General features: G+C 62.0%; 373 protein-coding genes, 4 tRNA genes, 13 pseudogenes and 2 riboswitches (2 of these 392 running past the window's edge). Of the genes and pseudogenes, 210 read left to right on the forward strand and 180 right to left on the reverse strand.

The window, feature by feature from the left end; genetic code table 11:
- From ACWPVA_RS17795 to trmD, 4 genes are all read left to right on the forward strand, one after another.
- On the forward strand, positions 1-159 hold the 3' portion of the coding sequence (locus tag ACWPVA_RS17795; protein WP_454288945.1) for a chorismate mutase. 162 nt of this gene lie to the left of the window's left edge; only the last 159 of its 321 coding nucleotides appear in the window; the start codon falls outside the window, past its left edge; the stop codon is at positions 157-159.
- A gap of 95 nt (positions 160-254) precedes the next feature.
- Positions 255-635: a 30S ribosomal protein S16 gene (gene rpsP / locus ACWPVA_RS17800; protein WP_454288946.1), complete on the forward strand. Its 381-nt coding sequence runs from the start codon at positions 255-257 to the stop codon at positions 633-635.
- A gap of 125 nt (positions 636-760) precedes the next feature.
- On the forward strand, positions 761-1,333 hold the full coding sequence (rimM, locus tag ACWPVA_RS17805) for a ribosome maturation factor RimM (protein ID WP_454288947.1): 573 nt from the start codon (positions 761-763) through the stop codon (positions 1,331-1,333).
- An 8-nt stretch (positions 1,334-1,341) separates the two neighbouring features.
- Positions 1,342-2,016, forward strand: a complete 675-nt coding sequence (gene trmD / locus ACWPVA_RS17810; protein ID WP_454288948.1) for a tRNA (guanosine(37)-N1)-methyltransferase TrmD — start codon at positions 1,342-1,344, stop codon at positions 2,014-2,016.
- A 109-nt stretch (positions 2,017-2,125) separates the two neighbouring features.
- On the opposite strand, the gene ACWPVA_RS17815 is transcribed toward trmD, so the two are convergent.
- Complete coding sequence (locus ACWPVA_RS17815) at positions 2,126-2,872, reverse strand: sulfite exporter TauE/SafE family protein (protein WP_454288949.1); 747 nt, start codon at positions 2,870-2,872, stop codon at positions 2,126-2,128.
- 260 nt (positions 2,873-3,132) lie between these two features.
- Here ACWPVA_RS17815 and rplS point away from each other — a divergent pair, with 260 nt between their 5' ends.
- The 10 genes and pseudogenes from rplS to ACWPVA_RS17865 all read left to right on the forward strand — a co-directional run bounded on the left by rplS (position 3,133) and on the right by ACWPVA_RS17865 (position 11,431).
- Positions 3,133-3,690: a 50S ribosomal protein L19 gene (gene rplS / locus ACWPVA_RS17820; protein WP_454288950.1), complete on the forward strand. Its 558-nt coding sequence runs from the start codon at positions 3,133-3,135 to the stop codon at positions 3,688-3,690.
- Between the two features lie 156 nt (positions 3,691-3,846).
- Positions 3,847-4,239 carry a hypothetical protein gene (locus ACWPVA_RS17825; protein ID WP_454288951.1) on the forward strand — a complete coding sequence of 131 codons (393 nt, stop codon included), beginning with the start codon at positions 3,847-3,849 and terminating at the stop codon, positions 4,237-4,239.
- A gap of 101 nt (positions 4,240-4,340) precedes the next feature.
- Entirely contained in the window at positions 4,341-5,021 is a 681-nt protein-coding gene (locus ACWPVA_RS17830; RefSeq protein WP_454288952.1) for a Crp/Fnr family transcriptional regulator, read from the forward strand.
- A 63-nt stretch (positions 5,022-5,084) separates the two neighbouring features.
- The gene (locus ACWPVA_RS17835; RefSeq protein ID WP_454288953.1) at positions 5,085-6,188 is read left to right on the forward strand and encodes an ABC transporter substrate-binding protein; all 1,104 of its coding nucleotides are present in this window, start codon (positions 5,085-5,087) and stop codon (positions 6,186-6,188) included.
- Positions 6,185-7,249, forward strand: coding sequence for a FecCD family ABC transporter permease (locus tag ACWPVA_RS17840; RefSeq protein WP_454288954.1), 1,065 nt, complete (start codon positions 6,185-6,187; stop codon positions 7,247-7,249). Before ACWPVA_RS17835 ends, ACWPVA_RS17840 begins: the two co-directional genes overlap by 4 nt.
- Positions 7,246-7,419, forward strand: a pseudogene (locus ACWPVA_RS17845) (ATP-binding cassette domain-containing protein); the annotation flags it as partial. The gene ACWPVA_RS17840 and the pseudogene ACWPVA_RS17845, both read left to right, overlap by 4 nt.
- Before the next feature lie 13 nt (positions 7,420-7,432).
- Positions 7,433-8,032 carry an ATP-binding cassette domain-containing protein gene (locus ACWPVA_RS17850; RefSeq protein ID WP_454288955.1) on the forward strand — a complete coding sequence of 200 codons (600 nt, stop codon included), beginning with the start codon at positions 7,433-7,435 and terminating at the stop codon, positions 8,030-8,032.
- 318 nt (positions 8,033-8,350) lie between these two features.
- Positions 8,351-9,760 (forward strand): 3-isopropylmalate dehydratase large subunit, encoded by a 1,410-nt coding sequence (gene leuC, locus ACWPVA_RS17855; protein WP_454288956.1) that lies wholly within the window; start codon positions 8,351-8,353, stop codon positions 9,758-9,760.
- Between the two features lie 211 nt (positions 9,761-9,971).
- Entirely contained in the window at positions 9,972-10,802 is an 831-nt protein-coding gene (locus ACWPVA_RS17860; protein ID WP_454288957.1) for an EamA family transporter, read from the forward strand.
- Positions 10,803-10,882: 80 nt separating this feature from the next.
- Positions 10,883-11,431, forward strand: a complete 549-nt coding sequence (locus tag ACWPVA_RS17865; protein ID WP_454288958.1) for a SixA phosphatase family protein — start codon at positions 10,883-10,885, stop codon at positions 11,429-11,431.
- An 8-nt stretch (positions 11,432-11,439) separates the two neighbouring features.
- Here the strand turns inward: ACWPVA_RS17865 and ACWPVA_RS17870 are convergent, their stop codons facing one another.
- Entirely contained in the window at positions 11,440-11,988 is a 549-nt protein-coding gene (locus tag ACWPVA_RS17870; RefSeq protein WP_454289634.1) for a L,D-transpeptidase family protein, read from the reverse strand.
- 102 nt (positions 11,989-12,090) lie between these two features.
- On the opposite strand from ACWPVA_RS17870, the gene ACWPVA_RS17875 reads away from it, so the two are divergent.
- Together ACWPVA_RS17875 and ACWPVA_RS17880 are read left to right on the forward strand one after the other, a co-directional pair.
- Positions 12,091-12,774: a response regulator transcription factor gene (locus tag ACWPVA_RS17875; protein ID WP_454288959.1), complete on the forward strand. Its 684-nt coding sequence runs from the start codon at positions 12,091-12,093 to the stop codon at positions 12,772-12,774.
- A 15-nt stretch (positions 12,775-12,789) separates the two neighbouring features.
- Positions 12,790-13,245: a cyclic nucleotide-binding domain-containing protein gene (locus ACWPVA_RS17880; RefSeq protein ID WP_454288960.1), complete on the forward strand. Its 456-nt coding sequence runs from the start codon at positions 12,790-12,792 to the stop codon at positions 13,243-13,245.
- Between the two features lie 20 nt (positions 13,246-13,265).
- Here the strand turns inward: ACWPVA_RS17880 and ACWPVA_RS17885 are convergent, their stop codons facing one another.
- The 6 genes from ACWPVA_RS17885 to tesB all read right to left on the reverse strand — a co-directional run bounded on the left by ACWPVA_RS17885 (position 13,266) and on the right by tesB (position 20,738).
- Positions 13,266-14,069, reverse strand: a complete 804-nt coding sequence (locus ACWPVA_RS17885; protein WP_454288961.1) for an exodeoxyribonuclease III — start codon at positions 14,067-14,069, stop codon at positions 13,266-13,268.
- Between the two features lie 116 nt (positions 14,070-14,185).
- Positions 14,186-14,860, reverse strand: a complete 675-nt coding sequence (locus ACWPVA_RS17890; RefSeq protein WP_454288962.1) for an outer membrane lipoprotein carrier protein LolA — start codon at positions 14,858-14,860, stop codon at positions 14,186-14,188.
- 101 nt (positions 14,861-14,961) lie between these two features.
- Positions 14,962-17,646, reverse strand: a complete 2,685-nt coding sequence (locus ACWPVA_RS17895; protein WP_454288963.1) for a DNA translocase FtsK — start codon at positions 17,644-17,646, stop codon at positions 14,962-14,964.
- Between the two features lie 235 nt (positions 17,647-17,881).
- Positions 17,882-19,264 (reverse strand): ammonium transporter, encoded by a 1,383-nt coding sequence (locus ACWPVA_RS17900; RefSeq protein WP_454288964.1) that lies wholly within the window; start codon positions 19,262-19,264, stop codon positions 17,882-17,884.
- A 27-nt stretch (positions 19,265-19,291) separates the two neighbouring features.
- A complete protein-coding gene (locus ACWPVA_RS17905; RefSeq protein WP_112690687.1) occupies positions 19,292-19,630 on the reverse strand; it encodes a P-II family nitrogen regulator in 339 nt (112 codons plus the stop codon).
- Between the two features lie 223 nt (positions 19,631-19,853).
- Complete coding sequence (gene tesB, locus ACWPVA_RS17910; protein WP_454288965.1) at positions 19,854-20,738, reverse strand: acyl-CoA thioesterase II; 885 nt, start codon at positions 20,736-20,738, stop codon at positions 19,854-19,856.
- Between the two features lie 76 nt (positions 20,739-20,814).
- Here tesB and ACWPVA_RS17915 point away from each other — a divergent pair, with 76 nt between their 5' ends.
- A complete protein-coding gene (locus ACWPVA_RS17915) occupies positions 20,815-22,038 on the forward strand; it encodes a ubiquinone biosynthesis hydroxylase (RefSeq protein WP_454289635.1) in 1,224 nt (407 codons plus the stop codon).
- A gap of 56 nt (positions 22,039-22,094) precedes the next feature.
- Here the strand turns inward: ACWPVA_RS17915 and ACWPVA_RS17920 are convergent, their stop codons facing one another.
- The 4 genes from ACWPVA_RS17920 to ACWPVA_RS17935 form a co-directional block, all read right to left on the reverse strand.
- Positions 22,095-22,283: a Trm112 family protein gene (locus tag ACWPVA_RS17920; RefSeq protein ID WP_454288966.1), complete on the reverse strand. Its 189-nt coding sequence runs from the start codon at positions 22,281-22,283 to the stop codon at positions 22,095-22,097.
- Positions 22,284-22,297: 14 nt separating this feature from the next.
- Positions 22,298-22,981 (reverse strand): LON peptidase substrate-binding domain-containing protein, encoded by a 684-nt coding sequence (locus tag ACWPVA_RS17925; protein ID WP_454288967.1) that lies wholly within the window; start codon positions 22,979-22,981, stop codon positions 22,298-22,300.
- 94 nt (positions 22,982-23,075) lie between these two features.
- The gene (gene trxA, locus ACWPVA_RS17930) at positions 23,076-24,047 is read right to left on the reverse strand and encodes a thioredoxin (RefSeq protein ID WP_454288968.1); all 972 of its coding nucleotides are present in this window, start codon (positions 24,045-24,047) and stop codon (positions 23,076-23,078) included.
- Between the two features lie 58 nt (positions 24,048-24,105).
- On the reverse strand, positions 24,106-24,612 hold the full coding sequence (locus ACWPVA_RS17935) for a prolyl-tRNA synthetase associated domain-containing protein (RefSeq protein ID WP_454288969.1): 507 nt from the start codon (positions 24,610-24,612) through the stop codon (positions 24,106-24,108).
- A gap of 277 nt (positions 24,613-24,889) precedes the next feature.
- Between ACWPVA_RS17935 and ACWPVA_RS17940 the strand changes: the two genes are divergently transcribed.
- Positions 24,890-24,964 (forward strand) — tRNA-Gly (locus ACWPVA_RS17940).
- 88 nt (positions 24,965-25,052) lie between these two features.
- Here ACWPVA_RS17940 and ACWPVA_RS17945 read toward each other — a convergent pair.
- The 4 genes from ACWPVA_RS17945 to ACWPVA_RS17960 form a co-directional block, all read right to left on the reverse strand.
- Positions 25,053-26,060, reverse strand: coding sequence for an aldose epimerase family protein (locus tag ACWPVA_RS17945; protein ID WP_454288970.1), 1,008 nt, complete (start codon positions 26,058-26,060; stop codon positions 25,053-25,055).
- A gap of 31 nt (positions 26,061-26,091) precedes the next feature.
- On the reverse strand, positions 26,092-27,279 hold the full coding sequence (locus tag ACWPVA_RS17950; RefSeq protein WP_454288971.1) for a vWA domain-containing protein: 1,188 nt from the start codon (positions 27,277-27,279) through the stop codon (positions 26,092-26,094).
- A 33-nt stretch (positions 27,280-27,312) separates the two neighbouring features.
- Complete coding sequence (metA, locus tag ACWPVA_RS17955; RefSeq protein WP_454288972.1) at positions 27,313-28,239, reverse strand: homoserine O-acetyltransferase MetA; 927 nt, start codon at positions 28,237-28,239, stop codon at positions 27,313-27,315.
- 80 nt (positions 28,240-28,319) lie between these two features.
- Positions 28,320-28,398, reverse strand: a riboswitch (SAM riboswitch).
- Between the two features lie 76 nt (positions 28,399-28,474).
- Positions 28,475-29,314, reverse strand: a complete 840-nt coding sequence (locus ACWPVA_RS17960) for an AAA family ATPase (RefSeq protein WP_454288973.1) — start codon at positions 29,312-29,314, stop codon at positions 28,475-28,477.
- A gap of 361 nt (positions 29,315-29,675) precedes the next feature.
- Between ACWPVA_RS17960 and ACWPVA_RS17965 the strand changes: the two genes are divergently transcribed.
- The 3 genes from ACWPVA_RS17965 to ACWPVA_RS17975 all read left to right on the forward strand — a co-directional run bounded on the left by ACWPVA_RS17965 (position 29,676) and on the right by ACWPVA_RS17975 (position 32,436).
- On the forward strand, positions 29,676-29,819 hold the full coding sequence (locus ACWPVA_RS17965; protein WP_454288974.1) for a hypothetical protein: 144 nt from the start codon (positions 29,676-29,678) through the stop codon (positions 29,817-29,819).
- A 140-nt stretch (positions 29,820-29,959) separates the two neighbouring features.
- Positions 29,960-30,610: a thiamine diphosphokinase gene (locus tag ACWPVA_RS17970; RefSeq protein ID WP_454288975.1), complete on the forward strand. Its 651-nt coding sequence runs from the start codon at positions 29,960-29,962 to the stop codon at positions 30,608-30,610.
- Between the two features lie 2 nt (positions 30,611-30,612).
- On the forward strand, positions 30,613-32,436 hold the full coding sequence (locus ACWPVA_RS17975) for an ABC-F family ATP-binding cassette domain-containing protein (RefSeq protein WP_454288976.1): 1,824 nt from the start codon (positions 30,613-30,615) through the stop codon (positions 32,434-32,436).
- Between the two features lie 28 nt (positions 32,437-32,464).
- Here the strand turns inward: ACWPVA_RS17975 and ACWPVA_RS17980 are convergent, their stop codons facing one another.
- A complete protein-coding gene (locus tag ACWPVA_RS17980) occupies positions 32,465-34,264 on the reverse strand; it encodes an ABC transporter ATP-binding protein/permease (protein WP_454288977.1) in 1,800 nt (599 codons plus the stop codon).
- Positions 34,265-34,467: 203 nt separating this feature from the next.
- A riboswitch (TPP riboswitch) is annotated at positions 34,468-34,583 on the forward strand.
- 42 nt (positions 34,584-34,625) lie between these two features.
- On the opposite strand from ACWPVA_RS17980, the gene thiB reads away from it, so the two are divergent.
- The 4 genes from thiB to ACWPVA_RS18000 all read left to right on the forward strand — a co-directional run bounded on the left by thiB (position 34,626) and on the right by ACWPVA_RS18000 (position 39,804).
- Complete coding sequence (gene thiB / locus ACWPVA_RS17985; protein ID WP_454288978.1) at positions 34,626-35,651, forward strand: thiamine ABC transporter substrate binding subunit; 1,026 nt, start codon at positions 34,626-34,628, stop codon at positions 35,649-35,651.
- Positions 35,652-35,677: 26 nt separating this feature from the next.
- Positions 35,678-37,300 (forward strand): thiamine/thiamine pyrophosphate ABC transporter permease, encoded by a 1,623-nt coding sequence (gene thiP / locus ACWPVA_RS17990; protein ID WP_454288979.1) that lies wholly within the window; start codon positions 35,678-35,680, stop codon positions 37,298-37,300.
- Complete coding sequence (locus ACWPVA_RS17995) at positions 37,290-38,021, forward strand: thiamine ABC transporter ATP-binding protein (RefSeq protein WP_454288980.1); 732 nt, start codon at positions 37,290-37,292, stop codon at positions 38,019-38,021. The genes thiP and ACWPVA_RS17995 overlap by 11 nt, the downstream gene beginning before the upstream one ends.
- A 265-nt stretch (positions 38,022-38,286) precedes the next feature.
- A complete protein-coding gene (locus ACWPVA_RS18000; protein ID WP_454288981.1) occupies positions 38,287-39,804 on the forward strand; it encodes a M48 family metalloprotease in 1,518 nt (505 codons plus the stop codon).
- Between the two features lie 54 nt (positions 39,805-39,858).
- Here ACWPVA_RS18000 and ACWPVA_RS18005 read toward each other — a convergent pair whose 3' ends face one another.
- The 5 genes from ACWPVA_RS18005 to ACWPVA_RS18025 all read right to left on the reverse strand — a co-directional run bounded on the left by ACWPVA_RS18005 (position 39,859) and on the right by ACWPVA_RS18025 (position 44,110).
- A complete protein-coding gene (locus ACWPVA_RS18005; RefSeq protein ID WP_454288982.1) occupies positions 39,859-40,734 on the reverse strand; it encodes an RNA polymerase factor sigma-32 in 876 nt (291 codons plus the stop codon).
- Positions 40,735-40,975: 241 nt separating this feature from the next.
- On the reverse strand, positions 40,976-41,731 hold the full coding sequence (locus ACWPVA_RS18010; protein WP_454288983.1) for a phosphatase PAP2 family protein: 756 nt from the start codon (positions 41,729-41,731) through the stop codon (positions 40,976-40,978).
- Between the two features lie 117 nt (positions 41,732-41,848).
- Positions 41,849-42,961 carry a 3-isopropylmalate dehydrogenase gene (gene leuB, locus ACWPVA_RS18015; protein WP_454288984.1) on the reverse strand — a complete coding sequence of 371 codons (1,113 nt, stop codon included), beginning with the start codon at positions 42,959-42,961 and terminating at the stop codon, positions 41,849-41,851.
- A 162-nt stretch (positions 42,962-43,123) separates the two neighbouring features.
- Complete coding sequence (leuD, locus tag ACWPVA_RS18020; protein WP_454288985.1) at positions 43,124-43,729, reverse strand: 3-isopropylmalate dehydratase small subunit; 606 nt, start codon at positions 43,727-43,729, stop codon at positions 43,124-43,126.
- A 141-nt stretch (positions 43,730-43,870) separates the two neighbouring features.
- Complete coding sequence (locus ACWPVA_RS18025; RefSeq protein WP_454288986.1) at positions 43,871-44,110, reverse strand: hypothetical protein; 240 nt, start codon at positions 44,108-44,110, stop codon at positions 43,871-43,873.
- 111 nt (positions 44,111-44,221) lie between these two features.
- Here ACWPVA_RS18025 and ACWPVA_RS18030 point away from each other — a divergent pair, with 111 nt between their 5' ends.
- From ACWPVA_RS18030 to ACWPVA_RS18040, 3 genes are all read left to right on the forward strand, one after another.
- Positions 44,222-45,133 carry an HpcH/HpaI aldolase/citrate lyase family protein gene (locus ACWPVA_RS18030; RefSeq protein ID WP_454288987.1) on the forward strand — a complete coding sequence of 304 codons (912 nt, stop codon included), beginning with the start codon at positions 44,222-44,224 and terminating at the stop codon, positions 45,131-45,133.
- Complete coding sequence (locus tag ACWPVA_RS18035) at positions 45,130-45,336, forward strand: DUF1737 domain-containing protein (protein ID WP_028737317.1); 207 nt, start codon at positions 45,130-45,132, stop codon at positions 45,334-45,336. Before ACWPVA_RS18030 ends, ACWPVA_RS18035 begins: the two co-directional genes overlap by 4 nt.
- Positions 45,337-45,493: 157 nt before the next feature.
- Entirely contained in the window at positions 45,494-45,919 is a 426-nt protein-coding gene (locus ACWPVA_RS18040; protein ID WP_454288988.1) for a GlcG/HbpS family heme-binding protein, read from the forward strand.
- Here ACWPVA_RS18040 and ACWPVA_RS18045 read toward each other — a convergent pair.
- Positions 45,916-46,383 carry a metallopeptidase family protein gene (locus ACWPVA_RS18045; protein ID WP_454288989.1) on the reverse strand — a complete coding sequence of 156 codons (468 nt, stop codon included), beginning with the start codon at positions 46,381-46,383 and terminating at the stop codon, positions 45,916-45,918. The genes ACWPVA_RS18040 and ACWPVA_RS18045 overlap by 4 nt on opposite strands.
- 157 nt (positions 46,384-46,540) lie before the next feature.
- Here ACWPVA_RS18045 and ACWPVA_RS18050 point away from each other — a divergent pair, with 157 nt between their 5' ends.
- From ACWPVA_RS18050 to bfr, 5 genes are all read left to right on the forward strand, one after another.
- On the forward strand, positions 46,541-47,461 hold the full coding sequence (locus tag ACWPVA_RS18050) for an ImuA family protein (RefSeq protein WP_454288990.1): 921 nt from the start codon (positions 46,541-46,543) through the stop codon (positions 47,459-47,461).
- Positions 47,462-47,501: 40 nt separating this feature from the next.
- On the forward strand, positions 47,502-48,908 hold the full coding sequence (locus tag ACWPVA_RS18055; RefSeq protein ID WP_454289636.1) for a Y-family DNA polymerase: 1,407 nt from the start codon (positions 47,502-47,504) through the stop codon (positions 48,906-48,908).
- Positions 48,905-52,243 carry an error-prone DNA polymerase gene (locus tag ACWPVA_RS18060; RefSeq protein WP_454288991.1) on the forward strand — a complete coding sequence of 1,113 codons (3,339 nt, stop codon included), beginning with the start codon at positions 48,905-48,907 and terminating at the stop codon, positions 52,241-52,243. The genes ACWPVA_RS18055 and ACWPVA_RS18060 overlap by 4 nt, the downstream gene beginning before the upstream one ends.
- A 133-nt stretch (positions 52,244-52,376) precedes the next feature.
- Positions 52,377-52,688, forward strand: a complete 312-nt coding sequence (locus ACWPVA_RS18065; RefSeq protein ID WP_454288992.1) for a (2Fe-2S)-binding protein — start codon at positions 52,377-52,379, stop codon at positions 52,686-52,688.
- A gap of 343 nt (positions 52,689-53,031) precedes the next feature.
- On the forward strand, positions 53,032-53,517 hold the full coding sequence (bfr, locus tag ACWPVA_RS18070) for a bacterioferritin (RefSeq protein WP_454288993.1): 486 nt from the start codon (positions 53,032-53,034) through the stop codon (positions 53,515-53,517).
- A 298-nt stretch (positions 53,518-53,815) separates the two neighbouring features.
- On the opposite strand, the gene ACWPVA_RS18075 is transcribed toward bfr, so the two are convergent.
- The 15 genes from ACWPVA_RS18075 to rplU form a co-directional block, all read right to left on the reverse strand.
- Positions 53,816-54,343: a hypothetical protein gene (locus ACWPVA_RS18075; RefSeq protein ID WP_454288994.1), complete on the reverse strand. Its 528-nt coding sequence runs from the start codon at positions 54,341-54,343 to the stop codon at positions 53,816-53,818.
- Between the two features lie 229 nt (positions 54,344-54,572).
- Positions 54,573-55,100 (reverse strand): RNA pyrophosphohydrolase, encoded by a 528-nt coding sequence (locus ACWPVA_RS18080; RefSeq protein ID WP_454288995.1) that lies wholly within the window; start codon positions 55,098-55,100, stop codon positions 54,573-54,575.
- 9 nt (positions 55,101-55,109) lie between these two features.
- Positions 55,110-56,303, reverse strand: coding sequence for a divergent polysaccharide deacetylase family protein (locus tag ACWPVA_RS18085; protein ID WP_454288996.1), 1,194 nt, complete (start codon positions 56,301-56,303; stop codon positions 55,110-55,112).
- A gap of 67 nt (positions 56,304-56,370) precedes the next feature.
- A complete protein-coding gene (locus ACWPVA_RS18090) occupies positions 56,371-57,693 on the reverse strand; it encodes a S41 family peptidase (protein WP_454288997.1) in 1,323 nt (440 codons plus the stop codon).
- Positions 57,683-59,056, reverse strand: a complete 1,374-nt coding sequence (locus ACWPVA_RS18095; protein ID WP_454289637.1) for a murein hydrolase activator EnvC family protein — start codon at positions 59,054-59,056, stop codon at positions 57,683-57,685. The genes ACWPVA_RS18090 and ACWPVA_RS18095 overlap by 11 nt, the downstream gene beginning before the upstream one ends.
- A gap of 161 nt (positions 59,057-59,217) precedes the next feature.
- Positions 59,218-59,700 (reverse strand): 23S rRNA (pseudouridine(1915)-N(3))-methyltransferase RlmH, encoded by a 483-nt coding sequence (gene rlmH / locus ACWPVA_RS18100; RefSeq protein WP_454288998.1) that lies wholly within the window; start codon positions 59,698-59,700, stop codon positions 59,218-59,220.
- 110 nt (positions 59,701-59,810) lie between these two features.
- A complete protein-coding gene (gene rsfS / locus ACWPVA_RS18105; protein WP_454288999.1) occupies positions 59,811-60,296 on the reverse strand; it encodes a ribosome silencing factor in 486 nt (161 codons plus the stop codon).
- Between the two features lie 55 nt (positions 60,297-60,351).
- Positions 60,352-60,939, reverse strand: coding sequence for a nicotinate-nucleotide adenylyltransferase (locus tag ACWPVA_RS18110; protein ID WP_454289638.1), 588 nt, complete (start codon positions 60,937-60,939; stop codon positions 60,352-60,354).
- 37 nt (positions 60,940-60,976) lie between these two features.
- On the reverse strand, positions 60,977-62,263 hold the full coding sequence (locus ACWPVA_RS18115; protein WP_454289000.1) for a glutamate-5-semialdehyde dehydrogenase: 1,287 nt from the start codon (positions 62,261-62,263) through the stop codon (positions 60,977-60,979).
- Positions 62,256-63,434: a glutamate 5-kinase gene (proB, locus tag ACWPVA_RS18120; protein ID WP_454289001.1), complete on the reverse strand. Its 1,179-nt coding sequence runs from the start codon at positions 63,432-63,434 to the stop codon at positions 62,256-62,258. Before proB ends, ACWPVA_RS18115 begins: the two co-directional genes overlap by 8 nt.
- The gene (gene obgE / locus ACWPVA_RS18125; RefSeq protein WP_454289002.1) at positions 63,435-64,496 is read right to left on the reverse strand and encodes a GTPase ObgE; all 1,062 of its coding nucleotides are present in this window, start codon (positions 64,494-64,496) and stop codon (positions 63,435-63,437) included.
- 201 nt (positions 64,497-64,697) lie between these two features.
- Positions 64,698-65,267 (reverse strand): GNAT family N-acetyltransferase, encoded by a 570-nt coding sequence (locus tag ACWPVA_RS18130; protein ID WP_454289003.1) that lies wholly within the window; start codon positions 65,265-65,267, stop codon positions 64,698-64,700.
- Positions 65,267-65,902, reverse strand: coding sequence for a GNAT family N-acetyltransferase (locus tag ACWPVA_RS18135; protein ID WP_454289004.1), 636 nt, complete (start codon positions 65,900-65,902; stop codon positions 65,267-65,269). The genes ACWPVA_RS18130 and ACWPVA_RS18135 overlap by 1 nt, the downstream gene beginning before the upstream one ends.
- Positions 65,903-66,035: 133 nt before the next feature.
- The gene (gene rpmA / locus ACWPVA_RS18140) at positions 66,036-66,308 is read right to left on the reverse strand and encodes a 50S ribosomal protein L27 (protein ID WP_028737293.1); all 273 of its coding nucleotides are present in this window, start codon (positions 66,306-66,308) and stop codon (positions 66,036-66,038) included.
- Positions 66,309-66,344: 36 nt separating this feature from the next.
- Positions 66,345-66,659 carry a 50S ribosomal protein L21 gene (gene rplU / locus ACWPVA_RS18145; RefSeq protein WP_454289005.1) on the reverse strand — a complete coding sequence of 105 codons (315 nt, stop codon included), beginning with the start codon at positions 66,657-66,659 and terminating at the stop codon, positions 66,345-66,347.
- A gap of 294 nt (positions 66,660-66,953) precedes the next feature.
- Between rplU and ACWPVA_RS18150 the strand changes: the two genes are divergently transcribed.
- From ACWPVA_RS18150 to ACWPVA_RS18160, 3 genes are all read left to right on the forward strand, one after another.
- Positions 66,954-67,043: transfer RNA gene (locus tag ACWPVA_RS18150), tRNA-Ser, on the forward strand.
- A gap of 384 nt (positions 67,044-67,427) precedes the next feature.
- Positions 67,428-69,023 carry a hypothetical protein gene (locus ACWPVA_RS18155; protein ID WP_454289006.1) on the forward strand — a complete coding sequence of 532 codons (1,596 nt, stop codon included), beginning with the start codon at positions 67,428-67,430 and terminating at the stop codon, positions 69,021-69,023.
- Positions 69,024-69,175: 152 nt separating this feature from the next.
- On the forward strand, positions 69,176-69,577 hold the full coding sequence (locus ACWPVA_RS18160) for a hypothetical protein (RefSeq protein WP_454289007.1): 402 nt from the start codon (positions 69,176-69,178) through the stop codon (positions 69,575-69,577).
- Between the two features lie 318 nt (positions 69,578-69,895).
- On the opposite strand, the gene ACWPVA_RS18165 is transcribed toward ACWPVA_RS18160, so the two are convergent.
- From ACWPVA_RS18165 to ACWPVA_RS18185, 5 genes are all read right to left on the reverse strand, one after another.
- Positions 69,896-70,660: an ATP-dependent Zn protease gene (locus ACWPVA_RS18165; RefSeq protein ID WP_454289008.1), complete on the reverse strand. Its 765-nt coding sequence runs from the start codon at positions 70,658-70,660 to the stop codon at positions 69,896-69,898.
- Positions 70,657-72,576, reverse strand: a complete 1,920-nt coding sequence (locus ACWPVA_RS18170) for an ATP-binding protein (RefSeq protein WP_454289009.1) — start codon at positions 72,574-72,576, stop codon at positions 70,657-70,659. The genes ACWPVA_RS18165 and ACWPVA_RS18170 overlap by 4 nt, the downstream gene beginning before the upstream one ends.
- Positions 72,569-73,033 (reverse strand): hypothetical protein, encoded by a 465-nt coding sequence (locus tag ACWPVA_RS18175; protein WP_454289010.1) that lies wholly within the window; start codon positions 73,031-73,033, stop codon positions 72,569-72,571. The genes ACWPVA_RS18170 and ACWPVA_RS18175 overlap by 8 nt, the downstream gene beginning before the upstream one ends.
- A 152-nt stretch (positions 73,034-73,185) precedes the next feature.
- Positions 73,186-74,316, reverse strand: coding sequence for a hypothetical protein (locus tag ACWPVA_RS18180; RefSeq protein ID WP_454289011.1), 1,131 nt, complete (start codon positions 74,314-74,316; stop codon positions 73,186-73,188).
- Between the two features lie 329 nt (positions 74,317-74,645).
- Positions 74,646-75,803: a hypothetical protein gene (locus ACWPVA_RS18185; RefSeq protein ID WP_454289012.1), complete on the reverse strand. Its 1,158-nt coding sequence runs from the start codon at positions 75,801-75,803 to the stop codon at positions 74,646-74,648.
- A 343-nt stretch (positions 75,804-76,146) separates the two neighbouring features.
- Here ACWPVA_RS18185 and ACWPVA_RS18190 point away from each other — a divergent pair, with 343 nt between their 5' ends.
- The gene (locus ACWPVA_RS18190; RefSeq protein WP_454289013.1) at positions 76,147-77,082 is read left to right on the forward strand and encodes an HNH endonuclease; all 936 of its coding nucleotides are present in this window, start codon (positions 76,147-76,149) and stop codon (positions 77,080-77,082) included.
- 88 nt (positions 77,083-77,170) lie between these two features.
- Here ACWPVA_RS18190 and ACWPVA_RS18195 read toward each other — a convergent pair whose 3' ends face one another.
- From ACWPVA_RS18195 to ACWPVA_RS18235, 9 genes are all read right to left on the reverse strand, one after another.
- Entirely contained in the window at positions 77,171-77,671 is a 501-nt protein-coding gene (locus tag ACWPVA_RS18195) for a GIY-YIG nuclease family protein (protein WP_454289014.1), read from the reverse strand.
- Positions 77,672-77,828: 157 nt separating this feature from the next.
- Positions 77,829-78,038 (reverse strand): hypothetical protein, encoded by a 210-nt coding sequence (locus ACWPVA_RS18200; RefSeq protein WP_454289015.1) that lies wholly within the window; start codon positions 78,036-78,038, stop codon positions 77,829-77,831.
- 14 nt (positions 78,039-78,052) lie between these two features.
- Entirely contained in the window at positions 78,053-78,541 is a 489-nt protein-coding gene (locus ACWPVA_RS18205; RefSeq protein ID WP_454289016.1) for a hypothetical protein, read from the reverse strand.
- Positions 78,542-78,583: 42 nt separating this feature from the next.
- A complete protein-coding gene (locus tag ACWPVA_RS18210) occupies positions 78,584-78,832 on the reverse strand; it encodes a hypothetical protein (protein ID WP_454289017.1) in 249 nt (82 codons plus the stop codon).
- A 179-nt stretch (positions 78,833-79,011) separates the two neighbouring features.
- Positions 79,012-79,584: a hypothetical protein gene (locus ACWPVA_RS18215; protein WP_454289018.1), complete on the reverse strand. Its 573-nt coding sequence runs from the start codon at positions 79,582-79,584 to the stop codon at positions 79,012-79,014.
- Positions 79,581-81,104, reverse strand: coding sequence for a restriction endonuclease subunit S (locus ACWPVA_RS18220; protein ID WP_454289019.1), 1,524 nt, complete (start codon positions 81,102-81,104; stop codon positions 79,581-79,583). Before ACWPVA_RS18220 ends, ACWPVA_RS18215 begins: the two co-directional genes overlap by 4 nt.
- A complete protein-coding gene (locus ACWPVA_RS18225) occupies positions 81,101-82,636 on the reverse strand; it encodes an N-6 DNA methylase (protein WP_454289020.1) in 1,536 nt (511 codons plus the stop codon). Before ACWPVA_RS18225 ends, ACWPVA_RS18220 begins: the two co-directional genes overlap by 4 nt.
- A 78-nt stretch (positions 82,637-82,714) precedes the next feature.
- Positions 82,715-86,122 (reverse strand): type I restriction-modification system endonuclease, encoded by a 3,408-nt coding sequence (gene hsdR / locus ACWPVA_RS18230; protein WP_454289021.1) that lies wholly within the window; start codon positions 86,120-86,122, stop codon positions 82,715-82,717.
- Between the two features lie 119 nt (positions 86,123-86,241).
- Complete coding sequence (locus ACWPVA_RS18235) at positions 86,242-89,193, reverse strand: UvrD-helicase domain-containing protein (RefSeq protein ID WP_454289022.1); 2,952 nt, start codon at positions 89,191-89,193, stop codon at positions 86,242-86,244.
- Between the two features lie 388 nt (positions 89,194-89,581).
- On the opposite strand from ACWPVA_RS18235, the gene ACWPVA_RS18240 reads away from it, so the two are divergent.
- From ACWPVA_RS18240 to ACWPVA_RS18250, 3 genes are all read left to right on the forward strand, one after another.
- Positions 89,582-92,128: a sacsin N-terminal ATP-binding-like domain-containing protein gene (locus ACWPVA_RS18240; RefSeq protein ID WP_454289023.1), complete on the forward strand. Its 2,547-nt coding sequence runs from the start codon at positions 89,582-89,584 to the stop codon at positions 92,126-92,128.
- Between the two features lie 87 nt (positions 92,129-92,215).
- Positions 92,216-92,767 (forward strand): protein NO VEIN domain-containing protein, encoded by a 552-nt coding sequence (locus ACWPVA_RS18245; protein WP_454289024.1) that lies wholly within the window; start codon positions 92,216-92,218, stop codon positions 92,765-92,767.
- A 200-nt stretch (positions 92,768-92,967) separates the two neighbouring features.
- Positions 92,968-94,284, forward strand: coding sequence for a DNA cytosine methyltransferase (locus tag ACWPVA_RS18250; RefSeq protein WP_454289025.1), 1,317 nt, complete (start codon positions 92,968-92,970; stop codon positions 94,282-94,284).
- On the opposite strand, the gene ACWPVA_RS18255 is transcribed toward ACWPVA_RS18250, so the two are convergent.
- The 8 genes and pseudogenes from ACWPVA_RS18255 to ACWPVA_RS18290 all read right to left on the reverse strand — a co-directional run.
- Positions 94,198-98,280, reverse strand: coding sequence for an AAA domain-containing protein (locus ACWPVA_RS18255; RefSeq protein WP_454289026.1), 4,083 nt, complete (start codon positions 98,278-98,280; stop codon positions 94,198-94,200). The genes ACWPVA_RS18250 and ACWPVA_RS18255 overlap by 87 nt on opposite strands.
- Positions 98,281-98,619: 339 nt before the next feature.
- Entirely contained in the window at positions 98,620-100,704 is a 2,085-nt protein-coding gene (locus tag ACWPVA_RS18260; RefSeq protein ID WP_454289027.1) for a DEAD/DEAH box helicase, read from the reverse strand.
- Positions 100,691-101,881: a DEAD/DEAH box helicase family protein gene (locus ACWPVA_RS18265; protein WP_454289028.1), complete on the reverse strand. Its 1,191-nt coding sequence runs from the start codon at positions 101,879-101,881 to the stop codon at positions 100,691-100,693. The genes ACWPVA_RS18260 and ACWPVA_RS18265 overlap by 14 nt, the downstream gene beginning before the upstream one ends.
- On the reverse strand, positions 101,874-102,662 hold the full coding sequence (locus tag ACWPVA_RS18270) for a hypothetical protein (RefSeq protein ID WP_454289029.1): 789 nt from the start codon (positions 102,660-102,662) through the stop codon (positions 101,874-101,876). Before ACWPVA_RS18270 ends, ACWPVA_RS18265 begins: the two co-directional genes overlap by 8 nt.
- A 7-nt stretch (positions 102,663-102,669) precedes the next feature.
- Positions 102,670-103,254 (reverse strand): gamma-glutamylcyclotransferase family protein, encoded by a 585-nt coding sequence (locus ACWPVA_RS18275; protein WP_454289030.1) that lies wholly within the window; start codon positions 103,252-103,254, stop codon positions 102,670-102,672.
- A 575-nt stretch (positions 103,255-103,829) separates the two neighbouring features.
- Positions 103,830-105,068, reverse strand: coding sequence for a HipA domain-containing protein (locus ACWPVA_RS18280; RefSeq protein ID WP_454289031.1), 1,239 nt, complete (start codon positions 105,066-105,068; stop codon positions 103,830-103,832).
- Positions 105,065-105,337 (reverse strand): helix-turn-helix domain-containing protein, encoded by a 273-nt coding sequence (locus ACWPVA_RS18285; RefSeq protein WP_454289032.1) that lies wholly within the window; start codon positions 105,335-105,337, stop codon positions 105,065-105,067. Before ACWPVA_RS18285 ends, ACWPVA_RS18280 begins: the two co-directional genes overlap by 4 nt.
- A 729-nt stretch (positions 105,338-106,066) precedes the next feature.
- Positions 106,067-106,996 (reverse strand): annotated as a pseudogene (locus ACWPVA_RS18290) (IS3 family transposase); the annotation flags it as partial.
- Between the two features lie 64 nt (positions 106,997-107,060).
- Here ACWPVA_RS18290 and ACWPVA_RS18295 point away from each other — a divergent pair.
- Positions 107,061-108,113 carry an IS110 family transposase gene (locus ACWPVA_RS18295; RefSeq protein WP_454285798.1) on the forward strand — a complete coding sequence of 351 codons (1,053 nt, stop codon included), beginning with the start codon at positions 107,061-107,063 and terminating at the stop codon, positions 108,111-108,113.
- 238 nt (positions 108,114-108,351) lie between these two features.
- On the opposite strand, the pseudogene ACWPVA_RS18300 reads toward ACWPVA_RS18295, so the two are convergent.
- Together ACWPVA_RS18300 and ACWPVA_RS18305 are read right to left on the reverse strand one after the other, a co-directional pair.
- Positions 108,352-108,615 (reverse strand): annotated as a pseudogene (locus tag ACWPVA_RS18300) (transposase); the annotation flags it as partial.
- A 51-nt stretch (positions 108,616-108,666) separates the two neighbouring features.
- Positions 108,667-108,962 (reverse strand): annotated as a pseudogene (locus tag ACWPVA_RS18305) (transposase); the annotation flags it as partial.
- Between the two features lie 118 nt (positions 108,963-109,080).
- Between ACWPVA_RS18305 and ACWPVA_RS18310 the strand changes: the two are divergent.
- From ACWPVA_RS18310 to ACWPVA_RS18320, 3 genes are read left to right on the forward strand one after another with little or no spacing between them, the layout of a single operon-like run.
- Complete coding sequence (locus tag ACWPVA_RS18310; protein WP_454289033.1) at positions 109,081-110,187, forward strand: autotransporter outer membrane beta-barrel domain-containing protein; 1,107 nt, start codon at positions 109,081-109,083, stop codon at positions 110,185-110,187.
- Positions 110,188-110,197: 10 nt separating this feature from the next.
- On the forward strand, positions 110,198-110,521 hold the full coding sequence (locus tag ACWPVA_RS18315; protein WP_454289034.1) for a 2Fe-2S iron-sulfur cluster-binding protein: 324 nt from the start codon (positions 110,198-110,200) through the stop codon (positions 110,519-110,521).
- A gap of 14 nt (positions 110,522-110,535) precedes the next feature.
- Entirely contained in the window at positions 110,536-111,813 is a 1,278-nt protein-coding gene (locus ACWPVA_RS18320; protein ID WP_454289035.1) for an NAD(P)/FAD-dependent oxidoreductase, read from the forward strand.
- A 241-nt stretch (positions 111,814-112,054) separates the two neighbouring features.
- Here ACWPVA_RS18320 and ACWPVA_RS18325 read toward each other — a convergent pair whose 3' ends face one another.
- On the reverse strand, positions 112,055-112,846 hold the full coding sequence (locus ACWPVA_RS18325; protein WP_454289036.1) for a helix-turn-helix transcriptional regulator: 792 nt from the start codon (positions 112,844-112,846) through the stop codon (positions 112,055-112,057).
- A 123-nt stretch (positions 112,847-112,969) separates the two neighbouring features.
- Between ACWPVA_RS18325 and ACWPVA_RS18330 the strand changes: the two genes are divergently transcribed.
- The 14 genes from ACWPVA_RS18330 (at position 112,970) to ACWPVA_RS18395 (ending at position 128,695) form a co-directional block, all read left to right on the forward strand.
- On the forward strand, positions 112,970-114,313 hold the full coding sequence (locus ACWPVA_RS18330) for a glutamine synthetase family protein (RefSeq protein ID WP_454289037.1): 1,344 nt from the start codon (positions 112,970-112,972) through the stop codon (positions 114,311-114,313).
- 41 nt (positions 114,314-114,354) lie between these two features.
- Entirely contained in the window at positions 114,355-115,485 is a 1,131-nt protein-coding gene (locus ACWPVA_RS18335) for an ABC transporter substrate-binding protein (RefSeq protein ID WP_454289038.1), read from the forward strand.
- Between the two features lie 95 nt (positions 115,486-115,580).
- Positions 115,581-116,654 carry an ABC transporter ATP-binding protein gene (locus tag ACWPVA_RS18340; RefSeq protein WP_454289039.1) on the forward strand — a complete coding sequence of 358 codons (1,074 nt, stop codon included), beginning with the start codon at positions 115,581-115,583 and terminating at the stop codon, positions 116,652-116,654.
- Positions 116,655-116,656: 2 nt separating this feature from the next.
- The gene (locus ACWPVA_RS18345) at positions 116,657-117,535 is read left to right on the forward strand and encodes an ABC transporter permease (protein WP_454289040.1); all 879 of its coding nucleotides are present in this window, start codon (positions 116,657-116,659) and stop codon (positions 117,533-117,535) included.
- Positions 117,532-118,368, forward strand: a complete 837-nt coding sequence (locus ACWPVA_RS18350) for an ABC transporter permease (protein WP_454289041.1) — start codon at positions 117,532-117,534, stop codon at positions 118,366-118,368. The genes ACWPVA_RS18345 and ACWPVA_RS18350 overlap by 4 nt, the downstream gene beginning before the upstream one ends.
- Before the next feature lie 3 nt (positions 118,369-118,371).
- Positions 118,372-119,535: an iron-containing alcohol dehydrogenase gene (locus ACWPVA_RS18355; protein ID WP_454289042.1), complete on the forward strand. Its 1,164-nt coding sequence runs from the start codon at positions 118,372-118,374 to the stop codon at positions 119,533-119,535.
- Positions 119,536-119,794: 259 nt separating this feature from the next.
- A complete protein-coding gene (locus tag ACWPVA_RS18360) occupies positions 119,795-120,664 on the forward strand; it encodes a MurR/RpiR family transcriptional regulator (RefSeq protein WP_454289043.1) in 870 nt (289 codons plus the stop codon).
- A gap of 52 nt (positions 120,665-120,716) precedes the next feature.
- Positions 120,717-122,303, forward strand: a complete 1,587-nt coding sequence (locus ACWPVA_RS18365; RefSeq protein ID WP_454289044.1) for an ABC transporter substrate-binding protein — start codon at positions 120,717-120,719, stop codon at positions 122,301-122,303.
- Between the two features lie 19 nt (positions 122,304-122,322).
- Positions 122,323-123,252 (forward strand): ABC transporter permease, encoded by a 930-nt coding sequence (locus tag ACWPVA_RS18370; RefSeq protein WP_454289045.1) that lies wholly within the window; start codon positions 122,323-122,325, stop codon positions 123,250-123,252.
- The gene (locus ACWPVA_RS18375; protein WP_454289046.1) at positions 123,249-124,112 is read left to right on the forward strand and encodes an ABC transporter permease; all 864 of its coding nucleotides are present in this window, start codon (positions 123,249-123,251) and stop codon (positions 124,110-124,112) included. Before ACWPVA_RS18370 ends, ACWPVA_RS18375 begins: the two co-directional genes overlap by 4 nt.
- The gene (locus ACWPVA_RS18380; protein WP_454289047.1) at positions 124,112-125,074 is read left to right on the forward strand and encodes an ABC transporter ATP-binding protein; all 963 of its coding nucleotides are present in this window, start codon (positions 124,112-124,114) and stop codon (positions 125,072-125,074) included. Before ACWPVA_RS18375 ends, ACWPVA_RS18380 begins: the two co-directional genes overlap by 1 nt.
- Positions 125,071-126,063, forward strand: a complete 993-nt coding sequence (locus ACWPVA_RS18385; RefSeq protein WP_454289048.1) for an ABC transporter ATP-binding protein — start codon at positions 125,071-125,073, stop codon at positions 126,061-126,063. The genes ACWPVA_RS18380 and ACWPVA_RS18385 overlap by 4 nt, the downstream gene beginning before the upstream one ends.
- Complete coding sequence (locus ACWPVA_RS18390; RefSeq protein ID WP_454289049.1) at positions 126,053-127,543, forward strand: M81 family metallopeptidase; 1,491 nt, start codon at positions 126,053-126,055, stop codon at positions 127,541-127,543. The genes ACWPVA_RS18385 and ACWPVA_RS18390 overlap by 11 nt, the downstream gene beginning before the upstream one ends.
- Before the next feature lie 24 nt (positions 127,544-127,567).
- Positions 127,568-128,695, forward strand: coding sequence for an NAD(P)/FAD-dependent oxidoreductase (locus tag ACWPVA_RS18395; RefSeq protein WP_454289050.1), 1,128 nt, complete (start codon positions 127,568-127,570; stop codon positions 128,693-128,695).
- A gap of 283 nt (positions 128,696-128,978) precedes the next feature.
- On the opposite strand, the gene ACWPVA_RS18400 is transcribed toward ACWPVA_RS18395, so the two are convergent.
- The 5 genes from ACWPVA_RS18400 to ACWPVA_RS18420 form a co-directional block, all read right to left on the reverse strand.
- A complete protein-coding gene (locus ACWPVA_RS18400; protein WP_454289051.1) occupies positions 128,979-130,694 on the reverse strand; it encodes a GMC oxidoreductase in 1,716 nt (571 codons plus the stop codon).
- Between the two features lie 321 nt (positions 130,695-131,015).
- Positions 131,016-132,356, reverse strand: coding sequence for an HlyD family type I secretion periplasmic adaptor subunit (locus ACWPVA_RS18405; RefSeq protein WP_454289052.1), 1,341 nt, complete (start codon positions 132,354-132,356; stop codon positions 131,016-131,018).
- An 11-nt stretch (positions 132,357-132,367) separates the two neighbouring features.
- Positions 132,368-134,551 carry a type I secretion system permease/ATPase gene (locus tag ACWPVA_RS18410; RefSeq protein WP_454289053.1) on the reverse strand — a complete coding sequence of 728 codons (2,184 nt, stop codon included), beginning with the start codon at positions 134,549-134,551 and terminating at the stop codon, positions 132,368-132,370.
- A 10-nt stretch (positions 134,552-134,561) separates the two neighbouring features.
- Positions 134,562-136,538, reverse strand: coding sequence for a hypothetical protein (locus ACWPVA_RS18415; RefSeq protein WP_454289054.1), 1,977 nt, complete (start codon positions 136,536-136,538; stop codon positions 134,562-134,564).
- Positions 136,539-136,666: 128 nt separating this feature from the next.
- Complete coding sequence (locus tag ACWPVA_RS18420) at positions 136,667-138,346, reverse strand: hypothetical protein (protein ID WP_454289055.1); 1,680 nt, start codon at positions 138,344-138,346, stop codon at positions 136,667-136,669.
- Between the two features lie 789 nt (positions 138,347-139,135).
- On the opposite strand from ACWPVA_RS18420, the gene ACWPVA_RS18425 reads away from it, so the two are divergent.
- From ACWPVA_RS18425 to ACWPVA_RS18445, 5 genes and pseudogenes are all read left to right on the forward strand, one after another.
- Positions 139,136-139,957, forward strand: a complete 822-nt coding sequence (locus tag ACWPVA_RS18425) for a response regulator transcription factor (RefSeq protein WP_454289056.1) — start codon at positions 139,136-139,138, stop codon at positions 139,955-139,957.
- Positions 139,950-140,432: a hypothetical protein gene (locus ACWPVA_RS18430; protein ID WP_454289057.1), complete on the forward strand. Its 483-nt coding sequence runs from the start codon at positions 139,950-139,952 to the stop codon at positions 140,430-140,432. The genes ACWPVA_RS18425 and ACWPVA_RS18430 overlap by 8 nt, the downstream gene beginning before the upstream one ends.
- A gap of 254 nt (positions 140,433-140,686) precedes the next feature.
- Positions 140,687-141,360, forward strand: a pseudogene (locus ACWPVA_RS18435) (sugar transferase).
- 377 nt (positions 141,361-141,737) lie between these two features.
- On the forward strand, positions 141,738-143,198 hold the full coding sequence (locus tag ACWPVA_RS18440) for an oligosaccharide flippase family protein (RefSeq protein ID WP_454289639.1): 1,461 nt from the start codon (positions 141,738-141,740) through the stop codon (positions 143,196-143,198).
- Between the two features lie 37 nt (positions 143,199-143,235).
- On the forward strand, positions 143,236-144,069 hold the full coding sequence (locus ACWPVA_RS18445; protein ID WP_454289058.1) for a methyltransferase, TIGR04325 family: 834 nt from the start codon (positions 143,236-143,238) through the stop codon (positions 144,067-144,069).
- Between the two features lie 14 nt (positions 144,070-144,083).
- On the opposite strand, the gene ACWPVA_RS18450 is transcribed toward ACWPVA_RS18445, so the two are convergent.
- From ACWPVA_RS18450 to ACWPVA_RS18465, 4 genes are read right to left on the reverse strand one after another with little or no spacing between them, the layout of a single operon-like run.
- Positions 144,084-145,376 (reverse strand): glycosyltransferase family 4 protein, encoded by a 1,293-nt coding sequence (locus ACWPVA_RS18450; protein ID WP_454289059.1) that lies wholly within the window; start codon positions 145,374-145,376, stop codon positions 144,084-144,086.
- A 3-nt stretch (positions 145,377-145,379) separates the two neighbouring features.
- Positions 145,380-146,312, reverse strand: coding sequence for a glycosyltransferase family 2 protein (locus ACWPVA_RS18455; protein WP_454289060.1), 933 nt, complete (start codon positions 146,310-146,312; stop codon positions 145,380-145,382).
- On the reverse strand, positions 146,309-148,597 hold the full coding sequence (locus ACWPVA_RS18460) for a nucleotide-binding protein (RefSeq protein WP_454289061.1): 2,289 nt from the start codon (positions 148,595-148,597) through the stop codon (positions 146,309-146,311). Before ACWPVA_RS18460 ends, ACWPVA_RS18455 begins: the two co-directional genes overlap by 4 nt.
- Positions 148,598-148,637: 40 nt before the next feature.
- Entirely contained in the window at positions 148,638-149,903 is a 1,266-nt protein-coding gene (locus tag ACWPVA_RS18465) for a polysaccharide biosynthesis/export family protein (protein WP_454289062.1), read from the reverse strand.
- 406 nt (positions 149,904-150,309) lie between these two features.
- On the opposite strand from ACWPVA_RS18465, the gene ACWPVA_RS18470 reads away from it, so the two are divergent.
- Both ACWPVA_RS18470 and ACWPVA_RS18475 read left to right on the forward strand, forming a co-directional pair.
- Positions 150,310-151,485 carry a glycosyltransferase gene (locus ACWPVA_RS18470; RefSeq protein WP_454289063.1) on the forward strand — a complete coding sequence of 392 codons (1,176 nt, stop codon included), beginning with the start codon at positions 150,310-150,312 and terminating at the stop codon, positions 151,483-151,485.
- A 26-nt stretch (positions 151,486-151,511) separates the two neighbouring features.
- The gene (locus ACWPVA_RS18475) at positions 151,512-151,763 is read left to right on the forward strand and encodes a hypothetical protein (RefSeq protein WP_454289064.1); all 252 of its coding nucleotides are present in this window, start codon (positions 151,512-151,514) and stop codon (positions 151,761-151,763) included.
- Between the two features lie 87 nt (positions 151,764-151,850).
- Here the strand turns inward: ACWPVA_RS18475 and ACWPVA_RS18480 are convergent, their stop codons facing one another.
- The 4 genes from ACWPVA_RS18480 to ACWPVA_RS18495 form a co-directional block, all read right to left on the reverse strand.
- Positions 151,851-152,585, reverse strand: coding sequence for a LuxR C-terminal-related transcriptional regulator (locus ACWPVA_RS18480; protein ID WP_454289065.1), 735 nt, complete (start codon positions 152,583-152,585; stop codon positions 151,851-151,853).
- A 403-nt stretch (positions 152,586-152,988) separates the two neighbouring features.
- Positions 152,989-153,690, reverse strand: a complete 702-nt coding sequence (locus tag ACWPVA_RS18485) for a Crp/Fnr family transcriptional regulator (RefSeq protein WP_454289066.1) — start codon at positions 153,688-153,690, stop codon at positions 152,989-152,991.
- A 221-nt stretch (positions 153,691-153,911) separates the two neighbouring features.
- Complete coding sequence (locus ACWPVA_RS18490) at positions 153,912-155,144, reverse strand: polysaccharide pyruvyl transferase family protein (RefSeq protein ID WP_454289067.1); 1,233 nt, start codon at positions 155,142-155,144, stop codon at positions 153,912-153,914.
- On the reverse strand, positions 155,141-156,580 hold the full coding sequence (locus ACWPVA_RS18495) for a hypothetical protein (RefSeq protein WP_454289068.1): 1,440 nt from the start codon (positions 156,578-156,580) through the stop codon (positions 155,141-155,143). Before ACWPVA_RS18495 ends, ACWPVA_RS18490 begins: the two co-directional genes overlap by 4 nt.
- 291 nt (positions 156,581-156,871) lie before the next feature.
- Here ACWPVA_RS18495 and ACWPVA_RS18500 point away from each other — a divergent pair, with 291 nt between their 5' ends.
- The 7 genes from ACWPVA_RS18500 to ACWPVA_RS18530 all read left to right on the forward strand — a co-directional run bounded on the left by ACWPVA_RS18500 (position 156,872) and on the right by ACWPVA_RS18530 (position 172,131).
- Entirely contained in the window at positions 156,872-157,648 is a 777-nt protein-coding gene (locus ACWPVA_RS18500) for a glycoside hydrolase family 16 protein (RefSeq protein WP_454289069.1), read from the forward strand.
- Between the two features lie 342 nt (positions 157,649-157,990).
- Complete coding sequence (locus tag ACWPVA_RS18505) at positions 157,991-159,874, forward strand: amino acid adenylation domain-containing protein (protein ID WP_454289640.1); 1,884 nt, start codon at positions 157,991-157,993, stop codon at positions 159,872-159,874.
- Complete coding sequence (locus tag ACWPVA_RS18510; protein ID WP_454289070.1) at positions 159,871-163,461, forward strand: type I polyketide synthase; 3,591 nt, start codon at positions 159,871-159,873, stop codon at positions 163,459-163,461. The genes ACWPVA_RS18505 and ACWPVA_RS18510 overlap by 4 nt, the downstream gene beginning before the upstream one ends.
- Positions 163,458-167,948 carry an amino acid adenylation domain-containing protein gene (locus tag ACWPVA_RS18515; RefSeq protein ID WP_454289071.1) on the forward strand — a complete coding sequence of 1,497 codons (4,491 nt, stop codon included), beginning with the start codon at positions 163,458-163,460 and terminating at the stop codon, positions 167,946-167,948. The genes ACWPVA_RS18510 and ACWPVA_RS18515 overlap by 4 nt, the downstream gene beginning before the upstream one ends.
- Positions 167,945-170,491, forward strand: a complete 2,547-nt coding sequence (locus tag ACWPVA_RS18520; RefSeq protein WP_454289072.1) for a condensation domain-containing protein — start codon at positions 167,945-167,947, stop codon at positions 170,489-170,491. The genes ACWPVA_RS18515 and ACWPVA_RS18520 overlap by 4 nt, the downstream gene beginning before the upstream one ends.
- Position 170,492: 1 nt before the next feature.
- Positions 170,493-171,422, forward strand: coding sequence for a hypothetical protein (locus tag ACWPVA_RS18525; protein WP_454289073.1), 930 nt, complete (start codon positions 170,493-170,495; stop codon positions 171,420-171,422).
- Positions 171,310-172,131, forward strand: a complete 822-nt coding sequence (locus ACWPVA_RS18530) for a glucosamine inositolphosphorylceramide transferase family protein (protein WP_454289074.1) — start codon at positions 171,310-171,312, stop codon at positions 172,129-172,131. Before ACWPVA_RS18525 ends, ACWPVA_RS18530 begins: the two co-directional genes overlap by 113 nt.
- On the opposite strand, the gene ACWPVA_RS18535 is transcribed toward ACWPVA_RS18530, so the two are convergent.
- Positions 172,052-172,873 (reverse strand): 4'-phosphopantetheinyl transferase family protein, encoded by an 822-nt coding sequence (locus tag ACWPVA_RS18535; RefSeq protein WP_454289075.1) that lies wholly within the window; start codon positions 172,871-172,873, stop codon positions 172,052-172,054. The genes ACWPVA_RS18530 and ACWPVA_RS18535 overlap by 80 nt on opposite strands.
- Positions 172,874-172,876: 3 nt before the next feature.
- Positions 172,877-174,070: a DegT/DnrJ/EryC1/StrS family aminotransferase gene (locus ACWPVA_RS18540; protein ID WP_454289641.1), complete on the reverse strand. Its 1,194-nt coding sequence runs from the start codon at positions 174,068-174,070 to the stop codon at positions 172,877-172,879.
- 400 nt (positions 174,071-174,470) lie between these two features.
- On the opposite strand from ACWPVA_RS18540, the gene ACWPVA_RS18545 reads away from it, so the two are divergent.
- A complete protein-coding gene (locus tag ACWPVA_RS18545) occupies positions 174,471-175,607 on the forward strand; it encodes a cache domain-containing protein (RefSeq protein WP_454289076.1) in 1,137 nt (378 codons plus the stop codon).
- Between the two features lies 1 nt (position 175,608).
- Here the strand turns inward: ACWPVA_RS18545 and ACWPVA_RS18550 are convergent, their stop codons facing one another.
- Together ACWPVA_RS18550 and ACWPVA_RS18555 are read right to left on the reverse strand one after the other, a co-directional pair.
- Complete coding sequence (locus tag ACWPVA_RS18550; RefSeq protein ID WP_454289077.1) at positions 175,609-177,606, reverse strand: glycosyltransferase; 1,998 nt, start codon at positions 177,604-177,606, stop codon at positions 175,609-175,611.
- Complete coding sequence (locus tag ACWPVA_RS18555) at positions 177,582-178,820, reverse strand: HlyD family secretion protein (RefSeq protein ID WP_454289078.1); 1,239 nt, start codon at positions 178,818-178,820, stop codon at positions 177,582-177,584. Before ACWPVA_RS18555 ends, ACWPVA_RS18550 begins: the two co-directional genes overlap by 25 nt.
- 292 nt (positions 178,821-179,112) lie before the next feature.
- On the opposite strand from ACWPVA_RS18555, the gene recQ reads away from it, so the two are divergent.
- Positions 179,113-180,972 (forward strand): DNA helicase RecQ, encoded by a 1,860-nt coding sequence (recQ, locus tag ACWPVA_RS18560; protein ID WP_454289079.1) that lies wholly within the window; start codon positions 179,113-179,115, stop codon positions 180,970-180,972.
- Between the two features lie 65 nt (positions 180,973-181,037).
- Here recQ and ACWPVA_RS18565 read toward each other — a convergent pair whose 3' ends face one another.
- From ACWPVA_RS18565 to ACWPVA_RS18590, 6 genes are all read right to left on the reverse strand, one after another.
- The gene (locus ACWPVA_RS18565; RefSeq protein ID WP_454289080.1) at positions 181,038-182,270 is read right to left on the reverse strand and encodes a pyridoxal phosphate-dependent aminotransferase; all 1,233 of its coding nucleotides are present in this window, start codon (positions 182,268-182,270) and stop codon (positions 181,038-181,040) included.
- Positions 182,271-182,331: 61 nt separating this feature from the next.
- Positions 182,332-183,753 (reverse strand): FAD-binding oxidoreductase, encoded by a 1,422-nt coding sequence (locus ACWPVA_RS18570; protein ID WP_454289081.1) that lies wholly within the window; start codon positions 183,751-183,753, stop codon positions 182,332-182,334.
- Between the two features lie 9 nt (positions 183,754-183,762).
- Complete coding sequence (hglS, locus tag ACWPVA_RS18575) at positions 183,763-185,163, reverse strand: 2-oxoadipate dioxygenase/decarboxylase HglS (protein WP_454289082.1); 1,401 nt, start codon at positions 185,161-185,163, stop codon at positions 183,763-183,765.
- Between the two features lie 196 nt (positions 185,164-185,359).
- Positions 185,360-186,505: a glutaredoxin family protein gene (locus tag ACWPVA_RS18580; protein ID WP_454289083.1), complete on the reverse strand. Its 1,146-nt coding sequence runs from the start codon at positions 186,503-186,505 to the stop codon at positions 185,360-185,362.
- A gap of 529 nt (positions 186,506-187,034) precedes the next feature.
- Positions 187,035-187,406, reverse strand: a complete 372-nt coding sequence (locus ACWPVA_RS18585) for a hypothetical protein (protein ID WP_454289084.1) — start codon at positions 187,404-187,406, stop codon at positions 187,035-187,037.
- A gap of 332 nt (positions 187,407-187,738) precedes the next feature.
- Positions 187,739-188,134 carry a (R)-mandelonitrile lyase gene (locus ACWPVA_RS18590; RefSeq protein WP_454289085.1) on the reverse strand — a complete coding sequence of 132 codons (396 nt, stop codon included), beginning with the start codon at positions 188,132-188,134 and terminating at the stop codon, positions 187,739-187,741.
- Positions 188,135-188,308: 174 nt separating this feature from the next.
- On the opposite strand from ACWPVA_RS18590, the gene ACWPVA_RS18595 reads away from it, so the two are divergent.
- A complete protein-coding gene (locus ACWPVA_RS18595; RefSeq protein ID WP_454289086.1) occupies positions 188,309-188,617 on the forward strand; it encodes a hypothetical protein in 309 nt (102 codons plus the stop codon).
- A gap of 142 nt (positions 188,618-188,759) precedes the next feature.
- Here the strand turns inward: ACWPVA_RS18595 and ACWPVA_RS18600 are convergent, their stop codons facing one another.
- The 4 genes from ACWPVA_RS18600 to ACWPVA_RS18615 form a co-directional block, all read right to left on the reverse strand.
- Positions 188,760-189,140: a DUF6481 family protein gene (locus ACWPVA_RS18600; protein WP_454289087.1), complete on the reverse strand. Its 381-nt coding sequence runs from the start codon at positions 189,138-189,140 to the stop codon at positions 188,760-188,762.
- Positions 189,141-189,261: 121 nt separating this feature from the next.
- A complete protein-coding gene (locus ACWPVA_RS18605) occupies positions 189,262-189,483 on the reverse strand; it encodes a hypothetical protein (RefSeq protein ID WP_454289088.1) in 222 nt (73 codons plus the stop codon).
- 139 nt (positions 189,484-189,622) lie between these two features.
- On the reverse strand, positions 189,623-189,847 hold the full coding sequence (locus ACWPVA_RS18610) for a cold-shock protein (RefSeq protein WP_115670450.1): 225 nt from the start codon (positions 189,845-189,847) through the stop codon (positions 189,623-189,625).
- A gap of 262 nt (positions 189,848-190,109) precedes the next feature.
- Positions 190,110-190,862, reverse strand: coding sequence for a YoaK family protein (locus ACWPVA_RS18615; RefSeq protein WP_454289089.1), 753 nt, complete (start codon positions 190,860-190,862; stop codon positions 190,110-190,112).
- A 476-nt stretch (positions 190,863-191,338) separates the two neighbouring features.
- Here ACWPVA_RS18615 and katE point away from each other — a divergent pair, with 476 nt between their 5' ends.
- The gene (katE, locus tag ACWPVA_RS18620) at positions 191,339-193,480 is read left to right on the forward strand and encodes a catalase (protein WP_454289090.1); all 2,142 of its coding nucleotides are present in this window, start codon (positions 191,339-191,341) and stop codon (positions 193,478-193,480) included.
- 94 nt (positions 193,481-193,574) lie between these two features.
- On the opposite strand, the gene ACWPVA_RS18625 is transcribed toward katE, so the two are convergent.
- Positions 193,575-194,591 (reverse strand): GlxA family transcriptional regulator, encoded by a 1,017-nt coding sequence (locus ACWPVA_RS18625; protein WP_454289091.1) that lies wholly within the window; start codon positions 194,589-194,591, stop codon positions 193,575-193,577.
- A gap of 114 nt (positions 194,592-194,705) precedes the next feature.
- Here ACWPVA_RS18625 and ACWPVA_RS18630 point away from each other — a divergent pair, with 114 nt between their 5' ends.
- Positions 194,706-195,701, forward strand: coding sequence for an alpha/beta fold hydrolase (locus ACWPVA_RS18630; RefSeq protein ID WP_454289092.1), 996 nt, complete (start codon positions 194,706-194,708; stop codon positions 195,699-195,701).
- An 80-nt stretch (positions 195,702-195,781) separates the two neighbouring features.
- Here ACWPVA_RS18630 and ACWPVA_RS18635 read toward each other — a convergent pair whose 3' ends face one another.
- The 3 genes and pseudogenes from ACWPVA_RS18635 to gdhA all read right to left on the reverse strand — a co-directional run bounded on the left by ACWPVA_RS18635 (position 195,782) and on the right by gdhA (position 198,855).
- Complete coding sequence (locus tag ACWPVA_RS18635) at positions 195,782-196,477, reverse strand: VIT1/CCC1 transporter family protein (RefSeq protein ID WP_454289093.1); 696 nt, start codon at positions 196,475-196,477, stop codon at positions 195,782-195,784.
- 72 nt (positions 196,478-196,549) lie between these two features.
- A complete protein-coding gene (locus ACWPVA_RS18640) occupies positions 196,550-197,326 on the reverse strand; it encodes a pseudouridine synthase (RefSeq protein WP_454289094.1) in 777 nt (258 codons plus the stop codon).
- Between the two features lie 166 nt (positions 197,327-197,492).
- A pseudogene (gene gdhA / locus ACWPVA_RS18645) lies at positions 197,493-198,855 on the reverse strand (NADP-specific glutamate dehydrogenase).
- Between gdhA and ACWPVA_RS18650 the strand changes: the two are divergent.
- Positions 198,845-198,982, forward strand: a complete 138-nt coding sequence (locus tag ACWPVA_RS18650; protein WP_454289095.1) for a hypothetical protein — start codon at positions 198,845-198,847, stop codon at positions 198,980-198,982. The pseudogene gdhA and the gene ACWPVA_RS18650 overlap by 11 nt on opposite strands.
- 79 nt (positions 198,983-199,061) lie before the next feature.
- Here the strand turns inward: ACWPVA_RS18650 and ACWPVA_RS18655 are convergent, their stop codons facing one another.
- From ACWPVA_RS18655 to ACWPVA_RS18675, 5 genes are all read right to left on the reverse strand, one after another.
- Positions 199,062-202,556 carry an AAA family ATPase gene (locus ACWPVA_RS18655; protein ID WP_454289096.1) on the reverse strand — a complete coding sequence of 1,165 codons (3,495 nt, stop codon included), beginning with the start codon at positions 202,554-202,556 and terminating at the stop codon, positions 199,062-199,064.
- Entirely contained in the window at positions 202,553-203,824 is a 1,272-nt protein-coding gene (locus ACWPVA_RS18660) for a metallophosphoesterase family protein (RefSeq protein ID WP_454289097.1), read from the reverse strand. Before ACWPVA_RS18660 ends, ACWPVA_RS18655 begins: the two co-directional genes overlap by 4 nt.
- A 269-nt stretch (positions 203,825-204,093) precedes the next feature.
- The gene (locus ACWPVA_RS18665; RefSeq protein ID WP_454289098.1) at positions 204,094-205,089 is read right to left on the reverse strand and encodes an MDR family oxidoreductase; all 996 of its coding nucleotides are present in this window, start codon (positions 205,087-205,089) and stop codon (positions 204,094-204,096) included.
- Between the two features lie 174 nt (positions 205,090-205,263).
- A complete protein-coding gene (locus ACWPVA_RS18670) occupies positions 205,264-206,526 on the reverse strand; it encodes an outer membrane protein (protein WP_454289099.1) in 1,263 nt (420 codons plus the stop codon).
- Between the two features lie 207 nt (positions 206,527-206,733).
- Positions 206,734-208,473, reverse strand: coding sequence for a glucan ABC transporter ATP-binding protein/ permease (locus ACWPVA_RS18675; RefSeq protein ID WP_454289100.1), 1,740 nt, complete (start codon positions 208,471-208,473; stop codon positions 206,734-206,736).
- 330 nt (positions 208,474-208,803) lie between these two features.
- Between ACWPVA_RS18675 and ACWPVA_RS18680 the strand changes: the two genes are divergently transcribed.
- Both ACWPVA_RS18680 and pyc read left to right on the forward strand, forming a co-directional pair.
- Positions 208,804-209,544 carry a LuxR family transcriptional regulator gene (locus ACWPVA_RS18680; protein WP_454289101.1) on the forward strand — a complete coding sequence of 247 codons (741 nt, stop codon included), beginning with the start codon at positions 208,804-208,806 and terminating at the stop codon, positions 209,542-209,544.
- A 112-nt stretch (positions 209,545-209,656) separates the two neighbouring features.
- Positions 209,657-213,118 (forward strand): pyruvate carboxylase, encoded by a 3,462-nt coding sequence (gene pyc / locus ACWPVA_RS18685; protein WP_454289102.1) that lies wholly within the window; start codon positions 209,657-209,659, stop codon positions 213,116-213,118.
- Between the two features lie 137 nt (positions 213,119-213,255).
- On the opposite strand, the gene ACWPVA_RS18690 is transcribed toward pyc, so the two are convergent.
- The 3 genes from ACWPVA_RS18690 to ACWPVA_RS18700 form a co-directional block, all read right to left on the reverse strand.
- Complete coding sequence (locus tag ACWPVA_RS18690) at positions 213,256-213,921, reverse strand: OmpA family protein (RefSeq protein ID WP_454289103.1); 666 nt, start codon at positions 213,919-213,921, stop codon at positions 213,256-213,258.
- Between the two features lie 77 nt (positions 213,922-213,998).
- Positions 213,999-215,249: a flavodoxin-dependent (E)-4-hydroxy-3-methylbut-2-enyl-diphosphate synthase gene (gene ispG / locus ACWPVA_RS18695; RefSeq protein ID WP_454289104.1), complete on the reverse strand. Its 1,251-nt coding sequence runs from the start codon at positions 215,247-215,249 to the stop codon at positions 213,999-214,001.
- A gap of 225 nt (positions 215,250-215,474) precedes the next feature.
- Positions 215,475-216,572 (reverse strand): MFS transporter, encoded by a 1,098-nt coding sequence (locus tag ACWPVA_RS18700; RefSeq protein WP_454289642.1) that lies wholly within the window; start codon positions 216,570-216,572, stop codon positions 215,475-215,477.
- Between ACWPVA_RS18700 and ACWPVA_RS18705 the strand changes: the two genes are divergently transcribed.
- From ACWPVA_RS18705 to ACWPVA_RS18720, 4 genes are all read left to right on the forward strand, one after another.
- Positions 216,532-216,870: a hypothetical protein gene (locus ACWPVA_RS18705; RefSeq protein ID WP_454289662.1), complete on the forward strand. Its 339-nt coding sequence runs from the start codon at positions 216,532-216,534 to the stop codon at positions 216,868-216,870. The two genes, ACWPVA_RS18700 and ACWPVA_RS18705, sit on opposite strands and share 41 nt — an antisense overlap.
- A gap of 178 nt (positions 216,871-217,048) precedes the next feature.
- Complete coding sequence (locus ACWPVA_RS18710) at positions 217,049-217,249, forward strand: YgaP family membrane protein (protein WP_454289105.1); 201 nt, start codon at positions 217,049-217,051, stop codon at positions 217,247-217,249.
- 25 nt (positions 217,250-217,274) lie between these two features.
- Positions 217,275-218,258: an efflux RND transporter periplasmic adaptor subunit gene (locus tag ACWPVA_RS18715; protein ID WP_454289106.1), complete on the forward strand. Its 984-nt coding sequence runs from the start codon at positions 217,275-217,277 to the stop codon at positions 218,256-218,258.
- Positions 218,255-221,455 carry an efflux RND transporter permease subunit gene (locus ACWPVA_RS18720; protein WP_454289107.1) on the forward strand — a complete coding sequence of 1,067 codons (3,201 nt, stop codon included), beginning with the start codon at positions 218,255-218,257 and terminating at the stop codon, positions 221,453-221,455. The genes ACWPVA_RS18715 and ACWPVA_RS18720 overlap by 4 nt, the downstream gene beginning before the upstream one ends.
- Positions 221,456-221,533: 78 nt before the next feature.
- On the opposite strand, the gene ACWPVA_RS18725 is transcribed toward ACWPVA_RS18720, so the two are convergent.
- Positions 221,534-222,697 carry a M20 aminoacylase family protein gene (locus ACWPVA_RS18725; protein ID WP_454289108.1) on the reverse strand — a complete coding sequence of 388 codons (1,164 nt, stop codon included), beginning with the start codon at positions 222,695-222,697 and terminating at the stop codon, positions 221,534-221,536.
- Between the two features lie 284 nt (positions 222,698-222,981).
- On the opposite strand from ACWPVA_RS18725, the gene ACWPVA_RS18730 reads away from it, so the two are divergent.
- The 3 genes and pseudogenes from ACWPVA_RS18730 (at position 222,982) to ACWPVA_RS18740 (ending at position 233,739) form a co-directional block, all read left to right on the forward strand.
- The gene (locus ACWPVA_RS18730; RefSeq protein ID WP_454289109.1) at positions 222,982-223,635 is read left to right on the forward strand and encodes a TetR family transcriptional regulator C-terminal domain-containing protein; all 654 of its coding nucleotides are present in this window, start codon (positions 222,982-222,984) and stop codon (positions 223,633-223,635) included.
- Between the two features lie 11 nt (positions 223,636-223,646).
- Complete coding sequence (locus tag ACWPVA_RS18735) at positions 223,647-224,849, forward strand: pyridoxal phosphate-dependent aminotransferase (protein ID WP_454289110.1); 1,203 nt, start codon at positions 223,647-223,649, stop codon at positions 224,847-224,849.
- 378 nt (positions 224,850-225,227) lie between these two features.
- Positions 225,228-233,739, forward strand: a pseudogene (locus ACWPVA_RS18740) (GH36-type glycosyl hydrolase domain-containing protein).
- 21 nt (positions 233,740-233,760) lie between these two features.
- On the opposite strand, the gene ACWPVA_RS18745 reads toward ACWPVA_RS18740, so the two are convergent.
- Positions 233,761-234,663: a polyprenyl synthetase family protein gene (locus ACWPVA_RS18745; protein WP_454289111.1), complete on the reverse strand. Its 903-nt coding sequence runs from the start codon at positions 234,661-234,663 to the stop codon at positions 233,761-233,763.
- A 222-nt stretch (positions 234,664-234,885) separates the two neighbouring features.
- Between ACWPVA_RS18745 and mtgA the strand changes: the two genes are divergently transcribed.
- The 4 genes from mtgA (at position 234,886) to ACWPVA_RS18765 (ending at position 237,170) form a co-directional block, all read left to right on the forward strand.
- A complete protein-coding gene (gene mtgA, locus ACWPVA_RS18750; protein WP_454289643.1) occupies positions 234,886-235,551 on the forward strand; it encodes a monofunctional biosynthetic peptidoglycan transglycosylase in 666 nt (221 codons plus the stop codon).
- A gap of 77 nt (positions 235,552-235,628) precedes the next feature.
- Positions 235,629-236,276: a glutathione S-transferase family protein gene (locus ACWPVA_RS18755; protein WP_454289112.1), complete on the forward strand. Its 648-nt coding sequence runs from the start codon at positions 235,629-235,631 to the stop codon at positions 236,274-236,276.
- Between the two features lie 160 nt (positions 236,277-236,436).
- Positions 236,437-236,622: a 50S ribosomal protein L32 gene (gene rpmF / locus ACWPVA_RS18760; RefSeq protein ID WP_454289113.1), complete on the forward strand. Its 186-nt coding sequence runs from the start codon at positions 236,437-236,439 to the stop codon at positions 236,620-236,622.
- Between the two features lie 140 nt (positions 236,623-236,762).
- The gene (locus tag ACWPVA_RS18765) at positions 236,763-237,170 is read left to right on the forward strand and encodes a hypothetical protein (protein ID WP_454289114.1); all 408 of its coding nucleotides are present in this window, start codon (positions 236,763-236,765) and stop codon (positions 237,168-237,170) included.
- A 75-nt stretch (positions 237,171-237,245) separates the two neighbouring features.
- On the opposite strand, the gene phaR is transcribed toward ACWPVA_RS18765, so the two are convergent.
- Complete coding sequence (gene phaR, locus ACWPVA_RS18770; protein WP_454289115.1) at positions 237,246-237,821, reverse strand: polyhydroxyalkanoate synthesis repressor PhaR; 576 nt, start codon at positions 237,819-237,821, stop codon at positions 237,246-237,248.
- Positions 237,822-238,049: 228 nt separating this feature from the next.
- On the opposite strand from phaR, the gene ACWPVA_RS18775 reads away from it, so the two are divergent.
- From ACWPVA_RS18775 to ACWPVA_RS18785, 3 genes are all read left to right on the forward strand, one after another.
- On the forward strand, positions 238,050-239,231 hold the full coding sequence (locus ACWPVA_RS18775; protein ID WP_454289116.1) for an acetyl-CoA C-acetyltransferase: 1,182 nt from the start codon (positions 238,050-238,052) through the stop codon (positions 239,229-239,231).
- A 143-nt stretch (positions 239,232-239,374) separates the two neighbouring features.
- Entirely contained in the window at positions 239,375-240,100 is a 726-nt protein-coding gene (gene phbB, locus ACWPVA_RS18780) for an acetoacetyl-CoA reductase (protein WP_454289117.1), read from the forward strand.
- A 52-nt stretch (positions 240,101-240,152) separates the two neighbouring features.
- Positions 240,153-240,512, forward strand: a complete 360-nt coding sequence (locus ACWPVA_RS18785; protein WP_454289118.1) for a YunG family protein — start codon at positions 240,153-240,155, stop codon at positions 240,510-240,512.
- A 231-nt stretch (positions 240,513-240,743) separates the two neighbouring features.
- Here ACWPVA_RS18785 and ACWPVA_RS18790 read toward each other — a convergent pair whose 3' ends face one another.
- Positions 240,744-241,001, reverse strand: coding sequence for a glycine zipper domain-containing protein (locus ACWPVA_RS18790; protein ID WP_454289119.1), 258 nt, complete (start codon positions 240,999-241,001; stop codon positions 240,744-240,746).
- 28 nt (positions 241,002-241,029) lie between these two features.
- A complete protein-coding gene (locus ACWPVA_RS18795; protein WP_115670414.1) occupies positions 241,030-241,185 on the reverse strand; it encodes a DUF3309 family protein in 156 nt (51 codons plus the stop codon).
- Positions 241,186-241,866: 681 nt separating this feature from the next.
- On the opposite strand from ACWPVA_RS18795, the gene ACWPVA_RS18800 reads away from it, so the two are divergent.
- The 4 genes from ACWPVA_RS18800 to ACWPVA_RS18815 all read left to right on the forward strand — a co-directional run bounded on the left by ACWPVA_RS18800 (position 241,867) and on the right by ACWPVA_RS18815 (position 246,901).
- Positions 241,867-245,001 (forward strand): helicase-related protein, encoded by a 3,135-nt coding sequence (locus tag ACWPVA_RS18800; RefSeq protein WP_454289644.1) that lies wholly within the window; start codon positions 241,867-241,869, stop codon positions 244,999-245,001.
- Between the two features lies 1 nt (position 245,002).
- Entirely contained in the window at positions 245,003-245,416 is a 414-nt protein-coding gene (locus ACWPVA_RS18805; protein WP_454289120.1) for an RNA-binding S4 domain-containing protein, read from the forward strand.
- A 189-nt stretch (positions 245,417-245,605) separates the two neighbouring features.
- Entirely contained in the window at positions 245,606-245,944 is a 339-nt protein-coding gene (gene fdxA / locus ACWPVA_RS18810; protein WP_454289121.1) for a ferredoxin FdxA, read from the forward strand.
- A 387-nt stretch (positions 245,945-246,331) separates the two neighbouring features.
- Entirely contained in the window at positions 246,332-246,901 is a 570-nt protein-coding gene (locus ACWPVA_RS18815; RefSeq protein ID WP_454289122.1) for a CarD family transcriptional regulator, read from the forward strand.
- A gap of 92 nt (positions 246,902-246,993) precedes the next feature.
- On the opposite strand, the gene ACWPVA_RS18820 is transcribed toward ACWPVA_RS18815, so the two are convergent.
- Genes ACWPVA_RS18820 through ACWPVA_RS18830 form a run of 3 tightly spaced genes read right to left on the reverse strand, consistent with a single transcriptional unit; the run spans position 246,994 to position 249,720 of the window.
- The gene (locus tag ACWPVA_RS18820) at positions 246,994-248,292 is read right to left on the reverse strand and encodes an RkpR, polysaccharide export protein (RefSeq protein ID WP_454289123.1); all 1,299 of its coding nucleotides are present in this window, start codon (positions 248,290-248,292) and stop codon (positions 246,994-246,996) included.
- Positions 248,293-248,296: 4 nt separating this feature from the next.
- Entirely contained in the window at positions 248,297-248,956 is a 660-nt protein-coding gene (locus tag ACWPVA_RS18825; RefSeq protein ID WP_454289124.1) for an ABC transporter ATP-binding protein, read from the reverse strand.
- Positions 248,953-249,720, reverse strand: a complete 768-nt coding sequence (locus tag ACWPVA_RS18830) for an ABC transporter permease (RefSeq protein WP_454289125.1) — start codon at positions 249,718-249,720, stop codon at positions 248,953-248,955. Before ACWPVA_RS18830 ends, ACWPVA_RS18825 begins: the two co-directional genes overlap by 4 nt.
- A gap of 343 nt (positions 249,721-250,063) precedes the next feature.
- On the opposite strand from ACWPVA_RS18830, the pseudogene ACWPVA_RS18835 reads away from it, so the two are divergent.
- The 3 genes and pseudogenes from ACWPVA_RS18835 to ACWPVA_RS18845 all read left to right on the forward strand — a co-directional run bounded on the left by ACWPVA_RS18835 (position 250,064) and on the right by ACWPVA_RS18845 (position 259,876).
- A pseudogene (locus ACWPVA_RS18835) lies at positions 250,064-257,621 on the forward strand (SDR family NAD(P)-dependent oxidoreductase).
- A gap of 18 nt (positions 257,622-257,639) precedes the next feature.
- On the forward strand, positions 257,640-259,019 hold the full coding sequence (locus ACWPVA_RS18840; protein WP_454289126.1) for an aminotransferase class I/II-fold pyridoxal phosphate-dependent enzyme: 1,380 nt from the start codon (positions 257,640-257,642) through the stop codon (positions 259,017-259,019).
- Between the two features lie 65 nt (positions 259,020-259,084).
- The gene (locus ACWPVA_RS18845; protein WP_454289127.1) at positions 259,085-259,876 is read left to right on the forward strand and encodes an SDR family oxidoreductase; all 792 of its coding nucleotides are present in this window, start codon (positions 259,085-259,087) and stop codon (positions 259,874-259,876) included.
- A gap of 13 nt (positions 259,877-259,889) precedes the next feature.
- On the opposite strand, the gene ACWPVA_RS18850 is transcribed toward ACWPVA_RS18845, so the two are convergent.
- The gene (locus tag ACWPVA_RS18850) at positions 259,890-261,176 is read right to left on the reverse strand and encodes a capsule biosynthesis protein (protein ID WP_454289645.1); all 1,287 of its coding nucleotides are present in this window, start codon (positions 261,174-261,176) and stop codon (positions 259,890-259,892) included.
- 133 nt (positions 261,177-261,309) lie between these two features.
- On the opposite strand from ACWPVA_RS18850, the gene ACWPVA_RS18855 reads away from it, so the two are divergent.
- Both ACWPVA_RS18855 and ACWPVA_RS18860 read left to right on the forward strand, forming a co-directional pair.
- On the forward strand, positions 261,310-262,605 hold the full coding sequence (locus tag ACWPVA_RS18855; RefSeq protein WP_454289646.1) for a capsule biosynthesis protein: 1,296 nt from the start codon (positions 261,310-261,312) through the stop codon (positions 262,603-262,605).
- A 124-nt stretch (positions 262,606-262,729) separates the two neighbouring features.
- Positions 262,730-263,905 (forward strand): polysaccharide biosynthesis/export family protein, encoded by a 1,176-nt coding sequence (locus tag ACWPVA_RS18860; protein WP_454289128.1) that lies wholly within the window; start codon positions 262,730-262,732, stop codon positions 263,903-263,905.
- 114 nt (positions 263,906-264,019) lie between these two features.
- Here the strand turns inward: ACWPVA_RS18860 and ACWPVA_RS18865 are convergent, their stop codons facing one another.
- From ACWPVA_RS18865 to ACWPVA_RS18875, 3 genes are all read right to left on the reverse strand, one after another.
- Positions 264,020-264,766, reverse strand: coding sequence for a Bax inhibitor-1/YccA family protein (locus tag ACWPVA_RS18865; protein ID WP_454289129.1), 747 nt, complete (start codon positions 264,764-264,766; stop codon positions 264,020-264,022).
- Positions 264,767-264,957: 191 nt separating this feature from the next.
- On the reverse strand, positions 264,958-267,504 hold the full coding sequence (locus tag ACWPVA_RS18870) for an ABC transporter permease (protein WP_454289130.1): 2,547 nt from the start codon (positions 267,502-267,504) through the stop codon (positions 264,958-264,960).
- Positions 267,501-268,214 (reverse strand): ABC transporter ATP-binding protein, encoded by a 714-nt coding sequence (locus ACWPVA_RS18875; protein ID WP_454289131.1) that lies wholly within the window; start codon positions 268,212-268,214, stop codon positions 267,501-267,503. The genes ACWPVA_RS18870 and ACWPVA_RS18875 overlap by 4 nt, the downstream gene beginning before the upstream one ends.
- Before the next feature lie 77 nt (positions 268,215-268,291).
- On the opposite strand from ACWPVA_RS18875, the gene ACWPVA_RS18880 reads away from it, so the two are divergent.
- A complete protein-coding gene (locus ACWPVA_RS18880; RefSeq protein WP_454289132.1) occupies positions 268,292-268,939 on the forward strand; it encodes an arylesterase in 648 nt (215 codons plus the stop codon).
- 67 nt (positions 268,940-269,006) lie between these two features.
- Positions 269,007-269,600, forward strand: a complete 594-nt coding sequence (gene thpR / locus ACWPVA_RS18885) for an RNA 2',3'-cyclic phosphodiesterase (protein ID WP_454289133.1) — start codon at positions 269,007-269,009, stop codon at positions 269,598-269,600.
- Here the strand turns inward: thpR and ACWPVA_RS18890 are convergent.
- Positions 269,507-270,013 (reverse strand): low molecular weight protein-tyrosine-phosphatase, encoded by a 507-nt coding sequence (locus tag ACWPVA_RS18890; protein WP_454289134.1) that lies wholly within the window; start codon positions 270,011-270,013, stop codon positions 269,507-269,509. The genes thpR and ACWPVA_RS18890 overlap by 94 nt on opposite strands.
- Positions 270,014-270,044: 31 nt before the next feature.
- On the opposite strand from ACWPVA_RS18890, the gene ACWPVA_RS18895 reads away from it, so the two are divergent.
- The 7 genes from ACWPVA_RS18895 (at position 270,045) to ACWPVA_RS18925 (ending at position 275,930) form a co-directional block, all read left to right on the forward strand.
- Entirely contained in the window at positions 270,045-270,347 is a 303-nt protein-coding gene (locus ACWPVA_RS18895) for a 4a-hydroxytetrahydrobiopterin dehydratase (protein WP_454289135.1), read from the forward strand.
- A gap of 57 nt (positions 270,348-270,404) precedes the next feature.
- Positions 270,405-270,797, forward strand: coding sequence for a YkvA family protein (locus tag ACWPVA_RS18900; RefSeq protein WP_454289136.1), 393 nt, complete (start codon positions 270,405-270,407; stop codon positions 270,795-270,797).
- Between the two features lie 304 nt (positions 270,798-271,101).
- Positions 271,102-271,605, forward strand: a complete 504-nt coding sequence (locus ACWPVA_RS18905; RefSeq protein ID WP_454289137.1) for an invasion associated locus B family protein — start codon at positions 271,102-271,104, stop codon at positions 271,603-271,605.
- Between the two features lie 245 nt (positions 271,606-271,850).
- Positions 271,851-273,086, forward strand: coding sequence for a 23S rRNA (adenine(2503)-C(2))-methyltransferase RlmN (gene rlmN / locus ACWPVA_RS18910; RefSeq protein WP_454289138.1), 1,236 nt, complete (start codon positions 271,851-271,853; stop codon positions 273,084-273,086).
- Between the two features lie 118 nt (positions 273,087-273,204).
- Positions 273,205-274,158 carry an ABC transporter substrate-binding protein gene (locus ACWPVA_RS18915; RefSeq protein ID WP_454289139.1) on the forward strand — a complete coding sequence of 318 codons (954 nt, stop codon included), beginning with the start codon at positions 273,205-273,207 and terminating at the stop codon, positions 274,156-274,158.
- 99 nt (positions 274,159-274,257) lie between these two features.
- Complete coding sequence (locus ACWPVA_RS18920; RefSeq protein WP_454289140.1) at positions 274,258-275,139, forward strand: ABC transporter permease; 882 nt, start codon at positions 274,258-274,260, stop codon at positions 275,137-275,139.
- Positions 275,136-275,930, forward strand: a complete 795-nt coding sequence (locus ACWPVA_RS18925) for an ABC transporter ATP-binding protein (RefSeq protein ID WP_454289141.1) — start codon at positions 275,136-275,138, stop codon at positions 275,928-275,930. The genes ACWPVA_RS18920 and ACWPVA_RS18925 overlap by 4 nt, the downstream gene beginning before the upstream one ends.
- Positions 275,931-276,001: 71 nt before the next feature.
- On the opposite strand, the gene ACWPVA_RS18930 is transcribed toward ACWPVA_RS18925, so the two are convergent.
- Together ACWPVA_RS18930 and ACWPVA_RS18935 are read right to left on the reverse strand one after the other, a co-directional pair.
- Positions 276,002-276,643 (reverse strand): LysE family translocator, encoded by a 642-nt coding sequence (locus ACWPVA_RS18930; RefSeq protein ID WP_454289142.1) that lies wholly within the window; start codon positions 276,641-276,643, stop codon positions 276,002-276,004.
- Between the two features lie 86 nt (positions 276,644-276,729).
- Entirely contained in the window at positions 276,730-277,581 is an 852-nt protein-coding gene (locus tag ACWPVA_RS18935; protein WP_454289143.1) for an SDR family NAD(P)-dependent oxidoreductase, read from the reverse strand.
- A gap of 208 nt (positions 277,582-277,789) precedes the next feature.
- On the opposite strand from ACWPVA_RS18935, the gene ACWPVA_RS18940 reads away from it, so the two are divergent.
- The gene (locus ACWPVA_RS18940; RefSeq protein ID WP_454289144.1) at positions 277,790-279,013 is read left to right on the forward strand and encodes an argininosuccinate synthase; all 1,224 of its coding nucleotides are present in this window, start codon (positions 277,790-277,792) and stop codon (positions 279,011-279,013) included.
- A 57-nt stretch (positions 279,014-279,070) separates the two neighbouring features.
- Here the strand turns inward: ACWPVA_RS18940 and ACWPVA_RS18945 are convergent, their stop codons facing one another.
- Positions 279,071-280,264, reverse strand: a complete 1,194-nt coding sequence (locus ACWPVA_RS18945; protein WP_454289145.1) for a multidrug effflux MFS transporter — start codon at positions 280,262-280,264, stop codon at positions 279,071-279,073.
- A gap of 257 nt (positions 280,265-280,521) precedes the next feature.
- Between ACWPVA_RS18945 and ACWPVA_RS18950 the strand changes: the two genes are divergently transcribed.
- On the forward strand, positions 280,522-282,585 hold the full coding sequence (locus ACWPVA_RS18950) for a M3 family metallopeptidase (RefSeq protein ID WP_454289146.1): 2,064 nt from the start codon (positions 280,522-280,524) through the stop codon (positions 282,583-282,585).
- A gap of 13 nt (positions 282,586-282,598) precedes the next feature.
- Here ACWPVA_RS18950 and ACWPVA_RS18955 read toward each other — a convergent pair whose 3' ends face one another.
- A complete protein-coding gene (locus tag ACWPVA_RS18955; RefSeq protein WP_454289663.1) occupies positions 282,599-282,784 on the reverse strand; it encodes a hypothetical protein in 186 nt (61 codons plus the stop codon).
- Between ACWPVA_RS18955 and typA the strand changes: the two are divergent.
- Both typA and ACWPVA_RS18965 read left to right on the forward strand, forming a co-directional pair.
- Positions 282,743-284,579 (forward strand): annotated as a pseudogene (gene typA / locus ACWPVA_RS18960) (translational GTPase TypA). The gene ACWPVA_RS18955 and the pseudogene typA overlap by 42 nt on opposite strands.
- Before the next feature lie 197 nt (positions 284,580-284,776).
- Positions 284,777-285,283, forward strand: a complete 507-nt coding sequence (locus ACWPVA_RS18965; RefSeq protein WP_454289147.1) for an N-acetyltransferase family protein — start codon at positions 284,777-284,779, stop codon at positions 285,281-285,283.
- Positions 285,284-285,301: 18 nt separating this feature from the next.
- On the opposite strand, the gene ACWPVA_RS18970 is transcribed toward ACWPVA_RS18965, so the two are convergent.
- Positions 285,302-285,925, reverse strand: coding sequence for a hypothetical protein (locus tag ACWPVA_RS18970; protein WP_454289148.1), 624 nt, complete (start codon positions 285,923-285,925; stop codon positions 285,302-285,304).
- Positions 285,926-286,116: 191 nt separating this feature from the next.
- Between ACWPVA_RS18970 and ppa the strand changes: the two genes are divergently transcribed.
- Complete coding sequence (gene ppa / locus ACWPVA_RS18975; protein ID WP_454289149.1) at positions 286,117-286,650, forward strand: inorganic diphosphatase; 534 nt, start codon at positions 286,117-286,119, stop codon at positions 286,648-286,650.
- A 3-nt stretch (positions 286,651-286,653) separates the two neighbouring features.
- On the opposite strand, the gene ACWPVA_RS18980 is transcribed toward ppa, so the two are convergent.
- Together ACWPVA_RS18980 and ACWPVA_RS18985 are read right to left on the reverse strand one after the other, a co-directional pair.
- Positions 286,654-286,968: a DUF167 domain-containing protein gene (locus tag ACWPVA_RS18980; RefSeq protein ID WP_454289150.1), complete on the reverse strand. Its 315-nt coding sequence runs from the start codon at positions 286,966-286,968 to the stop codon at positions 286,654-286,656.
- The gene (locus ACWPVA_RS18985) at positions 286,965-287,285 is read right to left on the reverse strand and encodes a YggT family protein (RefSeq protein WP_454289151.1); all 321 of its coding nucleotides are present in this window, start codon (positions 287,283-287,285) and stop codon (positions 286,965-286,967) included. Before ACWPVA_RS18985 ends, ACWPVA_RS18980 begins: the two co-directional genes overlap by 4 nt.
- Positions 287,286-287,398: 113 nt before the next feature.
- Between ACWPVA_RS18985 and ACWPVA_RS18990 the strand changes: the two genes are divergently transcribed.
- Positions 287,399-288,643, forward strand: coding sequence for an MFS transporter (locus tag ACWPVA_RS18990; RefSeq protein ID WP_454289152.1), 1,245 nt, complete (start codon positions 287,399-287,401; stop codon positions 288,641-288,643).
- Here ACWPVA_RS18990 and ACWPVA_RS18995 read toward each other — a convergent pair.
- The 6 genes and pseudogenes from ACWPVA_RS18995 to hemC form a co-directional block, all read right to left on the reverse strand.
- The gene (locus ACWPVA_RS18995) at positions 288,631-289,362 is read right to left on the reverse strand and encodes a glutamine amidotransferase (RefSeq protein ID WP_454289153.1); all 732 of its coding nucleotides are present in this window, start codon (positions 289,360-289,362) and stop codon (positions 288,631-288,633) included. The genes ACWPVA_RS18990 and ACWPVA_RS18995 overlap by 13 nt on opposite strands.
- A complete protein-coding gene (locus ACWPVA_RS19000; RefSeq protein WP_454289154.1) occupies positions 289,355-289,834 on the reverse strand; it encodes a tellurite resistance TerB family protein in 480 nt (159 codons plus the stop codon). Before ACWPVA_RS19000 ends, ACWPVA_RS18995 begins: the two co-directional genes overlap by 8 nt.
- Positions 289,835-289,844: 10 nt before the next feature.
- Positions 289,845-291,441: pseudogene (locus ACWPVA_RS19005) on the reverse strand (heme biosynthesis HemY N-terminal domain-containing protein).
- 12 nt (positions 291,442-291,453) lie between these two features.
- On the reverse strand, positions 291,454-292,743 hold the full coding sequence (locus ACWPVA_RS19010) for a COG4223 family protein (protein ID WP_454289155.1): 1,290 nt from the start codon (positions 292,741-292,743) through the stop codon (positions 291,454-291,456).
- Between the two features lie 88 nt (positions 292,744-292,831).
- Complete coding sequence (locus tag ACWPVA_RS19015; protein ID WP_454289156.1) at positions 292,832-293,557, reverse strand: uroporphyrinogen-III synthase; 726 nt, start codon at positions 293,555-293,557, stop codon at positions 292,832-292,834.
- Between the two features lie 3 nt (positions 293,558-293,560).
- Positions 293,561-294,491: pseudogene (gene hemC, locus ACWPVA_RS19020) on the reverse strand (hydroxymethylbilane synthase).
- Positions 294,492-294,564: 73 nt separating this feature from the next.
- Between hemC and tsaD the strand changes: the two are divergent.
- Genes tsaD through ACWPVA_RS19045 form a run of 5 tightly spaced genes read left to right on the forward strand, consistent with a single transcriptional unit; the run spans position 294,565 to position 298,065 of the window.
- The gene (gene tsaD / locus ACWPVA_RS19025; RefSeq protein ID WP_454289157.1) at positions 294,565-295,662 is read left to right on the forward strand and encodes a tRNA (adenosine(37)-N6)-threonylcarbamoyltransferase complex transferase subunit TsaD; all 1,098 of its coding nucleotides are present in this window, start codon (positions 294,565-294,567) and stop codon (positions 295,660-295,662) included.
- Positions 295,659-296,648 carry an NAD(P)H-dependent glycerol-3-phosphate dehydrogenase gene (locus ACWPVA_RS19030; protein WP_454289158.1) on the forward strand — a complete coding sequence of 330 codons (990 nt, stop codon included), beginning with the start codon at positions 295,659-295,661 and terminating at the stop codon, positions 296,646-296,648. The genes tsaD and ACWPVA_RS19030 overlap by 4 nt, the downstream gene beginning before the upstream one ends.
- Before the next feature lie 30 nt (positions 296,649-296,678).
- A complete protein-coding gene (locus ACWPVA_RS19035) occupies positions 296,679-296,972 on the forward strand; it encodes a YciI-like protein (RefSeq protein ID WP_454289159.1) in 294 nt (97 codons plus the stop codon).
- A 7-nt stretch (positions 296,973-296,979) separates the two neighbouring features.
- Positions 296,980-297,411, forward strand: a complete 432-nt coding sequence (locus ACWPVA_RS19040; RefSeq protein WP_454289160.1) for an EVE domain-containing protein — start codon at positions 296,980-296,982, stop codon at positions 297,409-297,411.
- Between the two features lie 9 nt (positions 297,412-297,420).
- On the forward strand, positions 297,421-298,065 hold the full coding sequence (locus tag ACWPVA_RS19045) for a class I SAM-dependent methyltransferase (protein ID WP_454289161.1): 645 nt from the start codon (positions 297,421-297,423) through the stop codon (positions 298,063-298,065).
- 7 nt (positions 298,066-298,072) lie between these two features.
- On the opposite strand, the gene ACWPVA_RS19050 is transcribed toward ACWPVA_RS19045, so the two are convergent.
- Positions 298,073-298,441, reverse strand: a complete 369-nt coding sequence (locus ACWPVA_RS19050) for a hypothetical protein (protein WP_454289162.1) — start codon at positions 298,439-298,441, stop codon at positions 298,073-298,075.
- Positions 298,442-298,740: 299 nt separating this feature from the next.
- Between ACWPVA_RS19050 and sdhC the strand changes: the two genes are divergently transcribed.
- The 15 genes from sdhC to ACWPVA_RS19125 all read left to right on the forward strand — a co-directional run bounded on the left by sdhC (position 298,741) and on the right by ACWPVA_RS19125 (position 315,169).
- On the forward strand, positions 298,741-299,136 hold the full coding sequence (sdhC, locus tag ACWPVA_RS19055) for a succinate dehydrogenase, cytochrome b556 subunit (RefSeq protein WP_454289163.1): 396 nt from the start codon (positions 298,741-298,743) through the stop codon (positions 299,134-299,136).
- Positions 299,137-299,146: 10 nt separating this feature from the next.
- The gene (gene sdhD, locus ACWPVA_RS19060; RefSeq protein ID WP_454289164.1) at positions 299,147-299,527 is read left to right on the forward strand and encodes a succinate dehydrogenase, hydrophobic membrane anchor protein; all 381 of its coding nucleotides are present in this window, start codon (positions 299,147-299,149) and stop codon (positions 299,525-299,527) included.
- Positions 299,528-299,531: 4 nt separating this feature from the next.
- The gene (gene sdhA, locus ACWPVA_RS19065; protein WP_454289165.1) at positions 299,532-301,373 is read left to right on the forward strand and encodes a succinate dehydrogenase flavoprotein subunit; all 1,842 of its coding nucleotides are present in this window, start codon (positions 299,532-299,534) and stop codon (positions 301,371-301,373) included.
- Positions 301,374-301,392: 19 nt separating this feature from the next.
- Complete coding sequence (locus ACWPVA_RS19070) at positions 301,393-302,172, forward strand: succinate dehydrogenase iron-sulfur subunit (protein WP_454289166.1); 780 nt, start codon at positions 301,393-301,395, stop codon at positions 302,170-302,172.
- A gap of 195 nt (positions 302,173-302,367) precedes the next feature.
- Complete coding sequence (locus tag ACWPVA_RS19075) at positions 302,368-302,892, forward strand: protease inhibitor Inh/omp19 family protein (RefSeq protein WP_454289167.1); 525 nt, start codon at positions 302,368-302,370, stop codon at positions 302,890-302,892.
- A 72-nt stretch (positions 302,893-302,964) separates the two neighbouring features.
- Positions 302,965-304,122, forward strand: coding sequence for a cell division protein ZapE (zapE, locus tag ACWPVA_RS19080; RefSeq protein ID WP_454289168.1), 1,158 nt, complete (start codon positions 302,965-302,967; stop codon positions 304,120-304,122).
- A gap of 184 nt (positions 304,123-304,306) precedes the next feature.
- Complete coding sequence (mdh, locus tag ACWPVA_RS19085; RefSeq protein ID WP_454289169.1) at positions 304,307-305,269, forward strand: malate dehydrogenase; 963 nt, start codon at positions 304,307-304,309, stop codon at positions 305,267-305,269.
- 32 nt (positions 305,270-305,301) lie between these two features.
- Complete coding sequence (gene sucC, locus ACWPVA_RS19090) at positions 305,302-306,495, forward strand: ADP-forming succinate--CoA ligase subunit beta (RefSeq protein WP_454289170.1); 1,194 nt, start codon at positions 305,302-305,304, stop codon at positions 306,493-306,495.
- A gap of 18 nt (positions 306,496-306,513) precedes the next feature.
- Entirely contained in the window at positions 306,514-307,416 is a 903-nt protein-coding gene (gene sucD / locus ACWPVA_RS19095) for a succinate--CoA ligase subunit alpha (protein ID WP_028737143.1), read from the forward strand.
- Positions 307,417-307,578: 162 nt separating this feature from the next.
- On the forward strand, positions 307,579-310,575 hold the full coding sequence (locus ACWPVA_RS19100; protein ID WP_454289171.1) for a 2-oxoglutarate dehydrogenase E1 component: 2,997 nt from the start codon (positions 307,579-307,581) through the stop codon (positions 310,573-310,575).
- Between the two features lie 60 nt (positions 310,576-310,635).
- A complete protein-coding gene (gene odhB, locus ACWPVA_RS19105) occupies positions 310,636-311,874 on the forward strand; it encodes a 2-oxoglutarate dehydrogenase complex dihydrolipoyllysine-residue succinyltransferase (protein WP_454289172.1) in 1,239 nt (412 codons plus the stop codon).
- A gap of 95 nt (positions 311,875-311,969) precedes the next feature.
- On the forward strand, positions 311,970-312,605 hold the full coding sequence (locus tag ACWPVA_RS19110) for a LysE family transporter (protein ID WP_454289173.1): 636 nt from the start codon (positions 311,970-311,972) through the stop codon (positions 312,603-312,605).
- A gap of 25 nt (positions 312,606-312,630) precedes the next feature.
- Positions 312,631-313,113 (forward strand): hypothetical protein, encoded by a 483-nt coding sequence (locus tag ACWPVA_RS19115; protein WP_454289174.1) that lies wholly within the window; start codon positions 312,631-312,633, stop codon positions 313,111-313,113.
- A gap of 35 nt (positions 313,114-313,148) precedes the next feature.
- Positions 313,149-314,555, forward strand: a complete 1,407-nt coding sequence (gene lpdA, locus ACWPVA_RS19120; protein WP_454289175.1) for a dihydrolipoyl dehydrogenase — start codon at positions 313,149-313,151, stop codon at positions 314,553-314,555.
- Between the two features lie 113 nt (positions 314,556-314,668).
- Positions 314,669-315,169: a cytochrome b gene (locus tag ACWPVA_RS19125; protein ID WP_454289176.1), complete on the forward strand. Its 501-nt coding sequence runs from the start codon at positions 314,669-314,671 to the stop codon at positions 315,167-315,169.
- A gap of 28 nt (positions 315,170-315,197) precedes the next feature.
- On the opposite strand, the gene ACWPVA_RS19130 is transcribed toward ACWPVA_RS19125, so the two are convergent.
- Both ACWPVA_RS19130 and ACWPVA_RS19135 read right to left on the reverse strand, forming a co-directional pair.
- Complete coding sequence (locus ACWPVA_RS19130) at positions 315,198-316,289, reverse strand: TraB/GumN family protein (RefSeq protein ID WP_454289177.1); 1,092 nt, start codon at positions 316,287-316,289, stop codon at positions 315,198-315,200.
- An 81-nt stretch (positions 316,290-316,370) separates the two neighbouring features.
- Positions 316,371-317,306, reverse strand: a complete 936-nt coding sequence (locus ACWPVA_RS19135) for a tyrosine recombinase XerC (protein WP_454289178.1) — start codon at positions 317,304-317,306, stop codon at positions 316,371-316,373.
- A 139-nt stretch (positions 317,307-317,445) separates the two neighbouring features.
- Between ACWPVA_RS19135 and ACWPVA_RS19140 the strand changes: the two genes are divergently transcribed.
- The 20 genes from ACWPVA_RS19140 (at position 317,446) to ACWPVA_RS19235 (ending at position 341,080) form a co-directional block, all read left to right on the forward strand.
- A complete protein-coding gene (locus tag ACWPVA_RS19140) occupies positions 317,446-318,351 on the forward strand; it encodes a GNAT family N-acetyltransferase (RefSeq protein WP_454289179.1) in 906 nt (301 codons plus the stop codon).
- A 90-nt stretch (positions 318,352-318,441) separates the two neighbouring features.
- Complete coding sequence (locus tag ACWPVA_RS19145; RefSeq protein ID WP_454289180.1) at positions 318,442-320,646, forward strand: primosomal protein N'; 2,205 nt, start codon at positions 318,442-318,444, stop codon at positions 320,644-320,646.
- A gap of 124 nt (positions 320,647-320,770) precedes the next feature.
- Positions 320,771-321,154 (forward strand): AGROH133_08824 family phage infection protein, encoded by a 384-nt coding sequence (locus ACWPVA_RS19150; RefSeq protein WP_454289181.1) that lies wholly within the window; start codon positions 320,771-320,773, stop codon positions 321,152-321,154.
- A gap of 261 nt (positions 321,155-321,415) precedes the next feature.
- Entirely contained in the window at positions 321,416-321,982 is a 567-nt protein-coding gene (locus tag ACWPVA_RS19155) for a F0F1 ATP synthase subunit delta (RefSeq protein WP_454289647.1), read from the forward strand.
- Positions 321,982-323,511, forward strand: a complete 1,530-nt coding sequence (gene atpA / locus ACWPVA_RS19160; RefSeq protein ID WP_454289182.1) for a F0F1 ATP synthase subunit alpha — start codon at positions 321,982-321,984, stop codon at positions 323,509-323,511. Before ACWPVA_RS19155 ends, atpA begins: the two co-directional genes overlap by 1 nt.
- Before the next feature lie 29 nt (positions 323,512-323,540).
- A complete protein-coding gene (locus ACWPVA_RS19165) occupies positions 323,541-324,419 on the forward strand; it encodes a F0F1 ATP synthase subunit gamma (protein ID WP_454289183.1) in 879 nt (292 codons plus the stop codon).
- A gap of 24 nt (positions 324,420-324,443) precedes the next feature.
- Positions 324,444-325,907, forward strand: a complete 1,464-nt coding sequence (gene atpD / locus ACWPVA_RS19170; protein WP_454289184.1) for a F0F1 ATP synthase subunit beta — start codon at positions 324,444-324,446, stop codon at positions 325,905-325,907.
- 62 nt (positions 325,908-325,969) lie between these two features.
- Complete coding sequence (locus ACWPVA_RS19175) at positions 325,970-326,377, forward strand: F0F1 ATP synthase subunit epsilon (RefSeq protein ID WP_454289185.1); 408 nt, start codon at positions 325,970-325,972, stop codon at positions 326,375-326,377.
- 214 nt (positions 326,378-326,591) lie between these two features.
- Positions 326,592-327,527 (forward strand): L-lactate dehydrogenase, encoded by a 936-nt coding sequence (locus ACWPVA_RS19180; protein ID WP_454289186.1) that lies wholly within the window; start codon positions 326,592-326,594, stop codon positions 327,525-327,527.
- Between the two features lie 157 nt (positions 327,528-327,684).
- Positions 327,685-328,059 carry an ArsR/SmtB family transcription factor gene (locus ACWPVA_RS19185; RefSeq protein WP_454289187.1) on the forward strand — a complete coding sequence of 125 codons (375 nt, stop codon included), beginning with the start codon at positions 327,685-327,687 and terminating at the stop codon, positions 328,057-328,059.
- Between the two features lie 116 nt (positions 328,060-328,175).
- Positions 328,176-329,072, forward strand: coding sequence for a LysR family transcriptional regulator (locus ACWPVA_RS19190; RefSeq protein WP_454289188.1), 897 nt, complete (start codon positions 328,176-328,178; stop codon positions 329,070-329,072).
- 189 nt (positions 329,073-329,261) lie between these two features.
- Complete coding sequence (locus ACWPVA_RS19195) at positions 329,262-329,741, forward strand: formate dehydrogenase subunit gamma (protein ID WP_454289189.1); 480 nt, start codon at positions 329,262-329,264, stop codon at positions 329,739-329,741.
- On the forward strand, positions 329,738-331,294 hold the full coding sequence (locus tag ACWPVA_RS19200) for a formate dehydrogenase beta subunit (RefSeq protein WP_454289190.1): 1,557 nt from the start codon (positions 329,738-329,740) through the stop codon (positions 331,292-331,294). Before ACWPVA_RS19195 ends, ACWPVA_RS19200 begins: the two co-directional genes overlap by 4 nt.
- The gene (locus tag ACWPVA_RS19205) at positions 331,291-331,506 is read left to right on the forward strand and encodes a DUF4287 domain-containing protein (RefSeq protein ID WP_454289191.1); all 216 of its coding nucleotides are present in this window, start codon (positions 331,291-331,293) and stop codon (positions 331,504-331,506) included. Before ACWPVA_RS19200 ends, ACWPVA_RS19205 begins: the two co-directional genes overlap by 4 nt.
- 62 nt (positions 331,507-331,568) lie before the next feature.
- Positions 331,569-334,448, forward strand: a complete 2,880-nt coding sequence (gene fdhF, locus ACWPVA_RS19210) for a formate dehydrogenase subunit alpha (protein ID WP_454289192.1) — start codon at positions 331,569-331,571, stop codon at positions 334,446-334,448.
- Between the two features lie 147 nt (positions 334,449-334,595).
- The gene (fdhD, locus tag ACWPVA_RS19215) at positions 334,596-335,414 is read left to right on the forward strand and encodes a formate dehydrogenase accessory sulfurtransferase FdhD (RefSeq protein ID WP_454289193.1); all 819 of its coding nucleotides are present in this window, start codon (positions 334,596-334,598) and stop codon (positions 335,412-335,414) included.
- Positions 335,404-335,634 carry a formate dehydrogenase subunit delta gene (locus ACWPVA_RS19220; RefSeq protein ID WP_454289194.1) on the forward strand — a complete coding sequence of 77 codons (231 nt, stop codon included), beginning with the start codon at positions 335,404-335,406 and terminating at the stop codon, positions 335,632-335,634. The genes fdhD and ACWPVA_RS19220 overlap by 11 nt, the downstream gene beginning before the upstream one ends.
- 86 nt (positions 335,635-335,720) lie before the next feature.
- On the forward strand, positions 335,721-337,112 hold the full coding sequence (locus ACWPVA_RS19225; RefSeq protein ID WP_454289195.1) for a sigma-54-dependent transcriptional regulator: 1,392 nt from the start codon (positions 335,721-335,723) through the stop codon (positions 337,110-337,112).
- Positions 337,105-339,129 (forward strand): sensor histidine kinase, encoded by a 2,025-nt coding sequence (locus tag ACWPVA_RS19230; RefSeq protein WP_454289196.1) that lies wholly within the window; start codon positions 337,105-337,107, stop codon positions 339,127-339,129. Before ACWPVA_RS19225 ends, ACWPVA_RS19230 begins: the two co-directional genes overlap by 8 nt.
- A 295-nt stretch (positions 339,130-339,424) precedes the next feature.
- A complete protein-coding gene (locus ACWPVA_RS19235; RefSeq protein WP_454289197.1) occupies positions 339,425-341,080 on the forward strand; it encodes an OFA family MFS transporter in 1,656 nt (551 codons plus the stop codon).
- A 130-nt stretch (positions 341,081-341,210) separates the two neighbouring features.
- On the opposite strand, the gene ACWPVA_RS19240 is transcribed toward ACWPVA_RS19235, so the two are convergent.
- The 4 genes from ACWPVA_RS19240 to rocF form a co-directional block, all read right to left on the reverse strand.
- The gene (locus tag ACWPVA_RS19240) at positions 341,211-341,690 is read right to left on the reverse strand and encodes a chemotaxis protein CheW (RefSeq protein WP_115670337.1); all 480 of its coding nucleotides are present in this window, start codon (positions 341,688-341,690) and stop codon (positions 341,211-341,213) included.
- A complete protein-coding gene (locus ACWPVA_RS19245) occupies positions 341,690-343,474 on the reverse strand; it encodes a methyl-accepting chemotaxis protein (RefSeq protein WP_454289198.1) in 1,785 nt (594 codons plus the stop codon). The genes ACWPVA_RS19240 and ACWPVA_RS19245 overlap by 1 nt, the downstream gene beginning before the upstream one ends.
- Positions 343,475-343,782: 308 nt before the next feature.
- Positions 343,783-344,985 carry an ornithine--oxo-acid transaminase gene (gene rocD, locus ACWPVA_RS19250; protein WP_454289199.1) on the reverse strand — a complete coding sequence of 401 codons (1,203 nt, stop codon included), beginning with the start codon at positions 344,983-344,985 and terminating at the stop codon, positions 343,783-343,785.
- 19 nt (positions 344,986-345,004) lie between these two features.
- Positions 345,005-345,940, reverse strand: coding sequence for an arginase (rocF, locus tag ACWPVA_RS19255; RefSeq protein ID WP_454289200.1), 936 nt, complete (start codon positions 345,938-345,940; stop codon positions 345,005-345,007).
- Between the two features lie 121 nt (positions 345,941-346,061).
- Between rocF and ACWPVA_RS19260 the strand changes: the two genes are divergently transcribed.
- On the forward strand, positions 346,062-346,487 hold the full coding sequence (locus tag ACWPVA_RS19260; protein WP_454289201.1) for an Lrp/AsnC family transcriptional regulator: 426 nt from the start codon (positions 346,062-346,064) through the stop codon (positions 346,485-346,487).
- A gap of 19 nt (positions 346,488-346,506) precedes the next feature.
- Here the strand turns inward: ACWPVA_RS19260 and ACWPVA_RS19265 are convergent, their stop codons facing one another.
- The 3 genes from ACWPVA_RS19265 to ACWPVA_RS19275 form a co-directional block, all read right to left on the reverse strand.
- Entirely contained in the window at positions 346,507-350,670 is a 4,164-nt protein-coding gene (locus ACWPVA_RS19265; RefSeq protein ID WP_454289202.1) for a translocation/assembly module TamB domain-containing protein, read from the reverse strand.
- 30 nt (positions 350,671-350,700) lie between these two features.
- Positions 350,701-352,626 (reverse strand): autotransporter assembly complex protein TamA, encoded by a 1,926-nt coding sequence (locus ACWPVA_RS19270; RefSeq protein WP_454289203.1) that lies wholly within the window; start codon positions 352,624-352,626, stop codon positions 350,701-350,703.
- 157 nt (positions 352,627-352,783) lie between these two features.
- Positions 352,784-353,044, reverse strand: coding sequence for a YMGG-like glycine zipper-containing protein (locus ACWPVA_RS19275; RefSeq protein ID WP_454289204.1), 261 nt, complete (start codon positions 353,042-353,044; stop codon positions 352,784-352,786).
- Positions 353,045-353,348: 304 nt separating this feature from the next.
- Here ACWPVA_RS19275 and ACWPVA_RS19280 point away from each other — a divergent pair, with 304 nt between their 5' ends.
- From ACWPVA_RS19280 to hemA, 4 genes are all read left to right on the forward strand, one after another.
- Positions 353,349-353,837 (forward strand): (2Fe-2S)-binding protein, encoded by a 489-nt coding sequence (locus tag ACWPVA_RS19280; protein WP_454289205.1) that lies wholly within the window; start codon positions 353,349-353,351, stop codon positions 353,835-353,837.
- Between the two features lie 112 nt (positions 353,838-353,949).
- Positions 353,950-356,298: a xanthine dehydrogenase family protein molybdopterin-binding subunit gene (locus ACWPVA_RS19285; protein ID WP_454289206.1), complete on the forward strand. Its 2,349-nt coding sequence runs from the start codon at positions 353,950-353,952 to the stop codon at positions 356,296-356,298.
- 13 nt (positions 356,299-356,311) lie between these two features.
- The gene (locus ACWPVA_RS19290; RefSeq protein WP_454289207.1) at positions 356,312-357,112 is read left to right on the forward strand and encodes an FAD binding domain-containing protein; all 801 of its coding nucleotides are present in this window, start codon (positions 356,312-356,314) and stop codon (positions 357,110-357,112) included.
- A 221-nt stretch (positions 357,113-357,333) separates the two neighbouring features.
- Positions 357,334-358,548 (forward strand): 5-aminolevulinate synthase, encoded by a 1,215-nt coding sequence (gene hemA, locus ACWPVA_RS19295; protein ID WP_454289208.1) that lies wholly within the window; start codon positions 357,334-357,336, stop codon positions 358,546-358,548.
- A 45-nt stretch (positions 358,549-358,593) separates the two neighbouring features.
- Here the strand turns inward: hemA and dxr are convergent, their stop codons facing one another.
- Complete coding sequence (dxr, locus tag ACWPVA_RS19300; RefSeq protein ID WP_454289209.1) at positions 358,594-359,787, reverse strand: 1-deoxy-D-xylulose-5-phosphate reductoisomerase; 1,194 nt, start codon at positions 359,785-359,787, stop codon at positions 358,594-358,596.
- Positions 359,788-359,901: 114 nt separating this feature from the next.
- Here dxr and ACWPVA_RS19305 point away from each other — a divergent pair, with 114 nt between their 5' ends.
- Both ACWPVA_RS19305 and ACWPVA_RS19310 read left to right on the forward strand, forming a co-directional pair.
- The gene (locus tag ACWPVA_RS19305) at positions 359,902-361,776 is read left to right on the forward strand and encodes a heavy metal translocating P-type ATPase (protein WP_454289210.1); all 1,875 of its coding nucleotides are present in this window, start codon (positions 359,902-359,904) and stop codon (positions 361,774-361,776) included.
- 106 nt (positions 361,777-361,882) lie between these two features.
- Positions 361,883-362,395, forward strand: a complete 513-nt coding sequence (locus ACWPVA_RS19310; RefSeq protein ID WP_454289211.1) for a YciE/YciF ferroxidase family protein — start codon at positions 361,883-361,885, stop codon at positions 362,393-362,395.
- Positions 362,396-362,821: 426 nt separating this feature from the next.
- Here ACWPVA_RS19310 and ACWPVA_RS19315 read toward each other — a convergent pair.
- Positions 362,822-362,898, reverse strand: a tRNA-Arg gene (locus tag ACWPVA_RS19315).
- 143 nt (positions 362,899-363,041) lie between these two features.
- Positions 363,042-364,205, reverse strand: coding sequence for a M20 aminoacylase family protein (locus ACWPVA_RS19320; protein WP_454289212.1), 1,164 nt, complete (start codon positions 364,203-364,205; stop codon positions 363,042-363,044).
- A 178-nt stretch (positions 364,206-364,383) separates the two neighbouring features.
- Between ACWPVA_RS19320 and ACWPVA_RS19325 the strand changes: the two genes are divergently transcribed.
- Positions 364,384-365,478, forward strand: a complete 1,095-nt coding sequence (locus ACWPVA_RS19325; RefSeq protein ID WP_454289648.1) for a D-alanyl-D-alanine carboxypeptidase family protein — start codon at positions 364,384-364,386, stop codon at positions 365,476-365,478.
- 14 nt (positions 365,479-365,492) lie between these two features.
- Positions 365,493-366,692: a CobW family GTP-binding protein gene (locus ACWPVA_RS19330; RefSeq protein WP_454289213.1), complete on the forward strand. Its 1,200-nt coding sequence runs from the start codon at positions 365,493-365,495 to the stop codon at positions 366,690-366,692.
- Positions 366,693-366,704: 12 nt separating this feature from the next.
- Here the strand turns inward: ACWPVA_RS19330 and ACWPVA_RS19335 are convergent, their stop codons facing one another.
- From ACWPVA_RS19335 to ACWPVA_RS19355, 5 genes are all read right to left on the reverse strand, one after another.
- Entirely contained in the window at positions 366,705-366,932 is a 228-nt protein-coding gene (locus tag ACWPVA_RS19335) for a sulfurtransferase TusA family protein (RefSeq protein ID WP_454289214.1), read from the reverse strand.
- Positions 366,929-368,212 (reverse strand): L,D-transpeptidase family protein, encoded by a 1,284-nt coding sequence (locus ACWPVA_RS19340; protein WP_454289215.1) that lies wholly within the window; start codon positions 368,210-368,212, stop codon positions 366,929-366,931. Before ACWPVA_RS19340 ends, ACWPVA_RS19335 begins: the two co-directional genes overlap by 4 nt.
- 171 nt (positions 368,213-368,383) lie before the next feature.
- Complete coding sequence (locus tag ACWPVA_RS19345) at positions 368,384-369,337, reverse strand: acetyl-CoA carboxylase carboxyltransferase subunit alpha (RefSeq protein WP_454289216.1); 954 nt, start codon at positions 369,335-369,337, stop codon at positions 368,384-368,386.
- Positions 369,338-369,400: 63 nt separating this feature from the next.
- Positions 369,401-370,303, reverse strand: a complete 903-nt coding sequence (locus ACWPVA_RS19350; RefSeq protein WP_454289649.1) for a site-specific tyrosine recombinase XerD — start codon at positions 370,301-370,303, stop codon at positions 369,401-369,403.
- A 58-nt stretch (positions 370,304-370,361) separates the two neighbouring features.
- The gene (locus ACWPVA_RS19355; RefSeq protein WP_454289217.1) at positions 370,362-370,526 is read right to left on the reverse strand and encodes a hypothetical protein; all 165 of its coding nucleotides are present in this window, start codon (positions 370,524-370,526) and stop codon (positions 370,362-370,364) included.
- A 149-nt stretch (positions 370,527-370,675) separates the two neighbouring features.
- On the opposite strand from ACWPVA_RS19355, the gene ACWPVA_RS19360 reads away from it, so the two are divergent.
- The 3 genes from ACWPVA_RS19360 to ACWPVA_RS19370 are packed head-to-tail and all read left to right on the forward strand — an operon-like array spanning position 370,676 to position 373,693.
- Positions 370,676-371,275, forward strand: coding sequence for a shikimate kinase (locus tag ACWPVA_RS19360; RefSeq protein ID WP_454289218.1), 600 nt, complete (start codon positions 370,676-370,678; stop codon positions 371,273-371,275).
- Positions 371,262-372,389, forward strand: coding sequence for a 3-dehydroquinate synthase (gene aroB, locus ACWPVA_RS19365; RefSeq protein ID WP_454289219.1), 1,128 nt, complete (start codon positions 371,262-371,264; stop codon positions 372,387-372,389). The genes ACWPVA_RS19360 and aroB overlap by 14 nt, the downstream gene beginning before the upstream one ends.
- Positions 372,386-373,693, forward strand: a complete 1,308-nt coding sequence (locus ACWPVA_RS19370; RefSeq protein ID WP_454289220.1) for an HlyC/CorC family transporter — start codon at positions 372,386-372,388, stop codon at positions 373,691-373,693. The genes aroB and ACWPVA_RS19370 overlap by 4 nt, the downstream gene beginning before the upstream one ends.
- A gap of 82 nt (positions 373,694-373,775) precedes the next feature.
- Here ACWPVA_RS19370 and ACWPVA_RS19375 read toward each other — a convergent pair whose 3' ends face one another.
- Entirely contained in the window at positions 373,776-374,057 is a 282-nt protein-coding gene (locus tag ACWPVA_RS19375) for a BolA family protein (RefSeq protein ID WP_454289221.1), read from the reverse strand.
- A 104-nt stretch (positions 374,058-374,161) separates the two neighbouring features.
- Here ACWPVA_RS19375 and ACWPVA_RS19380 point away from each other — a divergent pair, with 104 nt between their 5' ends.
- The 3 genes from ACWPVA_RS19380 to cobT all read left to right on the forward strand — a co-directional run bounded on the left by ACWPVA_RS19380 (position 374,162) and on the right by cobT (position 377,754).
- Complete coding sequence (locus ACWPVA_RS19380) at positions 374,162-374,782, forward strand: J domain-containing protein (protein WP_454289222.1); 621 nt, start codon at positions 374,162-374,164, stop codon at positions 374,780-374,782.
- Between the two features lie 64 nt (positions 374,783-374,846).
- Entirely contained in the window at positions 374,847-375,839 is a 993-nt protein-coding gene (gene cobS / locus ACWPVA_RS19385) for a cobaltochelatase subunit CobS (RefSeq protein ID WP_454289223.1), read from the forward strand.
- Between the two features lie 13 nt (positions 375,840-375,852).
- Entirely contained in the window at positions 375,853-377,754 is a 1,902-nt protein-coding gene (gene cobT, locus ACWPVA_RS19390) for a cobaltochelatase subunit CobT (protein ID WP_454289224.1), read from the forward strand.
- A 40-nt stretch (positions 377,755-377,794) separates the two neighbouring features.
- On the opposite strand, the gene ACWPVA_RS19395 is transcribed toward cobT, so the two are convergent.
- Positions 377,795-378,199: a hypothetical protein gene (locus ACWPVA_RS19395; RefSeq protein WP_454289225.1), complete on the reverse strand. Its 405-nt coding sequence runs from the start codon at positions 378,197-378,199 to the stop codon at positions 377,795-377,797.
- 175 nt (positions 378,200-378,374) lie between these two features.
- Between ACWPVA_RS19395 and ACWPVA_RS19400 the strand changes: the two genes are divergently transcribed.
- A complete protein-coding gene (locus ACWPVA_RS19400; RefSeq protein WP_454289226.1) occupies positions 378,375-379,376 on the forward strand; it encodes an esterase-like activity of phytase family protein in 1,002 nt (333 codons plus the stop codon).
- Positions 379,377-379,400: 24 nt separating this feature from the next.
- Here ACWPVA_RS19400 and ACWPVA_RS19405 read toward each other — a convergent pair whose 3' ends face one another.
- A complete protein-coding gene (locus ACWPVA_RS19405) occupies positions 379,401-380,048 on the reverse strand; it encodes a queuosine precursor transporter (RefSeq protein ID WP_454289227.1) in 648 nt (215 codons plus the stop codon).
- Between the two features lie 114 nt (positions 380,049-380,162).
- The gene (rpmB, locus tag ACWPVA_RS19410) at positions 380,163-380,453 is read right to left on the reverse strand and encodes a 50S ribosomal protein L28 (RefSeq protein ID WP_454289228.1); all 291 of its coding nucleotides are present in this window, start codon (positions 380,451-380,453) and stop codon (positions 380,163-380,165) included.
- A 247-nt stretch (positions 380,454-380,700) separates the two neighbouring features.
- Here rpmB and ACWPVA_RS19415 point away from each other — a divergent pair, with 247 nt between their 5' ends.
- The 3 genes from ACWPVA_RS19415 to ACWPVA_RS19425 are packed head-to-tail and all read left to right on the forward strand — an operon-like array spanning position 380,701 to position 383,050.
- Positions 380,701-381,465: a DUF3108 domain-containing protein gene (locus ACWPVA_RS19415; RefSeq protein WP_454289229.1), complete on the forward strand. Its 765-nt coding sequence runs from the start codon at positions 380,701-380,703 to the stop codon at positions 381,463-381,465.
- A gap of 33 nt (positions 381,466-381,498) precedes the next feature.
- Positions 381,499-382,386, forward strand: coding sequence for an aromatic amino acid exporter YddG (gene yddG / locus ACWPVA_RS19420; RefSeq protein WP_454289230.1), 888 nt, complete (start codon positions 381,499-381,501; stop codon positions 382,384-382,386).
- Positions 382,387-382,399: 13 nt separating this feature from the next.
- A complete protein-coding gene (locus tag ACWPVA_RS19425) occupies positions 382,400-383,050 on the forward strand; it encodes a lysoplasmalogenase family protein (protein ID WP_454289231.1) in 651 nt (216 codons plus the stop codon).
- A gap of 14 nt (positions 383,051-383,064) precedes the next feature.
- On the opposite strand, the gene ACWPVA_RS19430 is transcribed toward ACWPVA_RS19425, so the two are convergent.
- Together ACWPVA_RS19430 and gloB are read right to left on the reverse strand one after the other, a co-directional pair.
- Entirely contained in the window at positions 383,065-383,487 is a 423-nt protein-coding gene (locus ACWPVA_RS19430; protein WP_454289232.1) for a cupin domain-containing protein, read from the reverse strand.
- Positions 383,487-384,257, reverse strand: coding sequence for a hydroxyacylglutathione hydrolase (gene gloB / locus ACWPVA_RS19435; RefSeq protein WP_454289233.1), 771 nt, complete (start codon positions 384,255-384,257; stop codon positions 383,487-383,489). The genes ACWPVA_RS19430 and gloB overlap by 1 nt, the downstream gene beginning before the upstream one ends.
- An 85-nt stretch (positions 384,258-384,342) precedes the next feature.
- Here gloB and ACWPVA_RS19440 point away from each other — a divergent pair, with 85 nt between their 5' ends.
- The 3 genes from ACWPVA_RS19440 to ACWPVA_RS19450 all read left to right on the forward strand — a co-directional run bounded on the left by ACWPVA_RS19440 (position 384,343) and on the right by ACWPVA_RS19450 (position 387,251).
- On the forward strand, positions 384,343-385,098 hold the full coding sequence (locus tag ACWPVA_RS19440) for a class I SAM-dependent methyltransferase (RefSeq protein ID WP_454289234.1): 756 nt from the start codon (positions 384,343-384,345) through the stop codon (positions 385,096-385,098).
- Between the two features lie 117 nt (positions 385,099-385,215).
- The gene (gene hisC / locus ACWPVA_RS19445) at positions 385,216-386,322 is read left to right on the forward strand and encodes a histidinol-phosphate transaminase (RefSeq protein WP_454289235.1); all 1,107 of its coding nucleotides are present in this window, start codon (positions 385,216-385,218) and stop codon (positions 386,320-386,322) included.
- Positions 386,322-387,251 (forward strand): prephenate/arogenate dehydrogenase family protein, encoded by a 930-nt coding sequence (locus ACWPVA_RS19450; protein WP_454289236.1) that lies wholly within the window; start codon positions 386,322-386,324, stop codon positions 387,249-387,251. Before hisC ends, ACWPVA_RS19450 begins: the two co-directional genes overlap by 1 nt.
- Before the next feature lie 8 nt (positions 387,252-387,259).
- On the opposite strand, the gene ACWPVA_RS19455 is transcribed toward ACWPVA_RS19450, so the two are convergent.
- Positions 387,260-388,273: a DUF2125 domain-containing protein gene (locus ACWPVA_RS19455; protein WP_454289237.1), complete on the reverse strand. Its 1,014-nt coding sequence runs from the start codon at positions 388,271-388,273 to the stop codon at positions 387,260-387,262.
- A gap of 52 nt (positions 388,274-388,325) precedes the next feature.
- Here ACWPVA_RS19455 and ACWPVA_RS19460 point away from each other — a divergent pair, with 52 nt between their 5' ends.
- Positions 388,326-388,874, forward strand: coding sequence for a gamma-glutamylcyclotransferase (locus ACWPVA_RS19460; RefSeq protein ID WP_454289238.1), 549 nt, complete (start codon positions 388,326-388,328; stop codon positions 388,872-388,874).
- Positions 388,875-388,878: 4 nt separating this feature from the next.
- Here the strand turns inward: ACWPVA_RS19460 and ACWPVA_RS19465 are convergent, their stop codons facing one another.
- The 4 genes from ACWPVA_RS19465 to ftsE form a co-directional block, all read right to left on the reverse strand.
- Positions 388,879-389,670 carry a lysophospholipid acyltransferase family protein gene (locus ACWPVA_RS19465; protein ID WP_454289239.1) on the reverse strand — a complete coding sequence of 264 codons (792 nt, stop codon included), beginning with the start codon at positions 389,668-389,670 and terminating at the stop codon, positions 388,879-388,881.
- Between the two features lie 89 nt (positions 389,671-389,759).
- A complete protein-coding gene (locus ACWPVA_RS19470) occupies positions 389,760-390,467 on the reverse strand; it encodes a YdcF family protein (RefSeq protein ID WP_454289240.1) in 708 nt (235 codons plus the stop codon).
- 84 nt (positions 390,468-390,551) lie between these two features.
- On the reverse strand, positions 390,552-391,538 hold the full coding sequence (locus tag ACWPVA_RS19475) for a cell division protein FtsX (protein WP_454289241.1): 987 nt from the start codon (positions 391,536-391,538) through the stop codon (positions 390,552-390,554).
- A 31-nt stretch (positions 391,539-391,569) separates the two neighbouring features.
- Positions 391,570-392,229 (reverse strand): cell division ATP-binding protein FtsE, encoded by a 660-nt coding sequence (gene ftsE, locus ACWPVA_RS19480; protein ID WP_454289650.1) that lies wholly within the window; start codon positions 392,227-392,229, stop codon positions 391,570-391,572.
- 201 nt (positions 392,230-392,430) lie between these two features.
- Here ftsE and ACWPVA_RS19485 point away from each other — a divergent pair, with 201 nt between their 5' ends.
- The 3 genes from ACWPVA_RS19485 (at position 392,431) to ACWPVA_RS19495 (ending at position 394,247) form a co-directional block, all read left to right on the forward strand.
- The gene (locus ACWPVA_RS19485) at positions 392,431-393,105 is read left to right on the forward strand and encodes a hypothetical protein (RefSeq protein WP_454289242.1); all 675 of its coding nucleotides are present in this window, start codon (positions 392,431-392,433) and stop codon (positions 393,103-393,105) included.
- Between the two features lie 83 nt (positions 393,106-393,188).
- Positions 393,189-393,740 (forward strand): hypoxanthine phosphoribosyltransferase, encoded by a 552-nt coding sequence (hpt, locus tag ACWPVA_RS19490; protein ID WP_154720448.1) that lies wholly within the window; start codon positions 393,189-393,191, stop codon positions 393,738-393,740.
- 147 nt (positions 393,741-393,887) lie between these two features.
- Positions 393,888-394,247 (forward strand): response regulator, encoded by a 360-nt coding sequence (locus tag ACWPVA_RS19495; protein WP_454289243.1) that lies wholly within the window; start codon positions 393,888-393,890, stop codon positions 394,245-394,247.
- Positions 394,248-394,292: 45 nt separating this feature from the next.
- Here ACWPVA_RS19495 and ACWPVA_RS19500 read toward each other — a convergent pair whose 3' ends face one another.
- From ACWPVA_RS19500 to argH, 4 genes are all read right to left on the reverse strand, one after another.
- Positions 394,293-396,968, reverse strand: a complete 2,676-nt coding sequence (locus tag ACWPVA_RS19500; protein ID WP_454289244.1) for a TIGR02302 family protein — start codon at positions 396,966-396,968, stop codon at positions 394,293-394,295.
- Positions 396,969-397,141: 173 nt separating this feature from the next.
- A complete protein-coding gene (gene lysA, locus ACWPVA_RS19505) occupies positions 397,142-398,410 on the reverse strand; it encodes a diaminopimelate decarboxylase (protein WP_454289245.1) in 1,269 nt (422 codons plus the stop codon).
- Between the two features lie 13 nt (positions 398,411-398,423).
- Positions 398,424-398,627, reverse strand: a complete 204-nt coding sequence (locus tag ACWPVA_RS19510) for an LPS translocon maturation chaperone LptM (protein WP_454289246.1) — start codon at positions 398,625-398,627, stop codon at positions 398,424-398,426.
- A gap of 96 nt (positions 398,628-398,723) precedes the next feature.
- Entirely contained in the window at positions 398,724-400,127 is a 1,404-nt protein-coding gene (argH, locus tag ACWPVA_RS19515; protein ID WP_454289247.1) for an argininosuccinate lyase, read from the reverse strand.
- Between the two features lie 24 nt (positions 400,128-400,151).
- Between argH and tlpA the strand changes: the two genes are divergently transcribed.
- Positions 400,152-400,814 carry a thiol:disulfide interchange protein TlpA gene (gene tlpA / locus ACWPVA_RS19520; protein WP_454289248.1) on the forward strand — a complete coding sequence of 221 codons (663 nt, stop codon included), beginning with the start codon at positions 400,152-400,154 and terminating at the stop codon, positions 400,812-400,814.
- A gap of 202 nt (positions 400,815-401,016) precedes the next feature.
- Here the strand turns inward: tlpA and ACWPVA_RS19525 are convergent, their stop codons facing one another.
- The 7 genes and pseudogenes from ACWPVA_RS19525 to ACWPVA_RS19555 all read right to left on the reverse strand — a co-directional run bounded on the left by ACWPVA_RS19525 (position 401,017) and on the right by ACWPVA_RS19555 (position 406,383).
- Positions 401,017-401,898 carry a 3-hydroxybutyryl-CoA dehydrogenase gene (locus ACWPVA_RS19525; RefSeq protein WP_454289249.1) on the reverse strand — a complete coding sequence of 294 codons (882 nt, stop codon included), beginning with the start codon at positions 401,896-401,898 and terminating at the stop codon, positions 401,017-401,019.
- A gap of 140 nt (positions 401,899-402,038) precedes the next feature.
- A pseudogene (locus ACWPVA_RS19530) lies at positions 402,039-402,959 on the reverse strand (electron transfer flavoprotein subunit alpha/FixB family protein); the annotation flags it as partial.
- Positions 402,960-402,985: 26 nt separating this feature from the next.
- Entirely contained in the window at positions 402,986-403,735 is a 750-nt protein-coding gene (locus ACWPVA_RS19535) for an electron transfer flavoprotein subunit beta/FixA family protein (RefSeq protein WP_454289250.1), read from the reverse strand.
- A 180-nt stretch (positions 403,736-403,915) separates the two neighbouring features.
- Complete coding sequence (locus ACWPVA_RS19540; RefSeq protein WP_454289251.1) at positions 403,916-404,701, reverse strand: rhomboid family intramembrane serine protease; 786 nt, start codon at positions 404,699-404,701, stop codon at positions 403,916-403,918.
- A 26-nt stretch (positions 404,702-404,727) separates the two neighbouring features.
- Positions 404,728-405,306, reverse strand: coding sequence for a cob(I)yrinic acid a,c-diamide adenosyltransferase (locus tag ACWPVA_RS19545; RefSeq protein WP_454289252.1), 579 nt, complete (start codon positions 405,304-405,306; stop codon positions 404,728-404,730).
- A gap of 15 nt (positions 405,307-405,321) precedes the next feature.
- On the reverse strand, positions 405,322-405,519 hold the full coding sequence (locus tag ACWPVA_RS19550; RefSeq protein ID WP_454289253.1) for a twin transmembrane helix small protein: 198 nt from the start codon (positions 405,517-405,519) through the stop codon (positions 405,322-405,324).
- 30 nt (positions 405,520-405,549) lie between these two features.
- The gene (locus tag ACWPVA_RS19555; protein ID WP_454289254.1) at positions 405,550-406,383 is read right to left on the reverse strand and encodes an SDR family oxidoreductase; all 834 of its coding nucleotides are present in this window, start codon (positions 406,381-406,383) and stop codon (positions 405,550-405,552) included.
- Between the two features lie 97 nt (positions 406,384-406,480).
- Between ACWPVA_RS19555 and ACWPVA_RS19560 the strand changes: the two genes are divergently transcribed.
- The gene (locus tag ACWPVA_RS19560; protein WP_454289255.1) at positions 406,481-407,380 is read left to right on the forward strand and encodes a YihY/virulence factor BrkB family protein; all 900 of its coding nucleotides are present in this window, start codon (positions 406,481-406,483) and stop codon (positions 407,378-407,380) included.
- Here the strand turns inward: ACWPVA_RS19560 and gluQRS are convergent.
- Positions 407,348-408,229, reverse strand: coding sequence for a tRNA glutamyl-Q(34) synthetase GluQRS (gene gluQRS / locus ACWPVA_RS19565; RefSeq protein WP_454289256.1), 882 nt, complete (start codon positions 408,227-408,229; stop codon positions 407,348-407,350). The two genes, ACWPVA_RS19560 and gluQRS, sit on opposite strands and share 33 nt — an antisense overlap.
- On the opposite strand from gluQRS, the gene ACWPVA_RS19570 reads away from it, so the two are divergent.
- On the forward strand, positions 408,228-408,929 hold the full coding sequence (locus tag ACWPVA_RS19570) for a DNA-3-methyladenine glycosylase family protein (RefSeq protein ID WP_454289257.1): 702 nt from the start codon (positions 408,228-408,230) through the stop codon (positions 408,927-408,929). The two genes, gluQRS and ACWPVA_RS19570, sit on opposite strands and share 2 nt — an antisense overlap.
- 97 nt (positions 408,930-409,026) lie before the next feature.
- Positions 409,027-409,584: an HNH endonuclease gene (locus tag ACWPVA_RS19575; RefSeq protein ID WP_454289258.1), complete on the forward strand. Its 558-nt coding sequence runs from the start codon at positions 409,027-409,029 to the stop codon at positions 409,582-409,584.
- 7 nt (positions 409,585-409,591) lie between these two features.
- On the opposite strand, the gene ACWPVA_RS19580 is transcribed toward ACWPVA_RS19575, so the two are convergent.
- Positions 409,592-410,101, reverse strand: a complete 510-nt coding sequence (locus ACWPVA_RS19580) for a disulfide bond formation protein B (RefSeq protein ID WP_454289259.1) — start codon at positions 410,099-410,101, stop codon at positions 409,592-409,594.
- Positions 410,102-410,114: 13 nt separating this feature from the next.
- Positions 410,115-410,696 (reverse strand): YqaA family protein, encoded by a 582-nt coding sequence (locus ACWPVA_RS19585; protein ID WP_454289260.1) that lies wholly within the window; start codon positions 410,694-410,696, stop codon positions 410,115-410,117.
- Between the two features lie 190 nt (positions 410,697-410,886).
- Here ACWPVA_RS19585 and ACWPVA_RS19590 point away from each other — a divergent pair.
- Together ACWPVA_RS19590 and ACWPVA_RS19595 are read left to right on the forward strand one after the other, a co-directional pair.
- Positions 410,887-410,971: transfer RNA gene (locus ACWPVA_RS19590), tRNA-Leu, on the forward strand.
- A 36-nt stretch (positions 410,972-411,007) separates the two neighbouring features.
- Positions 411,008-411,136 (forward strand): SDR family oxidoreductase, encoded by a 129-nt coding sequence (locus ACWPVA_RS19595; protein WP_454289651.1) that lies wholly within the window; start codon positions 411,008-411,010, stop codon positions 411,134-411,136.
- 5 nt (positions 411,137-411,141) lie between these two features.
- Here the strand turns inward: ACWPVA_RS19595 and ACWPVA_RS19600 are convergent, their stop codons facing one another.
- On the reverse strand, positions 411,142-411,582 hold the full coding sequence (locus ACWPVA_RS19600; protein WP_454289261.1) for a hypothetical protein: 441 nt from the start codon (positions 411,580-411,582) through the stop codon (positions 411,142-411,144).
- Between the two features lie 232 nt (positions 411,583-411,814).
- Between ACWPVA_RS19600 and ACWPVA_RS19605 the strand changes: the two genes are divergently transcribed.
- Entirely contained in the window at positions 411,815-413,452 is a 1,638-nt protein-coding gene (locus ACWPVA_RS19605; protein ID WP_454289262.1) for an AMP-binding protein, read from the forward strand.
- Positions 413,453-413,468: 16 nt separating this feature from the next.
- On the opposite strand, the gene ACWPVA_RS19610 is transcribed toward ACWPVA_RS19605, so the two are convergent.
- From ACWPVA_RS19610 to secA, 3 genes are all read right to left on the reverse strand, one after another.
- A complete protein-coding gene (locus tag ACWPVA_RS19610; RefSeq protein WP_454289263.1) occupies positions 413,469-414,746 on the reverse strand; it encodes a GNAT family N-acetyltransferase in 1,278 nt (425 codons plus the stop codon).
- A 2-nt stretch (positions 414,747-414,748) separates the two neighbouring features.
- Entirely contained in the window at positions 414,749-416,152 is a 1,404-nt protein-coding gene (locus tag ACWPVA_RS19615) for a lipopolysaccharide biosynthesis protein (protein ID WP_454289264.1), read from the reverse strand.
- 163 nt (positions 416,153-416,315) lie between these two features.
- Positions 416,316-419,033 (reverse strand): preprotein translocase subunit SecA, encoded by a 2,718-nt coding sequence (gene secA / locus ACWPVA_RS19620; RefSeq protein ID WP_454289265.1) that lies wholly within the window; start codon positions 419,031-419,033, stop codon positions 416,316-416,318.
- Between the two features lie 242 nt (positions 419,034-419,275).
- Here secA and ACWPVA_RS19625 point away from each other — a divergent pair, with 242 nt between their 5' ends.
- The 6 genes from ACWPVA_RS19625 (at position 419,276) to ACWPVA_RS19650 (ending at position 423,280) form a co-directional block, all read left to right on the forward strand.
- Positions 419,276-420,127, forward strand: a complete 852-nt coding sequence (locus ACWPVA_RS19625) for a peptidylprolyl isomerase (RefSeq protein WP_454289266.1) — start codon at positions 419,276-419,278, stop codon at positions 420,125-420,127.
- Between the two features lie 66 nt (positions 420,128-420,193).
- Positions 420,194-421,435 carry a bifunctional glutamate N-acetyltransferase/amino-acid acetyltransferase ArgJ gene (gene argJ / locus ACWPVA_RS19630; RefSeq protein WP_454289267.1) on the forward strand — a complete coding sequence of 414 codons (1,242 nt, stop codon included), beginning with the start codon at positions 420,194-420,196 and terminating at the stop codon, positions 421,433-421,435.
- Positions 421,436-421,443: 8 nt separating this feature from the next.
- A complete protein-coding gene (locus ACWPVA_RS19635) occupies positions 421,444-422,226 on the forward strand; it encodes a GNAT family N-acetyltransferase (protein WP_454289268.1) in 783 nt (260 codons plus the stop codon).
- Positions 422,223-422,636: an 8-oxo-dGTP diphosphatase MutT gene (mutT, locus tag ACWPVA_RS19640; protein WP_454289269.1), complete on the forward strand. Its 414-nt coding sequence runs from the start codon at positions 422,223-422,225 to the stop codon at positions 422,634-422,636. Before ACWPVA_RS19635 ends, mutT begins: the two co-directional genes overlap by 4 nt.
- A 103-nt stretch (positions 422,637-422,739) precedes the next feature.
- Positions 422,740-423,045: a hypothetical protein gene (locus tag ACWPVA_RS19645; RefSeq protein ID WP_454289270.1), complete on the forward strand. Its 306-nt coding sequence runs from the start codon at positions 422,740-422,742 to the stop codon at positions 423,043-423,045.
- A 61-nt stretch (positions 423,046-423,106) separates the two neighbouring features.
- Complete coding sequence (locus ACWPVA_RS19650) at positions 423,107-423,280, forward strand: Flp family type IVb pilin (protein WP_454289271.1); 174 nt, start codon at positions 423,107-423,109, stop codon at positions 423,278-423,280.
- Between the two features lie 72 nt (positions 423,281-423,352).
- On the opposite strand, the gene ACWPVA_RS19655 is transcribed toward ACWPVA_RS19650, so the two are convergent.
- The gene (locus tag ACWPVA_RS19655; protein ID WP_454289272.1) at positions 423,353-424,252 is read right to left on the reverse strand and encodes a methyltransferase domain-containing protein; all 900 of its coding nucleotides are present in this window, start codon (positions 424,250-424,252) and stop codon (positions 423,353-423,355) included.
- 109 nt (positions 424,253-424,361) lie between these two features.
- On the opposite strand from ACWPVA_RS19655, the gene ACWPVA_RS19660 reads away from it, so the two are divergent.
- From ACWPVA_RS19660 to ACWPVA_RS19680, 5 genes are read left to right on the forward strand one after another with little or no spacing between them, the layout of a single operon-like run.
- A complete protein-coding gene (locus ACWPVA_RS19660) occupies positions 424,362-425,093 on the forward strand; it encodes a ComF family protein (protein WP_454289652.1) in 732 nt (243 codons plus the stop codon).
- Positions 425,094-425,149: 56 nt separating this feature from the next.
- Entirely contained in the window at positions 425,150-425,407 is a 258-nt protein-coding gene (gene grxC / locus ACWPVA_RS19665) for a glutaredoxin 3 (protein ID WP_454289273.1), read from the forward strand.
- A gap of 13 nt (positions 425,408-425,420) precedes the next feature.
- Positions 425,421-426,278, forward strand: a complete 858-nt coding sequence (locus ACWPVA_RS19670) for a carbon-nitrogen hydrolase family protein (protein WP_454289274.1) — start codon at positions 425,421-425,423, stop codon at positions 426,276-426,278.
- Entirely contained in the window at positions 426,275-426,703 is a 429-nt protein-coding gene (locus ACWPVA_RS19675; RefSeq protein ID WP_454289275.1) for a DUF1178 family protein, read from the forward strand. Before ACWPVA_RS19670 ends, ACWPVA_RS19675 begins: the two co-directional genes overlap by 4 nt.
- Positions 426,700-427,284 (forward strand): DUF3291 domain-containing protein, encoded by a 585-nt coding sequence (locus tag ACWPVA_RS19680; RefSeq protein ID WP_454289276.1) that lies wholly within the window; start codon positions 426,700-426,702, stop codon positions 427,282-427,284. The genes ACWPVA_RS19675 and ACWPVA_RS19680 overlap by 4 nt, the downstream gene beginning before the upstream one ends.
- Positions 427,285-427,309: 25 nt before the next feature.
- On the opposite strand, the gene ACWPVA_RS19685 is transcribed toward ACWPVA_RS19680, so the two are convergent.
- Genes ACWPVA_RS19685 through ACWPVA_RS19695 form a run of 3 tightly spaced genes read right to left on the reverse strand, consistent with a single transcriptional unit; the run spans position 427,310 to position 429,098 of the window.
- Positions 427,310-427,861: a DUF924 family protein gene (locus ACWPVA_RS19685; RefSeq protein ID WP_454289277.1), complete on the reverse strand. Its 552-nt coding sequence runs from the start codon at positions 427,859-427,861 to the stop codon at positions 427,310-427,312.
- Positions 427,858-428,613 (reverse strand): bifunctional 2-polyprenyl-6-hydroxyphenol methylase/3-demethylubiquinol 3-O-methyltransferase UbiG, encoded by a 756-nt coding sequence (gene ubiG, locus ACWPVA_RS19690; RefSeq protein ID WP_454289278.1) that lies wholly within the window; start codon positions 428,611-428,613, stop codon positions 427,858-427,860. The genes ACWPVA_RS19685 and ubiG overlap by 4 nt, the downstream gene beginning before the upstream one ends.
- 56 nt (positions 428,614-428,669) lie before the next feature.
- The gene (locus tag ACWPVA_RS19695) at positions 428,670-429,098 is read right to left on the reverse strand and encodes a hypothetical protein (RefSeq protein WP_454289279.1); all 429 of its coding nucleotides are present in this window, start codon (positions 429,096-429,098) and stop codon (positions 428,670-428,672) included.
- A gap of 497 nt (positions 429,099-429,595) precedes the next feature.
- Between ACWPVA_RS19695 and ACWPVA_RS19700 the strand changes: the two genes are divergently transcribed.
- The 8 genes and pseudogenes from ACWPVA_RS19700 to clpB all read left to right on the forward strand — a co-directional run bounded on the left by ACWPVA_RS19700 (position 429,596) and on the right by clpB (position 440,060).
- Positions 429,596-430,216, forward strand: a complete 621-nt coding sequence (locus ACWPVA_RS19700) for an SH3 domain-containing protein (RefSeq protein WP_454289280.1) — start codon at positions 429,596-429,598, stop codon at positions 430,214-430,216.
- A 221-nt stretch (positions 430,217-430,437) separates the two neighbouring features.
- The gene (locus tag ACWPVA_RS19705; RefSeq protein ID WP_454289281.1) at positions 430,438-431,712 is read left to right on the forward strand and encodes an aspartate kinase; all 1,275 of its coding nucleotides are present in this window, start codon (positions 430,438-430,440) and stop codon (positions 431,710-431,712) included.
- Positions 431,713-431,801: 89 nt separating this feature from the next.
- Positions 431,802-434,069: a phosphoenolpyruvate--protein phosphotransferase gene (ptsP, locus tag ACWPVA_RS19710; RefSeq protein WP_454289282.1), complete on the forward strand. Its 2,268-nt coding sequence runs from the start codon at positions 431,802-431,804 to the stop codon at positions 434,067-434,069.
- A gap of 23 nt (positions 434,070-434,092) precedes the next feature.
- On the forward strand, positions 434,093-435,172 hold the full coding sequence (prfA, locus tag ACWPVA_RS19715; RefSeq protein WP_454289283.1) for a peptide chain release factor 1: 1,080 nt from the start codon (positions 434,093-434,095) through the stop codon (positions 435,170-435,172).
- A pseudogene (gene prmC / locus ACWPVA_RS19720) lies at positions 435,163-436,039 on the forward strand (peptide chain release factor N(5)-glutamine methyltransferase). Before prfA ends, prmC begins: the two are co-directional and overlap by 10 nt.
- Positions 435,924-436,376 (forward strand): hypothetical protein, encoded by a 453-nt coding sequence (locus ACWPVA_RS19725; RefSeq protein ID WP_454289664.1) that lies wholly within the window; start codon positions 435,924-435,926, stop codon positions 436,374-436,376. The pseudogene prmC and the gene ACWPVA_RS19725 overlap by 116 nt, the downstream one beginning before the upstream one ends.
- Positions 436,373-437,143, forward strand: a complete 771-nt coding sequence (locus ACWPVA_RS19730) for a DUF4167 domain-containing protein (protein ID WP_454289284.1) — start codon at positions 436,373-436,375, stop codon at positions 437,141-437,143. The genes ACWPVA_RS19725 and ACWPVA_RS19730 overlap by 4 nt, the downstream gene beginning before the upstream one ends.
- Before the next feature lie 313 nt (positions 437,144-437,456).
- The gene (gene clpB, locus ACWPVA_RS19735; RefSeq protein WP_454289285.1) at positions 437,457-440,060 is read left to right on the forward strand and encodes an ATP-dependent chaperone ClpB; all 2,604 of its coding nucleotides are present in this window, start codon (positions 437,457-437,459) and stop codon (positions 440,058-440,060) included.
- Positions 440,061-440,172: 112 nt separating this feature from the next.
- Here clpB and ACWPVA_RS19740 read toward each other — a convergent pair whose 3' ends face one another.
- Positions 440,173-440,396, reverse strand: the final stretch of a protein-coding gene (locus tag ACWPVA_RS19740) for a M23 family metallopeptidase (protein WP_454289286.1). 1,726 nt of this gene lie beyond the right edge of the window; only the last 224 of its 1,950 coding nucleotides appear in the window; the start codon falls outside the window, past its right edge — the gene reads right to left on this strand; its stop codon occupies positions 440,173-440,175.

The following is a 440,396-nucleotide window of genomic DNA, read 5'->3' on the forward strand; positions in this document are numbered from 1 at the left end:
GAAGAATACCAGATCGAACGCCTGCGGCGGCTCGCCAAGGACGCTCATCTGGACCCGGATTTCGCCGAGACGTTCCTGAATTTCATCATCAAGGAAGTGATCCGGCATCATGAAGCCATTGCCGCCGAGCACGGCGGCGTTACCGAAAAGACCGCCTGACGGCGATCCCGACCAACCCGGACCGCCTGAAGGGCGGCCCGATCAGAACCCGGACCGCCGGAAGGCGGCCCTAACAAAAACCAAGGAGTAAACTCATGTCCCTCAAGATTCGTCTCGCCCGCGGTGGTTCCAAGAAGCGCCCCTACTACCAGATCGTCGTTGCCGACGCCCGTTCGCCGCGCGACGGCCGTTTCCTGGAGAAGGTCGGTTCGTGGAACCCGATGCTCGGCAAGGACAATGAAAAGCGCGTCGAGCTGAACGCCGAGCGCATCCAGGAATGGCTCGTCAAGGGCGCCCAGCCGACCGACCGCGTCCTGCGCTTCCTCGCCGAAGCCGGCATCGCCACCCGCGACGTCCGCAGCAACCCGGAGAAGGCAAAGCCGGGCAAGAAGGCCGTGGAGCGCATCAAGGAAAAGGAAATGAAGGCCGCTGAAATCGCTGCCGCCGCTGCTGAAGCCACTGCCGAAGCAGAATAAGGCTTGCCGCATTTCCAAAGATCGACGGGCGGCGGGTTCTCCTGCCGCCCGTTTTCCGTTTTCATTTGTCCCGCTTCGCCGTAAAAGGGCGAGGATAAACCTTCCCCACCGGAAAAGACTGAAGCATGACCAAACTCGAAAACCCCGTATTGATGGCCGTGGTCGGCGCGGCGCAGGGCCTGCGTGGCGAGGTCCGGGTAAAGGCTTTCACCGCTGATCCGCTGGCGCTTGGCGAATACGGCAATCTGCGCAGCATGGACGGGCGGGTGTTCGAGATCCTCGACATCCGCGAGGCGAAGAACGTCGTGGTCGTGCGGTTCCGCGGCATCAACGACCGCAATGCGGCCGAAGCCCTCAATGGTCTGGAACTCTATGTCGAGCGCGAGGCCTTTCCCGACGAAGAGCTCGACGAGGATGAATTCTACTATGCCGATCTCGAGGGCCTCGAGGTGTACGATGGCGATGGCCAGCACTATGGCGCCGTTACCGGGGTCTATGATTTCGGCGCCGGCGACCTGCTGGAGCTGAAAGGGCCGGGCAAGCGTCCCGTGCTCATTCCCTTCTCCGAGGCTGCCGTGCTGGAGATCGACCTCGAAGCCAGCAAGATGCTGATTGATCCGATCGCCGCTGGCCTCAAGGACCTTGACGAGGACAAGCCCTATGGCACCGGCAAGGGCCGTCCGGACAAGGGCGAGTGACCTCTCCCATGGCTTTCAAGGCTTCGGTGCTGACGCTTTATCCCGACATGTTTCCCGGCCATCTCGGCCAGGCGCTGGCCGGACGGGCGCTGGAGCGCGGCGACTGGTCGCTCGAGGCGGTGCAGATCCGTGATTTCGCGCTCGACAAGCATAGAAGCGTCGACGACACGCCCTCGGGCGGCGGGGCTGGCATGGTGCTCAAGCCCGACGTGTTGGCCCGCGCCATCGACTCGATCGGTGATGACGGACGCCCGCGGCTGCTGATGAGCCCGCGCGGCCGGCCGCTCACCCAGCAGCGGGTGCGCGCGCTTGCCGAAGGCGAGGGCGTGGTCATCGTCTGCGGCCGCTTCGAAGGCGTGGACCAGCGGGTGATCGATGCGCGCCAACTCGAGGAAATTTCCATCGGCGACTATATTCTCTCGGGCGGCGAGCCGGCGGCGCTCACCCTGCTCGATGCGGTGGTGCGCATCCTGCCCGGCGTGATGGGCAACCAGCTTTCGGGCGTGCACGAGAGCTTCGAGGGCGGGCTTTTGGAGCATCCGCACTATACCCGTCCGCAGGTTTTCGAGGATCGCGAGATCCCGGCCGTGCTCACTTCAGGCAATCACGCGGCGATCGAGGCCTGGCGCCATGAGGAGGCGCTGAAGCTGACCGCCGAGCGGCGGCCGGACCTGCTGAAGTAATTCACCGCGAGCGCCTGCCGGCACCTTGCCCGGCCCTTCGCTTTGGCTCAGGGCGTTCGTCATTCGAAATGATTCACTGGATCGTTTCGTCGGTTGCGCCGACCATTCCTCACCCCGTGACGAAATAGTAGACGGCAAGGCCAAGGCCGGCCGCCACAACGAGCCAGCGCAAGAGGGCCTGGGGTACCCGGCGGGCGATGGCCACGCCGGCATAGCCGCCAAGCGCCACGGCCGGGATCATCACCGCGGCATGGCTCCAGGACACGGCGCCCGCGGTGGAAAAGACGATGATCGCGACCGCAGCGATGACGATCGACAGGAAGTTCTTCAAGGCATTGAGGCGGTGGTAGCTGCCGCCGCTGGCGAGTTCCAGCGAGGCGAGCATCATGATGCCCATGCCGGCGCCGAAGAAGCCTCCGTAGAAGGAAGTCACGGCTTGAAGGCCGAGCCCCAGCGGCGTGGCCGGATGGGTTTCACCCTTATGGCGGGGGCGGAGCTTCGGTCCGGCCGCGAAGACGGCGGTGGCGGCGATCAGCAGCCAGGGCACCATGGCGCGGAAGGCCGGATTGGACAGCGAGATCAGGAACAGCGAGCCGCCGAGCGCGCCAACCGCCGAGACGAGCCCAAGGAACAGGGCGCTCTTCCACAGAGTGGCGAACTCGCTGCGATAGGCGAGCGTCGAGGTGATATAGCCCGGAAACTGGGTGATCGACGAGGTGGCGTTCGCGGCAATCGGCGGCAGGCCGGCCAGCGTCATGGCGCCGAAGGTCAGAAACGTACCCCCGCCGGCGATCGCATTGACGATGCCCGAGAGAAAGCCGGCGACGAACAGCAATAGAATTGTGGCGATCGACATCTTGAAGATTTCCTTCTTGGTCGAGAACGGTTATTCGCTCGAGGCCCCGATCGCAATGGCGCCGATCAGAGAAAAATGCGCGACGAGGGATGACAAACACCAGGCTTTGGTGTATTGGCCGCGTCGGAAATGGGCCAAGCCCGTCTGCCACAAACAAAGAGCATGCGTATCCGCTCACGCCCGACAAGGGCAAAATCCGGAGGCTTTGACCGAAGGATCGATGAGCGCTCTGGCTGTTTCAGAAGAAATAGAGGTTAGACATGAACATCATTCAGCAACTGGAAGCCGAACAGGCTGCCAAGATCGAAGCCAAGCGCGGCGCTGCGCTGCCGAAGTTCGAGGCCGGTGACACCGTGCGCGTCAACGTGCGCGTCACGGAAGGCGCCCGTACCCGCTTGCAGGCCTATGAAGGCGTCTGCATCGCCCGTTCTGGCGGCGGCATCAACGAGAGCTTCACCGTTCGCAAGATCTCCTACGGCGAAGGCGTCGAGCGCGTATTCCCGATCTACTCGCCGCTGGTCGAAAGCGTCGAAATCGTTCGCCGCGGTAAGGTCCGTCGCGCCAAGCTCTACTACCTGCGCGATCGTCGCGGCAAGTCGGCTCGTATCGTCGAGAACACCGGCACCCGCGCCCGCAAGCTGAATGACGCCGAGCGCGCCGCCGTTGCAGAAGAAAAGGCACGTCTGGAAGCTGAAAAGGTCGCAGCAGCACAGGCTCTGGCCGCCGAAAAGGCAGCCGCCGAAGCCGCTGAAGCCAAGGCAGCAGCAGAAGCTGCAGCTGCAGCCGAAGCTGCACCCGCCGAAGGCACTGCAGAATAAAACTTCCCGATTGCGGGATAGGGACAAGGCGGCCTTCGGGTCGCCTTTTTCGTTTTCGGCTATGCCCTGTCTCGGCGGCTGCGACATGGTGGCGCCGGTTTGACGCTTGCGCGATTTCCGGCAGGCTGTTAGTTTTTGCCCGATCGGGGTAAATCGATGCAACATCGAAGCTGGAGTTGGCAGTTCGTGGTCCGCGCCTTGTGCGTGGTGGCGCTGCTTGCCGTCGGCTTTGGCCATCGGACCCCAGTGCTTGCCGCGCCCTCGCTTTCCGTCGAGGAGATGGCCGCACTGACCTTGCCCGACGGCACCTTGCCGGAACTCTGCCTGCCAGGCGACGGGCGAGGCAGCGAAGGGCAGTTGACGCGCGTTCCTTGCGACGCCTGCGTGATTTCCGCCTCGATCCTCCTGCCCGCGCCCGCAGACCTGACCGGCGAGCGTCTTTCCGCTGCCGCAGAGGTCCTGCTTCCGCCGCGCGTGGAAGCCTTTTATCGCCAGCTCTTTCCCCCCAATGCCGCGCCCCGTGCGCCACCCCGTCCGGCCCTTGCCTGAGCCCGGTTTCGCAAGCGGAATATCGCTTGTGTCCGGAATCATTCATCTAGGCCGGTAACACGCATCGATGATGCGATCCGGCCGGAAAGCCGGATATCGCAATGCTACATGTACTTCCCAAGGCTGCGGATGGCCACGCTTTGCCGCCGCAACTGCTCTCACCCCGACCGAGCCTGCGTCAGACCGTCACCACCCTGCAGATGCCGCCCCGCAGCACGGTCTTTCTCGAGGGCTTCGCCCGCGGTCCCCAGTATCGCGTGATCGAGGGTTGCGTCGCCGTTTCCCAGACGCTCCCGGACGGGCGCCGGCAGATCATCGACATGGTCGGACCGGGTCGCCTGCTGGGCATCGGGACCGGCGAGCGTAACCGCTGCTCGGCCGAAACGCTGAGCTATGTGGTGCTCGAACCGGTCGGCAAGGCCGAACCGGTAGATCTCCAGGCTGCTCTTCATGAAATGGTGCTGCGCGGGCAGGCGCTTGCGACCCTGCTGGGCCGCAAGAACGCTGCCGAGCGCGTCGCGTCCGCCATTCTCGATCTGGCAGGCCAGTTCGTCCGGCCGGCGAAGGGCGGAAAGCGCGGATCGATCTGCTTTACCCTTTATCCGACGCGTGGCGACCTGGCCGACTGGCTCGGCCTGACGGTGGAAACCGTCAGCCGCTGCTTCACCCGGCTGAAGCGCGCAGGGCTCATCGATTTTCGCCAGCCGGAAATCGTCACCCTGTTGAAGCCGGAGGCGATGGCGCAGATCGCCGCCGGAACGGCCACGCTCGCAAATGCTTGAAGACGGTTCCGTCGGGGCGCCGGCTTCACGGATGGAATTTGCCAGACAAGAAAGAGAATATCGATGAGAAGACTTCTGATTGCCTTTGCCGCAGGGATCATTGCATCCGCCACTCAGGCCCTCGCCGAAATCACGGTGACCGACGTCAAGGGTCGCGAGGTGACGCTGGAAAGGCCCGCCGAGCGGGTGGTGCTGGGCTTCTACTACGAGGATTTCCTGGCCGTTGCCGGTCCGGATGCGCTCGACAAGGTCGTGGCGCTTTCACTCTCGACCTGGAAGGACTGGCGGCCCAACCAGTTCGCGGCCTACGAGAAGGCGCTGCCGAAGCTTGCCTCGATCCCGGATGTCGGCAATACCGAGGACGGCACCTTCTCCGTTGAAAAGGTGATCGCGACCAAGCCGGATCTCGTCATTCTCGCCGCCTGGTCCTATGACGCGCTCGGCGAAGGGGTGAAGCAGATCGAGGCCGCCGGCATTCCGGTGGTCACGCTCGACTACAATGCCCAGACGGTCGAGAAGCACGTGCTCTCCACCGAAGTGCTCGGCAAGGTGATGGGGGCCGAGGATCGCGCCACCAGGCTCGCCGACAACTACAAGGCCGCCATGGCTGACATCGACGCGCGCATCAAGGGCGCCGGTCCGACAACCCGGAAGGTCTATGTCGAACTGGCGCAGAAGGGCGCAGCCGAGGTCGGCAATTCCTATGGCGACAGCATGTGGGGGGCGCTGATCGACAAGCTCGGCGGTGCCAATATCGCCAAGGGGCAGGTCGGAAACTGGGGACCGCTCAGCCCGGAATACGTACTCGCGCAGAAGCCCGACCTGATCTTCCTGGCCGGTTCGGAATGGGTGAACAAGCCGCTTTCCGTGCAGGTCGGCTTCGGCGCCGATCCGAAAGTGACGCGCGAGCGCATGGCCGGCTATCTTAGCCGTCCAGGCTGGTCGGAGCTTCCGGCCGTGCAGAATGGCGGGGTGCATGCGATCTATCACGGCGGTGCCCGCACGCTTTCGGACTATGTCTATGCGCAGTACATCGCCAAGCAGCTCTATCCGGAGGTGTTCAAGGACGTTCATCCGGCGCGGAATATCGAGCGCTATTATGACGCCTGGCTGCCGATCAAGGCCGAGGGCGTGTTCGTGCTGCCCTATGAGGCGCCGGTGCAATGACCGTGATTGTCAGCGAGATGGAAGGCCTGCGCGACGGCTATCGTCGCGCATCCTCGCGCCGGGTGGTGGCCTTGCTGGCCGCCACGGCCTTCCTTCTCGGCTTGATGCTGCTCGACCTGACGACCGGCCCGTCCGGCCTGCCGCTCCTGGACGTCTGGAATGGGCTGTGGGCCGGACCGAACGGCGAGGACAGGATGGCGGCGACGATCCTGTGGCAATTGCGGATGCCGCAGACCGTGATGGGCATGCTGGTCGGCGCCTGCCTCGGTCTTGCCGGCCTGCAGATGCAGACGATCCTCGCCAATCCGCTGGCAAGCCCGTTCACGCTCGGTTTTTCCGCCGCTGCCGGTTTCGGCGCGGCACTCGGCATCATGTTCGGGTCGCTGGTCCCGCTGCCGCCCTTCATCGTCATCCCGGCCATGGCCTTCGCCATGACGCTGGTCGCCTGCGGGCTGGTCTATTTCATCGCCCGCCTGCGCGGGGCCAGCCCCGAAATCCTCGTTCTCGGCGGGATCGCCGTGCTGTTCTTCTTCCAGTCGCTGCAGTCGCTGCTGCAATTCCTCGCCTCGCCAGAGGTGTTGCAGCAGATCGTCTTCTGGCTGTTCGGCAGCCTGCTCAAGGCGAGCTGGACCAGCGTTGCGGTGACGGGCTCGATTCTCGTTCTCTGCCTTCCGCTGGTCCTGCGCAGTTCCTGGGCGCTGACGACGCTCAGGCTCGGTGACGCCAATGCTCGAAGCCTCGGCCTGTCGGTCGAGCGGGTTCGCCGCGAGGCCTTCCTGATCGTTGCTGTGCTGACGGCAGCGGCCGTCTGCTTCGTCGGGACCATCGGCTTCGTTGGGCTGATCGCACCGCATGTGGCGCGCACGCTGGTCGGCGAGGATCACCGCTACGCGCTGCCGCTTTCGGCGGTGATGGGCGCGATCATCCTGGTCGGCGCCTCGGTGTTCGGCAAGTTCATCTCGCCCGCCGCCGTCATCCCGGTCGGCATCATTACCGCGGTTGCCGGGGTGCCCATGCTGTTTGCGGTGATTGCCCGACGCGGCGGCAAGGGGACGGCATGACGGACCGGCTTACCCTTGCCAATGTCTTCGTACAGCGTGGCGGGACCCGCATTCTTGACGATATCAGCGCGTCGCTCGATCCGGGCCAGATCGTCGGGCTGGTCGGTCCGAACGGCGCCGGCAAGTCGACGCTGCTCAACGCGATCGCGGGCCTTGCGCCCTACGATGGCGTAATCGACTGGGGTGGCCGGCGCGTCGACATCGGCGAGATCGGCTTCATGCCGCAACAATGCCAGGTGCGGGCCGAGCTTCTCGGTTCTCGACGTGGTGCTGCTCGGGCACCACGAGCGGCTCGGCTGGCGCGTCGGCGACGATCTCCTGTGCTCGGCGACCGAAATGCTGCGGAGCTTTGGCATAGCCGACCTCGCCGGGCGGGCGATCCAGTCGCTTTCCGGCGGGCAGCAGCAACTCGTGCTGCTGGCGCAGCGGTTGCTGCGCCAACCGAAGCTCTTGCTGCTCGACGAGGCGACCAGCGCGCTGGACATCCGCCACCAGATGCGGGTGTTCGACCTGCTCACAGACTATGTCGCCCGCACCGGGGCGCTCGTGCTGATCGCCATCCACGATCTCAACCTTGCCGCCCGCCACAGCGACAGCGTTGTTCTCCTCCATGCCGGAAGGCTGGAGGGCATGGGTACGTTCGAGGAAATCGTCACGCCGCAGGCGCTGCGCGCGGTCTACGGCATCGAAGCGGAGGTCCTGTCCTGCCGCAACGGCCGGCCCGTCGTCGTGCCCCATGCAGCCTATCGGCCGGAAACGAATTTCCAAACGCGTCCGGCTTAAAGCAATCGCCTGCGACGTCGCAGCAAGGGCCGCGAGGCGTCCGCCTTCGCAAGAATCCGGCGCGTCCTCGGTTTCGCACCTTGCCAAAATCATTGCCGGGCGAGGGCAAAACTGCTAAGAGCCCAGCCATGGGATCGAAATTCGGATGTCTCGCGCCTGATATCTACGTGCTGCAGGACCACAAGCGTCTGCCGGCACGCTTTTTCGCGCGCGTCTCCGGGGCGCTCACCAGCCTTCTAGGCTAAGCGTTCGTCATCGGCGCCGCCCGTACGGTGTCCTGCCCGCATTCCCTTTTCACACTCAGACGGATCTTCAGCCATGAGCGCACCCCGGACCCTCTACGACAAGATTTTCGACGACCATCTGGTCGACCGCCAGGAAGACGGCACCTGTCTTCTCTATATCGACCGGCATCTCGTTCACGAAGTGACGAGCCCCCAGGCGTTCGAAGGCCTGCGCATGGCGCACCGCACGGTGCATGCCCCGCAGAAGACGCTCGCCGTGGTCGACCACAACGTGCCGACCACGCCCGATCGCCATACCGGCATCAAGAACGAGGAAAGCCGCATCCAGGTCGAGGCGCTGGCGCATAACGCCGCCGAGTTCGGCGTGGAATACTATTCCGAGAACGACAAGCGCCAGGGCATCGTGCACATCGTCGGCCCCGAGCAGGGCTTCACGCTTCCCGGCATGACCATCGTCTGCGGTGACAGCCATACATCGACGCATGGCGCCTTTGGTGCTTTGGCGCACGGTATCGGCACGTCGGAAGTCGAGCACGTGCTCGCCACCCAGACGCTGATCCAGTCGAAGGCAAAGAACATGCTGGTGCGCGTCGACGGCCAGCTGCCGGACGGCGTCACCGCCAAGGACATCATCCTTGCCATCATCGGCGAGATCGGCACCGCCGGCGGCACCGGCCACGTCATCGAGTTTGCCGGCGAGGCGATCCGGGCGCTGTCCATGGAAGGCCGCATGACGGTGTGCAACATGACGATCGAGGGCGGCGCCCGCGCCGGCCTGATCGCGCCGGACGAAAAGACCTTCGCCTACATCAGGGACAAGCCGCGCGCGCCGAAGGGCGAGGCCTGGGACCAGGCGGTCGCCTACTGGAAGACGCTTCATACCGACGAGGGCGCGCATTTCGACAAGGTCGTCGTGCTCGACGCCGCCAACCTGCCGCCGATCGTCTCCTGGGGTTCCTCGCCGGAGGATGTCGTGTCGATCGAGGGCGTCGTGCCGAACCCGGACGAGATCGCCGACGAGAACAAGCGCGTCTCCAAGTGGCGGGCGCTCGACTACATGGGCCTGAAGCCGGGCACCAAGATGACCGACATCGCCATCGACCGGGTGTTCATCGGCTCCTGCACCAATGGCCGCATCGAGGACCTGCGCGCCGCCGCCAAGGTGCTCGAAGGCCGCCATGTCGCGCCGACCGTTTCGGCCATGGTCGTGCCGGGTTCGGGCCTGGTCAAGGAACAGGCGGAAACCGAAGGCCTCGACAAGATCTTCAAGGATGCCGGCATGGAATGGCGTGAGCCGGGTTGCTCGATGTGCCTGGCCATGAACGACGACCGGCTGAAGCCGGGCGAGCGCTGCGCCTCGACCTCGAACCGCAATTTCGAGGGTCGCCAGGGCTACAAGGGCCGCACCCATCTGGTCTCGCCGGCCATGGCGGCCGCGGCAGCGGTTGCCGGTCACTTCGTTGACATTCGCGAATGGAAGTAAGGTAGAGGCGGATTTCTTTTCCGCGTCCGATCGAGGCCGCCCGTGGCAATGTGGGCGGCCTTTTTGCGATCAGGGGCGATTGCAAAGCGCTGCAAACTAGCTATCGTCCGGCCGTCACAAAACTGTCATAAAAAGCCCGGCGCCTGATGTATTCCCTTTTCGAGTTCGCTTTGCTCAGGCGCCACCTTTTCCGACCGCAGGCGGTGCCGCGTTGAGCACGATAGCCGTCGGGCTGGCGCTGGTCGCTGCCATCCTTCATGCCAGCTGGAACGCCTTCCTGCGCAACGGCGCCGACCGGCTGTGGTCGGTCACGGTGATGAGTTTTGCCGGCACCTTGATTGCCGCGCCGTTCATTCTCTATTTCCCGCTGCCGGGGCCGGCGGCCTGGTTCTACATCCTGCTCTCGTCCCTGCTGCAGGTGGGCTACAGCCTGTTCCTCGTCGCCGCCTACCGCCATGGCGAACTGGGGCAGGTCTATCCGATCGTGCGCGGCACGGTGCCGCTGCTGGTGACGCTCGGCGGCTTCCTGTTCTTCGGCGAGATCCTCGGACCCTTCCAGACGCTCGGCGTCGTGCTGGTGGCAGCCGGCATCATGAGCCTGTCGCTCGGCAAGCAGCGGGCGGCCAATTCCTCCCTGCTCTTTGCGCTTGCGACCGGCTTGATCATTGCCTGCTATTCGACGGTGGATGCACGCGGTGTTCATACGGTCGGCCAGCCGCTGGCCTATGCCATGTGGGTGATCTTCCTCTACGGGTTGATGCTGGCGGTGACCTATACGGTGATCCGGCGGGGCCTCGTCATCGACGTCCGCTCGCCGGTTACCTGGAAGGCGTTCGGCGGCGGGGTGGTGGCACTGGCCGCCTACGGTCTGGTGGTGGTCGCCTATTCCTTCGCACCGGCCGGGCTGGTGACGGCGGTGCGCGAGACAAGCGTGGTGTTTGCCGTCCTGATCGGCGCGCTGTTCCTCGGCGAGCAGCTGACCCTTCGCCGGCTGGCCGCCTGCGTCATTGTCGCTGTTGGCGCCGTCTTCGTCAGCCTCTAGAGTGGCGGGGCAGTGTACGGGCTCAACCGTCGGGCACATAAGTGTGTTTCATGTAAATCATCCTTCGGGAGGTGGCCGCAATGGCGTTGAAACAGCAGGATACCGGCGAAGTCCGGGGGGTGCGCCTTCTTCTGCTCAGGCACGCCAAGTCGGCCTGGCCGGAGGGCGTTGCCGACGAGGAGCGTCCGCTCAACGGGCGCGGCCGCGCCGCGGCCTTGCTGATCGGCGATTATCTTGCCGAGGCGAAGCTGATCCCGGATCTTGCCCTCGTCTCGTCGGCGCGTCGCACGCAGGAAACCTGGGCGCTGGTGCGTGAGCGACTGCCCCGCCAGCCGGAAATGCGCATTGTCGCCGAACTCTATGCCGCCAGCACCGGGCAAATCCTCAACGTCCTGCAGGCGGTCGAACCGACCTCGAGGACGGTGCTGATCCTCGCCCACAATCCAGGCATGCAGGATCTGGCCCTGGCGCTTTCGGGCGGCGGCGATGCGGCGTCGCGGGAGAGCGTAGCGGCAAAGTATCCGACCGGGGCATTGGCGGTGATCGACTTTCCGGTGGCGCAATGGTCGGACGTCGGCAGAGGCATGGGGCGTCTCGACCGCTTCATCACGCCGCGCGCGCTTGGATGAGCGGACGCTCAAAGCACTGTCAGCACGGTCCGGTCGTCGAGGTAGGGCAGGAGCCGGCGCATGTCGGCGGGGGAGAGCGCCACGCAGCCTTCGGTCGGCGGGTAGCCGGGCCGGGCGACGTGGAAGAAGATCGCCGAACCGCAGCCGCGCCGACGGCAGGTGACATTCCAGTCCAGGACGATGCAGACGTCGTAGAGCCGGTCGACGCGCATCAATGTCTCGTGGCTGGCGGCAAAGGGGGCGGAGACAGGGCGGTTATAGGCGGGGTGGTTCGGCGCGTCGCACCACAGCATGTCCTTGCGGATGCGTTGCATCGAAAGCCGGGTCGGAAGAAAGCCCATACGGTCGCCGCGTCGGTAGCCTGAGATCAGCCGCATCGTGGCGCGCGGCGTGGCGCCGTCGCCCTCGCGCTTGCTGCTGATGATGCCGGAGCGGCCAAGCGCGGCACGCAGGCGTAGCGGTCCGTATTGGAGGATCGCCTGCGTCGCTTTGCCCGGCGCCCTTCGGACGACGATATGTCCGGGCTTCCTGTGGGATTTGTCCGTTGTTTTTCGCAAGTGGGTCACGAGATTTTGCTTTGCCTGTGAAGTTCGGTGTATTCATAGCACTTCGAACCGGCGCGCCAAGACGAGCGGCACGAACGAAAACAGGAAGATCTCATGACAGTGCGGACCATTCTGCTGGTGGATGACGACAATGACCTGCGCGAGACGCTGGTCGAGCAACTGTCGCTATACGAGGAATTCACCCTGGCCGAGGCGGACACCGCCGCCAAGGGCATACAGGCGGCGCGTAGCGGCCAGGTGGACTTGTTGATCATGGACGTCGGGCTGCCCGACATGGATGGGCGCGAGGCGGTGAAACTGCTGCGCAAGGGCGGCTTCAAGGCGCCGGTGATCATGCTGACCGGCCATGACACCGATTCCGACACCATTCTCGGGCTGGAAGCCGGGGCCAACGACTATGTCACCAAACCGTTCCGCTTCGCGGTGCTGCTTGCCCGCATCCGTGCACAGCTGCGGCAGCACGAGCAGAGCGAGGATGCGACCTTCGGCGTCGGCCCCTATCTCTTCAAGCCGAGCCAGAAGCTGCTGACCACCGAAGACGGCAAGAAAGTCCGGCTGACGGAGAAGGAAGCGGCGATCATCCGCTATCTCTACCGGGCCGGGCAGAAGGTCGTGACCCGCGATGTATTGCTCGAGGAGGTCTGGGGCTATAATTCCGGGGTGACGACGCACACGCTGGAAACCCATGTCTATCGCCTGCGCCAGAAGATCGAGCGCGATCCCTCCAATGCCGAGATCCTGGTCACCGAAAACGGCGGCTACAAGATCGTTCCCTGATCAGCGGAGTTTCCCATGGCGCTTGCCGACGACATCGAGCTTCTGGCCAAGGTGCCCTTGTTTGCGGGCCTTGCGCCTGACCAGTTGCGGCTGATCGCCTTCGGCGCCGAGCATCGGACCGTCGCCAAGGGACAGGCACTGTTCCGCGAGAAATCGCCGGCGGAATGCGCCTATGTCGTGGCAAAGGGTGAGTTCGAGCTTTCGACGCTTGCGCGTGGCGGCAAGACGAAGATTGAAGGGTTGGCGGGTCCGGGCGTCATGCTTTCAGAGCTGGCGCTGGTCTCCATGGTCGAGCGCAAGTTCACGGCGATCGCCGTTGAGGATGCCGACGTGATCCGCATCACCCGCGCGCTGTTTCACCGGCTGCTGGAGGAGTATCCGGACATGGCAGTGGTGGTCGAATCGCGCATCCGCGCGGCGATCGCCAGCCTGGTCGACGGCGCGACCGCCATGGCCGGGCGGTTCGAATAGGATCTCTTGCGGTTCGCCTGTCAGAGAGAAAAGCGGGCTGTGACCGGCACATGATCGGACGGGCGCTCCCAGCCTCGCGCCTCGCGCAGGATCTCGATCGCGCGAAGGTGGTCGGTGAGATCGGGTGAGGACCAGACATGGTCGAGCCTCCGGCCCTTGTCGGCGCCGGACCAGTCCTTGGCGCGATAGCTCCACCACGTATAGAGCTTCTGGTCGGCGGGCACGTGATGGCGCATCAGGTCGACCCAGCCGCCTTCGCGCATGACCTCCAGAAGGCCCTCGGTCTCGACCGGCGTATGGCTGATGATCTTCAGCATCTTCTTGTGCGACCAGACATCGTTTTCGAGCGGCGCGATGTTGAGATCGCCCACCAGGATGGCCGAGACGCCGGGTTCGGCCCCGGCCTTGAGGTCGCGCATTTCGCGGATGAAATCGAGCTTGTGGCCGAATTTCGGGTTGATGGTGCGATCCGGTTCGTCGCCGCCGGCGGGCACATAGAAGTTATGAATGCGGATGCGCCGCCCGCCCCATTCGAAGATCGCCGAGATATGCCGCGCGTCGCCGACGCCGCAATAGTTCTGGCGATGGTCCTCGGTCAGCGGGAAGCGCGAGGCGATTGCCACGCCGTGATAGCCCTTCTGGCCGTGGATGATGATGTTGCCATAGCCAAGCGCCTTCAGCGCATCGGCCGGGAACTCGTCGTTCTGGCACTTGATTTCCTGGAGGCACAGGACGTCCGGATTGGCGGTCTTGAGAAAGTCCTCGACCAGCGGCAGGCGCAGCCGGACCGAATTGATGTTCCAGGTGGTGATCGAAAGGGTCATCTCGGACTGCTCCAGCGTTCAGCGCTGCGCAGATCTAGGCAATTTCAGGCGGCGTGAACAGCAAAAGGCGACGCTTGAGCACAAGCGCTGCCCTCTTCTCCACAGGGGATCGGTCCCTAGCGTTTTTGCGTATGAACCTCGCGGTAGGGGATCTCGAAGACGCTCGGGTCGAGGTTGATGCCGTTCTGTACGTTGAAGATCATGACCGACGTGTCTTTTGCCTGGACGTCGGTGATTGTCCACTGACGCAGATCGAAGGTCTTCGGGTCGAACATCAGGGTAATGGTCGAATCGCCGAAGATCGTCTTGTCGCCGAGCACGATGGTGGTGAGGTCCGCTTCTTCCTTGACGTCGCGAACCATCTGGTGGCCGAGGTCGATCCTTTCGGACAGAAGCAGGCTGAGCGGGGTTTTCGACAAGGGGTAGAGATCCCAGGTTCTCAGCTTCATATTGCCGATGACGACGTTCTTGCCGTCGGCGATAACGCGCATGGGCGAGGGCTTGTCATAGTTGAAGCGCAGCTTGCCGGGGCGCTGGATAAAGAACTTGCCGCCGGTCTGTTCGCCGCGCGGGCCGAACTGGACGAATTCGCCCATCATGGTCTTCACCGAGGAGAAATGGTCGGCGATCTTCTGCGCCGCGACCGGGTTGGCGGCTGCAAGCGCGGATAGCGGCAAGCCGGCAAGGGCAAAGCAGGCCGTAGCGCCTGCAACAAACTGGCGGCGCGTGGCGGACGCCGGAAGGCCTGCCATGTGTTCGAAATTGTGTTCAGTCATCCGGAACTCCTTCATATCATGCCTCAATCGCCGAAGAAGACGGCGTCTTCATGACCGATCGGGTGAAAGGTGGTGCGGCCAGGCGGCGCAGGGCAAGGTCCGCCGCGCCGCTTGGTTCATCGCTCGATGATGTCCGCCTCGGTCGGCACCAGGATCTCGCGCTTGCCGGCATGGTTGGCCGCGCTGATGATGCCTTCCTTCTCCATCCGCTCGATCAGCGAGGCGGCGCGGTTGTAGCCGATGCCGAGGCGCCGCTGGACATAAGAGGTGGAGGCCTTGCCGTCACGCAGGACGATGGCGACGGCCTGGTCGTAGGGGTCGTCCGAATCGGCGAGGTTGGAGGTTCCGGCCGGGCCACTGCCGTCCTCCTCGTCCTCGTCATCAACGGTGACCGCCTCGAGATATTGCGGCGAACCTTGGGTTTTCAGGTAGGCGACGATCTCCTCGACTTCGGTGTCGGAGACGAAGGGCCCGTGGACGCGCTGGATGCGCCCGCCGCCGGCCATGTAGAGCATGTCGCCCATGCCGAGCAGCTGTTCACCGCCCTGCTCGCCCAGGATCGTGCGGCTGTCGATCTTGGATGTCACCTGGAAGGAGATGCGGGTCGGGAAGTTGGCCTTGATCGTGCCGGTGATGACATCGACCGAAGGGCGCTGGGTCGCCATGATGACGTGGATGCCGGCGGCGCGCGCCATCTGCGCCAGGCGCTGGACCGCGCCTTCGATGTCCTTTCCGGCGACCATCATGAGGTCGGCCATTTCATCGATGATGACGACGATATAGGGGATCGGCTGGAGGTCGAATTCCTCGGTCTCGTAAATCGCCTCGCCTGTCTGGCGGTCGAAGCCGGTCTGCACGGTGCGGGTCAGGATCTCGCCCTTGGCGATCGCCTGCTCGACGCGGCTGTTGAAGCCGTCGATGTTGCGCACGCCGATCTTCGACATCTTCTTGTAGCGCTCTTCCATCTCGCGCACTGCCCATTTCAGCGCCACGACGGCCTTCTTCGGGTCGGTGACCACCGGCGAGAGCAGATGCGGAATGCCGTCATAGACGGACAGTTCGAGCATCTTCGGGTCGATCATGATCAGCCGGCATTTTTCCGGCGTCAGCCGGTAGACCAGCGACAGGATGAAGGTGTTGATGGCGACCGACTTGCCGGAACCGGTGGTACCGGCGACCAGAAGGTGGGGCATCTTGGCGAGATCGACCACCACCGGTTCTCCGCCGATGGTCTTTCCAAGCGCGATGGCGAGCTTGGCCTTGTTGCTGTCGAAGTCCTGGCTGCCGATCAATTCGCGCAAGTAGACGGTTTCGCGCCTCTGGTTTGGCAGCTCGATGCCGATCGCATTGCGGCCTGGAACGACGGCGACGCGGGCGGCGATGGCGCTCATCGAGCGGGCGATGTCGTCGGCCAGGCCGATGACGCGCGACGACTTGATGCCGGGCGCCGGTTCAAGTTCGTAGAGGGTGACGACCGGGCCGGGCCGGACCTGGATGATCTCGCCCTTGACGCCGAAATCCTCCAGCACGCCTTCGAGCATGCGGGCGTTCTGCTCAAGTGCATCGGCGGAAAGGGTGGCGTCGCGGGCGACGGCCTTCGGTTCGGCGAGCAGATGGACGGAGGGCAGCTGGAAGCCATCCGGCCTCAGCAGCGAGCCCTGGGCGTCGCGCTCGACGCGCGCGCCGGGCTTCGGTCGCGCTGCCGGCGCGACGACGCGGGGCGAGACCTGGTCGCCAGCGGCCGCGCGTGCGGCCGGTTTCGGCGTCCAGCCGTCGTCGGGCAGGATGCCGGCCGGGCGCGGTAGGCCATCGATATCGAAGGACGCGTCGTCGAAGTCACCATCCAGGTCACCGCTGATCGGCGGGGGAGAGACGATGTCGCGCGAGGGCGGGGCAATTCGGCCGGAGGCAAGCGGCGCAGGATCGAGCGTCGGTTCGCGCCGCTCAAGCGGTGTGGGAGCCTTGGGGCGGACCGGCTCGTTCAGTGTGCCGAACTCGTCCTCGTTGAAGTCATAGGGCTGCTCGAAGCGAGGCGTGCGCTCCTTCGGCTTGAGGCCGAGCAGGCGGCGGGTGCGGGCGCGGATCGTATACCAATTGTGGGCGATGACGCCGAGGGCAAGCGCGATCGGTCCTTCGCGGTCGTCCTCGTCCTCATCCTCCATGACGGGTGGCGCCACCTTTTTCCGCTCGGCCGGTGCGGCCTCGGGGAGGCTGTCGTCGGCGCTCTCGCGGCCGATCAGGCCGGCGGCGAAGAGTAGCAGCCAAGCGGCCGGAACAGCGATGATCGCGCCGAGGACCATGGAGAAGGTGCCGGTCGGATAGGCGCCGATGAAGAGACCCGGAAAGCGCAGGATCATGTCGCCGAACACGCCGCCGATGCCGTTCGGAATCGGCCAGGTGGCGGGCGGCGGGAAGCAGCCGACCACGGCGGAGGCGACGATCGAGCCGACCGCCCAGGCGCCGAGGCGCGCGGGAATACGCGAAAGCGGACGCCCGGTGATCAACGCCAGAGACCAGGCGAGCACGGGAAGCAGGGCCAGAAGGCTCGAAAGTCCGAAGAACTGCATCATGATGTCGGCGAAGACGGCGCCGCCATAGCCGAGGATGTTGGTCGGTTCGTTGGCGGTGGCATAGGAAAGGCTGGGGTCGGCGACGTTCCAGCTGGCCAGCGAAGCGACCGCCAACACGAGGGCGAGGAAGAGCGCGAAACCTGCCAGCGTGAGGAGCTTTCGAAGCACGAAGGCGCTGAATGCGAAGCGGCCGGACTGTTCGTCGATCGTGGCCGAAGTGCCTCTGTTCATCTTACTGCCCATCCGTATGACTGCATCCTGCCGCAATGAGTGCCCGGCGCGACGGCGCGGCCATTCATGATCGACAGTACAGGATGGACGGTTAATGGGGCATTAACCATGCCGGTTCGAGCCGGCTTCGAGGCACAAGAAAAAGGCCCGGAGACGGGCCCCGGGCCAGGCACGGCCTGCAATCGGCCGTGACGGGAGGAGGTGCCGCGCCGGCGAACCGGCGCGGTGTATCAACTTAGGAATGGTAGGCTGCTTCGCCGTGCGAGGCGAGATCGAGCCCTTCGCGCTCGGCTTCGACCGGAACGCGCAGGCCGATGACCAGGTCGACGACCTTGTAGAGAACGAACGAGCCGACGCCGCACCAGACGATGGTGACGAGCACGGCCTTGACCTGCGTGATGAACTGCGCCCCCATGGTGACGCCGTCGGCATAACCGATGCCGCCGAGCGCGGCGGAAGCGAAGATGCCGGTGGCCAGAGCGCCGAACAGGCCGCCAATACCGTGAATACCGAAGACGTCGGCCGTGTCGTCATAGCCGAACTTGTTCTTGACGACAGCGACGAAGAAGTAGCACAGCGGCGAGACGAGCAGGCCCATGATGATCGCGCCCATCGGACCGGCAATGCCGGCGGCAGGCGTGATGGCGACGAGGCCGGCGATCATGCCGGAAGCCGCGCCGAGCATCGAGGCCTTGCCGCGGGTGAAGGTTTCGACGACCGCCCAGGAGACGATGGCCGCAGCGGTGGCGATGAAGGTATTGACGGTAGCCAGCATGGCGCCGCCGGAAGCCTCGAGGTTCGAGCCGGCGTTGAAGCCGAACCAGCCGAGCCACAGCATGGCGGCACCGACGAGGGTGAGCGTCATGGAGTGCGGTGCCATCATGTCCTTGCCGTAGCCGATGCGCTTGCCGATCATGATCGAGCCGATCAGACCTGCGACGCCGGCATTGATGTGGACGACGGTGCCGCCGGCGAAGTCAAGCGCGCCCCAGCCGAACAGTAGGCCGTTGGCATCCCAGACCATGTGGGCGACGGGGAAGTATACGAAGGTGGCCCACAGGACGCAGAACAGAACGGCGGCCGAGAACTTGATGCGCTCGGCAAACGCGCCGACGATCAGTGCCGGGGTGAGTGCCGCAAACGTCATCTGGAACAGCATGAAGACGAATTCCGGAATGACCGCGTCGGAGAAGGTTGCGGCGGTCGAATCCATGGTGATGCCCGAGAGGAACAGCTTGGCCGTGCCGCCGAAGAAGGCGTTTTCCGAGCCGCCGAAAGCGAAGGAATAGCCGTAGATGACCCAGACGAGCATCATGGCGGCGCCGACCATCGTGCACTGCATCAGCACCGACAGCATGTTCTTGGCGCGCACCAGGCCGCCGTAGAACAGGCCGAGGCCAGGCATCAGCATGAAAAGCACGAGAAGCGTGCAGAGAAACATGAAGGCGGTGTCGCCCTTGTCCGGAACCGGAGCGGCAGCTACGGCGGCGGCCGCTTCGGCAGCGGCCGGGGCCGCTTCCTGGGCCGCTTCCTGGGCAAAGGCGATGACCGGCGCAAGAACGCCGGCCGTGGCCACGCCCAGGGCCCCGAAAGCGGAAGAAAACTTGGAAAATGACATCAGAAACAACTCCCCTAACAGCCGTTCTTACAAAGCTTCAGAATTGGTTTCGCCGGTGCGGATGCGCACGGCCTGGTCGATCGAGTAGACGAAGATCTTTCCGTCGCCGATCTGCCCGGTCTTTGCGGCAGAGGCGATCGCTTCGACGGCCTTGTCCGCGAGTTCGGAGGCAACGGCGATTTCGATCTTCAATTTCGGCAGAAAGCTTACGGCGTATTCCGTGCCGCGGTAAATTTCAGTGTGCCCCTTCTGGCGCCCGTAACCCTTCACTTCGGTCACGGTCAGGCCCTGAATGCCAACAGCGGTGAGAGCTTCGCGCACCTCATCCAGCTTGAATGGCTTGATGATGGCCATCACAATCTTCATCTGGTTCCCATCCTTTGCTTGTCCTCGGCTCCAAGCCGACTCTCCTGCCGCCGGCAAGAGAGAGCCGGGCGACTGAGCCATGACATTCAAAGTATGTGCCAGTTTGAAGTTGGCAAATAAGTTATTGAAATGTTTATGGTATGCGGAAGGCCGCTAATAAACGGGCATTTGAATGACAGATATGCGCTTAAATTTTGAGCACAAATTTGCAATTGCCTGAAACTTAGGCGTTTGCCCTTTTGCGGATCAGGCCTTCCTGCGCGACAGAGGCGATGAGCTTGCCATCACGGTCATAGATGCTGCCGCGGGTCATGCCGCGGGCACCGGATGCACTCGGGCTGTCCTGGGTGTAAAGCAGCCAGTCGTCAAGCTTTGACGGGCGATGGAACCACATGGCGTGGTCAAGGCTGGCGGGCTGGATCTGCGGGTCAAAGATCGACGTGCCGTGCGGATAGAGCGAGGTATCGAGCAGGGTCATGTCGGACAAATAGGCAAGGATCGCCGTTCGATAGTGGTGATCCTCCGGGACGGGACCGGTGGTGCGGACCCAGATATGCGCATTGGGGTCGAGCTTCTCGTTCGAGATGTAATGGGTGAGCGATACCGGGCGGATCTCGATCGGGCGTTCGCGGCTCCAATAGCCCTTTACCGATTCGGGCGCCTGGGCAAGGAAGAGCTCGCGGAATTCCTTCTCGCCGATCAGCTGCTTCGGGTCGGCCACGGAAGGCATCGCCATCTGGTGGTCGTAGCCGGGCTCCTCGATCTGGAAGGAACAGGACATGGCGAAGATGGTCTTGCCGTGCTGGACGGCGACGACGCGTCGGGTGGTGAAGCTCGAGCCGTCGCGGGTCCGCTCGACCTGGAAGATGATCGGCACAGTGGGGTCGCCGGGGCGAACGAAATAGGCGTGCAGCGAATGGACGTGCCGGTCGCCGGCGACGCACCGCTGGGCCGCCATCAGCGCCTGAGCAATGACCTGGCCGCCGAACACGCGCTGCCAGCCGTTCTGCGGACTCTTGCCGCGGAACAGATCTTCTTCGAGCTTTTCGAGATCCAGCGTCTCGATCAGCTGGTCCATGGCAGTGGGTTTTTCGCTCGAATTCGGCATAATAGCGCGGCCCCGCTTATAGGAACTAGTTCAAGGCTGATCTATATAGGAGCAAGAAAATGCACAAGGGCAAAGGATATTCGCCATGCTGGATTTGCTGATCGTCGGCGGTGGCTATGTCGGCCTTTCGGCCGCTGTCGCGGTCAAGCAGGCCGCGCCGCATCTGAGCGTCGAAGTGATCGAGGCTGCGCCCGAAGGTGTGTGGAAGAAGGATCCGCGCGCTTCGGCGATCATCGCCGCGGCGACCAAGATGCTGGAGGTGTTCGGCATCTGGGACCGCATCGCGCCGGAGGCCCAGCCGATCACCAGGATGATCGTCACCGATTCGAAGACCGCCGATCCGGTCCGTCCGGTTTTCCTCACCTTTGACGGTGCAGTGGAGGAAGGGCGGCCGTTTGCTCATATGATCCCGAATGTCGCAATGGTCGGCGCGTTGCGCGAGGCCTGCGAAAAGGCCGGTATTGCCATTCGCCACGGCGTGCGCGCGGTGGGCTTCAAGAATACGGGACCTGCAGCGGAGTTGGCGCTGTCGGATGGCTCGGTCGTTGCGGCCCGCCTGGTCGTCGCCTGCGACGGGGTGCGCTCGAAGCTGCGCGACATGGCAGGGATCAAGACCGTCACCTGGGACTATGGCCAGTCCGGCATCGTCACGACGGTCGAGCACGAACGGCCGCACGAGGGCGCGGCGGAAGAGCATTTCCTGCCGTCCGGTCCCTTCGCCATCCTGCCGCTCAAGGGCAATCGTTCGTCACTGGTATGGACCGAGCGCACGGCGGATGCCGACCGGCTGGTCGCCGCCGATGATCTGGTCTTCGAGGAAGAGCTGGAACGCCGCTTCGGCCACAAGCTGGGCTGGATCCGCGCGACCGGCGACCGGCGCGCTTTTCCGCTCGGGCTGACGCTGGCCCGCGAATTCGTCGCGCCGCGCATCGCGCTGGCCGGCGACGCCGCCCACGGCATTCATCCGATCTCCGGCCAGGGCCTCAATCTCGGCTTCAAGGACGTGGCGGCGCTTGCAGAAACCATCGTCGAGGCCGACCGGTTGGGATTGGACATCGGCGATCTCAACGTGCTCGAACGCTACCAGACCTGGCGTCGCTTCGACACGTTCCGCATGGGCGTCACCACCGATGTGCTGAACCGGATGTTCTCCAACGATTTCACACCGCTGCGCGTGCTGCGCGACGTCGGACTCGGGCTGGTCGACCGGCTGCCGGGGCTGAAATCCTATTTCATCCGCGAGGCTGCGGGCATGGGACAGGGGCAGGCGCCGAAGCTTCTGGCCGGCGAGGCGATTTGAGCAGGGCCTCGGTCGCCCGCACCGGATAAGGCGAGACGGCAGGCAGGTCCGGGCGCCTATTCCTCGATCTTGCGCGCTTCCGAGACCAGCATGATCGGAATGCCGTCGCGGATCGGGTAGGCGAGCCTGGCACGTTCCGAGACCAGTTCGTTGCGATCGCGGTCGTAGGTCAGCCGGCCTTGCGTCAGCGGGCAGACCAGCAGCTCGAGCAGTTTCACGTCGACCTTGCTCATCCGCTCGTCCATGGCTGTGCGCAATCCTATTGCAGCCGGGTGTCGGCGTCGCCGAAGGAGCGGGCGAGGACGATTTCGGTGATGGCGATCAGGGTTTCGGCGCGCGTCTTGAGGTCGGGCGCCTCAAGCAGGGCCTGCTTTTCAGCAGGGCCAAAGGGCGACATCATCGACAGGGAATTGACCAGCGTGAGATTGCTGGCGCGTTCCACGCTTTCCCAGTCAGCTTCCAGTTTGTTGGCGTCGAGATAGGCGCGGAAGGCGGCAAGCAGGCCCGTACGGTCGACACTCGCCTCTTCCTCGGGCCCGCCCTTGAGGTCGGTGATGAAGGGAGCGATGCGGAAACTGCGATAGGGTTTGCTGCCGTTCACCTCCTCCAGCAGGCGGAAGCGACAAACGCCCCCGAGCGAGGTGACATAGCGGCCGTCGCCGGTTTCGGTGAGCGAGGTGATGCGGCCGATGCAGCCGACCTGGCAGAGCGCCGGGCGCTCCGGCAGGATGTCGCCGGTCAGCCCTTCGGAAAGCGCCGGCTGGATCATGCCGATCAGCCGGTTGCCCGCCATGGCCGCATCGAACATGGCCAGATAGCGCGGTTCGAAGACATTGAGCGGCAGCTGGCCGCCGGGCAAGAGCAGCACGCCGGCGATGGGAAACACCGGCAATGTCTCCGGCAGGTCGTTTGCGGTCAGATATCTGGCATTGCCGACTTGCATGACACCCCATTTCCGCGCGGCCCGAGACGGGCCGCCGCATCTTCATAATGTGGTTCGCGGCGCTGAAAACTCAAGGGCGCAAACGCCTGGAGCGTCACGAAAACAGGATCGACGACAGTTTGCGCCGTGCCATGATCGTTGCCGGATCCTTCGGTCCCCAGGCCTCGAAGAATTCGAGCAACTGACGGCGGGCCCCGTCGTCGTCGAAGGTGCGGTCGCGCTTCATGATCAGCAGCAGGTGCTCGGCCGCTTCCTCGCGCTTGCCGGACACATTGAGGATCTTGGCGAGCTTCAGGCGGGCTTCGTGGTCGTCCGGGTTGAGCGCCAGCGCATGTTCGAGGGCGGATGGATCGCCGAGCTTGCGGGCCTCGTCCATCTGCTCGATCTTCTTGGAAACGGCCTGGACCTCGGGTGCCTTGCGATGTTCGTCGGGCATGCCGGCGACGAGTTCGCGGGCGCGGTCGTGCTGGTCGGCGGCGAGCATGCATTCGGCCATACCGGCGGCGGCCTTGGCGTTTTCCGGGTCGGCCTGGAGGACGGCGCCGTAGAGCTGGGCCGCGCCATTGATGTCGCCGCTTGCGAGCAGGGCGATAGCCTCTTCGAGAACCGCTTCGATCTCGGCTGCCTGGTCGGCGCCGGCGGGACCGGCGACCTTGTCGATGAACTCGCGGATCTGGCTTTCCGGAACGGCGCCCATGAAGCCGTCGACCGGGCGGCCGTCGACAAAGGCGACAACGGCCGGGATCGACTGGATGCCAAGCTGGCCGGGAATGGACGGATGATCGTCGATGTTGAGCTTCACCAGCTTTACCCGGCCCTTCTCTTCACTGACCACCTTTTCGATCACCGGCGCGAGCTGCTTGCAGGGGCCGCACCAGGGCGCCCAGAAATCGACCAGGACCGGCTGGTTGCGGGATTCCTCCAGCACGTCCTTGGTGAAGCCCGCGGTCGTGGTGTCCTTGACGAGGGCGGCGGGGGCGGCTGGCACGGCCGCTGTTCCGCCGAAATGCGCCTGGGCCGTCATCTGGCCACTGTAGCCGCCATAGGGATTGCTGTTGTCGCTCATGGATCGTCTCCCGCATCTTCGGCCCTCGTGGGGCGTGTTTGCCGCTTAAGATCGTATGTCAGGCCGTGACTTTCAAGACAAGCGGCGTGTGGCCGGTCGCCTCGAGAAAGCGCAGCAGATCGTCGCGTCCGATCGATGTGGTCGCGTCGTTCGACAGCGGATGGCCGTTGATGATGTCGTGCTCCATCAGGTCCTGGTCGAGCACGAAGGTGACGTTGTGGCCGGTGTCGTTGATCGCGCCGAACACGGTGACCGCGCCCGGGATGACGCCGAGATAGTCCATCAGCTTTTCCGGCTTGCCGAAGGAAACCTTGCTGGCTGCGCCGATCAACGTGTGCACCGTTTTCAGATCGACGACGGCGTTCTCCTCGACGGTCAGCAGGAAGAACTGGTCCTTCTTGTCCTTGACGAAAAGGTTCTTGGTGTGGCCGCCGGGGATTTCGTCGCGCAGCGCCACCGATTCGGCCACCGTGAAAACCGGCTCGTGACCTTTCGTCTCGTGGCGAATTCCGAGGTCATCGAGGAAACGGTAGAGGTCTTCGGCGGTCTTCGGCTCTGTGGTCATCGATCTGCTCACGTGCGGGTCAGGGTTCCTGGCGAGGACGGGCAAATGCCCTTGCCGTGGAGTGATACGTCCGGGCACCGGCCTTGGCAATCGGCGGAAATGCGCGAAAGCCCGCGTTTGGAGGCGTTTGACCGCATGGGGAGAAGATTGCATTTTTTTCTCCAGACATTCGTCATTTCCCTGTTGCATTTGCAAAAATGTTGGGCCATATAGCGCCCGTCGCCGCAACATTCGGACGGCACCCGATCCACTGTCTACCCCCGGATCGAGGTTATGAGCGGGTGTAGCTCAGGGGTAGAGCACAACCTTGCCAAGGTTGGGGTCGGGCGTTCGAATCGCCTCACCCGCTCCAGTTTTTCTTCTTCCAGAAAACAAGAAATGATAGACCGCTTTGGTGGTCGCTTTGCGTTTGGTGGCGTGCGGCCCGAAGGCCGCCTTTTTCAGCTCTTCGAAAAGACGTAGTCCGTCTCCTGGCGCAGAACGTCGCCGGGGCGCAGCACGACGTTGGGGAAATCGGCGTGGTTGATCGCGTCCGGCCAGACCTGGGTTTCCAGGCAGAAGCCGGCGAAGGGGCCGTAGGCGCGGCCGTCGAGGCCGGGGACGGGCACGTCGAGATAGACGCCGGCGTAGAATTGCACGCCGGGTTCGGTCGTGCGCACTTCCATCGTCACCCCGGAATTGATGCTACGGGCGAGCGCCACCGACTGTTTCGCCATGCGCGCGGGAGACAGGCAGAAATTGTGGTCGTAGGGCACTTGTTTCCCGTCGCGGGCGATCGGGGCCATTTCGCGGAAATCAAAGGGCGTTCCGGCGACGGGCCGCAATTCGCCGGTCGGGATCAGGTCGCGGTCGACCGGCAGATAATGGTCGGCGGCGATCATCAGGTCGTGGCCGAGGATGTCGCTGCGGCCGTCGAGGTTGAAATAGGCGTGCTGGCAGAGGTTGACGGGCGTCGGGCGGTCGGCTTCGCTCTCGTAGACGACGGAAAGCACGCCCTCGTCCTTCAGGGTGTAGATCGCGCGGATGGTGCAGTTGCCGGGATAGCCGGCGCGGCCATCGGGATCGGTGACTTCCATCGTCACGTGGTCGTGGCCCAGGTCGACGATTGCCCAGTTCATCCGCGCCGTGCCGGTCGAGCCGCCATGCAGGTGGGTGGTGCCGCGTTCGTTGAGCTCCAGCTGGTAGTCGGCGCCGTCGATCGAGAAGCGGCCCTTGGCGATGCGGTTGGCGCAGCGGCCGGGAGAGGCGCCGCAATAGGGGGAATGCTGCTCATAGTCCTCGAAACGCTCGAAGCCGAGCACCAGGGGCGCGTCATGGCCGGCGAGCCGCAGGTCCTGGATCGCGGCGCCGAAGGTGATGATGCGTGCCGTCAGCCCGCCGCCGGACAGCGTCACCTGCTCGACCGTCTCGCCTGCCGTGGTCGTGCCGAAGATTTCCCTACCGGTCATGCCGTTCGCCCCGTTTGCGGTCTTTCGCCGTCTATCTCGCCAGTTCGCGCGCCGCCTCTTCAAGGCCGCCGAGCGTCAGCGGGTACATCCTGTTTCCCATCAGCTGGCGTATCATGCCGACCGACTGGGTGTAGCCCCAATAGTCCGGCTTCAAGGGGTTGATCCACAGGCTGCGACGAAAGTGAGCCGTCAGCCGGTCGATCCACACGGCGCCCGGCTCCGTGTTCCAGTGCTCGACCGAGCCGCCCGGCTGGCTGATCTCGTAGGGGCCCATCGAGGCGTCGCCGACGAAGATCAGCCGGTAGTCCGGGCCGAAGGTGCGGATGATGTCGTCGGTGCCGACGACTTCCGTCATGCGGCGACGATTGTCCTTCCACACCCGCTCATAGGGGCAATTGTGGAAGTAGAAATAGTCCATGTGGCGGAATTCCGAGCGGGCGGCGGAGAACAGTTCCTCCACGGTTCGCACATGGTCGTCCATCGAGCCGCCGATGTCGAAGAACATCAAGAGCTTGACGGCATTGCGCCGTTCGGGCCGGGTCTTCACGTCGAGATAACCGTGTTCGGCGGTGGCGCGGATGGTGCCGGAAAGATCGAATTCGTCCGCCGCCCCCTCGCGGATGAAGCGGCGCAGGCGGCGAAGCGCCACCTTGATGTTGCGGGTGCCGAGTTCGACGGTGTCGTCGAGGTTCCTGAACTCGCGCTTGTCCCAGACTCTCACCGCGCGGCGGTGGCGGCTTTCGTGCTGGCCGATGCGCACGCCTTCGGGATTGTAGCCATAGGCGCCGAAGGGCGAGGTGCCGGCCGTGCCGATCCATTTCGAGCCGCCCTGGTGGCGCTCCTTCTGTTCGGCGAGACGCTGGCGCAGCGTTTCCATCAGCTTGTCGAAGCCGCCGAGCGCCTCGACAAGCTTCCTGTCGTCCTCCGACAGGTGCTTTTCGGCGAGCTTTTTCAGCCAGTCTTGCGGGATCGGCACCTGATCCACGCCGTCGACCCCGCCGAACAGGCCTTCCATCCCGCCGAACATTTCGGAAAATACCCGGTCGAAGCGATCGATATGGCGCTCGTCCTTGATCAGCGTCGTGCGGGCGAGGAAGTAGAAGGCCTCGGTGTCGAAGTCTGCAAGCCCCTTCTCCATGCCTTCAAGCAGCACGAGGAATTCCCTGAGCGTCACCGGGATCCGCGCTTCCTTGAGCTTTAGGAAAAAGGGGATGAACATCGGTCTTCTAGCGCTCCTTGCCGCTGTGTGCCGTCAACGGCGATCGAGGCCGATCTCCTGCAAGTCGTACGGCGTCGTCTGGTAGATTTCGTTGATCCAGTTGCCGAACAGGAGATGCGCATGGCTGCGCCAGCGGTTGAGCGGGGTCAGGGTCGGATCGTTGTGCGGAAAATAGTCGTGCGGCATCTTGATCGGCACCCCGGAATTCACGTCGCGGAAATACTCGTCGCCGAGCGAGGTCGAATCATATTCGACGTGGTTGAACATGTAGAGCCGGTTGCCGCGCTTTTCATGCACGAGGCAGACGCCCATCTCGTCGGATTCCATCAGGATCTCGAGGTCCGGATGCTTCTCGATGTCCTCGCGGCGCACTTCCGTCCAGCGCGACACCGGCACCTGGAAGTCGTCGGAAAAGCCGTTGAGATAGACGGAGGCCGGCGACAGGTTGCGGTGGCGATAGACGCCGAAGGCCTTCTGTTTCAGCGCGTGCTTCGGCACCTTGTGGAAATGGTAGATGGCGGCCATGGCGCCCCAGCAGACATTCATCGTCGAATGGACGTTGGTTTCCGTCCAGTCGAGGATCTGCTGCATCTCGTTCCAGTAGGTCACGTCCTCATAGGCCAGGTTCTCGACCGGTGCGCCGGTGACGATGAAGCCGTCGAACTTGCGGTCCTTCACCTCTTCCCAGGTCTGGTAGAAGGACAGGAGATGTTCTTCCGAGGTGTTCTTGGCCTTGTGGCCGCCGATGCGCACGAGGGTCAGCTCGACCTGCAGCGGCGAGGCGCCGATCAGGCGGGCGAACTGGACCTCGGTCTTGATCTTGTTCGGCATGAGATTGAGCAGGCCGATCTGCAGCGGGCGGATATCCTGGCGGACGGCCACCGTTTCGGTCATCACCCGCACACCCTCGTGGACGAGGGTTTCAAAGGCGGGCAGCGTATCGGGTATCCTGATCGGCATCGTTTCTCATTCCCAGCATCGGCGGGCAAAACCGCAAAATAAAACCGGCGGCGAGAAATCGCGACCGGTGCAGGGGAAAATGACGACTTTCCTCGGCCCCTTTAGCGACTTCTTTAACGTGGCTGCAAGCCGGCCGGCCAAATCACCACGGGACCTGCTCTAGATAGCTTTCCTGTCGTCAAAGATCAATGGCGAAGCCTGCGGCTGCCAGATCGGGGATCGCGAGCAAGGTTTGCTACCGCTCCCGCCGCGCCATGAAAGCCAGGCGCTCGAACAGGTGCACGTCCTGCTCGTTCTTCAAAAGCGCGCCGTGCAGCTTGGGCAGGGCCTGTTTCGGATCGGCGCGCAGGTCGGCCGGGTCGACGTCTTCGGCGACCAGAAGGCGAATCCAGTCGAGTGCTTCCGAGGTCGAGGGCTTCTTGCGCAGGCCGGGCGTCTCGCGGATCTCGTAGAACTGGGTGAGGGCATTGCGAATCAGCGTCTGCTTGATGCCGGGATAATGGACCTCGACGATGCGCGTCAGCGTGTCGGCATCGGGGAAGCGGATGTAGTGGAAGAAGCAGCGGCGCAGGAAGGCGTCCGGCAGTTCCTTCTCGTTGTTCGAGGTGATGATGACGATCGGGCGAACGGAAGCCTTCACCGTCTCGCCGGTCTCGTAGACATGGAATTCCATGCGGTCGAGTTCCTGCAAAAGGTCGTTGGGGAACTCGATGTCGGCCTTGTCGATCTCGTCGATCAGGAGAACGGTCTTCCTGCCGGCGGCGAAGGCCTGCCAGAGCTTGCCCTGGCGGATGTAGTTGCCGACGTCGTTGACCCGCGCGTCGCCGAGCTGGCTGTCGCGCAGGCGCGAGACCGCGTCATATTCGTAGAGGCCCTGCTGCGCCTTGGTGGTCGACTTGATGCTCCATTCGATCATGTCGAGGCCAAGCGCTGACGCCACCTGGCGGGCGAGCTCGGTCTTGCCGGTGCCGGGTTCGCCTTTGACGAGTAGCGGCCGCTCGAGCGCGATGGCCGCATTGACGGCGACCATCAGGTCCTTGTCGGCGATGTAGTCGGCGGTACCGGTGAACTGCATGCGGATCTTCCTGGCTGGTCTTTGGCGGTGAACCTAGTGGCGCAAAGGGTGCAGTGCAAGATGGCGAGGCGGTTCTGGCTACGGCGGCGCGGCAGATAAGGCTTGTAAAAATGCAGGAATCTGACAGGCTGAAACCAGCGATACACAACGCTTGTTCCTGTTCGGACGCTGATTTCCAGACAAGAAGGGTACTGGAACACAGCGCGCATTTTCTCGGCAGATCCAGCCAGACATTCGCCACCATCCGCCACATTTGCTCCGAAGCGAAGATTTCTACCGATAGCAGACCGACGATCACCCGTTCCCGATCAAGCGCTGCCACTAAAGGCGGCCCGCGATCCTTCACCGAAGGAAGACACCCATGGCCAAAGGTCAGGTACGTTCGAACCGCGAAGCCCGAAAACCCAAGAAGGACAAGACCAAGGCCGATGCGCCGAAGACGTCCGGCTTCACCACCCAGCTGAAGAATGCCGAAACCGCCAAGGACGGCACCGCCAAGCGCTGAGGCGCCGTCGACGTCCAGCGACCGCCACGTGACCAGGCATCGTGCCCGGCCTGATCGGCACACTGGTGCCCGGTCAGGCGGCGAGGGCGAAGAGGAAACGGCCTTTCCCTTCTCGGCCCATATGCGCTATGGGCTCATCCATGACGGACACGACCTTCACGATCCTGCTCGGCGGGGCGCTCACCCCGACCGAGCGGCTGAAAGCCGCGGTCGCGGGAAGCCGCGCCATCGCGGCCGACGGCGGCATGCGCCATGCGGTCACGCTCGGCCTTTCGCCGGAGCTTTGGGTCGGCGATTTCGACAGTTCCGAGGATCTCGCGGCCGAGGATTTTCCCGGCGTGCCTCGCCTGCCCTATCCGGCGCAGAAGGCCTCGACCGATGGTGCGATCGCCGTCGAGGAGGCGCTGTCGCGCGGGGCAAAGCGTCTCGTTCTGGCCGGCGCGCTCGGCGGGGAGCGTTCGGATCATGCGCTGATGCATCTGCTGTCGGGCATGGCGCTGGCCAAGGGCGGCATCGAAGTGATGATGAGTTCCGGTACGGAGGAAGCCTTTCCGCTGCTTGGCGACGACTTCACGCTCGATCTGCCAAAGGGCTCGCTGTTCTCGGTGCTCGGCCTCTCCCCGCTTGCTGGGCTGTCGATCGGCAATGCCCGCTATCCGCTCACTGATTTCGCGCTGCCCTTCGGGTCGTCGCGCACCATTTCCAACGTCGCGGAAGGTCCCGTGCGCTTCTCGCTGAAAAGCGGCGATGCGGTCGTCCTTGCCCGTCCTTACGATTTTTCCGGAGCTTGACCTTGGCGCCTCCCATTCTCAAACTCGATGATATCCTGCTATCCTTCGGCGGCGCGCCGCTTTTGAACGGCGCCAGCCTTCAGGTGGAGCCTGGCGACCGCATCTGCCTGGTCGGACGCAACGGCTCGGGCAAGTCGACGCTGATGAAGATCGCCGCCGGCATGGTCGAGGCGCAGTCGGGCGAGGTGTTCCGTCATCCGTCCGCGACGATCCGCTATCTCGAGCAGGCGCCCGATTTCGGCGCCTACAAGACCGTGCAGGCCTATGCCGAGGCGGGGCTTGGACCGGGCGACGATCCGTATCGCGTCACCTATCTGCTCGAACATCTGGGGCTTTCCGGCCAGGAAGATCCGGCGAGCCTTTCGGGCGGCGAGGCGCGCCGCGCGGCGCTGGCCCGCGTCATGGCGCCCGAACCGGACATCCTGATGCTCGACGAGCCGACCAACCATCTCGACCTGCCGACCATCGAATGGCTGGAAGGCGAACTGGCCAAGAGCCGCAGCGCGCTGGTGGTCATTTCGCATGACCGTCGCTTCCTTGAGAAGGTCTCGACCGCCACGGTTTGGCTCGATCGCGGCTTGTCGCGCCGGCTCAATCGCGGCTTCGGCCATTTCGAGGAATGGCGCGACAAGGTGCTGGAAGAGGAAGAGATCGAGCAACACAAGCTCGGCAAGGAGATCCAGCGCGAGGAACACTGGCTGCGCTACGGCGTGACGGCACGGCGCAAGCGCAACATGCGCCGCCTCGGCAATCTGCAAAGCCTGCGGGCCGAATATCGCGGCCACAAGGGGCCGCAGGGCACAATCCAGGCAAGCGCCACGGAGGGCCGCGAAAGCGGCAAACTGGTGATCGAGGCGGACAGGATCACCAAGGCTTATGGCGACCGGACGATCGTTGCGCCGTTTTCGATCCGCGTGCATCGCGGCGACTGCATCGGCCTGATCGGTCCGAACGGGGCCGGCAAGACAACGTTGCTGAAGATGCTGACCGGCCAGCTGGAACCTGATAGCGGCACGGTCCAGCTTGGCACCAATCTCGAGATCGCCGTGCTCGACCAGAAGCGCGAGGACCTCAACCTCGAGGACACGCTGTCGCATTACCTGACCGACGGGCGCGGCGAGAACCTTCTGGTCAACGGCGAGCAGAAACACGTGACCGGCTACATGAAGGAATTCCTGTTCCAGCCGGAGCAGGCCCGCACGCCGATCAAGAACCTCTCCGGCGGCGAACGCGCCCGGCTGATGCTGGCGCGGATCATGGCCAAGCCGTCCAACCTGCTGATCCTCGACGAACCGACCAACGACCTCGACATCGAGACGCTCGACCTTTTGCAGGAAATCGTCGCCGGCTATTCCGGCACGGTCATCCTGGTCAGCCACGACCGCGACTTCCTCGACCGCACGGTGACCTCGACGATCGCGCCGGCCGATCCCGAGAATCCGGACGGCCGCTGGATCGAATATGCCGGCGGCTATTCCGACATGCTGGCGCAGAAGAAGGGCGCCGAGGACGAGCGCAGACGTGCTGACAAGGCCGAGAAGGCGAAGACCTCCGAGGCGAAATCCTCGGACACGGGCGGCAAGGCCAGGGGCAAGCTGTCCTACAAGCAGAAGTTCGCGCTGGAAAACCTGCCGAAGGAGATGGAGAAGACGGAGAATGAGATCGCTGCCCGTGAGGCGAAGATGGCCGATCCGAACCTCTTCGCCAAGGACCAGGCGACCTTCAACAAGCTTGCCGCCGAGACGGAAAAGCTGCGCGCCGACCTGATCCGCATGGAAGAGGAATGGCTGGAGCTGGAAATGCTGCGCGAGGCGCTGGAGGGGTGAGCTTTCCCCTCCGGTCGGGACGCTGGGCTCAGCCCTTGGGCTGGTCAACCTCGTCCGACGGCACGCAATGTGTTCGCTCCAGATGCAGCAGGCTCGGCGTGAGCGCATCGTAGAAGGCGCCGGAGCGGCCGATATAGATCAGCGTCGAATCGGTGAGTTCGGCCAGAACGCTTGAGAGCGTGGAGACGGTATCCTCCTCCAGTCCTTCCAGAACATCGTTGAGCACGATCCAGCGCGGCTTGCGCAGGATGAGGCCCGCGAAGGAGAGCGCCATCTGCTCGTCCTTGTCGAGCAGCCGGTCCCAGCGGGCGCGATCGTTGAGCCTGCCGGCGATGCGAGATAGGCCGACGCGTTGAAGCGCAGCCATCATGGCCTCGTCGGTGAAACCGGCCGAGGCGAGCGGATAGGCGAGAACGCTCCTGAGCTTGCCCTCGGGCAGGTATTCGAGCTGGGGCACGAACAGGATGTCGTCTTCCTTGGGCAACAGGATGCGGCCTTCACCATAGGGCCAGAGGCCGGCGATGGCGTTGAACAGCAGTTTGCGGTTGACGCCCTGGTCGCCGTTGATCATCACGCGCTCGCCGACGACGATAGTCGGGTTGGCTTCCTTGATCCGGAAGCCGTCGAGCGTGCAATCACCATCCACATGCGAGGCGATCGCCACCGATTCGAGCGTCAGCCGGCCGGGTTCGCCGCGTGAGATGACGATCCGGCCTTCGGCCGGGCCGTCGTCCATGTCGATCAGCGCGGCGCGCAACGCAGAGACGCGCAGAAGTGCCGCTTTCCAGTCGGCAATGGCGCCAAAATTGTCGACATACCAGCGCAGCGCCGAATGGACCTGGTTGAAGGCCGCCGCCGCCATCATCAGGCCGCCGAAGGTCATTGTGCCGGCGAAATAGGCCGGCGCGGCGATGAGGATAGGCACGAGGATGGCCAACCAACCAAAACCGGCGGTGACCCAGGTGAGATTGGTGAGCGCCCTGGCCAGGTCGCGGATGGAGCGCAGCACTGCGTCGAGCTTTTCGTGGATGTGGCGGCGCTCGGTTTCTTCGCCGCCGGCCAGCGCGATCGCCTCGAGGTTTTCGTTGGCGCGCATCAGCGAGAAACGCAATTCGGCTTCGTTGGCATAGCGAGTGGCGTTGAGGCGGGTGAGATTCCATCCGACGAGCTGGCTGAACAGCGAGGCAAGCCCTGCATAAAGGATCGCGCCCCAAACCATGTAGCCCGGAATGACGAAGCTCATGTCCTTGTAGTGGAAAACGAAATCGCTCGACAGCTGCCAGAGAACTCCAATGAAGCTGACCAACAGTATCGTCGCCTGCACCAGGCCGATGGACAGGGAGGTCGTCATTTCGGCCAGCTTGCGGGAATCCTCGTGAAGCCGTTGGTCCGGGTTAACGCCGAGCGGGCTGGAGAGCGAGAGGCCGTAGGCGCGGCGGTCGGCCAGCCATTCGTCAACCACCTGGCGGGAAAGGCCCTCGCGCATGTAGAGCGCCGTCATCTGGTTCAGCCAGGTCTGGATGACGTTCAAGAGCAGCAGGAAGCCGGCGATCTTGCCGAAGTTCCACAGCTCGGCGATGAAGGCATCGAGATCGCGGCGCTCGAGTGAATTGTAGAACGGCGCGTTCCAGCGGTTAAGCAGGATCTGGCCATAAGCGGTCAGCAGAATGATCGTCAGCAATGCGGCGGCGAGCAGCAGGATGCGGTTGCGCACCGGCGAGGCCCAGAAGGAGGCGCCGGAGATGGCGAGCTGTCGACGGAAACTCAAGTCCGCCTGGGCAGCAGTCTGCACCACGGGTGCAGGCGTATCGGGTACCGTATTGAACATGCAGTTTCTGTCTCGCCGTATCGCACCACCAGATATCATGCGTGCAGCGCTTGTCCATGCGCGGCTGCTAAAATCCGAAAGGCCGAAGTTGAAGTATGGGGCGAATATATTGGCAAAGGGTTTGCGGCCGAATGACAGTTCGGATGACGGCGCAGGCGAGCGACGGGCGCTTGCCAGCAAGGCGCCTTGGCGCTATGGCTTTTCCTGCTCTAACGGGGTGCCTTCTGTCCGGCGACGGACCGATGGCTGAGAGGCTCGAGGCCAACCCGCGGAACCTGATCCGGCTAACACCGGCGGAGGGATTAGACGCGTAGACAAACGCCCTATCCCGGATTTTCAACATGCAGAGGAGGGGCGTATCATGCCAATCTGTCATCATTTTCCTGGTCGCGGCCTTGCCGCAGTCTTCGCGCTTGCCGCCTTGTCGATTTCAAGCGCGCAGGCCGCCGACAAGACCCTGACCATCTACACCTATGAGAGCTTCGTTTCGGAATGGGGTCCCGGTCCCAAGGTCAAGGAAGCCTTCGAGAAAACCTGCGACTGCACGGTCGACTTCGTTGGTGTCGCCGATGGCGTGGCACTTCTCACCCGGCTGAAGCTGGAGGGTGAGGGCACCAAGGCCGATCTCGTGCTCGGTCTCGACACCAATCTGGTGGCTGAGGCCAAGGCGACCGGGCAGTTCGAGCCGCACGGCATCGACGTTTCGGCGGTCAAGGTTCCGGGAGGCTTCTCCGACGACGTTTTCGTGCCGTTTGACTACGGCCATTTCGCCGTCATCTACGACACCGAGGCGCTGAAGGCGCCGCCGAAGAGCCTGAAGGAACTGGTCGAGGGCGACGTGAAGGAGAAGATCGTCATCCAGGACCCGCGAACCTCGACGCCGGGGCTCGGCCTGCTGCTCTGGGTGAAGTCGGTCTACGGCGACAAGGCGGGCGAAGCCTGGGCGCAGCTCAAGGGCCGCGTGCTGACCGTCACGCCGGGCTGGTCGGAGGCCTATGGCCTGTTCACCAAGGGTGAGGCGCCGATGGTGCTCTCCTATACGACGTCGCCCGCCTATCACATGGTGGCGGAAGAGACCGAACGTTACCAGGCGGCGGCCTTCGAGGAAGGCCATTATATCCAGATCGAAGTTGCCGGCATCCTGAAGACGGCGCCGCAGAAGGACCTCGCGCGGCAGTTCATGGCCTTCATGGTCAGTCCCGGATTCCAGGACACGATCCCGACCAACAACTGGATGATGCCGGTGGCCGCGACGTCCGAGCCGCTGCCCGAGGCCTTCGGCAAGCTGGTTTCGCCGGAAAAGACCTTCCTGATGACGCCGGATGAAGTGGCGAAGAACCGCAAGGCCTGGATCGACGAATGGCTCGCCGCCATGACGCTCAACTGAGCATGGTTCCGTTGCGGCGATCACGGATGGACGAGAGGCTGCCGGCGATTGCCGGTGGCCTTTTGGTCTTCGCCCTGATCGCCGTCTTCATCGGTACGGCGATCGCCTCGCTGCTGGCGGTCGGTGGCGAGACGACCGGATTGTCCATTGCCGAAGATCCGGTGGTGCGCCGGGTTCTGTGGTTCACGCTCGAGCAGGCGTTGCTGTCGACCTTGCTCTCGGTGGGAGCGGCTCTCCCGGTGGCGCGCGCGCTTGCCCGCCAGCCGCGGTTTATTGGGCGCAAGTGGCTGATCCGCCTGATGGCGGTACCCATGGGCCTGCCGGTGTTGATCGGCGCGCTCGGGATCATCGGCATCTGGGGCCGGCAAGGTCTGGTGAATGACGCGCTGGCCGGGCTCGGTGTCGGGGAGCGGTTCAGCATATACGGGCTTTCCGGCATCCTGCTCGCGCATGTCTTCTTCAACATGCCGCTCGCTGCGCGGCTGATGCTGTCCGGGCTTGAGCGGATTCCCGCCGAATACTGGCGCACGAGCGCCAGCCTCGGCATGGGGGGCTTCGCGGTCTTCCGTTTTATCGAATGGCCGGTCCTGTGGCGGATCATTCCCGGCATCGCCGGGCTGATCTTCATGCTCTGCGCCACCAGTTTCACCCTCGTCCTGGTGCTCGGCGGCGGTCCGGCGGCAACGACGATCGAAGTGGCGATCTATCAGGCGCTGCGGCTCGATTTCGACCCGGCCCGCGCCGTGTCGCTCGCTTTCCTGCAGATCGTGGTGACGGCGGCGATCCTCGGGGCGATGGCGCTGTTCCCCGCACCTTCCGATCCCGGCACGACACTCGGTGGTGCTGCACGACGGTTCGATGCAAGGACGCTGCCGGCCCGGCTCGGCGATGGCATTCTGATCCTCGCGGCGGCGCTCTTCCTTGGGCTACCGCTCGGGCAGGTCCTCGTCGCCGGACTGCAATCGGATCTTGCCAGGCTCTTTTCCGATCAGGCGGTGCTGCGCGCCGCGACGACCAGTCTTGTCATCGGCCTTTCGGCGGCGCTCGTTTCGGTTCTGGTTGGCATTGCGGTGATCCGGGCACGGGCAGCGCTCGGTGCCGGCCGTCGTCCCTTGCCGATTGCGGTGCTCGCCTCAGCCGGGCTTGGGGCCGTATCCTCGCTCGTGCTGCTGGTTCCGACGGCGGTGCTCGGTACCGGCTGGTTCCTGGTGCTGCGCGCCCAGGGCGATGTCGCGCGATTTGCCCCGGCGATCGTCGTCTGCATCAATGCGCTGATGGCGCTGCCCTTCGCCATGCGGGTGCTTGCCCCGGCTTTTGAAGAGCATCGCCAGCGTAGCGCCCGACTCGCCGACAGTCTCGGTATTGCGGGCTTTGCCCGTTTCCGCCTGATCGACTGGCCGGTGCTGCGCCGGCCGATCCTGACGGCGCTGTCTTTTGCCATGGCGTTGTCGCTCGGCGATCTCGGCGCGGTCGCGCTGTTCGGCTCGGAAAACCTCATTACCCTGCCATGGCTGATCTACAGCCGCATGGGCGCCTATCGCAGCCAGGATGCGGACGGGCTGGCGCTTGGGCTCGGTCTGGTCTGCCTCTTGCTGGCGCTCGCGGGAACACCTGGCCTGTCGCGAAAGGAGAGCCGCAATGCCGGCTGAGAGACAAAGCGCCGTCGTTCTGGACGGTGTCACCCTCCACCTTGGATCGGCCGATTTCCATTTCGACTGCACCATCGCGCAAGGGGCGATTACCGCGATTGCCGGGCCATCGGGCTCGGGCAAGTCGACGCTGCTCAACCTGATCGCCGGCTTCGAGCAGCCGGACAGCGGCCGTGTGCTGATCGGGGGCGAGGACATGAATGGGCTTGGGCCTGCCGCCCGGCCGGTTTCGCTGGTGTTCCAGGACAATAATCTCTTTGCCCATCTCGACCTCTTCACCAATGTCGGCCTCGGCATCGATCCAGCGCTCAAACTCAAGCCCGCGGATCGGCAGGCCGTGTCGCAGGCGCTGGCGCGGGTCGGGCTCGGCGGATACGAGAAACGGCTGCCGGCGACGCTTTCGGGCGGTGAACGGCAGCGGGCAGCATTTGCCCGGGCCCTGGTGCGGCGCAAGTCCGTCATGTTGCTCGACGAGCCGTTCGCGGCGCTCGATCCCGGCTTGCGGGCCGCCATGGCCGACCTGTTGATGGCGCTGCACCGCGAGACGGGCCATACGATCGTCATCGTCAGTCACGATCGGCAGGAGGTGGAGCGGTTGGCGAGCGATGTGCTGTTCCTCGAAAGCGGACACATCGTTCTCAGCGCGCCGAAGGAGGGATTTTTCGCCACGACGGGGATTGCCTCGCTTGCCGAATTCCTGGGCCATCCCCACGGCGAATGAAGCGGGGGCGGATGGCACTGCCTTATTTTAGACGTGCAGCGATGGCATGCCCACGAAGGCCCCGGTTGGTCAATTTCGTTCTTTCTTTGCGATTATTCGCTTCGCCCTTTTTTCCTCATGCAATTTATCCATATCTAACGAATGATGCTAAAAGGACCGCACAGAGGCGAGAGGTTGCTACCCGGATCGAAATCCGGCTGTGGGGATGCTTCGAGCGATGCAGAAGGGGTCAGGAACGCGTTGGTATCGGGGCAGGACGTACATGATGAGCGGTAAGGGCCAGTTGCCGGTCGATCGGTTGCGACCGCGCCGCAGTTGCGGTCGCGCGCGCGGTGTGATCGCGCTTCTTGCCGCATCGCTGGCGCTCAGCTCCTGTCAGACGCTGTTCGAGCAGGCCTATGTGCCGAGTGTCGGTCCCTCCGATAATCCGCAGATCGTTGATCAGGTGCAGAAGGACGATCCGCGCGCCCAGATGGGTGCGCGCGAGCATCCGCGCATTGTCGCAAGCTATGGCGGCGAATATCACGACGAAAAGACGGAAAAGCTGGTTGCCAGGATCACCGGCGCGCTGACGGCGGTCTCGGAAAATCCGAATCAGTCCTATCGCATCACCATTCTCAACTCCCCGGCGATCAACGCATTCGCCCTACCCGGTGGCTATCTCTACGTCACCCGCGGCCTGCTGGCGCTCGCCAATGACGCCTCGGAAGTGGCGGCGGTGCTGAGCCACGAGATGGCCCATGTGACGGCGAACCACGGTATCGAGCGGCAGCGCCGCGAAGAGGCGGAAGTGATCGCCAGCCGGGTTGTCGCCGAAGTTCTGTCGAGCGATCTTGCCGGCAAGCAGGCGCTGGCGCGCGGCAAGCTTCGCCTGGCGGCCTTCTCCCGCCAGCAGGAATTGCAGGCCGACGTGATCGGGGTGCGCACGCTTGGCGAAGCCCGCTACGATCCCTATGCGGCGGCCCGCTTCCTCGATGCGATGGCGCGCTACAGCCAATTCACCTCGGTCGATCCCGACGCCGACCAGAGCCTCGACTTTCTGTCCAGCCATCCGAATGCGCCGCAGCGCGTCGAGCTGGCGAGGCGGCACGCGCGCGCCTTCGGACCGGAAGGGACGCACGGCGAATCGGGCCGCGAATATTATCTCAGGGGCATCGAAGGCCTGCTCTATGGCGACAGCCCGGAGGAGGGCTATGTCCGCGGACAGACGTTCCTGCACGGCAGCCTCGGCATCCGTTTCGAGGTTCCGGACGGGTTCCAGATCGACAACAAGGTGGAGGCGGTGCTCGCCACCGGTCCGGGCGACGTGGCGATCCGCTTTGACGGGGTGGCCGATGCAGAGCGCCGCAGCTTGGCGAATTATATCTCCAGCGGCTGGGTGACGGGGCTTCTGCCTGAAACGATCCGCGCGGTGCAGGTCAACGGACTGGAGGCCGCCACGGCGCGCGCCTCGGCCGAGCGCTGGGATTTCGATATCACGGTGATCCGGATCGGACCGCAGATTTTTCGCTTCCTGACGGCCGTGCCGAAGGGAAGTGCGGTGCTGGCGCCGACCGCGGAAACGCTGCGGGCGAGCTTCCGGCGAATCACGCCGGAAGAAGCGGCCACGCTGAAGCCGCTCCGCGTTCGCGTCGTGACGGTCGGGGCGGGCGATACGATCGCCACGCTTTCGGCAAGGATGATGGGGACGGACCGCAAGATCGAGCTTTTCCGGCTGATCAATGCGCTCAGCCCTACGTCTACGGTCACGCCGGGCGCCAGGGTCAAGATCATCTCGGAATAACGAAAGGGCCGGTCGAAACCGGCCATTTCGCTGTCGCTTCCGATTATCTGATTGCTAGAAGGCCATTTCGCGCATTTGTTCCGCCTTAGGGCCGTAGTGGGTGAGGGCGGCTTTGAGCTTCTCCAGTGCCCGGGTCTCGATCTGCCGGACGCGCTCCTTGGAAATGCCGAGCTCGGCGCCCAGTTCTTCCAGCGTCGCGCCCTCTTCCGTCAGTCGACGAGCCTTGATGATGCGGTTCTCGCGGTCGTTGAGCTCGGTCAAGGCGTTCTTCAGCCAGCCGCGCCAGCGCTCGCCGTCGATAATGCCGCGCACCTGCTCGTCGGGCGGCAAGTCGTTGCTCTCCAGCATCTCAAGCTGTTCGCTGCCGTCGCCATCGCGTCCCTTGATCGGGGCCTGCAGCGAGGCGTCGTTACCCGAGAGGCGAGCGTCCATGGACTGGACGTCGGCGAGGCTAACGCCGAGCGCCGTGGCGATTTCCTCGTGGATGGCCTGGTCGCTCAGGCGGTTGTCGCCCTGGGCGAGCTTGGCGCGCAGGCGGCGCAAGTTGAAGAACAGCGCTTTCTGCGAAGAGCTCGTGCCGCCGCGCACGATCGACCAGTTGCGCAGGATGTAATCCTGCATCGAGGCGCGGATCCACCAGCCGGCATAGGTCGAGAAGCGGACTTCACGCGCCGGCTCGAAGCGGGCCGCCGCCTCCAAAAGGCCGATATAGCCCTCCTGGATCAAGTCGTTGAGGGGCAGGCCGAAGCCTCGAAACTTGGAGGCCATGGCAATTACCAGGCGCATATGGGCATGTGCAATGCGGTTGCGCGCATCCTGATCGTTGTTGTCCCTCCAGCGGATCGCCAGATCCAGCTCTTCCTGGCGCTCAAGGTAGGGTTGGGCCATCGCAAATCGGATGATGTGTCTGTCAGCGGACATGGCTTTCATCGTCGTCTCCATGGGCGGTACGATCAGGACGGGTTCGTTTCGTCCCGGCACTCATTCATGAACGGGCCAAGGACCGTCGGGTTCCATCGCGCGTAGGACGTATTTTGCCGATGGCAAGGGTCCCGCGCCGCGGCACGTTCAAAACAGTATTACGCAGGAGATGGGAATTCGGTTCTGCGAGCGAGAGGGGAACGGTCATCCCTGCCTCGTTTTCACGCAGTTGTGATGTCAGGCTGTCCGCTCAGCTAGGCGGATGGTGGGGCAGCGGCGCGAGACGCGGCACAGGCCAGCCCTTGGCGTCGGGCATGAAGACCAGCCGGTAGCGGGCGAAGATATTGGCCAGGAGCAGCGAGAACCAGGCGCCGAAGGAGAGGCCCGCGATTACGTCGCTCGGATAATGGGCGCCGACCATGACGCGGCTGAAACCCATCCACAGCGCCAGGAGCATGAAGGCGAGCCGGTAGCGCGGCAGAAGGAGGATCAGGACCATGAAGATCGCGCCGACGGTGGTTGCGTGGCCGGAGGGGAAGCTCTCGAACCCCGAGCCGCTGAAGGGCGAAAAGCCGAACGCGCCGGAATCTTCGAACTGGCGGGGGCGTGGGCGGCCGATCACCCGCTTGAGGAGATTGGCCGACAAACCCGAAAGCGCGATGGCGAGGAAGACGTAGGCAGCGATCCCGGCGGTATGGTGCGCGCGAAAACGCTGTTTCGCGCCGCCCGCAAGGCGATAGGAGGCTAGCCCGGTGACGAAGAGCATGGCAGAGGCGATCAGGATCCAGCCGGAACTGCCGAACTCGGTGATCATCCTGCCGAGCGAACGGGTGAAGATATCCCGGTGGCGCGAAGCGCCGACCGGCTCGTCGAGGATCAGGAAGGACAAAAGGACCAGATTGGCGGCGACGACGGCGAAGATCTGCCAGTAATGCGGCGCGGGCGGGTGCCGGTTGAGGTCACGACGCTTGTTCAGCCAGGTCCTGATCTTGTCGATGCCGCTCACGTCCAGCCTTCCGCTTCATTCAGCCTGCCGGGCGAGGGAGAAGGCCTGGAGCGGCTTCTACGAACGGCAGGCAGCCGCGGCAAGATGGTTGCCGCGGCTTTCAAATGCAAGAGCCTGTCAGGCCGAGAGGGCCTTGAACTCGGAAAGGATGGCGTCGCCCATCTCGGCGGTGCCGACCTTTGTCGCGCCTTCGCTCATGATGTCGCCGGTGCGGATGCCCTTGTCGAGCACATTGGCGATCGCCTTTTCGAGGTTGTCGGCTTCCCTGACCATGTTGAAGGAGTAGCGCAGGCACATGGCGAAGGAGGCGATCATGGCGATCGGGTTGGCGATGCCCTTGCCGGCAATGTCCGGGGCAGAGCCGTGGACCGGCTCGTAGAGCGCCTTGCGCTTGCCGGTCTTGGCATCGGGTGCGCCGAGCGAGGCCGAGGGCAGCATGCCGAGCGAGCCGGTCAGCATGGCGGCGACGTCGGAGAGCATGTCGCCGAACAGGTTGTCGGTAACGATGACGTCGAACTGCTTGGGCGCGCGCACCAGCTGCATGCCGCCGGCGTCGGCCAGCATGTGCTCGAGTTGGACGTCGGGGTATTTAGCCTTGTGGGTCTCGGTGACGACCTGGTTCCACAACACGCCCGACTTCATGACGTTGCGCTTTTCCATCGAGCAGACACGGTTCTTGCGGGTGCGCGCCAGTTCGAAGGCGACCGAGGCGATGCGCTCGATCTCGTAGGTGTCGTAGACCTGGGTGTCGATCGCCCGCTTCTGGCCGTTGCCGAGATCGGTGATGGTCTTCGGCTCGCCGAAATAGACGCCGCCGGTCAGTTCGCGCACGATCAGGATGTCGAGGCCCTCGACCAGTTCGGCTTTGAGCGACGAGGCATTGGCAAGCGCCGGATAGCAGATCGCCGGGCGCAGGTTGGCGAACAGTTCGAGGTCCTTGCGCAGGCGCAGCAGGCCGGCTTCGGGACGGACTTCATAGGGAACGTCGTCCCACTTGGGGCCGCCGACGGCGCCGAACAGCACGGCATCGGCGTTCATGGCCTTGGCCATGTCGCCCTCGGAGATCGCCGCGCCATGGGCGTCGTAGGCGCAGCCGCCGACCAAGCCTTCGTCGGTTTCAAAGCCGGCGTCCTGCTCGGCATTCATGTAGGCGATGATCTTGCGGACCTCGCCCATGGCTTCCGGGCCGATGCCGTCGCCGGGCAGAAGGAAGAGATTGCGCTGTGTCATGAAAAGCCTCCCTGGCTTTGGAAAAGAGTTGCCGCCTTCTATCGGGCAAGAACCCGCATTTCAAGGACACTCGGCGGCAGAACGGTACGGTGGGAGGCGGCCGTAGCGGGTGTTTTGCGGCGCGAAGACGAGCAAGCCGTCGTCGCGCCGGTCAATGTTCGGTCAGGCCCAGGGATGCGTCTGGGCGTTGGCTTTTTCGAATGCCGCGATGCTCGAGGCCTTTTCCAGCGTCAGGCCGATGTCGTCGAGGCCGTTCAGCAGGCAATGGCGCTTGAAGGCGTCGATGTCGAACTTGATCGTTCCACCGTCCGGCCCGGTGATTTCCTGCGATTCAAGGTCGACCGAAAGCACGGCGTTGGAGCCGCGGCTGGCGTCGTCCATCAGCTTGTCCAGGTCTTCCTGGCTGACGACGATCGGCAGGATGCCGTTCTTGAAACAGTTGTTGTAGAAAATGTCGGCGAAGCTCGTGGAGATCACGCAGCGGATGCCGAAGTCCAGCAGCGCCCAGGGGGCATGCTCGCGCGACGAGCCGCAGCCGAAATTGTCACCGGCGACGAGGATCTGGGCATTGCGATAGGCCGGTTTGTTGAGGACGAAATCAGGGTTTTCCGAGCCGTCTTCCTTGTAGCGGGCTTCGGCGAACAGGCCGGTGCCCAGACCGGTGCGCTTGATGGTCTTCAGATAATCCTTCGGGATGATCATGTCGGTGTCGACGTTGACGACCGGAAGCGGTGCCGCGACGCCGGTGAGCTTTACGAACTTTTCCATCAGACCCTGCCTTCGGAATGCAATTGGAGAACTCCAGCAGCCATTAGAGGGAAATAGCGCGGATTTGAAGGCCTATATTGGCCAAACGGGTACGCCCGGACGCCGAAGCATCAGTTTTTCCGGGCTTTCCGTCGGTTCGACTCAAAGATCGATAATGGTGCCGCGACCGTCATTCCACACGCGAATCTCGCGGGCCTGGCCTTGAGTCTTCGCCTTGGCGTAGACCGGCGCCTTCTTCGATCGCAGGGTCAACATGCGGGCGGCTAGCGTCAGCGTCAGCACGGCGCCGGCGATCAGCGTCAGCGAGACGGTAAAGACGGCGGCGATGGCGAGCACGACGATGCCGGCGGCGGCAATGGCGATGGAACGGAGATTGTGCATGATGGACATCCTTTCTCGTATGCCAAGGTGGTCCTTCTCCCCTCGAAATGCAAGGGCTTTGCCTGAAATGTCGCCTTGCACGGCGGGCGAAAGATTGGCAGAACTTTCGCCATGAAATCGATCAACTCCCATCACCCCGCGCGGCTGCGCCGTTCCGTGCTCAGCGTGCCGGCGATCAATGTCCGAGCACTCGAAAAGGCGCACGGGCTTGCCTGCGACGCCGTCATTTTCGATCTCGAGGATTCCGTCGCACCGGAGAAAAAGGCCGAAGCGCGGGAGAATCTGCGCCGTTTCTTTGCCGAGACGCCGCTTCAGGGCCGCGAGGCGATCATCCGGGTGAACGCACTCGACAGCGAATTCTTTGTCGAGGACATGGCGGCAGTGGTCGCCTGTCGGCCGGATGCGGTGCTATTGCCCAAGGTCGATGGGCCGGACGACGTACAGCGCGTCGCCGATCTTCTGGCTGAGTCGGATGCGACGGAAAGTCTCAGGATCTGGGCGATGATCGAGACGCCGCGTGGCGTGCTGAACGCCGCGGCGATCGCCGGTTCGGGGCGGACCGCCGGCGGCCTGCTCGACTGCTTCGTCGTCGGGCTGAACGATCTCAGGAAGGAGACCGGCGTGGCTCCGGAGCCGGGACGGACCTATCTCGTGCCGTTCCTGATGCAGGTGATCCTTGCGGCGCGCGCCTATGGGCTCGATGCGATCGACAGCGTGTCGAACGAATTCAAGGCGCTGAGCGCCTTCGAGGCGGAATGCGCGCAGGGCCGTGCCATGGGCTTTGACGGCAAGATGCTGATCCATCCGGCGCAGATCGATGGTGCCAACCAGCATTTCGGCTTTTCTGCGGACGCGCTTTGCGAGGCAAGAACGATCGTCGCTGCCTTTGCCGATCCAGCCGTGGCCGGCCTCAACGTCATCAATCTTGACGGACGCATGGTCGAACGGCTGCATCTCGACCAGGCGGAACGGCTGCTCGCCAAGGTGCGGCTCATCGAAGAAAGAGAAGGCAGAGCATCATGAAAGTCTATCGTTTCCTCACCGGACCGGACGACGCGGCCTTTTGTCATCGCGTCACCGATGCGCTCAACAAGGGCTGGGAACTGCACGGTGCGCCGAGCCTGTCCTTCAATGCCGCGACCAACCAGATGCATTGTGGACAAGCTGTGGTGAAGACCGTGCACGGCAAGGACTACGACCCGAGCATGAAGCTCGGCGAGCAGTAAGCCCCAAGGGTCCAGCGCTGACCCCGGTTCTCCGGCACAGATGTTTTTCCGCCAGGCAACATTGTCCTTGAGGGGCGATTGCGATCATGGTCCGAGCGCGAGGCGTCCTGTCGAAGTGCGGTGGCGCCGGCCCCCCACGCATTGCAGGAGAATGCCCATGCTTACCATTCGACGTCTCGATATTTCCGATGCCCGCCTTCTGATTGCCGGCGCCAGCGACAAGGCGCGCGAGATCGGGGTGCCGATGTGCATCGCGGTTACCGACGAGAGCGGCCAACTGATCGCCTTCGAACGGATGGACGGCGGCAAGGTGACCAGCACGACGATTGCCATCGACAAGGCGTTTACTGCTGCTGCGGCGAAGAAGGCGACCCACGAATACGGTGCTGCCAGCCAACCGGGCAATCCGACCTTCGGCATTCATTCGGCGATCGGCGGTCGGCTGATGGTGGTCGGTGGCGGTCTGCCGGTTATCATCGACGGCGAGGTGGTCGGCGGCATCGGCATCAGCTCAGGCACGCCGGCGCAGGATCTCAGCTGCGCGGAAGCCGGTATTGCTCACTTTCTCGCGACTCGGGGCTAATCCTTCAATGAAGCGGTGACGCCGTCCGATTCCGCGGCGGCGTCTTCCGCGCTTTCTTCGATCCGCTCCATGTCGTCGTCGGACAGGCCGAAATGATGACCGATCTCGTGGATCAGCACATGGGTGATGATGTCGCCCAGGGTTTCTTCATTCTCGGCCCAGTAGTCGAGGATCGGCCGGCGATAGAGCATGATCCGGTTCGGCATTTCGCCGGTTTCCATGGTGAAACGCTCGGAAATGCCGCGGCCCTCGAACAGGCCGAGCAGGTCGAACGGCGTCTCCAGCGCCATGTCCTCGAAAACTTCGTCAGTCGGAAAATCGGCGATCTCGATGATCAGATTGCCCGTCAGCGCACGGAATTCCTCGGGCAGATGGCCATAGGCCTCGATCGCCAGCGATTCGAATGTGCTGATCGTCGGGGCATGGCGCTCGCGCCAATCTTCGGTCTGGTCGATACGGGCCATCGGTACTCCTTACTTCGTTTTCATATAAGACCTTTGCCCCGGCTTTTCGAGTGGGAATTCTGTCAAGGAATAAATTCACACTGAATCCGGTTGACTCTTTTGGCAAGCTCTGGAATCCATAGGAACATATAGAGAACATTCCAGCAGGAGAGACGTCATGGGCGCGACCGCTCTGGCGCAGGAGAGGCTTATTGCCTTGCGCGAAGCCATAGCGAAAATCGAAGGAGGGCCCCCTCCGGACGGGCTTGCGCCCGACGCGGGCGAAACCGACGACAAGCGGAATCGCGACTATCTTGGGCCAGCAACGGAGGCTTGCCGTCTCGAAAATCTGCTGCCGGAAGGCTTTCCGGCAGGCGCGATGATCGAAGTCCGGGGCGCGCAGCTGAGGAATGCGGGTGCCGTCAGCGGCTTCGGGCTGGGGCTCTGCCTGTCCGGCCAGCCCTACCGGCCGGAAAAGCGGATCCTCTGGATCGGAGACCGTTTCGTCGCGCGCGAGGCCGGTCTGCCCCATGCGGCGGGGCTTGCCGACTACGGATTGCGGCCGGGCGAACTCCTTTACGCCATGCCCCGGCGGCTGGAGGACGCGCTCTGGCTTGCCGATGCGGCGCTCTCGTGCGGCGCCTTCTCGGCGGTGATGCTCGAGGTTGCCGGCAATCCGCGCGGCTTCGGCCTGACCGAAAGCCGGCGTCTCAGCCTGAAGGCGAAAAATGCCGGCGGTTTTCTGCTTCTTGTGCGGCAGGGCGGAGAAGAAGAGGCGAGCAGCGCTTCGCTGCGCCTGCATGTCGAACCCGCGCCGGCGGCGGCGCGGACCCTCACCGACGGATCGATGCTTGGCGGCAGCATCGGCAAACCCGTTTTTCGCCTCGTTCCGGAAAAGAGCCGGATCGGGGTCCCTCACGAACTGATCCTGGAGTGGAATGAAGATGACCGCCTGTTTTACCCCGCAACTCCCGCTCATGCCGGTACAGGGCCCACTCACCGGCCGGCGCATCCTGGCGCTCTGGTTTCCCCGTCTCTCGACCGATCGGCTGGCGCGCCGACGCTGGGGACTGTCGTGGCGTTCGACAGGGCGTCCTGACCATCCGCCGGTCGTCTGCGCCGGCCGGGTTGCCAATGCCATGCGGTTGACCGCGCTCGACGAGGCAGCCGAGGCGATCGGCTTGCAGGTCGGCCAGGGCCTGGCGGAAGCGCGTGCCATTTGTCCGGCGCTTGACGTCGCCGAGGACGACCCGTCGGCCGATCAGCGCTTTCTCGGCGCGATTGCCGACTGGTGTGACCGCTATACGCCGCTGGTGGCGCTCGACGGCTCGGACGGACTGATGCTCGATATCACCGGCTGCGCCCATCTGTTCGGCGGCGAAAAGACGATGATCGAGGATATTCTTCACAGGCTTCTCCAGCTGGGGCTCGATGCGCGCGGCGCCATTTCGTCGGCGCCGGGCCTGTCCTGGGCGACGGCTCGCTTTTCCAGCCGTCAGGTGGTTGCCGACGAAGACATCGCGGATGTTCTCTCTCCCCTTCCGCTGCGCTCGCTCAGGATCGATGCCAGGATGGCGGCGGCGCTGGCGCGGGTCGGGCTCAAGCAGGTGGGCGATCTCCTGGCAGCACCCCGCGGACCGCTGACCCGGCGCTTCGGGCCGGCTCTCCTGCTGCGGCTCGACCAGGCTCTGGGGCGGGAGGGGGAGCCGATCGTGCCCCGCCGGCCGGTCGCGCTGCTGTCGGTCGAGCGGCGTCTGGCCGAGCCGATCCGCGACGAGGAGGTCATCCTGGACTTGACGGGCCGGCTGGCGGCATGCCTGAAATCGGGGCTCGAGGCGCGCGGCGAGGGCGGACGGCTGTTCGAACTCCTGCTCTTTCGGGTGGATGGCCGGGTTTTCCGGATCGAGATCGGTGCTGCGTCTCCGCTCAAGGACGGGGCGCGCATCCAGGCACTGTTTTCCGAGCGGCTCAGCGTTTTGCATGATGATCTCGATGCCGGCTTCGGTTTCGAGACCCTGAGGCTCAACGTGCTGCGGACCGAGGCGCTGGCCGAGACGCAGGGCACGTTCGGCGCCCGGATAAAGGAGGGGGATGCCGCCCTCGACTTCATCGACCGGGTGACGGCCCGTTTCGGCGATGGATGTCTTGTGCTTCCTGTCAGTCACCAGAGTCATTGGCCGGAGCGGGCTTCCAGCCTGATGCCGCTTGCCAACGGCGTGATGCCGGCGGCTGATGTGAGCCTGCCTGTGCGCAGCGAACGGCCGATCCGTCTTCTTGCCCATCCGGAGCCGGTCGAGGTCACCGCCGAGGTACCGGACGGTCCGCCCGCCAGTTTCCGCTGGCGCCGCGCCCGGCACAGGGTGGCGCGCGCCGAGGGGCCCGAGCGGCTGGCGCCCGAATGGTGGATCGACGGGGAAGAGGCGCTGCCGCGGGACTATTTCCGCATCGAGGTCAGCACCGGCCATCGTTTCTGGCTCTTCCGGCAAGGTCTCTACGAGCGGGGATCTGCCAGGCCGAGCTGGTTCATGCAGGGAATTTTCGCATGAGTGAACCGGCTTTCTTCGAAATCGGCTGCCGCAGCAATTTCTCCTTCCTGGAGGGCGCTTCGCATCCGGAGGAGATGGTGGCGACCGCCGCCCGGATCGGCCTTTCCGGCATAGGGCTTGCCGACCGCAACACGGTGGCGGGGGTGGTGCGCCTGCATGCCGCGGCGAAGATCAAGGGTTATGCCTTCCGCCCGGGCGCGCGGCTCGCCTTTGCCGACGGAACGCCGGAACTTGTCGCCTATCCGATGAACCGGCGCGGCTGGGGCCATCTCTGCCGCCTGCTGAGCGCGGGAAACCTGCGTTCGTTGAAGGGCGTGTGCACGCTTTACGAGGACGATCTCGTCGAATGGGCGGAGGACTTGATGGCGGCGGCAATGGTGCCCGCCTTCGCGACGAATGAAGAGGCCGAAGACTATCGCGCCCGCCTTGAGCGGCTGGTGCCCTATTTCGAAGGTCGGCTCCATCTCGCGCTCGTGCCGCGTTATGACGGCCTCGACCGCCTCGCCTTCAGCCGGATCGAGGAGATGGGACGCCGGCTTTCGCTGCCGCTGATCGTCAGCAATGATCCCTTCTATCACGAGCCGGAACGCAAGCCGCTGGCCGATGTGGTCACCGCCATCCGCGCGCATGTGACAGTGGCCGAGGCCGGTTTCCGGCTTCATGCCCATGCCGAGCGGCACCTGAAGGAGCCGCGGGAAATGGTCCGTCTTTTCCGGGCCTATCCGCACGCGGTCGCGGCGACAGCCGAATTCTTCGGCCGGCTCAATTTCTCCCTCGACGAACTCAGCCATCAATATCCCGACGAGGCGATCGGCGGCGAGACGCCCGACCGGGCCTTGCGCCGGCTGACCTATGCGGGGGCGGCTGGGCGCTTCCCGGGCGGCATTCCGCAAAAGATCGCCAACCTCCTCGAATACGAGCTGAACCTGATCGGCGAGAAGCGCTACGAACCCTATTTCCTCACCGTCCACCGCATCATCGGTTATGCCCGCTCGGAAGGCATTCTCTGCCAGGGGCGCGGTTCGGCCGCCAATTCCGCCGTCTGTTACTGCCTCGGCATCACCGAGGTGAACCCGGAGAAGACGACCCTGCTGTTCGAGCGCTTCATCTCGACCGAACGCGACGAACCGCCGGACATCGACGTCGACTTCGAGCACGAGCGGCGCGAGGAGGTGATCCAGTTCATCTACCGGACCTATGGGCGCGAGCACGCGGCGCTGACGGCGGCGGTCATCAACTACCGGGCCCGTTCGGCGGGGCGCGAGACGGCCAAGGTGTTCGGCCTGTCGGAGGATGTGCAGACGGCGCTTTCCGGGTCGATCTGGGGTTGGTCGACGGCCGATCTGTCAGCGCGCGAGGCCAGGGCCGCCGGCCTCGATCTTGCCGATCCGACGACCCGGCGCGTGCTCGACTATGCCTCGACGCTGATGGGTTTTCCGCGCCATCTCTCGCAGCATGTCGGCGGCTTCGTCATCACCCGCGACCGGCTCGACGAGGTCGTGCCGATCATGAACACGGCGGACGGGCGCTACATGGTCGAGTGGAACAAGGACGATCTCGATACGCTGAAGATCCTCAAGATCGATGTCCTGGCGCTCGGCATGCTCACCTGCCTTGCCAAGGCGATCAAGCTGCTTGAAAGCCATTACGACACGCCCATGACGCTTGCCGCCTTCTTCGAGGATCCGCGCGAAGAGGTCTATGACATGATCTGCCGGGCCGATACGCTCGGCGTCTTTCAGGTCGAAAGCCGGGCGCAGATGAGCATGCTGCCGCGGCTGAAACCGCGGGTGTTCTACGACCTGGTGATCGAGGTGGCGATCGTCCGGCCCGGGCCGATCCAGGGCAATATGGTGCACCCCTACCTGAAGAACCGGAAGGACAGGGAGGCCGGCCGCGAGATCACCTATCCGAAGCCCGAGCTGGAAGCGGTGCTGAAACGCACGCTGGGGGTTCCGTTGTTCCAGGAGCAGGCGATGCAGATCGCCATCACCGCCGCCGGCTTCAAGCCGGCCGAGGCCGATCAGCTGCGCCGGGCCATGGCGACCTTCCGCCGGACGGGGCAGGTGGCCAATTTCCGGCAACGCTTCATCGACGGTATGCTGCAGCGGGACTATACGCTGGAATTCGCCGAGCGTTGTTTCAGCCAGATCGAGGGTTTCGGCGAATACGGCTTTCCGGAAAGCCATGCCGCCTCCTTCGCGCTGCTGGTCTATGCCTCCGCCTGGATGAAGACCTTCTATCCCGACGTCTTCTGCGCCGCTCTGCTCAATTCCCAGCCGATGGGATTCTACGCGCCGGCCCAGCTGGTGCGCGACGCCCGCGAGCACGGGGTCGAGGTGAGGCCGGTCGATGTCAATGCCTCTTCCTGGAACAGCATTCTGGAGGCGGACGGCTTCGACGTCCGGCGGGTCGCACCGCGGCACGCCTCGATGCGCCGCGTCATCCGCAGCACCGAGGCGGTGCGGCTCGGTTTTCGGCAGGTCAAGGGCCTGTCGGAGGCGGACGTGGACCTGCTCGTGGCGCGCCGCGGCAGCGGCTATGCCTCGGTCCGCGACCTGTGGAAACGCACGGGCCTGTCGCGGGCGGCGATCGAACGTCTGGCGGATGCCGATGCCTTCGCCTCGCTGGGCCTCAGCCGCCGCGAGGCGCTTTGGGCTGCCCAGGCGCTTGATCAGCTGGCCGCCGTCGAGCATCTGCCGCTCTTTTCCGGGGCTGCGGATGCCGAGCTGCAGGTCGAGGCAGAAGTCTCGCTGCCGCTGATGCCGGCGGGCGAGCAGGTCATCCATGACTACCGCGTGCTGTCTTTGTCGCTGAAGGCCCATCCGCTCTCCTTCCTGCGCGAGGAGCTTGCCCGGGGCGGTGTGCTCGTTTCATCGGGGCTCGAGGAGACGGCCAATGGACGGCGCGTCGAGGTGGCGGGCCTGGTTTTGGTGCGCCAGCGGCCGGGCTCGGCCAAGGGGGTGATCTTCATGACGATCGAGGACGAGACAGGGGTCGCCAACATCATCGTCTGGCCAAAGACCTTCGAGCAATACCGGACCATCGTCATGGGCGCCCGGCTGGTCAGAGTGCGCGGACGGCTGCAGAAGGCGGACGGGGTGATCCATGTGGTTGCCGAACATCTTGTCGATGCCACAGGAAGGCTCGGCGTGCTTCGCGAGGAGCTTAGGGGTTTCGCCGGGCTCGCCAATGCCGACGAGGTGCGGCGCCCTGTCAACGAACATCGGTACGACAAGACGTCGACCGGTTCGCTGGCGCGGCTGATCCGGGATGTCCCGGACCTCTTCGGCGATGTCCGGCAGGCCATGCCGAAAGGGCGGAATTTTCATTAAATGGCGTCCCTTCCGCACCGGAGTGCGGCTCGACAAAGGACAGATGGCGTGCTGCGGAAATTTTCTTGACAAGAAGCGTCCTGTTCAGCAGAAAGGAGAGACTGAAAGTCATGTTTGGAAGAGCGTAGGGGCCATGCTGGTCTGCAGCTGCAATTACATCACCGACAAGGACATCAAGGACGTCATCAACGAGCTCCTTGATGAAGACTGTTGGCAGTTGATCGTTCCGGCCAAGGTCTACCATGCCATGGGCAAGCGGGGCCGTTGCTGCGGCTGCTTCCCCAATGTCGTCGACATCATCATCCGCACAACCGAGGAATACCATGCCGCTCGCCAGACTGACGGCGCCGACGTCATCGACTTCATGGAGCGGCTGAAGCGCTTCCACGAGGAGCAGAAGACGGCAATCCTCGAGCGTCGCCTGCGTGCCGCCAAGGTGGCATGAGCGCATCGTTGCGTTGTCAGCCGCCGCCCGCAGGAGAGACGGCCGGAGACGCTATCGTGCCAAGCCGGAACCCTTTCGCCCGTCATTCTGATCGCGATCCACGGCTGTTGCCCCTTTGCGGAAAGCCGGTCATGTGCATCGTTGCACGGTTCCAAGGCACAAAAATCTTACGAAGCCGACGCGGATTTTCGTCGGCGGCGAAGCCGAGACCCGTTTCCTTCGGTCCCGACTGCACTAGATTGAATCGAAAGCAGATATCGGCCGGAAGCATGGCCGTCCGTCTCGACAGCAGAGGCGAAGGGGCTTAGTTTTACAGACATAAACCGTAGGGGAAGGACCCGTCATGAAGGGTGATCAAAAAGTAATCGAACGGCTCAACGAGGCGTTGTTCCTGGAGCTCGGCGCCGTCAACCAGTACTGGCTGCACTATCGCCTGCTAAAGGACTGGGGCTTTGCCAAGCTCGCCAATAAGGAACGGGCCGAATCGATCGAAGAGATGCAGCATGCCGACAAGCTGATCGATCGCATTATCTTCCTCGAAGGCCATCCCAACCTGCAGACGGTCGCGCCGCTGCGCATCGGCCAGAACGTCAAGGAAGTGCTGGAAGCCGATCTCGCCGGCGAATACGATGCCCGCACCGCCTACAAGGCATCGCGCGATATCTGTCACCAGGCCGGCGACTATGTCAGCATGAAGCTGTTCGAAGAACTCCTGGCGGATGAGGAAGGCCATATCGACTTCCTCGAAACCCAGCTCGAGCTGCTGTCTCAGATCGGTGAACAGCAGTACGGCCTGCTGAACGCCGTCTCTGCGGATTCCGCCGAATAGGAAAAGGGGCCCGTCCGACCGGGGGCGGGCTTTCCTCTTGCCCGATAGAACGACGTGGCATAGAGCCGCCGGGCCTGGATGCGCAGCGGCGGTACCGGATGCACTCGACTGGCGCCAAAGCGGGCCATTTGTGCCGAACGCGGGCATGTCCTGTCAAAGGAACCGGTAACAACAACAGCGCACGATCCCTGGGTGGTCTTTCAAACAGTCTGAGCGATGCTCCGGACCACAGGGCCGGTTCCGTCACCAGTCGCCGATGGTTCCAAAACCGCGCGGCGGCCACTGAGAGGGACTATTCTCACTTCCACTCGTAGACCTTGTCCGAACGAAGCGGCCGTTCGTCCACCAGGATCGACGGGTCACCCAGCGTTGAAACATATTTGTCCGCATCCTCGTCGTCGTTGAAACCGACGAGGATCATGAACATGGTTCTGGCCATGGGCTGGCCTTTCTTGCGATAGGTGAAATTGACAGCACAAGAGGGGTACTGCGAGCCGACGGTCAGGACTTGCGCGGCATCCTCGCCCTTGAGATTTTCGAGATTCCCATTGAAGGCGACGAACTGGCCGAGCGCCATGAAATGGTCGATCGCGCCATAGGCCGTCTCTTGTGCGATCTGCCGCGCAGTGCCGGTCCGACCGGAGCGGCCATAATAGAGGCTGTCTGTCTGACCTTTCCGCTTCGTCTTTTCATAGACGACCAGCTTGCCTGCCGCCGCCAGCTCGATGTGCACATGGAAGGTCTGGAACCTGTCCGGCTGCTTGTCCAGTTCGGCAAAAAGGGTCCGCAATTCCCTCAGATAATCCGCGTATCGCTCGACTGTCATGCTTTCCAGACCTGTGTGTTTGGCGAGCCATAGCACCGCCTTGACCGACACCGCCATAGCCAATTGATCTTGCTGGCCACCAGTCGGTCGCCGATCAGACCCGGCTCTTTCATAGGCAATCGTCTCCGCCCGCAGAACCGCACTCGAAGCGTGGAGGTGGTCGTGTCCACAATCGGGGTCAGGGGAAGCCGCTTAACCACACCGCACCGATCCATAGGCGTCGTCGCGTTCAGCCGGCGAAGCTGCTGAACTCGGCGACGACTTGTTCGTAGACGGTGCGCTTGAAGGGGACGATAAGGTCGGGCAGTTCGCGCATCGGCTTCCATGCCCAGGCATCAAATTCGGCGGTGTGGCCCCCAGGAGGCGGGTCGATGGAGATCTCGCTTTCGTCGCCCTCGAAGCGGAAGGCGAACCAGCGCTGCGTTTGGCCGCGATATTTGCCGCGCAAGCCGATGCCGATCAATTGGGCCGGCAGGTCGTAGTTGATCCAGCGGCGCGCCTCTGCCAGCAGCGAAACGCTTTTCATGCCGGTCTCTTCGTAGAGTTCACGAATCGCCGCCTGCAGCGGATCCTCGCCGTCGTCTATGCCGCCCTGCGGCATCTGCCACAGCATGGGCGAACCGTCATATTCCGAATTTCCTTCCGGAATGCGCCGCCCGGCCCAGACCAGACCCGCCCGATTGAGCACCATGATGCCGACGCAGGGGCGGTAGGGCAGGTCCTCGGCGCGGATTTTTGCGGAAACGGTTTTTTCCATCATGTCCTCTTACTGTCCGGTATCGGCCGCAAGCGCTGAGACGCCTACGATCTCAATCCCTCGCCCGGTCGCCTCCTCGGCCCATTGGCGGATCGCGGCAATCGTCTCGTCAAAGGCGGAGGCAATGCCGATGGCCTCCCCGTTGCGGCGGGCGATGCGTTCCAGCTCGTCGAGCTTGGCCAGTACGGCCGCCTTTTCAGGCTGGCCGTCGAGCAGGAGATTGCCTTGCGCATAGGGCATGCCGATCGCTTTTGCAAAGCTGTCCGCCAGCGACCGTGCGGTCGATCCGTCGTCGAGAAAGAGCAGGCCGCGGCCGCCGATGTCGCGCATGACCGGCTCGAAGGCTGCGGCGTCCGACATGTATTTCGCGCCCATGTAGTTCATGATCCCGGTATAATTGGTGATGCGGCCCATGGCCTCACGCAGTTTCTTGAGCGCCTCGGCCGGCTGGTCGGTCGTCAGCAACGTACCGCGCCCTGGATTGTTGGCTGGATAATCGAAGGGCTCGAAAGGCACTTGCAGCACGATCTCGTGGCCCTTGCGGCGGGCCTCCTGCATCCAGCGTGAGAGGCTGTTGCCGGTCGCGGCGAAGGCCAGCGTGATTTGCTCTGGCAACTCACGGATGGCGCGCTGACTGCCGGTCTGGCTGAGCCCAATGCCGCCGACGACGATGGCGACGCGGGTGGCGCGCGCGCCCGACCAGGGCCGCGCGTATTGCTGGACCGGTCTGAGGCCATCGGGCCCCACGATCGGCAGCCTGCCTTCCGGGGTGTCCTCGAGCAGGTCATTGTTCGGAAGTGCCGCGACGCGCCTGTCCTGGCCCACGGTCTGGCTGTTGATCAGGACCGGGCCACTTCCGTCGCGCGGCTTGGGCGAGAATTTGGTGACGACCGAGCCATCGTCGGTCAGGGTGCGCTCGATCGTCGCGCCGCCGAGCGGCCGGCTGGTGGCAAGGATCTCTCCCGAGCCTGCGGGAGCCGTTGCGGTGGGCGATTCAGCGGTCTGGTCGCCGGTGCCATCCCGGTGGTTCGCAGTTTCGGAAAACTGGCGCAACGGCAGCGGCATGACGGCGGAATAGGTGGAGAGGCCGACGACGGAGACGAGGGCCAGACTGCCAAGAACCGTGGCAAAGGAAAGCCGGCGACGCGGTCCTTTCGCCGGCTGGCGGTCCTGGCCGAGCGGTGCATGGAGATCGGCGCTCAAGGTTCAATCCGTTCCCGTCGGGTCGCAAATGCAGGCGGGCGCCGGATTGCTCCGGCACCCGCATTTGTTATTTTGCCACGAAGGCCTTGGCCGGATCGGGCGGGAAGGCGGGATCGGTCTTCACGCCGCGCAAGAGATCGAGCGCATAGTTGAGCTGTATGTCGTCCTTTGCTTCCGGCGGAACATAGGCGACCGAGCCGGAGCCTTCGTCGTTCTCGTTCTGGCCCTTGATGTGGCCCTTGAGCGCGGATTCACCCTCAGCACGGACCTTGCCCTGAAGCTCTTCCGGCAGCGGCTGCTCGACCTTGATGTCCGGCTCGATGCCAGTACCCTGGATCGAATTGCCCGACGGCGTGTAATAGAGTGCCGTGGTGAGACGCAGCGCGCCTTTTCCGCCCATCGGGATGATGGTCTGGACGGAGCCCTTGCCGAAGGACCGGGTACCGAGCACGGTGGCCCGCTTCAGGTCCTGCAGCGCGCCTGCGACGATTTCCGAGGCGGACGCCGAGCCGCCGTTGATGAGCACGACGAGCGGCATGCCGTCGGTCAGATCGCCTGCGCTGGCATTGAAGCGGCGGGTGTCTTCCGGATCGCGCGAACGGGTGGAGACCACTTCGCCACGTTCGAGGAAGGCATCGGAGACATAGATCGCCTGGTCGAGGAGGCCGCCCGGGTTCAAACGCAGGTCGAGAACGAAGCCCTTCAGCTTGTCTGCCGGCACGTCCTTTCTGATCTTTTCGATCGCAGCTTCCAGGTCGTCATAGGTCTTTTCGGTGAAGGAGATGACGCGGAGATAGCCGACATCACCCTCGACGCGCGACTTTACAGCGCGGATCGGGATGATTTCACGGACGATGGACAGTTCGATCGGCTTGTCGGCGCCCTTGCGCAGGATCATCAGCTTGATCGGCGTGTTGACCTCGCCGCGCATCTTGTCGACCGCTTCTTCAAGCTTGAGGCCGCGCACCGACTCGCCATTGATCTCGGAAATGAAGTCACCGGCGAGAATGCCGGCCTTGGCGCCGGGCGTGTCATCGATCGGGGTGATGACCTTGACCAGGTCGTCTTCCATCGTCACTTCGATCCCGATGCCGCCGAATTCGCCGCGCGTCTGGGTCTGCATGTCGGCCGCATCCTTGGCGTTCATGTAGGTCGAGTGCGGATCGAGCGAGGTCAGCATGCCGTTGATGGCATTCTCGACCAGCTTTGCCTCGTCCGGTGGCGTCACATATTGCGCGCGCACGCGCTCGAAGACGTCGCCGAAGATCGACAACTCCTTGTATGTGGAGGTGCCTGCGGCTTGCGCCGGAACCCCGGCGGAATAGAGAACGCTCATAGCGGTCGCGCCCATGAGCGCACCGACGATAACAAGAGAAGCCCTACGAATCATTCTGTGCCTTTCCAGAGCCGCTTCCGGTCCACCACTCACGGGAATCGACCGGCTTTCCATCTTTCCGAAATTCAATGTAGAGGGTCGGGCGATCCGTTTCCAGCGCCAAAGCGGTCGCGCTCGCCACTCTTTTTTCCCCCATGACCGCCAAGGGCTCGCCTGAAAGAACGAACTTTCCCTGACCTGTGCTGACACGGTCCATGCCCGACAATACCATATGATAGCCGTCGCCAGTATTCAGAATGATCATCTGCCCGTAGCTGCGGAACTCTCCCGCGTAGACAACCCAGCCGTCAGCTGGGGCGGTTACCAGCGACCCCGGTGCCGAGGCGATGACCATGCCCTTGGCTTCATGCCCTGTGCCGTCCGGATCTCCGAACTGGCGGAGAATTTCTCCCGCCGCCGGCAGCTCCAGCTTGTGCTTCAGATCGGAAAAAACATATGCGGGGGCAATGCGGTTTTTATCGGGCAGTGAGGAGGCCGCCAGATCCCGGGCCCTTTGCCTTTGCTCGTCGCTTAGTCTGCGCAGCCGGTCTTCTTCGGCCCGAGCCTTTTCCGTTGCCTCGCGGACCGAACGGATTTCCGTCTCGAGGCTGGCGATCAGACCCTCCATGCTGGAGGCCCGGGCAGCGAGTTCCTCGGCACGGCGCTTCTCGGTCGCAAGTTCCAGCGAATTCTGCCGCGACAGCCGGTCGTTCTCGACCAGCAGCATATCCATGCGCCGCTCCTCCTGCTGCCGGCTGGCGATTGTCGCGACCAGCGTCTCGGTCTCCTTCTGCCCCTCCATGCGCAGACGGAGCAGTTCGGCGAGGTCGGCCGCGAGCTTTTCCGTCTCGTGGCGGACGCCGGGAACGACGGCGCCGAGCAGGATCGCGGTGCGGACCGAGGCGAGCGCATCCTCGGGACTGATGAGCAGGGCCGGCGGCGGGTTGCGGCCCATGCGCTGGAGCGCCGCCAGCACCTCGGCGAGGATGGCGCGGCGATCCTTGAAGGAGGCACGGATCCTGTCTTCCTGGACGCCGAGCTCGGCGAGCTTCTTCTCGCCCGCTGCGATCTTGCGCTCGAGATCCTTGCGGCGGGCCGCCGATTCGATCAGCGCCTGCTTGATGCTCTCGGACGTCTTGGCAAGCGCGGCGATGCTGTCTTCCAGCTCAGCCGCCTTTTCGTCGGAAACACGCATCGAGCGGGCGAGTTCCTGCAATTCGCGGCCGACTTCATCCCGCTTCTGGCGGAGCGCCAGGGCCGCGTCATCGGCCGCAGCCGGATCGTCTGCCATCACCGGGGCAGGAGGGGCGGTGACCGCTGGCGAGGGCGATTGTGCGATTGCGGTCGATTGCGCAGCATAAAATGCGCCGCCCAACAGAAGCGCTGACGCAAGTGCGGTCGCGCGGCGACGCTCGGCTGGTCTGGCTCTGATGGATGGACGGTCGTCGTGTCGCAAGGCGCTATCCCGGTTCGCGGCGGAAAATACGCTGATTTGCCCGCCCACGCAAAGGGGCCATTCGGGGTGCCCGCCAGCGCCTGTCAGGCGCGATGATAGGGATGGCCGGACAGGATGGTCACGGCGCGATAAAGCTGTTCGGCGAGGAGGATGCGCACCAGCTGATGCGGCCAGGTCATGCGGCCGAGATTGAGGACGAGCCTGGTCTTTTCGCGCAGTTCGGGGTCCACGCCGTCAGCGCCGCCGATGACGATGGCCAGGTCGCGCTGGCCGCGGTCGCGGTGTTCCGCGATCAGTTCGGCGAATTCCTGGCTGTCGAGTGCCTTGCCGCGCTCGTCGAGGATGATGACGAGGGCGCCTTCCGGCATGGCTTTAGTCAGCTCGGTAGCTTCCTCCCGCTTGCGGGTCGCGGCATTGGAGGCACGGCTTTCGGCGATTTCGACCGAGCGGAGGAATTCGAGCCCGCAGGCGGGCCCGGCCTTGGCAAAACGGTCGAGATAGCGCGACGCGAGTTCCTTCTCCGGCCCGGCTTTGAGCCGGCCCACGGCATAGATGCCCACGCGCATGTCTCGATCCTTCCACTCCGGCCGCGCAAGCCACATCGCGGCAAAAGCGCGACGCTTGCCGCTTGTCTGGCTTCGCTTCTGCCGTGGTCAGCGGCAGCGGGCCGTCGGTGTCAGTGCAGGGTGCCTTCCTCGATGTCCGGAGCGGCCCACATCTTTTCGATGTTGTAGAACTCGCGGATTTCGGGACGGAACACATGCACGATGATGTCACCGCTATCGATCAGCACCCAATCGCCGGCTTCCAGTCCCTCGACGCGCGGAGAACCGAAGCCCTCGTCCTTGAGGTCGGAAATTAGGTGCTCGCTGATCGCCGCCACGTGCCGGTTCGAGCGGCCGGAGACCACAATCATGTAGTCGCCCAGCGCGGATTTTCCGGCAATGTCGATGGTGACGATATCTTCTGCCTTGGAGTCCTCGAGGCTCGCGAGGACCAGCTCAAGCGCGCGGGCTGCGGCATCGGCGCCACGTTCCGGGCTTTTCGGGAGGACGATGTGCGCCTTTCCCTTGGAGTGTACTGTTGTCAGAGTTTTCCCTTTCTTTGCGTAACAGCACGAAGGTGATTCCCACGATTGGAAATCGCTTCTAGAAGGTGGCACCGTTACGTTGATCTTTCAAGGGTCGGCAATCATACCCGCTGTGGCGGGGGATGCCTCACCTGGCCTGCGCCTCGCGCAGGGCCGTCGAAGAAAGCGTCGAGCGGGGGCCGTGGATGAAGGTCCAGGCCGGCGCCTTCTTCTTCCACAAGACACCGGCATCGTCCTCGTCGATGCGCGCATAGTCGAAGGTGCGCGCCATCTTGGAGGAGAGATAGGCCAGCGTCGATCCGGGTCGGTCGATCACAGCGATCGGGAACGTCATCGCGATGCGTCGCCAGCGCTGCCAGCGGTGGAAGCTTGCCAGATTGTCCGCGCCCATGATCCAGATGAAATGGACGTCACGGTTGCGCGCCCTCACGTAGTCGAGCGTCTTCGCCGTGTAACTTGTGCCGATCGTCTGTTCGAAGGCCGTCACCTTGATGCGCGGGTCCTCGGCAAGCGCCTCGCAATTTTTCAGCCGCTCGGAAAGCGGCGCAAGACTGCTATTGCTTTTCAGCGGGTTGCCGGGCGTGACGATCCACCACAACTGGTCGAGTCCGAGGCGGCGAAGGGCGATCTCGGCGACGAGCGCATGGCCCTGATGCGGCGGATTGAACGAACCGCCGAACAGGCCGACGACCATGCCCGGCTCAACATGCGGCATGAAACGATGGCGATGGGCGATCGCGTCCTCAGCCACCTTAGGGTCGCACCTGTCCGGTGCCGCGCACCCGGTATTTGAACGACGTCAGTTGTTCGACCCCGACGGGACCGCGCGCGTGCATCTTGCCGGTGGCGATGCCGATCTCGGCGCCCATGCCGAACTCGCCGCCATCGGCGAACTGGGTCGAGGCATTGTGCAGGAGGATCGCCGAATCGATCTCGTTGAAGAAACGCTCGACGACGGCCGGATCCTCGGCGATCACCGCCTCGGTGTGGTGGGATGAATAGCGCGCTATGTGATCGATCGCACCGGAGATCCCGTCAACGATGGCAACCGCGATGATGGCGTCGAGATATTCGGTGCGCCAATCCTCTTCCGTTGCCGGCTTGAAGCCAGGATGGATCTTCAGCACGGTCGGCGAGGCGTGGATAACGCAGCCGGCCTCCGTCAGCGCCTCCAGGATCGGCATGAGATGGGTGCTGATCGCCGCGCTGTCGACCAGAAGTGTCTCGGCCGCGCCGCAGATGCCGGTGCGGCGCATCTTCGAATTGACGACGATGCGCTTGGCCATTTCGAGATCGGCGGAGGCATCAACATAGACGTGGCAAAGGCCTTCGAGATGGGCAAAGACCGGAACGCGAGCCTCCGACTGAACCCGGGCGACGAGGCTTTTCCCACCGCGCGGCACGATGACGTCGATCGCGCCGTCGAGACCGGTCAGCATGGCGCCGACGGCGGCGCGGTCGGGCACGGGAACCAGCTGGATGGCATCGGCCGGCAGGCCGGCGGCTTCAACACCCCTGACCAGGCAGGCATGGATCGCCCGCGAAGAGTTGAGCGAGTCCGAGCCGCCGCGCAGGATCACGGCATTGCCGGATTTGAGGCAAAGCGCGCCTGCATCGGCGGTGACGTTGGGGCGGCTCTCGTAGATCACGCCGATGACGCCGAGCGGTGTGCGCACCCGTTCGATATGCAGGCCATTGGGACGATCCCATTCGGCGATCACTTCGCCGACCGGATCTCTCAGGTCGGCAATCGCCCGGATCCCCTCGGCGATCGCGGCGATGCGACCGGGATCGAGGGCCAGGCGGTCGATAAAGGACGCGGCAAGGCCGCTGTCCTCGGCATTTTTCAGGTCGATCGCATTGGCCGCCAGGATGGCCTGCTCGTTCGCGACGACGGCCTCGGCCATGGCGATGAGTGCGCTGTTCTTGGCCTCGGTCGAGGCGATTGCCAAGGGTCGGGCGGCTGCGCGGGCGCGCCTGCCGATGTCCAGCATCAGCGCATCGACGGGGGGCAGATCGGCATTTGCCTTGTCAAGCATGGGCTTCGTCCCTGTTGTCGGCCTGCGCGGGGTCATGCTTGTGCGCCGGATCGGTCATCACCAGGTCGTCACGATGGATCATGGCGGCGCGACCGGCATAGCCGAGGATGTCCTCGATCTCGGAGGACTTACGCCCGGTGATGCGGCGCGCCTCCTCGGCATCGTAGCCGGCGAGACCGCGGGCGATCTCGCGGCCTTGCACGCCGATCACCGAGACGGTGTCGCCGCGGCTGAACTGGCCGACGACCTGGCGGACACCGGCTGGCAGCAGGCTCTTGCCCGCCTTCAGCGCGACTTGCGCTCCGGCATCGACGTGCAACTCGCCGGCGGCCTGAAGCTGGCCGGCGATCCAGGTTTTGCGGGCGGTGACGGGGATCCTGGCGGGGGCGAACCACGAATGGCGGGCGCCTTCCTCAATGGCTTTCAACGGATGATAGGTCTTGCCCGAGGCGATGATCATGGCGCAGCCGGCGCCGGTTGCGATCTTGCCGGCATCGATCTTGGTGCGCATGCCGCCGCGCGACAGTTCGGAGGCGGCGCCGCCGGCCATGGCTTCGATCTCCGGAGTGATTTCGGCGATCGTGTCGAGGAAGCGTGCATTCGGGTCGAGATGCGGCGGGGCCGTATAGAGCCCGTCGATGTCGGAGAGCAGCACCAGCAGGTCGGCGCCGGCCATGGTGGCGACGCGGGCGGCGAGGCGGTCATTGTCGCCGTAGCGGATCTCGGTTGTGGCGACGGTGTCGTTCTCGTTGATGATCGGCACGGCGCCGATCTTCAAGAGCTGCTGCAGCGTGGCGCGGGCGTTCAAGTAACGGCGGCGCTCCTCGGTGTCGCCGAGCGTCAGCAGGATCTGGCCGGCGACGATCGACGAACGAGACAGGCTCTCCGACCAATCGCGGGCCAGCGCGATCTGGCCGACGGCCGCTGCCGCCTGGCTTTCTTCGAGCTTGAGCCCCCCCGACGGCAGGTTGAGCACGGTGCGGCCAAGGGCGATGGCGCCCGACGAGACGACCAGCACCTCTATGCCGCGGGCTCTCAGATCGGCGATGTCGTCGCAGATCGCGTCGAGCCAGGCCTTCTTCAGGCCGCTACCGCGATCGACCAGCAGGGCCGAGCCGATCTTGATGACGATGCGCTTGTAGCGCGTCAGCGATTTGGCTCCGGCCGACATTTATTCATCGCCTTCCGTTTCCTGGTCGCGCTTGCGATTGCGGTCGCGCTTCTCCGGCAGGGCGATATTGCCGTTCTCGGCGACGATGACGTCGCGCAATTGCCGCAGCGCCTCCTTCATGCCCTTGCCGGTGATGGCGGAGAGGAGAAGCGGAGTCTTTCCGCTCGCCTTCTTCAGTTCCTGCGCCTTCTTTTTCAGGCCCGCCTCGTCGAGAACGTCGATCTGCGACAAGGCCACGATCTCGGGTTTGTCCTCCAGGCCGCCGCCATAGGCTTCGAGCTCGTGCTTGACCGTCTTGTACGCCTTGCCGACATCCTCCTCCTGGGCGGAGACCAGATGCAAGAGAACGCGGGTGCGTTCGACATGGCCGAGGAAGCGGTCGCCGATGCCCACCCCTTCATGGGCGCCTTCGATCAGGCCCGGAATGTCGGCGAGGATGAACTCGCGCTCGTCTACGGTCGCGACGCCGAGATTGGGGTGCAGCGTGGTGAAGGGATAGTTGGCGATCTTCGGCCGGGCGCGGGTGACGGCCGCAAGGAAGGTCGATTTTCCGGCATTGGGAAGCCCTACGAGCCCGGCATCGGCGATCAGCTTGAGCCGTAGCCAGACCGTCTTTTCCTCGCCCTCGAGGCCGGGATTGGCCCAGTTCGGCGCCTGGTTGGTCGCCGACTTGAAATGCGCGTTGCCGAAGCCGCCATTGCCGCCCTTGGCAATACGGAAGCGCTGGCCCTCGACCGTCATGTCGATGATCAGGGTCTCGTTGTCTTCCTCGAAGATCTGCGTGCCGACAGGCACCTTCAGCGTCACGTCGTCGCCGTTGGCGCCGGTGCGGTTGCGACCCATGCCGTGCGTGCCGGTCTTGGCCTTGAAATGCTGTTGGAAACGGAAGTCGATGAGGGTGTTGAGGCCATTGACGGCCTCCACCCAGACATCGCCGCCCCGGCCGCCATCGCCGCCGTCCGGACCGCCGAATTCGATGAACTTCTCGCGGCGGAAGGAGACGCTGCCGGCGCCACCGTCACCGGAGCGAATATAGACCTTTGCCTCGTCGAGAAATTTCATGCTTCTGCCATCGTTCGGGGTGTCGGGATCTGTCGTTTTCAGTCGGCCATCGATATAGCCGGTTGAACCGGAGGTCAAAGAGTATCGTCATATTCTTCGGCCCGCACGGTGGCTCACAGCGGCGGCGCTTCGCCAATCTGACCTTCCATCGTGCCTGGCGCGCGCCTCGGGGCGACAGTGCGCCGCCCCGAGGCTGGTCTTTCAGTGGCGGCGGAAGTCCGCCTCCGTCAGCCGCGTCTCGATATGCGGGGCCACCGCATTGCGGGCGCGTGAATATAGCTCGCCGCAGCGCAGGATGGAGAAGCCGAGCTTCTCCTGGATGTGCAGCGACGCGGCATTGTCGACAAAGGCGCCGGAATGAAGCGCGACCTCCGGCATGCGCCGGAAGAAGCGCTCGACTGCCGCACCCGCCGCCTCGCTCATCAGCCCCTTGCCCCAGTAGAACCGGTTCAGCCAGTAGCCGAGATGCCATAGGCCATGACGCAGTTCGATCGAGACGACGCCAAGATGGACGTCATCACCGGCGGTGATGGCGAGCGACCAGTCCGGCGTAATGCCGGAGGTCGCCCGGCTCAGCCAGTCGGTGGCGTCCTGCCGGTCATAGGGAACCGGCACGCGCGCCAGCATATGCACGACCTGGTAGTCGCCAAGCGATTCGACGATCGCATCCGCGTCGCTCATGCGATGCGGGCGAAGTATTAGCCGCTTTGTCTCGATGACCGGGCAGGGACCGGGCATCGAGGGTGCGGTCTCGATGAGGGGAGCGTTCATCACCGCATCTCCCCCCAGCTCTTCAGCGACATCCAGGTCTTGCGGTCGAGCCGGTACCATTCGACCGGCACCATGCCGCGCATGGCGAGACTGCCGATCATGCCTGAACCCTGGAACTGGAAACCGCACTTCTGGATCACCCGGCGTGACGCGATATTGGTGACCCGGCAGCGTGCGTCGATATGGGCGATGTCGCGGGTGCGAAACGCCATGTCGATCAGCGCATGGGCCGCTTCGGTGGCAAAGCCCTTGTTCCAGTAGGGTTCGCCGAGCCAATAACCCAGTTCCAGCGTCTCGGCGTCGTTGTCGTGCGGCTCCAGCGCGCAACAGCCGAGGAATTCGCCGTTTTCGCCTTTGGTAATCGCATAGACGCATTTGCCAATCTCGCCTGCATTCGTGCGTCGCACGAAATCGGCCGCATCGCGCGCCGTGTACGGGTGCGGCATGCGCGATACCATGGTGGCAACGGCGGCGTTGTTGGCGAGATGGGCAAGGGCGTCGATGTCTTCTTCGTGAGGCGCGCGCAAAACGAGCCTTTGCGACAATAAGACGGGGCAATCGCTCCCTAACCGATCCGGCCTCAACCGGTCCTGGGGTGACCGGGACTGGTCGACCCTCGATAGTTCGATCTGCATGGTTCAGTCTCCTTCTGGTTGAAAAGGCATAAGAAAAAGGGGAGATGGCGCCCCATCTCCCCTGTTTTCTAGACTGAACCTGATACGGCCAGCCGGGTCGATGAGACGCCGGCTGTTTAGAGCGTTACCGGCTTTATTCCGCTGCTTCCGCCGCTTTCGGCATCACCGACACGTACACCTTGCCATTGGCCTTGGTACGGTAAGCGACATTGCCTTCAATGAGCGAAAATACGGTATGATCCTTGCCCATGCCGACATTGGCGTCCGGATGCCACTGGGTGCCGCGCTGACGTACGATGATGTTGCCTGGAATGACGGCTTCGCCACCAAACTTCTTCACGCCAAGGCGCTTGGAATTCGAATCGCGACCGTTACGCGACGAACCGCCAGCTTTTTTGTGTGCCATTGGAGTTCTCCTTTAAACCTGTTGTCTCGTTGGCCGTTACGCAGCGACGATGTCGGTGATGCGAACGACGGTATGGTGCTGGCGATGGCCGCGCGAACGCTTGGAATTCTGGCGACGACGCTTCTTGAACGCGATCACCTTCTTGCCACGGTTGTGCTCGACGACTTCTGCCTTGACCGATGCGCCGGCCACGAAGGGCAGGCCGATCTTGGCATCGGCACCAACGCCGACCATGAGAACTTCAGTGAATTCGATTGTTGCACCAGCTTCGGCTTCCAGCTTTTCGATGGTCAGCACGTCGTTGGCGCTCACGCGGTACTGCTTACCGCCGGTCTTGATGACTGCGAACATTGGTTATCCTTTCATGTTCGTTCCGGCTCTGTCTGGCAACCAGACGGCCGTCTTCTTGTCAGTCGATGTTGAAGCAGGCCTGAAATCTTGAACGATCGCAGCACCTGCCGGTGGATCTCCGCCGCGCGGAGAAATCAGGACACAGTTCGCCCATGTCTAATTCACGGCTCGCATACGTGACGTGTCGAAAACTGTCAAGATGAAAGCGCGCGAGCGTTGGATTTTCGCCCTTGCAAGCCCGACATTTGCCCGCTAAGAGACAGCCCGCGCACAACTTGCGCCGACCAGCAAAGCGGAGAGGTGGCTGAGTGGTCGAAAGCACCGCACTCGAAATGCGGCGTGCCTGCGAGGGCACCGTGGGTTCGAATCCCACCCTCTCCGCCAGGTTGTGTTCACTCTCCGCCAATTACCTGCAAGCCCTTGGGTTTCCTCACAAAAGCTCTGCTCGCCAGCGGCCCTTGAGGAGTGAAAATCATGCGGGTATCGCGTCCGGTACACCTTCCGGTACACGTCGGGGTATCGCCCGATCAGTCGAATCAGACGTCGTCGGCAAGGCCCAAGGGCAGGGGACCCGGACCCTACCTCACCAAATCAGGGTCCGTTTACATCTTCCAGATTAAGTTGCCCAAGATGAGTGGCGGCACGCGTGCCACCCCTCCCTTGCGGCTCAGCCTCGGTGCCTGTTCCCACAGGCGCGCCAGGCTGCTGGCAGACCTGCTGGCGGCAAGGGCCAGATTAATGTTCAATTCGATGAGGCACGGCAGAGGCATGCAGGACGACGACGACAGCGAGATCAGCGCCCTTGAAGCCGTGATCGAGATGAAGGGTGAGTTGAAGGCCTATCTACGGCTGATCGATCGTTCGGATCCACCGATCCCTGCTGAAGAACTGCAGAAGGCCGCGGGCATCCGAGACCTTGTCAGCTTGAACCGCGAATTGGAGAAGCAGGCTCAAGGCGAGCCCTTCAACGAACTCATCGTAGGCCATGCGGAGATGCTAAAGCAGTCCGCAGTCGCGAAACTCTCAGCGTCCTCCGCGCTCTCGGATCCCGCCCCGCAGCTAACCCCGGGCGTACCACAGTCGGCAGCCCACGTATCGGTCATGTCACAGGCTGACATGGTTGATCGCCAACCTGCCGCTGAAGTTCCCTGGCACGAGCGTGACATGCCGCGCGATGCCGACGGCAAACTGATTCCAGCCTTCGAATTGGACCGGCGGACCGTCAGGCGGCCAAAATCAATCCAGCCAAAACTCAGCGACGTAATCCCGACCTACATCGCCGCGCGACGTATTGCTGGCGGAGCCAACATCGCCCGCGATCTTTCGACGGCAGAGAGTCGCCTCGCTCTTTTCATCGAGCTGATCGGCGATCATCCTGTCGACACCTATCTTCCGGCTGACCTCCAGGCCTTCGTCAATCATATGCAGTACTGGCCTGCAGATAATAACAAGCGCGATCCGGATCTTACTCCCTGGCAGGTCATCGAGAATAACAAGGATCTTCACCTGAGGCCCCTGGCCGAAAAGACGCTTCAAGAAGGCTATCTGGCTGTTATCAAGGCAGCGATCCGGTCCTCGATCACCGCAGGCGGCTTCCGCGATCCGTTCGCCGGGGTAGAAATCAAGATCCCGAAGACGGCCGCCAGCCCGCGAAAGGCAACCCCTATCGGTACATCAAAGATCAACACGCTGTTCCGGGCTGGTATTGAATCTGGGTTGATGGAGGACGTCATGCTTCCGCTCCTTGGCCACCTCACTTCCCGACGCCTGGGGCTGCTGATCCATTTGCGCGGTAATGACATCCGCGAACAGTTTCCTAAAGTCTGGGTCGGGCAGGTCACGCGCCTGTCGCAAATCAACGGCATCTGGACAGTTGTCCCGGTGAAGACGCAGGACAGCGAGCGCTACTTCGTCTTGCACGACTTCCTGTATGAAATTGGCTTCATCGAATGGGCAACCCGCCAGGGGTCGAACTTTCTATTTCCAAACATCATGAAGCTGGCGGACCCCAGCAAGAGCGGCTCATCTTACATGCAGCGTTTGTTCACGAAGGCGGGCATCAAGCCGAAGAAGGGTGAAAAAAGCACTGGTCGACGCGAGGTTTTCCACTCGCTTCGAAGCGGCAACATCCAGGACATGCGTGAATCGGGCGTAGATGCTCGCGAGCGGCGGGTGCAGGCCGGACACAGCGCGGGGAGCGACGAGCATGATCTCTATGGTTTCGACGTTGCCACTGAAAAGGAAGCACGAAAGCTGAAGGTGCTGCCGCTTGATCCTGAAATCGACTACTCGATCTTTCGAGGACTGGATTTCGATGCGATCGCCAAACAGAAGCGCGCAGCCGGGCGGTCAAGACGGAAATGATTTCCTCGTTCAGGCAGACTGTCTTGGACTCGATTGATGGCGTTCAGCCCGACCAGAGGGAGCGGGCCAACTAGGCCCATCCTTGTTCAAGAATTCCGATTCAGAATCAAACGGCGTTTTATGAAGTAATGGGGGGAAAACGTCCGGATCAGATGAACGCCGTTCGGCGCTCACTGCTCGGCAACGGCGGTAAAGACGAAGGCACCGAAGCTGATCCTAGTCAGCTATCACTCATCCTCAGAAGGGCCATCCGGACGGAGAAGGTGGAGCTTGCGCCGAAACGGACGGTCATCGACCCTGTACTTTGCTACGAGCTCATCGAAAACAAGATCGCATTCGCGCTCGTCAAAGCCCTGGTCGACAAGCATCGAGACGATCTTGTCCTGGAACTTCTCAAGCTCGGCTTCCTGCCCCTTCTCGATCGCGCGCCGGATCAGCCAGAACAGGGCAACACGGGCAATGTCATCTCGCTCTGGGCGCCTTGCCCGCCTGTTTGCGTCGCGCAGTGCCTTCTGCCGCTGCCTCGCTGCTTTCAATGTCATAAGCCCTCCTGATAGATTTCTGGCCCTATCATGGTCAGGGGACCAGCGGCGCGGCGCAAGCTTGTTTTGGCTGAATCGAAACCATCGAGTGCTGAATCGGAAATCCAGAGTTCGGAATCAAATAAGCGCAATTTGTTTCGGGTTGCGGGCGCTTTGTTTCAGCGCGAGACAGGTTGCCTGAGGTTGAACGCCGTTGCGGAATCGATCTGCCAGACTTCTGAATCAGAAATCCCGAAGTCGGAATCAAACATGCGCAATTTGTTTCAGATTACCGGCAACGCGAGATGCCTTGCCGACAACTCGAAGTCAGTTGGCTCAAATCGACATCGTTTATCGGATGGCAACGCTGGTCCGGTCATCGAGGATGTCGATCACCGCCTCCCCATCCAGCGCCTGCTGTTCAAACAGAACCGCCGTCAGCCGATCAAGCTTATCCTGGCTTCCGGTGAGCAGATCCATCGCCTTCGCCAACGCTTTCTCAAGCCGAGCATGGACACGAGCGGCCAGATCCGGCTGCGCGTCGAGCACCACGGTCGGATCCTTGCCATCCCGGTATAGGAGCGGCTGCACTGCCCCAAAGCCAAGACTGCGCTCAAGGGCCAGGGCAAGCCCGGTCGCACGCGCGAGATCACTGTCTTCTGATCCGGCCGAGCCGACGGAGACGGAGCAGAAGACAATCTGCTCTGCCGCCCGCCCGGCCAACAACATCGCCAGCAGGTCCTCGCGATAGCTCAGCGTGTCACTGCCGGATCGTTGGAAAGCCAACAGACTATACCCCCCATCGGGCATATCGATCGTGATCCCCTTGATCGGCCCGAGCTTCAGGGCATGATGGACGATCGCATGGCCCGCCTCATGGACAGCGAAGCGCCAGCGTAGATCATGCGGAAGCTGAGGCCTGTTCATGCGGATGCCGTCTTCCAGATCCTGGTAGCGCATAGGACGCCTCTGTCGGCGAGCGACCTGACGCGCCTCGCGAACAACCCGCTCGACATCAGCCCCCGTTAGCCCCATCGCGCGGGTCCCCAGACGCTTCAGAACCGATTGAACATTACTCTCGATCGGTGCGGTATTGGTCATGACTTGATCCGTCATTGTCTTCCTCCATTCAGCGCCGTTTCTCGGCTGAGGCTGTTGTCTGCATCCGGGGCCGGCTCGGCGATCCCGGGTTTCCCCTCGTTTGGCACCTGTCCCTCGGCGACCAGAGCCTTCAGATCCTCGCCGAGATGATGCCGGAAGATTTCGGCCAGCGTGGCGGTATCAGGCCTGGGGATCTCGATGTGGGTTTCCAGCCGCCCGGAGCGTTTCAAGGCCTCGTCGATCTGCTCTGGCCTGTTAGTTGCGCCGACGACAATGAGGCCTTCGCCCTTCACCGCACCATCGAGGAGTTCGAGCGCTTTGTTGACGACACCGTTCCAGTAGTCCGCGTATTCCCGCTCTGCCGGCTGGCGTTTTCCGATGCCATCGATCTCGTCGATGAATAGGATCGCAGGTGCCGCGGCACGCGCCTCGGCAAAAGTCCGGGTCATACGATTGAGCACGTCGCTTAGATGCGCACCCTGGAGCCAGGTCGACACCGAACTGACGACAAGCGGCACTCGGAGGCTATTGCAAAGCGCCCGTGTAAATGTCGTCTTGCCAGTCCCTGGTGGTCCCGAGAGAAGCAGTTTCGTGCTCATGTCAGACCAAGGCAGGATCGAGGCGCGATAGTCATCAAGATCTGCTTTGAGATCAAGCGCCCAGGTTTTGGCTTTGCCGTATCCAGGGAGCGTCTCGATCGCGAGGCTCGGCGGGCTCCCGTCTTCGCCCCAAGGCTCCGGCTGGATGACTTCCGCCCCGGACGGCTTGTCGCGTCTCCACCCGCCACTACTACTGTCTTGCCCCGAATCGGACTTTTCATGGCTTGCCTTGCCCGGCTTTTGCTTCGACGACCTAGAGCTAGTTGAGGAGCCGTCGCTCTCATCCTCGTCATTGTCGCCATCGCGCGCCGCAATGCGATTGCGCTCGGTGAGCGACGCAAGGATCGCAACGACCTCGGAGGCACTGCGCCCAGGCCTGAACGCGAGCACGACATCATCGATCGTGAGGTAATGAACATCATAGGCGTTTGCCCACCGATCGAGTGGCAGCCTGCCGCTTGGGCCGTAGATAGCTTCGAGCATTAGGACGAGGAACGGGTAGTCGAGCCTCCCGCCCGCCAGGTTGATGTCGGCCGAAATAGTGATCTCGTCCGGGATATCTTTCGCATCTTCGCAGATCGCAACGACGGGATAGTCACGCCGCAACGCATTCAGCAGCCGACGCTGCAGATTACCGCCTGCCACGCGACGCAGGAGGTGACCGAGCAAGAGGACGTATGTCCTTCCTGGGCCTTCGTCGCCGGCGATGGTCATGTCGTCATAAACATACTCACCATCGAGACCTTTCAGATCGCCGCCGGGAATAAAGCCGGGGACTTCGATCAGCCGTCGGATTGCGGGTTCGAAGCCAATGATCGGCGCATGCAAGGCGATCACCGGAGCAGGCATGGCTGCCGCGCGGACCATCGAGGCCAGGGTCACCCGTGTTGTCTCCATGGTGCGGGCCAAGACGATCGCCGCAATCATGTTGCTGACGAGCGGACCTTTGCCTGCCTGACCGATGAGGCTGAGGGCATAGGCGCGCTTTTCATGATCAGCATCAGACAGGCGCTCATTTTTGGAACCGGACTTCCGCCGAGATGCCCACTGCAGCGCCAAGGGTGAAGGTGTGCTTTCGACCTTGATGCCGTCGAACGGCTGAGGCGACGGCTGCAGATAGCCGCCGAAGTGCCGCTGCACCCATGCCACGTCTGCCTCACGATCACCGGAGAGGCGCGAGGTATCGAACTTAGGCGTATAGCGGCGCACCACGTGACCACCGATTTCGATGGCCGTCACGTCGAGCAACCCGTTCCGCAGCGCATTGCGCCTCGCCTCCCGCTGGGCAAGCTGTTCGAGCCGGTGAACGAACAAGCGCGCGATCTTACTCATCGCTTTTTCCCTCCTCGGTTTCGGCAATTATTGCCGAAGCTGATCCGGGCAGGTCTCGCGCTCGCAACGCGCGTTTCCTGAGACTGCCTGGCTCTGGCCGGGGACGCTCGCGAACCCTGCGGCGCTGGCGCTGCATGGCGGTGTTGCGGTTACGCTTGGCGAGCCAGTCCATAACCACGCCGCAAGCTGGGTCGCCCTGCTCGATATGGACCAGCAGGTGGGCCATCACGCGAGGCGGCACGATGCCGGTCAGCCCTTCTTGGGTTCGAACGTGACCAAGTGCGAGGCCGATCGCGACGGCAGGATCATCCGTGGGCGATTGATCGGTGGGGGCACTCCGGGTGCGCAGCAAGGCATCGTGGGGACGGTGGCAGTCGAGTGTCGTCGATAGGGTATTCGGGGCAACCGCTTCGCAACGCATGTGCGGCAGCCTCTCGGAATAGGTTTCGGAAGACATGGGAACTCCTTGGCCGAACCCGCATCAGGGTCCGGCACCAACAGGGAATGGGAATGGTCAGGAAAGCCACGCGCGCAAAGCCATCGTGGTCACCGCCTGCAGCCGGACGGCAAGCGTCTGGCTGCAGCGTTCAGATCATCGAGCGGTTCAGGTCAATGCGCCCCAGGGCGCCTGGCATAGCCGACGCGGAAGAAGACGGGACGCGGCTCATCATCGTCCATTATATCGACCCGCTCGAAGCGTTCTTCGTCCCATGGGTCGCGAAGCGGATCGTCGTCGAACGACCGGGCTGCCATCTCTTCCTCGAACGATCGGCTCGGACCATTAAGATTGATCCGCGACGGTTTCGGCGCAATCAGCGCGGCTTCAGTAGCGGCCGCAAGTTCGACGGCCCGCTTGTCCACCCCGATCGCCTTACGCGCTTCGACCTCGAGAAGCTGCTGCACCCGGGCACCGAAGCGGCGACGCAGTTCGGCCATGCAGGCCGCGGCTCCATCGATCTCCAGGAGGTCGTCAATCTCGGAGAGCGCCCAGATACCCGCGGCGTGATCACTCGGACGGCTGGCTCCATCGACGATCGCCACCTCGACCGTATCGACCATCATGCGTTTTTGGGTCTTATAGAGCCAGTCCGGCAAGACCATCGCGGCCGCCATCATCTTGGTCTTGAGTTCCTCGAGCCGGCTTGTGTCGCCATAAGAGGCAAGCGATCGCTTGAGGTCGAGGATGTACGCCGTGTGTCTGGCGCGGTTCACGACGATGAGGTCTGGCGTGTAGCTGCCCTTTGCCGGTGACTCGCAATCGAGCTTGATACCGTCGAGGCTCGACCAGTTGTTGCCGGAGACAGCTTCAAGCGCAGCTTTGACCAATGGCAGTTTGAGGGACTGCGTCAGCACCAACACATTCGGGTTGGCTCGGGCCACCCGTTCGAATGCATATTCAAGTAGCTTCCCCTCCCGGAACGAGACGGCTCGCACGAGAGAGGCGATGTGAACGTAGTGGCCCAAGATCTCGTCTTCAGTGGGCTCACCGTCCGTGATCGCGGTAATGGCGCGATCGATGAGGAGATCGAGATCGGCCTCCACGTCCTCGAAGCGGACGAGGTGCGGATGGCGGCGCAGCACGGCGGGTTCGCACGCCGGTGCAGAAAGTGCGTTGCGGCCAAAGCCGAACGGACGCGGGCGGGAGCCTAAGCTACCGAAGCCGGTATCGGCGCTGCCCATGAGTTTGGTGGTCGAACGGAGAACTTCCCCCTGAGGGGTTTGAGAAGTAAACGTGGTCATAGCCCGATTCCTTTGTACGAAGGCTTGAGGGTCAGGCCCTTGTCGATGTTACCAGCATCGGCTTGGGCCGCTTGCTCCGTTGATCCGGAACGCCCTTAACCTGGCAGGACCCGAGCCGGGGCTCAAGGACCCAAACCAGCAAAATGAGAACGAAGCCGGTACAAGGTTAACGGCGGGCTCACAGCTTCCGGAAATCGATCGCATCTGAGATCGCCGATCAAATCCCATCCTCAATCAGGTCGGCACTGATCCCCAAAATTGAAAAGGGCCGACAGGCGGCCCTTTCGAGTTCGATGGCAAAATAGACAGTCAGGCCTTCCGATCGGACATCAGGCTGCTGGTGCTGATTCAAGTTTGGCATCGCCGCGGACGACAGGACGCGGACCGCGGGTTTGTGGTTTGGCGAGAGCTTCCGACAAAGTCGGGATCGTATTCTTCCTTTCTGGGGCGGTAAGGTTCACCCTGGCGTCGATACCGAACCCGGCAAACATCGACTCCAAACCTTCCTTCAGTGTCGGAAAGGTCTCGGCTTCGGGTTTCGAGCCCTTTACCGGCTTCGCCATCTTCGCCGGCGCCACATCAACGGAAGCGGCTTTAACCTTCAACGCTTTCGATTCTGGCGGTTTCGGCGATACCCAGTTCAAATTTGGGAGCACTTCGTTTTCCAACCACGCCCGAAGCCCCGCTTTATCGGGCCAGGTTTCTTCGCTGCCCATGTTGTATAGCAGATCTCCAACGGCCGCCCATTTCGTCCGATCCGGGATCATGGTGGAGTTGATGTGGTTAGCTGCTTCGGGGTGCGGTGTGACGAACTGAGCAAGGCTTTTCAATTCCGCCCTTGCTAGCCGTGCAGTCATAGCCGTCTTTTCAACAAGTGCCTTCTTGACGATGTTTTGCTTTGGAAGCGCTTCCTCGACGTGCGAACGGATTTCATTCACGTGCGTGATGAATGACTTCATCCCTTCGCGGACCTTGAGCGCAACGATAGCCTTAAGCCCGTCAGGGCCGCCGACATCAAAGGGATCGACTTCCTCCTGTTCGGCACCTTCCTTGGACCCGGAAATGATTGCCGTTACGTCCTGGACCCTTAGACGGCCAGTTTCCCGCGCCACGCCGATCGCTTGCTCGATCTGCTCGGGGCTTGCCGAACTCAGCTTGCCGACAACGGTTGGGCCGACGGCGAACTCGACGAGAACCTCCTTGTACGCAACCAGGTTACGTGCCGTGGCGCGCAATGTCCGGATGTGGCGTGCCGTGTAGCCGCACCGCTCGGCCGCCCATTGCTCCACGGTTCCCTCTGGCAGCAGGGTGGCCGCCTTCTCAAGATGCTCGCCAAGTTCGAATGTCTCTTCGGTGGAGCGTCGCGTCGCGCTGATGAGAAGGATTGCAGTGCTTTCGAGGCGGCTCTTAATGTCCTCCGGGACACCATGGGCCTTATAGAACTGCTCGGCGGATGCGGCGGGCGGCGTCTTTGTAGTGTTGGGCATGCGATTACTCCTGTGTTGTTTTCATGTTGCAGACTGCTGTGAAGTCGGCCCATCAATTATGAGCCAAAATAAAGTAATGTCAAATCAGTAACGACTAACGTAATTGTCAACAATTAGCATTTTGCTTAGATCTTTACTTTAGATACTTCAGAAATCGGACCCATCCACAGGCCGTAGCTCTTTGTTGCTTCATTGCCACCCAAGTAAATCCCAAGCTCCCTTTTGGCTGTCGCAGACCGCCAAAACCACCCCTAGGAGCCCATCACTTGCGCTTCCCATGATCCGCGCGACCTGGTAGCCAAAAACGAACGGCGGGGAGCGCTTTGCGAGGGATCGGCGTGCAATGACGAAGGCAGTTCTAACGACCAAGGTCGATCCGACTTATGACGACCTTCCGGAGCAGCGGTATCATTTCCCGCGCACCTATCTGCGGCAGGTCGAGGCAGCGCGCGGAGACTGGATCGTCTATTACGAGCCACGTCGGCCCAGCGGTGATCTGATGAAGATGGGTGGCAGGCAGGCTTATTTCGCGACGGCCCGGATCATCGACATAATCGAGGATCCTTCAAAGGCCGACCACTTCTACGCGCTGGTTGATGATTTTCTGCCCTTCGACCACGCCGTCCCCTTCAAGGAACGGGCACACTACTATGAGAGCGGCCTGCAGAAAGACGACGGCTCGACGAACAAGGGGGCCTTCGGTCGCGCGGTCCGCAACATTTCCGACGCCGAATACGACCTGATCCTCGCGGCTGGCTTCGCGCATGTGCTGGGCAAGCGGGATCGGGAACGCGCAGCACCGGATCCGGTCGAGGAGGCGCGCATTGGCTTTGGTCATAATCCGCAGATGCCTTATGAGGCCGACAGAGTCGACCGGAGGATTGTCTCGCAGGTGTTGCAGCGGCCGTTCCGCGACCGGGCGTTTTCCGTGGCGATCAAATCCGCCTATCAGGACACCTGCGCCGTCACCGGCATAAAGCTAATTAATGGCGGTGGGCGATCGGAGGTGCAGGCGGCGCACATTCGTCCGGTGGCCGATGGCGGCCCGGACAGCGTCCGCAATGGCTTGGCGCTCTCTGGAACCGTGCACTGGATGTTCGACCGCGGCCTGATCTCCGTCGATGATGATTATAGCCTGCTGATCGCAAATGGTGGCGTTCCCGACACTGTGACACGGCTCATCAATCCGGAGCGACGCCTGCTTGTTCCGGCACGCGCCGACGAGCGGCCGCATTCGCAGTTTCTGCAGTACCACCGCAAGGAGAAGTTTAAGGGCTGAAGATGCGGAAATCATTTCCGGCCTGACTCCAAGCAATCCCCCACTCGCGGAGACCAATTCGGGTCAATGATTGGGCTGATCTGGTTTCTCACCCCTGCCGAAGGATGACTGCCAGTTTCGATACGATTTCCGTTTCCGTGGGTCCGCGAATGATCTCTCCGTTGCTGGGCAGCTTGTATTTCGAAAAATGCGCCAGTAGTGCCTGTTCTATCCGGCGGGCGTCATCTTCGCTTCCAGTCGCTTGACTGCAGGCAGGTTTCCAGGTGAGGCCAGTCACTTCCGAAGCCATGGGAGCCTGATAGGCCGCGCAACGGGCAGCAGGGTCGCTGGCATAGCCGATCTTGAAGGCAAGGTCGCGACCTTGTCGATCCTTCAGCGCAAGGACGTAGACATACCATAAATCATGCTCGCCGAAGGCGCCGCTGAACGCGCCCTCGTGTTTGGGCGCCAACTTGCTGTTCTTGTGGGCGACCAGACCGCGTCCGAGCAGTGGTCTCGGCTCAGCCAGCGAGACCGGGCGACGCGCGAGTGCTAGCAGCGGAGCCGCGGCCTCCGGATCGAGCTCGACGACGGTCGATTGTGCCCGCACATGATGGGCGCCGGTCAGAGGGCCGACGAGGCGCGAGAAGGTATTCTCCGGTGACGTGATTTCCCAGACCGATATCGGATGCAGCGCATAGGGGAACTCGCTTGCCGCACGCTCGTGTTGCCGCTGGTGTCGATCTGGTCCATGTAATCGATCGTGTTCACTTCGAGAGATGAGACCTGATAGAGGCCAAGGACGCGGCCTTGGCTCCTCGCTGTGTCGCCTCCCCCTTGGTGCCAACGGTGAAGACATAGTCACCTTCAGTTAGGGCCTTGTTGGCCTGCGTGCGGGCGGCCTTGGAGCCGAAGGTCAACGGCCAGCACGGGTCGCCGGGCGGTCCCCAGACATAGGTGAAAAAGACCTTCGGCATCCGTCCCTCCGCGCTCACGTCTCAGTGTCGTGTAATGCAGCCCACTCGAACACCCGCTGCTGCTGATCCTTTAGAAAGGCTTTCTCATCGGCGACAGCATATCCGAGGGAGCGCGCCGCCTCGCAGAACCCTTTGAGGGTAGACGGCTCCATGTGGCCGTCGGCCAGGTTCGGCTGGTTGACGATGATGGCGCTCAGTAGCGGCCATCCCTTGCGATGCGCATATTCGATCAGGTCGCCCAGATGCTGGTTGGCGGCGTAGCGTACCCTTGACCATTCAACCTCGCTCTCGTCCGCCAACTGCTTGTAGGACAGGAACCGCCGCTCTTTCGCGGCCTTGAGAACAGCGCTGAATGTCTTCTCGAAATCCAACCCGGCGCCTTTGCGGCGGGCCATTTCGGACAAAGCTTCGAGGTAATAGGGGTCGTCAACCCGCTGGAGCCTTTGATAGTTGGCGATCAGGTTGGCGAGTTGTTTGTCATCCCATTGGTCGACCGGCTTCAATAACGCCTCCTCCTTTTGTCATCCTGCCGAACCTACACGACACTATTTCAGCGACCAGACGCCACGCTTCGGGCTTAGGACCGTTCCCTCCAGGCGCAATTGCCAGCGAGCAAAACGTACCTCCTTCTCAAACAGGTTCTCGCCGTCGCTTGTCAGACCTGAAAGGTCGGCGGCAGGCACAGGTTCATTCTTCCGGATCCAGTCGTAGACGGCCTTAGGAGTTGACGGTCCAAGTGTCGTCAGAGCGTCGACCACCCAGAGGCAGTAGGTTGCGCGAGAAGCGGCAGGCATGAAAAATCTCCGAAATATGCGGTGGTCTAAAGTCTTTATCCAAGGCGCGGGACGAGCTTTCGGCAAGCGCACGAAGCAAAGGTCCAAAGCCTATTTGTGCGGTTTTGCAGTTGTGAATCGTATTGCTGCGGGAGTAACCCATTTGCGGCGTCGCACCGAGCTCAGGGGCAACGACCAGGCTAGAGACGCTCCTTTTTGTCTTCTTCAGGCCAGAGAAGGTAGCATTGCGTTGGCCATAGAACATGCATCCCATCCTCTCCTTCTGTCAGCCGACATCTGCTCATGTCGAGATGGACAAGACCATCCGAATCCTGCAGTTCAAGTCGCCTTGGCTTTACGGACTTGACGACCGTCCAGTGCTCGTATTTGCCGCCAATTCCAAGAATTGCGACTTGTCGCTTATTCAGATCGACATGGTTTTCCAGAGCCGACCAGAATTCCCCAATGTCATCCGGAATCTGCTTCATGGCCGTCTGACGCTTGATCTTCTTACCAGTTTCGCCAGAACGACGCCGGCTGGCCACATCAATCAGTTTGCCCATATCGCGAAAGTTGATGCCATGATGGATGATTGAACCAATCCCCCTTCCATCATCGAGCAGATCAACGAGATAAACAAAGAGAGCCTTGCGTTCGTCGTCGTCCATTTTCCAGTTTTCGATCAGGTCGACGCTGTTGATAATCGAGTATATTCCGCACAACCCGTCCAGCTTGCCCTGCGCGACGGCTTGGCGACCGATTTTTCCGCTCATATGTTCCTCCCACGCCCACGTCTCAATTGCGGTGCCGCCTCGCGCTCGGCGCGGATGCGGGCGAGGAGGTGTTCGGCGGGTTCGTCATTTTCGTCCTGGGGGACCAGTTCGCCGCGGAAGGCTTTGGCCAGCTTCGCCTCGTCCAGCCGGCCCACCAGTTCCAGCGCGCGCTTGGCTTCTTTCGCCAGTCGGTCGATCTTGGCGAAGGCGGATTCGATGCGGCGGACGATTTCGTGTTGTTCTTCGAGGGGTGCGAGACAAATTTGCATCGCGCGGACTTCGGGAAAATAGATGGTCGTGTGAGTGGTTCCCTTGCCGAACTCTCGGATGTCGTCGCCCTCTGCCATCAAGGCGTACATGAGAAACTTCGGCACCAAGGCTTCCGTGCATGTCCAGGTGACGAAATCCTGGCTGGTTGCCATGGGTTTGCCCATGATTGTCACGTATCCAACGGAGGCGGTTCGGGACAGGCAAACAGTTCCGGTGGGCAACAGTCGGGCTGCAGAGTTGGCAAGACCTTCGTTGTTAGTGGTCTGGATCGTCTCTTCGATTACCCTTCCATGATTTGCACCTGCGTCTTTGATGCCGATCCAAGGAATATCACCGTCCCACCACTCGGGATGTGACCGGCTTGGGGTGTGTCCCGTTTCCTGACGAGCGACACGGCTCAGCGGCAGCCATTGCCATTTTGGAGGCGCCTGGCGAAGCGGGGTGTTAACAGCCAATGCGGCTTTTCCTTGGATCACTCTGTCAGTTGCGTCCCGACCACCTCTCGGCTGAGGTGGCGTCGGGGTGCGATCGATCAGATCTGACGCGGCCTGGAGGTCAGCTCTTCTTGTCCTCCAAGCGGATGTCATCTCTCCAAGATAGGCAGACCTGAGCACGGCCTGCTTGTAGCGGGAGACGAGGGTTTCGATGCGGGCGAGTTCGGTGCGGGCGCGGGCGGATTTCGCGTTCAGCGCATCCAGCTTGGCCACGATCCGCTTTTGCTCGGCTAGGGGCGGGAGACAAATGTGAAGTGCACGGATCTCCGGGAAATAGATGGTGGTATGCGTCGTGCCTTTACCGAACTTCCGCAACCCTTCGCCTTCGGCGATAAGTGCCTTGACCAAAAACTCCGGTACCAAGGCTTCCGAGCAGGTCCAGGTTACAAAGTCCTGGCTGGTCGCCATGTCGCGTCCCATTATCGTGACATATCCGACCGAAGCGGTGCGAGACAAGCAAACGGTGCCCTTCGGCAGCAAACGAGCAGACGAGTTTGCCAATCCAAGCGGGTTAGTGGTTTGCAACGTGTCTTGAATTACGCCGCCATGGTGGAGCCGCGCATCCCTGATCCCAATCCAAGGAATGTCGCCTCCCCACCACTCCGGATGAGATCGACTGGGCGTATGGCCGGTCTCCTGTCGCGCGACTGAATTTACCGGCACCCAAACCCATCCCGGAGGGACTGGTTCGTTCGGCTTGTTAACTGCCAGTCCAGCACGCCCTCTGATGAGCATGCTCGAAACCTGAGGGCTCATTCCGCTGCCTCCGGCAACTCGTCGCCCAGCTCCGCCATCAGCGCCTCGATCTCCAGCGTCGCGGCCTGCAGATGGCCAAGGATGGCGGCGGCGATATCGTCGGGTTCGATAAGGCCTTCTTCGGCCTCTTCCTCTGCCTCGCGCAGCCAGGCGATATCGAGATTGTCGCCACGGGCAGCGATGGCCTGACGGGTGAACTCTCGCCAGCGGCCGGCTTCACCTTCATCCGGGCCGCGCTCCTTGCCGTAAGGGTCCTTGCCAAAGGCTTGTTCAAACCCTTCGAAATGGGCTTCCGTCAGCGGCGTCGTCTTGCCGAATTTCGGCATCTGCGCACGCAGGTCATAGATCCAGACGGATTTGGTGTTCGCACTCTCGGTCTTGGCCCTCGTCAGAAAGATGACATTAGTCTTGACGCCTTGCGCATAAAAAATGCCGGTGGGCAGGCGCAGGATGGTGTGCAGGTCGCACCAATCCATCATCATGCGCCGCAGTTCTTTCCCACGTCCGTCTTCGAACAGCACATTGTCCGGCACGACGATGGCCGCGCGGCCACCGGGCTGCAGGGCGCGGATGCAGTGTTCGACAAAGGGAAGCTGGTAGGAGGAGACGTTTGCGGTGACCGAAAGGTCATCGCGGGTCGGCGCGCCGCCTGCCGGGCCGAAGGGCGGATTGGTGAGGATCAGATTGGCGCGACCGAGGCCCTTGCCCTTGTCGGAGAGCGTGTCGCCGAGATCGACATGGTCGCCGTCGATATCGTGCAGATAAAGGTTCATCAGCAGCAGGCGCAGCGTGCCCGGCACGTTTTCCATGCCGTGAATGGCGCGGCGCTTCTGGAACTCCTGTTCCTTTTCGCCGAGATCAAGATAGTCGTCGGTGCGCGCCTTCATGTAGCGATCGGCAGCAATCAGGAAGCCGCCTGTGCCGGCGGCCGGATCCTGGATCACCTCGCCGGGTTCTGGCTGCATGAGGCGGACCAGAAGCTCGATCAGCACACGGGGGGTGAAATACTGACCGGCACCGCGCTTGGTTTCTTCAGCGTTCTTTTGCAGCAGGCCTTCATAGAGATCGCCGAATTGGTCGCGCTCTTCGGAGAACCAGTCGAGCTCGTCGATGGCTGTGACCAGCGTCGTGAGATTCTGCGGCTCGCGGAGGAAGGTGGAGGCGTTGTCGAAGATCTTTTGCACCATCTCCGGCAGCGGGCGGGCATCGGCATAACGCTTGCGCTCTTCGGGGCTGGCCCCTTCGCCGGGTGGCGCGAGGAGAACATCGTCTTCGCCGAGCCTTGAGCTGGCGGCGCCGAGGGTAACGAGAACCTTGCGGTAATGTTCGAGCTTTGCCAGACCGTTTGCCGCGACCAGATCCGCCCAGCGCATGCCCTTGGGCAGGCTGCCCGTCTCGCGGTTGCGCTCGGCCATCATCTTCAGAAACAGCAGATAAGTCAGCTCGGTGACATATTGCTGATAGGTGATGCCGTCCTTGCGCAGGACCGTGCAGAGGCGCCAGAGTTTCTGGACGATGGCATTGGCATTCATGGCTTGATTCTCATCTGATCCGGGATCGTGATTGCGGTTTTAGTGATCAGCCGTCGATGGTCAACGACGGCCTGAGCGTCACGCGGCTGGCGGCGCCCAGATCGCCTCGTTGAAGGCGTGCAGCACCTCGTCGAGCTCACCGTCGAACTCTTGCGCGATGCGCTTGAAGCCGCCCTTGTCGGCGAAGGCGCCCTGGTCGAGCAGGGTCGGGTCGGCGACGGGCTTGTCCTTCAGGGCTCGACCAATGCGGCGCAGCCATTCCTTCTGCTTTTGGGTCCAGGGTCGGGAGAACTCGATCTTGATGATCGCTTTGTCGACGCGGGTCGCATAGGGGATGAGCGGATCGCCCAAGGCTGCCTGACGGACGAAGCCGATAATATGGGCGGCGATATCGGCATTGCGGGCGCGACCATAAGCAGCGCGCAGCATGGCTTCGGAATAGTTCTTCTCGTCAAGCAGGCCGGCGAGCTCGGAGAGTTCCTTGCGGGTCAGATCACGCGGGCGCTGGGTGACGGCAATCAGCGCCGGGACCTGGTTCATGTTCTCGCGCACGAAGCGTTCGAAGCCGGTGATGTAATCCTCCGGCGTCGTGTTCTTGCCAAAAATCTCTTCGATGCGCAGCAGCTCGTCCTCATGGGTGGAGATGACGACACCGTCATTCTTCTCCGTGTGGAGCGGGCGGCGCTCCAGAAGTTCGACGGCGCGGGGATGGTCTGCCAGCCACTCCTGCAACTCGGCACCGGAGCGGGTGGAGAGACGCTGCAGCGCCATGTCGGGGCTCTCGCCCGTGTGGCGCTCGAAGCTCTCGCGGGTTTCGGCATCCATGCGCTTCACCAGGCTGCGCATGCGCACGATGACCTGCGCTGCGACCCAGCTCTTGTCCTCTTCCGTTTCCGCATTCTGCAGATCCGTGACGAGCTGGCTGAGCGCGATATCCGGCTTGACGACGACCGGGCGCATGTCGCTCATTTCCTGCAGCTCGGCATAGAGATCGACGGCATCGAAGATGCGGAAATGCTCCTTGCCGATGTCAGGGCAAAGGCGCGTGGCACGACCGATCATCTGGTCGTAGAGGATACGGCTCTTGACCCGGCGGACGAAGACGAGATTGCAGATGGAGGGCACGTCGACACCTGTGGTGAGCAGGTCGACCGTGACGACATATTTCGGATAGGGGTCGTTCTTGAACTTCAGGATCAGGTCGTCGGCCTTGTCGACCGTGCCGGTGATCTTCGTCACCATGCCATGCGGCACGTTTTCCTTGCCGTATTCCTCCTGCAGTTCCTCGACCAGAAGACGCACGATGTCATCGGCATGGGCATCGCGGGCGGCGAAGATCAGCGTCTTGCCGGGCTTGGAGGGTGGGATCTCGGTCGCGATTGCGCGGCAGACGATGCGGTTGAAGGATTCGGAGTAGACCCGCCTGTTGAAGTCGGCGAGGTCGTAATCCAGCGAGACTTCGTCGGGTAGTTCGAACAGATCGATCTGGCCTGTCTTTCGATCGATGATCTCGACCTCCTCGCCACCCTCAAAATGGATGCCGGCCTCAGACAGCGCCGTGGTGATGCGCTTCGGCGGCAGGTGGTCGTTGAGGTAACCTTCGACGACGGCCTGGCGATAGCCATAGTGGAAGACCGGGTGGCCGAAGATCTCGCGGGTGTGGAGCGCGGGTGTGGCCGTCAGCGCCACCTTCACGGCGTCGAAGTAGTCAAGAACTTGGCGATAGGCTGACTGGTAGTCGTCTATGTTGCGGAAGCCGATATCGCTTTCGCGCAGCTCCGCATCCAGGGTGTAGCCGCGATGGGCTTCGTCGACGATGATGCAGTCGAAGGTGCCGGGCGTGGGCCGCTTGGCCGGATCCGGCTCGTTGAGGATGCGGGCGATCAGCGACTGGACGGTCGCAACCTGCACCTCGTCCTCGTCCTCCGGCAGCTTCTGCTCCAGCCCGGCGACCTTGTAGATCTGGGCGAAGTTCAGCATGCCCTCGATCTCGGTGGTTTCGAGCGCATCGCTTGTCTGCCGGCCGAGTGCCTTGCGGTCAACGAGGAAGAGAATGCGGCGGAAGCGCTTGTGCTTCAGGAGGCGATACATCAGCGCGATTGCCGTGCGCGTCTTGCCCGTGCCGGTCGCCATGGACACGAGGATGTCGCGCTGGCCCGCGACCACTGCATTCTCTATCGCGACGATCGCCTCTTCCTGATAAGGGCGCATGCGCCCCTTGCCAAAACTCTCTTCTGCCAGACCCTGGGCGGCGGTATCCACATCGGTGGTCAGCTTGTCGAGGAGATCTTTTGGAGAGAACCAGCTCGTCATCGGGACGGCGTGGTTGGTCTCGCGCCTGACATCCCGATACCAGATACCGGATTTTGTCACCCACTGACGCACATAGGGTCGGCCATTGGTGGCGAAGACGAAGGGGACACGAAAGGGCTCATCCAGGCCGTGCTTCCAGGGGCCGTGTGGATGCGCGTTTTCGGGGTCGAGCAAGATGGTGCGGGCATAGCGCTCGGCCTGCTGCAAGGTAGAGGGCACATCGACGCTTTCGCGCTTGGCCTCGATGACACCAACGCAGGTGAGGCCGACGAAGAGGGCATAATCCACCCGGCCACCTTCGGAGGGCCATTCGGCGATGGCCAAGTTGCGGCCTTCCTCCGGTCGGGTGCCCCTCTGATAGGCCAGGCGGTCGCTGTCGGCTTCCCATCCGGCATCGACGAGTTGCACGTCGATCAGCCGGCGGGTCTGGCGTTCATCGAGCTCCAGGCTGCTCGCCGCTTTCAGGCCCGCCTGCTTGAACTCGATCTGCAACTGCTCGGGCTGGGCTTCTGCCGCTTTCTGCAGTTCAGCAAGCTTGCGGGCGAGTGCGGCCTGATTGGCCTCCATCTCGACGGCGGTCTGCTCCCAGACGGCACTGTCGGCTGACGCCTGGCGGGCGAGCTCTTCGGCAGCGGCGCGGGCTTTTGCGAGGTCTTCCGCCGAGGCATGGGCCGCCGCCAGCTTCTCCCCGGCCTCCCGGACCTGGGCACGCAGTGCGGCTAATTCCGCCTGGGTCGCCTGGTCAATATCCGCAGAGGCTCGTGGCGGCACAAAGGGACCAGGCTTGAACCCCGGATCACGCCCATAGGTTCGGCGATACCAGACCCCCAATGACCGGCAGAATTTTAGTGCAGCGAGTGCTTCTGCGGGGGAGCCGGTAAACTCGTGCGTCGCATTGTTGCCGCTCGTGCGCACGGCATGAAAGATGTTGGCCACCTCCTGCGGCAGCACCTGCTGGGTCTTGAGTCGTCGAAGGAGGTCGTTCGTCGTCTCACGCGCGGCGGGGTCATAAACGCCGGAGAGGGCGGCGATCTCTTTGACCATGTATTCGCCGAACTGACGGCTCTTGATCAGTGAGGTGTTGGCATCCTCGGCGAAGTAGCGCTCGGCCAGCGTGCCGAGGCGATGCAGCTCCGGGCTGATCTCCTGCAGATGACCAAAGTTAGCCGACAATTCCCCACCCAGATGCTCACCTCATTCGCGTGAACATGCCACACGTTAGGGGAGCAGGCAAACTGGAGTTGCAAGCATTTCAGAGTGATGTGTCAGCATGGCTACGCTTCATCTGTGCGCTATCCTTGGATCTGCCCGGTCTGACTCTGCCTTCGCCTTCTGGCCTTGTCCGGAGCGGCCGCACTGCGAGTTTTTCCGGTGCAACTGGGAAAGCGGACACAGCTTTGGAATGCACCATATCGCCCGGAGCGTTCGACCAGCCAACCATCCCCGCACTCCGGGCAAGTCGGAACCGTGCAGCCACACCGGCATGCGAGATCGGGCGTCCCATCAAGATGCCGGGGCAGGCCAACGCCGCAGGACGGGCAAGCCGGGAGGATGTTTCCGCAATGATCCACATGCTCACAACGGTACCAGATCCGCCCATCCTGGCCTTTAACGTCGAGCAACCGCCCGCCGCATTCGCCACACTCATGGACGACGTCCTCTTCGGTGAAGGCCGCGACCTTGTAGCCAGGCTCCTTTGCCAACTCGGAAACAAAGGATGATGGGCGCGACTTCGAAGCGAGAATCGTCAGCGTATGCCTGGCGCGCGTCATGGCCACGTACATGACGCGGCGCTCCTCTGCGTTTTCGTAGGCCTCAATCTCGGGTGAAACGAGGCTGAGCAGTGGGTCGTCGACCGTCTCCGAGGGAAAGCCTGCCCGCCCGCTGTCGGCATTTAGCAGAATAACGTGATCAGCTTCGAGCCCCTTCGAGGCGTGAATGGTTTTGAAGGTGATGCGCAACCTCGGAAAACGCCGCTTGAGATCCCGCATATCGGGCTCAAGAAAACGGTATCGCCCCAACAACAAAACTGTGGCTGTCGTCCCCGGCTCAATTCCACTGGACAAGGCGTGAAGCGTTTCAACCAGAACGGTCTGATCATCGTTCTTCGCGACCATCCGGATCTTAATCGCAGGCTCGGTTGCTGTGCCGGCAGGAACGATTTGTTTGGATAACTGGGCGGGGTTCTTTAACACGAATGATCTGGCCGCATAGGCAATCTGATCTACCGAACGGAATGTGCGCCCAAGATCAACCGTTCGATGAACTCCGGTTTCGCCGTCAAAGCTGCCACCGAACTCAGCGCCGAACTGGCGCATGAGGTGAATGTCAGAACCTGCGAAACGGAAGATCGATTGCCAGTCGTCGCCGACAGCGAAAAGCCGTGCATCCGAATGCTGGGCCTTCAATGCCTTCACCAGCCGCGCCCGGCTCTGAGAAATGTCTTGAAATTCATCAACAAGGATATGGCGGTATGGGCTCGCATATCGGCCCGTTTCAACGTAGTGCGCCGCCCGTAGGATCATATCCTCAAAATCGATCCGTCCGCCGAGCCGTTTCTGATACTCCGCAAATACCGGGGCGAAGACCGCGAGGAAAGCCTTGCCGCGTTTGCCAAGTTTCATCTGCTCTGCTTTGGCGTCACAATCGGCGAAGCTGTAACCACCGCTCTTAAACTTGCGCAGGAACGTGGCGAGCAGTTGCGAGAAGGTATCGACCTGCGCCATTTCGACGACACGATCGAAGATGGTGTCGGCTTGCCGTGGACTGAGGGTGACATAGGGCGTCAGCTTTTCCGCCAAGCTGGTAAGCAGGCGCCCTTCCTGCCGCTCATAGCTGTAGGTTTCAATCAGCGTGGTCCCATGCTCGGTGTGAACTTTCCGCTTCCACTCCATGCCGGCCAGGTACGCTTCTCGAGCCACAAACGGAGCCGTGACCAAGCGCTCGGTGCCATCAGCCAGCATCTGACGTCGAACCCCGAAGTGTTCGATGTAGACACCACTCTCGGTCAGGCGAAAGTCGGGACAATAATCCCGGCGCCCGGTTTCCTCGATCTTGTGCTCGTAGTCTGGTTCATATTCGTAGGCGACGCCGTTTTCGTAGAGCCAGTTGGCGATCTGCAGCTCTTCGTAGCTATTCACCTTCTCCCCTTGGAGGGTCCGCAGATCCTGTTTCTCCAGGTGGCTGTAATAGTCATGCTTCGTCTTGAAATCCCATTCGGTCTTGGGCTCGACCAGGAAGTGCGCGAACCACTGGATGATGGCTCTCGATACCTCAGTCAGCGTCAGGACTAGATCCTTGAGGATCTGCTTGATCAGGTTGGTGAACGCCAGGTCATCGGTGGCGTGGTCTGCAAGAGGCGGCTTTGTGCCTTCCACCTTGCCGATGATGTCATAGGCAATGGCATGAAATGTCTGGGCTACGATCGGGACGCCTGAGCGTGCTTCAACGCGTTCGGACATTTCCGCTGCCGCGTTTTTTGCAAAGGCCAGCAACAGGATCTCTTCCGGCCGGCGAATACCGGCTTTAACAAGATAGGCGGCCTTGGCCGTTATGACGCTCGTCTTGCCGGAGCCGGCCCCCGCGAGAACCAGCGTGGCGTCTTCATCGACAACGACCGAAAGTCGCTGTTCGGGCGTCAGTGGTTTGCTTTCGATCGTGTCAAAGAACTCTTTCCAGCGCTCCAGCTCGCTGGTGAGAAAGGAAACGATTGCAGCCGAGCGTATGGCTTTCGCACTCTCCGCAAAGTTTCTGACCCGTGTAACAAGCGCTGCCGCTTCCGGACCGATGGCCTCGAGGTTGAGTTTGGACAGCAGTGAGGCATCGAGGCCATTCGCATCGTGTAGCAGAGGGGTGATTAGACAGGCGGCGGGATAGGTAGTCGGCCATTCCAGATTTGCTATCTGAGCATGAAGGAGTGTTAACCGATCCGCATCGCGCTCCAAAGCATCAAGGTTGAAGGCAATCCAAGCCGTCTTGACGGCATTGGAGAAGGAACAAGCATCCGGAAACCGAACGCCGCGCAACAGGAATTCGCGTCCACCGGATGCCAAGAACTTGCAAGAGGTGCCAAATACCCCCTTTTCGATCGATGGCGGCGAGATGAGGTCTTGAAGCGAAACCGTCGATGTCGAGCCGCGCTTCATCACAAGCATGTCCGACCCAGATAGCTCAAACAGATCTGCGTTGCGTCTGAATGTGTTCAAGACGGTTCCAAGCAATGGCCGCGACTTCAGTTTGGTCACTAGATCTGCCTTGTGCTCATCTCTTGGTCTTCTTAGTGGCACTCTAGCAGCGCGAATTTCTAACTGATCTATTTTTTGCAGTGAACTCACACTCTTCTGAATGGCGAGAGCATGTTCGGGCTGACGTGAGAGCCGACTTCCCTCCAATTTTCGGGAAAGTCTTGGGCAGTGTCACCCTTACGGAAATGATTTCCGCTTTGCACAATTCGCCGCTAACGACCGCGCTAGCTTCCTAAAGTAAGAGTTCATTCGCGATCGGTAGGGGCGATGTTGGGGGGCCTGTTTCGGCTAATGCAGAGTCTGACTAGTCACTCGTCGCCGAATGTGGTCAAGTCTCGCGCTAAACGCGAAACACTACTATCACGCAAGGATTGAGGCAGCAGGCTGCATGAAAGTCGATTATGGTGCATTGCGCGAGGAGAACCGCCTTGAGTACGGCAGAGCTATCGGGCGAATCGGCAAAAGGCTGCTTGAGGATCGCTACGACAAACGCACGCACTTCATTTACGAGGTGATCCAAAATGCCGAGGACGCACTGCGCCGTCGGTCGGGCTGGAGCGGTTCGCGCACGATTACCTTTAGTCTGACGTCCACCGAACTCACAATTTCGCATTTCGGATCACCGTTTGACCATAACGATGTGAAGGGGATCTGCGGCATCGATGAGAGTACCAAGGGTGTGAATTCCATTGGTCGTTTTGGGATAGGCTTCAAATCGGTTTACGCGTTCACATGGAAACCCGAGGTGTACTCGGGCAGCGAAGCGTTCTCAATAGTCGACTACGTGTTGCCCTACGCATTGCCCGCCCGGGATCGTGCGGCTGACGAAACGGTCATTGTGCTGCCGCTGAAGTCTGAGGAGCCCAGCGCGTTTAAGGAAATCGCTGAAGGACTACTGTCGCTGGGCGGGGAAGCCCTGCTGTTCCTTAAACAGGTAGAGCAAATCGCTTGGTCGATCGAGGGAGAAGGCAGCGGCAGCTATCGTCGCCTGTCCTCTGCCTCGGGCTTCATGCGCGAGGTGGCGCTCGAAACCACGCGCGGCATCGAAACCGATCGCGCCGATTATCTACTTTTTTCTCGAGACGTCGAGCACAACGGTGCGGTTGTCGGGCAAGCCGAACTTGCCTTCAACTTAGTGCTTGAGGAAGGTGAGCGCTTGATCCGTCCAATGCCGGATGCGCGCCTTGTCGTTTTCTTCCCGACAGTCTTACCGACCTACACGGGCTTTCTAGTCCAGGGGCCGTACCAAACAACGCCGAGCCGAGACAACATTCCCGCTGATGAACCTTGGAACGTCAAGCTTGCCAGCCTGACGGCCGACCTGGTGGTCGATGCGCTATGCCATTTACGCGATACGGGGCTACTTAATGTGGCAGCCCTGCGCACGCTGCCGATCGAGCGATCGAAATTTGACGGGCTGTTTGCGCCCCTTTACGAGCGGACCGCTGAAGCCTTTCGGAACCAGAAACTGTTACCGACTTCCTCGGGTCGGTTTGCAAGCGCGGGCGAATTGCGATTGGCCCGTAGCCAAGACGTACGCGACTTGCTGGGACCGAGGCACCTCGGGGCACTCTTGGGGGTTGATGGCAACGTCTACTGGACCGGACCAGAGATCACTGTTGACCGGGCGCCGCAGATCCGCAGCTACTTGAACCAGGATCTGAAGATCAGCGAACTCTCACTTGAACAAGTGCTGGGCCGAATGACCGACGAGTTCCTCGCCGAGCAGTCCGACACTTGGATGATCAAGTTGTACCGCCTGCTTGAAGCCCAACCAGCGCTACTGCGGAGCAGCCGTATACAGCAGATGGCGCTGTTCCGCCTCGAGGACGGGACCCATGTTCCGCTGATGCGGCACGGCATGCGTCAAGTCTTCTTGCCGATCGGGGAGAAGACAGGTTTTCCAACCTTGAGAGCGTCACTGGTCAACGCACAGACGCGTAGGTTTCTGGCGCTAGCCAATTTGACCGAGCCGGACCCCGTCGATGACGTCATTCACAATCTTCTTCCTAGCTATAAGCAGATTAAGGTCGCCACCGGAAACTACGCCGAAGATATCGCTAGAATGGTACGCGCTTTCCAGACTGACTCGCAAACGCAACGTGAGAAATTGGTTGCGGCGCTTCGGTCCGCAAATATCGTGATGGTTCGCGATGCTGCCGATAACGCGGGCTACATCTCGGTGCCCGGCAACGTCTATCTGGCAACGGCACGTCTCTTGGGATTATTTGCCGATGTTCCCGGAGTGTTTCTAGTCGACAATGCTTATGACTGTTTACGTGGCGAGCCAGTTCGCGAAATGCTTGAGGCTGCCGGCGCTGTACGTGTTCTGAGGACTGTCAGCGCAACTGCCGACCTGAGCGAAGCCGTGCGGCAGGACGTCCGCAAGGCCGCAGGGTGGGAGGGAGCAAGCAGCGAGCAGCCGATTGCAGATCTTGACATTGCTGGACTTGATGGCTTGCTAAAGTTGCTCCCGACATTATCACCTGATCAGCGTTCTTTACGGTCGCGTCTCCTGTGGGAGGCTCTGTCGGAGTTGATTGATCGCCGCCCTAATGTGCTGTCCGTTACCTACAACTGGACCTATATGGCAGCCCGTTCGGCGCAAGTAGACGCGAAATTTGTGCGTCGACTCAAGTCCACCCCGTGGATACCGGATGCCACTGGGCAGTTGCTCCGCCCAAATGAGGTACTGTTCGAGGAGCTGGACTGGCCTAGCCATCCCCTGCTCGAAAGCCGAGTCGTCTTCAAGGCGCCGGCCATTGCGATGCTGGCGCGCGAAGTCGGGCTTGATGCTCGGTTCCTTGACGAACTCAAGCGTCGTGGACTGACGAGCGTCGAGCAGTTGAACCAGTTGCTTGGGCCGGCGGATGACTTGGACCAAAAGACCGAAGTTGGAAAAGATGAGTACGAGGAGAGGGGAGGCAAGAATTAGCCCGGCGACGAGGCTTCACGTGAGAACGCTTACGTGGGCTCCCAGAGGGAAACAGGCGATCCTGGTAGAAACTTTACCGGCATCGGATTGAGTTCGGGCGTTGGTGGCAATGGCGGTAGCGGAGGCGCTAGCGAGCCCAAAGTCGGCGGGAGCATTGCTGCGTCCGGCATAGGTTCAGGCGCCGCCGCCCGTACGGAGTTTATCTCTTATGTCGCGGCGCTTCCTGAGGAGGCAGTCGACGAAGAACGCGACGGCCTAACGCATCAGGAGCGGATGGCGCTGGAAGCGTCCGCGATCGCATTTATCAAGACCTTCGAGCCTTGGCTTGAGCAGGCGCCCACCGGAAACAAGGGCTTCGACTTGATTGATAGAACCATGCCCGACGAAGCTCCACGCTTGATTGAGGTAAAGGCGATGAATGGGTCTCTGCAAAATCGGCCGGCGACGATGTCGTTACCACAGATGGATGCGGCTCGACGGCACAAAGAATTGTTCTGGCTCTACATCGTCGAACACGCAGGCACCCCTCAGGCTTGTCTGCTGAAGATCCAGGATCCCTATCACCGCACTGGGTCGTTCACCTTCGACCGCGGCTGGGCATCGATTGCGGTGAAGGTAGTTGCGCCAAGTCAGGAGTAGAAATCTACAGTGTTATCACCCCAGTTTCGATGGGGGTTCCCCAATCTGGAGCATTTAGGGGACCTGCGCTTGCCGGGAAAACGCTCTGCGATAAAGCACGAGCTATCAACCCCATATGCGCCTCCTAGCGTCTTGAGCGGAAGATTTTGCGAGCTCTATGGTCGTCAGCATGGTACGGTCCTCCGATCGAGGGGCTGAAGATGAGCCATTACAAAATTAGCGAGTCTGGATTGAATGTAGTATCGTTGTATACGGGTGCAGGCGGACTGGATCTGGGCTTCGAGGCTGCAGGGTTCCAAACCAGGGTTGCAGTCGAGATGGACAAGCATGCACGCGAGACGCTTCGCGCCAACCGACCAAACTGGAAGCAGCCTGAAGGCGGTGACGTGCTGCGCCTCACTCCGCAAGATCTACTAAACATAGGTGGGCTTGCTCCAGGCGAAGCTGATGTGCTCATGGGTGGACCTCCATGCCAACCGTTCTCGAAGTCAGCCTTTTGGGTCGCTGGCAGCACCAAACGCCTCGATGACCCGCGCGCGCGCACGCTCGGTGCGATGTTAGAATTCGCTGAGGCGTTGCTGCCGAGGGTCCTGGTCATCGAGAACGTTCGAGGCATCGCGTATCGCGAGAAGGACGAGGCTGCGAAGCTTGTCGAGGAGCGCCTCGCAGAGATCAACGAGCGGCACCAAACCCGGTACAAGGTCAGTATCGCTTACTTGCAGGCCACGGACTTTGGCGTCCCTCAAATCCGCGAAAGAGCATTCCTCGTTGCCTTCCGCGATGGCCAGCACTTCGAGGCTCCTGTCCCAATCACCGGCCCAAATCTCGAACATCCAATCGCGACTACATGGGATGCCATCGGTGAAATGAACATTACTGAGGCAGAGCTGAAGCAGCTCAAGCCCAGAGGGAAGTGGGGCGAATTACTCGGGTCCATTCCAGAGGGCCAGAACTACCTCTGGCACACCGATCGTGGTCAGGGCTTGCCTCTTTTCGGCTGGCGCACCCGATATTGGTCCTTTTTGCTCAAACTCGCCAAGGATAAGCCGGCATGGACGATACAGGCGAACCCCGGTCCGGCTACTGGCCCATTCCATTGGGACGGACGAGCACTTTCGGTCGCTGAGATGGCTCGATTGCAGAGCTTCCCGCTGGGCTACTCATTCGTGGGCGACTACCGCGCCGCCCGCCGCCAGATTGGCAATGCTGTCCCACCTGCTCTGGCCGAAGCGGTCGCCCGGCGCATCGTCTCTACATTGCAGGGCACATCATATTGCCCCCGGGTACATCTGGCAGTTCCTGACAAAGGGCCAGCCCCGCCACCAACGCCAGCCAGAGATGTTCCTGCGAAGTATCGGCAACTTATAGGAGATCACAAGGCGCATCCCGGCACTGGGAAGGGGCCGGCCGCCTTGCTACGTAAACCGTCCTCAGAAACGGCGCTCGGGAGAGAGGACCTTGACGCGATACCCGCCGACCTCGGTGGTGAAGAGCAAGCGGCGGCACAGGTTTCGTAGAGATTTCCAAAGCATCGCTGACTCGTAGTCCTCAAGATCAGACGGAACGTGATCAAGCAGCGTCTCTGCACACACTACGATCAATCTTTCCTGCGTGCGGGAGAAAGCCACATTCGCCCGGTTGAGGTTGAGGATGAAGCTTGCCGCGGCGCCGATCGAATGCGGGTCACTCTCGGTACCCGAGACCACGATGATTGGGCGCTCTCCACCTTGTACCTTTTCTACAGTGTCAATGATCGATGCCGCATCGGCGATAGCGGCAAGGCGCCCCTTGAGAAGCGCCCTCTGTGCTCGATGGGGCGTGATAACTGCAACAGAGTCAGCTAGCAGTCGGTCCCGCGACATGAGAATGGTGTCGATTAATTCGGCCTCAAGCGAATTACTCTGGCGGGAGTTTCGCTCGCTGTGAACTACAAGAATGAGTCCTTCGTCCTCTTTCCAAATGTCCGACCAGTCACCTGAGGGTATGCCGGCGCCTTCTGTCGGCGACAGTAAAGGCCCCTCCAGAATGATGCCGTCCAGATCACCGTAAATGCGTGAAATCAGCTCACGAATAACTGGAGGCAGCCTGAAGGTATAGGTCAAAGCCGACTCCAGGCATTCTGTGGGTGAAGGGCGTGACTCATCTACGATCCGCATGATCGCCTCATATGCGCTCTTAAACGGTTGGTAGTGCTGAGCTGGTGGACGGTCCTCGTTCTCCCAATCGTGAGCCACGATGGGGGAGAGCTGGCGATTGTCACCCGCCAGCATAATTTCGCCACCGCCTGAAACTAGAGTCGCTAGCGACAGGAAGTGAGGGAACACCATCATGCTGGCCTCGTCCACTACAAGTACGTCCGCGCTGAAACCGCCTACTTGATCTTTAAAGGGCCTCTTGTCCGATAGTTCCTTTGCCATCTTTAGAAGACCATTGGTGGTTCCTCCGATGACCAGTGCTCCTTCCTCGCGCCACTCTTTGATCTTAGTCGCGCAGGATTTTGAGCTAAAGTTGCGTATCCCGTTGTAGTCGAGAGGTGCTTGGCTGCTGTGCACCCGCGACAAGACGACGCCGGGCATTTCCAACCCTTGAGCTTCCGCCTCAGACTTGAAACTGTCGCGGTAACGGAGAAGGCGTTGCATTAACGTATCAACCGCGAGATTAGTGTGAGCTGCAACAAGCACAATCCCGCCTTGTCGTAGCCGCGCAGCAATCCGGGCGAAAATCGAAGCCGCGGTGGTTACTGTCTTACCTGTACCTGGCGGCCCTTTGAGGAGTTGCACTCGCGTAGACAATCCATCGAGTACTGCCCGAGCCTGATCGTGGATTAAGGGGGCGGCGCCAGTCGCATGAGGGGCTTGCCACGCAGCGAGGAGTGCTTCCATGCGTCCTAGGCGTGCAGGTGGGATCGGTGAAGCCGCTGGTATCCTCGGCCTTGACGGCTCAAACCATTCAAAGACGTGTCGCCCCATTCCCCCGATCAGGCGGCCCTCTACATTGCCGGCAATGAAGTCGGAAGGGCTCTCATCGACGGTTGCGAAGTCAAAGACCGACGTACTAGGAGCGTATGATCCGCTTCTGAGAAGGTACGTGGCTTCCCTCAAGAATAGAGACTCCATTCGTATCGTGCCGTTCAGCCAATCAACCGCAGTGACTAGGCAGGTAGCGCCCCCATGAGTTAGCTGACGTAAAGTTTGCCCTTCCGCAACTTCGCCGGACCACGGGCTCAACCTTACGAAGGAGCCTTCGTCTATCGAAGAGCGTAATGACAGCTCTTCCGCGCTAAGGCCAAAGCGCACGACATCGAAATCGGCAACGATCTTACCCTCAGCGTTTGTTCTGATGTTTCGAAGGGGTATGGTGCGTCCTGTCTGGACCCGCGCTGCTGGGGGACGGATATTGGAAGTCAACCAGTCCGTCATTCTAACATGGTGGTCTAACCGAAGGAAATCTACTCCGGCTCGGGCAGTGGTATCGATACCGAGTTCATAAACTTGTAGGCTCGCCACTTCTAACGGCGGCTTCTCTATTTCCTCATTCTTAAAGCGTATGCGCTCGTCTAACCAGCGCAAGGCATGAACACGGGCGTGGAGGTATGCGCGAACGAGGCCAGGCTGCTCCGCGCGACGGTAGCGATCGATCGCAGCTCTAGTGCGGGGATCTTCAACATCAGTCGGCAACGAGCGCCAAACGGCCCGCCAGTAAGGAGCGGTTAGAGTGTCGTGGAAGCGGCTGCGTATCTCAAAACGGCGACGAACCGACCCTGGAGCGGAGGCTGGAGTCCAGGCGCCTCCTGCGTCTACGTCTAATGTGCTGCGGAAATCGAAGATGTCTTGTTCGAAAACGCGATCGAGTTCGACAGGCGCCCCGGCAACCATCCGTGTCCAATGAAAGCGCTGTCCGAACCACGTCAGGGAAGACGCAACCGCTAAGCCCCTACCGGTCCAACCAAGGGCAAATCTGTCATCGATCTCGTCTTGGATACACGAGAAGATGAGCTGCTCCAAGTTCTGACGCGAGCCAAGTAATTCGCGCAGATGGGAAAGAAGCACGGATCCTGCGCGGGTGCAGGCTTCGATCAGTTGCGTCATCTCGGAGCGCGAAAAGACGTAGAAGTGGATAGGGACGTGTGGGGCTTGCGCTACCTCTGCTACCGCTTCGATAACCTCAAAAAGGAACTGCTGAATCATCTGCCGTTCTGCGCCAGTGTCCTGATCGCCTTTGCCCGACCATGGCGCAGTTTGAAACGTGATCACGTCCCGTCCCTGCACCGGTCTCTGCGCGATTGTATCTCCGGGCGGTGTTTCGACAAGTCCGGCTACCGGTCGTCGATCCTCGCCGAACGGTGCACGTACCTGTCCATCGCTACTGGTCACGTGTGCGGCAAGGGCTCCAATGCGGTTCTCGGTGTAGTCGTAATTCACCTCAAGATAGATGCGGACCAGTCGCTGCCCCATCATCTCGTGCGGCGGCAGTTGGCCGCGCCCGGAGTGAGGCAGAGATTGGACCTGGTATTCCGGCGGATCCTCGTCAGCACGCGGTAATGTTGAGCGCCGAGCGCTTGCCAAGGCGATCAATTGATCAAGATCCTTGTCGAACCCCGCCGCACGTCGAATTCCATCGGCGATTGGCGAGGTGGGATCCAGGTCTGCCAACGCGTCAATACCCGGCACACCCGCGTCTCTCAGCACGCGGCAAATATTTGGCGCGATGCCGACCAGCTCTAAGCGGCGTTGTCGGGCGCTTTCCGGCAGACAGTGCACGCTGAACACACATCCGTCGCACTTAGCGTCAAGTTGGTAATCGAGCGCGTCGAGCTCGCGTTCCACAACGGTTGCCAGGAGCCCATCTGTGGCAAGGAGGCGGCACACGTCTGCCATTTCCGTATCAAGGTTAAGCGGTTGGCGAGCCAACATGTCTTGGGGCTCGTTTGTACTTTCATCGATGCGAACCACAGTGCCGACGACAGCATCGTCTTCCAGCCTTGTGCCCGAAACGTAGATTGGCTTCGCCGTCATAGCCTGCTGAAGCAAAAGTATGTAGGCTGCAAGCTGGATCCGGTGGTAGGTCCGGTCTTTGCGGCTGGCCTTCCCCTCAACTATCCGCAGTCGAGGGGCGCCCTCATCCCAGAGCAGTACTACGAAATCCATCCGGCCGCTAAGTTGAAACGCACCTACTTGGCCTGCGATTTCGACCTCGCGGCAGTAGACTTCTTTACCAGTCTCAACATGGTTGAGGGCCTCCGCAAAGGCGTGCCAGGAAACGCTCCCGTTCTCTGATCGTTCGACCTCCAATCGAGCGATATCCTGTGCTGCAAGTGCCTTCTCCCAGTCATCCTCCGCTTGCTTGCCCACTTCCTGCAGCACCGGATCGAGACTGTTGAACAGCCGTTCCGAAAACGGGACAGCCCTAGCCAATTGCCGGTTGTTTAAGCCAAGCTTAAATCGCCGTTCGCAGGACTGGAACCTGATGAACTCGCCAATCTCGCTGACTCGGATATTGGAAACGGTCGCCATGCACTTCCCTCCCTGACGTAGACTCGCTCGTCTTCGTCACATTACTTCCTCTAATGCAACCTGTACGTCAAATGCCAGCGTCTGGAGGCTAACCATGGCATCAGTTGGGATTGACGTGCGCTTCCGGCTAACGTCCGTTGTCGACAGCCTACTGCAATGAGCCGACTGTTGGATTTCGGACCAGAGGTGGAAATGATTTCCGCCTTGCGCCTTCATATCGGTCATCGAAGCTCAAACATCGGTCTCTTTGACGCAGACTTAAATCTCATTCAGGTTGGTTGGCGCATGGGCACGAAGGGTTGGCTATGAAGCTTGTCGGATAATTCGGTGAGTGTTCGATCAGGACGGAGGCGTGACTTTGGACTCGCCCAAGTTTAGCGAACCAAAGGCAAGTACGGTATCAAGATGGCGCATCACCTGTTCAAAATCGTGGCCGAGTATCGGCTGCCTTTCGCCAACTTTCTCCGCAAAGGCTCGGTGTAGAAGCACGCGCGAGCGAGCGCTTGGGGTACGATAGGCAAAGGCGACTTTCTCGGGAAAGTCGAGACCGCGGCGAATTGCGTATGCGAGGATCTCGAGCGCCGCAGGATTGGCTGCAATTTGGCCCTTTGCGGCCAGGGTCTGCTGGATCACCTGCGCCGCCGCCGCCGCGACCATGTACAGTTGGCGGTTAGCAATTTGATTGACAAGGTCGCGCGTTCGCTTGCAAATTCCGATCCTTGCCACAGGCACGCCTAGCGACGCCTCAATCTTATAAAAAGGCTCTCCCCTGAGCCACGCTGCGAGCCCAGTCTTTAGTATCTCCATTTCCTTTGCGGTGCTTTCGCCGCCCGTCTTGGATCCACGTGTCACAGCTTTGACGGTTTCTACGGCCGATCCGAAAAGAAGCGAATAGCTGTCTCGATCGGCAATCATGAAATCGATTAGCCACTCCATCCAACCGCAAACGGTCGATGGCAGGGCTTCAATTTGCGCCTCGACTTTGGCGGCAATAGCCGCCAGCGGTTCAACTGGCAGTCCCGTGAAAGCTGCGACCTGCATAACCGGAGCCGATGTTTCAACAGTTGTTGTATCAAGTGCCGTCTTCAACGCTCCAAGCTTGGTTTCGAAAGCAGCCTCCTTCATTGATTGCCTTGCTTGGTATCCGGCAAAAGAGCGGCGGATCATTTCTACAGCTTTGTCGACCGCCGCATCTTCAGGCTCACCTGCGCGAAGCCGACTGAGAAAATATCGGACGCCGGCTCCCAGCAGTTGACCGTCTTGGATGCTGTCCAACAGTGCGCTCAGCGGGTCGTTGATCTTTACACATTGGTCGTTCTGAGGAAGCACCGCCTTTAGCATGTTGAATGCTTCATTTTCCGGGATGGCGTTCGCGTCGAAATGGACGACCGGTTCGGGGATCAACAAAACCGTACCATTGGCGAGATGGCCTGCGCGTCCCGCTCGACCGGCGGCATTCAAGATTTCGTGGCCTTCAAGCGGCTTGCGACCCTCTTCGTCGTGCCGCATCGTTCCAGCAAGGATTGCGACCTGCGCCGGCAAATTCATTCCCTGAGCAAGGGTAGGGGTTGCGACTATCACGTTCACTCCCGTGGACTTCTTGAATACCGATTCCGCGAGACGCCGTTCGAGTGGGATCATATCGCCGTTGTGCGGGATTGCAGGGGCGGTCGGATCAAAGAGCGAGCAGCTTGCGGCACCAAGCTCCGCGATCGCGTCGACCCATAAACCATTTTCGGATTCTGTTAGCTCGGGTGGAGAGGGGAGGGTTCCACGAAGCCAATTCGCGGTCGACGGCGCATGATCCGCCTGCTGTACGAACATGATCGTTTTGAGACCAGCTAGAGCGGCGCTCCTGGCTAACGCTGCGCCGACATCATTCGCGTTTGGGGTCGCGCGCCTAGTACCATGGGCAAGGACGACGGGTGCGTCCATAAGCCTAACGAGCCGTATATCGGTGGGGGCCGATTTGACCCACGCGTGGTGCAACCCGAAGAGGGCAAACGGATCGGCGCACAGCGGTGGTGCCTGATATGCCTTCTTGAGGCGCTTCTTCCGCCGGACGATGGAGTCGGCTGCGTCGACTTGCGTTTTGGGATAAATCACCACACCGCGAGCCTGGCGGCTCGGCTTCCACGGATCATGGAAGCCTTCACATGGTCGCCCAGTAATCGTGGTGAGCCAATCTGCCACCTCATCGGCATTCTGGAGCATGGCGGATAACAGCAAAAGATCGGCGTTAGGAGCCCGTTTGATGGCGTGAAGCAGGCAAAGCATCGCGTCGACGCTGCGCGATCCACCACCCTCAGAACTCAAAAGATGACATTCGTCGAAAACGAGCAACCCGAGATCGCTCATGTCCGTTTCGGCGAAACTGAGAAGGGCCAGGCACCGCTCAGGCGTCATGACCTCAATCGAACTCAAGTTCGGGTCCGCGGATCAGGGCGGTCAGATCGCCGTCCGTCGATACCACGCTGTCTATTAACGTCTCAGGAAAACTCTCGGCCAGATCGTCGCGGAGCTGGTCTACCAACGCCAGTGTGGGTACCAGAAAGATTACCTTTTTGCCGGATGACAGCGTTGATGCGATCTTGAGTTCGGAAAGAGTTGTTTTCCCTGCGCCTGTCGGAAGTACGAGCACCGCAGACTTGCCCACATCCAAAAAACCAGTCGCGACGGCCGCGCGGTGATTAGGCCAGAGAACCGGCTTATTCGCTGCACGATGGCGAACCCATAGCTTCCAAGCCTGCTCCTCGGCGCCCGCTGGTGGCGGGATTCGTGTGACACCGGAGTTTTCCAGCACGTCGGCTACGCGAATCAGTAACCGGGCCAGGTGGCGTGGTCCGGCATAGCTCGAGATAATGTTAAGGCCAGTGCTTTCCGGGAGGTCGAGCGGACGGGTCGCAAGTTCCACCACGCGAGCGAAAGCCTGTTGGGGTGTACCAAACGACTGGTAGGTGAGTTCAGGGTTTGGCCGATCGAGAAGGCGAGCGACCATTTGCACCAGTCCGCTCCAGCACAGTCCATAAAGGGCCTGGGTGGCTTTTTCGTCGAAGGGTGTCTCCGCTCCCGGCTTAAGCCCCACCAAGCGTTCGGCTCGTTCAAGGATCGCCTCGAAACGTTCCAATGCAAGATCTTCGATACTCTCAACGAGAGCACCACGCTGGATGTCGTCGAGCCGTGACCCGGCAAGTTCGCGTGCTGCCTCTCGAGCGTCGGGACTCTGCTCCGCGATGAGAAAAAGAAGTGGAGCCGAAACTCGCGGATCTATGGCGCGTGCTGTCAGCAGATCGTCACGCAACTCGAGTTCCGGCCGAACTCGTCCCAAAAGCTGGTAAGCCGTCGCAGCGACAAAAGCCGCCGCCCGGCGCTCATGGTCTTCGGCTCCGTTGTCGACCAGAGCCTCGTAAATTGTCGCGATCCGCTCGATCCGCTCCAACTGGGCCAAATAATCGGGCTGATCGGTGAGCGCTGCCGCCCGTAACCTGAGACCAGCGAGTTCGGCGTAAATCCCGGTCAACTCCTGCGGGAGCAATGCCGGGTCCACCCCGGAAATGGCGGGTGCGGTGCGGATCAATGCTGAAGTCTGGGCGTCAAACATCGAACTTCGCAATCTGCGCCCAAACGCGACCGGCGAACTCGCCAAACCAGACCCGAACGTTGTCGAGTGGCAGCGTGTTGCCACGACGGACATCGGCCGCAACGGAGAGAGAATCGTAGTCCTTGAACAGCGCCACGCATCTTTCTGTAGAGAAAACCGAGGGGCTTACGGTCAGAGAGGCCTCGAACGCCAAGGGGCGACTTTGTATCAGCGTGTCGTAAGCCGTCTTGAGTTGCGCGCCTGCGAGACCATAATTCTCCAGCAACGCGATGACTGCCTGCGCGAGCTGGTTGTCGCGTTTGCCCGAAACATATTCCCGGAACGATTTTAGAACTTGGCTCTGGAATTTCTGACGTGCGTGAATTGTGCATTTGTATTCGTAGACAGTGGCTCTCGTCAGCGTGTTGGTCGCGGGGTCCAGCGTCACTTTCACGCCGTCGGTGCCCTGATTAGTCGACTTAAGATGCGAATTGTCGATTTTTTCGTCGCCTGTCATCCCTTTGCGGGCAGCTACCCAGCAGATTATCTCGAACAGCAGGCCGTCGCGATGCTCGATGCCTTTATCGGTCATAGGGTGAAGATCTTTTTCCAAGGTCGCCTTCAGGTTGGTCGTGATCTTCGGCGCCCCGAGCTGTGTACCCTCCAGGATCAAGGCTGCGTGGAAGGCTTGTCCGATCAAGACCAGCGCCACCAAATGGGCAAGCGCGTCCGGTCCATTGACGGTCCATTGCTCACCTTCGCACTGGGGAAGCGCGGGCATCTGTTTCAAGGTCAACGGCATGGCTTAACTAGGCTCCAAGCAGCGCTCGAAAATCCTTGATGCCATGATCTCGCATCGCTTGGATTGCTGCGATCCGGGTTTTTCGATTTGTATTTGTATCTTCAAAGAATTGCGTGCTCCGCAAATTCGCAACATGAGTTTCGCTCAATTCGTGGTAGAGCGCCCCCGCAATCACGGCTGCAAGATACCAGTCGAACGGTATCAATCGATCATCTCTCGCGGTTGCGATATAGGTGCTCGCTTCGGCATCTAAGCCTAGTGCGGGCGAGTTGACGACAAAGCTATCCTCGCGGCGATAGCCAAACCCGGCACCTTCATAGCGATCGAGAGCATTTCGCTCCGAAACGTCCATCTCGAAAAGCGCGCCCTGCACACTATACCCAGGCAGGGGAACCAGCGTCGCTTTCCCTGAGCCATCCGTGCTCAGTTTCGTGAACTCGAGGCCGAAGTTAGCCGCAAACCCGGTTCCAATTAGCTTTGCAGAAGAACACCGATCCAGCAACCGCTGAGGCAACATGTTCGATCCATATGCGAAGTAAATAAATGACGTTGCTGTATTTTTCTTCGGTTGTAGCGTCATTTTAATGGTCAATCTAGTGCGTTATTATGAGGGGCCTGAAGTAAAGAAAATTGGATTCTTACCGAGGTTCGCGGCGCGTGGCGGGATGTCCTAAACTAAGATGACGTGATGATGGTGCGTTGTCCACGGATATTTACAATCTTGAGCTGAGTTTTACACCTTTAGCGAGGCAGTCTGCGTGATAGAAAACAGGAATCGTTGGATGCGGATACTGCTGCGACGCGCCGTTGCCACGTTGACGTCGAAGATGTAGTGCACTTCGGGCTTGTGAGTTCAGGACGTTGGTTTTTTCTCTGCGGCATTGTTGTCTCGGATCACTTCAACGGCAAGGCATCGTATCCGCGACGCATCAGCGCTTTTGTTCTGCCAAGAACAGGCTTTGTCTGAAGGTAAGCGCCAGTGCCGGACGCCTTGCGTCATTCGGCTAAGTGCGAAATCCAGTCCAACAGTCGTCATTCGGCCAACCAAAATGGCACAACTAACGTGATGGTGAGATCAGGCGGTTGGATGAGAAAATTGTTAGCGCGGGGAGGCATTCGGACTAAAGCGGAAATGATTTCCGCAGTGCCTGCGACGCTCTGCTCCTTTCAGTCGCGACTTTGCACTTGAATTCTCCGGCGCCGCTTCTGAGTGGAGTGGGTGACCTTTTCCAAAACCCTGGCGGGATCGCCGGCCATGCCAGTGATTTGTGATGCGACGTCGTCGCACGCGGCGCTGACACGTTCGGCTAGCTCCTCCACGCGCCTGATGGTCGATGCGCCGCTTAGTCCGATCTCGTCAGCCAAGGTCAACCAATTCGCCCGTCGCAGTTCGGTGGCATTGAACCGTCCAGCAATCCCCTGTGGCAGGCTCTGGTCGACCTGGCGATAGACGGCCGCGCACATCAAGTCGTAGAGCGGTGCCATCTTCGTCGAGCCACCAGCACCGATCAGGATCGAATAGTTCTTGGCATGGGAATCCGAATTGCAGATCAGCACGTTGAAGATCACTGCGTCGAGAAGCGTGAGGCGTTCGCCTGGTGAAACCAAGTCACTGATGGTGTTGAACATCATCTTCAGGGTCACGCCACTGCCCGTGGAGGACCGCTCGTACTTTTGCGAAGCGAAGTGGCCTGTGAGCTGGCAAAGATCTTCCTGATGTAGTCGTCGGATTTCGCCTTGGGGGTCAGTGAAGCGGTCATAGCGCCTCACCAATAGATAGCGTCGCTTGCCTGCTACGCCGATCGTCGCCTCTGCCGCTTTTAGGCCACATGCGCTTGCAAGGGCGAGACAGAAGGCCTCGTTCTCTACGCTTCCGGCAAGTCGTTTTGTGTCCGGCTTCAGGATGTGGGTGGAGGGTGTTCCGTCCACCGGAATCGAAATTCTGCCGTCGACGTCGACGAAGACCGGCAGCTTTTCCTGAACACCCGCTAGAGACATCGAGACGCCGCGCTGGCCTACCAGGAAGGGCTTGGCGGGTAGCTCGTTTAGAATGCGCTCCAGCGCTTCCTCATCTGGAACGGGCTGCATGTTGACCCCAGGCTTCCGCGGCTCGCCGATCGACAATGCGCCCGCCGTGTCTCGTCCGATGTGGCCAAGCAGGCCGACGATGTCCTGGGGAGAAACCTTTAGCCGCTGGCCGATTTCGGCGAGGTGTGTTTCCGGGAGCAGGTTGGCAAGCCAGGGCAGGAGCCGGTCAGCACCGACGGGGCCTGAACGGAGCGGCATGGTCAGCGACACCGGGAATGCCGAACGACGCGCTTCCCAGCTCGGATCATAGTCCATCCGCCATTCGCCATCGAAGGTCAGGTGGGCGACGGGGAGGGCTTCGTAGAAGATTGTCGTCATCGACCGTCACCGAAGGTCGGCAGGAAGTTCAGATCATCGTCAGAGGAGGGCAGGGTGGCCCCGACCGTTCTGAGGTCGCCGACCTCGATGCCGACAGTACGTGCGACGATCAAGGACTTTTCAAGCTGGCAGCTCGGCTTGCCGGATTCAAGCTCGACGATGAACCGTTCACCCGTGCCGGACCGTGTGGCCAGCTCGGTCTGTGTCCAGCCGAGGACCTTGCGTTTCTCCCTGATCGCGGCGCCGAAATCGCGTGCGGACCTGAACATAGAACATCTCCTGAGTTGGCTTACCGTACAGGAAGATTTCTTAAGAAACAATGCGATCCTTACCGATCGGGAAGTGCTGTCATCTGAGAGCAAAAACCAACCCGATCGGGAAGTTTATGCTCAAGGGTGCCATCGGAAGTCGAGGTCCTTGAGATCCGGGTATCGTCCGTGGTACACCTCCCGGTATCGTAATTTGCCAAACGCGGGCAGGGGGTTAGGAAAACCCCAGGCTTCTCAGGTATCGCGGGCCTAATTGGCGGAGAGTCCCACCCTCTCCGCCATTTAGGCATGTAAATTCAATTAGCTAGTGTAGATTTCTGCCTCGGTGAGAAATAAGTCGGCTTCGCTCGGCAGTGGTATCCTCATTGAGGGCCACATACCCGTCACTACCGGTCCTCAAATGACTGCAAAATGCCGAAGCGCCATCTTCGATGGCCGGCCGCTTGTTTTCTGGGCAGGGTTGCTGATGGATCGAGCCTATTGATTGCGATACGGGTCGTTTTTCTATTCTGCCTTTATGTGGGCAATCCAGCAGGGCTTCGGAGTGAATGCGAAAGTGGCACGCCCAAGTTCACCGGTGCTAGGGTCAGTTCTTGGACGAGTTAGCAAGCGAGGCGAGAACCGGATCAAAATTATCGAAGACCTTTCGAGCGAAAAGCTGAAGGGATTTCGTCACGATCTCGATGAAAGTTTCTAAATCGGTTTCTTCGTTGGCCATGCCCCTAAGTTTTATCCAGTTTTGAGTTCGCTCCAGCGGTTTTGGGTTGTTGTATTTGGGGCGGTAGCGGCGTGTTGCGGTGCGGAGCCGTTCCGGCTGCGCAGCACCGCATCACGTCGCGGGTTGATGGTCTGAGCGAACTCTGAAGGCGTCAGCCAGCCGAGGCCCGAGTGTGGTCTATGGTCGTTGTAGTCGCTGCGCCAGCTTGAGAGCGCTGACCTGGTATGGGTCAGTGACGAGAAGAGCGTTTCATTCAAGAGCTCATCCCGCAGTCGGCCATTGAAGCTTTCGATGAAGGCGTTCTGGATCGGCTTACCCGGCGCGATGTAGTGCCATTCCACCTTGACCTGGTCCGTCCATTGCAGGATCGCATTACTGGTGAACTCGCTCCCGTTGTCACTGACGATCATCTTCGGCTTGCCACGCTTCTCGATGATCCGATCCAGCTCACGGGCAACCCGAAGGCCCGAGAGCGATGTATCGGCGACGAGGCCCAGGCATTCCCTGGTGCAATCATCGACGATCGTCAGTACCCGGAACCTGCGGCCATCTGTGAGTTGATCCGACACGAAGTCCAGCGACCAGCGGTCATTGGCCGTCATCGCGACCAGCATCGGCGCACGTGTGCCGATCGCTCGTTTCCGACCGCCGCGCTTGCGCACCGTCAGCTTCTCCTCCCGATAGAGCCGGAAGAGCTTCTTGTGGTTCACGCGGTGCCCTTCGCGCTTGAGCAACACGTGGATGCGTCTATAGCCAAAGCGACGGCGTTCATGCGCCAATGCTTTCATCCGCTCGCGAAGACGATCATCGTCGCTGCGCCTGGTTTCGTAACGGACCGTCATTCGGCAAAAGCCGCTGGCTTTACACGCCCGCCGTTCGCTCATCTGGTGGTGATCCATCAGATGCGCGACAGCTTTCCGCCTTGCTGCGGGCGTCACCACAAATGGGATGGTCCGCCTCGTCCTCCTGCCGCATCATGAGGCGGTCAAACCAAAGGAGGTTGCAATGCCACAACGCAATGTGCCGCGTCCCGCGGCGGTCTATGGGATTGATATTGGTAAAAACATCTTCCACGTCGTCGCGTTGGGGAGCGACGGTACGGTCATCCAGCGGGTTCGGTTTCGACGGGACACGCTGCTTCATTTCTTCCAGCGGGCAGCATCAGCGATCGTCGGGATGGAATCTTGTGCAGGGTCTCAGTGGATTGCGAGGAAGATCCAGGCGATGGGTCATAAGGTACGGCTGATACCGGCCCAGTTTGTGAAACCTTACGTTAAGTCGAACAAGAGTGACATCATCGACGCGGAGGCAATCGCTGAGGCCGCCACGCGACCAACGATGCGATTTGCTACACTGAAAACTGAGGAACAGGCCGACCTTCAAGCCTTGCACCGGGTGCGTGACCAGATGATCGGCACGCGAACCCGCTTAATCAACCAGATGCGTGCTTTCTGCCTCGAATATGGTGTCGCGCTACGACAGGGCGCAGGTCTGTTCAAGCTCGACCTGCCCGAGGCTCTTGAGGATCAGGCAAACGATCTTTCGCCGGCAATGCGCAAACTGCTCAGCGAACTGTTTGCCGATCTGCGTCAGTTGGCAAAGCGGATTGGTGATGTCACGCGCGAGATCGAAGCGATCGCCAGTCGCGAGGATGTGGCACGACGGCTCATGACAATTCCTGGCATTGGAGCCTTGGGAGCCACTGCACTTCTTGCTGCTATTGGAAGCGGCAGACAGTTCCGGAAAGCGCGTGATCTGGCCGCATGGTTAGGCCTTGTGCCGCGGGAGTACTCGACCGGAGGGAAGCAGAAGCTTCTCGGGATCAGCAAGCGAGGCAACCGCTATGTCCGTAAACTGCTTGTCCATGGTGCGCGATCCTGCTTCCGACACCTCGACCGAACAAAGGATCGGCTGGGAGGCTGGCTGGACGGTCTTCAAGCCCGAATGCACCCTAACAAAGCTGTTGTCGCACTTGCCGCCAAAATGGCCCGGATCGTCTGGGTCGTCCTGACCAAACCGGGAGCACTCTACGAGCGCAGAGATCCTGCCTTCGCCTGATGGTCCTGGTTCGATTGCAAGGCTCGGGAATAGTGATGACGAAACAGTGGATCAACATGCCGTAAGCCCCGTGCAAAAAAGCGGGCTTCGTGCCCGAACCATTTATTGGGAACGGCGTGTGCGGATCTCATCATGGCCTGGCTGCAACCGCAGCTCACTCGCGAGAGGCCGGATACATTTATGCAACTGGAATCGTCGCTCACGATGTCTCGTACCCTTGCACGGGCGAGGCGGACCATACATTCTTTCCCAACAGGTCCTTCAAAGCCGCATTGTCGAGCATCGCGTCAGCCAGAAGCCGCTTCAGCTTGGCGTTCTCGTCCTCAAGAGTCTTCAGCCGCTTGGCCTCCGACACGTCCATGCCGCCAAATTTGGCCTTGTATTTGTAGAAGGTTGCATCCGAGATGCCGTGCTTGCGGCAAAGCTCAGAGACCGGCGTGCCTGCCTCGTGCTCCTTCAGTATCCCGATAATCTGTTCGTCTGTGAAACGGTTGCGCTTCATTCTCTGGTCCTCTCAATGGGCCAGAGCTTACTTCAAAATGGATTAGTTCAACGGGGCAAGGTCAGCCGAAGCTTTGCGCAGAACCTCGTTGGCCTGACGAAGCTCGCGGTTCTCCCGCTCAAGAGCCTTCATCTTCTCGGCCACATCGCTCGGCAGGCTGCTCGTTTACCGCTGTCGACCTCGGTCTTCTTTACCCATTCGTGCAGCGTGGCTGGCGAGCAGCCAATCTTGGAAGCGATAGATGAAACGGCAGCCCAGCGTGATGGATGCTCGGCTTCGTGGTCCAGCACCATACGGATGGCACGGTTGCGGACTTCAGGTGAAAACTTGTTCGTTGTCTTGCTCATGATGGCTCCACTTTCTCAGAAGTTGGAGCCTCCGGCAAACCCGGCGCGGTTCACCACCATTCCGGGTCGCTGGTGCGCAGAGCGTTCAGCAATCCATTTTTTCAACGGGAGGGAAACCATGAAGAAAAACAAACAACTGTCTGCCGTTGTCGCGGTTATTGCGACAATGCCGGCAACTCTTGCCGTCGCCCAGGAGCCCGCCGGCATACCGCCGCTGGAAACGCTCCCGCCGCAGGCGCAACTTTACTTCAACCTGGGAAGCGCGGGCCTGCTGGCCGAGATGAACAGCTACGAGAATTTCAACACGGTCCAGGGGCGCATCGGGCTTTCCCGCGCGCAGATCGAGTTTTCCCGGTCCTCAGGCATTACCAGCGGCTACGAAGACAGCTCGTTCGTCGCTGTTCTGCCCTTCGAGGTGATGTATGCGCTGCCCGGGTCCGATGGCCACTCCTATCTCCGCTTCAACGGCTTTGTGAACGACATCACGGGCGCAAGTGGGAACCCGACCCAACTGGATTCCTCGGCACAACGGCTCGATGTCCAATACATGTGGTCCCCAAACATCAACACGCTCATGGGCATCGGTCCGTACTACGAAAAGGCAAGTGTTGATCTGCTGCACAATGACGGCACCATCAGCCGCGACGGGTGGGGTATCAGAGCTGACTACCTCCAGAAACTCACCTCGAACTGGGGCGTGGCCGCACGCGCGGACCTGAATTTCGGCGAAGGTGAAACCCGCGTTCCCGTCGCACCCGGTGTTACCTATACACTCGACCAGAACGATACGCGCGCCTATTTCCAAGGAGATCTTGTCGGCACTTATACAAGCCGCGATGCCAACTGGATCCCCGAAGGCTGGGTGTTCCATCCAACCATTTCGGCAGTCTATCAGCGTACGGAATTTGACTCTGCAACCGATAGCTTTGGCGGCACGGTGGGCGACAGCGATGCCTATGGCTGGCTCGGCGCCAGTGCTCGGTTCGAAAGCACGGAATTCCGTCCGGGCAAGCTCGCCCCATATTTCGAAATCGGTTTCCAGCACGAATATGTCAACGATCTCGATCTTCTACTCGATGACCAGACCCATCTGCACACCGTCGTTGGTTTCGCGACGAACCTCGGCAATGGCGGGCGCCTTGATGTGGAATACGGGCGTCACGATGGGCTGAACGGAAAGCGCAAGGACCAAGCCGTCACGGTCCATATCGGCTACGCCTTTTGAGGAGGCCGGAATGCCCCGTATCACCTATCAGGACCCGACCGGACACAAACATGTGGTCGAAGTTGCCGTAGGCCTCACCGTGATGGAAGGAGCCCGGGACAATGGTATTCCCGGGATTCTGGCAGATTGCGGCGGGGCTTGCGCCTGTTCGACATGCCATGTGTATGTCGATCCGGCGTGGATCGGAAAGCTTTCGCCGAAGGATGAAATGGAGGCCGACATGCTGGAGTTCGCGTTCGAGCCCGACCCGCAGCGGTCGCGCCTGACTCGCCGGTTGCGCGTCACCGAGGACCTGGACGGTCTTGTCGTGACGATACCGGCCGAGCAGGCATGAGGGAGGGCCGGACCATGCGTGAGGACCTGCGTGATCTCAGCCCGAAGGAATCGGAGGCCGGCAATATCGTTATTGTCGGTGCCGGGCATGCGGGAACCCAGCTTGCCGCCTCGTTGCGGGAGGAGGGATTTGCGGGGCGCATCGTGCTGATTTCACGCGAGGCGGAGGCGCCCTATCACAAACCGCCGCTGTCGAAATCCTTCATGAAGGATTCCGAGGCTCCCTTGCAACCGCTGAGGGGCGAGCGGTTTTTCCACGATCATGACATCGATCTTCGGCTCGCAGTGCAGGTCGACGAAATCGACCGGGCGGCGAAGCAGGTGATCATGTCTGACGGTGGACGCCTTGCCTACAGCAAGCTGGTGCTCGCGGCCGGTGCCTCGGCGCGTCGACTGACCGTCCCGGGCGCAGACCAGACCGGCCTATTCCATCTTCGAACGGCGCAGGACGCTCGGAAGATGCGATCGGCGATGCCCCGACATGGGCGCGTGGTGGTCATCGGTGGTGGCTTCATCGGCCTGGAAGCCGCAGCCATGCTGAGGGCGCGGGGCTCCGCGGTCGAGGTCGTTGAACTTGCGCCGCGACTGCTGGGCCGGGCTGTCAGTGCCACCACGGCTGAAGCCATTGCCGAGGACCTTGCCCTCCAGGGTGTCGTGGTAAGGTGCGGTATCGGCGTTGACCGGATTCTCGGGGATGGGAAGGTCTCTGGTGTGCTGCTTGAAGACGGAACCGAACTTCCCGCCGACATGGTGGTCGTTGGCATCGGTGCCGTTCCGGAAGACGATCTTGCTCGACGGTCCGGGCTGGGTTGCGACGGTGGCATCGAAACGGACGGCCTGCTTGTGACATCCGACCCATCCATTTTCGCGATCGGTGATTGTGCTGCTTTCCACCAGGCACGTCTGAATGCACGCACACGTGTCGAGTCGGTGCAGAATGCCAACGACCAGGCGCGTGCCTTGGCGCGAACCCTGACCGGCAATCCGACTGTCTACGACGCCGTGCCCTGGTTCTGGTCCGACATCGGCGCTTTGAAACTACAGATCGCCGGCCTTGCCGTCACTGCTGACGAGGACATCGCGGTATTCTCGGCCGATGGGTCCCTGCGGTCGGTCTGGCGCCTTGCAGGGGGGCGGCTCGTCGCGGTGGAAACGTTGAACGATCCGGGTGCCCACATGCTTGGGCGCCGCCTGCTTGCAGGAGGTGTCACACCGGACCGTGCGGCTATGGAAGCCGGCGACAGGGCAGCTCTGAAGTCGGCCTGTGCGGCATCTCAGAGCATGTCGGATTGATCACTCCGTCTTGAGGGTTGACGCCTCTGGAAGGCAATGCCGAAGCATAGCCAGAGGAGGGACCTCATAGAACTCGGCATGCCGACCGCACCACAACGACTGAAGCTCATCGGGGCGGGGAGCCAGCGTCACCGGCAACCGCCGTGATGCTTGGGCCGCTGCCGTTATCCACCTTAGTCGCCGCGGTGCCCGGCATCCGTGGAACGACGTAACGCGCCAGACCGACGGGTCATTGCCCTGGCTAGGCCGAAAGCCGGGAGATGAAGCGTGCGAACAGTTGCGCCTGGGAGGAGATCTCCAGCTTGTGATAGATGTTCTTGCGATGGATCTTCACGGTGCCCTCGGCGATGCCGAGCGTTTCGGCGATCGACATGTTGGAGTGGCCGCGCAGGATCAGCGAGGTGATCTCGATCTCGCGCGGCGTCAGCAGGCCGTTGGTCATCTTGCCCAGGGTTGCATTGATGGCGTCCGGCTGCGGGCGGCCGTGATCGGGATGCCGGTCGATCCCCGTGCCGATGGCAAAGTGCTGCTCGATCAGCAGCCGGATGACCGGCTCGACGGCATTGACGGTTTCGAGGTCGCGCCGCCCGAAGGCGGATGAGCCGTCGGGACGGGTGAAGCTGACAACCACACCGTAGTCCGGGCCGGGCCGGGCGATGAAACCCACCTCGTCGCGAATGCCCGTCAGACCGTAGTGCTGGCGGAAATATTCCGAGCTGTAGAACTGGTCGGGTGCCATGTCCCGGAGCCGCCGCACCCCGGTGACGGTCGGGTCGGTGGCCGCCGCATAGAACGGGTCGAGCAGATAGGGTCCGGCGGCATAGGCGTCGATGACGGTGGCGGCCCGGTCGGGATCGATGTTGTAGTAATGCGCGATCGGTGGCGACGCGCCAAGATAACCGAAGATCATGAACACGTCGAAATCAAGCATCGCGCGGAGCGCGGCTTCGATGCGTGCGGGAAAATCGGGCTCGCCCAAGGACGTGATGGCGCCTGCCAATGTCTTGTTCCAGGCGGCGAAACCTTTTTCCAAGTCCCTTACCCTTCCAGTCCGATCGAGACGCTTCCGCAATATTGCATCACGGCCTATCCCTTTGGGGATATTTCCTTACCGAAAGCCGATGCCTAACCTCAAGTTAATTCTGAGAAGGGTGCCATGACGAACGACAACTGTTCCGCTTCCGATTTCGAAAAAGCAGTCCGGGAAATTGGGGCCGATGCGGTCCATATTGGCATGGTCGACCCGCAGGGTGAGTTTCGCGACAAGCTGGTTTCCGCCGACAAGGCGATCAAGCTGGCGAAGGACGGCTACCCGTTCTGCGAAGTGCTCTATTTCTGGGACATTGCGGAAAACACCTACCGCGACGGTGCGTTCGTCGATCGTCCCGCGACCCTCTTCGCCGATAGCGTGCGGCGCTATCCCTTCGCCGAGGATACCGCGCTTTGCCTGGCGGATTTCGCCGGCGACTTCGGCCGCCGCTCACCGCGAAACGTCTGCCTGGAGCAGATCGCGCGCGCTGCGGAACGCGGCTGGGATGTGCTGTCGGCTTTCGAGTTCGAGTTCTTTGTCTTCGACGAGACGGCCGAGACGATGAAGGCGAAGAACTATCGCGACCTCACACACTTTGCCCAGGGCAACCGGACCTATTCGCTCCAGACGTCGGCCCTTTACGGCGACCTGCTCGAAGGTCTCGAAGAGACCATGACGACGATGGATGTGAAGCTCGATGCCATCCACACCGAGCTCGGCCCGGGCTGCTTTGAGGCTCCGCTGACCTACGCCAAGGGCATCAAAGCGGCGGACGACGCCTTCCTGTTCAAGAACTTCGCCCGGTCCTACTTCGCCCGCAACGACCTGACCGTGAGCTTCATGTCGAAGCTCTCGCCGGCGCTGTCCGGCCAGTCGGGGCACCTGCACCTGTCGCTGCGCGACAGAGACGGAAAGCCGGTCTTTGCCGATCCGGATAGCCCTGACGGGCTTTCCCGTACGGCGCGCCATTTCATCGGCGGGTTGCTCAAGTTGATGCCCGAACTGCTGGCGATGTGCTCGTCGACCGTCAATGCCTACAAGCGACTTGTGCCAGGCGCCTGGGCGCCGATCTCGGCGAACTGGGGCGTGCAGAATCGCACGGCGGCCGTCCGCGTCATCAATGACAGCAAGGAGGCGACCCGCCTCGAGTTCCGCGTCCCGTCCGCCGATACCAACCCCTATCTGGCCCTCGCCATGCTGATTGGCGCCGGTCTCTACGGTGTCGAAAACGAGATCGAGCCGGCCCCGAGCAGCGCGGAGAATTTCTATGCCGCGACGCCTTCGTCGGACGCTGCCTTCCCGCGCGATCTCTGGGATGCCGCGCAACGGTTGAAGCAGAGCCCGCTGGCGCGGACGATCTTCGGTGATGATTTCGTCGAGAGCTTCGTCGAAAGCCGGGAAGTGGAATTCTCGCACTATCAAAAGCAGGTCAGTGAATGGGAGATCAGGCGCTACCTCGGCGTCGTCTGATATCTCGTCTTCAAGCAGATCAAAAAAAGGGGAAGACAAGAATGATCAAGGGAACAGCAAGTATCAGTCGCCGCTCGGTCCTCAAGGGCATGGGTGGAGTGGGCATGGCAGCCGCAGGCGCAAGCCTTGTGGGCTTTCCGCGCAACGCTGCCGCGGCCGAAAGCCTGAACTACATGTGCTGGGAAGGCTACAACGCCCCCAGCATTCTCGAACCCTTCCAGAAGTCGACCGGGGCGACGATCTCCGTCGACCTGATCACCGACTCCGCCGGCGGATTTGCCAAACTCGCAGCCGGCGCCTCGCGCGAGTTCGACCTCGTCTCGTCCGACAGCCCGTGGATCCAGCGCATGGGCCCGGCCGGCTTCTGCCGGTTCCTCGATGACGCGGATTTCGCCGAGCAGTACGCCGATTTCTATCCTCAGTTCCGGGCTCCTTTCGCTCCGCTCCAGCACGAGGGCAAGGCGACCGGCCTGCCGACACGTTGGGGCTGGGTCGGCCCGACGGTCAACACCAAGTTCGACACGCTCGAATCCTGGTCGAGCTATGCACCGGTCTTCGACAGCGCCTACAAGGACAAGATCTGCCTTCTCGACTGGGGTGACTGGCCGATCATGCCGCTGGCTCTCTATGCCGGCATCAACCCTTACGAAGAGCTGGACGAAGCGGCTCTCGGCGAAGTCCGCAAGGTTCTGCGCGCCGCCTTCAAGAATACCCGCGCGATCGTCGCCGATCTCGCCATTGCCCAGAAGGGCCTGATCGACGGCTCGTTCCGCGCGCTGATCGGCGGGGGCACCTATTGCACCTCGGCGCTCCGGCTGCAGGGCCACGACTATATCCAGTCGATCGTCCCGGAACCGAAGAATGGCCTCAAGCAGGGCATCATCTGGATGGAGGCGACGGGCCTCGTCGACAACGGCAAGAACTCGAAGGTCGCGGCCGACTTCCTGAAGTACATCGTCTCGCCCGAGGTGGCCAAGCAGTTGGCGATCACCGAGGCGACCTGCAACCTGGTACCCAGCCAGAAGGCCGAGGCGCTGTTCTCCGACGCGGAGAAGAAGGCGCTGCAGATGGACTACATGTGGACGGCCTGGGAAAACAGCCAGTTCCACACCGTGGCGCCCAACATCGACGACATGCTGGCGATCTGGCAGGAAGAGCTCGCCGCCCGCTGAACCAGGACCTAGATGGGCCGCCGTCCTGGACGGCGGTCCGCACAACCCTCCAGGAGTCGGGGACGCCTACATTGCCAGTGCCAATCATTGAAGCCTTGAATATCGTCAAAGACTACGGTTCCGCGCGCGCGCTGCATGGCGTGTCGCTGGAGGTCGGGGAGGGGGAATTCGTCGCCCTCGTCGGCCCGTCCGGCTGCGGAAAGACCACGCTCTTGAAGATACTCGCAGGCTTCGAGGAGCTGACCGAGGGGCGGCTGGAAATCCAGGGGCAGGACATGCTGGGCGTGCCGGCGGCCAGCAGGCCGACGCGCATGGTGTTCCAGAAACTGGCGCTGTTCCCGCACAAGACAGTCGCGGAGAACATTGGCTTCCCGCTCAAGCTCAAGAAGATGGACCGGACGGAGATCGATGAGCGTGTTCGCGCGATGATCGATCTGATGCACCTCAAGCCGGAATATCTCGACCGCTATCCGGCCCAGCTTTCGGGCGGCGAACAGCAGCGCGTGGCGCTGGCGCGCGCGCTCGTCTCCCGTCCCAGCGTGCTGCTGCTCGACGAGCCGATGAGCGCGCTGGACGCCAAGCTGAAGAAATCCCTGCAGGCCGAACTCAAGAAGCTCCACCGCGAAATCGGCACCAGCTTCGTCCTGGTGACGCATGACCTGGAGGAGGCGATGATGCTGGCCGACCGGATCTGCGTGATGCAGGCCGGCCATGTCATCCAGATCGGCACACCCGCCGACATCTACTACCGGCCGGCCAACACCTTCGTCGCCGGCTTCATCGGCGAAACCAATTTCCTGCCGGTGTCCGTCGTCCGCGAGAGCGATGGCGCAGCCACGGTGATGTCGCAACTGGTTACGGGAGCGCCGGCGCGGTTGAAGGGCGAGCATGTCTCAGAACATCTGACGTCTTCGGGCACGGCACTGCTCGTGCGTCCGGAAACCATCGGTTTCGTCGAGGGCGATGCCTCCCCGGACTTGTGGGTGATGGCGGGAACGGTCGAAGAGTATTTCATCAAGGGTTCGTCGACCCAGTACCGCGTGCGCGTCGACGGTTTGGCTGCTCCTGTGGTGATGGACCTGCCCGGATCGATCGTCCTGCCGGCCGAGGTCGGACAGTCCGTCCGGATCTGCTTTGATCCGGCCTCCGCCTTCCTGCTGTCGGAGTGACCATGAACATCGAGCACAAGACATGGAAGGACCCAGTGCTCATCGCAGCCGTCGCACCGCTGGCGATCGTCATGCTGGTCTTCTTCCTGGTGCCGCTGGCGATGACTGTGGTGCTGACCTTCCAGACCACGCAATATTATCGTCTCGTCTGGAGCTGGGACCTGAAGGTCTGGACCGAGGTCTTCTCCAAGCCCCACTACTGGACGATCATCGGCCGGACGATCGTCATGGCGGTCATCTGCGTCGGGCTTTGCCTGCTGATCGCATTTCCGACGGCCTATGCGCTCGCGACGCGGCTTAAAGCCTACAATACCCACATCCAGATCATGATCGTCTTCGCCTTCCTCACGGATGCGGTGCTGAAGACCTTCGGCTGGATCCTCGTCCTTGATCGTAACGGCGTGGCAAACTGGGCGCTGAGCGTGGTGGGATTTGCGCCGGACAGCCTCGACATCCTGTTTACCCCGGCCGGCGCCATGGTCGGCATGGTCTACAACCTGGTCGTCTATCCGATGTTCACCCTCTACCTGTCCCTGGTTCGGATCGACCGCGACCTGCTGCTGGCGGCCTATGATGCCGGTGCGTCGCGCCTTCGGACCTTCTTTGAAGTCACCCTGCCGCTCTCCCGGCCGGGGCTTTATTCCGGGGGCGTCCTCGTCTTCGTTCTGAGCCTCGGTGCGTTTCTCGAGCCGAAGGTGCTCGGTGGCGGCACATCGCCGCTCGCCTCCGAACTGATCCGCCAGAGCTTCGAGACCCGGGTGAACTGGCCGTTGGGTGCGGCGCTCACCATCGTTCTGATTTCCGTTGGGGCTCTGACCCTGGCGCTGGCCGGTCTGTTGGCCATGAAGCGCTCTCCCGCCTTGAGGAGGCGAGCCGCATGATCTCCCATCGTCTCAAGGATCGGCTGATCGACACGGGCCTGATCGGCAGCCTCGCTCTGCTGCTGGTGTTCTTCTACATTCCGATCATTACCCTGGTCGCCTTCTCCTTCACCTCGAGCCGGGTGCTGACCCTTCCGATCGAAGGCTTCTCGTTTGACTGGTACGGCGAATTGTTCCGCAAGCCGGACTTTATCCCGGCAGTCGCCAATTCCGCCATGGTCGCCGCGGTATCGACCGTGTTTGCCACGATCCTCGGGACGGCCGGCGCGATCGCCTGGATCCGCTACCGTTTTCGTCTGCAGAATGCCTTCCGGCTCGTCACCTTCGCACCGCTGCTTTTTCCGCAATTGCTGCTCGGCGTGGTCATGCTGCTGTGGTTCTCGGTGCTGGGCAACTGGCTCGGCTTCTCGACCGGGCTCGTCACGGTGATCATCGGTCATGTCGTCTACATCACGCCGTTCGCGCTCGTGATCGTCGCGGTACAGGTCTACGGCTTCGACGAAACGCTGGAGGACGCCGCGCGTGATGCGGGGGCCAACGGCTGGGAGGTGTTTCGCGAGGTCACGTTCCCGCTTCTGTGGCCGGGTATCTTTTCCGCGGCGATCTTCGCCTTCCTGCTGTCCTGGGGGAACTTCTATGTCTCCTATTCGCTCGCCGGAACGGCCAGAACGCTGCCGATCTTCGTCTACAGCGGCATCGCGGTCGGCTCTTCCCCGATCTACCCGGCACTGGCGACGCTCAACTTCATTCCGGCGCTCATCCTGGTTGCGCTCGGGGAACTGCTGCGCCGCCGGGCTTTGAAGCGCCAGTCCATGCCATCCACCGAGGAATAATCAATGACGATCCACACCCAGGCCGTGGCCAGCAACTGGAGTTTTCCGACCGATGTCCGTTTCGGCAATGGCCGGATCAGGGAGATCGGAGCCGCCGTTCGCGCCCTTGGTGCGTCGTCGCCGCTGGTCGTGACCGATGCCGGTCTCAAGGATCTCTTCCCGGTGCAAAGGGCGCTGGAGGCGCTTCGCGAGGCGGGGCTGCAACCGGGGCTGTTCTTCAATGTGAAACCCAATCCGACCGGCCGGAACGTCGCCCACGGTGTCGAGGCTCTGCGCAGCGGAGGGCATGACCTGGTCGTGGCGATCGGCGGCGGCAGCGCGCTGGATGCGGCCAAGGCGATCGCGCTGATGTCGTCCCAGACGATCTCCATGTGGGATCTGGAAGACATCGGCGACAACTGGACGCGCGTCGACACCTCCCGCCTGGTGCCGGTGATCGCCGTTCCGACCACGGCCGGCACGGGATCGGAGCTCGGGCGCTCCTCCGTCATCACGCAGGACGAAGAGCACCGCAAGGTCATCGTCTTCCATCCGCGGATGATGCCGAACATCGTGATCATGGATCCCGAGCTGACGACCGGACTGCCGGCGCACATCACGGCCGCAACCGGGATGGATGCCCTTTCGCATGCCCTGGAGGCGCTTTCTTCTCCGACGTTCCACCCGATGGCCGAAGGAATAGCGCTGAATGCGCTGCAACTGATCAAGACCTGGCTGCCGGTGGCGGTCGCGGAAGGCCAGAACCTTGAAGCGCGCGGCCAGATGCTGGTCGCCTCCGGCATGGGCTGCGTCGCGCTGCAGAAGGGGCTGGGCGCCATCCACGCTCTGGCGCATCCGCTGGGGGCCCTGCATGACGCCCATCACGGCCTGCTGAATGCCGTCCTGATGCCCTATGTGCTGGAATTCAACGCGCCGGCGATCAAGGACAAGCTGGAGCTGCTGGCCCGGCTGCTCGACCTGCCGGTGCCCACCGCGGCCGGCGTGATCGACTGGATCTTCGATCTGCGCGAGACCCTGGAGATTCCGCCGACATTGGCCGCGATGGGGCTTGCCGACATTGACGAGGACAAGGTCGTGGCGATGGCCGAAGTGGATCCCTGCGCCGGCGGCAATCCGGTCCGGCTCGATCGCGCCGGGCTGCTGAGCATACTGCATGCTGCGCGCTGACGGTTAACATCCTGTCCCTGTCCGATCGAATCCCCTTCACGCCGACGGTGGGCCTTGTCTGAACCCTTCTCATTGGCGGTCGTGAACGCGAGCCGAACATCGCCCAAGGCTATCTCGATCGCGCTCGGAGCTGGCAACCAATGGCTCTCGCGGTCCCGGCTTTTTATCAACTGATCCAGTCGCACCTTGACGTCATGGTATTTAACTATACTATTTTCGAATAGAGATATAAAACTATCATTTTCGACGTGAGAACCAAGTGGCGACGGTCAAAGAACGCTTGCAAGACAGTCTGGAGAAGTCGACGCCCGCGGGCCGAGCGATTGCTACATACATGCTGTCGAACCTGAGCGAGCTGCCTTTCGAGACAGCCGCTAGCATTGCGACCAAGGTCGGCGTCGGCGAGATGACGGTCGGCCGCTTCTGCCGCTCCATCGGCTACAATCACTTCAAGGAACTCAAGGCCGACCTGAAAGATGACTTCGGCGACAGCCCCTGGCTGGTCGGCGACCGGCTGAAGGATTTTGCCACCCGCGCCCGTTCCGGTGACGACCAGCTGGCAGCCGGCCTCGAAATGGAGATCGGCGCGCTCGTACGGGTTTACGAACTGGCCCAGACACCCGAATTCGACCGTTTCATTGCGCGTCTCAGCACGGCTCGCAAGGTCTACTGCGCCGGCTTCCAGACGGAGCGTGGTGTCGCGGCGGTGCTCGCCCATCAGCTCCAGTATCTGCGTGACGAGGTTCATATCGTCGATATGGCCGCCGGCAACTTCGTCGATGTGCTGCTGACGGATCCGATCGACATCATGTTGGTGGTGATCGATACTCGCCGCTATTCGCGCCAGAGCAAGATGTTGGCCGAGGCGGCCCACGCAAAGGGCATTCCGGTTACCATACTCACCGACACCTATTGCGATTGGGCGACGTCGGTTTCCAGCGAAGTCTTCGCTGTCCCGACGGCGCTGAACCAGTTCTGGGATTCTCTAAGCCCGCTTGTCTCCCTCGTGCAACTCGCCATCAACGGCGTATTCACTCAACTGGGAGCCGAGGTTGAGAACCGGCTCGGCCAGATGTTCAGTTGCTACAAGACCTTCACGGGCTATGCCGGAGGCGCCCTGGAAGACTGACCGAGCCTAACCTTCACCCGTCATGCAAAGCTAAAAAAGGGGAACGCAGACGATGACAAAAATGAAATGGGAATTCAAAGGCACTATGGTGGCGCTGACGCTCGCTTGCGGCAGCGTGATGCCGGCATCGGCACTCATGGCAGGGGAAGCCGTCTTCGTGATGCCGGCTTCTGAAGCCGGCGCTCCGGCCCTCGATCCGATCCGCGGAACCTTGGTGACGCTGGCCCATGCTCTGGTTTATGACCGGCTGGTCGTGCAGGGTGCGGACCAGGGCTTCTACCCGCATCTGGCGACCAGCTGGGAAACGTCGCCCGATGGAATGACCTGGACCTTCCACCTCAAGGAGGGCGTCAGGTTCCATGACGGCGAGCCATTCAACGCCGAGACGATCGCCTGGTGGATCCCGAAATTCGCCGGCACCGAGAACGAGTACCTGGTCGGTGCCATCGACAAGGTGGAAGTGGTCGACGACCTGACCGTGCGCTTCCTGATGAAGCACCCTGATGCCAACCTTCTCTACAACATGTCGAGCGGCTTCATGGGCGTTCCAAGCCCGAAGGCCTATGACGCCGAAGGCACGAATTATGGTGTGACAGTCGCTGTCGGCACCGGACCCTACAAGCTGGAGAGCTTTACCACGGGCGTGGAATCCGTTCTTGTGCGCAATGATGACTACACCTGGGGTAGCGCTGCATCGCAAAACAAGGGTCCGGCCAAGATCGATCGCCTGACGCTGCGCGAAATCGCCGATTCCTCGACCAGCTTCCTGGAACTGAAAACCGGTGGCGTCGATGTCGTCATCGACGTCCCGAGCGATATCCTGCCACAATATGCAACACTGGAAAATGCCACCGTGCAGAGCCAGTCGGGCTTTGGCATCTTCTACATGCCGATCAATACCACCGTCGAGCCCTTCACCGACCTCAGGGTCCGCAAGGCGACGGCGCTCGCCGTCAACCAACAGGAGATCCTCGACAAGCTGTTCGGCGGCCAGGGTCTCGCTGCCCACAACTTCCTGATCGCCTCGCTACCGGAATCCAAGGTCGACCCGAAGTTCGACATTTCCTATGACCCCGAACAGGCCAAGACTTTGCTTGAAGAGGCTGGATGGAAGGCCGCCACAGACGGCAGCCGTTCGAAGGACGGCAAGCCTTTGAATGTTACGCTCTGGACCCAGAGCGACACCGAGTTCAAGCGCCTCACGGAGGTCATCCAGGCGCAATTGAAGGCGGTCGGCATCAATGCGGAAATTACAGTCTTCGACACGAGCTCAATCCGCGCCGAATACAAGAAGGGCACCCAGCAACTCGCAGTCCGCAGCTATGGCTGGAACAATGCCGATATTCTCGACTGGTTCTTCTCCGGCGAGCGGCTGGGATACCCCAACGTCTCGATGTGGAAGGACCCCAAGGCTGACGAACTGCGCGTCAAGGCTCTCACCGGTTCCAAGACCCCGGAAGAGCGCATCGCCAACTTCGTTGCCTATCATGAATATGTGCTGAGCCAATATCCCTTCGCGCCGATCTACGAACCGGTCCAGACGCTTGCCTTCAACAAGGATCGCGTCACCGTCCCGGGGAAAATCGACGGCCCGCAGTTCTCCGCACAGACCGTCCTCGACATCGAAGTCAAGGAATGATGGTTCGGGGACGACGGATATGATGGGTTATGCGCTCAGGCGCCTCCTTGCGATGATACCGGTCTTCTTCGTCGTCTCCGGCGTGGTCTTCCTGATCGTCCATCTCGTGCCGGGTGATCCGGTGGACAATCTGATCAGGACCGGCTCCTCACCCGACCAGCGGGCGGCGATCATCGCCCGCTATGGGTTGGACCGGAGCATTGTCGAGCAATATCTCACCTGGCTCGGCAATGTCGCCCAAGGTGACCTCGGGACGGCGATCGTCATGCGCCGCCCCGTGGCCGACCTGATCCTCGCCAATCTGGCTCCGAGTCTGGCGCTCGGAACCTGGGCGCTCGCCTTCTCCGCCGTGTTCGGCATCGTCGCCGGCGCGCTCGCCGCCACCTATCGTGACCGTTTCGTCGACCATTCTCTGATGGGGCTGTCGCTGCTTGGGTCCACCGTGCCCACCTTCTGGCTCGGCCTGCTGATGATCATGCTGTTTGCCGTTCAGCTCGGCTGGGTTCCGGTCTCCGGCGCGCGCCACTGGACTTCCCTCATCCTTCCGGTCCTGACCGTCGGCCTTGGCGGCATGGCGCTTGTTGCGCAGGTCACCCGAGTCGCGATGATCGAAACGGCGCGCGAGGATTTCGTCATGCTGCTGCATGCCAAGGGCCTGTCGCGCCTTCGCATCCAGATCGCCCATGTGCTGCGCCATGCGCTAATCCCCGTCGTCACAATTCTGAGCCTTCGCATCGGCCTGATCGTCGGCGGCTCGGTGACGGTCGAATATGTCTTTGCCCGCCCCGGCCTCGGCTCCCTGCTGATCCGCGCACTCGGCCAACGGGACTATCCGCTGATCCAGGGCTGTCTACTGTTTCTTGCCGTGGCGGTCATGCTCGGCACGCTGATCGGCGATCTTCTGCAGGCTGCCATGGATCCGCGCCAGCGGGAGGAAGCCGCAGCATGACCTCGCGCACTCATCCGGCCTCCATTCTGTCGCGCCTCGTGGCACTGTCCCCCACGCCGGGCGCTGCACTGTCTGGCATCGCTCTTGTCGGGCTCGCCATCGCCGCGATCGGCGCCCCCTGGCTGTCGCCCTATGCCTATGACGCGCAAAATCTCTCGATCGCCAACCAGGCGCCCTCGGTCATGCACTGGTTCGGCACTGACGAATTCGGTCGCGATATTCTCTCCCGCGTGATCTACGGCGCCCGCACGTCACTGAGTGTAGCCGTCGTGTCGATCACACTGTCGCTACTCGGCGGCATCCTGATCGGCGCCGTCTGCGGCTATCTCGGCGGGCGTTTTGACCGATTAATGATGTCCGCCGTCGACCTCACCTGGTGCTTCCCGGAAATCCTGCTGGCGCTCCTGATCGTTGCGATCTTAGGCCCCGGTTCTGGCAGTACGGTTCTTGCCATCGCGATTGCCTATCTCGCTCAGTTCACCCGGCTGACGCGCACCCAGATCATCACGCTGAAGCGCCAGACCTTCGTCGAGGCGAGCCGCAGCATGGGCGCCGGCCCGCTGCACATCATGATGCGTCGGCTGCTGCCCAATGCGATCGCCCCCGTTGTCGTCGTCGCCATGCTGTCGACCGGCAATGCTATACTGCTTGAGGCAACCCTCGGCTTCTTCGGCATGGGTGCACAGCCGCCGGTTCCGAGCTGGGGCGGCATGATGAGCACGGGCTCGGCCCAGCTCTTCAACGCGCCGTGGGTCATCCTCTGGCCCGGCGTCTTCGTTGCCGCTTCGGTGATCTTCATCAATCTGTTCGGTCAGGGCGTACTGAAGTCCCTCGACGTCAAGGCTAGGATGAGAAGCTGATGGCGCCCCTTCTCAAAGTCGAGCAGCTGCATATCGGTTTTGGTCCGCTCGAACCGCTGGCGGGCGTCGATATCGCGGTCGATCGCGGCCGCATTCTCGGCCTGGTCGGCGAATCCGGCTCCGGCAAGTCGATGACCGCCATGAGCGTCATGGGGCTCCTGCCGCTAATGGGCGGACGCATCAAGTCCGGCAGCATCCTCTTCGACGGAACCGACCTGACGACGATCGGCGAAAGGGACTACCGCAACCTGCGCGGCGGGCGGATCGCCCTCATCACCCAGAACCCGATGACATCGCTCGATCCGGTGATGCGTGTCGGCCGCCAGATCGATCAGGTAGCCGAACTGCACCTGAAGCTCGACAGCAAGGCGGCCAAGGAAAAGACCATCGGCCTGATGGCGCGCATGCGCATTCCCTCGCCGGAAATGACCTATGACCTTTTCCCGCACCAGCTTTCGGGCGGGCTTCGCCAACGCATTGTCATCGCCATGGCGCTGGCCGGCGATCCGGATCTGCTAATTGCCGACGAGCCGACCACGGCGCTGGACGTCACCGTCCAGGCGCAGATCATCGCGCTGCTCTCGGAGCTGGTTCAGGAAAAGGGTCTGGGCCTCATCCTCATCACCCACGACATGGGCGTCGTCGCCCAGACCTGCGACGAGGTGGCGGTCATGTATTGCGGCAAGGTGGTCGAATACGGCCAGGTCAACGCCATCTTCGATGCGCCGCGCCATCCCTATACGCGCGCGCTGATCGGCTGCATCCCGCAGCCGGGCATGGCACCGCGCAGCCTTGCCGGCATTCCCGGCATGGTGCCGCCGGCAAGCGCAATGCCTGCTGGCTGCCGCTTCAATCCGCGCTGCCCGCAGGCGATAGACGTCTGCCGCAGCGCAAGCCCACCGAGCGTGATCGAGGCCGGCCGCTCGGTTGCCTGTTTCCTCGCCGAAGGAGAAAGCGCATGACGCCGCTTCTTTCCATCCGCTCGCTCTCTCGCGTCTTTTCCAGTGGCGGCGGCCTGTTTGCCAAGAAGCGCCGCTTCCGTGCCGTCACCGACGTGTCGTTCGATCTGGAGAAGGGCGAAATCCTCGGCGTTGTCGGTGAGTCCGGCTGCGGCAAGTCCACGCTGGCGCGTCTCGTCTCCCGCCTGATCGAGCCGAGTGCCGGTGAAATCCTGTTCGACGGCCAGGACATCCGCCCGCTCAAGGGCCGTGCGCTCAGCCGCCTGCGCCGCCGCTTCCAGATGGTCTTCCAGGATCCCTATTCCTCGATCGATCCGCGCCAGTCGATCCGCGATGCCTTGCTCGAGCCCTTCGATGTCCAGGGCATCCGCATGAGCCGGGCCGAGCGCGATGCGAAAGTTTCAGAACTCCTCGCTATGGTCTCCCTGCCGAGCCACCTCGCCGAGAGCTACCAACACCAGCTGTCCGGCGGGCAGAAGCAGCGCGTCGGCATCGCCCGGGCGCTGGCGCTCAATCCGTCGCTGGTCGTGCTCGATGAGCCGACCGCCTCCCTTGACGTTTCGATCCAGGCGCAGGTCATCAACCTGCTGCAGGATCTGCGTGACCGGCTGGACCTCACTTATGTGTTCATCTCGCACGATCTGGCGCTGGTCCAGTATTTCTGCGACCGCATCCTGGTGATGTATCTCGGTCGCATCGTGGAAGTGCTGCCGCGGGGCGCAACGCCGACCCATCCCTACACGGTGGCCCTGCTCGACAGCGCCTTCGTGCCCGATCCCCACAATCGCCGCGACATTCCTCGTATCCGTGGCGAGATCCCGAGCGGCTATGACGAGCCCAGGGGCTGTGCCTTTGCCAGCCGCTGCCCGCTCGTAGAGGATCGCTGCCTCAGCCAATTGCCTCACCTGAATTCCCTGTCCGGAACCCATGCCGTGGCCTGCCACGTCAAGGGCCTAGCACCCACCATACTGGAGACTGAGAATGCCGTTTAAAGTTCTGACTGCCGAGTTCATGCACGAATCCAACACGTTCAGCATTCGCAAGACCGGCATTCCCGAGTTCCAGCGCGAGACGCTGATGTTCGCCGACGAAGCGATCGCCAAGCGCAGCCAGTCGAATACCGGCCTCGCCGGCGCTCTGGTGTGCCAGAGGGAATTCGGCTGGGACATGCGCCATTCGGTCAGCGCCTGGACCGAGCCGTCCGGCCCGGTGACGGTCGAAGCCTATGAATTCCTGACCGGCAAGATCATCGAGGCTGCCAAGGCGGAAAAATTCGACGGCATCCTGCTCTGCCTGCACGGCGCCATGGTGGCCGAACACACGGATGACGGCGAAGGCGAACTGCTGGAACGCCTGCGCGCCGTCGTCGGCCCGGATCTGCCGATCGCGGTCACCCTCGACCTGCACGCCAACGTGACGAAACGCATGTGCGCGCTGGCGCAGATCCTCGTCTCCTACAAGACCTACCCGCATATCGACCTGCGCGAGACGGCCTATCATGCTGGCACGCTGCTTGACCGCGCCATGAAGGGCGAGATCGCGCCGAAGACGCTGCGCATCCAGCTGCCCATGCTGGAAGAAGCAAACGGCGGCCGCACCGATGTCGGCGCCATGGTCGAGCGCATCGCCAAGGCCCGTGCCTATGAAAAGTCGGAACCGGGCGCGCTGGCCGTGAGCATCAACGGCGCCTTCCCGGAAGCCGACATTCCGGAAGTCGGCCCGACCGTGCTCGTCACCTATGACGGCGATCCGACCCGCCACCAGGCCTTCGCCGAAACACTGGCCGCCGACATCTGGGAAAAGCGCAATGAGGTGATGAACACCTTCCACCCGGTGGAAACGGTTGCCGAGATGGCGCGCACCTATCCGAAGTCGAACGGCCCGCTGATCATCGCCGACTATGCCGATAACCCAGGCGGCGGCTCCTACGGCGATTCTACCAACCTGTTGAAGGCCATGCTCGAAGCCGGTGTTGATGACGCAGCCTTCGGCCCCATGGTCGATCCTGAGGCGGCAGCAGAACTCGCCGCCAAGGGGGAGGGCGCGACCGTGACCATCGCCATCGGCGGCAAGACCGACCCGCGCTTCGGCGGCGAACCGCTGACGGTGACCGGCACCATTCGCCTCGTCAGCGCCGGTCATTTTGTCGGGGATGGCCCGATGGTCGGCGGTCTCGAACAGAGCTTCGGCACCAGCGCCGTGCTGGTCGTCGACGGCATCGAGGTGCTGGTGACCAGCGTTCCGTTGCAGATGCTCGACCTGCAGCAGTTCTGCGCCTTTGGCATCGATCCGGCGAAGAAGCGCGTGGTCGGCCTCAAATCGATGCAGCATTTCCGCGCTGCCTTCGAGCCGATCGCCAGCAAGGTCGTGGTCTGCGACAGCGGTGCGCTGTGCACGCTCGACTATGCCCGACTGCCCTACAAGAAGATCCCGCGGCCGATCTTTCCGCTCGACAGGGACGTGGCGCGCTGAACAACAGCGCCGGAGGGAAACGACATGGAGATTTTCGACGTTGCCGTCGTGGGCGGCGGCATCGCCGGTGCATCTTTCGCTTATCGGGTAGCCGGGCATCGTTCGCTCGTGCTGCTCGAGGCGGAAGCACAGGTGGGTTATCATTCGACCGGCCGCTCGGCCGCGGAGTTCTCGCGGCAGTTCCAGAACGAGACGACGGGCCTGCTCGCCGACGCGTCCTATGACTTCCTGGCCAACCCTCCGCAGGGCTTCGCCGAGGTGCCGCTGCTGATCCCGCGCGGCAATCTGGTGATCGCCAGCGAGGAGCGGTTGCCGAAGCTGGATGCCGCCTTCCGCGAAGTGATCGCCACTTCGTCGGAATCGCGACCGGTCTCCATCGAGGAGGCGATCGCCCTGGTGCCGTTCCTCCGGCCCGACTACATGGCGGGTGCCTTCTACGACCCCGCGTGCTGGGACATGGAGGTCGAAAGCATCCTGCAGGGCTATCTCCGTGGCGCGCGCCGCAACGGCGCCGATATCCGAACCGGCTCAACCGTCTCCGCCATCGAGCGGGAGGGCGGGATCTATCGGCTGGAGACGCCGCAAGGCCCGGTCATGGCACGACGGATCGTCAACGCGGCCGGCGCCTGGGCGGATCGGCTGGCTGTGCTCGCCGGGCTGGAGCCGCTTGGCATCGTGCCGCATCGGCGGACAGCGATTACCGTCGATGTGCCGACGGAATACGACCTGGCGCCCATGCCGGGCGTCAACGAGGTCGACGAGGATTTCTATTTCAAGCCGGAAGCCGGCAAGCTGATGGTATCGCCGGCCGATGCGACGCCGAGCGATCCTTGCGACGCCCAGCCGGAGGACATCGACGTCGCCTATGCCGCGCACTTCCTCGAACAGTCGACGACGCTTCCGGTGAAGACCATTTCGCACAAATGGGCGGGACTGCGGTCCTTCACGGCCGACAAGATTCAGGTCGTTGGCTTCGACCGCAAGGATCCGGACTTCTTCTGGCTGGCTGGCCAGGGCGGCAGCGGAATCCTCACCTCGCCGGCGCTGTCCGAATGGGCCGCCGGACTGTTTCTCGACGGTCATCCGCCCGAACATCTCGTTGGCCTCGGTCTTAAACTGGAAGTCTTCTCCGCTGTTAGGCTGGTGAGCTGATCGGTTGTCTTCGTAGGCCTGCAGCGGTGTTTCTCGCCGGCCCTGTCGCTCCTCCAGTCCAAGATGGTTGGCGCTCATAGCCTAGGAGCAGCGCGGTCGAGCGAAAGAGGTTTCCATAATATGCCAGTTGATGCAACGCGCAGTCCGACGATGCCGCGAGAGTTGTTATCACTGTCATTCAAGGCAAAACCTCTCCCAATCCAACATCATCGGTCGCCGCGGTGGCGGGCTGGCGGGATGGTTTTGCAGGTTCATGTGGTGCTGCGCGGCGTGGACCGCTGTTTCAGGGACCTGTCAGTTCCGAATTGAGATGATCGGCGAGCCTGATCGCGAAGGCCAGGATCATTAGTGTCGGGTTGGCATGGCCGCTGGTGGGGAAGACGGATCCACCCGCCACATAGAGGTTAGGCAGGCCATGGACCCTGCAATTCTCATCGACCACCCCTGTCCTCGGACTCGCCGACATCCGTGTCGTGCCGAGCGTGTGCGCCATGTCGATAATGACGATATCCTGCGGCCGTCGTTCAACCGCCCAGTCCTCAAGCGTCGGCGTGGGGAGGGCGGCGCTTGTCAGGGCGGTGCGCGAAAGTTCCGCGATCCGCAGCAGCGTGTGGCGTTCGCTATCGTTGAGGCGCCATTCGGCCCTGGCCAGGGGAACGCCGAAGCGGTCCCTGCGCGAGCTGAGGCTAATCCGGCTGTTGGGGTCTGGGGCCTGTTCACAGATGGCCTCGATCCGCAGGCCGGCCAACTTGTGGGGGAGACCCCGGCTCTGGAACTCGTCGGCAACCATGTTCGGTGAGAGCCTGATCGCGGTATTGACCACGACATCCTTGAAGATCTTCGGTGTTCGCTCGTCGGAGAGGATTCGCATCCCGATTCCCCTGGCAATGAACCCGGAGCCGGCGGCGACCGTCAACAGGTCCCGCCCCGGATTCGTGCTGCGTCGGCGCAACAGTTTCTTGAGCGCGTCCCAAGGATCGTCAGGAGCCCGTTCGGTGGCGAAATAGACGGCAGCATTCAATAGCCCCTCGCGCTCTTGTATCTCCGGCGTGAGCGCCAGACCGTGCATGAACATGTGGGCGCGGCCTTTGTGAGAAACGCCGAAAAAGCCGAATCGCTTGGCCACGCTGGTCATCCGCTCGCTCGAGAACCGTCCGACCCGTGCGGCCGCGTGATCCATCAAATATCGACCGACGACATCGTACTGATTGCCAATGCCTCGCGCATGGACGTCGTTGGACGCCAGAAGGAGTTGGGCGTTCTCGATGCCGCTTGCAGCCAAGACGCACATCTGAGCCTCGATCCGGGCACGCTTGCCGTTGATGCTTGCCACGTCGACGTACGAGAAACGTGATCCGTCGGCGCTGAGACCTATATGCGTAGCCGATGCATCGAGAAGAACATGCGTGTTCTCAGGCCTTTGCGCGAGCAATTCTCTGCCGAAACGCATGACGTCCAACCGATCGATCCGGGAGCGGGCGAACTGCCAATAGAAGGACTGGAGGCCTTCGGTAGCGAAACGGCCGGGCGGAGCCTTGGGGCTGAGGTTCAGGACCTCCATGGCGCGCACGATAGAGGCATCGATCTGGCGGCGATCGACAGGCCAGCCCGAATAGGGCACCCAGGGGCGTGGCTCGAAGTCTATCGTGTCAAACGGGGCGGATTTCCCAGCCCATGCATGCGTCGATCCCCCCAGCGCCCGACAGCGGACGCCGAAAGGCTGTACATCATGGGACCAGAATTCGGCCTGTGAGCCGTGAAACTCCTTGCGCTTGCGAAATTGCGCCTCCGTTCGCGGTTCGCCTGCGCTCTCGATCTCGTTGAGCGCCGAGTGCTCGGAATTCTCGCGTTCGAGCCCGCTTTCGACGATGAGGATCCTCCTGCCGGAGGCGGCGCACTGTGCGGCGATTGTCAGGCCCGCAGGGCCCGCGCCGACAATCACGAGGTCTGCCGCGATGACCGAATTGTCCTCTAGGTCGGCCAGATACTCGATCTTCATTGCCAGTCCGCGCCCCCCGTCGCCAACAGGTCGCAAATCGAAGCCGATTACGATCAGCTTTTCTGATGAATTTCCGATCGTTTGCCAAGGACCGTCAGACGTTGATGTCCTAGCGATTTCAGCTATTGCGGGCTCAACAAAAGGAGTAGTGGCCGGCATCTGCAGCTCGCATGGCTGCGTTTTTCGCACAAGGGTGACAGGCTGCGTCGTCAGGCGGCGCCTGCCAGACCGCGATCAAGTTTCAGGGCCATGTCTGCCATCCGCATGCGCCTGGAGGGCGCGGCCGTGCCGAAGTCCGACCGACGACGACGCGCGGTGCGTTCACTCTTCGGTGAAGGCTCTCGACATGCTGTCCACGACCGGCTTTGCGATGTAGCTGAAGAACGTTCGCTCGTTCGTCTGGATCATCACCTCGGCCGGCATGCCCGGCGTCGGTGCGAAGTTGTGGACCTTCGCAAGCTCTCTCGGTGAGACATTGATACGCGCGAGATAGACGTCGCGGCTCGCCCCACCTGGATTTCGGTCCTGTAACGCGTCTGCCGAGACGTAGAAAACGTTTCCCTTGAGCACCGGCGTCGTTCGCTGGTTGAGCGCAATCAGACGGATGGTGGCTTCCTGACCTACCTTCACGCTGTCGATGTCGTTGCGTGGTACCTGCGTTTCGATGATCAGAGGCACGCCGGCGGGGAGTATCTCGAGAATGGGCTTGCCACTCTCGATGACCCCCCCCGTGGTATGATAGTGAACGCGTATGACAGTGCCGGCGGTCGGTGCGTTGATCGTGGCCCGCGCAAGAATGTTGTCCGCTTCGCGCAGCTGTTCGCGGACGGTGTCTCGTTCGCTCTGTATCGACTGCAGCCGTTCCAGTGCCTCCTCGCGATATGTGCCCTGAGTCCGCAAGATCTCCTTTTGTCCCTTCACCAGTTGGGCTTTCGTTTCCGAGACTTCGGCCTCAAGTCGCCCGATCTGCCCTTCCGCCTCGGCCATGGCTCTTTCGATGGCTCGCACCTCGTTGGCGCGCACCAGTCCCTTGGCCAGCAGGGCCTTCTTGTTTTTGTGCTCCTGTTCAAGCAGTTCCAACTGTCGCACAGTGGCATTGCGTTGGCGGGCATAGCCAACTTCACGAAATTGCAGCGCCTTGATGTTCTGTTCGAGCAGGGAGAGGTCGCCTGAGAGTTTCTGTTGCTGGGCCCGGAAGTTCAGCTTCTGACTGACAACGATCGACCATACGTCGGCGTCCTCCTTGTGGTCCTTCATCAGCTGTGACAGATCGAGGTCTTCGACACCCTCGAACTGCGCTGTCAACCGGGAAGCGGTCACTTCCAACCTCATGCGCCGCAAGAACAACTCCCTTCGTTTAGCTTCTGCTGCGGTCTCGTCGAGATGCACGAGGGGTTGGCCTTCGACGATCTGATCCCCTTCGTTCACGAGAATTTCTTTGATAATACCACCCTCAAGGTGCTGGATGATCTTGTTCTGCCCCGTGGCGACGAAGCTGCCTTGAGAAATGACGGCGGCCACCAAGGGCGCAGTGGCCGCCCAGGTTCCGAACCCTCCGAACGTCACGCCGAGAAGCACCAGGCCGATCGTGGTCTGTTTCCAGATCGACCGCGGCACGTCACTGTACCATTCAATATCGTGGACCTTGGCTATGTCCGTCATATTCGCGGCTCCTATTGCAGTTGATGGCCGAAGGCGCCGCCCTCGATGTTGATTCCGCGGGCTTCCAGGGCTTTCAGCACATCCATTCGCATGCCGAAGAGCGCCACTGTACCGTTGACAAGCAGCAGTATCTTGTCGACGCTATTGAGCAGCGAAGGACGCTGGGTAATGGTGATCATGGTGATCTTCTGCTCCTTGGCGTGTTGCAGGGCCCGAAGGAGCGCGGCGTCGCCCGCACCGTCAAGGTTGGAATTGGGCTCGTCGAGCACGACCAGATGCGGGTCACCGAAGAATGCGCGCGCAAGCGCGATGCGCTGTTTCTGACCGCCGGACAGGGGCGAGCCATCGGATGCGACCATGGTTTCATAGCCATGCGGCAAGGCCGCAATCATTTCGTGCACATCCGCCAGCGATGCCGCCCGGTAGATCTGCTCGTCGGTGGCGTCGGGGCGCATGCGGGCAATGTTATCTTTGATCGTGCCCGGAAAGAGCTGCACGTCTTGAGGCAAGTAGCCGATATTCTCGCCGAATTGTCGCTGGTCCCAGTTGCGCAGGTCCATAAGGTCCAGCCGGACATTCCCTGACGTTGGAAGGATCGAACCAACCAGCATCTTGCCCAGTGTGGTCTTTCCAGCGCCCGAATTTCCGATGACGGCGAGGGAGTCCCCCGGCCGGAGCGCGAAGGAGATGCCGTTGAGCACCACCCGCTTCGTGCCCTGCGGCACGTAGAGCAACCGCTCGACGTCTAGCCGCCCTTCGGGTTTTGGCAGGTTGAGGCGTTCGAAATTGAACGGAGAACTCTTGAGGAGGGCGGAGATTCTTCCGTAGGCTGCGCGCGACTGGCTGTATTGGTTCCATCCCTCAATCGCACCTTCGATTGGCGCAAGTGCGCGGCCGGCGATGATCGAAGAGGCGATGACCATGCCGCCGGTCAACTCGCCTTCGATCGCGAGGTAGGCACCCCAGCCGAGCATCGTCACCTGGGTCAGGAGGCGGGTGCCCTTGGAAATGGCCGCAATGGTTATGTTCCTGTCCTGGGCAATGACTTGCGACTTCAGCGATGTGGCCGTGTCCTTGCCCCATATGTGAACAGCCTCCGGTATCATCGCCAGAGCATTGATGATCTGCGAATTACGCGTCATCGAATCCAGATAAAGATTGGCTCTCACTTGGGCGGTGTTGGCCTCCGCGAAGGGAGCTGCCGTCAGGCGCTGGTTTATCTGCGTCAAGACCAGCAACAGGATGGCCGTCACAACGACGATGAAGCCGAGATGTGGATGAATGAGGAATACCGCGAGCAGGAAGACGGGTGCGATCGGGGCGTCGAGAAACGCCAGCAGTGTTCTGGACACCAGAAATGAGCGGACCTGCTGAAGGTCGCTCAGCATCTGATATTCGCGCCCATTGCTTTGGAGCGATGCACGGGCGGCCGCGCTCAAGATCGGTGCGCCGAGTTGAGCTGCGACTTCCACTGCTGTGCGCATGAGGATGAAACGCCTCAAGGCGTCGAACATCGACTGTAGTATGATGGCTCCGACGATGACGAGCGTCAGCATGATCAAAGTGTCGATCGACCGGCTGGTAAGGACGCGATCCGAAATCTGGAACAGGTAGATCGGTATCGCCAGGACGAGGACATTGCTCGCGAGCGTAAACACCATGACCACGAACAGGTTTTGCCTAACGGCGTTGATGCCAGCCTGAAGGCTTGCATTGAAGTCGACGGGACCCAGCCGCTTGTGAAATGCAGTGCCCGCGTCAGCCGGCCCCTTGCCAATTCGACCCCCGACTGCATCGGCTGTGGCGGGACGCGCCTCCACCGGACTGCAATCGCTTTCTATCGTCTTAATACCCTCCGCCATCTTGATCTGGGGCGCACTGCGCGCTGACGGATCATCGCGCCGATCACCAAGGGGTTCGCTTGCCGGAGCTTCCAAGGTTCGCTGATGCATCGCGCCCACGCTGATGTCATATTGCGGCCGTACGGGATGCGAGGCAGCCGGTTCTGGACGAGGCTCGGTATCGCACGCCGCCTGGGCAGGCGTCTTGGTCGTCAGGAATTCGTCGACCGCCTGTTCCAACATTGCATAGATATCGTCCGCCACTATATCCGGCTTGCGACGCGGGCTTTGGTCGCCTGACCCGAGCTCCACCTGATTGGCGGAGCCCTTGAGGCGTGTGCCGATTTCCAACATGGTTCCCCCTTCAGTATCCAATCATGCCGTTCACGCCGTCGTTTGCATGCCCGTCGTATTCGGCAGGGATGCATCCGGCGAGCTCCGCCGCATGACCCGCCGGGGTCAGCATCGTATCGTCCAGGAAAAGTACCGCCTCATTGACGAGCGCGCCTGCACCGGGAAAGCCAAAGTCCGGATGCTGCGAGATGAATTCGGCCTGATAGAGTGTTTCCTGGGAGTATTGTTCACCGCCCACATAGGTTTTGCCGAGCGAGTCAAGGTCGAGAATGCTGGCGTTGTTCAGAAGCGCGTTGGAACCTGTCAAAACAGACCAGTTCGCACCCAGTTGGGGCGCTATCGCGTCCATGGCGAGTGCAATCTGGTCACTGTCGCCCAGGATGTTGGTCTGACGGATATAGTTCAGGCTGAGCAGGTCTCCGCTGATGTAGAGTACCCGCACTCCCTGGAGCCCGGCGAACGCATCGTCTGAAAGCACATCGCGCGACAGTTCCGCCTTGTCGTCCGCGAAGGCATTGGCCGCGTCGAGATAGCATTGCGGCAGGCTGTCGAACCGGTCTGCTCCACCGATATTGACGATGCTGGCCTGGTTCCACAGCAGGTTGCTGGACGAGGAGATCGTTGCCTCTCCCGTCGTCTGGAACCTGCCGGTCGCACCCACCACGTCATTGTCGAACAGGATGTTCGTCTGGTTGATGATATTGCCGTCGTAGACTGACCCCCCAACGATGATGAGATCATAAGCGAAGCCAAGCTCGAAGGCTGCCACATGGTTCATGCCGAAGTTGTCGCCTGTGACGATGCTCGACGTGCTGCGGGATGCTGAGAAAATCCCGATGTCATTGTCGCTCATGAAGGTGAACTGCTCCAACCAGTTCACGATCATAAGATCTCCTTTGATCTCGGCCACCGACCAGAATGACGGAAACTGACCGGAGGCCGAAGCTTCCTCGTCTGCTGCGTCAATGCGCTCGAAAGTTGCGATATTGAAGAGTTTGTTTTCGCCGTCCTGTAACCACTGTTGCGCGGACGGAGCGACTGCGTCCAAATCCCAAATGGCGTTCGTCTGAATGACCGCGTTTACCTCGATGTGATCACCGACCACCGCAGTGACCGTGCCGCCGGTCCACATGCTTTTCAAAACGGCGTTGTTCACCAGGGTATTTCCGCCAGCCTCGATCTCGACGGAAACATCGATACCTACACTGCCGTCGCCGCTGATCCAGGTGTTCGAGGCGGAGGCATTTTCGACCTCGTTCTCATCGAACGAATAGTGGGCCGCGATATCCGGGGCTTCCTCCACGAGTTCACCATTGACGTAGATGCCATCGATGGTGTCGTTCCTTATGAACTGCTGAACATGTTCGCCTACCCCGGTCGCTCCGTTCAGTTGGTCAATGACGGTCTCGACGACCGAAATGATTTCTTCGGTCGTTCCCGGGCGGTCCAGGTCTCCAAGTGGTGAATGAGCGACGACTTCATGCGCAGCTTCGAGCACATCATCGCTGTCGATCGGGGCCGGATTGAATGTGAGGCCATGTCCGCCCACACTTGCATAGTCATTGTCGGAGAGCACAATGCCCTGGCTGAAGTGATTGGCCAGCGAACCTGGTGGATCGAGCTCGGGCGGAACGAAATTTGTCAGGGAAGGGGTGAAGACGGTGCCAGCGGGCGCTGTCGGATGAATGACCGCCTGAACTGGGTCCACGGAATCGTTGTTGTTGGCCGAAATGCCATCGACTCGACCTGGTTTCCCGTGAGCGGGCCAAAGGTCTGGCGGGGGAGAATGATACCTCAAGCCCGGATCGAAACCGACGAACTCATAAGGTGCCGAGAAGTCCGTAAGGTGCACGGGCGGCGTGTCGAGGTGCTTGCTTGACGTCTCGTATGAGAATTCCCTGTAGCCCTCTCTCATGCGCGCGTCTTCGACGCTCATGTGGAGAAATCCAACGAAGTGGGCTATTTCCTCGGTGATCTTGTCAAGCATGGTGAATGTAGGCCCCCGGTCTCGCCGCCCGCCCATGTTTCATTGTCGGGCGGCTTGAGCGGGCTGCGCAGATCTCTGCGCAGCCCAGTCGCATTGACGCCAGAGTTCATGCGAAATTTCGCAGGAACTCAGACCGCATCGTTGGTGTCTTCGCCAACGACGGTACTGCTGAGATCTCCGCCGACGACCGTCATATCGATCGCATTCTGCTGCAGGTTGGCCCCCAGCACGATCTCCTGGTTGAAGGCGTTGGTGTTGATCAAGCCATCGGCGCTCGCCGCGCTCGTCCCCGTTACGTAGCCATCATCGCCGTTGCCGGAGCCCCACGAACCGCCATCGCCGGCACCGCCATAGCCTGTCGTAGCCGTTCCACCCATTGCGCCTGAACCAGCATCGCCCCCGAGAGCCCAGCCGCCAAAGGCGTCGCCGCCAGTGCCGTCCGCCCAGGCGCCGCTGAGAGCCGCCCCACCTTCACTGCCTTCAGCCCAGCCGTCCCCGCCATAGCTGGCGCCGGTCGACGCGCTACCCGTGGCCGCCGTGCCGCCGATGCCGGCAGCTCCATCGCCACCGTCACCCCCGACACCAAGGCCGATGCCGCCGCCAGCGCCGAAGCCTGTGCCGCCGGCAAGTGCGCCGCCGCCATCACCGCCATCACCGGCATTCGAGGCATTTCCGCCAGCGCCGCCAGCGCCGCCAGCGCCTGCGCCACCACCAGCGCCGCCACTGCTGTTTCCACCGTCGCCGCTCGTGGCGTCACCGCCATTGCTGCCGACAAGGACGGGATTGACGAGGCCGAGGACGGCTCCGACGCCTGCATTGGCTGCGCCGCCGGTCGCATCGCCGGCATTGCCGCCGCCGCCGGCCTGACCGCCATCGGCATCCCCACCGTCGCCGCCGGCGTCACCGTTTCCGGCCGAATTGCTGCCGCCGTTGCTGCCGTCGCCGGCAAAGGCGAGTCCGGCGCCAAGGCCCAGACCGAGGCCAAGGCCTACGCCGAGCCCTTCGGCGCCATTGCCTCCGCGACCGCCTTCCCCGGTGCCGCCGGTGGCGGACCCACTCGCGGCATTACCGGAGGCGCCATTTCCACCCGTCGCAGCGCCGCCTTCACCAGTCCCGCCAGCAGCCATGCTGCCCGCCAAACCGCCGAAACCGGAGCCGGCGAATCCCGAACCGCCGATAGCACCGCCACCGATGCCGCCGGCACCGCCATCGGCATCCGCGCCATTGCCGCCGTCGCCACCGCCGCCGCCGCCGCTGATGCCTTCATCGGCGTGTGCGTTGCCGCCGCTTGCCGTGGCATTTAGCGTGAACTCGCCTTCGTTGGTGACCTGGGCATTGTCCAGCCGGTCATTGTCCTGAAGGTTTGCGATCTGGTTGAAAACGTTTCCGACGTTGTTGCCATCACCGTTCAGCGCGTCGTTCAGAACGTTGTCGAACTGGACGTTGAACATGCCGTCGATCGAACTGCCGCCGCTCACGTCGATATCTGCGAAGTCATCGTCGTTGGGCATATAGCCTTCGAGCCCGACATCAACCGTGACACCGACGTCGACGGACGAGGTGTTATTGTTGATATTCTCGCTGGCGTTGAGATTCAGGTTGCCGTTGCCGTTGCCATTCAGGTTGCCATTGCCGTTGGCGTTCGCGGACTCGCTATGCTGGGATTGGTCCTGATCAGAATGTTGGTCCTGATCAGAATGTTGGCCCTGCTCAGAATGTTGGCCCTGCTCTTGGCCCTGCTCTTGGCCTTGCTCCTGAGCCTGGTCGTCGCCGAAGAGATCATAGTAGTAGTTGGATTTGCCCGACATAGTCGTGGACCTCCGGTTCTAGTTCCGCGACAGCTTGACCGTCATTCATCTTCTGTACGGTCTTGGCCAGGCGGAAGGTTGATCTTGATGCTTCACGTCGAAAGCGGACGGAAATCGCAGGTCCGCTTATTCCTGCGTCCATTGCCTGCTCTGAAAATCGTGTCCTCCCCTGTGTGCCGTTGAAGGCTCGCTTGCCGCCGACTGCTTCACGCGGGCCGCGTCGGACCCAAATGCAGCCGACCTGATCGAAGCGGCGGGAGAAGTGTCTGCGTCTTGTACGGGGAAGATAAGCTGATAAATGGAGCTAGTTCCGATGCACGGGACTAGTCCACCGGCAGCGCCGCGCAGCTCCGTGACGGTGTTTGCGGCGGCTGGCGCGGACGCGCATCGAAGCGGGGATCTCGATGTCTGCGGGGCCGCCAGCGCTGCGACAATGCCGGGACTTTGAGCGCGAGGCGGACCGCGTCTCCGGCTCATGTAACGGGACCGCGGGATGATGACAGGACGGATCGTCCGAACCAGATTAGGGCGCCGGTCGCCAAAAGAGGTAGCTGGCATTCGCGACCGTCGTCTTATTGTGTAGCTGATCCTTACCTGAACCTTCGCCTTTAATTTCTTATTATTTGTCATGGGGATAACGCGGCCGCACACGTTGTCGAGCCTCGCCGTCAGTAGCTCCTTCGGACTATTTCCATCCGAGGTTTCTTGGACTACCGTTTTCCAAAAGAGAGAGCGGAGAGGTATCTACTAGCGCACTCCGCGATGCCAGATCCGGGGAGGCTTGCTAGAATGGAACAGGTAGCGCTTCACGTACAACGCGACGGCGCGGATTGGGCGGCGTCCTCGGAGACCATTCCCGATATGCGCACGCTGCTGTTCGTCGGCCCTTCGAATCTCATGTCCGGAGCCATGGCGGCGGCCATAGAGAAGGAGTTCCCCTGTCTAAGGGTGGAGCGTGCTGCCAGCTTGAGAGCCGCGCTGGACGAATTCGAGATACCCCTGCGCCTTCTGTTGGTAGATCTGCATCTCGCAAACGAGCTGAGCAGTCTCGGCGGCGAGGTGCTGAGACGCCATCCAACCAGCGCCTTCGCCATCGTCACCGACAGCGATTTGAGAGGAAGCGCCGAGCGTTTCCATGCGATCGATACGCGCATCGTCCGCGGCGTCCTACCGATGAATGTCAGCCTCGACGTTCTTCTATCGATGCTGAGGATCATCCTGAGGGGCGGAACATACTTTGCATCCATCGTCTATAGTAACCAGGAGAACCTGTCGGCGCAGACCAATGGCGTTGATCTGCTCGCTGAGCCGAAGGCCCAGCTGGCGAAAACTGACCATGGCAAGACAATTCAGCAACTCACGAAACGCGAGAACGAGATTCTCGCCCGCATCGCGCTTGGAAACCAGAACAAGATCATAGCGGCGGCCTTGGGATTGTCCGAGCACACCGTGAAGATTCACATTCACAACATCATTACCAAGCTTGGCGTCCACAACCGTACCGAAGCCGTCGCACTCTATTTCGATCACAAGAACAAGAATGTCGGCGATGCGCTGCTGGAGGCACCCATCGGTTCGGAAGGCGGGGCTGCGCAGTGCGACAATGGCTAGGTTTCAAGATGTCCTCCTCCTGCTCGGACAGTTGAACTATACTTGGACGAACACAGAGAGCCTTCTCATTCACATGATCGCCGGGCTCGCCGTGTCTGACAAGGAGACGGCGATCGTCATCTTCCTTACGCTCAACACGCCGCGCGCGCGCATCGATCTGGTGGAGCGCCTGGCGAAGATGCAAAAGACGCCTCCGCAATGCCGAGCCGAAGTTCTTGATGCCACAAAGCGCCTTTCGGAGGAGGCCAGGCTGCGCAACAAGTACAATCATTGTATCTATTCCTTCGATCCGGACAGCGGCCGGGGGATCACCCAGTCGATGCGGATCTTCGAGGGCCGGGACGACATAAAGTACGGCAAAATCGAAGAGCTTGACGATCGGGAAGTCGAACGCATCAGGCAGAGCATCAGAACCCTGGTGAAGATAAACCAGAACTTCTGGCGGATTACCGAGAAATACGGGTTTCCCCGATAGCCTGCCAACGCCGGTTCGTTCACACGGACGAGCCTTGGTGCTCAGGCAGTTTTGACATTCCACACCCCCCAACACTAGCCAGAGAAGCGAACGCGACTCCAGGAGGACCGCCAAGGTCGAAATCGGCTGTTCGCTAGTCTGGCGATCAAACAGGCAGGATGAAGCTACCTCCTTTGAACTAGGGCCTGCCCATCTATTGAAATTGTAATTCGCGGCATGGACGGGCAGCCTCGGTGATCTGGGAGGTAAGAGAAATGTTCTTGATTTCCGACAACGTTTCACAACATCGCAGCACTGTCAGGTCGGCAGGGATTGGCAAACGCCATCGCGGCAAACGCGTCTTCGACATCTTCTTCTCGCTGGCCGCGCTGATATTCCTTGCCCCTGCCCTGGCTTTGATCGCCGTGGCCCTCCTGATTGTCGATGGCAGGCCGATCATCTACCGCCATGAGCGTATCGGCAGAAACGGACAGCCGTTCGCCTGCCTCAAATTCCGTACGATGCGGAAGGACGCTGACAGGGCGCTGGCGGAATTGCTGGAGCGCGAGCCGGCCAGGTTGGCGGAATGGACGCGGACGCAGAAGCTCATGGACGACCCCCGGGTGCACAGGCTCGGCAGATATCTGCGCATAAGCAGTGCCGACGACTTCCCCAGCTCATCAACGTCCTCAAGGGGGCGATGAGCGTCGTCGGGCCGCGGCCGATCGTGCTGGAAGAGCTGAACCGCTACGGGCCCCATGTGAGCTGCTACCTGGCAATGACGCCGGGGATCACAGGGCTCTGGCAGATCTCGCGGAGCAAGAACGCTTGTTACGAAGAACGCGTTCACCTCGATGTCGAGTATTTCCACAAGCGTTCTCTGGCAAGGGATCTCGCAATCATCTGGAAGACCTTCGGGGTCGTCTTCTTTGCGCAGAACGAAAAATGACGCCGATCATCAAATCAACCAGGTGATCAAGACGATCCAGAAGACGAGGCTGCCGAGAATGACGAGCCACCGCAGTATAAACTTGGCATTCCAGACTGCGCGATGGCGCATGGAAAACTTCCCCTGGGTTTCCTCGTCCCCGGCGCAAATCCGGCTCGGTGCTGAGGACCTTCCGGCTTCGCATCATGGCCGCCCGACATGTGCAACCACTCATTTGAGATAGTACGCAAATGTGCGCAGAATTTGATCCGGAAGGCGAGTCGCTCCGGAAAACACGCTCAGTAGCCGAGGTGAATGGAGAGACTGGTGGGCGGACGTCACGCCGCTCCTTCTCTGTAGGGCTGACCGAAAGCTGGAGGCGGTTACGCTTGGCGCTTGTGTCGCCGTCACTCGTGAAGTCTGCGATCTGGACGTTCAGCGCCAAGGGCTTTTCCCAGCTTGCGCAGCTGGTAGCGTTCATCGTGGCCGCCTGGGTTCTCAGTTCTGCCGAGTTCGGTCTTTTCGCCTACAGCGCAGCGTTTGCTGTTCTCCTCGTCATCTTCGCCGAGGGGGGGTGGGGCGAATTCGTCATGAAAACGCAAAGTGACCCTGATCGGCTGGATCAGGTTGCCAGCGTTTCCATCTTGGCGGGCTTGCTTTCGATGACGCTCGGATTGTGCGGCGCGGCTGTCATCGGCCTCTATTTCGGAAGGAATCAGGAGGCGGTGCTTGTCGCGCTGTTCAGCATTTGGCTTCTGCCGGCCTCTCTTGTCGTCGTCTACGAGGGAATCATGATTGCCGCGGGGCGGTTGCGCGCGCACGCGGCCATCAGGATCGTCGCCGATGCCTGCGGTCTGGGTGTGACGGTTGCAGGGCTGCTGGCGGGATGGGGCGTATTCGCCCTCGTTGCGGGCCGATTGGCGATGCAGGTGATGATGTTGGCGGCCTGCATGGCCGTGGTGCGCTGGTTCCCCAGACCGCGCCTGACGCGGCCGCTGCTTGGGGAATTGTTGGAATTCTCGTGTCACATCGTCTCTAACCGTCTCATCATCTTCGTGCGCTCCTATTCGGGAACGCTTGCCGTGGGGAGTTTCCTTGGTCTTGCAGAAGCGGGTTATTATCGCGCCGCCGAACGGATCGTTGCTGCGTTCTCCGAGATGATCGGGGAACCGGTCCGGATGCTGGGCTGGGTCGTACTGCGGCGGGTGGCCAATCTGTCTGGGCCGGATCGCGGGATTTCGAAAGAGATAGGCACGGCTGCGACGGGGTTCATAGTCTGCGCGATGGCAGTCTCAGTGCCGGTCTATGTCGGCCTGGCATTGATGTCCGGTAGTCTGGTCCACATCGTGCTTGGTGACGCCTGGGCGCCAGCGGCCATTCTCGTTACTTTACTGTCGGTCAAGCAGATCCTCCTCGTTCCGGGCTATCTCACCGAGCCACTGCTTTCGCTTTCCGGAACGATAAGGAAGATGCCCCCCGCAATCGTCACCAACAGCGCGTTGTCCCTGCTGTTCATCCTGGCGCTCGCGCCCTTCGGGATGCTCGCTGCGGCGATCGGACAATGCGCCGCCGCAGTCCTGTCCTTTATCATCAACGTACGTTTGCAGACCCGTTACGGCGCCGCGGATTGGGCCGGTGTGTTACGTCGATGCGTCCATCCCCTGTTCAGTGTAGCCGCAATGGTGGTTGTCGTCGCTCTCATTGGGGACATTGCCGATGCGTCCGCGACGAGTGGCCTTGCGGTCAATGCTCTCCAGGTACTGATGGGAAGTTCAGTCTATGTCGTGACCTTGGCCACCCTGCAGAGACTGAGCGGAAATTCGACGCCGATCTTCGCGTTTGCCCACCGCCCGACGTGAAAGCATCAAAGCCAAGAACCTGCATAGGAGGAACAACATGTACGCTTCTGCCGACTTGGAAAGAATGACGCGATCCCTGCTAAAAAGCTCGATGGCAGGACTTGGCCAATCGCTTTTACCCTTGCGCGTCATGAGGGGCCGGCTGCGCTACCTGACGCCGTTTTCACGCCGTTTCACCGGCGCATATTCCTCGTTTGAGGAAGCTGCCGTCGCGGCCGCTGGAAGAGGCTCCTTGGTCGGCTTCGATCACGAGGAGATTGCGACTTTTGCCTTCGAGCAGATGTGCAGGGTTATGCCCTGGGATTATCCGGTCCTCTTTTGGCTAAGGACGCTTCTGGATGAGATCGATACACTCGTCGACGCGGGTGGCCATATGGGTACGAAGTACCGAGCGTTCCTGAATCTGCTGCCGCCCGAGGCCGGGTTCTCCTGGGTTGTCTACGACGTGCCTGCCATTGTTGCCGCAGGCCGTGAAAGAGCATCAAGGGATGGCCTTGATCGACTGTCGTTCGTCGATCGCCTCGAGGACGTAGCCTCTGCGTCCACATTTCTCGGCTCTGGCCTGCTGCAGTATTTGGACATCCCGCTGTCGTCATTGCTCCAGCGCCTGCAATCACCACCCCGCCATCTTCTTCTCAACAAGGTTGCGTTTCGCCGAGGCGGTCCCGTCGTCACCCTGGAGCGCGCCGGGCGAGCCTATATTCCCTATCAAATGCGTGACGAACAGGCATTTTTGTCCGACCTGGCCTCGATGGGATATGAGGTTGTCGACCGCTGGACGATCAAGGAGCTATCGCATGTCATAGATACGCACCCCGAGCTTGGTCCGAGCGAAAGCGCGGGCTTTTACCTTCGTCGGGAAGGCGCGTGATCTCGGGCAAATTTTCAGTAGAACAACGGTGCGCCGCCGATAGTGCCATCGGTCGCAAGGGGCTTAGTGAGGAACCCCGCTGCAGCCCGCTCCAGCACGCGCTCGTAAAGATCCATCAGTTCTTCACCCCAGGATGCCTCGGTATGAGCCATCGTTGGCGCTGCCTGCAGACAGCGGGCGCTCATGCGCCTGACCAGTTCATCGTCGCTCGCCATGATGCGTAGCGCGTCGGCAAAACCTTCGCCATCACCGGAGTGGAACACCAATCCGCAGCCGCGTGAAGCGATCTCGCTTCCGAGGAGGGCGGAATCCGGCATGATGACGGGTATTCCGCTGGAAACGGCTTCCAGCGCCGCCAGCCCGAACGGCTCTGGAACGCGCGACGAGAAGACGACGGCGCGGGCATCCTTGACGATCGAGCGCAAGTGGCTTCGGTCCTGCCATCCGTGCAGCACGACCTCGGGATAGTGTTGCTCGAGCATCTGGCGTCCCGCTCCGTCCCCGATCACGTGAAGCGTAACGTTGGCAAGGCGGGCGGCTTTTGCCACGTCGTCGAAGCCCTTTTCCGGCTCCAGCCTGCCGATGAAGAAGAACTTCCTGTTTTGCCACGGTGAACCGGGCTCCGTCAGGAAGGGCTGCACGGGATTACGGATCGTGTCTATGTACTTCCCATTCAGCTGCGCGCGCGCGAAATACTCGCGCATCCGTTCGTGAACAATGACGATGTTGGCGGGCATGTCGCGGGTGGTGTAGAAGTTCTCGCGGAGCATATGCCGCGCTGAACGCCAGAGCTTCTCGTGGTAACCACGCTTGTCACACTGGGTGGTGAGGCATTGCATGGACATGGGTCGCAGTCGGCATACCTCATGGGAGCGATAGTTCGCGAAACCTCCGTTGGGGCATGCCAGAAAATAGTCGTGCGCGTGGAGAATCGTTCTTTGTCGCACCGAGGCCAAAGCCCGGAAGATAGAGGGGGATAGAATCTTCGACCAGCCGTGCACGTGATAGATCGTCGATGGCGTATCCTTCGCCAGGACGAGATCACGCAGGGCGGTATAGGCTCGCGCATTGTAGATACCGCTGGCCAATGCCGCCAGCCTGCCCTGATCAACGAGGGGCATGCCGCCAAGATTGATTGTATCGGCGACAGGCTTTTCGCTAGGCGCGAGGTCGCCCGCGAAATAGGTCACCCCGACACCGACATCTTCAAGCATTTTCGCCGAAAGGACCGCCAGGTTCGATGCTCCACCGACGCGGCTCGAACGGTCGTTGATGATGACAACGTGCGCGAGGTGCCGGTCCGCCATGACCTAGTCCATATTCTCGATATTGCGAGGAGCCAGGTGGCCTAGCATGAGATCCGCAAGCGCGCGGAAATTTCCCCTGACGCGCCCCTTGCGATCGACCCATGGTTCGGGCCGCCAGACTTTTACGGTGTTGGCTATGACATTGCGTGCCACCTGCAGGCCGGCATGGTGGACCGTCATGGTTCCCTTACGCACGAGGTAGACCGGATTTGCAATTTGCGAGTAGCCGAACCGCGTGCCGGAGGTGCGTCCGACCTTCGTCCCGAGATGCACGCCTTTCAGCCTGGTGGACTTGACCACGCGGCCATAGCGCGCCGCCATGCGGCTGAAGTCGAGGTCTTCCAGCCAGCCGTAGAGCGGCAGCGCTTCGTCGAAGCGCAGGTTGCCGCAGTCGACGGCAGACATCCGCACGGCCATATTGCATCCGTAGCCGCAATAGACGCTGCGCAACGGATCCGGGTCATAGTCCGCCGACAGCTGTGCGGTCTCCAGCCTGGTGGTCCCTTCCTGAACGGAAATGCCAGGCCCGGTAATGCCGTCGGCGATCACGGTTCCGGTCGCAATCACGACGTTGGAGTGTTCCGCAAAGAGTTGCTCGACCTGTTCCAAGTAGGACGGGGCCATCAGAAAGTCGTCGTCGAGGAAGATGACGACATCCGCTTGCGAAACGTTATCGAGGATGCGATTGCGCTGGCAGCAGCTGCCGCGCGGTGACATCAAGACGCGGGAGGGACACGTGAGATCCGCCAGGCCGCTCTGGTCGATATCGTCCGTGGACCAGACGCACACGACGACCTCATCAGGCTGCCGGGCCTGGCAGGCGAGATGGCGAAGCGTCGTCGCCAGGATTTCCCGTCTCCCCGTGCTCGCTATCCCAACCACGAGATGGAGCGCGCCAGCCGATGTGGTCCGCTTGTGCGCGCCGGAGACGTTCATCCCCGGGCTCCGGCGCGAACAGTGACCTTGAACCAGTCTTCGGCGTCGCTGCGATTGGCGATGACGCCCAGAAGAGCAAGCCGCGACCGGCCGAACGAGGCCAGCGCGTCGGCAAGGCGTTCGATCGTCATCTTGTTCGAGTTTCCGAGCACCAGGATGACTCCGTCGAGATAAGTGCAGATCGTGCGCGTGTCGGCCGAGTTCTCGAAACCGGACATGTCGACGATGATAACCTTGTACCGTTTGCGCTGTTTGTCGATGGTCTCCTTAAGAGCCGGAAGATGGCCGTATCGCTGATGGGACGCAGCGATCTGCCTCGTCTGGTCAGTGGTCAGTAGGGGAACCGGTATCGTGCCCGCATGGTCGGACGGCATCTCGTCGCAAGGACGCACTATTTGCAGTTCGTTTCGCGCGGTCACGCCGTCGGGTTTCACGAGGTCAACTGGCTGCAATCCAAGTTCCGAAGCCGAATTGGCGGCCAGACGGCTCAGTCGTGCGCTGACGAAATCAGCGTCGATGAGAAGAACGGATTGGCCTTCGTTCTGATAGAGCTGTGCAAGATTGGTCGCGATCGTCGTCTTGCCTTCCCCCGAGCCGACTGACGTGATCCCGACCACCATCGAGCCGTTGGGGGGCAGGACTGCGTCGAGTGAGTTCTTGACGCTGCGCAGAGCTTCGGAGAAGCGGGAGTAAGGCGAGTCCAGCACGGAACGCAGCGGTTGCACCGGCTCCGGCAGGGGGCGGGTCCCCTTGCCGGGATGCGGCGCCGGCCGATAGACCGGAATACGTCCAAGCGATGCAATTCCGAGTTCCCGCTCGAGGCGTGTGCTCGAGCTGGTCCGGCGGTCGAGACCGCTGCGCACGACGGCGACCAGCAGACCACTCGCAAGGCCAAGCATCGCCGAGAAGGGCAGGATGATCGAGGTCTTCGGCCAGGTTTTTCCGAAGGGCGCCGTTGCCGCCGTGACGACACGGGCCTGAGCCGAGGGAAAGGAAAGCGTCTGCAACGTGCCGGACAGCTGCTGCAAAATGCTCTCATAGAGGCGACGATAGGTGTTGGATTTACTCTCCATTTCGCCAAGTTCGACGCGCGAGAGGTTCTTGTCCTCCCCGGTCCGGCTTGCGACTGCAAACTGCTCTTCAACGAGCCTTTCACGCGTGCGGGCTACTTCGAGATCAGCGCGGGAAACGGACGCGATCCGTCGCAGCTCGGCCCCGACCTCTGCCTCCAAACGATCGATTTCGGCCTGGGCTGAGGCGATCGCCGGATTTCCGTGGCTGTAGCGGCCCCTCAGTCCCTCGAGCCGGGTGCGGGCCGTGCGGATGTCCTCGCGAAGCTTCTGGAGCTGGGCGTTGTCGGCGATTTCTTCAAGGTTTCCCTCGATGGCCGTGTCCCCCAGAATCATTCTCGTCAGGATCGTCAGTCTGGCGGATTCCGCAGCCGTCGTGGCCTTTGCGGCAAGCAACTGGTTGCTGATCTCCGAGAGTTGCTGCTGGTCGAGTGTCGAGGTGCTCCCGACTGCGGTGATGCCATGACGGTTGCGGAATTCCTCTGCCGCGATGGCAGCTTCTCTCGCCTTGACGGCGACCTCGGTCAGCCGGCCCTCGAGCCATGCCGCGGCGCGCTTTGCCGCCTCCGCACGCTCGTTGATGCCATTGCGAATATAGGCCTCTGCGAGAGCGTTTGCGGTCGTGGCTGCCTTTTGCGGGTTGTTGGAGCTATAGCCGATCTGGAGCACGTAGGACTGGCCCACGCGATGGACGGTGACGCGCGAAAGGAAGCTGCCCATCACGCGCCTCAATTGTTCCTCTTCGCTGAGTTCTGTCGCATCGTCCGGCGTGGCTCCGGATACCATGTCGACGGTCGAAGCCAGGAGGCCCATGATCATGGATCGGAATGAACTGGTGTTGACGAGTTCAGGGTCGTTAATCAGATCGAGCCGTCGGATCACGTCCAGCGCGATTGCCTCGGATTTGACGATCTCGACCTGACTCGCGATTTCGGCTGCCTCGATGATGACGGTGCCGCTGGACACGTCCTGCGAGATGACGCGCCCCTGTTCCGGATCCATAACCAGTCGTGTCGTGGCCTGGTATATTGGCTGGGCGTTCATAAGATAGGTGCTGCCCAGCACAACACCCGCGAGCGTGAATGCCCCGATAATGAGTGCGTTTCGGCGAAGGAACGAGAATACGTCCAGAAAGGATATATACTCCTTCGCGTTGGTTCCTCTTCGCTCGGACTGCGGACCGACCGATATATTTGCGAACTCGTGCAAACCCATTTTCGTCCCCCCTTAATTTTCTGGCTGCCAGAGCGTCGGTCTACCGCGGTGGTCCCGAGTTGGCAGAGACCTGCAACGGGTTCGCGATTCCGGCGGAAATGTCGTAACTCACGCTGAGCACGTCACCGGGCTCGAGCATTGCCGCCTGATGGACCTTGAATGGCGAGCGCAAATCGCCCTTGCGCGACAACCAGTATTCGACCGGCTGCAATTCCATGGTTTTCAGTGCCAAGTATTGCGACAGTGATGCCCCAGTCGCCTCCAGGAGCTGCATTGTCGTGACACGTTTCAGCTTTGTGTCTTCGATCTCGGCCTCGACGAGTTGCAGGTCGCGCCCCGCTTCCGTCCGGTACTGGCCCTGAAGGGTGAGGGAATCGCGCTTCGTTTCGCTGACCTTCTGGCGGGCACGCATGGCGGCCACCACCAGATCCAGCTTGTTGCTGCTCAGGTCGGCCACTACCCTTTCGAGGGAGGTTTCGCGGGATTTCGCCAAGGTTCCTTTGCCAACCAGTGAGGAAATGTTGGAAAGCTCCTGCTGCGCAATCGCAATCTGGCGGTCCTGAACGGCCGTCTTTTCCTCCAGAACCTTGATCTCATTTTCGAGGAGGGCTTGCAGCTCGTCGAGAAAATCCAGTTGGCGCTTTAGCGCCTCCGCCCTGGCGGCAAAAAGGCTCAACTCGCGCTGAACGATCTGCTGGATGGCGGTGTCTTCAGCTTGCGCCGAAAGCTCCGGAGGCATTTTCACGGCGGAAGCGCTGCTCGCTTCGGCCGCCAGCCGCGCCCGTCGTGCCAAGAGCTGCTTCAGCAGGAGATCACTGCGGTTCAGCTCGCCCAAGTAACGGATCTGTTCCAGCTCCGAATAGCCCAGCGGGTTCGTTCCGCGCTGGCGCCCGCCGGCCATCGCCACCGCCTGCATCACGGTCAGCCCGGGGCGATATTCCTGTTCACCGGGTCGGTCGACGACGCCGGTGACGTAGATTCCCGGATATTTGATCACCTCAACTGTAGCCGTAGGCGCCTGGGCAAGGCCTGTTTTCGTCTTCAACAGCCTCGCGATCCGATCCGCCACTTTTGCGGTCGTGTCGTCCACGACGACAATCTCGCCGATCAGCGGCACCGAGATCGTTCCCGTGGGAGAAACAAGGTACTCGCCATTCAAAGCGCTCCACTCCTTGTATTCGCCCGTGGTTGCGACCCATTCCACAATCATGACCTTCAGGCGCGTTTGAGGACGAAGCAGATAGCTGTCGCTCGCACCGGCCGAAGTGGCGCTGCCAAGGGCGATGAGCCCAGTGAGTGTCAGCAAGGTGCACCAAAAGATCGCTCCTGGGTAACCGGAGGGCCGTGGTCTTCTTCGATGAGAGTAGAATGGCATCGGTCTGGTCCCGCGTGACTTTTGTTCATGAAATGCGATCGTTCCTCAGTTCGCCGAGGTTCGTATGAACGGCAATCATCGACCGAATTCCGAAGGAGTAAATTCCCTGTCCGTGAGTGCGAGCTAGTCCCTTTTGGGGAGGCCGTCTAAACCGCCACTCCGATTGGATGAGCCTTTCTGCCCCATCGCCGGTGATCACACCTTTCCCGGCGCGAATTGCGGTTGCTGGCCTACCATGCTCCCACCTTTGGATGGTGCTTCAGACCGAAGGGGGTCCTGTGTCGGGGCTTCGGCCAGACATAATCTGCAACTCTGAGGTCCGGGCGGAGGGAAGAAAATGCGGGTCGCAATCGTTCATTATTGGCTTGTGTCAATGCGGGGTGGTGAGAAAGTCATCGAGGCCCTCTGCGACATGTATCCGGACGCGGACATCTTCACGCTGGTCTACGACCCTGAGAAAATATCCGACAAGATCCGCCGCCACCGCATCATTCCCTCGTTCCTTCAGCGTATTCCCGGCGCGGTTGCCAACTACCAGTCCATGCTGCCCTTGATGCCCTTTGCGCTCGAGAGCCTGGATTTGAGGGACTACGATCTGATCATTTCGAGCGAGTCCGGTCCTGCAAAGGGAATCATCCCGCCACCGCATGCCGTGCATGTCTGCTACTGCCACTCGCCCATGCGCTATATCTGGGATCACTACCACATCTACCGATCGACTGCGGGGATTGCGGCCCGGATGATGATGCCGGTGCTCGCGCCGATTCTGCGGTCCTGGGACGCAAGTTCGAGCCTGCGCGTCGATCGCTTCGTGGTCAATTCGCATCATGTCGGCGAGCGCGTGCGCAAATACTATCGACGATCGGCCTCGGTCGTGCCGCCTCCGGTATCCGTCGACGACTTTGCTCTGACTGCCGATCTGGGTGATTTTTACCTCTGCGCGGGACAGATCGTCCCCTACAAGCGGATCGATCTCGCGGTCCGCGCTTTCACAGAAATGGGTCGGAATCTGGTTGTCATCGGTGATGGGGCGAAGGGGGATGTCTCGGCGCTCAAGCGTCTGGCCGGACCCACCGTGCGCTTCCTGGGCCGCACGTCCTTTCAGGATCTCAAACTAAATCTCGCGCGTTGCCGCGCGCTGGTTTTCCCTGGCGAGGAGGATTTCGGCATCGTACCCGTCGAGGCGATGGCGAGTGGGCGACCGGTGATCGCCTTTGGGCGGGGCGGCGCTTTGGAGACCGTGGTGCACGGGCATACCGGCCTATTGTTCCATGAGCAGTCCGTCGAAGCGCTCATCGACGCCGTTCATCAGTTTGAAGAAAGCGCGCAGTTGTTTCGACCCGACGCCATCCGCGCGCATGCATCGCAGTTTGGCACGCAGAACTTCCAGACGAGCATGCGAAAAATCATAGACGAGGAACTCGAGGCGAAGAGATCCGGTTTGCCGGCGGCAGCCGGCTTCCAGTCGCTGTCCCGGCCCTACAGCGGCGAGATGGCCGTTCCCCTGCATTGACGTTAGCCGTAAAAAGGAAGAAGCGGATGAGCCTGATCATGATGCGCTATGCCCGGCTCGACGATCACGGACTGATCCCATGGAGCAGGCGGACGAGGGGTGTGCGACGAGCTCCACTGTTCGCACTCCATCTCCTGGAATATACGCTGTTCATTGCCTTTGGCCTTGCGGTTCTCGCCACCGTATTGCTGCTGATGTTCGCCAGTTGGCTACTGGGTGTCGAGCGCAATGAATGCGAACCAGTGCGTCGAGAGGTGCCACCCGCGCCTACGCCGTGAAAACCGGTTTTGTGCACGGGCTTGACTTGGTGGCCAAGGCAGGCGTCCGGAAACATGATCCGGCGCCTCTTCTTGCCTCTGAACCGCTTATTTCAGCTTGAACGCGACTTCCGTGCGATTGGTGGCGTGGAGCTTCTTCATGATGTTGCGAATGTGCACCTTCACCGTGCTTTCACAGAGATTCATCTCATAGGCGATGATCTTGTTCGCTTTTCCGCGACGCAGTGCTTCGGCGACTTCGATCTCGCGAGGCGTGAAAATATCCGAACGGCAGTTGGCCCCATTCACAGCGGAATTGATCGCATCCTTTGCCGCGAGGATGCTACTGGCGGGAATGAAGACTCCCCCAGCCCGCGCCAGAGCAATGGCCTGGGCGGCTACGTTCACGTGGACGCTATTGGGTATGTAACCCCGTGCGCCCATCTCCACAGCCCTCATTATCTCGCTTAGATCATCCGAATCCGCGATCACGATAACGGGAACGCCTGTGAAGGCTCCCACCACATCTCCGATCTTCTCGCAAGTTCCCTGGTCACTGACCTTCGCGCCGCCGAAGACAACAAGTATGGCGGCGGGGTTATCCTTTGGCTGCAGACTTCGCCATTCGCCGATTGATCCTGCCGTTCGGATATGCAAGGCCGGATCACACATGGACAGACTACGTGACAGGCACTCCCGACCGAGTGTGCGAGGGTCGATAATCAGAATAAAGTCTTCGTCTTCATCATCCATATCGATTGTGCTTGCAAAGGCTTGTCCGGCTCGAAATCTGTCGCTCTGAAGTGGAGCGATATTCTCATGGGCAACGATGTGCGTGTTCACAATACTCTCCCTTACCACAGCTCGCACGTTTAACATCACTCTGTTGCGGGCCCCCAGAATTCATGCAAACAGGATACGCCTTCTCAGCCGCAGCGGAGACAGTATTTGATCTAGTTCAAGGGCGTTTCCAGTTATGCCATTATTTCTAAATTTAGTTATATACGCATTAACCTAGGTTAATTGATTGATACTATTTTTGGGTTGGGTACTTACCATTAATGCTGATGTATAGAGAATGCGGCTACTTCGATCGCGCTGGTGCACTGGCAGATATACGCCTCAACAGCGAACCGGTCGCATCTAGTCCGGCACGAGCTTCGCCCATTTGATCAAGCTCTTCTAAATCATCATAGTACAGTACTGTACCGAAGGCAAAGCAAGACGAGAGAGCAGTGGGCGCCGCTCAACCTATATGGGTGGCCAGGTATTCGGGATCGAAATCCACGAGATCCATCAGTTTCCTGCGGTCCAGGAACTCGACGATCCCGTTGCGGAACGAGACGAGTCCGTTCGTCCTCATGTCTTTGAGCACGCGATTGATGTGCACCGTCGACAGGCCCACTGCGTCGCCGATATCGGATTGTTTCAAAGGACAGACGAAGCCATCGAAGTTTGGTCTTGCGATCTCGCTTGCGCGAATGCCCAGTTCCAGAAGCAAATGCCCGGTCCGCTCAAGAGCGTCGCGCCGACCGATGTTTGCGATGCGCTCGGACATGCGCGCCTGGCGCTTGATCATCTCCGTAACAATGATTTTGGTGAACTGGGGAGAAAGGTCCAGTCCGCGCCCGAGGAGCCGACCTGGAAATTCATAGAGGCTGACCGGAGACACGGCTTGGACAGTCTCTTGGGCAAGAGCGCAGGATGTTGTGGAGATCAAGTCACCCCGAAGGGCGAACTCGGTCACGATCCGGGTACCGTTCGGCAGATGCTTGGCGCAGATCGTCCAGCCATAGTTGACGAACAGGATGCTCGAATCCTCGCGGCCAGGTTCGAAGACAGTGGCGCCGGCGGGAAAGTTGCGCAGGCAAGCGCCGGCCAACTCATTGGCACGGCGATGCTGAATATTCCCCTCCTGTGTGTTTTTCGGCAAGTCATCGATGCCCATTCAACTACTCCCGGCCCCGCCCTGATCACGGGGCTAAAGTCGATCGCAACAAGATACGCTCCATCAGAATATCGGTCATCTTTTGATGTACTAATTTAGCACAATCCCTCTGACTTAAATTGGATTCTAGCATCCTGGAGTTTTGTATTTCCGGCAGGTTGCAACTAAAGGCTGCTCAGAGGCGCTAGATCTACTTGTGCAGAAGCCGCCTTTTCCTACGTCTACACGTGGAGGACAAGATTTCCACTCATCGCCTCGGGTGCTGTCGCCTCCGACGAAAGCAAACGGCTTTTCAGAGACCGAACCGCGGCAGTCGCCGCAGCCACGTCGACTGCTTGAGCGGTCTTGTCGATCCCACCTGCCGCTGTCTCTTCAAGAAGCATGCAGATGTGCTTCGGCGTGATCTCAGGGCTATCGGCAAAATAGTCTTGCCGCCCCACCGACCGGAAAAAGCTCTCGACTTTCGGGTCCCAGCCCAGGCCCACCTGCGGGATTCCCAAGGCATAGGCCACGATGCAGGCATGCAGCCGATGGGCGAGCACGACCGAGTTCGATCGGATCACGTCCATCAGTTCCTCAGGCGTACCCGGCCGTTCCGCCAGCCGCAGCCTGCCGGCGGCACGACAGGGAGCGAGCCGCCCGTCGAGGAAGACCCGCTCGGCAAAAGCCTGATCTTCGCGCGCGCCATTGCTGAAGAGCTGGACGCGTTCACCGCGCTGGACGAGCAACTGGATGAGTTCCACATATTCCCCGGATGTGCCGAAGCAGATGCCGCGCACGCGCCTGCCGGAATGGCGCGCCAGGATCACCGGGTCGGTTACGCAAATACCGACGACATGTTCGCCTTCGTTCACCAAAGCGCTTGCGGTGAGAAGATCGCCGGCGAAAAGGCCGGGATCCGGTACGACCGCGGGCGCGTGACCCTTGGGGAAATGGTGTCGCCAGTTGTCATGCGACGCAGTATCCCGCACCGACAGGTAAACGAGATTTGTATCCTCGATCTGCCGAAACAGCGCAAGCGCGTGCGGCGACCAGGACCTGGTGACGCCGACGGCGTGGATGGCGAACGGTTTACCGCTACGGCGGACGCTGTCCAGTAGTGTGCCGATCTTGAGCGGGAAGTTGAGGTCGTCATCCTGGAAGAGATTGCCCCCACCAAGAACGACACCATCGACGGCGGCGATCTTTCTGTCCCATTCCTCACCCAGGGCGCGCAGCTTGGCGCGCAGAGCATGGGACACAGCCAAACGGCGAGCGAAGTTTGGCAGGACATGCAGTAGTCGGACCGCGGAGCGTCGATGTGGCGAGGTCGCACCGAAACGCACACGCCCGGCCAGATCAATGGTCTCCACCTCAATATCGCCATCGCGGCATAGCGCCTTTTCGAGGCACTGTGCCAGAACGCCGTCTCCCAGATTCTCACTGAATTTCACATTGAACACTGCAATTTTCATGAGAAGGCCTCCATGGAATCGGCAGGCCGCAAGGAATGCTGTGACCCGGTCGCTGGGCCGCCTGCGGATGCTGGCACGGCAAAGGCAGCAAGGCTGCCGGTCAGAACGTAGAACATCGTGCCCAGGTCGTAGACGGTGCCGGAAATAGCCGAGGTCGCGACCATGGCCAGAACGCCAGCCTTGCACGCACGCACGACGCAGAGCAATTCGCTATCTGCGTTTCTGGGCGTGCGTGCGCCCAACACTGCAGCCACGAAGATCAGGAAGAAGAGAAAACCGAGAAGACCGACGTTGGAGAGCAGGACGAGGACATAGCTGGAGGCGCGGGCGCTGCCCAGGCCTGCGCCAAGTCCGTAGGTGTCGAGGAAGGTCTTGTAGGCCATCGCATTCCAGAGAGTGCGCTCGCGGCCCGACTGACTGCTGGCCTTCGAAAGCAGCATCTCGTCTATGAAATCCTGCAGGCTTTCCGTGATGCCGGGGAAAAGAACGACAAGTATGAGAACCAGCAACGGAACGACCGCGACCGCGACGACCAGGAAGGTCGGCCGCGCCATCGCGGGGTCCCGAAGACCTGTCGCAATCGCACGAAGCCACAGAAACGGAACCACGACCATGATCCCGACCAGGGCCGTTGCCGAAGTGGATAGCAGCAGAGCTGCCAGCGACAGCGCGCCAAGCACTCCTGTTGTCCACGATCGCATGCGGTCGAGCCACAAGCTGGCCGTCAACGCAAACAGCACCAGCGCGTAGCCGGCAAAGGTTGATGCCTCGGGAAAGGTTCCCGAGATGCGTTTGAGACCGCCCTTTTCCGATCCCGTCAAGAGGGCGTAGTTCGCCGTCCTGAAGAAGCTCATGATGTGTTCGGTCTGCGTGAAGTATGTGACGACATCGGCTATCGCGAAAGCCAGGTTCATTGTAGCCAGAAGCACGATCGCACCGATGAGGTGTCGTGGGGTGCCGGCTTTGCGGAAATAGGCGAAGGCAGCGGCGAACGCGACTACGCCGCCGACGGAATAGACCGATTGAGTGATATTGTTAGACGAGAATCGCAGCGGCGTCAGCGAAATGAAATTCCTCCCGTTCGCCACACGCTCGACCGTCATCGTCTCGGTGATGCCTTGGAATATGCGTGGAAAAAACACCGCCGTCAGCAAGCCGAACGAGGTGAGAAGGAGCAGCCAGAATCCGGCTTGAGACGGCTGAAGCGCGGCGAAGAAATAACCTTCGCCAGCGGCCATGAACAGACGCAGGGCGAAGAAAGGCAGGAAGAGGCTGGGGACGAGAACGGTGGCACCACCAAGCATCGGCAAGCTCAAAGCCGCAGCGGCGCCGAACAGCGTCGACAGCACCATCAGGGAAAAGGACCAATGGATCGGCGCGGTCAGAATGACCAGGCCGGCCACGATCGTGATTACTCCCATCAGCTCGAGATTCATATTCCCGGTTCCCCCGCCGGCGTAGATAGGCCACCGTCGGATAGGCTGGCCCCAGCCCTTCTTGCCCATCCGATCCTCTCGTTACTCCATCAAAAATCAGGGGTGAGGGGAAGCTAACCGTATTCATGCCTGCGGCTACGCCTTTTGTGGTAGGCGGCGAAACGAATTCAGCTCTATCCCATCGCGGACCCGACCGGCTACGCAAGTGGCATGTGTCCCTCATATCGTAACCATAACTGCGCCCCACGGCGTTGCGGATTTCGCCGCTGTTCAAGAAGAGCGACCCTGCTTGTGGCCGCGCTGCTGCTGAGCCGGGCCGCGAATGCGTACGGCGATGACAATGGCGATACGGGCGATCTGCTTGATACCGGACAGATGACCCTTTCCTTCAGTGAGGAGTTCTCGCAACTCGACGTATCGGAATGGGGACCGGGAACGCGCTGGATTGCGCATACGCCCTGGTCGGGGGATTTCGGTGGTGCGCGTTTTTCCGCACCAGGCCCCGATTTCCCCTTCACGGTAAAGGATGGTGTCCTTCGCATCGAGGCCAGGCGGCACGAGAGTGGAGAATGGCGCTCCGGGCTACTCGCATCCGTCGATACGAAGGGCGAGGGATTTGCCCAGCAATATGGATACTTCGAGATGCGGGCGCGTCTACCGACCGGGCCGGGAGTTTGGCCTGCCTTCTGGCTGATCGGTTTGGATCGATCGCGATACACTGCGGAGATCGACGTGCTCGAGTACTACGGCGACCGGCCGGACGGCTTCTCCACCGTTGTCCATGTCTGGCACCGCGACGGACGGCATTATTCGCAGGGTAAACGTATCGAGGTTTTTCCGGAGGCCGATCCGGCCGAGTTCCACACCTATGGCGTGAAGATCGATGCGTCGCAGATACGCGTATACTTCGATCGCCAACTCGTGTGGAAGACACCAACGCAACCTGAACATCGCCAGCCGATGTATATCCTGTTGAACCTCGCGCTCGTCGAGGAGGAGAGCAGGAACGCCGCCGCCGATCCCTCCTACATGTTCGTCGAATACGTCCGCGCTTACAGCTTCAAGTGATCGCATTCGCATCGGCTATCCGGGTTAACCGGCCGCGACACCAATCTGTCGCGGAGCCGCTCCTTTGTCGCGCCTTGGGGGCAGCCTCGCCGGATGAGCGCCAGCGCGCGGGCCATCAATCGCATCGGTCAAAGGGATTAGGTCCGCTGGTACAATCGGTAAAACGGTTCACCCCAATGATCATCTATTTATTTCTCCCGATCATGGAATTCTGGGCATTCAGGAAGAGCAATCCGAGCCTTGACGGCGAGGAGCCGGGGGCTCCTTGGACGCGACTCCAACGATCCTGGGCAAGGGGGGGCGATGAACAATTCCAAGGTTCACAGCGATGATTGCGCCGGCATGGCGTTGAGTCAGCCGGGGGCGGTCCACTATGACAGGGAACGCAGTGTTCATGACGTCTTTGGTCAACGGGTGCGAAACAATCCTTATTCCAAGGCGGTTGCATTCGGCGCCCAGTCACTGAACTACCACGAACTCGATCGCCTGTCGGACACGCTCGCCGCATATCTGTTGAAGCTTGGCATAAGAAAGGGTGACGTGGTGGGGCTCGCCGTACCGCGCTGCCTTTCCACGGTCGTTGCGAAACTGGCGATCCTCAAGGCGGGCGGCGCCTACCTGCCGATCGACCCGGCCTTTCCTCTCGAGCACCTCAACTACGTGATCGGAGAATGCGCGCCGAGGATCATCTTCATCGATGATGTCCACGGCGAGCATGTGCGCGCGCTGCCCGAGATCCGGGGTGCGACGATCAATCTGGAAGCGCTGCTTCCGACCCTTGCTGTCGAGGCTTCCGTTTGCTTGCCAACGGTTGGTGGCGGCGATGTCGCCTATGTCATGTATACGTCTGGCTCCACAGGACGGCCCAAGGGCGTTGCCATACCCCATCGTGGGATCACGCGGCTGGTCCTCGACCAGAACTACATCGATCTCAGCAGCAACGATGCGGTACTGCACACGGCAACGATATCCTTCGATGCCGCGACCTTTGAGATCTGGAGCGCGCTTCTTAACGGAGCTGCCCTCATCGGCATGCCCATTCCAGACTTCTCGCTTGGCGATCTCTCCAAGGTCATCCGCGAAAATGAAGTGACTGTCGCTTTGCTGACCACAGGCATGTTCAATCTTTTCGCCGACTTCGTCACGGAACCTCTGCCCAGCCTACGCCAGGTTCTATTCGGCGGGGAGGCCGGATCGGCGGAACATGTCCGGCGGTTCCGGGACGGCCATCCGGATTGTCGGCTGACCAATGCCTACGGGCCGACGGAATCATCCTGCATTGCAACCACATTCACCGTTCCCGCCGACTTCGCCGGCGACGACCTGCCCATTGGGCAGGCCATTGCCCATACGAGCATCCTGATACTTGACGAAGATATGCGCCCCGTTGAAGCGGGCGTCGATGGTCAACTCGCGCTCGCCGGCGACGGTCTGGCCCTCGGCTACATGCATCGGCCGGATCTGACTGAAGAAAAGTTCGTGATGGTCGAGACGTGCCAGGGGCCGTTGCGTTGCTATCTGACTGGCGATCTTGCCGTAAAAGACGAGAACGGAATAGTTCTCTTCAGGGGACGTCGTGACCGACAAATCAAAATCAACGGCAAGCGCATCGAACTCGATGAGATCGAGGCAGCAATCCGCCGCGACCCCCGGCTGCTGGACGGCGTGGTCGCCTGCCATTCGCAGGGCGCGTCAATCAAGCGGATCGTCGCCTATCTTCGACCAAAAAATGAAAACGACATCGGCAATCCAAATTTCGTGCCGGCCTTCATGGAGCGGCTGCGCCATGCGCTTCCGGCCTACATGATCCCGAGCGCGGCGATCGTGCTTGCCGAGTTGCCGCTGACACCGGCCGGCAAGGTCGATCGTTCGAAGCTCCCTGCACCGCCAATCGAGGTCGCCAGACCGGCGGCACCCGAAAGCCGAAGCGAAGAGCTGCTGGCCGGCCTCTGGCGAGAGGTGCTCGGCATCGAGGACATACCGCTGGATCGCAACTTCTTCGATCTCGGAGGCACATCGCTTCAACTGTTGAGGGTTCAGGCTGGGCTGCTGGCCAAACTCAGGCGCGACTTGGACGTGTTTGTACTCTTCAAGCATCCGACCATCCGCGAGCTGGCACGGTTTCTCGATGACAGAATACCAAAGGCATCCCCGTCGATGACCGCCGATCAGCGGGCGGCCTTAAAAAGACGGAGCATGTCCCAATTCCGCAGGAGCGCATCATGAAAGGCAACGGCGAGCTTGTGCAACCCCTTGTCAGCGAACAGGGCTTGGACGAGACCATTGTAGCGGACGGCGTCGCGATTGTCGGCATGTCCGGCCGGTTTCCCGGAGCACCATCGGTGGACGCTCTGTGGTCGCTCGTTGAGGAGGGGAGAAGCGCCTTCAGGTCGTTTTCTCCAGGCGAACTCGAAGATGCTTTCACGGATGACGAACGTTCGGGCTCGGACTATGTGGCCTCACGCCCCTGTCTCAGCGACATTGATATGTTCGACGCTGAGTTCTTCGGGATGTTCCCACGCGAGGCGGCCGTCACCGATCCGCAGCACCGCATCTTCCTCGAGATCTGCTGGGAAGCGCTCGAAAGCGCAGGCTATGATCCCTATCGACGTTCTGAAATGGTGGGCGTCTTCGCCGGTTGCTCGATGCCGACCTATCTGCTCAACAATGTGTTGGGAGACCGCGCAAAGGTCGAGGAATTCACGTCGAATTACCAGATCGGCTGCTTCAATCAGATCGTCGGATCGGTCACTGACACACTCGCCACGCGGGTGGCCTACAAGCTCAACCTGCGCGGACCCGCTTTCACCATCCATTCGGCGTGTTCGACATCACTGCTCGCGGTTTCGCAGGCATGCCAGAACCTGCTGACCTATAGCTGCGACATGGCGCTGGCGGGAGGTGTGTCCATCACTATCCCGCAAAAGCGCGGATACATCTACCAGGAAGGTGGCATGGTATCCCGCGACGGGATCTGCCGGCCCTTTGACGCGGAAGCGAGTGGAACTGTGTTCGCCAGTGGGGCGGGCGTGGTGTTGCTCAAGCGGCTCGATGATGCCCTGCGCGACCGGGACAGGATCTATGCCGTTATTCGTGGTTGCGGCGTCAACAACGACGGCTCCGACAGGGTCGGATTCACGGCGCCGAGCGCAGAAGGGCAAGCTGAGGCGATTTCCATTGCCCTTGCCAATGCCGGTGTCGAGCCGGACACGATCGGATATGTGGAATGCCATGGAACGGCGACGCCTCTAGGCGATCCGATCGAATTTTCCGGTCTGCAGCTCGCCTTTTCCCGGATCGCCGAGAAAAGGGGATGCTGCGCGCTGGGTTCACTCAAAGGCAATATCGGCCATATGGATGCGGCCGCCGGAGTGAGCAGCCTGATCAAGGCTGCGCTGGCGCTCTATCACGCGAAAATCCCGGCCATGGCCAACTACGCGCAACCCAATGCGCGCATCCCTCTGAATGACAGCGCCTTTTACATACCGAAAATGACATCGGCGTGGCCGCAAACGTCAGCGCCTCGCCGGGCCGGAGTCAGTTCGTTCGGGGTCGGGGGAACGAACATCCACGTCGTTCTGGAGGAGGCGCCGCCCCCGGGGCCGGATGCGACCAACGACGATGAAGGTCCTTTCATCCTGCCACTGTCGGCGCGCACCGACGACGCGCTGACGGCGGTGCGCCAGAATCTCGTTGCCCACCTGCGAGCGAATCCAGCAATTGCGCTTACCCAGGTCGCCCGTACCTTGCAGACAGGTCGCCACGCGTTCAAGCACCGCGCCGCCGTGGTGGCGAGTAGTGCCACGCAGGCCGTGGATCTGTTGAGCGCCGAACGAGTGAACGTCGGTCTTGCCGGGGATGCGTCGCCACCCGTCGTGTTCATGTTCCCGGGACAGGGATCGCAATATGTTGGTATGGGTGCCGAGCTCTATCGACGCGAGCCCGAGTTCGCCCGCTGGATTGATCGCGGCGCCGAAGTGCTGAAGATGAGTTACAGCATCGACGTGCGCGACTACATTTGCCACGCTGGCCAGGTGACCGAGACGATGGCGCAGGAGCAGCGCGAGACGCGGATCGCGCAGCCGTGCCTCTATCTGGTCGAATACGCAATGGCGCGGCTCTGGATGAGCCGTGGTTTGATGCCGGACGCGATGATCGGCCACAGCGTCGGCGAGTTTGTGGCCGCCACGATCGCCAACGCCATCTCGTTCGAGGACGCGCTCAGGCTCGTTGCCATGCGAGGCTGGCTCATGCAGAAGCAGCCACCGGGTGCGATGGCATCGGTTCGCTGCGAAGCGGAAACGGCGCAGCTCCATCTGCGCGGAAGCGCCGAGATCGCGGCCATCAACGCGCCGAAGCTGTGTGTCGTCTCCGGGCCGTTCAAGGATATCGACGCGGTCTGCGCTGCGTTGGAAAAGGCCGGGATCGCCTTCAGCCGGTTGCAAACTTCCCACGCGTTCCACTCCGCAATGATGGAGCCGTGCATCGATGAGCTGCGGGAGCTGGCCGCGAAGGTCACCTATGGCACCGCGACGATCCCCTATGTCTCCTGCGTGACCGGCGCATGGCAGACCGACGAGGCGGGTTTCTCGCCCGACTACTGGGCGCGGCATTGCCGCGAAGCCGTGCGTTTCGCTGATGGTCTTGTCACGCTTTGCAGCGACCAGAAACCTGTCCTGCTCGAGGTCGGGCCCGGCCGGACGCTGTCGACGTTTGCTGCGCAAACCATCAGCCGCAGTGGTACGATCGCCATCGTTCAGTCGATGCCGGAGCATGATCGTGCCAGCGCCGCCGCGGACGTTCTGGCGGACGCGCACGGCAGGCTCTGGATGAGCGGCTGCGAGTTGGTCTGGCCACCGCTGTCCACCGGGGCCGAACGCGCCGTACCGTTGCCAACCTATCCGTTCCAACGTCAGCGTCATTGGATCGACGCGCCTGCGCCTGTCCGGCGAGCCGCAAGTGCGCCCAGTGTCCGCCCCGAAGTGTCCCTTACGAAACCAACAGGCGAGATTGAAACGATGAACGCCATGAACCCCTTGCCACCGTCAGATCGTATTCCGCAGCTGGAGAGCGGGCTCATGGCGCTACTCGGCGATATGTCCGGAGAGGACCTCGACAGCGACAGCAGAACGAGCACGTTCCTGGAGCTTGGTTTCGATTCGCTGTTCATCGGTCAGTTCGCCCAGAAGGTCGAGAAGCAGTTTGGCGTAAAACTGTCGTTTCGTGAATTGTTGAGCACAATTCCGAGCATTGCCGATCTCGCGCGGCACCTGGACCGAGAGATGCCGCAGCCTGCCACGTCAGCCGCAGCGGCGGTCCCGGGGGGCATGACAGTCAGGGCGCCTGGACCGGCTGGTGCCTCACCATCGATCGCACCGGTCGCAGCGCTTGCACCTGCCGCGCAGATAGAGGGCGGTGCCGGCCTCGAAGCCATCCTTCAGTCCCAGATCCAGATGACACAGGCCCTTTTCACCCATCAACTTCAAGTGCTTCAGGCCGCCTCGTCGTCCCCCTTGCTGCCCCCTCGCGGCGCCGAGGTGCCTGTGGCTCCAGTTGCCGCTCCCAAGCCCCCCGCGCCTGGGGGCGGCACTGAGGAACAAGGCGAGATCGGCACCGAACGTGTCCGGCTCTACCGGCCCGGTGCCAAGCCGATCGCTCCCCAACTCTCGCCCGTGAAGCAGAAGTTCTTGACGGAGTCGTCGCGACTTATGCCGATCAAAACCGGAGGTCCAAGGCGTTCACCGAGAAAAACCGGCGCCGTCTTGCCGACCCCAGGACAGCGACGGGTTTCCGGGCCGACTGGAAGGAAATGATCTTTCCAATCGTTTCCGACAGATCCAAGGGCGCCCGCATATGGGACATTGACGGTCACGAATATGTCGACCTGGTCAACGGATTTGGTCAGACGGCCTTCGGCCATGCGCCGGGTTTCATCATCGAAGCGATGAAGACGCAGATCGATGCCGGTTTTGCCATCGGCCCTCAGACGCCGCTGGCAGGCGAAGTCGCCGAGATGATATGCGAGACGACCGGGCACCAACGTGTGACCTTCTGCAACACGGGATCGGAAGCGGTGATGGCGGCGATGCGCGTGGCGCGCACCGTAACAGGGCGCGATTACATCGTGGTGTTCGCCAACGACTATCACGGGCAGTTCGACGAGGTCCTGGTCAAGGGCCGCAATCGGGCCGCCAACCCCGTGGCCCTGCCAATCGCAGCCGGAATCCCCTCGAGTTCCGTTTCGAACATGATGGTGCTTCGCTACGGGGCCCCCGAAAGCCTCGAGTGGATCCGTGCCAATGCGGGTGATATCGCCGCCGTCATCATCGAGCCAGTCCAGAGCCGCCATCCCGAATTGCGGCCCGAACAATTTGTTCGCGCCGTTCGGGACATCGCCACGCAGGCGCAGTTCGCGCTTGTCTTCGATGAGGTCGTGACGGGCTTCCGCGTCCATCCGGGTGGGATGCAGGCGGTCTGGGGCATCCAGGGCGACATGGCGACCTATGGCAAGGTGATCGGTGGAGGCATGCCGATCGGCGTGCTCGCCGGCGACGCCAGGTTCATGGATGCGCTCGATGGAGGCCACTGGAACTACGGTGATGATTCCGTGCCGATGGTCGCGCCGACATTCTTTGCCGGGACCTTTGTACGCCATCCTGTTGTGCTGTCAGCGGCCCGGGCGGTCCTGAAGCATATCAAGGACGACGGTGCGGCCCTCTACGATCGCGTCGCCCAGCGCACGGAAGCGCTTGTTAGCGAAATCAACGCCGACCTGGAATGGCGCGGTGTCGCGCCCCACATCCAAGGGTACAAGAGCTGGTTCGTGACTGATTTCAGCAATCAGGATCCGCTCGGCGGGCTGCTCTATCCATATCTGCGCCTGAATGGCGTGCACATCCAGGATGGCTATCCATGCTTCCTGACCACGGCACACACCGAGGAGGACTTCCGCTTTATCGCCAAGGCCTTCCGGGACGGTGTGGATGCTCTGCAGGCGGTGGGGATCCTCGCTCCGAACGGCGCGGGCGCAGGCGCGATCCTGCAGGCGTCTTCCAAGCTATCCGACAAAGAGATCGTCAGACAGGAAGCGTCCACGAGGCCGGACACGGTGTCATTAACGGAGGCGCAGGCCGAAATCTGGCTTGCGGCCCAGGCGGGTGACGAGGCCTCCTGTTCCTTCAACGAGTCCTTCACCCTCAGGCTGGAGGGCAATCTCGACGAGGCCGCATTCGCCAACGCCTTAAAGACGGTCATCGATCGCCACGACGCCCTGCACATCCGCTTCGGCCGCTCCGGCGAACACTTCAGCTTCATCCCCAATTTCGCCCTCGACATGCCGATCCTGGACATGACGCAGGAGGCCGACTGCGAGGCTACCCTACGGGACCTCGTCAAGTCCGAAGCGGTTATTCCTTTCGATCTGGTCAATGGACCGCTGGCGAGGGCCTTGCTGGTTCGGCTCGCTGGCGACAGGCACGCATTCGTCTTCACGGCCCATCACATTGTCTGCGACGGTTGGTCGATGAACGTGCTGATCGAGGAATTGTCGGCCGCCTATTCGGCCGCAATTCGCGGTGAGACCGTTCAGTTCGAGCCTGCGGTTTCCTTTGCCACCTACGCGGCGGAGTTCGCACCGAAGTCCGAACCGACGGGAGAAACCGCGCGTTTCTGGCTGGACCAGTTCAAGGAGATACCTGAGGTGCTTGAGATGCCGTTCGACCGGCCGCACCCGGAGCACAGGACGTTCGCAGGCGGTACCTCTACGCAAACAATCGACAAGGAGGTCTACAAGCAGCTTAAGAAGCGTGGCGCTGGCGCGGGCGCAACGCTTTTTTCGACGCTGCTCGCGGCCCTTCAGGTCATGGTCTCGCGCCTTACCGGGCAATCGGACGTGGTCATCGCGGTTCCCTCAGCCGGCCAGAGCCTTGTGGAGGACAAGATCCTGGTCGGACACTGCGTCAACCTTCTGCCGTTGCGCCAGTCCGTTGATGCCTCATCTTCCTTCAAGGATCATCTCAAGGCCACGCAACAATTGGTATTAAAGGCCTTCGAGCATCAGGATTATACCTATGGCACCCTCGTGCGGGCGCTTAACATTCGCCGCGATCCTCACCGCCTTCCGCTGACGGGCATACAATTCAATCTCGAGCGGGTTACGGCCAATGCCGAGTTTTCCGGGCTGACCGCGAAAATCGAACCCAATGCCAAGGCCTTTTCAAACTTCGACATGTTTTTGAACATGATCGAGAGTGCCGACGGCATACGCATTGACGTCGATTACAATGCTGACGTGCTTGACCAGGAGACCGTCGAGCGCTGGATTGATCATTTTATCACGCTCGTTACCGCGCTGGCTAACGACATGGAGCGGCCTGTGGCGGAACTGCCGCTTCTCTCAGAGACGGAACTCGACTGGTTGGCAACCGGTCTGAATGAGAGCGTTGCCGACTACGAGCGTGACCAGACAATTGTCTCGCTCTTCGCGCGGAGGGCCGCGGAGCAGCCCGCCGCCATCGCTGCCATCCACCAGGGCAGAACCATCAGTTACGGCGAACTCGAGGCGCACTCCAACCGACTCGCCCGCCACATCCGCGCCGTTGTGCCGGAAAGGGGGCAGCGCGTCGCAGTCCTGGTCGAGCGTTCGCTCGACATGCTCATCGCGCTTCTGGCGACCATGAAAGCCGGGCACGCCTATGTGCCGCTCGATCCGGAACACCCGGAGGCGCGTTTGCGCCAGACGCTAGAAACCGCGCATCCGGTCGCCATCATCTGCGACAGCGATTCTTCGGCCAGGCTTGCCGGCGACGGCGATCGTGTCGTCCGCCTGGACAAGGAAAGCGGCGCCTTCGCGGATCAGTCCGAAGCGCCGATCGAGGACCTGCCGTCCGATACAATGGCTCCCGCCTATGTCATCTTCACGTCCGGTTCCACGGGTACGCCCAAGGGTGTCGAGGTGTCCCACCGGGCGCTCGTCAATTTCCTGGCGTCGATGGCGCGCGAACCCGGTTTCACGCAGGACGATACGATCGTCGCAGTGACGACGGTTTCCTTCGACATCGCCGGGCTCGAACTCTACCTGCCGCTCGTAACCGGCGGCAAGGTGGTCATCGCTGATCGCGGGCAGGTTCAGGACGGGTTCGCGCTCGTTCGGCTCGTCGAGGAGAGCGGCGCTACGGTGCTGCAGGCGACACCGACGCTCTGGCAGATGCTGGTCGAGGCCGGCATTGGAAAGGTGAGCGGTAGACTGAAGATGTTGTGTGGCGGCGAGCCGCTTCCCAAGGACCTGGCGAAGGCGCTCGTCGCCATCGGCGCGGAATTGTGGAACATGTACGGCCCGACGGAGACGACGATCTGGTCCTCGGTGCAGCGCATTCTCGATGACGATGCTCCGATCACGATCGGTCATCCGATCGCGAACACCGAACTCCACATCATCGACGGCAATGGCAGGCTGGCGCCCGTCGGCGTGGCGGGGGAGCTGTATATCGGTGGTGATGGCCTGGCTCGCGGTTATTTCGAACGGCCGGACCTGACGGAGAAGGCCTTCGTCGAATGTGACATCGGGACCGGTGGCGTTCGCCGGCTCTACAAGACGGGCGATATAGGCAAGCGCCTGACCGATGGCTCACTTCAGCTGCTAGGTCGCCGAGACAACCAGATCAAACTGCGTGGTTTCCGCATAGAGCTGGGAGACATCGAGTCTGTCGTCTCCCAGGTCGCAGGCGTGCGCCAATGCGCGGTGGTTGGCGTCCGCAACAGCAAATGTGATCCGGCGCTGGTCTGCTATTTCGTCGCCGAACCGGGTATTGCGGCCCCGCTGGGCGAAACCCTCGCGGCCCACGCACGATCTCAGCTCCCTGCCTATATGGTGCCGACTTACTGGCAACTCGAGGATGCGCTTCCCCAGACCGGGAACGGCAAGCTTGACCGCAACGCGCTGGCGAAGCGCGGCCTGCCTCAGCGTGAGACAGTGTCGGTCAAGGTCGCGCCCCGGACTGAGATGGAGGAGAAGCTCGCCACGATCTGGAAAACCGTCCTCAACATGGACGACATCGGCGTCGAGGACAATCTCTATGAGCTCGGGGCGGATTCGCTGACGATTTTCCGCATCGCCGCGCGCATGCTGGACGAGGGCCTGCCGCTGGAGGCCAAGCACCTGTTGCGCCATCCTTCAATTGCTGAACTGGCGGCCTACGCGGACGAACAGGAGAAGAGCGGCTTCGAGGCCATGGCCTACCAGATCCCCTCGCTGGCTGATTTTCGTAACGGCGCGCGTCGAGGAATGGGAAACGTGCAATGAACCAGATGGGAAACATCACGCCTGCCCCCAATGCGACAACGGCGATCGTCGGAGAATTCCCCTGCACCCAGACCCAACTGCGCTGCTGGGTGCTGGATCAGCTGAAGCCGGGGAACCCGGCACTGAATGTTGCCGTGCGCTGGGAGATCCGTGGGGAATTCAAAGCATCGACGATCGAGGCGGCGCTGCGCAGGATCATCCAGCGGCACGAAATCCTGCGCACGCGTTTCTTCGAACGCGATGGCCGCCCCTATCAGCAGGTCGTCGAAAGCGTCGACTTCAGGCTGTCGGTCATCGATCTCAGAAGCATGCCGGCCGAGCAGCGCGAGCAGCGGATCCTCTCCATCGGAGAGGAGACGGCATCCGCGCCTTTCGACCTGAGCCGACCGGGTCTCATTCGCGTGTCGCTGCTGATCGTCGAGAACGAGCGTGCCTTCATCCTGATTACCGCGCACCAGAGCTGCTTTGATGGATGGTCGATCCGCGTGCTGGGCAGAGAGGTTGGCGAGATCGCGGCGGCGATCGAAGCGGGGCGGGCGCCGGACCTGCCGGACCTCCCCCTGCAATACGGCGACTTCGCGCTGTGGCAAGAAGCCTATCTCGACAGCTACGGCTTCGATACCGAAAAGACGTTCTGGCGGGAACAACTGGTCGGCGCGCCCTATTTCGAGGTGCCACCCGATCATCCGCGCAAGGCCCAGAAGACGAACAACGGGAATATCCTGTCGGTCGTGAAACCTTTGGAGTTCAGCGAGAGGATCGAGAATGCGGCCCGCGAGAACCGCGTTTCGCTCTACAGCTACGGCGCGGCGGTGATGAGCGCGATGCTCCACCGATACACGGGCGCCGGTGATATCCTGTTTGGAACGCAGATTGCCGGGCGGGACCATTCCGATCTGGAGAACCTGATCGGCGTCTTCATCAACAACCTGGTGCTTCGCTTCCATGTCGCGAAGGATGTATCCTTCCTCGATCATCTGCGGGTCTCGAGCGAAGTCGTAAAAGCGACGCTCAACCACCAGCGCATGCCGTTTAACAAACTGGTCGAACTGATCAATCCGCCGCGGGACCCCTCGCGCAATCCTCTGATCTCGGTGAACTTCAACCTGCAGAAGGCCTTCCTCGAGGATCGGCGCTATGGCTCCTTCGAACTCATCAGCGCTCCGTCGCAATCGCCGGGCGTCATCTACGACCTCAGCTTCATCATGATCGGCCGCCCGTCCGGTTGGCGGATGTCGATCGAGTACAACACGGATCTCTTCGATCGGGCCACCATCGAAAAACTGCTCCAGATGTGGCAGGACGCCTACGAGCTTGCGCTCAGCAGACCGGCAGCCCCCCTGTCACTACTTGTGGCGCCTGGCGAGGGAGGTGATTTCGGCACGTCGGGGAGCCGCGTGACGCAAACACCGGTCGGCGCTCTCTCCGGGATTCGGGCAGGCCGTGTCGAAACCGCGGAGTTGCCAGCGGTGAACTCTCGTGAGCGGATGTCGCCACCCGAGCGGGTCGCGGCGCTCGCGGAGATCTGGGCTCGGGTGCTGGACGTGAAATCGGTGCGGGCCGAAGACGATTTCTTTGCGCTCGGCGGCCATTCGCTGCTGGCGCTGCGCATGCTCTCGGCGGTGAAGGAGCGCTTCGACATCAGGCCCAATCTGGAACTCCTTTTCCGTACGCCGACGCTCGGCGGTTTCACACGCGCGCTTTTCGGCGACGACGACGTCGAGGAAGTGGCTCTGGCGACTGGTGGTGCCTGGGAGGCGAGCCTCTATAAAGTAGGCAGCGGCCCCTGCACTGTCTTCACGCTGAACCACCCCTTCCTCTACTATCGGCTGGCGAGCGAACTGGCAGACACGGTATCGGTCTACAACGTCAGCATGCTCGGGGCTTCGTCCTCTGGAACAGACCGGTCGTCTCTCGAACAGATTGCAGCGGACGCGATCGCTGCGATGCCGCTCGCCGACGCGAAGGGTCCGATTGCCCTGGTCGGCCTCTGCGTCAATGGAGTCCTGGCGGTGGAAGTCGCTCGCCAGCTCAAGCTGACTGGCACGGATGTGGCGTTCACCGCCGTCATAGACTCTTGGGCCCCGGGTTATTTCCGCTCATTGCCGAAGTCCCGGCAGCTCTGGTGGAACACTGAAAAGCGGATCCGGCGCACCGGCTATTTCACCCGAAAGCTTCTGGCCGGGCGCTTGCGCCCCGTCGCCTTCCTCAAGGAGTTCAATGCTACGCTCAGGCTCATGCGATTGATCGGCGTGGGGGCCGCCGAGCCCTCCAGAGAAGAGCAGGCGAACGCGGATGCGACGGAGATCCTCGTCCAGGCCGCCCGGGACTATCAGGTCCAGGACGCGCGAGACGTGCGGCTCTTTAGAAGCCAGGCCAATCATCGCCGCGCTACCAAGCTGCGGTTTGGCTGGGGAGATGCCATCGACCGGGACGCCGACGTGATCGAACTCAAGGGTTGGCACGAGGGCTCCCTAGCGCTCGACGGCATTCGCAGACTTGCCGCCTCGATCGAAGACCAGCTGCTGACCGGCCGGAAGTGACATGGTGGCGCGCACGCAGGAGAACAGCGGCCCCGCGGCGCCGGGTCCATTGCGGATCGGATTTCTGGTCGGGCCAAGTGGCGTCTTTGAAAATTGGGAGCAGCGTGTGTTCGACCGCGTCATGGCCGCACCGGGCCTCGTGCTGGCGGGCTTCCTGGTTCACCCCCGGCCGTTTAGGCCGCAGCCGATATCCCCCGTGTTCAGAAGCCTCGCGCGGCTGGAACGGGCGATGCTGGCGCGTGAGCCTGCCTATGTCAGCAGCCATTTTAGTCCGAACGGGCAGCGCTTCGAGCATTTGCCACCGGCCGTCGACCTTGACAGCAGCGACGCCGAGCGGACCGTCCGGCTCGTATCGGATCTCGGCCTTGACCTCGTCATGCGCCTGACTGGGGTCGGTCTTCCTGACGAGGCCGTTCGTGCGCTTCCTTTCGGGGAATGGAGCCTTTCCTTTTCCGACGAACGCAGCGAGACGGCTGACTGGTTCGGCTATGACAGCGTGGTGCATCACGCGCCTTCCAGTGCGCTGGTGCTTAACGCGCGGTACGGAGCCGCTCCCGAGATTCAGCGCCTCGCGACATCGGCCTTCAACACCAAGTTCAGCGCCCAGCGAAACGCGGGCTTCATCAAGGAGAGAGCGGTCACGCTGCTCATGCGCGAACTGGTTCGTGTCGCGGAGACAGGTAAACTGGATGCCATGCCGAAGCCGTCGCAGCCAAGTGGTCCACGGCCGCCGCCGTCCGGTCGCAATCTTCTGGGCTATTGCGGTTCACTATCCGGCGAGCTTCCTGTTTCGCGCCGGCAAGGCGCTATACAGGAAGATGGGCGGCGGATCGGCGGTCTGGACACTCTGCACCGGTTGCGGCGACATCGAGAATTTCGATCCGCGGCAGTCCGTCGAGATCGTCCCCGACCGGGACGAAATACGCGCTGACCCCTTCCTTCTCCAGCATGACGGCGGCTGCTACCTGTTTTACGAGGCCTATGCGAGTGGCGACGCGAAGGCCCACATCGCGGTTGCACGTCTAGTCGGCGACAGGCTGGAGAGACTGGGTGTAGCGCTGAAACGTGACTATCATCTCTCCTATCCCTTCGTCTTCCGCCATGGACGTGAGCTTTTCATGATGCCGGAGACAAGTCAGGCGCGTCGGCTGGAGATCTGGCGTTGCGTGGAATTTCCACTGAAGTGGGAGCTACACTCCACTGCCCTTCACGGCCTATCTCCAGCCGACAGCGTGTTGACGCGCTACAGGGACCGATGGTGGCTCTTCACCAACCTGTCCGACTTCCACGCCTATGAGGACCATTGCAGTGAGCTGCACGTCTTTGAGGTTGATGGCCCGGGTCTGTCCTGGGTCGTTCCGCACAGGCGCAATCCCGTCGTTCTCGATAGCACGACGGCCCGGAATGCCGGGCGGATGTTCGAGAGGAATGGGCGTCTGTATCGTCCCTCACAGCGCAACGAAAACGGAATCTACGGCTATGGGCTGAACATCATGCTCATTGAGCAGCTTGACCGGGAAAACTATCGCGAGCGGTGCGTGAGAACCATCAATCCCGATTTCAAGCCCAAACTGATTGGCTGTCATCATTTCGATGCGGCAGGTGATCGCTACATCCTGGATGCGCGGCTGAGCCTTTGATGTTGCCAAGCGATAGATCCTCGCCTTGCCAGGCGTGATAGCGCAGCCGTACGGGCGCTCCATCGCTCAAAGCGGAAAGGGCACCCTGGAATCCGGCAGGAACCCTGATGTTGTAAAGCCTCCAGTGGCTGCGCTCAGATGCGTCGCCATTGAGGCGTCCGAGATTGAGCGCCGCTCTGGGCCCGACCGAAACGTCGAAGGAGTCCAGCGCGATCGCAAGACCGCTTCCATGCGCCTTCACGAAGGCTTCCTTGCGGGTCCAGCAACGATAGAAGCCGTTCAGATGGTCGCTTTGCGGCAGCCTCTTCAGGGATGCGCGTTCGCGGCAGGAGAAGAAATACCCGGCAATGTCCTCCTTGAGCGGCTTTGTTTCTTCTACGTCGATGCCGAGAGGGAAACGGTCGCAGATCGCGAGCATTGCAAGCGACCCGCTGTGGCTAAGGTTGAAATGTGGCGTCGGGGTGGAGTCTCGCGGTGCAAGGTGCGGTTTGCCGAACTCGTTGTAATCAAACGTCAGTTCGTCAGGTGGGACTCCGAGGCGGTTGCCAAGAACGATGCGCAGACTTGCCCGTGCGACGATGTAGCGACGGGCATCACGTGCCAGCACGAAGCGCAAGGCCCGGGCAGTTTCGTCGTGGGAAAGGAGCGTGGCAAGCCTTGCGACCTCGCTCGTCGGCCGCTCCAGCCACCATGTCCAGAGATCGATGACGGCCGGAAGCGATGCCGGTGCACATTCTTCCATTGCTCAGGTTCCGTAGTCCGGCGTTGTGACATAGGCGCGGACAGGAGCATTGCGGTGCCGCCCCATCCTGCGGGCGAGAAACTTCATTACCGGAAGCGGATAGTTTTCGCCCAGGCTGATGCGGCATGTGCGTCTCAGGATATCGAGGGAGCGCGCACAGGCGTTTGGCGAATAGTCCATCGGACGGGCGGCCCAAGCGAAGGGGCTCATGCGCGGATGAGCGGCGCGCTGCTCTAATATGGGCTTCCAGAAGCTGTAGACATGTCTACTCGAGTCATGGACTCGGTGGACGCCTCGCGGGTTTTCGGCCGCGAATGCTTGTGCCTCCTTCTCCGTGTCGAAGATCACGTGAAGGCCGATGGCGTTGGAGCGGTCGTTATGCGGCCCGACGCGCAAATCTGCCGTGGAGGAGAGGATCGTGGCCACGGCATCATAGCGCCGGCGCATGCGATCGATCATCGGATCAAGCTTGCTGAGCTGGACGTTGAGCATCGCGCCCTGGATCTGGCTGGCCTTCAGATTGACACCGCAGAAGGGAGGTTCGTTGGCGTTGTCGAGATGACCGCGAAACACGGAGCCGATGTCGTGATACATCCGGGCTCGCGCAAACAGATGATCGTCGTTGGTCACGATCGCCCCACCTTCGCCGATGCTGATGTTCTTGAACTGGTTGAAGCTGAAGGCCCCGACGTCACCGATCGTTCCGACTCGACGCCCCTTGTAGGTTGCACCAACCGCCTGGCAGGCGTCCTCGACGACGATAAGGCCGTGCTCGCGGGCAATGCGCATGATGCTGTCCATGTCGCAGACCATGTTCGCCATGTGCACCGGTATGATCGCCCGAGTCTGCGGGGTGATCTTGCGTTCGATGTCGAAGGGGTCAATGGTCAGGGTCTCGTCGATGTCGACAAGGACGGGAACAGCGCCGGCCGCAAGTACAGCGCCGGCCGTCGCGATCCAGGTATAGGCGGGCACCAGTACTTCGTCCGAAGGGCCGATACCGGATGCGACAAGCGCCGCGATCAGTGCGGCGGTGCCGTTACAGACCGTCAGCGTGTTGCGAACGTCGAAGGCGACGCAAAAATCCGCCTCGAACCGCGCAAGCGGTCCGTCTTGTCCGCCGCCGTAGCGGGAAAGCCTGCCGGATGCGATGACCGGAGCAATCGCCAGCCATTCCCTTAAGCCGACCCGCGCCATGACCTGTCTCTCCATTCCAACGAGCATTGCAAGGTACAGCTTGAACGTAGCTGCTCACAGTCATGCGTTCAAAACGGACATCCGGCCGAACGGAGATACAATCCGTTACCCCGCGTCCCTACGGAAGCAGTACATCGCGCTCGCTTCTACTCAGATTGGACAGTAGGCATACTTGGAGCCAGATAGCGACTGCGGGTGAGAGTGTTGAGGAACACCGAAGCCGCGAAAACGACCCCAGGCGGCTGCTGTAAACGAGAGAGGCAATATTGGCGGGTGCGCATCAACGTGACAGCATGCTAAATAAGCTATAGTCACCATTTGAGCGCGTGAGCCGTTACCTGCAGTGAGAGCTGTGGGGCACCTGACGCATAACAATCCCGCAAAGTGCGGAAAGGTCTTCATGCCGTTTAGATTCCGAGCCACCGCCCCAAGCCCCTCGCTGGCATTCCTGACGATGGGCTTCGTTCTGGTCAGCGCAATCATCGGGCTTGTCATGGCCTATGTGCTGATCAACGAGCGGGGCCGCGTCTACGAGAAGGCGCGGCTGACAGATGCCGTCGAGATACGCATGCATGGTGTCCAGACAGCAGTCGCGCAGTCCTTGCACCGTGAATGGCGCAATCTGCTCGCCGTTCGCGATCAATTGTCTTTTTCCCGTCCTCAGGATCTGCAACTGCAGCTCAACGCTCTCGTCGGTGACGGGGACGTCGTATCCTGGGCCGGCTTTGCCCAAACCGACGGCATCGTTCTGGCCGCTTCCAGCGGACTTCTTGTCGGGGAAAGCGTCCAAGCGCGTCCCTGGTTCAAGGCCGGACTCACGGGGACATTTGCGGGAGACGCGCATGAGGCTCTCCTGCTGGCTTCCAAGCTTCCGCCGCACCCAGAAGGCGCGCCTTTGCGGTTTCTCGATTTTGCCACTCCCGTCAAAAGTTCCGACGGATCGACAATAGGCGTGCTCGGTCTTCATCTTAATGTCGATTGGGCCCAACGGCTCCTCAACGAGTTGGCCGAAGCGATGAAGGTGGATATCTTCGTTGTCGGAGCCGATGGTGCACTCGTCGCCACCTCTGTCAGCGAGAAGTCAGCCACGCTCGATCTGCCGAGCTTCCGAATGGCCCGCTCCGGCGCCTCGGGCTCCGGGGTCGAAACCTGGCCGGATGGTCACACCTATTTCACCACAACGGTTGCCGAACTGGCTTATGCAGACCTGCCGCGGTTCGGCTGGAACATGGTCGCCCGGATTGATGGCGATGCGGCCGCCTTGCCTGTGCGTACGATGACGAGAGATCTGCTGCTGCGCCTTTTCGGCTTCGCATTGATCTTGCTTTTGCTCACGCTGCTTTTCATCGTGGCCTTCATCCGGCCATTCGCCGATCTGGCCCGCAATGCCGTGGAGATTGCCGATGGCGCTGACGTCTATCCGATGGAAAGCCACAGGACCCGAGAACTCGCCATGATCGGAGCGGCCTTGGCGCACTTGCAGTCGGAGGCTCATCCACATGAATCGCGGGACACCGGCGCGCACGAGGACCGGTGAGTTAGCGAAGCCCGAGGCGTGCGACGGCCGCGCCCAACACCGCGGATAGGCGGGTCGACGTGACGCTCGGCACAGAACCTTGCGTATACAATCGCCGGAGCAATGCCTCGTACTGATGTGCAGCCAGTTCCAGCGACAGGACTCCTCCGTCGTTGGTGGCCTCGAGTACAAAAGCCTTCATGTCGCCCAGGTCGCGTATCCTCAGCTCGATTGCCTCCCCCAGCTTGAGGCGGCCGCCACGGATCCGGGCGGTCCCCTCGGTCAGATCGGTGAGCCAGACACGCTTCAGCCGCCCGTCTGCGAGAATGACGCAGCGCTCGGGATGATCGGCCAGATGCTGCTCCACCCTCGGCAATTCGATACAGACCGTAAGGGTCACGCTCAGGATCAAAAGGTTGTAGACGGTCCAGAACAGAATGATCAACTTGCCGTCGCCGGCATCGCTGAAGGCGAAACGTTCGAAAACGATGCCGATGACAAGGCCGAGGATCGTCAGGACAAGCATGGCGAGAAAGGGCATCATCATGCGCCACTGGATCACGACTTTGGTCCGGTCTCCGCCCTTGGCGGTGACGCTGAAAGGATGCCCCTTCGGCCTGATGAGCCCGGTCACGGCGGCGCGGGTGATCGGTATTGCTCCCAGCAATTGGCTGACGTCGTTGACGATGGGAACGATCAGTCCGGAGGAGATGAAATTGAGGGCGAAGAGGACCCAGAAATAATAGGGCGTGAAGTAGAAAATGATATCGGGTACGCTCGCATCGACGACGATGATGTTGAAGAACCAGTAGAGCAGCGGAAAGGTCATGGTCGCGATGCGGAACGAAAAGCTTGTCAGCCAGAAAAGGACCGAATCGGCGACGCTCCACCGATCGCGCAGTCTCAGGCGGTTGCGGGCCAAGGGGCCCACATGGCTGCGCGCGATCTGCATCAATCCAAGGCACCAACGCGCGCGCTGGGTCACATATTCTTTCAAGCCTTCCGGCGCCAGACCCTCGGTCAGCGCCTCGTTCAGATAGACCGTCCGGTAATCCGCTTCCTGAAGCACAAGGGTCAGCATGAAGTCTTCGGTGACGCTTTCTGTCGGGAAGCCGCCGACGGCCTGGATCGCCTGCCAGCGAACGATGGAAGATGTGCCGCAGCAAAACGCGATACCCCAGGCATCGCGGCTCGGCTGCAAGTGATCGAAGAAGAAGCGCTGCTCGTCAGGATAGGACCGGCTGAGACCGAGATTGTGCTGGATGGGATCGGGATTGAAGAAGTGTTGCGGGGTCTGGACGAGACCAACGTCCGGATCGTGAAAGAGCGCCAGCGCACGGGAAACGAAATCGGCATGGGGGACGAAGTCGGCATCAAGTACGGCGACGAATTCCGGCGGCTGAGGATCGGATGCGAGAATTTCCAGCGCATGATTGATGTTGCCGGCCTTGGAGCCCTTGTTGTCCGGCCGTCGCAGATAACGGATCCGCTGGGCTTCGCAATAATCGCGCAGCCAGTCGCGCCGTCCGTCGTCCAGGACCAGAACGTCACAGTTAGGATGATGGCTTGCCCTGGCGCCGACGATTGTCCGCTCGAGCACGTCCCGTTCTTCGTTATAGGTCGCGATCAGGATCGCCACCTTCGGCGGATGCAGATCCCACCAGGCCAGATTTCGGTCCGCTTCTTCCGAGCGTGACCCGGTGCGGCTGAGAATGACAAAGGCGCTGAGCGAGGAGAGGCCGGCGGCGGCCTCCAAGAGGAAGAAGGACCAACTGAAGAGGCAGTCCCAGGTCAGTCCGAAGGGGGCGAGTGTCCCCGTTCCGCGCCACCATAGGTAGCGCAGGGTAAGCACGACCGCGACCGCAAACAGACCAGTGCGGTGCCAGCTGTTTCGAGGATCCAGCACTTCACTGAAGAGAATGGCCGCTCCGACGAAAAGTAGCGCCAGCATTGCCGCTGACTCCAACTCGCTGGCGTAGAAGAGGCTTTCCATGGTCAGGACCAGAGGCGCCGGAGCCAATCCAGCGGACGTTCCTCAAAGAACACACGACCGGTGCGACCGATAAGGCAGCGCAAACCGCTGTCCTCGCGAAGCGCCGGCACGTCAAGCGTTACGTCGAAGCGCGCGAGGTGACGTTCGCTCGGAGCGATCGCAAGGTTTTCGTAGATGGAAGCCGCGCCGGCGCCTGCGACACGGGTGACGGTGCCCTGCAGGATGCGACTGCTGCCGTTCATCCGAAATGCGGCGCTGCTGCCGAGGGTGATTCCGTTGTAGACCCGTTCCGTCACGGACAGCGTGACGATTGCGGAATTGCAGTCGACCAACCGCAGCAAACTCTGTCCCGGCAGGACCACCTCGCCGGTAACCGCCAGATAATCCCAGACAAGGCCGGTAACATTGGCTTCAAGTGTGGTGGAGGTCAGGCGATTGACACGAAGTCGCTCCACGCGAATGCGGCTTTCGAGGGCTTCGAGGTTCGCAAGCTGAGCCTTGCCGTTCGCCTCGATCTCGGCCTTGCGCACTTCGAGTTCTGATATCCGCTGCTGGGAATACGGCGTGTCATTGTAGCCATCCCCGAGAAGAATGCCGTGCTCGGCAGCCGCCAGATTGATCCGGGCGATACGGCTGCTCTCCTGCGCATATCTGACGTCCAGCGCCGCCACCTCTGCCAACGATTGCGACTGTTCGAGCGATTCGCCCGTCCGGACCCCCTGGACGCTCAAGCGCTTGAAACGCTCGAGGCTGAGCTGCGCATAGCGCAAGCGGGCTTCGGCGGCGGCCTTGGCTGCTTCAGCGCCATCCGCCAAGGCTCGCAACTGCTCGATCCTCTCCTTCTTATGAGAAGCGGCACGCTGGCGGAGCTGTTCGATCGTAGTTTGGAGACCTGTTCCTGTCCCGGCCATCCGGTCAACCTCCGCTTGGGCCGCCGCTCTTTGCTGAACGAGGTCGGAAAGCCGGACGTCGTCCACCAATGGATCCGAGATTGTACCCAAGGTGTCGCCCTGGCTGATCCGCGCGCCCACCGGGCGGGCCACGAGCTCGAAGGTGCCCGCGATCGGTGCGTGGGTCGTGGTTATTCTCGCATTGACGAAGGCATCTGCGCTGACACCTGCTGTTTGTTCCTTGAAGATGACGAACACCGCAAGAAATACAAAGACCAAGCCTGCGACGATCTTGATCGCTCTCATTCCCAAAACCCTTCCAGAGCCAACGCGGAAGCGGCGAGAAGGCATATATGGCCATTCAACTGGCAGCGCCCGTTGTAGCCTATTGGCGCTCTGCCCATCATGGACTCCATTATATTCTCCTAATAGATCATAATACGATACATGCAACCATGCAGATCTCTTTTGACTAAGGGTTAATATGCGTCAGCCAGGCGGTTCATGCGGACCCCTCTCGCCAAAACACCAGGGTTTTCGACGGGCCCCGTCTGAGAACCAGCGGGCCATTCCGATCCTTGCGGACACTCGCGACAGCCAAGAAGCTGTGACATAGTGAGAAATCCCTCATGAAAGCGATTCCATGCCGCAGACCCAGAACCGTTTCGATCCCCTCTTCGACAGGCAAGGCGCGGAGAATCCGCTTGACGTTCTGAAGCAGGTCTATGGTTATTCCACCTTCCGCGGCAAACAGGCCGAAGTGGTGGAGCGGGTCGTCTTGGGAGGCGATGCGGTTGTGCTCTTTCCGACCGGTGCCGGCAAGTCGCTGTGTTTCCAGATCCCGGCGCTCTGCCGCGAGGGTTTGGGCATCGTCGTTTCGCCGCTGATCGCGCTGATGCGAGACCAGGTCGAGGCGCTGAAGCAACTTGGCGTGCGAGCGGCGGCGCTCAATTCCTCGCTGTCGCGCGAGGATTATGTCGAGGTGCGGCGGGCGATCGACCAAGGTGGGCTCGATCTTCTTTATGTTACGCCGGAGCGCATCGTCACGCCCGGCTTCAGGGAGATGGTCGCCCATGCGAAGATCGCTCTCTTTGCCATCGACGAGGCGCATTGCGTCTCGCAGTGGGGGCACGATTTCCGCCCGGAATACCGCCAACTCGGGCGGCTCGCCGAGGATTATCCGGGTGTGCCGCGGATCGCGCTGACGGCAACCGCCGATCCGCATACGCGCGAAGACATCATCGACAAGCTGGCCTTGCGCTCGGCCGAGGTCTTCACCACCTCGTTCGACCGGCCGAACATCGCCTATGAGATCGTCGAGCGCGACCAGCCGCGCCAGCAACTCCTGCGGTTTCTGTCGCGCCACAAGGGTTCGAGCGGCATCGTCTACTGCCTGTCGCGCGCCAAGGTCGAGGACACGGCCAAATGGCTGAACACACAAGGGGTACGGGCGCTTGCCTATCATGCCGGCATGGATCGCAGTGTCCGAGACGCCAACCAGGATGCCTTCCTGAAGGAGGAGGACCTGTGCCTGGTCGCGACCGTTGCCTTCGGTATGGGCATCGACAAGCCGAACGTGCGTTATGTCGCCCATCTCGACCTGCCGGGCTCGGTCGAGGCCTATTACCAGGAGACGGGCCGGGCCGGCCGAGACGGGCTGCCGTCCGAGGTGTGGATGGCCTATGGCATGGCCGACGTCATCCAGCGCGGCCGGATGATCGATGAAGGCGCCTCCGAGGATGCGATCAAGCGGGTCGAGCGTGGCAAGCTCAATGCATTGCTGGCGATCTGCGAGACACCCGGCTGCCGCAGACAGGCGATCCTGGCGCATTTCGGCGAGGCGCATGCGGGTGGATGCGGCAACTGCGATACCTGCCTGAAGCCGGTCGAAACCTGGGACGGGACGGAGGCGGCGATCAAGGCGCTGGCAGCGATATACCGGACCGGCGAACGCTTCGGCACCGGCCATTTGATCGATGTCCTGACCGGCACGGAGAATGAAAAGACGATCCGCTTCGGCCATGTCGACATGCCGGTGTTCGGCGCGGGCAAGGATCTTCCGTCAAAGTCCTGGCAATCGGTCTATCGCCAGTTGCTGGCGGCGGGCCTGGTCAGCGTCGACCATACGGCCTTCGGTGCGCTGAAACTCGAGCCGGAGGCGCGCGCCGTGTTCAAGCGCGAGCGCGAGGTGCGTTTCCGCAAGGATAGGCCGACAAAGGGCAAGGCCTCAAAGGGGGCCTCGCCGGCATCGACGGAGGCGCGCTCCTCGCTCCACAGCGACGATGTGGCGCTATTCGAGGCATTGCGCGCCCGTCGCATGACGCTCGCCAAGGAGCTTTCAGTGCCGCCCTATGTGGTGTTCCCCGATACCACGCTTGTCGCTTTTGCGCGCGAGCGGCCGATGGACCGCGAGGCGCTGCTGGATATTTCCGGTGTCGGGCAGTCCAAGCTGGAGCGCTACGGGGAAGCGTTCCTCGAGGTCATCCGCGCGCATAGCGATTGACGTCGTCACTGCCTCCGAAAAAATGGTTCCGACCACCCTCAAGGACGGCCGGAACCTGTGCGCCGTCAGGACAGCTTTTCGCAGGCTGCTGCGATGCGGGTGAGCGCCTCTTTCAGTTCCGATTCGGCGCTCGCATAGGAAATGCGGAAGAAGGGGGAGAGGCCGAAGGCCGAGCCCGGCACGACCGCGACATTGGCGTCTTCGAGCAGATAGGCGCAGAAGTCCGTATCGGTTTCGAGGCGCTTGCCGGACGGCGTGGTCTTGCCGAGCACGCCGGCGCAGCCGGAGAAGGTGTAGAAGGCGCCTTCCGGCACGCGGCAATCGAGGCCGTCGATGGCATTGAGGCCGGCGACCACCAGATCGCGGCGGCGCTGGAAGCTCGCCTTGCGCTCATTGAGAAAATCCTGCGGGCCATTCAGCGCGGCGACCGAGGCCGCCTGGCTGATCGAAGAGGGGCAGGAGGTCGCCTGGCTCTGCACCACGGCCATGGCCTTGATGAGCTCGCGCGGGCCGCCGGCATAGCCGATGCGCCAGCCGGTCATGGCATAGGCCTTGGAGACGCCGTTGACGGTGAGGATGCGGTTCTTCAGGCGCGGTTCCAGGGCTGCCGGCGTGACGAACTCGAAGCCGTCATAGACGATGTGCTCGTACATGTCGTCGACCAGCAGCCAGACCTGCGGGTGCTTCAGCAGCACGTCGAGCAGCGGGCGATAGTCCTCGGCACGGTAGCCGGCGCCCGACGGGTTGGACGGCGAGTTGAGGATGACCCAGCGGGTCTTCGGCGTGATCGCGGCTTCGAGCTGCGCCGCCTGCAGGCGGAAGCCCGCCTCGGCATTGCAGGCGATCAGCACCGGGGTCGCCTCGGCGATTTGGACGATGTCGGAATAGGAGGTCCAGTAGGGCGTCGGGATGATCACCTCGTCGCCCGGATTGAGCGTCGCCATCATCGCGTTGAACAGGATCTGCTTGGCGCCGGTCGCGACCGTGATCTCGTCGAGCGCGTAGTCGACGGCATTCTCGCGGCTGAACTTGTCGCGGATCGCGGCTTTCAGTTCCGGCGTGCCGTCGAGCGCCGTATATTTGGTCTGGCCCGCCTGCATGGCCTTCCACGCGGCTTCCTTGATGTGATCGGGCGTGTCGAAGTCCGGTTCGCCCGCACCCAGAATGATGACCGGCCGGCCTTCGCGCTTCAGGGCTTGTGCCTTGGCGCCGATCTTCAGGATTTCGGAGACGCCGATCGACGAGATGCGCGTCGCCGGCTGGAAAACCACGTCCTCAGGCTTGTTGTTGATGTTCATGACCATCCTCTCTCTTCCCTGTTGCTCCCGGTTGCGGGAGCGGTGCTCGTCATATGCCTGCTTAGCCGAACCGGACCGTACCGAGCCGCCCCGGCGAGGTGATCGCCTTCAGGCCGGCCGCCAGGTCCTTGATCTTCTCGCGGGTGTAGAGGTCGTAGTAGGTCTGGTTCTTGCGGCCGATCGCGTGTTCGGCGCTGAAGCTGCCGTCAAAATCGCGCACGGCGATGGCGAATACCCAGTCGCGCAGGCGCTGTTCGAAGGCCTTGTCGGTCGCGGCGGTGCTGTCCTTCGGGACCACCAGATTGAAATGCACGCCGCCGTCGCCGATATGGCCGAAATCGCAGATCTTAACCTCGGGGAAGGCCGCCGGCATCTCGGTTTTCATCCGGTCGCAGAAGGCCATGATATCGCCGCGGCGGAAGGACAGGTCGAAGGCGATCAGTTTGCCGGCGTGCTTGACGCCTTCCGAGAGCGCGTGGCGCAGGGCCCACATCTCGTGGGCCGGACCGACGAAGGCGTCCGCCAGTGGTGCCGCCTCGCTTTCCCAGATCTCGGAAAGCACGGTCTCCAGCACTGCGTCGAGCCCCTGCTCGCCCTCGCGCGGCTCCCAGGTGCGGGAGATTTCGCAGAGGATCACATAGTCGGGGATCACGCCGCCCTGGAACGGGTTGCGCAGCGATGGCACATGGTCGAGCGCTGCGGCGACCGCGTTCCTCGACATGCCCTCGAAGGCCGAGAGATAGGCGCCGAGCTTCTGCTCCATGGCGCGCAGCAGCGGCATGACATGGGCGCCGCTGGCCGGAACCAGATAGGCGGTCGCCACCTGCTTCGGCAGGGCTTCGAGGTTCAGCACGCATTCGGTGATGATGCCGAAGGCACCGGAGGTGCCGATAAAGACCTGCTTCCAGTCGACGCCGGTATTGTTCTTGCGCAGGTTCGAGGCAAGGTCGAGGATCGTGCCCTCTTCGTCGGCCAGCACCACCTTGATGCCGAGCGTGTTGCGGCGGACGTCGCCGTATTTGAGGAAGCGCGAGCCTCCGGTATTGGTCGACAGCATACCGCCGAGGCGCGGGTCGGCGCCAAGGTCGATCGGGAAGAACAGGCCGTGGCTTTCAAGCCGCTGGTTGACCTCCGACAGCCGGAAACCGGCATCGACATGCAGGGAGCGGTTGTCGAGGTCGAGGTTGAAACGACGGGTCATGCGGTCGAGGCTGAGCACGACCTGTCCGCCCGACGCATCCGGTGTCGAGCCGGAGACGAGGCCGGTATTGCCCGATTGCGGGATGAGCGAAAAACCGTGGCGCACGCAATAGGCGACGGCCGCCGAGACTTCTTCCGTTGTTGCCGGCCGGAGCACGAGACCCGCCAGACCTTCGTCATAGCGGGCGCCCGTCTGATAGGCGACCATGGCGCCGGGCTCCTCAACGATGCCCTTGTCGCCGAGGATGTCCTTGAGTGCCCGAATGTGCGTCTGGTCGATCATCGTCGCGTCTTACTCAGCTGCCTCGATGGCCGTCAGCATCTGGCGGCAATCGGCGATCGATGCCTGCTCGATGCCGGCATAGTGATCGAATTCGTTCAGCACCTTGGCGCCGAGGTCAAGTTCGAAACGCTGCTGGTTCGGGCTGGCGACGAAATCCTGGGTCGCGTCGTCGCCGAGGTTGGACTGGAAGATACCGGCGGCGCTGACCGGTAGGAAGTCTTCGTAGACGATCGGGTCGAACTGGACGAGGCCTTCGGCGATCAGGGTCTCGAGGCTGGTCTCTGGGTCGGCCTTCGCCTTGCGGCCCTTTTCCGTCAGCGAATAGGCAAAGTAACCGAGGCCTTCGGCGCGAATCGCTTCCCAGCTGTCGGGGAAAGGGGCGAAGGCTTCGGCCAGCGCCTTGCCGTACTCTGCCGCGTTCGAGCCGTCGGCCGCCGGGCGCACGATCTGGCGCGAGGCGGTGAGCAGTTCGTCGTAGAGCGCCCGGCCCTTGGGGGTGAGGGCAACGCCGCGCTGTTCGATCTCGCCGAATCGGGCGGTGTGCGAGCCTTCCTTCCAGCTTCCGTCCTTGTCCTCGAAAAGGACGGGTTCGTTGAGCGCCTTGAACGAGGTCTGGCGCAGCAGGATCGCGCACTTGCGGGTCGGCGGGCCTTCGACGACGGCCTTCGGCGCGATGCCGTAGTCGGGCATGCGGGCCTGGACGAGATCGATGTCGAGCGTGCGCGGCGTCAGGTGGTTGATGTGCGGGCCCTTGAAGGAGACCACGTCGGCGATCAGGCGGTGAGCCGCATGCAGGCGCGCATACATGTCGGGGCTGACCAGCGCCTTGTCGTGCCAGCGGAAGGTCTCGAGCGCTTCAGTGACGAAGCGCGAGGCGTCGGCGCGGTCGAGGCCGCCCTGTTGCTCGGCCTTTTCGGTGAGCGCAATGGCGCCGGGAGTGAAGATCTGGCGCTTTGCAAGCGTTGCTTCGGCCTCGGCGCGCAGCGTCTCGTCGGCGATCAGGTCGAGGCGCAGCAGCGAGGTGAAGATGCGGAACGGGTTCTTCTTCAGGCTGGCATCGCCGACCGGGCGAAAGGCGGTGGAATGAACCGGAACGCCGGCGGTCGACAGGTCGTAGTAACCCACGGGATACATGCCCATGACGGCGAACAGCCGGCGCATCATGGCAAGCTCCGCAGGCGTGCCGAGGCGGATCGCGCCATGACGCTCTTCCGTGATGCGGTCGAGGGAATCGGTATCTTCCAGGCGCTCGCGCAGCCTGGGATCGGCGTCCAGCGTCTCCTGGTTCACCTTCGCCACCAGGTCCATCAACGTGCCATAGGCCGGAACTTCGGTGCGGTACATGGCGGACATGGCGGCGGAAAACATCGAGCGGATTTCATCGCTCGACACGAAATTGGTTCTGGTCATCAAGGGCATCCCAAACAACGGTAAATGGATCGTTTGGGAGGCAGCTTATAGTATGCTGCAGCGCAGAAGGATGCTGACGTTTATCAATGAGTTCATGCATTGCGCGAATGACCTTGGGTGCGGAGCCTTGCGCGATGCCGTGTGCCGGATTGCCGTCAATCGATGCTGGCGGCAGACGGCAAGAGGGTCGGATCTTCTACCGCAGCAGCATCCAGATGCCGAGGCCAAGCAGCATCACGCCCCCAATGGCGCGGCTGAAGGCTGCATAGCGGGTGTCGACCACCTTTTGCACGGCGAAGGCGGCCAGGCCGAAGATGATCAGATCGTCCAGCATGAAAAAGACAACGTAGAGCCCAATGTAGCCGTAATATTGGGCGGTTGGGAGATCGAGCAGGCTGAGGATGTGGGTATAGATGGCCGGCAGGGCGGCTGAGCAGACGAATTCGATGGCATTGACCGTAAGGGCCAGTCCGACAATCATGACAAGGCTTGCGAGTCCGACCGGTGCAGCCACAACCGCGCGGGCGCGCTCAAGCATACGCTGGTGCTGATCGGCATCGCCGACCTCGCACACGATAATGCCCCGGGTGAGCGCGAGCTGGTAGAGGTGGTCGAGACCGAAGCCGATCGCGACAAGGGCAATGAGCTGGGTCAGAACCCGCGTATAGCCGATGAACAGAAAAGTGTTCAGCCAGGCCGTCATGAAGAGGAAGTAGAGCAAGCCGGACGCGAGGACGAACGTGCCGACCAGCCACCAGATCTTGCGGCGATCCTGCATTCCGGCGATCAGCGAGATCAGGTAGAGCAGAACCCACATGGCGCAGGGATTGAAGCCGTCCGACAGGCCCATGATGGCGGTGAGCGCCAGCAGCGAGTAACTGGAAGGATCGATGTCACCGATCAGCGGGATCCTGACGCGGGATGGATCTGCCTCCAATCCTTCGCCTGAAGGATTTCCCTCGCGGCAGGAGAGCAGTGCACGTCCAGTCGTTGCCGCACTCTCAAAGCCCATCACGTAGCTTGAACCGCAGACGAAGAACGGCACGCCGAGTCGATCCTGCGGAATACCGTGTTTCCTGGCGAACTCGAGCAGGAGCCTTTCCCCTTGCGCCGTCGAGACATCATGCACTCGGTATCGGACCGTTGGCTGAGACTTGAGGAATGCGATGGCCTGATGGCAGTGCGGGCATTCAGGATGGAGGAAGACCTGGAGCGGCGCCCCTTCCGAGCCACCCTGTGCTGTGGGTGGTTCGGGCACCGGGACAAACTGCAAGAGCAGGAAGACAACCGCGAGTACGGCGGCCAAAGCGACACGAAACCGGAAGGGATTGAGGAATGTCACCTGTCCATCCTTGCATGCGACTGTCTTCCGAGCCCGATGCCGTTGACTCATTCGAGTGCGTCGTTCTGAACGCGCCGGAAGTCTACTTCCGCCATCCTAACGGTATGGTCCGCGAAGGAAAACGTGATTTCGAGCGCAGAGCCTCGAACCTCGCGCCCTCGCACCCCACATGCAGGGCGTAAGCGCCAAAGCCGCATTCGGGCTGCCGCCAAAAAGGGAAGTAGCGAGCCAGACGGCGGAAATACTCTGTTCGACCGACCGCATTCGCTCGCAGGAGCGACCAGAACCAGACTGCAGTGGTGGCGGCTTTCTGCCGCGCAGATGCCGTCCTGTCTGCAAGGGGTCGTCTCCGCACCTTCACGCACCCGCTTTTCAGGCGTCGACATTGCCTGCTGAGCGACCGGTTGCTCGGATGCCGTCTGCTTCTTTCATCGCAAGGGCGCGGACCTGTCTGGTCTTGTGTCGGCTCGGACGGGCTTACGATCCGGGCGACCGCCGTGGAACCGCGCACCATCGACTTCGCCTTTGTTCAGGAGGCGGAAGGGGAGGAATTGGCGATCAGCCAGCTCTCCAGAGCGGCGACGAGCGAAAGGCGCAGGCTTGCGTTTTCCTCGAGGGCGCGGGCGAGCGAGGGGTCGTTGCGATCGAAGCCGATCTCGACCATCACGTCCGCAGGTGCGAGACCACGCACGGCCATGATGGCCCGGATGCGGCTTATGGCCGATGGCAACAAATAGCGTCCGCTTGCGATCGGCGGCACTGCCAGCGACCGGACCGAGGCGTCGCCGGACGCATCCGCCTGCCGCAGCCAGGTGAGAAACTGGACGCGTTCCTCGGCCGTCGCCTTTGTCCACGAGTTTTGAAGCTTTTCCAGGCGCGTACGCTTCTGCGTGATGGGCATGTGGGATTTCCCGCTCTGCATGTTCGCCGTCGTCTATCCTATCACCGTGACCGGCGCTACCGGCTGGACCTCCGGGGGGCTCCACGCTCAATCCATTTTCAGGCCCGCGCGGCCGCGTCTTGCCCTGCCGGCCCTTCGCGGACGGCTGGTTCTATAGGTGATTGCGGTGAAGGTGGAACGGTCACGTTGTTTCGTGGCAGCGGGTGAGACGTCAATCAGCCCGCCCGGCCCTGTCCTATAGATGACAGCAGCCGCGTTCCATCAGGGCTTTTGGCAGAGATCGGAGCGAATTGGAACAGCCGTGATTGCCGAGGGGGGCAAATGACCGACTGTCAGCCGAGAAACTCTGCGTCACTCACCAGTTCCAACCAGTCGACCGCCTTGCCCTCGAGGGCCTCCTGGATGGCAATATGGGTCATGGCCGTGGTCGCGGAGGCGCCGTGCCAGTGTTTCTCGCCGGGGGGAAACCAGATCACGTCGCCCGCGCGGATCTCTTGCTTCGGCTCGCCCCATGTCTGGGCCCAGCCGCATCCCGAGGTCACGATAAGGGTCTGACCCAGCGGATGGGTATGCCATGCGGTGCGCGCACCGGGTTCGAAGGTCACCGTGATCGCACGGACCTGCGCCGGGGCCGGCGTCTCGATGATCGCATCCTGGCGCACGGTGCCGGTGAAATACTCGGCGGGCGCAATGGTGGAGGGGCGGGAGCCGCAACGCGTGATTTCCATGCCGACTGTTCCCTTGTATCGTGAACGCATATCCTATCGACAATGACGCCATGGCGCCACCGGCATTCGACCTGCTTGGCGAAGGCCGGAGCAACCGGTTTGTTTTTCCCGCCAACTGTGGCTCAATGGCGCGTCCGAAGACATGACGCCTTCGGCTTTTCGGAGGATTTCGACATGGATGCGATCCTGCCTATCATCGTTCAGGTCATAGCGGGTATTATCGGTGGCCAGGCCATCGGCGCGGCGTTCAAGCAGGCAGCGATGAGCCAACTGCCGAAGATCATCAGCGGTGCGCTCGGGGGTGTGGCGGGCGGCACGCTGCTCGGCAGCCTGCTGGGTGGTGCGACGGGAGCAGATCCGTCTGCCGGCGGGGCTGTTGGCGGCATGCTCGGCGGACTGCTCGGCGATGCCGTCGGCGGGGCGGCCGGTGGTGCCGTGCTCACCGGTATCGTCGGCGCGGTGATGAAGGCAATGGCCAAGTAGTCGCGTACCGCGGTGGCGACAAGCTGTACCACTCTCAATGGCTGATGTCACAGGAAGGGCAGGGGTTATGTTTCCCTGCCCGCATTGCCCGTCAGCGCATCAGGCGGCTTTCCGTAGGTCGTAAGGGACCGCCGGAAGCATGTCAGCTTTTTCGCGCTTTTCTGCTCGCATAGCGCTCATCGCGCTTGGCCTTGCGGGCTGCTTCGTCTTCGATAACTCGGCTGATCCGGGAGGTTTCTGCTTCGAGGCGCGCCTCGGCTTCGGCGCGATCAGCCGCTTCGGCTGCTTCCGCTTCTGCCTTCGCGGCAGCAAGCGAGCGATCCCGCTCTTCGGTTTTGGCGCGTTCTCGTTCCGCACGGCGCTCTTCGCGGGCGGTTGCCACTGCTACGCGCTCCGCTTGCCTGGCTTCGAGGTGCGGCTCGGCCGCCTCCTTTGCCATGCGATAATTGTCGAGAAGGATTTTCTTTGCGTCGGCTGTTGCTTTGCGCCGGTCGGACAGGCCGTTGTCTCTCGTGTTCTTCAAAGTTCCGCTTTCGAATGGAGATTATTTTCTGGTCGTATCGAGTGCACGCTCGGCGGCACCTTGCGGCGCAATGCGTTTTCCACGTGCGGTCTTTCAGTGGAGCGGGAGGCCGCTCCGGCAGTCAGTCCTTGGCCGGGTAGGCCGCTGTCGCGCCGGAAGGCGTGGTCGTGCCGCCGGCTTCCTTGGCCATCCGCAACGCGCGGAGACGCATTGTCTTCTCATCGCGTTCCTGAACGACGGCGTCGTTTTCGGAAATGATCCGGTTTCTCGCCAGAAACTGTGACTGCGTCTTGCCAAAGGCCGCTTCAGCTTGAATGCGAGCCTTGCTCTGAGTCTCTGTCATCGCTTTGATCCTCGATGGTATGATGTCAGCGTCCGTCTCCGGTCAAAAAAAAGCCAGGCAAAATGCCTGACCCTTTATTGGTCCCCGCGTTCTCATTGGTGCCAGTACATCCGTGGTCACCCGAGAGCACAAAAATCGGTCAGGCAGCCTGCAGCTGGCCGGCGGACATCTTGCCCGACTTGTTGTCGCGTTCCATCTCGTAGCCGATCTTCTGGCCTTCGACGATTTCGCGCATGCCAGCCCGCTCGACGGCGGAGATGTGGACGAATACGTCCGGACCGCCGTTATCAGGCTGAATAAAGCCGAAGCCCTTGGTGGAATTGAACCATTTAACTGTGCCAGTGGTCATAACGAACCCTTTCATAGCAATATTGAGTACGCACCGTGCGATCGCACGTTGCATGGGCAGCTCGATTTTCTTTGAAGGGAAGTTCGTAGAGGCACGGCGTCACGGTGCAAAAACAAAAGTCAAACAAGCAAATATCGACAGGAATTGAATAGGCGATCCTGCCTTCGATGTCAACTTTTAGTTTTTAGTTTCGCGCTTTTGCCGATTTTTGGTTGAATCCATAATCGGGCAGGCGTGCGACGTGCATTCGCCAGTTTCGCGGCTATCGTGCTGCGCCTCAGCTTTTGCGAGCGCGGCGCTGCTTGATGTCGGCGGCGAGCGGGAAGTAAGCGAAGAGGCCAAGAGGTAGGGCGAAAAGCCCCGCGACCGGCAAGCCGAAACGGCTGAACAGCAGCGCGCCGGCGATGCCGCCGGAGAAGAACAGGCCGATCAGCGACAGAAGCAGAGCAAGCTTGGAGCGGTCCGCGATAACGGGGGCAAGATCTGGTCGCGCCGGGTCGTTGCGGTAGAAGAGCTTGCCGATTTCGATGCCGGCATCGGTCACCAGGCCGGTCACATGGGTGGTGCGGATACGGGCGCCCGACAGCTTGGTGATGATGGCGTTCTGCAAGCCCATGATGAAGCACAAAAGGCTGATGGTCAGCAGTATGGTGGACGATGCGCCAGGCGTCAGGAAAAGGCCAGACACGCCAAACATCAGCATGAGCAGCGCTTCGACGGCGAGCGGCAGGGCGTATTCGGATTCGAGCGCGCGGCGCCGTACCCAGTTGATCAGGATTGCCGAGAGAGCAGCCCCGGCGATGAAGGATGCCAGCGACGACAGGCCGATGATGACCAGGAACTCGTTGCCGAGCACCATATTGTCGGCGATGGCCGAGACAATGCCGGACATGTGCGAAGTGTATTGCTGCACGGCCATGAAGCCGCCGGCATTTACCGCGCCGGCCACAAAGGTCAGATAGAAGGCCAGGTGGCGGTCGCTGTCGTCGTTTCGCTCTCGGGCGGCGAGCCCGCCTAGATAGTATCTCATGCTTTTCCCGCAGGCCTCCGGGGCTGGCCGGACAGAGAAAGCGATCCTCGTTCCGAAACGTAAAAACTAAGCAAACATTGGCGTAGAGATAGTCGGTGACCGTCCGGATTGCGAGACCCGGGCCATCAATCGAGTCGGCAAGTTGCACCAGGGTGTTAAACACCTTGTGCGGCGGCAGCAAGAAAGCGTTGACCCAGCCGGTCGCGCTGGCAAACCACCACAGGCCGATTACCGCAGCGAAGGCACAGGTCTTAAGGGCAATGGGCGCGGCATGCATGGCGGGGTCGCTCGGTGTGGAATATCGTCTCCCGGCGACCTAACGCAACTAGATGAGCACATAATCAACTAGCTTCTGAACTTTTTCGATCATGCAACGGAAGGGTCGAGTCGAAGTCATCAGCGGAACCAAAGCCGGTCTATGGGGTTTGGAGGTTTGGAGAATGCGAACCCTTTCCCTTCATCCGCGGAGAAGCGCTATGGCAAAGAAGACGACCAAGGCTAGCCCCTCGAATTCGGCGGTCATTCACGATCAGACACTCGTCCGTGGGACCGGCGGCGAGCTGCATCAGACGGCCGAAACCCACGATGCCCCGCTGATGACGACCGCGCAGGGCGGACCGGTCGCCGACGACCAGAACGCGCTCCGCGTCGGCGCCCGCGGGCCTCTCGCCATGGACGACTTCCACTTCCGCGAGAAGCTCTTTCATTTCGATCACGAGCGAATTCCCGAGCGCGTCGTGCACGCCCGCGGCTATGGCGCACACGGCTATTTCGAAACCTATGATTCACTCGCCGCCTACACCAAGACTGATCTGTTCCAGCGCAAGGGCGAAAAGACCCCGGCCTTCGTTCGCTTCTCCACCGTTGCCGGCAACAAGGGCTCCGCCGACCTGGCGCGCGACGTGCGCGGCTTCGCTGTCAAGATCTATACCAAGGAAGGCAACTGGGACCTGGTCGGCAACAATATGCCGGTGTTCTTCATCCAGGATGCCATCAAGTTTCCCGACCTGATCCATGCCGCCAAGCAGGAGCCGGACCGCGACTTTCCCCAGGCGCAGACGGCGCACGACAATTTCTGGGACTTCATCTCGCTGACGCCGGAGAGCATGCACATGGTCATGTGGGCCATGTCGGATCGCGCCATTCCGCGCTCCTTCCGCTTCATGGAGGGTTTCGGCGTCCATACGTTCCGTTTCGTCAACGCCAAGGACGAATCGACCTTCGTGAAATTCCACTGGAAGCCGAAGCTTGGCCTGCAGTCGGTTGCCTGGAACGAGGCGGTGAAGATCAACGGCGCCGATCCCGACTTCCATCGCCGCGATCTCTGGCAGGCGATCCAGTCCGGCAATTTCCCCGAATGGGAGCTGCAGGTACAGCTGTTCGACCAGACGTTCGCGGACAGTTTCGATTTCGACGTGCTCGATCCGACCAAGATCATTCCGGAGGAAATCCTGCCACCGCAGCCGATCGGCCGGCTGGTGCTCGATCGGATGCCGGATAACTTCTTCGCCGAGACCGAGCAGGTGGCGTTCATGACGCAGAATGTACCGCCCGGCATCGACTTTTCCAACGATCCGCTACTGCAGGGCCGGAACTTCTCCTACCTCGATACCCAGTTGAAGCGCCTCGGCGGACCGAACTTCACCCATATCCCGATCAATGCGCCGAAATGTCCCTTTGCCCATTTCCAGCAGGACGGCCACATGGCGATGCGCAATCCGGTCGGCCGCGTGAACTACCAGCCTAACTCCTGGGGCGAAGGACCGCGCGAAACGCCGGTCAAGGGCTTCCGACATTTTCCCGAAAAGGATGATGGCCCGCTGATGCGCCTGCGACCGGAGAGCTTCGCTGACCATTACAGCCAGGCGCGGCAGTTCTTCATCAGCCAGACCCCGCCCGAGCAACGCCATATAGCCAATGCGCTGACGTTTGAGCTAAGCAAGGTGGAGACGCCGGTGATCCGCGAGCGCATGGTTTCGCATCTGTTCAACATCGACGAAACGCTGGCGCACACGGTCGCAGCCAAGCTCGGCCTCAAGACGATGCCCAAGCCGGCTGCGGCGGCGGTGCAGACGCGTCAGGACCTCGAACCGTCGCCGGCACTCAGCATCGTGCTGAATGGCCCCAAGCGCTTCGAGGGGCGCAAGCTCGGCATCCTGGTCACCGACGGCGTCGACGCTACACTTCTGAAGGCGCTGACCTCGGCGATGACGAAGGAAAAGGCACTGGTCGAGATTATCGCGCCCAAGGTGGGTGGCGTGACCGCTTCCGACGGCAGCTGGATTACGGCGCAGCAGATGATCGATGGCGGCCCGTCGGTTCTCTATGACGCCGTGGCCGTCCTGCCGTCGCCGGAGGCCGTGGATGAACTGGCGAGCGAAGCGACGGCGCGTGACTTCGTCGCCGATGCTTTCCAGCACTGCAAGTTCATCGGCCATGGCGAGGCGGCGATGCCGCTGCTCGCGAAGGCCGGTATCGCCGACAGTCTCGATGAAGGCGTGATCGTGCTTGCGACGGCCAAGGACGTCGCCGCCTTTGTCAAGGAACTCGGCAAACTGCGTCTCTGGTCGCGCGAACCGAACGTCAAGCATGGCAAGGCCTCGATCCCGGTCAAATGATCGAGCCGCCGAACGGGTGCGGCGGGGAGGGTCGGGGAGACAGGTCCGCTTTAAGCGGGCCTCGCCTCCCCGGCCTGACGGCCGTTACTTGTGATCAGAATTCCGCCTCGTCCGCCGCCTGTGTGGCGGCGATCGAGAAGCGCATGCGATATTCCCCGGGCGAAACACCGACGATCTTGCGGAAGATCTTGCGAAAGGCGTTGGCGTCCTCGTAGCCGCTCGCCCAAGCGATCTGCTCGATGGCCAGATTCGACTGTTCCAGCAGATCTCGGGCCTTGGCGATGCGCAATCGTTGCGCATAGTCGGTCGGATTGATGCCTGTCGCCTTCTGAAAGCGACGCAGGAAAGTTCGCTCACCAAGCCCCGCCCGTGCCGCCAGGGCCGGCACGCCAAGGCCCTTGGCATCGGTGCCGTGAAGCCAGTGCTGGATGTTCAAGATGACCGTGTCACCGTGATCCAGGCGTGGAATGAACTTCGAATAGAAGCTCTGCGCGCGCGCGCCAGGGTCGATGAGCATGAAGCGCGCCGTTGCCAGCATGACGCTTGCCCCCATGAGCCGATCAATCAGTCTCAACCCCAGATCCGTCCAGGCCATCATGCCGCCGGCGGTGATGATATCACCCTCGTCCAGCAGCATCTTGTCGGTGTCGATGCGCACATCCGGATGACGCCTGGCGATGGTGTTTCCGTGCAGCCAATGGGTCGTCGCGGAACGGCCTGATAGGAGCCCGGTCTGGGCCAGCAGCGATGCCCCACCGCAGGCGGAACAGATGATGGCCCCGGCCTGGTGATGGCCGCGGATCCACTGCGGAAAACCACCCATGCGCTCGCCGAACGGCAGCTCCTCGCCGATCGCAGGCGGCAACACGACCGCGACAAGCGGCCTTTCCCTCTCGGATGGATGGGTGTCGAAAACCTTTGACACCGAGCCTGCATCATCGAGCTCGTAATGGCTGACCCTCAGCCGTCGCGGCGCCGATGTCGATTGCTGGTGGTCATACCGCTGCGCCACCGCAAACATGTCCGTCAGGCCGTGCACGGCCGCGCGCCAGGCTTCCGGATAGCTGGCGATGGCGATTTCCACCACGGTGTCGGTCAAGTGCTTTGTCACTTTTGAACCTAAACTTGTCAATTTCGCCATTCGTATGGCGATGTCCCCGCCTCTATCACATCAACCAGCGCTCCGGAACGCTGAAGCAGCCATCACACAGGAAAGAGAACCAGCATGAAAGACGCAAGCGCTAAGCCGAGCCTATTCCCGATCTCGCGCCGCGATCTTCTCAGCATCATCGGAACAGCCCCCGCCCTCGCCGCTCTCGGAATTTCGGCAGGACCGGCTGCGGCTCAGACCACCCAAATCAACCCAAATTCAACAGGAGTGAAAACTATGGCAAGCACGATCACCACCCGCGACGGCGTCGAAATCTACTACAAGGACTGGGGTCCGAAGTCTGGCCGCCCGGTCATCCTCAGCCACGGATGGCCGCTCAATTCGGACAGTTGGGAGGCACAGGCCTTCCATCTGGCGCAGAACGGTTTTCGCGTCATTACCCATGACCGCCGTGGTCACGGCCGTTCCAGCCAGCCTTGGGACGGCAACGACATGAACCACTATGCCGACGACCTGTCCGACCTGATCGAGGCGCTGGACCTCAGGGACATCTTCCTTGCCGGCTTCTCGACCGGCGGCGGCGAGATCGCCCGCTATATCGGTCGCCATGGGACCGGACGGATTGCCAAGGCAGGGCTCATCTCCGCCGTGCCGCCGCTAATGGTCAAGACCGACAATAATCCTGACGGCCTGCCGAAGGAAGTCTTCGACGGTATCCAGGACGCAAGCCTCGCCGACCGCTCGCAGCTCTACAAGGATATCGCCAGCGGCCCGTTCTTCGGCTTCAACCGGCCGGGCGTCAAAGCCTCGCAGGGCATGATCGACAGCTTCTGGCTGCAGGGCATGATGGCCGGCCACAAGAACGCCTATGACTCGATCGTCGCGTTCTCGCAGACCGACTTCACCGAGGACCTGAAGAAGTTCGATGTACCCACCCTGATCGTGCATGGCGACGACGACCAGATCGTTCCGATCGATGCGTCCGGCCGGGCCTCCAAGCGCCTCATCCCGCATGCCGAGCTCAAGGTCTATGCCGGTGCGCCGCATGGTCTTGCGGACACACACAAGGATCAGTTGAACGCCGATCTGCTGGCTTTCGCCGGGGCCTAAGGCGTCGCGTTAGACAAGAGCATGTCGGCGCCGTCTTCCACGGCGCCGGCTTATTGCATCCCAGCCCGTTCGGCCAAGGACTAGATCGCAGTACCGACCACCGCACCGATGCCGGCCGTCAGCGCCATGGCAAAGGCGCCCCAGAAGGTGACGCGCAGTGTGGCGCGCCAAACATTCGCGCCACCCGCCCTGGCGCCGACCGCGCCGAGCAGGGCGAGGAAGAGAAGAGAGGCGAGGGATACCGTCCAGACAAGAAGGTTCGCCGGCGATATGAACACCATCAGTAGCGGCAGGGCTGCACCGACGGCAAAGGTCGCGGCCGAGGTCAGAGCGGCCTGGATCGGCCGGGCCGTGGTCATCTCGGATATCCCGAGTTCGTCAAGGGCGTGGGCGGCAAGCGCGTCCTTGGCCATCAGCTGGTCCGCGACCTGGCGTGCGAGATCGGGCTGGATGCCGCGCGCCACATAGATCTGCGCCAGTTCCTCGCGTTCGAATTCCGGCTGTGTTTCAAGCTCCTTGCGCTCGCGGTCCAGGTCGGCCTGTTCAGTATCGGATTGCGAGCTGACGGAGACATATTCGCCGGCCGCCATCGACATCGCACCGGCAACGAGGCCGGCAATGCCGGCCACCAGGACTTCGGAACTTCCGGCCGAGGCCGACGCGACGCCGACCACCAGGCTTGCGGTCGAGACGATACCGTCATTGGCGCCGAGCACCGCGGCACGCAGCCAGCCAATTCGCGAGACTAGATGGTTTTCACTATGCAGCCGGCTCATGAGGGGGGTCTCCACTCCAGGAAATTTTCTAGATGAGCTTAGCAGGAAGGTGGCGCCAGGCGAAAGCCAATCTCATAAAGGTCCGGATCGGACGGTGCGGCGCCTTAGCGACGCGATCTCGGCTTCCGTGAGGAAACGCGTCTGTCCCTTTTCGAGGTTGGCGAGGACCAATTTGTCAAAGGCAACCCTTACGAGCCGCAGGCATTCGAAGCCGATCGCTTCCAGCATCCGCCGGATCTCGCGGTTCTTGCCTTCGCGCAGTTCGAATTCCAGCCAACAGGTCTTGTCCGCGGTCCGTAACATCTGGACGCGCGCGGCGCGCAGCATTTCACCGTCATCGATAATCCCGGCTGCCATGCGGGAGAGGTCGGCCTCGGTCGGACGGCCTCGGATCTGTACGTGATAGATTTTGGCGATGTCGCTCTGCGGATCGAGTAATCGCTGGGCGAGGACCGTGTCATTGGTGAAGAGCAGGAGGCCTTCGCTCGCCTTGTCCAGGCGTCCGACGGGGGAGACATGCGGAATGTCGAGCTGTTCGAGGCAGGAAAAGACCGTTTCTCTGCCTTCCGGATCGTCGCGGGTCGTGACGAGGCCGCGCGGCTTGTTCAGCATAAGGTAGACTCTGCGTTGGGCGCCGGTAGCCTTGCCGTCGACCTCGATGCGGTCCGTTCGAATGTCAACCCAGGCGGAAAGATCGGTAACAATTCGGCCGTCAACCTTCACATGGCCGCCGGCCACCAGTTTTTCGGCCTGGGTGCGGGAGCAATGGCCGAGCTTGGAGAGCGCCCTTGGCAGGGTCACGCGCGTGCCAGGTGCCGCTTTCGGGGATCTTGCCACCAAGGGGTCCATCCGGATGTATCGAAGCGACCGGACAGTCGCGGGTTTCAATGGTCAACGAGTGCCCGCCGGAGCGCCGTCGCGTCAAGAGAAAATCGCGCTTATGCGGTGCGGTCGGGGACGCGGTCGGCATCGCCGTTGAGACATTGCCGGCCGGAAAGGCGTTGGCGCTGCGGTTTCAGACGACCCCGAGGGCGCGCATCAATTCCGCCACACGGACGAAACCGGCAATATTGGCACCAAGCACGTAGTCGCCTGGTGCGCCGAATTCTTCAGCCGTGGTATAGCAGGTGTCGTGAATGTTGCGCATGATGGTGGCGAGCCGCGCTTCCGTCTGTTCGAAGGTCCAGCTGTCGCGCGAGGCATTCTGCTGCATTTCCAGCGCGGAGGTGGCGACGCCGCCGGCATTGGCCGCCTTGCCCGGCGCGAACATGACGCCGGCCTCCTGAAAGATGCGGGTCGCATCTGGAGTGGTCGGCATGTTGGCCCCTTCGCCGATGGCGATCACGCCGTTCTTGACCAGGATCTTGGCATCCTTGCCGGTCAGTTCGTTCTGTGTGGCCGAGGGCATGGCAACGTCGCAGGGCACGTCCCAGATCGAACCTTCGCCGGCCTTGACGAAGTAGACGCCCTTGCCCTCGCCCCTGATCCGCAGATATTCCGAAATCCGGGCCCGGCGGATTTCCTTGATTTCCTTGAGCAGCTTCAAGTCTATCCCGTTCTCGTCGACGATATAGCCCGAGCTGTCGGAGACGGCGACGACCTTGCCGCCGAAGGACTGGACCTTCTCGACGGAATAGATCGCAACATTGCCGGAACCTGAGATGACGACCGTCTTGCCGTCGAAGCTGTGACCCTTGGTCGCCAGCATCGACTGAACGAAATACGTGTTGCCGTAGCCGGTCGCCTCGGTGCGGGCGCGCGACCCGCCGTAGAAGAGCGCCTTGCCCGTGAGAACGCCCGCCTCGTAGCGATTGGTCAGTCGCTTGTACTGGCCGAACATGAAACCGATCTCCCGGCCGCCGACGCCGATATCGCCGGCTGGCACGTCCGTATACTCGCCGATGTGACGATGGAGGCTCCGTCATGAAGGACTGGCAGAAGCGCATGATTTCGCCATCCGAGCGCCCCTTCGGATCGAAGTCCGAACCGCCCTTGCCACCGCCGATCGGCAGCCCCGTCAGGGCGTTCTTGAAGGTCTGTTCGAAACCGAGAAACTTGATGATGCCGACATTGACCGAGGGGTGGAAACGAAGGCCGCCCTTGTAGGGGCCCAAGGCCGAGTTGAACTGGACGCGAAATCCGCGATTGATCTGGACCTTGTTCTTGTCGTCGACCCACGGTACGCGGAAGATGATCTGCCGCTCGGGCTCGCAGATGCGTTCGATCAGCGCGTCATCCAGATAGTCGGGGCGCTTGGCGATGACACGCCCCAAGCTCTCCAATACCTCCCGAACCGCCTGATGGAATTCCAATTCTCCCGCGTTGCGTCGGAGGACTTCATCAAGAATGGGCTGGAGTTTCTCGTCGATGCTGACCAATTTTTCATCTCCACTTCCGTTTGCGGCGGCCCTGTTTCAGGCAGTGCCGCTGCAATTAGCCCATTTCCTGGGCAAGATGAACAAGAATTCATCGGATGTGGTGAAAGTTGCCGGGATACTTTCGTAGAAACGCATAAGCGACCTGAAATTTTCCGTCGCGCCGCCGCAAGGCGCCGCTGAGCAAGGACAGCCGCGATGCCGGGTCCTCAGGTGGCGATTTCGTGGATCCTGACCTGCGGCACGATCTGGCGGGCGAGGTCGCAGAGGTGGCGGTGGTGGGTGAGGTAGATTACCTGGCCGATCCTCGCCATTTCGCCGAAGAGCCGCAGCACTTCTTCCGATCGCGGCTCGTCAAAGGTTTCCATGATGTCGTCGGCAATGAAGGGTACGGCCGGGCGGCTTGCGGCGAATTCCTCGTAGCCGGCAAGGCGCAGTGCCAGATAGAGCTGGAACTGGGTGCCCTTCGACATTTCGCTGGCAAGCTTCGATCCGCCCTGGCGCGAAAGTCCGATCAGCGTTTCGCGATCCTTGTCGGGCTGGGCGGCAAGGCCAGTATAGTCGCCTCGGGTGATCAGTCGGAAGGCTTCGGAAGCACGCTTCATCATCGATGAGCGGTGCCTGTCGCGATAGGCGCGCAGCGCCTCGCCGGCGATCAGCGCACCGCTCTTAAGGCGCAGATAGGTGGACGCGTGCTCCTCGATCTCGAGGAAAATGGTGCGACGTTCCGCCTCGATCCGGGCGACCTCGCTGCCGCCTCCGATCGCCTCCAACCGGTCGGCGGCGCGGGTCTTGTCGGCGAAGAGTTGGCGGGTGCGCTCGTCGAGGTCATCGAGGCGAGCGGCAAGCTCGGCATCTTCCCGTTCAACCGCCTCGAAATCGGTTGCGGCCAGGTCCGCCAAGGCTGCTTCGATCGCGCGCTCAGGCAATTCGGAGAGGATCTGTTCAGCAAGGGCGCGAAGGCGGACCTCCTGGCGGTTTCGATCGGCAGCCGCCTCCAGCGCGGCGGCCACATCGGCAAGCGTTTCTACCTGGAAGAAGCCAGTCAGCTCCGCCTTGCGGGCGGTATGCTCGGCGAGATCCTGCCGCAGCGCCCGTTCGGTGTCGGTGAGGCGTTCGAGAGCCGTCTGCTTGTCGGCCTTCGCGTCCTCAGCGCGCCGGGCCTTGTCCAGACGGGCGGCAAGCGCGCTTGCGGTGCGGGCCACCGCATCCGTCTCTGTGGTTTCGCCGAGATCCGATAGGAGTGCCAGAACTTCGGCGGAAAAATCCTCCTGATCACGCTCCATCGTGGCGATACGCCTTGCGAACTCGTCGCGTTCGCGCAGCAAGGGGCCAAGTTCGGCAAGGCTCTCGAGGATTTCACGCACGGCGCCAACGGACGTTGCCTCGGGGAACCAGGTTTCGGAAAGGGCTGCCGTGAAGCGTTTCTGCCAGTCCGAGGATGCCGTATTGGCCTCCTCGAACGCGCGCTGCCGATCGGCGTGGGCGCGTTCCAGGTCGGCAACTGTCTTGTCAGCGGCCTCGCGGGCAGCCTTTCCTGCGGCGTGGCCGGCGACAGCGGCTTCCGCGGCCTCCACCATTTCGGCCAGTGATCCGCTGTCGCTGCCGATGCCCGCCGCCTTGATCGCGGCGGCAAGGGCTTCCCGATCGAGTTCGGCGTCGGCTCGCGCGTCCTCGATCTGCCGCCTTGTCGCCTCCAGTTGGTCCCAAATGGTCAGCGCATCGGCGCGGCTTCGGGCGATGGTGTCAATCCGCGAGAGCAGCCATGCGACGCCGCTGTCGGGGGCCCGGAGGAGCGTATGCGGCAAGGCGGCCTGAAGCTCGGCGGAGAGGGTTTCCCGTTCGGCCTTGGCCTCGTTCAGCAATTCCTGCTGGCGGGCGAGCGACGCCATAGTGAGCGCGAGTTCCTGTGTCAGTCCACGCAGTTCGGCAAGGTCGCGCGTGGCGGCAAGGCGGGCAGCGGAAGTCAGGTCGTCGGCGCGCATGGCTGCCTCGAAGGCTTCCGCACTTGCCTTGTCGAGGCGAGCCAGATGACCGATCCAGGCGGCGTCGCGCGTGTTCCGGACCTTCTCAGCCTCGGCATCGTCGATCAATCCACCGGCGGCCCGAACGGCGGCTATCCGCGCTTCCGCCTGTTTCTGTTGGGTGACGAGCTCGCGGTGACGTTCGGCATGGCCAGCGATGCGCTTGTCGATGGCGGCCAGGGCGGTACGCCAGGCCTCGACTTGGCGCGGGTCGGGGAGGGCAAGGCCGCGCAGCGTCTCGCCATCCACCTCGGCAGCGTCCATCAGCGTGGCGAGGGGGCGCGCAAGCTCCAGAAAGCGGTGCTCGAGATTCGGAAGGCCGCGCTCGGCCAGCCGCAGCCTGGCAGCGTGGTCGCTTCGTCGGATGACTGTCAGTGCAGTTGTAAGTCGGCTAATGATCGACGGCTCAAGTATGGTGTCGTCTCCAGCCATGACTTTGCGCTCGGCGACGGCACGTTCGTTTGCGGACTTGGCTGCGGCCAGTTCGCGGCTTGCGGTCTGCAGTCTCGCCTCGACGCCGGAGCGCATTTCGATCAGGTCGCGCAGCGTGCCGACGGTTGCTGCGGCAAGAAGTAGATCTTCGGGCGCCTCGCATCCTGATTGGTCCAGCCTGGCAAGGATTGCCGCGATTGAGGCCTGACGCTCGGCCAGGGCGATCCGCCGTTTCGGCAGATCTTCCTCAGCACCGCCGAAGCGGACGAGTCCCTTGCCCAACTGACCGACGCGGTCCGCGAGCGCGAGGACGCCCTCATCGAGGTCAATGGCGTCGATCTCGGCCCGCACGCGCTCGGCGTCAGCCTCAATGCCGGCGAGCCGGGTGGCGAGGCGGGTTTCTTCCTCCATCAACCTGGGCAGATTATGCGCCCAGTCCGCCGGTGGGCGAGGCAGGTCTGCGCGCTGTGCCAAGTCGGCTTCCAGCCGGCGGTATTCCGCCGCAAGCGGGCGGGCGCGCAAGAGGCGCGCAATTGCTGCGCGTCGGGCTCTCGCTGTACCACGCTCGTGCATTGCCTCGTCATAGGCCGCCTCGGCCTGGGCGAGTGCAGCGACAAGGGCGCCATGGGCGGAAGCAAGCGTGTCGATCTCCTCGCGCCTCGCCTTCAACTCGGTGAGCTTCTGTTTCAGTTCGGCAATCCGCGTCGAGCGCGCGCGCTTCTTGTAAAGGCTGTCGGCCTCGTCCGAGATTGCGCTCAGCGTCGTACTGACGCCAGCGAGGCCAGCGCTTGCGGAAAACAGCAGTTCACCAAGGTCGCCCTTGCTCTGCAGGATGGCGTTGCCGCCTTCTTCCAGCGTGACATCGTCGAGCGAGAACATGGTGCGATAGGCATCGCGGCTTATGCCGGCGAGCGGCACCGAGAGGAGTGCTTCAGGAACCGGCTCGCCGCGACCGTCGAGCAGTGAATTGGCGCGCTGTTTCACACGCTTCAGTTCGTGGCATGCGCCGTTGAACTCCAGGCAACCGCCGATCTGCATGGCGTTGTAGGCGTGGAGGAAATTGTAGCGGCTGCGCTCCTCGATGCCGTAGAGGAGGTCGAGATAGGCCGACAGCGAAGTCGACTTTCCGGCCTCGTTGAGACCGTAGACGATGTGCAGGTCGGGAGATCCGGTCGCCGCTTCACCGAAGTCGATCGCATAGTCGGTAAACTTGCCGTAGCGGGTCAGATCGAGCCGGCGAAGCCTCATGCGCTTGCCCCCGCGCCATCGCTCTTCAGTCGGGCGATTATATCGTCGCTACCCTCTGCGAGCAGCCGGTCAACATAGGCTTCGAATTCAGCCTCGTCGCTCCCAGTGAACCCGCGGCTTTCCGGCGGCAGTTCGTCGCGCAGGTCTTTCACCATCTGGCGGATTTCTTCGCGTAGTCCGTGACGTGTCGAGATGTCGTCGTGCATCAGCGCGCCAAGCTCGACCAATGGATCGGCGCTTGCCTGGCCTGAAACGGATTCCGGCGCCTGGGTCGCGATCTCGATCTTTTCGATCCAGGCGCGACCGAGCCCCTCGGCACGCTGCTCGGCCTCGGCCAGCAGCAGGTCGCGATCGCGGCGCAAGCGCCAGGCCAGCGGTGTTACGCCGCTCAAAGCCAGGCGCGCGACCAGATGATCGGAGGTGGCCTTGCCGCGTACCCCGGCGACCGCTTTTTCGATCAATTCGACAACATCGAACCAGGTCGTTGTCGCGCTCAGATCGACCGCGACGCGGGCGAATTCGGCGATACTGGTCAAGCGTTCTTCGACGGTGACGCTGCAATCGTCGTGGACAGTCACCAGCGAAACACTTTTCGGACCTGCTTCGTTGATGTCACGCCCCTGGGGCATGCCGGGCATGACGACCGTGGTCCGCCCGGCATACTGGCTGCGCTGGTGGATATGCCCAAGCGCCCAATAGTCGAAACCGGAAGCCTGGAGATCGGCGAGACTGCAGGGGGCGTAGACGTCGTGTCCGGGCGCGCCGGCAAGGCTGGTGTGCATGATGCCGATGTTGATCCGGTCGGGAAGCGGCGGACGGTATTTCGGCAGCAGGCTTTCGGGTGCCTGGGGGCGCGCAAAACTCAGGCCATGAATTGCGATGCCAAGGCCGCCCTTCTCGACTTCGATCGCTTCGGCGCGACCCGAATATACCTTTACCGAGGGAGGCAGGATCAGTTCCTGGGTGATGCGTGACAGGGCGTCGTGGTTGCCGCGGATCGTGTGGACGGCGATACCGGCCTCGGCCAGCCGCTGCATCTGCGCGGCAAGGAAGCGTGCAGTCTTCATCGACGTCTGGTCGCCATCATAGAGGTCGCCGGCGATGAGAAGCGCATCTACCTGTTCGGCGATGCAGAGATCAACGATGGTAATCAGTGCCTGACGGGTCGAATCGCCGATCAGCTGGGCGAGCGATCGGTTGCGCAGAGAGAGCGAGCGTAGCGGCGAATCGAGATGGATGTCGGCGGTGTGGACGAAGCGAAAGGCCATCAGCGGTTCATTCTGGTCTTGTCATTGCGGGCAGGCCGCTGAGCCAGCGAACCCGCGCCGGTGCTGCGCTGACGATATAGGCACATCGGTTGCCGTAACAAGTCATTTCGGCCGGTATGATTGACCGGCCACCGTTCCGCGTGACGTACAGAAGACCATCGAAGACCGGGGTCCCGCTGGGAGGTGGGCATCAGGACGTGCAGCGTGTTCGGGTTCCAGGCGGCCTGTGCCTCGGTCCCGGGCCGTTTCTGCCGAGCAAGACAAGCCGCTCAGCGGCTGACGTCAATGACGACGCGGCCGCGGACTTGCCCGGCGACGATTGCGTCGGCAAGTTCCGGTACCTTTGACATCGGCTCCAAGGTCGTCAGGGCCGACAGGTGGACGCGGTCTAGGTGATCGGCGAGCGTCTGCCAGGCGCGCTGACGCTTGGCCATCGGCGCGAAAACCGAGTCGACGCCGATCAGCGTGACGCCACGCAGGATATGCGGCAGGACCGTCGCGGGAAGGTCCGCACCGCCGGCCAGGCCGCACGCCGCCACCGCGCCGCCGTAGACAGTCTGCGACAGCACGTTGGCGAGTGTCGTCGAGCCGACGCTGTCGATAGCGCCCGCCCAACGCTCCTTCTGCAAGGGAGCGCCCATTTCCGTCAGACTGGGGCGATCGACGAAGGCGGTGGCGCCGAGCGAGGTGAGATAGTCGTGCATCTGGGGTCTGCCGGTCGAGGCGGTGACACGGTAGCCCTTGGCCGCGAGCAGGCTGACCGCAACCGAGCCGACGCCGCCGGCAGCACCCGTGACCAGGACCTCGCCTTCGCCCGGCTTGATGGAGCCCCAATCCTCCAGTGCATTGACGCAAAGTGCCGCCGTATAGCCGGCGGTGCCTATCGCCATCGACTGCTCGAGCGTAAAGGCATCGGGAAGGGCCATCAACCATTCCGCCTTCACCTTCTGGAAGCGGGTGTAGCCGCCCCATTCCGTCTCCGACATGCCGAAGCCATTGAGCACGACCTTGTCGCCGACCTTCCACAACGGTGAGCGGGATGAGACGACAGTGCCGGCGAGATCGGCGCCCGCAACCATCGGCGTGCGACGCGCGATGCGGCCCTTGCCGGAAACGGCAAGCCCGTCCTTGTAGTTCAGGGTCGAATAGGCGATCTCCACCAGCACATCGTTGTCGGGTAGATCGGCCAGCGTCAACTGGCGGAAGCCCGCCTTCGGCTTGCCGTCTACGCTGTCGATGACGATCGCGGTGAATGTCTCACTCATAGTGTTGCTCTCCTGCCCTGTGCAATGCCTATTGGGTGACCAACAGGAGGCGTGGCACGTTTGATCCGTCTCCGCGCTGGCGCGCCAGAGCATGCCACAGAGGAAGGCACCCCGCCAAACGCAAAAATCCCGCCGGCTCCAACCGGCGGGACCTGCCCGAACGGAGCGTGACGATCAGTTGAATTTATACTTGAGCGTCGCGCTGATGGTGTGCGAGGACGGATCGATTTCGAGGATGCCGGCAGATGCGACGTCCTCGGTCTGGTAGACCGAGTAACGATACTCCGCTCCGACGAAGATGGATTCCGTCACGGCCGTTTCGATGCCGGCACCGATGGTCACACCATTGGCCGACCAGTCGTAGAGCGATCCCGTCACGTTGGAACTGATGTCGAAATGCTGGTTTGTCCAGCCACCGAGAGCGTAGACGAGGGTCGAGGCCGCAGGCTTGTAGCCGATACGGCCGATCACGTCATAGCCACGGTCGGCTTCGATGCTGCCATCGACCAATCCGGCGACGTCCAGCGTTGTTGCGGTCGAGGCAAAGCGGACACCCGCCTGGATACCGGCGACAACGCCGTTCGAGAATTCGTGATCATAGCCGACGCCGATTGATCCGGATATGCCTTCGCCGCCAATGCCGTTGAACGATGTGTCGATCGGCGGGACGCTGAGCTCGTGGACGAGGGCGTTGCCACCCGCCGAGCCGGTGACATAGAAGCCGGTCCAGTTGACGGCCGAGGGGCCGAAGCTGCCGCTCGCAACCGCCGGGCCGCTGGCGGCGAAACGATAGTTCAGGGCGACATGGAACGTGTGCGAAGACGGTTCAGACTCGATGCTGACGGGCCCCAGCGAAAGCAGGTCGAAGGCGCCATACTGGCTGTAACGATATTCGCCTTTCAGCGAGAGACGGTCGGACAATGCCGTTTCGAGACCGAAGCCGGCGGTAAAGCCGTTGCTTTCCCAGTCGGTCGAAACACCCAGATTCGATGAGAGCTCGAAATGCTGGTAGCTGTACCCGCCAAGCACGTAGACGAGGGTCTCTGGCGTGGCGAGATAGCCGGCCCGGGCGATCAAGTCGAAGCCGTAGTCGGCGGTGATATCGCCCGTGACGCCGCCGAGCGCGGAAAGTTCACTCTTGATGCCGCCGAGACGTGCCGTGCCGTAGACGCCGAGCAGCATGCGCTCGTTTAGCAGGTGGTCATAGCCGACGGTGAATTCCCCGAACGCACCTTCGGCGCCGATGCCGTTGAAGGAAGCATCGACGAGCGGAATGCCGACTTCATGAACCAGCCCCCCGGCGCCTCCGCCGACGCCTATGTAAATGCCGGACCAATTGTAGCCAGTCTGTGGCACTCCTTCGAGCATGTCGGCGGCCAGAAGCGGGACAGTCGTGGAAAGAAGTGCCGCTGCAACGGCGGCAGTGTGTCTAAACATGTTTGGCTATCCCCCAAAATTATACCCAGCGACCAAGAACATTAGAATGGTCGCTGAATATGCCAGTCTGGGGAAAACGAAAACCATTCATTGATAAAGGGTTAAAAAAAGTCGATGGGCCGTGCGGAAGCAACCTTGCGCCGTGTGCCGGCAAACGAATGCGTTTTAGCCATAATAGAGGGCGGTTATGCTGCCGGACCGTTGCGATCAAGCGGTTTTTTCTTCGGTAATCAGGCCGCTTGTCTTCAGTAGTGAGGCAAAGCGGCCCCCGCTCGCGCTGAGCTGGTCATAGCCGCCCATTTCTATGATCCGGCCGTGATCAAGGAAGAGTACGATGTCCGCCTCGCGCACGGTGGACAGGCGGTGGGCTATGATGAAGGTGGTGCGGTCCTTGCGCAGGCGGTCGATCGCTGCCTTGACCCGAGCCTCGGTTTCCACGTCGAGCGCGCTGGTCGCCTCGTCGAGTACCAGGATCGGCGCGTTCTTGAGGATGGCGCGGGCAATCGCGATGCGCTGGCGCTCGCCGCCCGACAGCCGGTTGCCGCGCTCGCCGACCATGGTCGCGATACCGCTCAAACGGCTCTCGATGAAATCAGTGGCCGCAGCTGCTTCGGCTGCTTTCAGGATTTCCTCGTCGCTGGCGTCCTCGCGACCGAGCTGGATATTCTCCTGAATTGAGCGGTTCAGCAGTCCGGCATCCTGGAACACCGTGGCGATCGAATGGCGCAGCGATTTGCGGGTGACCGTTCTTATGTCCGTGCCGTCGATCAAAATCGAGCCCTGCTGCGGTTCGTGGACCCTTTGCAGGAGGTTGATCAGCGTGGTCTTGCCGGCCCCGGTTGGCCCGACGATAGCGATCATTTGCCCGGCTTTCACCGAAAACGAGATGTCGTGCACGCCCTGGGTCGTGTTGGCGAAGTCGAAGGAAACATTGCGGAACTCGACGTCGCCCCTGACATCGGTGAGTTCCGAGGCGCCGGCTGGTTCTTCGCGCTCCTGCACGGCATCCTCGAGCTTATAGAAGTCCACGAGCTTGGCTCGGGCTTCGAAGATCTGCGTCGCGAACTGGCGCATTTGGTCGAGGCGGCCGATCAGGAGACCGGCAAAACCGGTAAAGGCAATGATGTCGCCGACCCTCAGTTCACCGTTCTGCACGAGGATCGTGCCGATGACCAGGATCACCAGCATGGAGACGGTGGAGGCGATACGGTTGAGCGCGCTGGCAATCGCCCACCAGTCGAGGACAGGATACTGGGCGGCGAGCAACTGCTGGGCATACTGCTTCAACGCACGGGTCTCGGCTTCGATCCGGTTGTAGCTGTGCAGCACCGAAACATTGCTGATCGAGTCGCTGACATGCGAGAAGACCGTGTGATAGTGGCTTTCGACCGAAGCCTGGCCTTCCTTTGTGCGGTTCATCACGGTTTTACCGATCAGAATATAAAGGACGCTGAGCACAACGAGGACGGAGGACAGCCGCCAGTCCATGGAAAAGGCCGTCGGGATGAGGAGAGCGAGCGCCACGACAGTTGCTAGGTGGGTCCGCATGAATTCGAGCCAAAGGCCGAAAAGGGTTTCGCTGGCGCGCAGCAGGGTGTGCAGAGCGTTGGAGGTGCCACGCTGATGGTGCCAGCTGAGCGGCATGGAAATGATGCGGCCGAAGGCTTCGGTCAAAAGGTCGGCGCGCCGGCCATGCGCCAGCCGGTCGGCCTCGCGGGCAACCAGAACATAGGCGATCGTGTTGAATACTCCGAAGCCACCCCAGGCGATCAGCATGGTTTTCGCATCGCCCTTTTCCGAGATCGCATCGATGATGCGCCCGAAAAGGATAGGCTCGATAATGGTGATCATCGCCAGGACAATATTGGCGATCACGACCAGTGTTACCCGGAAGCGGAAGGCCGCCAGGTATCTCAGAGCCTTGATGTATACTTGAAACAAGGACAATTGGGTTTCCTCATCGAGCGACCGAAACGGTCGTCGCAGCTTGAAGCGTTTTTCTTATAAACTGGCAAGGGGATATGCCATAGTGCGCGTAGCGCGCCGATTCCTGCCTGCAGTTTTTCTCGGCGCACCCGGCTTGGCGCGGCCGATGCGACCTGGCCGTATCGGCAGGTCAGATTTCGCGGGAATGGCTAGATTTCGGATGTCGGATTTAAGTGCCTCCTTAGAGTTTATGTAGCTTATGCACGCCTTCCGAACGGCTCACTCCGATAGAGATCGGTACCGTATGGCTTTTTCGTGGTCTCGCGAGCGAGGCGAATATGGGGGGTAGGTTTGAGTATTAATCAATTGATCCAGTTCCTGGTTGTCGCGGACGAGTGCCGGACATCCGAGGAGGTCGTCGGCGAGTTGGAGACACTGCTGCGGCATTATCGCTTCGACTATTACGGGCTCATCCGTCAGCCGAAGCCACATGAAGACCCGATGAAACTTGTCCTGGCGGGACGCTGGCCGGAGGGGTGGCCCGAGACCTACATCGCCAAGAAATTCGTGTTGATCGATCCCACGATCCGTTATCTCGGGCAGGCCCAGAAAGGCTTCCGCTGGAGCGAAACGGTCACCGCATTCAAGAGCGATCCGCATCGCAAGCGCATGGAGCGAATGATGATCGAATCGCTCCGTTTTGGCCTGCAGGACGGCTATATTTTCCCAGTTCACGGGCGCAACGGGCTGCTCGGCAACATGACGCTCGGCGGCAGGCCCGTCGACCTGTCGCCGGTCGAAATGACGCTCTTCGATGCGGTTGCCAAGAAGGCATTCTGGCGCGTGCTCGAACTCCGTGGAGAGACCAGATCTCTGCAGGGGGCGACGCAGGTCGATGCCCGCATGACGCGGCGCGAGATGGAAGTGCTGAACTACCTCGCCGACGGTATGACGTCGAACGACATCAGCAAGATCCTGAAGATCTCCAACCATACGGTTGACTGGTACATGAACGGCATTCAGGACAAGCTCAATGCGAAGAACCGGCAGCATGTCGTGGCTCTGGCCTTCAGGATGGGCTTGATTACCTGATTTTCGGCAGAAACATGGCATCCATCAATCGGAGAAATTGAACTCTTCGTGACAAACGGCTATGGGGGTTTCGCAGTGCAGCATTCCGTGGCCATCGACTGAGGAGACCGATTTGTCCATTTCAAAGATTCTCGTTGCCAATCGATCTGAAATCGCAATCCGGGTCTTCCGCGCCGCCAATGAGTTGGGATTGAAGACGGTCGCGATCTGGGCCGAGGAAGACAAGCTCTCGCTGCACCGCTTCAAGGCGGACGAGAGCTACCAGGTTGGCCGCGGCCCGCACCTCTCCCGTGAACTCGGCCCGATCGAAAGCTATCTTTCGATCGACGAAATCATCCGGGTGGCCAAGCTTTCGGGCGCCGATGCGATTCATCCCGGCTACGGCCTGCTGTCGGAAAGCCCGGAGTTCGTCGAGGCCTGTGACAAGGCCGGTATCATCTTTATCGGCCCACGCGCCGAAACCATGCGTCAGCTCGGAAACAAGGTCGCGGCGCGAAATCTGGCCATTTCGGTCGGCGTGCCGGTAGTGCCCGCCACCAGCCCGTTGCCGGACGACATGGCGGAAGTGGCGCGGATGGCCGAGGAAATCGGGTATCCGGTGATGCTGAAGGCCTCCTGGGGCGGTGGCGGCCGCGGCATGCGCGCGATTCGCGATCCGAAGGATCTCGCTCGCGAAGTCATCGAGGCCAAACGCGAGGCGATGGCCGCCTTCGGCAAGGACGAGGTCTATCTCGAAAAGCTCGTCGAACGCGCCCGCCATGTCGAAAGCCAGATCCTCGGCGACACGCACGGCAATGCCGTCCATCTGTTCGAGCGCGACTGCTCGATCCAGCGCCGCAACCAAAAGGTCGTGGAGCGGGCGCCGGCCCCCTATCTTTCCGAGGCCCAGCGTCAGGAACTCGCGGAATATTCCCTCAAGATTGCGCGGGCGACGAATTATATCGGCGCGGGCACGGTCGAGTATCTGATGGATGCCGATACTGGCAGGTTCTACTTCATCGAGGTCAATCCGCGCATCCAGGTCGAGCATACGGTTACAGAAGTCGTGACCGGCATCGACATTGTCAAAGCGCAGATCCACATTCTTGATGGCCATGCCATCGGCACGGCGGAATTGGGTGTTCCTGCCCAGTCCGATATCCGCCTCAACGGGCATGCTCTGCAGTGCCGTATTACTACCGAAGACCCCGAGCAAAACTTCATCCCGGATTACGGCCGGATCACTGCCTATCGTGGTGCTACCGGCTTCGGCATCCGGCTTGACGGCGGCACCGCCTATTCCGGCGCGGTCATCACCCGCTATTACGATCCGCTGTTGGAAAAGGTCACCGCCTGGGCGCCGACGCCGCAGGAGGCGATCCAGCGCATGGACCGAGCGTTGCGGGAATTTCGTATTCGTGGCGTCGCCACCAACCTCACCTTCCTCGAGGCGATCATCAGTCATCCGCAGTTCCGCGACAACAGCTACACCACACGCTTCATCGATACGACGCCCGAACTGTTTGCCCAGGTCAAGCGTCAGGACCGCGCCACCAAGCTGCTGACCTATCTGGCTGACGTCACGGTCAACGGTCATCCCGAGGCCAAGGGCCGTCCGCGTCCGCCGGAAGATGCGGCAGAGCCGATTGTTCCCTACATTGATGCCCCGATCCCGGACGGCACCAAGCAGCTGCTCGACACGCTCGGCCCGGTCAAGTTCGCCGAATGGATGCGCGGCCAAACCCGCGTGCTGATGACCGATACGACGATGCGCGACGGTCACCAGTCGCTGCTCGCCACCCGCATGCGCACCCATGACATCGCGCGTGCCGCCGGCGCCTATGCCCGGGCGCTGCCGAACCTGCTGTCACTCGAATGCTGGGGCGGCGCGACCTTCGACGTGTCGATGCGCTTCCTCACCGAAGACCCGTGGGAGCGCCTGGCGCTGATCCGCGAGGGCGCGCCGAACCTGCTTCTGCAGATGCTGCTCCGAGGCGCCAACGGCGTCGGCTACAAGAACTATTCCGACAATGTGGTGAAGTACTTCGTCCGCCAGGCGGCAGCCGGCGGCATCGATCTCTTCCGCGTGTTCGACTGCCTGAACTGGGTCGAGAACATGCGCGTGTCGATGGATGCGGTCGCTGAGGAGAACAAGCTCTGCGAGGCAGCGATCTGCTATACCGGCGACATCCTCAATGCCGCCCGGCCGAAATATGACCTGAAATACTACACGGCGCTTGCGGCCGAACTGGAAAAGGCCGGCGCCCATATCATTGCCGTCAAGGACATGGCCGGCCTGCTGAAGCCGGCGGCTGCCAAGATCCTGTTCAAGGCGCTGCGCGAGGCGACGAGTTTGCCGATCCATTTCCACACCCACGACACATCGGGCATCTCGGCTGCGACCGTTCTTGCTGCGGTCGATGCGGGCGTCGATGCGGTTGATGCGGCGATGGACAGCCTGTCGGGCAATACCTCACAGCCCTGCCTCGGTTCGATCGTCGAAGCCCTGCGCGGCTCCGAGCGCGATCCGGGCCTCGACCCGCACTGGATCCGGAGGCTTTCCTTCTACTGGGAAGCTGTGCGCAACCAGTACGCCGCCTTTGAGAGCGATCTTAAGGGGCCGGCTTCGGAAGTCTACCTGCATGAAATGCCGGGCGGCCAGTTCACCAACCTCAAGGAACAGGCCCGTTCGCTCGGGCTGGAGACGCGCTGGCACGAAGTGGCCCAGGCCTATGCGGACGCCAACCAGATGTTCGGCGACATCGTCAAGGTGACGCCCTCGTCCAAGGTGGTCGGCGACATGGCGCTGATGATGGTCAGCCAGGACCTGACTGTCGAGGATGTCGTCGATCCCGGCAAGGAAGTGTCCTTCCCTGAATCGGTGGTTTCCATGCTGCGCGGCGATCTGGGTCAGCCGCCGATCGGTTGGCCCGAAGGCCTGCAGAAGAAGGCGCTGAAGGGCGAGCCCTTCTATACGGTCCGTCCGGGCTCCCTGCTTGAGGATACCGACCTCGATGCCGAGCGCGAGGCGATCGAAGAAAAGCTCGGCCGTGAAGTGAACGATTTCGAGCTCGCCTCCTACCTCATGTATCCCAAGGTCTTCACTGACTATGCTCTGGCGGCCGACACCTACGGACCGGTCTCCGTGCTGCCGACACCCCGCTATTTCTACGGTCTCCCGGCTGGCGAGGAACTGTTCGTCCATCTCGAAAAGGGCAAGACACTGGTCATCGTCAACCAGGCGATGGGCGCCACCGACGACAAGGGCCTGGTCACCGTGTTCTTCGAGCTGAACGGCCAGCCCCGCCGCATCAAGGTGCCGGATCGTGCCCATGGGGCGGCCGGCAGTGCCGCACGCCGCAAGGCCGATCCGTCCAACGCGGCCCATGTCGGCGCGCCAATGCCGGGCGTCATTTCCACCGTGGCGATTTCCGCCGGGCTCGCCGTCAAGGCGGGCGACGTGCTGGTGTCGATCGAGGCGATGAAGATGGAAACGGCGCTCCATGCCGACCGCGACGGCACGATCGCCGAAGTGCTGGTCAAGACCGGCGACCAGATCGATGCGAAGGATCTCCTGGTCGTCTTCGCCGCCTGAGCTATCGAGCTTTCCATGCAAGACAAGAACGTGGCATGACGAATGAGGCCGGAACATCGCGACGGATGTTCCGGCCTCTCATTCTCAGAGCGCCGCCTTGGCGGCGACCCGTTGATGTTCTCTCGAATGTCAGCCTATCAGCCGGCCTTCAGCGGTGAGATCTGGATCTCGACGCGCCGGTTCTGTGCACGGCCGTCCGCCGTGGCATTCGATGCGACCGGCTGGCTGGGGCCGAAACCGAGGGCGGAAACGCGCCGCGGATCGACGCCCTGCGAATTGAGATAGTTCGCAACCGATGATGCGCGGCGCTCGGAGAGCGCCTCGTTGTGAGCGACGCTGCCGGTCGAATCGGTATGGCCGTTGACGTCGATCAGCGTCTTTTCGAACTTGCGCAACACGATCGCTACCGAATTGAGCGTCGGATAGAACTGCGGCATGACCTGGTCCTGGTCAGTCGCAAAGGTGATGTTGGACGGCATATTGAGGATGATCCGGTCACCGACGCGGGTGACAGAGATGCCGGTGCCTTGTAGTTGAGCCCTGAGCTCGGCCTCCTGATTGTCCATGTAATTGCCGATCGCGCCGCCGGCCAGGGCACCGATGCCAGCGCCGATGAGTGCGCCATTTCGGCTGTCGCGGCCGCCGCCGCCGATCACCGCGCCGCCGACCGCGCCGAGTGCGGCACCCAGAACCGCACCGCCAGCCAGGTTGGATGTTTTTTGCTGGCCGGTATAGGGATCGGTCGTGGTGCAGGCGGTCAGATAGATCGCGGCGAACGCGAGGATCGACATTTTCTTGATCATCGTCGGAATCACTCCAGGAAAATTCTCTTCTCGGTCAACAAGCCAAATGCGGCAATATCAAGTTATCGGAGGTTGAACTACTCGGCTGCGCTCTTCCGCCCATAGCGCTTGTCGATGTAGTCGATCACCAACGCCTCGAAATCGGCGGCGATATTCGCACCGCGCAAGGTCATCGCCTTCTTTCCGTCGATGAACACCGGGGCGGCTGGCGTTTCACCGGTGCCCGGCAGCGATATGCCGATGTCGGCGTGCTTGCTCTCGCCCGGCCCGTTGACGATGCAGCCCATGACCGCGACGTTGAGCGCCTCGACGCCTGGGTATTTCTCGCGCCAGACCGGCATGTTCTTGCGCAGGTCTTGTTCGATCTTCTGGGCGAGCTCCTGGAATACGGTGGACGTGGTGCGGCCGCAGCCGGGGCAGGCGGCGACGACGGGCACGAACTGGCGGAAGCCCATGACCTGCAAAATTTCCTGCGCCACCTGCACTTCGCGGGTACGGTCGCCATTCGGTTCGGGGGTCAGCGAAACGCGGATCGTATCGCCGATCCCGTGCTGCAGGACATAACCCATGGCCGCTGCGGAGGCGACGATGCCCTTGGAGCCCATGCCGGCCTCTGTCAGTCCGAGATGGAGCGCGTGGTCGGAGCGGTCGGCCAGCATCGAATAGACGGCAATCAGGTCCTGAACCTGGGAAACCTTGGCGGACAGGATGATCTTCGATCGCGGCAGGCCGATCTCCTCGGCGAGTTCGGCGGACAGCAGAGCCGACTGGACGATCGCCTCGCGCGTCACCTGGCGCGCCGAGAGTGGGAAGCCCTCCGCCTGGTTCTGGTCCATCAGCCGGGTCAGCAGTTCCTGGTCGAGCGAGCCCCAGTTGACGCCGATGCGCACCGGCTTGCCATAGCGGATCGCCATCTCGACGATGTCGGCGAACTGCTTGTCCTTCTTGTCCTTGAAGCCGACATTGCCCGGATTGATCCGGTATTTTGCCAGCGCTTCGGCGCAGGCCGGATGGTCGGCCAGCAATTTATGGCCGATGTAGTGGAAGTCGCCGACCAAAGGTACGTCCAGCCCGAGACGAAGCAGTCGCTCGCGGATTTTCGGCACGGCGGCAGCGCTTTCGTCCCGGTCCACGGTGATGCGCACGATTTCCGAACCGGCCTTGAACAGTTCGGCCACCTGTTTCACGGTGGCGTCGATGTCGGCCGTGTCTGTATTCGTCATCGACTGCACAACGACCGGAGCGCTGCCACCGACGATCACGCCGCCGACATCGACGGCGACGGTTTTGCGGCGTGGCTTGGGATCGAACTCGTCTGCGGAAATCATGGGATGCCCTTGAACGGCAGGAAAATGATGAAAATGAGGTGGATCAAACACGTGCGCTTGTCAACCATGAGCTAAACCACGGCCAACGAGTGAACGGACCGACCAACCGCCGGCCAGGTCGGAGAGCTCGGCCAGCAACTCGTCCATGCCCGACATACGCATCTTCATGCCTTCGGTCGCTTCAAAAAGCAGTGAGGCGATACGCTGGGTGGAGACGCCTGATGGCTAGTGCCGCGCCACGCTGACCCGGTCGGCGTGGCGCGCCAATCCGGAAAGAGCCAGTACCACCAGATTGAGCAGCGAGAGCGCGGTATAGACGGTTGAAAGGGACGTGTATTCGGCGATGAAACCGATGATTGACGGCGCCATGAGGATCCCGGAATAGCCGAGCGAAGTCACAACCGAGAGGCCGATCCCCGGTGCGAGGCCCGGAATATTGCCGCCGGCGGAAAAGGCGATCGGCACCATATTGGAGATGCCGATGCCGGCAATGCCGAATCCGATCAGGGCGATCGTGATGCTGGGTGCCTGGCCTGCGATGATCAGGCCGACGAAGGATGCGATCGTGCAGAGCCGGAGCGTCGTCACTGCGCCGAGCCGGTCGCGCACCAGATCGCCGGCAAAGCGCATCGCCGCCATGGCAAGCGAGAAGGCGGCGAAAGCAAAGCCCGAATGCGCCGTCGATGCGGACAGTTCATTCCCGAGATAGAGCGCACCCCAGTCGAGGATCGCTCCCTCCGGGATCATCGAAAAAAGGGCGACGAGCCCGATGAGCCAAGGGAGCGGCGAAAGCGGCAGTCTCGTGCGCTCACGGCGTTCGGAGGGATGCGGCCGGTCGACGAGGATCATCGGTCGGGCAATCGCTAGGAGAGCGACCGCGACGCCGGCCACCAGCAGCGCGTGGCCGAGCGCGCCTAGCGCCGTGATCAGCAGACCGCCGGTCGCCGCTCCCACGAGGCCCCCCAGACTCCAGAAAGCGTGGCAGGACGACATGATCGAACGGCGCATCGAGCGTTCGACTTCAACGGCATTGGCATTCATCGCCACGTCCATTGCTCCGCTCAAGCCGCCAAATAGGAAGATTGCAAAGGCGCCGGCCCAGAGTGAAGTCATCAGGGTGACACCGATGATCGTCGGGATAAACAGAACCGCGGCCGTCAGGACCACGCGGCTCGAGCCGAACCGCGCGATCTGTACGCCGGCGATAGGCATCATCAACAAGGACCCAATGCCGAAAACGAACAGCATGATGCCGAGATGCGCCTCGCTCAAGGAAAGCGCCTTGGCGAAAATCGGAATTTTCGGCGCCCAGGCCCCCATCATCAGGCCGTTCAGAAAAAACAGCAGCGAAACCGCTGCCCGCGTCCTGGTGAAATATCTGCCGCGCACCTGCGCGCCACCGTCGTTGGTCGTCTCCGCCATCGCCCTCTCCTGGAATTCTTGCGGCACTCTATTTAAATCGATTGAAACGGCAACGGCAAACGCCCGCGGCAGTTTCACATTTTGTTTCCGTCCGAAAACTGCAAGCGCAACTGAACCGACCTCGGAAGGATTTGCTTCCTGCTCGGATCTGATGGGAATGATGCCGTTCATCGCACTGGCCGAACGTGCAAGTCCTTGATGCCGCGCCTTGCAAAAAGTCCGGGCTCTAAGCCCCATACGGGAGAACAACCATCCGTTCAGACAGGGTGTTGTCGCCTGACGCCTATCTTCATCCGGGACCACTGCAAATAGCTCTTGCGACTGCGACAACCATCGTATATACGAATATATGTAGATATATATCCATGGAGGTTGCTATGTCTCTCGATCGTGCCGTGCTGGCCTTTGCCGGCGTAATGGTTCTGGTTTCCGTTCTTCTGACGGCTTTTGTCCATCCGTATTTCATGTGGTTCACCGTGTTCATCGGCGCTAACATGTTTCAGTCAGCCTTTACCGGCTTCTGCCCGGCGGCGGCGATCTTCAAGAAGCTCGGCTTTCGCGCTGGCTGCGCGTTCTGAGCATACCTGTTCAAAGGAAACTCCCATGAAAGCCAAGGCGCTCGCGCGTTCCGCCATCTTCGGCCTGTCGCTCCTGTCGACCGGCTCTTTCGCGGCTGAGGCAATTCGCCTCGACGCGGTGAAGGTCCCTGAATGGAAAGCCGTCTATGGCCGTGTCGAAGCGCGCGACAGCGTTGCGGCACGGGCCCGGATCGGCGGCACTGTCATTGACCTCAAGGTAACGGAAGGCGACGCCGTCAAGGCTGGCGACGTCATCGCCGTGGTCAAGGACGACAAGATCGACTTCCAGATCGCCGCGATCGAAGCGCAATTGCTCGGTCTGCGCGCGTCCCTGGAGAACGCACAGTCGGAACTGACGCGTGGCGAGGAACTGATCAAGCGTGGCGTCACGACCGCCCAGCGGCTGGATGCGCTTCGTACGCAGGTCGATGTGGTGCGCAACCAGATTGCCGCGGCCGAAGCCCAGCGTTCGGTTGTTGTAGAGCAGGGCAAGGAGGGCGCGGTTCTGGCGCCCGCCGACGGCAAGGTGTTGACCGTTCCGGTCACCCAGGACGCCGTCATCATGGCGGGTGAACCGGTCGCGACGATCGGCGGCGGCGGCTTCTTCCTCCGTCTGGCGATCCCTGAGCGCCATGCCGATCTGTTGCGTCAGGATGCCTCCATCGAGATCGACAGCGGCAACGGCCATGAAAGCACCGGACGCCTTGCCAAAATCTATCCGGAAATCGACAATGGTCGCGTAATCGCCGATGTCGAGGTCGAGAACCTTCCGACTACCTTCGTCAACAAACGCCTGCTGGTCCGCGTTCCCGTCGGCGAGCGCGATGCGCTGCTGTTGCCGCTCAGCGCTCTAACGAATCGCTTTGGTGTCGATTATGTCACGGTCAAATCCGGTGAACGTGCCGCCGAGCGCGCCGTCGTCACCGCCAAGCCGATACTGTTCGACGGCAAGGAAATGACCGAAATCCTGACCGGCCTTGCCGCCGGCGAAGAGGTCCTGCTGCCATGAAGGTTCCCAGTCTCGGTATTGCGGGCGCCCTGACAAAGGGCTTCATCACCTCGCCGCTTACCCCGCTCTTCCTCATCACCGCCTTCGCGCTCGGCCTCGTCGCGCTTCTGACACTGCCGCGCGAGGAGGAGCCGCAGATCTCTGTGCCGATGGTCGACATCATCGTCCGTGCCGACGGCCTGAAGGCCGAAGACGCGGTCAAGCTCGTCACCGAGCCGCTGGAAACGATCATCAAGGGCATCAACGACGTCGAGCACGTCTATTCCCAGACCTCTGACGATCAGGTCATGGTAACTGCCCGTTTCATAGTCGGCACTTCGGGTGATTCGGCGGTGCTGCGTGTCCACGACAAGATTCGCGCTAACATGAGTTCGATCCCGGTCGGCATTCCCGAACCGCTGGTGGTCGGCCGCACGATCGACGACGTGGCGATCGTTTCCCTGACGCTCACCCCGTCCGCCGACAAAGGCGCAGGCGTGGATGCTACAGCTCTCACCCGTATCGCCCGCGAATTGCGCGTCGAGATGGCGAAGATCGATGATGTTGGCCTGAGCTATCTCGTCGGCGAGACAGGCGACGCAATCCGCATCGCACCCGCGCCGGAAAAGCTCGCTCTCTACGGCGTGACGCTGCAGCAGCTCTCCGCCAAGGTGACGGCTGCGAACCGCTCGTTCTCGACAGGTCTGGTGCGCAATGCCGGGCAGCAGATTGAGCTCGTGGCCGGTGAAACGCTGTCCACGCCGACCGAAATTGGCAATCTTCTGCTGACGACCCGCGACAACCGCCCGGTCTATGTGCGCGACGTCGCTGATGTTTCCTTCGTCACTGACATGGCGGAGGCCCGCGCCTCGACGGTTACCCGCGGCGAAAACGGTGAGCTGAAACGCGTGCCTGCGGTCACGCTTGCGCTCGCCAAGCGCGCCGGCGCCAATGCCGTCCTTGTCTCCGAGGAAATCCTCCACCGTGTCGAGGAGCTCAAGGGCAACCTGATCCCGGACAGCATGGATGTGGAGGTGACGCGCAACTACGGCGAAACGGCGAATGAGAAGGCGAATGAGCTTCTCTTCCACCTTGGCCTGGCGACACTCTCGATCATCGCGCTTGTCTGGGTGTCGATCGGCCGGCGCGAAGCCCTCGTCGTTGCGATCGTCATTCCCGTCACCATCCTGCTGACGCTGTTTGCCGCCAACCTGATGGGCTATACGCTGAACCGCGTTTCGCTGTTCGCGCTGATCTTTTCGATCGGCATTCTTGTCGATGACGCGATCGTCGTGATCGAGAATATCGCCCGTCATTGGGGCTTCAACGACGGCAAGGACCGCCGTCAGGCGGCGATCGATGCGGTTGCCGAAGTCGGCAACCCGACCATCGTCGCGACGCTCACCGTCGTCGCCGCCCTCCTGCCGATGATGTTCGTCTCCGGCATGATGGGCCCTTATATGAGCCCGATCCCGGCCAATGCCTCGGCCGCGATGATCTTCTCCTTCTTCGTCGCCGTTGTCGTGACTCCCTGGCTGATGCTGAAGATCGCCGGCAAGGCCAAGCTCCACCACGACGATGCCCATGCGACCGGTGGCATTCTCGGTGCGGGGTATGCAAGGGTTGCGAGCCCGATCCTGGCGAGCAAGAGAAACAGCTGGATCTTCCTGCTGCTGGTCGGCGTCGCCACCCTCGGCTCGCTGGCGCTGTTCTACACCAAGGATGTCACCGTCAAGCTGCTGCCCTTCGACAACAAGTCCGAACTGCAGGTGACGATCGACCTGCCTGAAGGCTCGTCCGTCGAGGCCACCGATGCGGTTGCGCAGGCCGTTGCAAAGGTGACGCTCGACACGCCCGAGGTTCTGAGCGTCCAGACCCATGCCGCAACGGCAGCGCCGTTTAATTTCAACGGCCTGGTGCGTCACGCCTATCTGCGCTCGAAACCCGAGATGGGCGACGTGCAGATCAACCTGGCGCCCAAGTCCGAGCGTGACCGCTCGAGCCACGAGATCGCGCTTGATCTCCGCCAGCGGCTGCTCGCCGAAGTTAAAGTACCGGAAGGCACCTCGCTGAAGGTCGTTGAACCGCCGCCAGGTCCGCCGGTCATGGCCACCCTTCTCGCCGAAATCTATGGCCCGGATGCCAGCACGCGCAGGGCCACAGCCGAAAAGGTCAAGGCTGCCTTCAAGTCGGTCCCCTTCATCGTCGACGTGGACGACAGCTATGGCCAGCCGGCCCGCCGTCTTCGCGCCACGATCTCCGGTGACGACCTCGACTTCTTTGGTGTCTCGGAAAGCGACGTGTTCGACACACTGTCGATTCTCAATGCCTCGACCACGCTCGGCTATTCGCACCGCGGCGACAGCCGTGCGCCGATCCCGATCGTCATCAGCCGACCGAAGGGTGCCAAGGTCTTCGACGAGGCGTTCCTCTCGACGCCGATCCCCGCCAACCTTCTGCCGGGTTCCCGCTCGGTGGTCGAACTCGGTGACGTCATCCGCGTCAGGGAAGAACAGGCTTCGTTCCCGATTTTCCGCCACAATGGCCGCTATGCCGAAATGGTTACGGCCGAGCTCGCCGGCGACTACGAAGCACCGCTTTACGGCATGCTCGCCGTTCACGAGGCGCTCGACAAACAGGACTGGACCGGGCTTGAAAAGCCGGAAATCGCCTTGCACGGGCAGCCGATGGATCAGAGCAAGTCGGTGCTTCTGTGGGATGGCGAATGGGAAGTGACCTGGGTGACCTTCCGTGACATGGGTGCCGCCTTCATGGTCGCCCTGCTCGGGATCTATATCCTGGTTGTCGCTCAGTTCGGTTCGTTCAAGGTGCCGCTCGTCATCCTGACGCCGATCCCGCTGACCTTCATCGGCATTCTCGGCGGCCACTGGCTGTTCGATGCTCCCTTCACCGCGACCTCGATGATCGGCTTCATCGCGCTCGCCGGCATCATCGTGCGCAACTCGATCCTGCTGGTGGACTTCATTCGCCACGCCAAGACGCCGGATCGCGATCTGACCGACGTGCTGATCGAGGCCGGTTCGATCCGCTTCAAGCCGATCCTGCTCACCGCGCTTGCGGCGATGATCGGTGCGGCGGTGATCCTGACCGACCCGATCTTCCAGGGCCTGGCTATTTCGCTGCTATTCGGCCTTGCTTCGTCGACACTGCTGACCGTGCTGGTCATCCCGGCGATCTACCGCGTGCTCAGAACCTGAGCGAACGCATAGGTGAAGATAGCGAAGGCCCGGGAACACGCGTTTCCGGGCCTTCTGCATTTTACAGGTCGATGCCGTTTATTTCGTGGCCAGCCACTTTTCGGCGAGCTCCACCCAGAAGCTGGTGCCGATCGGCAGGATGTCGTCGTTGAAGTCATAGCGCGGATGGTGCAGTGGCGGATCGTTCGGGGTCCGCTGCGTGCCGACGAAGAAATAGCAGCCGGGCCGCGCTTCCAGCATATAGGCGAAATCCTCGCTGCCCATGGTCGGGCGCGCAAGTTCGACCACCTTCTCAGCACCGGCGAACTGGGTCGCCAGCGTGCGGATGAAATCAGTCTCGGCCTTGTGGTTGATCGTCGCGTTATAGCCACGCTGGTAATCGATCGTGACGCTCATGCCGAAGCTCGCCGCCTGGCCCTCCGCGACCGCGCGGATGCGGCTTTCAAGCTGGTCGCGCACCTTCCGGTCGAAGGAGCGGACGGACAGCAGCATTTCGGCGCGTTCAGGGATCACATTGCTTGCGCCTCCAGCATGGAAGGCGCCAACTGTGATCACGGTCGGGTCGATCGGATGGATGTTGCGCGAGACGATCGTCTGCAGCGCCATGATGATCGACGCGCCGCACACGATCGGATCGGCGGTGTCCTGCGGCTCTGCGCCATGCCCACCGCGGCCGTTGACGGTGATCTTGCACTCGTCGACCGCCGCCATGATCGGGCCTTCGCGCAGAGCGAACTGGCCGAACGGGATGGTCGGGTCGTTGTGAAGTGCAAAAACGGCGTCGCAGGGGAATTTCTCGAACAGCCCATCGTCCATCATGATCTTGGCACCGCCGAAATTCTCCTCGGCCGGCTGGAAGATCAGGTGCACGACGCCGTCGAAATTCTTTCGCTCGGCGATGATCTTGGCAGCGCCCAGCAGCATGGCGGTATGGCCGTCATGACCACAGGCATGCATCATGCCAGGATTCTTGCTCTGGTATTCGAGCCCGGTCTCCTCAACGATCGGCAGCGCGTCGAAATCGGCGCGAATGCCGATGCTCTTCGTACTCGTGCCGTTGCGGAGCGTTGCGACGACGCCCGTCTTCGCGAGGCCGCGGGTCACTTGGTAACCTAGTGCCTCGAGCTGCCCGGCGACATAGTCCGATGTGTTGAATTCCGACAGACCGATTTCCGGAAACTGGTGGAGATGATGGCGGGTCGCCACGACTTCGGCCATGTAGTTGGAAAACTGAATTGTCATGAGGCACCAGGGGTTTGGCATTCGGTTTGAAGAGTCGGGAAGCAGGCAGCTGTCTCGCCGGCTTATGATTGCCCCCGGACACCGGACTGGATCGCGACGGGCGATTGAGGCCGGAGTTTTGCACTTGTGCCTCAATTATTCAACCGTATAAACAGGATGTCGACAGCGCCGACCGGACGACCGGCCTACCTTACACAGGGGGATCAGAGCATGCAGAAATTCGGCTTGCGAAAATTCGGGAGGTTGCCGGGCCTGGGCAGAGATACCCCGCTCGGATCTGCGCCATGAGCCGCCGGCCCTTCCATCGCGCAGGGGAGGCAGAACGCCGGCAGGACCTGATCACCGCCACGCTCGACTGTATTTCCGAATATGGGCTCCAGGGAGCAACGGTTCGCCAGATTGCCGCTCGCGCCGGCGTTACCGGAGGCCTGATCCGTCACTATTTCACTGGCAAGGAGCAGATGCTGCAGGCTGCTTACCGCGAAGTCATGATTACCATCGGTACGACGGCGATCAACGCCGCGGAAGCGGCAGGCAGCGATCCTCGACGTCGGCTGCACGATTTTGTCATTGCCAATGTCAGTCCGCCGATCACGGATCCGCGCACGCTTTCGCTGTGGGCCTCGTTCATCAGCCATGTCCGTGTCGATCCCGAATTCGCTCGCATTCACCGGGAAAACTACCTGAATTCGCTCGCCTCGCTGGAGGAGTTGCTTTCGGCCTTCCTCGCCGACAACGACAGGCCGATTGCGCCGGAAGAGTGCCGCAATCTGGCGATTGCCATCAATGGCTTGATCGACGGGCTGTGGCTGGAGGGATCGCTCGCTGGCGACCTGTTCGACGATGAGGCGTTGCCGCGCATTGCGCTCACGTCGGTCGAATCCCTACTGGGCGGACTAAGCCTTTCCAACCCTGATGCCCAGACCGGCAAAACATGATCGGACGACCCATGCGCTATGCTTCCATTACAGGACGCCTCGCCGATCTTGGATCGGGCAAATGGGCGGTTCACATCGAAGCTCGGCGCAAGGCGGCCGCGGGCGTGCCGGTGATCGAGCTGACGATTGGCGAGCCGGATGTCCGTCCGGATTCGGCGCTGCTCGATGAGTGCGCCCGCGCCATGTATGCCGGCCGCACGCGCTATTCCAACGGCCGCGGCGAGCCCTCGGTGGTGAATGCGCTTGTCGAGAAGTATCGGGGACGTCGGTCCGACGTCACGGCGCGGAATGTCCTTTGCTTTCCCGGTACCCAGACTGCGCTCTTTACAGTCATGCTCGGCCTACTCGACCGCGACGACGAGGTGCTGCTGGGTGATCCCTACTACGCGACCTACGAAGGGGTGATCGCGGCAAGCGGCGCCCGTATGGCGCCTGTGCCGCTGCATCCGGAAAAGCGCTTCCATCTGCAGGCCGAGGACCTTGCCTGCGCTGTCACTTCGCGCTCGCGGGTCTTGCTTCTCAACACGCCGCACAATCCGACCGGTGCCGTCCTGACGGTGGACGAGATCGCGGCGATCGGCGAGGTCTGCCGTGCACATGATCTCTGGATCGTCTGCGACGAGGTCTACGAGGAACTGATCTTCGGCAAGGCCTTTGCCTCGCCCTTCGACGATCCGGCGCTTGCCGAGCGCACCATCGTCGTTTCGTCCATCTCGAAGTCCCATGCTGCGCCCGGCTTCCGCAGCGGCTGGGCGATTGGTCCGGTGGAGTTCTGTGACCGCTTGCTGCCGGTCTCCGAGACGATGTTGTTTGGCGTCCAGCCATTCATTGCCGACATGACTGCAATGGCGCTCTCGAAGCCCTTCGACACCGCAGCGGTGATGCGCGCCAATTACGAGCGACGCGCGAAGTTGGTGACGGAAGGCCTCAATCGGAGCGCTGCCTTGAAGGCCATGATGCCGGAGGGCGGCATGTTCATTGTCGTTGATGTGTCCGCTACTGGCCTGGCGGGGCAGGAATTCGCAGAGCGTCTTCTTGACGAGAAGAACGTCGCGGTCATGCCTGGGGCCTCGTTTGGCAGGCAGGCGGTCAATTTCATCCGCGTTTCGCTCACGGTCGATGACGAGCAACTAGCCATCGCCACGGAGCGCATGGTCGAACTCGCTGTCCAACTCATCGAGCACAATGATGTGCTTCTGCGGGCGAAGCGTTGAGGAGCGGCGACGCGGGCGTCTGATCGACCATTCTCAAAAGGAGCTATCGGGCTCCGTGGCAATGCGAAAATCGCCTCCGTAGCCCCGGCGCTCTGACATCTGTTTGCTCGCACAGCTGGAAAAGCTGCCACCGCGGCGTGCGACCTGCGTAGGCCTTGGCTACGGCTTTGAAACAAGGCATAAAAAAACCAAGTTTCCCAGCGAAGCCACGGCCATCTCTACCTGAACCATCTATCTTGCAGCCATCGTGTCCCATTACGGGCTTTTCAGGTTCAAATGATTGAACGAAAGGCCAAATCGGTGCAATGCGACACGCCGGGGGATGGCAACGGGTCAAGACGAACCTGACGAGCACCCTCTAACGAAAAACTCGAGAATATGTCTTTGCCCATGACGCCGAATGTTCCATCGCGCGACCTAGAGACCAGGCAGATCGATCACAACGATGCGATCCGTGCTTCCTATTTTACCATCGATGAATTGCGCGAAGCCGCCGAAGACCTCGCCAGGGATGGTGCGACGAATCTGCCGGGTCTCATGGAATTTGACTTCTTCGCGCGCCATCGCGAGAACGAGCGGGAGATCCTTAGGGTCTATCGGGCAACCGCGACGGACGTCGAGGCGGGCGCCACCATCACGCCGGCGGCGGAATGGCTGCTCGACAATCACTACATCATCGAGGAAGCGATCCAGGAAGTGCGCCGGGACTTCCCCAAGAAGTTTTATCGTCAGCTTCCGACGATGAAGATCGGCAACCGCGAAATCCCCAGGACGATGGTACTCGCCTGGCTCTACGTCGCGCATACGCATTCGACCGTGTCGATGGAGGCGATGACCGCGCTGGTCGAAGGCTTCCAGAAACACAAGGCGCTTGAGATCGGCGAGCTGTGGGCGCTTCCGTCGATTGTCCGTTTCGTGCTGATCGAGAACCTTCGCCGCATCTCGACGCGGGTAGACCGGTCGCGCCGCATGCGGCGCAAGGCAAACGAAGTTGCCGATGAGATCATTCGCCTCAACGATGCGACGAGCTTCGACCGAACTGCTAAAGCAGATCGAACCGCTCGCCGACGACAATACCTTCGCCACACAGTTCCTCTATCGCCTGCGCAACGGCTCGCAGAACACCAGCTTCGCCGTCTCCTGGATCGAAGAGCGCCTCGAGAAGGCGGGCAGCACCGCCGAGGAGGCGATGACGCAGGAGCATAACCGCCTGTCATCGGGCAATGTGACGACCGGCAATATCGTCAAGAGCCTGCGCGAAATCGATGACAAGGAGTGGTCGGTCTGGGTCGAGGACGTCTGTCTTGTCGACAAGGTCCTCGCGCGCCACACCGATTTTCGTGCACTCGATTTCGGTTCGCGCAATGCCTATCGCAGCACAATCGAAAAGCTGGCGCGCCGCTCCGCCATGTCGGAGATCGAGATCGCCCAGAAGGCGATCGATCTCGCGGAAGCGGCTGCCCAGTCTGACGACAGCGTCGGTTCGTGCAATGTCGGCGGTTATCTCGTCGGAGCGCAACGGCCGCTCCTCGAGCGGGCGATCGGCTATCGCATCTCGCCCTTGCACCGGCTGGCTCGTGGCATCCAGCGCCTCAACTGGCTGTCGATCGCCGTTCCGGTGATTGGTTTCACGCTCGCTGCCATGGCCATCGTCGGCTATTTCCTTTCGCTGGCCGGACTCTCCACACCACTCATCGTCATCCTCCTGCTGTTGTTCTCGCTGCCTGCCTCTGAAGGTTCGACCGGGTTGTTCAACACGCTTGTAACGTTCTTTGCCAAGCCTGCGCGGCTCACCGGCTACGAATTCAAGGAAGGCTTGCCGGAGGATGCGCGTACGCTGGTGGCCGTGCCCTGCCTGATCGCCAAGCGCGACGATGTCGACGAGTTGGTGCGTAATCTCGAAGTCCATTATCTCACCAATCCGCGCGGCGAGATCTACTTTGCGCTTCTGAGCGACTGGCGCGACAGCCCGGTCGAGGAAACGCCAGCCGACCTCGAAATCCTCGAATATGCCAAGGGCCAGATCGCAGCGCTGTCCGCCCGCTATGCCCATGACGGCAAGACCCGCTTCTTCCTGCTGCACCGCAAACGTCTTTACAATCCGGCCGAAGGCGCCTGGATGGGCTGGGAGCGCAAGCGGGGCAAGCTGCACGAGCTGAACCTGCTTCTGCGCGGCGACCGCGACACGTCCTACCTGCCCGGTGCCAACATGGTGCCTGAGGGCGTGCATTATGTCATGACGCTCGATGCTGACACGCGGCTCATGCGCGATGCGGTCACCAAACTTGTCGGCAAGCTCCATCATCCGATCAACCGGCCGGTTCACGATCCGGAAAGCGGGCGCGTCGTCAGCGGCTACGGCGTGCTGCAGCCTCGCGTGACACCATCGTTGACGACTGGCAAGGATGCCTCCGTCTTTCAGCGCATCTTCTCGATGAACCGGGGACTCGATCCTTACGTGTTCACCGTCTCCGACGTTTATCAGGACATTACGGGCGAAGGCAGCTTCACGGGCAAGGGTCTCTATCACGTCGACTCCTTCGAAACTGCGCTGAAGGGCCGTATTGACGAGAACACGGTCTTGAGCCACGACCTGCTCGAAGGATCGATGGTACGTTGCGCCCTCGTCACCGATGTCGAACTGGTCGAGGACTTTCCCACCCGCTACGAGGTCGAGATCTCCCGCCAGCATCGCTGGGCGCGCGGAGATTGGCAACTCCTGCCGTATATCTTCGATCCGGCACGCGGCATCACCGCGCTTGGCCGCTGGAAGATGGTCGACAACCTACGTCGTTCGCTAACTCCGATGGCCTGGTTCCTCGCTTCGGTGCTCGGCTGGCTGGCCATGGATCCGGTGGGCGCCTTCATCTGGCAGTTGCTCTTGATCTTCTGTCTGTTCGTCGCGCCGACGCTTTCGCTCCTTTCCGGCATCGTGCCGCGCCAGAGCGATATCGTACCCGCCGCCCACTTCCAGTCGCTTTGGTCGGAACTGCGGTCCTCGAACGCTCAGGTGGCGCTGCGCATCGTCTTTATCGCCGATGCGGCCTACATGATGGGCGACGCGATAGTTCGCTCGCTCTACCGCATGCTAGTCAGCCGCAAGCTGCTGCTTGAATGGCGCACGGCCGCCAGCGTGCAGTCATCCGCGCAGGGAAGTATTTCCAGCTATTATCGCAGCATGATCCACGCCCCGGTCTTGGCCGTTCTGGCGCTCGCCGTTGCCGCCGCGCCCGGTGGCTATGGTTATCTGATCGGCCTGCCCTTTGCGCTAATGTGGGTGCTCTCGCCGATCGTCGCCTGGTATGTGAGCCAGTCGGCCGAAACCGAGGACAGCCTGTTCGTGCCGGAGGAAGCGACCGTCGAACTGCGCAAGATCGCGCGGCGCACATGGCGTTTCTACGAGACTTTCGTCACCGCCGGCGATAATTTTCTACCGCCGGACAATTTCCAGGAAGACCCGGAACCAATCGTCGCGCACCGCACCTCGCCGACCAATATCGGTGTCTACTTGCTTTCGGTCATCTCAGCCCGACATTTCGGCTGGATCAGCTTCGAGCAGACGATCGAGCGGCTCGAGCAGACGATCTCCACAGTTGAGCGCATGGAGAAGCACCGTGGGCACCTCTACAACTGGTACTACACAGACACGCTGAACACGCTCGGACCGCGCTACATATCGGCCGTCGACAGCGGCAATCTCGCTGGCCATCTGATTGCGATATCCTCGGCCTGCCGCGAATGGGCAGAGGCACCATCGGCCCATATGCAGGGCAATCTCGACGGTATCGGCGATGTGGGCGGCATTCTGCTCGAAGTCCTCAAGGAACTGCCGGACGATCGCAAGACTGTGCGGCCCCTGCGCCACCGTCTCGAGGAGCGCATCGTCGGCTTCAATAGGGCGCTGACCGCCGTCAAGCGCGAGCATGAATTCGCCTCGATCCGGATCATCAATCTCGGCGTTCTGGCGCGCGACATCCAGAAGCTGGCGGCGAACCTCCATCACGAGGTCCGATCCGAGCAGAGCGGCGAAGTGACCCGTTGGACGGAATCGCTGGTCGCCGCCTGCGAGGCACATATCGCCGACACGGCCTTCGACCTGTCGAACATCGACCCGCTGCGACAGCGGCTTGCCGTGCTGCGCGATCGGGCCCGTGGCATTGCCTTTTCGATGGATTTCACCTTCCTGTTTCGTCCCGAGCGACGTCTGCTGTCGATCGGATATCGCGTCGAAAGTCGCGAACTGGATGAAGCCTGCTATGACCTCCTGGCGTCCGAATGCCGTCTTACCAGCCTGTTTGCCATCGCAAAGGGCGATCTGCCGACCGAACACTGGTATCGTCTCGGTCGCCAGGTCGTGCCAATCGGCGCACGCGCGGCCCTGATCTCCTGGTCGGGCTCTATGTTTGAATACCTGATGCCGCCGCTTGTCATGCAGGAGCGTCAGGGCGGGATCCTGAACCAGACCAACAATCTGATTGTCCAGGAGCAGATCAACCATGGCAAGCGGCTGGGTATCCCGTGGGGGATTTCGGAAGCGGCCTTCAATGCGCGCGACCACGAACTGACCTACCAGTACACCAACTTCGGCGTGCCGACGCTCGGCCTGAAGCGCGGCCTCGGTCAGAATGCGGTCATCGCGCCTTATGCCTCGATCCTTGCCAGCCAATATCACCCGGAAGCGGCGCTGGAGAACCTGAGGCGTCTTCGCAAGCTCGGTGCGCTCGGGGCCTATGGCTTCCACGACGCCGTGGACTTCACCCCGACCCGCCTGCCCGAAGGCAAGTCCTGCGCCGTCGTCTACAACTACTATGCGCACCACCACGGCATGTCGATCGCCGCCATCGCCAATGTCGCCTTCAATGGCCGCTTGCGTGATCTGTTCCACGCCGATCCCGTGATCGAGGCTGCCGAACTGCTGTTGCAGGAGAAGGCACCGCGCGAGATCCCGGTGATGAGCGCAAAATACGAGCCTCAGACGCCGGGCAAGGGGCAGGCCGACCTGCTGCGTCCGGAGGTCCGCACCGTGACCGATCCGGCGACCAAGGATAGAGCGCTCGCCTTCCTGTCGAACGGCCATTACTCACTCATGCTGACGGCGACGGGGTCCGGCTATTCGCGCTGGAACGGCCAGGCAGTCTCCCGGTGGGTTGCCGACCCGACGGAGGACCGCTCCGGCACGTTCATCTTCCTGCGCGACACTGCGAGCGGCCAGTGGTGGTCGGCAACGGCCTCGCCGCGCCGCGCCGAGGAGGAGAAGTCCAAGGCGATCTTCGGCGACGACAAGGCCGAGTTCTTCAAGACAGTCGGGGATATCTCGACCCAGGTCGAGTGCATCGTCGCCACCGAACATGATGCCGAAGGCCGGCGCCTGACCATTCTCAACACGGGCATCGAAGATCGCTTCATTGAGGTCACTTCCTATCTCGAGCCGGTCATCGCCCAAGACGATGCCGACAATGCCCATCCGCTGTTCTCGCGCATGTTCATCAGAACCGAGTTCGGCCGCCGCCGCGACGTCATCCGCGCCGAGCGCAACAAGCGCAGCCCAGGCGAGGCCGACATGTGCGTGGCGCATCTCGTGGTCGACAGCACCGGTCCGGGCCGGCCCACCGAGTTTGAGACCGACCGCCGCCGCTTCCTCGGCCGCGGTCGCTGCCTTTCCGAGGCTGCCGCCTTTGATCCAGGCGCCACGCTGTCAGGAACCGAGGGTTTCACCCTCGATCCCATTCTGAGTCTTCGCCGTGTCGTTCGCGTCCCCTCGGGCAAGAAGGTCAGCGTCATCTTCTGGACGATCGCGGCGCCCAATCGGGAGAAGATCGACGAGGCGATCGAGCGCTATCGCCACCCGGACTCCTTCAGCCACGAGCTGATCCATGCCTGGACGCGGGCGCAGGTGGAATTGCGCCACATCGGTATCACATCGCAACAAGCCGCAGCCTTCCAGCATCTCGGTCGCTATCTCGTCTATCCAGACAGCCACCTGCGCGCCGACCCCGAAACCGTACGCAAGGGTCTCACTACCCAGTCTGCCTTGTGGCCGCTGGCGATCTCGGGCGACTATCCGATCTTTGCCTTGCGCATCAATGACGACATGGACATCGAGATCGCCCGCGAAGCGATGAGCGCGCTCGAATACCTGCGCCGTCGCGGCATCGTCGCCGATCTGGCGATCGTCAACGAACGGGCTACGTCCTATGCGCAGGACATGCAGCATGCACTCGACCAAATGGCCGAGAACCTGAGACATCGCCTGCCTGACGGCAGCAATGGCAAGCCGCACGTCTTCGTTGTCCGCAGCGACCTGATGGAGGAGAGCGCCTCGCAGGCCCTCATCGCCGCAGCGCGGGTCGTGCTGCATGCACGAAACGGCAAGGTGGTCGACCAGATCAACCGTGCAGTCTCGCTGTTTGCCACTCCGCGCAGTCTGGACGGGTCGGAGACGGAATGGCCGGGCCTGCTGCCGGCAATCCCGACGGCGTCGGATGCGACCACCGCGGCAGACGACGGCAAGGGCCTCGATTTCTGGAACGGCTTCGGCGGGTTTGCCGAAGATGGCAAGGAATATGTCGTCCGCCTCCGCGCCCGCCAGTCGACGCCGCAGCCGTGGATCAATGTTATAGCCAACGAACGGTTCGGCTTCCATGTCTCGGCTGAAGGCGCAGGCTTCACCTGGAGCGGCAATTCGCGCGATCATCAATTGACGCCGTGGACGAATGACCCGGTCGTCAATCGGCCGGGCGAGGCCTTCTACGTCGCCGATCTCGAGAGCGGCAGGACCTTTGTGCCGTTCAGTGCGCTCAGCCTTGACGATGAAGCTCAGTTCGAAACCCGCCACGGTCTTGGCTACACCGTGTTCTCGAGCTGCCACGACGGTCTCGAACTCGAATTGACCCAGACCGTCGACCGGACCCGCCCGACCAAGGTCTCTCGCCTTGTCCTGCGCAACAAGGGTAGGGATGCACGCAGCTTCCGTGTCTACGGCTATGCGGAATGGGTGCTCGGCAACAATGGGCAAAAGAGTGCACCCTTCGTGCTCTCTTCGTTTGACGAGGAAACAGGGGCTCTCTTCGCCACCAATCCCTACGATATCAACTATCCTGGCCGCACTGCCTTTCTGGCGGGCGCCGGCATGCCGGACGGCTATACGGCCAACCGGCGAGAGTTCATCGGCCGTCACGGCTCGATCCGCATGCCGCAGGCGTTGGCCCGTCAGTCCCAACTGTCCGGTTCTGCCGAAACCGAGAGCGATCCCTGTGCGGCCCTTGCCTTCGATATAGAGGTTCCGGCAGGCGCAGAACGGGAAATCACCTTTCTGCTCGGCGAGACCGATACGCAGTCCGCCGCCCGTGAACTGATCGGGGCGCTGCGCAAGGAGAGCTTCCAGTCTATCCTCGGGGCCAATGAGGACTTCTGGAGCGGCTTTACCGGCCGCCTGAAAGTTAGGACCGGTGACCCGTCGTTCGACATGCTGGTCAACAACTGGCTGCCTTATCAGGCGCTTGCCTGCCGGATCTTCGCCCGTGCCGGCTTCTACCAAGCAAGTGGTGCCTTCGGCTTCCGCGACCAGTTGCAGGACACGCTCGCCTTCCTGCTCGTTGAACCCGCGCTGGCACGCTACCAGATCCTCAATGCCGCCTCGCGCCAGTTCATCGAAGGTGATGTACAGCATTGGTGGTTGCCCAACACCGGCGCGGGCGTGCGCACCCACATTTCCGACGACGTGGTGTGGCTGGCCCATGCGGTCGACCAGTACGTGACGACGACAGGCGACAACAGCTTCCTGGACGAGAGCCTCGCGTTCCTCGATGGACCGCAACTGCCCGAACGTCAGCACGATAGCTTCTTCCAGCCTACGACGTCGGGCGAGGAGGCAAGCCTCTATGAGCACGCGGCACGCGCACTGGACCTTGCAGTCGCCCGCACCGGTGCCCATGGCCTGCCGCTCATTCTCGGTGGCGATTGGAACGACGGGATGAACCGCGTCGGCGAAAAGGGCGAAGGCGAAAGCGTCTGGCTCGGCTGGCTTCTTGCCGCGACGCTGAGAAAGTTCCTCGTCCATGCTCAAGCAAGGGGGGACGAAGCGCGCGTCCCGCGTTGGACGGCGCATCTCGACACACTAAGGCAAGCGTTGGAGACGGCCGGTTGGGACGGCGAATATTATCGCCGTGGATATTTCGACGACGGAACGCCGCTCGGCTCCAACCAGTCAGAAGAATGCCGCATCGATTCGATCGCCCAGTCGTGGAGCGTGTTGTCGGGCGAGGGCAAGCCGGAGCATGCCGCCAAGGCGCTCGATGCCGCGCTCTCGCAGCTCGTCGACCAGGACGCCGGTATCATCCGGCTGTTCACGCCGCCGTTTGAAAAGACAAAACTCGATCCGGGCTATATCAAGGCCTATCCGCCGGGCGTGCGCGAGAACGGCGGGCAGTATACCCATGCGGCCATCTGGCTCGGCATGGCGCTCGCAAAGGCCGGCCGGCAGGCGGCTGCCTGGCGCTGCTTCAAGATGCTCAACCCGATCAACCATGCGCTCGATGCCGATGCGGCGGAACGCTACCGCGTCGAGCCCTATGTGGTTGCAGCCGACGTCTATGGCGGAGAAGCCTATCTCGGCCGCGGCGGCTGGACTTGGTATACCGGTTCGGCCGGTTGGCTTTACCGCTTCGCCATCGAAGGCCTGCTCGGCATTTCCCGCAAGGGGGAACGACTGCTCGTCCAGCCCGCCTTGCCGCCGGAATGGAGCAGCTTCGAAGCGGACCTGACGATCGACGGGAGAAGCTATGCAGTCGCCGTGAAACGCCTTGCCGGCGCGGCTGGCTACAGCGTGACAGTCAACGGCCAAAAGATCGCGGATCCGGATGCCGGATATCGGCTCGCTGCGTCCACTTGAGGTCGCCGAGTCAGTGTTCGCTCAGTTCTTCCGGTCGGCGATGAAACGAGCGGCTTCGTTCAGCGTCGTCGCGCGCAAGCCGTAGAGGGCTATCAGTTTCCGAGCTTCCTCGACCAACCTTGCGAGTTCGGCCTCCGCCCAGGCCTGACCCTTGAGCGCCACCAGTGTTCCCTTGCCGCGGGCGGCATCCTTGCCGGCGGCCTTGCCAAGCGTTGCGGCATCGGAGGTGAGGTCGAGCAGATCGTCTGCCAGTTGGAAAGCGCGTCCGATGATCTCGCCGTAGCGGCGCATGCGGTCACGGTCGTCATCCGAGGCGCCGGCGATGATGGCGCCGGCCTCGCAGGCAAAACGGATCAGCGCGCCTGTCTTCATTGCCTGCAGTGTGACGATGCCCTGCTCGTCCGGCGTGTGCTTTTCGGCGGCGAGGTCGAGGGCCTGGCCGCCGGCCATGCCGCCGACGCCTGCAGCACGTGCCAAGGCCAGCACGAGCTCGGTCTTGGCGCGATCGGCGAGTTCGGTTTCGGGGGCGGCGATGATGTCGAAGGCATAGGTCAGGAGAGCGTCGCCTGCGAGGATGGCCGTTGCCTCGTCATAGGCGATGTGGACCGTTGGTTTGCCGCGTCTCAGCTCGTCGTCGTCCATCGCCGGCAGGTCGTCATGGACCAGCGAATAGCTGTGCAGGCATTCCAGGGCGGCCCCGACGCGAAGTGCTGCAGCTTCGTCGCCGCCAAATATGGCCGTGCTTTCGACAACCAGGAAAGGGCGAAGCCGTTTGCCACCGTTCAGAGCGCCGTAGCGCATGGCCTCTATCAGACGGGCCGGGCGGGCGACTTCCTGCGGACGCATGTCGACTGAGAGGAACTGCTCCAGCAGCATTTCAGTCCGCTTGGCCGTGGCGTCTAGCTTTGCATCGAATGGGGTCATCGGGGCCTCCGTCGCGGCTATTTGGCATGGGCCCGCAGGGCTGGCAACGGGAATCTGACCGGGAAAAGCAGCTCTCTTTCGCAAGCGGTCTGGCAATCGGCCATCAGGCTCGTTAAGACAAGCGATCACTCGAAGACACCAGGCAGATACTTCTTGGCGCAAAACAGCGATAATGGTGATAAAGACGAGGGCGACACGCGAGCGCGTCGCAGGTCCGCCGGCCTGGCGCGCAGGATCCTTGGCATTTTGCTTGCACTTCTGCTTCTGCCTTATGCGTTGATCCTGCTTTATCGGGCCGAGTTCATTCATCCCGTATCGACGCTGATGCTTGGCGATTTCGCCACGTTCCATGGCTTTGACAGGCAATGGGTGGAATTCGAGAGTATCTCGCCGCATCTGGTGCGCGCCGTGATGATGTCGGAAGACGGCCAGTTCTGTTCGCACATGGGCGTCGACTGGGGTGAGATGAAGAGCGTGGTCGACAATGCGTTGTCGGGGGAGGCAACCCGCGGCGCCAGCACTATCCCGATGCAGACGGTCAAGAACCTTTTCTTGTGGAACAGCCGGTCAATCATCCGCAAGGGCCTTGAGCTGCCGCTTGCTATCTTCGCCGACGCCGTCTGGCCGAAGAAGCGCACGATGGAGATCTACCTCAACATCGCCGAGTGGGGTCCCGGCGTTTACGGAATTGAGGCCGCCGCCCGCTATCATTTCAAGACATCGGCTGCAAAGCTGACGCCGAACCAGGCGGCACTGCTTGCTGTCTCCCTTCCCAATCCGATCGAGCGGGTGGCGGGCAAGCCGAGCAATGGCATGAAGCGTCTGGCCGCCGTGGTCGATCGACGGGCCAAGCGTTCCGGCGATTACATCAGATGCCTTTATGGCTGAGATTTAAAACTTTGGTTGGTGCGGGAGCGGAACGCGCACTATTCTAGGCCAACAAGACGCCAATTGGGAGTAAGGCGATGGATCCCTTCATTCTCTACATCGGCAACAAGAACTATTCCTCCTGGTCGTTCCGTCCGTGGATGGCACTGTCGGGATGCGGCATTCCCTTCGAGGAGCGGCTCATTCCGTTTGATTTCGATGCCGGCAATCCGAAGTTCAAGGACATTTCGCCGACGGGCCGCGTCCCGGTGCTGCACCATGGCAGTCTAAGGGTTTGGGAATCGCTTTCGATAATCGAATACGCCGCCGAACTCTTTCCCGATGCCGGCCTCTGGCCGACCGATAGCGGCGACCGGGCCATGGCGCGATCGGTCTCCATGGAAATGCTCTCGGGTTTTCGGGCGCTGCGCGGCGCCTGCCCGATGAACATGCGACGCGAGGTCCGGGAGATCGATCTGCCTGAAGGTGTCGACGAAGAGGTCGCCCGCATCGAAACGATCTGGCGCGACATGCGCCGGCGTTCCGGTGGTCCTTTCCTGTTCGGCGCCTTCTCCGCCGCCGACGCGATGTACGCTCCCGTGGTCAACCGCTTCAGGGTCTATGATCTCGTCAAGCAGGCCGAGACGCTTGACTACATGCAAGCGATGGAAGACCATCCGGCCTGGATCGCATGGCGTGATGCAGCGCTTGCCGAGACTTGGATCGTACAGGAAGACGAGGCCTGAGGGCCTGCACTGCCGGTCCGCCCGAAAAAATTGAGTCGGGGACTGGTCAAAGCCCTGCAGGGCATGTATAAGCGCGCCAAATTCCGAGATCGAGACAGGTGCTGTTCGGCCTCATCCGGCCGCTGGATCCTGTTTTTGCCCGTCATGTGGAGTAAGTAAAATGGCTGTACCGAAAAGAAAAACAAGCCCGTCCAAGCGCGGTATGCGCCGCTCTGCAGACGCGCTGAAGGCTTCGTCCTACGTCGAAGACAAGAACTCGGGCGAACTGCGCCGCCCGCACCATATCGATCTGAAGACCGGTATGTACCGTGGCCGTCAGGTGCTGACGCCTAAGGAAAGCGTATAACATCCGAATATTCGGATGACTTTTTTAAGGTCGGCCTTGTGCCGGCCTTTACTTTTTGATGGGTCTGGCGATTAAATCCTCAAGTGTCCGTCCCCCCCTACATTTGAGGGGCGTCACCTTCCGTTGATCGAGGACCCGCCATGATTTCCGCCATTCCGCTGATGATCTTGCCGCTGGCGCTCTACAATCTTGCGATGCTCGGTGTTTTCGGATCGGGTGGGATCGACGTGCTCGACCATCAATTGCTGTCCTTCTCGATGCTGTCGGGTGCCGTATGGGCACTTTCCGTGAGTGATGTGCTGATCCTGCTTTCGCTCGCCATCCTGTTCTTCGAGATCCTGAAAGCGACCATCAACGGGTCCGGCTCACTTATCAACCACATGCTCTCCATGTTGGTTTTTATTGCCTTTCTGGTCGAGTTCCTGCTGGTCCGGGGGGCCGCGACCCAGACATTTTTCATCCTGATGACCATTGCCTTCATCGATGTGGTCGGCGGCTTTACGGTGTCGATCCGCTCGGCGGGTCGGGACGTTTCGATCGGTCTTTGAACCCTGCAGACAACGAGAAGGGCAGGAGTTTCCTCCTGCCCTCTCCTGTATCAAGCATGTCTTGCCAACCGTGGCTCAAAGATTGTCGAGCTTGCTCTGCAGCGTGCGCAACTGTTCCTTGAGTTCATCGATGTCCTTTGCCTCGGCCTTCTTAGGCTCCTTCGGTGAGTCGGCGCCAAGGAACGGTGAGAACATTTGCATGGCCTGGTGGAACATCTCTGTATTGCGTTTCACCTGCTCTTCCATCAGTTGGATGGGTGCCTGCAAATTCTTGGTCAGCGGCGTCTCGCCAAAGGCCTTGGTCATCTGCTCGCGCATTTGAACCTGCTGTTCGGTGAAGGCTTTCATCGAGTGCTCGAGAAAGCTCGGCACGACCATTTGCATCTGGTCGCCGTAGTAGCTGATCAACTGGCGCAGAAAGGAGATCGGCAGCAGCGTGTTGCCAGTCTTCGACTCCTGCTCGAAAATGATCTGGGTCAGAACCGAATGGGTGATGTCGTCGCCGGACTTTGCGTCCTGGACGGTGAACTCCTCCCCCTTCTTGACCATCTTGGCCAGGTCTTCCAGCGTCACATAGGTGCTGGTGCCCGTATTGTAGAGGCGTCGATTGGCATATTTCTTTATGACGATCTCGCCGTTGGCTTTGGCCATGTTCGTCTCCTAACCCCGTTGTTTTTGCGGATTTTTGCTCTTCCTAGATCAAGTGTAAGCGCAAATCGAGCATGGTGACAATCTCTTTGTGCGATGCGGCACTCGCATTTGACGAACCTCAAGTCGATGCAACCAAAGAACGAAATCGGTAACGTTCTTCCTGTTTGACTCCTGCCCAAAGCTTTGCCAGTTTCTTTCGCAACGACATAAATATTCGAGGAGGCGTCCATGAGCAGTTCATCCATCGTTATTGCCAGTGCCGCGCGCACACCCGTCGGTTCTTTCAACGGTGCCTTCGCCAGTGTCGCGGCCCACGAACTGGGCGCCACGGTCATCAAGGCGGTGCTGGAGCGTGCGGGTGTTGACGCCAAGGAAATCGATGAGGTCATTCTCGGGCAGGTGCTCTCGGCCGGTCAGGGACAGAACCCTGCCCGTCAGGCGGCGATGAAGGCCGGCATACCGCAGGAAGCCACCGCCTGGGGCATGAACCAGCTGTGTGGCTCGGGCCTTCGCGCCGTGGCGCTGGGCATGCAGCAGATTTCCTCCGGCGATGCGACGATCATCATCGCCGGCGGTCAGGAATCCATGTCGATGGCGCCGCATTGCGCGCATCTCAGGGCCGGAACCAAGATGGGCGACCTGAAGATGGTCGACACCATGATCAAGGACGGCCTGACCGATGCCTTCTACGGCTACCACATGGGTACGACTGCGGAGAATGTCGCCCGCCAGTTCCAGCTGGCGCGCGACGAGCAGGATGCCTTCGCCGTCGCTTCGCAGAACAAGGCTGAAGCCGCCCAATTGGCCGGACGCTTCAACGACGAGATCGTTCCTTTCGTCGTTGCCGGCCGCAAGGGCGATTTAACCGTCGATGCGGACGAATACATCCGTGCCGGCGCCACCCTCGACAGCATGACCAAGTTGCGCCCGGCCTTCGACAAGGAAGGCACGGTCACTGCCGGCAATGCCTCCGGCCTCAATGACGGCGCGGCTGCAGCACTACTGATGAGCGAGGCCGAAGCGTCGCGCCGCGGAATCACCCCGCTTGTTCGCATCGCCTCGTGGGCGACCGCCGGCGTCGATCCGCAGATCATGGGGACCGGGCCGATCCCCGCCTCCCGCAAGGCTTTGCAGAAGGCCGGATGGAAGATTTCCGATCTCGACCTGGTCGAGGCCAACGAAGCCTTCGCCGCCCAGGCCTGCGCGGTCAACAAGGATCTCGGCTGGGATACGTCAATCGTCAACGTCAATGGTGGCGCGATCGCTATCGGCCATCCGATCGGCGCCTCCGGTGCTCGCATTCTCAACACGCTTGTCTTTGAAATGAAGCGGCGCGGTGCGAAGAAGGGCCTTGCCACGCTTTGCATCGGCGGCGGCATGGGTATCGCCATGTGCCTGGAGGCACTCTGAACTGGAATATGCGGTCCGGAGGAGGGTGACGGCCTTGGCCGTGACGACCGAGGCCGATCTGCTTGTCATAAACCTGTCCTAACAACGGCTCCGTCAGAAGAGTCGGTGGACGCTGAAACTATATACTGAGGGGAGATCAGCACATGAGCAGAGTTGCATTGGTGACGGGTGGAACCCGGGGTATCGGGGCGGCGATTTCGATCGCGCTCATGGCCGCCGGTTACAAGGTTGCGGCGAACTATGCCGGCAATGACGAAAAAGCGAAGGCCTTCGAGGCTGAAACGGGAATTCGGACGTTCAAATGGGACGTCTCGAATTATCAGTCCTGCGTCGAGGGTATCGCCAAAGTCGAGGCGGAACTTGGCCCAGTCGAGATTCTGGTCAACAACGCCGGCATCACACGCGACGCCATGTTCCACAAGATGACGCCGGAGCAATGGAACGAGGTTATCAACACGAACCTCACCGGTGTGTTCAACATGACCCATCCGGTCTGGTCCGGCATGCGCGACCGCAATTTTGGCCGCGTCATCACTATCTCGTCGATCAACGGTCAGAAGGGGCAGATGGGCCAGGCCAACTATTCGGCGGCCAAGGCCGGCGATCTCGGGATCACCAAGGCGCTCGCCCAGGAGGGCGCAGCCAAGGGGATCACGGTGAACGCGATCTGCCCGGGCTATATCGGCACGGAAATGGTGCGCGCCATCCCGGAAAAGGTGCTGAACGAGCGGATCATTCCGCAGATCCCGGTCGGGCGTCTCGGCGAGCCGGAGGAGATCGCGCGAATCGTCGTCTTCCTCGCATCCGACGATGCAGGCTTCATCACCGGATCGACGATCTCGGCCAATGGCGGCCAGTTCTTCGTCTGAGGCGCCACTTCCGTCATGCTGCAACGGCCCCGCCAAAAGGGGCCGCCTTCCCATGGAGGTCTTGGTGCTGCCGTCCCACCCAAGTTTGCAGGATCTCGCCGTGGCGCTGATGGAGGCCTGGTCGTCTGGCACCTCGACGAAGTGGACGGCGGAGTACCCCGCGAATGGCCAATGCAGCGTGACGTCTCTTGTCGTGCAGGATTTGTTCGGCGGGGAGATTCTCAAGACACAGGTGCCGGGCGGCACGCATTTCTACAATCGTATCGGCGGTGAGCGCGTCGACCTGACAATCAGTCAGTTCGCTCAATCCATTGCCTTTGACGACACTCTCTCCAGCCGAGCCGAAGCCTTGGCGGACACAAGCCTCGAACAGTATTTCTTGTTGCGCCGAAGGCTGGGAGCCGATCGTTAACGCGGGAGCTGCCGTCGAGGTGGAAGAATCCTAATATCCACCATTTTCTATGGTTAACACTTTGTTATTCCACAAGATAGTGCGGTGAACAAAGCGAGAAAACCGGCGCGTCACCTATTCGTCGCTGATTCGTTCCGGCTTTGATCGAAGTGTTAACGAGGCCCGGTGAAAAGCAGCAAAGAGCCGCCGGTGGGGGAACCGGCGGCTTTCTGTCGAGGCGTTGTCCGCGACTTAACGGCAGCGCGCTTCGTAGGTGCGGCCGTAGCGGTCGCGATAGACACAGTAACCAGCACGCTCCTGGGACTGGCCGATAAGGGCCCCTGCGGCACCGCCGACCACAGCGCCAACGGCTGCACCGCCGACGGAATTGGTGGCAACGCCACCGATAACCGCACCGGTTGCCGCGCCGACGCCCGCTCCGCGTTCAGTGGCCGTGCAGGAGGCGAGAGGCGCGATCAGCGCAAGGGCGATAAGGGTTTTCTTCATCATCATCGGATTCCTTTTGGTTGGATATGGCTCAGATCCGGCCCATGAGCAGCAGGATGACAAGGATAAGCACTACAAGGCCCAAGCCGCCGGACGGTCCATAACCCCAGTTGCGGCTGTAGCCCCAGTTAGGCAGGGCGCCGATCAGCAGCAGGATGACGATAACGATTAGAATTGTGCTCAACATGGCCCTCTCCGTCTTGGAATGCGAAACTTGGTATTCGTGTGGCTTCAACGTCGCCCAAAAGGAATTGTTCCCGCCGGGCCACAGTTAGGGTGAGGCACCGGCGTGATCGGCTGGACCTTGGTGTCGGGGGATGCGGTAAGCCAATGCTCCCCCGGTGGGCCATGTGGGGGGCGAAGGCGGACCAAGGCCGGAGCCATGACCGTCCATGGAGCATCATGTCCAGGCCAGGCTTGTTCCATGTTCCATGTTCCATGCGGCATGCGGGGGCGGAGGGTCACATAAATACCTCAGCCGCGACAACGCACTGCCCCACCGCAGATTCTAGCACCGAGAGGTTGCCGGGTAGTCTTGAACAATACGACAAGCGATTGATCCGATTCAGCATTTTGTGTTGCATCCCGGGATGCCCGACGAGATCTAGGGGTGAACAAATCCTGAATCACGCCGAGTCAGCGATTCGTCGCTGATTCGTTCGCAGCCTGTTCCATCTGTCGACGACAGGTATTCCCAACTCGTATTTAGGGCCTTTCCTGCCGCAGGGAAGCGGGAATCTGATTCTCCCATAGCAGGTGTCTTGCCTTTGCCGCCAATCGTCGCCATGTGTGGGGCAAGCTCGCCGGCCGCCGCAATGCGGGGCCTATGATCCCCTGCAGCGCGGAGCCATCCTTGAATTCGCAACCTATGATCTTGAGCGGCCGCGGCGTCACTGCTGTGCTGGGGCCGACCAATACCGGAAAGACCCATTTCGCGATCGACCGCATGGTTGCGCATGGTTCGGGTATTATCGGCCTTCCCCTGCGCCTCTTGGCGCGCGAGGTCTATGGCCGGTTGGTCGAGCGGGTCGGTGCGTCGCAGGTGGCCCTTGTCACCGGTGAAGAGAAGATCGCGCCGACGGGTGCGCGCTTTTCCGTTTGCACGGTCGAGGCCATGCCGCGCGATACGAAGGCGTCCTTCGTGGCAATCGACGAGATCCAGCTAGCCGGCGACCTCGAGCGCGGCCATATCTTCACCGACCGCCTGCTTCACCTGCGCGGCCGCGACGAGACGCTGCTACTCGGCTCGGCATCGATGAAGCCGATCCTCCTGCAACTTCTACCCGGTATCACCATCGTCGAGCGGCCGCGGCTTTCACAGCTCTTTTATGCGGGGCAGAAGAAGATCACCCGATTGCCGCAGCGGACTGCGATCGTCGCTTTCTCCGCCGACGAGGTCTATGCGATTGCCGAACTGATCCGCCGCCAGCGCGGTGGGGCCGCCGTCGTGCTCGGAGCGTTGAGCCCCCGTACCCGCAATGCCCAGGTCGCCCTCTATCAGGAAGGCGACGTGGAATACCTTGTCGCGACTGACGCCATCGGCATGGGGCTAAATCTCGATGTCGATCACGTCGCTTTTGCCCAGGACCGGAAGTTCGACGGCTACCAGTTTCGCAACCTCAACCCCGGTGAGCTCGGCCAGATTGCCGGGCGCGCAGGCCGTCATCTGAAAGACGGAACCTTCGGTGTGACCGGCCGGGTCGATCCGCTCGATGCGGAAATGGTCGAACGTCTGGAATGCCATCAATTCGATAGCGTGAAGGTGCTGCAGTGGCGCACCGCCCGGTTCGATTTTTCATCGGTCCCGGCTTTGCTGCGTAGCCTCGAGGCGGTGCCTCGGGTGGACGGATTGACGAAAGCCCTGCCTGCCATCGACCAGCAAGCATTGGAATTCCTGGCGCGCTATCCGGAGGTGAGAGACCTTGCCGATACGCCGGCTCGTGTCGAGAAGTTGTGGGAAGCCTGCGCGCTGCCAGACTATCGACGCATCACGCCGGCACAGCATGCGGATCTGATCCAGAGCCTGTTCTTCGACCTCGTGCGTCATGGCGCGGTCAACGAGGACTTTATGGCCGAACAGGTGCGCCGGGCGGACCGAACCGATGGCGAGATCGATACATTGTCCGCAAGGATTGCCCAGATCCGCACATGGACGTATGTATCGAACCGACCGGGTTGGCTTGCCGATCCGACACACTGGCAAGAAAAGACGCGGGAAATCGAAGACCGATTGTCAGATGCGCTACATGAACGGTTGACGAAACGCTTTGTTGATCGCAGGACATCTGTGCTCATGAAGCGCTTGAGAGAGAATGCGATGTTGGAAGCTGAAATCAGTGTAAACGGCGATGTCTTCGTGGAAGGACATCACATGGGGCAACTCGCCGGTTTCCGGTTCACGCCGCTATCTGGCATGGAAGGATCTGACGCGAAGGCCGTCGAGGCTGCCGCACACAGGGCGCTGGGGCTCGAATTCGAAGCCCGGGCCGCACGTCTGCATGCTGCCGGCAACAGCGATCTGGCGATCAGCGCGGATGGCCTGGTGCGTTGGATCGGCGACCCCGTCGCACGGCTCACCGGCTCGGACCACATGCTGCATCCGCGCGTCATCCTGCTGGCCGACGAGCAGTTGACCGGCAATGCCCGGGATCATGTCGTCGCGCGCATTGAACGCTTCGTCAATCATCATATCTCGACGATCCTCAAGCCGCTCGACGATCTCTCCCGCGCCGAGGACCTGCAAGGCCTTGCCAAGGGGCTCGCCTATCAGCTGGTCGAGAACCTTGGCGTGCTGTTCCGGCGCGACGTCTCGGACGACGTCAAGTCGCTCGACCAGGATGCGCGCGCGTCGATGCGTCGCTACGGCGTGCGGTTCGGCGCCTATCACATTTTCATGCCAGCGCTGCTCAAGCCGGCGCCGGCGGAGCTGATTACGCTGTTGTGGGCGCTGAAGAACGACGGCCTGGACAAGCCCGGCTATGGAGACCTCATTCCGGTGCTTGCCGCCGGCCGCACCTCGGTTGCCACGGATCCCGGCTTCGAGCGCATGTTCTACAAGCTGGCGGGCTTCCGCTTCCTTGGAAAGCGCGCCGTGCGCATCGACATTCTCGAGCGTCTTGCGGACCTCATTCGCCCGCTTCTTCAGTGGAAGCCGGGCTCGACGCAGCGTCCGGAAGGGGCCTATGACGGGCGCCGCTTCACGACGACGACGGCGATGCTCTCCATTCTCGGCGCTACGCCTGACGACATGGAAGAGATACTGAAGGGGCTGGGCTATCGGGCAGACAGCGTGACTGCCGAGGAGGCTGAAGCCTTCCTGGCTTCGCAATCCGTGCCGGCTGAGGCCGCAGAGGAGAAGCCGGCGTTGGTGGTTGCCGCGAATGATGTCGCAGTGGTTGCCGCAGATGAAGAGACGGCGGAGGTCCCAGAGGTGTCTGAAGCGCGTATCGATGCCGCGCCCGCCTCCGAGGTTTCGGTCTCTGAGGACAGTGTCGCTGAAGAAGCCCCTTTAGCATCGCAGGCTGTTGTCGAAGAGGCGAATGCTCCAACCGACGCCATAGTCGTCGTTCCGACTGGCGAGGCGGTGACATCTGGCGAACCGGCTGCAGAAGAGGGGGGCGTCGCCGAGCCGAAGCCAGTGCTGCTGTGGCGTCCGGGTGGCCGTGCCGACAATCAGCGTGGCGCGCGTCCGGCCGGCGATCGTCAGCGTAGCGGCAATCGCGGACCCAACCGTACGTCGGCCGAAGCTCAAGGCGAAGGCCAACGAGATGAGCGGCGCCGAGACGGTGATGGCGGCAAGGGCCGTGACAAGGACGGCAGTCGTGGCGGTTTCAACCACAAGGGCGATCGATCGGAGCGCAAGGACCGGCACAATCGGCCTGACCGTGACGCAAAGCCGCAACCCGCTCGCTTCGAGGCGAAGCCGCCGCGCAAGGAGAAGCCGCTCGATCCGGATTCGCCCTTCGCCAAACTCGCCGCTCTCAAGGAGCAGATGAAGAAATAAGATGGACGACAAACGGCCACAAAACGGTTCGCGCCAGCGCATCGACAAGTGGTTGTTTTTCGCCCGTATTTCGAAGTCTCGCACGCTTGCTCAGGAGCGCGTATCGGGTGGCCATGTCCGGGTCAATGGTCGGATCGTGCGTCAACCCAGCCATTTGATACTCCCGGGAGACCGCCTCGAGGTTGCGCTGCAGAAGCGCGACATCGTGCTTGTCGTCGTCGCAGCGGGTGACCGCCGCGGACCCTACGAGGAGGCTCGCCTGCTCTACGAGGACTTGACGCCGTCGATGATTGAAGAGGATCGGCTGGGGGCTCTCGAACAGGCTGCCCGGCTGCCCGGCTCCGGACGCCCCACCAAGAAGGAACGACGGGCCATCGATCGGCTGCAACCAGGTGAGCCCTGGTCGGAGGATTAGAAAACGGTGCGCGCCTGCGGCCATTTTCCGAATTGTTTATCCTTGCTATAGCCCCGATAAACCAGTAGCTGACTTCCTGTTCAGCCTAACCTCGCTCGGTCCAGAAAATGCCTGGCCAGCCGCATTGATGGAATGTCAGACGAGACAGGCTTGAACGCCGTCTGCGCCTAAGAGATCCTGGAGTACCGCATGACTTATATAGTCACTGATAATTGCATCCGCTGCAAATATACTGATTGCGTCGAGGTTTGTCCGGTTGACTGTTTCTACGAGGGTGAGAACTTTCTTGTCATCCATCCGGACGAGTGCATCGATTGCGGCGTTTGCGAGCCGGAATGCCCGGCCGAGGCGATCAAGCCGGACACGGAGCCGGGTCTGGACAAGTGGCTACAGATAAATACGGAATATGCCAAGATTTGGCCCAACATCACTGTCAAGCGGGATCCGTTGCCTGAGTCAAAGGAGATGGACGGCGTGGCTGGCAAGTACGAGAAGTATTTTTCGCCGAAGCCCGGGACAGGGGATTGATTGGCCCGCCAGCCGTGGCGGCGAAGAAGTTCGGACTGGGCAGGACGGAGCCGCAGAAAGCACGCCCCGTTGGGGCGTGATCTGTCGCATTGTGGCAGTGCGGCAGTAAAATATTGATTTACTCATATTTTTGTGGTAACAAGCTAGAACTGTTCCACTTCGCGGCATTGGTGTGCCCTGAACCATCACGAAAGCAACTCCATCGTCCAATGCGGTTACCGTGACACTAGCGACCTCGACGGTCGCGTTGCTGTTGCGACGATGGAGATGTTTGCGTGGGGGCTGGATCAGGATGGAGTGACCCGACGGTTTCCCCCGTCTCATCCGGGCCTGACCGACCCGGCACCGGCTTGATGCCGGGAGCATAACAGGGAGTTTTTGAAACGAATGACGACCCAGCAGAAAAAATCTTCGACGCGCCAAGGCTTCAAGACCGGCGAATCGATCGTCTACCCGGCACATGGTGTCGGTATCATCACCGCCATCGAAGAGCAAGAAGTCGCCGGCATGAAGCTTGAGCTTTTCGTGATCGATTTCGAGAAGGACAAGATGCGGCTCAAGGTTCCGGTTGGCAAAGCCGTAAGCATTGGCATGCGCAAGCTTTCGGAAACCGATTTCGTCGAGCGTGCCCTGAAGGTCGTTCAAGGCAAGGCACGCGTCAAGCGGACCATGTGGTCGCGCCGTGCCCAGGAATATGATGCGAAGATCAATTCCGGCGACCTTATCTCGATCGCCGAAGTGGTCCGTGATCTCTTTCGCGCCGAGAACCAGCCTGAGCAGTCCTATTCGGAGCGCCAGCTTTATGAAGCGGCCCTCGACCGTATGGCGCGCGAAATCGCTGCCGTCAACAAGATGTCCGATACCGAGGCCGTCCGCCTCGTTGAGGTCAATCTCGCCAAGGGACCAAAGCGTGGCAAGGCTGTTGAAGACGATGATGCGCAGGAAGAGGCTGCGTAAGTCGCTTCTCGACGCCTTGAGCCGTTAACAAAAAAACCTCCGGTCGATGACCGGAGGTTTTTTAATCTGGTAGGCGGCAATGAACGAGCCGTTCAGGCCCGGTCGCGGATGTTGTAATACAAGAGTGTCGCCATACCCCAGGCGAACATGCCGGCCAGAAACACCAGAAACGCATAGAGAAGTCGGTTCGGGTACTGGGCCATCTGTGACAGCGTGGGCTGAATGAAGACCGCTAGGTAACGCTGTTTTCCGGTCGCATCCATGCGCGCCTTTTCCAGTGATGCGAGGGCTGCAGCATAGGTGCGCTCGCCGAATTCGCGTTCCAGTTCGAGCTTCTCATAAAGCTGCAGGCGACCGGACACGTCGGAATCGGTAAGGTCCTGGGTTGTCCGTGCCGTCTTCGTTCCAACCGTGCCGCTGCCGAGCCGTTGCTTTTCTGCCTGGATGCGCAATTCCAAGGCCGCAATCTGTGTCTTGATCACGCGAATGCGGGGCGTATCCTCCGCCATCTGCGAGCGGGCGACTTCCAGATCCGCGTTCAGCTTGGCAAGTTCCTGCTCCATGCCGGCGACGAGCTGAACTGCCAGCTTGGCCCCCTCGACAGGATCGACGTCCTGCGAAACGTCGCGGAATTCGCGCAACGCCATGCGGGCGTCCGTCAGGCGTTTTTCGGCAATGGCGATTTCCTGCCTGGCGAGCTTTAGGGATTCATTATGCGCTGTAGTCGACAGGTCGTTGATCAGTGCTTCGCAGCGGGCGAGGATGAACCGGGCAATTTCCTGGGCCTGCAGGGGGTCGAAAGCCCTCACCTGAAGCTGAAGAATGCCGGACGCATTGTCAAAATTCACCGTAATCATGCGCTGCCAGTAACTTAACTTGTCCTCAATTGGCAGCGCAGCGGCCATTCCGAAGAAAAAGTCTGCGCCACGAGGCGCATAAACCGCATCGAGATCGAACCGGAAATCGACATCTTCCAGCATGCGCTCACTGAGCAGATAGTCCATCAAGATGTAGGAGTCGGCAACCGTACTGGTTGCCGACGTCTGGGTGAACATTCCCATGATGTCGGATGCGCCGACCGACGATGCGATGCTACGCACCGCAAAGGAGGAGGAACTATGGTATTGGTCTTGCGCCACAAAGGCGAGATAGAGCGATGCCAGCGTGCTGGGAATGGCCACCAGAACAACGAAGGCAGCGATAATAACAAGGTGCCGGATCTTGAGAAGCGGAGAGATTCTCTTCGAACGAACTTCGCGGGCTTTCTTTTTGCCTTCATCAAGCAGGCCTTCCAGAATCCGCACATTCGGATGCGGCTTCGGCTTGGCGACCGCTTCATCCAGCTGGGGCGGCACTATCCGGGGGCCTGCCGTGTTGTCGGGGTTTGCCATGTCGTCAGCTAGCCTTCATGTTCTTATCGTGGACGCTGATCGCATCCTCTACATTATCGAAATAGGTCAGTTTGCCTTTTTCCATCACGATACCGCAATCGCAGTACTCTCGGATCGTTGCCGTACTGTGAGATACCATGATCACATCGGAATCCGCGAGACGTGTCCTGAATACATCATGGCACTTCTTTTTAAAGTTCGCATCACCGACCGCAGTGATTTCGTCGACGAGATAGTAATCGAAGTTGACACCCATGCTCAAGCCGAATGCCAGACGTGCCTTCATGCCCGAGGAATAAGTGCCAACCGGGGCGCGGAAAAAGGCTCCGAGTTCGGCAAAATCGGCCACATAGTCGATCAGTTCTTCTGAATCCACGCCATAGATGCGCGCAACGAATCGGACATTCTGTTCTCCGGTCAGGTTTCCCTGAAAACTGCCTTGGAAGCCGAGCGGCCAGGAGATGCGACCTTCGCGAACGATGCGTCCGCCGTCCAGTTTGATCGTTCCTGCAAAGAGACGAAGCAGGGTCGATTTTCCCGCGCCGTTGCGTCCCAGGAGGCCAATGCTGCGACCGCGCTTCAGGACGAGCGAAACGCCGTCGAGGATCGGCTTCTTGGTGCCGCGGGCATAAACGAATTTGGAGGCCTGTTCTAACCGGATCATTCGTTGCGCAGTGTCCTGGTGGATAAGGTAAAGAGGGTCAGGCCGCCTATCAAGCAGACAAAGATCCAGCCCATGAGATAATTGAGATCGAGTGTAGTCGCACGGTACTCGGCGTAGAAACCTTTGCGAAACAGCACCACGATGTGGACAATCGGGTTGTAGGCGATAATCTCGCGGAAGGGGTGGGGCAGGGCGTCGGGCAAGAAGAAAATGCCGGACAGCAGAAACGAGGGCTTCATGGCGATCTGATAGATCTTCTCGTAAAGGGGAGACCGCAGAAACAGAACGGTATTGCTGAGGCTGACGCCGAAAGCGAGCAAAGTCGCGGCCAGCACAGCTGCCAGAATGGCTACCCAATCGATCATGATCGGCATGCGTAATGTGCTGATCGTAACGCCGAGCACGATGAATGCCACCATGCTCATGGTTCCAAGCTGCAGCAGCAGCCTCGCCACCAGGGTGTCGATCGGGGCGACATTGGGATAACTCAGCAATGCCTTGTTCCCCTTGAGGGCGTCATTCAGGTAGTTGGTCGTCCCCTGATAGAAATGGAATCCGATGTAGCCGGTGGCAAAAAAAAGGGTGAAGCTTGTGCCAAGCGGCGGCAGGTGGGCGATCGCCTGAAAAATTATCGTCAGCATAAGCACGTGTGCCACGGGGTCCAACAGAGCCCAGATGTAGCCGCCGGGCTTGTTGCCGAACCGGGTGGACATTTCGCGAATGAGCAGGGCCGAGACGATGCGCATGTGCGTTACGAAATACATTTAATCCAGCCTGTGCTCGCCAGCGCCCTATTCTCCGCGGGGCGCCCGTGGACGTCTGTTCTGTTAGCATGAACATTTTTTTATGGCAAAAAGAGGTTGCGGCCTGTCTTTACGCCTTGTGCAAGGCTAAGGGGAAGGAGCGGAGTTCCGCAACATGCATTCCTGTTTGGCGCGCAACTATTCCAAGCGATATGCCAAGACGCGCGATTCCATCCCGCTAATGGGGCAGGTTGGGAATTGACGGTGCACAATCGCTTGTCTAATGCCTATGGGAGGTGTGGGCCGCGAGATGAGCGCCGAGGTTGTCGTGCCGCAATCCAATGAAACTCTGCGATAGAAGTATATGACAGTAGAAGTAATCGGGCGTGCATGCGCCGCACCTGGAGCTGGATCGCCTGAAGCGCTGTTTGAAATGATGCGTGCGGGCATCTGCGCGGTCACGAACATTCCAAGTGATCGCTGGGACCGTGCGCGCTTCTGGCACCCGCAGATGGGCGTTGCGGGAAAATACTATACCGATGCTGCAGGGGTGCTTGAAGACATTCATGCCTTCGACCCTGCCTTGTTCGGCATTTCGCGGCGCGAAGCGACCTTCATGGATCCGCAGCAGCGGCTGATGCTGGAATTGACCTGGCGGGCGCTGGAGGATGCCAATCTTCCGGTGGCGAGCCTCCAGGACGAGCGGGTTGCGGTCTATGTCGGCGCATCCAGCCTCGACCATGCCAATCTGTCGGTTGAGGATCCGGCAGCGCCCGGTCCCTACTTCATGACCGGCAATACGCTGTCTATCGTCTCCAACCGTATTTCCCACGTCTTTGGCCTCAAGGGGCCGAGCCTGACGGTCGACACTGCCTGCTCGTCTTCACTGGTCGCTCTCGACCATGCCGTTCGCGCCATCAATTCCGGTCTGGTCGACACCGCCATTGTCGGCGGCGTGAACATGCTCGTGCATCCGCTGCCTTTCGTCGGTTTCGCCCAGGCGCGCATGCTGTCGCCCGACGGGCTCTGCAAAGCCTATGACAATGACGGCATTGGCTATGTGCGCGCCGAAGGCGGCGCCGTGCTCGTTCTCCGCTCCTCCGAACGCGTCGCCCGCGAAGGTGACCGCAGCCGCGCGACGATCGTCGCATCCGGCATCAATGCCGCGGGCCGAACCAACGGCATTTCGTTACCGTCGCGCGAGGCGCAGGCGGAATTGCTGATGTCGATTTACTCTGACGGCATCGATCCCCGCGACGTAGCCTTCGTCGAAGGCCATGGCACCGGAACCAAGGTCGGAGACCCGGCCGAAGTCTGGTCGCTTGGCCAGGTGATCGGCATGCGCCGGGAAGAGCCGGTATGGATCGGTTCGATCAAGACCAATATCGGCCATACCGAACCGGCCTCCGGTTTGCTGGGCGTGATCAAGGCGATGCTCGCGCTGGAACATGACTATCTGCCGGCGTCGCTGCATTTCGACACGCCGAATGAGGAAATCGATTTCCAGGGCCTCAATGTGCGCGTCGCAGACAAGCCCGTAGTGCTCGACAAGAGCGATCGTCCGCGGCTCGCCGGGATTAATTCCTTCGGTTTCGGCGGCGCCAATGCGCACGTCGTGATCGCCGACCCGCAGGCTGAGGTTGCGCCCGTTGAGTCAAAATCGGCCGCAGGCGCTTCCCCGCGACTTCTGATGATCAGTGCTCACACGGCCGACAGCCTGAAGGGGCTACTTGCTGCCTATCGCGATCGCCTCACTCAGGCCGAAAGCAAAGAGGAGGCCGCCGCCATCGTCGCCGCAGGGAGCGCCAACCGCTCGGCGCTGCGCCACCGTTTCGTGGTCACGGCGGAACGCGCGCAGGCCATCGAAGCGATCGACGCTCATCTTGCCGGTGCCGAATGTCTCGCTGAGACCGGTGAAGCACTGTCGCGCGACCCGAAAGTTGCGCTCGTCTTTTCGGGCAACGGAGCGCAGTGGGCCGGTATGGGCCTCGAGGCGCTCAAGCACAATGCCTCCTTCCGGCGATCCTTCGAGCGGATATCCGAGCTTTTTTCGCGCCAGTCTCCTATCGACCTCAAGGAATCGCTCAGCGATCCGGAACTTGAGAGCAAGCTTAGCGATACCAAGCTTGCGCAGCCGATTCTCTTCGCCATCCAGGCCGCCTTGACGGACAGCTTGGTGGAGATGGGCCTTCGCCCGACAGCGAGCCTCGGCCATTCGGTCGGCGAAGTCGCCGCTGCCTACGCGGCCGGCGCGCTGTCGCTCAAGGATGCCGTGACGGTGATTGCCAAGCGCTCGCTGCACCAGGACGTATTGGCAGGCGAAGGGACTATGGCGGCCGTCAAGCTTGGTGAACAGGCCACGATGGAACTAATCCGGTCCCTCGACCTGGGAGAAGCTCGAAATCGCAGCGATCAACGCGCCGAATTCGGTGACGATCTCGGGTTCCTACGAAAATATCAAGCTTCTGCGCGAGCGTGCCCGCAAACGTCGGGTGGCGGTTCAGCCGCTGGACATCAATTATCCCTTCCATCACCCGCTGATCGATCGGTCGCGCGATGCGTTTCTGGCCGACATGCCGGCGATCGCGCCGCGCCGTGGCGATACCGTGTTCATCTCGACAGTTACCGGCACCGCGATCAATGGCGAAGCACTGACACCGGAATACTGGTGGCGCAATGTTCGCCAGCCGGTCAAGTTCCAGCAGGCTGCGGAAGAGGCAATGGCGCTCGGCTGCAATGTGTTCATCGAAGTGACACCGCGCGCCATCCTTGGCGGTTATCTTTCCGAAATTGCAAAACAGCGTTCAGCTTCGATCAATTTTGTCGGGACACTGTCGCGCGAAGATGGGCACCTGAACAGCGATCCGGTGCTGCAGGCCATGGCACGCGCCATCGCCGGCGGAGCGACGGTCGACAAGGCCAAGGTGTTCGGGAAACGCAATGCCTTCGTGAACCTGCCGGAGCTGCCGTTCGACAAGACCGACCTTCAGCCAGATCGCACCAGCGACCGCGCCGACATCTACGGGCGCGACAGCGAGGTCGGCTACACGCTTGTTGGCTGGCGCATCGATCCTAACAGCGCGACATGGAAGAACCATATTGATGCGCATCTCTTCCCGGATCTTGCGGAGCATGTCGTCGATGGTCGCTCGATCCTTCCGGGCAGCGGCTTCATCGAGATTGCTATCTCCGCGGCCAGCCAACTTTACGGTCAGTCGCGCGTTGAAATCACCAATCTCGAAATCGTGCGTCCTCTCGAGCTTAGCGAAAGCCGTCTGATCGAGCTTTCGACCATGGTCTCGCGCGAGACCGGCGATCTCGAGATCCGTTCGCGCGAGCGGCTGAGTGAAGACGACTGGACGATCCATGCGGTCGCCCGCGTGCGCAAGCTGACTGCTTCCGAGGTGCGTCCGGTCCCGGCTTTGCCGCAGATCGACGTGACCGCCGAGATCGATGCGAAGAAGGCCTATGGCATCGCCGCCAATTTCGGGCTCGACTACGGACCGCACTTCCAGCTGATGCAGCAGACCATCTGTCGCGGCGATCGGTTGATCGAGGTGTCGCTTGCTGAACCCGCGACGCCGGCGCATCCGATGCTGCGCTACAATCTCAACCCCGTTTCCGTCGATGCTGTCTTCCACGGTCTAGTCGCCCTGTTCGACCGGTTCAGCGGCGACCATCGTGGAGCGCCCTATATTCCGGTGCGCTTCGGCCAGATCCGCATCGACCGCACCGGCGCTACGATCCGCCGGGCGGTGATCGAGATCGACCGGCTGAGCCCGACCTCGATCAAGGCGAAGTTCCATCTGTTCGATGCCGATGGCGAGCGGGTTGCGTCCTTAGAGGACTGTCGCTTCCGTCGTACCTATCTGAAGCAGCGCAAGGCGCTGGGCGCGCTTTCCTTCCACTACGAGGCGCTGTCTTCGTCGGTGGCGGGGCGGGCCTTGCCGTCGGTCGCGGCCGCTGTCTCGGCGGATTCCTGCTTCGCGCAACTGCCGGAAACCGGCATCGACAACGAGACGCTGCTGTTCAATGCCGCGATCATGCGGGCCCTGCACGATATGGCGAGCGCGCTTGCGGGCGGCAAGACGAGCCTCACCTCTGCTGATCTTCCAGTCGACCCGGCCCTGCGACCGTTCCTGTTCAACGGCCTGCACCTGCTGGCCGATGCCGGCTTCATCGACCAGCAGGGCGGGGAATGGATCATCGATCCGGAATGTGCGCTGCCGCCGGTCGCGGAAATCCTTGGCGACCTCTACAAGGAATGTCCGGATCGCGCCGTCGAGGCGGTGCTGATCAACGATGTCTATCGCGAGGTGCTGGATCGCCTCGCCGAGCCGGAAGCGGGCACAGACGCTGGTGATGAAGGGTCGCTGAAGCGCGATCATTTCCTCAGCGAGGCAACTCTGGAACACCAGGAAATTCATTCGGTTGCAGCCCGGTCGCGAATAACGATCCTGCTTGACGGCCTGCGCGCCTGGCTTGGCAAGCGGCCATCCAAGGCAAGCCTGCGGATCCTCGAGCTTGGCAGCACCTCGGTGGGCCTGAGCCGCGGGCTCGCGGAAATTGCCGCCGACCACGGTGCCCGGCTGGCGATCTACGAGCCGGATGGCGCGCTTCGCCATCGCCTGGAACTCGCCTTCGAAGATCAGCCTCACGTCAGCATCTTTTCGCGCGAAGAACTGTCGGCCATCGCATCGGCTGATGTCGTGCTCAGTGCCAGCAGCCAGTTCCGCAACCTGATCGAAACGGACTTCGCATCGGAGAAGGGCGCGGGCGTCCTGGCCGGTGCTCAAGCTCTGATGGCTGCCGTCGAGGCGCCGGCACTGTTCCACGACTTCGTCTCGGGTCTCTCCGAGGGTTGGTTCGCCCGCAGCCAGACCGCGGAATTCCCGATCGGTGCATTGGCGAATGCCAGTGATTGGCGGGCGATCCTGTCGAACATCGGCTTTGCCGAGGCGGATGTCGTCCTGCGCGAGATGACGGGCGGGCCGGTCATCACCATCGAAACGAAAGCCGCAGCCTCCGCTGCTTCCGAAATCTCGGATGCGACCTACGCGACCCAGAACCCGGTTCTGCTCGTCCACGACGGACGCATTTTCACGGATGCCCTGTCTGCGGCAGCCGAAGGTCAGGGCTTCCCATCCTTCGAGATTCTTGCCGCAAGCGGCGATCTTGCTGCCGACAAGGAAGCCTTCATCAAGCGCTTCGAACGCCATGCGGATGACCCGCTGGACGTGATTTATCTCTCCCCCACAGTCGATGCGGCTGGGGACGCATCGGCCGTGCTTCAGGACAATGTGCTGATCCTCAGCGCGTTTGCCTTGGCGCTTGCCGACTATCGCGGATCGCGCACCAAGGAACCGGCGCCGATCCGGCTTCTCGTATCGGCACCCGGCGGCGCGCCGGTTTCCGATCGACCGGCGGCCGACCCGGTGAATTCGGGTTTGTGGACTTTCCTGCGCGTCTTGCGCAACGAGTTCGACTTCGTCGATGTCCAGAGCATCGACAGCGGTGCCTTGCGTCGTGATCCGGCCCAGTTGCTCGCCGACGTGGCGGCCATTTGCGCGCCAGGCGTTGCCAACCGCGAATGGTGCGTCAGCACCGATGGCATAAGCGCGCTTGAATTGCGCGCAGTTCCGGGCGCCATGCCGACGGCCAACACAGTCACGACGACTTTTGACGCCGCGGTCATTCGCCAGCAGACGCCGTCGCAGGTTTCCAGCATCCGCTGGGAAAGCTGTGACGTGCCGGCAATTGGACCGGACGACGTCCTGGTCCAGGTGGCCGCCACCGGCCTCAACTTCCGCGACGTCATGTGGGCCATGGGACTTTTGCCGGAAGAGGCACTGGAAGACGGCTTTGCCGGCGCTTCGATCGGCATGGAGTTCTCCGGTCGAGTCGTTGCTGTTGGCGGGAATGTCGATGACCTCGCCATCGGTGATCCTGTGATGGCCATCGCGGCTGCCGCCTTCGCCACCCATGTCGTTGTCAAGCGGGCAGGCGTAGCGAAATTGCCGTCCGGCGTTGATCCGGTCGCGGCTGCTTCGATTCCGGTCGTCTTCCTGACGGCCTATTACGCGATCATCGAACTTGCCCGGTCGCGTCCCGGCGAGACGATCCTGATCCACGGCGCTGCCGGCGGCGTTGGCCTTGCTGCGCTGCAGGTGGCCAAGCATGCGGGTCTGAAGGTCATCGCGACCGCCGGCACGCAGGAGAAGCGTCGTTTTGTCGAAATGCTCGGCGCCGACTACATCTTCGATTCCCGCTCGCTGAGCTTCGTCAACGACGTTCTGGCGGTGACCGGCGGCGAGGGTGTGGACGTCGTGCTCAACTCGTTGTTCGGCGAGGCGATGGAGCAAAGCCTGTCGCTGGTGAAGCCGTTCGGCCGGTTCCTCGAGCTCGGCAAGCGCGACTATTATGCCGACAGCAAGATCGGGCTTCGTCCCTTCCGCCGCAATGTCAGCTATTTCGGCATCGACGCTGACCAATTGCTCGTCCTCCATCCGGCACTTTCGCGCCGCATGCTGAGCGAGATCGGCGTGCTATTCGAGGAGGGCGTGTTCTCGGCACTTCCCTATCGCGCCTTCGATCATGACGAAATCGGCGACGCTTTCCGTCTGATGCAGAATGCCGGGCACATTGGCAAGATCGTCGTCCTGCCGCCCAAGGCCGGCGTGGATCGGGTCGCGTCCCGTGCTTCGCGCAAAATGTTCGTCGATTCCGAAGGCGTGCATCTTGTCGTCGGCGGCATCGGTGGCTTCGGCCTCGTTGCAGCCGAATGGCTCGTCGAGAAGGGCGCGCGCCATGTTGCGCTGTGCTCGCGTCGCGGTGTGGCGGACGCAGAAACCTCTGCGGCGATCGAGCGTTGGCGCTTGGCCGGCGTTGTCGCCCATCTCTTCGCCTGCGATGTGACCAAAGAAACGGACGTCGCGAAAATGTTGTCGGCGATCCGCAAGATCGGCCCGTTGAAGAGCGTTGTCCATGCCGCCATGGTTCTGGACGATGCGCTGATCAGCAATCTCAATCGCGAGCGCAACCAGCCGGTCATCGACGTCAAGGCCAAGGGTGCGGCGATCCTCGATCGGCTGACGCGCGTTGACAAGCTGGACAATTTCATTTTGTTCTCATCGGTGACAACACTGGTCGGCAACCCGGGGCAGGCCAACTACGTGGCTGCGAACGGCTTCCTGGAAGGTCTGGCGCGTGCACGGCGAGGTGCCGGGCTGCCGGGGCTTGCGGTCGGTTTCGGCGCCATTTCCGATGCGGGCTATCTCGCCCGCAACACTGATGTCGGCCAGCGGCTCGACCGGCGGCTCGGCAAGACGGCGATCGGTTCGCGCGAAGCATTGCAGTGCGTCGAGGACTATATCGCGTCCGCCCCCGACAGCGTCGAGGCTGCGGTGGTAATGGTATCCGAATTCGACTGGGGCGCCGCCCACCACCTGCGCGTGGTCGGAGAGAGCCTTTTCGAAGTCGTCATGCGCCGGGCTTCGCATCATGCAAGCGGGGCCGAAGGTGGCGAGATCGATCTTGCGGCGATGATAGAGGGCAAGGCCCAGACGGAAGCGCAGGATATCCTGTTCGATGTGGTGGCGCAGGAGATCGCCAATATCCTCAGAGTGTCACGCGAAAGCATCTCCAAGGAAAGCGTTCTCAAGGAAATCGGGCTCGACAGCCTGATGGCCGTTGAACTCGGTTTGAATTTCGAACAGAATACCGGCTTCGATATGCCGCTGAGCAGCCTTGCAGACAATGCAACGGTCGGGGACATTACGCGGCGCCTCTATGAGAAGGTGAGAACGCGGAGCGATACGGACGAAACGGCGGCTGAAGGGTCGGACGATTTGCGGATCCTCGACGAGTTGAGCCGACGTCACGGCGGAGCCGAACAGGAGGGCAACTCCGAACCATCGGAGTGAGCGCCTTGGAGTGCTGAAATGGATGAGAGCAAGCGGCAGTTCATACTGAACCGTATGAAAGGATTGCAGAAGGACGTCGAAGACGGGCGCCGCATCCGCACCGAGCACGCAGCAGCGCAGGCTCCGGTGCGCAGGCAGCCAGGCTTCGCAGACCTTCCCGAGTACAAGCAGGTGGTGATGCAGCAGCTCGCCGGCCAGCATTTCGGCATGGAAAACCCCTTCTACCGGGCCCATGAGGGCGCGAGCGGCGCAACTGCGCTGATCGGCGGCAGGCGCTTCGACAATTTCGCCTCCTACGACTATCTTGGCCTCAACCATCATCCGAAGGTTCTTGCACGTGCGACCCAAGCGCTCGACACCTTCGGCGTTTCCGCTTCGGCCAGCCGTCTGGTCGCAGGCGAGCGTACCATTCACACCGAGCTCGAAGAGAAGGTCGCCGATGTTTACGACGCAGAAGCCGCGGTCTGTTTCGTCAGCGGCTATCTGACCAATGTTGCGGGCATCAGCTCGCTGGTCGGGCCGAAGGATCTGGTGGTCCACGACGAGTTCATCCACAACAGCGCATTGGCGGGCATTCGGCTCTCTGGCGCTACGCGCCGTTTCTTCAAGCACAACGACATTGCCGATCTAGACCGTGTGTTGAAGGCGCTTGCCGGTGACTACGAGCGGATTTTGGTGATCGCCGAAGGCGTCTACTCGATGGACGGCGACATCGCCGATCTCCCGGCGCTGATTCGTCTCAAGGAGCAATACGGCTTTTGGCTGATGATCGACGAGGCGCATTCTCTCGGCGTGCTCGGCGATACTGGACGCGGCGTATTCGAGCATTTCGGCATTGCTCCGGGGGGCGTCGACATCTGGATGGGGACACTGTCCAAAACCAGCTGCAGCTGTGGCGGCTATATTGCTGGCAGCGAGGCGCTGATCACCCTGCTGAAAGCTCAGGCAGGCGGTTTCGTCTATAGCGTCGGCCTTGCCCCTGCGCTGGCGGCAGCGGCGATTGCCAGCCTCGGAATTCTGAAGGCCGAACCGGAGCGCACGCATCGGCTGCGCCACAATAGCCGTCTTTTCCTTGAGCTCGCCCGCGAACGCGGTCTTGATACGGGCCTGAGCCAAGGTTATTCCGTCGTGCCGGTGCTGGTTGCGGATTCGCTGCGTGCCGTGCAACTGTCGAACGAATTGCATGCCGATGGTATAAACGTGCTGCCGATCATCCATCCGGCCGTTCCGGAAGGTCTTGCACGGCTACGCTTCTTCATCACCAGCGCCCATACCGACGAGCAAATCACCCGCGCGGTCGAACGCACGGCCACTATTCTCGAGCGCTTGAAGCAGGAGAATTTTGGTCTCGGCTCGTTTGACACCAGTCAGTTGATGGCCCTGTTCGCCAAATCTTGAACCGTGTTGCCATCCGCAGGTTTCTTCCCACAAACGCGGTCCGATGATCACGGCCCGAGGTGTCCATGGTCCACGTCGTCATTACCGGAGGCTCGAGCGGGATCGGTTTGGCGGTAGCCCGCCAATATCTTGAACGGGCGGCGCGCGTGAGCCTGATCGGACGCAGTCAGGAGCGGCTCGAGGCGGCCAGGGCTCGGTTGATATCGGAGACCGGGCGGAGCGCAGATGACATTCTCATCGCCAGTCTTGATGTGACCGACGATGCCGCAGTGCAAGCGGTGCTCTCGGCAATCGAAGCCGATGTCGGCCCCTGCGATATACTCGTTACCGCCGCAGGCCTGGTGTCTCCAATGCCATTCGATGCGCTAACAGGAGCACAATTCAAGCGCCATGTGGACACCAATCTGAACGGCACGGTTCATGTGATCTCTGCCGTCTATGCCGGGATGAAGGCCCGCAGGCAGGGCCAGATCATGATCATCTCTTCGGGGGCGGGACTGATAGGGCTTCATGGTTATACCGCCTATTGCGCTTCGAAGTCGGCGCTCGTCGGTTTCGCCGAAGCCCTGCGCGTCGAATCGAGATGGCATGGCATTGATGTGTCGATCTGCTTCCCGCCTGATACGGATACCCCGCAATTGGCGGATGAGCTGAAGCTCCGCCCGGCGGAAGCGGTGGCAATGATAGGCCGTGCCGGACTGTGGAGTAGCGAGGCCGTCGCCCGGCGCATCGTCCGGGCACTGGATCGGCGGCAGGCCGAGATCTTCTTCACGCCGACGCTCTACCTGCTGGCGCGTTTCGGCGGTGTCGCAAAACCGTGGATCTATCGCTGGTTCCATCGGTCGTGGCGGCGATAAAGCCCGCGCATTTTCACTGCGCGGTCAGTTCGGCCTCGTAGCGGAATTCGACCGGGCCGGGAGGCTCTTCCGAAAGCTGGCGGGAAGGCGAGAGGATGCGCTCGAGCATTTCGTGCGCGCCGCTTTGGATCGCTTGCTTGCCGATGAAGCCGCCGCGAACCTGCACGGTGGCGATCAGGGCGCGGGCGAGAGCATCAGGCATGTCGGCTTGTGGAGCCTGAGGTTCGGTCCAGAAAGACGCCAGGCTCTCCTGATGTGTCACGCCGGGCATGTCGTAGATCGAAGCGCCAAGGCTTATCACCGGCTTTCCCGCAAGCAGCGCCGTCAGGCCCACTGTCGAATTGACCGTGACAATGCCGTCAGCGCGGGCAATCAACCGATCCAGGTCGCCGCCGTCGATCAGATCGACCCGGTCGCCGACCCCCTGTGATTTCGCCATATCGGCGATCCTTCGCGGCCAACCGCTTAGGCCGTTGTCGATCGGGTGCGTCTTGAACAGCAGGCGCTTGTCCGTCGTGGCATGGCGGGCAAAGGAACGGATGACACTCTCGACCAGCCGGTAAAGATCCCCGACTGGCGCGTGCAGCCGGATCTGATAGTCGCCTGGCAATTGCAGGGGAAACAAGAAAAAACGGGACCCGTTTTCCGGTGCTGCAGACAAATAGCGACCCTCTATCGCTCGGGCTTCGCGCCCGCGACGGCGTGCGGCAAGGGCTTTGCCGATCCAGCCGGCATATTCGATGACTGGATGAACAGGGCCATGGGCACGATAGTTCGGATGAACGAGCCAGCCGAGCAGCACGTTCGGGACGTGGTAGGCCAGATCCAGTAGGGCATAGGTCAGGAAGCTCGATCGGAAATGTCCACCAAGGTCGGCAGGGGGCGTGCCGGCGGCTATGGCGCGAACCGTTTCGGCCCGCTTAGGAAAGCGCGACCGGCCGGACATGCCGTCCGGCTCGATGGTCAGCCAGTCGGGTCTCAGATATCCGTGTTCGAAGACATGCACACGGATACCGAGGCCGCGGGCGACCTCGATCGCGGCTGCATGCTTGGGCCGTCCGTCGCCGAGCATCAGGATGTCGGTTACTTTTCTGTCGCGGCAAAACCGCTCCAGATATTGCGGCCACTGCGCATCGGCGCCCCTGAACCAGTCGGCCCGGCGGGGCCACCAAAAGACAGCATCGCCAAGGCAGAAATGGATCTTGTATACCGAGAACCCACGCTGCTCCGCCTCGGACGCCAGACCCTTCAGAAAGGGAGAGGCGGGCCCTTGGAGAAGCAGCAAGGCGAAACGATGCATGATGGTCACTTGTGGTCTTGTTCATCGGTTGGCTGCCACTTATAGTCGCCGCCGGCTCGCAGGTACAATGCCGGTTTCAATGGAAATGGTTCGGAATGCTCCCCTCTTCTTCTTGTGAATGGTACGTTCGTTGATGCGTCCATCCGAGACACGATCTTCGATCCTATTCCTGCAGGGCCCGCCATCGACTTTCTGGCGTGCGCTTGCCGATGCTTTCGAGGCTGCCGGCGTGCCTACCCATCGCGTCAATTTCTCGTTTGGGGATCAACTCTACTGGCTCAAGCGTGGAGCGATCAATTATCGAGGATCGTTCAAGCGCTGGGCCTCGTTCGTCGAGGCGCTGATCCAGCGCGAGGACATTACCGATATCGTCTACTACGCGGATCAATTGCCGTATCACTGCGTGGCGCGCGACATCGCGCGGCGGCTAGGCGTCCGTTGCCATGCCATGGAGTTCGGCTACCTGCGCCCTGATTGGATCACCCTCGAACGGGACGGGATGGGGAGACTATCGCATTTCCCGAACGATCCGGAGGCCATAAGGGCGATCGCGAGACAGGTGCCGGAACCAGACATGCACGTGCTCTATCCTCATACCTTCGGACAGGAAGCGTTCAACGAGGTGGTCTATAATCTGGCGGCCTTTTTCGGGCGTCCTTTTTTCCCGCTCTATCGCGCCGACAAATACTATAACGCGCTGGTTGACTATCTGCCTTGGGTCGTGCGGGCCCTGCATCGAAAGGCTTTGACCCCGCCGGAGCTTCTGGAGAAGGGACATGTGCCTTTCTATATCGTGGCCCTGCAGCTTCAGAGTGACTATCAAATCCGGGCGAATTCACCCTATGCCCATCTCTCCGATATGCTGGAAGAAGTCATAGGCTCTTTTGCCGCTCATGCGACGAGCGAGAGCTTTCTTGTGGTCAAGCAGCATCCGCTGGACAACGGACTGGAACGCTGGGGCAAACGGGTCGGCCGTATTGCGCGCCAGCACGGCGTCGAAAAGCGAGTGATCTTCATCGAACAGGGAAATCTCGTGGCATTGCTCAAGCGGGCATTGGGCGCTGTGGTGGTGAATTCCACGGTCGGGCTGCACAGTCTGCGGGCGCATGTGCCGACGATTGCGCTCGGATGCGCCGTTTTCGATGTTCCCGGTCTCACCCATCAGGCCACACTCGACAGCTTCTGGACAGATCCGGAACCGGTGGACGAAGCTCTGCTCAAGAAATTTCTTGCGGCTCTGGCCGCAACGATTCAGGTCAAAGGGAATTTCTATCATCAGGAGGGCCGCGAGGTCGCGATTGAGGAGATCGTGCGGCGCATTCTCGCCAATGGGGTCAACGCGCCTGGCGCCTTCATCGATCCGCCTCCGCGCTGGTCCTCACCGAAGGCCTTTCCGCGGCATATCGGCAACACTGCGGGCACATATTGACGATGGGTATTGGTCAATTTTTAGCTTCTTTGATCTATTGTGGGTGTACGTCTGGAAGTCTGGCTTTTTCCCATGCTATGGGTCACACGCCCATCCAGATTCTATTGCGGTCAGGAGTGCCGATTTGAAGCGCGTAGTTGTTGTTGTTGCTATCGTTTGTGCAGGCTTGGCTGGCTGTGAAGCGGTTCCCGGTGCTGGTCCGCTGGCAGCTGATATCAATGGGCAGGCGGGCAAATCGATCTCCGATGTTCATCGTTCCAACGCAGCCGTCTTCGAAATTGTCGATGTTAATGCGGAAACTGCGCGTACGGTTGCCGATTTTTCGGTCGGCATGCTGAAGCGTCGTTTCGGTATTGGCGGAGCGGCGCGCAACGTGGTGATCGGCGTCGGCGATCAGCTGCGGGTCACGATCTTCGAAGCCGGCGCCGACGGGCTGTTCTCCACCCAGGACTCCAAGAAGACCGATATCGACGTCGTCGTTCAACCGGACGGTAAGGCGGCTATTCCCTATGTCGGCCAGGTACAGTTCCGTGGTCGGACGCTCGAGCAGGCCCGCCAGGCCGTGTTGAGTGCATTGGCAAACAAGGCCGTGGAGCCTGACGTCATCATCAGCAGTGGCGGCACCTCGTCCCGCAACGTCACGGTATCCGGTGCGGTCGGCAGGCCATCCATGGTTCCGCTTGGCCTCTCGGGCGAAACCATCATGGAAGTCATTGCGAAGGCTGGCGGTCCGGCATCGCAACCATACGAATCCTACGTTACATTGGCGCGTGGGTCGAAGACGGGTACGGTGCTGCTGCAGTCGATCGTGGAGAATCCGTCGGAAAACATCTACGTCGAGCCAAAGGATCAGCTCTTCGTCACCCACGATCCGCGCACCTTTACAGCGCTCGGAGAGGTGTGGAAGAACGGTCGTCTGCCATTCGGCTCGAACGACGTGAACCTGCTCGAGGCGATCGCGCTCGCAGGTGGCGGTTCGGATGAACGGATCGATGCTAAGGGCTATTTCGTCTTCCGCTACGAGGAGCCGGAAATCGTCTCCGACCTGCTATCGCCCGAGCGGTTCCACAGTCTGGTGGCCAAGGGCATGAGGCCGAACAAGGAAGGTCGTTATCCGATCGTCTACCGTTTCGACATGTCGGTTGCCGACAGCCTGATCGTCGGCCAGAATTTCCCGATCAAGAACCGCGACGTGGTCTATGCGTCGCGCCACCCGGCCGTGGACATTGCCAAGTTCGTGCGCCTGGTTTCGGCACCGCTCGCCACTGCCCGCACCGGACAGATTTTGTTGAACCAGTAGCCTGCGGCGAAAGCGCTCACGCGTAGAGAGCAACGAAAAAACCCGCCGCCGGCGGGTTTTTTATTGTTGGCCAGGGACGACGGGTAGCCGTCCCTGGTCTGTCTGTCTTGCCTGTTACTCGCGATTGCCGAGGAAGCGCAGCATGAACAGGAAGAGGTTGATGAAGTCGAGATAGAGCCTCAGAGCGCCCATGATCGCTTTGCGTCCGGCAACGTCGCTACCATCGGCCTCGTAGTAGGTTTCCTTGATGCTCTGCGTGTCGTAGGCGGTCAGGCCTGCAAACAGCAGGACGCCGATGACGGAGATCGCGAACTCAAGTGCCGAAGACGCCAGGAAGATGTTGACCAACGACGCGATAATCACGCCGAACAGGCCCATGATCAGGAACGAGCCCATGCCCGACAGGTCACGCTTGGTGGTGTAACCGTAAAGCGACAGGGCGCCGAAAGAAGCGGCGGTCACGAAGAAGGTCTGGACGATGCTGGCGCCCGTGTAGACCATGAAGATCGACGACAGCGACAGGCCCATCAGGCCGGCATAGACCCAGAAGGTCGTCCGTGCGGCCGAAACGCTCAACGTATGGATCCGGAAGCTCATGAAGAACACGAGGCCCAACGGTGCGAGCATTACCAACCACTTGAGGGGGCTGAGATAGATCGCCTGGCCAAAGGCCGTCAGCTGGCCGTCGCTGCCGATCGCCATCTGTGCGGTGACGAATGCAGCAATACCCGTGATCGCCAGCCCGAGCGCCATCAGGTTGTAGACCTTCAGCATATAAGAGCGGAGGCCCTCGTCGATCATCGTCGCCGACTGGGCACCACCCTGGCCTGCTCGGCTCTGGTAGTTGCGAAGTTCAGACATTGTTTCCTCTTTTCAAGCTCCGAAAAGGTTACGGTGTCGGGTTTCATACCCAGGCGCCGCTGCGGAGCTCCAGCATGCCTAGCGCCAATATGAGGATTCCCAGCCCGCGCGACAAGACCCGAGTTCCTCAAAATGCCGTTATCGTCTCCGATCCGGGCGATAAAGGGAGCGGTGCGGGAATGAGGCCGATGCTAGAGTTCCCTGAGGACCGGAGCTGCCTTCTGCCCCAGGATTCGCCAGGTGCCTGCAAGGCCGATACCGATTGTGGTCACGAGCGACAGTAGGATCGTTGTCAGCGCGACATCGGGCAGGAAGTTGGACGGCAGCCGCATGATCTGGCTGAGCACGTACCAAGCGACACCGCCGCCTGCCAGCAGTGCAAAACAGGCGGTCGCTGCACCCAACAGAAAGTATTCATAGGTAAAGGCACGGATCAGCATCGCGCGCGTGGCTCCGAGCGTCTTGAGAACGACGGCATCATGGGTGCGGGCACGGTTGCCGGCGGCAAGCGCACCCGACAGCACGAGGACCGAGGCAATGAGGGCGATGGCCGCGGCGGCACGGATGGCGGTGGCCAATTGCCCGACCAGCCGGTCGACCACATCCAGCGCATCCTTAACGCGGACGCTCGTAATCGTCGGGTAGGCCTGGGTCACGGCCTTGAGAACGGCGGCTTCGTCGGCCGGCTCGGCTTCGGTGTCGGTCAGTGTCGCTAGCCAGGCGTGCGGTGCGCCGGCAAAGGTATTGGGTGAAAACACCATGACAAAGTTGATCGACAGGCTCTCCCACTCGACTTTGCGGAAATTGGCGATCTTCGCCGTAATGTTGCGGCCCAGCACGTTGACCGTCACTGTGTCGCCGAGTTTCAGGCCCAGTTCGCCGGCTTCCTCGACAGAGAAGGAAACGAGCGGTTCGCCCGCGTAGTCCGCCGGCCACCAGGTTCCCTCGACGACGGAGGCGTTCTCCGGGACTGTCTCGGCATAGGTGATGCCGCGATCGCCGCGCAGCACCCAACGGCCTTCTGGCGGGACTTCAATCATGGCGACATCGGTACCGTTGAACGCGAGGATGCGGCCACGCAGCATCGGAACCTCTACCAACGTGCCGTTCGGCGAAATCCCTTCGACCACCGACCGGAAGCCATCAATCTCGCTTTTCTGGATGTCGATGAAGAAGAAGTTCGGCGCGCGCTCCGGCAGGTTGGCGCTGAGTTCCCGCCGTAGATTGCCGTCGATCAATGCAAGCGCCACCAGAAGGCTCAAGCCAAGGCCGAGTGATAGGGTGACCGCGGGTGTCAATGCGCCGGGACGATGGATGTTGCCGATTGCCAACCTGAGCGCTGCGGAGGGCACGCGCGGGCTGCGCCGCGCGAGGTAGGCGATTGCCAGTGCGACGAGGCGCAAGAGAACGAAGCCAGCGGCCATCGCCACCAGGAAGATCGTTGCGATGCGTCGTTCATCCGAGCTCAGGATTGCCAGGGCCGCCAGAGCGGCAAGGGCCAGAGCGGCGGCGGCGATATAGGGCCAGGACGGCAGGCCACGGGATTCGAAACCCTGCTCGCGGAATAGGGCGGTCGCCGGGACCTGCCGGGCGTGGCCGAGCGGCAGGATGGCAAAAGACAGCGTCACGAGAATGCCGAACATGGCTGCGAGCAGCAGGGCACCCGGATAGAGAGTCGGTTCCGTCGAGATCGGCAGGAAGCCGGCGAGGTAGTAGGAGGCCACCAGGGGAGCGATCGCGCCAAGCACGAGCCCGGCCAGGATGCCGATGATGGCGACAACGGTGATCTGGAAGAAGTAGACCATAACGACAACCGAAGCCGGCGCGCCGAGGCATTTCAGCGTGGCGATGACGGTGCGCTTGGAATCGAGGAAGGCGCGCACGGCATTTGCCACGCCGACGCCGCCGACCACCAGCGCAGTCAGTCCGACGAGTGTGAGAAACTGTGAGAAACGCTCGATATTTTCGGTGAGCGACGGCGCGGCGCGGTCGCTGGTGCGGATCGACCACCCGGCATTCGGCAAGGTGCTCTCAGCTTTCCGCCGGATTTCTTCAGGAGTTGGAGCAGGGGTGGCAAGCCGGATCTTGTAGGCGTGCTCGACCAGACTTCCGGTGTCGACCAGACCACTGGCTTTCAGCGCTTCCCGGGTTGTCACCAGCCGAGGCGCGAAGCCGAAACCGTCTGAGATCGCGTCCGGCTCCGTTGTGATGGCCCCGGTAATCACGAAGCTTGCCTTGCCGATCAGCACCTCGTCGCCGATCTTGAGCCCAAGCCGGTCCAGTAGCAGAGGGGCGGCAACGGCGCCGAAACGGCCGTCGACTGGCGCAATGAGTTCGTTAAGGGGTTGGGCTGGTTCTGCCACGAAAGTGCCGTAGAGCGGATAGGCGCCGTCGACCGCCTTGACCTCGACCAGTGACTGGTCCGATCCATCAGGCAGGCGCGCCATCGAGCGCAGCACGGTCGATACGGCAATGTCTCCCAGGCCTTCAAGGAAGCGCATCTCCTCCTGGTTGGCTTCTCGGTTGTTCAACTCAAAGCGCACGTCGCCAGCCAGCAGGGTGCGACCCTCTGACGCGATCGAGCCGGTGATCGCCGTCGAGACCGAATTGACGGCGGCGATTGCGCCGGTGCCGAGCGCGATGCAGGCGAGGAAGATATAGAAACCCTTCAGCCCGCCGCGCAGTTCGCGCAGCGAGATACGAAAGGCCGTGGAGACTCTCGTCGCGAAATGCATCATGCGGTCAGGGCTTCCGAATGGCGGTCGAGCACCGCAGCGTCAGCGGCGATCTGGCCGGACGCGACGCGGACCTGACGCGAGCAACGGGAGGCGAGCGCGAGGTCATGGGTGACCAGTACCAGCGTCATGCCGCGTTCGGCCTGCTGGGCAAAGAGCAGGTCGGCGATCTGACGGCCCGTCTCGGTGTCGAGGTTGCCGGTCGGCTCGTCGGCGATCAATACGGCCGGCGAGGGAGCAAGGGCGCGGGCTATGGCGACGCGCTGCTGCTCGCCGCCGGAGAGCTGGCCCGGATAATGGCCGAGCCGCTCACCCAGGCCGACGGCCTGCAATTCACGCCGGGCGATGTCGAAAGGATTGCGAACATTGGCCAATTCAAGCGGGATGGCGACATTCTCGAGCGCCGTCATGTTGGCGATCAGGTGGAAGGACTGGAAGACGATGCCGATGTTCTTGCCACGAAAATCGGCAAGCGCGTCTTCGCCCAAGCGGTGCAATGCTGAGCCATTGACGTGGATCTCGCCGCTGTCGAGGCGCTCGAGGCCTGCAAGCACCATAAGCAGCGTGGACTTGCCCGACCCTGAAGGGCCGACGATGCCGACGGCTTCGCCCTCGCCAATCGTCAGGTCGATATTCTTCAGTACATGAACGGATGCTGCCGCATTCCCGAGAGTGAGATCGGCCTTCTTTAGTTCGATAATGGTTTTTATCACCCGTGCTCGCCCTATATGTGTGAGGCGAAGCAAGCTTCGCGCGCTGTTCCAGCTTATGCCAATTTAGGGAAGGCCCGATGAGATTTAAAGCGACGCTCCTTCATATCGCCGTGATCGCCGGCAGCCTAGTTGCATCCGCATTCACCGCAGCCGCCCAGCCGATCCAATTGGTAGGATTTGGCGATAGCCTTATGGCAGGCTACCAGCTGCCTGCGGAAGACGCCCTGCCCGTTCGTCTCGAGAAGGCGCTGGTCGCCGAGGGGGCCGACGTCACGATCATAAATGCCGGTGTGTCGGGAGATACGAGCGCGGCCGGTCTGGCAAGGGTCGACTGGTCCGTGCCGGATGGTGTGAGGGGCGTGATCCTGGAACTTGGCGCCAATGACGCGTTGCGTGGCATTCCGCCGGAAGAGACGGAAAAGAACCTCGACGCGATCATCGGCAGGCTGCAGGCACGCGGGATTGCGGTTCTGCTTGTTGGCATGCTGGCTCCGCCAAACATGGGTGCCGATTATGCCGATCGATTCAATCCAATCTATCCGAAGCTTGCGGAAAAACATGGGCTTGCCTTCTATCCGTTCATCCTGGACGGAGTCGTCACTCGATCCGAGATGCAGCTCGAGGACGGGATGCATCCGAATGCCGAGGGTGTCGCAATCATGGTCGAGCGCATGCTGCCGGTTGTCCGGGAGTTTGTGGAAGCCATTCAGGACACGCCTAAATAGGGACTTGCGTGTCCCGGCGTTGCGTGATTCGCTGTGTGTGTCTTAAAAAAGATTCGGGGAGTTCGCCATGCCGAGATTGTTCACTGCCCTCGAAATTCCGCGAAGTGCGGCATTGAGCCTCTCCCTTTTACGTGGCGGTCTCCCTGGCGCCCGATGGATCGATGTGGAGAACTACCATCTCACCCTCCGCTTCATCGGCGATGTCGATGGCCGGACTGCCGACGAGATCGTCGATCGGCTCGACCGGGTCGATCGGCCGGAGTTCACACTCAGCCTCAACGGCATAGGCTCGTTCGGTTCGAAGAAGCCACATTCCCTGTGGGCTGGTGTTTCACCCGCCCCGGAAATGTTCGCCTTGCAGGCTGAAATCGAGCGCATTTGCCAGCGCATCGGTCTGGCACCTGATCCGCGAAAATTCATGCCCCATGTGACTCTGGCCCGCCTCAAGACGTGTCGGGTCGATGACGTGGTGAACTATCTCTCCGGGCGCGGCAACTTCCACACAGCGCCGTTCTCGGTCTGCCGCTTCGTCCTGATGTCCTCGAAGGAATCGGTGGGTGGCGGTCCCTATTTGACCGAAGAAGTGTTTCCGCTCCACGAGGCGCGATCTGCCTCAAGTTTCTCGACGATGGAGCTGCAGCCCGCGAAAAGCATGTTGTAGACCTCGTGGAAGTCTCCGATCCCGCCGTAGTAGGGATCGGGCACATCGGCGTCGGTGCCCAGCGCATAGCTACCGAAAAGCCCAATGGTTGCCGGCGTTTCGCGCGGTGCAATGCCTTGGATATGGGCCAGATTGCTGCGGTCCATGGCAAGGATCAGTCGGAAGCGGTCGAAGTCGGAGGCTTCGATCCGGCGGGCGCGCAACTGCGATATGTCAATGCCGTGCTCGCGGGCGACCTGCACGGACCGGCTGTCAGGGGGGTAGCCGATATGCCATCCACCGGTGCCTGCCGAATCCGTTGGATACGCATCGGCTCTGCCGTCCCGTGTCGTCATATGACGAAATATGCCCTCGGCCAGCGGTGAGCGGCAGATGTTGCCGAGACAGACGAAAAGCACGGGAAATGGAGCCATCGGGTTTTCCGGGGTGACGAGAGGGTTGAGCATGAAATACGAAAAACTGGAAGACGCGGCAATCGCAGAACGCCTCCAGAGCCTGAAGGACTGGTCGCTTGCGCCTGATGGTGCTTCAATCAGCCGTCGGTTCGTCTTTGCCGATTTCGTCGAGGCCTTTGCCTTCATGACCCGGTCGGCGCTTGCTGCCGAACGGCTCAATCATCATCCCGAATGGTCGAACGTCTATCGTCGCGTCGACGTGACGCTGACCACGCATTCGGCCAAAGGGCTGACCGATCTCGATTTCCGCCTGGCGGGTGCCATGGACCGTGCCGCGGGGCGGCGCGATTGATTTCGGCGGTACACTTCCCATATCTTGACCGGGTCCAAACGAGAGGATCGAAACGCGATGGACGATATCAAGATCGGTGAAATACTGTTGCCGGGCGACGAGGAGACTCAGGAGCGCCAGGAGAACGATGTCCGGGCGAAATTCTGGCCGACGATGAAGAAGGCTGTCCGCCAGATACCGTTTTCGCGCGATGTGATTGCCGCCTACTTCTGCGCGACGGACCGGCAAACACCACTGCGGGTGCGCGGCATACTCCTTGCTGCGCTTGGCTATTTCGTTCTTCCATTGGATGCGATCCCCGACATGTTCGTACTGGTCGGCTTCACGGACGACATTGCCGTTCTCACCACGGCACTCGCCCTGATCAACGGGCATATCAGGGAAAGGCATTATGCCGCCGCCGACGAGATGTTGAGCGATGCACCGGTGGCACAACGCGCGCGTGCCTGAAAGATATCCAAGCCTGAGGCGGTACAGCGGCTGTCTCAGGCGATGGACGAAACGAAATTTGGCTGGGCCTAACTCTCGCCTGATTTCTTCTCTTTAGATCCGCCGGAAGGGCAGGGGCCTGTTCGAGCGTTGCATATGTCTCGATACAAGGCGATTCTCTTCCCCGATAATGGTTTGCGGCCGGAATCGTTTCGTGTTGACGGTTTGGTAACGTAAATTAAGTCATACTGAATCAAGTTTTGACGATGGACTGTTCGGCTAACCTCTGCCGGACGATGGATGGACAAGCAACCGGCAGGAAGACATGTTCGTAAGAAGCAGCGTAACCGCATTGGCAATTATTCTGGCAAGCAGCACCCTTGCTGCGGCGCAGTCGCCGACGCGTATCGAGCAGTTCAAGGCATGGGGCGCTTATTCCTATAAGTCGAATGGCGGCAACGTATGCTACGTGCTCTCCGTTCCGACAGCCAAGGAGCCCGCATCGGTCAATCACGGCGACATATTCTTCGTCGTGTCGCAAAGGCCTGGCCAGAATATCTCCTATGAGCCCCAGGCGATGATGGGCTATGCGCTGAAGGAGGGCTCGAAGGTCAATGTGTCGATTGACGCCAAGAACTTTGTCATGTTCGTCAAGGACAGCTCGGCATGGGTCGAAAACGCCGCCGAAGAGCCGGCTCTCGTCGCCGCGATGAAGGGCGGCACGAATATGACCGTCAAGGCGACCTCGGCTCGGGGAACGGGGACCACCTATAACTATTCGCTGTCCGGTATTTCAGCGGCGTTGAAGCAGATCGAGAACTGCAAGTAGGCTTGCGGATCCCTGTTACGATGAAGGGTCGGCGGCGCGCCGGCCCTTTTGCAGTTTCGACCTTGGGACGGGTTGCGCGACATTCGGCGTGACGCAGGGCGAAAAAACTGCTAGAGGCGCCGCAAATGCCGGACTGTCGGGACATTGGTTCCCGCTCGGCGCGATTTCTAGGTTCATGCAGGATCGAGTGCGGTCGCCCCTTAGGTGGCGAAGGCAGCGCCTTTGATCGAAAGGGTTTTATCGACATGGCTGTCATGGAAAGTGTGATGGGGCAGAAAAACGCCCGGCCCGCGCCCATCGCCAAGGCTGGGGCGGAAGTGCCGACCCTGATTGGGGCGAGCCGCGAGGAACTGGGCGCGATGTTGCGCGACAAGGGCGTTGCGGAACGACAGATCAAGATGCGTGTCGGTCAGCTGTGGAACTGGCTCTATGTACGCGGTGTGTCCGACTTCGATGCCATGGCGAACGTTTCCAAGGACATGCGCGAGATGTTGAAGGCCAACTTCACCATCGCCCGCCCCGAGATCGTGGAAGAGCAGGTGTCGAACGACGGCACCCGCAAATGGCTGCTACGCTATCCGCCGCGCGGTGCCGGCCGTCCGGTGGAGGTGGAGACCGTCTATATTCCCGAAGAAGGCAGGGGCACACTGTGCATTTCCAGCCAGGTCGGCTGCACGCTCACCTGCTCTTTCTGCCATACGGGCACCCAGCGCCTCGTGCGAAACCTGACGGCCGAGGAAATCCTCTCGCAGTTGCTTCTTGCGCGTGATAGGCTGGGTGACTTCCCCGACCGTGACGTGCCACAGGGCGCGATGATCCCGTCGAGCGACCGCAGGATCACCAATGTCGTCATGATGGGCATGGGAGAGCCGCTCTACAATTTCGAGGAAGTGAAAAAGGCACTGCTGATCGCGACCGACGGCGACGGCCTTTCGCTCTCGAAGAGGCGGGTAACGCTGTCGACCTCCGGCGTCGTGCCGGAAATCTATCGCACCGGCGAGGAAATCGGCGTGATGCTGGCGATCTCGCTGCATGCAGTGCGCGACGAGCTGCGCGACATGCTGGTGCCGATCAACAAGAAGTATCCGCTGAAGGAGCTTATCGAAGCCTGCCGCAACTATCCGGGCGTGTCGAATGCGCGACGTATCACTTTCGAATATGTGATGCTGAAGGACGTCAATGACAGTCTGGAGGATGCCAAGGGGCTGATCCAATTGCTCAAGGGAGTTCCGGCCAAGATCAATCTCATCCCCTTCAATCCTTGGCCTGGCACGAATTATCAGTGCTCGGACTGGGAGCAGATCGAGAAGTTTGCCGATTTCATCAACCAGGCGGGTTATGCCTCGCCGATCCGCACCCCGCGCGGCCGTGACATCCTCGCCGCTTGCGGTCAGTTGAAATCGGAGTCGGAGCGCATGCGCAAGACCGACCGCCTGGCCTTCGAGGCGATGATGATCGTCGGCCATGGCGAAGACGACTGAGCGAGCAGGCGACGCGACGCATCACGAGAATTCATTGATGCTGCATTGGGTCGTGAATTGATTTCCGGCGTGGCCTTACCTAAGACGATCAGTCGTATCCCAACAATTGGAGGCATCCATGCGCGCCACCCTACTTGCCCTTTTTGCTGCAACCGCCCTGATCCTGCCGGCCAAGGCCGAAGAGGTGAAGGTCGCCGTGACCGCCATTGTCGAACACCCGGCGCTCGATGCCGCACGTGACGGCATCAAGGAAGCCTTGGCCGAAGCCGGCTACAAGGAAGGTGAGAACCTGAAGTTCGTCTACGAGTCGGCCCAGGGCAATCCAGGCACGGCCGCGCAGATCGCCCGCCAGTTCGTCGGCGACGCCCCGAACGTCATCGTTCCGATCTCCACGCCGTCCGCCCAAGCCGTCGTGTCCGCGACCCGCGACATCCCGGTCGTATTCACGGCCGTGTCCGATCCCCTTGGTGCGGAACTGATCAAGGACATGGAAAAGCCTGGCGGCAATGTTACCGGCCTTTCCGACATGTCGCCGGTTGCCGACCACGTCGCACTGATCCAGGAAATCACGCCGAACGCCAAGTCGATCGGCTTCATCTACAACACGGCAGAGGCCAATTCTGTTTCGACGCTTGCTGCCCTGAAGGCCGAAGCCGAAAAAGCCGGCCTGACCATCGTCGAATCCGTCGCCACCAAGTCGTCTGAAGTGCAGGGCGCCGCGCGCGCCCTCGTCGGTCGCGTCGACGTGATCTATGTTCCGACCGACAATACGATCGTCTCGGCATTCGAGGCCGCTGTGGGTGTTGCCGAGGAGGCCAAGATCCCGCTTTACGCCGGCGATACCGACTCGGTGAACCGTGGGGCATTGGCAGCCCTCGGCTTCAACTATTTCGACGTCGGCAAGCAGACCGGCGAAATCGTGGTCCGCGTGCTCAAGGGTGAAAACCCGGGTGATATTCCGGTGCGCGTCGCCGCCGGCACTGATCTGGTGATCAACCAGAAGGCCGCAGCCAAGATGGGCGTGACCTTCCCGGAGAGCATCACCAGCCGCGCCACCAAGACGATCGAATGATCTTCGACAACCGGGGCCGTGTTCGCGCGGCCCCGCCAACTGCTTGCACCTTGCGCCGTGCCGAAGCGGCGGTGCCGGGCCTAAAAGGACTTTTCCACCGTGAGCCAAATCGCCTTCTGGGGTGCCGTTGAGCTGGGTCTGGTCTTCGCCTTCGTGGCGATTGGCGTCTATCTCGCCTTCCGCGTCCTCGACTTCCCCGATCTGACCGTTGACGGATCCTTCCCCCTTGGGGCAGCTGTCGCCGCCGTACTGATTATCGCCGGCCTCAATGCCTGGGTTGCGAGTGCTATTGCCATGGTCGCCGGATCGGGTGCGGGTCTTGTCACCGCAATACTCAACGTCCGGTTCAAGATCCTCAATCTGCTCGCCTCGATCCTGACGATGATCGCGCTGTTCTCAGTGAACCTGCGCGTGATGGGCAAGCCGAATGTCGCGCTTCTCAACCAGGAAACGATGTTGACGCCGTTCTACGGCCAGGGCATGCCCGAGTATCTCGTCCGGCCGCTTTTCGTCTTTCTGCTGGTGGCGGTCGCCGTCTTCCTCGTCTGGCGCTTCCTGGAAAGCGACGCAGGGCTTGCCATGCGGGCAACCGGTGCCAATGCCCGGATGGCAAGGGCGCAAGGGGTGCAGACCGATAAGCAGATCTATCTCGGCATCGCCCTTTCCAATGCATTGGTGGCGCTGGGCGGCGCCCTCTTCGCTCAAACTAACGGCTTTGCCGACGTCACTTCGGGCGTCGGCACGATCGTTGTCGGTCTTGCCGCCGTCATCATCGGCGAAACGCTGTTCGGCAAACGCGCGTTGCTGATCACGCTCATCGGCTGCGTGTTCGGCTCGATCGCCTATCGGCTGGCAATCCAGCTCGCCTTGTCGAGTGATGCATTGGGCCTCAAGGCCTCGGATCTGAACTTCGTCACTGCTGTCCTCGTCGCCGTCGCGCTGGTCCTTCCCAGACTGCGCCGTGGAGGAGCATCGGCATGATCGTGCTTGAGAACATCGAGGTCGTCTTCGGTCGGGGTACCCCGCTGCAGAAACAGGCGCTCAAGAACGTCAACCTGACGATCGAGTCCGGCTCCTTCGTCACCGTCATCGGCTCGAACGGGGCAGGAAAGTCGACGCTGCTCGGCGTGTTGGCCGGCGACGTTCTGCCGAGTTCCGGTAGAGTGAGGATCGGCCAGACGGATGTGTCGCGCAAGACGACGGCCGCGCGCGCCGGGCTCGTCGCCCGCGTCTTCCAGGATCCCTTGGCAGGCAGCTGCGGTGCGCTGTCGATCGAGGAGAATCTCGCGCTCGCCTCGATGCGCGGAAGACGGCGCGGGCTTGTGTCTGCTCTCGGTGGTTCGCGCCGTGGCGAATTCCGCGATCGTATCGCTGCGCTCAACCTCGGCCTCGAAACCCGCATGGCGGACCGAATGGACCTCCTGTCCGGCGGCCAGCGCCAAGCGGTGTCGCTGGTGATGGCGACGCTTGCGGGCTCCGAAGTCCTGCTGCTTGATGAGCATACGGCGGCGCTCGACCCGGGCATGGCGGAGTTCATCATGAACCTCACCCAGTCGATCGTCTCGGAGCGCAAGCTGACGACGCTGATGGTTACCCATTCGATGCGCCAGGCGCTTGATTTCGGCACGCGCACGATCATGCTGCATGCCGGCGAGATCGTCCTCGACGTGGCCGGCGACAATCGCAAGGACCTGCAGGTGGAGGACCTGATCGACATGTTCCGCCGTATTCGCGGCCAGACGCTGGATGATGACGAATTGCTGATCGGTTGATCTCCACAAAACGAAGCAAGAAAGGCGCCACCCCATCGGGGCTCGGCGCCTTTCTTCTTTGAGGCCTGAGATCAGCGGGCTTGGGTGAACAGGATCTTGACCGCGAAGATCGAAAAGACGCCGGCGAAGGTATAGTCGATGGCGCGCAATACCTTGAGGTTCGCCTGCAGCCAGGAAGACAGCACGCCGGCCATGAAGATGATGGCGAGACCAATCGGCAAGGACAGGAAGATCGACCAGATGCCAAGGAAGAGCAGCTTGCCCGTGACGTGGGGGTCGCTGGCGCTGACGAACTGCGGCAGGAAGGTCATGAAGAAGATGATGACCTTGGGGTTCAGGAGGTTGACCCAGAGGCCGTTGAGGAAGGCCTTGGTGGGCGAAGCCTGTCGCTCGCCGTCGGCGCGCACGACGAAATTGGACCCGTGGCGAACCGCCTGGATCGCCAGCCAGAGAAGGTAGCCCGCGCCGCCCGTCTTGAGCAGGGTGAAGGCGGTCGGCGAGGCGACGATCAGCGCCGAGATACCGAAGGCGACCAGTATGGTGTGGATGGAAATGCCGAAGCTCGTGCCGGCAAGCGTCATGAGCCCGGTGGCGCGGCCGTCGCGCAGCGAACGGCTGATCCAGAGCGTCATGTCGGGCCCGGGCGTTATCGCGAGCAGGAAGATCGCAAGGCTGAAGGCGAGGATGGTAGGCAGGCCTGGAATGAAATCCATGGGAAGTGTCCGCAATAAAAAGGGCCCGGAACAGGCGACGCACTGGCGTCATCCATACCGGGCTCCTTGCGGCTTGCCAATCTGGCTCATCGCTCGGTCAGCGAGGCCTTGAACTTTTCCGCATAGTCCGGATGCCAGCGCGACAGTGGCGGCCGGTTCTCGACAATGTCGCCAGCAGCCCAGAGAATGCGCTTCTCGTCGGTTGCCCGGTCGACGTCGTTGTCGGGGCAGAGGATGTAGAAATCGCCGCGCTCGATGCTCTGCAGCATGAAGTCGACAGTCTGCTCCGGCGTCCAGGCGCCTTCCGGCTTCACCGTGCGCCCATTGGCCGTCAGCGAGGTGAAGACGAAGCCGGGAATCAACAGGTGTGCCGTGACCTTGCAGTCCGGCGTGTTGCGCAGTTCGTGCTGCAGTGCTTCGGTGAACGCCTTCACGCCGGCTTTCGACACGTTGTAGGCGGGATCGCCGGGGGGCGTCGTAATGCCCTGTTTCGAGCCTGTGTTGATGATCAGCGCCGGCTCGCCGTGGCCGATCATGTGCGGTCCGAAGGTGCGCGTGCCGTTGATCACGCCCATCAGATTGACCGACAGCACGTTGTCCCAGTTGGCCTGCGGTCCGAACAGGCTGCTGCCCGGCTGGATGCCGGCATTGTTCAACAGCAGGTGGACCCGACCAAAGCGCTGGATAACCGCCCGTTCGAGCGCTTCCAGTTCGTCGATCTTGCCGACATCCGTCTCGATCGCCACCACCTCGGTGTCGGGATGGGCGGAAAGTGCCGCGACCCCTCGGCATGCCTCGGCGAGCCGGTCGCCGCCGAGATCGGCGAGTACGACGCACATGCCGCGCTTGGCGAAGTCCTTGGCTGCGGCAAGCCCGATGCCGGAGGCAGCGCCCGTGACGACGGCCACCTTGCCGCTGGCGATTGCTGGATGTTGCATGTCGATATCCCTTCTCCTTTGCCACGTAGACCAGAGATATGGACGCGGTTCCCGCCCGGGTCAAATCAGCAAAGCGCAGTTCGGCTTTTCGCGGACAGGCCGTGGCGCATGGTCCCTTCCCCTTGCGCGACGCGATAATCTCGCTAAAAGTGCCGCAAACCAAGGGCCCTGGTCGATGCGGCTCAACGCTCACGAACGGACTTACATCATGGCAGCGCATAAAGACGTGAAGAAGGTCGTCCTCGCCTATTCGGGCGGGCTCGACACCTCGATCATCCTGAAATGGCTTCAGACGGAACTCAACGCTGAGGTCGTGACCTTCACCGCCGATCTCGGCCAGGGCGAAGAGCTCGAGCCGGCACGCAAGAAGGCCGAAATGCTCGGCATCAAGGAGATCTTCATCGAGGACGTCCGCGAGGAATTCGTCCGCGACTTCGTCTTCCCGATGTTCCGCGCCAATGCCGTCTATGAGGGCGTCTATCTGCTCGGCACCTCGATCGCACGGCCGTTGATCTCCAAGCACCTGATCGACATCGCCCGAAAGACCGGCGCCGACGCGATCGCGCATGGCGCGACCGGCAAGGGCAATGACCAGGTTCGCTTCGAGCTTTCGGCCTATGCGCTGAACCCGGACATCAAGATCATCGCACCGTGGCGCGACTGGTCGTTCAAGAGCCGTACCGACCTCCTGGCATTCGCCGAGCAGCACCAGATCCCGGTCGCCAAGGATAAAATGGGCGAGGCTCCGTTCTCGGTCGACGCCAACCTTCTGCACTCCTCGTCCGAGGGCAAGGTTCTGGAAGATCCGTCCGTCGAGGCTCCGGAATATGTCCACATGCGGACGATCTCGCCCGAGTCCGCTCCCGACAAGGCGACGATCATCAAGATCGGCTTTGAAAAGGGTGATGCGGTCTCGATCAACGGCGTTCGTATGAGCCCGGCGACAATCCTCGCGCAGCTCAACGACTATGGCCGAGACAACGGCATCGGCCGCCTTGACCTCGTCGAAAACCGTTTCGTCGGCATGAAGTCGCGCGGCGTTTACGAGACGCCTGGCGGCACGATCCTGCTCGCCGCGCACCGCGCCATCGAGAGCATCACGCTCGACCGTGGCGCCGCCCACCTCAAGGACGAGCTGATGCCGCGCTATGCCGAGCTCATCTACTACGGCTTCTGGTTCTCGCCGGAGCGCGAAATGCTGCAGGCGGCGATCGATCTCAGCCAGCGGCATGTGGAAGGCGAAGTGACCTTGAAGCTCTATAAGGGCAATGTCATCGTTATCGGCCGCGAGAGCGACCAGTCGCTCTATTCCGACCAGCTCGTCACCTTTGAGGACGACCAGGGCGCCTACGACCAGAAGGATGCTGCCGGCTTCATCAAGCTCAACGCGCTGCGGCTGCGCACGCTCGCCAAGCGCAATCTCAGGGGCTGAGCAAGCCTGGTATTGCGTTCAAAGAGCCCGCCGTTGCAGCCGCAGCGGCGGGTTTTTTCATTCCATGCGGCGGCGCGCGCGCAGGAAGGCGAGGTAGGCGGCGATGGACATGAATTCCATGAAGGGTATGACGATGCCGAAGGCGGTGAGCGGATCGCCAATCATGGCGGCTGCCACGCCGCCGAGGAACCCGGATGCCATCTGGATGAAGCCGATCAGGGCCGCGGCGGAACCGGCGATTTCAGGGTGAGGGGCAAGGCCGGCCGTGGTGATGTAGGGACTGACGAAGGCAATACCGAAGGAGCAGATGGCGACCGGTCCCATGATGGACAGGAAGGTCGGCTCGATAAGCTGCACGGAAAGAGCGATCATGACACCGCCGATACCGACCAGCAGCAGTCCGACACGCAGGGCACCACGCTCGCCTAGTCGGCGGGCCAAAATGCGCAGGGCGACGGAACCGGCGAAAAAGAAACCGGACTGCATCAGCATGCCGAGGCCGAACTGGCTCGGTGTCAGGCCGACATGGTTGATGAGCACGAAGGGCAGCATGGTCGACTGCGCGTAGAGCGCGCCGATGCAGCCGCCGAGCACAAGAGCCGAAAACAGCACCCGTGGATCAGCCATCAGAGTGCCATAGGCACTCACAAGCCGGGTCGGGCGGATGCGAGAACGGTCGGGCGTGGTCGTCTCCGCCATCAGAAAGGCGATCGTCAGGCTGGTGCCGATACCAAAGGCGACCATCAGAAAGAAGATCGCCTGCCAACCGGAATATGCCAGCGCCAGGCCACCGAGCGTCGGCCCGGCGGCCGGGCCGATTGCCAGCATGATGCCGACCATGTTCAGGATACGGGCGGCCTCCGCCCCGCTGAACTGGTCACGGACGATGGCGCGCGAAACCGTGATGCCGACCGAGGCGCCGATCCCCTGGATCAGTCGCCCTGCCAGCAGAAAGTCGACCGTCGGGGCGAAGGCTGCAATCAGGCTGCCGATGATGTAGATCGTCAGGAAGGCGAGTGTGGCTTTCCTCCGTCCGAAGGCATCGGAAACCGGGCCGGCAACCAGCTGGGCGAGGGCGAAGCCGCCGAAATAGACCGACAGGCTGAGCTTGATCGCACTCTCCGTCGTGCCAAACGCTTCGACAAGTTCAGGCATGGCGGGTGTGTAGACGGCCATGGAGACTGGGCCGATGGTGGTAAGAAGGGCGCCGATCAGCGAAGTGCGGCGCTCGCTCATGCGAGCCTTGGTCATCTTGTTCCGTTCGGTCAAACTGTGTTGCGGACGGCGCAGATTCCGGCAGGCCGTGTGCTTGATGGGAGCATGGACCATAGAGTCGAGGCGATGATTTGGCGATAGGTCGAATGCGACCTTGATGGGCAGGCCGGCGACGGAATGGCCATAAAATTCGGTTCCAGGCCTGCGCTGCGCTTGCCAATCCCACACCGTGAATACCATATCGGAGGACGAGCCCGGTTCGCGGGCGTCAGGCAGGCCAAGGGGAAATCACCATGAGCACATCGTCGTCCGTCAATCCCGCCGTCTTCGACTGGTCTGGCCCGAACGGGCTGCCGCGCTTCGAGGCTGTCTCTGACGACGACTATGCGCCGGCCCTCGAGGCCGCCCTTGCCGCCCATGACGCCGAGATCGACACGATCGCGAAAAATCCGGAAGCGCCGACCTTCGCCAATACGATCATCGCCTCGGAGACGGCCGGAGACGAACTGTCACGCGTCTCGGCGCTGTTCTGGAACAAGGCCGGCGCCCATAGCAACGACCTCATCCAGGCGCTCGAGCGTGAGATCGCGCCGAAGATGTCGCGCCATTATTCGAAGATCGGCATGAATGCCGACCTGTTCCGCCGCATCGACACGCTGTGGGAGAAACGCGCCGAACTCGGCCTGACGACCGAGGAACTGCGGGTACTGGAGCGCCACTGGAAGGGTTTCGTGAAGTCGGGCGCCAAGCTGGAAAAAGCGAAGCAGGAGCGGCTTGCTGCGATCAATGAGCGGCTCGCGAGCCTCGGCGCGCAGTTCGGCCAGAACGTGTTGGCCGATGAGAAGTCCTGGTTCCTGCCACTCGACGGCGAACAGGATCTCGCGGGCATTCCGGATTTTCTGAAGGAGGCCATGGCAACAGTCGCCGCGGCGCGCGTTGAGGGCCATTCCCATGTCGTCACGCTCTCGCGTTCGATCATCGAGCCGTTCCTCACCTTCTCCACACGACGTGACCTTCGCGAACAGGCGTTCAAGGCCTGGGTGGCACGTGGGATGAACGGCGGGACGAGCGACAATCGGGCGATCGTCAAGGAGACGCTGGCGCTTCGCGCGGAAAAGGCGGGGCTGCTCGGCTATGCCAATTATGCGGCGCTGAAGCTCGACGACACCATGGCCAAGACCCCGGAGGCGGTGAACGGGCTTCTGATGAAGGTCTGGGAAAAGGCGCTCGATCAGGCCCGGATCGAAGAGCGCGAGCTTGCCGCTCTGATCGCCGAGGAAGGCAAGAACCACGAGGTGATGCCCTGGGACTGGCGCCATTATGCCGAAAAGCTGCGTGCCCGGAAGTTCGACTTCTCCGAAGCCGAGCTGAAGCCCTATCTGCAGCTCGAGAAGATCATCGAGGCCTGCTTCGATGTGGCTGGCCGGCTGTTCGGCATCAAGGCGGTACCGCTCAGGCAAGTGGTCGGTTACCATCCGGACGTGCGCGTCTTCGAGATCCGTGACCGCGAGGACAGGCTGGTCGCCATGTTCCTCGGCGATTATTTTGCCCGGCCGTCGAAGCGCTCCGGCGCTTGGATGAGTTCGTTCCAGTCGCAGCACAAGCTGCCGCTCAAAAACGGCGCGATCGGCGAAATCCCGATCATCTATAACGTCTGCAATTTCGCCAAACCCGAGGAAGGTCGGCCAGCGCTCCTGTCGCTCGACGATGCGCGCACGCTGTTCCACGAATTCGGTCACGCCGCGCATGGCATGCTGTCCAACGTCACCTATCCGTCGGTTGCCGGCACCGGCGTGTCGCGCGACTTTGTTGAACTGCCCTCGCAGCTTTACGAACACTGGTTGACGGTGCCGGAAATCCTCAAGACCTACGCGGTGCACTACGAAACCGGGAAGCCGATGCCTGAGGCGCTGCTGGACAAGGTTCTTGCCGCTCGCACCTTCAATGCCGGCTTCGCCACGGTCGAGTTCACCTCGTCGGCACTTGTCGACATGGCCTTCCACACCCGGGGCGCCGTCGAGGACCCGATGGCCGTGCAGGCCGAAGTGCTGAAAACGATCGGCTTGCCACAGTCGCTGGTCATGCGCCACGCCACGCCACATTTCCAGCACGTCTTTGCCGGCGACGGCTATTCGGCCGGCTACTATTCCTACATGTGGTCGGAAGTGCTCGACGCCGACGCCTTTGCTGCCTTCGAGGAAACGGGCAATGCCTTCGATCCGGTCATGGCCGAGAGACTGAAGGCCAATATCTATTCGGTTGGCGGTTCGATCGATCCGGAAGTCGCCTATACGGCGTTCCGCGGCCGGCTGCCGAGCCCTGAAGCCATGCTGAAGAAGAAGGGCCTCGCGGCCTAGTTTCAGCATCGGTTTACAAGACGAAATCCGCACCGCCGGTAACCAAGCCCGGCGGTTGCGCCTTTTTTTCTTTCGCAAACGCAAAAAACAGGGTATGAGCGCGGCAAAGTAACACGCCGCCACTCATTGTCGCGCGCCAGCCATCAGAGATCTTTATATGAAACTTCGCAATATCGCCATCATTGCGCACGTCGACCATGGGAAAACGACCCTTGTGGACGAGCTTCCTGAAACAGTCCGGTTCGTTCCGCGACAACCAGCGCGTTGCAGAACGCGTCATGGATTCGAATGATCTCGAAAAGGAACGCGGCATCACCATTCTCGCCAAGGCGACCTCGGTTGAATGGAAGAACACCCGCATCAACATCGTCGACACCCCCGGCCACGCCGACTTCGGCGGTGAAGTCGAGCGTATCCTGTCTATGGTGGACGGGGCGATCGTGCTCGTCGATTCCTCGGAAGGACCGATGCCACAGACCAAGTTCGTCGTCTCCAAGGCGCTGAAGGTTGGTCTTCGTCCGATCGTCGTCATCAACAAGATCGACCGTCCGGACGGCCGCCACGAAGAGGTCATCAACGAAGTCTTCGACCTTTTTGCCAATCTCGACGCAACGGACGAACAGCTTGACTTCCCGATTCTTTACGGTTCGGGCCGCGACGGCTGGATGAACGTCAATCCGGAAGGCCCGAAGGACCAGGGTTTGGCACCGTTGCTGGACCTCGTTCTGAAGCATGTTCCCGAGCCGAGCGTCGGCGATGAGGACGGCGCGTTCCGCATGATCGGCACGATCCTGGAAGCAAACCCCTTCCTCGGCCGTATCATCACCGGCCGTATCCATTCCGGTTCGATCAAGCCGAACCAGTCCGTCAAGGTCATCGGCCAGGACGGCAAGCTGATCGAGAACGGCCGTATTTCCAAGATTCTCGCCTTTCGCGGCATCGAGCGCACCGCCATCGACGAAGCCCATGCAGGCGACATCGTCGCGATTGCGGGCCTATCCAAGGGCACCGTCGCCGACACCTTCTGCGATCCGTCCGTGACCGAGCCGCTCACCGCGCAGCCGATCGACCCGCCGACGGTCACCATGTCCTTCCTCGTCAACGACAGCCCGCTGGCTGGCACCGAGGGTGACAAGGTCACCAGCCGCGTCATCCGCGACCGTCTGTTCAAGGAAGCCGAAGGTAACGTCGCGCTGAAGATCGAAGAGGCCGAAGGCAAGGATTCGTTCTTCGTGTCCGGTCGCGGCGAATTGCAGCTGGCCGTTCTGATCGAGACCATGCGTCGCGAGGGTTTCGAGCTTGCCGTTTCGCGTCCGCGCGTCGTCATGCACAATGACGAAAAGACCGGCCAGCTCATGGAGCCGATCGAAGAAGTCGTCATCGACGTGGATGAAGAGCATTCCGGTATCGTCGTGCAGAAGATGTCCGAACGCAAGGCCGAGATGGCTGAGCTTCGGCCCTCCGGCGGCAATCGCGTCCGTCTGGTCTTCTTTGCGCCGACCCGCGGTCTCATCGGCTACCAGTCGGAGCTTCTGACCGATACCCGCGGCACGGCCATCATGAACCGCCTGTTCCACGACTATCAGCCCTACAAGGGCCCGATCATCGGCCGGACCAATGGCGTTCTGCTCTCCAACGGAGCGGGCGAGGCTGTCGCCTACGCGATGTTCAATCTCGAAGACCGCGGTCCGATGATGATCGAACCGGGCGAGAAGGTCTATGCGGGTATGATCATCGGCATCCACACCCGCGACAACGATCTCGAAGTCAACGTTCTGAAGGGTAAGCAGCTCACCAACATCCGCGCTGCCGGTAAGGATGAAGCGGTCAAGCTCACCCCGCCGATCCGCATGACGCTCGACCGTGCGCTTTCCTGGATCCAGGACGACGAACTGATGGAAGTCACGCCGAAATCGATCCGACTGCGCAAGATGTATCTCGATGCCAACGACCGCAAGCGGTTCGACAAGGCTCGTGCTGCCGCTCAAGCCTGATTGTCGCGTTCAGTTTTTGCATCAGACCCCGGCTTGCGAGCCGGGGTTTTTGTTTGTGTATTGCAGCCGGCCGGGCTTGCGACGGCCCTTAAGAATGCGTTAAATTTTCCGCTATGGTCCAGATGAGAGCGCTGGAGGCGACGTGACCGGAGAGTATTGGTCGTTTCACCTTCCTTCAGCCGGACGAAAGTAGCGTTATGAAGACGTTGTCGATCGATGTGCGCCCTGCCGAGCCGCAGGATGCCGCCTCCCTAGCCGAGGCGCACCGATGCGCGTGGCAGCATGCCTATGCGGGGCTTATTCCGCATAGACCGCTCACCAGGATGCTTGAACGACGTGGCGAGGCCTGGTGGCGCAGGGCGACACGAGGGCCGGCTACAATCCTGGTCGTCGATGTCGCGGGTATGATTGCTGGCTATACGACGCTTGGCCTAAACCGGGCACGCGCGCTTCCGCAGGAAGGCGAGATCTACGAGATCTACATGCGGCCGGAATATCAGGGAATCGGCCTCGGCCACACGCTGTTCGGCGAGGCGCGTCGCCTGTTGAAGTCTCTAGGCTGTGACGGCATGGCCGTGTGGTGCCTGGAAGACAGCCAGCACGCGGTCGACTTCTTCCGCTCCAACGGTGGTGTCGATGCCGTCGAAGGCCTGGAGGACTTCGACGACGTCCAGTTGAAGAAGCTCGGCTTCATCTGGGACTGAGGACCGCCAGTCGCCGGGTCATTCCGGCTGATAGCCCTCCGGCCAGACGATGGTCGGTTCACCGGATTTTTCTCCTCGCTTGCCGCGCCAGAAGCGTTCCTGATAGCCGCAGGCGAAATCATGCGCCTCGTTGTCGGCGATTTGCCGTGCGAGCATGTTTGCGTCCCGGTTCTCGAGTGCGTCTACATAGCCGATGACGCAGCTCAGACCATCATCCGGTCGCGCTATTCGGGAGACCACCAGAACCTGGCCGGTACTTTCTTCGGTTGGTTCACCTTCCGGCCCCATGTTCTCGATATACCAGCGCAGGATCGTGGCGATGGGCTTACCGGCGGCATCCAGCCGCCATTCGATCTTCGAACCGACGCGGTTGAAGGGAGCGAAGGACTCGTAGACCTTGCCCACCAGTTCGTCGCGCACCGGCCCGTATTGCATGGCCTGACGCAGGTCGCTCTCGGTGAAATAGACCGCAAGGCCCTGGTAGCCGGGGCATTTCATCGTGTCGCTGAACTCATCGTCGAGGATTGTCTGGCAGGCATCGAAATCGAGGTCGGTATAGACGCTGTCATTGGCGGTTGCCGTCTCTGCGGATGCGAAGGTGGCAAGTGCTGCGGCAATGCTGATCATTCGATTGTTCAACATGGATCATCCCCCTACTGGCTTTCGCCATTTCTAGCAGAAAGATCTGCCGCGTGCGCGGTGTTGGCTAGACGGCCCGCAACGGCGCTGTCTGATGCCTTGGGCTTTCGGCTTGGTTCGCCCAAAGCCGTGTTGCAAAGCACTTGGTTTCCCATTAGGAAACGCGGGATTTCAACACTCCAATGGGGCTGAAAATGCGTATTGATGCAATCAAGATCGGCAAGAATCCGCCGGATGACGTGAACGTCATTGTTGAAGTGCCGGTTGGTGGTCACCCGATCAAGTACGAGATGGACAAGGAAGCCGGCGCACTGGTCGTCGACCGCTTCCTCTACACGCCGATGACCTATCCGGGCAATTATGGTTTCGTGCCACACACCCTTTCGGAAGACGGCGACCCGATCGACGTGCTGATCTGCAATACGCGTCCGCTCGTTGCCGGCTGCGTCATCAATGTTCGCCCGATTGGCGTCATGATCATGGAAGACGACGGCGGTCAGGATGAGAAGATCATTGCCGTTCCCTCGCACAAGCTGACCCAGCGCTACGACAAGATCGAAAACTACACCGATATGCCGGAGATCACGCTCAAGCAGATCGAGCACTTCTTCGAGCACTACAAGGATCTCGAGCCCGGCAAGTGGGTGAAGATCGCCGGTTGGCAGGATGTCAGCGTTGCCAAGACGCTGATCGTGGAGGCTATCGAGCGCTATAAGGCCCAGAAGTAAGGTTCAGGCTGCGGTCAGGCCGTCGATCCGTTTTGCCAAATCCTCCGGGTCGCCGTCGATCCGGAGGATTTTTCGTCTGGCGGTGTCGCCGGATACGACAGATACGGATGATTTCGGTACGCCGAGCGCCTTGGCAAGTAGTACGACCAGCGCCTTGTTGGCCTTGCCCTTTTCCGGAACGCTGGAGACGCGTGCCTTGAGATGTGCCTCGCCGTCGGCATTCAGTTCGACGCCGTCGATAGCATCACGCCCACCGTTCGGTGTGAGACGGACGGCAAGCCGCAGGTGATCGTCAAAGGCCTTGTAAGGCCGGATCACACGAACAGGGGAACGATGCTGTTCCACATCAGGGAGCGGATGAAGAAGATGATGAGCAGCACGACGATCGGCGAGATGTCGATGCCGCCGAGGTCGGGCAGGATGCGGCGGATGGGGCGAAGCGCGGGTTCGGTGACGTTGTAGAGGAAGGTGCCGATTGAGGCGACGAAGCGGTTGCTCGAATTGATGACGTTGAAGGCATAGAGCCATGAAAAAATGGCGCTGGCGATAAGCACCCAAGTATAAAGGTTCAATGCCAGATCGATCGTCTGAAACAGCGCGAGCATGCAGGTCTCCATTTCTCCGTTGACAGACATGTAGACATTGGCGACTAAACCGACAAGTCCCGCGGGCCGACGTATGGGAAATCATGTTTAACGGGGTGTCGGCTCCGGTCCTTTTTCAATCATCCGAACGGGAAGTTCCTCAGATGGCTGCAATCTCGTCCGGTGACCGTTTCGCCGCTTTCCGGCATGTGTCCTATTTCCGCTTCTTCTTCGCCCGCTTCCTTGGCGCTTTTGCCACGCAGATTCTCTCCGTGTCGGTGGGCTGGCAAATGTATGACGAGACGGGCAACGTGCTTTATCTCGGACTCATCGGCCTCGTGCAGTTTCTTCCCTCGCTGCTTCTGATCCTGGTCACCGGCTCGGTCGCCGACCGCTACAATCGCCGGGCGATTGCCGCAATCTGCATGATCGTCAGTGCGCTGTGCGGCGGGGCAATGCTGCTTCTCACGATGTTCGACGCCTTCGATCCCTTGATCGTGTTCGCCATCCTCGTTGTGTTCGGTGTCGAGCGCGCCTTCAATGCGCCAGCCGTTCAGTCGCTGGCGCCCAATCTCGTGCCGCCGGAAGACCTCGGCAATGCGGTCGCGTGGAATTCGTCCTCCTGGCAGATGGCGTCGATTATCGGGCCGGTCGCCGGCGGTCTTCTCTACGGCGTCAGCGCGACCCTCGCCTATTCGGTTTCCTTGGCCCTCTTCGCCTCGGCCGCCCTTCTGATCTTCATGGTGGAAAAGCCGGCCCAGCGCAGCGCTTCCAAAGCGGTTTCGTGGAACACGATCCTTGCCGGGTTCCGTTTTATCTTCGGCGAGAAGGTGGTGCTCGGCGCGATCTCGCTTGATCTCTTTGCCGTCTTGCTCGGCGGCGCCGTGGCGCTGATGCCAGTCTTCGCGCGCGATATCCTGACGCTCGGTCCGCTCGGCCTTGGACTTCTGCGCGCTGCGCCCGGCATGGGTGCGGTCATCGTGGCAGTGGCGCTCGCAAGCTTTCCCATCCGTCACAATGCCGGCCTGTTCATGTTCATCGGCGTCGCGCTGTTTGGCGCAGGCACGATCATGTTCGGACTTTCCGAGACGGCCTGGATCTCGATCGCGGCGCTGATGCTCATGGGGGCCGCCGACATGGCGTCGGTCTATGTCCGGGAGACGCTGATCGCGCTTTGGACGCCGGACGAGGTGCGTGGCCGGGTCAATGCCGTGAACATGGTCTTCGTCGGCGCTTCGAACGAGCTCGGCGAGTTCCGGGCCGGAACGATGGCGCATCTGGTGGGGCCCGTTCCGGCGGTGGTGATCGGAGGCGCCGGCACGCTTGCCGTCGCCGCGCTCTGGGCACTTGGCTTCCCGCAATTGAGAAAGATCGACAGTCTGGACGTGCCCAATACTCAGGCGAAGTGATTGGCCTTGAGAAAGACCAGGTCGAGAAATTCCGACAGCCAGGCTTTCAGTGGTGCATCGAAGATCATTCGACCCTCCAGATGGTCGCGGCCCTGCTGGGCGTTGGGCATGATGAAACGGTGCGCGCCGTGGACGACCCAGCGCTGCATCATTGCCCGTGTGAGTTCGGCGTGGAACTGCAGGCCCCAGGCATTGTCGCCGTAACGGATGGCCTGGTTGCGGTAGACGTCACCCTCGGCCAGCAACTGGCAACCGTGCGGCAGGTCGAAGCCCTCTCGGTGAAAATGATAGACCATCTTGGGCCAGCAGCGCATCAGCAGTCGACCGCGCTCGGTCGGTCGCAGCGGATACCAGCCGATTTCGACGCGGCCCTCCGGTTCGGCCTCCACCTTGCCGCCCAGATGGCGCACGAGCATCTGGGCGCCGAGACAGATGCCCAGATAGGGCTTGTTCTCCTTGAGCGGTACGGCAAGCCAGTCCGTTTCCGTCCTGACGAAGGGATCAGGATCGTTGGCGCTCATCGGGCCGCCGAACACCACCGCGCCGGAATGGGCCTCAAGCGTCATCGGCAGCTCGTCGCCAAGGACGGGGCGGCGGATATCGAGTGGAAAGCCCTTCTCCAACAACATCTGGCCGACCCGGCCTGGACTTGATCTCTCCTGGTGGAGCACGATCAGGACAGGCAGGCAGCCGCGGCGCCGAGAAGGATCGTCAAGCATCGCCTTCGCCCTCAAGGCCGGCGCGTGCCTGGGCTTCCTGCCGCTCATGCACCCGATCACGGCCTGAAACGCCAAGCAGGTCGGCGATCCGCCATATGGCATGGTCTTCCATTTCGCTGCGGGTACCGTCCGCGTAGACGATGTCCCAGAGGATGCCGACGAGCTGGGTGCGTTGGCTTTCATCCAAGGTGCGCTTGAGCTCGGAGGTGAAGCGGTAGTAGTCGACCGCCTCGCTCTCGACCTTGCGGCTTTCCGCCAAAAGCGCATCGATCGAATGCTCGTCGAGCGCATACTGCTCGCGCAGCAGGTCGCGAAGCTTGAGCCTCTCGGCGTCATGGACAACCCCGTCCGCTTCCATGACCTGCAGGCACAGGGCGGCGACGGATACCCGCGGATCGTCCGGAGCGAAGGCCGGCTCGTCTTCCCTGGATTGGGTCAGGCTCTGGAAGAAGGACTGCAATCGTTCCAGCATGCACTCTCCTTCAAAACAGTCTGAGCCGGGCCTTCGGGTCGGCCGGTGCCTGGGCGCCCTTGCGAACACCGGGATCGTCAGGAGGGCGGCCGAAAAACGGCTCAGCTTCCGGCTTAGCCTTCTTTTCAGTTCGATCCACGGCCTGCGTCACCGGAGCGGCCAGTGCGGTAATCTCAGAGGCAGCGGCAGGGGCAGGGATGGTGGCGGGAGCAGCTGGCACCGGGGCGGCCGGCTCGATTTCCATGGCACTGACAGGCGGCAGGGTTTCGAGCGCGATCGCGGCGCTGCTGGCCGCGCCTTCCTCTACGGGGCCTTCCAGCTGATCGAAGGGCACCTTCCATTCGAAGGCGTCGAGACGGCCGGTCACCGGCGATAGCGGTAGCCATTTGTCCGAAACATAACCGTCGGCTATCCAGGCTGGATCGCGGCCGGCTTTTAACGCTTGCGCCATCCAGTGGCGGATGCGGCCCTGGTCGCCAGTCTCGGCTTCCTCAATGTCGGCGAGCAAAAGGTAGACCCGCTCGGACGAACTCATCCGGGCAGCTGCCTCCGCCTTGGCGCGGGCCTTCTTGAAGTCCTGTGCGTCGAGGGCGGCTTCTGCGACGATCAGCAGCGATTCGACATTGCTGGTGCGCTGCGTTTCCAGCCGTTCGGCGCGTTTCAAACGGTCAGCGGCGCTGTCACCACTGCGCGCGCGCAGGTAGGCTTTGGCGATTTCCGGATGGGGATTGGTCTTCCAGACCTGTTCAAGCACGTTTGAAGCTTTGCGCAGATTGTCCTCGCGCAGATAGGCCTTGGCCGCGACGATGGCTGCCGGGACGAGATCCTTCGCAAGCTTCAGGGCATGGAGTGCGTTGTCGCGGGCGGCGACAGGTTCGCTCTCCAACTGGTCCTCAGCCTTGGCCGTCAGCAGCACAGCCTTCAATCGGTCGGCCTCTGTGCGGTTCAGCACATGGGCGACGCGCTGCTGGTCGAGCAGGCGGATCGCATCGTCCCAATTGCCGACCCGGCACCGGTATTCCAACGTCGCTTTCGCTGCCCAGGGCAGATAGGGCGCAGCCTCCGCCGCGGTTTCGGCGTATTGCCGTGCCGCTTCATGGGCGCCGAGTTCGATCTGCCTCCATATACAGACCGCGCAGTCCTAGCTCGCGGGTTTCCGGATCATCCGCCATCTGCTGGAAGAGACGTCGCGCATCGTCATGTCGACCTTCGATCACCGCGGTCTGCGCCTCCAGAACAAGGATCAGCGGCTCCTGGTCCGCGCGCAATAGGCCGCGGGCGCGGGCGTTCATTTTGTGGGCGAGGGCCGCATTGCCGGCGCCGGCTGCGATCAGGCCGGTCGAAAGCGCTTGATAGCCGCGGTCACGGGTGCGGGCGCGGAAGAAACGGCGGACGGAATGCGGCGATGTCCACAGCGTGCGAACGAACCACCAGAAGATCATGACGGACGCGACGATGGCGAGCAGCATTGAGGCTGCGACCATCAAACTCATCTCGATCAGCTGTCCTTGCCAGAGAATCGACAGCGAACCTGGCCGGTCAGCGAGCCAGGCGAAGCCGAATCCGAGGGCGAGGATGGTCAGGATGAAGAACAGGATTCTCAGCATGGGTTTGCTACCTCAGCCCTTCTTGCCGCTGACGACGCTGGCGAGCGCATCGCCGACCAGCGCCTCGATTTCGATTCGGGTCTTGAGCATCGACACATAGTCGGTCGAGACAGCCTTGCCGGCATCCGGCAGGCTTTCCCATTCGAGAGCGGCGCCCTTGAGATCGCCGTTCTGCAGCTTGTCTTCCATGCGGGCGAGGATCGCTTCCGGCGTCGCGCCTTCGACATTGCCGACCGGTCGAACCTTGACGACGGAGAGCGCGCTCGACAACAGGCGCTGACCGATCCCTTCATTGGGGTTCGGCTGGTGGATCGCCGCGAGAACAGCGTCGGCGACATCGCCGAACTTGCGGATGAGTTCTGCGCGCGAGGCGACACCGGTCGCGGCGTGCTGGCGGAGCCCTTCGATCATCGGATCGTCGGGGGAGATGCTCGCCAGCGCATCCAATTCTGCCATGTATGGGCCGCCGCGCTCGGTTGCCGATTTCAGTGCGGTCAGCGCGATCGCCTTGGCCATCTCGACGTCGGTTCTTGGCTCATCGAGCTTCTGTTCCGCTTCAGCCAGGCGTTCGCTCAAGCGGGTCTCGGTCTCGTTAAGTGCGGTGGCATTGCCGGCGATCTCGCTTTTGAGGTCAGCGAGTGCCTCGTCGGTCTGGACGAGCCTCTGACGCAATTCGTCAAGTGCCGCGGTGTCAGCTGTCGTGCTGGCCTGGTTGGTGACGGCAGTCTCCAGCGCGGCCAGTCGCTCTTCCAGACGTGGGTCCGCAGCGGCGGCCGGTGCATTGGCAATGCCGGCAATCTGGGTTTTCAGCGCCTCAATCTCGGCGGAGAGGACAGATATATCTTCAGGTGGCGGGGCAGGCGGTGTGACATCCGGAGTGGCTGCCGGCAAATAGCCCGCATATTGCATGCTGCCCGCACCGGCGAGGGCGACAAGCCCACCGAAAATGCCGGCAGCGATCAATGAAGGCAGTGTAGGCGCGGCCTTGACTGGCTGCCGGGACTGCGGCGATTGACGCTTGTCGGTGCTCGCCACCGGCGGCTCGGAAGCGGTTTCAGATTCAGATATGGGGGGCGCGGTGTGGACGGACTCATCGGTGGTCGACGCGGGGCCCGCCCCTTGATCGGTTTCATCGACGGTCTTCTCGACGGATCCGAATGACGCTTCGCCCTCCGAAGCCTTCGGAGTGTCGGCCTGATCAGGCTGTGCCGTGCCGTCGCTGGCAACCGATTCGGCCGTCAGGTCGATGGTGACCGGGTCATTCGGCGACTTCGAGCGGCGGGGCTGCTTTCCGGAAACCATGTCAACCTCTTCATTTCCCTGCGGTCCTCTAAAACTAGTCAGTCGGGCGGGGGAAGGAAAGGGCGAAGATCAAATTTGGCGCCAGACATTAGAGTAGTGAGAGCAGTGATGCCTCTGTCGGGACCGCCGCAGCCTCGGCTTGCGAGCGGAATGGCTCCGGCACGACGTCGACAATTTTCTCGCTCAGGCAAAGAAAGCGGGTGCTAGCAAAGCGGGACGGGTCCGCATCCAGCACGGTGCATTCGAACACATGGCGTGCACTCTCGCTGGAATAAAGCAAGACCGCATCGACGGGGCCGGTGCCGAGCGCCTGCTCCATTTGTGACAGCGAAGGCTTGAACGGCCGCATGCGATAACACTCGCAGACTTCGAGCGGAATAGTCCGTGCGGCAAGCTCTGCTTCGAATCCGGCGGCGCGGGGGCTTCCGGCGAGATAGAGAACGGGACGCTCGGGACTGATGGTCTTGCCGATCCGCTCGGCGATCAACCGCGCGAGCGCCGTCCCGTCGTTGTCGCCCGCAACAGTGTTATGAAAGCCTGCCTTCCAGGCAGCATGTGCGGTCGCTTCTCCGACAGCGAAGCAGGGCATGTCAAAAAGTGAGGCGGGAGTATCGCGCAAGGCCGCCAGTGCTCGCATCGCCTCCGCGCTGGTGACGGCGATGGCGCTGTGCGGGCGGGAAAGCGCCTTGGACAAGGCGACGCTGTCATGCTCCGCGACGGTAAGCGGCAGCAGCAGGGGCTCGTGGCCCCGCCGCTTGAGTTCGGCTGCGGTGCGGCTCGCCGCCGGTTCGGGGCGCGTCACCAGAACGCGCATGGCTCAACTCCAACTGGCGAAGAAGTCGGGACCGGCCTTGGCGCGGATCGCCTCGCCGGCGGTGCGGCCGATCGCGAGCGCTTCGCTGCGGGCTCCGTTCATCTCGATCTCATGATAGCGAGAGCCATCCGGCGTCAGGATCATGCCCGAGAAGGACAATTGGTCTCCGTTGCAGCGCGCATAGCCGGCAATCGGGGTGCGGCAGGAGCCGTCAAGTGCTTCGAGGAAGGCGCGCTCGCATGTTACCGCGTCGTAGGTCCGACGGTCGTTGATCGCCGCCAACAGCGAAGTCATCCGGTCGTCGCCGATGCGGCTCTCGATGCAGATGGCGCCTTGGGCGGGGGCCGGTGGGAAGTCCTTCGGATCAAGGAAGCTCGGTCGGCACGTCGAGCTTGCCCAGGCGCCGGAGCCCGGCATAGGCGAGCATCGTGCCGTCAGCCTGGCCCTCGGCGAGCTTTCTTAGCCGGGTGTCGACCTGACCGCGAAAGGTGATGACCTTCAGATCTGGGCGCAGGCGACGGATGAGCGCCTGGCGTCGCAGCGACGCGGAACCGACGGTGGCGCCCTGCGGCAGTTCGGTCAGCTTTGGCGCTGTCTTGCCGATGAAGGCGTCGCGGACATCCTCGCGCGGCAGGAAGGCGGAGAGAAACAAGCCTTCAGGCAGCTTGGTCGGCATGTCCTTCGAAGAGTGAACGGCCAGATCCAGATCACCGGAGCGCAGTTGCGCCTCAATCTCCTCGGTGAACAGACCCTTGCCGCCCAGTTCCGCCAGCGGCCGGTCGGTGATCCGGTCGCCCTGCGTCGAAAGCACGACGATCTCGAACATCTCTTCGCTCAGCCCATGGGCGGCCATCAGGCGGTCGCGGGTCTCATGGGCCTGGGCGAGCGCCAGCGGGCTGCCGCGCGTGCCGATGCGGAAAGGTTTTGTTTGCATCCGGTCTGATCCGTTGTTACCGACAGTCCTCGTAGACGGGTTTCCCGGTCATCGCAATCAATGAACAGGGCAAATGGGCTCCAAACTGCGCATTCTCGGCATCGAGACCAGCTGCGACGAGACGGCCGCGGCGGTCGTTTCCCGCTTTGAGGACGGAACCGGCCTGATCGAGGCCGATGTGGTCCTGAGCCAGCTCGACGAGCACAGCGCCTACGGTGGTGTGGTGCCGGAAATCGCGGCGCGTGCCCATGTCGATGCGCTGGACAGTCTGATCGAAGAAGCGCTGTCGCGGGCGGACGTGAAGCTCTCCGACATCGACGCCATTGCTGCAACCGCCGGCCCCGGACTGATCGGAGGCCTTCTTGTCGGGCTGATGACCGGCAAGGCGATCGCGCGGGCGACGGGCAAGCCGCTTTATGCGATCAATCATCTCGAAGGCCATGCGCTGACAGCTCGGCTGACGGACAGTCTGAGCTTTCCCTACCTGATGCTGCTGGTTTCCGGAGGGCATACCCAACTCGTCCTCATTCGCGGCGTCGGTGACTACGAGCGCTGGGGCACGACGATCGACGACGCGCTGGGCGAGGCCTTCGACAAGACGGCCAAGCTGCTCGGTCTGCCTTATCCCGGCGGCCCGGAAGTCGAGAAGGCGGCGGCGACCGGGGATGCCAAACGTTTCACCTTCCCGCGGCCGCTGGTCGGCGAGGCGCGGCTCGACTTTTCCTTCTCCGGTCTGAAGACTGCCGTTCGTCAGGCGGCCGAAGGCATCGCCCCGGTCAGCGATCAGGATATTTCGGACATTTGCGCCTCCTTCCAGCGGGCCATCTCGCGTACGCTCGACGACCGGATCGGCCGCGGTCTGCAGCGGTTCCTCGGCGAGTTCCCGCAGCACGACGGCATTCCGGCGCTGGTGGTGGCCGGCGGGGTCGCTGCCAACCAGGAACTGCGCCGCACGCTGCAATCGCTGTGCGACCGGCACGGCTTCCGCTTCGTTGCGCCACCGTACCACTTGTGCACGGACAATGCCGTGATGATCGCCTGGGCGGGGCTTGAACGCATGGCGCTCGGTATGGCGGCGGATCCGCTCGACGTCCAGCCGCGTTCGCGCTGGCCGCTGGACGGCGAGGCAAAGGCCTTGCTCGCCTATGGCAAGCGGGGAGCAAAGGCATGAGCGGAACGAACAGCATTGCCGTCATCGGATCGGGTGCGTTCGGCACGGCGCTGGCCGCCGTCATGGCATCCGAAGGCAGGGTCGAGACGATGCTTGTCGGCCGTGACGCCGCGCTGATCGCCGATCTTCAGGCCACGCGCGTGCACGAGGCCGCGCTGCCGGGAATCCGCCTGCCGGACGCCTTGCAGTTCTCTGCCGATCCCGACGTGATCACCACGGCCGAGATTGTGCTCTTCGCCATGCCGTCGCAGGCCCAGGCGGACGCGGCCGCACAATATGGACCCTTTCTCCGTGAGGGTGTGACGGTGGTCACCTGCGCCAAGGGCATAGACCGCAGCAGCACCCGGCTTCTGACCGACGTGCTTGAAGACGCATTGCCGAATCATCCCGTGGCAGCGCTGTCCGGCCCGGGCTTTGCCGCCGACATCGCCGGCGGCTTGCCGACGGCGATGGCGATCGCGGCGGCCGACCTCGCCGTTGCCGAGCGATTGGCGCATGCGATTTCCGGCCGGACCTTCCGACTTTACGCTTCCGATGACCGCATCGGCGTTCAACTCGGTGGCGCGTTGAAGAATGTGCTGGCGATCGCTTGCGGCATTGTCGAAGGCATGGGGCTGGGCGATTCCGCCCGCGCCGCGCTCATTTCGCGCGGCCTTGCGGAGATGTCGAGGCTGGTGACGGCCATGGGCGGCAAGGCAGATACCGTTCGCGGCCTGTCCGGACTCGGCGACCTGGTCCTGACCGCCACCAGCCACCAGTCGCGCAACCTGCGTTTCGGCATTGCGCTTGGGCGCGGCGAGCCGATCGATTTCTCGCGGGGCCAGCTGGTCGAGGGTGCCTTTGCCGCCGCCGTCGCCTCGCGGCTGGCCGAGGGGCTTTCGGTCAGCATGCCGATCACCGATGCTGTCGCTGCGATTATCGAAGGAAGCCTCGATATTCCGATGGCCATCGAGCAACTGATGTCGCGACCGATCACCACCGAGTGACCCGTTGTTAGAACCAAGGGAGACATGAACATGCTGTTTGCAGTGATCTGCACCGACAAGCCCGGACATCTCAACGTCCGGATGGAAACGCGCCCGACCCATGTGGAGTGGCTGAACGGCCTCAACTCCGCCGGCACGCTGAAGATCGGCGGTCCATTCCTCGATGCCGACGGCAAGCCCTGCGGTTCGATGCTGCTGATCGCCGCCGACGATATCGAGGGCGCCAAGGCGATTGCTTCCGAGGATCCCTATGCCAAGGCCGGCCTCTTCGCCCATGTCGAGATCAAGCCCTACAACTGGGTCTTCAACAATCCGGAGGCGTAAGGCGGACATGGCATACTGGCTTTTCAAGTCCGAACCCTTCAAGTGGTCCTGGGAAATGCAGAAGGCCAAGGGTGAGGCCGGCGAGGAATGGACGGGCGTTCGCAATTATCTGGCGCGCAATAACATGCGGGCCATGAAGATCGGCGACAAGGGCTTCTTCTACCACTCGAACGAGGGGCTGGAAGTGGTCGGCATCGCGGAGGTCTGCGGGCTTTCCCATCCGGATTCAACCGCCGAGGGTGATGCCCGTTGGGACTGCGTCGATATCCGTGCGGTCTGCGACATGCCGAAGCCGGTCTCGCTGAAGGACGTCAAGGCCAATCCGAAGCTGGCCGAGATGGCGCTGGTCACCTCGATGCGGTTGTCGGTCCAGCCGGTGACGGAAGAGGAATATCTCGAAGTCTGCCGCATGGGCGACCTCGACAATCCGCCGAGGTGAGGAAATGGCTTGAACACCGACCCTGAGACCTTCATTCGCGCAAACACTAGCCTGATGGCGCCACCGCATGTGCCGGAAATCCGCTTGCGGCTCGCCAACGAGGTCCATGACCTCTGGCTGAAGACAGAAGCGGATCTCGAGGAGATCGGTCTGCCGCCGCCGTTCTGGGCCTTCGCCTGGGCTGGCGGGCAGGGGCTCGCCCGCTATATCCTGGATCATCCGGAAGAGGTGCGCGGCAAGCGCGTGCTTGATTTCGCCAGTGGCTCAGGACTGGTCGCGATCGCGGCGAGACTTGCCGGGGCGAGCGAGGTGATTGCCGCCGACATCGACCCTTGGGCGGGTACGGCGGTTCGGCTCAACGCGCACGAAAACGGCGTGGAGATCGGCTTTACCAGCGAGGACCTAATCGGCCGCCTCGTCGAGGCCGACATCGTATTGGCAGGAGACGTTTTCTATGATCGTGATTTTGCCAGTTCACTGACCGAATGGTTCGGAAGCCTCACCGCGGGCGGGAAGCGGGTTCTGGTCGGCGATCCCGGGCGAAGCTATTGCCCGAACGAGCGGCTCGAAGCACTCTCTACCCATGAGGTGCCGGTCACACGCGTTCTTGAGGACAGCGAATTGAAAAGTACGACGGTCTGGCGCTTCCGCTGACCGGGTTTTACTTAGGGCGGATAACACAGACGCCGGCCTCGTAGGAGCAGGCGCTGTCGTCCGTCTCGGCGTTGATCTCGATGATCTTTGCCGTCGGTGGGCGATATGAGATGACATCGCCGCGGGATCCCTCAATGGCGAAGTAGATCCCGGCGCCGCGAACTCGGACGGCGGAAATCGATCCGGCGAAGGTTCCGATGCCTGGAACGACCGAAGGAAGCCCCGCGCCGCCGACTATACTTTGCTGATAGGGGCGGTCATGACCAGACCAGTGCGGCGAGCGACGGTACTCGCCGGCCTCAAGCGCCGTGGCCGTCACGATAAACGGCAGAGTGCCGGCTATAACCATTACGGGACGGGCAAGACGCGTGACCATGAGTGCCTCTCCATCGGTATCTCGGTGGTTAACAAACTGTTAAGATCACCATGCCCGATTTCTCCGGTAAAGTCATTGCCGTCCGTATTTTTTTGGCGAAACGTCATTATTCATCGCGTCTTGGCATAAAGTTCTATTCAACCCAATCGATTAAATTCGAATCGGGGGGCGAATGGGCTTGTCGTCAGTCATTTCGGCGATTAAACCTCGCGACTGATGCAATGCACCCGCTCGGGATCAAAGCATTGCCCGGAGGATGTCCGAGAATTCGGAACGCATTGAAACGCCGCGAGGTCCTGATGGCGAATCTGACAAATAACCGGCCCTTGTCGCCGCATCTGCAAATCTACAAGCCGATTCCCACCATGGTGATGTCGATCCTGCATCGTATCACCGGTGCGGCGCTCTATTTTGGTACGATCCTGGTTGCCTGGTGGCTGATCGCCGCCTCGACTGGTGCTGCCTATTTCGATTGGGTCAGCTGGTTCATGGGGACGATCATCGGCCGGCTTGTGCTGTTCGGTTACACCTGGGCCTTGCTTCACCACATGCTTGGCGGGCTTCGCCACCTGATGTGGGACGTCGGCTATGGCTTCGACAAGCATTTCTCCACCAAGCTGGCCAAGGCCAACATTATTGGCTCGGTGGTGCTGACCGTTCTCGTGTGGGCGATTGCCTACGCCGTCCGTTCCTGAGGTGACGAATATGGATATGCGCACTCCGCTCGGTAAGGTACGAGGCCTCGGCTCGGCCAAGGAAGGTACGGAACACTTCTGGCGTCAGCGGGTCACGGCCGTCGCCAATATTCCGCTCATCTTCTTCTTCATCGGCTTCCTGGTCTGCTATGGCGGCGCTCCCTATGTGGAAGTCGTGAGCGCGCTGGCCAATCCGGTCGTCGCCGTGGTTATGGGCCTGGTCGTCCTGTCCGGCGTCATTCACATGAAGCTCGGCATGCAGGTGATCATCGAGGACTACGTCCATCAGGAGCTCACCAAGATCGCCCTGTTGATGCTCAACATGTTCTTCGCGATCCTGATCGGCGGGCTCTGTCTTTTCGCCCTTCTGAAGATCGCATTCGTAGGATAATCCCATGGCACCGATCAACTCTCCCGCCCAGAACGGCAAGGCATACAAGTATGTCGACCACTCATATGACGTGGTCGTCGTCGGTGCCGGCGGCGCCGGCCTGCGCGCCACGCTCGGCATGGCCGAACAGGGCTTCAAGACCGCCTGCATCACCAAGGTCTTCCCGACCCGCTCGCACACCGTTGCGGCGCAGGGTGGCATCGCCGCGTCGCTCACCAACATGACGCCGGACTGCTGGCAGTGGCACCTTTACGATACCGTCAAGGGTTCCGACTGGCTCGGCGACGTCGATGCCATGCAGTATCTCGCCATGGAAGCGCCGAAGGCTGTCTATGAGCTCGAGCACTACGGCGTTCCCTTCTCGCGCAACGAGGAAGGCAAGATTTACCAGCGCCCGTTCGGCGGCCACATGCAGAACTACGGCGAAGGCCCGCCGGTGCAGCGCACCTGCGCGGCCGCCGACCGTACCGGTCATGCCATCCTGCACACGCTTTATGGCCAGTCGCTGCGCAACAATGCGGAATTCTTCATCGAGTATTTCGCGCTCGACCTGATCATGGCGCCCGACGGGCGCTGCACCGGTGTTGTCGCCTGGAACCTTGATGACGGTACAATCCATCGCTTCTCGGCGAAGATGGTGGTGCTGGCGACCGGCGGTTATGGTCGCGCCTACTTCTCGGCAACCTCGGCCCATACCTGCACCGGCGACGGTGGCGGTATGATCGCCCGCGCCGGCCTACCGCTCCAGGACATGGAGTTCGTGCAGTTCCACCCGACCGGCATCTATGGTGCCGGCTGTCTGATCACCGAAGGCGCGCGCGGAGAAGGCGGTTACCTGGTCAACTCCGAGGGCGAGCGCTTCATGGAGCGCTATGCACCGTCGGCCAAGGATCTTGCTTCGCGCGACGTCGTCTCGCGTTGCATGACGCTGGAAATTCGTGAAGGCCGCGGCGTCGGCAAGAACAAGGACCACATCTTCCTGCATCTCGACCATCTCGATCCGGCCGTCTTGCACGAACGCCTGCCGGGCATCTCGGAATCTGCGAAGATCTTCGCCGGCGTCGATGTGACCCGTGAGCCGATCCCTGTCCTGCCGACCGTCCACTACAACATGGGCGGCATACCGACCAACTATTGGGGCGAAGTGCTGAACGCAGATGCCAACAATCCGGGACGCGTTGCGCCCGGCCTTATGGCGGTTGGTGAAGCCGGCTGTGCATCCGTTCACGGTGCAAACCGCCTCGGCTCCAACTCGCTGATCGACCTCGTGGTGTTCGGTCGTGCCGCGGCCATCCGCGCCGGCCAGGTGATCGACAAGTCCGAGCCGGTTCCGGCGCTCGACATCGCCGCCTGCGACAAGATCATGGAGCGCTTTGACAGCCTGCGGAACGCGTCCGGCTCGACGCCGACGGCGGTGCTGCGCGACAAGATGCAGCGCGCCATGCAGGAAGACGCTGCCGTGTTCCGTACCCAGGAAGCGCTGGAAAGCGGCTGCCGCCGCATCTCGGCCATCTGGAAGGAACTGCCGGACGTCAAGGTTACCGACCGCTCTCTGGTCTGGAACTCTGACCTCGTCGAAACGCTCGAACTGCACAACCTGATGGCCAACGCCATCACCACGGTCTACGGCGCCGAAGCGCGCAAGGAAAGCCGCGGCAGCCATGCGCGCGAAGACTATACCAGCGGCCCGTTCGCCGGTCGTGACGACGAGAACTGGCGCAAGCATACGCTTGCCTGGGTCTCTGAGGCGGGCGACGTGAAGCTCGACTATCGTCCGGTCCACACCGACCTGATCGCCGAAGGCATCGATCCCTACAAGATCGCGCCCAAGGCCCGCGTCTACTGATCTCGAAGAGGAACTGGACATGGTTGAACTCGCTCTTCCGAAGAATTCGCAGATCAGTGAAGGCAAGGTCTGGCCGAAGCCGGCCAGCGCCAAGAACGTCCGCGAGTACCGGATCTATCGCTGGAACCCGGATGACGGCCAGAACCCGCGCATCGATACCTATTATATCGATATCGATGACTGCGGCCCGATGGTTCTCGATGGTCTCTTGTACATCAAGAACAATATTGATCCGACGCTGACGCTGCGCCGCTCCTGCCGCGAAGGCATTTGTGGTTCCTGCGCCATGAACATCGATGGCACCAACACGCTCGCCTGCACCAAGGGCATGGACGAGATCGGCGGCACCGTGAAGGTGTATCCGTTGCCGCATCTGCCGGTGGTCAAGGATCTCGTGCCGGATCTGACCAACTTCTACGCCCAGCACCGCTCTATCGAGCCCTGGCTGAAGACGGTTTCTCCTCCGCCGGCCAAGGAGTGGAAGCAGAGCCACGAGGACCGCCAGAAGCTCGACGGCCTCTACGAGTGCATCCTTTGCGCGTGCTGCTCGACCTCCTGTCCGAGCTATTGGTGGAACGGCGACCGCTATCTCGGTCCGGCCGTCCTGCTGCAGGCCTATCGCTGGCTGATCGACTCCAGAGACGAAGCGACCGGCGAGCGTCTGGACAACCTGGAAGATCCCTTCCGTCTCTATCGCTGCCACACCATTATGAACTGCGCGCAGACCTGTCCCAAGGGTCTGAACCCAGCCAAGGCGATCGCCGAGATCAAGAAGATGATGGTCGAACGCCGCGTATGATCGGCACGACAGGTAGCATGCGGGTTGCATTTTAGCAGTTGCGACCCATGTAATTGCGGACCGGCGAGGATTTCCATTGGAGGTCCCGCCGTTTCGTATATTTGCTAGTGTCTTGATTTGATCGTCCCTTTCGCGATAATTCCGCCTTGTTTCGGGACGACAACCGGCCTTACGCGGTCAACCGGGAGTGTGATGATGAAGTTGAAACATGCGGCGACGGGCGTCGCGATCCTTCTGTCTCTGGCGGGCTGCCAGCGTACGTCCTACAGCGGATTTGAATCCAGTTCCTCGACCCTCCCGCCGCTAGAAGCTCAACCCGTTCCCTCCGTCCAGTCGGGACAACTACCGCCGCCCGGTACGACCTCGCCGTCGGGGTTCCCTGCTGCCCCCGCTCCGGGAACCCAGACCGCCGCCATTGACGCTGTTCCTGCTACGGCTCTCGACGTTACCAAGGAATCGATGGTCGGCAACTGGCGTGTTTCCAATGCCGGCGCCTCGTGCGACATGTTCCTGACGCTGACCAATCTCGGCAGTGGTTCGCGTGGAGGTACGCGCGGATGCGCTGGTCCGCTGACGGCCATGGGGTCCTGGGAAGTCGCCGGCCGGCAGGTTGTCCTCAAGGACCGCAGCGGCAATGTGCTCGGGCGCCTCTACAAGACCGCCGACGCGCGTTATGACGGCACGACCAATACCGGTCAGCCGATCAGTCTCAGCCGCTAAATCTCCACCATTCATAGGACCTGCGGCGGTCGCTCCGGCGACGCCGCAGGTCTGCCCAAGCGGAGCCTGCGCATGCAGCCCATCCCCGACTATGCGATGAGCGTCGCCGAGCACTTGCGTTCGATGACTGAGGCCGGCACGCTGAAGGCCGACAAGGCCCAGATGTTGGTGGCCAATCACCTCGACCGCATTCTCCAGGAGATGAAGCAGCGTAGGCCGGCCGCCAAGAAGAGTGCGCTCGGCTGGATGTTTGCGCAGAAACGCAAGCCGCTTCAGCCGGTCCGCGGCCTCTATGTTCATGGCAGCGTCGGTCGCGGCAAGACCATGCTGATGGACCTGTTCTTCAAGATGGCTCCGGTCGAGAAGAAGCGGCGTGCTCATTTCCACGAATTCATGGCCGACGTGCATGCCCGTATTCACGCCCACCGGATCAAACTGAAGAACGGCGAGACACGGCAGGCCGACCCTGTCCCCCCGGTGGCTGCCGCGTTGCGCGAGGAGGCCGAACTCCTGTGTTTCGATGAGTTCACCGTCACCGATATTGCCGACGCCATGATTCTATCCAGGCTTTTCACCGAGCTCTTTGCCCGGGGCTGCACGCTCGTCGCCACGTCGAATGTCGAGCCCGGCAATCTTTACCGCGACGGACTCAACCGCGGGCTGTTCCTGCCCTTCATCGCGCTGCTGCAACGCCACGTCGAGGTGACGACGCTCGATTCTCCCACCGACTACCGGCTGGAGAAGCTTGAGAGCCTGCCCGTCTATGTGGCGCCGCTCGATGCGGACGCGGACCGTCTGATGAACCTGGCCTGGCAGCGGATCACGGAGGGACGCCCCGAGGTGCCGACCGAGATCGAGATGAAGGGGCGTGTCGTACCTGTGCCGCGTGCCGTCGGCCGCGCCGCGCGCTTCTCGTTCGGAGAGCTCTGTGAGAAACCTCTCGGCGCCTCCGATTATCTGGAGATCGCACGCCGGTTCGATGTCGTCTTCATCGACCATATCCCGCAACTCGGGCCGTCCAAGCGCAACGAGACGAAACGCTTTATTATTCTTGTCAATTCACTCTACGACGCGACCGTTCGGTTGTTCGCATCTGCCGCCGCGATGCCAGAGCAAATTCTCACGGAGAAAAAGGGAACCGAAGGTTTCGAATTTGATCGTACTGTCTCACGGCTGTTTGAAATGCGCAGCGCCGACTATTTGGCGCTTCACGTCGGGAACCGCGCCTGATTGATCATGAATTGGGTTCATTTATTTGACGTTTACGTAAAAGTTTTATCATCTAACCGATTGAAAATACTGCCCTCGAAATAATGAGTTGCAGTTTTACTCAACTGTCGCTATGCGATCTTTCACAATGCCCGGCTAATTATAGCTGTCAGCTTTTGTTTTGGATCTAAAAGGAAGCACTCCAATGGCGCGCAACAAGATCGCTCTTATCGGTTCTGGAATGATTGGTGGAACGCTGGCGCATCTCGCCGGCCTCAAGGAGTTGGGCGATATTGTCCTGTTCGACATCGCCGACGGTATCCCGCAGGGCAAGGGCCTCGACATTGCCCAGTCCTCGCCGGTCGAAGGCTTCAATGCCAAGCTGACCGGCTCCAGCGACTATGCCGCCATCGAAGGCGCTGACGTCTGCATTGTCACCGCCGGTGTCGCCCGCAAGCCGGGCATGAGCCGCGACGACCTGCTCGGCATCAACCTCAAAGTCATGGAACAGGTCGGCGCCGGCATCAAGAAATATGCCCCCAACGCCTTCGTGATCTGCATCACCAATCCGCTCGATGCCATGGTCTGGGCGTTGCAGAAGTTCTCCGGCCTGCCGGCCAACAAGGTTGTCGGCATGGCTGGCGTTCTCGATAGCGCCCGCTTCCGCCTGTTCCTCTCGGAAGAATTCAAGGTTTCGGTTCAGGACGTCACCGCCTTCGTTCTCGGCGGTCACGGCGACACAATGGTGCCGCTCGCCCGCTACTCGACCGTTGGCGGCATTCCGCTCACCGACCTCGTCAAGATGGGCTGGGTCACCAAGGAACGTCTCGAAGAAATCATCCAGCGTACCCGTGACGGCGGCGCCGAAATCGTCGGTCTGCTGAAGACCGGCTCGGCCTACTATGCGCCGGCCGCCTCGGCGATCGAAATGGCAGAATCCTACCTCAAGGACAAGAAGCGCGTCCTGCCCTGCGCCGCCTATCTTTCGGGCCAGTACGGCGTGAAGGACATGTATGTCGGCGTGCCGACGATCATCGGCGCCGGGGGCGTGGAGCGCATCATCGAAGTTGAATTCAACAAGGCCGAAGAAGAAGCCTTCCAGAAGTCCGTCGGCGCGGTGGCCGGCCTCTGCGAAGCCTGCATCAATATCGCCCCCGCCCTCAAGTAACCGCCACTCGGCCCAGAACTAGGGACTAGACGATGAACATTCATGAATATCAGGCCAAGGCTCTGCTGAAGGGCTATGGCGCACCGGTTGCCGAAGGTGTGGCGATCTTCTCGGCGGAAGAAGCCGAAGCGGCCGCCAAGTCGCTTCCCGGCCCGCTCTACGTGGTCAAGAGCCAGATCCATGCCGGCGGTCGCGGCAAGGGCAAGTTCAAGGAACTCGGCCCCGACGCCAAGGGCGGCGTTCGCCTCGCCTTCTCGATCGACGAAGCCAAGGCTCACGCCAAGGAAATGTTCGGCAATACGCTGGTGACGGCCCAGACCGGCGAAGCCGGCAAGCAGGTCAACCGCCTCTACATCGAAGACGGCGCCGACATCGCTCGCGAGCTTTACTGCTCGCTGCTGGTCGACCGCTCCGTCGGCCGCGTCGCCTTCGTCGTTTCGACCGAAGGCGGCATGGACATCGAGGCTGTCGCCCATGACACGCCCGAGAAGATCCACACCATCGCCATCGACCCGGAAGCCGGCGTGACGGCTGCCGACATCGCCGCCATCTCCAAGGCTCTCGAGCTGACCGGTGCTGCCGCCGAAGACGCAAAGTCGCTCTTCCCGGCGCTCTACAAGGCCTTCGTCGAGAAGGATATGGCGCTCCTCGAGGTTAACCCGCTGATCGTCATGAAGAATGACCACCTGCGCGTTCTCGACGCCAAGATGTCGTTCGACGGCAATGCGCTGTTCCGCCATGACGACGTGCGCGCGCTGCGCGATGAGACCGAAGAAGATGCCAAGGAAATCGAGGCCTCCAAGTGGGATCTCGCCTATGTCGCGCTCGACGGCAATATCGGCTGCATGGTCAACGGTGCCGGTCTCGCCATGGCGACGATGGACATCATCAAGCTGTATGGCAAAGAGCCGGCGAACTTCTGTGACGTCGGCGGCGGTGCCGGCAAGGAGAAGGTTGCTGCTGCCTTCAAGATCATCACCGCCGACCCGAAGGTCGAGGGCATTCTCGTCAACATCTTCGGCGGCATCATGAAGTGTGATGTCATCGCCGAGGGCGTTGTCGCAGCCGTCCAGGAAGTCGGTCTGAAGGTTCCGCTCGTCGTGCGTCTCGAAGGCACCAATGTCGAGCTCGGCAAGAAGATCCTGAACGAGTCCGGTCTGGCGATCACCGCCGCTGACGATCTGGACGACGCGGCGAAGAAGATCGTTGCGGCGATCAACGGCTAATTTGAAGGACCGGAAACAATGTCGATTCTCGTCAACAAGAACACCAAGGTCCTCGTGCAGGGCCTGACCGGCAAGACCGGTACCTTCCACACCGAGCAGGCTCTGGCCTACTACGGCACCCAGATGGTCGGCGGTATCCATCCGAAGAAGGGCGGCGAAACCTGGACCGGCTCCAAGGGCGAAAGCCTGCCGATCTTTGCCACCGTCGCAGAAGGCAAGGAAAAGACCGGCGCCGACGCGACCGTGATCTACGTGCCCCCGGCCGGTGCCGCAGATGCGATCATCGAGGCGATCGAAGCCGAGATCCCGTTCATCACCTGCATCACCGAAGGCATCCCGGTCATGGACATGGTGCGCGTCAAGGCTCGCCTCGACCGCTCCAAGTCCCGCCTGCTCGGCCCCAACTGCCCGGGCATCCTGACGCCGGAAGAATGCAAGATCGGCATCATGCCGGGCTCGATCTTCCGCAAGGGTTCGGTCGGCATCGTTTCGCGCTCCGGCACGCTGACCTACGAAGCCGTGTTCCAGACCTCGAACGAAGGCCTTGGCCAGACGACGGCCGTCGGCATCGGCGGCGACCCGGTCAAGGGCACCGAGTTCATCGACGTCCTGGAACTGTTCCTGGCGGACGAGGCCACGCAGTCGATCATCATGATCGGCGAAATCGGTGGCGCGGCTGAAGAAGATGCGGCGCAGTTCCTCATCGACGAAGCCAAGAAGGGCCGCAAGAAGCCGATGGCAGGCTTCATCGCCGGCCGGACCGCTCCGAAGGGCCGCACCATGGGTCATGCCGGTGCAGTCGTCTCCGGCGGCAAAGGCGACGCGGAATCGAAGATCGAGGCCATGGAAGCGGCCGGCATCAAGGTTTCGCCTTCCCCGGCTCGCCTGGGCAAGACGCTGGTTGAAGTCCTCAAGGGCTGAGACCACTTAACTACTACCAGGCAGGGGGACCATGCATGTGGTCCGCCTGCCTGATTTGGCGTTTTAGGAACTGGATCGCACGGGGCGGTCCAAGCAAGCGGCAGACCGGTCCCCGGTCATCACCTCAAGTCGGGAGGCGGGCGGAAACGCTCGCAAGACACCATGGCAAGGCAAGAAGCCAACGAGCAGTTTCAGATCACGTCGTTCCTCGACGGTTCGAACGCTGCCTATATCGAGCAGCTCCACGCGCGTTACGAGGACGATCCGACTTCCGTACCGGACGAATGGCAGGCCTTTTTCAAGGCGCTCGCCGAGAATCCGGCCGATGTGAAGAAGGCTGCCGCGGGCGCTTCCTGGCAACGCAAGAACTGGCCGATCGCCGCTCAGGGCGACCTCGTTTCCGCGCTTGACGGCAATTGGGGCGTGGTCGAGAAGGCCATCGAAACCAAGGTCAAGGCCAAAGCAGAAGCTGCCGCCGCAGCCAGCGGCACGCTGGCGAATGAGGCTGACGTCCTTCAGGCGACACGTGATTCTGTCCGGGCCATCATGATGATCCGGGCCTATCGCATGCGAGGCCATCTTCATGCCAATCTCGATCCGTTGGGTCTTGCCGCGCCTGTCGAGGACTACAACGAGCTGTCACCGACCGCCTACGGCTTCACCGATGCCGACTATAACCGCAAGATCTTCATCGACAACGTGCTTGGTCTCGAATACGCGACCATTCCGGAGATGCTTGACATCCTGAAGCGGACCTATTGTTCGACGCTCGGCGTCGAATTCATGCATATTTCCAATCCAGAAGAAAAACACTGGATCCAGGAGCGGATCGAAGGCCCGGACAAGGGCGTCGAATTCACGGCGAACGGCAAGAAGGCGATCCTGCAAAAGCTGATCGAGTCCGAGGGTTTCGAGCAGTTCATCGACGTCAAGTACAAGGGAACCAAGCGTTTCGGTCTGGACGGCGGCGAGGCGCTTATCCCGGCGCTGGAGCAAATCATCAAGCGCGGCGGCCAGGAAGGCCTTGAGGAGATCGTGTTCGGCATGGCCCATCGTGGCCGCTTGAACGTTCTCACCAATGTGATGGCGAAGCCGCATCGTGCCGTGTTCCACGAGTTCAAGGGCGGCTCCTTCAAGCCGGACGAAGTCGAAGGTTCAGGCGACGTGAAGTACCATCTCGGTGCGTCTTCCGACCGAGAATTCGACGGCAACAAGGTTCATCTGTCGTTGACGGCCAACCCGTCGCACCTGGAAATCGTCAACCCGGTCGTGATGGGCAAGGCCCGCGCCAAGCAGGACCAACTCGCCAAGGTCTGGGACGGCGACATCGTTCCGCTTTCCGAGCGCTCCAAGGTGCTGCCGCTGCTACTGCACGGCGACGCGGCCTTTGCTGGCCAGGGGGTCGTGGCCGAAATCCTCGGTCTTTCGGGCCTGCGCGGTCACCGTGTTGCCGGCACGATGCATTTCATCATCAACAACCAGATCGGCTTCACCACCAATCCGGCCTTCTCGCGCTCGTCGCCTTATCCGTCCGACGTTGCCAAGATGATCGAGGCGCCGATCTTCCACGTCAATGGCGACGATCCGGAAGCGGTCACCTACGCCGCGAAGATTGCAACCGAATACCGGATGAAGTTCCACAAGCCGGTCGTGATCGACATGTTCTGCTACCGCCGCTTCGGCCATAACGAAGGCGACGAGCCGGCGTTTACCCAGCCGAAGATGTACAAGGCGATCCGCGCCCACAAGACCGTCGTTCAGCTCTATGCCGAGCGCCTGATCGCCGAAGGCCTCATCTCCGAGGGCGAATTCGAGAAGATGAAGGCCGACTGGCGCGCTAATCTCGAGCAGGAATTCGAAGCGGGGCAGTCCTACAAGCCGAACAAGGCTGATTGGCTTGACGGCCAGTGGTCGGGTCTGCGCGCCGCTGACAATGCCGACGAACAACGCCGCGGCAAGACCGCCGTCCCGATGAAGTCGCTCAAGGAAGTCGGCCGCAAGCTGTCGACCATCCCGGAAGGCTTCAAGGCGCACCGCACGATCCAGCGTTTCATGGCTAATCGTGCTCAGATGATCGAGACGGGCGAGGGGATCGACTGGGCGATGGGCGAAGCCCTTGCCTTCGGCTCACTCTGTGTTGAAGGCACCAAGATCCGCCTGTCCGGCCAGGATTGCGAACGCGGCACTTTCTCGCAGCGTCATTCGGTTCTCTACGATCAGGAAACCGAAGATCGCTTCATCCCGCTCGCCAACCTTGCGCCTAACCAGGGCCGCTACGAGGTCATCAACTCGATGCTGTCCGAAGAGGCCGTGCTCGGCTTCGAATACGGCTATTCGCTCGCCCGTCCGAATGCGCTCACCCTGTGGGAAGCCCAATTCGGCGACTTCGCAAACGGTGCACAGGTCGTCTTCGACCAGTTCATCTCGTCGGGCGAACGCAAGTGGCTGCGTATGTCGGGTCTCGTCTGCCTCCTTCCGCACGGCTATGAAGGCCAAGGTCCGGAGCATTCGTCGGCCCGCCTCGAACGCTGGCTGCAGATGTGCGCCGAAGACAACATGCAGGTCGCCAACGTCACGACGCCGGCCAACTATTTCCACATCCTGCGTCGCCAGGTGAAACGCGATTTCCGCAAGCCGCTCATCCTGATGACGCCGAAGTCGTTGTTGCGCCACAAGCGTGCTGTCTCAAGCCTGTCGGAAATGGCCGGCGAAAGCTCGTTCCACCGCCTGTTGTGGGACGATGCCGAGATCATCAAGGATGGCCCGATCAAGCTGCAGAAGGACAACAAGATCCGTCGCGTCGTGATGTGCACGGGCAAGGTTTACTACGACCTTCTCGAAGAGCGCGAGAAGCGCGGCATCGACGATGTCTACCTGCTGCGCATCGAACAGCTCTATCCGTTCCCGGCGAAGGCGCTGATCAACGAACTTTCGCGTTTTCGCAACGCGGAGATGGTATGGTGTCAGGAAGAGCCGAAGAACATGGGTGCGTGGTCATTTATCGACCCGTATCTCGAATGGGTGCTTGCCCACATCGATGCCAAGTACCAGCGTGTGCGTTACACCGGCCGTCCGGCCGCCGCTTCGCCGGCGACGGGCCTGATGTCCAAGCATCTCGCTCAGCTCGAAGCCTTCCTTGAGGATGCGCTGGGGGGCTGATGCCTCCCACCGCCGAGACACCATCGACAGAAACATTCTCTGATCAACGGAATTGAGATCATGGCCACAGAAATCCGCGTACCCACCCTGGGTAAATCCGTCAGCGAAGCCACCGTCGGCACCTGGTTCAAGAAGGTTGGCGATGTCGTCAAGGCCGATGAGCCAATCGTCGAACTGGAAACCGACAAGGTAACCGTCGAGGTTCCGGCACCGGCATCGGGCGTGCTCAGTGAAATCGTTGCCGCCAACGGTGAAACCGTCGGCCTCGGGGCCTTGCTCGGCCAGATTGCCGAAGGTGCTGCAGGCGCCGTATCGGCGGAACCGGTCAAGGCCGCTGCTCCGGCGGCCGCAGCTGCTCCCGCAGCGCCGGCAGTGTCTGCACCGGCCCCGGCCCCGGCCGCAGGTGGAATGCCGGCCGCTCCGGCTGCCGCCAAGATGCTGGCTGAAAACAAGCTCTCCGCCGATCAGGTTGATGGTTCCGGCAAGCGTGGCCAGGTTCTTAAAGGTGATGTGATCGCCGCAGTCGCCAAGGGTGTCACGACCACCGCCGCCCCGGCGCCGGCTGCCGCTCCGCGCGCACCGTCGGCCACCGACGACGTGGTCCGCGAGGAGCGCGTCAAGATGACCCGCCTGCGCCAGACGATCGCCAAGCGCCTCAAGGATGCCCAGAACACGGCGGCCATGCTGACCACCTACAACGAGGTGGACATGTCGGCGGTGATGAGCCTGCGCAACAAGTACAAGGACATCTTCGAGAAGAAGCATGGCGTGAAGCTCGGCTTCATGGGCTTCTTCACCAAGGCGGTGACCCATGCGCTGAAGGAACTCCCGGCCGTCAACGCCGAGATCGACGGCACCGACATCATCTACAAGAACTACTGTCACATCGGCGTCGCCGTCGGCACCGACAAGGGCCTGGTGGTGCCGATCGTGCGCGATGCCGACCAGATGTCGATCGCCGACATCGAGAAGGACATCGGCCGCCTCGGCAAGCTCGCCCGTGACGGCGCGCTCTCCATGGCGGATATGCAGGGCGGCACCTTCACCATCTCCAACGGTGGCGTCTACGGTTCGCTAATGTCGTCGCCGATCCTGAATGCGCCACAGTCCGGTATTCTCGGCATGCACAAGATCCAGGAGCGCCCGGTCGCCATCGGTGGCCAGGTCGTCATCCGCCCGATGATGTATCTCGCGCTCTCCTACGACCACCGCATTGTCGATGGCAAGGAAGCCGTCACCTTCCTGGTGCGCGTCAAGGAAAGCCTGGAAGACCCGGAGCGTCTGGTTCTTGACCTCTAAGAATGATCCTCAGGGAGGCTGCCACTGGCAGCCTCCCGTTCAATCCGGCATAGTGGCGAACCAAGGGTCGCGCTGAGGTCGGAAGGAAAACGAAGATGCACGCCTATCTCCTGGAACTCGCCTCGCTGATGGCTGTCTTCTCCTTCGCGATCGTCGCGCCGGGAGCCGATACGGCCATGGTCATGCGTCAGGCGATGGTGCACGGGCGGCGCGCGGCGATCCTGACCAGCGTCGGTATCGGCACGTCGCTGATGTTCCATGTGAGCTACACCATCCTCGGTCTCGGTATCATCATCTCGCAGTCACTGCTGTTGTTCGGCATCATCAAGTGGGTGGGCGCGGCCTATCTCATCTACATGGGCGTCATGGCGCTGCGGGCGGGCAAGACGGATCTCGATCCCGTAGCTGGTGAAGCGGCTGCGCCCCGCCAGGGCGCCTTTCGGGCCTTCGGCCTCGGCTTCCTCGCCAATGCGCTCAATCCGAAGCCGGTCTTGTTTTTCCTGTCGATCTTCTCCGCGCTGGTCAGCGCCTCGACGCCCGGCATGATGAAGTTCGGCTATGGCCTGGTCATGGCGGCTTGCCTCATCGCTTGGTTCGTCGGCGTGTCCTTCTTCATGACCACGCCGCGGATGCGCGCGGTCTTTTCCCGCATGAGCAAATGGATCAACCGGGCATCGGGCCTGGTGTTCATCGCCTTCGGTTTGAAACTCGCGGCGGCGAGGGCCAACTGAGATGAGCGCTGGGCGGTTGCGACTGATGGCAGTGAGCCTGATCGCCGCGGCTGGCCCCGCGATTGCCGTCGACTGCCCCATTGAACGCGCCGTCTATGTCGAGGCGGAAGCAAAGACGGAGGTCCGCTTCCTGCCCTCCGGCGGCGAGGCGACGCCGGTCAGCCACCGCTTCTCGCTGGTGAATTCGGCGGGGAAGATGACGGTCGACGCTCACGTACTCTACGATGCGGACATCGAACGGCCAGTGGCAATGGCTCTCAACAATTGCCCCGAGGGGGACGTAACCGGCGCGGACATCGCGGCCTGCACCGTCTGGACGGGCATCATCTATGCGGCCGACAAGGCGACCGGGCATGTCGACCTTCTGCCGCCGGAAGGCGCCGATGCGCCGGACACACTGCTTCTGCCGGGCTTCGGCCCGGCGATCGCGGCATCCTCCTTCGGCAGTGCCATGACGGCCATGCCCTGGGATGTCTTCACATTCAAACAATGTTCGCCCAAGGCCTGAGGCGGCGGTACTGGAACAGTCGAAGGAACGATACGATGGCTTATGATGTGGTTGTAATCGGTAGTGGCCCGGGCGGTTATGTCTGCGCGATCAAGGCAGCCCAACTCGGCCTCAAGGTGGCCGTGGTCGAGAAGCGCGCCACCTATGGCGGCACCTGCCTCAACATTGGCTGCATCCCGTCCAAGGCGCTTTTGCACGCCTCGGAAATGTTTCATCACGCCGCCCATGGCATGGATACGCTCGGCGTCGAGATTGCCGCGCCCAAGCTCAACCTCGAAAAGATGATGGCGCACAAGGACGCGACCGTGAAGGCGAACGTCGAGGGCGTCTCCTTCCTGTTCAAGAAGAACAAGATCGAGGGCTTCCAGGGCACCGGCAAGGTCGTTTCCGCCGGCAAGGTTTCCGTTACCAATGACAAGGGCGAGGAGCAGATCCTCGAGACCAAGAACATCGTCATCGCCACCGGCTCCGACGTCGCCGGCATTCCCGGTGTCGGCGTCGAGATCGACGAAAAGGTCATTGTGTCTTCCACCGGCGGCATCGCGCTCGACAAGGTTCCGGGCACGATGGTTGTTGTCGGCGGTGGTGTCATCGGCCTCGAGCTCGGCTCGGTCTGGATGCGCCTCGGCGCCAAGGTCACCGTCGTCGAATATCTCGACACCATCCTCGGCGGCATGGACGGCGATGTCTCGAAGCAGTTCCAGCGTATGCTCGTCAAGCAGGGCATGGAATTCAACCTCGGCGCCAAGGTCACCGGCGTCCAGAAGGCCGACAAGGGTGCGAAGGTCACCTTCGAACCGGTCAAGGGTGGTGAAGCCCAGACGATCGACGCCGATGTTGTGCTGATCGCCACCGGCCGCAAGCCCTATACCGAGGGCCTGGGTCTCGCCGAAGCCGGCGTCGCGCTGGACGGGCGCGGCCGAGTCGAGATCGACGGCCACTACCGCACCAATGTCGCCGGCATCTACGCCATTGGTGACGTCGTCAAGGGGCCGATGCTCGCCCACAAGGCGGAAGACGAAGGCGTGGCGCTTGCCGAGATCCTCGCCGGCCAGCACGGCCATGTGAACTATGACGTCATTCCGGGCGTCGTCTACACCCAGCCGGAAGTGGCCTCCGTCGGCAAGACGGAAGAAGAGTTGAAGGCCGCGGGCGTTTCCTACAAGGCCGGTAAGTTCCCGTTCACCGCCAATGGCCGAGCCCGCGCCATGCAGGCGACTGACGGTTTCGTCAAGGTTCTGGCCGACAAGGACACCGACCGCGTCCTCGGCGTCCACATCGTCGGCTTCGGCGCCGGCGAGATGATCCACGAGGCCGCAGTCCTGATGGAGTTCGGCGGTTCGTCGGAAGACCTCGGCCGTACCTGCCATGCACATCCGACCATGTCGGAAGCCGTCAAGGAGGCGGCACTCGCCACGTTCTTCAAGCCGATCCATATGTGATCAGCGCCGGAGATTAAATCTTCTCCATTATGAGGGCCGCGTCTTGCCATGCAGGACGCGGCCTTTATCATCTGGACGCAAATGCCCCTAACCGATTGACAAAAGGCAAGAAAATGGCGTCCTCCCCCGTTTTGACCTATTCTATTCCGCAACGTCTCATTCACTGGCTGATGGCCGGTCTCATCCTGTTCAACCTGCTCTTTGCCGAAGCCATGGAAGAGCTTTCCGAGGCCGTCGAAGAGGGGCAAACTCCCACCCCCGACATGATCGCCTCGGCTAATATCCATGCCTATGTGGGCATCGCCGTGCTCTGTCTTGCGGTTATCCGGGTGATTCTGCGCCTCACCCATGGCGCGCCGGAGGCGCCCGCCGAGGAGCCGCCGCTCGGAAGGCTTGCCGCCAAGGTCGCCCACGGCGCCTTCTACCTGCTATTCTTCGCCATGCCGATCAGCGGTGCGCTGGCGTATTACGGCGGTGTCGAGGCTGCCGGCGGTCCGCATGCGGGTCCGATGAAGCTGCTGATGTGGATCCTGATCGTCGTGCATGTGGGCGCGGTTCTCGTCCACCAGTTCGTCTGGAAGACGCCTGTCGCCCGGCGCATGACCAAGGGTTGAGAATGCAGCGACGCGGTCGGCGCTGCTGTCACTCGACGGCGCCGACCGTGAAGCCTTGATTGCGCAGCAGTTCCACAAGCCCTTCTTTTCCCGGCAAATGCAGCGCACCCACCGCCATGAAGACATTGCCTTCGGCCAGCAGGAGCATGGCGCGTTCCGCCATGATCTTGTTGCGGTCGGTCACGATCCGTTTTTCGAAGGCGGCATAGGCGCTCTCGTGCTTGCCAGGCGCGCTCGGCGCCACCGCTTCGAGCATCGGCATTGTCATGCCTGTGTCGCCCGACAGATAGAGGAGGGTCATCGTCTCGATGACATCGTCCATCTTGCTGCCGAGTTCCAGCGTCTCGATCAGCGCTTGCAGATGAAATTCCACAGGGAGCTCAGCCATGGCATGCAATTGCTCGGCCAGCGTCTCAAGGCCCGCAACCTTCTTACCCGCCTTGATCGCATCTTCGGCGATGTGCTTGTCGAGGAAGGAGGCGCCTGCCGCCTTGCGGGCGATCTCGCAGGCGGGAAGCGCGACAAAGCTCGAAAGAATCCACGGTTTCATTCGGGCAACGGCAGCAAGTGCCAGTCCGCGGGTCTTGAGACCCTTCTCAAGCTTTGCGGCATCTTCGGTGGACAGATGGTCGCTTATCGTCGTGCCGTCCATGAACATGGTTAGTTCGGGATGCATCAGCATCGCCGCTGCGGCCTTCTTCTCGTCGAGGATCTCGTCGGATTCGATGACGATGGTCGAAGCGCCGGCAACCGCTTCGCTCGCTCCCTTGGGCATGGCCAGGACGCGCGGGTCGGTCACGTGCATGGTGCCGAGCAGATAGGACGGGCTAAGGCCGGCCTTCTCGATCTTCCAGAAAATGCCCTTGCCGTTCGGCGTCTTTGCCGCTTCGGCGACGATCTTGTCGTAGGTGGCCGGATCGGTCTTCTGCAGGGCCGGCAACAGGTCTTCGCCCGTGCAGGCCGGCGGTTCCGCCGCTTTCGCCGAAGAGACCGAGAACAGCACGAATGCGGTGACAACCAGCAGAGCGACATGCAGTGCGGCGATCAGCCAGAGGGCGACATCGCCGGCAAAGGAAAAGGGGTTTCGCTGGCGAAGCCGGTCGAAGGGGTGCGCGATCATGGGACTGTCCGTTTCAATCGCGGCAATCTAGCGGCCCGTCCCCTCACTTTCCCTTAACGCGTGTGGTTAATGGCGCCATGCTCAGGCGCGGGGATGGGCCCGTTCGTAGACGTCGAGCAGCCGTGCGGCATCCACGCCGGTATAGACCTGCGTCGTCGAGAGGCTCGCATGACCGAGCAGTTCCTGGATGGTGCGCAGGTCGCCGCCGCTGCCGAGAAGATGGGTGGCAAAGGAGTGGCGCAGCGCGTGGGGCGTTGCCGAATCCGGCAGGCCGAGGGCCGAGCGCAGGCGCTGCATCTCGCGCTGGATGATCGCCGGCTGCAGCTTTCCGCCCCGCGCCCCGCGAAACAGGGGTTCACCGCCCTCCAGATGATATGGGCAGAGTTTGACATAGGTCGCCACCGCCTCGCCGACGACCGGCAGCAGCGGGACCAGCCGCGTCTTGGCGCCCTTGCCGGTGATGCGCAGAGAGGTCGGATTGCCGGCGAAGGCCGAAGGGGTGAGATCGAGCGCCTCGGAGATGCGCAGCCCGCAGCCGTAGAGGAGGGTCAGCACGGCGGCGTCGCGCGCGGCGATCCACGGCTCCTCATTCATCTGGGCTTCCTGGCTGACGACGGTCAGCGCCTGCTCGCCGGACAAGGGTTTCGGCAGTGATTTCGGCTGTTTAGGAGACCGAATGGCGCCGGCGCCGGCGGCATTGACCAAACCCTTACGCTCAAGGTGCCTGAGGAGCGAGCGTAGCCCCGCCAGATGGCGGCCGAGCGAGCGGGCGCCATCACCCTGCTTGCGGCGGAAAGCGAGGAAGGCGCGCAGGTCTGCCGGGCGAAGGGCCGCGACGTCCTTGATCGTCGCAGGGCCACCAACATGAGTGGTGAGAAAGCGCAGGAATTGCCGGGTGTCGCGTTCATAGGCCTCCAGCGTGTTTTCGGAAAGACGTCGCTCCCCGCCGAGGCTGGCCAGCCAGGCGCCGCGCTCGGCCATCAGATCGTCGGCTGCGAGGATCAACAGTTCGTCCACGCCCGCTTCCTTTACATATCTTGAATGCTCCGCCAACATGCACCCCTAGCGTTAGGGAATGGCTAACGTCGGTTCTGTCTGTCATTCTTCGATCACATTGGACTGCAATAGCAATTGATCGAAATAGTCGGAGTCCAAGATGACGCGCCGTGATTCGATGACAGGCTTCGGGCATTTCGCCGAGGCTTTGGCGCTGGTTTCCCACGGGAAGCCCGGTCATATTGTCGACGCGCTGATCGCCGAGCGCGGCGAGAAGATTGTTCACAATCCGCTCTGGCCGGTCATGCGACCCTTCCTCTACACACTCTTGCGCTATGCGAAGGCGGTCGAATTCGCCAATGACATAGCCAATATGCCAGGCTTCCAGGCCTTTGATTACCTGAGCAGCATCCTCCAGCTCGACATCAATGTCAGGCATGGCGAACGCATCCCGGGCAAGGGAGGATTCATCATGGTCAGCAATCATCCGACCGGCATTGCCGACGGCGTGGCGGTGTTCGACCTTTTGAAGAACACCCGACCCGACATGATGTTCTTCGCCAACCGAGACGCGATCCGCGTTAACCCGCGTTTCGCCGAGATCATCATCCCTGTGGAATGGCGGGAGGAACACAAGACCAAGCTCAAGGCGCGCGAGACACTGCAACTCACCAACCGCGCAATACAGGAGCAGAAGGCCACTGTTCTCTTCCCGTCCGGGCGCATCGCCTATTGGGGGAACGGTCGGCTGAACGAGAGGCCCTGGAAGACATCGGCCGTAGGGCTCGCCCGCAAATATAATCTGCCGATCCTGCCGGTGCACATGTCAGCCCGCAATTCCGGCCTTTTTTACTGGTTCGCCAAATGGTCGACCGAGCTTCGCGACATGACGGTCTTCCACGAACTTCTCAACAAGAAGGGCGATCGTTTCGACTTCACGGTGGGGCAGTTGATCGAGCCGGAACACCTCAGCGGCGAGCAGGTCGAGGTGACGGCCGCCCTGGAGCGGCACACCGTCCACGCACTCGCCGCCGATGGAAACGCGCAGTTCCGCATGGGCGGCTGAGGCTTCGCGCTTGCCGCACGTCATTGCTTACCCTTCGGTTGCCCCTTTTCGGTTTTCTTTCGCTGCAAGCGCGGGCAAGTATGACGTCCCATGAAAGACGATTCGCCCGGACTGTTCGGCCCGCCGCCACCTTCCCGTGTCGTGCCCGTTCTGGTGCCCATGCCGGCGCCGGTTGCCTATAGTTATGCGGTGCCCGATGGCATGGCGGTGGATCCTGGTTCGATCGTTCAGGTGCCGCTCGGGCCGCGCCAGGTGATCGGCGTCGTCTGGGATGGCCCGGAGGCCGGCAAAGTCGATCCAAAGAAGCTTCGATCGATCACCAAGGTGTTCGACTGTCCGCCGCTCGACAAGCCCATGCGGACCTTCCTCGACTGGGTCGCGGCCTATACGCTTTCGCCGCCGGGCTATGTGGTACGCATGGCGCTGCGCGCACCGGCGGCCTTTGATCCCGAGCCGATGGTCGAGGGGTTCCGCTTCTCCGGCATGGAGCCGGAAAGAATCACGCCGGCCCGCCGCAAGGTACTCGAACTTGCCGGCGACGGGCTTTCCTGGACGAAGAGTGGCCTTGCCCATGCGACCGGCGTGTCGACCAGCGTGATTGACGGGCTTGCCGCCCAAGGCGTGTTCGAAACGGTCTTCCTGCCGCCGCCGCCGCTGGTTGCCAGACCCGATCCCGATTTCGCCGAGCATCGTCTCGCCGGGCCGCAGAAGCAAGCGGCTGACGAGATTCTCGATGGGATCCGAAAGGGTGGCTTCTCCGTGGCGCTGATCGACGGCGTGACGGGCTCGGGCAAGACGGAGGTCTATTTCGAGGCCATCGCCGAAACGCTGCGGCAGGGACGGCAGGTGCTGATCCTGTTGCCAGAAATCGCGCTCACCGCCAATTTCCTCGAACGTTTTCAGGATCGCTTCGGCGCCAAGCCCGGCGAATGGCATTCGGATCTGGCGACCCGCACCCGTGAGAAGGTCTGGAGACAGGCCGCGACCGGCGATGTTCGCGTCGTCGCCGGCGCGCGCTCGGCGCTCTTCCTGCCGTTCGAGGATCTGGGGCTGATCATCGTCGACGAAGAGCATGACCCGGCCTTCAAGCAAGAGGATCGCGTCTTTTACAATGCCCGCGACATGGCAGTGGTCCGGGCGCGGATCGCCGGCTTCCCGGTCGTGCTGGTCTCCGCGACACCTTCCGTCGAAAGTCAGGTCAATTGCCAGGCCGGCCGCTACCGGCGCATCCACCTGCCGACGCGCTTTGCCGATGCGGCGTTGCCCGACCTGCATCTGATCGACATGCGCCGCCATCCGCCAGAGCGGGGCGGCTTTCTTTCGCCGCTGCTGCTCAGGGCGGTCGGCAGGACGGTCGAGCGCAAGGAACAGGCGCTGCTGTTCCTCAACCGGCGTGGATATGCGCCGCTTACCCTGTGCCGCGTCTGCGGCCACCGGTTCCAGTGCCCGCAATGCTCGAGCTGGCTGGTGGAACACCGCTTCCGTGGCCAGATCCAGTGCCACCAGTGCGGCTATTCCGAACCGACGCCGCAGGCCTGTCCGGAATGCGGCACGCTCGATCATCTCGTCGCCTGTGGGCCCGGCGTCGAGCGCATTGCCGAGGAGGTCGAGAAGCATTTTCCCGATGCGCGCACGCTGGTGCTCTCCTCCGACCTCGGCGGAGTCAAGCGCCTGCGGCTGGAGCTCGAAGCGATCGCCAATGGCGAAGCCGATATCGTCATCGGCACGCAACTCGTCGCCAAGGGGCACAATTTCCCGCTGATGACGCTGGTCGGCATCGTCGACGCGGATATAGGCCTTGCCAATGGCGATCCGCGCGCGGCGGAGCGGACCTTCCAGCTTCTCTCGCAGGTGACCGGCCGCGCCGGCCGCACGGGGCGCAAGAGCCATGGCCTGTTGCAGACCTTCCAGCCGATGCATCCGGTGATGCAGGCGCTGGTCTCCGGCGATGCATCGGCCTTCTACGAACGCGAGATCACTGAGCGCGAACGGGCGGCTCTTCCGCCCTTCGGACGGCTGGTCTCGATCATCGTCTCCGCCGACAGCCGCGCCGAGGCGGAAACCCATGCGCGGCAATTGCGCCAGTCGGCTCCGGTCGAACGCGACATTGCTATCCTCGGCCCGGCGGAAGCCCCCTTGGCCCTGATCCGCGGCCGACATCGCTTCCGGCTTCTCGTTCACGGCCGGCGCACCAGCGATATGCAGGGCTTCGTTCGTGCGATGCTTGCCAATGGGCCGAAGGAGCGCCGGTCGATCCAGGTCCAGGCCGATGTCGATCCACAGAGCTTCCTTTAGCGCCTTACGCAGCGTCCGCTGACAGCGGCCGAAAGCTGCGGAAAATCCCGACCTGCCGATATCTCACCGTGCCGGTTTGTGCGATAAGCGCCACGTTCGATTTGCTTTCAGACGGGGATCAAGGATGGAATTCTATTTTCCGACGGAGTTCGGCGAACAGCTCGCATTCGGGGCGGCATCATTTGCCGCACTGATAGGTGCGCTGGTGATGTTTGCACCAGGTATAACCCTCAAGTTCTTTGCGCTGGAACCCCATGACTTACGACCGGAGGGTTACGGCGCGGTGCGTTCCGCAGGTGGCTTGATGGTCGGCTTTTCGGCCACTGCCCTCATGCTGGCGCAGCCGACGCTCTATCTCGCCTTCGGCGCAGCCATGGCTCTCGCCGGATTCGGGCAGATCCTGTCGATCCTGTCCGATCGGGGAAATACGATCCGCAATATTCTACTTCTGGTAGTGGAAATCGTGCTTGCAGCGCTGCCGCTTTCCTATGTCTTCGGACTCGTCTGAAGAGAAAGATGATGGTGTTGGCGCATGCTCTGACCAATTTGGCGCGGATTCGGAGAAAATTGCAGCCAAGGCCTTGTCCTTAAGGCTTATTCCGTTATTACGCGTGTTGCGAGTCCACAGTACCTATGCTAGACGGACCGCGAAATTCGAAATGCACTGGCGGGAGACCGTTGTGTTTTTCAGGAAAAACCTAACGATTTCAGGAAGATGTTTATCCCGTTCAGGGGTTGCGAAAATCCTGGGTCAAAATCAGGGAATATTTTGCCCGTGGCAGACACATCCCAAGTCATTTCAGGCGTGGCGGAGCGCTATGCGTCGTCGCTCTTCGAACTCGCCCTCGAGGCTGGCTCGATCGATGCGGTGAGCGCTGATCTCAATCGTTTCCAGGCCATGATCGACTCGAGTGAAGACCTGAAGCGTTTGGTTGCTTCTCCGGTCTTTTCTGCGGAGGACCAGGCCAAGGCGGTTGTCGCCCTTTGCGAGAAGGCCGGTCTCGGCGGACTCGTGCCCAACTTCCTAAAGGTCGTAGCCGGAAATCGGCGCCTCTTCGCCGTCGCAGGCATGATTGCCTCCTTCCGGCAGATCGCTGCTCGTCATCGTGGTGAAGTCACCGCTGAGGTCATTTCCGCTCACGCACTTACTTCCGAACAGGAAAGAGATTTGAAGGCGGCGCTGAAGGGCGTCACCGGCAAGGACGTAACAATCGCTGTTTCGATCGACCCGTCTATTCTCGGTGGTCTGATCGTGAAGGTCGGCTCGCGCCAGATCGACACGTCTCTTCGCACCAAACTTTCCACCCTTAAGCTTGCACTGAAAGAGGTTGGCTGATGGATATCCGCGCCGCGGAAATTTCCGCAATTCTGAAAGATCAAATCAAAAACTTCGGCAAGGAGGCGGAAGTCTCCGAAGTCGGCCAGGTGCTTTCCGTCGGTGACGGCATCGCGCGCGTCTACGGTCTGGACAATGTTCAGGCCGGCGAAATGGTCGAGTTCCCGGGCGGCATCCGTGGCATGGCGCTGAACCTCGAAGCCGACAATGTCGGTGTCGTTATTTTCGGTTCGGACCGTGACATCAAGGAAGGTGACATCGTCAAGCGGACCGGCGCCATCGTTGATGTCCCGGTTGGTCCGGAACTGCTCGGCCGCGTCGTCGATGCGCTCGGCAATCCGATCGACGGCAAGGGCCCGATCAATGCGACCCGCCGTTCGCGCGTCGACATCAAGGCTCCGGGCATCATTCCGCGCAAGTCGGTTCATGAGCCAATGTCGACCGGTCTCAAGGCCATCGACGCCCTGATCCCGGTCGGCCGAGGCCAGCGCGAGCTCGTTATCGGCGACCGCCAGACCGGCAAGACCGCCATCATCCTCGACACGATCCTCAACCAGAAGGCCATTCACGACAATGGTCCGGACTCGGAAAAGCTGTATTGCGTCTACGTCGCAATCGGCCAGAAGCGTTCGACGGTTGCTCAGTTTGCCAAGGTCCTCGAAGAGCGTGGCGCCCTGAAGTATTCGATCATCGTTGCCGCAACCGCCTCCGACGCTGCGCCGATGCAGTATCTCGCTCCGTTCGCAGGCTGCGCCATGGGCGAGTATTTCCGTGACAATGGCATGCACGCTCTGATCGGCTATGACGACCTGTCCAAGCAGGCTGTCGCCTATCGTCAGATGTCGCTTCTGCTGCGTCGCCCTCCGGGCCGCGAAGCCTATCCGGGCGACGTTTTCTACCTGCACTCGCGTCTGCTCGAGCGCGCTGCAAAGCTCTCCGACGAACGTGGTGCCGGCTCGTTGACGGCTCTGCCGGTCATCGAAACCCAGGGTAACGATGTTTCGGCCTTCATTCCGACCAACGTCATCTCGATCACCGACGGCCAGATCTTCCTCGAAACCGACCTGTTCTATCAGGGTATCCGACCGGCCGTTAACGTCGGTCTGTCGGTTTCGCGCGTCGGTTCGGCCGCACAGGTCAAGGCGATGAAGCAGGTTGCCGGCTCGATCAAGGGTGAACTCGCGCAGTACCGCGAAATGGCGGCCTTCGCCCAGTTCGGTTCCGATCTTGATGCTGCAACCCAGCGACTGCTGAACCGCGGTGCCCGTCTGACCGAACTTCTGAAGCAGCCGCAGTTCTCGCCGCTGAAGACCGAAGAGCAGGTCGCCGTGATCTTCGCCGGGGTCAACGGCTACCTCGACAAGATCGCCGTCAACCAGATCGGCAAGTTCGAACAGGGCCTGCTTTCTTACCTTCGCTCGGAAGGCAAGGCCATTCTCGACGCCATCCGCACGGAGAAAGCCATCAGCGACGACACAAAGGGCAAGCTCAAGGCTGCTCTGGAAACGTTCGCCAAGTCTTTCGTGTAATCGGGGCTCAAGCCAAGGACGGATAACGGATGCCTTCACTTAAGGATCTGAAAAACCGGATCGCCTCCGTCAAGGCGACGCAGAAAATCACCAAGGCGATGAAAATGGTCGCCGCGGCGAAGCTGCGTCGTGCGCAGGAGGCGGCCGAGGCCGCACGTCCCTATTCGCAGCGTATGGGGGCAGTCCTCGCCAATATCGCCCAGGCGGTAAGCAGCGATGACAGCGCACCGCGGCTAATGAGCGGGACAGGCAGGGACGATGTGCATCTGCTCATCGTCTGCACAGCCGAGCGCGGCCTTTGCGGCGGTTTCAATTCGCAGATCGCTCGCTTTGCCCGTGATCATGCGCGCAAGCTTCTCGCCGCCGGCAAGACCGTCAAGATCTTCTGCGTCGGCAAGAAGGGCTTCGACAGCCTGCGTCGCGAATTCGGCCCGAACATCGTCGAGCGGACCGACCTTCGCGAGGTCAAGCGCGTGAGTTTCGAAAATGCCGACGCGATCGGCCGCAAGGTCATTTCGTTGTTCGACAAGGGCGAATTCGACGTTGCCACGCTGTTCTATTCGGAATTCAAGTCCGTGATCAGCCAGGTGCCGACCGCGCAGCAGTTGATACCTGCTGCTGCTCCGGAGGTGGTTGCCGCAACCGGTGCAAGTGCCGTCTACGAATATGAGCCCGATGCCGGTGCGATCCTCAGCGATCTCATTCCGCGCAATATCTCGGTGCAGATCTTCCGGGCCCTGCTCGAAAACGTCGCCGGTGAAATGGGCGCCAAGATGAGCGCGATGGACAATGCGACGCGTAATGCTGGTGAGATGATCAACAAGCTTACGCTCTCGTACAACCGTCAGCGCCAGGCCCAGATCACCAAGGAACTCATTGAAATCATTTCGGGCGCGGAAGCGCTCTGAGGTTAAGGAAAGAGGGTAAGAAACATGGCTAAGGCAGCTACCCCGAAATCTACCGCGGCGAAGGCCGCAACCGGCTCGGCAGGTCGGGTTACCCAGGTCATCGGCGCTGTTGTTGACGTTGCGTTCGACGGCGAGCTGCCTGCGATCCTGAACGCGCTGGAAACCATGAACGGCGGCAACCGCCTCGTTCTTGAAGTCGCCCAGCACCTTGGTGAAAGCCGGGTTCGCACGATCGCCATGGACTCGACCGAAGGTCTGGTTCGTGGACAGCCGGTTTCTGACACTGGCGCCCCGATCACCGTTCCGGTCGGCCCCGAGACGCTCGGTCGTATCATGAACGTTATCGGCGAGCCCGTCGATGAAGCCGGCCCGCTGGTCACCGCCGGCAAGCGCGCCATTCACCAGGAAGCGCCAACCTACGTCGAGCAGTCGACGGAAGCGCAGATCCTTGTCACCGGCATCAAGGTCGTCGATCTCCTCGCGCCTTACGCCAAGGGCGGCAAGATCGGCCTGTTCGGCGGCGCCGGCGTCGGCAAGACGGTTCTCATCATGGAACTGATCAACAACGTCGCCAAGGCGCACGGCGGTTACTCGGTATTCGCCGGTGTCGGCGAGCGTACCCGCGAAGGCAACGACCTCTATCACGAAATGATCGAGTCGGGCGTTAACAAGCATGGCGGCGGCGAAGGCTCCAAGGCAGCGCTTGTCTACGGCCAGATGAACGAACCGCCGGGTGCCCGCGCTCGCGTCGCGCTGACCGGACTGACGATCGCCGAAGACTTCCGCGACAAGGGTCAGGACGTTCTGTTCTTCGTCGACAACATCTTCCGCTTCACACAGGCCGGTTCGGAAGTGTCCGCACTTCTCGGCCGTATCCCGTCGGCCGTTGGCTATCAGCCGACGCTGGCCACCGACATGGGCCAGATGCAGGAACGCATCACCACCACGACCAAGGGTTCGATCACCTCGGTTCAGGCCATTTACGTTCCCGCCGACGACTTGACCGACCCGGCACCGGCCACCTCGTTCGCCCACCTGGACGCAACGACCGTTCTGTCGCGTTCGATCGCCGAAAAGGGCATCTATCCGGCGGTTGACCCGCTCGACTCCACGTCGCGCATGCTCGACCCGATGGTCGTTGGCGAAGAGCATTACGAAGTGGCTCGTAAGGTTCAGTCGACCCTGCAGCGCTACAAGGCTCTCCAGGACATCATCGCCATTCTCGGCATGGACGAACTGTCGGAAGACGACCGCATCGCGGTTGCCCGCGCCCGCAAGATCGAGCGCTTCCTGTCCCAGCCGTTCTTCGTTGCTGAAGTCTTCACCGGTTCGCCGGGCAAGCTCGTCGCGCTTGAAGATACGATCAAGGGCTTCAAGGGTCTGGTCAACGGCGAGTACGATCATCTGCCGGAAGCCGCCTTCTACATGGTCGGCTCGATGGAAGAAGCCGTCGAAAAGGCAAAGAAGCTGGCTGCGGAAGCTGCCTGATTACGGACTTGGCGCGCGCTTGGCGCGCGCCGTTCCCGCCTCTATCGAAGAAGTGAACACCCATGGCCGACAATTTCAATTTTGAACTCGTTTCGCCCGAGCGCCTGTTGCTTTCCGAAAAGGTGAGTGAAGTTGTCATTCCGGCAACTGATGGCGAAATGACAGTCATGGCCCATCATGCGCCGACGATGACGACGATCAAGCCGGGCGTGGTTTCGGTCAAGCTGGCGTCCGGCCAGGTGACCAAGTATGTCGTGTTCGGCGGTTTTGCCGATATCGTACCTTCCGGCTGCACCCTGTTGGCCGAATCGGCGGTGGCGCTGAGCGAGCTCAACCGCGAGACCCTGACCAGGCGTATCGAGGCTGCCCGCGCCGAACTCAACGCCGTCGAAGGTCACGAGCACAAGACTCGTCTCGAGCAGTACCTTGCCGAACTCACCCATCTGAATGGCGTATTGGTCCCGGCCTAAGTCGGCGCCAACCCAGACCAGAAGCGGCCTTCGGGGCCGCTTTTTTATGCCCGACAGGAGGCCGTCCCGGAAGTGCTGCTACGGCCGATGGCGCTGGGGTGCTCGGGCCTCCTCTCGGGCTTTGTAGGTTCGGTCGAAGACCGCTTGACGCACTGCCACATAATTGAAACGCTTACGCTCTCTAGTTGGCGGCGACGCAAGCGGAGGCATGTCCATGAAGGTTGGTATCGTCGGTGCAGGTATGGTTGGCAGTTCGGCCGGTTACGCGCTTGCCATGATGGGGATTGCCAGCGACATCGTGCTGGTCGACAAGAATGCAGCGCTGGCGGTCGCTCAAGCCGAGGACATATCGCATGCCGTGCCCTTTGTGTCGGCCACCAAGGTGGTTGCCGGCGACTACGGGTCACTGACCGGAGCCCGTGTGGTGATCATCGCGGCTGGTGTGAGCCAGAAGCCCGGCGAGAGCCGCCTAGAGCTGTTGGAGCGCAATGCCGGTGTCTTCCGCGATGTGGTGAGCGAGGTTCTACGTGCCGCGCCCGACGCGATCCTTTTGATCGCGTCCAATCCCGTTGACATCATGACCCAGATCGCCACGCACCTCTCGGGCTTGCCGCCGCAGCGGGTGATAGGTTCGGGCACCATCCTCGACACTGCCCGCTTTCGCAGCCTGCTCGGCGGCCACCTCGGCATCGCGCCGCAGTCGGTCCACGCTTATGTTCTCGGCGAACACGGCGACAGCGAAGTGCTCGCCTGGTCGAACGCCCGTGCCGGCTCGGTCGCGCTTCGCTCTTTCGCCGATCAGGTCGGCAAACCGCTCACCGACGATGTACGCCATGCAATCGATAGCGGCGTGCGCAACGCCGCCTACAAGATCATCAGCGGCAAGGGCTCGACATACTACGGCATTGGCGCGGGTTTGGCCCGCATCGTCAAGGCAATCGCTCAAGATCAATGCGATGTATTGTCGGTGTCGATCGTTACGCCACATGTGGCTGATGTCCGCGACGTGGCGCTGTCCGTACCGCGGATCATCGGAGCTGCAGGTGTTGTCGCCGATCTCTTTCCCGAACTGGATGCCGAGGAATACGCTGCACTCAACCGCAGCGCCTCCTTGCTCAAGGAGCGGATCGAGTCCGTGAACCTTAATTAGCGTGATTGCCCTTCACCCTTGCATGGACGGCGGCGACGCGCGGCCTGCGCAAAGAAATCGCTTTCGCTATGGCGCCTGTCGCGTTATTGGCAGTTTTGCCGCAATTGCGTTGCAATAGACGCTTCTCGACGATGTGTCGTGATGTCCGGATGGTTTCATGGATGTGCCGCCGATCAAGGCCGGAATGCAAAGAGAGCAACTGGAAGGCTTCATGTCGAAGGCCCGTGCCGCCAGTATGCTTCTCAAGGCCCTGTCGCATGAGACCCGCCTGCTCATTCTGTGCATCCTGAGCCAAGGGGAAAAGACGGTCGGCGAGATCGAAGCAATCCTCGGGCTGCAGCAAGCGGTCGTCTCGCAGCAACTGGCGCGCCTGCGCCTCGAGGACATCGTCACGACGCGACGCGACGGCCGGCTGATTTTCTACAGAATTTCGGATCCTTCGCTGACGAGTCTGGTGTCGGTGCTTTATGAAATGTATTGCGGGCCGAACGCGACGCGCATCATTTCCGGCGATCCCTCTTCCGGGGAGTGAGACACTCAGCGCCCCCGCGCCCTTCCATCGGCGAGGCCGGAATGTTCGCGGGCGGCGCCCGACGCCAGTTTGCGCTTGCGACGCTCAAGGCCTAGTCTCGGGTCTGAGGAGTGCCCATGATCGACAAGCTTGAATTCTTCATTGCGCTGGCACGCGCCCAGCATTTCGGCCGAGCGGCGGAGGAATGCGGGATAACCCAGCCGACGCTCTCGGCTGGGATTCGAGCGCTGGAGGACCAACTGGGCGTGATGCTCGTGAATCGTGGCTCGCGCTACCAGGGGCTGACGCCAGAAGGCCAGCGCGTACTCGAATGGGCGCGACGCATCGTCGGCGACACGCGCACCATGCGCGAGGAAATGCGGGCAGCGCGACGGGGCCTTGCCGGCCATATCCGGATCGCCGTCATTCCCACAGCCTTGTCCATGGTCCCGCGTATCACAGGGCCATTCCAGGAGAAGCATCCGGACGTGACATTCTCGGTCAGTTCGCGCACCTCGCTGCAGGTGCTAAGTCTGCTGGAAAACCTCGAGATCGATGCCGGCATCACCTATCTCGACAACGAGCCGCTCGGCCGCGTCACCTCGGTGCCGCTCTATGCGGAGCGCTATCACTTGATTGCCGCGGCGGGAACGCCGCTCAGCGATCGTGATCAGGTGACATGGCGGGAGATCGCCGACCTTCGGCTTTGTCTATTGACTGCGGACATGCAGAACCGCCGTATCATCAACCAGCACATGGCCGACGCCGGCGTTTCCGCAAAGCCGACCCTCGAATCCAATTCTATGATTGTGCTGTTTTCCCACATCCGAACCGGCCGCTGGGCCTCGATCATGCCCCGTAACGTGGCCAATTCTTTCGGTTTTTCCGCTGAAATCCGGATGATCCCGATCATCGAGCCGGAGGCCGAACACTCGGTCGGACTGGTCGCACAATACCGCGAGCCCTTCACCCCGCTGGTCTCTGCGCTTCTTCACGAGGCGCGCCGGCTCGCCGATCTTCAGGCGTTTCAATAGAAACTTTCTATCGTTGAACGGGACAGCTTTATTGACCACACCCCCTGCCGAAGGTCATTCTCACGTGATGTCAATGAGTTCGACGGGAAAGCGGACTTAATCGGCGCAGTAAAATTGAGGACCGACTGGACATTCGCTTTCCGCGCATCAGCCTGTTGGCGAATTCGTGTCGGTTTGGGAGGGCTGATAATGAATATACGATCATCTACGGATGACTTTGTTTCGCGCACGCATGCCATCGTCGCCGAGTTCAGCGGGCTCGAAGGCCCCCTGCTGCCGATCCTGCACTCCATCCAGGAAAGCTTTGGCTATGTGCCGGACGAGGTGAAGCCGGTGCTTGCTGAGGCACTGAACCTGTCGCGCGCCGAAGTGCACGGCGTCGTCAGCTTCTATCATGATTTCCGCGCCCATCCCGCCGGCCGCCATGTGCTGAAGCTCTGTCGCGCCGAGGCCTGCCAGTCGCGCGGCGGCGAGGCCTTGGCCGACCGGGTGCGCGAACTGCTCGGCATCGATTTTCACGGGACGACGCCGGACGGCGCCGTGACGCTGGAGCCGGTCTACTGCCTCGGGCTCTGTGCCTGCGCGCCCGCTGCCATGCTCGATGGCGAACTCCACGGCCGGCTCGATGAGCAGGGTCTCGAGGAACTGGTGGGGGAGGCGCGGCGATGAGCGTGACGATCTATGTTCCTCAGGATGCCGCCGCGATTGCCGTCGGTGCAGACAAGGTGGCGGTGGCGATCGAGCGGGAAGCCAAGCTTCGTGGCCTCGACGTGACGATCGTGCGAAACGGCTCCCGCGGTCTCTTGTGGCTTGAGCCCCTCATCGAGGTTCGCACTGGCCGCGGCCGCATCGCATACGGTCCTGTTTCAGTCGCCGATGTTCCCAGCTTGTTCGAAGCGGATTTCCTGGCCGGCGGCACGCATCCGCTCAGCCATGGCCTAACCAAGGAGATTCCTTATCTCGCCCGCCAGACCCGGCTGACCTTCTCGCGCTGCGGCGTAACCGATCCGCTTTCGCTGGCAGACTATCGTCATTACGAAGGGCTGAAGGGTCTGGAAAAGGCCGTGGCCATGGGCCCCGCCGACATCGTCAAGACAGTGACCGACAGCGGCCTGCGCGGGCGTGGTGGTGCGGGCTTCCCGACCGGCATCAAATGGAAGACGGTCGCTGACGCACCGGGCGATCGGAAATACATCGTCTGCAATGCCGACGAGGGCGACAGCGGCACCTTCTCCGACCGGATGATCATGGAGGGTGATCCCTTCGTGCTGATCGAGGGCATGATCATCGCCGGCATCGCCACCGGCGCCATCAAGGGTTATGTCTACACCCGTTCCGAATATCCGCATGCCATCAAGTCCATGCGCGCGGCGATCGACATCGCTCGCGGCGCTGGCATCCTCGGACCGTCGGTCATGGGTTCGGCGCATGCCTTCGACATCGAGGTGCGCATGGGCGCCGGCGCCTATGTCTGCGGCGAGGAGACCTCGCTGCTCAACTCGCTCGAAGGCAAGCGCGGCATCGTCCGGGCCAAGCCGCCGCTTCCGGCGCTCCAGGGCCTGTTCGGCCGGCCGACCGTGGTCAACAACGTGATCTCGCTCGCCTCCGTGCCGGTCATCCTCGACCGTGGCGCCGCCTTCTATCGCGATTATGGCGTCGGTCGTTCGCATGGCACGATCCCGATCCAGCTTGCCGGCAATATCAAGCATGGCGGCCTCTATGAGACCGCCTTCGGCCTGACGCTCGGCGAGATCATCTACGACATCGGCGGCGGCACCGCGAGCGGCCGGCCCGTCAAGGCCGTGCAGGTCGGCGGACCGCTCGGCGCTTACTTTCCGCCGTCCCTGTTCAACACAGTCTTCGACTACGAGGCCTTCGCCGCGAAGGACGGGCTGATCGGCCATGCCGGCATAGTCGTGTTCGATGATACCGCCGACATGCTGAAACAGGCACGCTTCGCCATGGAATTCTGCGCGATCGAAAGCTGCGGCAAGTGCACGCCGTGTCGGATCGGCTCGACCCGCGGCGTCGAGACGGTCGACCGCATCGCGCGCGGCATCGAGCCGGAGAAGAACAGGGCGCTGCTCACCGACCTGTGCAACACGATGAAGTTCGGCTCGCTCTGCGCGCTCGGCGGCTTCACCCCCTATCCGGTGATGAGCGCGCTCCATCACTTCCCCGAGGATTTCGCCCCGGCACCCATGGTGGAGGCGGCGGAATGAGCGAGAGCGAAAAAGTGAAGGGCCCGGCCTCCTATTTCCCGTCCATCGAGAAGACGTATGGCCGGCCGATTTCCTACTGGCAGGAGATCATCCGGGCCCAGGAAGGCAAGGCTCACATGCAGATCGTGGCGTTCCTGAAGGAAACCCATGGTCTTGGCCATGGTCATGCCAATGCGCTCGTCGCCGCGACACTGGTCGAGCGTAAGTCGTAAGCAGAATTGAACTGACCGCCTGGCTTCGCGCCGTGGCGGGAACGATTTATCCGGAGGTTCGAATGCCCCTCGTTTCTGAAATCGACTACGGTACGCCCGCGTCCCGATCCACCGAGACGGTGACGCTCACCATCGACGGCCGGCAGGTCACGGTCGCGATCGGCACGTCCGTGATGCGCGCTTCGATGGAGGCCGGCATCCAGGTGCCGAAGCTCTGCGCCACCGACATGGTGGACGCCTTCGGCTCCTGCCGCCTCTGTCTCGTAGAGGTCGAGGGCCGCAACGGCACGCCGGCCTCCTGCACCACGCCTTGCGCGCCGGGCATGGTGGTCCACACCCAGACGGAACGGCTGAAGCAGATCCGCAAGGGGGTGATGGAACTCTACATCTCCGACCACCCGCTCGACTGTCTGACCTGTGCCGCCAATGGCGACTGCGAACTGCAGGACATGGCGGGTGCCGTCGGCCTGCGCGACGTGCGCTATGGCTACGAGGGCGACAATCACGTCAAGGCGCGCAATGATGGCGACATCAACGCCAAGTGGATGCCGAAGGACGAGTCCAACCCCTATTTCACCTATGACCCGTCGAAATGCATCGTCTGCTCGCGCTGCGTTCGCGCCTGCGAGGAGGTGCAGGGCACATTCGCGCTGACGATCGAGGGCCGTGGTTTCGATAGCCGGGTATCGCCCGGCGCGCATGAGCATTTTCTCGAATCCGAATGCGTTTCCTGCGGCGCCTGCGTGCAGGCCTGCCCAACCGCGACGCTCACCGAAAAGTCGGTGATCGCCATCGGCCAGCCGGAACACTCGGTGGTGACTACCTGCGCCTACTGCGGCGTTGGCTGCTCATTCAAGGCTGAGATGCGCGGCGAGGAACTGGTGCGCATGGTGCCCTACAAGGACGGCAAAGCCAATCGGGGCCACTCCTGCGTCAAGGGCCGGTTCGCCTATGGCTATGCTTCCCACCAGGATCGCATTCTCAATCCGATGGTGCGCGAGAAGATCACCGACCCCTGGCGTGAAGTCGGCTGGGAGGAGGCGCTTGCCCACGTCGCCTCCGAATTCCGCCGGCTCCAATACCAATACGGCAAGGATTCGATCGGCGGCATCACCTCGTCGCGCTGCACCAATGAAGAGACCTTCCTGGTGCAGAAGCTGATCCGCGCCGGCTTCGGCAACAACAATGTCGATACCTGCGCCCGCGTCTGCCATTCGCCGACCGGCTACGGTCTCGGCCAGGCCTTCGGCACCTCGGCCGGCACGCAGGACTTCGATTCGGTCGAGCATTCCGACGTGATCATGGTGATCGGCGCCAATCCCTCGGCGGCGCATCCGGTCTTCGCCTCGCGCATGAAGAAGCGCATCCGCCAGGGCGCCAAGCTGATCGTGCTCGACCCGCGCGAGACCGAGACGGTTACCTCGGTCCACGCCAAGGCAGACTACCACCTGCCACTCAAGCCCGGCACCAATGTCGCGGTCATTACGGCGCTCGCGCATGTCATCGTCACGGAAGGCCTGTTCGACGAGGCCTTCATCCGCGAGCGTTGCGACTGGTCCGAATTCGAGGACTGGGCCGCCTTTGTCGCCGAGCCGCAGCATTCGCCGGAAGAGACGGAAAAGTTCACCGGCGTTGCGGCCGATCTCGTGCGCGGCGCGGTCCGGCTCTATGCCCGAGGCGGCAATGGCGCGATCTATTACGGCCTCGGCGTCACCGAGCACAGCCAGGGCTCGACGACTGTCATGGCGATCGCCAACCTTGCCATGGCGACCGGCAATATCGGCCGCAAGGGCGTCGGCGTGAACCCGCTGCGCGGCCAGAACAATGTGCAGGGCTCCTGCGACATGGGGTCCTTCCCGCACGAACTGCCGGGCTATCGCCACGTCTCCGACGACGCGACGCGTGATACGTTCGAGAAGCTCTGGGGCGTCAAGCTCGACAGCGAACCAGGCCTGCGTATTCCGAACATGCTCGACGCCGCCGTCGACGGCTCGTTCAAGGGCATCTATATCCAGGGCGAGGACATCCTGCAGTCCGACCCCGATACCAAACATGTCTCGGCCGGCCTTGCCGCCATGGAATGCGTCGTCGTGCACGACCTGTTCCTCAACGAGACGGCCAACTATGCCCATGTCTTCCTGCCGGGCTCGACCTTCCTGGAAAAGGACGGCACCTTCACCAATGCCGAACGCCGCATCAACCGCGTGCGCAAGGTGATGAGCCCGAAGAACGGCTATGCCGACTGGGAAGTGACCCAGAAGCTCGCCCAGGCCATGGGCTTGCCGTGGAACTACAGCCATCCGTCCGAGATCATGGACGAGATCGCCGTTACCACGCCGAGCTTCGCCAGCGTGTCCTACGACCTGCTGGAAAAGATGGGCTCGGTACAGTGGCCGTGCAACGAGAAGTTCCCCGAAGGGTCGCCGATCATGCACGTCAACGGCTTCGTGCGCGGCAAGGGCAAGTTCATCCGCACGGAATATGTGGCGACTGACGAGCGCACCGGCCCGCGCTTCCCGCTGCTTTTGACCACCGGGCGCATCCTCTCGCAGTACAATGTCGGCGCCCAGACGCGCCGCACTGACAATGTCGCCTGGCACGCCGAGGATCTTCTCGAGATCCATCCGCACGATGCCGAGCAGCGCGGCATCAAGGAAGGCGACTGGGTGCGTCTTGCCAGCCGGGCCGGCGAAACGACACTTCGGGCACAGGTCACGGAGCGCGTCTCGCCGGGCGTCGTCTACACCACGTTCCACCATCCCGAGACGCAGGCCAATGTCATCACCACGGACTTCTCTGACTGGGCGACCAATTGCCCGGAATACAAGGTGACCGCCGTGCAGGTCGCGCCGTCCAACGGCCCGTCCGAATGGCAGCAGGACTATGAAGACCTGTCGCGCCAGTCGCGCCGCATCGCCGGCAAGCTGGAAGCGGCGGAGTAGGGAAATGGCCCAGGCTTGCGGCTTCATGCCCCTCACCCCGACCCTCTCCCCGCGCGCGGGGAGAGGGGGAGGAGACGTTGCGGCATGTCTCCTTCTCCCCGCAGGCGGGGAGAAGGTGCCGGCAGGCGGATGAGGGGCCCGCCCAGCATGAAGACTTCAATCTCCATTCCCGAACTGCAGTACCGTCACGGCATCCTGGCGACGGGCAGCCGCGTCGTTCCGGAAGAAGTGCCGATCGCCTTTTCCTATGGCGGCTCGACCCATGCGGTGATGATGGCGACGCCTGCCGATCTCGAAGACTTCGCGCTCGGATTCTCGCTGTCGGAGGGCATTGTTTCCGAACCGGCCGACATCGTCTCGATCGAAACGGTTGAGGCCGGCGACGGCATCGACGTACAGATCATCCTGGCGGACGCGACGGCAGAGGCGCTGACATCGCGCCGTCGCCATATGGCCGGCCCGGTCGGCTGCGGCCTGTGCGGTATCGAATCGATCGAGCAGGCGATGCGCCAGGTTCCGTCTGTCGAGGCCGGCGATTTCAGCCTGACGCCGGCGCAGATTGCCGAGGCGGTGAAGCTGCTCGGCGACGGGCAGAAGCTCAACCGCGAAACGCGCGCCGTGCATGGCGCCGGGTTCTTCATGCCAGGCCAGGGCCTTGTCGCACTGCGCGAGGACGTCGGGCGGCACAATGCGCTGGACAAGCTTTCGGGCGCCGTGATCCGCGCCGGCTTTGCCGGCCGTCAGGGCGCGGTCGTCGTCACCAGCCGCCTGTCGGTGGAGATGGTACAGAAGACGGCGGCGTTGAAATGCCCCATGCTGATCGCCGTCTCGGCTCCGACTGCCCTTGCGATCCGCACGGCGGAGGAGGCCGGGATCACGCTCGTCGGCATTGCACGGGGCGACGAGTTCGAAATTTTCACCAGATCAGAGCGCATCCTTGCCGGAGTGAACGCCCATGTCGCATGACACCACTGAGAAGCTCGTCCGCATGGCGAACCAGATCGCCACCTTCTTCCTGTCGCAGCCGGAAGCGGTGCGCGTCGAAGGCGTCGCGAACCACATCAACAAATTCTGGGAGCCGCGCATGCGCCGCGAACTGTTCGAGCACATCGACAAGGGGGGCGAGGGCCTTTTGCCGCTGGTCATGGAGGCATCGAGGGTCATCAAGCGTCCCGTCGCAGCCTGATCTGGGTGGCTTCCGGTTGGCTTTGGCGTTTTGCGACGCCTCTGCTATGCAGGACCGGACGTTGAACGAGGGGAGCGGGCGGCATAGTGAGGGCGGAAACGGCACGAAAGGTCCAGGCAAGCGAGCGCGATCCGGAATTCGGTCCCTGGCTGGCGCAGGCGACGATTCTCGTGGTCGACGACGAGCCCGGCATGCGCAATTTTCTCGTGCGCACGCTCAGCCCTCGCTGCAAGCGGATCGAGGAAGCCGCCGATGCCGAAGAGGCGTCGCGCAAGCTCGACCAGCACCATTTCGACGTCGTCATCCTCGATAATATCATGCCGGGCAAGAACGGTGTTGACTGGCTGATCGAGCAGCGGGCAATTGGTTTTTTCGCCGATACCATCCTGATGACCGCCTATGCCGACCTCGAAACGGCGATCCGGGCCTTGCGCGCCGGTGCCGTCGATTTTGTGCTGAAGCCCTTCCGCTCCAACCAGATCCTCAACGCCGTGGCGCGCTGCCTCGACCGCATGCGATTGCAGCGGGAAAACTTCGTGCTGCGATACGAGCTTCGGGCGACGGCCGACCATATCCTGCTGCGCGACAAGCTGATCGGCGGCTCGGCGGCGATCCAGCAGGTGCGCGAAACGCTGGCTCGCGTCGCGCCCTTGCCGACGACCGTGCTCCTGACCGGCGAATCCGGAACAGGCAAGGAGGTCGCGGCGCGTTCGCTGCACGCTCTTTCCGACCGCGCAACAAAACCCTTCGTTCCGGTCAATTGCGCTGCCATTCCGCCGGACGTCATCGAATCCGAGCTGTTCGGCCATGTGCGCGGTGCGTTTACCGGCGCGGAAGCCGGGCGTGAAGGCCTTTTCCTGCATGCCCAGGGCGGCACGCTCTTCCTCGACGAGATCGGCGAAATGCCGCTGGCGACGCAGAGCAAGCTCCTGCGGGTGATCGAGGATCGCCGTGTGCGCCCGGTCGGAGCGGAGCGCGAAGTGCCGGTCGACCTGCGCTTCGTCTTCGCCACCAATGCCAATCTGGAAAAGCTCGTGCAGGAAGGCGGCTTCCGCACGGATCTCTTCTACCGCATCAATGTCATGCAGTTGAAGCTGCCGCCACTGCGTGACCGGGGCGACGACGTTCTCGAGCTTGCCAGCCTCTTCATGCACAAGCTGTCGCAGCAGCTCGGCATGCCGCCCGTGCCGATCGACAAGGCCACGAAGGCCGCCCTGTCCGCCTATGGATGGCCGGGCAATGTGCGCGAGCTGCGCAACCTGATCGAGCGTTCGCTCATCCTCGGCGGTTTTCCGGACGATTTCCGCGGCCAACGGACGGGCGCGGTAAATGCGCCGTCGGGAACGCTGGAGGAGGTGGAACGCCGCCATATCCTGGCCGTGCTCGAGGAGACCGGTGGGGATCGTGAGGAGACGGCCCGACGGCTCGGCATTTCGCGCAAGACCATCGACCGCAAGCTCGTGTCGTGGAATGCCTGAGGCGGAGACCCAGGAGCCGGTGCTGCGCCGCGGACGATCGATCCGCTACCGCCTCCTTGCCATCGCGCTCCTGCCGACGCTGGTCATCCTGCCGCTTCTGCTGGTTGCCACCATGGCCCGATGGGAAGCGAAGTTCGATGCACTGCTGACGTCGAAGGTCAATGCGGACCTCACCATCGCGCACCAGTATCTGGCACGGATCCTGGAGAATACCGGTGAGCATCTCTCGGCGCTGACCGGTTCGGTTGCCTTCCGAGAAGCGGCGGCGCGCGACGGCGGGGCCGGACTTGCGGCCTATCTGGAGGAAAATCGCACGCGCCTCGGCCTCGATTTCCTCTTCCTGGTGCAACGGCACGGCATGGCGACAGAGCCGGTCGGCCTTGCGGGCCTGGCTGGGCTGCGAACGGACTGGCCGGTCCTCCACGCCGCATTGGCAGGCGAGCCGAAAACCGCCATCGACATCTTCTCCCAACAAGAACTGGCCGCCATTTCACCGGAACTTGCCGCGCGCGCCAAGCTCGAACTCGTGCCGACGCCGAACGCAGTGGCGACCGATAGGGCGAGCGAAACGCGCGGCATGGTCGTGCATTCGGCAAGCCCGGCGCGGCTGCCGGACGGGAGCCGAGCCGCTCTGGTCGGCGGGATCCTGCTCAACCAAAATCTCGTCTTCATCGACACGATCAACGACCTCGTCTATCGCGCGGCGAGCCTGCCGGAGGGCAGCCAGGGCACGGCGACGCTGTTTCTCGAGGATGTCCGGATCAGCACCAATGTCCGGCTGTTCGAGGGCAAGCGGGCGCTCGGCACCCGCGTCTCGGCGGCCGTGCGCCAGACGGTGCTGGACGAGGGACGCGTCTGGCTCGATAGCGCCTTCGTCGTCAACGACTGGTACGTCTCCGCCTATGAGCCGATCAGCGACAGCTTCGGCAAGCGTGTGGGCATGCTCTATGTCGGTTTCCTCGAGGCGCCGTTCGCCCGGGCCAAGACGGAAACCATTATCGGCATCGTCGTCGCCTTCCTTCTGGTGACGGCCGCCAGCGTGCCGATCTTCCTGCGCTGGGCGCGGGCGATCTTCAAGCCGCTGGAACGGATGACGGGCACCATCGCGAAGGTCGAGCAAGGCGATCTCGGCGCACGATCCGGCCTGACCGACGGCAGCGACGAGATCGGGCGGGTGGCGGTCCATCTCGACAGCCTGCTCGATCAGTTGCAGCAGCGCGACCGAGATCTGCGAAGCTGGAACGACGAGCTCAATGATCGGGTCGCCGAGCGCACGCGGGAACTCGAACTGGCGAACCGACAGTTGGAGGCGACCACCAAGCAGTTGATCATGTCGGAGAAGTTGGCGGCGATCGGCGAGATCACGGCGGGTGTCGCCCATGAGATCAACAACCCGATCGCCGTCATGCAGGGCAATCTCGACGTGGTGCGCAGCGTGCTTGGCGACCACGCGGATGATGTGTCGACGGAACTGCGGTTGATCGACGAGCAGATTCATCGGGTCAACCAGATCGTCACCAAGCTGCTCCAATTCGCCAAGCCGGAAGAATATGCCGGCTATGTCGAGCGTCATCATGTCGCCGACGTGATCTCGGACTGCTTGCCGCTCGTGCAGCATCTGCTGGGCAAGGCTGATATCGCCGTCGAGCGGGACGATGACGCGACGCGGCAGGTCCTGATGAATCGGACCGAGTTGCAGCAGGTTCTGATCAACCTGATCGTCAACGCCATTCATGCCATGCCGGATGGTGGCAAGCTTCGGCTTGCCAGTCGTGACGAGCCGCGCAACGGCAGAGACGGGATAGTCCTCGATGTGACGGATACTGGAATCGGCATGTCGCCGGAGCTGGTCTCGCGGATATTTGATCCCTTCTTTACCACCAAGCGCCGGGATGGCACGGGTCTTGGCCTGTCGATCAGCCAAACCTTGATCACGCGTCAGGGGGGCACACTTGCTGTCGAGAGCAAGCCGGGCAAGGGCACGACCTTTTCCATCTGGCTTCCTGAAGCCGCCTGACGGCGTTGTTCGGACAATTTGTCTCTATCTTTCGGACAATCTGTCCTGGAGTGCGCAGCTCGTTTCCCTAAGGCATTGAAAAGCTTTCACCCGATGTCTGGCATGCGGTTTGCACCGCGTGGTGCGCGACGGTCGCCGCCAAGGGGGACGATCAGAGCGGAGGGGGAGTGCTTTTGCGCTCCTGCTTGTGGCCGATGCCGCGGATGCCTTGTCAGAGGAGCGACGGGTGCAGATCACGGCAATGCGGCGGGGAAAGAGCCATCGGCGACGACCGATGGGAGGGAGGATTTCAAATATGTCTGCTACGACCGAAACATTGACAGGCGGCTATGGAGGCGGTGGCCTTCTCGACCGCGAACGCATTATTGCCAAACCCGGATTTAATCGCTGGTTGGTGCCGCCGGCCGCCCTTGCCATCCATCTCTGCATCGGCATGGCCTATGGCTTTTCGGTCTTCTGGCTGCCGCTCACCAGATCGCTCGGCATCAGCCAGTCGGTCGCCTGTCCGGACCTGACGCTGGTATCGGCACTCTTCACCACCAGCTGCGATTGGCGCGTCGCCGATCTTGGCTGGATCTACACGCTGTTCTTCGTCCTGCTTGGTTCGTCGGCAGCCATCTGGGGCGGGTGGCTCGAGCGGGTTGGTCCGCGGCGCGCCGGCTTCGTTTCGGCCTGCTGCTGGTGCGGCGGTATTCTGATCGCCGCCGTGGGCGTCATGACCCATCAGCTGTGGCTGATGTGGCTCGGCGCCGGCGTGATCGGTGGTATCGGCCTCGGGCTCGGCTATATCTCGCCCGTTTCGACGCTGATCAAGTGGTTCCCCGACCGTCGCGGCATGGCCACCGGCATGGCGATCATGGGCTTCGGCGGCGGTGCGATGATCGGTGCGCCGCTGGCCGACATGCTGATGAACATCTTCAAGAGCGAAACCTCGGTTGGCGTCTGGCAGACCTTTGTCGTGATGGCCGGCGTATACTTCGTCTTCATGATGGGCGGTGCCTTCGGCTACCGCATCCCGCCGGCCGGCTGGCGCCCGGAGGGCTGGATACCGCCGGTCGCCAAGAACAGCATGATCACCAGCCGTCACGTCCACCTCAAGAATGCCCACAAGACCAAGCAGTTCTGGCTGATCTGGGCTGTTCTGACGCTGAACGTTTCGGCCGGCATCGGCGTGATCGGCATGGCTTCGCCCATGCTGCAGGAGATCTTCGCCGGCTCGCTGCTCGGATTGCCCGAACTGAAATTCTCCGATCTCAGCAAGGAACAGTTAACGGCCATCGCCGCGATCGCCGCCGGCTTCACCGGGCTTTTGTCGCTGTTCAACATCGGCGGGCGCTTCTTCTGGGCTTCACTCTCCGACAAGATCGGCCGCAAAAACACCTATTACGTCTTCTTCCTGCTTGGCATCCTGCTCTACGCCTCGGCCCCCTGGGCTGCCGGGATCGGCAGCAAGGTGTTCTTCGTCGCTGCCTTCTGCATCATCCTGTCGATGTATGGCGGCGGCTTTGCCACCATTCCCGCCTATCTCGCCGACATCTTCGGCACGCAGTTCGTCGGCGCGATCCATGGCCGTCTGCTGACCGCCTGGGCAACCGCGGGCATCATCGGCCCGGTAGTGGTCAACTACATCCGTGAGGCGCAGATCGCGGCGGGCATTCCGCGCGCCCAAGTCTACGACTTCACCATGTATATCCTGGCGGGCATGCTGGCGCTCGGTCTCGTCGCCAACTTCCTGGTCAGGCCCCTTTCCGACAAGTGGTTCATGTCCGACGAGGAGGTGGCATCGCTGCAGGCCAAGACGAAGGCCGAGGCTGCAGGCCCCACCGGCTCCTTCGGCATCGGCACGGGTGGCCTCGACGGCAAGGCGCTGGTCGCCTGGGCGGTGGTCGGCATCCCGATCCTCTGGGGCGTATGGATCACGCTGCAGAAGACCTTCGTCTTGTTTGGCTGAAGCAAGGCAATCGCAGGTTGGAGGCAGCATTCTTTGCCGTCGCCCTGCTTGAAGGGACAAAGAGAAAGGGCTCCGCAGTGCGGAGCCCTTTTTCAGTGCTTATCTGAATGTTTCCACGAGCTCAGTCCGCTCAGGCGGCCATTTCCTCGATCTCGCTGCCCTTGAACATCTTGGCGAGGTTCAGGAAGCAGATCATGCCATGTTCGTTGGCAATGATGCCTTCGGAGAAGGACTTGTCGAAGGAAGCCGAGATCTCCGGGACCGGCTGGACCTGGCTTGACGGGATCGTGAGGATGTCCGAGACGCGGTCGACCAGCATGCCGATGACCATGTTATGGACTTCCGCGACGACGATGGCCGAGCGTTCGTTGGCAACCGTGCTCTTCATGCCCAGCTTGTAGGCGAGGTCGATGATCGGGATGACCGAGCCGCGCAGGTTCATCACGCCGATGACGTCTGCGGGGGCGTGCGGGATCGGCGTGGACGGCGCCCAGCCGCGGATTTCGCGGATGGTCGTGGTCTTGACGCAGAATTCCTGATCATGCAGCCGGAAGGCGATGATTTCGAGGGTTTCACCGTTGAAGCTTGTCGAATTGATCGCAGTCGCCATTAGAATTCTTCCCAACTTTCCTGTGCCTGGGCAGTCGCGGCGCCACCGGTTGCGGCACGAGCGACCTTCGCCATGAGTTTGCGTGCCGGGGATGCGACAGGTCTGGCATCAGGACGCGCTATGGAGACTGTAGCCGAAGAGTGTTGCCCAAATCTAAATTGTGAAAGGAGATTGCGAAGGGTTTCGGACTCCCTGGCAAGGCTGTGGCTGGCGGCGGTCGTCTCCTCGACCATCGCCGCATTCTGCTGCGTGTTCTGGTCCATGGCGTTGACCGCCTTGTTGATCTCCTGCAGCCCGGTCGCCTGTTCGCGCGAGGCCTCGACGATGGCGATGACGTTGCTGTTGATGTCCTGAACTTCCAAGACGATCTGTTCCAGCGCCTTGCCGGTCTGTCCGACGAGGGAGACGCCGTTGCGCACCTGTTCCCCGGAGGTTGTGATCAGCGCCTTGATTTCCTTGGCGGCGTTGGCCGAGCGCTGGGCCAGTTCACGAACCTCCTGTGCCACGACGGCAAAACCCTTGCCGGCTTCGCCTGCTCTGGCCGCTTCGACGCCGGCGTTCAAGGCCAGGAGGTTGGTCTGGAAGGCAATGTCGTCGATCACGCCGATGATGTTCGAGATTTCCCGTGACGAGGATTCGATCTGCCCCATGGCGTTGATCGCGCTCTTGACCACTTCCCCCGATTTTTCCGCGCCGGCCTTGGTGCGGGCAACGAGCGAACCGGCCTCGTCGGCGCGCTTCGCGCTGTCGGTGACGGTCTGGGTGATTTCCTCGAGCGCTGCGGCGGTTTCCTCGACAGCTGCGGCCTGCTGCTCGGTGCGCTTGGCCAGATTGTCGGAGGCCGACTGGATTTCCTTGGATCCTGCCGCGATGGCATTGGTGTTCTCGCCGACCGTGGCCATTGCTGCCTGCAGTCTGTCGAGCGAATTGTTGAAGTCGAGGCGCAGACGGTCGAGGCCGGGGATCAGCGGACGTTCGATCCGCGCGGTCAGGTCGCCCTCGGCAAGGGCCGTCAGGCCGGCCGCGACGTCATCGACGGAGCGGACCCGATCTGTAACGTCGGTCGCGAACTTGACGACCTTGAAGACTTTGCCGTTCATGTCGAAGATCGGATTGTAGGAGGCCTGGATCCAGACGACCTTGCCGCCCTTGCCGATACGCTTGAACTCCTCGGCGACGAACTCGCCGCCAGCGAGCTTCTGCCAGAAGCGCTGATAATCGGCGCTCTGGGTGTAGGAGGGCTCGCAGAACATCGCATGATGCTTGCCCTGGATTTCGGACAGGCTGTAGCCCAGTGTGGCGAGGAAGTTGTCGTTGGCGGTGAGAATTTCCCCGCTGGGCGTGAATTCGATCATCGCCTGGGCGCGCGAGATTGCCGCGATCTTGCCGGCGTCCTCGGCCGACTTCAGCTTTTGGGCTGTGATGTCGGTGGCGAATTTGACGACCTTGTAGGGCTTGCCGCCGCTGAGTACCGGGTTGTAGGAGGCCTGAATCCAGACATCCTGGCCGGTCTTCGATATGCGCTTGTACTCACGAGATTCGAAACGGCCCGCCCCGAGATTGGCCCAGAATTCCTTGTATTCCTGCGAGGCGACATAGGTCGGATCGCAGAACATGCTGTGATGCCTGCCCTGGATTTCCGAGAGCTCGTATCCGAGCGCCCGACAGAAATTCTCGTTGGCGGTGATGATCTTGCCGTCGAGGCCGAACTCGATGACAGCTTGTGAATTGCTTAGGGCTGCAAGGATCGCCTTTGCATCCGCGCCGAAAATATTGATGTGCACTCTCAGTCCCCTCTATTTTTGGCACGTAGATGAGCGGCTCGATCGTCGCCTGTGCCATGATCTAAATTCTGAGATAGTTACGGTAGCCATGCTGCGGCAGATTTCCCGCGGCGCTCGACTCCCCTTAAAAATGGGGGGTTATAGTTAAGGGCTGTTTAAGAGGATGAGGGGCCGATCCAAAGTCTCGCATGGTGAGCACATGCCGCCAAAAAAAGTCAGCGCCAACAGGCAGGCATCGAAACAAAAAGACTCCCGCTGGGTGGCGAGAGCCTTACTGATAAGACGAAAAGCGCCCAGTCAGGCAGCCGCTACTGCATCAGAACCTTGGCTATTCTTTCCAGCGCCCAATCCACCTGTTCCTTGTTGATGACCAGCGGCGGGGCCAGTCGGATCGTGTCGACATGGGTATCCTTGGCGAGCAGCCCCAGGTCTTTCAGCGCGTAGCAGTATTGCCGGGCGCCGCCAGCGTCCGGGTCGAGTTCGACCGCCAGCATCAGGCCGCGGCCTCGGACATCCTTGATGATGTTCGAGCGGATGGAACGGAGGCCCTGGAGGAAGTACTCGCCCATCGCGGCGGAATTCTCGACCATCTTCTCCTCGACCAGCACCTTGAGCGCCTCGCGGGCGATGGCGCAGGCGAGCGGATTGCCGCCGAAGGTCGAGCCATGCTGGCCTGGTTTCAGCACGCCGAGCACCTCGCAATTGGAAAGCACCGCCGAGACGGGGTAAAATCCGCCGGACAGTGCCTTGCCGATCAGTGTGACGTCTGCCTCGATACCTTCGTGCTCCTCCGCGAGGAGCTTACCGGTACGGCCAAGCCCGGTCTGGATTTCGTCGAGGATCAGGGTGACGTTCTTCTCCGTGCAAAGCTCGCGCACGCGCCGCAGGTAGCCGGCGGGTGGGATGATGACGCCGGCCTCGCCCTGGATCGGCTCTATCAGCGCGCCGACGGTGTTCGCGTTGATCGCCGCCTCGAATGCCTCGGCGTCGCCGAAGGGCACGATGCGGAAGCCGGGCGTGAACGGGCCGAAACCTTCACGCGCATCCGGGTCGGTCGAGAAGGAGATGATGCTGAGCGTCCGGCCATGGAAATTGCCGGAGCAGACGATAATCTCGGCCTTTCCGTCCGGCACGCCCTTGGTCTCATAGCCCCATTTGCGCACAGCCTTGATGGCGGTCTCGACCGCTTCCGCGCCGGAATTCATTGGCAGGATCTTGTGCGAGCCGGTGAGCGCTGCCAGTTCCTCATAGAGAAGCGCCAACTGGTCGTTGCGAAAGGCGCGCGAGGTGAGCGTGAGCTTGGACGCCTGTTCCGTCATGGCCGCGAGGATGCGCGGATGGCAGTGGCCCTGGTTGACGGCCGAATAGGCCGACAGGCAGTCGAGATACTGCTTTCCCTCGCTGTCCCAGACATGGACGCCCTTGCCGCGCGTCAGGACGACGTCGAGGGGTTTGTAATTATGCGCGCCGAGGCGCTGTTCGGTGGCGATGAGATCTGCTGTGTTCGACATCGTTGGTCCTCGGGTTAATCTAAGCGGCGCGGGTGGGGCGGTCGAGAATGCGGCGACCGAACAGGCTGGCCGCCAGTTCGACGATGACGCGGGCGCTCTTGCCCCGGTCGTCCAGGAAGGGATTGAGTTCGACGAGGTCGAGCGATGAGACGAGACCGCTGTCGTGCAACATCTCCATGATCAGATGCGCTTCGCGGAAAGTCGCACCGCCGGGAACGGTCGTGCCGACGCCGGGAGCGACATCCGGATCAAGGAAATCGACATCGAGGCTGACATGCAGCAGGCCGTTGGCCTTGGAAACGTCGGCGATGATCCGCCGCATGATCGCGCCCATGCCCTCTTCGTCGATGGCGCGCATGTCGAAGACATTGACGCCGTTTTCAGCGATCGCCAGACGTTCCTCGTCGTCGACCGAACGGATGCCCACTTGATAGACGTGGCGCGGATCGACGAAAGGCCTGGCGGCAGGCAGGATCGGGGCGAACTCGGCCTTGCCGCAGTAGTAGGCGACGGGCATGCCGTGGATATTGCCGGACGGAGAGCTTGCCGGGGTGTTGAAATCGGCATGCGCGTCGAGCCAAAGGACAAAGAGCGGACGCCCGAGTTCCTTGGCGCGCCGCGCCATGCCGGAGACGCTGCCCATCGACAGGCTGTGGTCGCCGCCGAGCAGAACGGGGAGGGTGCCATCGGCCGCGGCACGATAGGTCTGCTCTTCGATGGCGCGCGTGAAAGCCGCGACGATCGGGAGATTATGCGCCTTCGGATGATCACCGGCCTCCGTGGCCGGCGTCGGGCGCAGATCGCCTGCGTCGGAGACGCGGTAACCGAGCTCGCCGAGTGCCGATCCGATCCCGGCGATCCGCAGTGCGGCCGGGCCCATGGCACAACCGCCGCGGCCGGAGCCTTCCTCCAGTGGAACACCGATCAGCGTGACGGCATTGGTCTTGTCGTTCATCAGGATCTCCTCGTGTGCGGGAGATGATCTTCGTCAATGCGAGCGTCTGCAAAAAGATGGAAAATAATCAGAAAGTGAGTAAGTTTGCGCAAATCGACAGTTTATTCTGACGAAATGTAAAATGGACGACCTTGATCACGATATTCTCAGCGCTCTGCGCCACAATGCCCGCATCCCGGCCTCGTCACTGGCGGCGATGACCGGGGCTTCTCGGGCCACGATTGCGGCCCGTATCGAGCGCATGGTGGCGGACGGAACGATTGCCGCCTTCACCATCCGCACGGGCAGCGAGATCCGACCAGCCGGGGTCAGGGCCATCGTGATGATCGAGGTGGTGGGGAAGTTCGCCGACCGCGTCGCCCATCAGCTGCGCGGCTTGCCGGAAGTGAGGGCATTGCACAGCACCAACGGGCGCTGGGATTTCATCGCCGAACTGGAGGATCGCGATCTTGCTTCCTTCGACGAGACATTGCGGCGTATCCGCCTGATCGAGGGGATCAACACGACGGAGTCCAGCATCCTGCTGAAAACCAGCAAAGTCGGCTGACCGCCGATTCTTCGTCGGCTCAGTATTCCTTCTCGTAGAAGATGCCGGCGCCCGCACCTTCCGCGCCTGCCTCGCCCTTCAGCTTGACGCCTCGGCCGATGTCGAGATTGATAACTGCCTTCGTTTCTCCGGCGCCACCTTGCTGGAGCTCGATATAGGTCCTGTCATTCAGGTATTTTCCGGCGCTGACCTTGGCCTGGCCCGTCTCGTCGGTCGAGATGTCGAGATCGTCGACGCCAAGCGTCGAGCGCAAGGCCTCGAACAGCGAGGTGGAGCGACCTCCGGCGAGTTGGGCGGCTGCGTCGGCCAACTGGGCAATCTGGAGGGGAGAAAGGCGTGCCATCGACTGGCCGAAGATCAGCTGCGCGAGGATTTCGTCCTGCGGTAGGGACGGCGAAGACGAGAAGGAGACGGTTGGATCGTTAGCGAAGCCAGCGATCTTGATGATGATCGTCGTCGTTCCCGAGGTCGTCGTCGCCTCCATGTCGAGGATTGGAATCAGCCCGCCGCCGAAGGTGATCGTTCCGTTGGTGAACTGCATGCGCTTGGTCAAGATCGAGAGGCGTCCGCGCCTGAGATCGAAGGCGCCGGAGACGTTCGGTGCCTGGGCGGTGCCGGTAACGGCGATCGTTCCGCCGAGCTCGGCGTCGATGCCGCGACCGCGCACAAAAATCTGCGTCGGCGACGACACGATGAGGTCGAGATTGATCGATGACTGGCTGCCATGGCGCTCGGTCTTGGTGATCGTGGCCATCTGGCGGCGGACCGCCGGTGGCGCGTTCCTGTGCTGGATGTCAAGTTCGGCGAGACTGGTCGGCAGTTTTTCCGGAATGGTGATTGCCGTCTCCGTCAGGTCGACCCTGCCGGCCAGAAGCGGAGCGGTGAGGAGCGGGCCCTTCAAGGTCAGCTGACCATCGGCTGTGCTCGCCATCATGGTGCCGTCGACATAGACGGCCTTGTCGAGCGTAATGGTGATGTCGGCGGGCATGCCGGGCGAGAGGATATCGATCGTGCCGCCGCCTGAAATCGTGCCGCCGCTCGCGAGTTTGCCGGTGAGGCCGGTGACGGAGGCGCGGTTGCCCTCCAAGGTAACGGTTGCCGCCAGTTGCTCGATAGCGAGATTGCGGCGGACATCGATCAGGCGCGCGCCTGAGGTACGCACCGTTCCTGTGATCTGCGGCGCGCCGAGCCCGCCGGAGACGGAGACATTGGCATCCGCTGAACCTTCCAGCACAAGGCCCTGGCGCGACAGGAGGCCGGTCAGCGCGGCAAATGGCAGATTGCCCGTGAAATTCATTGCGATTGGCCTCTCGCCGGAAAGGCTAAGCGTCCCGCCGCCGGAAAGGCCAAGCCCTGCCTCGCCGGTGGCCTGGGTGTCGAGCGACAGCCGGCCATCGCTGAACTCACCCTTCGCGGAGAGCGAGAACGCGCCGACGCCGGCACCCCGGGTCTGGGCAACGGCAGCGTTTGCCCAATCAAGTGCATAGTCGACGACGGGCGCCGCAGGCGTGCCCTTGGCCGTGATCGTGCCGGAGATCGCACCTTCGGGCGCGAGACTGGGGGCTACTGTCGCGACTAGCGAGGCGGGTACGTTGCGAAGCACCGCATTCAGGTCAAGCGTTTCGCCGACATTGCCTGTGATGTCGACCGTGCCGGAGCCGGCAGAAATCACTGCCGTTTCGATCGTCACATTGCCGCCGACGACGGCGAAGGCAGCGGGCCTGGCGAGTTTGAGCGGGATGCGGCGCGGCGTGGCCGAGAGGGCGTCGAGCGTGATCCGTAGTCCGGGCTCCTGCTGCTGGATCCGGCCCTCGGCCAGCAGCGGTGCGCCATCGTATCGGCCATCTAGATTAAAGGCTGTGTTGGACCCTTGTCGCGAAAATGCGAGTTCAGGCGTCTCTATGCGATTGGCGCCGATCGACACAGTCGAGGCGCTGACACTGCCCTCGGCGGCGAAGGTGGCAAGGTCGGAGATGGCAAGGCTGATGTCGGGCGCGGCAATGGTGAGCGTGTCGCGGGTCAGAGTCGAACCAGTCGCCACGATTTTGGCAGACAGCTTGCCTCCGCTCTCTGTAAGGTCGACGGAGCCCTTGAGGTCGCCGCTTGCGTCTTGTCCCGCCAAGGCGGCGATCAGGCCGATCTCCGGCAAGTCGAAACTCAGTGTTCCCGAGGGTGCGAAGGCCGGCGAGAACCTCAGTGCGCCCTCGATCCGGTTGGCTCCGACCGTTACTGCCAGCGCCGGAATCTCCGAGCGGCCGTCTTTGGAGACGAGATCGGCGGCCCCTTCGATCGGCTGCCCGTCGAGTGTCCCGGACATTTTCAAGGTGCCCTTCGGCACGCTGCGGTCCGCCGTTCCGTCGATCTCGACGGAGAGGTTCTCCAGCTTGCGCCCGGCGGCCACGGCTGCCTCACTTTTCAACGACAGCTTGCCCGCCAGTGCATCGAGCGGTCCTTCTGCGAAAAGGGCGAACTCCGCGCTGCCGCTGATGTTGTCAACCAAAGCGGCAAGGTTACTGATCCGGCCGGCGAGATCGGCCTTCAGCTCGTTTTCGGCGCCAAGGCTCACTGAGCCGGTCGCCTCGCCAAGACTCGTGGTCACCCTCAGGTCGGAGAGCCTGAGGTCGCGCGGCAACGCGTACTCGAGCGTGCCGGCAAGGCCGATCGTGCCCTCGAACTTGCTTGCAAGGTTCTCGGGCAGTACGCCGGGCACGGCGAACAACTCGAATCGGCCCGTCAACGCCTCTTCGTTCAGCGCATATTCGCCGCTGAGCTTGCCGCCGATCGTGGTGCTTTCGATTGTGGCGCCGTCGAAGCCAAGCCTAGTCGCACTGATCACAAGTGGTGCCTTGATCGTCAGCGGCGCCTTGAGGATGCGATCGAGTTCGGTGTCGGCGAGCTGGCTTGCCGCGACGGAAAGCGTGGCCCGGAGAGGTCCCGTGAGGGTGGCGAGGTCGAAGGTATCGCTCGATGCCGCAAGATCGACGCCGGAAAGCGTGCCCTGCGCCAGTTCCAGGGAAGCGAAGCGGCCCGTTAGATCGATCGCCGTGCTGCTGGCCGGGCCACTGATGGCAAGGGCAATCTGCTCGACTGTTGCTGCGATTGTCTGGTTTCCGCTTGTCCAGTTGATCGGAACAGGACCCGCTTTGCTGACCAGCCGGGCCTTCAGGTCGTTCGTCCCATTGGCGGTGTAGCGTCCGGAGGCGATCAGATCGAGGGCGGCGGTCGAGAGCCTGCCCCTTTCGATCGTCACTGCGCCATTCCGGTCGAGGCTGGCCGCAAGGTCGATCACCGTTTCGCCTTCGAAAGGAGGGCGAAGCGTCGGCGGGAGCAGCGCGTCGAAACGTCCGCCGCCCGTGGCAGTGATGCTGCGCAGGCCCGCGGCAATGCGGTGTGTGGCTTCAACGGCGAGCGTCGGGCGACCATCGACTTCGGCTGTCACCTTGCCCGTCCAGTCGCTGAGCGGGCCGTCGCCGTCGATTCCGAGACGAAGCGCCGGGCTGCCGGGAAGCCTTAGCAGACCGGCCAAAAGCCCATTCGCCGGCTCGTTCAACTCACCGGTCAGGCGCAGGCGATTTTCTGCGGGTGCATAGACGAGGTCTGCAGTTGCCCCTGCCTCCGGAACCTCGGCGCGCGTGGCCCGAAGCTGCGCCGCGATGCGGTCGCTGACCGCCTGGCCAGAGCCCGAAAGCGACAGTCGAATGTCCCGGCCGGCAAGTCCCTGACCGAGATCGACCACCGGAAGGTCGAGCGACCTTACGTCGATTTCGATCGGCAACGAAAAGCCGGAACCGTCTTTCACCACGTCTTGCTCCGCCGCGACGGGCGCGCGTTGGATGCGCACCGAGTTCGCGGCAATCCGCTCGGCCGTCAGGCGACCGCTCAGAAGATCGAGCGGCGACCAATCCATGGCGAGACCGCGGATCTCGCCGTACGTGCCTTGGCTATCAGCCAGGGTCACGTTGTCGATTCGCAGTTTGCCATCAAGAAGCGGTCCCGCACCGTCGATAGAGATCCGCTGGTCGGGCGTCGAGAGCATGGAAGCAAGTTGGCTGGCCACAAAGCTGCCGCCCACACCGGTGAAGCCGCCCACGAGGATCGCCAGCAAGCAGAGCACCAGCGTCGCGCCGGCGCCATAGGCGAACAGGCGAAGGGCAAATCTCGTAAGGCGTTTCAGCAGTCGCATGCGGCTTTCTTTGTCCTTCTCGGGCGTGGCTCAGAAGCTCTGGCCGATGCCGGCATAGATTCCGTATTTGCTGCCGCCGTCGTAAGGGTCGAGCGGCATGGCAACGTCGAGGCGCAGAGGCCCGAACGGCGTCTGGTAGCGCAGGCCGATGCCTGCACCCATGCGGATATCGGAGAAATCCGGATAATTCGCGGCAGTCACCGACCCGATATCGACGAAGGGCACGATGCCGATCGTTTCGGTGACGTTGACGCGAGCCTCGAACGAGCCGAGGGCATAGGCCCGCCCGCCGGTCGCATCGCCTGCGGCATTGAGCGGCGAAATTTCCTGATAGGCATATCCACGCACCGAGCCCCCGCCGCCGGCAAAGAAGCGCCGCGTCGCCGGGACGGACTCGAGTTCGCTCGCGCCGACCAGCATTCCGGCCGAGATTTTTGCCGCCAGCACCACGCGGTCCTCGATGCCAAGGCTGTAGTAGCCTGAAATCGAGCCCTCAAAGGTTGAGAAGAAGGTCTCACCAAGGATTTCGTAGCTAGGGATGGCGCTCAGTGCGGCATTGAAGCCTTCCGTCGGGTTGAGCTTGTTGTCGCGGGTGTCGCGGGTATAGCCGAGCGGCACCCCGAAGGTCAGATAGGTGTTGTTGCCGAAGGCATCGTCGATGTCGTCATAGCCGAGCGACACGCCGGCCGTCACCTTGTCGTAGTCGGTGATCTCATAGGCGAAAGCCACCTTGCCGAGGACCGAGGCGGCGTCATAGGACGCGGTCGTCTGCGTCGCGCCCTTGATGCTCGCCTCAAGCGTCGCCGAGGGGAAGAAGGCACCCGGCTTGATGAAGGTGATGCCCGCGCTGTAATCGAGGTCCTCGACGCCGCTCCAGTCGCCGAGCCCGCCGACCTTGCCTTCAAGCCGCAGCGATTCCGCCTGGCCGAACAGGTTGCGATGGCCCCAATAACCCTCGACTCCCAGTCCGTCGATCGACGAGAAGCTGGCGCCGACGCCGAAATAGCGGTGCTTGCCCTCGGCCACGACGATGCCGAGCGGCAGCGAACCATCGGCAGCAAGTCCCTTCGCCTCGTTGATGGTCACTGTGGAGAAGGTGCCGAGCGCTCGAAGCCGCTCCGCGGCCTTCTTCAACTGTTCCGGTGAATAAATCTGGCCCGGTCGCAGCCGCGAATAGCGGGCGATAAAGGCGGAGTCGACATTTCGGGCACCCTTGACGGTCACCTCGCCGATTGGCGCCACAGGCCCGGCCTCCACCGCAAGGACTACGTCGACCGTTCGCGACTCGTGATCGGCGATAACGTCGCGGCGCGCCAGCACCGCAAGCGGCCGGCCTTCGGCCTTCAGGTCGTCGACGATCTTCTCGCCCGCCTTCAGGATAATGAGCGATCCGGCCGGACCGCCCGGCACCAGATCGTAGACGGAGGGGTCAAGGCCGGCGGCATCATCCTCGAGTGTCACATTTCCGAGAGAGAAGGCAGGGCCCGGATCCACCCGGATGCTGACCGGGATGGGACCATTGCGCGCGAATGCCGGAATGGGCGGCAGGTCGTCGATGTTGCGGCCGTCAATCGTGACGCTGACGACGCCGCCGTAGCGGGAATTCTCGTAGAGCGTGGCGATCAGTCTATCTCGATCGTCGCGGGCCCTGATAACCAGACCGAGGTCGCCGGAGACAGGTGCGTCTTCGCCTCGCACCAGCAGCGAGGTTCGCTTGAGCGCCTCGGCGAGGTCCTTGGCGGCGCCGTCCGTGTCGAGGGTGATGCTGTATCGGACGGGATCGATGACGTCGTTGACCGCCTCGTCTTCGCCGAAGATGGTGATGCCGAAGATCCTGAAGGCGTATGCATCGCCGATCAATATTGGGGCTGCCGCCAAGGCAAGCCCCAGCCCAAGTGCGGTGCCTGTCCTGCGAGGTGCAAGACGATCCTTCGGTGATTTCGGTCTACTCGGCATGCACACATTTGCTCGTTGCGGTCAGTTCGTCTTGCCCGCGTTTCCGGGAGCAGGGCGAGTTTAATCGCAAGTTCGCTGAAAAAGATAACTATTTTAGAAAGTGCACGCAAATGGAGATCCCGGCGAAGCCGCCGGGATCTCGCATTCAGTCGAATTACTAGCGGCGCGGGCAATCGTCGATGTAACGGCGACCGTAGCGGTCGCGGTAGTAGCACTGGCCGGGCTGGTCGGCGACACTGCCGATCACGGCGCCCGATACGCCACCGATTGCCGCACCGACCGCCGCACCGCGGACGTCGCCGGTGATGGCGCCGCCGATGATGGCACCCGATACGGCGCCGATGCCGGCGCCCTTTTCGGTCTGGGTGCAGCCTGCGACCGACAAGCCGATCAAAGCTAGCATAAGAGCTTTCTTCATGATTCTTCTCCACTGTTTACGCATCCGGCTCGGCCGGTACATGACTTCCCCGCCTCGACGCCTTCAGGCGCCTTCTCTTGGCGGTCGCGGCTCCAGAATAGCCCCCATTTCGCGAAAGTCCACGAAATAGAAAGTCGAATGCGCGGCTCCACTAAACAGTGTGTGCTGTCTCGCAGTAAAAGCCAATCTTATGTTGCGGCGCGAAATATAAAAATGCGATTTGGTTGCACTCTGCCTGTTGATCGGTCGAGGAAAAAGACAAATGATAGGCGCCGTGTCCGGGAGAGACACGAGGAGGAACAATATGGCAAAAGTAACGCTGACGGTGAACGGCCGGTCGGTGAGTGGCGAGTGCGAAGACCGCACCTTGCTCGTCCATTTCATTCGCGAGAAGCTCGGACTGACCGGAACCCATATCGGTTGCGACACGACCCAGTGCGGTTCCTGCGTCGTGCACATGGACGGCAAGTCGGTAAAAAGCTGTTCGATCCTGGCGGTCCAGGCTTCGGGCTCGGCGATCACCACGATCGAGGGGCTGGCAAGCAACGGCGAGCTGCACCCTGTCCAGGCGGCCTTCAAGGAACATCACGGCCTGCAATGTGGCTTCTGCACGCCCGGCATGGTCATGACCGCGGTCGACATGATCAACCGTCATGGTGGAAACCTCGACGAGGTGACAGTGCGCCATGAGCTGGAAGGCAATATCTGTCGTTGCACCGGTTACCACAACATCGTCAAGGCCGTGCTTTCCGCCAATGCAGAGATGCATGGCGGGCGCCAGGCTGCCGAGTGAGGCAATAGGCAAGTAGCCAATAGGCATGCTGTCGGCCATCGGTGCCGCGTCACGGCCTATCCTACTGCCCAGTGCCAATTGCCTAAATCCTGTTTCTCTGGAGGAGATTAAAATGGGTGTTGAAGGAATCGGGGCGCGTGTCACGCGCAAGGAAGACAAGCGCTTCCTGACCGGCAAGGGCCGGTATACGGACGACATGGTCGTCCCGGGTATGAAATTTGCCTCTTTTGTGCGTTCGCCTTATGCGCATGCCAAGATCAAAAACGTAGACGCTTCAGCGGCCAAGGCAATGCCGGGCGTCATCGACGTGCTGGACGGCAAGCAGTTGCTGGCAGATGGCATCGGTAACCTTATTTGCGGCTGGATGGTCCATTCCAAGGACGGTACTCCGATGAAGATGGGCGGCTGGCGCCCGCTCGCGGTCGACACGGTTCGCTATGTTGGAGATGCGGTGGCCATCGTTGTCGCCGATACCTATGGAGAGGCTTGCGACGCAGCTGAAGCTGTGGTTGTCGACTACGATGAACTGCCGGTGGTGACTGAGGCAGTCACGGCGCTCGAACCCGGAGCGCCCCAGATTCATCCGGAAGCGCCGGGCAATCTGATCTTCGATTGGGAAATCGGCGACAGCGCCGCTGCTGACCGGGCGATCGCCTCGGCCGCCCACGTCACCGAGATCGAGATCCACAACAACCGGCTCTCACCCAATCCGATGGAGCCGCGCGCCACGCTCGGCATCTACGACTCGGCCGAAGATCACTATACCTGCTACACGACTTCGCAGAACCCGCATGTGGCGCGCCTCGTCATGAGCGCCTTCTACAATGTTGCACCGGAAAACAAGCTGCGCGTCATCGCGCCCGACGTCGGTGGCGGCTTCGGCTCGAAGATCTACATCTATCCGGAAGAGATCGTCTGCCTGTGGGCCTCCAAGAAGACCGGCGTGCCGGTCAAGTGGACGTCCGACCGGACCGAGGCCTTCCTCACTGACGCCCATGGCCGTGACCATGTGTCGAAGGTAAAGATGGCCTTCGACAAGGACAACAATGTCATCGGGCTGAAGGTCGACACGATCGCCAATCTCGGCGCCTACATGTCGCTCTTCTCCTCGTCGGTGCCGACCTATCTCTACGCGACACTGCTCTCGGGGCAGTACGCGATCCCGGCAATCCACTGCAATGTCCGAACCGTCTATACCAACACGGTGCCGGTCGATGCCTATCGCGGGGCCGGGCGTCCGGAAGCGACCTACCTTCTCGAGCGCACCATGGAAACGGCGGCACGGGAATTGGGCGTCTCTCCGGCAGAACTGCGCCGGCAGAACTTCATCCGGACCTTCCCCTACCAGACGCCCGTCATCATGAACTACGACGCCGGCAATTATGAGGCCTCGCTCGAGGCGGCGATGGATGCGGCCGACTGGAACGGCTTCCCGGCTCGCAAGGCGGAGGCGGCCGGCCGCGGCATGAAGCGCGGCATCGGCATGAGCTGCTACATTGAAGCCTGCGGCATTGCGCCGTCGGCTGCGGTCGGTTCGCTCGGCGCCGGCGTCGGCCTGTGGGAATCGGCCGAGGTCCGGGTCAATGCGGTGGGAACGGTCGAAGTTCTGACCGGTTCGCATAGCCACGGCCAGGGCCATGAGACGACCTTTGCCCAGCTTGTCTGCGAACGTCTTGGTGTGCCGATCGACAATGTCTCGATCGTCCACGGCGACACCGACAAGGTGCAGATGGGCATGGGCACATATGGTTCTCGCTCAGGCGCCGTCGGCATGTCGGCGATCGTCAAGGCGCTCGACAAGGTCGAGGCCAAGGCGAAGAAGATCGCCGCCCACCTGATGGAAGCGGACGAGAGTGACATCGTCATCGAGAACGGCGAACTGAAGGTCGCCGGTACGGACAAATCGCTCCCGTGGTTCCAGGTGGCGCTTGCCGCTTACACCGCCCACAACCTGCCTAGCGGGATGGAGCCGGGCCTGAAGGAGGGCGCGTTTTACGATCCGTCCAACTTCACCTTCCCGGCCGGCTGTTACATCGCCGAGGTCGAGGTCGATCCGGAAACCGGCAAGACGACGATCGTGCAGTTCGTCGCCGCCGACGACTTCGGCAATATCATCAATCCGATGATCGTCGAGGGGCAGGTGCATGGCGGCATCGCCCAGGGCGTGGGCCAGGCTCTGCTGGAGGGTGTGCGCTATGACTCGACCACCGGCCAGTTGCTCACGGCAAGCTACATGGACTATGCCATGCCGCGGGCCGACGATCTGCCGTCGTTCAGCCTGTCGCACCAGAATACGCCCTGCCCAGGCAACCCGCTCGGCATCAAGGGCTGCGGCGAGGCGGGGGCCATCGGCTCTCCGCCGGCCTTGATCAATGCCATCACCGATGCCATCGGCACCAACAACCTCAACATGCCTGCAACCCCGCTTGCCGTCTGGTCGGCATTGCAGGCAGCCGAGTAAGGGAGGACGAAGCATGTTTCTCTATTCGACCAGCTATCATCGTGCCTCCTCGGTCGAGGAGGCCGGAAGCCTGCTTTCGGGTGCCTCCGACGGCAAGTTCGTGGCGGGCGGCCAGACCTTGGTCGCCACCCTCAAACAGCGTCTGGCGCAACCCTCCGACCTCATTGACTTGAGGCATATCCCCTCGCTCAAGGGAATTGCAGTCGATGGCCGGATGGTGACAATCGGCGCGGGTGTCACCCATGCCGAAGTCGCCGGATCGAGCCTGATCCGCGCGGTCTGCCCGGCGGTCTGCCATCTCGCATCGCTTATCGGCGATCCGCATGTCCGACATCTGGGAACAATCGGCGGATCGATCGCCAACAATGATCCGGCCGCCGACTATCCGGCTGCCCTCCTTGGGCTAGGCGCGACCATCGTTACCGATCGCCGGCAGATCATGGCGGACGATTTCTTCGTCAGCCTGTTCGAAACCGCACTGGAGGAGAACGAGATCGTCACCGCCGTGCGTTTCACTGCGCCGGAGCGGGCAGGCTATGCCAAGTTCGCCAATCCGGCCTCGCGATTTGCGATGACCGGGGTGTTCGTCTCGAAGGGGCCGGCTGGCGTTCGAGTGGCCGTGACCGGGGCGGGCTCGAGCGGTGTGTTCCGCCACGAAGGTCTTGAAGCCGGCCTTGCCGGCAACTGGTCCGCGGACGCACTGGCGGGTGTATCCATCGATCCGACCGATCTGATGGCCGATCTGCATGCGACTGCGGAGTACCGCGCGAATCTGGTGAAAGTGATGGCGAAGCGGGCCGTCTCCGCCTCCTGAGAGGAGCGGAGAATCGCCATACCGGAGAAGGGCGGCTGCGGCCGTCCTTTTTTCCGTAGCTTGACGCAGATCAAGTTTGCTTGCGGCCCGATCGGCTAGCAAATGGTTGGAAGAATTCCAAGATTGCGCCAATTGTCGCAGTTTAGAATGAATTTACAGTGCCGGGGTTGACCGAACGCGCGTTGGATCTCAAAAAGGGCTGAACAGACTGGAGTTGGGAAATGGATTTCGAGGCGTTTTTCAAGGGCGAACTGGAAGGTCTTCACGAAGAGGGCCGGTACCGGGTTTTCGCCGATCTTGAGCGACAGAGGGGCAGTTTCCCCCGAGCGACGCGCTATACCGAAAACGGCACTCAGGACGTCACCGTCTGGTGTTCCAACGACTATCTCGGCATGGGCCAGAATGCTGGCGTGATCGAAGCGATGAAGAACGCCATCGACCACTGTGGAGCGGGTGCCGGTGGCACCCGGAACATCTCTGGCACCAATCACTATCACGTCCTTCTCGAGCGCGAACTCGCCGATCTGCACGGCAAGGAGTCGGCGCTGATCTTCACTTCTGGTTATGTTTCCAACTGGGCGGCGCTCGGCACGCTCGGCCAGAAGATCCCCGGCCTGATCATCTTCTCCGACGCGCTGAACCATGCTTCGATGATCGAAGGCATTCGCTATTCGAAGTGCGAGCGGGTCATCTGGAAGCACAACGATGTCAAGGACCTCGAAGCCAAGCTGGCGGCCGCCGATCCGAAGGCGCCGAAAATGATTGCTTTCGAATCTGTCTATTCGATGGACGGCGACATTGCGCCGATCAAGGAAATCTGTGATCTCGCCGACAAATACGGCGCGATGACCTATCTCGACGAAGTGCACGCCGTCGGCATGTATGGCGCCCATGGTGGCGGCATCGCCGAGCGCGAGGGGCTTATGGATCGCCTGACGGTAATCGAAGGCACGCTTGGCAAGGCCTTTGGCGTGATGGGCGGCTATATCACCGGCTCGACCGCACTATGCGATTTCATCCGCTCCTTCGCGTCCGGCTTCATCTTCACCACGGCCCTGCCGCCGGCACTGGCTGCCGGCGCGGTTGCATCGATCCGGCACCTGAAGACCAGCCAGTTGGAGCGCTTCGCCCATCAGGAGCGCGTGCGGCGTCTGCGCTCGATGCTCGATGCCCGCGGCATTCCGCATATGCCGAATCCGAGCCACATCGTCCCGGTCATGGTTGGCGATGCCTCCAAGTGCAAATGGCTCTCCGACCTGCTGCTCGACAATTTCGGCATCTACGTCCAGCCGATCAATTATCCGACCGTGCCGAAGAAGACCGAGCGTCTGCGCATCACGCCGACGCCGCTGCATTCGGATGGCGATATGGACCATCTCGTCGGCGCATTGCACCAGCTGTGGTCGCGTTGCGCGCTGGCCCGTGCCGTCGCCTGAGCGAACGGCAGTCCCGATTTGTGAATTGAATGAACCGCCTGCTGGTCAGGCGGTTTTTTCGTGCGTCGAGATGATCGAAGCGGCAACCCGACGCGCCTCGGCATCGGTAGCGAAGACGTCGTCGATGGAGCTTGCTGCTCCACAATCGATGAGCCGCTCCATCGTCACCTCGACGATATCGGCCATGTCGAGGAAACCGATCTTCTCCTCGACGAAGGCGTCGAAGGCCGTCTCCTCGGCGGCATTCATGATTGCGCCTTGCAGGCCACCGCGGGTGAGCGCCGTGCGGGCAAGCCTGAGCGCTGGGAAGCGGGTCTCGTCCGGTGCCTCGAAGTCGAGCCGGGCCAGTCTGGCGAAGTCGAGCCGCTCGGCATTGAGCCTCGGCCGTTTCGGATAGGTCAATGCATAGCCGATCGCGGTACGCATGTCCGGCGGGCCGAGCTGGGCAATCACCGAGCCATCGCTGTAGCCGACCATGGAATGTATGATCGACTGCGGGTGCACGATCACCTCGATCTGTTCCGGCGTGATGTCGAAGAGGTGTCTTGCCTCGATCATTTCCAGCGCCTTGTTGAACATGGAGGCGCTGCCGACCGAGATCTTCAGGCCCATCGACCAGTTCGGGTGGGTCCTCGCCGTTGCGACGGTTACGCCTGCCATCTGCTCGCGCGTATAGGTGCGAAAAGGACCGCCGGACGCCGTGAGGATGATCCGCTCCAGCGCTGGCCGCTGGCTGGTGTCGAGGCATTGGAAGATCGCGCTATGCTCGCTATCGACAGGAATCAGTCGTCCGCCGCCTGTTTTCACCGCCTGGATGAACAATTCGCCTGCCGAGACCAGGCATTCCTTGTTGGCGAGCGCAATGTCGGCGCCCCGCGCAGCCGCGGTCAGCGTGGGGCCGAGGCCCGCCGTGCCAACGATGGCGGCCATGACCCAGTCGGCATCCAGGCTTGCCGCCTCCTTGAGCCCTGAGCGTCCGGCGGCCACGTCGACGCCGCTGCCGGCGAGTGCGTCCTTGAGCGTCATATACTGGCTTTCGTCGGCGGTGACGGCGAGTTTCGCGCCCATTGTGCGGGCCTGCTCCGCAAGGAGTTCAATATTGCCGTTACCGGTCAAGGCGCCGATCTCGAAGGCATCGCGCCCGCCCAACTGATTGACCACGTCCAGCGTGTTGACGCCGATCGAGCCGGTCGAGCCGAGAATCGTCAGGCGGCGCGGCTGTTGTTTGGCGAGGGTCATTCTTGCTGTCCGGAAGATTGCTTCATCTGCAATTGCGTCTACAAGGGATTGCTGAAAGCGGCAAGCTTCCGATCCGGCGGCCCGTCGCGCGTATTCGCAGTCCGGAGGTTGTCGATGCGAGGTCTCGTTTGGAACTTGCGCCGTTATGGCCAGCCCTTTCTGGCTCTTGTGGCGCTGGTAACCTTGGCCGGCGGCGGCATTGCCTATTTCACCACGCATCAGGATTGGGCATCCGGACTTTGGTCCTTCGGCACGGCACTCGTTCTCTCGGCGCTCCTGGTCGAGATCGTCCTGTCGCTGATGCAGGGACGATTCGGCCTCGACGTCATCGCCGGGCTGTCCATGGGGGCAGCACTTGCCTTCGGCGAGCCGCTGGCCGGCAATATCGTCGCGCTGATGTATGCCGGTGGCCAACAGCTCGAGAATTTCGCCGAGGGGCGCGCACGACGCGAAATGACCGCGCTGCTCGGCCGCACGGCCCGTACCGCCATGCGCTACGCGCGCGAAGGACTGGAGGAAGTCCCGATCGAGACGCTGATGCCGGGCGAGCGGATCTTGGTCCGTCGTGGTGAGGTTGTGCCGGTCGATGGTCGCCTGGTCGGCGGCCGCGCCGACATCGACATGTCCGCCTTGACCGGTGAAGCCATGCCGGCGCGTTTCTTCGCCGGTAACGACATGCCGAGCGGCGGCACGTCGATCGGCGCCGCCTTCGATCTCGACGTGATACGCACGGCTGCCGACAGTACCTATGCCGGGATCGTCCGGCTCGTCGAGCAGGCACAACAGAGCAAGGCGCCAATGGTGCGGCTGGCGGATCGCTATGCGCTGTGGTTCTTGGCTCTGACGGTGCTGATCGCGGGCGCTGCCTGGTGGGTGAGTGGTGATCCCTTGCGGGCGCTGGCCGTGCTCGTGGTCGCCACGCCCTGTCCGCTCATCCTGGCCGTGCCGGTTGCGATCATTTCCGGCATGTCACGTGCTGCGTCGCTTGGCGTCCTGATCAAAAGCGGCGGTGCACTGGAGAGGCTTGCGCGGGTGCGCACGGCCGTGCTCGACAAGACGGGGACCATGACCAGCGGCGAAGCCGGCGTGGTCGAGATCCGCACCAGCGACGGGATCGATCCGGAGGAAATGCTGCGGCTCGCCGCTTCGCTCGATCAGGCCTCCAACCATGTCAGCGCCGAGGCCCTCGTCCAGTCAGCGCGCGAGCGCGGTATGGCGCTTTCGTCGCCGACCGACATCGTCGAAACGCCGGGGTCCGGCGTCGAGGGAAAGATCAATGGCCGATCGCTGGTGGTTGGCGGCAGCGATTTCGTACGGAGCAGGTGTTCGTCGGGCAACCCTTACGCCCTCGGCGGAGACCTGCCGCCGGGAACAGCGGTGGTCGCCGTCGGGATAGACGGCATCGTCGCTGGCATCATCCTGCTCTCCGACCAGATACGCGACGATGCGCATTCGACGATCGATTCCTTCCGCGCCGCTGGCGTCACCCGCTTTGTGCTGGCCTCGGGCGATCACGCCGATGCCGTCCGCGCGGCGGGCTTGTCTCTCGGCGTCGATGAGGCGATTGGAGATCTTCTGCCCGCCGAGAAGGTGGACGTGGTGATCGCCGAGCGCCGCAAGGCCTCGGTGATGATGATCGGCGATGGGGTCAACGACGCACCGGCATTGGCGGTGGCTGACGTCGGTGTAGCCATGGGGGCCAGAGGCGCCGCAGCATCATCCGAATCGGCGGACGTCGTGCTCCTAGTCGACCACCTGGCCCGCTTGCCCGCCGCCCTCCTGGTTGCGCAACGCACCCGGCACATCGCCCTCCAAAGCGTTTTCGCCGGACTGTCTCTCTCGCTGCTTGCGATGGTAGCGGCCGCGTTCGGCTATCTTCCGCCGGTCCAAGGTGCTCTGCTCCAGGAGGTGATCGACGTGGCAGTGATTCTCAATGCGCTGCGGGCGCTCAGCGTACCGGCAGAGATTCGCGCCAAGCGCGAGGAGTGAGAGAGAGGACTTGAGTTTTTCGCCGATTGCCGCGGTCAGCCGGAACAAAGTCGCGGGGAGTCGTGTTGATTGGGCGTGAATTCCGATCCCAACCAGGAGACACCCCATGGCACAGAAGACTCTAGACGACCTTTTCTACGAGACGCTCAAGGACATCTACTATGCCGAGCGCAAGATCCTGAAGACCCTGCCGAAGATGGCCCGTGGCGCCCAGGACCCTAAGCTGAAGACCGCTTTCGAAAAGCACAAGGAAGAGACAGAAGGCCAGATCGAGCGCCTGCAGCAGGTGTTCGAGATCATCGGCAAGCGTCCACGCGCGAAGACCTGCCCGGCGATCGACGGCATCATCGAGGAGGGCGAGGAGATCATGGAAGATTTCAAGGGCGCCCCCGCTCTCGATGCCGGCCTGCTCGCCGCCGCTCAGGCTGTCGAGCATTATGAGATCAGCCGTTACGGCACCCTCAGCGCCTGGGCGAAGCAGCTCGGCCTGAAGGATGCAGTGAAGCTGCTTGACGAAACCCTCGCGGAAGAAACGAAGACCGATGTCGCTCTGTCCAAGCTTGCCGAGAGCGCAGTCAACACGGCCGCCATGGACGCCAAGTCTGCCAAGGCGGCCTGATGCCGGAAAGTCGGGCCAGGAAAGTCCTGGCCCGCGAGCGACGTTGTCGCGGCATGAAAAAGGGGCTCTCAGGGCTCCTTTTTTTGTCCAATCCACTGATCGACCTTGGGATAGCTGCATGCCCCATTCGTCAGCCCTAATTCTGATTAGGCGCACCCTGCGAAACCAATCTACTGGCGCTCCTTCGGCTTTCGCCTGCGGCTCGCCGGAGAGGCTGGCGGAGGACTAGCCGCATTCAAAAAACGCGCCACAAGCACCGGAGGTGCGGTGGCCACAACCGCGTCCTTCTAATCATGCTGCCTACTAGTTATGCTGCCGATCCGGTGCCATGCCCACTTGCGGCACCGGTCTTGTCGACGTGTCTGGGCTGGTAGTCTGATCGCTGGGTCGACCCCCGTCGAGTCCCTAAGCCGATCAGGAGCCGTATGGTGATCCCGACGCGATTCGAACGCGTGACCCCCAGATTAGGAATCTGGTGCTCTATCCTGCTGAGCTACGGGACCACTGACTGAACTCCATACAAAAGCCGGACCATGAAGCCAAGCCTTTTTGCTGAAGGGGCAAGGACGAAGGCCTGACTCTGCATTCCGTGCCGGGGGCCGCTTGCGCCGGTCGCGACTCCTGCGGTTGCGGGACAACCCTTTTCTCAATCCGTCAGTCGCTGTTCCGCCAGCCTCACCCAATAGGAGATTCCGTAAGACAGGATATCGTCATTGAAGTCGTAGGCGGGATTATGCAGGCCGGGCGTGTCGCCGTGGCCGATCATGATATAGGCGCCGGGGCGGGCCTGCAGCATGAAGGCGAAGTCTTCGCCGGCCATGGAGGGATCGACCTCGGTGTTCACCTGATCCTTGCCGACGATGTCCATCGCCGCGCGCGCGGCGTGCTCCGTCTCGGCCGGGTGGTTGACGGTGACGGGGCAGGCGCGCTCATAGACCACGTCGGCCTCTGCGCCGTTGGCGTTCGCGATCCCCCGAGCAATCTCGCGGATGCGGGTTTCGGCCAGATCGCGCACGGTTTCGTCGAGCGAGCGGACCGTGCCGGCGAGCAAGGCCTCTTCCGGGATGATGTTATGGGTCGTGCCGGCGTTGAAGCGCGTGACGGAGACGACCACGGAACGCAACGGATTGGCGTTTCGCGAAGCGATAAGCTGCAGGTTGGTGACGATCTGCGCGCCGATGGCGATCGGGTCGACGGCCTTGTGCGGTTCGGCAGCGTGCCCGCCGCGTCCCTTGACCGTGATGAAGAACTTGTCGGGCGCGGCCATGATGCCGCCCTTGCGGATCGAAAACGTGCCGACCGGCTGGCCCGGCATGTTGTGCATGCCGTAGACTTCCTCAATGGCAAACCGCTCCATCAGTCCGTCCTGGACCATGGCCAGCGCACCGGCGCCGCCTTCTTCGGCCGGCTGGAAGATCACGATGACACGGCCGTTGAAATTGCGCGTCTGGGCCAAGTGCTGGGCGGCGCCGAGCAGCATTGCCGTGTGTCCGTCATGACCGCAGGCATGCATGCGGCCTGGAACCTGTGACGCCCATGGTTTGCCGCTGATCTCCTCCAGCGGCAATGCATCCATGTCGGCGCGCAGACCGATAGCGCGGGTGTTGGTGCCCCGTCCCTTGATCACTCCGACGACGCCGGTCCGGCCAATTCCGTTCACGATTTCGTCAACGCCGAACTCTGCCAGCTTGGCGGAAACGAAGGCAGCGGTGTTCTCTACATCGTAGAGAATCTCGGGATTCGCATGGAGATGGCGGCGCCATTCGCTGACCTCCGCCTGGAGTTCGGCGGCGCGGTTCAATATCGGCATCTTGCTGTCCTGCTCGTCTATTTCTGCTATCTTTTGAGAGGCGGCGCAGAATGTGCGCCTTGAGATTGACGTATTCAATGGGTCTTGCCATTGCTTTCACACATAGGCCAATTATCTGGCCTTTGCGAGACAGGTTCGCATCAAAGGGGTATTCATCGTGCCGTCGAACACTTCCAGCATGCCTCAGCGCTCGCGCTACACACGCCGTCTCACGGCGCTTGTTTGCGCTATCGCCGCTTGCCTGCCGGGTCTGGCTCTTGCCAATCCGCAGATTGTCGTTGACGTCAATAGCGGACAGGTGATCGCCCACGAGGAAGCCTTCCGCAAATGGTATCCTGCCTCGCTCACCAAGCTGATGACTGCCTACACGACCTTCAAGGCCATTCGTGCCGGCGAGCTGTCGCTGACGAGCGTCGTCGTCATGAGCGAGAAGGCGGCGGCGCAACCGGCGAGCAAGATGTACTACGCGCCGGGGTCGCAGATGACGCTCGATAGCGCGCTGAAGCTCCTGATCGTCAAGTCCGCCAATGACGTCGCTGTGGCGATTGCCGAGCGTGTCGGCGGTACGCTCGACAATTTCATCGCCCGGATGAATGCCGACGCGCAGGCGCTCGGGATGACCTCTTCGCGCTTCGTCAATCCGAACGGCCTGCCGGGCAAGGGACAATACACGACAGCGCGCGACCTTGCCGTGCTCTCTGTCACCTTGCGCCGCGAGTTTCCGGAATATGCCGGATTTTTCGCACTCGAAGGCGTTACCACGGGCAAGAAGGTTTATCCCAACTACAATTTGCTGATCGGTCGCTTCGACGGCGCCGACGGCATGAAGACCGGCTATATCTGTGCCTCCGGCTTTAACCAGGTATCTTCGGCCACCCGCAACGGCCGAACCGTGGTATCCGTGGTGCTTGGTGCCGACAGCCTTGGCGGGCGGGCCGATATGTCGGCGGAACTGCTGCAAAAGGCTTTGACCGCTCCGAAGGGCGCCGGTCTGCATCTTGGCAGTCTCGCCCCCTATGGTCCAGGCCGCGATACCGTCACTGACATCAGCGCCGAGATCTGCAATCCACAGGCGCGCAAGGTGCGCAGCGAAGGCCGCGACGAGGCGGGGCGGATGAAGATGCTTTCGCCTTACATCCACGAAATGGACCGCCCGCCAAGGGCGGTCTTCGCGGGCCTTATTCCGGGAACGGAGCCACAGCCCAAGAAGCAGAATGGAGCCGCTGGCGTGATCGCCAACGTACCGATTCCAAAGCCGCGCCCGACATTCTGATTCCGGAGCAAGCCATGTCCGATACCTACGGCCGGATCCCCGTGTCGATCATCACCGGCTTTCTGGGGGCGGGCAAGTCGACACTGCTCAATCGCATCCTCAAGGATCCGGCGATGAAGGATGCGGCAGTGATCATCAATGAGTTCGGCGAGGTCGGCATCGATCACATGCTGGTCGAGGCCTCGAACGATTCGATCGTTGAACTGGCCGACGGCTGCCTCTGCTGCACTGTGCGCGGCGAGCTTGTCGATACGCTGGCGGAATTGGTCGACGGCATGCAGACCGGCAAGCTGAAGCCGTTGTCGCGTGTCGTCATCGAGACCACTGGCCTTGCCGATCCCGCCCCGGTCATGCAGTCGGTCATCGGTCATCCGGCGCTCGCCCAGTCTTTCGATCTCGACGGGGTCATCACCGTAGTTGACATGGTCCACGGGCTGTCGACGCTCGACACCTATCCGGAGGCCGTTCGCCAGGTGGCGGTCGCCGACCGGCTGATCCTCAGCAAGGCGACGCTCGCTGACCCAGCGGTCGCTGTCGAGTTGCTTGACCGGTTGCACGCGCTCAACCCGCGGGCCGTCGTCACCGACGGCGACACACCGGAGGCGGGAAGCGCTATTGTGCTTGCCAACGGCCTCTATGATGCGACGGGAAAGATCCCCGATGTCGACCGCTGGCTGAAGGACGAGGCGCGTGCCGATCGCGGCCATCATCACTCACCGCATGGACACGGCCACCACGACCACGCGGACGGAGTGCCTTGCGCGATCTGCGGTCAAGAGAGTCAGGATCATACTCATGACCACTCAGATCACCATCATCACGATGTGAACCGGCACGACGAGCGGATCCGCTCGTACTCCATCGTCCACGACCAGCCGATCGCGCCCATGGCGCTCGAGATGTTCATCGACATCCTCCGCTCAAGCCAGGGTGACAAGCTGCTTCGGATGAAGGCCATTGTGGCGCTGACCGATCGCCCCGACCGGCCACTGGTGCTGCATGGGGTGCAGTCGATTTTCCATCCACCAGTCCGGCTTGCCGCCTGGCCGGACCCCTCGGATCGTCGGACCCGTCTGGTGCTGATTACCCGCGACCTCGACGAAAGCTATGTTCGCGAGCTTTTCGATGCGTTTACTGGACGGCCGCAGGTCGACCGGCCAGACCGTGCGGCGATCGAGGACAATCCGCTTGCCATTCCCGGCATGACAATCTGAAAGAAAGGGCATTCAGCCCTTGCGAATGCGAAAACGGTGCCCGCCTTCAAGTTTCACCGTCTCGATGAGCGCGTGTCCGTCCTCGGTGCAGAAATGCGGAACGTCGATCACCGCCAGCGGGTCGGTTGTCTCGATGCTCAACTCGTCGCCGCGCTGCATGCCGGCCAACCTGCGGCGCGTCTTCAGGACCGGCAAGGGACACTTCAGCCCCTTGAGGTCGTAGAAGGTGCCGTCGCTCATTGCGACTGCCAGATCTTCCAGAAGGGCTTCTTCTTGGTCTCGGCGGCCTGGACTGGCGCCGGTGCTGCCAGCGGGTTCGGCTGCGGCACGGGCACCGCCGCCGCCTGGCCGGCTGATACTGCCGGGGCGTTTGCGGCAACGGTTGGCGCAGGCGCGGCCGTCGGCGGAGCTGCCGGTGCAGCGGCTGTCGTCTGAGCGCCTGCCGTTGCCGGTGCGGCTTGAGCGCCTGACTGTTGCACCGCGAGGCGTTCGATCGCCGCGGTCGCGTCCGGTCTGGACTGGTTCGCCACGTCCTCGATCTTCAGAAGCTTGCCGGCCTTCAGCGCAGAGCCCGTCGGAGCGTAGGCCAGATCATGGCTCTTGCGCTGGTTGGCGACGAGTGCCTTACGCTCGGCTTCAGTCGGATCATACCAGATCTTGCCGTCGAACTTCTTCAGCGCCTTGGCATAGTCCTTGGAATAGGCCGAATTGTAGGAGGCGAGCGCTGCCTGAAGAGCAGGCGGGGTGGACATCGGCGGGCAGGCCGCGGCCGCGTTCAAAGGGCTGCCGTCTGCCGGCTTTTGGTTGAAGACGTATTTTCTGTCGCAGAACGCCACTTCCGGTGGCCGTTTGGTAACTTCGAAATTGTCGTAGCCGACCTTCAGCATTTCCCAGAACGGATAATGCGAGCTGTGGCGGTGGCGCGCCATGTTCTCCGCAGTCATGCGGAAGGGAAATGCCTGCAACTGGATAGTCTGCTGGCCGCCCTTGAATGCGTCGCGGGCAAAGGCATATATCTCAAGGATCTGCGCGTCCGTCATCGAATAGCAGCCAGACGACGAGCAGGCGCCGTGGATCATCAGATTGGTGCCGTTGCGGCCGTTCGCCTGGTCGAAGCGATTCGGATATCCGGTATTGATGGCCAGGTAATATTTGGAATTGGGGTTCAGGTGGTGGGGCGAGAGCGGATAGAAACCCTCCGGCGCCTGCCGGTCGCCTTCCTTAACCTTCGGGCCGAGCCGGCCTGACCATGCACAGATCTCGTATTCCTTGATCTTGTCGAAGCGTCCGTTGGTCTTCGCCTTCCAGATCTCCAGCACGCCCTCTTCCTTGAGGATGCGGATGGCGATCGGCGAGTTGCGATCCATGCCCTTGGCCTTCATCTCGGCCAGGATCTTCGAGGGCAGCGGATGTTCGACCTTGTTTGACACGGACGCTGGGTCGAAGCTGTCCAACGTGTCATTGCAGCCCGCAAGGGCAGCAGCGAAGGTCAGGGCAAGAGCGGTCGATTTCCAGCGCATCGCTAAGGGCTCATCTCGAACAGGACGGAACGGCTTTCGTCAAAAAGCGGACCTTGCCAGTATATGACTACATTCTTCACAAATCATAAACCAAAGTCACCCTTCGGGCCGAACAATTAAGCGCCATAACGCGGGAAAACAGCAGCATTGTGACGTGTCTAGCCCTCTATCCTAGAGATTGCGGCCGATGCTCAGGAACTTCTGGCGTCGCTCCGAGCGAAGCTGGTCACCCGGCTTGGGCGTCAGTTCAGCGAGTGCCGAGGCGATCACGTCGCCGGCGGCATTGATCACAGTCTGCGGATCGCGATGCGCGCCGCCGACCGGCTCCGGAATAATTCCGTCGATGATACCGAGGCCTTTCAGGTCTTCGGCGGTGATTTTCATATTCGTCGCCGCTTCCTTGGCACGCGTGGAATCGCGCCACAGGATGGAAGCCGCGCCTTCCGGGGAGATGACGGAATAGATGGCATGTTCAAGCATATAGACTCGGTTGCCGGTGGCGATCGCGATCGCGCCGCCCGAACCGCCTTCGCCGATCACCACCGAGACCATCGGCACTTTGAGGCCAAGGCACATCTCGGTCGAGCGGGCGATCGCCTCCGCCTGGCCGCGTTCCTCGGCGCCGATACCCGGATAGGCGCCGGCCGTGTCGATCAGGGTAATGACCGGCAGCCCGAAGCGGTTGGCCATTTCCATGACGCGGATGGCCTTGCGGTAGCCTTCGGGACGTGGGCTGCCGAAATTGTGCTTCAGGCGCGATTTGGTGTCATTGCCCTTTTCCTGGCCGATCACGGCGACTGGCTGGCCGCGGAAGCGGGCGAGGCCGGCCTGGATCGCGGCATCCTCGGCGAACTTGCGGTCGCCGGCGAGCGGGGTGAACTCGGTGAAAAGCTCGGCCGCATAGTCGACGAAATGCGGGCGCTGCGGATGGCGGGCGACCTGGGTCTTCTGCCAGGCGTTGAGCTTGGAATAGATCTCCTCCATCGCCTCGCGGGCGCGGGTTTCCAGCCGGCCGATCTCCTCGGACGTGTCGATGCTCTCGTCCTCCTCCGCGAGTTTCTTCAGCTCGTGGATCTTTGCTTCGAGGTCGGAGATGGGCTTTTCGAAGTCGAGATAATTATGCATGAAATCGGTTTCCGATCGTTTTGCCCTATGCTGTTCGGGCGCTTGGCACCGGTGTTGACGGCTCTAATCGAGGTTTTTGGCCTTTTTTGCAAGAGGGTGATGCGTCTGCACCAGCTCCCGCAGGCGTTCGTCAAGCACATGCGTATAGATTTGTGTCGTTGAAATGTCGCTGTGGCCGAGCAGTTCCTGCACCACGCGAAGGTCCGCGCCATTGGCCAGCAGGTGGCTGGCGAAGGCATGGCGCAGTACGTGGGGCGATACGCTTGCCGCCGGCAGACCCGCCCGGATCGCCAGGTCCTTGAGGTCGCGGGCAAAGACTTGGCGCGGCAGATAGCCCTCCTTGCTGGCGGCGGGAAACAGGAAGGGGCTCGGCTCGAGCTCGCCGCGCTCGACTGCCATTGCTGCGCCGTAGCGTGCAAGTGCTGCAATCGCCGCCCTGGACAGCGGCACCAGCCGTTCCTTGTTGCCCTTTCCGCGAACCACGAGAAATCGGCCCTCTTGAGTCAGCACCTTGGCGGGCAGTGCGACAAGCTCGCTCACCCGCATGCCGGTGGCGTAAAGCAATTCGATCAGCGCCAGCAGGCGCAGGCGTGCGAACTGGCCGGGGGCGGGAAGGCTCGCTTCTTCCTCGGCGAGGGACAACAGCTTGCCGACCTCATCGACACTCAGGAACTTCGGCAGCGGACGCGCTTTCTTCGGTGAATCCAGGATCGCGGTCGGGTCGTCGACGCGCAGCCCCTCGGCATAGAGGAACTTGTAGAACTGGCGCATGGTGGAGAGCCGTCGCGCCTGCGAGGTCGGCTGGAAACCGCGTTTGGCGAGATCACTGAGATAGGCGGAGAGGTCGCGGCTCTCGGCGGAGCCGAGGCTCACCTTGCGCTGGTTGAGGAATGAAAAGAGATCGTCGAGGTCCCGCTCGTAGGACGAGAGCGTATTGGCGGCCGCGCCCCGCTCGGCGCTCATCATTTCCAGGAAGGCCTCGACGCGGGCCTGGCTCAGGTCGGCCACGATCTACCTCCTCTGGCTACTGGCCGGCGTCCGCTTCCGGCGGATTGACCTGCTCGGAGGGAATGCGCACCGTGACGTCGCGCTCGCGCGGTTCGACGAAGACCACGAGCGACCACATGGCCAGATAGATGATCCCGGCGATTGTGGCGCAGAAGAAGATAAAACGAAAGAGCGTGGGCATCGTTTGGTCCCGAGAGCGGCGAACGGCGCCGCCTGTTGGCGTGCGCTGGAGGTTTTGCGAAGCGGGGCGCGATCGCATTCATTCAGCGTATGGCTTGACGCTCGGCGTTCATTTGTCAATACCGTGAGGAAACGGATGCGAACAGTTCGATGAACGAAACCATATTTCCCGTTTCCCCGACTTTGGGCGAACGTGCGCGGGCGGCGCTGGGACGGCGCAATCTCGTCTTCGTCGGCCTGATGGGGGCCGGCAAGTCGGCGATCGGCCGCATGACCGCCAACCAACTCGGGCTGCCCTTCATCGATACGGACAACGAGATCGAGCGCGTCTCGCGCATGACGATCAGTGAACTGTTCGCCGCCTATGGCGAGGACGAGTTTCGGGCGCTGGAGGGCCGCGTCATGAAGCGATTGTTGCGTAGCGGCCCGCGGGTTATCTCGACCGGGGGTGGTGCCTTCATCAATGAAAAGACCAGAAGGTTGATTGAACGGGGTGGCATTTCGCTTTGGTTGAAGGCCGACCTTGACGTGCTGTGGGAGAGGGTCAACAAACGCGACCACCGGCCGCTGTTAAAGACGGAAAACCCCAGGCAAACGCTGGAAAACTTGATGAACCAGCGCTATCCGACCTATGCGCTTGCCGACCTGACGATCCAGTCACGCGACGAGCGCAAGGAGACGATCGTCAAGGAAGCGTTGGAAGCCATCCTCGAATACACGGGTAAAGGCAGCAAACATGAACAAGACTGAAAGCGAAGAGCGGCTGGTCCATGTACCGCTCGGTGATCGCGCCTATGACATCCTGATCGGCCCGGGCATGATCGGTCGCGCCGGCGGCGAAATTTCTACCCGCATCAAGGGCCGAAGGGCCGCGATCATCACTGACGAGAATGTCGGCGCGATCTATCTCGATGCGCTGATGGACAGCCTCCAGACCGACGGCATCGAGGCTGTGTCGCTGTCGCTACCGCCGGGCGAGAAGACCAAGAGCTTCGATTATCTCACAAAGGTGTGCGACGTTCTGCTTGAGGCACGTATCGAACGCAATGATGTCGTGATCGCGCTCGGCGGCGGAGTCATCGGCGATCTGACCGGCTTTGCTGCCGGAATCGTTCGCCGCGGCGTGCGCTTCGTGCAGATCCCGACCTCTCTTCTGTCCCAGGTCGATAGTTCCGTCGGCGGCAAGACCGGCATCAACACCCGTCACGGCAAGAATCTTGTCGGCATCTTCAACCAGCCGGATCTGGTGCTGGCCGACACGGACGTCCTCAATACGCTGAGCGAGCGCGAGTTCCGCGCCGGTTACGCCGAGGTTGCCAAATATGGCCTGATCGACAAGCCGGACTTCTTCGCCTGGCTCGAGCGCAATTGGCAGGACGTCTTTGCCGGCGGCGGCGCACGCATCGAGGCGATCGCCGCCAGTTGCCAGGCCAAGGCCGACGTGGTGGCCGCCGACGAACGTGAGAACGGCCGTCGGGCGCTGCTCAATCTCGGTCATACGTTCGGCCATGCGCTGGAAGCGGCGACCGAATACGACAGCGAGCGACTGGTGCACGGCGAGGGGGTTTCGATCGGTATGGTGTTGGCACACCGTTTCTCCAATCGCCTCAACCTGCTCGGCGTCGAGGATGTCGCCCGCGTCGAGGCCCATCTGAAGGCTGTCGGCCTGCCGACCTCGATGGATGAGATCCCGGGCGAATTGCCGTCGACCGAATTCTTGATGGAGACGATTGGCCAGGACAAGAAGGTCAAGGGCGGAAAGCTCACGTTCATCCTTACCCGCGGTATCGGCCAGTCCTTCGTCGCCGACGACGTGCCGGCCTCGGAGGTCTTTTCGTTCCTGGAAGAGACGCGGGGGGCATGACGGTGGACAGCATTCTCTTTGCGCTTGGTGAATATTGGCCGCTGATCATTGCGATCGTCGCCCTTGTCACGGCATCGGCATTCTTTTCGGGATCGGAAACCGCTCTGACGGCGGCATCCCGTGCCCGCATGCACAGCCTGTCCAATCAGGGTGACGCGCGGGCAGGCGTGGTCAGTCTGCTGATCGAGCGTCGCGACCGGCTGATCGGCGCGCTGCTGATCGGCAACAACCTCGTCAACATCCTTGCCTCGTCGTTGACGACCAGCCTGTTCCTTGGCCTGTTCGGCGATTCCGGCGTGGCGATCGCCACCCTGGTGATGACCGTCGTCCTCGTGATCTTCGCGGAAGTCCTGCCGAAGAGCTGGGCGATTTCCTCGCCCGACCGCTTCGCGCTGACCGTGGCGCCATTCGTCCGCCTCTTCGTCGTTGTCGTCGGTCCGCTCTCGAGCCTGGTCAATCTCATCGTCCGCAGCATGCTTGCCATCTTCGGCCTGTCACTGTCGAAGGAGGCTCCGATGCTCTCGGCGCACGAGGAATTGCGCGGCGCCGTCGACCTCCTCCACCGCGAGGGCTCCGTGGTCAAGGCGGACCGGGATCGCCTCGGTGGCGTACTCGATCTCGGGGAACTCGAAGTCTCCGACATCATGATCCACCGGACGTCCATGCGAGCTGTCAATGCCGACGATCCGCCGGAAGTGGCGGTCCGTACCGTACTTGAAAGCTCTTTCACGCGCATGCCTCTCTGGCGTGGATCCACCGACAACATCATCGGCGTGGTCCACGCCAAGGATCTGCTCCGCGCGCTTGCAGAGCCCAATGTTCAGCCGAGCAATCTCGACATCGTCAAGATCGCCCAGAAGCCTTGGTTCGTTCCGGATACGACCAATCTGAAGGACCAACTCGCCGCTTTCCTGCGCCACAAGGTGCATTTCGCCGTGGTGGTCGATGAATATGGCGAGGTGCAGGGGCTCGTGACGCTCGAGGATATCATCGAGGAGATCGTTGGCGACATTTCCGACGAACACGATCTCGAAATCCAGGGCGTTCAACAGGAGGCGGATGGCTCGATCGTCGTTGACGGTGTCGTGCCGATCCGTGACCTGAACCGTGCACTCGACTGGAACCTGCCCGATGAGGAGGCGACGACGATCGCCGGTCTCGTCATCCACGAGTCGCAGTCTATCCCCGAGGAGCGCCAGGCCTTCACCTTTTATGGAAAGCGCTTCATCGTCTTGAAGCGGGAGAAGAACCGGATCACCAGGCTGCGAATCCGTCCCGCCGAAGAAGCCGAAAAGAAGGGTTAGGATGCTTGCCTCGGCGTAACGAGGCGAGGATGGTTTCGCCTGCTATCGGACGCGAGGCGGAGGCCGGCCCTTGAAGGTTGACCTACCAGCGGGTTTCCTCGCCGGGTGCCGCCGGCTCGATTGCCAGCGCATGAAGCCCTTCATCCAGCTCGGGCTGTAGCAGTTCGGTAATCGCTCGGTGCCGTGCCAAGCGGGTCATGCCGGTAAAAGCCTCGGCGACGATGCGTACGCGCATGTGTGTCCCCTCGGCGCCGGCAAAGCCCGGCTGGTGGCCCGCATGCTGGGCGCTTTCATCAATCACGGAAAGGCGTTGCGGTGAAAACGCTTCGCGCAGTTTCGCCTCAATTCTGGTGCTGAGAGACATGGCATTCCTCGCGCTTTGCCGCCCCGGCAAAAGCCTCACAAAGCCCAGAACAATCCCATTTGTCAATTCTTGTTGTCGAATGCCGGAGGTACCATAATTAGCAGATGAAACTCGACTCAAAATACTTCGACCGAATCCGTACGCGCCGCCGGCGCGAGCCGGAGGCGGAGAAAACTGCGCCGACCTGTCAATGGGACGGTTGCGACAAGCCCGGTGTTCATCGTGCTCCCGTCGGCCGCAATGCCGAGGGGCAGTTTTTCCTGTTCTGCTTCGAGCATGTGAAGGAATACAATAAGGGTTACAATTATTTCTCCGGTTTGTCCGATACCGAGATCGCCCGCTACCAGAAGGAGGCGGTCACTGGCCATCGCCCGACCTGGACGGTCGGTGTCAACAAGGCGGCAAAATCGAGCCCGCTGCATTCGACGGCGCGATCTGGATCGGCCGCGTCCCAGAACCGCATCAAGGACCCTTTCGGCTTCGTCAAGCAGGGCGGCGGTACCCGCGCGCAGCCACAGGCCCGAAAGCTGAAGAGCCTGGAGGCCAAGGCACTTGATACGCTGGGGCTTGCGTCGAATTGTAGCGCCCCGGAAATCAAGAGCCGCTACAAGGAGCTTGTAAAAAAACACCATCCGGATGCAAATGGCGGAGACAGGGGCTCGGAAGAGCGTTTTCGCGCTGTCATTCAGGCGTATCAATTGTTAAAGCAGGCAGGTTTCTGTTAATCGCTGGTGCCTGCAGCGCGCTATATTTGGAAGGCCGGTCGGTGTCGCCCGGCGTGGAGAGACGATGAGCAAAATTGAACTGGATATTTCCAATCTCCCCGACACAACCGTGTCGGTGCGTGAGGTTTTCGGCATCGACAGCGATTTGCGCGTCCCGGCCTATTCCAAGGGTGACGCCTACGTGCCCGATCTCGATTCAGACTATCTGTTCGACCGGGATACCACGCTCGCCATCCTGGCCGGCTTTGCCCACAATCGCCGCGTCATGGTCTCCGGCTTCCACGGCACTGGCAAGTCAACTCATATCGAGCAGGTCGCCGCCCGTCTCAATTGGCCATGCGTGCGCGTCAACCTCGACAGCCATGTCAGCCGTATCGACCTCGTCGGCAAGGACGCGATCGTTCTCAAGGACGGCAAGCAGATCACAGAATTCAAGGACGGGATCCTGCCCTGGGCCTACCAGCACAATGTCGCGCTCGTCTTCGACGAATATGATGCCGGCCGCCCGGATGTGATGTTCGTCATCCAGCGCGTGCTGGAATCCTCCGGCCGCCTGACGCTCTTGGACCAGAGCCGCGTTATCCGTCCTCACCCGGCCTTTCGCCTGTTCGCCACCGCCAACACGGTCGGTCTTGGCGATACCACCGGTCTCTATCACGGCACGCAACAGATCAACCAGGCGCAGATGGACCGCTGGTCGATCGTCACGACGTTGAACTACCTGCCGCACGAGAAGGAAGTCGACATCGTGCTCGCCAAGGTCAAGAGCTTCAACAAGACCGAGCAGGGTCGCGATACCGTTTCGCGCATGGTCCGGCTTGCCGACCTGACGCGCTCGGCCTTCGTTAACGGCGACCTGTCGACCGTGATGAGCCCGCGGACCGTCATCACCTGGGCGGAAAATGCCGAGATCTTCGGTGATGTCGCATTCGCCTTCCGCGTCACCTTCCTCAACAAGTGTGACGAGCTCGAGCGCACGCTGGTGGCCGAGCAGTATCAGCGGGCCTTCGGCGTTGAGCTGAAGGAAAGTGCCGCCAATATCGTGCTGAGCGCCTGAGAGGGCAATCACCATGGCAGGTCGCGGCGACAATACGAGAGCGAAACCCGGGGTCGGGGCCGATGTCGAACCGCTTCGGCGGGCGATCACCGGCTGCGTGCGCTCGGTGGCGGGCAGCGCCGACGTTGAGGTGGTGTTTGCCAATGAGCGCCCCGGCCTTGCCGGCGAGCGCGTGCGCCTGCCCGAACTGTCGAAAAAGCCGACGGCGCATGAGCTTGCGGTGACGCGGGGGCTCGGCAATTCCATGGCGCTGCGCCTCGCCTGCCACGACCAGAAGATCCATACGGCCATGGCCCCGCAGGGCCAAGATGCGCGAATGGTCTTCGATGCGGTCGAGCAGGCACGTGTCGAATCGATTGGCGCGCTCAGGATGAGCGGCATGGGCGACAACATCAGCGCGATGAACGCTGAGAAATACGCCAAGGCCAATTTCTCCGGCATCAACCGCCAGGAAGACGCGCCGATCCAAGAGGCCGTTGCCATGCTGGTGCGCGAGAAGCTGACCGGCGAGAAGCCGCCGGAATCGGCCGGCAAGGTTCTCGACCTTTGGCGACCCTTCATCGAGGAGAAGGCCGGTACCGATCTCGATGGCCTGCCGTCTGCGATCAACGATCAGCAGGCCTTCGCCCGCGTGATCCGCCATATGCTCTCTTCTATGGAGATGGCCGAGGACGTCGGTGACGATACCGAAGAGAGCGAAGAGGAGAGCACGAGCGAGGAGGACCAGCCGCGCTCCAACGAGGAAGACCAGGAGAGTGCCGAGGAGGAGGCCGGTTCCGAACAGGCCCCCGCCGAGGAGAGCGAAGCCTCGCAGGAGCAGATGGACGACGGCGAGATGGACGGCGCCGAGATCTCCGACGACGACATGATGGAAGAGGGCGAGGACGATAGCGAGACGCCCGGCGAGATGCGCCGTCCGGCGAGCCCATTCGACGACTTCAACGAGAAGGTCGACTACAAGATCTTCACGCAGGAATTCGACGAGATCATCACCGCGGAAGAGCTCTGCGACGAGGCCGAGCTGGAGCGCCTGCGTGCTTTCCTCGATAAGCAGCTTGCCCATTTGCAGGGCGCCGTCGGGCGCCTCGCCAACCGCATGCAGCGCCGCCTGATGGCGCAGCAGAACCGGTCCTGGGAATTCGACCTGGAAGAAGGCTACCTCGACCCTGCACGCCTCACGCGCCTGGTGATCGATCCGATGCAGCCGCTCTCCTTCAAGAAGGAGAAGGACACCAAGTTCCGCGACACGGTGGTAACGCTGGTCATCGACAATTCCGGCTCCATGCGCGGCCGGCCGATCACGGTCGCCGCCACCTGCGCCGATATCCTCGCCCGCACGTTGGAGCGTTGCGGCGTCAAGGTCGAGATCCTCGGCTTCACCACCAAGGCTTGGAAGGGTGGCCAGTCCAGAGAGAAGTGGCTGGCCGGCGGCAAGCCGCCCACGCCCGGCCGCCTCAACGACCTGCGCCACATCATCTACAAGTCGGCTGACGCGCCCTGGCGCCGGTCGCGCCGCAATCTCGGCCTGATGATGCGCGAAGGCCTGCTCAAGGAAAACATCGACGGCGAGGCGCTGATGTGGGCGCATGGCCGCCTGATGGCCCGCTCCGAGCAGCGCAAAATCCTGATGATGATCTCCGATGGCGCGCCGGTCGACGATTCGACGCTGTCGGTCAATCCGGGCAATTACCTCGAACGGCACTTGCGCGCCGTGATCGAACAAATCGAGACGCGCTCGCCGGTCGAACTTCTGGCGATCGGCATCGGCCACGACGTGACACGTTACTATCGCAAGGCCGTGACGATCGTCGATGCCGACGAACTGGCAGGCGCGATGACCGAACAGCTCGCGGCGCTGTTTGAAGACCAGCAGACCACCGGCAAGCGCGGCGGCCGCGGGCGCCGCGCCAGCTAACGAGCGGATCTGGCGGCGTCAGACTTCGGCGCTGGCCTGGTCAAAGCTCCGCCACCTCGCCGGAGGTCGCACCCTTGTCTATGCCCAACTGGTTCTTGATGCGCTCGGCGATTTCCTCCTCGATGGCCTTACGGGCTACGGGATCCATCGCCGCCAGAGATTTCTCGGTCAGCCCCTTGTCCTCAAGATATTTGGCGCGGATCATCTCGGCTGCGTCCATGCGCGCCCATTTGGAGAATTCCGCGAGCAGGTCCTTGGCGTCCGTGCGCTCTTCCTCGTCGATGGTCGTGTCGTAGGACACGCTGTTCTCGTCCTCAAGCGAGAAGGTCGAGCCGCCATCGTAGGACAGCAGCGCTTGAGAAAAACCGCCAACGCGTGCGTCGATCATCCGGCCGGTACGCATCGACGGCGTGGAGTATTGCGTGTCGTTCGAAATGGAGATCATGCGGGCCCCTCAATACCTTTCAAGGAAATGGCAGAATTCTTGCACGCCTAGCTTGTGCCTGACTTGTGGTTGGACCAGCCGAGACCTTGCCACCGGCGAGCGATGCGGTTTGATCCTCGGTTCGATCGTGGCATAAGAGGCCAGCTGTTTTCCTGGATAGTTCAAGGTCAAGAATTTGCGATCCTGCCTCTCACTCGTCTTCCTTTGCGCTCTGGCCGTTGGGTCCGCTTCTCCCGCAATCGCGGACGCCAGAGCCGCACCGGTAGAAGCGACCGCGATCACCGCCTTTCGCCCGGGCTCGACCGACACACGGTTCGGCGCGCTGGAATTCGTCGGCGGCCTGGAGCTTTCCTCCACCGAGCCGCTGTTCGGCGCCTGGTCGGCCATTCGCTTCCTGCCGGACGGGGAGCATTTCCTCGGCGTCCTCGATACAGGCCATTGGATCAGGGGCAGCATCAGCCGCGATGCGGAGGGTCGGCTTTCAGGCCTCTCAAGCGTGACGATTGCCGCTATGCTCGATGCCGACGGCCGCGGCGATCAAGCCAAGTACAATGTCGATGCCGAAAGCCTGGAGATCCGCGGCGACGAGGTGTTCGTCGGCTACGAGCAGCGGCATCGGATCTCCGGCTACCGGCCGCTCTCGGCGATCGAGTCCGCTCGGCCGTTGCGTATGTCATTGCCGCTACCGTTTCCCGTCAGCGAGTTGCGCAACAATGGCGGGCTGGAGACCCTGGCGCTCTCTCCCGAAGCAAGTCCGCTGCAGGGCGCACTGGTTACGGTCGCGGAAAAGAGTGTCGATGGCAACGGCAACCTGTTCGCCGGCATTCTGGACGGCCCGTTGAAAGGTGCGTTCCGGGTCGTCGCGCATGACGGCTACGATGTGACCGATGGCGACTTCCTGCCCGATGGCGACCTCCTGTTGCTCGAGCGACGGTTCACCTTTGCCAGCGGGGTCGGCCTGCGCATCCGCCGGATCGACGGCACGAGCCTCAAGCCGGGCGCGGTGGTCGACGGCGAGATCATCCTCGAGGCGGGCATGGGCGAGGAGATCGACAATATGGAAGGGTTGGATGTGGTGATTGCCGCGGACGGCTCGACCCGGATCATCCTGGTGTCGGATGACAACCATTCGATCCTGCAGCGGAACCTCATGCTCGAATTCCGACTCGTCGATTGAGAAACGGCGACGAGCCGGTATTGTTCAGCGTTTCGAAGGGACCGGAACGGTGGCCGGAATTGGCCGGACGACGGTCATCAGTGCGCCGTAAGGCAGAAGCATTACTACCCCGACCAGCATCTTGACGCTGAAGTCGCCGATCGCCCAGGAGATCCAGCGCGGCGCGTCTGCCGCGAGAATACCGAGGATCGAGGCCCATTCGATGGCGAAGCCGTCGTTCGGACCGATCATGGCGAAGATCGGGGCGAAGGCGAGCGAGAAGAAGATGACCGTATCGAGCACCGAGCCAAGGATCGAGCCGAGCAGCGGCGCCTTCCACCAGGTCAGACGGCGCAGGCGATTGAAGACCGTGATGTCGAGCAGTTGACCGGCGAGATAGGCAGTCCCGGAGGCGATGGCGATGCGCGGCGACGAGGTCACGAAGGACAGCGTAATGCCGACGACGAAGCCGATGAAGACGACCTTGCGGGCGGTTTGCGGGCCGAACTGGCGATTGGTGAGGTCTGTGACGAGGAAGGCGACCGGATAGGTGAAGGCACCGTAGGTCAGAAGGTCGCCGAGCGCGATACCGGCAAGCTGGCCCGAGACCGGATACTGCACGAGAACGTTCGAAGCGACCACGATGGCCGTCATCAGCAGGCTGTAGACCAGAATATGGCGTGTCGTCAGCATTTTTTTATCCTGGGTGATGCCACCAGTTGGAGTAACGATGTGTCGAAAAGGAAAAGGCTTGTCCGGGGCGCGCCCGTTCAAGCCTTGATACCTTGTCGAGAGAGGAGAAACCGCTTACGCGGCTTCTGCGGTCTTCTTGACGATCTGGCGGCGCAGCAGGCGTGCGCGCATCGACAGTTCGGTTTCGCTGGCCTTGAGCAGGAAGGCGTCGAGGCCGCCACGATGCTCGACCGAGCGGAGAGCCGCTGCGGAAACGCGCAGGCGGTAGCGCTGGCCAAGAGCGTCCGAGATCAGCGTGACGTCGCACAGGTTCGGAAGGAACTTGCGCTTGGTCCGGTTGTTCGCGTGGCTCACATTGTTGCCCGACTGGACGCCCTTGCCGGTCAATTCGCAACTGCGGGACATGGTACACCTATTTTTTCTTGGCCATCGCATCGCTTCCGGGCAAATACCGGCAAGGCAATCCAACGGCGTTTGATTGGAAAGTTGCGGTTCTATAGTCAGACTGGACGGGGGCGTCAAGCCAAACCTTGGATTTTCCCGCAAGCTCAGGAGAATCCCGCTATTTTATTGCCACAGTCGCCCACGAGTATCAATGTCACCGCGACTCGCCGGCTGCAAAGGGCGAGATCGTTCCAGGGAGGGTCGGTCTTTGCGTCTGTTGAGCGTCGTCTGCAGTCTTCTCGTTCTGGCCGCGGTGCCTGCGGCGGCCGAAAGCATACGCTATCGTACCGACTACAAGGTAACCCTGGGTGCGCTGCCGATTGCGCGCGCCTCCTTCGTCACCGAGGTCAACCAGACGAACTACACCATCACCGGCAGCTTCAATTCCTCCGCCATCGTCGACGTCGTCACCAAGATTTCTGCCCAGACCAATATCTCCGGGACGTTGACCGGTGATCGCATGCAGGCTGACCGCTACACGCTGATCTACCAGAGCGGCAAGAAGAAGCAGACCTATGATGTGCGCTACCGTAACGGCGACGTCACGGATACGGTCATACTTCCGGAACCGAAGCGCCGGCCGCGGAACTGGATTGCCGTTGGCCCTGAAGATCTGAAATCGGTGCTTGATCCGATCAGCAGCCTCATCATTCCGGCGGGTGAGGCGGCCTGTCCGCGCACGCTGCCGATCTATGACGGCGAGAGCCGGATGGATCTCGTGATGACCCCTAAGGGGACACGAAGCTTCAAGGTCGGCGGTGTCGAGAGCGAAGCGGTTGTCTGCTCAATTCGCTACGTGCCGAAGTCCGGTTTCCGCAAGGGACGCACGGACATAGAGTATCTGCGCAAGGTGGAGGGCATGGAAATCTGGTTTGCCAAGACCGGCACCCTGAAGGTATATGCTCCAGTCCATGCACGCGTTCCGACGCGGATGGGGACAATCTATGTGTCGGCTGTCGAATTCGACGGCTGAGCCGCGGGTCTGAACCCCGCAAGGGGAGCCGACGTGAAGACCAGGGCGACGCTTATCGGGTTCACGGCCATTCTCATGTGGTCGTTCCTTGCACTGATGACGACCGCGTCCGGCAAGATGCCACCTTTCCAGCTCTCGGCCATCACCTTCGCGATCGGCAGCCTGCCGGGCATCTTCACTTTCATGTTCAGGCCGGAACGCATCCGCCAACTGCGTCAGCCAGCCAAAGTCTGGCTGACCGGAGTCGTCGGCCTGTTCGGTTATCATTTTCTCTATTTCACCGCGCTGCGCAACGCGCCAGCGGTCGAGGCTGGGCTGATCGCCTACCTCTGGCCGCTCTTGATCGTCGTCGGCTCGGCGCTGCTGCCCGGCGAGCGCCTGCGCTGGTATCATTTGGTCGGGGCACTCGCCGGGCTTGCCGGCACGGTGCTGATCGTCGCGAAGAACGGCGTCGCCTTCGATCCGGCCTATGGCTTCGGCTATCTCGCCGCCTTCCTCTGCGCATTCACATGGGCGGGCTATTCGCTGGTTACTCGCCGCTTCGAGGCGGTATCGACGGACGTGGTCACCGGCTTCTGTCTCGCGACTTCGATCCTCTCGGCACTCTGTCACATTACTCTGGAGACCACCGTCTGGCCGGATAACCTGGCGCAATGGGCAGCCGTGGTCGGTCTCGGCGTCTTCCCCGTCGGCCTGGCCTTCTACGCCTGGGATCATAGCGTGAAGAACGGCGACATCCAGATCCTTGGCGCATCGAGCTATGCGGCGCCGCTCCTGTCGACGCTGATCCTGACCGTGTTCGGCTTTGCCGAGCCAAGCCTGAGGATCGCGATCGCTTGCGTCTTGATCACGGGAGGTGCCATGCTTGCCGCGCAGGATATGATCCGCCGGACGAAGAAGGCTAAGACCCGACAGGGGTAAAGGGGAGGGGACAGTGGAAGTGCCTGCAACGATCGTCCTCGGCCTCGCCATCCTCATCGGGCTTTCCTACTTTGCCATTCTGCCGAAGCCCACGAGCCATTTTCGGTCCGTCTGGAAGACGCTTCCGGTCGCGCTGCTCGCCCTCTACGCCTTCCTGATGGAGGCGCCGGGTCTGCTCGTCCTGGCACTGGTGTTGAGTGCGCTCGGCGACGCCTTCCTGGCCTATGAGGGGGAGAAGAATTTCGCCTCTGGTCTCGCGTCCTTCCTGCTCGCCCATATGGCCTATGGCGCGCTGTTCTTCTTGGTTGGCGATCTTGGACTTGTGACGGCTGAACCCTGGCGGCTTGGCGCGGCCATTCTCGCGGTGGTCCTCGCCGTGGTTCTGGCCGCCTATCTCTGGCGTTCCGCGGCCCGGCTCGCGCCGGCCGTACTCACCTATGCGACAGCCATTGCCGGCATGGCGGTGTTGTCGCTCGGCGTGCCGCCGGTCGCGGTTTTCGCCGGTGTTGCACTCTTCCTGTCGTCCGATGCGGTGTTGTCAGTGGAGACCTTCAAGATGGGAAAGGCGCATCCCTTGCGCAGGCTTGCCGCCTTCTACGTCTGGGCAAGCTATTTCGGTGCGCAGGTCGTCCTGACCCTCGCCCTCGTGGCGATCGGGCTCTAGGCCTTCTGCCCTGCCTATTCTCCGGGCGACCAGCCGGGAGGCGCCATCTCGAAGGCGGAATAGTCGAAGCCCGGCGCCACGGTGCAGCCGACCAGCGTGTAATCGCCAAGGCTTTCCGCCGCTTGCCATGCGTTGGCGGGAATGATCGCCTGTGGCCGCTCGCCGCGGAGGATGTTTGCGCCGAGCACGATGGTCTCAACCGATGTCCCCTCCGGCGCGCTGTAGAGCGCAAGCGGCGCGCCGCCGTGAAAATGCCAGACCTCAACTGCGTCTCGCACTCGGTGCCAGTGGGACCTCTCACCTGCCTTCAGCAGATAGTAGATCGCCGTCGAATGGCCTCGCGGCCCGCCGCTCAGGTCGCGAAAGGTCTCGATGAACCAGCCGCCCTCGGGATGCGGCTGAAGTTCAAGCGCCTCGATCACGGCTTGTGCATCCATCAAAAATGATCCTTGCGCTTGCGGATCTCGGCAAAGACCTCCTCATCGGTCGATCCTTCCATCAGGAGGTTGCGGCGGATCGACGGATCGGCGGCGCGCAGGAAAGGGTTGGTTTCCTTTTCCAGTCCGATCGTCGTCGGAATGGTGAACTCGCCGCGCTGCCGCTTGGCCTCGATCTCGGCGGCGCGGGCCTTCAGGCGTTCATTCTCGGGATCGATCGTCAGCGCGAAGCGGGCGTTCGACAGTGTATATTCATGGCCGAAATAGACGGCGGTCTCGTCCGGCAGGGCGGCGAGCTTCTGCAGCGAATGCCACATGTCGGTCGCCGGGCGTTCGAACAGCCGACCGCAGCCCAGCGCGAACAGCGTATCGGCGGCGAAGAGGAGCTTGTCGTCGGGCAGGTGGTAGCAGACATGGCCTGCGGTATGGCCGGGCGTTTCGATCACCTGGACGGTATGGCCGCCGAACTCGAACACGTCGCCGTCGCCGACCGCCTGGTCGAGGCCGGGGATTGCTACCGCCTCCTCGCGCGGTCCGATGATCTCGCAGCCATATTTGTCCTTGAGTTCGAGATTTGCCTCGACATGGTCGCCATGGTGATGAGTGGTAAAGACATGGGTGATCTTCCAGCCACGCCGATCGGCGGCAGCCACGATCGCGTCCAGTTCAGGCGCGTCGATCGAGGCGGTCAGATCGCTTTCCGGGCAGTGGAGAAGAACGCCGAAATTGTCGCTTCGGCAGGGAAAGACGTCGAGATCGAGGGGTTTCATCAGGCCGGTGTCCCTTCAGTTTGTTTCACCGAAATGTAGCGCCTTCAGCCTTGAAGTCCAACCGCCGCCTGTTAACAATGGCGCCATGCATGTCGATATCGTCGATCTTCGCCAGTTCTATTTTTCCATGTTGGGCCGCATGACGGAGCAGTCGATCGCCATGGCGCTGTCGTCCCTGTGGGCGCGCCTGCCGCAGGAGCGGCTCGTGGGCATCGGCTATGCGGTTCCCTTCCTTGACCGCTTCCGCGCCGACACCGAGCGGACCTTCGCCTTCATGCCCGCCGGGCAGGGGGCGGTGAACTGGCCGGTTGGCGAACCTTCGGCTACGGCCCTGGTGTTTGAGGAGGAACTACCCTTGCCGGACGCTTCGATCGACCGGGTGCTGATGGTCCATTCGCTCGAATTTGCCGAGAACCCGCGGGAGACGCTGAAGGAAGTCTGGCGGGTGCTGGCGCCCGGCGGGCGCCTCGTCATCGTCGTGCCCAACCGGCGCGGCGTCTGGGCGCGCATGGAGCATACGCCCTTCGGCTCGGGCCGACCCTATTCGCGTGGCCAGCTGACGGCTCTGCTACGCGAGACCAATTTCACCCCCGGCGCCAGCGCCGAGGCGCTGTTCTTCCCCCCTTCCAAGATTCGCGCCGTGCTGAAACTGCGCCGCAGTTTCGAACGGATGGGTCGCATGCTGTGGCCGGCCTTTTCCGGTGTGATCGTCGTCGAGGCGCAGAAGCGGCTTTACCAGGGCCTGCCGGTCGCATCGCGCGCCTCGCGGCGCGTCTTCTCCCCTGTCCTCGCGCCGCAGGGTGTGCCGACGACACGGGTGAAATCGGACGGCGCGACCTGATGCGGTTAGCTGTTGCGACCGCCACGACACTCGACAAAACCGGCTTTCCGTTCTAATGGCTCTCATCCCCTATCGCCGGGCATCTGCCCGTGTTTTCAACGACAGAAAGTCCCATCGATGAGCAGCGACAGCATGAAGCCCACTCCGCGCCCGGGTATCCTCGACATTGCCGCCTATGTGCCCGGCAAGGAGCATGCCCCCGGTGTCGCGCGGGTCTTCAAGCTGTCGTCCAACGAAACGCCGATGGGGCCGAGCCCCAAGGCGATCGATGCCTTCAAGCAGAGCGCCGGCCATCTGGAAATCTACCCCGACGGCCAGGCCATGGCGCTTCGCGAGGCGATCGCCGAGGTGCACGGACTGAACAAGGCCAATATCCTGTGCGGCAACGGTTCCGACGAGCTGCTCGGCCTGCTCTGCCACGTCTATCTCGGCGCGGGCGACGAAGGCATCATCACCGAGCACGGCTTCCTCGTCTACAAGATCCAGATCATGGGCGCCGGCGCGACCCCGGTCGTGGTCAAGGAAAAGGATTGCACCGTCGACGTCGATGCGATCCTTGCCGCCGTCACCGAAAAGACGAAGATCGTCTTCCTCGCCAATCCGGGCAATCCGACCGGCACCTATGTGCCGGTCAGCGAGATCCGCCGCCTGCATGCCGGGCTGCCGGGCAATGTCATCCTCGTGCTCGACGCGGCCTATGCGGAATATGTCCGCCGCAACGACTACCAGGCCGGCATCGAGCTCGTCTCCGGCGCCCGGAACGTCGTCATGACCCGCACCTTTTCCAAGGTTTACGGGCTTGCGGCGTTGCGCGTCGGCTGGGCCTATGCACCGCTGGAGATCATCGATGCGCTGAACCGCGTGCGCGGCCCGTTCAACATGAACGCGCCGGCGATCGCCGCCGGGGCCGCCGCCGTGCGCGACCAGGAATTCGTCGCGATGGCCGTCGAGCACAATCTCTCCTGGGTCGAGAAGGTCACTGCGGCACTGACTGCGCTTGGCCTGAAGGTCACGCCGTCGGTCGCCAATTTCGTGCTGATCCATTTCCCCGAGGTCGACGGCAAGCGTGCGGCGGAAGCCGACGACTTCCTCACCAGCCGCGGCTTCATCCTGCGCGCGGTCAAGGGCTATGGTTTCGCCAATTCGCTACGCATGACGATCGGCAGCGAAGAGGCCAATCGCGGCGTCATCGACGCTCTCACCGAGTTCATGGGGCGTTCCTGATGCCGGAGCCCCTGTTCGACCGCATCGCGCTGATCGGCATCGGCCTGATCGGCTCCTCGATCGCCCGCGACGTCAAGGCGCTTGGCCTGGCCCGCGAGGTCGTGGTCTCGACCCGCAGCGCCGAAACGCTGAAGCGCGCCGAGGAACTTGAGCTGGGAACCTCCTACGCACTGTCGGCGGCGGATGCCGTCGAAGGGGCCGATCTGATCATCGTCTCCGTGCCCGTCGGTGCGTCCGAAGCGGTTGCCCGGCAGATCGCCCCGCATCTGAAGCCCGGCGCGATCGTCACCGATGTCGGCTCCACCAAGGCCTCCGTCATCGCCCAGATGGCGCCGCACATGCCGAAGTCGGTGCACTTCATCCCCGGCCACCCGTTGGCGGGTACGGAAAAGTCCGGCCCCGACGCCGGCTTCACCGGCCTGTTCCAGGGCCGCTGGTGCATCTTCACGCCGCTGCCGGGCACTGATGCGGCAGCCCTTGCCAAGCTCAAGGCCTTCTGGGAAGCGCTCGGCTCGAAGATCGACGAGATGGATCCGGAGCACCACGACAAGGTGCTCGCCATCGTCTCGCACCTGCCGCACATCATCGCCTACAACATCGTCGGCACGGCCGACGATCTGGAGGCGGTGACGCAGTCGGAAGTCATCAAGTACTCGGCGTCCGGTTTCCGCGATTTCACGCGTCTCGCCGCCTCCGACCCGACCATGTGGCGGGACGTCTGCCTGCACAACAAGGACGCGATCCTTGAAATGCTGGCGCGCTTTTCGGAAGATCTCGCCTATCTGCAGCGGGCGATCCGCTGGGGCGAGGGTGACAAGCTGTTCGAACTCTTCACCCGTACCCGCGCCGTGCGCCGTTCGATCATCGAGGCAGGCCAGGATGTCGACGTGCCGGATTTCGGCCGCCACTCGCTCGACAAAAAGCCCTGATCGTCGTTTCAGATCGGCGGCAGGACCGCGATCGGAAATATGCCGAGGGAAACCACGCCGTCCGTCACCGTCAGGGTGGCGCTGCCCTTGTCCGAGCCGGAAAACAGCGCGCCAAGGACATTCGCTGCGTTATCGATGGTTTCCCGCTCATCGGGAAAAGCTCTCCGAAGGGTTTCCAGCCAGGCCTTTATGCCTTCAACCTCGACATGGAGCTTACCCGACAACATGCCGTCCGTGCCGACCGAAACGGGGCCCGAAAGCGTTAGCATCCGGCCCTCGCCCATGTCGGCGACGAATTGTCGGATCTCGCCGTCGCTGCCGTAAAGCCCTTCGCCCCGGTCGCCCTCGAGATCGAGATATTTCGCCTTGCCGACCAGTGTCATGTCGACACTGGCCGAAAGCGGCGGCAGAAGGGACGGCCGGTCCCGCAATGACAGAACGGCGTCCTTGACGAGGATGGCCAGGTCGAGATCATCCTCCGAGCGGCGCACATGTGCCTCCGCATGCGGAGCCTTGGCTGCGACCGTCTCGCCGTCGATCTTGGCCGTCAGCAAGCTGTGCAGATCCTTAGCCTCGATCGAGCTTCGATCAAGGCCGGAGAGGCCAGCGCTCAGGCTGGAGCGCAACTTCGTCCACTGCAGCGCGAGCGAAAAGCCAAGACTGGAGCGGACCTCTGCAGGTCCGTCGAGCTCCCACAGGACGCGGCCGGGTGCATAGACCTGGGCTACCGAACGCAAGGCGCCGAAGGTGGCTGAAAGGCCATGGAAATGGTCATCGACCGCAAGCTTCGTACAGGTGACGCCGAGCCGGAAGGGAAACCCGCCGACTTTCATGTCGGAACACTCTGCCTCGATCGCGGCCGGGTTGTCGCCACCGAGAATTTCGACGAGTTTCTTTTCGACAGCCCCTGCCGCCCCCCACCACAAGCCGCTATAGACGAGAATGCCTACGATGACGGCTATGCCGAGTAACAGGATCTTGCGGCTGGCGGGACTGCGGTTTTCCTTGCGCGACGTTGCCATCAGGCGCTCCAAACGTAAAATGGTGATCCGGCAATCCGGCCGGAGTTGTGGAATGACCGGCGATATGGACGAATTTTGGGTGTTTGGCTATGGATCGCTCATGTGGAATCCTGGCTTTTCCTATGAGGAGCGGATGCAGGGCCGGATGATCGGCTATCGGCGGTCGCTCTGTGTCCGATCCTGGCACCATCGTGGCACGCAGGAAAGGCCCGGCCTGGTGCTCGGTCTGGATCGCGGCGGCTCCTGTCGCGGTATCGCCTTTAGGGTTGCTTTGCGTGACCGTGAAGAGACGATCGAGTACCTGCGCCAGCGCGAATTGGTGACGCATGTCTATCTGGAGCGTTCCTTGCAGGTCCGTCTGGATGACGGACGCAAGGTGCAGGCGCTGACCTATGTGGTTGACCGCGGTCATCACCAGTATGGCGGGGCGGTCTCGGTGGAGGAGGCAGCGCGCATCGTCAACCAGGCGGTCGGCGTCTCCGGCCCCAATCCGGTCTATGTGGCCAATACCGTGGCGCACCTGAGAGAGATGGGCATCCGCGACCACTGGCTTGAGCAGGTTGCCGCGGAGATCGAGCGGCTCGAAGGTGTGCTGGTCTGACGGCTCAGGCCGTCTTTTCTGCCTGCAACTCCTTCAGGCGTTGCACTGCGGTCGGTGGCAGCGGCACCTGCGGGTTGTCGTGTACTGTCTCGATCAGCAGTTCGTCGCTCGCCTTTTCCAGTCTTTCGATCAGGGTTTCGTAGAAGACGTCGGGATCGAGTCCCGCTTCGATCGGCGGCAGGATCTTCACCTTGAAATGGCCGGGGAAGCGCAGGAACTTGCGGCGCGGCCAGAACAGACCGGGATGCATGGCGACCGGTACGACGGGCACGCCGAGATCGCGGTAGATGCGGGCAATGCCATATTTGTAAGCCGGTTCGGCGCCAGCCGCGCGACGTGTACCTTCCGGATAGATGATCAACTGGCGGCCGGCCGCCATCTCCTGCTTGGCCCGATCCATGACCTTGACCATCACCTTGCCGCGGGCGCCGCGGTCGACCGGGATCATCTTCTGACGGGCGACATACCAGCCGAAGATCGGGATCCACATGAGCTCGCGCTTGAGGATATAGACCGGATCGTCGAGCCAGGGCAGCAGCGCGTAGGTATCCCACAGGGACTGGTGCTTTGGCGCCAGAATGTAGCCGCCATCAGGAATGTTTTCCAAACCCTCGAGCGTGAAGGTCGTGCCGACGACCTTCTCCATCAACCAGTGGTTGGAGCGTGCCCAGTTCTTGGGGATCGCGAAGGCTTTCTTGCGTGGTGCGAAGAAATAATAGGGCGACAGCACGATCATCTGGAGCACCAGATTGGCATAGAAGAGCGTGTTGAACACGATGGAACGCAGGATGATCATTAGGCGCTTTTCCTCAGGCGGGCGTGCAGACGTCCCTATCGCAAATCAGCGAGGATAAAAAGGCGCAGTTCGGGGAAATCTCCGGCCTCTCAGTCGGAGGTCTTGGCCATTTTTGCGGTCGAGCGCAGTCCGTCGCTGCCCCAGCCGAGAATGCCGCGGGCATAGGCGATCAGCGTCTTGCCGTATTCCGAAAGCAGCGTGCGCAGCACGTCCGGCTCGGCATACCAGGCAGTGTGCTTTAGATCGGAATTGACCACTGGATAGGGGATGTATGTCGTTGCCCGGTCCCTGCGGCGCAGTTCCATCAGGCTGCGCGGCATATGGTAGTTATTGGTCACGACCAGCACCGAGGTATAGCCGTGGTCGTGGATCCACCGCGTGATCTCGTTGGCATTGCCGATGGTGTCGAGCGCCTCATAGCCGACATCGACGCAGCACTCGAAAAGGTCGGGCGAACTCTGCGTCATCTTGCGGATCTGTGTCGGCGAAGTCGTCGGGTGCGCACCGGAAATGAGCAGGCGCCGACCGGAGCCGCGTCGCAACAGTTCGACGGCCTGGTCGATGCGCTGATAACCGCCGGTCAGTACGACAATAGCATCGGCTCTTGCCTTGGTCGGCGGGACAAGCGTCGTCACCGAATCGGTGAACCATAGAAATCCGGCCAGGAAAAATGCGACAAGGACGATCGCGGCAAGCCCGCCATAGCGCAGAACGCGACGCAAACGTCCCCGGCGGGCGAAAAGGCCGCCGGCGCTGCGCTGCGGCTGTTGCTCGCGGAAAGTCTTGTCGCGACTCATCTGACCCATCGTCATGGTTCGTGCTTAGCGCGCTTCTGCCATAGGGAACAGGCGGCTTTGTGTCATTTTACAGGGTTCGCCAGATCAATCTCCGAGCAGGCCGTCTGTCCGTGCCGGGTCGGAGCGGATGAGGTCGATCTCGTAAATCGTGCGCATCACGGTCAGACGCGCTGTCAGCGTGGTCAAGAGCGCAATGACGATCATCGTGGCAAAAATTCCCAGATAACCGAGATAGCCGATCGAGAACGTTCCGAACAGGGCTGTCGCCTGGTCGCTCTCCGGGGTGGCGAGCGAGCGGCTCTGCCAGAAGCCGGCGATGGAGAACAGCGCGGCGGCAAGCAACCCGCCGACGGCCGCGCCCTTGAGGCTGATCTTCAAGAAATGCTTTTGGAATTCCTGCGCGACGAACGAGCCTTCGGCGCCGACAAAATGAAGCACTTCGATAATGTGCCGATTGCCGGAGAGCGCACCGCGGGTGGCGAAGACGACGGTCATCACCATGGCGGTGAAAACCAGCACGAGCACGCCCGAACCGATCAGCACGGTGGTGCGGGCCATCTGCACGAGGCGGTCGACCCAGGTACGATGATCGTCGAGGAATGCCTGGGGCACCTCGGCCTTCAGCTGGTCGCGCATGGCGGCGAAGTCGGGCGGATTCGCCTCGTCGATGGTGATGATGACGAGCCTCGGCACGGGCAATTCGTCAAGGTCGAGGCCTGTGCCGAGCCAGGGCTCCAGCAGGCGGGCGGTCGCAGCCTCGTCCATGATCTGTCCATCCTTCGTGCCGATGAAGGTCAGGGCCAGATTGCGCGCCTTGATGAGTGCTTGATCCATGTCGAGGCCGTCTTCCGGCTTGATCTGGATGGTGATCTCCCGGGCGATTTGGCTCTGCCAGCCGGCGGCGGTGGCGCGCACCATGGAGACGGCGCCGAGCGTCAGGCAGGCAAGGAAGGCCATGATGGCGATCACCACCATCAGCGCATTGCCTTGGATGTTGGAGGACGGCAGGATCGCGCCTGTCGGACGGACCGTCATTTCGGTTCGGCGCGGTGCCTGCGGCTTGCCTGCCATGTCCCGCCCGCGTCGATCGTTCCGGTCGCGCTCACTCATAGATGTCGAGCCGCCCATCTGTCAGGATCATGCGTCTGGCATCGACCTGATCCATCAGCGCCAGATCGTGGGTGGCGATGACGACGGCCGTGCCGAGGCGGTTCAATTCGAGAAAGAGGCTGAGCAGCCGCCGCGCCATTGGCGGGTCCACATTGCCGGTCGGCTCGTCGGCGAGCAGGATCTCCGGACGGTCTATCAGCGCGCGGGCGATTGCCACGCGCTGCTTTTCGCCCCCTGACAGCACCGGCGGCAGCACATTGATCCGCTCGCCGAGACCCACCCATTTCAGCAGTTCCAGCACATCGCCGCGATAGCCCGCCTCCTCCTTGCCGCGCACGCGCAGCGGTAGTGCCACGTTCTCGTAGGTGGTCAGGTGATCGAGCAACTGGAAATCCTGGAAGACGATGCCAACGCGCCGGCGCAGCATGGGTAGCTCGGCGCGCGGGATCTTGGTGATGTCGCGGCCGAAGCTGCGGATCAGTCCGCGCGTCGGCTGCAGCGACATGAACAGCAAGCGCAGCAGCGTGGTCTTGCCAGCTCCCGACGGGCCGGTCAGGAACTGGAAGGAACGTCTCGGAATATCGAAGGTGACGTCGCGGAGGATCTCCGGTCCCATTCCATAACGCAAGCCGACATTTTCGAAGTGGATCAGAGGCTCAACCAGTCTGACAGATCGCGTGGGTCTGCACCATGTTAACGAAGAGGGTTAACAGCCGGTAAATTCCGCCGGAAAGATGGCGCCTTCAGACACATCTTTTCGAAGCATTAACCATTTGAATTTACGTCTGGAGGGGATTCGTTTCAATGCCCAGATTTTGGCCGGTCAGCGGGCTCACGCGAAAGGCACCGGAAAATGAACGCATTCCGCTCCAGACGCCACTCGGTCCAGCCGGAGATCGACCTCTTGCCGCCCGAACGACCGCGTCGGTCGCTGCGCCCCGTGCTTGGCGCGCGGGCGGATGTGGTCGACGCACATTTCGTATCCGTCCCCGCGCGTGAGGCGCCGCGCCGAGCAGGGCGTACGGGCTGCTTGAACGACAATGACCGTTTCTCCTCATCAAAACGGCGCAATGGCGTTGCCAACCGCTGGGCAAGCCTTGCCGCAGGCAGGCTGCGGCAGACGGAGAGGGTGCTTCAGTCGTTGTCGAATGGAGCATTCGCCGTCATCGTCGCACTGGTCTTCGCCGCCACCTTTGCGTTTGCCGGGCTGATTCTCGGTGGCCCCGCCGAGGAAGCCAATGCCAGGCCGCTCGATATCACTCATGTCAGCCTCACCCCGCGCGACGACGACGGCATGCGCATTCTCCAGGTGAATGCCATCATCGAAAACCGCAGCGCGGCGAAAAGCCAGGTTCCGAAGCTCAGGGCCGACCTGATTGCCGGCGGACAGGTCGTCGCTAGCACCTATATCGCCCCGCCGGTCGACGAGATCGACGCGGGCCACAGCCGCGGCATCACGGCGCGATTGCTGCATCCCGGTGGAAAAACGCCGGAACTCAGGCTGTCCTTCGAGGAATCGGGTGCCTGACGCGCCCGACTGTGCTATCGGCCAACACTTTCCATGACTGGCCGAGACGTCCGGCCAAGCCGCAGCGCTCAAAGGAGTAAGCCATGCCCGTCGTCCGCGGAAAGAACATCGAGCCGCTCTACACCGCCCGGCAGATCGATGAGCGCAACCACCAGCTCGCCGCTGAAATCGCCAAGGGACCGGCCAACGATCTTTTGGTGATCGCAGTGCTGAAAGGCTCGTTCATCTTCGCCGCCGACCTGATCCGCGCCCTGCACGATGTCGGGCTTGCTCCCGAGGTCGAGTTCATCACCCTGTCCAGTTATGGCACGGGCACCGTCTCGCAAGGGGTCAGGATCGTCAAGGATATCGACAGCGACGTGCATGGCCGCGACGTCCTCTTGATCGACGACATCCTCGAATCCGGTCGCACGCTCAAGTTTGCCAAGGAACTGCTCTACGAGCGGGGCGCCTCCAATGTTTCTCTGGCCGTGCTGCTCGACAAGAAGGTGAAGCGCCAGGAACAGCTCGAGGCCGACTATGTCGGCTTCGAATGCCCCGACTATTTCGTCGTCGGTTATGGCATGGATGTCGCCTATGCCTTCCGTGAACTGCCCTATGTCGGCGTCGTCACCGGCGATGCGGCCGAGGCCTGAGGCATTAGTCCGGGGCAAACTATCGCCCCCTGATGAAGAGCACTCGTTAACCATGGGGGAGGTCAGCCCCCTTGGCGTTTACCGATCGCAAACGAAACTCTGGTGATTTCGCTCTCGGACAATGAATGGACCGGGAGCAGATCGATCATGGCGCGAATTCTCATCACCGAGGACGAAGGCTCGCTGCGCTCCTTCGTGGCGCGCGCCTTGCGCCTCGACGGCCATGAAACCTTCGAAGCAGCCGATGGCGCCGAGGGCCTGGAGCGTCTGGCAGAAGGAAGCTTCGACCTGCTACTTTCCGATATACGCATGCCGGTCATGGACGGCATCGAGCTCGCCCATCGCGCCCATTCCGATTTTCCCGGTCTCAAGATCCTGCTGATGACCGGCTATGCCGAACAGCGCGAGCGAGCCGACGATCTGTCGACCAAGATCGTCGACGTCGTGTCGAAGCCTTTCGCGCTTCCGGAAATCCGCGAAGCCGTGGCGCGCGCTCTGGCCAACTGATCCGCTCGCCTCAAGTCGGGCGGCAGAGCCTGACCGATTGCGGCCTTACTGAATGTCGAGCAGCCGTTCGAGATAGCGGCGTTCGAACTCCGGCCCGGCATTGTCGCCGAGCTTCTTGCGGATGGCTTCGAGGATTTCCCGAGCCCGCTGGACGTCGATCTCGTCGGGCACGTTGACGCGTTCGCCGAAATCGGGGCCTGTTGTGGAGCGCGGACGCCCCAGCGGGTCGCGGCCGTTCTGATTGCCTTGGCCGTTGCCCTGCTGCTCGCCCTGTCCCTGCTGGCCACGCATCGCCTGCATCATCTGGTTCATCATGTCGCGGGCGCCCTGGCGAAGCGCTTCGAGCGCCTTGCCCTGGCCGTCCACCGCCTGTTCGCCCTGGCTCTTGCCCAGCGCCTCTCCGGCGCCGCGCATCTCTCGTTCCGCCTGGCCGAAGCCCTCGCCCGGCTTGACGCCCAATTCGCCCAGGCCCTTCTGCAATTCGCCAAGCTTCTTACCGAGGGCATCCTGCTGGGCACGCAGGTTTTTTAATGCCTCGCGCAGCTGCTCGGCCGTCATCCGGTCGGTCGGCGAACCCTGCTGGCCCTCCTGTCCATCTTGCCCCTGCTGCGGCTGCTGGCCGTCTTCGCCGTCCTGCGGCATCTGCTCAAGAAATTCGCCGTCCTCGCCGTCGCCCGGGTCACCGCGCTGCATTCGGTCCTTCAGCGCCTGGTCGAGGCGAAAGGTCTCGTCCATCAGCTTCTGCTGTTCCTGCATAATCTCGCCGAGCTTGTCGATCTGCTGGCGCATCTGGCTGTTTTCTTGCTGCTGGCCCCCCCGCTGCGGGCGTCCGGCCTGCAGGTTGTTCATCATGCGCTGTAGCTCGGAGAGCATCTGGCGCGCGGCGTCGCGATTGCCGGATCGCGCCAGGTTCTCGATCTGGTTCATCATGTTTTCGAGATCGCGCTGGCGCAGCACGTTCTGCGCCGACTGCTGCTGGCCTTCGGCATTCGGCTGGCGCTGCGCCATCGCGGTCATGAATTCCTGCATGGCGGCGCGCAGCTCATCCATCAGCTTCTTGATCTCTTCGTCCGGCGCGTTGCGCTCCAGCGCGTCGGCCAGCGCCTGCTGGGCGTCGCGTAGATTGCGTTCGGCGAGCGACAGCTCGCCGCCATCGATACCCAGCGCCATCTCCCAGAGATAGTCGGCAGCGTTTTCGAGATCCTCGGTCGAGCGGGCAAGCTTCATGCGCGCCTGAGCCGACTCGAGCAGCAGGTAGTGTGTCGTGTTGGGGATTGTCTCTTCGGGGCGGAGCGTCAGCGCCTCGTTGAGCGCGATGGCTTGGCGCAGGTCGCGGATGTCGAGGGCGAAGACTTGGCGCTCCTCGGCCACGGCCGCGGCCAGCGGCTCTACGAAGGCACGGGCCGGCAGCACCATGTCATACGGCGGGCTGCGGCCGGTCTGGCCCGCGCCGTCGGTCGCCACGAGCGTGATCCTGACCTTGCGGCCCGAGAGCGGATGCTCGGTGATGTTGCGGCTCGACAGCCCCTTGGCGTCGCGGGCGTTGTGGCGCGGCAGGTCGAGCTTGTATTCCGGCAGGGCATAGAGCGGAATGGCATCCGCCTTTTGCTCTAGCGGGTCGATCTCGGCATAGGCCCTGACAAGGCCATAGTCGTCCTTGGCGGTAAAGCCGATCTCCAGCGCGCCATTGGCGCTGCGGCGTGGCAGGCCGTCGAATGCGATTTCCGGTGCCTTGTCGGGGATCACGTCGATCGCCCATTGCCGCCCACCGACGAGAAGCTCGCCGCTTGCGTCGAGCTTCCACTCGTGGACACGCGCTGCGTTCGGGGGTGTAGGCGGGGCCCTGTTGGCTGTTGTCTGCGGCGGTTCCCCGTCTGCTTTCGCACTATCATTCATGGCGATATCGATTACCGTGCCGTCGTCGGCCCGGCGGAAGAGGACTTTCTCGTCGGCCCTGCCGCCGCTGATTCGCACCGTCGCCTGTGCATTCTGCGGGACCCGTGCCTTGGCTGCACCGGCCGGACTGGCCGCGCCATCCCCCTGGCCGTCGCGGCCGGAGAGGAAGACGGGCGGTTGGCCGGTATAGGCAGGCGGGGTGATCCACGCGTCGATCCGGAGCCCCGGCGCATCGCTGGTGACTGCCTGCCGGCGGAATGCGTCGGAGATGACGCCGGCGCCGTTCGAGCCGGAATAGGCAAGCGCCGTGACGAACAGGAGCGCTGGCACGGCGCGCAGCGCATAGCGATCGAAACGGGCTACGTCCGGCTGCGGCAGGCCGGCGTCCAGCGCCGCAATCGTCTCGGCCATTCGGCGCTGGTGCTCGACCCAGAGCGCGCGAGCAAAGGGCGTCTCGAAGGCCGGCTCGTCGTCCTGCACGGCAACGGGCTGGTGAGCCAGGTGATTGCGCTCCTCGAGCAGCCGGTCGGCCTCTTCGCCGGCCGGCCAGCGCAGCCGGGCGAAGGGCAGGAGGCTTGCGACGAAGGCGAAGGTGAGGATGAAGACGAGTCCCAGGCGGAGAAGATCCGGCAATTGGCGATAGACGCCGAGCCAGGCAAGCGAAACAAAGATCGCGGCAATGCCGGCAAGCGGCAGGAACAAGGGCAGCAGCCGCTCGGCAAACAGTACGAGCCGCGCCAGGAAGCGCTTGATCGCCACCCGCCGCGCCAGCGCAGGGTCGGTGCGAAACGCACTCGTTCTCGTGCCACCCGGCTGAGGAGTCATCGGTCGGGTCTCCGTTCTGCCCGCGGCTCACCTGCTCGGCGAGCAAGGCGCGGATCTGCTGTCCTTACGAATAAGGATAGCATCGTTTATGGCGAAGACGAGGGCGGCTGGTCGATCGGGCCTGCTTTTTTAGACCGGTCGCCAAAAAGTGAACGGCGACCGGACATTGGCGTTCAGGCGAGCCAGGCCGGGACTGAATCAAGCGCGATCATGTCCTCGTAGCTCGGACGCGGGCGAATCACGTGAAATTCGTTGCCCCTCACCAGCACTTCGGGGACGAGGCGGCGGGTGTTGTAGGTGCTGGCCTGCACCGCGCCATAGGCGCCTGCCGAGCCGACGGCCATCAGGTCGCCGGGCTTCGGCATGGCCATTTCGCGGTCGAGCGCCAGATAGTCGCCGGTCTCGCAGACCGGACCGACGATGTCGGCACGGATGCGCGGTGCGCTGGCGGCCTGGATCACCACAGGGCGGATTTCGTGATGCGCGTCGTAGAGCGTCGGGCGGATCAGGTCGTTCATCGCGGCGTCGACGATGACGAAGGTCTTGTCGCCGCCCTCTTTCACATAGATGACCTCGGTCACCAGAATGCCGGCATTGCCGACGATCAGGCGGCCCGGTTCGGCGACGATCTTGCAGTCGAGCCCGGCCAGTTGCTCCAGTACGATCCTGGCATAAACGTCCGGTTCCGGCGGCGGGGCGTTGTCGTCCTTGTAGGGAATGCCAAGGCCGCCGCCGATGTCGACATGGTTGATAGCATGGCCGTCGGAGCGCAGCGTGTCGACCAGTTCGCGCAACAGCCTGAAGGCGTCCTCGAAGGGCTGCATCTCGGTGATCTGGCTGCCGATATGCATATCGATGCCGGAGACCTGGATGCCGGGCAGGGTGGCTGCGCGGGCATAGACGGCGCGGGCGCGGTCGAAGGAGATGCCGAACTTGTTTTCCTTCTTGCCGGTCGAGATCTTGGCATGGGTCTTTGCGTCGACGTCTGGATTGACGCGGAAGGAAACGTGGGCGGTCTTGCCTGCCTTATGCGCGCGGCTCGCCAGCACTTCCAATTCCGGTTCGCTCTCGACGTTGAAGCAGTAGATGCCGACCTCGAGCGCAAGGTCCATCTCATGCACGGTCTTGCCGACGCCGGAGAACAGGATGCGGTTTGCCGGAATGCCGGCGGCCAGCGCGCGGCGCAGTTCGCCTTCGGAGACCACGTCCACCCCGGCGCCGAGCCGGCCGAGCGTCTTCAGCACGGCCTGGTTGGAGTTGGCCTTCATCGCATAGCAGACCATCGAATCGACGCTGGCGAAGGCCTTGGAAAACACCTTGTAGTGCCGTTCCAGGGTCGCCGTCGAATAGCAGTAGAACGGCGTGCCGACCGCCTTGGCGATCTCGGGTACGCAGACGTCCTCGGCATAGAGAACGCCGTCGCGATAGTCGAAGTGGTTCACGGGCTTGGACCTGTCAGAGAAGAGGGTCGAGAATGAAGGGCTTTTCGGGGACGGTCGGCTTTTGCGGCTTCTCGCCGAGCGCCTGCAGTTTGTTTTGCTGTGCGGCCGGCATGCTCGGCGAATCGAGATCGGCCTTGCGACCGCAGCCGGAAAGTACCAAGGCGGTCACCAGCATGAGGCCCGCGGTCATCGTCCCAGGTCGAAGCGTCTTCACCATTACCCTATCCACCGAAAATCTCGTCTCCTAGCGTGTAGCGAAAATCAGGCCGCTTGTGCACCCTCATTCTCGTGATGGTCCCGCAAACGGACGTGATCAGTTGCGCTCCCGCCACCAGGCGATCTGCTTTCTGACCTCCGACGGCGCCGTGCCGCCAAAGCTCTTACGGCTGGCGACCGATGCCTCGACCGTCAGCACGTCGAAAATGCCGGCGGTGATGGCCGGATTGATCGACTGCAGGTCCTCCAGCGAAAGCTCGGCGAGGTCGCAGGCCTTGGCTTCCGCCATGGCGACGGCCTTGCCGGTCGCGTGGTGGGCGTCGCGGAACGGGAGGCCCGCTTCCCGGACCAGCCAGTCGGCGAGGTCGGTGGCGGTGGAATAGCCGGAACCGGCCGCCGCCTTCATCCTGTCGGTGCGGATCGTCATGTCGCGCACCATGCCGGTCATCGCGGCGATCGCCAGTTCGAGGCTCTCGGCCGAATCGAAGACCTGTTCCTTGTCTTCCTGCATGTCCTTGGAATAGGCGAGCGGCAGGCCCTTCATCACGGTCAAGAGCGCCACCAGCGAGCCGTTTATGCGGCCGGTCTTGGCGCGCACCAGTTCGGCTGCGTCCGGGTTCTTCTTCTGCGGCATGATCGACGAGCCGGTCGAGAATGCGTCGGACAGGCGGATGAAGCCGAACTGCGGCGTCGACCAGATGACGATTTCCTCGGCGAGCCGCGACAGATGGGTGGCGCAGATCGAGGCGATCGACAGGAATTCCAGCGCGAAGTCGCGGTCCGACACGGTGTCGATCGAATTGCGGGTCGGCTCGCGGAAGCCGAGCGCCTGTGCCGTCATATGGCGGTCGATGGCAAAGCCGGTGCCGGCAAGGGCCGCCGCCCCGATCGGGCTTTCGTCCATGTGTTCGATCGCATGGCGCACGCGCTGGCGGTCGCGGCCGAACATTTCGACATAGGCCATGCAGTGGTGGCCGAAGGTGACTGGCTGGGCGGTCTGCAAATGGGTGAAGCCGGGCATGACGGTGTCGGCATGTTCCTCGGCGCGGTCGAGGAAGGCGGCGATCAGCGCGGTCAGCGAGTCCTCGACCTTCTGCAACTCTTCCTTGACCCAGAGGCGGAAGTCGAGTGCGACCTGGTCATTGCGCGAGCGGGCGGTGTGCAGCCGTCCGGCGGCCGGGCCGATCAGTTCAGCCAGCCGTGCCTCGACATTCATGTGGATGTCCTCGAGCTTGCGCGAGAACACGAACTGGCCCTCTTCGATCTCTGACAGGATCGTGTTCAGCCCGTGAACGATCTTGTCTTTGTCGTCCGTCGAGATAATGCCTTGATGCGCCAGCATGGTCGCATGGGCGATTGAGCCGCGGATGTCCTGGGCGTAAAGCTTCTTGTCGAAACCGATGGAGGCATTTATCTCCTCCATGATGGCCGCAGGCCCGGACGCGAAGCGACCGCCCCACATCTGGTTGGAGGATTTCGTGTTCTTGGTGTCCTCGGCCATGCCTTGCCCATCCTGGAGACTGCAATGACAGAAAAAAGACCGCTCGGACTTCCTTCCGCCAAGCTTGTTGCGATTGCGGCGGTCGCCGGGATCCTTGCCGGCGCGGTCGCGGTATACGTGAAGCAGACCACCTCTGGCAATGGGACGGACGTCGCCGATGCCGCGCAGTGTGCGGCTTCCGTCGAAAAAGCGGCCTCCCTCAAGCCATTCACCACCGGTGAGGTCGCCGCCATGGTCGCGGCGGCGGAGCCGCGGGTGATCGCCGGGCTCGCCTTCAAGGACCAGGCCCACAAGGATCTGACCCTTGCCGATTTTGCCGGCAAGACGGTGCTGCTCAATCTCTGGGCCACCTGGTGTGTGCCCTGCCGCGAGGAAATGCCGGCGCTCAATGCGCTGCAGAAGGCCGAGGGCAGCGAGATGTTCCAGGTCCTGGCGATCAATATCGACACCGGCACGATCGACAAACCCAAGGCCTTCCTCGAAGAGACCGGGGTCGACGCGCTCGGGCTCTACCGCGATGCCAGCATGGGCGTGTTCAATACGCTGAAGAAGGAGGGCTTGGCCTTCGGCCTGCCGGCCACGTTGCTGATCGACGGCAAGGGCTGCCTGCTTGGCGCGATGAACGGCCCTGCCGCCTGGGACAGCCCGGATGCCCGGGCCCTGATCAAGGCGGCTGTCGGACCCTGATTCGCCGCGAACCACGCGCTTTTCCTGGTCGGCGCCAGTGCCCTGTGACAGCTCTTTCAGGGAGACGAGCGATACGACTTTCGGCAAACTCGCCATTCACGCCGAGCCGGGCGCCGGCCTGCCGGACAAGATCATCTCCGAAACGGTGGGTATGAGGGCCTTTATATTGCGTTGATTTTAACGCCGTTTCCGGCGGACTGCCTCAGCGCGTCGGCACCGGCACTTCGCCACGATAGTCGTAGAAACCGCGGCCGGCCTTGCGGCCGAGCCAGCCGGCCTCGACATATTTCACCAGTAGCGGGCAGGGGCGATATTTGGTGTCCGACAGGCCATCGTGCAGCACCTGCATGATCGAGAGGCAGGTGTCGAGGCCGATGAAGTCGGCGAGCTGCAGCGGCCCCATCGGGTGATTGGCGCCGAGCTTCATTGCCGTGTCGATTGCCTCGACCGAACCCACGCCCTCGTAGAGCGTGTAGATCGCCTCGTTGATCATCGGCAGCAGGATTCGGTTGACGATGAAGGCCGGGAAGTCCTCGGCGACCGTAATGGTCTTGTCGAGAGACCTGACGAATGTCTTGGCCGTTTCGAAGGTCGTCTCCTCGGTGGCGATGCCGCGCACCAGTTCGACCAGCTTCATCACCGGCACCGGGTTCATGAAGTGAATGCCCATGAAGCGTTCCGGGCGGTCGGTGGCGGACGCGAGCCGGGTGATGGATAGCGAAGAGGTATTGGTAGCGATCAGAGCTTCGGGCTTGAGGACCGGGCAGAGCTGGGCGAAGATCTTGCGCTTGACGGTTTCGTCCTCCGTCGCAGCCTCGATCACGAGGTCCATCGGTGCCATGTCGTTGATGTCGGCAGAGCCGGTGATGCGCGAGAGGGCGGCCTTGCGATCCTCGTCGGAGAGCTTGCCGTTCGTCACCTGACGGGCGAGGTTACCGTTGATGGTGGCCAGTCCCGCCTCGATCCGATCCTTGGAGAGGTCGTAGATCGTCACATTGTAGCCCGCGAGTGCCGAGACATGGGCAATGCCGCAGCCCATTTGACCTGCGCCTACGACGCCGACATTGCTGATAACCGTCATCATGGTGCTCTCCTCGCCGCTCCGCAGTCCTACTTTACAAGAATGCCGGGCCAACGGAAGCCGGCCCGGCAAATTGATAGACCCGCGCGGGGTGTTTTTCCAGTCCATTTCGCAGTTGCGAAAAGACGGCGTGTCAAAGCGCCTTTTCGAGCTTCCGGCAGTGCGTCGAACAAGTCGGCGACCAGACCGTAATCGGCGACCTGGAAGATCGGCGCCTCTTCGTCCTTGTTGATCGCGACGATGACCTTCGAATCCTTCATACCGGCGAGATGCTGGATGGCGCCCGAGATGCCAACAGCGATATAGAGCTGCGGGGCGACAACCTTGCCGGTCTGGCCGACCTGCCAGTCGTTCGGGGCATAGCCGGCATCGACCGCGGCGCGCGAAGCGCCGACGGCAGCACCGAGCTTGTCGGCGACCGGCAGGATGACCGCATTGAACTTCTCCGACGAGCCGAGCGCGCGACCACCCGAGATGATGATCTTGGCCGAAGTCAGTTCCGGACGGTCGGAGGTCGACAGCGCATCGTTGACGAAGGTCGATACACCCGGATTGGCGGCAGCGCCCACCGTTTCGACGGCCGCCGAGCCGCCTTCGCCCGCCGCGGCAAAAGCCGTGGTGCGCACCGTAATCACCTTCTTGGTGTCGGTGGACTGAACCGTCTGGATGGCGTTGCCGGCATAGATCGGACGCTTGAAGGTGTCGGCCGAGACGACTTCGGTGATCTCCGAGACCTGCATCACGTCGAGCAAGGCCGCGACGCGCGGCATGACGTTCTTGGCCGAGGAGGTGGCGGGTGCGATGATGGTGTCGTAGGCGCCTGCGAGGCTGACGATCAGCGCCGCCAGCGGTTCCGCCAGGGTGTTGGCAAGGCTCGCATCGTCGGCGAGCAGCACCTTGGATACGCCCGACAGCTTGGCGGCGGCATCGGCGGCGCCTTGGGCAGCCGCGCCGGCCACCAGCACGTGAACGTCGCCGCCGATCTGGCTGGCTGCCGTCAGCGCCTTGGCGGTCTGGTCGGACAGGGTTGCGTTGTCGTGTTCTGCCAGAAGAAGAATGGCCATTTCTCTAGTCTCCTATCCCGGTCCGATTACAGCACGCCGGCTTCGTTCTTGAGCTTGTCGACCAGTTCGGCGACCGACTTGACCTTGACGCCCGCCTTGCGGCCGCCGGGTTCCTCGGTCTTCAGCACCTTGAGGCGCGCCGTGGTGTCGACGCCGAAGTCGGCAGGCGTCTTCTTGTCGAGCGGCTTCTTCTTCGCCTTCATGATGTTCGGCAGCGAAGCGTAGCGTGGCTCGTTGAGACGCAGGTCGGTGGTGACGACGGCGGGAAGCTTGACGTCGATGGTCTGCAGGCCGCCGTCCACTTCGCGGGTGACGGTCGCCTTGTCGGCGCCGAGTTCCACCTTCGAGGCGAACGTCGCCTGGCCCCAGCCGAGCAGGGCTGCGAGCATCTGGCCGGTCTGGTTCGAATCGTCGTCGATCGCCTGCTTGCCGGTGATGACCAGACCGGGCTGTTCAGCATCGATCACGCCCTTCAGCAGCTTGGCTACCGCGAGCGGCTCAACAGCATCATCGGTCTCCACCAGCACGGCGCGGTCGGCGCCCATGGCGAGTGCGGTGCGCAGGGTTTCTTCGGCCTTGGCCGGACCGATCGAAACGACGACCACTTCCTCGGCCTTGCCGGCTTCCTTCAGGCGCAGCGCCTCTTCGACGGCGATTTCGTCGAACGGGTTCATCGACATCTTGACGTTGGCCAGCTCCACGCCGGTCCCGTCCGCCTTGACGCGGATCTTTACGTTGTAGTCCACAACCCGCTTAACGGTCACGAGTATCTTCATGGGTTCCTTCCTTCACTGCTCCCGCCGGAAAATGCGCTTCGATGCGGACCGCCGGTTGTCGAATGGCGACATCGATACGCATTTTTCGTCCAATTACAACGCCCGTGCGATGGCGTAACCTATTTGCCGAGGAATAATTGACGTTTACGTGCGCGTCAATATTTCTTGTCGCAGATTTGATCATCTACCCCAGTGAACCGGGCGTTTCGCTTGTGCCGGTGCAGGCACCACAATGCGCGGAGCGGGCTCGAGACGATGGCTGACGGCGGCCGGTGTGACGATCGTCCGATCGAACAGCGGAACACCACGTCGCCGCATGAAGATCACCAGCACGGCGCCTGCCAGGATGCCCCCGACATGGGCGCCCCAGGACACATTGCTTTCCCCGTCGGCCAGCAGCATGAAGAACTGCTGGCCGATCCAGAAGGCAAGCGGAACGAAGGCAGGCAGCGGCAGGGGGAAGCGGAAGAGTACCAGGACCCAAATCCGCACCTTCGGATGCAGCATCAGATAGGCAGCAACCACGCCGGAGACAGCGCCCGAAGCGCCGATCAGCGGGGCTTCGGACATCGGCGCGACAAGAGCGTGGAAGAGCGCGCCGGCCGCGGCGCAGGCGAGATAGAAGATCAGGAAGCGGAAGTGTCCCAGCGCGTCCTCGACGTTGTCGCCAAACACCCAGAGGAAAAGCATGTTGGAGCCAAGATGCATCAGGTCGACGTGCAGGAAGGAATAGGTGAGGAACGTCGCGTCGGGCGGAACGATCACCAGCGAGGGATCGAGCACGGCGTTGTCGAACACCACGGCCGGAATGAAGCCGAATCCGAAGACGCTCGCTTCGGCGACGGATTCCGGCGTGAGCAGGACGGTGAAAGCGAAAGCGAAGACATTGGCGAGGATCAGGCCGAATGTCACGTATTGCCGTCGAATGTGCTTAAGGGCGTTGCGGTCGTGCAGCGGAATGAACACTTGCGCCCCCTTGGCCTATCGGCCGTTCAACGGTTTTTGCCCGGCACCCAGAGAATATCCGCCTTGCCGCCGTCATTGGCAAAACGGGCGGCAACGAACAGGAAGTCGGACAGCCGGTTGATGTATTTCAGCGCCGGCTCGTCGATCGTCTCGCCTTCGAAGCGCGACAGTTCGACCATGATGCGCTCGGCGCGGCGGGCAACCGTGCGGGCAAGATGGAGATGGGCCGCAGCCGGTGATCCGCCGGGCAGGATGAAGGACTTGAGCGGATCGAGATTGGCGTTCAGATGGTCGATCTCGCCCTCGATCCGCGTGACTTGCACCTCGATCACCCGAAGCGGCTCGTAGCTGAGGGTTTCACCGGTTTCCGGAGCGGCGAGATCTGCGCCAAGGTCGAACAGGTCGTTCTGGATGCGCATCAGCATGGCGTCCAGTTCCGGCATGCCGGCCGTGTGCAGTCTCGCGACCCCGATCGTCGAATTGGTTTCGTCAATCGTGCCATAGGCGTCGACGCGCAGGTCGTGCTTCAGCCGGCGCGGGCCGGTGACGAGCGCGGTGGTGCCGTCGTCGCCGGTGCGGGTATAGATCTTGTTGAGCCTGACCATTGGTTCGTCCCTTTCCTATCGACCGCCGCCGGTCAGCCACAGGGTGAGCATGATGAGCGCAATCGCTACGGCCTGCAATGCGACGCGCATCTGCATAAGCTTGTTGGACGTGTTGCCGCTCCCGCCCTTCATCATATTGAACAGTCCCCGGATGAGGACGAGGACGACGAGCCCCATGACGATCAGGGTGAGCACGGTGGTGACGGTGGACATCGGAGTTATTCTTGCTTTCTCAATGGGTGTTCAGTCCAGCATCCGCATCAGCCGGTAGAAGAGATCGGCCGGCAGCAGGCGTTTCAGCAGGAGGCCCCGCCGGGCTGGAACGGTTACGGGATAATGTGGGCGGGGCCGGGTGGCGGTCAAGGCGTGTCTGAGCACTTTGTAGACGGCGTCCGGACCAAGCTTGTAGCGATTGACCGGCCCTGTGCCGTCGAGACGCGCCAGTTGGCGCTTGTACTCGGCGGCATGGGCGGAATTCTCAAGGTCGACATTCTCCTCGATCATCTTCAGCGCATTGGCAGTGAAACGGCTTTCGATGGGTCCCGGTTCGATCAGGCTGACATGGATGCCCGTGCCCTCGAGCTCCATCCGGAGCGTCACGCTCAGGCCTTCGAGCGCATATTTCGAGGCGGTATAGGCTCCGCGATAGCGATAGGGCAGAAGGCCGAGGATGGAGGAGCACTGGACGATCCGGCCTGCACCGCGGCGGCGCATCAGCGGGATCACCCGTCGCGTCAGTTCGTGCCAGCCGAAGAAATTGGCTTCGAACTGGCGCCGCAGCACGGCTGTCGACAGGTCCTCGACGGCGCCCGGCTGGCCATAGGCGCCATTGTTGAACAGTGCGTCGATCCTTCCGCTGGTCCGCTCGGTTACGGTGTCGACCAGGGCCGCGATGCTCGCCTCGTCGGTATAATCCATCAGCAGAGCCTCGATTCCGTCGGCCTCGAGCGGTTCCCGGTCCTCCGGCTTCCTGACGGTTGCGAAGACGCGCCATCCGTCGGAGGCCAACGCCCTTGCGCAATAGGCGCCGATCCCGCTCGAGCAGCCGGTGATGATGATGGTCGGACGTTCGCTCATCGATTGTTTCCTGTACAAACCCGCTGGGTTTCCCATATTCGTTCGCGGGTGACAATCGGTCCGTCGAGCCAGGGGCCACCGAAAGCAAGGAGAAGGGATGCCGGCGTTCCTGCGCATGTTCTACAAGGTCAGCTTCGACGCGCTCAACCATTTCAGCGAGGACGACGGCTGGGCCATGGCGAGCCATGTGGCTCTTTCCGCCCTTCTGGCAGTATTCCCCTTTCTGATCTTCGGCACGGCATTGGCCGGTTTCCTCGGGGCCGACAGCTTTGCCGATACGGCCGTCCACCTTATCTTCGACACATGGCCGGAATCGATTGCCAAACCCCTGTCGGACCAGGTGGTTCAGGTTCTCACCATCCCGCGCGGCGGTCTGCTTACGGTCTCTGTTCTCGCGGCCGCCTATTTCGCCTCGAACGGCGTCGAAGCGTTGCGCGCGTCGCTGAACCGCGCCTATAGGGTGCCTGAGACGCGCCCCTGGTACATCACGCGACTCGTCAGCCTGGGGTATGTGATTGGTGCCGTTATCGCGCTTGCCGCCATCAGCGCACTCCTGGTCGCTGTGCCAGTCGCGCTTGCCTTTGCGGAAAAGCTGTTTCCCTGGTTGGAGGATTTCCTTGCGGTCGTCGCCAACTGGCGCATCTATGGTACGCTGGCTGTGCTTATCATCGGTCTGGTCGTCTCCCATCTCGGCCTGCCAGCCGGCCATCGCCGCGTCCGTGACGTCATTCCGGGCGTCCTCCTGACCCTGGTCCTCTGGCTCGTCGGCGCGCTGATATTCGCCTATTACCTCGCAAGCTTTGCCAATTATGCGGCGACCTATGCCGGTCTCGCCTCGATCATGGTGGTGCTGGTCTTCCTCTACATGGTCGGCGCGATCTTCATCATCGGCGCGGAGTTCAATGCGGCGCTTTTGAAGTTCGAGGTGTTCGGCCAGAAGGTGCGGGCGGTCGACCTCCCGGCGTCAAAGCCCGACAAGTCGGCGGACGTCGGCTGAGGTCAAGCCCTGCCGCCTGAGGACCGACAGCCCGGCGTCGCCCTCGCTCTTCGACAGCTTTCGCCCATCGGCCCCGAGGATCAGCCGGTGGTGGCGATAGACCGGCGCCGGCAGGCCGAGCAGCTCCTGCAGCAGCCGATGCACCGAGGTGGCGTGAAAGAGGTCCAGGCCGCGCACGACATGGGTGATGCCCTGGCGCGCATCGTCCACAGTCACCGACAGGTGATAGCTCGACGGCGCATCCGAGCGCCACAGCACCACATCGCCCCAGGCCGCCGGATCGGCGGCGATCTCCCCGGTTTCTCCGTCGCCCCTTTCCGTCCATGACAGGGGCTCGCCGCATGCTTCGATCGCCCGTCCCATGTCGAGCCGCCAGGCGTGGCGGCTGCCGGCGTCGATCCGCCTTTGCCTCTCGCTGTCGGAAAGGCTGCGCTCGTCTTGCGGATAAAGCGCCGCGCCGTCCGGATCGCGCGGCCATGGCTTGCCGTCCCCTTCGGCATTCGCGACGCGCGCCTTGACCTCGCCGCGGGTCATAAAGGCCGGATAGGCGAGACCTCTTGCGATCAGCGCGTCGAGTGCGGCGCGATAGTCGTCGAAATGTTCCGACTGCCGCCGCACTGGCCGCTCCCAGTCGAGCCCGAGCCAAGCCAGATCCTCGTAGATCGCCTGCTCGAATTCGGGTGTGCAGCGCGTCACGTCTATGTCTTCCATGCGCAGCAGGAGGCGCCCGCCGAGCGCCGTTGCCATGTCCGCATTGAGCAAGGCCGACAGCGCATGGCCGAGATGCAGGGGGCCGTTCGGGCTCGGCGCGAACCGCAGGGCCGGGTTTTGACCGGTGGATGGGATCATGCTTCCATCTGGCACGAAACGCGGGTTGCGGAAAAGGGCGGGCGAGGGCGAAATGATCATCACGACTGCGCAGGATGTAGCGCTTGGTCTTTCGGAGCTGGTGGCAATCGATCCGCGACTCGGACCTCTGGCCAGCCGGCTCGCGCCCCTGCCGCTGCGCCTTGCCGAACCGGGATTTGCCGGGCTCGCGCATATCATCGTCTCGCAGATGGTGTCGCGCGCGAGCGCCGAGGCGATCTGGGCCCGCATCGTGACGGCAACCGGCGGGCCGCTTTCGGCCGAAGCTTATCTAGCGCTCGATGCCGCAGCTGTTGCCCGCCTCGGCCTGTCGCGCGCCAAGTCGTCCACCCTTGAGCTCACCGCGCGTGCTGTCTCCTCCGGATTGCTCGATCTGTCGGCGATCACCGAATTCGAAGCGGCTGAGGCGATCGCAAGGCTGACGGCGCTGAAGGGCATCGGCCTGTGGACCGCCGAGGTCTACCTGATGTTCTGCGGCGGCCATCCCGACATCTTCCCGGCCGGCGACGTGGCGCTGCGCGTCGCGGTCGGCGATGTGTTCGGTCACGAAACGCGGCCCGGCATCCGGCAGGTGGCCGAAATCGCCGACGCCTGGCAGCCCTGGCGATCAATCGCCGCCCGGCTGTTCTGGGCGCACTATGCCGCCCGTACCGGCCGGGAGGCGACGCCCGCGGCGGAATAGCGCGGCAGAAGGACACCCCATCGGAAGGGGGCTTCACAAGGCTGTCACAACGGACCTAATATAAAAACACAGGTGCCGAATCGATCAGGAGAATCCCTTGACGATTGCAGTCTCACCCCAGTCCTTGCCGGCGCTCGTCCTGAATGCCGACTACAGGCCGCTGAGTTATTATCCTTTGTCGCTGTGGTCCTGGCAGGACGCGATCAAGGCGGTGTTCCTTGACCGTGTGAACATCATCGCCGAATATGATCATTCCGTCTGCTCGCCGAGCTTTTCCATGCGGCTGCCGAGCGTCGTCAGCCTGAAGACCTATGTCCAGCCGACCCGCAATCCGGCGTTTACCCGCTTCAACGTCTTCCTGCGCGACAGGTTCGAATGCCAGTATTGCGGAGCTGACGAGGACCTGACCTTCGACCACGTCATCCCGCGCGCCCATGGCGGCGAAACCACCTGGGAAAACGTCGTGGCGGCCTGCTCACCGTGCAATCTCAGGAAGGGCAGCAAGCTGCCGAAGCATGCGCAGATGTTCCCGCATCAGCGGCCGTACCGCCCGACGGTGCAGGACCTGCACAACAACGGCCGGCTTTTCCCGCCCAACCATCTGCATGAAAGCTGGGTCGACTATCTTTACTGGGATTCCGAACTGCAGCCGTGAGGGGCGTTCAGCGCTTACGGAAGGTGGCCCAAAGCGCGATCGCGGCCAGAACGGCACTCGTCAGCACATTCCAACCGGCAAAGGACAGGCCGAGTACGCGCAAGGTGGCTTCGGTGCAGGAGGGCGCCTTGGTCGAGTTCAGGGCTTCCAGCACGTTGACGGGGGCCTCGCCGCCGGTCGCGCCGATCGTGCAGCTCGCCGGGCCTTCCCAGAACTTCCACTCGACGCCGGCATGATAGGCGCCAAGGCCGATGCTGACGATCATCAGAACGGCGATGATGGCGAACAGACCGCGCGTGACGACGGGTGGCAGTCTGAATACCGCGGACAGGACCGCCAGCGCGCCGACGCCGACGCCGATGTAATAGGGGTTGCGCTGTATCAGGCAGAGGGCACAGGGAATGTATCCGCCGATATGCTCGAAACCGAGCGCCGAGCCGACGACCACCGCCATGCCGAGGGTCAGAGCGGCGGCGATCACGGTGTCGGATTTCACAAAGGAGGCAGAACGGCTCATTGTCTCGATCCTGTCAGAAGGCGAATTTCACCAGGTAGAAGCCGCCGAGAAGCAGCACCAGAAACAGGGTGAAAAGAAGGCTGAGATATTTCTCGATGAAGATCCGGATCGGCTCGCCGTATCGACCGAGAAGCCAGGCGACGAGGAAAAATCGCGCGGCCCGACCCACGACGCTGACCAGCGTGAAGACGAAGAAGTTGAGCCCCGTCGCGCCGGAGAAAATTGTCAGAACCTTGTAGGGGAAAGGCGTGACGGCGGCAAAGAGCACGCCCCATCCGCCCCAGACGTTATACCACTCGGCCACCTGCTCGAAGGCGTTTTCCTTGCCGTAGAAGGCCAGGATCGGCTTGCCGATCATGTCGTAGAGGAACATGCCGATCGCATAGCCGAGAAAGGCGCCGAGTACCGAGGCCACGGTGCAGATCAGCGCCAGCCTGATCCAATGCGCCGGCTTGGCGATTGCCATCGGGATCAGCAGCACGTCCGGCGGAATGGGAAAGAACGAACTCTCTGCGAAGGAAACGCCGAACAGCGCCTTCTCTGCATGGCGCGTTCCCGCCAGCGACATGGTCCAATCATAGAGGCGGCGCAGCATGGTTGTTTTCCTGATCGTCGGGCCGAGCGGTTTTAGTCAAGCGACAGCTCTCTGTAAATGCCCGGCGCTGCAACGCATCATCCCGGAGCAAAACAATCGCGTGAAGGCGCTTCGGCGAAAAAAGTCTGTTGACCGGCTCGGGGCGCTTCGTATAGTCCGGCGCTGTCCTACCGACATATGACGCTTTTGTGCCCCATTGGCGGAACTGGTAGACGCGCTCGACTCAAAATCGAGTTCCGAAAGGAGTGCTGGTTCGATTCCGGCATGGGGCACCATTCTATTTACATACGCCCTGCTTGGCCACCGACCGCGTGTTTTTTTGTCCGCTTGAAGCCACGCCAGAGGAAGTGGCGGCAATGGTTGCCTTCCTACTGTTCGGCGAAAGCGGATTCTCGACCGGTGGCATCTATCCGGTCGATGGGGGGTATACCGCCCGATAGAGGGTTCAGGTCTTCGCGGCTGACATGGTGTTGATATGTTCGAGCAGCATTTTCAGCTGCCCGGCACGCACCAACTGGGCCGGGGTCCGGCCGCCGAATTCGCTCAGGTGCTGGCTGCGATACCATTTTTCGGCGGCCTCGACCGAGCCCAGGCCCTTAACAACGCGTCCAAGAACCAGTCGCTTGGCTTCCGCCGGTGGCATCTCCCCGCTCTCGATGGCTGCGCCGATCCTCGTGAGCGCCGAATTCATCGCCTGCTGCTTCATTCTCTGGCGCATGGCCTTTGCCCCCGGGTGAACGGGGGCGACAATGTTGACCGTGGCCGTTGCCGGACGATCTGCGGCTGTGCCACGTCCCTTGCCGGGGGCTTTCGGCAGAAGCCCGGCATCGACAGTCACTTGTTGGACGGGTTGGGCGAGACGTCTGCTCTTGTTCGGTGTTTTCATGGATCGGGTCTCTGCCGGTTAACTCGAAAAATTCAAGGCCATGCCAAAGTCTGGCGAAGCGGGATAAGGTCGCCTGCGACGCCTTTCATCTGGCCGATTGGTTAGCATGGTCCCACGAACGGTGTCCAGCAATGCCGTCCCGCCTGCGCTCCCTGCTGTGGCCTTGTGCCGTTCCATTGTGCAGCTGCGAAATGGATGATAGCAAAAGGGCATATTGAAACGGACTACACACATGTTTCTGCCTGATAGCAGTTCCTACGAGCGCATTTTCCGCAATTTTTCGTGGGAGATCCCGGCCAACTTCAATATCGGCCGCGCAGTCAGTGACGACTGGGCGATGCACCATCCCGGTCGTATCTGCCTCGAGCATTTCTCGCCGGACGGCCATCACCTGTCGATGACCTATGGCGAACTTTCGGCCCGGTCAGCAGCCTTTGCCAATGCGCTGATCTCGCTCGGCATCGGTCCTGGCGACCGCGTCGCGCTTCTCCTGCCGCAATCCTTCGAGACCGTGATCGCCCATGTGGCGATCTACAAGATGGGCGCCATCGCCCTGCCGCTGGCGCTCTTGTTCGGCGTGGAGGCGCTGGAATACCGGCTGTCGGCCGCCGGTGCCAAGGCAATCGTCACCAATGACTTCGGGCTCTCGCGCTTGGAAGAAATCCGGCCGCACCTGCCGGCTCTCGAGCATGTGGTCTCGACCGGGATCGCCTCCGGCGCGGTTCATTCCTTTGCCGAACTCGTCGCCGCCCATCCGTCCGTCTTCGAGGTCGCCGATACCGGTCCGGACACGCCCGCGCTGATGATCTTCACCTCAGGCACCACCGGGCCGCCGAAGGGCGCGCTGCATGGCCATCGCGTGCTGCCGGGTCACATACCGGGCTTCCAGATGGTCCATGACTTTTTGCCCAAGCCGGGCGACAAAATGTGGACGCCGTCCGACTGGGCTTGGGCCGGCGGGCTGCTCAATGCGCTGCTTCCCGCGCTGATGCTGGGCGTGCCGGTGGTCTCCTCGGCAGCGCAGAAGTTCGATCCAGGCATGGCCTTCCGCATCATGGCCGAGATGCAGGTGAAGAATGCCTTCATCCCGCCGACAGCACTACGCCTGCTCAAATCGGTCGAAAAACCGCGGGAAAAATACGATCTTGTTTTGCGTAGCATCGGCTCGGCCGGTGAGTTGCTCGGCCGCGAGACCTATGAATGGGTGAAGACGACGCTCGGCATCGTGCCGAACGAGTTCTACGGCCAGACCGAGTGCAATTTCGTCCTCGGCTCGGCTGCCCACCTCGGCGTGACCCGGGCCGGCGCCATCGGCCGCCCGGTTCCGGGCCATCGCGTGGCGATCATCGATGACGATGGCCGCGAGGTGCGTGTGGGCGTGACCGGCCAGGTGGCAGTCGCAAGACCCGATCCGGTGATGTTCCTCGGCTATTGGAACGACGAGGACGCGACCGCGCGCAAGTTCGTCGGCGACTGGATGAAGACCGGCGATCTCGGTCGCCAGGATGAGGACGGCTTTGTCGAGTTCTTCGGCCGCGACGACGATGTCATCACCTCGTCTGGCTACCGCATCGGCCCGGCCGAGATCGAAGACTGCCTGGTCGGCCATCCGGCGGTCCGGCTCGCGGCGGCGGTGGGTAAGCCGGACCCTCTGCGCACCGAGATCGTCAAGGCATTCGTCGTTCTCACCGACGGCTACGCGCCCACGCCTGCGCTCGCCGCCGAGATCAGCGACTGGGTGAAGAACCGCTTGTCCATGCACGAGTATCCACGCGAGGTGGAGTTCATCGACGAGATGCCGCTCACCACCAGCGGCAAGGTCATCCGCCGGCTGCTGCGCGACCGTGAGCTTGCGGTGGCCGCCGCTTAGCCCCAGCAGCCATTGCTTAGTCGTTGAAGCGGCGGGACAGGATCTTGTCGCGCAGGATGCGGGCGAGGTTGCGCGTGTTGCTGTACATGTGCAACTGGGTCGCGGCCTGGCGCGTATCGCGGTCGGCATTGTGTTTCAGGCCGATCAGCAGCGTTCCCATTTCCTCGCGCTGCTTCCAGAAGCGGTTCACGATCGTATGGTCCGTCATGACGCAGCTGTCGGTGCGCTCGATGTTCGGGTCATCGAGATGCCAGTCGGTCAGGTCAGCGATCAGCAGCTTGCCCGGCGAGAAGCGGGCATAGCGCTCGTCAAACGCGGTTTTCCATGTATAAGCCTCGCCGGCCATGATGAAGACCACCATCGAGGCGATCGCCCGCCCGTTAAGGTCGAGCGTGTGGATGCGCACGGCATCGACTTCCGCCAGGTTCGTGATCGCTTCGCGGGCGAAGGCGGCATGGTAACGGTCCATGACCATCGCGGAGCGCTTGCGGCCCTTCCAGCCACTGGCCTCTAATGCCAGGAATTCCTCCATCCTGACGCGGATCTCCTCCGGCTGGCGCGCGACGTTGTAGCTGACGCGGCCTGCCTCTCCCAGAAGCCGGAACTGCCGGCGCATTTCGCGCAGGTGGTTCCTTGAGATCGTCGACTTGAGATAGGTGTCGCCGTCCTCTTCGCTTTGAAGTATTGGCCGAGCGAAAGTGTTGGTGATCGTCAGCGGCAGGTCGCGGCTGATCGCCACCGCCTTGATCAACTGCGTGAAACGGCCGTTGAGGCGCAGGTCCGGCAGGACGAGCACGTCGGGCAGCTTCGCTTCAGGGCGAGCGAGCGCCTCGAGCAGGTTGTCGATGGTTTCCGCTGCCCCTTCTGCATCAACCAACGGCGTGCCGAGCGGCCCGAACACATTGGACCAGACGCGCAGGATCGACGGTCCGACCGAGAAGCCGGGCTTCTCGACCGAAAAAGGCATCATGAGACGCACGCGGCTGCGGCGGGCGTCCTCGTCCCGAATGACGGCGAAGCGGACCTGCCGGTCGTCGAGACGTGGCATCGCGGGGGCGAGGAAACGCGGCGCGAAGAAGACATTTGCCTCCATTACCCGATAGGTGAGGTAATCGAGTTCCTCCTGCAGGTCATATCCGGCGCGGCCGGGATAGATGCTGAGCTGCCGGCCCGGACGGCCGACGTCAAGACACAGGTCCGCAGCCGGCCGGCGGGCCGTCTCGCTCGCCAGGTTGTCGACCAGGCGGTTGGCGCTGCTGTTCATGCTCTCGTTGTCGATCGGTGGTTCTCCCATGTTCAGGACGCCCTCGTCTTGTTCAGTATCGCAAGTGGGTCGGCGAAGACGAAGAGCACGATTTCGAGCGAGCTTCGCACGGCGACATGCAGAAGAAGTGCCTCGACCATCATCGCCGCCGCCGTGGCGGTGGCCGCGCCGGTCAAGCCGTAAAGCGGGATCAGCGTGACATTGAGGCCGATATTCGCGGTGAGCGCCACGACATAGACCAGCACGCACAGCTGCTGCTTGCCAGCCATGGTCAGCAACACCTCGGCCGGGCCGACCGCCGCCTTGGCCAGGCTTCCGGCAAAGAGGATCGCCATCAGCCAGTAGCCGGCTGTAAAGGCGTTGCCGAACAGTGACAAGAGCAAATCGCCGGCGAGGAGCACGCAGGTTCCGACCAGGAGCGAAGGCCAGAAACTCCAGCGTACCGTAGTGCCGGCAAAGGTGGCAACCGGGCGCAGGTCTGCCTCAGACATCATCGCCGAGAAGCGCGGGGCGGCGGCCGCCTTGACGGCGAAGATGACGAATTGCACCAGCGCCATGGTCTTGGCGGCGGCGAAGTAGATCGCCACCTGGTCCGGTTCCAGATAGAATCCGACCACCACCACGTCGGAATTGGTGAGCAGGAAGCCGAAGCCGTCGATCAGGAAGATCGGGATGGTGACCTTGAACCAGGCGAGAAAGTCGATCTTGCGCGGGCCGGCTATATAGCGCGCCTTGAGCCTGCGGCCGATCGCCAGCAACTGGGCAAGACTGGTGAGATAGGTCGCGGCAAGCGCCGCCTCCATCGCCGTCGTCGCTGTGCGCGGCGCGCCGAAGGCGACGGCCGCCAGCATGAAGCCGAGGATGAGCAGCGGGCGGATGATATAGGTCGGGCTCAGTGCGACGATCGGCCAGGTATGGGCCCGCGCGGTGCCGTCTAGCACGTCGCCAAGTGCGATCATCGGCAGCGCCAAAAGGCCGAGGACCAGCGGGATCAGGTAGTAGCCCTCGATCAGATCGCCGAAGAAATGCAGGAACAGGAAACCGAAGACGGCGAGCGCGCTTGCCGAACTGATCGAGAAGACCCAAGCCGTCGTCGTCAGTCCGCGGATTTCGTCGAGCTCGTTGCGGGCATCGTATTGCGGAAGGAAGCGGATCACGACGGTGTGAAAACCGAGGCAGGAGAGATTGCCGAATACCACGACCAGCACCCAGACGAAGACGAAGATACCGTATTCGAACTCCCCCATCAGCCGGGCCTGCACGATCTGCGCGATGAGGGCGACGGCCGCCGAGATGACGCGGATGGCAAAGGCGATCAGCGCCATGCGCTGGGCCCGCGCCGTCTCGTCCTCGCGGGTCAACACCGAGGCAAGCTGATGCAACGCCGGATGCAGGCCGGATGGCAGCAGCTTCTCTGCTCTCTGGATGACCTCCATGATCAACACTATAGGCCCGCCGGTGACGCAATGACAATATAAGTGAACTTGTCAGTTTGCGGTTAAGAAACGGTTCCGCTTCCTTGGACGGAGGTATGTCGGTTCAAGAAAAAGGCGACCGCGAGGCCGCCTTTTCTGGGCTATCTACTTAACCTTCTTGACGTCAGGCGTTTTCGTAGGCGCCATGGCAGTGCTTGTACTTCTTGCCCGAACCGCAGGGGCAAGCATCGTTGCGGCCAATCCTGCCCCAGGTCGATGGATCGTTCGGATCGCGATTTTCCGGCGCAACAACGCCCGATGCGGTGGACGAAGAACCTTCGCCGAAATCGTCTTCGCCGGTGGTGGCATCGACGTGATGGCCTTCCATCTCCGGTACGGCGGGAGCCGGCGGCGGATCGCGCACAAGTTCGACGCGCATCATCTGCGAGGTAACGGCATCGCGCAGGTTGGCCAGCAGCGCCTGGAAGAGTTCGAAGGCCTCGGCCTTGTATTCCTGTAGTGGGTCGCGCTGGGCATAGCCACGGAAGCCGACGACCGAGCGCAGATGGTCGAGATTGACGATATGCTCGCGCCACAGGTTGTCGATTGTCTGCAGCACGACGGAGCGCTCGACATAGGCCATGATCTCGGGGCCGAAACGCTCGGCCTTCTCGGCCATCGCCTTATCCGCGGCCTCGGTGATGCGGGCGACAATGTCATCCTCGGCAATGCCTTCCTCGTCCGCCCATACCTCGATTGGAAGGTCGAGATTGAGGGTGACGACAACCTGTTGCTTGAGGCCGGCCACGTCCCACTGCTCGACATAGGCGCGTTCGGGGATATGGGTGCGCACCATGGTCTCGATGACCTCGTGGCGCATGTCCTCGATCGTGCCGGAAACGTCGGTCGCGTCCATCAGTTCAATGCGCTGTTCGAAGATCACCTTGCGCTGGTCGTTCAGGACGTCGTCATATTTCAGGAGGTTCTTGCGGATGTCGAAGTTGCGCGCCTCGACCTTCTTCTGTGCCCGCTCCAGCGCCTTGTTGATCCACGGATGGACGATTGCCTCGCCTTCCTTCAGGCCGAGCTTCTTCAGCATCGAGTCCATGCGATCGGAGCCGAAGATCCGCATCAGGTCGTCCTGCAGCGACAGATAGAACTTCGAGCGGCCAGGGTCGCCCTGTCGGCCGGAGCGGCCACGGAGCTGGTTGTCGATGCGCCGGCTCTCGTGGCGTTCCGTGGCGATCACGTAGAGCCCGCCGGCGGCGAGCGCCTTGGCCTTGAGTTCGGCCACTTCCGCTCGGGCGGCGGCGACCTTGGCGTCGCGCTCCTCGCCGGGCTCCATGCCCTCGAGTTCGCGCTCGAGGCGCATGTCGAGATTGCCGCCGAGCTGGATGTCGGTGCCGCGGCCGGCCATGTTGGTGGCGATCGTGACCGCGCCGGGAACACCGGCCTGGGACACGATATAGGCTTCCTGTTCGTGATAGCGGGCGTTGAGGACTGCGAATTTGTCGAAGCCGGACTGTTTCAGCATGGTAGCCAGCAATTCCGACTTCTCGATCGAGGTTGTGCCGACCAGAACCGGCTGGTTGCGGCTATGGGCGTCCTTGATCTCCTCGATGATCGCCTTGAACTTCTCGTCGAAGGTCCGGTAGACCTCGTCGTCTTCGTCGATACGCTGGATCGGCAGGTTGGTCGGAACCTCGATGACGTCCAGACCGTAGATGTTCTGGAATTCTTCCGCTTCTGTCGAGGCGGTGCCGGTCATGCCCGCCAGCTTGCCGTACATGCGGAAATAGTTCTGGAAGGTAATCGAGGCGAGGGTCTGGTTTTCCGGCTGGATCTGCACCTTTTCCTTGGCTTCGAGCGCCTGATGCTGACCTTCGGAATAACGCCGTCCCGGCATCATGCGGCCGGTGAACTCGTCGATGATGACGATCTCGTCGTTGCGGACGATATAGTCCTTGTCGCGCGAGAACAGCTTGTGGGCCTTCAGCGCATTGTTGATGTGGTGCACGATCGCGACATTCTCGACATCGTAGAGCGAGGCGCCCTTCAGCAGGTTGGCTTCACGCAACAGATTCTCGAGCTTTTCGGTGCCGACTTCCGAGAAGTTGGCCGAGCGCTGCTTCTCGTCGATCTCGTAGTCTTCTTCCGACAGAAGCGGGATGAAGGCGTCGATCGTGGTATAGAGATCGGAGCGGTCGTCGAGCGGGCCGGAAATGATCAGCGGCGTGCGGGCTTCGTCGACCAGGATCGAGTCCACTTCGTCGACGATCGCGTAGTGGTGGCCGCGCTGGACCATCTGTCCGCGCTCGTACTTCATGTTGTCGCGCAGATAGTCGAAGCCGAGTTCGTTGTTGGTGGCATAGGTGATGTCGCAGGCATAGGCCGCGCGACGTTCGTCGTCGGTGATGCCGTGGACGATGACGCCGGTGGAGAGCCCGAGGAAGCTGTAGAGCTTGCCCATCGTCATCGAGTCGCGCTTGGCGAGATAGTCGTTGACGGTGACGACATGAACGCCCTTGCCGGACAGCGCGTTCAGGTAGACGGCGAGTGTTGCCACCAGCGTCTTGCCTTCGCCCGTCTTCATCTCGGCGATGGAGTTGTCGTTGAGGATCATCGCGCCGACCAGCTGCACGTCGAAGGGGCGCATGCCGAGCGCGCGGCGCGAGGCTTCGCGGGCGACGGCAAAGGCCGGAACGAGCAGGTCATCGATCGACTTGCCATCGGCCAGCATCTTGCGGAATTCTTGCGTCTTGCCGGCAAGCGCCTCGTCAGACAGTGCCTTCATGCTCTCTTCGAGAGCATTGATCGCGGCGACCTTGGGCTGATAGGAGCGAACGCGACGTTCGTTGGACGATCCGAAGAGTTTGCGGGCGAGCCCACCGAGACTGACCATTCGATGGTCCTTTCTGACCTTCGTCATATTCTGAGCGCGTCCCTGTCATCCGCCGAAAATCGGCGAACAGGCGCAGAGCACCGGGAAACGGCTCTGGACGCGCGGTTGCGTGACAGATAAGAGGGGGGTCGAATGATGTCAACGCCACAGGGTGGCCGGAAAAGCCTGCCCCGGCGTGCGTTTGACAATTTTTCGCCCGATTTGAACGGTCTTGAAACGCTTCACCTTCCGAAAGGTTTCTTATGCTTCGTCTCCATAAAATTGCGCTTGCCGCTTGCGTGGCCTTCATCGGGCTCCAGAGCCATGTTCTTGCCCAGGACGCCGATACCGTCGTTGCCAAGGTCGGCAAGCTGGAAATCACCCAGTCCGAACTCGACTTGGCAATCGCCAATCTCGACCCGCAGCTTGCCCAACTGCCCGACGAGCAGAAGAAGGTCGCGGCCCTGTCTGGCGCGATCGACGTCAAGCTGCTCGCCGGCAATGCCGAAGGCGAAGGCTTGAAGGACGATGCCGAGTTCCAGAAGCGCATGCAGTTCGTCGCCGACCGCGAACTCCATAACCTCTATTTCAAGAAGCACGTCGTCGATGCCGTCACCGAAGACGCGGTCAAGGCACGCTACGAGAAGGAAATCGCGGCCCTGCCGAAGCAGGAAGAGGTGAATGCCCGCCATATCCTGGTGAAGACCGAGGAAGAGGCCAAGGCGATCATCGCCGATCTCGATGCCGGCAAGGATTTCATCGAACTCGCCAAGGAGAAGTCGACCGACCCGAACAAGTCGGAAGGCGGCGACCTCGGCTACTTCTCCAAGGGCCGCATGGTTCCGGAATTCGAGGAAGCGGCCTTCGCCATGGAGAAGGGCGCCTACTCCAAGATCCCGGTCCAGACCCAGTTCGGCTTCCATGTCATCAAGGTCGAGGACAAGCGCGACGCCGCTCCGCCGGCTTATGAAACCGTTGCCCAGCAGGTTCGCCAGCTGGTGATGCGCGATAAATATCTGGAGATCATCGAGAAGGCCAAGGCCGAGCAGCCGGTCGAAATCCTTGATGAAGCCCTTCGCAAGGGCTACGAGGACGTCAACAAACCCCAGGAATAAACGGCAAATTCCCGATAGAAACGCGGGTCCGCGCTTATGCGGGCCCTATCATTCCAGGCAGCGAATATGTCCGCAACCGTTTCTCCCCTTGCCCCCACGTCCTATCCGGACATGCCGTCGATCCGTGGCCTTCGCATGGCGACCGCTGCCGCCGGCATCAAGTACAAGAACCGAACCGACGTGCTGCTGATGGCGTTCGATCGTCCGGCGGCCGTTGCCGGCGTGTTCACCCAGTCGAAGTGCCCGTCGGCCCCGGTCGATTTTTGCCGCTCGAACCTTGCACATGGCGTGGCACGCGGTGTGGTCGTCAATTCCGGCAACGCCAACGCTTTTACCGGCCTCAAGGGCAAGGCCGCGACCGAACTGACGGCCAAGTCCGCGGCTGCGGCGCTCGACTGCGGCGAGGACGAAATCTATCTGGCCTCCACCGGCGTGATCGGCGAGCCGCTCGACGCGACCAAGTTCTCCGGCGTTCTGGGCAACATGGCGGCTGGCGCCACGGGTGATTTCTGGCTGGAAGCGGCACGAGCGATCATGACCACCGACACCTATCCGAAGGTGGCCACGCGCACCGCCGAGATCGGCGGCGTCACGGTGACGATCAACGGCATTGCCAAGGGTGCGGGCATGATCGCCCCCGACATGGCGACCATGCTCTCCTTCGTCGTCACCGACGCCGATATTGCAGCCCCCGCGCTGCAGGACCTGCTGTCGGCCGGTGTCGGGCCGACATTCAATGCCATTACCGTCGATAGCGATACATCGACCTCCGACACCCTCATGCTGTTTGCCACCGGTGCTGCCGCCGCCGATGGCCAGAAGACGATCGAGACGGCTGATGATCCGGCGCTTTCGGGCTTCAGGCTCGCGCTCAACGATCTGCTCAAGGATCTGGCGCTGCAGGTGGTCCGCGACGGCGAGGGCGCCCGCAAGATGGTCGAGATCACCGTGACCGGCGCCGAGAGCGACCTTGCCGCCAAGAAGATCGCGCTGTCGATTGCCAATTCACCGCTGGTCAAGACCGCGGTTGCCGGCGAAGACGCCAATTGGGGCCGCATCGTCATGGCGGTCGGCAAGTCCGGCGAAATGGCCGACCGCGACCGGCTGGCGATCTGGTTCGACGATATCCGCGTGGCCGTCAACGGCGAGCGCGACCCGGCCTATTCCGAGGCGGCGGCGACCGCCGTGATGCGGCGCCAGGACATCCCGGTCCGCGTCGACATCGGGCTTGGCGAGGGCAAGGCGACGGTCTGGACCTGCGACCTCACCAAGGAATATGTGGCCATCAACGGCGACTACCGGAGTTGATCGCCGCGATGGCCTGTGCCGACACCGATCAGAACCTGCCGCTCGTCCGGCGCCTCGAGGCCGTTGGTTTTCGGGCCTGGCCCGCGACTTCAGTACAGTACGACGGCAGCTGGCAGATTCGCCTCACCGGCGGCCATCCTTCAAAGCGGTTGAACTGCGTTGTCGCGCTTGATCCGTCGGACAGCCGGGATATCTCTATCCGCCTCGAGAAGGCAGCCCGTAAGTTCGAGGCCCATGGCCGGCCGATCCTAGTGCGCGAGACGCCGCTGACGCCAAAACCGCTCATCGAGTTGATGAAGGCCGACGGATGGGAGCGGTTCGAGGAAGTGCTGACGCTGACTTGTGACCTGGGCGCGATCGAACTGCCGGAAAACACCCTCGACCATCTCCCAAGCCACGACGTCGGACGCTTCGTCGATGCGGATCTTAGCGTCAACGGAACCGATCCGGCGCTCAAGCCGGCGCTTGCCGAAGTGGTGAGCTCGATCAAGCCACCGACCGGGCTTTTCGTCATCGAGGATCCGCAGGACGGACCCGTGGCCGTGATGCTCTGCGTGCAGGACAATGACCTCGCTGGCATCATGTCGCTTTCCGTCAGGCCGGACCATCAAAACCGTGGCCTCGGGCTTGAAATCCTGACGGCAGCGCTGCGCTGGGCGCGGATGCGTGGGGCGAAGAGCGCCTGGCTACAGGTCGTGGCGGACAATGCGCCGGCCCTTGCCCTTTACTCCAAGCTTGGCTTCACCGAGGCCTATCGCTACGCCTACTGGCGCAAGGCTTCGAAAGCATGACGGACGGCGGCAAGCCCATCCTGCTCGTCGCGGCCTGCGCGCTGATCGACGCCGACAACCGGATCCTGCTGGCGCAGCGGCCCGAGGGCAAAACGCTCGCAGGCCTCTGGGAGTTTCCCGGCGGCAAGGTCGAGAAGGGCGAGACGCCCGAGGAGACGCTGATCCGCGAACTCGAGGAAGAACTCGGCGTCGTCACCAAGGTGCCGTGCCTGGCACCATTAACCTTTGCCAGCCACACCTATGAGACCTTCCACCTGCTGATGCCGCTCTATATCTGCCGGCGCTACGAGGGGATTGCCCATGGGCGAGAGGGGCAGGCGTTGAAATGGGTGCGCTCGAAAGCCCTGCGCGACTACCCCATGCCGCCGGCGGACGAGCCTCTGATCCCGTTTCTCCAGGACCTTCTTTAGCCTTTTCTATAATTTGCAGATGTTCTTAACGCAAAGTTTACGGCCCTGGGGCAAAGCTCATTGCTGTTGTTCATGCGTTTGAAGCGTGGGCGTGGAGCATAGCATGTCAAACGAAGATTTCTGGAAGACCGTCAGGTCGAGAGAACGGTCTTCGCGACTGTCCGGGAAGACCGGCGCGCTCAACATCGCGCTCCTCTTCGGGATGGCTGCGATCGCACTGTCGCTCGTGCTGACCCCCATGCTTGCCGACCGGACCGACAAGCGCAGTCTCGCTTTCCATCCAGACCAGGTTGACATGATGAGCACGGGCTCGATCGGCCGATCGGACGGGAGCAAGCGCTACACAATCCGTCGCAGCGTGCTGCAAGAAACACCGGGTTCGATCTGCATCGTCGGAGACGGCTGCTGAGCGGTGCACCGGCCCAACCAAGAAGGTCGAGTTCGGCGTCGCAAGGATATCAGGAGGGGGAATGCATCTCGTTTTGAAATTCATCGCCGACCGTCAGGCGGCCACCGCTATCGAATACGGCCTCATCGCCGCCATCATCGGACTGGCATTGATTCTCGGTCTGGGTGCGTTTTCCGATTCGCTGGCCGCCATGTTCGAGACGATCAGTACGACGATCAACGATTCGTGGAAATGATCATCGTCTCCGGGATCTCCCTCCATACCGGAGGGATATCCGCCACGGTCGCAACGGCAAACATCGGATCTCTCAGCCATTTCCCTTCTTCGTCGGCGGAATGCCCTTGGTCGGGTCGAGCGCATCGGCAAGGCGCATCTTGGCCGAGCCGGGCTTCAACGGCTTCTGCTGGCTTTCATGCGGCGCCCAGCCGGAAACGAAGATGATCGAGAAGGTGGCGCGGATACGGCCGTCCGGGTCCGAATACCGCTCGGCATAACGCTCGGCCGCCCTCAGGAAAAAGGCTCTACCGACCGGTTTGCGGCTGCGGCCGATCAACGGGTTGGCCATGCCCATGGCCTTGAGATCGCGCATCAGGGCAAACAGGTTGTCGTAGCGGACCGTAAAACTCTCCTCGTCTATCACCGGCAGGGTAAAGCCGGCGCGCTGCATCAGGGAGCCGACGTCGCGGATGTCGGGGAAGGGGATGACGCGCGGGCTCGCACCGCCGTGGAGTTCGACCTCAGTGGTGAGCAGCACGTCGCGCAATTCGCCAAGCGTGCCGGCGCCAGGGATCGCGGCGAGGAACAGGCCGTCGGGTTTGAGGGCGCGGCGGATCTGCACCAGCACGCCGGGCGTGTCGTTGGTCAGATGGAGCGCGAGCGGCGAGAGCACCAGGTTGACCGATTGCGGCGCGAGCGGCACGGCCTCGAAGGGGGCTTCGGTGAGCGCTTCGCCGTCGGCCGAAAAGTCCTGGTGCGTTTCGATGCGCTCGAGCCGGTCGATCTTGCCGGTCTGCAATGCCAACTGCGCCGTCGCACCGGTTGCGCCGTGCAGTTCGACAGCGCGTTCGAAGCGGCGCTCGACCAGGGAGAGGCGTTCGGCAAGTTCGCGCGCCGCAATCTGCAGGAGGAAATCTCCGCCAGCTACCAGCCGGCGCTTCGCACGCAGGCGGTTGGCCGTCACCAGCTCCTGATCAAAAATCCGCTCCATGGCATTCGCTCCAGTCAAAAACTCGGTCTGGCAAAGGCGCCGGCAAGCGCCTAAAGTCAACCTCATGTCGGGTCAAATCGTGCAAAGGGCCGTGTCCGTCAGTATCGCCATGCCGATCGGCATCGCGGCATTCCTGCGCGACATCGTCTTTCCACCAAGCTGCGCCCATTGCCATTGCCGGACCGGCCGGCACGGGGGATTGTGCCCGCGCTGCTGGTCCTCCATGCGCTTCATCGAACGGCCGTTCTGCGAGGTGCTCGGCACGCCGTTCGCCCATGATCCCGGACCCGGCATGCTGTCGGCCGAGGCGATCGCCAATCCGCCGGTGTTCGACCGGCTGCGCAGCGTCGCGGTCCACGAGGGCATCGCCCGCGACCTGGTGCACGACCTGAAATATCGCGACCGCACCGATCTCGCGCCGATGATGGCCGGCTGGATGGCGCGGGCCGGCGGCGAGGCGCTCCTAGACTGCGATGCGGTGGTCTCCGTGCCGCTGCACCGGACGCGGCTGTTTTCCCGCAAGTTCAACCAGTCGGCCGAGCTCGGCCGGCATGTGGCGCGCCTCTCGGGCAAGCCGTTCCTGCCGCTCGCGCTGGTGCGCAACAAGAAGACCGTCCAGCAGGTGGGGCTGACCGCCAATGCCCGGGCGCTCAACGTGCGCGGCGCCTTCGGCGTGCCCGAAGCGATGTCGCCGCAGGTGTTCGGCCGGCGCATCGTGCTGGTCGACGACGTGTTCACCACGGGCGCGACGGTCAGCGCCGCTACCCGCGCGCTGAAGCGCGCAGGCGCCCGGGAGGTCACAGTTTTAACCTTTGCAAGGGCATTCTCCGGTCCTATATGACAAGGACAACGACATCCTTTCCGGCTCTTGCCGGCCCCATCCGACCGGAGACACATATGGCATCCGTGACCATCTATACCCGCCAGGGCTGCGGCTACTGCTCGCGCGCCAAGGCGCTGCTCGCATCCAAGGGCGTATCGTATCTTGAGCACGACGCGACCGGCAATCCGGAGTTGCGCCAGGAGATGATCGCCAAGTCGAATGGCGGCATGACCTTCCCGCAGATCTTCATCGGCGAGCGCCATGTCGGCGGCTGCGACGATCTGCATGCACTCGACCGGGCCGGCAAGCTCGACGCCCTTCTGGCCGCTTAAGGAAAAGAAAACCATGACCTTCAAGGCTGCCGCCATCCAGATGTGCTCGGGTGTAAACCCGGAAAAGAATGCCGCTTCCATGGCACGCCTCGTGCGGGAAGCCGCCGGTCACGGGGCGATCTATGTACAGACCCCGGAAATGACCGGTGCCGTGCAAAAAGACCGTCCGGGCCTGATGGCCGTCCTGCGCGACGAAGAGCATGATATCATCGTCAAGACCGCCGGGGATCTTGCGCGCGAACTTTCCATCCATCTGCATGTCGGCTCGACCGCCATCCTGCTGCCGGACGGCAAGATCGCCAACCGCGCCTTCCTGTTCGGACCCGACGGCCGCAAGATCTGCGCTTACGACAAGATCCACATGTTCGACGTCGATCTGGACAATGGCGAGAGCTGGCGTGAGAGCGCCGTCTACCGGCCGGGCGACAAGGCGATGGTCGCCGATCTTCCCTTTGCCAAGCTCGGCTTCGGCATCTGCTACGACGTGCGTTTCCCGCAGCTGTTCCGCGCGGAAGCCGTTGCCGGCGCGCAGATCCTGACGACGCCCGCCGCGTTTACCCGCCAGACCGGCGAGGCGCACTGGGAGGTGTTGCTCAGGGCCCGGGCGATCGAGAACGGGGCCTTCGTCATCTCGGCGGCCCAAGCCGGCGTGCACGAGGACGGCCGCGAGACCTATGGCCATTCGATGATCGTCGATCCCTGGGGCAAGGTGCTGGCCGTGGCCGGTGGTGCCGGCGAGGCGATCGTCATGGCCGACATCGATGTGGGGGCGGTGGCTGCAGCGCGCGCCAAGATCCCCAATTTGAAGAACGCGCGCGACTTCGAACTCAGCATGCAGCCGGAACTCGCGAAAGGGGGCGTCACCGTTTGATCCGCTATTCGCTCATCTGCGACAAGGGGCACGACTTCGAGGGCTGGTTCTCGGAGAGCGGCGACTTTGACCGCCAGAAGGCGAGCGGGTATCTGAGCTGTCCCGCCTGCGGCTCGCTCGAGGTGTCGAAGGTGCTGATGGCGCCGTCGGTCTCGACCGCGCGGCAGAAGGAGGCGGTGCATGCACTGGCCGTCACCGAGGCGCAGAAGACGGCGATGGCCAAGTTGAAGGAGGCGATCACCGCGATCCGGGCCAATAGCGAGGACGTGGGCGAGCGCTTTCCCGAAGAGGCCCGCAAGATCCACTACGGCGAAGCCGAAGCGCGGGGTATCATCGGCGAGGCGTCGCTTGCCGAGGTCAAGGCGCTGGTCGACGAGGGCATCGAGATCGCCCCGCTGCCGGTTCTGCCGGACGACGTGAATTGAACGGCGGCGAACATCACCTGGCGATCTATAATTTTGGTGTGCACGTCGCGCCATACGGCGATCCGGCCGTCAACGGCTTCGCTCTGCGCGAGCCGCTGAACTTCGAGGCTGCGGTTCGTGCCGTCGGTTATGTCGGGCGTTCGGGTTACGACGGCGAGCCCGGTCCCGAGAGCTGGGGCGTTCAGACGTTTCCGCGGTATCTCCAAGGCAGTGGCCACGAATCGGGTCCGTCTTCCCTATCGCTTTGGCAAGACATCGAATGCCTGATGGCCTTTTCCTACTCCGGTATTCATGCTGAAGCGCTCAAGCATGCGCGGTGCTGGAACGTGCCGCAGCAATGGCCGCCCCTCGTCCTGTTCTGGGTTGAAGCCGGCCAGCGCCCGGTCTGGGCGGAAGCGGTCAGCCGCTTCGAGCGTCTAGCGGACGACGGCCCGTCGTCGGCGGCGTTCAACTTCAAGCAGCCCTATGATCCGGAAGGCCGGCCTTATCTCATCGACCGGGCACGGGTGAAGGCGATTTCCGCCGAAAATGCCGAAGGGCAGGCGGACCTGATGCAGATCGTTCTCGGCTTGCCGGCTTGACCACGTCGCTGCCACCGACCCCATCTCACCCCTTGAAACCGCCATCGTCCAGATAGGCCTGTTCCGCGGGCGTCGTCGCGCGTCCGAGCGCGGCATTGCGGTGGGGGAAGCGGCCGAAGCGTGCGATGATGTCGCGGTGCTCGACCGCCCAGCGCAGGCTTTCCGCGTCGCCGGTCTCGTCGCGATGGGCGGTGAAGAGCTGCAGGCTCAGCGCCTGGTCGGCCGGATCTTCCGAATGCTCGAAGGGCAGATAGAGGAAGGGGCGGAGTTTTGGATCGACCGCGCGGTCGAAGCCCTGTTCCAGCACCTTGCGGGCGATGGCGCGTGCCAGGCCGTCGGTTGCGAAGGCGTGGCCGCTGCCGCGGAAGAGATTGCGGGGGAACTGGTCGAGCAGGATGATGAGCGCCAGCGTGCCTTCGGCCGTTTGGCCCCAGTCGGCGAGATCGCCGCGGGCCGCAGCGAAATGCGTGTCGAGAAAGCCGTTGTGGATCGCCGCGTCGAAACCGTCGTCCTTGGCGAACCATTTTGCCGGTCCGGCCTCGCGCCAGAAGGAGACGACGTCCGCGGGGGCCGTCATGCGGCGCCGGCCGGCCGGCGGGCCAGCACCATGTAGTTGACGTCGATGTCGGCGGACAGGTTCCACTGGTTGTGCAGGGGATTGAAGAAAACGCCCTTCATCTCGACGACCTCCATGCCGCTCGTCTTCAATGGCGCCTCGAGCTCTTCGGGGCGCACCAGTTTCTCGTACTGGTGTGTACCGCGCGGCAGCCAGCCGAGCACGTATTCGGCGCCGACGATGGCCAGGGCGGCAGCCTTGAAGGTACGGTTGATGGTGGAAATGAGCATAAGGCCGCCGGGCCGCACCATGGAGGCGCAGGTGGAGATGAAGAACTCCACGTCGGCGACATGCTCCACCACTTCCATGTTGAGGACCACATCGAAGGTTTCGCCGGCGGCGGCGAGCAATTCCGCGGTTACGGCACGGTAGTCGACTTCAACACCTGTCTGGGCGGCATGGGTGCTGGCAATGCCGATATTGCGCTCGGAGGCATCGGCGCCGAGCACATTGGCACCCATCCGGGCGACGGGCTCGGAGAGCAGGCCGCCGCCGCAGCCGATGTCGAGGATGCGCAGGCCGTCCAGCGGGCGATGGGCCTTAGGGTCGCGGCCGAAATGGGCTGAGACCTGATCGCGGATATAGGCGAGGCGGACGGGATTGATCTTGTGCAGGGGCTTGAACTTGCCTGTCGGGTCCCACCATTCCGCCGCCATGGCGGAAAAACGGTCGACTTCGACCTGATCGATGGTGGTGCGTGCTTCAGCGCTCATATCGGATCCTCTCTGCACGGATATTGCCTTTCAAGTCGGCCGATCGGGTGGCAAAGTCAAGGGTTCGGCTCGTCGGGGGCGAAGCGCGCGAGATAGCGGCGGCGCGCCCGGTTCGGCTTCCGGAAACAGTATTCCACGGTGAGTGGATCGTCCTCGCTCAGCATGACGTCGATCTGCGGCAGTGTCGTCTCGACGAGATAGTCGAAGATTTTCCTTTCCGCATTCACGATGCAGAGCGGAAGGCAGGCGACGGCGGCACCGCTCAGACCGAGTTCGCGCTCCCTGGCGATCGCCGGGCCCTGGCGCGGCGTGGCGAGCATCGGGCCGCTGCAAAGGCGGTCGCGAAGACAGACCCGGTTTCGGCAGAGCGGCCGGGCTTGCCTGTCGTCGCAGTGGCGCAGGGCGAGCGTCCCCACGATCCGCCAGCGGGCCTCGTGGCGCTCCTCGCGGGCGCGTTCCAGCTCTGGGTGGTCGGTCTTTGCCATGGCTTCCCTCCATTCCCGGGCACGGGTGATCGTTCACGCGGGTCAAAACCCCGTGGCTTGCGGATCTCTCATTTCTTTCGGCCATTGGCCGGGGCGCCCGGCATGCCGGACAAATTAAAACAGTGACACGCAGGGCGCCCCGTTTCGATGTTCTTTTGCCACCCAGTTCCTGGTCCCTCTACAGCATCGAAACCGACGCCTTGGGTGCCGCACAGGCACGTCCCTTTTCAGGGAGGGGGACCGACTTAGGGCAGCCTGCGACATCCTCCCGCGTTTCAGAAAGACCCTTCGCAGCACCGTCCCCGCCTCGCCGGCAACGCTATCCGGTGTATCCGTAGCGGGGCAGGGAAGAGTATCGCACAGGGCGGAAGGGCGGGGAAAACGAAGCTTGATAAAATTTGCCTGTCCGGAACAAAGCAGATGAACCGGACGTTCATGACCGGTTCACCCGCAAGGTTGTAGTACAAGCGCACAACGGAATACCCAGGAGACGCCCCATGAATTATCTCAGGAAATTCGCCCTTGCCGCGCTGTTTGCGGCTGCGCTTCCCGGCCTTGCGGCCGCGGCGACCGCTTACGCGACAGCCAATGTAAACATGCGTTCCGGCCCGAGCACGCAGTATCCGCCGGTGCTCGTCATCCCCGTCGGAAGTCGAGTCAACATCCAGGGCTGCATGCAGTCCGCCAACTGGTGCGACGTCGCCTATGCCGGCTATCGCGGCTGGGTTTCGGGCAGCTATCTGCAGACGACCTATTCGCAGCGACGCGTCTATGTCGATCCGCAATACTACCGTCCGCTCGGCATTCCGATGATCACATTCTCGATCGGAAGCTATTGGGATCGCCACTACCGCGACCGTGATTTCTATCGGGACCGCGACCGTTGGCGGGATGGTAACTACCGCCCGCGTCCGCCGCGGACCGATGATCGCGATTGGCGCCGCCCGCCGACCCGTGATCCGGACGTGCGCCGCCCGCTGACCCGCGACCCCGAAGTGCGTCGTCCGCCAACCCGGGATACGGTGATCTCGCCTAAGCCCGACAGCCGCCGCGACGGAGTGAGCACCATTCGCAGGAAACCTGTTTGCCCGCCCGGCGAATACTGCCCGATACGATAGGGCGACAGAACCGATCATGATGGGACGGCGGCCGCAGGGCCGCCGTTTCGCGTTCATGGAATTTGTACCGCGCCCAATGGGGAGGTCAGTGGGCCAGGGCCATTGAACTTGCCGGTTCTTTTCGATATGAGACCGCAACTTCGTCCGACGGCATGGTCGCGGGCGTGTCTTGAAAAAAAAGGGCGCCGGCGGGTGTCCATCAGCGTGACGGTATCGAAGGCATGGCTCGCATCGTGATGAAATTCGGCGGAACCTCCGTCGCCAATCTCGAACGCATCTACAATGTTGCCCGGCATGTCAAACGCGAGGTCGATGCGGGCCACGAGGTGGCTGTCGTCGTTTCGGCCATGTCCGGCAAGACCAATGAACTGGTCGACTGGGTGCAGACCATGCCGAAGGTGGCCGGGGCCGACTCGCCGTTCTACGACGCGCGCGAATATGACGCCATCGTCGCTTCCGGCGAACAGGTGACGTCCGGCCTTCTCGCCATCGCGCTTCAGTCGATGGGCATCAATGCCCGCTCCTGGCAGGGCTGGCAGATCCCGATCAAGACCGACAATGCGCATGGCGCAGCCCGCATCCAGGAGATCGACGGCTCCGACATCATCCGCCGGATGGGCGAAGGCCAGGTGGCTGTCGTCGCCGGCTTCCAGGGCATCGGCCCGGACAACCGGATCGCCACGCTCGGCCGCGGCGGCTCCGATACGTCGGCCGTGGCGATTGCCGCCGGCATCAAGGCGGACCGCTGTGACATCTATACCGATGTCGACGGGGTCTACACGACCGACCCGCGCATCGAGCCGAAGGCGCGGCGGCTGAAGAAGATCGCTTTCGAGGAAATGCTCGAAATGGCCTCGCTCGGCGCCAAGGTGCTGCAGGTGCGTTCGGTCGAGCTGGCCATGGTCCACAAGGTGCGCACTTTCGTGCGTTCGAGCTTCGAGGATCCCGATGCACCGGGCATGGGCGATCTCCTGAACCCGCCCGGTACGTTGATTTGCGATGAGGAAGAGATCGTGGAACAGGAAGTAGTTACCGGTATTGCCTATGCCAAGGATGAAGCGCAGATCTCGTTGCGTCGGCTCGCCGACCGGCCGGGCGTTTCCGCCGCGATCTTCGGGCCGCTGGCCGAGGCGCATATCAATGTCGACATGATCGTCCAGAACATTTCGGAAGACAGCACCCGCACCGACATGACGTTTACCGTGCCCTCGGGCGACGTCGACAAGGCGCTTTCGGTGCTCGGCGAGAACAAGGACAAGATCGGCTATGACGTGGTGCAGAGCGAAAAGGGCCTGGTGAAGGTCTCGGTCATCGGCATCGGCATGCGCAGTCATGCGGGCGTCGCCGCCACCGCCTTCAAGGCGCTCGCCGAAAAGGGCATCAATATCAAGGCGATCACCACCTCGGAAATCAAGATTTCCATCCTGATCGACGGCCCTTATGCCGAACTCGCTGTTCGGACTTTGCATTCCTGCTACGGCCTCGATAAGAATTGATTCTTACAAGCGGAATTCGCTCTCCCCGTCGTTTGCGACACGGGCGGCGAGGCCGCCCGGCCCAATGACGAATTCGGGAGCATGCACGCATGAGAGACCTTTCCGCGGGTCCGCGCGTCCTCCTCAAGCGGTTGCGCGAATTGATGGCGGAGCCGCTCGAGCCACAGGAGCGCCTTGACCAGATCGTTCGCCAGATCGCGAGCAATATGGTCGCGGAAGTGTGCTCGGCCTACGTGCTGCGCGCCGACGGCGTGCTGGAACTTTACGCCACCGAAGGTCTCAACAAGGATGCCGTCCACCTCGCCCAGTTGAAGATGGGCCAGGGCCTGGTCGGCACGATCGCGGCGTCCGCCCAGCCGCTCAACCTCTCCGACGCCCAGGCGCATCCGGCCTTCCGCTACCTGCCGGAAACCGGCGAGGAGATCTACCATTCCTTCCTCGGCGTGCCGATCCTCAGGGCCGGCCGCAGTTTGGGCGTTCTCGTCGTCCAGAACAAGGCGCAGCGCAATTACCGGGAAGACGAGCTTGAAGCGCTCGAAACGACCGCCATGGTTCTGGCCGAGATGATCGCGACCGGCGAGTTGAAGAAGATCACCCGCCCCGGGCTTGAGCTCGACCTGACGCGGCCGGTGACGATCGAGGGCGACAGCTATAACGAGGGTATCGGGCTCGGCTATGTCGTGCTGCACGAGCCGCGCATCGTGGTCACCAACCTGTTGAACGAGGACACCGAGACGGAAATCCGCCGGCTTGCCGAGGCGCTCGGTTCGCTTCGGATCTCGATCGACGACATGTTGTCCAGGCGGGAAGTGTCGATGGAGGGAGAGCACCGCGACGTGCTCGAGACCTACCGCATGTTTGCCCATGACCAGGGCTGGGTGCGGCGCATGGAAGAGGCGATCCATAACGGGCTGACGGCGGAAGCCGCGGTCGAGAAGGTGCAGAGCGACACCAAGGCGCGCATGATCCGCCTGACGGATCCCTATCTGCGCGAGCGGATGCACGACTTCGACGATCTGGCCAATCGGCTCTTGCGCCAGCTGACCGGATTTTCGCCCCAGAGCCAAACCGAAGGCTTCCCGGCCGACGCGATCATCTTCTCACGCGCCATGGGGGCTGCCGAACTGCTCGATTATCCGCGCGCCAACCTGCGCGGCCTGGTGCTGGAGGAAGGCGCGGTGACGAGCCATGTGGTCATCGTCGCCCGCGCCATGGGCATTGCCGTGATTGGCCAGGCGACGGGGGCGGTGGCGCTTGCCGAAAACGGCGACCCGGTGATCATCGACGGCGACGACGGCAAGGTCCATATCCGTCCTGTGGCCGAGATGCAGAAGGCCTATGAGGAGAAGGTGAAGCTCAGGGCCCGCCGCCAGGAACAATTCCGCGCGCTACGCGACGTCGAGCCGCTGACCAAGGACGGCAAGCGCATCACGCTGCAGATGAATGCCGGCCTTCTGGTCGATCTGCCGCAGCTGGCCGAATCCGGCGCCGAGGGCATCGGGCTGTTCCGCACCGAGCTGCAATTCATGATTTCCTCGACCATGCCGAAGGGCGAGGAGCAGGAGAGCTTTTACCGAAGCGTGCTTCGCCAGTCGGGCGGGCGGCCGGTGACCTTCCGCACACTCGACATCGGGGGCGACAAGGTCGTCTCCTATTTCCGCGGCCACGAAGAGGAAAACCCGGCACTCGGCTGGCGGGCGATCCGCCTGTCTCTCGACCGGCCGGGCCTGCTTCGGGCCCAGCTGCGGGCGCTGCTGAAGGCTGCCGCCGGCGGCGACCTCAGGATGATGCTGCCGATGGTAACGGAAGTCGGCGAAATCCGAGCAGTGCGCGAGTTGATGCAGAAGGAGGTCCAGCACCTCTCGAAGTTCGGCCATCCGCTGCCGAAGAAGCTGCAATTCGGCGCCATGCTCGAAGTGCCGGCGCTGATGTGGCAGCTCGACGAGCTGATGCAGGAGGTCGACTTCGTCTCGGTCGGCTCGAACGACCTGTTCCAGTTTTCCATGGCGGTCGACCGCGGCAATGCGCGCGTCTCCGACCGTTTCGATGTGCTGGGACGTCCGTTCCTCAGGATCCTGCGCGACATCGTGCGTGCCGCCAACCGGCACGAAACCTCGGTGACGCTGTGTGGTGAAATGGCGGGCAAGCCGCTTTCCGCCATGGCGCTGCTCGGCATCGGTTTCCGTTCGATCTCGATGTCGCCGACGGCGATTGGCCCGGTCAAGGCCATGCTCCTGGGGCTCGATGTGGATAAGCTCAACCGGGAGCTCGACGCGGCTCTCGACGATCATCATTCGCATCTGCCGCTCCGGGACATCTTGGTCGGCTTTGCCGAAGACAACAATATTCCCCTCTGACCGAATTCTACATGGAGTAAAGGGTGGCGAAGCTTCCTGTCGAGAAAATGCGTGAGCTCGAACGCCGCTTTGGCGAGATAGAGGCGCGCATGTCGGCGGGGCCGGCGGCCGACGTCTATGTCAAGCTGGCGTCCGAATATTCCGAACTACAGCCGGTGGTGAGCAAGATCCGCGAATACGAGGCCGCGATCACGGAACAGTCCGGGCTCAAGGCCCTTCTCGCCGACAAGGCGACCGACCGCGAGATGCGCGAGCTTGCCGAAATGGAGATGCCTGACGTCGAGGAACGCATCGAGGGGCTGGAAAAGGACATGCAGATCCTGCTCCTGCCGAAGGATGCCGCCGACGAAAAGAGCGCTATCCTCGAAATCCGCGCCGGAACCGGTGGTTCGGAAGCCGCACTTTTCGCCGGGGACCTTTTCCGCATGTACGAGCGCTTCGCCAGCGCCAAGGGCTGGAAGGTGGACGTTCTCTCGGCAAGCGAGGGGGAGGCGGGCGGCTATAAGGAAATCATCGCGACGATCAGCGGGCGCGGGGTTTTTTCCAAGATGAAGTTCGAGTCCGGCGTGCACCGTGTGCAGCGCGTGCCGGAGACGGAGGCGAGTGGACGCATCCATACCTCCGCGGCAACGGTGGCCGTGCTTCCCGAGGCCGAGGAAATCGACATCGAGATCCGTCCGGAAGACATCCGCATCGACACCATGCGCGCGTCCGGCGCCGGCGGGCAGCACGTCAACACGACCGACTCGGCTGTGCGCATCACCCATCTTCCGACCGGGCTCATCGTCACCTCCTCGGAAAAGTCACAGCACCAGAACCGCGCCAAGGCCATGGCTGTGCTGCGTTCCAGGCTCTACGACATCGAGCGGCAGCGCACCGACAACGAGCGTTCGGCCGACCGCAAGAGCCAGGTCGGTTCGGGTGACCGCTCGGAGCGTATCCGCACCTATAACTTTCCGCAGGGCCGCGTCACCGACCACCGGATCAACCTGACGCTCTACAAGCTCGACCGGATGATGGAGGGCGACATCGACGAAATGGTCGATGCATTGATCGCTGACTATCAGGCCGGCCAGCTCGCCCAGCTTGGTAAATCGACGTGAGGGGCGAGCCGACGCTCGGTGCCGTTGTGGCCGAGACGCGGGCGACCCTTGCCAATGCCGGCTTTGCCGATGCCTCCATCGAAACGCGGATCCTGCTGGGTGGGCTGCTCGGGCTTTCGACGACCGAGGTGTTTACGCAGACGGATCGGCTCGTGACGCAGAGCGAGCAGGCGCTGATTGCCGACGCGGTCGCGCGCAGGCTGCGGCATGAGCCCGTGCATCGCATTCTCGGCCACCGCGAGTTCCACGGGCTCGACCTCCAGTTGTCCCCGGAGACGCTGGAGCCCAGGCCGGATACCGAAATTCTTGTCGATGCCGTGTTGCCGCACCTGAAGCGCATTGCCGCCGGAAGGGGCAGCGCCCGCATCCTGGACCTGGGCACCGGCACCGGGGCGATTGCACTCGCCTTGCTAAAGGAATGTCCGCAGGCGACGGCGCTCGGCAGCGATATTTCGCCAGGTGCCCTTAAAACCGCCAGAAGCAACGCCTATATAAATAATATAGCCGACAGATTTGACACGCGCGAAAGCGCATGGTTTGAGGCGATCGAAAGAGAGCTTCGACATCATCGTGTCAAATCCGCCCTATATACCCACAAAAATGGTCGGGACGCTGGAGCCCGATGTCAGGGATTATGATCCCAAAGCGGCGCTCGATGGTGGCGAGGATGGGCTGGTAGCCTACCGGGCCATTGCCGAGAACGCGGCGCAACATCTCCTCCCCAACGGCTTGATGGGCGTTGAAATTGGCTATGACCAGAGGCAAAGCGTCAGGCAAATCTTTGAAGAAAAAGGATTTTCCACGCTCGAGCGACACGTCGACCATGGCGGCAACGATCGAGTCCTGCTCTTCGCGCGGGGCGTTTAACTTTCGACTTGCTGCATATGCTAAGGATTATTGGGCTTTTGAAAGAAAAGGCTTGGTTTTACAGATGAAGCGTAATAGTTTGCGGGCACGCAACGGGCAGCAGGGAATGAACGAAATTCGTTCGGGGTCTGGGTTTGCCGCGATTTCAGCTCATGACTGGGCTTCACGGGACGAGCAAATCCCGCTGCGTAACTCAGTAAACTTGACTATCACCAGCGGCACGAAAGCGATGGCGCAGTTTGCCCGCGGCACGCATAGCCTTGGTCCGGTCCAAACCAGAACCAACAGCGTTGCCATCTATCAGCACAACAGAAGAATTCAGGTGAATAATCGATGAGGCCAGGACAGCAGAACAAGCGTGGTCGCGGGCGTAGCGGCGGCGGCGGCGGCGGCGGCAGCAATGGTGGCGGCAATTTCAACCGCAAGGGTGCCAACCCGCTGACCAGGACGTATGACAGCTCCGGTCCCGACGTGAAGATCCGCGGCACGGCCCAGCATATCGCCGAGAAATATTCGAACCTTGCCCGCGATGCACAAAGCGCTGGCGATCGGGTCATGGCGGAAAACTATCTGCAGCATGCCGAGCATTACAATCGCATCATCGCTGCCGCCCAGGCGCAGATGCAGGAGCGCTTCCAGCGCGACGATCGTGATGAGCGTGACGACCGCGACGAGCGGGACGACCGCAACGACTACAATGATCGCGATGGCGACGACATGGACGGCATGGACGAACCGACGGTCGGTTCGCAGGCTGCACAGCCGCAGCAACAGCAGCGTCCGCAACCGCGACCCCAGCCGCAACCGCAGCAGCAGCCACAGCGCCCCCAGGCGCAACCGCGTCAGCCGCGGCGTGAGGCCGAGATTGCCGGTACCGGCCCGCAGCCTGTGCTGGAGGAAATGCCTGCCGAAGCCGTCGTTGCCGCAGCCGAAAGCGCTGCCGACGGTTCGGCCGAGCGCCAGCCGCGTCGCCGCAATGCCGCGGGTCGCCCGCGCCGCCAGCCGCGGCGCAATGCCGGCGAAGAGGGCGCTGAAGGCGGAGAAGGCGGTGAAACAGCCGCTCCTGCCGAAGGGTCCGCACCGGTGCTTGCCGCATCCGAGTGATCGGACCAATCGAAAATGAGATTTGGAACCCCTTCTTCCTGCCGGAAGGAGGGGTTTTCTGCGTCTGGAGACATGGAAGGCGCGGCTGTGCTCCAGTGGGTTGGGCTAGAGCGGTTCCGTCGCGTGCCGTTGGGCCGCGCCTTCGTCAATCACCGAACTTTTGCCCTAAACCGCTCTTTAAACGCCGAAAATCCGTCCCCATATCTTGAATGAAGGGATGGCGACGTCCCGAATGGCCCGCCTTGTGAGGGGGCCTCATCTCAACCGCCGCGCTGTGCCGAACGGGCAGGGCGGCTACCGGAGACAGGCACATATGAACATCGAAAAATATTCCGAGCGCGTCCGCGGTTTCCTGCAATCGGCCCAGACGCAGGCGCTTTCCGAAGGCCACCAGCAGTTCACGCCCGAACACGTCCTGAAAGTCCTGCTCGACGACGATCAGGGCATGGCCTCATCGCTCATTTCGCGCGCTGGAGGCGACCCGAAGGAAGCCCGCATCGCCAATGACGCGGCTCTCGCCAAACTGCCCAAGGTTTCCGGGGGGGGCGGCCAGGTCTACCTGTCGCAACCGCTGGCCAAGGTCTTCACGACCGCCGAAGAGGCTGCCAAGAAGGCCGGTGACAGTTTCGTCACCGTCGAGCGCCTGCTGCTCGCGCTGGTCATCGAGACGTCCGCCTCGACCTCGGCCTCGCTGAAGAAGGCGGGCGTAACCGCGCAAGGCCTGAATCAGGTGATCAACGATGTGCGCAAGGGCCGCACCGCCGACGGTGCCAATGCGGAAGCCGGATTCGATGCGCTAAAGAAATATGCCCGCGACCTCACGGAGGAAGCCCGCGAGGGCAGGCTCGATCCGGTGATCGGCCGTGACGACGAAATCCGCCGCACCATCCAGGTGCTTTCGCGCCGCACCAAGAACAATCCGGTGCTGATCGGCGAACCGGGCGTCGGCAAGACGGCGATCGCCGAAGGCTTGGCGCTCAGGATCGTCAATGGCGACGTGCCGGAAAGCCTGAAAGACAAGAAGCTCATGGCGCTCGACATGGGCTCGCTCATCGCCGGCGCCAAGTATCGCGGCGAGTTCGAGGAGCGCTTGAAGGCGGTGCTGAGTGAAGTGCAGTCGGAAAGCGGCGAGATCATCCTGTTCATCGATGAGATGCACACGCTGGTCGGCGCTGGCAAGGCCGACGGCGCGATGGATGCCTCCAACCTGCTGAAGCCGGCGCTGGCGCGCGGCGAGCTGCATTGCGTCGGCGCGACCACGCTCGACGAATACCGCAAGCATGTCGAAAAGGACGCGGCCCTTGCCCGCCGGTTCCAGCCGGTCATGGTCAACGAGCCGAATGTCGAGGATACGATCTCGATCCTGCGCGGATTGAAGGAAAAGTACGAGCAGCACCACAAGGTGCGGATCTCGGATTCGGCGCTGGTTGCGGCTGCGACCCTGTCGAACCGCTATATCTCCGACCGCTTCCTGCCGGACAAGGCGATCGACCTGATGGACGAGGCCGCGTCGCGGCTGAGGATGCAGGTGGATTCCAAGCCCGAGGAACTGGACGAGCTGGACCGGCGCATCATGCAGCTGAAGATCGAGCGGGAGGCGCTGAAGAAGGAAACCGACGTTTCCTCGGCCGACCGGCTGAAGCGGCTGGAGGCCGAACTTGTTTCGCTCGAGGAAGAGGCCGACGCGCTGACCGCCCGCTGGCAGGCGGAAAAGCAGAAGCTGGGCCTGGCTGCCGACCTGAAGAAGCAGCTCGACGAGGCCCGCAACGAACTGGCGATCGCCCAACGCAAGGGCGAGTTCCAGCGCGCCGGCGAACTGGCCTATGGCGAGATCCCGAAGCTCGAGAAGGAACTGGTCGAGGCGGAAGCCCAGGACGGCAATGCTCGCAATTCCATGGTGCAGGAGGTCGTGACCCCCGACAATATCGCCCATGTGGTATCGCGCTGGACTGGAATTCCAGTCGACAAGATGCTGGAAGGCGAACGCGAAAAGCTGCTGAGCATGGAAGACGAACTGGCGAAATCGGTGGTCGGCCAGGGCGATGCGGTGCAGGCGGTGTCTCGTGCGGTGCGCCGCGCGCGTGCCGGCTTGCAGGATCCGAACCGGCCGATCGGCTCGTTCATCTTCCTCGGGCCGACCGGGGTGGGCAAGACCGAGCTTACCAAGTCGCTCGCCCGCTTCCTGTTCGACGACGAGACGGCGCTGGTGCGCATCGACATGTCGGAATACATGGAGAAGCACTCGGTTGCCCGCCTGATCGGCGCGCCTCCCGGCTATGTCGGCTATGAGGAGGGTGGGGCGCTGACCGAAGCCGTGCGCCGAAAGCCCTATCAGGTCGTGCTGTTCGACGAGATCGAGAAGGCCCATCCGGACGTCTTCAACGTGCTCCTGCAGGTGCTCGACGACGGTCGCCTGACCGACGGCCAGGGCCGCACTGTGGACTTCAAGAACACGATGATCATCATGACCTCGAATCTGGGTGCCGAATACCTGACCGGTCTTCGCGACGACCAGGACAGCGAGGCGGTGCGCGGCGAGGTGATGGAGGTGGTGAAGGCCTCGTTCAGGCCGGAGTTCCTCAACCGCGTCGACGAGATCATCCTGTTCCACCGGCTGCGTCGCACCGAGATGGGGGCGATCGTCGATATCCAGCTCAAGCGGCTGGTGGCTCTGCTGGCCGAGCGCAAGATCATCATCGATCTCCAGCCGGATGCGCGCGAATGGCTGGGTGACAAGGGCTACGACCCGGTCTATGGCGCTCGTCCGCTGAAGCGGGTGATCCAGAAATACGTGCAGGACCCGATGGCCGAGCAGATCCTGGCGGGTACGATTGCCGACGGCTCGACCGTCACCGTGAGCGCCGGGACGGACCGGCTGCTGTTTTCGACGGCAAGGACGCAGAGCGAAGCAGCCTGATCCGGGCCGCTATCGGAGAAACAAGGGAGGCGGTCCCGCAAGGGGCCGCCTTTTCTCGTTTCAGGGAGCGAGATGCTCGATCACTTGAACGGTATCCAGAAAGAAGGGCTGCTCACTTGCTCGCGACCTCGGCCGGCTTGCCACCGGTCAAAAGGGCGTCGATGCGCCGACGCTCGGCCTCGAACCTGGCCAGCGCCTGGCCCTCGAGCGACTTGCCGCCGGGCAGGCGCACGCGCAAGGGGTCGACCTTGGTGCCGTTGACGATCAACTCGTAGTGCAGGTGCGGTCCGGTCGACAGCCCCGTATTGCCGACATAGCCGATCACCTGGCCCTGGC

Source organism: Rhizobium arsenicireducens, assembly GCF_964021225.1.

What these genes read in the sequence shown, in the direction of transcription:
- ACWPVA_RS17920 (WP_454288966.1), bottom strand. Translation starts at nt 22,283, where the DNA reads ATGGACGAGCGGATGAGCAAGGTCGACGTGAAACTGCTCGAGCTGCTG.
- ACWPVA_RS17885 (WP_454288961.1), bottom strand. Translation starts at nt 14,069, where the DNA reads ATGACCCTTTCGATCACCACCTGGAACATCAATTCGGTCCGGCTGCGC.
- ACWPVA_RS17865 (WP_454288958.1), top strand. Translation starts at nt 10,883, where the DNA reads ATGGCGTTGAAACAGCAGGATACCGGCGAAGTCCGGGGGGTGCGCCTT.
- trmD (WP_454288948.1), top strand. Translation starts at nt 1,342, where the DNA reads ATGGCTTTCAAGGCTTCGGTGCTGACGCTTTATCCCGACATGTTTCCC.
- trxA (WP_454288968.1), bottom strand. Translation starts at nt 24,047, where the DNA reads ATGAGCGACAACAGCAATCCCTATGGCGGCTACAGTGGCCAGATGACG.
- ACWPVA_RS17995 (WP_454288980.1), top strand. Translation starts at nt 37,290, where the DNA reads ATGCCGGCTGAGAGACAAAGCGCCGTCGTTCTGGACGGTGTCACCCTC.
- ACWPVA_RS18765 (WP_454289114.1), top strand. Translation starts at nt 236,763, where the DNA reads ATGATTTCCGCCATTCCGCTGATGATCTTGCCGCTGGCGCTCTACAAT.
- ACWPVA_RS17880 (WP_454288960.1), top strand. Translation starts at nt 12,790, where the DNA reads ATGGCGCTTGCCGACGACATCGAGCTTCTGGCCAAGGTGCCCTTGTTT.
- ACWPVA_RS18715 (WP_454289106.1), top strand. Translation starts at nt 217,275, where the DNA reads ATGAAAGCCAAGGCGCTCGCGCGTTCCGCCATCTTCGGCCTGTCGCTC.
- ACWPVA_RS18800 (WP_454289644.1), top strand. Translation starts at nt 241,867, where the DNA reads ATGATCTTGAGCGGCCGCGGCGTCACTGCTGTGCTGGGGCCGACCAAT.
- ispG (WP_454289104.1), bottom strand. Translation starts at nt 215,249, where the DNA reads ATGATTTCCGCAGACGAGTTCGATCCCAAGCCACGCCGCAAAACCGTC.
- ACWPVA_RS18330 (WP_454289037.1), top strand. Translation starts at nt 112,970, where the DNA reads ATGACGAACGACAACTGTTCCGCTTCCGATTTCGAAAAAGCAGTCCGG.
- tlpA (WP_454289248.1), top strand. Translation starts at nt 400,152, where the DNA reads ATGACAGAAAAAAGACCGCTCGGACTTCCTTCCGCCAAGCTTGTTGCG.
- ACWPVA_RS18000 (WP_454288981.1), top strand. Translation starts at nt 38,287, where the DNA reads ATGAGCGGTAAGGGCCAGTTGCCGGTCGATCGGTTGCGACCGCGCCGC.
- ACWPVA_RS19015 (WP_454289156.1), bottom strand. Translation starts at nt 293,557, where the DNA reads ATGCGCGTTCTGGTGACGCGCCCCGAACCGGCGGCGAGCCGCACCGCA.
- ACWPVA_RS19370 (WP_454289220.1), top strand. Translation starts at nt 372,386, where the DNA reads ATGACGGTGGACAGCATTCTCTTTGCGCTTGGTGAATATTGGCCGCTG.
- rocF (WP_454289200.1), bottom strand. Translation starts at nt 345,940, where the DNA reads ATGAACGACAAGACCAATGCCGTCACGCTGATCGGTGTTCCACTGGAG.
- ppa (WP_454289149.1), top strand. Translation starts at nt 286,117, where the DNA reads ATGCGTATTGATGCAATCAAGATCGGCAAGAATCCGCCGGATGACGTG.
- ACWPVA_RS18310 (WP_454289033.1), top strand. Translation starts at nt 109,081, where the DNA reads ATGAAGAAAAACAAACAACTGTCTGCCGTTGTCGCGGTTATTGCGACA.
- grxC (WP_454289273.1), top strand. Translation starts at nt 425,150, where the DNA reads ATGGCATCCGTGACCATCTATACCCGCCAGGGCTGCGGCTACTGCTCG.
- ACWPVA_RS18535 (WP_454289075.1), bottom strand. Translation starts at nt 172,873, where the DNA reads ATGGAAGAATGTGCACCGGCATCGCTTCCGGCCGTCATCGATCTCTGG.
- ACWPVA_RS17830 (WP_454288952.1), top strand. Translation starts at nt 4,341, where the DNA reads ATGCTACATGTACTTCCCAAGGCTGCGGATGGCCACGCTTTGCCGCCG.
- ACWPVA_RS18945 (WP_454289145.1), bottom strand. Translation starts at nt 280,264, where the DNA reads ATGACCAAGGCTCGCATGAGCGAGCGCCGCACTTCGCTGATCGGCGCC.
- ACWPVA_RS18970 (WP_454289148.1), bottom strand. Translation starts at nt 285,925, where the DNA reads ATGTTGAACAATCGAATGATCAGCATTGCCGCAGCACTTGCCACCTTC.
- ACWPVA_RS18495 (WP_454289068.1), bottom strand. Translation starts at nt 156,580, where the DNA reads ATGAATCTCGAGCTGATGGGAGTAATCACGATCGTGGCCGGCCTGGTC.
- ACWPVA_RS18655 (WP_454289096.1), bottom strand. Translation starts at nt 202,556, where the DNA reads ATGAGGCTTCGCCGGCTCGATCTGACCCGCTACGGCAAGTTTACCGAC.
- ACWPVA_RS18225 (WP_454289020.1), bottom strand. Translation starts at nt 82,636, where the DNA reads ATGAATGCCAATGCCATCGTCCAGAAACTCTGGCGCCTCTGCACGGTC.
- ACWPVA_RS19650 (WP_454289271.1), top strand. Translation starts at nt 423,107, where the DNA reads ATGCATCTCGTTTTGAAATTCATCGCCGACCGTCAGGCGGCCACCGCT.
- ACWPVA_RS18155 (WP_454289006.1), top strand. Translation starts at nt 67,428, where the DNA reads ATGCAGGACGACGACGACAGCGAGATCAGCGCCCTTGAAGCCGTGATC.
- ACWPVA_RS17965 (WP_454288974.1), top strand. Translation starts at nt 29,676, where the DNA reads ATGGCCAAAGGTCAGGTACGTTCGAACCGCGAAGCCCGAAAACCCAAG.
- ACWPVA_RS19545 (WP_454289252.1), bottom strand. Translation starts at nt 405,306, where the DNA reads ATGGTCAGGCTCAACAAGATCTATACCCGCACCGGCGACGACGGCACC.
- ACWPVA_RS19685 (WP_454289277.1), bottom strand. Translation starts at nt 427,861, where the DNA reads ATGACGGCCCCCGCGGACGTCGTCTCCTTCTGGCGCGAGGCCGGACCG.
- ACWPVA_RS18990 (WP_454289152.1), top strand. Translation starts at nt 287,399, where the DNA reads ATGGCTGCAATCTCGTCCGGTGACCGTTTCGCCGCTTTCCGGCATGTG.
- ACWPVA_RS19145 (WP_454289180.1), top strand. Translation starts at nt 318,442, where the DNA reads ATGAAAGACGATTCGCCCGGACTGTTCGGCCCGCCGCCACCTTCCCGT.
- ACWPVA_RS18065 (WP_454288992.1), top strand. Translation starts at nt 52,377, where the DNA reads ATGCTGGTCTGCAGCTGCAATTACATCACCGACAAGGACATCAAGGAC.
- ACWPVA_RS19525 (WP_454289249.1), bottom strand. Translation starts at nt 401,898, where the DNA reads ATGATGACGGTTATCAGCAATGTCGGCGTCGTAGGCGCAGGTCAAATG.
- ACWPVA_RS19730 (WP_454289284.1), top strand. Translation starts at nt 436,373, where the DNA reads ATGAGGCCAGGACAGCAGAACAAGCGTGGTCGCGGGCGTAGCGGCGGC.
- ACWPVA_RS18460 (WP_454289061.1), bottom strand. Translation starts at nt 148,597, where the DNA reads ATGGGTTTGCACGAGTTCGCAAATATATCGGTCGGTCCGCAGTCCGAG.
- ACWPVA_RS18650 (WP_454289095.1), top strand. Translation starts at nt 198,845, where the DNA reads ATGCTGACCAATTTTTCATCTCCACTTCCGTTTGCGGCGGCCCTGTTT.
- ACWPVA_RS18370 (WP_454289045.1), top strand. Translation starts at nt 122,323, where the DNA reads ATGATGGGTTATGCGCTCAGGCGCCTCCTTGCGATGATACCGGTCTTC.
- ACWPVA_RS18335 (WP_454289038.1), top strand. Translation starts at nt 114,355, where the DNA reads ATGATCAAGGGAACAGCAAGTATCAGTCGCCGCTCGGTCCTCAAGGGC.
- ACWPVA_RS19180 (WP_454289186.1), top strand. Translation starts at nt 326,592, where the DNA reads ATGAAGGTTGGTATCGTCGGTGCAGGTATGGTTGGCAGTTCGGCCGGT.
- ACWPVA_RS19645 (WP_454289270.1), top strand. Translation starts at nt 422,740, where the DNA reads ATGTCAAACGAAGATTTCTGGAAGACCGTCAGGTCGAGAGAACGGTCT.
- ACWPVA_RS18175 (WP_454289010.1), bottom strand. Translation starts at nt 73,033, where the DNA reads ATGTCTTCCGAAACCTATTCCGAGAGGCTGCCGCACATGCGTTGCGAA.
- gluQRS (WP_454289256.1), bottom strand. Translation starts at nt 408,229, where the DNA reads ATGATCCCATCCACCGGTCAAAACCCGGCCCTGCGGTTCGCGCCGAGC.
- ACWPVA_RS18215 (WP_454289018.1), bottom strand. Translation starts at nt 79,584, where the DNA reads ATGAGCGGAAAAATCGGTCGCCAAGCCGTCGCGCAGGGCAAGCTGGAC.
- ACWPVA_RS19270 (WP_454289203.1), bottom strand. Translation starts at nt 352,626, where the DNA reads ATGCCGAGTAGACCGAAATCACCGAAGGATCGTCTTGCACCTCGCAGG.
- ACWPVA_RS19585 (WP_454289260.1), bottom strand. Translation starts at nt 410,696, where the DNA reads ATGCTGCGCCGCCTCTATGATTGGACCATGTCGCTGGCGGGAACGCGC.
- ACWPVA_RS18135 (WP_454289004.1), bottom strand. Translation starts at nt 65,902, where the DNA reads ATGCAGATCGAACTATCGAGGGTCGACCAGTCCCGGTCACCCCAGGAC.
- ACWPVA_RS18400 (WP_454289051.1), bottom strand. Translation starts at nt 130,694, where the DNA reads ATGAAGATCGAGTATCTGGCCGACCTAGAGGACAATTCGGTCATCGCG.
- ACWPVA_RS17835 (WP_454288953.1), top strand. Translation starts at nt 5,085, where the DNA reads ATGAGAAGACTTCTGATTGCCTTTGCCGCAGGGATCATTGCATCCGCC.
- ACWPVA_RS19050 (WP_454289162.1), bottom strand. Translation starts at nt 298,441, where the DNA reads ATGGTCACGCGTCTTGCCCGTCCCGTAATGGTTATAGCCGGCACTCTG.
- dxr (WP_454289209.1), bottom strand. Translation starts at nt 359,787, where the DNA reads ATGACCCTCGCCAAACAACAGCCGCGCCGCCTGACGATTCTCGGCTCG.
- ACWPVA_RS19600 (WP_454289261.1), bottom strand. Translation starts at nt 411,582, where the DNA reads ATGAAAACACCGAACAAGAGCAGACGTCTCGCCCAACCCGTCCAACAA.
- ACWPVA_RS17945 (WP_454288970.1), bottom strand. Translation starts at nt 26,060, where the DNA reads ATGACCGGTAGGGAAATCTTCGGCACGACCACGGCAGGCGAGACGGTC.
- ACWPVA_RS18185 (WP_454289012.1), bottom strand. Translation starts at nt 75,803, where the DNA reads ATGCCCAACACTACAAAGACGCCGCCCGCCGCATCCGCCGAGCAGTTC.
- ACWPVA_RS18080 (WP_454288995.1), bottom strand. Translation starts at nt 55,100, where the DNA reads ATGGAAAAAACCGTTTCCGCAAAAATCCGCGCCGAGGACCTGCCCTAC.
- ACWPVA_RS17960 (WP_454288973.1), bottom strand. Translation starts at nt 29,314, where the DNA reads ATGCAGTTCACCGGTACCGCCGACTACATCGCCGACAAGGACCTGATG.
- ACWPVA_RS18590 (WP_454289085.1), bottom strand. Translation starts at nt 188,134, where the DNA reads ATGGAAATCACGCGTTGCGGCTCCCGCCCCTCCACCATTGCGCCCGCC.
- ACWPVA_RS19000 (WP_454289154.1), bottom strand. Translation starts at nt 289,834, where the DNA reads ATGCTGGAACGATTGCAGTCCTTCTTCCAGAGCCTGACCCAATCCAGG.
- ACWPVA_RS19330 (WP_454289213.1), top strand. Translation starts at nt 365,493, where the DNA reads ATGTCCGATACCTACGGCCGGATCCCCGTGTCGATCATCACCGGCTTT.
- ACWPVA_RS18375 (WP_454289046.1), top strand. Translation starts at nt 123,249, where the DNA reads ATGACCTCGCGCACTCATCCGGCCTCCATTCTGTCGCGCCTCGTGGCA.
- leuD (WP_454288985.1), bottom strand. Translation starts at nt 43,729, where the DNA reads ATGGAAAAGTTCGTAAAGCTCACCGGCGTCGCGGCACCGCTTCCGGTC.
- ACWPVA_RS19555 (WP_454289254.1), bottom strand. Translation starts at nt 406,383, where the DNA reads ATGAGCGAACGTCCGACCATCATCATCACCGGCTGCTCGAGCGGGATC.
- ACWPVA_RS18615 (WP_454289089.1), bottom strand. Translation starts at nt 190,862, where the DNA reads ATGAGATACTATCTAGGCGGGCTCGCCGCCCGAGAGCGAAACGACGAC.
- ACWPVA_RS19535 (WP_454289250.1), bottom strand. Translation starts at nt 403,735, where the DNA reads ATGAAGATACTCGTGACCGTTAAGCGGGTTGTGGACTACAACGTAAAG.
- ACWPVA_RS18430 (WP_454289057.1), top strand. Translation starts at nt 139,950, where the DNA reads ATGGCTAGGTTTCAAGATGTCCTCCTCCTGCTCGGACAGTTGAACTAT.
- ACWPVA_RS18110 (WP_454289638.1), bottom strand. Translation starts at nt 60,939, where the DNA reads ATGCCGCATGTTGAGCCGGGCATGGTCGTCGGCCTGTTCGGCGGTTCG.
- ACWPVA_RS18865 (WP_454289129.1), bottom strand. Translation starts at nt 264,766, where the DNA reads ATGTCTGAACTTCGCAACTACCAGAGCCGAGCAGGCCAGGGTGGTGCC.
- ACWPVA_RS18830 (WP_454289125.1), bottom strand. Translation starts at nt 249,720, where the DNA reads ATGTATTTCGTAACGCACATGCGCATCGTCTCGGCCCTGCTCATTCGC.
- ACWPVA_RS19355 (WP_454289217.1), bottom strand. Translation starts at nt 370,526, where the DNA reads ATGCCCACGCTCTTTCGTTTTATCTTCTTCTGCGCCACAATCGCCGGG.
- ACWPVA_RS19115 (WP_454289174.1), top strand. Translation starts at nt 312,631, where the DNA reads ATGGCAGTGAGCCTGATCGCCGCGGCTGGCCCCGCGATTGCCGTCGAC.
- hpt (WP_154720448.1), top strand. Translation starts at nt 393,189, where the DNA reads ATGCCCGTCGTCCGCGGAAAGAACATCGAGCCGCTCTACACCGCCCGG.
- ACWPVA_RS19615 (WP_454289264.1), bottom strand. Translation starts at nt 416,152, where the DNA reads ATGGAGGTCATCCAGAGAGCAGAGAAGCTGCTGCCATCCGGCCTGCAT.
- ACWPVA_RS18285 (WP_454289032.1), bottom strand. Translation starts at nt 105,337, where the DNA reads ATGTTCAGGTCCGCACGCGATTTCGGCGCCGCGATCAGGGAGAAACGC.
- ACWPVA_RS18030 (WP_454288987.1), top strand. Translation starts at nt 44,222, where the DNA reads ATGAAATCGATCAACTCCCATCACCCCGCGCGGCTGCGCCGTTCCGTG.
- ACWPVA_RS18450 (WP_454289059.1), bottom strand. Translation starts at nt 145,376, where the DNA reads ATGGCGGACCGGCACCTCGCGCACGTTGTCATCATCAACGACCGTTCG.
- ACWPVA_RS18905 (WP_454289137.1), top strand. Translation starts at nt 271,102, where the DNA reads ATGTTCGTAAGAAGCAGCGTAACCGCATTGGCAATTATTCTGGCAAGC.
- ACWPVA_RS18490 (WP_454289067.1), bottom strand. Translation starts at nt 155,144, where the DNA reads ATGAAAATTGCAGTGTTCAATGTGAAATTCAGTGAGAATCTGGGAGAC.
- ACWPVA_RS18165 (WP_454289008.1), bottom strand. Translation starts at nt 70,660, where the DNA reads ATGACGGATCAAGTCATGACCAATACCGCACCGATCGAGAGTAATGTT.
- ACWPVA_RS18055 (WP_454289636.1), top strand. Translation starts at nt 47,502, where the DNA reads ATGCGGTTGACCGCGCTCGACGAGGCAGCCGAGGCGATCGGCTTGCAG.
- ACWPVA_RS19625 (WP_454289266.1), top strand. Translation starts at nt 419,276, where the DNA reads ATGCTTCGTCTCCATAAAATTGCGCTTGCCGCTTGCGTGGCCTTCATC.
- ACWPVA_RS18790 (WP_454289119.1), bottom strand. Translation starts at nt 241,001, where the DNA reads ATGATGAAGAAAACCCTTATCGCCCTTGCGCTGATCGCGCCTCTCGCC.
- ACWPVA_RS19500 (WP_454289244.1), bottom strand. Translation starts at nt 396,968, where the DNA reads ATGACTCCTCAGCCGGGTGGCACGAGAACGAGTGCGTTTCGCACCGAC.
- ACWPVA_RS18395 (WP_454289050.1), top strand. Translation starts at nt 127,568, where the DNA reads ATGGAGATTTTCGACGTTGCCGTCGTGGGCGGCGGCATCGCCGGTGCA.
- ACWPVA_RS19705 (WP_454289281.1), top strand. Translation starts at nt 430,438, where the DNA reads ATGGCTCGCATCGTGATGAAATTCGGCGGAACCTCCGTCGCCAATCTC.
- ACWPVA_RS18265 (WP_454289028.1), bottom strand. Translation starts at nt 101,881, where the DNA reads ATGTTTGACGCCCAGACTTCAGCATTGATCCGCACCGCACCCGCCATT.
- ACWPVA_RS17875 (WP_454288959.1), top strand. Translation starts at nt 12,091, where the DNA reads ATGACAGTGCGGACCATTCTGCTGGTGGATGACGACAATGACCTGCGC.
- ACWPVA_RS18855 (WP_454289646.1), top strand. Translation starts at nt 261,310, where the DNA reads ATGCGTCCATCCGAGACACGATCTTCGATCCTATTCCTGCAGGGCCCG.
- ACWPVA_RS18880 (WP_454289132.1), top strand. Translation starts at nt 268,292, where the DNA reads ATGAGATTTAAAGCGACGCTCCTTCATATCGCCGTGATCGCCGGCAGC.
- ACWPVA_RS19150 (WP_454289181.1), top strand. Translation starts at nt 320,771, where the DNA reads ATGGAATTCTATTTTCCGACGGAGTTCGGCGAACAGCTCGCATTCGGG.
- ACWPVA_RS19610 (WP_454289263.1), bottom strand. Translation starts at nt 414,746, where the DNA reads ATGGGAGAACCACCGATCGACAACGAGAGCATGAACAGCAGCGCCAAC.
- ACWPVA_RS18210 (WP_454289017.1), bottom strand. Translation starts at nt 78,832, where the DNA reads ATGCCTGCCGCTTCTCGCGCAACCTACTGCCTCTGGGTGGTCGACGCT.
- ACWPVA_RS19320 (WP_454289212.1), bottom strand. Translation starts at nt 364,205, where the DNA reads ATGCCGATATTGAACCGCGCCGCCGAACTCCAGGCGGAGGTCAGCGAA.
- ACWPVA_RS17815 (WP_454288949.1), bottom strand. Translation starts at nt 2,872, where the DNA reads ATGTCGATCGCCACAATTCTATTGCTGTTCGTCGCCGGCTTTCTCTCG.
- ACWPVA_RS18470 (WP_454289063.1), top strand. Translation starts at nt 150,310, where the DNA reads ATGCGGGTCGCAATCGTTCATTATTGGCTTGTGTCAATGCGGGGTGGT.
- ACWPVA_RS19350 (WP_454289649.1), bottom strand. Translation starts at nt 370,303, where the DNA reads ATGATGAGCGCCGAGCGGGGCGCGGCCGCCAATACGCTCTCGTCCTAC.
- ACWPVA_RS18915 (WP_454289139.1), top strand. Translation starts at nt 273,205, where the DNA reads ATGCGCGCCACCCTACTTGCCCTTTTTGCTGCAACCGCCCTGATCCTG.
- ACWPVA_RS18510 (WP_454289070.1), top strand. Translation starts at nt 159,871, where the DNA reads ATGAAAGGCAACGGCGAGCTTGTGCAACCCCTTGTCAGCGAACAGGGC.
- ACWPVA_RS19450 (WP_454289236.1), top strand. Translation starts at nt 386,322, where the DNA reads ATGCCGGAGCCCCTGTTCGACCGCATCGCGCTGATCGGCATCGGCCTG.
- ACWPVA_RS18730 (WP_454289109.1), top strand. Translation starts at nt 222,982, where the DNA reads ATGAGCCGCCGGCCCTTCCATCGCGCAGGGGAGGCAGAACGCCGGCAG.
- ACWPVA_RS18415 (WP_454289054.1), bottom strand. Translation starts at nt 136,538, where the DNA reads ATGCTTGACAAGATCACCGAGGAAATAGCCCACTTCGTTGGATTTCTC.
- cobS (WP_454289223.1), top strand. Translation starts at nt 374,847, where the DNA reads ATGAGCAAAATTGAACTGGATATTTCCAATCTCCCCGACACAACCGTG.
- ACWPVA_RS19430 (WP_454289232.1), bottom strand. Translation starts at nt 383,487, where the DNA reads ATGGATGCACAAGCCGTGATCGAGGCGCTTGAACTTCAGCCGCATCCC.
- ACWPVA_RS18710 (WP_454289105.1), top strand. Translation starts at nt 217,049, where the DNA reads ATGTCTCTCGATCGTGCCGTGCTGGCCTTTGCCGGCGTAATGGTTCTG.
- ACWPVA_RS18350 (WP_454289041.1), top strand. Translation starts at nt 117,532, where the DNA reads ATGATCTCCCATCGTCTCAAGGATCGGCTGATCGACACGGGCCTGATC.
- thiP (WP_454288979.1), top strand. Translation starts at nt 35,678, where the DNA reads ATGGACGAGAGGCTGCCGGCGATTGCCGGTGGCCTTTTGGTCTTCGCC.
- ACWPVA_RS19195 (WP_454289189.1), top strand. Translation starts at nt 329,262, where the DNA reads ATGAATATACGATCATCTACGGATGACTTTGTTTCGCGCACGCATGCC.
- ACWPVA_RS18180 (WP_454289011.1), bottom strand. Translation starts at nt 74,316, where the DNA reads ATGACCACGTTTACTTCTCAAACCCCTCAGGGGGAAGTTCTCCGTTCG.
- ACWPVA_RS18895 (WP_454289135.1), top strand. Translation starts at nt 270,045, where the DNA reads ATGAAATACGAAAAACTGGAAGACGCGGCAATCGCAGAACGCCTCCAG.
- ACWPVA_RS18255 (WP_454289026.1), bottom strand. Translation starts at nt 98,280, where the DNA reads ATGGCGACCGTTTCCAATATCCGAGTCAGCGAGATTGGCGAGTTCATC.
- ACWPVA_RS18005 (WP_454288982.1), bottom strand. Translation starts at nt 40,734, where the DNA reads ATGAAAGCCATGTCCGCTGACAGACACATCATCCGATTTGCGATGGCC.
- ACWPVA_RS18565 (WP_454289080.1), bottom strand. Translation starts at nt 182,270, where the DNA reads ATGAACATCAACAACAAGCCTGAGGACGTGGTTTTCCAGCCGGCGACG.
- ACWPVA_RS19395 (WP_454289225.1), bottom strand. Translation starts at nt 378,199, where the DNA reads ATGATCTCCATTTCGAACGACACGCAATACTCCACGCCGTCGATGCGT.
- ACWPVA_RS18825 (WP_454289124.1), bottom strand. Translation starts at nt 248,956, where the DNA reads ATGATCCGGTTAGAACAGGCCTCCAAATTCGTTTATGCCCGCGGCACC.
- ACWPVA_RS19475 (WP_454289241.1), bottom strand. Translation starts at nt 391,538, where the DNA reads ATGGCAGGCAAGCCGCAGGCACCGCGCCGAACCGAAATGACGGTCCGT.
- thiB (WP_454288978.1), top strand. Translation starts at nt 34,626, where the DNA reads ATGCCAATCTGTCATCATTTTCCTGGTCGCGGCCTTGCCGCAGTCTTC.
- ACWPVA_RS18540 (WP_454289641.1), bottom strand. Translation starts at nt 174,070, where the DNA reads ATGGCGCGGGTCGGCTTAAGGGAATGGCTGGCGATTGCTCCGGTCATC.
- rplS (WP_454288950.1), top strand. Translation starts at nt 3,133, where the DNA reads ATGAACATCATTCAGCAACTGGAAGCCGAACAGGCTGCCAAGATCGAA.
- ACWPVA_RS18250 (WP_454289025.1), top strand. Translation starts at nt 92,968, where the DNA reads ATGAGCCATTACAAAATTAGCGAGTCTGGATTGAATGTAGTATCGTTG.
- ACWPVA_RS18745 (WP_454289111.1), bottom strand. Translation starts at nt 234,663, where the DNA reads ATGACCCCATTCGATGCAAAGCTAGACGCCACGGCCAAGCGGACTGAA.
- ACWPVA_RS18795 (WP_115670414.1), bottom strand. Translation starts at nt 241,185, where the DNA reads ATGTTGAGCACAATTCTAATCGTTATCGTCATCCTGCTGCTGATCGGC.
- ACWPVA_RS18635 (WP_454289093.1), bottom strand. Translation starts at nt 196,477, where the DNA reads ATGAGCCGGCTGCATAGTGAAAACCATCTAGTCTCGCGAATTGGCTGG.
- ACWPVA_RS19670 (WP_454289274.1), top strand. Translation starts at nt 425,421, where the DNA reads ATGACCTTCAAGGCTGCCGCCATCCAGATGTGCTCGGGTGTAAACCCG.
- ACWPVA_RS18045 (WP_454288989.1), bottom strand. Translation starts at nt 46,383, where the DNA reads ATGGCCCGTATCGACCAGACCGAAGATTGGCGCGAGCGCCATGCCCCG.
- ACWPVA_RS18090 (WP_454288997.1), bottom strand. Translation starts at nt 57,693, where the DNA reads ATGATTCGTAGGGCTTCTCTTGTTATCGTCGGTGCGCTCATGGGCGCG.
- ACWPVA_RS19605 (WP_454289262.1), top strand. Translation starts at nt 411,815, where the DNA reads ATGTTTCTGCCTGATAGCAGTTCCTACGAGCGCATTTTCCGCAATTTT.
- ACWPVA_RS18700 (WP_454289642.1), bottom strand. Translation starts at nt 216,572, where the DNA reads ATGATGGGGGCCTGGGCGCCGAAAATTCCGATTTTCGCCAAGGCGCTT.
- rpmA (WP_028737293.1), bottom strand. Translation starts at nt 66,308, where the DNA reads ATGGCACACAAAAAAGCTGGCGGTTCGTCGCGTAACGGTCGCGATTCG.
- ACWPVA_RS18640 (WP_454289094.1), bottom strand. Translation starts at nt 197,326, where the DNA reads ATGGACCCCTTGGTGGCAAGATCCCCGAAAGCGGCACCTGGCACGCGC.
- ACWPVA_RS19185 (WP_454289187.1), top strand. Translation starts at nt 327,685, where the DNA reads ATGGATGTGCCGCCGATCAAGGCCGGAATGCAAAGAGAGCAACTGGAA.
- ACWPVA_RS17925 (WP_454288967.1), bottom strand. Translation starts at nt 22,981, where the DNA reads ATGCAAGTCGGCAATGCCAGATATCTGACCGCAAACGACCTGCCGGAG.
- ACWPVA_RS18660 (WP_454289097.1), bottom strand. Translation starts at nt 203,824, where the DNA reads ATGGCCTTTCGCTTCGTCCACACCGCCGACATCCATCTCGATTCGCCG.
- ACWPVA_RS19285 (WP_454289206.1), top strand. Translation starts at nt 353,950, where the DNA reads ATGGGTGTTGAAGGAATCGGGGCGCGTGTCACGCGCAAGGAAGACAAG.
- proB (WP_454289001.1), bottom strand. Translation starts at nt 63,434, where the DNA reads ATGTCGGCCGGAGCCAAATCGCTGACGCGCTACAAGCGCATCGTCATC.
- ACWPVA_RS19360 (WP_454289218.1), top strand. Translation starts at nt 370,676, where the DNA reads ATGAACGAAACCATATTTCCCGTTTCCCCGACTTTGGGCGAACGTGCG.
- ACWPVA_RS19335 (WP_454289214.1), bottom strand. Translation starts at nt 366,932, where the DNA reads ATGAGCGACGGCACCTTCTACGACCTCAAGGGGCTGAAGTGTCCCTTG.
- ACWPVA_RS18930 (WP_454289142.1), bottom strand. Translation starts at nt 276,643, where the DNA reads ATGGATTTCATTCCAGGCCTGCCTACCATCCTCGCCTTCAGCCTTGCG.
- ACWPVA_RS18665 (WP_454289098.1), bottom strand. Translation starts at nt 205,089, where the DNA reads ATGAGTGAGACATTCACCGCGATCGTCATCGACAGCGTAGACGGCAAG.
- ACWPVA_RS18505 (WP_454289640.1), top strand. Translation starts at nt 157,991, where the DNA reads ATGGCGTTGAGTCAGCCGGGGGCGGTCCACTATGACAGGGAACGCAGT.
- sdhA (WP_454289165.1), top strand. Translation starts at nt 299,532, where the DNA reads ATGGCACCGATCAACTCTCCCGCCCAGAACGGCAAGGCATACAAGTAT.
- ACWPVA_RS18355 (WP_454289042.1), top strand. Translation starts at nt 118,372, where the DNA reads ATGACGATCCACACCCAGGCCGTGGCCAGCAACTGGAGTTTTCCGACC.
- ACWPVA_RS19570 (WP_454289257.1), top strand. Translation starts at nt 408,228, where the DNA reads ATGCTTCCATCTGGCACGAAACGCGGGTTGCGGAAAAGGGCGGGCGAG.
- ACWPVA_RS18900 (WP_454289136.1), top strand. Translation starts at nt 270,405, where the DNA reads ATGGACGATATCAAGATCGGTGAAATACTGTTGCCGGGCGACGAGGAG.
- argH (WP_454289247.1), bottom strand. Translation starts at nt 400,127, where the DNA reads ATGGCCGAGGACACCAAGAACACGAAATCCTCCAACCAGATGTGGGGC.
- ACWPVA_RS19340 (WP_454289215.1), bottom strand. Translation starts at nt 368,212, where the DNA reads ATGCGCTGGAAATCGACCGCTCTTGCCCTGACCTTCGCTGCTGCCCTT.
- ACWPVA_RS18445 (WP_454289058.1), top strand. Translation starts at nt 143,236, where the DNA reads ATGTACGCTTCTGCCGACTTGGAAAGAATGACGCGATCCCTGCTAAAA.
- ACWPVA_RS17905 (WP_112690687.1), bottom strand. Translation starts at nt 19,630, where the DNA reads ATGAAGATTGTGATGGCCATCATCAAGCCATTCAAGCTGGATGAGGTG.
- ACWPVA_RS19310 (WP_454289211.1), top strand. Translation starts at nt 361,883, where the DNA reads ATGGCACAGAAGACTCTAGACGACCTTTTCTACGAGACGCTCAAGGAC.
- ACWPVA_RS19010 (WP_454289155.1), bottom strand. Translation starts at nt 292,743, where the DNA reads ATGGTTTCCGGAAAGCAGCCCCGCCGCTCGAAGTCGCCGAATGACCCG.
- ACWPVA_RS18060 (WP_454288991.1), top strand. Translation starts at nt 48,905, where the DNA reads ATGAGTGAACCGGCTTTCTTCGAAATCGGCTGCCGCAGCAATTTCTCC.
- ACWPVA_RS19200 (WP_454289190.1), top strand. Translation starts at nt 329,738, where the DNA reads ATGAGCGTGACGATCTATGTTCCTCAGGATGCCGCCGCGATTGCCGTC.
- ACWPVA_RS18405 (WP_454289052.1), bottom strand. Translation starts at nt 132,356, where the DNA reads ATGACGGACATAGCCAAGGTCCACGATATTGAATGGTACAGTGACGTG.
- ACWPVA_RS19380 (WP_454289222.1), top strand. Translation starts at nt 374,162, where the DNA reads ATGAAACTCGACTCAAAATACTTCGACCGAATCCGTACGCGCCGCCGG.
- ACWPVA_RS19325 (WP_454289648.1), top strand. Translation starts at nt 364,384, where the DNA reads ATGCCTCAGCGCTCGCGCTACACACGCCGTCTCACGGCGCTTGTTTGC.
- clpB (WP_454289285.1), top strand. Translation starts at nt 437,457, where the DNA reads ATGAACATCGAAAAATATTCCGAGCGCGTCCGCGGTTTCCTGCAATCG.
- secA (WP_454289265.1), bottom strand. Translation starts at nt 419,033, where the DNA reads ATGGTCAGTCTCGGTGGGCTCGCCCGCAAACTCTTCGGATCGTCCAAC.
- ACWPVA_RS19130 (WP_454289177.1), bottom strand. Translation starts at nt 316,289, where the DNA reads ATGATCGCGCACCCCTTCGACCGGCTTCGCCAGCGAAACCCCTTTTCC.
- ACWPVA_RS18240 (WP_454289023.1), top strand. Translation starts at nt 89,582, where the DNA reads ATGAAAGTCGATTATGGTGCATTGCGCGAGGAGAACCGCCTTGAGTAC.
- ACWPVA_RS18530 (WP_454289074.1), top strand. Translation starts at nt 171,310, where the DNA reads ATGGGCGGCGGATCGGCGGTCTGGACACTCTGCACCGGTTGCGGCGAC.
- zapE (WP_454289168.1), top strand. Translation starts at nt 302,965, where the DNA reads ATGCAGCCCATCCCCGACTATGCGATGAGCGTCGCCGAGCACTTGCGT.
- ACWPVA_RS19165 (WP_454289183.1), top strand. Translation starts at nt 323,541, where the DNA reads ATGCCTTCACTTAAGGATCTGAAAAACCGGATCGCCTCCGTCAAGGCG.
- ACWPVA_RS19070 (WP_454289166.1), top strand. Translation starts at nt 301,393, where the DNA reads ATGGTTGAACTCGCTCTTCCGAAGAATTCGCAGATCAGTGAAGGCAAG.
- ACWPVA_RS18925 (WP_454289141.1), top strand. Translation starts at nt 275,136, where the DNA reads ATGATCGTGCTTGAGAACATCGAGGTCGTCTTCGGTCGGGGTACCCCG.
- ACWPVA_RS19460 (WP_454289238.1), top strand. Translation starts at nt 388,326, where the DNA reads ATGACCGGCGATATGGACGAATTTTGGGTGTTTGGCTATGGATCGCTC.
- rlmN (WP_454289138.1), top strand. Translation starts at nt 271,851, where the DNA reads ATGGCTGTCATGGAAAGTGTGATGGGGCAGAAAAACGCCCGGCCCGCG.
- ACWPVA_RS17840 (WP_454288954.1), top strand. Translation starts at nt 6,185, where the DNA reads ATGACCGTGATTGTCAGCGAGATGGAAGGCCTGCGCGACGGCTATCGT.
- recQ (WP_454289079.1), top strand. Translation starts at nt 179,113, where the DNA reads ATGCCGCAGACCCAGAACCGTTTCGATCCCCTCTTCGACAGGCAAGGC.
- aroB (WP_454289219.1), top strand. Translation starts at nt 371,262, where the DNA reads ATGAACAAGACTGAAAGCGAAGAGCGGCTGGTCCATGTACCGCTCGGT.
- rplU (WP_454289005.1), bottom strand. Translation starts at nt 66,659, where the DNA reads ATGTTCGCAGTCATCAAGACCGGCGGTAAGCAGTACCGCGTGAGCGCC.
- hemA (WP_454289208.1), top strand. Translation starts at nt 357,334, where the DNA reads ATGGATTTCGAGGCGTTTTTCAAGGGCGAACTGGAAGGTCTTCACGAA.
- ACWPVA_RS19240 (WP_115670337.1), bottom strand. Translation starts at nt 341,690, where the DNA reads ATGGCGACTGCGATCAATTCGACAAGCTTCAACGGTGAAACCCTCGAA.
- ACWPVA_RS19375 (WP_454289221.1), bottom strand. Translation starts at nt 374,057, where the DNA reads ATGTCTCTCAGCACCAGAATTGAGGCGAAACTGCGCGAAGCGTTTTCA.
- ACWPVA_RS19455 (WP_454289237.1), bottom strand. Translation starts at nt 388,273, where the DNA reads ATGGCAACGTCGCGCAAGGAAAACCGCAGTCCCGCCAGCCGCAAGATC.
- ACWPVA_RS19205 (WP_454289191.1), top strand. Translation starts at nt 331,291, where the DNA reads ATGAGCGAGAGCGAAAAAGTGAAGGGCCCGGCCTCCTATTTCCCGTCC.
- ACWPVA_RS18280 (WP_454289031.1), bottom strand. Translation starts at nt 105,068, where the DNA reads ATGACGACAATCTTCTACGAAGCCCTCCCCGTCGCCCACCTGACCTTC.
- ACWPVA_RS19260 (WP_454289201.1), top strand. Translation starts at nt 346,062, where the DNA reads ATGGACGACCTTGATCACGATATTCTCAGCGCTCTGCGCCACAATGCC.
- ACWPVA_RS18995 (WP_454289153.1), bottom strand. Translation starts at nt 289,362, where the DNA reads ATGCTTGACGATCCTTCTCGGCGCCGCGGCTGCCTGCCTGTCCTGATC.
- ACWPVA_RS18755 (WP_454289112.1), top strand. Translation starts at nt 235,629, where the DNA reads ATGGATCCCTTCATTCTCTACATCGGCAACAAGAACTATTCCTCCTGG.
- ACWPVA_RS18385 (WP_454289048.1), top strand. Translation starts at nt 125,071, where the DNA reads ATGACGCCGCTTCTTTCCATCCGCTCGCTCTCTCGCGTCTTTTCCAGT.
- rpmF (WP_454289113.1), top strand. Translation starts at nt 236,437, where the DNA reads ATGGCTGTACCGAAAAGAAAAACAAGCCCGTCCAAGCGCGGTATGCGC.
- katE (WP_454289090.1), top strand. Translation starts at nt 191,339, where the DNA reads ATGGCAAAGAAGACGACCAAGGCTAGCCCCTCGAATTCGGCGGTCATT.
- ACWPVA_RS19110 (WP_454289173.1), top strand. Translation starts at nt 311,970, where the DNA reads ATGCACGCCTATCTCCTGGAACTCGCCTCGCTGATGGCTGTCTTCTCC.
- ACWPVA_RS18420 (WP_454289055.1), bottom strand. Translation starts at nt 138,346, where the DNA reads ATGTCGGGCAAATCCAACTACTACTATGATCTCTTCGGCGACGACCAG.
- ACWPVA_RS18200 (WP_454289015.1), bottom strand. Translation starts at nt 78,038, where the DNA reads ATGCCGAAGGTCTTTTTCACCTATGTCTGGGGACCGCCCGGCGACCCG.
- ACWPVA_RS18725 (WP_454289108.1), bottom strand. Translation starts at nt 222,697, where the DNA reads ATGACAATTCAGTTTTCCAACTACATGGCCGAAGTCGTGGCGACCCGC.
- ACWPVA_RS18520 (WP_454289072.1), top strand. Translation starts at nt 167,945, where the DNA reads ATGAACCAGATGGGAAACATCACGCCTGCCCCCAATGCGACAACGGCG.
- ACWPVA_RS18820 (WP_454289123.1), bottom strand. Translation starts at nt 248,292, where the DNA reads ATGGCAAACCCCGACAACACGGCAGGCCCCCGGATAGTGCCGCCCCAG.
- ACWPVA_RS18840 (WP_454289126.1), top strand. Translation starts at nt 257,640, where the DNA reads ATGGATGAGAGCAAGCGGCAGTTCATACTGAACCGTATGAAAGGATTG.
- hglS (WP_454289082.1), bottom strand. Translation starts at nt 185,163, where the DNA reads ATGACCAGAACCAATTTCGTGTCGAGCGATGAAATCCGCTCGATGTTT.
- ACWPVA_RS19695 (WP_454289279.1), bottom strand. Translation starts at nt 429,098, where the DNA reads ATGGCAAAGACCGACCACCCAGAGCTGGAACGCGCCCGCGAGGAGCGC.
- argJ (WP_454289267.1), top strand. Translation starts at nt 420,194, where the DNA reads ATGTCCGCAACCGTTTCTCCCCTTGCCCCCACGTCCTATCCGGACATG.
- ACWPVA_RS17950 (WP_454288971.1), bottom strand. Translation starts at nt 27,279, where the DNA reads ATGTTCATCCCCTTTTTCCTAAAGCTCAAGGAAGCGCGGATCCCGGTG.
- obgE (WP_454289002.1), bottom strand. Translation starts at nt 64,496, where the DNA reads ATGAAATTTCTCGACGAGGCAAAGGTCTATATTCGCTCCGGTGACGGT.
- hisC (WP_454289235.1), top strand. Translation starts at nt 385,216, where the DNA reads ATGAGCAGCGACAGCATGAAGCCCACTCCGCGCCCGGGTATCCTCGAC.
- ACWPVA_RS19470 (WP_454289240.1), bottom strand. Translation starts at nt 390,467, where the DNA reads ATGAGTCGCGACAAGACTTTCCGCGAGCAACAGCCGCAGCGCAGCGCC.
- ACWPVA_RS18295 (WP_454285798.1), top strand. Translation starts at nt 107,061, where the DNA reads ATGCCACAACGCAATGTGCCGCGTCCCGCGGCGGTCTATGGGATTGAT.
- ACWPVA_RS19035 (WP_454289159.1), top strand. Translation starts at nt 296,679, where the DNA reads ATGCTGTTTGCAGTGATCTGCACCGACAAGCCCGGACATCTCAACGTC.
- ACWPVA_RS19405 (WP_454289227.1), bottom strand. Translation starts at nt 380,048, where the DNA reads ATGCTGACGACACGCCATATTCTGGTCTACAGCCTGCTGATGACGGCC.
- ACWPVA_RS19510 (WP_454289246.1), bottom strand. Translation starts at nt 398,627, where the DNA reads ATGGTGAAGACGCTTCGACCTGGGACGATGACCGCGGGCCTCATGCTG.
- mutT (WP_454289269.1), top strand. Translation starts at nt 422,223, where the DNA reads ATGACGGACGGCGGCAAGCCCATCCTGCTCGTCGCGGCCTGCGCGCTG.
- ACWPVA_RS17935 (WP_454288969.1), bottom strand. Translation starts at nt 24,612, where the DNA reads ATGACCACAGAGCCGAAGACCGCCGAAGACCTCTACCGTTTCCTCGAT.
- ACWPVA_RS18870 (WP_454289130.1), bottom strand. Translation starts at nt 267,504, where the DNA reads ATGATGCATTTCGCGACGAGAGTCTCCACGGCCTTTCGTATCTCGCTG.
- ACWPVA_RS17825 (WP_454288951.1), top strand. Translation starts at nt 3,847, where the DNA reads ATGCAACATCGAAGCTGGAGTTGGCAGTTCGTGGTCCGCGCCTTGTGC.
- ACWPVA_RS19485 (WP_454289242.1), top strand. Translation starts at nt 392,431, where the DNA reads ATGAACGCATTCCGCTCCAGACGCCACTCGGTCCAGCCGGAGATCGAC.
- ACWPVA_RS19635 (WP_454289268.1), top strand. Translation starts at nt 421,444, where the DNA reads ATGGCCTGTGCCGACACCGATCAGAACCTGCCGCTCGTCCGGCGCCTC.
- cobT (WP_454289224.1), top strand. Translation starts at nt 375,853, where the DNA reads ATGGCAGGTCGCGGCGACAATACGAGAGCGAAACCCGGGGTCGGGGCC.
- ACWPVA_RS18545 (WP_454289076.1), top strand. Translation starts at nt 174,471, where the DNA reads ATGCCGTTTAGATTCCGAGCCACCGCCCCAAGCCCCTCGCTGGCATTC.
- ACWPVA_RS18320 (WP_454289035.1), top strand. Translation starts at nt 110,536, where the DNA reads ATGCGTGAGGACCTGCGTGATCTCAGCCCGAAGGAATCGGAGGCCGGC.
- ACWPVA_RS17970 (WP_454288975.1), top strand. Translation starts at nt 29,960, where the DNA reads ATGACGGACACGACCTTCACGATCCTGCTCGGCGGGGCGCTCACCCCG.
- ACWPVA_RS18735 (WP_454289110.1), top strand. Translation starts at nt 223,647, where the DNA reads ATGCGCTATGCTTCCATTACAGGACGCCTCGCCGATCTTGGATCGGGC.
- ACWPVA_RS18845 (WP_454289127.1), top strand. Translation starts at nt 259,085, where the DNA reads ATGGTCCACGTCGTCATTACCGGAGGCTCGAGCGGGATCGGTTTGGCG.
- phbB (WP_454289117.1), top strand. Translation starts at nt 239,375, where the DNA reads ATGAGCAGAGTTGCATTGGTGACGGGTGGAACCCGGGGTATCGGGGCG.
- ACWPVA_RS18595 (WP_454289086.1), top strand. Translation starts at nt 188,309, where the DNA reads ATGGATGCGATCCTGCCTATCATCGTTCAGGTCATAGCGGGTATTATC.
- sdhC (WP_454289163.1), top strand. Translation starts at nt 298,741, where the DNA reads ATGGCGAATCTGACAAATAACCGGCCCTTGTCGCCGCATCTGCAAATC.
- ACWPVA_RS18935 (WP_454289143.1), bottom strand. Translation starts at nt 277,581, where the DNA reads ATGCAACATCCAGCAATCGCCAGCGGCAAGGTGGCCGTCGTCACGGGC.
- ACWPVA_RS19725 (WP_454289664.1), top strand. Translation starts at nt 435,924, where the DNA reads ATGACCAGAGGCAAAGCGTCAGGCAAATCTTTGAAGAAAAAGGATTTT.
- ACWPVA_RS18940 (WP_454289144.1), top strand. Translation starts at nt 277,790, where the DNA reads ATGGCAGCGCATAAAGACGTGAAGAAGGTCGTCCTCGCCTATTCGGGC.
- ACWPVA_RS18670 (WP_454289099.1), bottom strand. Translation starts at nt 206,526, where the DNA reads ATGTTTAGACACACTGCCGCCGTTGCAGCGGCACTTCTTTCCACGACT.
- ACWPVA_RS19040 (WP_454289160.1), top strand. Translation starts at nt 296,980, where the DNA reads ATGGCATACTGGCTTTTCAAGTCCGAACCCTTCAAGTGGTCCTGGGAA.
- ACWPVA_RS17980 (WP_454288977.1), bottom strand. Translation starts at nt 34,264, where the DNA reads ATGTTCAATACGGTACCCGATACGCCTGCACCCGTGGTGCAGACTGCT.
- atpD (WP_454289184.1), top strand. Translation starts at nt 324,444, where the DNA reads ATGGCTAAGGCAGCTACCCCGAAATCTACCGCGGCGAAGGCCGCAACC.
- ptsP (WP_454289282.1), top strand. Translation starts at nt 431,802, where the DNA reads ATGAGAGACCTTTCCGCGGGTCCGCGCGTCCTCCTCAAGCGGTTGCGC.
- ACWPVA_RS19655 (WP_454289272.1), bottom strand. Translation starts at nt 424,252, where the DNA reads ATGGAGCGGATTTTTGATCAGGAGCTGGTGACGGCCAACCGCCTGCGT.
- ACWPVA_RS18130 (WP_454289003.1), bottom strand. Translation starts at nt 65,267, where the DNA reads ATGAACGCTCCCCTCATCGAGACCGCACCCTCGATGCCCGGTCCCTGC.
- ACWPVA_RS18850 (WP_454289645.1), bottom strand. Translation starts at nt 261,176, where the DNA reads ATGCATCGTTTCGCCTTGCTGCTTCTCCAAGGGCCCGCCTCTCCCTTT.
- ACWPVA_RS18315 (WP_454289034.1), top strand. Translation starts at nt 110,198, where the DNA reads ATGCCCCGTATCACCTATCAGGACCCGACCGGACACAAACATGTGGTC.
- ACWPVA_RS19220 (WP_454289194.1), top strand. Translation starts at nt 335,404, where the DNA reads ATGTCGCATGACACCACTGAGAAGCTCGTCCGCATGGCGAACCAGATC.
- ACWPVA_RS19465 (WP_454289239.1), bottom strand. Translation starts at nt 389,670, where the DNA reads ATGATCATCCTGCGTTCCATCGTGTTCAACACGCTCTTCTATGCCAAT.
- ubiG (WP_454289278.1), bottom strand. Translation starts at nt 428,613, where the DNA reads ATGAGCGCTGAAGCACGCACCACCATCGATCAGGTCGAAGTCGACCGT.
- metA (WP_454288972.1), bottom strand. Translation starts at nt 28,239, where the DNA reads ATGCCGATCAGGATACCCGATACGCTGCCCGCCTTTGAAACCCTCGTC.
- ACWPVA_RS19700 (WP_454289280.1), top strand. Translation starts at nt 429,596, where the DNA reads ATGAATTATCTCAGGAAATTCGCCCTTGCCGCGCTGTTTGCGGCTGCG.
- ACWPVA_RS19280 (WP_454289205.1), top strand. Translation starts at nt 353,349, where the DNA reads ATGGCAAAAGTAACGCTGACGGTGAACGGCCGGTCGGTGAGTGGCGAG.
- ACWPVA_RS18220 (WP_454289019.1), bottom strand. Translation starts at nt 81,104, where the DNA reads ATGAGCCCTCAGGTTTCGAGCATGCTCATCAGAGGGCGTGCTGGACTG.
- odhB (WP_454289172.1), top strand. Translation starts at nt 310,636, where the DNA reads ATGGCCACAGAAATCCGCGTACCCACCCTGGGTAAATCCGTCAGCGAA.
- ACWPVA_RS18270 (WP_454289029.1), bottom strand. Translation starts at nt 102,662, where the DNA reads ATGCCGTTGACCTTGAAACAGATGCCCGCGCTTCCCCAGTGCGAAGGT.
- ACWPVA_RS19230 (WP_454289196.1), top strand. Translation starts at nt 337,105, where the DNA reads ATGCCTGAGGCGGAGACCCAGGAGCCGGTGCTGCGCCGCGGACGATCG.
- ACWPVA_RS18890 (WP_454289134.1), bottom strand. Translation starts at nt 270,013, where the DNA reads ATGGCTCCATTTCCCGTGCTTTTCGTCTGTCTCGGCAACATCTGCCGC.
- ACWPVA_RS18785 (WP_454289118.1), top strand. Translation starts at nt 240,153, where the DNA reads ATGGAGGTCTTGGTGCTGCCGTCCCACCCAAGTTTGCAGGATCTCGCC.
- sdhD (WP_454289164.1), top strand. Translation starts at nt 299,147, where the DNA reads ATGGATATGCGCACTCCGCTCGGTAAGGTACGAGGCCTCGGCTCGGCC.
- lpdA (WP_454289175.1), top strand. Translation starts at nt 313,149, where the DNA reads ATGGCTTATGATGTGGTTGTAATCGGTAGTGGCCCGGGCGGTTATGTC.
- ACWPVA_RS18815 (WP_454289122.1), top strand. Translation starts at nt 246,332, where the DNA reads ATGACGACCCAGCAGAAAAAATCTTCGACGCGCCAAGGCTTCAAGACC.
- ACWPVA_RS18965 (WP_454289147.1), top strand. Translation starts at nt 284,777, where the DNA reads ATGAAGACGTTGTCGATCGATGTGCGCCCTGCCGAGCCGCAGGATGCC.
- ACWPVA_RS18985 (WP_454289151.1), bottom strand. Translation starts at nt 287,285, where the DNA reads ATGTCTGTCAACGGAGAAATGGAGACCTGCATGCTCGCGCTGTTTCAG.
- ACWPVA_RS19100 (WP_454289171.1), top strand. Translation starts at nt 307,579, where the DNA reads ATGGCAAGGCAAGAAGCCAACGAGCAGTTTCAGATCACGTCGTTCCTC.
- ACWPVA_RS18425 (WP_454289056.1), top strand. Translation starts at nt 139,136, where the DNA reads ATGGAACAGGTAGCGCTTCACGTACAACGCGACGGCGCGGATTGGGCG.
- ACWPVA_RS18190 (WP_454289013.1), top strand. Translation starts at nt 76,147, where the DNA reads ATGACGAAGGCAGTTCTAACGACCAAGGTCGATCCGACTTATGACGAC.
- ACWPVA_RS18345 (WP_454289040.1), top strand. Translation starts at nt 116,657, where the DNA reads ATGAACATCGAGCACAAGACATGGAAGGACCCAGTGCTCATCGCAGCC.
- ACWPVA_RS18035 (WP_028737317.1), top strand. Translation starts at nt 45,130, where the DNA reads ATGAAAGTCTATCGTTTCCTCACCGGACCGGACGACGCGGCCTTTTGT.
- ACWPVA_RS19075 (WP_454289167.1), top strand. Translation starts at nt 302,368, where the DNA reads ATGAAGTTGAAACATGCGGCGACGGGCGTCGCGATCCTTCTGTCTCTG.
- ACWPVA_RS18720 (WP_454289107.1), top strand. Translation starts at nt 218,255, where the DNA reads ATGAAGGTTCCCAGTCTCGGTATTGCGGGCGCCCTGACAAAGGGCTTC.
- fdxA (WP_454289121.1), top strand. Translation starts at nt 245,606, where the DNA reads ATGACTTATATAGTCACTGATAATTGCATCCGCTGCAAATATACTGAT.
- ACWPVA_RS19305 (WP_454289210.1), top strand. Translation starts at nt 359,902, where the DNA reads ATGCGAGGTCTCGTTTGGAACTTGCGCCGTTATGGCCAGCCCTTTCTG.
- ACWPVA_RS18390 (WP_454289049.1), top strand. Translation starts at nt 126,053, where the DNA reads ATGCCGTTTAAAGTTCTGACTGCCGAGTTCATGCACGAATCCAACACG.
- ACWPVA_RS18485 (WP_454289066.1), bottom strand. Translation starts at nt 153,690, where the DNA reads ATGGGCATCGATGACTTGCCGAAAAACACACAGGAGGGGAATATTCAG.
- ACWPVA_RS17890 (WP_454288962.1), bottom strand. Translation starts at nt 14,860, where the DNA reads ATGAAGGAGTTCCGGATGACTGAACACAATTTCGAACACATGGCAGGC.
- ACWPVA_RS18115 (WP_454289000.1), bottom strand. Translation starts at nt 62,263, where the DNA reads ATGCTTGACAAGGCAAATGCCGATCTGCCCCCCGTCGATGCGCTGATG.
- rocD (WP_454289199.1), bottom strand. Translation starts at nt 344,985, where the DNA reads ATGTCGAACACAGCAGATCTCATCGCCACCGAACAGCGCCTCGGCGCG.
- ACWPVA_RS18555 (WP_454289078.1), bottom strand. Translation starts at nt 178,820, where the DNA reads ATGCCTTCTCGCCGCTTCCGCGTTGGCTCTGGAAGGGTTTTGGGAATG.
- ACWPVA_RS18775 (WP_454289116.1), top strand. Translation starts at nt 238,050, where the DNA reads ATGAGCAGTTCATCCATCGTTATTGCCAGTGCCGCGCGCACACCCGTC.
- tesB (WP_454288965.1), bottom strand. Translation starts at nt 20,738, where the DNA reads ATGCCGAATTCGAGCGAAAAACCCACTGCCATGGACCAGCTGATCGAG.
- ACWPVA_RS19495 (WP_454289243.1), top strand. Translation starts at nt 393,888, where the DNA reads ATGGCGCGAATTCTCATCACCGAGGACGAAGGCTCGCTGCGCTCCTTC.
- ACWPVA_RS19290 (WP_454289207.1), top strand. Translation starts at nt 356,312, where the DNA reads ATGTTTCTCTATTCGACCAGCTATCATCGTGCCTCCTCGGTCGAGGAG.
- rpsP (WP_454288946.1), top strand. Translation starts at nt 255, where the DNA reads ATGTCCCTCAAGATTCGTCTCGCCCGCGGTGGTTCCAAGAAGCGCCCC.
- ACWPVA_RS18570 (WP_454289081.1), bottom strand. Translation starts at nt 183,753, where the DNA reads ATGATCGACCAGACGCACATTCGGGCACTCAAGGACATCCTCGGCGAC.
- mdh (WP_454289169.1), top strand. Translation starts at nt 304,307, where the DNA reads ATGGCGCGCAACAAGATCGCTCTTATCGGTTCTGGAATGATTGGTGGA.
- ACWPVA_RS18050 (WP_454288990.1), top strand. Translation starts at nt 46,541, where the DNA reads ATGGGCGCGACCGCTCTGGCGCAGGAGAGGCTTATTGCCTTGCGCGAA.
- rlmH (WP_454288998.1), bottom strand. Translation starts at nt 59,700, where the DNA reads ATGCGCGTGGGCATCTATGCCGTGGGCCGGCTCAAAGCCGGGCCGGAG.
- rimM (WP_454288947.1), top strand. Translation starts at nt 761, where the DNA reads ATGACCAAACTCGAAAACCCCGTATTGATGGCCGTGGTCGGCGCGGCG.
- ACWPVA_RS18040 (WP_454288988.1), top strand. Translation starts at nt 45,494, where the DNA reads ATGCTTACCATTCGACGTCTCGATATTTCCGATGCCCGCCTTCTGATT.
- ACWPVA_RS18025 (WP_454288986.1), bottom strand. Translation starts at nt 44,110, where the DNA reads ATGCACAATCTCCGTTCCATCGCCATTGCCGCCGCCGGCATCGTCGTG.
- tsaD (WP_454289157.1), top strand. Translation starts at nt 294,565, where the DNA reads ATGGGCTCCAAACTGCGCATTCTCGGCATCGAGACCAGCTGCGACGAG.
- ACWPVA_RS19560 (WP_454289255.1), top strand. Translation starts at nt 406,481, where the DNA reads ATGCCGGCGTTCCTGCGCATGTTCTACAAGGTCAGCTTCGACGCGCTC.
- leuC (WP_454288956.1), top strand. Translation starts at nt 8,351, where the DNA reads ATGAGCGCACCCCGGACCCTCTACGACAAGATTTTCGACGACCATCTG.
- ACWPVA_RS18365 (WP_454289044.1), top strand. Translation starts at nt 120,717, where the DNA reads ATGACAAAAATGAAATGGGAATTCAAAGGCACTATGGTGGCGCTGACG.
- ACWPVA_RS19140 (WP_454289179.1), top strand. Translation starts at nt 317,446, where the DNA reads ATGACGCGCCGTGATTCGATGACAGGCTTCGGGCATTTCGCCGAGGCT.
- ACWPVA_RS18170 (WP_454289009.1), bottom strand. Translation starts at nt 72,576, where the DNA reads ATGAGTAAGATCGCGCGCTTGTTCGTTCACCGGCTCGAACAGCTTGCC.
- ACWPVA_RS18075 (WP_454288994.1), bottom strand. Translation starts at nt 54,343, where the DNA reads ATGACAGTCGAGCGATACGCGGATTATCTGAGGGAATTGCGGACCCTT.
- ACWPVA_RS18455 (WP_454289060.1), bottom strand. Translation starts at nt 146,312, where the DNA reads ATGAACGTCTCCGGCGCGCACAAGCGGACCACATCGGCTGGCGCGCTC.
- atpA (WP_454289182.1), top strand. Translation starts at nt 321,982, where the DNA reads ATGGATATCCGCGCCGCGGAAATTTCCGCAATTCTGAAAGATCAAATC.
- ACWPVA_RS18805 (WP_454289120.1), top strand. Translation starts at nt 245,003, where the DNA reads ATGGACGACAAACGGCCACAAAACGGTTCGCGCCAGCGCATCGACAAG.
- ACWPVA_RS18950 (WP_454289146.1), top strand. Translation starts at nt 280,522, where the DNA reads ATGAGCACATCGTCGTCCGTCAATCCCGCCGTCTTCGACTGGTCTGGC.
- thpR (WP_454289133.1), top strand. Translation starts at nt 269,007, where the DNA reads ATGCCGAGATTGTTCACTGCCCTCGAAATTCCGCGAAGTGCGGCATTG.
- ACWPVA_RS19275 (WP_454289204.1), bottom strand. Translation starts at nt 353,044, where the DNA reads ATGAAGAAAGCTCTTATGCTAGCTTTGATCGGCTTGTCGGTCGCAGGC.
- ACWPVA_RS18955 (WP_454289663.1), bottom strand. Translation starts at nt 282,784, where the DNA reads ATGGTCGACGTGCGCAATGATGGCGATATTGCGAAGTTTCATATAAAG.
- ACWPVA_RS19175 (WP_454289185.1), top strand. Translation starts at nt 325,970, where the DNA reads ATGGCCGACAATTTCAATTTTGAACTCGTTTCGCCCGAGCGCCTGTTG.
- ACWPVA_RS19550 (WP_454289253.1), bottom strand. Translation starts at nt 405,519, where the DNA reads ATGTCCACCGTCACCACCGTGCTCACCCTGATCGTCATGGGGCTCGTC.
- ACWPVA_RS19660 (WP_454289652.1), top strand. Translation starts at nt 424,362, where the DNA reads ATGCCGATCGGCATCGCGGCATTCCTGCGCGACATCGTCTTTCCACCA.
- ACWPVA_RS19125 (WP_454289176.1), top strand. Translation starts at nt 314,669, where the DNA reads ATGGCGTCCTCCCCCGTTTTGACCTATTCTATTCCGCAACGTCTCATT.
- sucD (WP_028737143.1), top strand. Translation starts at nt 306,514, where the DNA reads ATGTCGATTCTCGTCAACAAGAACACCAAGGTCCTCGTGCAGGGCCTG.
- rpmB (WP_454289228.1), bottom strand. Translation starts at nt 380,453, where the DNA reads ATGTCCCGCAGTTGCGAATTGACCGGCAAGGGCGTCCAGTCGGGCAAC.
- ACWPVA_RS18160 (WP_454289007.1), top strand. Translation starts at nt 69,176, where the DNA reads ATGAACGCCGTTCGGCGCTCACTGCTCGGCAACGGCGGTAAAGACGAA.
- ACWPVA_RS18605 (WP_454289088.1), bottom strand. Translation starts at nt 189,483, where the DNA reads ATGACAGAGACTCAGAGCAAGGCTCGCATTCAAGCTGAAGCGGCCTTT.
- ACWPVA_RS19030 (WP_454289158.1), top strand. Translation starts at nt 295,659, where the DNA reads ATGAGCGGAACGAACAGCATTGCCGTCATCGGATCGGGTGCGTTCGGC.
- bfr (WP_454288993.1), top strand. Translation starts at nt 53,032, where the DNA reads ATGAAGGGTGATCAAAAAGTAATCGAACGGCTCAACGAGGCGTTGTTC.
- ACWPVA_RS18630 (WP_454289092.1), top strand. Translation starts at nt 194,706, where the DNA reads ATGAAAGACGCAAGCGCTAAGCCGAGCCTATTCCCGATCTCGCGCCGC.
- ACWPVA_RS18690 (WP_454289103.1), bottom strand. Translation starts at nt 213,921, where the DNA reads ATGATCAAGAAAATGTCGATCCTCGCGTTCGCCGCGATCTATCTGACC.
- ACWPVA_RS19265 (WP_454289202.1), bottom strand. Translation starts at nt 350,670, where the DNA reads ATGCGACTGCTGAAACGCCTTACGAGATTTGCCCTTCGCCTGTTCGCC.
- ACWPVA_RS18610 (WP_115670450.1), bottom strand. Translation starts at nt 189,847, where the DNA reads ATGAAAGGGTTCGTTATGACCACTGGCACAGTTAAATGGTTCAATTCC.
- gloB (WP_454289233.1), bottom strand. Translation starts at nt 384,257, where the DNA reads ATGAAACCCCTCGATCTCGACGTCTTTCCCTGCCGAAGCGACAATTTC.
- ACWPVA_RS18515 (WP_454289071.1), top strand. Translation starts at nt 163,458, where the DNA reads ATGATCTTTCCAATCGTTTCCGACAGATCCAAGGGCGCCCGCATATGG.
- ACWPVA_RS18475 (WP_454289064.1), top strand. Translation starts at nt 151,512, where the DNA reads ATGAGCCTGATCATGATGCGCTATGCCCGGCTCGACGATCACGGACTG.
- ACWPVA_RS18380 (WP_454289047.1), top strand. Translation starts at nt 124,112, where the DNA reads ATGGCGCCCCTTCTCAAAGTCGAGCAGCTGCATATCGGTTTTGGTCCG.
- ACWPVA_RS19235 (WP_454289197.1), top strand. Translation starts at nt 339,425, where the DNA reads ATGTCTGCTACGACCGAAACATTGACAGGCGGCTATGGAGGCGGTGGC.
- sucC (WP_454289170.1), top strand. Translation starts at nt 305,302, where the DNA reads ATGAACATTCATGAATATCAGGCCAAGGCTCTGCTGAAGGGCTATGGC.
- ACWPVA_RS17895 (WP_454288963.1), bottom strand. Translation starts at nt 17,646, where the DNA reads ATGAACAGAGGCACTTCGGCCACGATCGACGAACAGTCCGGCCGCTTC.
- ACWPVA_RS18585 (WP_454289084.1), bottom strand. Translation starts at nt 187,406, where the DNA reads ATGCCCATCACGCAGAAGCGTACGCGCCTGGAAAAGCTTCAAAACTCG.
- fdhD (WP_454289193.1), top strand. Translation starts at nt 334,596, where the DNA reads ATGAAGACTTCAATCTCCATTCCCGAACTGCAGTACCGTCACGGCATC.
- ACWPVA_RS19440 (WP_454289234.1), top strand. Translation starts at nt 384,343, where the DNA reads ATGCATGTCGATATCGTCGATCTTCGCCAGTTCTATTTTTCCATGTTG.
- leuB (WP_454288984.1), bottom strand. Translation starts at nt 42,961, where the DNA reads ATGACACAGCGCAATCTCTTCCTTCTGCCCGGCGACGGCATCGGCCCG.
- ACWPVA_RS19345 (WP_454289216.1), bottom strand. Translation starts at nt 369,337, where the DNA reads ATGCATAATTATCTCGACTTCGAAAAGCCCATCTCCGACCTCGAAGCA.
- ACWPVA_RS17900 (WP_454288964.1), bottom strand. Translation starts at nt 19,264, where the DNA reads ATGTCATTTTCCAAGTTTTCTTCCGCTTTCGGGGCCCTGGGCGTGGCC.
- ACWPVA_RS18525 (WP_454289073.1), top strand. Translation starts at nt 170,493, where the DNA reads ATGGTGGCGCGCACGCAGGAGAACAGCGGCCCCGCGGCGCCGGGTCCA.
- fdhF (WP_454289192.1), top strand. Translation starts at nt 331,569, where the DNA reads ATGCCCCTCGTTTCTGAAATCGACTACGGTACGCCCGCGTCCCGATCC.
- ACWPVA_RS18410 (WP_454289053.1), bottom strand. Translation starts at nt 134,551, where the DNA reads ATGTTGGAAATCGGCACACGCCTCAAGGGCTCCGCCAATCAGGTGGAG.
- ACWPVA_RS19190 (WP_454289188.1), top strand. Translation starts at nt 328,176, where the DNA reads ATGATCGACAAGCTTGAATTCTTCATTGCGCTGGCACGCGCCCAGCAT.
- phaR (WP_454289115.1), bottom strand. Translation starts at nt 237,821, where the DNA reads ATGGCCAAAGCCAACGGCGAGATCGTCATAAAGAAATATGCCAATCGA.
- ACWPVA_RS19580 (WP_454289259.1), bottom strand. Translation starts at nt 410,101, where the DNA reads ATGAGCCGTTCTGCCTCCTTTGTGAAATCCGACACCGTGATCGCCGCC.